This window comes from Winogradskyella schleiferi, from assembly GCF_013394655.1.
GTDB lineage: Bacteria > Bacteroidota > Bacteroidia > Flavobacteriales > Flavobacteriaceae > Winogradskyella > Winogradskyella schleiferi.
Genome location: NZ_CP053351.1, coordinates 57672 through 519044, shown reverse-complemented (window position 1 = coordinate 519044; position 461373 = coordinate 57672). Strand labels below are relative to the sequence as shown.

General features: G+C 35.0%; 398 protein-coding genes, 6 tRNA genes, 2 pseudogenes and 1 riboswitch (2 of these 407 running past the window's edge). Of the genes and pseudogenes, 169 read left to right on the top strand and 237 right to left on the bottom strand.

Annotated features, from left to right (window positions below; genetic code table 11):
- Positions 1-506, top strand: partial view of a mechanosensitive ion channel family protein gene (locus tag HM990_RS02275; RefSeq protein WP_178987385.1) — the 3' portion only. Its footprint begins 334 nt before the window's first position; only the last 506 of its 840 coding nucleotides appear in the window; its start codon lies off the left edge, out of view; its stop codon occupies positions 504-506.
- 2 nt (positions 507-508) lie between these two features.
- Here the strand turns inward: HM990_RS02275 and tsaB are convergent, their stop codons facing one another.
- The 15 genes from tsaB to cyoE form a co-directional block, all read right to left on the bottom strand.
- Positions 509-1168, bottom strand: a complete 660-nt coding sequence (tsaB, locus tag HM990_RS02270) for a tRNA (adenosine(37)-N6)-threonylcarbamoyltransferase complex dimerization subunit type 1 TsaB (protein ID WP_178987384.1) — start codon at positions 1166-1168, stop codon at positions 509-511.
- 52 nt (positions 1169-1220) lie between these two features.
- Positions 1221-2525, bottom strand: coding sequence for an efflux RND transporter periplasmic adaptor subunit (locus tag HM990_RS02265; protein WP_178987383.1), 1305 nt, complete (start codon positions 2523-2525; stop codon positions 1221-1223).
- A gap of 2 nt (positions 2526-2527) precedes the next feature.
- A complete protein-coding gene (locus HM990_RS02260) occupies positions 2528-3973 on the bottom strand; it encodes a TolC family protein (RefSeq protein ID WP_178987382.1) in 1446 nt (481 codons plus the stop codon).
- Between the two features lie 52 nt (positions 3974-4025).
- The gene (locus HM990_RS02255) at positions 4026-5186 is read right to left on the bottom strand and encodes an efflux RND transporter periplasmic adaptor subunit (RefSeq protein WP_178987381.1); all 1161 of its coding nucleotides are present in this window, start codon (positions 5184-5186) and stop codon (positions 4026-4028) included.
- 39 nt (positions 5187-5225) lie between these two features.
- Entirely contained in the window at positions 5226-6485 is a 1260-nt protein-coding gene (locus HM990_RS02250) for an ABC transporter permease (RefSeq protein ID WP_178987380.1), read from the bottom strand.
- Between the two features lies 1 nt (position 6486).
- Entirely contained in the window at positions 6487-7731 is a 1245-nt protein-coding gene (locus HM990_RS02245) for an ABC transporter permease (RefSeq protein ID WP_178987379.1), read from the bottom strand.
- A complete protein-coding gene (locus tag HM990_RS02240; protein ID WP_178987378.1) occupies positions 7724-8425 on the bottom strand; it encodes an ABC transporter ATP-binding protein in 702 nt (233 codons plus the stop codon). Before HM990_RS02240 ends, HM990_RS02245 begins: the two co-directional genes overlap by 8 nt.
- A 128-nt stretch (positions 8426-8553) precedes the next feature.
- Positions 8554-8796, bottom strand: coding sequence for a hypothetical protein (locus HM990_RS02235; RefSeq protein ID WP_178987377.1), 243 nt, complete (start codon positions 8794-8796; stop codon positions 8554-8556).
- 56 nt (positions 8797-8852) lie between these two features.
- Positions 8853-9398, bottom strand: a complete 546-nt coding sequence (locus tag HM990_RS02230; protein ID WP_178987376.1) for a DUF420 domain-containing protein — start codon at positions 9396-9398, stop codon at positions 8853-8855.
- Between the two features lie 45 nt (positions 9399-9443).
- Entirely contained in the window at positions 9444-10211 is a 768-nt protein-coding gene (locus HM990_RS02225; protein WP_178987375.1) for an SCO family protein, read from the bottom strand.
- Positions 10204-10923 (bottom strand): hypothetical protein, encoded by a 720-nt coding sequence (locus HM990_RS02220; protein ID WP_178987374.1) that lies wholly within the window; start codon positions 10921-10923, stop codon positions 10204-10206. Before HM990_RS02220 ends, HM990_RS02225 begins: the two co-directional genes overlap by 8 nt.
- A 194-nt stretch (positions 10924-11117) precedes the next feature.
- Complete coding sequence (locus HM990_RS02215; protein ID WP_178987373.1) at positions 11118-11564, bottom strand: cytochrome C oxidase subunit IV family protein; 447 nt, start codon at positions 11562-11564, stop codon at positions 11118-11120.
- Positions 11565-11674: 110 nt separating this feature from the next.
- Positions 11675-12673: a cytochrome c oxidase subunit 3 gene (locus HM990_RS02210; RefSeq protein WP_178987372.1), complete on the bottom strand. Its 999-nt coding sequence runs from the start codon at positions 12671-12673 to the stop codon at positions 11675-11677.
- 37 nt (positions 12674-12710) lie between these two features.
- On the bottom strand, positions 12711-13310 hold the full coding sequence (locus HM990_RS02205) for a cytochrome c oxidase subunit 3 (protein WP_178987371.1): 600 nt from the start codon (positions 13308-13310) through the stop codon (positions 12711-12713).
- A 1-nt stretch (position 13311) separates the two neighbouring features.
- The gene (gene cyoE, locus HM990_RS02200) at positions 13312-14205 is read right to left on the bottom strand and encodes a heme o synthase (RefSeq protein WP_178987370.1); all 894 of its coding nucleotides are present in this window, start codon (positions 14203-14205) and stop codon (positions 13312-13314) included.
- A 337-nt stretch (positions 14206-14542) separates the two neighbouring features.
- Here cyoE and HM990_RS02195 point away from each other — a divergent pair, with 337 nt between their 5' ends.
- The 6 genes from HM990_RS02195 (at position 14543) to HM990_RS02170 (ending at position 21105) form a co-directional block, all read left to right on the top strand.
- Complete coding sequence (locus tag HM990_RS02195; protein ID WP_178987369.1) at positions 14543-14776, top strand: hypothetical protein; 234 nt, start codon at positions 14543-14545, stop codon at positions 14774-14776.
- On the top strand, positions 14773-15153 hold the full coding sequence (locus tag HM990_RS02190) for a hypothetical protein (RefSeq protein WP_178987368.1): 381 nt from the start codon (positions 14773-14775) through the stop codon (positions 15151-15153). The genes HM990_RS02195 and HM990_RS02190 overlap by 4 nt, the downstream gene beginning before the upstream one ends.
- Positions 15154-15248: 95 nt before the next feature.
- Positions 15249-16025, top strand: a complete 777-nt coding sequence (locus tag HM990_RS02185) for a DUF6090 family protein (protein ID WP_178987367.1) — start codon at positions 15249-15251, stop codon at positions 16023-16025.
- Positions 16026-16215: 190 nt separating this feature from the next.
- Positions 16216-18687: a T9SS type A sorting domain-containing protein gene (locus HM990_RS02180; RefSeq protein ID WP_178987366.1), complete on the top strand. Its 2472-nt coding sequence runs from the start codon at positions 16216-16218 to the stop codon at positions 18685-18687.
- 163 nt (positions 18688-18850) lie between these two features.
- Positions 18851-19627: a DUF6090 family protein gene (locus HM990_RS02175; protein WP_178987365.1), complete on the top strand. Its 777-nt coding sequence runs from the start codon at positions 18851-18853 to the stop codon at positions 19625-19627.
- Between the two features lie 143 nt (positions 19628-19770).
- Positions 19771-21105, top strand: a complete 1335-nt coding sequence (locus HM990_RS02170; RefSeq protein WP_178987364.1) for a serine hydrolase domain-containing protein — start codon at positions 19771-19773, stop codon at positions 21103-21105.
- Between the two features lie 319 nt (positions 21106-21424).
- On the opposite strand, the gene HM990_RS02165 is transcribed toward HM990_RS02170, so the two are convergent.
- The 16 genes and pseudogenes from HM990_RS02165 to HM990_RS02095 form a co-directional block, all read right to left on the bottom strand.
- Positions 21425-21871, bottom strand: coding sequence for a hypothetical protein (locus tag HM990_RS02165; protein WP_178987363.1), 447 nt, complete (start codon positions 21869-21871; stop codon positions 21425-21427).
- A 209-nt stretch (positions 21872-22080) separates the two neighbouring features.
- Positions 22081-24189 carry a gliding motility protein RemB gene (locus tag HM990_RS02160; protein WP_178987362.1) on the bottom strand — a complete coding sequence of 703 codons (2109 nt, stop codon included), beginning with the start codon at positions 24187-24189 and terminating at the stop codon, positions 22081-22083.
- 285 nt (positions 24190-24474) lie between these two features.
- The gene (locus HM990_RS02155; RefSeq protein ID WP_178987361.1) at positions 24475-25272 is read right to left on the bottom strand and encodes an energy transducer TonB; all 798 of its coding nucleotides are present in this window, start codon (positions 25270-25272) and stop codon (positions 24475-24477) included.
- Between the two features lie 119 nt (positions 25273-25391).
- Positions 25392-26123, bottom strand: a complete 732-nt coding sequence (locus tag HM990_RS02150) for an energy transducer TonB (protein ID WP_178987360.1) — start codon at positions 26121-26123, stop codon at positions 25392-25394.
- A gap of 183 nt (positions 26124-26306) precedes the next feature.
- Positions 26307-26663, bottom strand: a complete 357-nt coding sequence (locus HM990_RS02145; RefSeq protein WP_229719347.1) for a VanZ family protein — start codon at positions 26661-26663, stop codon at positions 26307-26309.
- A 4-nt stretch (positions 26664-26667) separates the two neighbouring features.
- Positions 26668-27048 carry a glycine cleavage system protein GcvH gene (gcvH, locus tag HM990_RS02140; protein ID WP_178987358.1) on the bottom strand — a complete coding sequence of 127 codons (381 nt, stop codon included), beginning with the start codon at positions 27046-27048 and terminating at the stop codon, positions 26668-26670.
- Between the two features lie 83 nt (positions 27049-27131).
- The gene (sov, locus tag HM990_RS02135; protein WP_178987357.1) at positions 27132-34430 is read right to left on the bottom strand and encodes a T9SS outer membrane translocon Sov/SprA; all 7299 of its coding nucleotides are present in this window, start codon (positions 34428-34430) and stop codon (positions 27132-27134) included.
- The gene (ruvA, locus tag HM990_RS02130) at positions 34430-35011 is read right to left on the bottom strand and encodes a Holliday junction branch migration protein RuvA (RefSeq protein WP_178987356.1); all 582 of its coding nucleotides are present in this window, start codon (positions 35009-35011) and stop codon (positions 34430-34432) included. The genes sov and ruvA overlap by 1 nt, the downstream gene beginning before the upstream one ends.
- 574 nt (positions 35012-35585) lie before the next feature.
- Positions 35586-37868, bottom strand: a complete 2283-nt coding sequence (locus tag HM990_RS02125; RefSeq protein WP_178987355.1) for an NADP-dependent malic enzyme — start codon at positions 37866-37868, stop codon at positions 35586-35588.
- Positions 37869-38282: 414 nt separating this feature from the next.
- Positions 38283-38813 (bottom strand): fasciclin domain-containing protein, encoded by a 531-nt coding sequence (locus HM990_RS02120; RefSeq protein WP_178987354.1) that lies wholly within the window; start codon positions 38811-38813, stop codon positions 38283-38285.
- Between the two features lie 34 nt (positions 38814-38847).
- On the bottom strand, positions 38848-39432 hold the full coding sequence (locus HM990_RS02115) for a DUF4136 domain-containing protein (protein WP_178987353.1): 585 nt from the start codon (positions 39430-39432) through the stop codon (positions 38848-38850).
- Positions 39433-39570: 138 nt separating this feature from the next.
- A pseudogene (locus HM990_RS19780) lies at positions 39571-39675 on the bottom strand (tRNA epoxyqueuosine(34) reductase QueG); the annotation flags it as partial.
- A 231-nt stretch (positions 39676-39906) separates the two neighbouring features.
- Entirely contained in the window at positions 39907-41646 is a 1740-nt protein-coding gene (locus tag HM990_RS02110; protein WP_178987352.1) for an alpha-amylase family protein, read from the bottom strand.
- Between the two features lie 12 nt (positions 41647-41658).
- On the bottom strand, positions 41659-42597 hold the full coding sequence (locus HM990_RS02105) for a carbohydrate kinase family protein (RefSeq protein WP_229719346.1): 939 nt from the start codon (positions 42595-42597) through the stop codon (positions 41659-41661).
- A 14-nt stretch (positions 42598-42611) separates the two neighbouring features.
- Positions 42612-43946 carry an MFS transporter gene (locus HM990_RS02100; protein ID WP_178987351.1) on the bottom strand — a complete coding sequence of 445 codons (1335 nt, stop codon included), beginning with the start codon at positions 43944-43946 and terminating at the stop codon, positions 42612-42614.
- A gap of 148 nt (positions 43947-44094) precedes the next feature.
- Positions 44095-46725, bottom strand: a complete 2631-nt coding sequence (locus HM990_RS02095; protein ID WP_178987350.1) for a TonB-dependent receptor — start codon at positions 46723-46725, stop codon at positions 44095-44097.
- A gap of 158 nt (positions 46726-46883) precedes the next feature.
- Between HM990_RS02095 and HM990_RS02090 the strand changes: the two genes are divergently transcribed.
- On the top strand, positions 46884-47912 hold the full coding sequence (locus HM990_RS02090) for a LacI family DNA-binding transcriptional regulator (protein WP_178987349.1): 1029 nt from the start codon (positions 46884-46886) through the stop codon (positions 47910-47912).
- Here the strand turns inward: HM990_RS02090 and queG are convergent.
- The 15 genes from queG to HM990_RS02015 all read right to left on the bottom strand — a co-directional run bounded on the left by queG (position 47909) and on the right by HM990_RS02015 (position 70987).
- A complete protein-coding gene (gene queG / locus HM990_RS02085) occupies positions 47909-48832 on the bottom strand; it encodes a tRNA epoxyqueuosine(34) reductase QueG (RefSeq protein WP_178987348.1) in 924 nt (307 codons plus the stop codon). The genes HM990_RS02090 and queG overlap by 4 nt on opposite strands.
- 27 nt (positions 48833-48859) lie before the next feature.
- Positions 48860-49369, bottom strand: a complete 510-nt coding sequence (locus HM990_RS02080; protein WP_178987347.1) for a nuclear transport factor 2 family protein — start codon at positions 49367-49369, stop codon at positions 48860-48862.
- 39 nt (positions 49370-49408) lie between these two features.
- Positions 49409-50464, bottom strand: a complete 1056-nt coding sequence (locus HM990_RS02075; RefSeq protein ID WP_178987346.1) for a class I SAM-dependent methyltransferase — start codon at positions 50462-50464, stop codon at positions 49409-49411.
- A 168-nt stretch (positions 50465-50632) separates the two neighbouring features.
- Entirely contained in the window at positions 50633-54721 is a 4089-nt protein-coding gene (locus HM990_RS02070; protein WP_178987345.1) for a hybrid sensor histidine kinase/response regulator transcription factor, read from the bottom strand.
- A gap of 119 nt (positions 54722-54840) precedes the next feature.
- Positions 54841-56178: a cytochrome-c peroxidase gene (locus HM990_RS02065; protein ID WP_178987344.1), complete on the bottom strand. Its 1338-nt coding sequence runs from the start codon at positions 56176-56178 to the stop codon at positions 54841-54843.
- Between the two features lie 143 nt (positions 56179-56321).
- Positions 56322-57659 (bottom strand): cytochrome P450, encoded by a 1338-nt coding sequence (locus tag HM990_RS02060; RefSeq protein ID WP_178987343.1) that lies wholly within the window; start codon positions 57657-57659, stop codon positions 56322-56324.
- A gap of 89 nt (positions 57660-57748) precedes the next feature.
- Positions 57749-58771 carry a Holliday junction branch migration DNA helicase RuvB gene (ruvB, locus tag HM990_RS02055; RefSeq protein WP_178987342.1) on the bottom strand — a complete coding sequence of 341 codons (1023 nt, stop codon included), beginning with the start codon at positions 58769-58771 and terminating at the stop codon, positions 57749-57751.
- A gap of 313 nt (positions 58772-59084) precedes the next feature.
- Positions 59085-60884, bottom strand: coding sequence for a cytochrome c oxidase subunit I (locus HM990_RS02050; protein WP_178987341.1), 1800 nt, complete (start codon positions 60882-60884; stop codon positions 59085-59087).
- Positions 60885-60913: 29 nt separating this feature from the next.
- Positions 60914-61972, bottom strand: a complete 1059-nt coding sequence (locus tag HM990_RS02045) for a cytochrome c oxidase subunit II (RefSeq protein ID WP_178987340.1) — start codon at positions 61970-61972, stop codon at positions 60914-60916.
- A 24-nt stretch (positions 61973-61996) separates the two neighbouring features.
- On the bottom strand, positions 61997-63388 hold the full coding sequence (locus HM990_RS02040) for a quinol:cytochrome C oxidoreductase (protein ID WP_178987339.1): 1392 nt from the start codon (positions 63386-63388) through the stop codon (positions 61997-61999).
- Positions 63389-63410: 22 nt separating this feature from the next.
- Entirely contained in the window at positions 63411-64040 is a 630-nt protein-coding gene (locus tag HM990_RS02035; protein ID WP_229719345.1) for a c-type cytochrome, read from the bottom strand.
- Between the two features lies 1 nt (position 64041).
- Positions 64042-64581: a DUF3341 domain-containing protein gene (locus HM990_RS02030; protein ID WP_178987338.1), complete on the bottom strand. Its 540-nt coding sequence runs from the start codon at positions 64579-64581 to the stop codon at positions 64042-64044.
- Positions 64582-64589: 8 nt separating this feature from the next.
- On the bottom strand, positions 64590-66323 hold the full coding sequence (nrfD, locus tag HM990_RS02025) for an NrfD/PsrC family molybdoenzyme membrane anchor subunit (RefSeq protein WP_178987337.1): 1734 nt from the start codon (positions 66321-66323) through the stop codon (positions 64590-64592).
- A gap of 25 nt (positions 66324-66348) precedes the next feature.
- Positions 66349-69621, bottom strand: a complete 3273-nt coding sequence (locus HM990_RS02020) for a TAT-variant-translocated molybdopterin oxidoreductase (protein WP_178987336.1) — start codon at positions 69619-69621, stop codon at positions 66349-66351.
- A gap of 79 nt (positions 69622-69700) precedes the next feature.
- The gene (locus HM990_RS02015) at positions 69701-70987 is read right to left on the bottom strand and encodes a c-type cytochrome (RefSeq protein ID WP_178991789.1); all 1287 of its coding nucleotides are present in this window, start codon (positions 70985-70987) and stop codon (positions 69701-69703) included.
- Between the two features lie 299 nt (positions 70988-71286).
- Here HM990_RS02015 and HM990_RS02010 point away from each other — a divergent pair, with 299 nt between their 5' ends.
- The gene (locus tag HM990_RS02010) at positions 71287-71670 is read left to right on the top strand and encodes an SPOR domain-containing protein (protein WP_178987335.1); all 384 of its coding nucleotides are present in this window, start codon (positions 71287-71289) and stop codon (positions 71668-71670) included.
- 4 nt (positions 71671-71674) lie between these two features.
- Here the strand turns inward: HM990_RS02010 and HM990_RS02005 are convergent, their stop codons facing one another.
- From HM990_RS02005 to rimP, 4 genes are all read right to left on the bottom strand, one after another.
- Positions 71675-72664 (bottom strand): hypothetical protein, encoded by a 990-nt coding sequence (locus HM990_RS02005; RefSeq protein WP_178987334.1) that lies wholly within the window; start codon positions 72662-72664, stop codon positions 71675-71677.
- Between the two features lie 83 nt (positions 72665-72747).
- Positions 72748-75516: a translation initiation factor IF-2 gene (gene infB / locus HM990_RS02000; protein ID WP_178987333.1), complete on the bottom strand. Its 2769-nt coding sequence runs from the start codon at positions 75514-75516 to the stop codon at positions 72748-72750.
- A gap of 131 nt (positions 75517-75647) precedes the next feature.
- Positions 75648-76880 carry a transcription termination factor NusA gene (nusA, locus tag HM990_RS01995; protein ID WP_178987332.1) on the bottom strand — a complete coding sequence of 411 codons (1233 nt, stop codon included), beginning with the start codon at positions 76878-76880 and terminating at the stop codon, positions 75648-75650.
- Between the two features lie 12 nt (positions 76881-76892).
- A complete protein-coding gene (gene rimP, locus HM990_RS01990) occupies positions 76893-77357 on the bottom strand; it encodes a ribosome assembly cofactor RimP (RefSeq protein ID WP_178987331.1) in 465 nt (154 codons plus the stop codon).
- Positions 77358-77510: 153 nt separating this feature from the next.
- On the opposite strand from rimP, the gene HM990_RS01985 reads away from it, so the two are divergent.
- Positions 77511-78335 (top strand): universal stress protein, encoded by an 825-nt coding sequence (locus HM990_RS01985; protein WP_178987330.1) that lies wholly within the window; start codon positions 77511-77513, stop codon positions 78333-78335.
- A gap of 63 nt (positions 78336-78398) precedes the next feature.
- Here HM990_RS01985 and HM990_RS01980 read toward each other — a convergent pair.
- Positions 78399-78471, bottom strand: a tRNA-Gln gene (locus HM990_RS01980).
- A 152-nt stretch (positions 78472-78623) separates the two neighbouring features.
- Here HM990_RS01980 and HM990_RS01975 point away from each other — a divergent pair.
- Positions 78624-82025, top strand: a complete 3402-nt coding sequence (locus tag HM990_RS01975) for a glycosyltransferase family 117 protein (protein WP_178987329.1) — start codon at positions 78624-78626, stop codon at positions 82023-82025.
- 3 nt (positions 82026-82028) lie between these two features.
- Positions 82029-82694, top strand: a complete 666-nt coding sequence (locus HM990_RS01970; RefSeq protein ID WP_178987328.1) for a polysaccharide deacetylase family protein — start codon at positions 82029-82031, stop codon at positions 82692-82694.
- A gap of 208 nt (positions 82695-82902) precedes the next feature.
- Here HM990_RS01970 and HM990_RS01965 read toward each other — a convergent pair whose 3' ends face one another.
- On the bottom strand, positions 82903-83199 hold the full coding sequence (locus HM990_RS01965; RefSeq protein ID WP_178987327.1) for a thioredoxin family protein: 297 nt from the start codon (positions 83197-83199) through the stop codon (positions 82903-82905).
- Positions 83200-83316: 117 nt separating this feature from the next.
- Entirely contained in the window at positions 83317-84609 is a 1293-nt protein-coding gene (locus tag HM990_RS01960) for a metallophosphoesterase (RefSeq protein WP_178987326.1), read from the bottom strand.
- Positions 84610-84907: 298 nt separating this feature from the next.
- Here HM990_RS01960 and HM990_RS01955 point away from each other — a divergent pair, with 298 nt between their 5' ends.
- From HM990_RS01955 to HM990_RS01945, 3 genes are all read left to right on the top strand, one after another.
- Entirely contained in the window at positions 84908-86812 is a 1905-nt protein-coding gene (locus HM990_RS01955; protein ID WP_178987325.1) for a tetratricopeptide repeat-containing sensor histidine kinase, read from the top strand.
- A 109-nt stretch (positions 86813-86921) separates the two neighbouring features.
- A complete protein-coding gene (locus HM990_RS01950) occupies positions 86922-87611 on the top strand; it encodes a LytR/AlgR family response regulator transcription factor (RefSeq protein ID WP_178987324.1) in 690 nt (229 codons plus the stop codon).
- A gap of 213 nt (positions 87612-87824) precedes the next feature.
- On the top strand, positions 87825-89573 hold the full coding sequence (locus tag HM990_RS01945) for an FG-GAP repeat protein (protein WP_178987323.1): 1749 nt from the start codon (positions 87825-87827) through the stop codon (positions 89571-89573).
- Positions 89574-89706: 133 nt separating this feature from the next.
- Here the strand turns inward: HM990_RS01945 and HM990_RS01940 are convergent, their stop codons facing one another.
- Positions 89707-91110 (bottom strand): aldehyde dehydrogenase family protein, encoded by a 1404-nt coding sequence (locus HM990_RS01940; protein ID WP_178987322.1) that lies wholly within the window; start codon positions 91108-91110, stop codon positions 89707-89709.
- Between the two features lie 276 nt (positions 91111-91386).
- Between HM990_RS01940 and HM990_RS01935 the strand changes: the two genes are divergently transcribed.
- The 7 genes from HM990_RS01935 to HM990_RS01905 all read left to right on the top strand — a co-directional run bounded on the left by HM990_RS01935 (position 91387) and on the right by HM990_RS01905 (position 104345).
- Positions 91387-91638, top strand: coding sequence for a hypothetical protein (locus HM990_RS01935; RefSeq protein ID WP_178987321.1), 252 nt, complete (start codon positions 91387-91389; stop codon positions 91636-91638).
- A 195-nt stretch (positions 91639-91833) separates the two neighbouring features.
- Entirely contained in the window at positions 91834-95859 is a 4026-nt protein-coding gene (locus HM990_RS01930) for a hybrid sensor histidine kinase/response regulator transcription factor (RefSeq protein ID WP_178987320.1), read from the top strand.
- A gap of 156 nt (positions 95860-96015) precedes the next feature.
- Positions 96016-96213, top strand: a complete 198-nt coding sequence (locus HM990_RS01925) for a hypothetical protein (RefSeq protein ID WP_178987319.1) — start codon at positions 96016-96018, stop codon at positions 96211-96213.
- A gap of 29 nt (positions 96214-96242) precedes the next feature.
- Entirely contained in the window at positions 96243-99275 is a 3033-nt protein-coding gene (locus HM990_RS01920; RefSeq protein WP_178987318.1) for a beta strand repeat-containing protein, read from the top strand.
- Between the two features lie 11 nt (positions 99276-99286).
- Complete coding sequence (locus tag HM990_RS01915) at positions 99287-99826, top strand: cupin domain-containing protein (RefSeq protein ID WP_178987317.1); 540 nt, start codon at positions 99287-99289, stop codon at positions 99824-99826.
- A 141-nt stretch (positions 99827-99967) separates the two neighbouring features.
- Positions 99968-102832 (top strand): DNA polymerase I, encoded by a 2865-nt coding sequence (polA, locus tag HM990_RS01910; RefSeq protein ID WP_178987316.1) that lies wholly within the window; start codon positions 99968-99970, stop codon positions 102830-102832.
- A 58-nt stretch (positions 102833-102890) separates the two neighbouring features.
- Positions 102891-104345, top strand: coding sequence for an MltF family protein (locus HM990_RS01905; RefSeq protein ID WP_178987315.1), 1455 nt, complete (start codon positions 102891-102893; stop codon positions 104343-104345).
- Between the two features lie 151 nt (positions 104346-104496).
- Here HM990_RS01905 and HM990_RS01900 read toward each other — a convergent pair whose 3' ends face one another.
- The 5 genes from HM990_RS01900 to HM990_RS01880 form a co-directional block, all read right to left on the bottom strand.
- Entirely contained in the window at positions 104497-104685 is a 189-nt protein-coding gene (locus HM990_RS01900; RefSeq protein ID WP_178987314.1) for a hypothetical protein, read from the bottom strand.
- A gap of 145 nt (positions 104686-104830) precedes the next feature.
- Positions 104831-105193, bottom strand: a complete 363-nt coding sequence (locus HM990_RS01895; RefSeq protein ID WP_178987313.1) for an endonuclease domain-containing protein — start codon at positions 105191-105193, stop codon at positions 104831-104833.
- Positions 105194-105352: 159 nt separating this feature from the next.
- The gene (locus tag HM990_RS01890; RefSeq protein WP_178987312.1) at positions 105353-106522 is read right to left on the bottom strand and encodes a lipase family protein; all 1170 of its coding nucleotides are present in this window, start codon (positions 106520-106522) and stop codon (positions 105353-105355) included.
- Between the two features lie 98 nt (positions 106523-106620).
- Positions 106621-108594 (bottom strand): YgiQ family radical SAM protein, encoded by a 1974-nt coding sequence (locus HM990_RS01885; protein WP_178987311.1) that lies wholly within the window; start codon positions 108592-108594, stop codon positions 106621-106623.
- A 224-nt stretch (positions 108595-108818) separates the two neighbouring features.
- Entirely contained in the window at positions 108819-110450 is a 1632-nt protein-coding gene (locus tag HM990_RS01880) for an ABC-F family ATP-binding cassette domain-containing protein (RefSeq protein WP_178987310.1), read from the bottom strand.
- A gap of 162 nt (positions 110451-110612) precedes the next feature.
- Here HM990_RS01880 and HM990_RS01875 point away from each other — a divergent pair, with 162 nt between their 5' ends.
- The 14 genes from HM990_RS01875 (at position 110613) to rpoN (ending at position 124108) form a co-directional block, all read left to right on the top strand.
- On the top strand, positions 110613-110765 hold the full coding sequence (locus HM990_RS01875) for a hypothetical protein (RefSeq protein WP_178987309.1): 153 nt from the start codon (positions 110613-110615) through the stop codon (positions 110763-110765).
- A 24-nt stretch (positions 110766-110789) separates the two neighbouring features.
- Positions 110790-110939 carry a hypothetical protein gene (locus tag HM990_RS01870; protein WP_178987308.1) on the top strand — a complete coding sequence of 50 codons (150 nt, stop codon included), beginning with the start codon at positions 110790-110792 and terminating at the stop codon, positions 110937-110939.
- 43 nt (positions 110940-110982) lie between these two features.
- Complete coding sequence (locus HM990_RS01865) at positions 110983-111969, top strand: L-threonylcarbamoyladenylate synthase (protein WP_178987307.1); 987 nt, start codon at positions 110983-110985, stop codon at positions 111967-111969.
- A gap of 92 nt (positions 111970-112061) precedes the next feature.
- The gene (locus tag HM990_RS01860) at positions 112062-112496 is read left to right on the top strand and encodes a universal stress protein (protein WP_178987306.1); all 435 of its coding nucleotides are present in this window, start codon (positions 112062-112064) and stop codon (positions 112494-112496) included.
- A gap of 225 nt (positions 112497-112721) precedes the next feature.
- The gene (rplM, locus tag HM990_RS01855) at positions 112722-113177 is read left to right on the top strand and encodes a 50S ribosomal protein L13 (protein WP_178987305.1); all 456 of its coding nucleotides are present in this window, start codon (positions 112722-112724) and stop codon (positions 113175-113177) included.
- On the top strand, positions 113177-113563 hold the full coding sequence (gene rpsI, locus HM990_RS01850; RefSeq protein WP_178987304.1) for a 30S ribosomal protein S9: 387 nt from the start codon (positions 113177-113179) through the stop codon (positions 113561-113563). Before rplM ends, rpsI begins: the two co-directional genes overlap by 1 nt.
- A 174-nt stretch (positions 113564-113737) precedes the next feature.
- The gene (rpsB, locus tag HM990_RS01845; RefSeq protein WP_178987303.1) at positions 113738-114550 is read left to right on the top strand and encodes a 30S ribosomal protein S2; all 813 of its coding nucleotides are present in this window, start codon (positions 113738-113740) and stop codon (positions 114548-114550) included.
- A gap of 105 nt (positions 114551-114655) precedes the next feature.
- Positions 114656-115630 (top strand): translation elongation factor Ts, encoded by a 975-nt coding sequence (tsf, locus tag HM990_RS01840; protein WP_178987302.1) that lies wholly within the window; start codon positions 114656-114658, stop codon positions 115628-115630.
- Positions 115631-115846: 216 nt separating this feature from the next.
- Positions 115847-116551 (top strand): UMP kinase, encoded by a 705-nt coding sequence (gene pyrH / locus HM990_RS01835; protein WP_178987301.1) that lies wholly within the window; start codon positions 115847-115849, stop codon positions 116549-116551.
- A gap of 48 nt (positions 116552-116599) precedes the next feature.
- Complete coding sequence (gene frr / locus HM990_RS01830) at positions 116600-117154, top strand: ribosome recycling factor (protein WP_178987300.1); 555 nt, start codon at positions 116600-116602, stop codon at positions 117152-117154.
- Between the two features lie 73 nt (positions 117155-117227).
- Positions 117228-118508, top strand: a complete 1281-nt coding sequence (locus tag HM990_RS01825) for a DUF5686 family protein (protein WP_178987299.1) — start codon at positions 117228-117230, stop codon at positions 118506-118508.
- A gap of 63 nt (positions 118509-118571) precedes the next feature.
- Complete coding sequence (locus HM990_RS01820) at positions 118572-120974, top strand: efflux RND transporter permease subunit (protein WP_178987298.1); 2403 nt, start codon at positions 118572-118574, stop codon at positions 120972-120974.
- Between the two features lie 30 nt (positions 120975-121004).
- Positions 121005-122450: an asparagine--tRNA ligase gene (gene asnS / locus HM990_RS01815; RefSeq protein WP_178987297.1), complete on the top strand. Its 1446-nt coding sequence runs from the start codon at positions 121005-121007 to the stop codon at positions 122448-122450.
- A 191-nt stretch (positions 122451-122641) separates the two neighbouring features.
- Positions 122642-124108: an RNA polymerase factor sigma-54 gene (rpoN, locus tag HM990_RS01810; protein ID WP_178987296.1), complete on the top strand. Its 1467-nt coding sequence runs from the start codon at positions 122642-122644 to the stop codon at positions 124106-124108.
- Between the two features lie 9 nt (positions 124109-124117).
- Here rpoN and HM990_RS01805 read toward each other — a convergent pair whose 3' ends face one another.
- Complete coding sequence (locus tag HM990_RS01805; RefSeq protein ID WP_178987295.1) at positions 124118-126010, bottom strand: hypothetical protein; 1893 nt, start codon at positions 126008-126010, stop codon at positions 124118-124120.
- Between the two features lie 114 nt (positions 126011-126124).
- Here HM990_RS01805 and HM990_RS01800 point away from each other — a divergent pair, with 114 nt between their 5' ends.
- Positions 126125-126733 (top strand): hypothetical protein, encoded by a 609-nt coding sequence (locus tag HM990_RS01800; protein ID WP_178987294.1) that lies wholly within the window; start codon positions 126125-126127, stop codon positions 126731-126733.
- Here HM990_RS01800 and HM990_RS01795 read toward each other — a convergent pair.
- The 8 genes from HM990_RS01795 to HM990_RS01760 form a co-directional block, all read right to left on the bottom strand.
- Positions 126728-127423, bottom strand: coding sequence for a porin family protein (locus HM990_RS01795; protein ID WP_178987293.1), 696 nt, complete (start codon positions 127421-127423; stop codon positions 126728-126730). The genes HM990_RS01800 and HM990_RS01795 overlap by 6 nt on opposite strands.
- A gap of 179 nt (positions 127424-127602) precedes the next feature.
- Positions 127603-128067, bottom strand: coding sequence for an ExbD/TolR family protein (locus HM990_RS01790; protein WP_178987292.1), 465 nt, complete (start codon positions 128065-128067; stop codon positions 127603-127605).
- Between the two features lie 11 nt (positions 128068-128078).
- Complete coding sequence (locus HM990_RS01785) at positions 128079-128714, bottom strand: ExbD/TolR family protein (RefSeq protein WP_178987291.1); 636 nt, start codon at positions 128712-128714, stop codon at positions 128079-128081.
- 6 nt (positions 128715-128720) lie between these two features.
- The gene (locus HM990_RS01780) at positions 128721-129158 is read right to left on the bottom strand and encodes a hypothetical protein (protein ID WP_178987290.1); all 438 of its coding nucleotides are present in this window, start codon (positions 129156-129158) and stop codon (positions 128721-128723) included.
- 9 nt (positions 129159-129167) lie between these two features.
- Positions 129168-129932 carry a MotA/TolQ/ExbB proton channel family protein gene (locus HM990_RS01775; RefSeq protein ID WP_178987289.1) on the bottom strand — a complete coding sequence of 255 codons (765 nt, stop codon included), beginning with the start codon at positions 129930-129932 and terminating at the stop codon, positions 129168-129170.
- Between the two features lie 75 nt (positions 129933-130007).
- A tRNA-Ser gene (locus HM990_RS01770) sits at positions 130008-130095 on the bottom strand.
- Positions 130096-130169: 74 nt separating this feature from the next.
- Positions 130170-131198, bottom strand: a complete 1029-nt coding sequence (locus tag HM990_RS01765; protein WP_178987288.1) for an asparaginase — start codon at positions 131196-131198, stop codon at positions 130170-130172.
- Positions 131199-131966: a TatD family hydrolase gene (locus HM990_RS01760; protein WP_178987287.1), complete on the bottom strand. Its 768-nt coding sequence runs from the start codon at positions 131964-131966 to the stop codon at positions 131199-131201.
- A 61-nt stretch (positions 131967-132027) separates the two neighbouring features.
- Here HM990_RS01760 and HM990_RS01755 point away from each other — a divergent pair, with 61 nt between their 5' ends.
- Positions 132028-132468: a retropepsin-like aspartic protease gene (locus HM990_RS01755; protein ID WP_178987286.1), complete on the top strand. Its 441-nt coding sequence runs from the start codon at positions 132028-132030 to the stop codon at positions 132466-132468.
- Between the two features lie 58 nt (positions 132469-132526).
- The gene (locus HM990_RS01750; RefSeq protein WP_178987285.1) at positions 132527-133156 is read left to right on the top strand and encodes a response regulator; all 630 of its coding nucleotides are present in this window, start codon (positions 132527-132529) and stop codon (positions 133154-133156) included.
- Positions 133157-133882: 726 nt separating this feature from the next.
- Here HM990_RS01750 and odhB read toward each other — a convergent pair.
- Both odhB and HM990_RS01740 read right to left on the bottom strand, forming a co-directional pair.
- Positions 133883-135148 carry a 2-oxoglutarate dehydrogenase complex dihydrolipoyllysine-residue succinyltransferase gene (gene odhB / locus HM990_RS01745; protein ID WP_178987284.1) on the bottom strand — a complete coding sequence of 422 codons (1266 nt, stop codon included), beginning with the start codon at positions 135146-135148 and terminating at the stop codon, positions 133883-133885.
- A gap of 46 nt (positions 135149-135194) precedes the next feature.
- Positions 135195-137954 carry a 2-oxoglutarate dehydrogenase E1 component gene (locus tag HM990_RS01740; protein ID WP_178987283.1) on the bottom strand — a complete coding sequence of 920 codons (2760 nt, stop codon included), beginning with the start codon at positions 137952-137954 and terminating at the stop codon, positions 135195-135197.
- Positions 137955-138232: 278 nt separating this feature from the next.
- Between HM990_RS01740 and HM990_RS01735 the strand changes: the two genes are divergently transcribed.
- The 13 genes from HM990_RS01735 to HM990_RS01675 all read left to right on the top strand — a co-directional run bounded on the left by HM990_RS01735 (position 138233) and on the right by HM990_RS01675 (position 150151).
- Positions 138233-138775, top strand: a complete 543-nt coding sequence (locus tag HM990_RS01735) for an alpha-ketoglutarate decarboxylase (RefSeq protein WP_178987282.1) — start codon at positions 138233-138235, stop codon at positions 138773-138775.
- A gap of 369 nt (positions 138776-139144) precedes the next feature.
- Positions 139145-139630 (top strand): c-type cytochrome, encoded by a 486-nt coding sequence (locus HM990_RS01730; RefSeq protein ID WP_178987281.1) that lies wholly within the window; start codon positions 139145-139147, stop codon positions 139628-139630.
- 6 nt (positions 139631-139636) lie between these two features.
- The gene (locus HM990_RS01725; RefSeq protein ID WP_178987280.1) at positions 139637-140206 is read left to right on the top strand and encodes a fasciclin domain-containing protein; all 570 of its coding nucleotides are present in this window, start codon (positions 139637-139639) and stop codon (positions 140204-140206) included.
- 29 nt (positions 140207-140235) lie between these two features.
- Complete coding sequence (nosZ, locus tag HM990_RS01720) at positions 140236-142206, top strand: Sec-dependent nitrous-oxide reductase (RefSeq protein ID WP_178987279.1); 1971 nt, start codon at positions 140236-140238, stop codon at positions 142204-142206.
- 127 nt (positions 142207-142333) lie between these two features.
- A complete protein-coding gene (locus HM990_RS01715; protein ID WP_178987278.1) occupies positions 142334-142924 on the top strand; it encodes a hypothetical protein in 591 nt (196 codons plus the stop codon).
- A gap of 26 nt (positions 142925-142950) precedes the next feature.
- On the top strand, positions 142951-143388 hold the full coding sequence (locus HM990_RS01710; protein ID WP_178987277.1) for a nitrous oxide reductase accessory protein NosL: 438 nt from the start codon (positions 142951-142953) through the stop codon (positions 143386-143388).
- Positions 143389-143392: 4 nt separating this feature from the next.
- On the top strand, positions 143393-144628 hold the full coding sequence (locus HM990_RS01705) for a nitrous oxide reductase family maturation protein NosD (RefSeq protein ID WP_229719344.1): 1236 nt from the start codon (positions 143393-143395) through the stop codon (positions 144626-144628).
- Entirely contained in the window at positions 144622-145329 is a 708-nt protein-coding gene (locus tag HM990_RS01700) for an ABC transporter ATP-binding protein (RefSeq protein WP_178987276.1), read from the top strand. Before HM990_RS01705 ends, HM990_RS01700 begins: the two co-directional genes overlap by 7 nt.
- Positions 145322-146104, top strand: a complete 783-nt coding sequence (locus tag HM990_RS01695) for an ABC transporter permease (RefSeq protein WP_178987275.1) — start codon at positions 145322-145324, stop codon at positions 146102-146104. Before HM990_RS01700 ends, HM990_RS01695 begins: the two co-directional genes overlap by 8 nt.
- A 2-nt stretch (positions 146105-146106) precedes the next feature.
- Positions 146107-146538, top strand: coding sequence for a hypothetical protein (locus HM990_RS01690; RefSeq protein ID WP_178987274.1), 432 nt, complete (start codon positions 146107-146109; stop codon positions 146536-146538).
- 54 nt (positions 146539-146592) lie between these two features.
- On the top strand, positions 146593-146991 hold the full coding sequence (locus HM990_RS01685) for a hypothetical protein (RefSeq protein ID WP_178987273.1): 399 nt from the start codon (positions 146593-146595) through the stop codon (positions 146989-146991).
- A 186-nt stretch (positions 146992-147177) separates the two neighbouring features.
- Positions 147178-148023, top strand: a complete 846-nt coding sequence (locus tag HM990_RS01680; RefSeq protein WP_178987272.1) for a hypothetical protein — start codon at positions 147178-147180, stop codon at positions 148021-148023.
- Positions 148024-148150: 127 nt separating this feature from the next.
- Positions 148151-150151 carry a TonB-dependent receptor plug domain-containing protein gene (locus HM990_RS01675; protein WP_178987271.1) on the top strand — a complete coding sequence of 667 codons (2001 nt, stop codon included), beginning with the start codon at positions 148151-148153 and terminating at the stop codon, positions 150149-150151.
- Between the two features lie 142 nt (positions 150152-150293).
- Here HM990_RS01675 and HM990_RS01670 read toward each other — a convergent pair whose 3' ends face one another.
- The 6 genes from HM990_RS01670 to HM990_RS01645 all read right to left on the bottom strand — a co-directional run bounded on the left by HM990_RS01670 (position 150294) and on the right by HM990_RS01645 (position 154751).
- A complete protein-coding gene (locus tag HM990_RS01670) occupies positions 150294-150620 on the bottom strand; it encodes a hemerythrin domain-containing protein (protein WP_317166920.1) in 327 nt (108 codons plus the stop codon).
- Positions 150610-151803, bottom strand: a complete 1194-nt coding sequence (locus tag HM990_RS01665; protein WP_178987270.1) for a hypothetical protein — start codon at positions 151801-151803, stop codon at positions 150610-150612. The genes HM990_RS01670 and HM990_RS01665 overlap by 11 nt, the downstream gene beginning before the upstream one ends.
- A gap of 329 nt (positions 151804-152132) precedes the next feature.
- Positions 152133-152864, bottom strand: a complete 732-nt coding sequence (gene ric / locus HM990_RS01660) for an iron-sulfur cluster repair di-iron protein (RefSeq protein WP_178987269.1) — start codon at positions 152862-152864, stop codon at positions 152133-152135.
- A gap of 51 nt (positions 152865-152915) precedes the next feature.
- Positions 152916-153350, bottom strand: coding sequence for an RrF2 family transcriptional regulator (locus tag HM990_RS01655; RefSeq protein ID WP_178987268.1), 435 nt, complete (start codon positions 153348-153350; stop codon positions 152916-152918).
- 76 nt (positions 153351-153426) lie between these two features.
- Positions 153427-153777, bottom strand: a complete 351-nt coding sequence (locus HM990_RS01650) for a hypothetical protein (RefSeq protein ID WP_178987267.1) — start codon at positions 153775-153777, stop codon at positions 153427-153429.
- Complete coding sequence (locus HM990_RS01645) at positions 153777-154751, bottom strand: polyprenyl synthetase family protein (RefSeq protein ID WP_178987266.1); 975 nt, start codon at positions 154749-154751, stop codon at positions 153777-153779. Before HM990_RS01645 ends, HM990_RS01650 begins: the two co-directional genes overlap by 1 nt.
- 158 nt (positions 154752-154909) lie before the next feature.
- Here HM990_RS01645 and HM990_RS01640 point away from each other — a divergent pair, with 158 nt between their 5' ends.
- The 8 genes from HM990_RS01640 to HM990_RS01605 all read left to right on the top strand — a co-directional run bounded on the left by HM990_RS01640 (position 154910) and on the right by HM990_RS01605 (position 165984).
- Positions 154910-155512, top strand: coding sequence for a TetR/AcrR family transcriptional regulator (locus HM990_RS01640; RefSeq protein WP_178987265.1), 603 nt, complete (start codon positions 154910-154912; stop codon positions 155510-155512).
- Between the two features lie 3 nt (positions 155513-155515).
- On the top strand, positions 155516-156931 hold the full coding sequence (locus HM990_RS01635; protein WP_178987264.1) for a TolC family protein: 1416 nt from the start codon (positions 155516-155518) through the stop codon (positions 156929-156931).
- A gap of 6 nt (positions 156932-156937) precedes the next feature.
- Positions 156938-158125 carry an efflux RND transporter periplasmic adaptor subunit gene (locus HM990_RS01630; protein ID WP_178987263.1) on the top strand — a complete coding sequence of 396 codons (1188 nt, stop codon included), beginning with the start codon at positions 156938-156940 and terminating at the stop codon, positions 158123-158125.
- Complete coding sequence (locus tag HM990_RS01625; RefSeq protein ID WP_178987262.1) at positions 158118-161660, top strand: efflux RND transporter permease subunit; 3543 nt, start codon at positions 158118-158120, stop codon at positions 161658-161660. Before HM990_RS01630 ends, HM990_RS01625 begins: the two co-directional genes overlap by 8 nt.
- Before the next feature lie 78 nt (positions 161661-161738).
- On the top strand, positions 161739-163493 hold the full coding sequence (aspS, locus tag HM990_RS01620; protein WP_178987261.1) for an aspartate--tRNA ligase: 1755 nt from the start codon (positions 161739-161741) through the stop codon (positions 163491-163493).
- 47 nt (positions 163494-163540) lie between these two features.
- The gene (locus HM990_RS01615; protein ID WP_178987260.1) at positions 163541-165322 is read left to right on the top strand and encodes a chloride channel protein; all 1782 of its coding nucleotides are present in this window, start codon (positions 163541-163543) and stop codon (positions 165320-165322) included.
- A gap of 33 nt (positions 165323-165355) precedes the next feature.
- Positions 165356-165601 (top strand): hypothetical protein, encoded by a 246-nt coding sequence (locus HM990_RS01610; RefSeq protein WP_178987259.1) that lies wholly within the window; start codon positions 165356-165358, stop codon positions 165599-165601.
- A gap of 191 nt (positions 165602-165792) precedes the next feature.
- Positions 165793-165984, top strand: a complete 192-nt coding sequence (locus HM990_RS01605) for a cold-shock protein (RefSeq protein ID WP_173279522.1) — start codon at positions 165793-165795, stop codon at positions 165982-165984.
- Between the two features lie 587 nt (positions 165985-166571).
- Here the strand turns inward: HM990_RS01605 and HM990_RS01600 are convergent.
- Positions 166572-166653, bottom strand: a tRNA-Leu gene (locus HM990_RS01600).
- A 119-nt stretch (positions 166654-166772) separates the two neighbouring features.
- Between HM990_RS01600 and HM990_RS01595 the strand changes: the two genes are divergently transcribed.
- The 3 genes from HM990_RS01595 to HM990_RS01585 all read left to right on the top strand — a co-directional run bounded on the left by HM990_RS01595 (position 166773) and on the right by HM990_RS01585 (position 169958).
- Positions 166773-168164: a dipeptidase gene (locus tag HM990_RS01595; protein WP_178987258.1), complete on the top strand. Its 1392-nt coding sequence runs from the start codon at positions 166773-166775 to the stop codon at positions 168162-168164.
- Positions 168165-168309: 145 nt separating this feature from the next.
- Positions 168310-169410 (top strand): DUF4407 domain-containing protein, encoded by a 1101-nt coding sequence (locus HM990_RS01590; RefSeq protein ID WP_178987257.1) that lies wholly within the window; start codon positions 168310-168312, stop codon positions 169408-169410.
- A 104-nt stretch (positions 169411-169514) separates the two neighbouring features.
- Positions 169515-169958 carry a YybH family protein gene (locus HM990_RS01585; protein ID WP_178987256.1) on the top strand — a complete coding sequence of 148 codons (444 nt, stop codon included), beginning with the start codon at positions 169515-169517 and terminating at the stop codon, positions 169956-169958.
- 207 nt (positions 169959-170165) lie between these two features.
- Here HM990_RS01585 and HM990_RS01580 read toward each other — a convergent pair whose 3' ends face one another.
- The 5 genes from HM990_RS01580 to HM990_RS01560 all read right to left on the bottom strand — a co-directional run bounded on the left by HM990_RS01580 (position 170166) and on the right by HM990_RS01560 (position 174483).
- Positions 170166-170489, bottom strand: coding sequence for a hypothetical protein (locus tag HM990_RS01580; RefSeq protein WP_178987255.1), 324 nt, complete (start codon positions 170487-170489; stop codon positions 170166-170168).
- A gap of 646 nt (positions 170490-171135) precedes the next feature.
- Positions 171136-171711 carry a PhnA domain-containing protein gene (locus HM990_RS01575; protein ID WP_178987254.1) on the bottom strand — a complete coding sequence of 192 codons (576 nt, stop codon included), beginning with the start codon at positions 171709-171711 and terminating at the stop codon, positions 171136-171138.
- A 61-nt stretch (positions 171712-171772) separates the two neighbouring features.
- Positions 171773-172774 carry a type I phosphomannose isomerase catalytic subunit gene (locus HM990_RS01570; protein WP_178987253.1) on the bottom strand — a complete coding sequence of 334 codons (1002 nt, stop codon included), beginning with the start codon at positions 172772-172774 and terminating at the stop codon, positions 171773-171775.
- A gap of 11 nt (positions 172775-172785) precedes the next feature.
- On the bottom strand, positions 172786-173271 hold the full coding sequence (locus HM990_RS01565; RefSeq protein ID WP_178987252.1) for a glycosyltransferase: 486 nt from the start codon (positions 173269-173271) through the stop codon (positions 172786-172788).
- Between the two features lie 27 nt (positions 173272-173298).
- Positions 173299-174483 (bottom strand): response regulator, encoded by a 1185-nt coding sequence (locus HM990_RS01560; RefSeq protein WP_178987251.1) that lies wholly within the window; start codon positions 174481-174483, stop codon positions 173299-173301.
- Positions 174484-174665: 182 nt separating this feature from the next.
- On the opposite strand from HM990_RS01560, the gene HM990_RS01555 reads away from it, so the two are divergent.
- The 3 genes from HM990_RS01555 to HM990_RS01545 are packed head-to-tail and all read left to right on the top strand — an operon-like array spanning position 174666 to position 180483.
- Positions 174666-177755 (top strand): hypothetical protein, encoded by a 3090-nt coding sequence (locus HM990_RS01555; RefSeq protein ID WP_178987250.1) that lies wholly within the window; start codon positions 174666-174668, stop codon positions 177753-177755.
- Complete coding sequence (locus HM990_RS01550) at positions 177755-178972, top strand: hypothetical protein (protein WP_178987249.1); 1218 nt, start codon at positions 177755-177757, stop codon at positions 178970-178972. The genes HM990_RS01555 and HM990_RS01550 overlap by 1 nt, the downstream gene beginning before the upstream one ends.
- On the top strand, positions 178966-180483 hold the full coding sequence (locus tag HM990_RS01545) for a glycoside hydrolase family 2 TIM barrel-domain containing protein (protein WP_178987248.1): 1518 nt from the start codon (positions 178966-178968) through the stop codon (positions 180481-180483). The genes HM990_RS01550 and HM990_RS01545 overlap by 7 nt, the downstream gene beginning before the upstream one ends.
- On the opposite strand, the gene HM990_RS01540 is transcribed toward HM990_RS01545, so the two are convergent.
- The 3 genes from HM990_RS01540 to HM990_RS01530 all read right to left on the bottom strand — a co-directional run bounded on the left by HM990_RS01540 (position 180473) and on the right by HM990_RS01530 (position 183377).
- On the bottom strand, positions 180473-181693 hold the full coding sequence (locus tag HM990_RS01540) for a glycosyltransferase (protein ID WP_178987247.1): 1221 nt from the start codon (positions 181691-181693) through the stop codon (positions 180473-180475). The genes HM990_RS01545 and HM990_RS01540 overlap by 11 nt on opposite strands.
- 115 nt (positions 181694-181808) lie before the next feature.
- On the bottom strand, positions 181809-183065 hold the full coding sequence (locus HM990_RS01535; RefSeq protein WP_178987246.1) for an oligosaccharide flippase family protein: 1257 nt from the start codon (positions 183063-183065) through the stop codon (positions 181809-181811).
- 30 nt (positions 183066-183095) lie between these two features.
- Positions 183096-183377, bottom strand: coding sequence for an STAS domain-containing protein (locus HM990_RS01530; protein ID WP_178987245.1), 282 nt, complete (start codon positions 183375-183377; stop codon positions 183096-183098).
- 155 nt (positions 183378-183532) lie between these two features.
- Here HM990_RS01530 and HM990_RS01525 point away from each other — a divergent pair, with 155 nt between their 5' ends.
- Positions 183533-185575, top strand: a complete 2043-nt coding sequence (locus HM990_RS01525) for a tetratricopeptide repeat protein (RefSeq protein WP_178987244.1) — start codon at positions 183533-183535, stop codon at positions 185573-185575.
- Between the two features lie 291 nt (positions 185576-185866).
- Here HM990_RS01525 and HM990_RS01520 read toward each other — a convergent pair whose 3' ends face one another.
- From HM990_RS01520 to HM990_RS01445, 16 genes are all read right to left on the bottom strand, one after another.
- Positions 185867-186565 (bottom strand): hypothetical protein, encoded by a 699-nt coding sequence (locus HM990_RS01520; protein WP_178987243.1) that lies wholly within the window; start codon positions 186563-186565, stop codon positions 185867-185869.
- A gap of 663 nt (positions 186566-187228) precedes the next feature.
- Positions 187229-189835: a T9SS type A sorting domain-containing protein gene (locus HM990_RS01515; RefSeq protein ID WP_178987242.1), complete on the bottom strand. Its 2607-nt coding sequence runs from the start codon at positions 189833-189835 to the stop codon at positions 187229-187231.
- A 342-nt stretch (positions 189836-190177) separates the two neighbouring features.
- Positions 190178-190894 (bottom strand): LytR/AlgR family response regulator transcription factor, encoded by a 717-nt coding sequence (locus tag HM990_RS01510; protein WP_178987241.1) that lies wholly within the window; start codon positions 190892-190894, stop codon positions 190178-190180.
- 9 nt (positions 190895-190903) lie between these two features.
- Positions 190904-191221, bottom strand: a complete 318-nt coding sequence (locus HM990_RS01505) for an Hpt domain-containing protein (RefSeq protein WP_178987240.1) — start codon at positions 191219-191221, stop codon at positions 190904-190906.
- Positions 191208-192275 (bottom strand): sensor histidine kinase, encoded by a 1068-nt coding sequence (locus HM990_RS01500; protein ID WP_317166919.1) that lies wholly within the window; start codon positions 192273-192275, stop codon positions 191208-191210. The genes HM990_RS01505 and HM990_RS01500 overlap by 14 nt, the downstream gene beginning before the upstream one ends.
- Positions 192272-193405 carry an FIST signal transduction protein gene (locus tag HM990_RS01495; RefSeq protein WP_178987239.1) on the bottom strand — a complete coding sequence of 378 codons (1134 nt, stop codon included), beginning with the start codon at positions 193403-193405 and terminating at the stop codon, positions 192272-192274. Before HM990_RS01495 ends, HM990_RS01500 begins: the two co-directional genes overlap by 4 nt.
- A 2-nt stretch (positions 193406-193407) precedes the next feature.
- A complete protein-coding gene (locus HM990_RS01490) occupies positions 193408-194979 on the bottom strand; it encodes a PAS domain-containing sensor histidine kinase (RefSeq protein ID WP_178987238.1) in 1572 nt (523 codons plus the stop codon).
- Positions 194979-195518, bottom strand: coding sequence for a heme NO-binding domain-containing protein (locus tag HM990_RS01485; protein WP_178987237.1), 540 nt, complete (start codon positions 195516-195518; stop codon positions 194979-194981). Before HM990_RS01485 ends, HM990_RS01490 begins: the two co-directional genes overlap by 1 nt.
- The gene (locus HM990_RS01480) at positions 195518-195928 is read right to left on the bottom strand and encodes a response regulator (protein WP_178987236.1); all 411 of its coding nucleotides are present in this window, start codon (positions 195926-195928) and stop codon (positions 195518-195520) included. Before HM990_RS01480 ends, HM990_RS01485 begins: the two co-directional genes overlap by 1 nt.
- A gap of 147 nt (positions 195929-196075) precedes the next feature.
- Entirely contained in the window at positions 196076-196438 is a 363-nt protein-coding gene (locus tag HM990_RS01475; protein ID WP_178987235.1) for an MmcQ/YjbR family DNA-binding protein, read from the bottom strand.
- A 122-nt stretch (positions 196439-196560) separates the two neighbouring features.
- Positions 196561-197172 carry a DUF4230 domain-containing protein gene (locus tag HM990_RS01470; protein WP_178987234.1) on the bottom strand — a complete coding sequence of 204 codons (612 nt, stop codon included), beginning with the start codon at positions 197170-197172 and terminating at the stop codon, positions 196561-196563.
- A 1-nt stretch (position 197173) separates the two neighbouring features.
- Complete coding sequence (locus tag HM990_RS01465; RefSeq protein ID WP_178987233.1) at positions 197174-197524, bottom strand: DUF4260 domain-containing protein; 351 nt, start codon at positions 197522-197524, stop codon at positions 197174-197176.
- 4 nt (positions 197525-197528) lie between these two features.
- The gene (locus HM990_RS01460) at positions 197529-198278 is read right to left on the bottom strand and encodes a cyclase family protein (protein ID WP_178987232.1); all 750 of its coding nucleotides are present in this window, start codon (positions 198276-198278) and stop codon (positions 197529-197531) included.
- Positions 198275-199408, bottom strand: coding sequence for a radical SAM family heme chaperone HemW (hemW, locus tag HM990_RS01455; protein ID WP_178987231.1), 1134 nt, complete (start codon positions 199406-199408; stop codon positions 198275-198277). The genes HM990_RS01460 and hemW overlap by 4 nt, the downstream gene beginning before the upstream one ends.
- 137 nt (positions 199409-199545) lie before the next feature.
- On the bottom strand, positions 199546-200100 hold the full coding sequence (gene ruvC, locus HM990_RS01450) for a crossover junction endodeoxyribonuclease RuvC (RefSeq protein WP_178987230.1): 555 nt from the start codon (positions 200098-200100) through the stop codon (positions 199546-199548).
- Between the two features lie 33 nt (positions 200101-200133).
- Positions 200134-200772: a cell envelope biogenesis protein OmpA gene (locus tag HM990_RS01445; RefSeq protein WP_178987229.1), complete on the bottom strand. Its 639-nt coding sequence runs from the start codon at positions 200770-200772 to the stop codon at positions 200134-200136.
- A gap of 27 nt (positions 200773-200799) precedes the next feature.
- On the opposite strand from HM990_RS01445, the gene HM990_RS01440 reads away from it, so the two are divergent.
- Together HM990_RS01440 and HM990_RS01435 are read left to right on the top strand one after the other, a co-directional pair.
- Positions 200800-201768 carry a lysylphosphatidylglycerol synthase domain-containing protein gene (locus HM990_RS01440; RefSeq protein ID WP_178987228.1) on the top strand — a complete coding sequence of 323 codons (969 nt, stop codon included), beginning with the start codon at positions 200800-200802 and terminating at the stop codon, positions 201766-201768.
- The gene (locus tag HM990_RS01435; protein ID WP_178987227.1) at positions 201768-202916 is read left to right on the top strand and encodes a glycosyltransferase; all 1149 of its coding nucleotides are present in this window, start codon (positions 201768-201770) and stop codon (positions 202914-202916) included. The genes HM990_RS01440 and HM990_RS01435 overlap by 1 nt, the downstream gene beginning before the upstream one ends.
- A 107-nt stretch (positions 202917-203023) precedes the next feature.
- Here HM990_RS01435 and HM990_RS01430 read toward each other — a convergent pair whose 3' ends face one another.
- Positions 203024-203500, bottom strand: coding sequence for a hypothetical protein (locus HM990_RS01430; protein ID WP_178987226.1), 477 nt, complete (start codon positions 203498-203500; stop codon positions 203024-203026).
- Between the two features lie 199 nt (positions 203501-203699).
- Between HM990_RS01430 and HM990_RS01425 the strand changes: the two genes are divergently transcribed.
- Positions 203700-204197, top strand: a complete 498-nt coding sequence (locus HM990_RS01425; protein WP_178987225.1) for a DUF456 domain-containing protein — start codon at positions 203700-203702, stop codon at positions 204195-204197.
- A 247-nt stretch (positions 204198-204444) separates the two neighbouring features.
- Here HM990_RS01425 and HM990_RS01420 read toward each other — a convergent pair whose 3' ends face one another.
- The 12 genes from HM990_RS01420 to HM990_RS01365 form a co-directional block, all read right to left on the bottom strand.
- Positions 204445-205113, bottom strand: a complete 669-nt coding sequence (locus HM990_RS01420) for a response regulator (RefSeq protein ID WP_178987224.1) — start codon at positions 205111-205113, stop codon at positions 204445-204447.
- A gap of 10 nt (positions 205114-205123) precedes the next feature.
- Positions 205124-207151 (bottom strand): tetratricopeptide repeat-containing sensor histidine kinase, encoded by a 2028-nt coding sequence (locus tag HM990_RS01415; RefSeq protein WP_178987223.1) that lies wholly within the window; start codon positions 207149-207151, stop codon positions 205124-205126.
- Between the two features lie 131 nt (positions 207152-207282).
- Positions 207283-207453: a hypothetical protein gene (locus HM990_RS01410; protein ID WP_178987222.1), complete on the bottom strand. Its 171-nt coding sequence runs from the start codon at positions 207451-207453 to the stop codon at positions 207283-207285.
- A gap of 856 nt (positions 207454-208309) precedes the next feature.
- Positions 208310-211006 (bottom strand): T9SS type A sorting domain-containing protein, encoded by a 2697-nt coding sequence (locus HM990_RS01405; RefSeq protein ID WP_178987221.1) that lies wholly within the window; start codon positions 211004-211006, stop codon positions 208310-208312.
- Positions 211007-211601: 595 nt separating this feature from the next.
- On the bottom strand, positions 211602-213287 hold the full coding sequence (locus HM990_RS01400; protein ID WP_178987220.1) for an SBBP repeat-containing protein: 1686 nt from the start codon (positions 213285-213287) through the stop codon (positions 211602-211604).
- A 302-nt stretch (positions 213288-213589) separates the two neighbouring features.
- Positions 213590-213663 (bottom strand) — tRNA-Asp (locus HM990_RS01395).
- Between the two features lie 76 nt (positions 213664-213739).
- A complete protein-coding gene (locus tag HM990_RS01390) occupies positions 213740-214669 on the bottom strand; it encodes a DUF58 domain-containing protein (protein WP_178987219.1) in 930 nt (309 codons plus the stop codon).
- A 197-nt stretch (positions 214670-214866) separates the two neighbouring features.
- Entirely contained in the window at positions 214867-215184 is a 318-nt protein-coding gene (trxA, locus tag HM990_RS01385; RefSeq protein ID WP_178987218.1) for a thioredoxin, read from the bottom strand.
- A gap of 161 nt (positions 215185-215345) precedes the next feature.
- Positions 215346-219731 (bottom strand): DNA polymerase III subunit alpha, encoded by a 4386-nt coding sequence (gene dnaE / locus HM990_RS01380; RefSeq protein ID WP_178987217.1) that lies wholly within the window; start codon positions 219729-219731, stop codon positions 215346-215348.
- Between the two features lie 259 nt (positions 219732-219990).
- Positions 219991-220440 carry a ferritin-like domain-containing protein gene (locus HM990_RS01375; protein WP_178987216.1) on the bottom strand — a complete coding sequence of 150 codons (450 nt, stop codon included), beginning with the start codon at positions 220438-220440 and terminating at the stop codon, positions 219991-219993.
- Between the two features lie 191 nt (positions 220441-220631).
- On the bottom strand, positions 220632-221861 hold the full coding sequence (locus tag HM990_RS01370) for a DUF6252 family protein (protein ID WP_178987215.1): 1230 nt from the start codon (positions 221859-221861) through the stop codon (positions 220632-220634).
- A gap of 249 nt (positions 221862-222110) precedes the next feature.
- Positions 222111-222560 (bottom strand): nucleoside deaminase, encoded by a 450-nt coding sequence (locus tag HM990_RS01365; RefSeq protein ID WP_178987214.1) that lies wholly within the window; start codon positions 222558-222560, stop codon positions 222111-222113.
- Positions 222561-222639: 79 nt separating this feature from the next.
- On the opposite strand from HM990_RS01365, the gene HM990_RS01360 reads away from it, so the two are divergent.
- Together HM990_RS01360 and HM990_RS01355 are read left to right on the top strand one after the other, a co-directional pair.
- Complete coding sequence (locus tag HM990_RS01360; protein WP_178987213.1) at positions 222640-223590, top strand: energy transducer TonB; 951 nt, start codon at positions 222640-222642, stop codon at positions 223588-223590.
- A gap of 22 nt (positions 223591-223612) precedes the next feature.
- Positions 223613-225397, top strand: coding sequence for a 1-deoxy-D-xylulose-5-phosphate synthase (locus HM990_RS01355; RefSeq protein ID WP_178987212.1), 1785 nt, complete (start codon positions 223613-223615; stop codon positions 225395-225397).
- Here HM990_RS01355 and HM990_RS01350 read toward each other — a convergent pair.
- Both HM990_RS01350 and HM990_RS01345 read right to left on the bottom strand, forming a co-directional pair.
- A complete protein-coding gene (locus HM990_RS01350) occupies positions 225371-225541 on the bottom strand; it encodes a hypothetical protein (protein ID WP_178987211.1) in 171 nt (56 codons plus the stop codon). The genes HM990_RS01355 and HM990_RS01350 overlap by 27 nt on opposite strands.
- Before the next feature lie 87 nt (positions 225542-225628).
- Positions 225629-226969, bottom strand: coding sequence for a deoxyguanosinetriphosphate triphosphohydrolase (locus HM990_RS01345; RefSeq protein ID WP_178987210.1), 1341 nt, complete (start codon positions 226967-226969; stop codon positions 225629-225631).
- A 250-nt stretch (positions 226970-227219) separates the two neighbouring features.
- Here HM990_RS01345 and HM990_RS01340 point away from each other — a divergent pair, with 250 nt between their 5' ends.
- Together HM990_RS01340 and HM990_RS01335 are read left to right on the top strand one after the other, a co-directional pair.
- The gene (locus HM990_RS01340; protein ID WP_178987209.1) at positions 227220-228494 is read left to right on the top strand and encodes a hypothetical protein; all 1275 of its coding nucleotides are present in this window, start codon (positions 227220-227222) and stop codon (positions 228492-228494) included.
- 64 nt (positions 228495-228558) lie between these two features.
- Positions 228559-231390: a TonB-dependent receptor gene (locus HM990_RS01335; RefSeq protein WP_178987208.1), complete on the top strand. Its 2832-nt coding sequence runs from the start codon at positions 228559-228561 to the stop codon at positions 231388-231390.
- Positions 231391-231464: 74 nt separating this feature from the next.
- Here HM990_RS01335 and HM990_RS01330 read toward each other — a convergent pair whose 3' ends face one another.
- Positions 231465-231824, bottom strand: coding sequence for a toxin-antitoxin system YwqK family antitoxin (locus HM990_RS01330; RefSeq protein WP_178987207.1), 360 nt, complete (start codon positions 231822-231824; stop codon positions 231465-231467).
- A gap of 401 nt (positions 231825-232225) precedes the next feature.
- Here HM990_RS01330 and HM990_RS01325 point away from each other — a divergent pair, with 401 nt between their 5' ends.
- Positions 232226-233458 carry a porin gene (locus HM990_RS01325; protein ID WP_178987206.1) on the top strand — a complete coding sequence of 411 codons (1233 nt, stop codon included), beginning with the start codon at positions 232226-232228 and terminating at the stop codon, positions 233456-233458.
- Between the two features lie 73 nt (positions 233459-233531).
- Entirely contained in the window at positions 233532-235808 is a 2277-nt protein-coding gene (locus tag HM990_RS01320; RefSeq protein ID WP_178987205.1) for an inorganic phosphate transporter, read from the top strand.
- A 74-nt stretch (positions 235809-235882) separates the two neighbouring features.
- Here HM990_RS01320 and chrA read toward each other — a convergent pair.
- Positions 235883-237007, bottom strand: a pseudogene (chrA, locus tag HM990_RS01315) (chromate efflux transporter).
- A gap of 166 nt (positions 237008-237173) precedes the next feature.
- On the opposite strand from chrA, the gene HM990_RS01310 reads away from it, so the two are divergent.
- Positions 237174-238028, top strand: coding sequence for an OmpA/MotB family protein (locus tag HM990_RS01310; RefSeq protein ID WP_178987204.1), 855 nt, complete (start codon positions 237174-237176; stop codon positions 238026-238028).
- 275 nt (positions 238029-238303) lie between these two features.
- Here HM990_RS01310 and HM990_RS01305 read toward each other — a convergent pair whose 3' ends face one another.
- Together HM990_RS01305 and HM990_RS01300 are read right to left on the bottom strand one after the other, a co-directional pair.
- Positions 238304-240100 carry a ribonucleoside-diphosphate reductase subunit alpha gene (locus tag HM990_RS01305; RefSeq protein WP_178987203.1) on the bottom strand — a complete coding sequence of 599 codons (1797 nt, stop codon included), beginning with the start codon at positions 240098-240100 and terminating at the stop codon, positions 238304-238306.
- A 3-nt stretch (positions 240101-240103) separates the two neighbouring features.
- Positions 240104-241378: a ribonucleotide-diphosphate reductase subunit beta gene (locus HM990_RS01300; protein WP_178987202.1), complete on the bottom strand. Its 1275-nt coding sequence runs from the start codon at positions 241376-241378 to the stop codon at positions 240104-240106.
- Positions 241379-242203: 825 nt separating this feature from the next.
- Between HM990_RS01300 and HM990_RS01295 the strand changes: the two genes are divergently transcribed.
- Complete coding sequence (locus tag HM990_RS01295) at positions 242204-242938, top strand: LytR/AlgR family response regulator transcription factor (protein ID WP_178987201.1); 735 nt, start codon at positions 242204-242206, stop codon at positions 242936-242938.
- Between the two features lie 3 nt (positions 242939-242941).
- On the top strand, positions 242942-244921 hold the full coding sequence (locus HM990_RS01290; RefSeq protein ID WP_178987200.1) for a tetratricopeptide repeat protein: 1980 nt from the start codon (positions 242942-242944) through the stop codon (positions 244919-244921).
- Here HM990_RS01290 and HM990_RS01285 read toward each other — a convergent pair.
- Positions 244895-245611, bottom strand: coding sequence for a DUF4412 domain-containing protein (locus HM990_RS01285; protein ID WP_178987199.1), 717 nt, complete (start codon positions 245609-245611; stop codon positions 244895-244897). The genes HM990_RS01290 and HM990_RS01285 overlap by 27 nt on opposite strands.
- Before the next feature lie 159 nt (positions 245612-245770).
- Entirely contained in the window at positions 245771-246340 is a 570-nt protein-coding gene (locus HM990_RS01280) for a DUF3109 family protein (protein ID WP_178987198.1), read from the bottom strand.
- Positions 246341-246596: 256 nt separating this feature from the next.
- Between HM990_RS01280 and HM990_RS01275 the strand changes: the two genes are divergently transcribed.
- The gene (locus tag HM990_RS01275) at positions 246597-247178 is read left to right on the top strand and encodes a MarC family protein (protein WP_178987197.1); all 582 of its coding nucleotides are present in this window, start codon (positions 246597-246599) and stop codon (positions 247176-247178) included.
- A gap of 12 nt (positions 247179-247190) precedes the next feature.
- On the top strand, positions 247191-247397 hold the full coding sequence (locus HM990_RS01270) for a hypothetical protein (RefSeq protein ID WP_178987196.1): 207 nt from the start codon (positions 247191-247193) through the stop codon (positions 247395-247397).
- Positions 247398-247453: 56 nt separating this feature from the next.
- Here the strand turns inward: HM990_RS01270 and HM990_RS01265 are convergent, their stop codons facing one another.
- Positions 247454-247924: a DUF6252 family protein gene (locus HM990_RS01265; protein ID WP_178987195.1), complete on the bottom strand. Its 471-nt coding sequence runs from the start codon at positions 247922-247924 to the stop codon at positions 247454-247456.
- 147 nt (positions 247925-248071) lie between these two features.
- Between HM990_RS01265 and HM990_RS01260 the strand changes: the two genes are divergently transcribed.
- From HM990_RS01260 to HM990_RS01240, 5 genes are read left to right on the top strand one after another with little or no spacing between them, the layout of a single operon-like run.
- Entirely contained in the window at positions 248072-248611 is a 540-nt protein-coding gene (locus tag HM990_RS01260) for an RNA polymerase sigma factor (RefSeq protein ID WP_178987194.1), read from the top strand.
- Between the two features lies 1 nt (position 248612).
- On the top strand, positions 248613-249320 hold the full coding sequence (locus HM990_RS01255) for a hypothetical protein (RefSeq protein ID WP_178987193.1): 708 nt from the start codon (positions 248613-248615) through the stop codon (positions 249318-249320).
- A gap of 51 nt (positions 249321-249371) precedes the next feature.
- Positions 249372-250304: a hypothetical protein gene (locus tag HM990_RS01250; RefSeq protein ID WP_178987192.1), complete on the top strand. Its 933-nt coding sequence runs from the start codon at positions 249372-249374 to the stop codon at positions 250302-250304.
- 37 nt (positions 250305-250341) lie between these two features.
- Complete coding sequence (locus HM990_RS01245) at positions 250342-251001, top strand: hypothetical protein (protein ID WP_178987191.1); 660 nt, start codon at positions 250342-250344, stop codon at positions 250999-251001.
- 20 nt (positions 251002-251021) lie between these two features.
- On the top strand, positions 251022-252644 hold the full coding sequence (locus HM990_RS01240; protein ID WP_178987190.1) for a T9SS type A sorting domain-containing protein: 1623 nt from the start codon (positions 251022-251024) through the stop codon (positions 252642-252644).
- 32 nt (positions 252645-252676) lie between these two features.
- On the opposite strand, the gene HM990_RS01235 is transcribed toward HM990_RS01240, so the two are convergent.
- A complete protein-coding gene (locus HM990_RS01235; RefSeq protein WP_178987189.1) occupies positions 252677-255613 on the bottom strand; it encodes a CHAT domain-containing protein in 2937 nt (978 codons plus the stop codon).
- Between the two features lie 229 nt (positions 255614-255842).
- Between HM990_RS01235 and HM990_RS01230 the strand changes: the two genes are divergently transcribed.
- The gene (locus tag HM990_RS01230; RefSeq protein WP_178987188.1) at positions 255843-256448 is read left to right on the top strand and encodes an FAD-dependent oxidoreductase; all 606 of its coding nucleotides are present in this window, start codon (positions 255843-255845) and stop codon (positions 256446-256448) included.
- A gap of 3 nt (positions 256449-256451) precedes the next feature.
- On the opposite strand, the gene HM990_RS01225 is transcribed toward HM990_RS01230, so the two are convergent.
- The 3 genes from HM990_RS01225 to HM990_RS01215 form a co-directional block, all read right to left on the bottom strand.
- Positions 256452-258059, bottom strand: coding sequence for a S41 family peptidase (locus HM990_RS01225; protein ID WP_178987187.1), 1608 nt, complete (start codon positions 258057-258059; stop codon positions 256452-256454).
- Positions 258060-258084: 25 nt separating this feature from the next.
- Positions 258085-258513, bottom strand: coding sequence for a deoxycytidylate deaminase (locus HM990_RS01220; RefSeq protein ID WP_178987186.1), 429 nt, complete (start codon positions 258511-258513; stop codon positions 258085-258087).
- 96 nt (positions 258514-258609) lie between these two features.
- Positions 258610-259206: a HupE/UreJ family protein gene (locus tag HM990_RS01215; protein WP_178987185.1), complete on the bottom strand. Its 597-nt coding sequence runs from the start codon at positions 259204-259206 to the stop codon at positions 258610-258612.
- Positions 259207-259342: 136 nt separating this feature from the next.
- A riboswitch (SAM riboswitch) is annotated at positions 259343-259466 on the top strand.
- 95 nt (positions 259467-259561) lie between these two features.
- On the opposite strand from HM990_RS01215, the gene HM990_RS01210 reads away from it, so the two are divergent.
- The 5 genes from HM990_RS01210 to HM990_RS01190 all read left to right on the top strand — a co-directional run bounded on the left by HM990_RS01210 (position 259562) and on the right by HM990_RS01190 (position 267020).
- Complete coding sequence (locus HM990_RS01210; protein WP_178987184.1) at positions 259562-260731, top strand: trans-sulfuration enzyme family protein; 1170 nt, start codon at positions 259562-259564, stop codon at positions 260729-260731.
- Positions 260732-260850: 119 nt separating this feature from the next.
- Entirely contained in the window at positions 260851-261858 is a 1008-nt protein-coding gene (locus HM990_RS01205; protein ID WP_178987183.1) for a homocysteine S-methyltransferase family protein, read from the top strand.
- Positions 261859-261880: 22 nt separating this feature from the next.
- Entirely contained in the window at positions 261881-264646 is a 2766-nt protein-coding gene (gene metH, locus HM990_RS01200; RefSeq protein ID WP_178987182.1) for a methionine synthase, read from the top strand.
- A gap of 155 nt (positions 264647-264801) precedes the next feature.
- Positions 264802-265755: a methylenetetrahydrofolate reductase [NAD(P)H] gene (gene metF, locus HM990_RS01195; RefSeq protein WP_178987181.1), complete on the top strand. Its 954-nt coding sequence runs from the start codon at positions 264802-264804 to the stop codon at positions 265753-265755.
- A 140-nt stretch (positions 265756-265895) separates the two neighbouring features.
- Entirely contained in the window at positions 265896-267020 is a 1125-nt protein-coding gene (locus HM990_RS01190) for a formylglycine-generating enzyme family protein (RefSeq protein ID WP_178987180.1), read from the top strand.
- 72 nt (positions 267021-267092) lie between these two features.
- On the opposite strand, the gene moaA is transcribed toward HM990_RS01190, so the two are convergent.
- The 24 genes from moaA to HM990_RS01070 all read right to left on the bottom strand — a co-directional run bounded on the left by moaA (position 267093) and on the right by HM990_RS01070 (position 291645).
- Positions 267093-268100 (bottom strand): GTP 3',8-cyclase MoaA, encoded by a 1008-nt coding sequence (gene moaA / locus HM990_RS01185; RefSeq protein ID WP_178987179.1) that lies wholly within the window; start codon positions 268098-268100, stop codon positions 267093-267095.
- Between the two features lie 2 nt (positions 268101-268102).
- Complete coding sequence (moaCB, locus tag HM990_RS01180; protein ID WP_178987178.1) at positions 268103-269008, bottom strand: bifunctional molybdenum cofactor biosynthesis protein MoaC/MoaB; 906 nt, start codon at positions 269006-269008, stop codon at positions 268103-268105.
- Positions 269009-269020: 12 nt separating this feature from the next.
- Positions 269021-269449: a molybdenum cofactor biosynthesis protein MoaE gene (locus HM990_RS01175; protein WP_178987177.1), complete on the bottom strand. Its 429-nt coding sequence runs from the start codon at positions 269447-269449 to the stop codon at positions 269021-269023.
- The gene (locus HM990_RS01170) at positions 269430-270482 is read right to left on the bottom strand and encodes a HesA/MoeB/ThiF family protein (protein ID WP_178987176.1); all 1053 of its coding nucleotides are present in this window, start codon (positions 270480-270482) and stop codon (positions 269430-269432) included. The genes HM990_RS01175 and HM990_RS01170 overlap by 20 nt, the downstream gene beginning before the upstream one ends.
- 2 nt (positions 270483-270484) lie before the next feature.
- On the bottom strand, positions 270485-270721 hold the full coding sequence (locus HM990_RS01165; RefSeq protein WP_178987175.1) for a MoaD/ThiS family protein: 237 nt from the start codon (positions 270719-270721) through the stop codon (positions 270485-270487).
- A gap of 1 nt (position 270722) precedes the next feature.
- A complete protein-coding gene (locus HM990_RS01160) occupies positions 270723-271307 on the bottom strand; it encodes a precorrin-2 dehydrogenase/sirohydrochlorin ferrochelatase family protein (RefSeq protein ID WP_178987174.1) in 585 nt (194 codons plus the stop codon).
- Positions 271308-271321: 14 nt separating this feature from the next.
- Positions 271322-271900, bottom strand: coding sequence for a molybdenum cofactor guanylyltransferase (gene mobA / locus HM990_RS01155; RefSeq protein WP_178987173.1), 579 nt, complete (start codon positions 271898-271900; stop codon positions 271322-271324).
- Complete coding sequence (locus tag HM990_RS01150) at positions 271901-272644, bottom strand: sulfite exporter TauE/SafE family protein (RefSeq protein ID WP_178987172.1); 744 nt, start codon at positions 272642-272644, stop codon at positions 271901-271903.
- A complete protein-coding gene (locus HM990_RS01145) occupies positions 272641-272970 on the bottom strand; it encodes a winged helix-turn-helix domain-containing protein (protein ID WP_229719343.1) in 330 nt (109 codons plus the stop codon). Before HM990_RS01145 ends, HM990_RS01150 begins: the two co-directional genes overlap by 4 nt.
- Positions 272970-274145 carry a molybdopterin molybdotransferase MoeA gene (locus HM990_RS01140; protein ID WP_178987171.1) on the bottom strand — a complete coding sequence of 392 codons (1176 nt, stop codon included), beginning with the start codon at positions 274143-274145 and terminating at the stop codon, positions 272970-272972. The genes HM990_RS01145 and HM990_RS01140 overlap by 1 nt, the downstream gene beginning before the upstream one ends.
- A gap of 199 nt (positions 274146-274344) precedes the next feature.
- Complete coding sequence (locus tag HM990_RS01135; protein ID WP_178987170.1) at positions 274345-274911, bottom strand: hypothetical protein; 567 nt, start codon at positions 274909-274911, stop codon at positions 274345-274347.
- A 1019-nt stretch (positions 274912-275930) separates the two neighbouring features.
- Positions 275931-276845, bottom strand: a complete 915-nt coding sequence (locus HM990_RS01130) for an alpha/beta hydrolase (RefSeq protein ID WP_229719342.1) — start codon at positions 276843-276845, stop codon at positions 275931-275933.
- Between the two features lies 1 nt (position 276846).
- Positions 276847-277626: a rhamnogalacturonan acetylesterase gene (locus HM990_RS01125; protein WP_178987168.1), complete on the bottom strand. Its 780-nt coding sequence runs from the start codon at positions 277624-277626 to the stop codon at positions 276847-276849.
- The gene (gene pelA, locus HM990_RS01120) at positions 277613-279634 is read right to left on the bottom strand and encodes a pectate lyase (protein WP_178987167.1); all 2022 of its coding nucleotides are present in this window, start codon (positions 279632-279634) and stop codon (positions 277613-277615) included. The genes HM990_RS01125 and pelA overlap by 14 nt, the downstream gene beginning before the upstream one ends.
- Positions 279635-279636: 2 nt before the next feature.
- Positions 279637-280824: a sialidase family protein gene (locus HM990_RS01115; protein ID WP_178987166.1), complete on the bottom strand. Its 1188-nt coding sequence runs from the start codon at positions 280822-280824 to the stop codon at positions 279637-279639.
- Positions 280821-282431: a glycoside hydrolase family 43 protein gene (locus HM990_RS01110; RefSeq protein WP_178987165.1), complete on the bottom strand. Its 1611-nt coding sequence runs from the start codon at positions 282429-282431 to the stop codon at positions 280821-280823. The genes HM990_RS01115 and HM990_RS01110 overlap by 4 nt, the downstream gene beginning before the upstream one ends.
- Positions 282428-283471 carry a Gfo/Idh/MocA family oxidoreductase gene (locus HM990_RS01105; RefSeq protein WP_178987164.1) on the bottom strand — a complete coding sequence of 348 codons (1044 nt, stop codon included), beginning with the start codon at positions 283469-283471 and terminating at the stop codon, positions 282428-282430. The genes HM990_RS01110 and HM990_RS01105 overlap by 4 nt, the downstream gene beginning before the upstream one ends.
- A 7-nt stretch (positions 283472-283478) precedes the next feature.
- Complete coding sequence (locus HM990_RS01100; RefSeq protein ID WP_178987163.1) at positions 283479-284705, bottom strand: glycoside hydrolase family 88/105 protein; 1227 nt, start codon at positions 284703-284705, stop codon at positions 283479-283481.
- A gap of 2 nt (positions 284706-284707) precedes the next feature.
- Positions 284708-285127, bottom strand: coding sequence for a cupin domain-containing protein (locus HM990_RS01095; RefSeq protein WP_178987162.1), 420 nt, complete (start codon positions 285125-285127; stop codon positions 284708-284710).
- Positions 285127-286143 carry a DUF4861 family protein gene (locus HM990_RS01090; RefSeq protein WP_178987161.1) on the bottom strand — a complete coding sequence of 339 codons (1017 nt, stop codon included), beginning with the start codon at positions 286141-286143 and terminating at the stop codon, positions 285127-285129. Before HM990_RS01090 ends, HM990_RS01095 begins: the two co-directional genes overlap by 1 nt.
- A complete protein-coding gene (locus tag HM990_RS01085; RefSeq protein WP_229719341.1) occupies positions 286140-287090 on the bottom strand; it encodes an alpha/beta hydrolase in 951 nt (316 codons plus the stop codon). Before HM990_RS01085 ends, HM990_RS01090 begins: the two co-directional genes overlap by 4 nt.
- A gap of 121 nt (positions 287091-287211) precedes the next feature.
- Positions 287212-288639: a glycoside hydrolase family 28 protein gene (locus HM990_RS01080; protein ID WP_178987160.1), complete on the bottom strand. Its 1428-nt coding sequence runs from the start codon at positions 288637-288639 to the stop codon at positions 287212-287214.
- A gap of 203 nt (positions 288640-288842) precedes the next feature.
- A complete protein-coding gene (locus tag HM990_RS01075; protein WP_178987159.1) occupies positions 288843-290093 on the bottom strand; it encodes a T9SS type A sorting domain-containing protein in 1251 nt (416 codons plus the stop codon).
- Positions 290094-290334: 241 nt separating this feature from the next.
- Entirely contained in the window at positions 290335-291645 is a 1311-nt protein-coding gene (locus tag HM990_RS01070; RefSeq protein ID WP_178987158.1) for a T9SS type A sorting domain-containing protein, read from the bottom strand.
- Positions 291646-291881: 236 nt separating this feature from the next.
- On the opposite strand from HM990_RS01070, the gene HM990_RS01065 reads away from it, so the two are divergent.
- The 4 genes from HM990_RS01065 to HM990_RS01050 all read left to right on the top strand — a co-directional run bounded on the left by HM990_RS01065 (position 291882) and on the right by HM990_RS01050 (position 299934).
- The gene (locus HM990_RS01065; protein ID WP_229719340.1) at positions 291882-295145 is read left to right on the top strand and encodes a SusC/RagA family TonB-linked outer membrane protein; all 3264 of its coding nucleotides are present in this window, start codon (positions 291882-291884) and stop codon (positions 295143-295145) included.
- 10 nt (positions 295146-295155) lie between these two features.
- Positions 295156-296946, top strand: coding sequence for a RagB/SusD family nutrient uptake outer membrane protein (locus HM990_RS01060; protein WP_178987157.1), 1791 nt, complete (start codon positions 295156-295158; stop codon positions 296944-296946).
- Between the two features lie 27 nt (positions 296947-296973).
- Positions 296974-298527 carry a DUF5123 domain-containing protein gene (locus HM990_RS01055; RefSeq protein WP_178987156.1) on the top strand — a complete coding sequence of 518 codons (1554 nt, stop codon included), beginning with the start codon at positions 296974-296976 and terminating at the stop codon, positions 298525-298527.
- Between the two features lie 96 nt (positions 298528-298623).
- Positions 298624-299934 (top strand): pectate lyase family protein, encoded by a 1311-nt coding sequence (locus HM990_RS01050; protein WP_178987155.1) that lies wholly within the window; start codon positions 298624-298626, stop codon positions 299932-299934.
- A 30-nt stretch (positions 299935-299964) separates the two neighbouring features.
- Here HM990_RS01050 and HM990_RS01045 read toward each other — a convergent pair whose 3' ends face one another.
- Positions 299965-301452, bottom strand: a complete 1488-nt coding sequence (locus tag HM990_RS01045) for an Ig-like domain-containing protein (protein WP_178987154.1) — start codon at positions 301450-301452, stop codon at positions 299965-299967.
- A gap of 127 nt (positions 301453-301579) precedes the next feature.
- Here HM990_RS01045 and HM990_RS01040 point away from each other — a divergent pair, with 127 nt between their 5' ends.
- The gene (locus tag HM990_RS01040) at positions 301580-302602 is read left to right on the top strand and encodes a LacI family DNA-binding transcriptional regulator (RefSeq protein WP_178987153.1); all 1023 of its coding nucleotides are present in this window, start codon (positions 301580-301582) and stop codon (positions 302600-302602) included.
- A gap of 16 nt (positions 302603-302618) precedes the next feature.
- Here the strand turns inward: HM990_RS01040 and HM990_RS01035 are convergent, their stop codons facing one another.
- From HM990_RS01035 to HM990_RS00995, 9 genes are all read right to left on the bottom strand, one after another.
- Entirely contained in the window at positions 302619-304229 is a 1611-nt protein-coding gene (locus tag HM990_RS01035) for a UxaA family hydrolase (protein ID WP_178987152.1), read from the bottom strand.
- 33 nt (positions 304230-304262) lie between these two features.
- Positions 304263-305729, bottom strand: coding sequence for a tagaturonate reductase (locus HM990_RS01030; protein ID WP_178987151.1), 1467 nt, complete (start codon positions 305727-305729; stop codon positions 304263-304265).
- Between the two features lie 12 nt (positions 305730-305741).
- Positions 305742-307046: a TRAP transporter large permease gene (locus HM990_RS01025; protein ID WP_178987150.1), complete on the bottom strand. Its 1305-nt coding sequence runs from the start codon at positions 307044-307046 to the stop codon at positions 305742-305744.
- Between the two features lie 2 nt (positions 307047-307048).
- On the bottom strand, positions 307049-307540 hold the full coding sequence (locus HM990_RS01020; RefSeq protein ID WP_178987149.1) for a TRAP transporter small permease: 492 nt from the start codon (positions 307538-307540) through the stop codon (positions 307049-307051).
- Positions 307533-308516, bottom strand: coding sequence for a TRAP transporter substrate-binding protein (locus HM990_RS01015; RefSeq protein WP_178987148.1), 984 nt, complete (start codon positions 308514-308516; stop codon positions 307533-307535). Before HM990_RS01015 ends, HM990_RS01020 begins: the two co-directional genes overlap by 8 nt.
- Before the next feature lie 22 nt (positions 308517-308538).
- Complete coding sequence (gene uxaC, locus HM990_RS01010) at positions 308539-309942, bottom strand: glucuronate isomerase (protein WP_178987147.1); 1404 nt, start codon at positions 309940-309942, stop codon at positions 308539-308541.
- Positions 309943-309954: 12 nt separating this feature from the next.
- Positions 309955-310749: a gluconate 5-dehydrogenase gene (locus HM990_RS01005; protein WP_178987146.1), complete on the bottom strand. Its 795-nt coding sequence runs from the start codon at positions 310747-310749 to the stop codon at positions 309955-309957.
- A 4-nt stretch (positions 310750-310753) separates the two neighbouring features.
- Positions 310754-311593, bottom strand: coding sequence for a 5-dehydro-4-deoxy-D-glucuronate isomerase (gene kduI / locus HM990_RS01000; protein ID WP_178987145.1), 840 nt, complete (start codon positions 311591-311593; stop codon positions 310754-310756).
- Positions 311594-312214: 621 nt separating this feature from the next.
- Positions 312215-312296, bottom strand: a tRNA-Leu gene (locus HM990_RS00995).
- Between the two features lie 128 nt (positions 312297-312424).
- On the opposite strand from HM990_RS00995, the gene HM990_RS00990 reads away from it, so the two are divergent.
- Positions 312425-313639 (top strand): site-specific integrase, encoded by a 1215-nt coding sequence (locus tag HM990_RS00990; protein ID WP_178987144.1) that lies wholly within the window; start codon positions 312425-312427, stop codon positions 313637-313639.
- Positions 313640-313759: 120 nt separating this feature from the next.
- Here HM990_RS00990 and HM990_RS00985 read toward each other — a convergent pair whose 3' ends face one another.
- The 27 genes from HM990_RS00985 to HM990_RS00855 form a co-directional block, all read right to left on the bottom strand.
- On the bottom strand, positions 313760-314539 hold the full coding sequence (locus tag HM990_RS00985) for a M90 family metallopeptidase (protein WP_178987143.1): 780 nt from the start codon (positions 314537-314539) through the stop codon (positions 313760-313762).
- 14 nt (positions 314540-314553) lie between these two features.
- Entirely contained in the window at positions 314554-314766 is a 213-nt protein-coding gene (locus HM990_RS00980) for a heavy-metal-associated domain-containing protein (protein WP_009778930.1), read from the bottom strand.
- Between the two features lie 20 nt (positions 314767-314786).
- Positions 314787-317045, bottom strand: a complete 2259-nt coding sequence (locus HM990_RS00975; RefSeq protein ID WP_178987142.1) for a heavy metal translocating P-type ATPase — start codon at positions 317043-317045, stop codon at positions 314787-314789.
- A 119-nt stretch (positions 317046-317164) separates the two neighbouring features.
- Positions 317165-317959 (bottom strand): cation transporter, encoded by a 795-nt coding sequence (locus tag HM990_RS00970; protein WP_178987141.1) that lies wholly within the window; start codon positions 317957-317959, stop codon positions 317165-317167.
- Between the two features lie 26 nt (positions 317960-317985).
- Positions 317986-318603: a class I SAM-dependent methyltransferase gene (locus HM990_RS00965; protein ID WP_178987140.1), complete on the bottom strand. Its 618-nt coding sequence runs from the start codon at positions 318601-318603 to the stop codon at positions 317986-317988.
- Between the two features lie 63 nt (positions 318604-318666).
- The gene (locus tag HM990_RS00960) at positions 318667-320013 is read right to left on the bottom strand and encodes a dihydrolipoyl dehydrogenase family protein (protein WP_178987139.1); all 1347 of its coding nucleotides are present in this window, start codon (positions 320011-320013) and stop codon (positions 318667-318669) included.
- Between the two features lie 28 nt (positions 320014-320041).
- A complete protein-coding gene (gene merA, locus HM990_RS00955) occupies positions 320042-321757 on the bottom strand; it encodes a mercury(II) reductase (protein ID WP_229719339.1) in 1716 nt (571 codons plus the stop codon).
- Between the two features lie 41 nt (positions 321758-321798).
- Positions 321799-322140, bottom strand: a complete 342-nt coding sequence (locus tag HM990_RS00950; protein WP_178987138.1) for a heavy-metal-associated domain-containing protein — start codon at positions 322138-322140, stop codon at positions 321799-321801.
- 17 nt (positions 322141-322157) lie between these two features.
- Positions 322158-323135: a YncE family protein gene (locus HM990_RS00945; protein WP_178987137.1), complete on the bottom strand. Its 978-nt coding sequence runs from the start codon at positions 323133-323135 to the stop codon at positions 322158-322160.
- An 11-nt stretch (positions 323136-323146) separates the two neighbouring features.
- The gene (gene merTP / locus HM990_RS00940) at positions 323147-323743 is read right to left on the bottom strand and encodes a mercuric transport protein MerTP (protein ID WP_178987136.1); all 597 of its coding nucleotides are present in this window, start codon (positions 323741-323743) and stop codon (positions 323147-323149) included.
- Between the two features lie 11 nt (positions 323744-323754).
- Positions 323755-324126, bottom strand: coding sequence for an ArsR/SmtB family transcription factor (locus HM990_RS00935; RefSeq protein WP_178987135.1), 372 nt, complete (start codon positions 324124-324126; stop codon positions 323755-323757).
- A gap of 118 nt (positions 324127-324244) precedes the next feature.
- Positions 324245-324811, bottom strand: coding sequence for a helix-turn-helix domain-containing protein (locus HM990_RS00930; protein ID WP_178987134.1), 567 nt, complete (start codon positions 324809-324811; stop codon positions 324245-324247).
- A 12-nt stretch (positions 324812-324823) separates the two neighbouring features.
- Positions 324824-325000: a hypothetical protein gene (locus HM990_RS00925; RefSeq protein WP_169833977.1), complete on the bottom strand. Its 177-nt coding sequence runs from the start codon at positions 324998-325000 to the stop codon at positions 324824-324826.
- Between the two features lie 73 nt (positions 325001-325073).
- Positions 325074-326876, bottom strand: a complete 1803-nt coding sequence (locus HM990_RS00920; protein ID WP_178987133.1) for an efflux RND transporter periplasmic adaptor subunit — start codon at positions 326874-326876, stop codon at positions 325074-325076.
- An 11-nt stretch (positions 326877-326887) separates the two neighbouring features.
- Positions 326888-327370: a DUF305 domain-containing protein gene (locus tag HM990_RS00915; RefSeq protein WP_026754892.1), complete on the bottom strand. Its 483-nt coding sequence runs from the start codon at positions 327368-327370 to the stop codon at positions 326888-326890.
- Between the two features lie 22 nt (positions 327371-327392).
- A complete protein-coding gene (locus HM990_RS00910) occupies positions 327393-328103 on the bottom strand; it encodes a PepSY domain-containing protein (protein ID WP_178987132.1) in 711 nt (236 codons plus the stop codon).
- A gap of 31 nt (positions 328104-328134) precedes the next feature.
- Positions 328135-329361: a permease gene (locus HM990_RS00905; protein ID WP_178987131.1), complete on the bottom strand. Its 1227-nt coding sequence runs from the start codon at positions 329359-329361 to the stop codon at positions 328135-328137.
- Positions 329362-329371: 10 nt separating this feature from the next.
- Positions 329372-329854, bottom strand: a complete 483-nt coding sequence (locus HM990_RS00900; protein ID WP_026754889.1) for a YybH family protein — start codon at positions 329852-329854, stop codon at positions 329372-329374.
- Between the two features lie 19 nt (positions 329855-329873).
- Positions 329874-330431: a potassium channel family protein gene (locus HM990_RS00895; protein ID WP_178987130.1), complete on the bottom strand. Its 558-nt coding sequence runs from the start codon at positions 330429-330431 to the stop codon at positions 329874-329876.
- Between the two features lie 555 nt (positions 330432-330986).
- The gene (locus tag HM990_RS00890; protein ID WP_178987129.1) at positions 330987-331547 is read right to left on the bottom strand and encodes a DUF3347 domain-containing protein; all 561 of its coding nucleotides are present in this window, start codon (positions 331545-331547) and stop codon (positions 330987-330989) included.
- 23 nt (positions 331548-331570) lie between these two features.
- The gene (locus HM990_RS00885) at positions 331571-332023 is read right to left on the bottom strand and encodes a heme-binding domain-containing protein (RefSeq protein WP_178987128.1); all 453 of its coding nucleotides are present in this window, start codon (positions 332021-332023) and stop codon (positions 331571-331573) included.
- The gene (locus HM990_RS00880; RefSeq protein WP_178987127.1) at positions 332024-332626 is read right to left on the bottom strand and encodes a DUF3347 domain-containing protein; all 603 of its coding nucleotides are present in this window, start codon (positions 332624-332626) and stop codon (positions 332024-332026) included. It abuts the gene before it with no gap.
- Positions 332627-332683: 57 nt separating this feature from the next.
- Complete coding sequence (locus HM990_RS00875) at positions 332684-333070, bottom strand: DUF302 domain-containing protein (RefSeq protein WP_178987126.1); 387 nt, start codon at positions 333068-333070, stop codon at positions 332684-332686.
- A gap of 19 nt (positions 333071-333089) precedes the next feature.
- Positions 333090-335462 carry a multicopper oxidase domain-containing protein gene (locus tag HM990_RS00870; RefSeq protein WP_178987125.1) on the bottom strand — a complete coding sequence of 791 codons (2373 nt, stop codon included), beginning with the start codon at positions 335460-335462 and terminating at the stop codon, positions 333090-333092.
- The gene (locus tag HM990_RS00865) at positions 335459-336676 is read right to left on the bottom strand and encodes a TolC family protein (protein ID WP_178987124.1); all 1218 of its coding nucleotides are present in this window, start codon (positions 336674-336676) and stop codon (positions 335459-335461) included. The genes HM990_RS00870 and HM990_RS00865 overlap by 4 nt, the downstream gene beginning before the upstream one ends.
- Entirely contained in the window at positions 336673-340413 is a 3741-nt protein-coding gene (locus tag HM990_RS00860; RefSeq protein WP_178987123.1) for an efflux RND transporter permease subunit, read from the bottom strand. Before HM990_RS00860 ends, HM990_RS00865 begins: the two co-directional genes overlap by 4 nt.
- A gap of 104 nt (positions 340414-340517) precedes the next feature.
- On the bottom strand, positions 340518-340934 hold the full coding sequence (locus HM990_RS00855; RefSeq protein WP_178987122.1) for an HYC_CC_PP family protein: 417 nt from the start codon (positions 340932-340934) through the stop codon (positions 340518-340520).
- 227 nt (positions 340935-341161) lie between these two features.
- Here HM990_RS00855 and HM990_RS00850 point away from each other — a divergent pair, with 227 nt between their 5' ends.
- The 43 genes from HM990_RS00850 to HM990_RS00640 all read left to right on the top strand — a co-directional run bounded on the left by HM990_RS00850 (position 341162) and on the right by HM990_RS00640 (position 383495).
- Complete coding sequence (locus HM990_RS00850; RefSeq protein ID WP_178987121.1) at positions 341162-343390, top strand: TonB-dependent receptor family protein; 2229 nt, start codon at positions 341162-341164, stop codon at positions 343388-343390.
- A 161-nt stretch (positions 343391-343551) separates the two neighbouring features.
- The gene (locus HM990_RS00845; protein WP_178987120.1) at positions 343552-343974 is read left to right on the top strand and encodes an HYC_CC_PP family protein; all 423 of its coding nucleotides are present in this window, start codon (positions 343552-343554) and stop codon (positions 343972-343974) included.
- Between the two features lie 171 nt (positions 343975-344145).
- Positions 344146-344727: a helix-turn-helix domain-containing protein gene (locus tag HM990_RS00840; RefSeq protein ID WP_178987119.1), complete on the top strand. Its 582-nt coding sequence runs from the start codon at positions 344146-344148 to the stop codon at positions 344725-344727.
- 70 nt (positions 344728-344797) lie between these two features.
- Positions 344798-345400, top strand: a complete 603-nt coding sequence (locus HM990_RS00835) for a WG repeat-containing protein (RefSeq protein WP_178987118.1) — start codon at positions 344798-344800, stop codon at positions 345398-345400.
- Between the two features lie 159 nt (positions 345401-345559).
- Positions 345560-346021 (top strand): hypothetical protein, encoded by a 462-nt coding sequence (locus HM990_RS00830; protein ID WP_117157960.1) that lies wholly within the window; start codon positions 345560-345562, stop codon positions 346019-346021.
- Positions 346022-346046: 25 nt separating this feature from the next.
- Entirely contained in the window at positions 346047-346304 is a 258-nt protein-coding gene (locus tag HM990_RS00825; protein WP_034886845.1) for a hypothetical protein, read from the top strand.
- A gap of 12 nt (positions 346305-346316) precedes the next feature.
- The gene (locus HM990_RS00820; RefSeq protein ID WP_034886844.1) at positions 346317-346535 is read left to right on the top strand and encodes a heavy-metal-associated domain-containing protein; all 219 of its coding nucleotides are present in this window, start codon (positions 346317-346319) and stop codon (positions 346533-346535) included.
- A gap of 19 nt (positions 346536-346554) precedes the next feature.
- Positions 346555-346773: an SHOCT domain-containing protein gene (locus HM990_RS00815; protein WP_070237420.1), complete on the top strand. Its 219-nt coding sequence runs from the start codon at positions 346555-346557 to the stop codon at positions 346771-346773.
- A 17-nt stretch (positions 346774-346790) separates the two neighbouring features.
- Positions 346791-347069: a DUF5676 family membrane protein gene (locus HM990_RS00810; RefSeq protein ID WP_070237419.1), complete on the top strand. Its 279-nt coding sequence runs from the start codon at positions 346791-346793 to the stop codon at positions 347067-347069.
- Between the two features lie 114 nt (positions 347070-347183).
- Complete coding sequence (locus tag HM990_RS00805) at positions 347184-347804, top strand: lycopene cyclase domain-containing protein (protein WP_229719337.1); 621 nt, start codon at positions 347184-347186, stop codon at positions 347802-347804.
- 4 nt (positions 347805-347808) lie between these two features.
- Complete coding sequence (locus HM990_RS00800; RefSeq protein WP_178987116.1) at positions 347809-348324, top strand: hypothetical protein; 516 nt, start codon at positions 347809-347811, stop codon at positions 348322-348324.
- A 28-nt stretch (positions 348325-348352) separates the two neighbouring features.
- Positions 348353-348814: a universal stress protein gene (locus HM990_RS00795; protein ID WP_178987115.1), complete on the top strand. Its 462-nt coding sequence runs from the start codon at positions 348353-348355 to the stop codon at positions 348812-348814.
- 34 nt (positions 348815-348848) lie between these two features.
- Complete coding sequence (locus HM990_RS00790; protein WP_178987114.1) at positions 348849-350204, top strand: NAD(P)/FAD-dependent oxidoreductase; 1356 nt, start codon at positions 348849-348851, stop codon at positions 350202-350204.
- Positions 350205-350211: 7 nt separating this feature from the next.
- Positions 350212-351567 carry an APC family permease gene (locus HM990_RS00785; protein WP_047418802.1) on the top strand — a complete coding sequence of 452 codons (1356 nt, stop codon included), beginning with the start codon at positions 350212-350214 and terminating at the stop codon, positions 351565-351567.
- An 18-nt stretch (positions 351568-351585) separates the two neighbouring features.
- Entirely contained in the window at positions 351586-352599 is a 1014-nt protein-coding gene (locus tag HM990_RS00780; protein ID WP_034886831.1) for a type II glyceraldehyde-3-phosphate dehydrogenase, read from the top strand.
- A gap of 12 nt (positions 352600-352611) precedes the next feature.
- Positions 352612-353673, top strand: a complete 1062-nt coding sequence (locus HM990_RS00775) for a class I fructose-bisphosphate aldolase (protein WP_178987113.1) — start codon at positions 352612-352614, stop codon at positions 353671-353673.
- A gap of 12 nt (positions 353674-353685) precedes the next feature.
- On the top strand, positions 353686-355044 hold the full coding sequence (locus HM990_RS00770) for a dicarboxylate/amino acid:cation symporter (protein WP_009778890.1): 1359 nt from the start codon (positions 353686-353688) through the stop codon (positions 355042-355044).
- On the top strand, positions 355041-355961 hold the full coding sequence (locus HM990_RS00765; RefSeq protein ID WP_178987112.1) for an alpha/beta fold hydrolase: 921 nt from the start codon (positions 355041-355043) through the stop codon (positions 355959-355961). The genes HM990_RS00770 and HM990_RS00765 overlap by 4 nt, the downstream gene beginning before the upstream one ends.
- Positions 355948-356922, top strand: coding sequence for an ATP-dependent 6-phosphofructokinase (locus HM990_RS00760; protein ID WP_178987111.1), 975 nt, complete (start codon positions 355948-355950; stop codon positions 356920-356922). The genes HM990_RS00765 and HM990_RS00760 overlap by 14 nt, the downstream gene beginning before the upstream one ends.
- Before the next feature lie 3 nt (positions 356923-356925).
- Complete coding sequence (locus tag HM990_RS00755) at positions 356926-358194, top strand: MgtC/SapB family protein (RefSeq protein WP_178987110.1); 1269 nt, start codon at positions 356926-356928, stop codon at positions 358192-358194.
- Between the two features lie 10 nt (positions 358195-358204).
- The gene (locus HM990_RS00750) at positions 358205-359194 is read left to right on the top strand and encodes a 2-hydroxyacid dehydrogenase (protein WP_178987109.1); all 990 of its coding nucleotides are present in this window, start codon (positions 358205-358207) and stop codon (positions 359192-359194) included.
- A 42-nt stretch (positions 359195-359236) separates the two neighbouring features.
- Complete coding sequence (locus HM990_RS00745; RefSeq protein ID WP_070237408.1) at positions 359237-360010, top strand: SDR family oxidoreductase; 774 nt, start codon at positions 359237-359239, stop codon at positions 360008-360010.
- 25 nt (positions 360011-360035) lie between these two features.
- The gene (locus HM990_RS00740) at positions 360036-360872 is read left to right on the top strand and encodes a universal stress protein (RefSeq protein WP_178987108.1); all 837 of its coding nucleotides are present in this window, start codon (positions 360036-360038) and stop codon (positions 360870-360872) included.
- Positions 360869-361711 (top strand): ATP cone domain-containing protein, encoded by an 843-nt coding sequence (locus tag HM990_RS00735; protein WP_178987107.1) that lies wholly within the window; start codon positions 360869-360871, stop codon positions 361709-361711. Before HM990_RS00740 ends, HM990_RS00735 begins: the two co-directional genes overlap by 4 nt.
- A 33-nt stretch (positions 361712-361744) precedes the next feature.
- The gene (locus HM990_RS00730) at positions 361745-361999 is read left to right on the top strand and encodes a hypothetical protein (RefSeq protein WP_009778882.1); all 255 of its coding nucleotides are present in this window, start codon (positions 361745-361747) and stop codon (positions 361997-361999) included.
- A 14-nt stretch (positions 362000-362013) separates the two neighbouring features.
- Positions 362014-363390, top strand: coding sequence for an MBL fold metallo-hydrolase RNA specificity domain-containing protein (locus HM990_RS00725; protein WP_178987106.1), 1377 nt, complete (start codon positions 362014-362016; stop codon positions 363388-363390).
- A 28-nt stretch (positions 363391-363418) separates the two neighbouring features.
- Positions 363419-364921 carry a thymidine phosphorylase family protein gene (locus tag HM990_RS00720; protein WP_178987105.1) on the top strand — a complete coding sequence of 501 codons (1503 nt, stop codon included), beginning with the start codon at positions 363419-363421 and terminating at the stop codon, positions 364919-364921.
- A gap of 6 nt (positions 364922-364927) precedes the next feature.
- Complete coding sequence (locus HM990_RS00715; protein ID WP_073100511.1) at positions 364928-365821, top strand: ribose-phosphate pyrophosphokinase; 894 nt, start codon at positions 364928-364930, stop codon at positions 365819-365821.
- A gap of 44 nt (positions 365822-365865) precedes the next feature.
- Positions 365866-366462 carry a hypothetical protein gene (locus HM990_RS00710; protein WP_229719336.1) on the top strand — a complete coding sequence of 199 codons (597 nt, stop codon included), beginning with the start codon at positions 365866-365868 and terminating at the stop codon, positions 366460-366462.
- A gap of 6 nt (positions 366463-366468) precedes the next feature.
- Entirely contained in the window at positions 366469-366762 is a 294-nt protein-coding gene (locus tag HM990_RS00705) for a hypothetical protein (RefSeq protein WP_034886805.1), read from the top strand.
- Positions 366763-366780: 18 nt separating this feature from the next.
- Complete coding sequence (locus HM990_RS00700) at positions 366781-368898, top strand: copper-translocating P-type ATPase (protein WP_117157975.1); 2118 nt, start codon at positions 366781-366783, stop codon at positions 368896-368898.
- Entirely contained in the window at positions 368899-370113 is a 1215-nt protein-coding gene (locus HM990_RS00695; RefSeq protein ID WP_178987104.1) for an MFS transporter, read from the top strand.
- Positions 370114-370177: 64 nt separating this feature from the next.
- A complete protein-coding gene (locus HM990_RS00690) occupies positions 370178-371029 on the top strand; it encodes an RteC domain-containing protein (protein WP_178987103.1) in 852 nt (283 codons plus the stop codon).
- 293 nt (positions 371030-371322) lie between these two features.
- Entirely contained in the window at positions 371323-371607 is a 285-nt protein-coding gene (locus HM990_RS00685; RefSeq protein ID WP_026754847.1) for a helix-turn-helix domain-containing protein, read from the top strand.
- Positions 371608-371610: 3 nt separating this feature from the next.
- Positions 371611-372363 carry a cupin domain-containing protein gene (locus HM990_RS00680; RefSeq protein WP_083265061.1) on the top strand — a complete coding sequence of 251 codons (753 nt, stop codon included), beginning with the start codon at positions 371611-371613 and terminating at the stop codon, positions 372361-372363.
- Complete coding sequence (locus HM990_RS00675; RefSeq protein ID WP_178987102.1) at positions 372347-373009, top strand: ATPase; 663 nt, start codon at positions 372347-372349, stop codon at positions 373007-373009. The genes HM990_RS00680 and HM990_RS00675 overlap by 17 nt, the downstream gene beginning before the upstream one ends.
- Positions 373010-373123: 114 nt before the next feature.
- Entirely contained in the window at positions 373124-375622 is a 2499-nt protein-coding gene (locus HM990_RS00670; protein WP_197052687.1) for a hypothetical protein, read from the top strand.
- Positions 375623-375757: 135 nt separating this feature from the next.
- Complete coding sequence (locus HM990_RS00665) at positions 375758-376078, top strand: helix-turn-helix domain-containing protein (protein WP_047550465.1); 321 nt, start codon at positions 375758-375760, stop codon at positions 376076-376078.
- Positions 376071-376934, top strand: a complete 864-nt coding sequence (locus HM990_RS00660; RefSeq protein WP_047550462.1) for a DUF4007 family protein — start codon at positions 376071-376073, stop codon at positions 376932-376934. Before HM990_RS00665 ends, HM990_RS00660 begins: the two co-directional genes overlap by 8 nt.
- Entirely contained in the window at positions 376927-380148 is a 3222-nt protein-coding gene (locus tag HM990_RS00655) for a P-loop NTPase family protein (RefSeq protein WP_178987101.1), read from the top strand. Before HM990_RS00660 ends, HM990_RS00655 begins: the two co-directional genes overlap by 8 nt.
- Entirely contained in the window at positions 380138-381268 is a 1131-nt protein-coding gene (locus HM990_RS00650) for a phosphoadenosine phosphosulfate reductase family protein (RefSeq protein WP_178987100.1), read from the top strand. The genes HM990_RS00655 and HM990_RS00650 overlap by 11 nt, the downstream gene beginning before the upstream one ends.
- A 12-nt stretch (positions 381269-381280) precedes the next feature.
- The gene (locus tag HM990_RS00645) at positions 381281-383050 is read left to right on the top strand and encodes an ATP-binding protein (protein ID WP_047550455.1); all 1770 of its coding nucleotides are present in this window, start codon (positions 381281-381283) and stop codon (positions 383048-383050) included.
- Complete coding sequence (locus HM990_RS00640) at positions 383010-383495, top strand: hypothetical protein (protein WP_156115602.1); 486 nt, start codon at positions 383010-383012, stop codon at positions 383493-383495. Before HM990_RS00645 ends, HM990_RS00640 begins: the two co-directional genes overlap by 41 nt.
- Here the strand turns inward: HM990_RS00640 and HM990_RS00635 are convergent.
- Together HM990_RS00635 and HM990_RS00630 are read right to left on the bottom strand one after the other, a co-directional pair.
- Positions 383476-384606 (bottom strand): cysteine desulfurase family protein, encoded by a 1131-nt coding sequence (locus HM990_RS00635; protein ID WP_178987099.1) that lies wholly within the window; start codon positions 384604-384606, stop codon positions 383476-383478. The two genes, HM990_RS00640 and HM990_RS00635, sit on opposite strands and share 20 nt — an antisense overlap.
- A gap of 153 nt (positions 384607-384759) precedes the next feature.
- Positions 384760-385398: an N-acetylmuramoyl-L-alanine amidase family protein gene (locus tag HM990_RS00630; RefSeq protein WP_178987098.1), complete on the bottom strand. Its 639-nt coding sequence runs from the start codon at positions 385396-385398 to the stop codon at positions 384760-384762.
- Positions 385399-385587: 189 nt separating this feature from the next.
- Here HM990_RS00630 and HM990_RS00625 point away from each other — a divergent pair, with 189 nt between their 5' ends.
- The 10 genes from HM990_RS00625 (at position 385588) to HM990_RS00580 (ending at position 393541) form a co-directional block, all read left to right on the top strand.
- Positions 385588-385875: a hypothetical protein gene (locus HM990_RS00625; protein WP_008610937.1), complete on the top strand. Its 288-nt coding sequence runs from the start codon at positions 385588-385590 to the stop codon at positions 385873-385875.
- Positions 385876-386160, top strand: a complete 285-nt coding sequence (locus tag HM990_RS00620) for a hypothetical protein (protein WP_115122634.1) — start codon at positions 385876-385878, stop codon at positions 386158-386160.
- A complete protein-coding gene (locus HM990_RS00615) occupies positions 386147-388549 on the top strand; it encodes a TraG family conjugative transposon ATPase (RefSeq protein WP_178987097.1) in 2403 nt (800 codons plus the stop codon). The genes HM990_RS00620 and HM990_RS00615 overlap by 14 nt, the downstream gene beginning before the upstream one ends.
- Positions 388550-388553: 4 nt before the next feature.
- Positions 388554-389129: a conjugal transfer protein gene (locus HM990_RS00610; protein WP_178987096.1), complete on the top strand. Its 576-nt coding sequence runs from the start codon at positions 388554-388556 to the stop codon at positions 389127-389129.
- A gap of 2 nt (positions 389130-389131) precedes the next feature.
- Entirely contained in the window at positions 389132-389974 is an 843-nt protein-coding gene (locus tag HM990_RS00605) for a hypothetical protein (protein ID WP_178987095.1), read from the top strand.
- A gap of 12 nt (positions 389975-389986) precedes the next feature.
- A complete protein-coding gene (locus HM990_RS00600; protein WP_178987094.1) occupies positions 389987-390601 on the top strand; it encodes a conjugal transfer protein TraK in 615 nt (204 codons plus the stop codon).
- Positions 390591-391520: a conjugative transposon protein TraM gene (traM, locus tag HM990_RS00595; protein WP_178987093.1), complete on the top strand. Its 930-nt coding sequence runs from the start codon at positions 390591-390593 to the stop codon at positions 391518-391520. Before HM990_RS00600 ends, traM begins: the two co-directional genes overlap by 11 nt.
- Positions 391521-391551: 31 nt before the next feature.
- Entirely contained in the window at positions 391552-392391 is an 840-nt protein-coding gene (locus tag HM990_RS00590; RefSeq protein WP_178987092.1) for a DUF4138 domain-containing protein, read from the top strand.
- 6 nt (positions 392392-392397) lie between these two features.
- On the top strand, positions 392398-392760 hold the full coding sequence (locus tag HM990_RS00585) for a hypothetical protein (protein WP_047550408.1): 363 nt from the start codon (positions 392398-392400) through the stop codon (positions 392758-392760).
- A gap of 103 nt (positions 392761-392863) precedes the next feature.
- Positions 392864-393541, top strand: coding sequence for a DNA-methyltransferase (locus tag HM990_RS00580; RefSeq protein ID WP_178987091.1), 678 nt, complete (start codon positions 392864-392866; stop codon positions 393539-393541).
- Between the two features lie 157 nt (positions 393542-393698).
- Here HM990_RS00580 and HM990_RS00575 read toward each other — a convergent pair whose 3' ends face one another.
- The 45 genes from HM990_RS00575 to HM990_RS00355 form a co-directional block, all read right to left on the bottom strand.
- A complete protein-coding gene (locus HM990_RS00575) occupies positions 393699-395192 on the bottom strand; it encodes a PDDEXK family nuclease (protein WP_047550405.1) in 1494 nt (497 codons plus the stop codon).
- Positions 395193-395305: 113 nt separating this feature from the next.
- Entirely contained in the window at positions 395306-396886 is a 1581-nt protein-coding gene (locus tag HM990_RS00570) for a type IV secretory system conjugative DNA transfer family protein (protein ID WP_178987090.1), read from the bottom strand.
- A gap of 3 nt (positions 396887-396889) precedes the next feature.
- Entirely contained in the window at positions 396890-397921 is a 1032-nt protein-coding gene (gene mobB, locus HM990_RS00565) for a MobB family relaxase (protein WP_178987089.1), read from the bottom strand.
- Between the two features lie 11 nt (positions 397922-397932).
- A complete protein-coding gene (locus HM990_RS00560; RefSeq protein WP_026753652.1) occupies positions 397933-398313 on the bottom strand; it encodes a BfmA/BtgA family mobilization protein in 381 nt (126 codons plus the stop codon).
- Between the two features lie 442 nt (positions 398314-398755).
- Positions 398756-398953, bottom strand: coding sequence for a hypothetical protein (locus HM990_RS00555; RefSeq protein WP_178987088.1), 198 nt, complete (start codon positions 398951-398953; stop codon positions 398756-398758).
- A gap of 12 nt (positions 398954-398965) precedes the next feature.
- Entirely contained in the window at positions 398966-399346 is a 381-nt protein-coding gene (locus HM990_RS00550; protein ID WP_178987087.1) for a DUF6876 family protein, read from the bottom strand.
- Between the two features lie 79 nt (positions 399347-399425).
- Positions 399426-399770: a single-stranded DNA-binding protein gene (locus tag HM990_RS00545; protein ID WP_121666352.1), complete on the bottom strand. Its 345-nt coding sequence runs from the start codon at positions 399768-399770 to the stop codon at positions 399426-399428.
- 793 nt (positions 399771-400563) lie between these two features.
- On the bottom strand, positions 400564-400725 hold the full coding sequence (locus HM990_RS00540; protein ID WP_178987086.1) for a hypothetical protein: 162 nt from the start codon (positions 400723-400725) through the stop codon (positions 400564-400566).
- 623 nt (positions 400726-401348) lie between these two features.
- Positions 401349-401996, bottom strand: coding sequence for a DNA alkylation repair protein (locus tag HM990_RS00535; RefSeq protein WP_178987085.1), 648 nt, complete (start codon positions 401994-401996; stop codon positions 401349-401351).
- Between the two features lie 9 nt (positions 401997-402005).
- A complete protein-coding gene (locus HM990_RS00530; protein ID WP_178987084.1) occupies positions 402006-402431 on the bottom strand; it encodes a VOC family protein in 426 nt (141 codons plus the stop codon).
- Between the two features lie 87 nt (positions 402432-402518).
- A complete protein-coding gene (locus HM990_RS00525; RefSeq protein ID WP_178987083.1) occupies positions 402519-403295 on the bottom strand; it encodes a helix-turn-helix domain-containing protein in 777 nt (258 codons plus the stop codon).
- A 192-nt stretch (positions 403296-403487) separates the two neighbouring features.
- Entirely contained in the window at positions 403488-404279 is a 792-nt protein-coding gene (locus HM990_RS00520; protein WP_047550380.1) for a UPF0489 family protein, read from the bottom strand.
- A complete protein-coding gene (locus HM990_RS00515; RefSeq protein ID WP_178987082.1) occupies positions 404272-405183 on the bottom strand; it encodes a hypothetical protein in 912 nt (303 codons plus the stop codon). Before HM990_RS00515 ends, HM990_RS00520 begins: the two co-directional genes overlap by 8 nt.
- A gap of 1 nt (position 405184) precedes the next feature.
- A complete protein-coding gene (locus HM990_RS00510) occupies positions 405185-406603 on the bottom strand; it encodes a hypothetical protein (RefSeq protein WP_178987081.1) in 1419 nt (472 codons plus the stop codon).
- 10 nt (positions 406604-406613) lie between these two features.
- Positions 406614-407717 (bottom strand): nucleotidyl transferase AbiEii/AbiGii toxin family protein, encoded by a 1104-nt coding sequence (locus tag HM990_RS00505; protein ID WP_178987080.1) that lies wholly within the window; start codon positions 407715-407717, stop codon positions 406614-406616.
- The gene (locus tag HM990_RS00500) at positions 407710-408477 is read right to left on the bottom strand and encodes a DUF6577 family protein (protein WP_178987079.1); all 768 of its coding nucleotides are present in this window, start codon (positions 408475-408477) and stop codon (positions 407710-407712) included. Before HM990_RS00500 ends, HM990_RS00505 begins: the two co-directional genes overlap by 8 nt.
- Positions 408478-408629: 152 nt before the next feature.
- Positions 408630-409385 carry a hypothetical protein gene (locus HM990_RS00495; protein ID WP_156115601.1) on the bottom strand — a complete coding sequence of 252 codons (756 nt, stop codon included), beginning with the start codon at positions 409383-409385 and terminating at the stop codon, positions 408630-408632.
- A 6-nt stretch (positions 409386-409391) separates the two neighbouring features.
- Positions 409392-409802 (bottom strand): hypothetical protein, encoded by a 411-nt coding sequence (locus tag HM990_RS00490; protein WP_178987078.1) that lies wholly within the window; start codon positions 409800-409802, stop codon positions 409392-409394.
- Between the two features lie 337 nt (positions 409803-410139).
- Entirely contained in the window at positions 410140-410850 is a 711-nt protein-coding gene (locus HM990_RS00485) for a class I SAM-dependent methyltransferase (RefSeq protein ID WP_178987077.1), read from the bottom strand.
- 5 nt (positions 410851-410855) lie between these two features.
- The gene (locus HM990_RS00480) at positions 410856-411491 is read right to left on the bottom strand and encodes a hypothetical protein (protein WP_178987076.1); all 636 of its coding nucleotides are present in this window, start codon (positions 411489-411491) and stop codon (positions 410856-410858) included.
- 81 nt (positions 411492-411572) lie between these two features.
- Complete coding sequence (locus tag HM990_RS00475; protein WP_178987075.1) at positions 411573-412133, bottom strand: Crp/Fnr family transcriptional regulator; 561 nt, start codon at positions 412131-412133, stop codon at positions 411573-411575.
- Positions 412134-412536: 403 nt separating this feature from the next.
- Positions 412537-413250 carry a DUF4386 domain-containing protein gene (locus HM990_RS00470; RefSeq protein ID WP_229719334.1) on the bottom strand — a complete coding sequence of 238 codons (714 nt, stop codon included), beginning with the start codon at positions 413248-413250 and terminating at the stop codon, positions 412537-412539.
- A 2-nt stretch (positions 413251-413252) separates the two neighbouring features.
- Complete coding sequence (locus HM990_RS00465; protein ID WP_178987074.1) at positions 413253-413663, bottom strand: DUF6326 family protein; 411 nt, start codon at positions 413661-413663, stop codon at positions 413253-413255.
- A 357-nt stretch (positions 413664-414020) separates the two neighbouring features.
- Positions 414021-417104: an efflux RND transporter permease subunit gene (locus HM990_RS00460; RefSeq protein ID WP_178987073.1), complete on the bottom strand. Its 3084-nt coding sequence runs from the start codon at positions 417102-417104 to the stop codon at positions 414021-414023.
- Between the two features lie 12 nt (positions 417105-417116).
- Complete coding sequence (locus tag HM990_RS00455) at positions 417117-418619, bottom strand: efflux RND transporter periplasmic adaptor subunit (RefSeq protein ID WP_178987072.1); 1503 nt, start codon at positions 418617-418619, stop codon at positions 417117-417119.
- A gap of 20 nt (positions 418620-418639) precedes the next feature.
- Positions 418640-418930, bottom strand: a complete 291-nt coding sequence (locus tag HM990_RS00450) for a hypothetical protein (RefSeq protein WP_178987071.1) — start codon at positions 418928-418930, stop codon at positions 418640-418642.
- Positions 418931-418948: 18 nt separating this feature from the next.
- The gene (locus HM990_RS00445) at positions 418949-420133 is read right to left on the bottom strand and encodes a TolC family protein (RefSeq protein WP_178987070.1); all 1185 of its coding nucleotides are present in this window, start codon (positions 420131-420133) and stop codon (positions 418949-418951) included.
- 73 nt (positions 420134-420206) lie between these two features.
- Entirely contained in the window at positions 420207-420644 is a 438-nt protein-coding gene (locus tag HM990_RS00440; protein WP_178987069.1) for a hypothetical protein, read from the bottom strand.
- 211 nt (positions 420645-420855) lie between these two features.
- Positions 420856-421647 (bottom strand): cation transporter, encoded by a 792-nt coding sequence (locus tag HM990_RS00435; RefSeq protein ID WP_178987068.1) that lies wholly within the window; start codon positions 421645-421647, stop codon positions 420856-420858.
- 250 nt (positions 421648-421897) lie between these two features.
- Positions 421898-422332 (bottom strand): Fur family transcriptional regulator, encoded by a 435-nt coding sequence (locus tag HM990_RS00430; RefSeq protein ID WP_178987067.1) that lies wholly within the window; start codon positions 422330-422332, stop codon positions 421898-421900.
- Positions 422333-422377: 45 nt separating this feature from the next.
- On the bottom strand, positions 422378-424939 hold the full coding sequence (locus HM990_RS00425; RefSeq protein WP_178987066.1) for a heavy metal translocating P-type ATPase: 2562 nt from the start codon (positions 424937-424939) through the stop codon (positions 422378-422380).
- Positions 424940-424943: 4 nt separating this feature from the next.
- Positions 424944-425303 (bottom strand): SpoIIAA family protein, encoded by a 360-nt coding sequence (locus HM990_RS00420; RefSeq protein WP_178987065.1) that lies wholly within the window; start codon positions 425301-425303, stop codon positions 424944-424946.
- A 24-nt stretch (positions 425304-425327) separates the two neighbouring features.
- Entirely contained in the window at positions 425328-426131 is an 804-nt protein-coding gene (locus HM990_RS00415; protein WP_229719333.1) for an AlbA family DNA-binding domain-containing protein, read from the bottom strand.
- A gap of 2 nt (positions 426132-426133) precedes the next feature.
- Positions 426134-426763, bottom strand: a complete 630-nt coding sequence (locus HM990_RS00410) for a hypothetical protein (RefSeq protein WP_229719332.1) — start codon at positions 426761-426763, stop codon at positions 426134-426136.
- 37 nt (positions 426764-426800) lie between these two features.
- Complete coding sequence (locus tag HM990_RS00405) at positions 426801-427160, bottom strand: SpoIIAA family protein (protein ID WP_114492882.1); 360 nt, start codon at positions 427158-427160, stop codon at positions 426801-426803.
- Positions 427161-427186: 26 nt separating this feature from the next.
- A complete protein-coding gene (locus HM990_RS00400; RefSeq protein WP_114492883.1) occupies positions 427187-427609 on the bottom strand; it encodes a Fur family transcriptional regulator in 423 nt (140 codons plus the stop codon).
- A 2-nt stretch (positions 427610-427611) separates the two neighbouring features.
- The gene (locus tag HM990_RS00395; RefSeq protein WP_178987064.1) at positions 427612-428244 is read right to left on the bottom strand and encodes a cation transporter; all 633 of its coding nucleotides are present in this window, start codon (positions 428242-428244) and stop codon (positions 427612-427614) included.
- Positions 428245-428328: 84 nt separating this feature from the next.
- Entirely contained in the window at positions 428329-428667 is a 339-nt protein-coding gene (locus HM990_RS00390) for a P-II family nitrogen regulator (RefSeq protein ID WP_114492885.1), read from the bottom strand.
- A gap of 105 nt (positions 428668-428772) precedes the next feature.
- The gene (locus HM990_RS00385; RefSeq protein WP_178987063.1) at positions 428773-430032 is read right to left on the bottom strand and encodes an efflux RND transporter periplasmic adaptor subunit; all 1260 of its coding nucleotides are present in this window, start codon (positions 430030-430032) and stop codon (positions 428773-428775) included.
- An 18-nt stretch (positions 430033-430050) separates the two neighbouring features.
- A complete protein-coding gene (locus HM990_RS00380; RefSeq protein ID WP_178987062.1) occupies positions 430051-434454 on the bottom strand; it encodes a CusA/CzcA family heavy metal efflux RND transporter in 4404 nt (1467 codons plus the stop codon).
- A 118-nt stretch (positions 434455-434572) separates the two neighbouring features.
- Entirely contained in the window at positions 434573-434941 is a 369-nt protein-coding gene (locus tag HM990_RS00375; RefSeq protein ID WP_114492888.1) for a hypothetical protein, read from the bottom strand.
- A 271-nt stretch (positions 434942-435212) separates the two neighbouring features.
- Positions 435213-436049, bottom strand: a complete 837-nt coding sequence (locus HM990_RS00370) for a DUF932 domain-containing protein (RefSeq protein WP_178987061.1) — start codon at positions 436047-436049, stop codon at positions 435213-435215.
- 16 nt (positions 436050-436065) lie between these two features.
- Complete coding sequence (locus HM990_RS00365) at positions 436066-436227, bottom strand: hypothetical protein (RefSeq protein ID WP_153267898.1); 162 nt, start codon at positions 436225-436227, stop codon at positions 436066-436068.
- A 260-nt stretch (positions 436228-436487) separates the two neighbouring features.
- Positions 436488-438275, bottom strand: coding sequence for a ParB/RepB/Spo0J family partition protein (locus tag HM990_RS00360; protein ID WP_178987060.1), 1788 nt, complete (start codon positions 438273-438275; stop codon positions 436488-436490).
- A 363-nt stretch (positions 438276-438638) separates the two neighbouring features.
- Positions 438639-438721: transfer RNA gene (locus tag HM990_RS00355), tRNA-Leu, on the bottom strand.
- 275 nt (positions 438722-438996) lie between these two features.
- Between HM990_RS00355 and HM990_RS00350 the strand changes: the two genes are divergently transcribed.
- From HM990_RS00350 to pth, 3 genes are all read left to right on the top strand, one after another.
- Complete coding sequence (locus HM990_RS00350) at positions 438997-439938, top strand: ribose-phosphate pyrophosphokinase (RefSeq protein WP_178987059.1); 942 nt, start codon at positions 438997-438999, stop codon at positions 439936-439938.
- A 214-nt stretch (positions 439939-440152) separates the two neighbouring features.
- Positions 440153-440818: a 50S ribosomal protein L25/general stress protein Ctc gene (locus HM990_RS00345; protein WP_178987058.1), complete on the top strand. Its 666-nt coding sequence runs from the start codon at positions 440153-440155 to the stop codon at positions 440816-440818.
- Positions 440819-440897: 79 nt separating this feature from the next.
- The gene (gene pth, locus HM990_RS00340; protein WP_178987057.1) at positions 440898-441530 is read left to right on the top strand and encodes an aminoacyl-tRNA hydrolase; all 633 of its coding nucleotides are present in this window, start codon (positions 440898-440900) and stop codon (positions 441528-441530) included.
- Between the two features lie 66 nt (positions 441531-441596).
- Here the strand turns inward: pth and HM990_RS00335 are convergent, their stop codons facing one another.
- The gene (locus HM990_RS00335) at positions 441597-445559 is read right to left on the bottom strand and encodes a reprolysin-like metallopeptidase (RefSeq protein WP_178987056.1); all 3963 of its coding nucleotides are present in this window, start codon (positions 445557-445559) and stop codon (positions 441597-441599) included.
- A 128-nt stretch (positions 445560-445687) separates the two neighbouring features.
- On the opposite strand from HM990_RS00335, the gene HM990_RS00330 reads away from it, so the two are divergent.
- The 15 genes from HM990_RS00330 to HM990_RS00260 all read left to right on the top strand — a co-directional run bounded on the left by HM990_RS00330 (position 445688) and on the right by HM990_RS00260 (position 461087).
- Positions 445688-446596, top strand: a complete 909-nt coding sequence (locus HM990_RS00330; RefSeq protein ID WP_178987055.1) for a bifunctional riboflavin kinase/FAD synthetase — start codon at positions 445688-445690, stop codon at positions 446594-446596.
- Positions 446589-447902: an HTTM domain-containing protein gene (locus tag HM990_RS00325; RefSeq protein ID WP_178987054.1), complete on the top strand. Its 1314-nt coding sequence runs from the start codon at positions 446589-446591 to the stop codon at positions 447900-447902. Before HM990_RS00330 ends, HM990_RS00325 begins: the two co-directional genes overlap by 8 nt.
- Positions 447903-448139: 237 nt before the next feature.
- A complete protein-coding gene (gene serS, locus HM990_RS00320) occupies positions 448140-449411 on the top strand; it encodes a serine--tRNA ligase (RefSeq protein ID WP_178987053.1) in 1272 nt (423 codons plus the stop codon).
- A gap of 393 nt (positions 449412-449804) precedes the next feature.
- Positions 449805-451589, top strand: a complete 1785-nt coding sequence (locus tag HM990_RS00315; RefSeq protein WP_178987052.1) for a tetratricopeptide repeat protein — start codon at positions 449805-449807, stop codon at positions 451587-451589.
- Between the two features lie 53 nt (positions 451590-451642).
- Entirely contained in the window at positions 451643-451963 is a 321-nt protein-coding gene (locus HM990_RS00310) for a DUF4286 family protein (protein WP_178987051.1), read from the top strand.
- 260 nt (positions 451964-452223) lie between these two features.
- On the top strand, positions 452224-453000 hold the full coding sequence (gene rsmA / locus HM990_RS00305; protein WP_178987050.1) for a 16S rRNA (adenine(1518)-N(6)/adenine(1519)-N(6))-dimethyltransferase RsmA: 777 nt from the start codon (positions 452224-452226) through the stop codon (positions 452998-453000).
- A gap of 89 nt (positions 453001-453089) precedes the next feature.
- Positions 453090-454460 carry a magnesium transporter gene (gene mgtE / locus HM990_RS00300; RefSeq protein ID WP_229719331.1) on the top strand — a complete coding sequence of 457 codons (1371 nt, stop codon included), beginning with the start codon at positions 453090-453092 and terminating at the stop codon, positions 454458-454460.
- Between the two features lie 350 nt (positions 454461-454810).
- Positions 454811-455176 carry a cupin domain-containing protein gene (locus HM990_RS00295; RefSeq protein ID WP_178987049.1) on the top strand — a complete coding sequence of 122 codons (366 nt, stop codon included), beginning with the start codon at positions 454811-454813 and terminating at the stop codon, positions 455174-455176.
- Between the two features lie 81 nt (positions 455177-455257).
- Positions 455258-456217 (top strand): 2-hydroxyacid dehydrogenase, encoded by a 960-nt coding sequence (locus tag HM990_RS00290; protein WP_178987048.1) that lies wholly within the window; start codon positions 455258-455260, stop codon positions 456215-456217.
- Positions 456218-456594: 377 nt separating this feature from the next.
- The gene (locus HM990_RS00285) at positions 456595-458301 is read left to right on the top strand and encodes a phytoene desaturase family protein (protein ID WP_178987047.1); all 1707 of its coding nucleotides are present in this window, start codon (positions 456595-456597) and stop codon (positions 458299-458301) included.
- 34 nt (positions 458302-458335) lie between these two features.
- On the top strand, positions 458336-458746 hold the full coding sequence (locus HM990_RS19950) for a response regulator transcription factor (protein WP_178987046.1): 411 nt from the start codon (positions 458336-458338) through the stop codon (positions 458744-458746).
- A gap of 105 nt (positions 458747-458851) precedes the next feature.
- On the top strand, positions 458852-459361 hold the full coding sequence (locus HM990_RS00275) for a DUF4199 domain-containing protein (protein WP_178987045.1): 510 nt from the start codon (positions 458852-458854) through the stop codon (positions 459359-459361).
- A 7-nt stretch (positions 459362-459368) separates the two neighbouring features.
- Entirely contained in the window at positions 459369-459824 is a 456-nt protein-coding gene (locus HM990_RS00270; RefSeq protein ID WP_178987044.1) for a DUF1801 domain-containing protein, read from the top strand.
- A 180-nt stretch (positions 459825-460004) separates the two neighbouring features.
- Complete coding sequence (locus HM990_RS00265; RefSeq protein WP_178987043.1) at positions 460005-460391, top strand: VOC family protein; 387 nt, start codon at positions 460005-460007, stop codon at positions 460389-460391.
- Positions 460392-460607: 216 nt separating this feature from the next.
- Positions 460608-461087 carry a YtxH domain-containing protein gene (locus tag HM990_RS00260; RefSeq protein WP_178987042.1) on the top strand — a complete coding sequence of 160 codons (480 nt, stop codon included), beginning with the start codon at positions 460608-460610 and terminating at the stop codon, positions 461085-461087.
- Positions 461088-461139: 52 nt separating this feature from the next.
- Here HM990_RS00260 and HM990_RS00255 read toward each other — a convergent pair whose 3' ends face one another.
- Positions 461140-461373 carry the 3' portion of a GNAT family N-acyltransferase gene (locus HM990_RS00255; RefSeq protein WP_178987041.1) on the bottom strand. It continues 1599 nt past the right edge of the window, so 234 of the gene's 1833 nt are visible here — the last part of the coding sequence; its start codon lies off the right edge, out of view — the gene reads right to left on this strand; it ends in the stop codon at positions 461140-461142.

Genomic DNA, 461373 nt, shown 5'->3' with positions numbered 1-461373 from the left:
TTTTAATATTGTTGTTAAAACCTTTTAGAGTAGGAGATTGGATTTCTGCTCAAGGTGTAGATGGTAGTGTAAAAGAAATTTCCATATTTAACACCAGGTTAATTACATTCGGAAATCAAGAAGCTGTGATACCAAACGGAAAATTGTCCAATGATAATATTATCAACTATTCCTCATTAGGAATTAGGCGTGAAAATTTAACTTTCGGAATTGGCTACGATGACAATATTAAACAAGCCAAAGATATTTTACTTGATCTGGTAAACGAACAAAAAACCGTTATACAGGATGAGGATAAAGTGCCGATGATTTTTGTTGGAGAACTTGGTGATAGCTCGGTGAATTTGTCATTAAGGTATTGGGCTAAAAATGAAGATTTTTGGGCAATACGATGGCATGTGCTTGAAGAAGGAAAAGCAAGGCTAGAAGCTGCTGGCATTTCTATTCCATATCCACAAAGGGATATTCACCACTATAATTTAGATGATATTAAAGTTACGAAATAAAATTATTTTGAAATAAAATCCTTCAAATAATAGGGTTCAAAATAAGCGACATCTTCGGTGTCGCTTATTTTGTATTTTATTTCTGCTAAAAGAGCCATCTCATTAGCAGAAGGTAATTTTCCTTCTATAAATACTGCATTTGGATGTTGAATAAGCGTTTTTGTTTTATTCACGCCGTTACCGATAAAATACACTTGTTTAGTTTCAAGAAGCTCTGAATAGCTTTGTTCTGTTAAGATTTCAGCTTTAATTTCTCTTTGTAATTCTAATTTTGAATTATAAATTGCCGAATACACTTCCATACGTCTGGCATCTAACATGGGAATTATAATGCCATCATCTTTATTTACTTGATGTGCCAAACTTTCTAAAGTTGAAACCGCAATTAACGGTTTGTTTAAGGCAAAACATAGGCCTTTTGCTGAAGATACTCCAATCCGCAAACCTGTGTAAGAACCTGGCCCTTTACTCACGGCAACGGCATCAATTTCTGAAGGATCTATTTTTGCGATTTTAAAAACCTCATCAATAAAAACATGCAAGGTTTCGGCATGGGAATAGCCAAGACTGTTATCTTCCTTTAAAACTAAAGTCTCTCCATTTTTAGACAGAGAGACCGAACAATTTGTTGTTGCTGTTTCTAAATTTAGCACTAATGCCATTTGGTTGTTTGTGATTAAGGTGAAACTAAATACAATAAACTTTTCGATTTATTTAATCATCTTGTTCTTCTGAAGTTTCTGGATTTTTATTTGTTACTTCTACGAGATCACCAGGATTTAAGTTTTTGGAAACCATGTTATATGGCCCTGTAATAATTTTATCCTCTTTGGTTAAGCCTGAAATAATTTCAATATTAGTATCATCTTGGATACCTGTTTCCACGACTTTCAATTTTGCTTTACCCTTGTCATTGATAAATACACATTCAAATTTCTCTTCTTCTATTGCAGAATCGTCAACGCCATTATCTACCGTTTTGCTATAAGGTTTTTTTGTGGAACTTGTATCGGTTTTTATCACAATAGCACTAATTGGTACAGAAATCGCATCTTTTTGTATTTTGGTAATGATATCAACAGTTGCTGTCATGCCAGGTCTAAAAGGCGAATAGGATTCTGGCTTTCCTTCAGTTAAATCTTTATACGATTCTTCAATGATTCTAACTTTAACTTTAAAATTAGTGACCTGATCTGCCGCTAAAGTACCTTCTGCCGAATTTGCAATTTCGGTAACAACGCCTTTAAATTCTTTCTTTAAATAAGCATCGACCTCAACAATGGTAGAATCACCTATCTGAACTTTAACAATATCATTTTCGTTGACATCAACTTCAACTTCCATATTTTTTAAGTTGGCTACACGCAGAATTTCAGTTCCCGCCATTTGTTGGGTACCAACTACACGCTCGCCTAATTCCACATTTAAAAGCGAAATAGTACCACTCATTGGTGCATAGATCGTCGTTCTATTAAGGTTATCTTTAGCTTCGTTTACAGTTGCAGCAGCACTTTGTACATTGTAGTAAGCGGAATTTTTACCTGCAATAGCCGTTTCATAAGCTGCTATGGATTGATCCCAAGTGGCTTTAGAAATCACACCTTTTTCAAATAATGTTTTGTTTCTATCGTAATCCGCCTTGGCCTGTTTTAAATTGGCTTCGGCCTGTTCTAAACCTGCCCTTACATTTTGATAGGACGCTTGTGAACGATTAACCGCTGACTGAATTAAATCTGGATTCACTCTTACCAATAAGTCTCCTTTGTTAACCTCCTGCCCTTCTTTAAAAGGTAATTCCAGTATTTCACCAGAAACTTCTGAGGAAATTTTCACCTCAACTTCCGGCTGAATTTTTCCTGTTGCTGATACCGTTTGCACAATATCCCTAATCGTCACTTCATTTTCAATAACTTCTTTAAAATTTCCTTTTTTTCCAAACCATCCCATTTTTGATCCTACGACCAAAAGAATGAGTATAAGGACTACGATTCCTATAATGATTTTTACTGTTTTACTCATAATTAAAACTTTAATTCAGTTGCTGGAATTCCGAAATACAATTCAAGAACTTTTAACTTAAAAATATAATCGTATTTCGCACGATTTAATTCGATATTAGCATTGTCGAACCGTTGTTTGGACTGGCTAAAATCGAAGGCGTTGGTTAAACCTACATCATAACGCTCCTTCGCATAGTCGTATGCTAAAGCTTGGGATTCTACGGCTAATTTTGCGGCTTCATAAGATTTCAGAGCGCCTTTGGCATCTACATAGGCTTGATAAACCGTGGATTCCAAATCTAATTCCGTTTGCTCCAATTGAAATTTAGAGCGTTCTAAATTGACTTTACTTCTCTTAATATTCCCTTTAGTAGAGAACCCATTTAAAACAGGAATATTTAATTGCAACCCATAAGCAATACCATCATTTAGATATAACTGATCCAAAAATGGATCTGCACCAACTATTACGGTATTTGTATTGGGAAATTCACCTATGACCGCTTGACCTGTACCTTCTACGGTACCAATTTGTTCTGTAACTATGGGATTATCTGGATCTATTCGCTGATCGAAAGAAGTTGCATCGGTAAAACGTGTATCATAACTAAAAAAAGCAGACAACGTTGGATAATTGGCACTTTTAGCTATCTGTAAATCTTTTTTGGCCAAAGCTACATTCTGTTCAGCAATTTTAATTTCGGAACGTGTTTCTTTGGCTTTTGCTACTATTTCTGAAACGGTTTTATCCGAAATACCAACATCTACTACATCATAACCTTCATCTTCGATATCAAAATTTTCGTAATCTTTAATCAATAATAATTGTGCTAAACTAATTAATGATATCTGAATACTATTTTCTGCATTTATGATTGATTGTTGTTCGCTGGCATCCGTCGCCCTAATTTCTAAAAGATCGCCTCTAGGTAATGATCCGGCATCAACAAGCTCTTGCGTTCTTTCGATTTGTGCTTTGGTAACCTCGTTTTGTGATTTAAAAACTTCCAGATTGGCTTTGTTTAATATCACTTGTAAATAATTGTTGGCAACATACAAGGATATATCATCTTTCATTTTATTCAAACTATACTGACTGGCTAGTTTAGAAATATCAGCACGCTGTATTTGTCTGAAGTTTCTAAGACCATCAAATAACGTATAACCCATGTTTATTCGCCCTGTAACCGACAAAAACGTCGTAGTTTGTGCATTATTGGTTACGGGATTAAAACTTAAACCTGTATTTTCTGAGACACCTCCACTAGCACTTAAACTCGGTATAAAATTTCCGATGGCTGTTAACTTATCTATATCCGCCAAATCCACATCTAATTCACTTTGCTTTACAGAAATATTATTTTCCAAAGCATATTCAACACATTCTTTTAATGTCCATTTTTTATTTTGTGTATTAGCCGAAAAACCTAATAGTAATACCGCTATGATAATGATTGATTTTTTCATAATTGACTATATGTCTTTATACACCCGAAAGTGTTACATAAATATTAAAAAATTATTGTTGTGCATATTTTGGAACGCCCTGTACCTGATTCCAAACTTTAATTTTATCGTCTTTGGAAACACCGCTTTTCACTTCGACAAAAATACCATCGCTTATACCTAATTCTACATCTTTCCTTTCGAATTCCTGATTGCCGACTTCGACTTCCACATAAGGTTTTTTAGTCTCTTTGTCATATTGAACCAGTGCTTCTTTTATGGCTAATACATTTTCTGCTTTTTCTAATATAATAGATGCATTGGCGCTTAAACCTGCTCTTATAAATGTTGAATCCTTTTTTTTGAGTGACCCTTTTATTTCAAATTGGACTGCTCCGTTTTCAGCAACCCCTTTTGGTGCTATATAATCTAAAATGGCATCAAATTTTTCGTTTTCAATGGCGCCTACTGTAATTTCAAGTGGCAAACCTTCTTTAATCTTTCCTACTTCACTTTCATCAACTTTACCTTCAAAAATCATTTGCTTTACATCTGCCAATGAGGCTATTGAAGTGCCTTCATTAAAATTATTGGCTTCAATGACTTGATTTCCTGCTTTAACGGGAACATCTAAAACCATTCCCGAAACAGTGGCCCTTACCTGCGTTTGGGCTATGTTCCCTAATCCAGAAGTAGTTCCTGTTTTAATGATATCATAGTTCTGATTGGCAGAATTCACATTTATCTTGGCCTGTTCAACACTTTGTTTGGATTGTAGGTATGAATTTTTTACGCCTTCAAAGTCATTGGCGGAAATAACACCTTTGTCGAACAAGGCCTTTTGCCTATCGTAATTGGCCTGTTGTGTTTGTAGATTAATTTTTGCCGTTTGAAGTGCTGTTTGATTAGAAGCAATATTGTTTTTAGCACTTGTCAAAGTTGAAGCATTTGGAATCACTTTAATTTGAGCAATTAAATCACCAGATTTCACATATTCTCCAGCTTCGATAAAAACTTCTTCAATCACTCCAGAAATGTTTGGCTTGATTAGGATTTCTTCCTTAGGAACAATACTTCCAGTTGCTACGGTTTTTACCACAATGGTTTGTTCCGTAGGGCTTTCTGAGGTATACGTTATAGGATCTTCTTGGTTCTTTTTCCACAGATAAAATAGGGAAGCACCAAATACGATAACAATGAGCGCTAATATAATGACGGTTTTTGTTCTTTTCATTTCTTGATTATTGGTTGATGACTGTTTTATGTTTCATTTTTATTCGATTCTTAAGGCATCTACAGGTTTCATTTTTGTGGCGCTATTTGCAGGAATTAATCCTGCTAATACTCCTGAAACCACTAGTATGATTAAAGCCGTAAATACCACTTGCATACTTACACTTGGATTTGCAAAGTTTTGAACGGGTCCTGCATTATCCAATATGGTGTTCATGACATATATTACTAATGCCGCAAATGAAATTCCGACCATTCCAGATAAAATAGTTAAGATTAAGCTTTCTTGTAAAATTTGAGATTTTATAGTCCAAGGGGTAGCACCTAACGCTCGTCTTACTCCAATTTCCTTTGTTCGTTCTTTTACAACGATGAGCATAATATTACTGATACCAATGATGCCAGACATTAAGACCAATGCCCCTACAAAATATCCCACAATCGTTAGAATAGAAAACAAACCATTGATACGTTCAAATTGTTCTGATAAATCACGATGACCAATTGCTCTATCATCTTCTGGATGAACCTTATGCCTTGATTTCATTAAGTCGAAAACTTGCTGTTTTAAAGAGGTGATATTTACATCATCAACGGCAGTTATGGCCATCCAACCTACATTCTCCCCTCTATTAAACGCTTGACTAAAGGTGGTAAACGGTATGTAAATTGTACTTGCGTCCTGTTCAGAATCCCCTTGGCTATTACTCATTTTAAAAGTGCCCACAACTAAAAAATTAACACTATTAATTTTGATGTAAGTTCCGAGGACATCCTCATTTTTATCATACAATCCTTTTACGACGCCATTACCTATCACACAAACCTTACGTTTAGCTTCTATATCTGAGTAACTTATAAAACGACCTTGAAGAATATCCATTGGTTGTTGTTTTATATATTCTGGATAATCGCCGTAAATTTCAAATGCTCCTGTTTTAGTACCTCTGATTACATTGTTTGCACCTCTAAAACCACCTAATTGATTTCTTGGTGACACATATTTTAAATTCGGGACTTCAGATTTTATAGCTGCTACATCACCAATTTTATAACTAAAGTAACGTCCTTTTGGCAAGCCTTTATAAGGTTTCGACGTGCCTTGGGTCCACATAAACATTGAATTGGTGGCAAAATCCCCAAAATCTGCAGTGACACCATTTTTAAGCCCATTGGTCAGCGCTAGTAACAACACCAAAATGGTAATACCCCAAAACACCCCAAACGCTGTTAACAAGGTTCTAAACTTGTTGGCGTTTAAGGCTTCTAATATTTCTTCCCAGCGATCTCTACTAAACATTTTATTCGTCTCTTAATGCATCTATTGGTTTAATCATCGCGGCTCTATATGCTGGAATAAAACCTGCTAAAGCACCTGCAAACACCAACAGAAACACTGTTGTTAGTGCAATATTAAAATTTACTTGTGGATATTTTATAAAATCACTTTCTATTTGAGGTCCAACCAGTTCCAATAATCCCAACCCGAATATTAATCCGAATAAACCTGAAAACATAGTGACAAAAACGGCTTCTTGCAGAATCATACCTACTATAGACATTGGCAATGCTCCCAAGGCTTTTCTTATGCCAATTTCTTTGGTGCGTTCCTTCACTATAATGAGCATAATATTACCTACACCAACAATACCCGCAATAATAGTTCCGATACCCACAAACCAAAACACCGCACTAATCGTTGCAATTAAGGAATATATTTTCTGTGCTTCCTCTAATGTGTTAAAAACCCTTACAGCACTTACATCATCTGGTGCAACAATGTGAATTTCTTTAAGTTGTTGTTCTATACCTTCTGCGATGGCATTGGACTGGACAACAGCTTCGTCAAAATTATCAGCCATTTTAACGGTAAATGTCATATTCCTAATATTCTCACCTGCGTTAAATACTTTTTGGGCGGTGGTTACGGGAATATAAACTTGACCTTCTTCACGATCTCCTCCTGGATCATAAAATACACCAACCACTTTAAAATTCATTCCAAAAATCTGAAGATTCTGATTGATTGGGTCTTGACCTTTAAAAAGATCAGTTTTCATTTTGTTACCAATAACAGCAACCTTTTTACTCGCTTCAACATCAGATTGATTGATAAAACGACCTGATCCCATATCTGCATTTTCAATAAACTGATTGTCTGGCAATGTACCACGGACGCGATAATCTCCTGTTTCATTATTATAGGAAACGGTGGCTCCCCAAATGGCAAAATCCTTAGTTCTGTATTCTAAATAGTTATCGTATTTTTTTTCAACAGCATTAAAACTTGAATTTTTAAGTTGCACATAGCGTCCTGGATTTAAGCCTTTATAGCCTTTTGTGGTGACACCAGTCCAAACGGAAATTCTATTAGTCGCATCTTGTTCAAACTGTGATTTAACCCCATTTTCGATGCCTTTACTAAACCCGAGAAGTATAACCAAAATGAAAATTCCAGACGCTACGGAAAGTCCTGTTAAAAACGTTCGCAATTTATTTTTGCTCAAGGTTTCGAATATTTCTTGCCAACGTTCTAAATCAAACATGTAGTGAAGCTCTAACTTGTTCTACTTTGCTATCATTGATTATAACACCATCCTTTAAATTAACGATGCGTTTGGTCATTTGTGCTATATCATGCTCGTGGGTAACGACCAAAATGGTTTTTCCTTCGTCATTGATGCCTTGTATAAGCTCCATAACCTCGTAGGAAGTTTTTGTATCTAAAGCTCCTGTCGGCTCATCCGCTAATAACACTTTTGGGTCACTTGCCAAAGCTCTTGCGATGGCCACACGTTGTTTTTGTCCACCAGAAAGTTCACTAGGTAAATGATGAGACCATTGTGCCAAACCTACTTTTTCGAGATAATGCATGGCTTTTTCAGTACGCTCTTTTCGTTTGACACCTTTGTAATATAAAGGCATAGAGACATTGTCTAAAGCGCTTTTGTAATTGATAAGATTGAAAGACTGAAAAATGAAACCCAGAAACTCATTTCTATATTTGGCAGCTATTTTTTCGTTTAGGTTTTTAATAGGCACATTGTCGAGGACGTATTGGCCTGAATCTGCTTCATCCAACATACCTAGAATATTCAATAATGTTGATTTTCCAGATCCTGAAGAACCCATTATAGATACCAATTCCCCTTCTTTTACATCAAAATTAATTCCTTTAAGTACATGAAGCGAATTGCTTCCCATGTGGTAAGACTTGTGCAAATCTTTAATTTGAATCATAGCATGGCAAGTTGGTTAAATCCAAATGAACATTTGGCTTATTACAATTTTACTAAAATTTGAATGGTTTTTATGCCAACAAATTGTTAATAATGACATATGGATAAGACGCTTAAAACAAAGAGTTGTTACAGATTCTCGTCTAATTTTTTAGACTTATTTGGTTTATTAAATTTTCTATAGATAATGTAACCTATAGCACCTACTAGTATATAGGGCACAGCCATTAAAAACATAATCCCGTCATTAATGCCTTCTGCAGCAGATTGGTCCTCTCCACTTTCTAAAACCGCCCTGCACATAGCACATTGAGCGTTCACGCTTAGCGTAAAGTAAAAAGTAACAACCAGAAAGATTATTTTTTTCTTCATTTTTGCACTTTGTTTAAAAACCTGTCAGATTTTGCAAATCTTTCAAACTAAATGAACTACGTATAATAAGGCGAAATCATTACATAAACCACAACACCTGATATGGCAACATATAACCATAGCGGAAATGTAATCCTAGCTATTTTCTTATGTTTTTCAATATTATTCGTGATCGCCCTTACATAGGTAACTAACACAAAAGGAATTATAACAACGGATAATAAAATATGAGTGACAAGAATAAAATAATAGATATATCTAATTATACCTTCTCCTCCAAACTTTGTGGAATCGCTAGTCATATGATACGCTACATACAGCACGAGAAAAACAACAGAGCTCCAAATAGCTGTTGTCATTAAGTTTTCATGAAGTACAATTTTTTTATTTTTTATCGCAATAAAAGCAATTACTAAAACTATTGCCGTGAATCCGTTAATAGTAGCATAGATTGGTGGTAAAATAGTAAGCGGCTGAACATCGAAGCCTAACTCTCTAAGATTAACACCAAATAAAGCAGCAACTGCCAATGGAATTACAATTGACAAAACAACAATCCATTTGTTGTATTTTTTTGCTTTTTCTATATCTACTGAATTCATTTTAGTTCAATTTAAATTTTTCGCTGCGCTCTGAATGACAACGTGCTATTCTTTTAACAGTTTAGCAATATCTTCTTTTAAAATGGTTATTTCTTGAGGAATTCCATCTTCATCAACTCCAACGGCTTCAGGAATTAAACCATTATAAAAAATTAGCGGATTTCCGAAGTTGTCTTTTCTAGACCTTATAAAACCTTCTTTATCTATTAAGGCAAAATTTCCTGAGTGCTCAAAACCACCCTCTACACTTTCATCTTTAGCTGTGTACAAATTAAAACCTTCATTAGCCAACTTATAAATGGCCGTTTCATCGCCTGTCAATAAATTCCAATTGGGATTTGTGATATTGTATTTTTCCGCATAAGCTTTTAAAACATCTGGTGTATCAATATCTGGTGTAATGGTAAATGAGGCAACGCCAAAATTTTCAAAGTCCTTAAATTGATTTTGGACTTCCACTAAATTTCGGTTCATTATCGGACAAATCGTTGGGCACGTGGTAAAAAAGAACTCTACCACATAGACTTTACCTAAATAATCGACATTAGTAATAGTTTCGCCATCCTGATTCGTGAAACTAAACGTTGGCACTTTTTTAGGTTGGCCGTTAATTTCCAAATAGACTAAATTACTTTTATTATTTTCCGTATTTTTTTCTTCTATCGTTGAAGTTGAAACATCTTGACTTCGACTGCCTTCTCTTACAATGTCTCCTTCACCAATACGACTTAATATTTTCGGCACAAAAATAATTCCGAAAACTAGAATAATAAAGGTAATACCAACATACGAATAATTCGTTTTTTTACTCATAGCCTTGTTTTAGATCGTTTTCTCGTCTTGTGTTTGAATCGTCAAATTTCCCTTTTCTTTTCTGGCGGTATTCCGTAAATAGAATTCTAACATCGTCGTTCATCATATTCTTAATTTCCGAAACTTCAATAGTGTTGTATTCATAGACACTAAATACAGGTTTTTTGGTTTCAATTTCACGCTCATCCCGTCCATCAATCCTACCACGTTGGTTTAAGTCTTTATCTATTATAAATGCGCTTTTTGTGGATAAATCGTCATCCAAAGTACCATTGGATCTTAATGAATTATACAACATCTTTATTTCGCCTTCAGTGCCATAAGCATAATGCCAAAATTTCAAATCTTCGTAGGTATTAATCTCTTTTTTAAGCGCATTAACTTCGTCTTCCGTGCCTTCCGGAACAATGATAACGATCTGAAAATCTTTAAAGCCTTTAAATTTATCATAAACCAACTCTTTAAGATTTAGAGCTGCAATGGAATTTTTTAAAGGTGACTTGCCTAAAAATCCTAAAACCGTGATCTGATTTTTTAAACGCAAACTGTCAGGACCATCATAAGTGAAATTTTCAATATCAAAAACTTTTTCATTGACTACATTCAATGGCTCGTAATTGTGTTTTGCAGGATAGAGCATTAACAAAAAAGCAACAGGTAAAAAAAATAAAATACCAAGAACTATATAATGTTTTACTTTGTTCGTTTTCATTTGTTATGACATAAAAGTCTCAGTTCTTATAGTTGGTTTTTTTGCATTTTAGTTTGGATTGCAAAAATAGAAAAGGCGGTTTAGAAAAACCACCTTTTAATTGTATTTAACACTTCGGCTACGCTCAGAGCAAGTACTTCGACTTTAGTTTATCCTGAGCGCAGTCTAAGGACTATTGAACGTTATATATTTTGTTAGAAATCTTTCTTGATTAAAGCGTCTTCACCATTGTAAACGTCAAAGACATAACCACCTTCTTGTAACATGATGAAAATTAAATAACAGATAAGGAAAACACCTGTCCAAACCACCATTTTTCTCAAGCTTCCGGTTTCATCTCTCATGTGCATAAAATCCCATGTGATGTAATAAGCTTTAACAATGGTTAATACAATGAAAATGAGATTTAACGGTTTCATATATACCAAAGGTGATAAAATAATATTACCTAATGTAGCAAAGAATCCACCTTCAATAGGGTTAATCCAAGTCTCCATTAAAAAATCTGGTTTATAAATACCTAACACGACCTCTATAAGTGTTACTATAGTAAGGAATACTAAAACACCCCAAATTTTGCTTGTGTTAGATTTAAACTTAACTAAACCTCTAAATATTTCTAATTTATGTTCGTGTGCCATAATTTAATCTTAATTTCATGTGACTCTATTTATTGCTTCTTATAGGACACATGTTGTTCGCTTTTAACTATTTTATTGAGCGACAAAACTTTTTATATGCTCGTTTCTTTTTATACTAAATAGAAGAATGTGAATACAAATACCCAAACCAAATCGACAAAGTGCCAGTATAATCCCACTTTTTCAACCATCTCATAACTTCCTCGACGTTCATAGGTACCCAAAATAACATTAAAGAAAATGATAATATTAATTACCACTCCAGAAAATACGTGAAAACCATGGAAACCTGTAATAAAGAAAAAGAAATCGGCAAATAATGTCGTTCCATATTCATTAACTTCAAGGTTAGCTCCCTTCACTACGAGTTGCCCATTTTCTTTTATTTGTTTCAGGGATTCTGCTCTAGATAAGACTGTTTTATGTCCGTTTTCGTCAATAATCTGAGTTCTTACCAAGATATCTTCATTAGCCGCTAAACCAGCATATATCTCATTTACCGTGTAAGGCGGTAAAGATGCTTCTTCTCTAAACCAAAGGCCATTTTTTCTTTCGTGCTCTACTCTAACATCTGCAATTGGTATAGCGAAATCATCAATAGAAACACGTTTAAATTTTTCTTTACCATCCACAGTGACGTATTCTCCAAACTGTAAAATATTTCCACCTTTAGATTGCACAGCACCATAATCACCTTGAATAAACGTTGCCCATTCCCAAGCTTGTGAGCCTACGAAAATCGCACCACCAATAATGGTAAGGAACATATATAAGGTTACTTTGGCTTTATTCATATGATGACCAGCATCTACCGCTAATACCATCGTTACCGAAGACATAATAAGAACAAAGGTCATAAATGCCACGTATATCATTGGCAATTCCTGACCATGTAAAAAGGGTACGTGTGTAAACACTTCATCTGCAATTGGCCATTCGTTAATGAACTTGAATCTCGAAAAACCATAAGCTGCCAAGAAACCTGAAAATGTTAATGCATCAGATACAATGAAGAACCACATCATCAATTTTCCGTAACTTGCTCTAAGAGGCCTGTTGCCTCCTCCCCAAATTTTATCTTCTGTACCAGTAGCTACTGTAGAATCCATATAATTTATTTAAATTTTTAAGATTGGACAAAAATAATCAAATTATATATCTAAAAAAATATAAAAACAAAAAGAGCACAACCCAAAGCACATCTACGAAATGCCAAAAATTTGCTGCGAGTTCAAAACCCAACATATTGTTGGCATTATACTTTTGTTTAAAATGATTATAAATTACAACAATCAAACATATTAAGCCAGCAATGACGTGCGCTATGTGCAATACGGCGATAATATATATGTAAGACATGGTTATATTACTCGTCGGTCCGGTAAAATTATAGCCCATTGCAATAATTTCCCCAAAACCTACAAACTGACTATAAACAAATGCAATACCCAAAGCTAATGTCACTAACAACCAAATGGTTACCATTTGCCTCTTGTTTTGTTTAAGCGCTTGTTTACCTAGAATAAACGTAATGCTACTTAACAAAATGATGATTAAACTTACCATAAATGCGTTTGGAAGTTGGAAATCCACCAACCAATCTTCATTCAAACGTTGTTTGCTGCTTACAATAAATGCACTCACCAAGCCCGAAAATGACATAATCAATGAGCCAATACCAACCCAAAGCATCATCTTTTTAGACCTTGCTCTTTTTTCGTCTTGTGTTCCCTCAGTTAAATCCATATTATCTTAAAAATTTATCTGCAACGTATATGATTTGCAGTAATGTGATATAAAAAACGCTTGATAGCATCAGTTGTTTTGCTGCTTTTATAGAACGCTCTTTAAATAACCTCAAGGCATAAAACAACATGACCAAACCAAGTATAAAAACTAAAGCAGCACCTACAATTGATAATTTTAAATCGCCTGTAAATCCGAATACAGGAATTATAGAAACAAGAATTGTCCAAACACTATACATTATAATTTGAACCGCGGTTCCTTTATCTGGTTTACCCGTTGGCAACATGTGGAAACCTCCTTTTTTATAATCTTCGTGTAAAAACCAGCCGATAGACCAAAAATGCGGGAATTGCCAAAAAAACTGAATGGCAAATAAAGTCCCTGGCTCAATGCCAAAACTATTGCGAGCCGCCACCCAACCCAACATAAAAGGAATAGCTCCTGGCAAGGCACCAACAAAAACGGCCAAAGACGTTTTCGTTTTTAGAGGCGTATAAACACTGGTATATAAAAATATGGAAATCGCACCATACATTGCCGTCTTAGGATTAATGATGTACAATGTAATTAAACCTAAAATCGTAAAAGAGGCAGCAATTATAAAAGCCGTATTTACGGTCATTCTGCCAGCAGGAATAGGTCTGTTTTTAGTCCGATCCATAAGCGCATCCAAGTCGCGCTCAATAATTTGGTTATAGGCATTTGATGCGCCAACCATAAAATACCCACCAAAAGCCAACAAAAGGAGTGTCGTAAAGCTAATGGTTTCTGCACCCAAAAAATAACCAGCAATAGAAGAAAACACCACACTTAGGGACAAACCCATTTTAGTGATTTCCTTAAAATCCGTAACTACAGAAGCTGTTGATACCGTTGATTTTGTACTACTCAAACCGATTAAATTTTGTTCTTTTCAAAGCGAGTGCAAAGATAGTTTGAAAATTGAATATGAGCAACGTAATACTTTAGTTTTATTAATTTAAGAATTATGGGTTGTTTTTTACAGGAAACGAGTGAAAGCATACTGATTCAAAATGTGAATTTATAATACTATCACTGATCATACAGACAGAAAAATTGAGAACAGATAGATGCCAATTGGGTACTTTCGTAAAAAAACTATCTTTACGGGATAACAACGACAAAATACTTACCATATCCTGATATATTTATGGGATATAAAACATACAGGTTGTTATATAAGGAGTTGCACACCATTTGAGGAAACTATGAAAAAGGCTTATTTCAATCAAACATTTTTGATTTTAACCGTCGTTTTGATTTCATTATTCGTTTATAGCGGATTGGAAATTATTGAAACTAAAACAGAAACTATGGCTTGGATAAGCGGAAGTTTTATTATGACTGATTTGACTAAAGTAATCGGAGTTTTATTAATGTTGGTTTTACCAACCTACATTTTCTTAAAGAAGCGGTATTACTTAAAAAGCGATAAGAAATGAGTTGGGACATTGTACTCTTTAATTCAAAACAGAAAATAGATAAAGTTGCGGAATTAGACGAAAATCAACTCGAACCGACTGATTTCAGCGGAATTTTGGAAAACTCATTTGACCGAATAAAAAAAGACGTAAATCATAGAGAAATAATAGGAACGAATTTTACGATTGACTTTTATGTACATAATGAACTTGTGAACAACACAATGCTGAGATTATATGGAGAAAATGGACTTTATGAATTAATTGAATTGGCGAAAAAGCATAATTGGCAGATTTACGACTCTGGAACCGGAGAAATGGTAGACTTGGAAAATCCCGAAAAGAATGGATTTGAGAATCACAGAAAATATGTTGAACAGATATTAAAAAACAAATAAAAACGGTATACAACAATGGGCTATAAGTAATTTCTAACCACGCAACTAGTCTTATACAAACTCGTTGTGCTTCATTAAGACCAACAAAAAGACCAATGATAAAATTCTTCCGAAAAGTTCGACAAAAATTACTAACTGAAAATAAATTCAGTACATACTTACTTTATGCCATTGGAGAAATAGTTCTTGTAGTAATTGGAATTTTAATTGCGCTATCAATTAATAATTGGAACGAAAACCGAAAAACACAAGAACAAGAAATACAGATTTATTTAGAACTAAAAAGCGATTTACTGAAAACCAGAAATGATATTCAAAAAATAATTTCACAGCATAGAGAAATATTTAAATTAAGTCAAAACCTTATAAAAGACATCTATAACAAAAAACCATATTCAGATACTATTTATGATTCATTTACAAGCGCTGGTGTTGACTTTCAAATAATCCCTAAAACTAGTGCATTTGAAAACCTTAAAAACATTGGTTTAAATACCCTGTCTAATGACAGCTTACGTATTGATATAACTAATTTGTTTCAACTAGATTTAAAGCGTTTAGATGATGAACTTGGAATGGATCGAGCTGAAATTAGTATTCCGACACTTTTATCTCAATATCAATACAAATATTTGTTCGCTGATTATAGCCAACCTAAAAAATACGGCTTTAAACATTCTGACTCAATAAATATTTATAAATTAAAAATAAAAAATTACGATAAATTTTTAACCGACAATGACCTTTTAATGAATTTGCAGTTAGCTCTTTATAATAGAGGTAGAAAAGTAGATGAAGAAATTAAAACTATTGACTCAATAGACTATTTGATTAAAAAAATTGAGGAAGAACTTAAATCTATAACTAAATAACGAATGCATATAAATTATTGCTATTTATCGCTTACTTACGAATCCCGATAGCTATCGATACACCGACTTTCTACCTGCCTGCCGGCAGGCAGGTCTGTGATATATTTGTTAACTTTAGTGCTTAAATACGCAACGAAATCATACATTAGACCATAATAATAATTACCCATTTTAATAATAAATAAATGATATGCAAAAGAAATTATTTACTATTCTTGTAGTAACCATAGGCTTAAATACATATTCTCAAATTGATTTTCAACCAGTTTTGGTAGTTGAAAACATAAACAGCATCCATAGCTTGAACTCCACGTTTGCAAGTGATTTAGATGGGGATGGAGATTTAGACTTATTATCTGCTGCTAGATGGAATGACAGAATATCTTGGTATGAAAACATGAATGGACTAGGTCTTTATGGCGAAGAGCAGGTCTTGAGTTATGATGCAGATGGAGCCTCATCAGTAGTAGCCGCTGATATTGATAACGATGGAGACAATGATGTACTATCTTCCTCTCAATATGATAACAAAATTGCTTGGTATGAAAATATTGATGGCCAAGGAACATTTGGAAGTCCACAGGTTATTAGTACAAATGCTATGAATGCGTTAAGGGTATCTACTGCAGATCTCGATGGCGATGGCGATTTGGACGTATTGTCTGCCTCATTTGATGATGCAAAAATAGCTTGGTATGAAAACACAGATGGGTTGGGAACCTTTGGTCCAGAACAAATTATTATAATTGCTGATTATTCTGCAGAATTTGTTTTGCCTGTAGATATTGATAATGATGGTGATATAGATGTCTTAACAAGTACTCGAGGGACAGACGGTAAATTAGCATGGCATGAAAACACAGATGGAGAAGGAACATTTGATGTAGAACACATAATTTATATGGGAGATTGGGTCTCAAGTTCAATTAGTGCAAAAGATTTGAATGGTGATGGTTTTCTAGATGTTTTGGCAACATCACGAGTTGATGTGGTTTTTTGGCATGCGAATTTAGATGGTTTAGGGAATTTCGGAGAAGCACAAATCATTACGACAGATACAGATAGCGCTAGTTTTGTGGCTGCCGAGGATATAGATAACGATGGAGATATGGATGTGTTTTCAACCTCAAGTTACGACAGCAAAGTAGCTTGGTATGAAAATCTAGATGGTCTAGGCAATTTTGGAATTCAGCAAATAATATCTGACAGTCAAGGTTCTCCAGAAGAAGTGCATTTATTTGACATAAACGGTGATGGAGATTTAGATGTCTTAGCCGTCTCTGGCGGAGACAATAGAATAGTCTGGTATACTAATAATGGCTTACAAAGCAACGAAATCAATGGTTTTGTCCGTTTGGATTTAGATAATAATGGTTGTGAGCTTTCCGATTTATCTATACCAAATTTGATGGTTACAACTACTGATGCAACAAATAGTTATTCCACTTTTACTCAGAACAATGGTTCTTATCAATTATTTCCTTTTGAAGGTGAATTGACCACAGCAATAGTTTCAAGTTTACCAGAATATTACTCTTCCAATCCTAATAATTATACTCATAATTTTACCGATGTTGGCAACGAAATAGTAGCAGATTTCTGTTTATTACCCACCATGGAAATAAATGATTTGAGTGTCAGCGTATATCCTTTAAATGATCCAAGACCAGGTTTTGATATTAGTTTTCATTTAGTATATAAAAATTTAGGTACGACTCAAATATCTGGTGATGTGGTATATGAATATGATGACTCAATGATTCAATTTTTATCCGCTTCTCAATCTGCTTTCTCTCAGACAGTAAATTCAGTCACATTTCAATTTGAAAATTTAAGCCCATTTGAAATTAGAACAATTGATTTAGACTTTAATATTTTTCCTCCTCCAACGGTTGAAATAGATGACATTTTAAACTCAACTATAGCGATAAATCCTGTATCTGATGACACTGCGCCTGAAGACAATGTATTCAATTTAACTCAAAGAGTCATTGGGTCATTTGACCCAAATGATATTGCTGTTTTAGAAGGTGAAGAAATAATATTGGAAGATGTAGATAAATACCTTCATTACCTTATCCGGTTTCAAAATACAGGAACAGCGAGTGCGATCAATGTAAGCGTAAATAACATTTTAGACCCTAAACTTGATTTTACTACGATGCAGTTAGAGAGTTTAAGCCATGAATGTCGAGTAATTATTACTAATGACAATATCGTTGATTTTGTTTTTGACGACATTAATCTCATCGATAGCACTACTGATGAGCCCAACTCTCACGGGTTTATCACTTATAAAATTAAACCAAAGAATGATGTTGTATTAGGTGATGTATTTAATAATTCAGCAGATATATACTTCGATTTTAATGAAGCAATTACGACAAATACGGTTAGTACCGAAATTGTCAATAATTTATCAATCGAAGAATATGTCTCTACAACTATTCAGTTGTACCCAAATCCAACAAATGGAATCTTAAATATTATTTCTAACAATGAGGTAAGTGACATAACAATTTACAATGAATTAGGACAAATAGTTTTCTCACAAAAGAATAAAAACGTGCTCGATATTTCGAAATTAGCTACGGGGATTTACTATTTAAGAATAAGTGATAAAAATGGTTTCAGTGAAATAAAAAAAATTATATGGAAATAATACTATTGCTCACAATATCTCTAAACTATGGCGTGTTCAGTCCATACTTGGAAAATTCTGGGGGTTTTCCAAAGCCAATTTTTATCAGTAAAGATCTGTGACTAGAAACGTCACCGCTCGTATACCACAAACGTTGTGCTTCATTATAACAAACCGATAACCAATGATAAAATTCTTTAGAAAAATTAGACAAAGAATGCTGACTGAAAATAAATTCAGTAAATATCTGCTTTATGCTATTGGAGAAATTGTGCTAGTTGTTATTGGAATTTTGATTGCGCTTTCAATTAATAATTGGAATGAACAAGATAAATTAAAAACGGAAGAAATAAAGTTTCTAAAAAACTTCAAACAAAGTCTAATTGCGGATATTGAATTTAATAATTTCAGATTTGATAAGTATGAGCAAACTAAAGAATCTATTTCGATTTTGATAAATCATATGGAACAAGATTTGCCATATCAAGATTCCTTAAAATACCACTTTGGAAGAATTACAAATACTTGGACACCTAAAATAAATACAGAAGTCTTCGAAGCCTTAAAATCAAAAGACTTAAATCTAATATCTAATGATGTCTTAAGAGATAAATTAATCAGTTATTATTCTTGGTCCAACAATGTATTAGACGCACAAATTAATACATACGTTCAAAGAATAGAAGATGCAAGTTCAACTATTTTCAATACACGATTTAATGCTCTATGGAATGGTAACTACCAAAAATATCGAGTTACTGAAAACTATGACGATTTGAAACTTGAAATGATACCGAATAACTATAATGAACTTAAAAAGGATAAAGTGTTTATGTATTTCCTTGGAAGTCTTAAAAACCAATTTTTTTGGGATATAGAAGTAGTTCAAAACGAAATTAATCCGAAGATTAATGACTTAATAATTTCAATTGACTCTCAATTGAAAGCTTTAGAAAAATAACGAAAGTACCACAATGGCTTTAAGTAATTACTTGTTCTAGCCTTAATTAAACGCTAAACTACATAACTATTTATTTCCTAAATAGTTATACATATTTAAAATCTTGAAACCAATTAATAATTATAGAAACATCAAGCCACGAAATGATTAATTATTTACAAAAATATAGCCTTCTTCTCGTTGCAATGGGAATGATTTATGGTTGCAAAAAGGAGGCTAAAATTCAGTCGCTAAATGACAAGATTGAATCAGCAATAAATTCAAGACAAATGCCTGACACTACCAAACAACTGGTAAGTTTTGAATCTCCAGATTGGATTACTTTGATAAGTCCAGATATTACTGAACTAAACAGACATTTTGAATATTATTTACCTACCGTTAGGATAAGTAAGAAAGATACAAAGACCAAAAAGCTAGAAATAAATCTGTCAGAAACATTAGGACAGGAATCGTTAACGAGTACCTTTTTCAAAAAAGAAACTACCTTAGATGACATTTGCACTCGTAAAGCAATAAATGGGGTGATTGTTCTTCACAAAGGAAAAATTGTTTACGAACGATATCCGGATATGGATCCGAACGACAGACATATCACAGCATCAATTGCAAAGTCTTTCGTTGGTACAGTAATAGCAACCCTCGTAGATCAGGGATTATTGCATGAACAAGATTCCATCACCAAATATTTACCTGAGCTCGAAGGCGCAGGTTTTGAAGGTATTACCATTGAACATTTACTGCGAATGGCTTCAGGGATTAATTGTAGGGAACATTTACCTGATATGGAAGCAATCACCAATCCTGAATCGTGTTTTTATCAACTTTTAGAACATACGGGCTTGTTTCCTGAGCCCAATACTGGATTTCAAAAGAATTTTCTACAGGTCATTAAAGAATTTGGAATAGCGGAGCCTCCCGGGAAAACTTATGATTATACTGGTGCCAATTCTGTGCTCCTTGCTATGATAACAGAACGAATTTCAGACACTCCATATCATGAACTTCTGTCCTCGATGATATGGTCAAAAATAGGAGCGGAGCAAGATGCTCTGATAACCATGGCAAGCACGGGTATTTCCGGAAGTTATGGCCCTATGATGATGACATTAAGAGATATGGCAAGGTATGGCCTCGCGTTTACTGAGGATGCAGAAATCAAAATTGCCTCTGATCGGTATTTACGGGAGATAAGAAAAGGTGATAACGAACTATTTTTGTCTCAAGGAGGATTTGGAGACCTTGTCTGGTCTCACCAATATGAAAATCAGGGTGCCATGTTTCAGAGTTACCATTGGGATGTTGTTTTTGAAGATGGGGATTTTATAAAACATGGTGTGGGAGGTCAGGCGCTCTACATTTCACCAAAGAAAAGATTAGTTATTGCTTTTAACAGTTCTCCTAAAACAACTATGGAGGAAAATCACAGTTTGCAATATCTGGTAAGAAGTCTGGCTCTTCTGGAACAATTCCAGTGAAAATATGTGCACAACATCCGAATATAACAAATAGAATTTTAAACTTCGGCCTCTACCTTTAGACTAACAAACATTACTAGCAAAACTCGCTTTAATGACATACTCAGCTTTTTGTTTCGCAATTTTATTTTATGACTTTTAAGAAAGATAAATCTAAAATGGTGTAGTAATTCTATCACAACTTACCCCAAAAACGAGCATAGCCATAACCCTCACAACTACCTATAAACAAAACTGTTAGCGCCCGTTTTTACTAGCGATAAAGATAATTTGAATTAATAAAAAGGTCTGTTTTTTTTTAATTAGCAGTTAGCCTCTCCTATTTTAAGAGTTTCTGTAAATATTTTTTAAAATTGTTACCTGATTTTAAGGTGTAGTAAATCGTATTAGTACTTCTATCTACCAACATAAATGAATACGCGGTGTTCCCCGAAAAATTTTTGCTGCTCTGAATAACAACCATATACTTGTACTCTTCAATGGAATAATTTTCAGGTCCCAAGCCAGATGCAACTTCTGTGTATTCCGCTAAATGATAAGGTTTTGAATAATATTTGTCTAATCTTTTAGAAAAGTATTTTTTAGTTCCTATAGCTTTAAATGCAGGAACAACCAGAAGCATTTTGTCATAATCTTTAAAATCTTTTGGACCTAACTCATTAACCATTGTTGCCTCTGCCAGCTCACTTGGCATCATAGTTTGTGCCACCAATTTACAAGTTTGACTAAGAATCAAAATGACAGCTAAACCTATTATTTTTCTCATAACTATTGCTTTTTACACCTAAAGTTACTCATTAAAAGGCTATTAAGCAACATACAAAATAATATGATTCTGTATTGTTTTTTATGACTTTCAAGAACGATAAACCGTTGTCGTAACTTCTTAAAATATCATTAACCGTTGAGAATGTTAAATTTAATGCCTTCTAATGCAAAAATCTCACCTTATGCCCATCGACGAACAACTCAACCCTAAAAATCATTATACCAATTAAACAAATCCGTTCTTACACCAACACTAAACCAGAGGGTGTTAGAATCTTGAGTTGAAGCCGTTACAGCATCTGGATTAAAATCCCTGTAAATAAGATTAGCGAATAATTTTAGATTAGTAGCAGGATTCACCAAATAACTCGCTTGGACTTCAGTCATAAAACTATTGGTTTTGTTTCCTTGTCCAATTTCTATTCCGGTGTCTGCAGCACGGTCGTTATAATTTCTATAGATATCGCCTCCATACGAAAAACTGTCTTCATCGGTATTAAAATCGAAACCACGTTGCCCAATGATAAATTTGGCATCTGCAGCCCATCGTTTGTAATTGTAACGACCAATCAAAACTAATTCCCTGAAATTTGCTCCCCAGAGGTGCGCCATGGGCTGGTTAAAATGGGCATAATTTAAGATTTGGGTATTGTGAGAATAGGTATATGGACGCACACGATTATATTCTGCTTGAAGCAATAGATTATCCACCTTAAAGGCATTGAAGTATTTTGCACCCAATTGAAACCCGAATTTGTTTTTCCAACTTTTTTCTCCTGCTCTAACATCACCTAAAGAGAATTCATCCAGTATAAATTGCCCATAAAGATTCACTTTATTATTCCATTTGTATTTAGAACTTAAGCCTAAAATAGCATTTCCTGCACCTTGACCAGATTCAAATTCTATAGCCCTAAAAAAGATGATGGGATTCAAATAATTGATATCAAAACCTCTTCCATTGGAATCTACCCACATTACGGATTCAAACAAGCCAACGTTTAATCGTTTGGAAACATTCCAGCTTAAATAATGATTCGCCATGTATTTCGTTAAAAATGCTTTATCAACCACAACTTCATCTCTAACATCCTTTAACCACATCCATGTACTAGTATATTTTATTTTCCAGAACGAGGTATTCAACTTTAAGAATGTATAAGGACTTGTCACATCACTTTGGAACAATGAGCGGTAACCATCACCAATAAAATTTTTACCATGACCAAATTGCACATTTAAAAAATCAGCTGGTGTATAAGATATATAGGCTTCTGCCACAGGATAATCATAAGAATCATCCTTGAATCGTTTGGCGATACCACGACCTGGAATAATAGCTGGATCGGGACCGAAAGCTTTAAGACTTTCTGCATAGCGATTGTAATAATCTGCAAAACGCCCTTGACTTTCATAAACCGAAGTCACTAAATTAAATCGCTTTCCTAAACCTGCTTGTATATAAATACCTCTCGTGTTGTTATAGGTAGAACTAAAATTTGCCTCACTATCTTTTCCGACTTGTAAATCGAAAATAGGATCGACCGTAAACCAATAATCTTTGCCTTGTACTCTTACCAAATGCTCATTAAATAATTTTCTACCTGCCCAGGAATCGGTGTCTTTTGCCAAGCTTTCTTTTTCAGCTTTTATATCATAATACCTGGCCACATCACTATACACAAAAGGTTTTGCAGCGGTATGGCTATTGGTACCAATAGCATTCATTTCTGCATCAAAACGTGCATAATACGAATGTGTAAACGGCACGTTGAGTTCACTATTATATTCTAAGTTTTCGAAAGGTTTTAAATCATCGTTTACTTGATCAAACTCATTCGACAATGTGGCATTGAGACTATCTTTTTCCGTAAGCTGTACCGCATCATCAACTACATCCGCTTTTCTTACAGGTTGAGTTAAAGGTATAGCAATTGTAATACTATATTGAACAAATGTTGGTTTTCCGTTGTAAGTTGCAGGTTCGATATTTGGAAGCAAATTAAAAACGCGAATGCTTTCCTCTTTTAATTCTTCGTAAATAGCATCTGAATAGATGAGCTTGAATTCGCCTTCTTTATTAACTTCAAACAGCACTTGGACATCGCCATTATAGGATTCATCCGAAACAATTTCCGGTACTTTAAAATTTTCAAAAATAAACGTGTTAAGCGTAAAATTGAAGCAGGATTTTAATTGATCGATAACTTCGGAATCACAATCATCAAACACTGGAGGTTTTTCATAGGTAGTATTAGTTTGGGTATAACCAAAAACGGTCGATAGAAGAAAAGCAAACAGCACAATGCGCTTCATATAGGACTAATTTTTTAATAGGCGAAAGATACTTAATTTTTTTAGTAAGATTTAAACCAAAATATACGAACTCATCTTGACATTTTCTTTTGTTTGCAAAAATTCCATTTGGAACTCTAATTTTGCTCTTTTTTATTAACGTAGCGTTGCTATGTTAAGAAAAAACACCTTCATTACAGTCCGAAAGCGAAACGTTTCGATTTAAAATTAAAAGTGAAGATGAGTTCGACATAAAAAAAACCGCTATGGTACTAGCGGTTTTTAAAATTATCAGCTGATTATCAATCAATTCCTAGCATCATATACTATAGGTAATGTATAGATAACGCCAACAGGCACTTGACGTTGTAAACCTGGTTCCATTTGCGGAATTTGATTAATGACACGTTGTGCCTCATTTTCTAAAGCCTGATGTGGCCCTCTTATTTTGATATTCGTAACATTTCCGGTTTTATCAATTGTAAATTGGGTTGTAATTCTTTGTCTTCCTGAAATTCCATATTCTGAACCGATACCTACATTAAACTTTTTACCAATTAACTTAGTAATTTTGTCTGACATACATTTTTTTCGGTCTTCGTTCGTTTTCTTGTTTTCACAACCTGGATACACTGGCACCTTTTCAATTATAGCAAAAGGCACGGGTTCTAAATCGTTTGGCTCATCAACAACCGTAATATCATCGACTTTCACTGGGTTATCTGCTATGGGTGTTGGATCCGTAATAATAACATCAACCGGATCTTTAATCACAAGCTCATTATCCACTTCTATAATTTTATCAATTAAAACAGTTTGTTTAGCCTGATTCTGCTTAGTTTCAGGAACAACTTCGGGTTCCACCCTAAACTTCTCGACAACATCTATAGTCGCTAATTCATTTGTCTCAACGGTGTCAATAATTAGTTTCTTTTCCTGAAACTGCATTTCAAAAAGTGCATAAGTACCCAATAAACAAAGTATCAACCCAATTTGGAAATAAAGGGTAGAGTTTTTTTGTAAATTTGCATCATGCTTTTGTGATTTCTGTGCTTCAGGAATGCTCTGACCAGCATTACTGAAGTCTTTTTTAGAATTTTTCATAATATTTATGATTTAAATGTTAATATTATGTCAAAGTCACAATAAGCATACCAAAACGAAAATCCCGTCCAATTAATTTTGAACGGGATTTTTATATAGGATATAATTCTATCTATTTCTTAATCTTGTACTTGGAATACAATAGGAATTGAGAATGGCATAACCACTGGCTTACCTCTCTGTTTTCCTGGTTTCATTTTAGGTAACAAACCTATAACACGTTTTGCTTCTTTCTCTAATCCAGGATGTGGACCACGAGCACCAATACTGGTTATGTTTCCTGATTTATCGACTTTAAACTGTACGAAGATTCTTTTTTTGCCAGGTGGTAAACCTAAATCACTAGCCAAGTCTGTATTAAACTTTTTACCAATGAATTTATTGACCTTTTCGTTCATACACTCTTTTTTGGCCGCATTGCCTTTTTCCCTTTCACATCCAGGAAAAACAGCCACATTTTCAATTACGGAAAATGGTACTTCAATATCTTCTTCGACCTCAGATACTTCCACTTCTTCTACCTCAACAATCTCAGTCTCCATTTCTGTTTCCGTAGATTCAATTACCGTTTCCTCTACTTCAACTTCATCCTCAACAACTTCAATAATTTCGGGAGCTGGTGGTGGAGGTGGTGGCGGTGGAGGTGGTGGTGTTACGAGTTGTTCTGTAATTGGCACTTCCTCATCTAGCTCATCATCTAAATTAAGTGAGTCTGCAACAACACCTGTTGGATCATACGTCTTGTAATTAATTGCTAAGTAAGTAATACCTAACATTACAGCAAGACCAACAGCGAAGTACAAAGAACTATTACGACTTACATCTGATTTTGGATTCTTTTTAGGTTCCATAGAATAGAATTATTTTTATTATAACATTGCTAATTTAACTAAATAATAGTAAAAAAAACAAGGCTTTGGGTTATTTTAACTTAAGAAGCTATTTAAAATTTCATTTTTTGATGGAAAACATGATATATTTTATCTTGATTTCAAGTTTTTTATCCTTTAAATCAGCAAGTAAAACACTTTAAATTAATTCTTAAAAAACTTTAATATATTGAATTGAACTGCAATTAACGTACCAAAAACCGCTCCAATACTATTTGCTATTAAGTCGAACGTATCGTAGGTTCTGTTCGGATTGAGCAGATACTGCAATATTTCCAATAAAAAGCCGACTAAAACTGCAGCAAAAAAAATTACAAAAGGAATATATTTAGCTTTAAAAGGTTTAAAATAATTTACCCATAAAAAAGCCAAGCCTAAATACGCTACGACATGATAAATCTTATCATCGAAAGACGATCCGAGACTTGGTACACCATTTAAGTTAATTAAGCTTGAAATAATCAATGCCAAGGTATAACCAATTGACACCAATAAAAGCATTTTTTTAACCACTGATGAGTGCTTTATAATCGTCTGCGGATAATAAACTATCAATTTCGGAAGCGTCTGAGAATTTTAGTTTAATCATCCAACCGTCACCATAAGGATCTGAGTTTACTTTTTCAGGTTCGTCTTCTAAACCTTCGTTGAATTCAACAATTTCCCCTGATAAAGGCAGAAACAAATCTGAAACCGTTTTAACAGCTTCTACAGTCCCAAAAACCTCTTCAATATCTAAAGTTTCATCTAAGGTATCTACCTCTACATAAACAATATCTCCAAGTTCACTTTGGGCAAAATCGGTAATACCTATAGTTGCAATGTCACCTTCAATTTTGATCCATTCGTGATCTTTAGTGTATTTTAATTCGGCTGGTGTATTCATCTTTAATATAATATATCGTTAATGACGCAAATGTAATTTTTTAAAAGCTTCAATTCAAATCTAAACCCATTTTATTATGGGTATTAATTTCCAAAATTATATCGTAATGTAAATCCTGATCGTATTGAAGTTTGTGGGAATGAGGTTGAAATCGCAAAATCCGAAAAGCTGTAATCAAAATAGAAAATAGCGGTCAAGTTTTTAGTGAACGCATAATCTGCCGTGTATTTCACGCCCCAAATCGTCTGTCCTGCGGTCACCTGATTGTTCTCTAAATCCAAATATCTAATAATAGTTTTGTTGTCCCTGACGGTTACATCTGCTCGCATATTCAAATCACTGACTATAATTTGCTTTGGTCCTGCCAATTTAGATCGGATTCTTAAATCCTTGAAACGGTAGCCCAAACCAAGCGTGTATTCCTTACCTTGAATTTCGGTCATCAAATTATTATCAAAACTTAAGGACAAGGTTCTATCTGTTGCGACTTCTGCTAAGACCTTGATTGAGTTTTTCATTTCAAATTCTAATCGCACCAAAGGGCTAAACTGCTCTTCTAAATTAATATTGCTAAATAAGGTTTCATTTTTAAAATTCCCTGCTTGGTCAACTGCATCTGTATTTTCTGGCGCGCTAGCTGTAACGGTTCTATCTGGTGCTACATAATCTAAATTTGTCCTAAACTGATTTATGGTATAATTAGAGCGATATCCATGCTGTACAGAAAAACGCCTAAACGTTTTCTTAAACCATGGAATTTTCATTAATCCCGTATATTTCAAGGTCCAGTTTGGTAATGGAATATCACGAAACGCTCCTGTTTTTACTTTATCTGGATTAGTGCCTTGATAAGCTGATAAAAATGCTGGTAACAACACACGCTGACTATTTTTACCAAAGCCTTCCGGATAACCTTCTATATCTCTGTTAAACGGAGTAGAACCATAGAATTCACGGGCTAATCGATTGGCTATTATTAATCTATTTGCTCTAAAATCATTGAAAGTAGCGGATTGATTTTCATCACTTTTGCTAAATGCTGTTTTTATTAATACCGTTGAAATATTAAAATTTCCAAAAGAATTGGTAATTAAACTTTCGTATGCATCACTTAAGTCATCATCATCAGTATCTCTTGCTATAAAACTCTCAGACGTATTTTTAGCATAGGTTCTATTGCCAATGAAATCAATTTTCAGATCTCTCATTGGCTCCACATTCACCGAATAATCCAAAGATGTATTTTGTACTTCTGTATATTGTTGATTGAATTCATCATATGTCGTAAGCCAACCATTTCGTGCAGATAGATCCCTTATATTTCGTTGACTTCCAAAGGTGTAACCCACGGTTGGTTTTAGCGTACCTATAAAACCAGGAGTTGGTAAATAACCTGGAAGAAACGTTCCATTGTTTTCACTATAGCCCAACTGAACACGTTTTACCATTGTGACTATATCAATTACCGTATTGTAAGCCTTTTTGCCTACACTTAATTTATTTGGGTCTTTAGCTTCTTCATCCTTATTATCATCAGTTCTAGCTGGTTTTGCAGAACGAATGGCTCCTCTATCTCTTCCACGACCTCTAACATTTTGTTTCCCTTTTTTAACTAAACCTAAGGTTTTATATAAGGTTTCCATGTTAAGAGTAGAATTGATATTGTGTGTATTAGAATTTTGAATGGAATTTCCTAAATTAAAATACTCAGGAATCCCTGTATCAGTATTTACAATTTCTAAATTCGTATTTAAATCCGATCCTTTTTGCCATTGAAATGTACCATTGTACGCATAGGTTGCTTTTAAGAAGCTTAAGACTGGAATTTTATACAACGGTAACTCATAATTCAATTGCAGCTGCTGTGTTTGGAAATTTGGATCTCCAAAATCGAAAAAACCATCCCAAACATCGAGCTCAGGGTTTTGAAGTCCTCCAATACGATCGTCAATAAAATAATTACGAACTATATTAGTGTTGGCCGCCGTGAAGTTTAAACTCAAAGCATCTGTAATGTTATAATTGATAGCATATTGAAAATCGAAGGTATAATTTCTTCGGAATAATTCTTCTATACCAATATTACCACCTCCTAATTCTACTTCCCTAAATTTCTGTTTGCTGAACTGTCTGTTGATATCCGTGTTAATTGAAAAACTTGATGGTAATAAATTAAGGTTGAAATCCTTTAAGATCTTCCAATATTTACCTGTAAATAAGGAGTCATTCTTTTTAAACGGCTCAATTTTTACGGGCTCAAAGGCGTAATTATAATTGACACCTGCCCTTACGGTTTCATCTAAGGCGTTTTCAATTTCAAAATCACGATGCTCTACTTTATTATAGGAGTAGTTGACCGTTAAATTTTCAACATCGTAAAAGTGCTTTTTAGAATCTCCCGTTTTTTGTTTTCTTACACCAATAAAATTAATGCTTTGGCGCTTAGTGTAGTCTTCAGATTGTTCTTTAATGCGATCCTCTTCTTCGCTTGTATCTGCAGCATCTATTCGCGATTCTAAAGTAAGGTCATTATAAAATTGATCAAATTTAGGAGTTATTAACTCTTCACTTCGTGCATAATTAAAAGGAATTTGAATGCCCCATTTTTTAGGTAATAGCTGTCCCAATTGCACATTGGTAACTACGTCGTATTGTTTTACATCCTCTAGACTGCGTTCATTTGGTCCTTGGTCCAGACTACCAAAACCAATAGTGCTTCGTCTTCCGGTAGCACTGATATTGGCAAAATCGGCAATTTGGGTATCCATACTCACTACAGTTGCCCAGCCACCTTCATTCTCCATGTCAGACATACGTAATTCATTGAACCAAACTTCGCCGCAAACATTTTGTTGCGTCATCGCTAGATTTCCATTTTTCACGCCAATCATTAACACTCTAATATCCCCAAAATTTGGATTACCTTTTATGGCGATACGTTGTTGTTTGGCATCTGATGCAGTATCATAAGGCGTTTCATCTGGATTTGTAAATCCATCCTCATCAAGTGCGCCATCTACTACGTTATAAAATGTAGGGTTTTCATCGCTTAAAGTCATGTCAGAAATCCCTAGTGCTTTAATTTTTTGCAAAAACTCCAATGGAATATTTATTTCATTCTCATCTGGCCAAACGTCTTCAGCAGATGCAGCTAGTCCAGTATTACTCGATACTTTTAAAGGCACTTCTACCTGGTAATAATTCTGGGTAAAATCATTACCCATCCTTATAAAACCTATCATTTCATTATCCGCTAGCTGAGCACCTTCTTGTGGTTCGGCATGTATAAACATACGTAGTTTTTTATATTGACGCATATCTACATTGATATTTTTAAAAACACCTCGAGAGTCTGTTGGTTCTAATTCACAAGCTTGCAGCACTAAGGATTGTTCGTTCTGCCTTATAATACTATTGTTATTATTTAATTGCTCTTGCACTACACCTGGAGGCGTCTCATAACCTGGATTATCCTGTACGTTAACAACACCAACATTAAATTCTGCGTTAGTACTATTATTGCTATCATTATTATCTAAATCCAAGGTATAACGTCTCCAATCGCTACGTACTAAATCTAATGTGGCAAAACGTAAAACGGTACTCTCTGTAAAATCGGACACATATAAACGCGCAAAACGAACCGAACGTATATCTGAAATCCCACCAATCCGTCTCGTTTCTTCATTTATTGGTATTCTAAATTGATACCATGTCACATCTCTTTGATTCCCATTAGGTAAAGTAACCGTTCTAGGTTGCACATCATTAATAATTGGATTGTTTATATTAAGTACATTCGGATTTACATCAATTTCATACTCAAAATAACTATCAATAGTGTTCATGGTATTATCCCGATTGATATCTTCTACATCTGGTTGCGTGGTAGAACCTCTGTTGGTATCTGTAAAGGTGTCTGGAGTGTTGCCTTCCGTACCATTATATTTTTTGTAGCGCTCAAAAATATTGCCTTCTGTGTTTAAATAATACGTATAATTATCATTTGATGGATCTTCACCAAAATTTCCAAACTCTACTAATTCTTCTGCATCATCAAATCCATCAAAACCTACATCTTGATTGGCCCTTTCTTCTCCTGTAGTGGCAAACGTGTAAATAAGTGATTGATTCTGTGGTACAACTCCACCAAAGTCCGTTCTAGCTAATGCAGAAACATCGCCATCTTCTGGTAAACCATTTTCGTATTGTTTTTTGCCATCCTTTAAAACATCTTCTGAAATATTTCCAAGATTTATAAATAATTTACCTCCTGAACTAGCAGGATTATCTAAAAATGGATCCTGAACCCAAAACTCTATATACTCAACATTGGCTTGTTCAAAATCCGTTGAAGTAATTTGTCTTGTAATTCCAGCCCAACTATTACTAGGATTATTTAGCACGTTATTAGTTGCCGTTGGATCAAAGTTATACGGTCCACGCTCTGTAGGGTAATAAGCTAAATCTAAAGTATTGATCACCGAAGTTTGTCCTTGTACGATATCTTGATTAAAAATTTCATCAATAAAAATACGTCGTGTGTATAAATTTGAAATATCATCGTCTGTAATACCACCAGGTCGCTGGTTGCTATAAAAAATGGGATCTATAGTGTACCAGTTTAATAGTGCTCTTCCGAAACCATTTTCAATTCTTTTGTCATTAATCGGATCATTTTCACTCACTCCATTAACCGTAAGTGGCCTACTTGATAGCGTCCAAGATAATGGACTCAATAAATCAATGGCACCTTGTGTACCTTCAAAATCATCAATATAAGCCGTTGCCTCGCCATTAAAATTCGCACCTTTCGAAGCGCCTGGCAATAAATAGGCAAACTCACCTCTTAAAGACAAGTTAGAAGGTACATCTGTATCTATGTTTGGAAGTTTATTTACCATTCGTGTTAGGAAAGGAACTTCCGTCGAGTAGTTTCCATTAAAACCTAAAATAGTATTGTTAATAGGTTCTGAATTAAAATTTGCTTTCTGTGTAATTGGTCGTTCATTTAGATTTAATACCGTTCCACCTATTACAAAATTCTCATTGAATTGATGTTCTACATTAATTCCTGTAAACCGCTTGGTTTGCTGCCCAAAAACAGCATTGTTTTCTACCGACACATTAATTGGTGTGTTTGAGGCCTTTAAAGCTTCGTCCAATATTTCTACACGTCCCAATTGATAATTTACGGTATAATCCACACCTTCTACGAGCGTTCGTCCACCAGCTGTGACTACAACGGAACCACGCGGTACATTAAAGGCGCCAATAGGAATACCGCCATCGCCTCCACTACTTTTGTAACGTCCTTTTATTTGGAACTTGTTCTTTTCAGCTTCATCTAAAGCTTGCGTTTTAGTGGATTTATAAAGTAAATCGTAAACATATTTTTCCTGGTTTGGATTTTCATAGATATCTGCCGCGTAATTCCCAGGGTTAAGTGGATCATCTAAAACCTCAAATAAATAGTCTCCAAATGGCTGAGTTTTGGTAAAAATTATTTTACCGTTCTGAGACAATACTGTAATCCCTTCGACATAATCAAAAAAGCCATCGCCTCGTTCTTGTGGATCATTATTAAAATTTAAACGGTCTAAATGAAAAAGCCTTATTAATGGCGTTTCGTTTATGGCAGTGTCATCATTTGTTAATGGCGTATTATTATCAAATGGAGGAAATGTTGTTCCCTCAACAGGATTTATATAATTTAAAGGCGAGGCTTCCGTATAAAAGATATTTAATCTAAAATCTTCTCGACTGAGCTGAAATGCACCAGTATCGTAGATGTTTTTCATCATCAGTTTCCAAACAGGCTCAGTTACGGAAGTTACGGCACTTTTCAACATTTTTAAGACTAAACTTTGGTTACTAACCTCTTGATTGCCAGTTGTAGCATTGTCATCAACAACTGTGGCATCTACACCATCATTAGCGAATTCCCCAACTTGAAATACCTGTCCACCAATAGTATATTGAAAGGCAACTGCCAAAACCTCATCATTTTGTAACCGTTGATTTAATGAGATATAGCCTAATTCTGTATTTAGAATATACTCCTGACCTTCATTTAATTTTCTTGCAGATTCTAATTTACCATAATCAAAACCTTCATTTACATTAACCGTATTTACACCACTTTCTACATTAGTGATGTTTCTAACAGCTTCTGTTAAAAAAGAACCCGCTCCTCCAATATTAGTAGGATCAAACGCATTATTTTTATTGCTAGGTCTTGCTCCCGGATTAAGCACAAAATTTGCTGGGTAAGCATCAAGCCCAATATTTTCAACAGTAGATTCTCCCAAATCCTGAAACGCCACAATATTTCTTACATTTTGGGTTTGGTTATTTCTGTTGGTTACCCAAACTTCAGCCCGCGTAATTTGAAGCCCTTGGTTATTTATAAACGGGTACTGTTTCAAAGCCTCGTCATAAGTCTCCCTAAAATACTGCGCTAAGAAAAAGTGTCTGTTTTCATCATAGTCTCTTGCAAAAAACTCGAATTCCTCAACTGTACCTCCACCTTCTGCGACTACAGATTTTGACTGTGATTGTTGTTCAGAAAATACCGCTGTCACTCTAGTTTTACCAAATTGCAATTCAGTTTTGACACCAAACAGACTTTGAGCACCTGTAATTAAAGAACTGTTCAATGGCATATTAACGTTACCGACTTCAATCTTTCTAATAATATCATCCTCGGTTGGTGTGTATTCTAATTTTACGACTTGTTGAAAATCGAACGTGGCTTCCGTATCATAGTTTGCGGTAACTTGAAGTCTCGTCCCAACTTTTCCCAATAAGCTTAAACTAATTCTTGTATCAAAATCGAAAGTAAAATTTGTTCTGTTTCTTGGCGAAAATGCTGGATTGTCTTGTTTTGTAAATAGAACCCCTAAATCGACTTCAACCGAACCTTGTGGTATGACATTAATAGTATTTCCGCCAAAAATGGTCTCAAATAAACCTGAATTCACATAGAATTCAGGCAATAGATTTTTCTGATCTTCTTCCGAACCGTCTTTTTGTCCGGCTTGGGCATCTGCCATTCTTTTGTAATAGGCTTTTAGCTTTTCTTGAAGTACCAGTTTTTGAAATTCATCTGGTGTAAGAATTAAGGGATAATTGATATTAAATGACCCTATTGTTTCGGTGTAAACATATCGATCTAAAATAGGATCATAGGTGTATTTTGAAACAATGCTGTTTGGGTTCGGCATATTTAGTTTACCAAAAGCAAACGTAGTTTTCGTTGAATCTTGTTCTGTTTCCGTTTCTTGAGCTAAAACCGAAGCATTTATTAGCATCAAAAAAGCTAATATGAAATAAAATCTAAAGGCGTAGGGTTGACTATGTAGAGTTGTATTCAATTGCATTATAAGTTTTTTAGAGCTTCTTTAATAATTTGCTCTACTTGGGCTTCCGGTTGGGCTTTTAAAATTCTATCGACCACTTTATCGGATTGTTTTTTATTAAATCCTAAAACATCTAAAGCTGATAACGCTTCATCTTTGTGCGTATTGTTTGGTATTAAAGAAAGTTCGTCTATACCATATACTTTTAACACTTTATCCTTCAAATCGATGATAACGCGTTGCGCTGTCTTTGCTCCAATCCCTTTTACGCTCTGAATCAAAGCTACATCTTCACCTGCAATACCTTCTTTTACTTGGTCAGGTGTTAAGGAGGATAACATTGTCCTTGCTATATTGGCTCCGATACCACTAACTGAAATCAATAATTTAAAAATCTCACGTTCAGTTTTAGTAGAAAAACCATAAAGACTTTGCGAATCTTCACGTACCTGAAGATAGGTGTATAGTCTTAAATGTTCTTTATCTGGAATTTGAGAAAATGTATGCAGTGAGATATTAATAAAATAGCCGACTCCATTGCAATCTATAACAACGTCAGTCGGATTTTTTTCAACAAGTTTGCCCTCTATATGTGTAATCATTTATAACGAAAAGTTAAAAATCCAAATGTAATAAAATTATTTTCATTACATAGCTTGAAGATATTGTTATACAAAGGAATTTGAGTTTAGTCTTTTTAGGGGATAAATTGGGAGGAATTTTAGGGCATTTGAGGGTGTTTTTTGATGTTGCTGAAAAGTAAAGACCTAATTTGACTAATTGGCACTAATCAAAATGGAGAACTAACACAAATTTCACGCCTGCCTGTCGGTAGACTGGGATTCACACGGATGCTTTCAAATAAAAATTATAGAGAGCTACACAGAGGTTTCTCAGAGAATCGCTGAGGAAAAATAAGGGTAATGATACTATAAAATCTGAAATATTGAATGATGGAATAGTTGATTGCGCATGCCGCGTACTGAAGCTATGAATGTTGTGTTAAAGTAAGAAGCTCAAAAAACTTATGGACACTACAGCATTTGGCTAATGCAGTAAGTAATGAAGAATATATTTTATGACTTTATTATTTTACTGAATACTAACCACTGCCAACTGAACGATGCCTACTAAGCACTTTACACTTATTACTTTACACTTCCTACTTTACACTTCCTACTTCACCTTACTCTTATCTCGTTCTTGAGCATCAACAACAGCTATTGCAGTCATGTTTACAATTTCATCTACACTGGCGCCCAATTGTAATATGTGAACCGGTTTACGCATTCCCATCAGAATTGGTCCAATAGATTCCGCTTTATTGAGTTCTTTCAGCAATTTATAAGTAATATTTGCAGCATCTAAATTTGGAAAAATGAGGGTGTTCACTTTACGACCAGCCAATTTAGAAAATGGAAAAATATCTTGAAGCATTTTCGGGTTTAAAGCAAAATCGGTTTGCAATTCGCCATCCACCACCATTTCAGGATAAGCTTTATGCAAGTAAGCTACTGCCTCCCTTACTTTTTCAGCTCGTGGATTTTCAGATGATCCAAAGTTGGAGTAAGAAATCATTGCTGTTATTGGTTCTATCCCAAACATTTTGGTTACCCTTGACGTCATTCGAGCAATTTTAGCTAAATCTTTTGCTGATGGATCAATATTTATTGAAGTGTCACTCAAAAACATCGGGCCTCGTTGCGTCATCATTAAGTTGGTTGCCGCCACTCTTGTCACACCATCTGCCATTCCAATTAATTCTAACATAGGTCTTACTACCGAAGGATAGTTACGGGAATAACCTGTAATTAGTGTATCTGCATCACCAACATTCACCATCATGGCTGCAAAATAGTTACGTTCGCGCATTACTTTTTCGGCCGAGTATATCGTTACACCTTGACGTTTGCGTTTTTCCCAATACGCTTTTGCATAGCGATTTTTTCGTTCAGTTTCTTCATCGGATTTAGGGTCGATGATAGGTACATCGGCATCAAATTCAATTTCTTCCATTAATGCATTGATAGTTTCTTTACGTCCTAACAAAATTGGAAGTGCGATACCTTCATCATAAGCGATTTGAGCGGCTTTTAGAACATCGAGTTGATCGGCTTCGGCAAAAACCACACGTTTTGGATTTGTTTTTGCTCTGCCCAATAATAGCCTAACTAACTTATTATCTGAACCTAAGCGTTCCAATAAGGTGTTTCTATAACGGTCCCAATCTTCTATCGGTTCTTTGGCAACACCACTTTCCATAGCAGCTTTCGCTACAGCAGGAGGAACTTCTGCTATTAATCTTGGGTCAAAAGGTTTAGGAATTATATAATCCTTTCCGAATGTAAGTCTCGTTTCGGAATAGGCAATGTTTACTTGTTCTGGTACTGATTCCTTTGCTAAATTAGACAAAGCCTTAACAGCTGCCATTTTCATGGCTTCATTAATCTTTGTAGCTCGAACGTCTAATGCACCTCTAAAAATAAAAGGAAATCCAAGCACATTATTTACTTGATTAGGATGGTCGCTGCGACCTGTTGCCATAATAATATCGTCCCTTGTATCTATTGCAAGTTGGTAATTGATCTCAGGATTTGGATTGGCCATAGCGAAGACAATTGGATTGACAGCCATGGATTTCAGCATCTCAGGCGAGACAATATCTGCCATAGATAAGCCAATGAAGACATCTGCATTTGTCATAGCTTCATCAAGTGTATCTATTTTATGGTGCGTAGCGAATTCGGCTTTTTCCGCGCTTAAATTCTCTCTGTCGTTTCTAATAACACCTTTACTATCTAGCATTACAATATTTTCACGTTTAGCACCAAAAGCTTGATACAAACGTGTACATGAAATTGCGGCAGCACCTGCTCCACTAACCACAATACTCACTTCTTCAATTTTTTTATTAGCAAGTTCCAAAGCATTTAACAATGCCGCTGCCGAAATAATAGCTGTGCCATGCTGATCATCATGCATTACAGGAATATCTAATTCTTCCTTTAATCGACGTTCAATTTCAAAGGCTTCAGGCGCTTTGATATCTTCAAGATTTATACCACCAAACGTTGGTGCGATATTCTTTACCGTTTCAATAAAAGCATCTACATCTTCCGTATTGACTTCAATATCAAAAACATCGATATCTGCAAAGATTTTAAAAAGCAAACCTTTACCTTCCATAACAGGCTTTGAAGCTTCTGGCCCAATATTTCCTAAACCTAAAACAGCTGTACCGTTGGATATTACGGCTACTAGATTTCCTTTAGCTGTGTACTTATAAACGTTATTGACGTCTTTAGCTATTTCTAAACAAGGTTCTGCTACACCAGGAGAATAAGCCAAAGATAAGTCTCGCTGAGATGCGTACTTTTTAGTAGGAACCACTTTTATTTTACCTGGTGTAGGCTTGGCGTGATACACTAAGGCTTCTATTCGTTTGCTTTGTTTGCTCATAATTGGAATGGAATAAGACCCAAAGATACAATGAAAGAATTATAATTTAATCTTTAAGAAACTTAATATTCAGCTTTAAAACATAACATTTTTATTTCTTTGATTGCAGACTTCTATACTATATTCATAAAGGTATTCTCAATATTTTTTTCAACTCTGTTGATTATATCCAACAATTATTTAAAAGGACTTATATGTATAGTATTTAAAACCAAAGACAAATTGTTTTTAGAGACTGACCAGAAATTCAATATGTTAAAGAGCTTGATCGATTTAATCGTTATTTTCATTATAATTTAGAAAATTCCAATGATCATTTTTAACTGAAGAATTATAAGAGAGTTAGTTTAAAAAAGCAATCGTCCCAGATTTCTAATCTAAGACGATTGCTTTAATAATAGTTTAAAATTTCGATTATTTAGTAACGCTAACCACATCGTTCACTACATGTACTAAACCATTTGCTGTTTCAATATCTGAAGCGATAACTTTCGCACCACCAATAAATACAGAATTACCATATTCAGAAATTTGAATCCGATTGTTATTATCTAAATCCAATATTTTGAATTCTGTGAGCTGGTAACTTTGAATTTTTGAAGCTGTAAAATGATTGTTTACAAATTTAACCAACATAGCTCTATTTTTAGGGTTGGTCAATTCAGCAAATCTTTTTATACTCATATACTTGAAAGCTTCGTTGGTGGGAACAAATAAGGTATGCTCTTTTTCTGTCATTGCCAAGGAAGTATCCAGACCGGATAAGGTCAATAAATTTGCAAAGATAGAGAGATCCTTATCCATATAAATTAAATCTATTGTTTTGTATTCTTTTGTGTTGTCTACACCTGAAAGAGGTGCCATTGAATCTTGACTAAAGCCTAAAGTACTTATTAGCATTAGTGCACCTGCCAAGAATAAATTTTTAATGTTATTTGTTTTCATAATAATTTGTGCTTTATAGTTAATAATTAAGTTTTTACTTTGGAAATTCGTCAAACATATCATCGACAAATTCCGATATGGCCTCCGATTCATTTTGCTGAAATATAAGATTAGATGCTTTCCCTTCCCAGACCACATTTTTACTATCTGTGTCCACTAGTCTTAAGAGTAACATGCCTTCCTTATATTTATTGACATCCGTTTCATAACCTACAAGTTTAGAATAACCATAATAATTATTATAGTAATAATCTTGATAGTAAGGACTTACAGGATACATTCTATTATAATATCGAGGATATGTGGCATAAACCGGATCTTGGTCCACCGTCTTTTCAATATCTGTGGATGTACTCAGCAAAACCAACAAATCTGGATTGTTCCGTTCTATAGTATAACCTTGATTTTTCATGTTTTGGTTAACACTTTCAATCACCGACATTCCTACATTACTATCGGTTTCGAATTTCTCTAAATCGTCAAAATTACTGTTAGGGAGATACGCAAAAGTTTTATAATTGCTCAAATCTGTTGTACCCATTTTTTCTGTTGTTAATTTTGGCCCACAAGCGAAAAGGGTGGTTATTAAAGCCAATGCCATTATTTTTAAAATCTTCATATACATCTTATTAGGTTCCCTTTTAACTTACATGTTATTGGTCTAAAACATGTTCTGTTTTAAAGATTTTCTTAACGCAGATGCTTAGGAGGTGGTTAAAATGATGTTAACGACAGGATATTGGGTTTAAAAAATGAGCTAATCTTTAAGAAAATTAATATTTCGCTCCAAACCGAAAAACTTAGTACGCTTTACAGCAGATTTTTGAAATACCTTTCTAAAAGTATCTTCGGTAATCTTTTCCTAATTTTTTTGATCATAACTCAAACTTTTTTTCTTCTAAATATTGAGTTCGAAACTAAAGTCCACCTATTTTAAGCAGTAATTTTAGAGTTTAAGTATAACGTTAAACATTTCATTTCGGATTTATAATGTAGGATTTGGTGATTACTAGCTTTATGAGTATCACAATTTCGAAAAGATAAGAGATAGTTTTTTTCGTAAGTATTCTGTAGAATTTAGTTTTAAATAGGGTTAAAAATTTAATACAACAATTTTATCACCATTTGAATACGTTATTGAAAGCTTATAAGAAATTAGATTTAACTCAAGATGCGCAAAAGCACCATTGTTTTTCCAAACCATATCAATTTCATTATCCGAAGTATCCTTAATTGTTAGCTTACCAAAAAATGCTTTTGAAGTGTTTCTTAACCTAATTATTTTAAGTTGATTTTTTACAATGTCTGTTTTTAAACCAGCTCTTACATCATTTAGGCTTAACGTTGTGCGATTAATTTCCTTATGCCCTCCGTTACCTGCTTTGTCCGCAGCCTCATAGTTATTTTTCCCTACGAATAAATCAAGATACCAAATTTGTGGAATGCCTGGCATAAATAATTGAATGGCTCTAGCGGCGAGTAATTTTTGTTCATTCTCTTTTAAAGCACTAAAATATGTGGCATTAATTTGATAATATGATATCTTTTTTCCAGATGGATCATAGAGGTTTTTAACTCGTCCGCCACGCTCCATTATGACATTCATTATATCTTCTATTTCTTTATCTTGAAGTAAACCTTGATTATAAATTCCATTGACTTCCTTTCCTTTTAAATCTAAAACAGGAATGCCGTCATGGCAGCCGAGCATATTTACAGTTTTATAATCTTTATCAATAATTTCCTTAGCCCATTTTAAAAGTGCCTTATTACTTCCTTTTTCTAGGGTATGAATGACTAATCCAGGTAGAAAAAAATCATAAATGTGATAACCTTTCTCTGCAACTTCATCATGTAGATGTAAACCATATTCCGCATGGATTTCTGGTAAAAGTGTGAGATCATTTTTGTTTGCTATTTGTTTTATTCGCTCCAAATGTTGCCATGTACCAGGTTTATTAAAAAAGTTAGATTGACCAACTTCTTTATGCAAATAAGCAAATGCATCTAACCTTAATACTTTACAACCAAAGCTTTTTACTTTGGCTAATGTGTCTTCATAAAACTCCCAAACTAATTCAGAATTGGCATTAACATCCATTTGCCCTAGATAGGTACAGTTTCTGTCTACTACTTTTAATATTTCAGATTTTAAATGATTGTATTTTTTAAAGTTAATAGCACTTATATCTTCATCACCTTCTATGACCTTATTAACTTTTTCTACTATTATTGTTTTGTCGACGTTATTTAATTCTTTTATGCTCTCTAAATCAGCTACAGTAATTCTATTGTAATTGACCTGCTGATAGAACGTATTCCAATACGGTCGTTTTGAACCATCTGGAAACGGTACTTTTAAAATAGGTAACCCCGATTTTCTCATGAATAACTTGTTGAGAAATTCTTTTTTAGGAATGATTATACCATCTTCATTTTTACTCCCATGTCCTTCCCAAAACGTATTCCAATTAATGAAAAAATCCTTGTATTTAGAGTCATCACCATATTTCAATAAATCCTTGAACTGAGGTGAGGCTACCGATAGATGATTTAAAACAATATCAAATTTCAACATGATATTTAACTCATTCAATACTTTTAAATCGTCTTTAGAAACCAATTCTTTATTAAGGTTGTAATCTATAATGGAGAAACCGCGATCTAAATCACTATTAAAAAAGGTGGGCAAAACATAGAATAAAGAAAATGCATCCTTAAACTCTGGCAATTGCAGCATTTCAATAGTATCACTTAATTTTTTACCTATACTATCAGGATATGCATTTAGCATTACACCATTAGAAAGGTTTAGGCTTTCACTTTTGATCATAATAATATGGTATTATAACAGTTTGGATAAAATATCAATGTTGTCTGGTAGTCTTCCAACATTTTGAAGTTTTAATGCTGCTAGCTTTAATGCCACTTTTAGACATTCTTCTATTGGTTTATCTTTGATATAAGCGAATAAGAATCCTGACCAAAAGGCGTCTCCAGCTCCTGTAGCATCCATAACATTTTCAACTTTAATGGCTGGCAATTCTATAACTGGCTGATGTTTTTGAGATAATTTAACTCCTTTACTTCCTAAAGTTAAACAAATCGTTTCGACACCTTCCTTATGAAAAAACTCAAAGATTTCATCATGTGGTAAATGGCGTTCAAACAGTCTTGACATATCATCTTCACTAATTTTAATCAATGGATTAAACTTGCAATATGCCTTGATAACGCTTAGGGCATCTTTCTTATCCTCCCACAATTCATCCGCATAGTTAATATCGATGCTTAACTGACAGCCCAAATTGTACGCTTCTTCTGCCTTTTTTAAAATAGTAGCTTGAGCAGGGTTTTTACTAAGTGCAAAACAAGTGGTATGGTAAATTTTGGTGTTTGCCAGCAATGCTAATGGAATTTGACTTTCAGAAATCCGATAATCCGCTTCACGGTAAGGGATAAAATCTGGTGTATTCTGAGATCTTGATACAAAAATAACACTCGTTGGTTTATTATTAATTTTATTAATGGAATTTGTATCGACTCCAACTTGATTTAAACGTTCATAAATATACTCCCCAAAGCCATCATTCCCGACAGTGGCAACCATTCTAGATTTTAGTCCTAGTCTTGCTGCATTCATTGCAACGTTGGTTGGTGAGCCTCCTAAATACCTGTGATAATCTCTTGTGTTGTTAATATGAACATCTTTTTGATGCCCAATAAAATCTATCAGTACCTCACCAATACACAATATATCTATATTCTTTATACTGTTTTCCAAAACAAATTCAATTCTTAATTATCAATACTTTTTTCTTCTAGAATTTCCTCAGGTTGTTTTAAACGCAATGCCAACATACCTGCAATAACGAAAAATACACCTCCAAACAGTATCGCATTAACCGCACTATTGTTTAATAGATTCTTAACTATTGGACCAAAGGTTAATGTTTGAATTCCCATAGGAATTACAATCATCATATTCAAAATTCCCATATAAACGCCTCTTCGTTCTTGAGGTACTATTTTAGAAACCATTGAATATGGAATTCCCATCATGGCCGCCCAACCAATTCCGAATAAAACCATTGGCAATAATACCATAGTGGGATCTTGAATATTTGGAATGGACAACATCGCTATTCCTGTTAAAAACAAACTTAAGACATACACTTTTTTTCCTCCCCATTTTAAGGCTAATGGTACTAATGCCAAAGCAAATACTATGGTAGAAATGTTGTAGGTTGTGTTCATTTTAGCCGCCTGACTTAAAGCTTGGGATTTATCAAAACCTACACTTTCTTCAAACATTGGTGAAATAAATTGCCAGTAAATGAATAGTGCATACCATTGAAAGAGATACACTCCAGCAAGCTTCCACATAAATTTAGGCATGTCTTTAATAGCCTCCCAAATTTCTATGAACGGTGTTTTAACACGTTCAGAAAAAGGTAAGGCCTTATGCTTATTAATTTCTTCTAACTCATCCGCTTCAGGTGGTATCTCTGGTGTTTTTAAAACAGACCACAAAATCGTACTTATTGATAAAATGGCACCAATATAAAAGGAATAATATAACCATTTCGGAATTGACTTTACCGTTTCATCCACAACTTCTTGGCCACCGAACCAATCTTGAAATAGAAATATCGATGCATTTGCCAAAACAATACCAGCACCAACAAACAAACTTTGCATCTGGTAACCAAAACTTAGCTGTTTATTTGGTAATTTATCACCAACAAAAGCTCTGTAAGGTTCCATTGCCATATTATTTCCAACATCTAAAATCCACAATAAACCAACTGCAAACCATAACGATGGGCTATAAGGAAATGCAAACAAACATAAACTTCCTATAAGCGCACCAATTAAAAAGAATGGTTTTCTTCTTCCCCATTTCGGCGACCACGTTTTATCTGAAATCGCACCAATTATAGGCTGAATAATCAAACCTGTTATTGGTCCTGCTAAATTTAATAAAGGTAAATCCTCATGACTTGCACCTAAGAAAGAAAAGATAGGATTAACTGCTGTTTGCTGCAAACCAAAACTGAACTGAATTCCAAGGAATCCCACATTCATATTAAATATTTGCCAGAAACTTAAGCTTGGTTTTGTCTTTAACATGGTTTTCAATGTCTGGTATAGTTAGTATTTAGTTAAATAGCAAAGTAATCATTTTAAGAAAAAAAAGAGCCAATGATAAAACATTAACACCGACTCTTTTTACCAATCAATCAAACTTAAGAATCTAACTAACTCAAATATGTTTGTATTAGAATTTATAATTTAATCCTAATGAAAGCGATCTTCCTGGCACTGGTCTTACTCTTAAATAGTTAGTCTGACCTTCTACTATACTTCCTTCTTCAGATTCAGTTATTCCTAATGTGTCAAATATGTTGTTAGCTGATAAATTTACGAACAAGTTGTTAGTGACTCCGACATTAATAAAACTATTGATTATTACAAAACCAGGTAATACTAATTCGTTTGAATCTTGAGCATAAGCCTTACTTTGACCAATGAAACTAAGTCCGAAGGAATTTTGCTTTTCACTACCAAAATTATATGTAGGAATTAAATTGTAAATAAAATCTGGTTGTCTCCTTGGAGTATTTCCCTCATTATCACCAGAATCAATTTCTGCATCGGTAAAAGTTAAAGCTCCACGTACATCAAAATTATTAAACCTATATGAACCTTCAATTTCTATACCCAAAGACTTATAATCATTTTCAATAATACTGTTTGAAGTGGCTTCAAAACCACCTTCCTCAGTTGTTTTGGCATAAAACAAAGTGGCGTATAACGAACCATTCTCAAACCCTCTTTTATAACCTACTTCAGCTTGGTTAATAAAATCTAAAGCATTAATTCTATCGCCGTCGGTATAATCTAAGCCTGCAAATAAAATACGGTCTGCTTTTGCTGCTGCACCTCTACTGTATCTTGCGAAGACAGCTTCGTTATCTTTTAACAAGAAGTTAGCTCCTAAGGAATAAGATACATAGTTATAATCATAATCTACTGTAGTTGGGTTTGCTAAATCTATAGACTGAACTGATTGCTCTGGTAAAGAAATTTCACCATCATTGTTAACGTCATATTCAGACGTTACAGGGCCAGAAAATGAGCCATCAACTTTACCATTATCGAAACGAATACTAGCATCAATATTAAATTTTTCAGATGCCTGTACTCCAACCGCCAAATAAGGTGCAGATGTATTATAACGTGTATCATAGCTTCGCTGGCAACAATTCCCAAAGAATGCTGCTCCATAACCTACAAGTCCATTAGTAGAAAGTGGATCTCCATTGGAATCTAAAGCGTCGATAAGTCTTGCATTATCTCCGGCAGCTTCAAGTAAATAAGAGTTCCACAACCATGACATTGACACATTTTGAATGCCTTTAAAATAACCGAGAGTAACATCGACTGCATCAAAATTCTTGGTTAAACGAATGTCGTTCATAAAATTATTGAAGTTGTTTAATTGCGTATCGAACAATACTACAGGTGTTAAAATAGAACTATCACTAACAGCACCATCTCCATTGGCATAAGCTAATGAGCTGTAACCATTGTTTGTCGCAAAATCTCCGGCTAAAAAATCTGACGCTGTTGACACACTCGCTGGAAACGGAGAGTTGAAACCTCCTTTATTCATAGAGAATCTACCATTATTTTTTATTTTAAAGCCATCACCTAAATCAAATGATGCTTCTAATCCAAACGAAGTAGAAATCGGATTCATACCATCGCTTACATCAGAACGACGTAATTCTCCGCTCTCACCGACACCGACGTTTTGAGATAAATATGGTGTGTGTAACGTTTGACTATTCGCATCAAAATTAGGAATGTTCTCAAAATTCGGATCCGAATTTGTGCCTGTTACTTGAATTGGGTTAGGTAAATAAGCAATTGCTCTATCATTCAAATATTTTGCATATACTCTAACGTAACCTTTATCAAATTCCTTCGTTAAATTAAATTTAAATTGTCCTCCATTATTAGCGGTATAACCAGCATCTCTAATACCTTCACCTACACGATAAAACCCACCCATGTGAAAATATAATCCTTCACCTATTGGTGAACCATAATCGAAATCGGTTCTAAATGAACTGTAATCTAAACCAAAAGAAGTTCCAATAGAGCCGCCTTCTGTCTTACCAGTTTTACTAATTAAGTTAATTATAGCACCTGGAGAGTTTGTAGATAATGTAGATGCAGAGCCACCTCTGATAGCTTCAATTCTACCTATATTATTATCAAATCTCGTGAAAATATCTGCTGTGGCAAAAGACATATCACCAAATAATAACACTGGTAAACCATCTTCTTGAAGTTGTACATACTTAGAACCACCTGAAGATACTGGCACACCACGAACTGCAATATTAGAGTTACCTTCACCACCTGAAGATTCTGAACGAATACCAGGAATAGTTCTAAAAATTTCTGCTGTTGTCCTAGGAGCTGACTCTTGAATTTTATCTGGTCTCATCGTAGTTACAGACACACTAGACTCAATTTTAGATCTTGGATTTGTTACGCCTGTAACAATCACTTGATCTAAAGATTCGGCATCTTCGGCCATTGTAATGTCAACAGTAATATCACTACCATCGATTGTAACTGACTTTCTAAATGTTGTAAAACCCAAATAAGAACCTACAATGGTGTATGTTCCATTTTCAACATTAGTAATCACATAATTTCCATCTAAATCGGAAACGGCACCTTTTGATGTACCTTCTAAAATTACATTAACACCTGGAAGTGTTATGCCCTCAGAATCCTTTACGACACCTGAGATACTGCTCTGTGCAGAAACTGCTGCTGTTACCATGGTAAACAGAAGCAATAAATACATTTTGTTTTTAATTGATTTCATTTTTAAATGTTGTTTAATTAGTATTTTATTAGCGTAATATTTATCAAATTTATAGTTAAGATTAAAAATATTTAAGAAATTCGTATCGAAAACGTTTTCGATTTACCGAAAACGTTTTCGAATTTGTTACTTTTGTATCCTATTTATCTTTTTTAATTATGAAGGAAGTTACTTTAAAAGAAATTGCAGAAACTCTCGGAATGTCCGTTTCAACCGTTTCAAAAGCGTTAAAAGATTATCCTGATGTGAGTAAAAAGACAAAGCGTTTAGTTAAGGAAACTGCAGAAGTTTTAAATTATAAACCAAATGCATTTGCTGTCAATCTTAGGACTAAAGAATCAAAAACGATAGGACTTATCATTCCAGAGGTTGTTCATCATTTTTTTTCAAGTGTTATAAAGGGCATTATTGCTAGAGCCGAAAAAAAAGGTTATCTCGTTATAATTCTTCAGTCCAATGAATCTTACGAGCTCGAAAAGAAGCAATTAGATTTATTGTTAAGCAAAAGGGTTGACGGCATCCTTATCTCTCTTGCCAATGGAACTGGGGATTTCAAACATCTTAACAACTTAATATCCCAAGAATTACCTCTGGTGATGTTTGATAAAATCGCAAAAATTGTAAATTGCTCAAAGGTAATAATTGATGATCGGAAAGCAGCTTATATGGCTACTCAACATTTAATTGATTCAGGCTGTAAACGTATTGCTCACTTTAGAGGCCCTCTTTTACCTCAAAACTCAATTGACCGTTTCCTTGGATATAAAAAAGCTTTGATGGATAATGGTTTAACATACGATCCGTCTTTAGTCTATATCTGTGAATGTGGCGACAATAGTTTTGAAGAGGGTAAAGAGAATGCAAGAAAATTATTTAACGATCATAAAGATGTCGATGGTATTTTTATCAATACAGATTTAGTAGCAATTGGAGCCATGACAGAATTTAACAAATTAGGAATTAACATACCTGAAGATATTTCTATTGTTGGGTTTAGCAATTGGTTTATGTCTTCAGTGATATCCCCAACCTTAACAACCATTAATCAACCGGGTTATGACATGGGGAAAGAAGCATTTAAACTTTTATACAAGGAGATTAAAAAACGAAAACAAAATTTGCCAGTAAAATTTAAGACCGTAGCGTTGGAAACTAAACTTATTAAAAGAGCATCGACCAAGAATTAGTCCTTAACAAACTTAATATTCCGTTCCAAACCAGAAAACTTAGTACGCTTCACTGCGGACTTCTGAAAAACTTTTCTAAAGGTATCTTCGGTAATCTCTTCCCAATCTTTTTTGGTCATATCCAATAATTCGGGATGTGGATTGAATAAGGGTTCTTTGTGCGGTTTGGAAAAGCGGTTCCAAGGGCAAACATCCTGACAGATATCGCAACCAAATATCCAATCGTTAAATTGACCTTTGAATTCTGAGGGTATATGTTCTTTAAGTTCTATAGTAAAATAAGAAATACATTTACTGCCATCTACCACATAAGGTTCTGTGATGGCTTCTGTTGGGCAGGCGTCTATACAAGCTGTACATGTACCGCAATGGTCGGTCACTGGTGTATCGTATTCGAGTTCTAAATCGATGATTAATTCAGCAATAAAATAAAACGAACCTACTTGTTGCGTTAATAGGTTGGAGTGTTTTCCTATCCAACCTAAACCCGATTTTGCTGCCCAAGCCTTATCTAAAACTGGTGCCGAATCTACAAAAGCTCGACCACCAACCTCGCCAATTTCATCTTGTATATAATGTAAAAGTGATTTTAATTTGTCCTTTATAACGAAATGATAATCTGTTCCATAAGCATATTTTGATAACTTATAGGAATCCTCATTTTGTATTTCAGAAGGATAATAATTCAATAATAACGACACTACACTTTTTGAACCTTCAACAAGCAAAGTTGGATCTAAACGCTTATCGAAATGGTTTTCCATATAACGCATTTCGCCATTCATATTCTTATTTAACCACGCCTCTAAACGTGGAGCTTCTTCGTCTAAAAATTGTGCTTTACTTATGCCACATGACAAAAAACCGAGGCGTTTGGCTTCGGTTTTTATAAGTTCGGTGTATTGCTGTTTATGATTCACAGCGTAAAGTTACTATTATTTATAACATTAATCTGCAGTGTTCAAAGGTGAATGATGTTCATGAACAATTTTCCATCCGTAGTTTGTTCTTACGAATAATAATGTTGTTTGTTCTTTAATAACAGCTAGATTATCCCCAAATTTTATTTGAAAATCAGACTGAAACGTCATATTAGCTACATCACCATAAACGGCGACTTTAAAATCGTTTGTAGCAAAGCTTACTACTTCGGTTACTGCACCATAAGCTCTTCGTTCGTAAGCTTCGTTTGCTGCTCCATCATTTACTACTTCTCCATTTTTATATTCAGTAAACTTTGGACTATAGCCGTGAAAGGAAATCAGCTTATCCATATCACCCTCTCTAACGCTTTGTTCAATGGCAGCCCAGGTTTCGATCACCTCTTGTTTCGCTTCAGGGTATTGCGTATTGATTAGGTCTTCACGGTCGTTAGTTTGCCCATCGTCACTGTTACAAAATCCCACAATAAATAATGCACAGATAATAAGGAATGTAATTTTAAATTTAGTTTTCATAATGTTATATAAATGATTTATAATAATTTGAAATTTTCATTAAAGCCTAGCCTCAAGTATTAAATTAAAAGGCGTTTCTGTAGCTCTTCTAAAGTGATTAAAGCCTCCTTTTAGCGCCACTTCACTTAATCGTTTTTCACCTGCTTGAGCACCTAATGCCAAGCCTACTTCTTGACTCATAGAACTTGGCGTACACAATAAGGTTGAAAACGAGTAAAAAGCCCTACTAACAGGATTGATGTTGTCTTTTAAAGTATCATTAGCAAACGGTTCAACAATCATACAAGTGCCATCTGGTTTTAATGCTTTTACCGTATGAGCGCAAGCACCTTCTGGATCACCCATATCATGTAGACAATCGAAAAAAGTGACGAGGTCATAATCAATTCCCGGAAAGTCCTTTGCTGTTGCAACTTGAAATGAAATATTATCCAATCCAGATTCTTTGGCATGTAAAGCGGCATGATCTATTGAACCTTGATGAAAATCGAAACCAATAAATTCTGAATTAGGAAAGGCTTTTGCCATAATCATTGTAGAAGCTGCATGTCCGCAACCAACATCAGCTACTTTTGCACCTTTTTGTAATTTTTCCACCACACCATCAAGAGTTGGTAACCAAGTTTGCACCAAATTAGTGGCATAAGAAGGTCTGAAGAATTTTTCTGTACCACAAAATAAGCAACTATGATGATTACCCCAAGACACGCCATCTCCAGACTTGAACGCTTTCTCCATTGTTGGTACATCATGATACATGGATGATATGGCATAGTATGCTCCTGTCATTAACACAGGACTATCCGGATTACTAAATACAAAAGCTTGTTCTGGTGTTAATGAAAACGTTTCGTTTGTTGCCTCATATTCAACATATCCAGAAGCTGCATGTGCGGATAACCATTCTCTTATATAACGTTCGTTGACTCCTGAAGCTACAGCAAGCTCTGCTGAAGTTGCACTCCCTTTTGCTTCCATTGCTTTATAAATTCCTAGTTTATCACCTATAATAATAAGTGGTCCAATTGCAGCTGCTCCCATTTCGGTAACCATTTTACCTAAGAGCGTGTTTAGTGCGTTCTCATCAATTTTCATAATTTTTGAATTTTAAGATTAATTAATTGAGAGCAAGCTAGGAAGAGCTGGAAGAAATGACTTTCACTATTTTTTTATAGGCAAGTCCTATTAATGCAGACCCATAAAAAGGCTAGCACTATATGGTCAAAAAAACAATAGAAACATGTTTAAAAAACTACATATCAGCTATTTATGTATTGCACTTGGTGTCTGACCAAATTCTTCTTTAAATGCGCGACTAAACCATGATGGATCGTTAAAACCAACTTCATAAGCAATTTCAGAAATTGACTTATCGGTAGTTTGAATAAGATCCTTTGCCTTTTCTAAACGCACCGAACGAATAAATACCGCTGTGGATTTCCCTGTAATTGCTTTTAATTTTCTGTAGGTTTGCGATTCACTTAGGTTCATTTTTTGTGCTACATGCCTTGAGCCCAAGTTAGGATCATCAATGTTGCTTTGAATGATTTGTATCACTTTCTGAAGAAATTTAGTTTCAGGCGTATGGTCTCTAGACACTAAAATTTGAGAAAATTTATTTTTTGCAAATGATTGCGTGATGCGCTTACGAAGGATGATGAGTTGGTCTAGTCTTGTAAGCAATTCTGCCTTTAAAAACGGCTTAGTTAAATAGGCATCAGCGCCATGTTGCAAACCTTTAAGTCTATCTGTCTCTGATGTCTTTGCGGTAAGCAAAATAACTGGAATATGATCAGTACGTTCGTCTGTTTTTAATAGTTTACAAACCTCAAAACCATCGCGTTCTGGCATCATAACATCACAAATAATAATATCAGGAATTTTTTCGAACGCTTTTTCTAATCCTAAATTTCCATTATTAGCAAAAAAACAATGGTACTTATTTTGCAAACACAGCTTTAAATAATAGGCAACATCTTTATTATCTTCTATTATTAAGGCCTTAGGTAAGTTAACATCTTTATCAAAAATTTGCATTGACCATTCTGGCTCAGTACTAACATTATCTACAAAATCAATAGGACGCGTCTCTGGTTGCGTCGCAATAGGTGAATTTCTGGTAATAGGAATTGCTACTGTAAACTCAGTTCCTTTTCCTTCTATGCTTTTTACAGCTATAGTACCATTCATCAGTGCCACTAATTCTTTGGTTAATGCCAAGCCAATTCCTGTTCCTTTACCAGCTTTTGAAAACGAATTTTCCACTTGATAAAATCTATCAAAAATATGAGGAATTACTTTTTCCGAAATACCTATACCATAATCTTTTACTTTAATCATCGCATATTCTGTTTCATTTATACTTTCACATTTAACATGCAAAATTATTTTCTTACCACCAGCAGAAAATTTAATAGCATTTGATAATAAATTAGATATGATAATTTGCAACTTCCCGTCATCAAAATCCATATTGAGGCTTTCTGTTTCAAAATAGGCAGTTATATCTATATTTTTTGTTTTTGCCAAGGATTGAAAACTCTCGCAGATGTATCTTAAAAATGGAACAATATCTCCTTGAATTAAATTCAGATCCATAGTGCCACTTTCAGCTTTACTAATGCCTAATAGCTGATTGACCAACAACAATAAATCTTTACCATTACGTTCTATAATAGTCATCGCTTCATTTGCGGTCTTATAATTTTGGGTTCTAAGGTCATCCTTAATTGTGTCAGCTAATCCTAAAATTACAGTAAGTGGTGTTCTAAATTCGTGGGTAATATTAGTGTATAAATTACTTTTTAAGGTGTTGAGGTCTTTAAGTTTATTACGTTCTGCAACGGCCAATTTTTTAGACAATAGAAAGTTATAGAATACGTAAGTTAAACATCCTAAAATAAGCGTATACATTACATAAGCCCACCATGTTGCCCATAGTGGTGGCAAAACTTTTAAATCTATTTCTAAAGGTGCTTGATTCCATATTTTTCCTCTTGAAAAGCCATTAACTTGAAGCTTATAATCACCTGAGGGAAGATTTAAAAATTGAATATTTGTATCTTCAAGCATATTCCAATCTTTATCGTTTGGCAATAGCTTATAGCCATATTTTATATGCTTTTGGATACGAAAATCTATAGCCGAGAATTGCAAGTAAAACGGAAATTGGTTTTGTTTAAACTCTAACAATTTGGTTTTAGGTAATGAATTAACAAGTAGATTATTCGAATTATTTGGTTTAATAATTTCGTCCTTTACCTTTAATTGCGAAAAGTAAAGTGGTTTTGGGTGGTCCAAATTATTAAGGTCATTAGGCTGAAAGTAAGTAACACCTCCAATACCTCCCATATAAATTATACCATCTTCATCCTTAAATCTGGCATGAATATCAAACTCTTTACTTTGGATGCCATCTTCAATATTGTATTGGGTAAATTTTCTGTTTTTTGTATTAAAATTCACCAAACCATCATTTGTGCCTAACCAAAGGTTATCTTCATGGTCATCTTGTATAGAATAAACCGCAGCATTGGTAAATTGATTTTGTTCTTTCCAAGAGGCAAAAGTATTATGACCCAAAAAAAGGTTTAATCCATTGCGAGTGCCCACCCAAATACTATCATTTTTATCTATTAATATATCATAAACAGCGTTATGGGAAAGACTTGCCTTGTTATGCCTGTCTTTATTATAGTTTGTGAAAACAGGGTTTATATAACCTTCGTTTTTAAAGTGAATTTTAGTTAATCCTCCTTGCGTGCCAATCCAAGCATTATTCTTTTTATCTATTCTTACACACATGGTAACATTGTTTTGTAAAGAATTTTTATTTTCAGGATTATTTACATACCTGATCACATTGATTTCCCCATTCTCTTTCATTTCTAATCTAAAAACTCCATAACCATAAGTTGCTCCCCAAATGTTATTGTTTTGATCTAGTGCTAATCCTTTTAAAAAATCACCATTTATAGAATTGAAATCGTTAGGGTTATACCTAAATACTTTAAATTTTGGTTGGTTAGGGTCAAACGTTTTTAAGTTTAACATGCGTAAACCTCTTGTGGTTGCAAACCAAAGTCTTTGGTTTTTATCATCTTTAACTATTTCCCTTACAGTCCCAAAAGTTCTAATTGAATCGTTTTTAACGTTTTCAAAATAGTAAGGCTTGCCATTTCTAATTAAATTTAAACCACCATCAGATGTTCCAACCCATAAATCCTCTTGATCTTTTAGTATAGAAAAAATCACATTGTCGTTCAACACGTGGTTGCCGCGTTTATTTTTTGAAATATTTTTAAAAAAAGAGGGTTTAAAGTTTACTAAATTCAAATTATTTGCTGTACCTACAAGTATTTTGTCTTTATCCATTTTCAGTAAAGCCGTAACTGTACTATTGCTCAACCCACTTTCATTTTCTATTGATTTTTCTATTTCTTGAATGATTTTCATTTTATTAAAATCCAATAGAAAAAGACCATTTCCTGTACCTACCCATACTGAAGAGTCATTCTTTTTTAAAAATGAAGTAATGAATTTTACAGAAACGTGAGATGTTATTTCAAACTCAAATAAATCGAGTTTTTTATTTTTAAAATCATAAATATATAATCCAAAATCACCTCCAATTAATAAATGTTCTCCTGTGTTATAAAATGTACGTACACGGCTATTGACTTTTAGTTCAGGATTAATATTTGTTTTATAATTCTTTGAAGTATCAATTTTATAAACATTGCCTTCAAAATCACCAACCCATAGATTTCCATCTTCTGAAGCTAATAGAGCACTTAATGACTGATTAGGTAAATAGTTTTTTTGCAAAAAAGTATTATCCTCTAATCCTTTGATTTTATGTAAGCCAGATAGTCTTGATGCAACCCAAATAGTTCCTTCTTTATCTAAAGTCAAATCTGATATCACTTCATTTTCATCTTTTGAAAATTTCAAATTTACTTTATAAAAGCGCTCTTGGTTTTGGTTATAATATGAAAGACCACTACCAATAGTACCAACCCATATATTACCTTTTTTATCTTCAAGTAAGTTATTGGTTAGGTTTCCAGAAATTGTTGCAGAATCTGAATCGTGGTGTTTAAATTGTTTAAACTGATTTCCATCAAACCTATTTAATCCATCTTGAGTAGCAATCCATACAAATCCTGAATGATCAAGTAAAAGGTCATTTGTTGAAACTTGAGACAAACCATCTTCTAAGGTGAAGTATTTGATACTATGGAAATCTGGATAAGATTGTGCAAAGGTTGAAGAAAAAAATAGCGTAATTATAAAGAGCCGAAAAATTTTAAAATTTTGCGCCGCAACTATAAAAACGTAATTAATAACCACCTTTAAATCAATTAATTATTGAATTTTAAAGTTAATGATTTTTTAAATGTAAACGCTGAGAATACGAATATGATAATTACTATTATCTAAGAAAGGTTAATGAAAAACTCATCTTGTTTTTAATTACACCCTAAATCCGCAGAAGAGGTTGCGTCTGCATTTGGGAAACAGTTGCCTGACGGTAATTGGGTTGGCACATAGCGTTCTAGATTATCATCGTATAAAGCGTTTTCTAAAAATGCAGTCAACTGATTGATTTCGGTTTCTGTTAAGTTCAATGGCTCAAACAATGGCGACAATTGATTTTGTCCAACATCGGTCTGTTCTGCTATGGCTTCATTTTTATATTCGATGACGTCTTTCACGGTTTCAAAACTTCCACCATGTCCAAAAAAATGTACATCCTTCAAATTATATAATTGCGGCGTTTTAAATTTATAATCATCTGCACTATTACCTGTAAATCCGCCACGTCCCTTTTTTGTGGCTTCATCAATTAAAGTTAAAACTTCTGCACCCTCTAAATCTTTCATACCCAAAGCATGAAAATCCATACCGTTGAGTCCAGGCCCTGAATGACATGTATAACATTGACCTTTATTAAAAAATAGTTTTGCTCCAGCTAATTCATCTGCTTCCATGGCATTATTATCGCCTCTTAACCAGTTCTGAAATGGTGCTTGGTTGGGTAAAAGCGTACGCTCATAAGCTGCAATTGCCAATCCTGCATTACGTTTGGTATAGCGTTCATTTACTGCAACCTCTGGAAATGCAGTATCAAATAAATCGTGGTATGAAGAGTTAATCATTTCGTCACCATCAATAACAAGACGATGAACGTCCAAACCAGCAATAGCCTGTGTCTCTACGCCTTCAAATCCTAAATTATTGACTTCTTTTGGTGTACCAACAGTCCACTGCGATTCTGTACCTTCGTTCATTCCTTTTCCGCCAAATTGTCCATTCCACAGCATCACTTCTTGAAAAGCAACATTCAATACACTAGGCGACCTTATGGGTTGCACGTCTAGATCTGCTTCTGCATACATTTGGTTTTTAATCCGTCCTTCACCATAACTACCAAAGCCCAGGCCTCCTTCTCCGATGCCTTGTTTTATTCCACTTTGAAACCCTGCAGCTACATGATGACAACTAGCACAAGAATAGGTGTACATACCATTATCCAAATTTGGATTGGTGGCAATCATAGTTTCATGGTACAATAATTTTCCTAATTCTACTTTTGCTTCTGTTATTGGATTGTTAATATCGCTAGGTATGGAAAGAAAATCGGTTTCTATAGGTTGAATTAATTCGGCCTTAGAACCATATAGTTCGATGATTCTACTTTCAAGTTCTAAACTGCTCGATATATCTTGATAATTATCGGTTTCTGAATTACAGGATACTAGTCCAAAGCAGACTAAAATCAAAATGGCATAACGCAGGGTGGACATATTCCGAAGATTTTGAATAACATCCAAATCTAGTAGAAATGTTAAAATTTTAACTCTAAAACAGACGAACGTACTAAATAATTGATTAAAAGGAAACGAATGCTCTTTTTTTCGATAAAATGACTCCGTATGAAGTGAATAGCCTAGAGATCTCTTTTTTCAAACTTTAGAAAGGCGTTTTTGGGTTTTAAAGTAATCAATGGTGTAATTTCAATAACATCAAAATTTGGATGAATTTTATAGATTGAAACTAATTCCGAAACAGCGATAATCATTTCGAACATGGCAAAGTTATTACCTATACATTTTCTCGGACCTGCGCCAAATGGAAAATATTGAGATGAGTATTTCCTACTGCCTTCATTAAAACGTTCAGGTAAAAACTCATCTGGTTGATCCCATAATTTTGGATGACGATGCATTTCGTAAACAGAAAATAAGAGATTGGATCCCGCTTCAAAATCCAATTCGTTAAAAGTGTCTGGTTCAATATTAACGCGATCTATAAAATAAGCTGGAGGATAGAGTCGCATGGCTTCTTCAATAACTTGTTGGCAGACTTTAGACTGTGTTACCAAATCCATTAAATCGTCACTTTCTGATTTTAGGGCGATTCGTTCTTTATAAATTTCTTCCTGCCATTTGGGATGCAATGCCAATAACTGAGTGGTAAAGGTTAAGGCGTTAGAGGTAGTTTCGTGCCCTGCCGTAAATAAAATTAAAATTTCGTCAATGAGCTGTTCTTCTTCCATGGAAGTGCCATCGTCGTATTTAGCATCTAAAAGCATGTCCAACAAATCGTGCTCTTTTACAGCTGAAGCTCGTCTTTCGTTAACGATTCGTTTTAATATTTGACGTGCTTCCTGAGTTAAATCAATATACTTTTGAATTTCGCCACTCAAATTAAACCACCAGCCCAAATAAGGCTGGCGTAATTCTTTAACCAACATTTTTTGAGCGGCCTCAGTAATATATTGAAGTCTATTAATATCATCTTGATTTGCCGCACTACTGAACAATGATTTTACAACCGTTTGAAAAGCTAAATCATTCAAAATAGGAAATAGATCAATGACTTTGTTAGACGTAATCTTATCATATTCTGATAGAATCGCACTTTTAATACTTTCTAGAAGATTCTCTAACTGCTTTTTATGAAAAGCTGGCTGAATGAGTTTACGCTGTTTTTTCCAATGATCACCTTCTGAAGTCAACAAACCCTTACCAACATATTTTACCAAATCTTCGGTCTGAATTTTAGATTTGGTATAATTTCTTTGATTCTTTTGAAGTACATATTCTGCAAAAGCCGCATCCCTGACAAAAATGACACTATTCTTTAAGCCGATTTTTAATTTAAAAACATCGCCTTGTTCTTCAAAATTTTGATGATGAAATGGTAGCGGATTTTTTAAAATTTCGAGTGAATGTTTTATAAATCGACTAAGTGGAACGGTTGGTATGTTTTGTTTTGGGTTCAAATTTTGATATTACATTTTTTTTAACTCCGACTTTAGTGGTTTATCCTTCTTCTCAAGCGGAATATGGGAATGCTAAGATGGGCTTTTTTTTAGAATAACCCTCCTTGAGTAGGACCTTTCATTTTTCCCAAATGCTTATATGCCTGCTCTGTAACTTCACGGCCACGAGGCGTTCGCATTATAAAACCCTGTTGTATTAAAAACGGCTCGTAAACTTCTTCAATCGTTTCTGTACTCTCACTTACTGCTGTGGCGATAGTGCTAATTCCCACTGGTCCACCTTTAAATTTATCTATTATGGTGGTTAAGATTTTATTATCCATTTCGTCCAGACCATAGGCATCCACGTTGAGTGCCTTTAATGCAAATTTGGCGATTTCGATATCAATCTTTCCATTGCCTTTTATTTGAGCAAAATCTCGAACACGCCTTAATAAAGCATTCGCAATACGCGGTGTTCCTCTACTTCTACCTGCAATTTCAATGGCTGCTTCCATGGTAATCGGCATACTTAAAATTGAAGCACTACGTTGAACTATAGAAGTTAATAATTCGGTTTTATAATATTGTAATCGACTGCTAATCCCAAATCGTGCTCGCATTGGTGCTGTTAATAATCCAGAACGTGTTGTTGCACCAACAAGGGTAAATGGATTAAGATTAATTTGAACAGTTCTGGCATTCGGTCCAGACTCTATCATGATATCTATCTTATAATCTTCCATCGCAGAATATAAATACTCTTCTACAATTGGACTTAGTCGGTGGATTTCATCTATAAATAATACATCACGCACCTCTAGATTGGTAAGTAAACCTGCTAAGTCGCCAGGCTTGTCCAAAACCGGTCCTGAAGTTACCTTAATACCAACCTCCAACTCGTTAGCTAAAATATGTGCTAAGGTAGTTTTACCTAAACCAGGAGGGCCGTGAAACAACGTATGGTCCAATGCTTCTTCTCGTAAATTTGCAGCTTGTACAAAAACCAATAGATTTTCCAATACTTGATCTTGACCAGTAAAGTCTTCAAACGTTAAGGGTCTTAATTTCTTCTCGACATCTAGTTCTTCTGATGTGAAGTTATCATTATATGGGTTTAGGTTTTCATTCATAGTACTTCCTGCGAAGGCAGGAATCTCTTATTTTATTATTTCCAAAACCTACAATGTATTAAGAATTGTGTAGGTTAATGACCAAACCAATTTCGGCTAAAGCAAATATAACGAAAAAGACCTTTGGAATGTTATATCAATCCAAAGGTCTTTTCTTATTTGTTATGAGATTAATTTAGATTGCAAGAAATGGGAAATTCATTAAATTGTTAGTCACAATTAAATAAAATAAAAAAGCCTTTCTGTAAATAGAAAGGCTTTCAGTATTGTTGTTTATTCTCGATTATGAGATTCCTGCCTTCGCAGGAACTTGTTAATGCTGTAATTCCTCTTCGCCTTCCATCATCGGTACATTCTGAGGTACAAAGTCCTCTTCATGTCCTGGTTTACTGTAATCGTAAGACCAACGGTAAACATGAGGTATTGCACCTGGCCAGTTACCGTGAATATGTTCTACTGGCGCAGTCCATTCTAAAGTTGTAGATCTCCATGGGTTTTGTACAGCTTTTTTGCCAAAGAATATACTGCTAATAAAGTTATATAAGAATACTAACTGTACTAGTCCTCCGACAAGAGCAAATACGGTAATGACAACATTAGTGTTAGCTAAATCATCGAATAAAGGGAAATTAGAGTTTGTATAATAACGCCTTGGTAATCCTGCCATACCTATAAAGTGCATTGGGAAAAATACACCATAAGCACAAATTGCGGTTACCCAAAAATGTACGTATCCTAAGTTTTTATTCATCATTTTACCAAACATTTTTGGGAACCAATGATAGATACCTGCAAACACACCATATAAGGCTGAAATACCCATAACTAAATGAAAGTGGGCTACCACAAAATAAGTATCGTGAACATTGATATCTAGAGCGCTATCTCCCAAAATAATACCTGTTAAACCACCTGTGATGAATGTAGATACTAGACCTATGGAAAACAACATCGCTGGATTCATTTGCAGATTTCCCTTCCATAAGGTCGTTATATAATTAAATGCTTTTACCGCTGATGGAATTGCAATTAACAAGGTTGTAAAAGTAAATACGGAACCTAAAAATGGATTCATCCCTGAGATAAACATATGGTGACCCCAAACAATGGTTGATAAAAAAGCAATGGCCAATATTGAAGCAACCATAGCGCGATACCCGAATATTGGTTTACGTGAATTTGTAGCTATAATTTCTGAGGTAATTCCTAACGCTGGTAAAAGCACGATATATACCTCTGGGTGTCCTAAGAACCAAAATAAATGTTCAAATAATACCGGTGATCCACCTTGATAATGCAATACTTCACCCTGAATAAAGATATCAGATAAAAAGAATGACGTACCAAAACTTCTATCCATAATGAGTAATAACGCCGCAGATAATAATACAGGGAATGAAATTACACCAATAATGGCTGTTACAAAAAATGCCCAAATGGTCAATGGTAATCTAGTCATTGACATCCCTTTTGTTCTAAGATTAATTACGGTTACAATATAATTAAGAGAACCTAATAAAGACGATGCGATAAATATGGCCATGGATACTAACCAGAGTGTCATTCCTAGTCCAGAACCTCCTGATGCCATCGGCAACGCAGACAGCGGTGGATAAATTGTCCAACCTGCTGCAGCTGGACCAAACTCGACAAAAAATGACGATATCATGATAACACATGAAAGAAAAAATAGCCAGTAAGACACCATATTAAGAAAACCGGATGCCATGTCACGTGCTCCAATTTGTAAAGGGATTAAGAGGTTACTAAAAGTACCGCTTAGCCCTGCAGTAAGTACAAAGAACACCATCAGTGTTCCGTGTATGGTTACTAATGCCAAATAAATATCGGCATCCATAACACCTTCTGGCGCCCATTTGCCCAATAATGCTTCAAATAATACATTTGGTTCTTCTGGCCATGCAATTTGCATACGCATCAATAAGGACATTAAAATCCCTAGAATACCCATAACAATTACACCTGTAATCAGATACTGCTTAGCAATCATTTTATGATCTTGGCTAAAGATGTACTTCGTTACAAATGTTTCCTTGTGATGATGTACGTCGTGGTCATCATCGTGACTGTGTGTATCTATAGTTGCTGACATAATCTATTTTCTTTTTCTTAAAAAATCTTTTAATTTAATGAATCTGGAAAGGATTTCTGTTCTTTCATCCATGCATCAAACTCTTCTTGTGTTTCTACAATAATCTTCATCTGCATATTGTAGTGGGACTTACCGCAAATCTTATTACATAATAATAAGTAATCGAATTCATAAACCAACTCTTGTCCAGATTCTTCAACCTTAGCTTTTCGCTCTAATCTAAGTTGATTAATGTTTTGTACTTTCTCTATCATATCAGGATTCTCACGCATCTCAGCAGTTGTTACTGTAGGCGTAAAACCAAATTGCGTTACCATACCTGGAACACAGTTCATCTGTGCTCTAAAGTGCGGCATATATGCAGAGTGCAACACATCTTGTGATCGCATTTTAAATAGTATCGGTTGATCCACTGGTAAATGTAGTTCCGTAACAATAACATCGTCTTGAGCATTAGGATCATCTTCATCAACACCTAAAACATTGGCACGATCTATATCTATCAATCGCACGTTAGCTTTTCCTAAAACATTGTCCGCACCACTGTATCGTGCTTTCCAATTAAATTGTTGCGCATATAATTCAATTACCATTGGATCGTCTTCTTCATCGATATTCATAATATCGTTCCAAGTAAATAATCCATAAATGATTAAACCAGCCAAAACGATAACCGGAATTATAGTCCATATAAATTCTAAAGTGTTGTTATCGGCATAGAACAACGCTTTCCTTCCTTTTTCTCCTCTATATTTAAAAGCAAAATAATGCAATAAGAATTGCGTAATTGTTTGTACTGTAAATATCACCACCATGGAGATAATCATTAAATTATCAAGTCCTGGACCATGTTCTGAAGCCGCATTTGACGTTAGTGGCAAATCACCTAAATACCAAAAACTAAGAATGGTTATGACATAAATAAATATCAAAAAACCTATCATCATATAGCCATTGATTTTGTTATCATGGTCGGTTGCAACAGGGGAACTCGTTGTGCCAACTTGAGCCAAATCAAAAATCTTTACCATTTGCCATAAGGCAACAGCTGCAAAGAGTACAATTATAATCGTTAATAAAGCAGTCATTATCGTTTCTATTCTTTTTAAAAATTAATAATGGAAATGTTCACTTTCCTTAATAAATGGATTTCCTTTTGGTAATAATGGATATTTGCCAAGCGCAGTAAAGACAATAAGCAAGAATATGCCACCAAATAATAGTATTGATCCTATCTCCGGAATACCAATAAACCATCTATCACCTACGGTTGCTGGCATAATCATATTGAATATATCTATATAGTGTCCACAAAGGATTACTATACCAGCCATGATTACAAACCAATTTATGCGCTTATAATCACTATTCATCAATAATAATAATGGGAAAATAAAATTCATTACTATCATACCGAAGAATGGTAAATTATAATCCTCTATACGTGTAATGAAATAAGTAACTTCCTCCGGAATATTCGAATACCAGATTAACATAAATTGAGAGAACCATAAATAGGTCCAGAAAATACTAAAACCAAACATAAATTTAGCTAAATCATGAATATGGCTATCATTTACATGTTCTAATAAGCCTTTTGATTTCAGAAAAATAGCAATCATCGCAATCGTTGTAACGCCACAAACTAGCATACCTGCTAATACATACCACCCAAACAATGTACTGAACCAATGAGGATCTACACTCATTATCCAATCCCAAGACATCATTGATTCCGTATAGATGAAAAATACCAAAAATCCTGCAGAAATTCTGAAGTTCTTTTTAAAGTTTCTGTTATCATTTATATCCGCGTTGTCCTGTGCCACCGAAAACTTTCTAGAGAAATGACGGTAAAGCGACCAACCTGCTAAGAAAATAAGGCCTCTAATAAAAAATCCTGCTTTGTTTAACCAACTTGATTTACCTGCTACCAAAGCATCGTAGTTATCACTGCCTTTTGTAGTCATACCATCCGTTAACCATATAAATAAATGACTATCCGCAAGGAAAGCAATTAATAATACAATTATACCACCTGGTAAAAGATAAGCCGTAATACCTTCCATGACTCTAAACAATACTGGTGACCAACCTGCTTGCGATGCATATTGAACCGCATAAAAAGCTAACACACCTAAGGCAATCATAAAGAAAAAGAAAGCTGCAACGTATAACGCAGAATATGGTCTGTTATGTATTTGATGTAATACGTGTTCTTCATGACTCATGGCATGACCTTCCTCAGCATGAGCTGCTCCATGCGCTTCTTCGACATGTCCGTCGGTTTCGTCAACATGTGATGCTGCTTCTCCATGAGACGCTCCATGTGCCTCATTAGCATGAGCGTCACCATCATGTGATTCACTTGCTAATAGCTCTTTTACATCCTCAACGGTTTCGTAATGATGAGCATCCATAAAGCCGTAACCAACACCTAACAGTCCTAAAACTATTAAAATGATAGCCCCTATTCTTAATCGATTTGAAATTTTATATTCCATTTATATAATCTTTATCTAAATCTTACTTTTCTAAATCTGCCTTCAGTTTTTCAACATAAGCAACCACTTGCCAACGCTCTTCTTCGTTCAATTGGTTGGCATAAGAACCCATTGTATTCTTTCCGTAATAAATAACATGATAAATACTGCCAGTTGTAATTGCTCTACCAACATCGGCATAACTAGGCACACCTAAAATCTTTTCACGTTGCACTAACTTCCCTTTACCATCACCTTTGGCGCCATGGCAAATACCACAGTAAATGGTATATAATGGGCCTCCTTTAGCATAGTCAATACGAGTTTTAGTTGAATCTTGTTCAGCATTGCCCATTTCAGTTAAAGGAATAGGATCCGCTAATGGATTTTCAAGCGTAGCTTTAGCCAAGGCATATCCTTCATTCGTATTTGGAATTTCAAAAGGCATAAAATCACCTCTAGGAATAGTGCCATCCGCTGGTAATCTAGCTTCCATGTCATATTCGAAAATATTTGTACCGTCGACATCAACATTGGCCTCTTGATAGGCTTCATAACCTACAGACTCATACATATTAGGCATGTACTGATAGTTTCGGCTCGAGTTCTTTTGGCAAGACACAAAGCTTACCAATAATATTGTTACTACAATATATTTTGTGGCTATCTTCATATTAATGTGCATCTTCATCTTTATCTACAATATTTATTTCAGCAGCTCCAGTTTCCTTTAAAAGCGTCATTAATGAATCCTCATTATTGTGTATGGCTATCTCCATTAAGAAATGGTCATCTGTTGTTCGTGGGTCTGGATTTTCTGCTTTTTTAAATGGCCACATCCTACTTCTTAAGTAAAACGTAATAACCATTAAGTGGGCCGCAAAAAATACCGTTAGCTCGAACATTATCGGCACAAACGCTGGCATATTTTCAATATAACTAAAACTTGGCTTACCACCAATATCTTGTGGCCAATCTTCAATCATTATATAGTTCATCATTACAATGGCTACCGTAAGCCCAACGCAACCGTACATAAATGACGTAATTGCTATACGTGTTGGTGCCAATCCCATTGCCTTGTCTAGTCCGTGGACTGGAAAAGGGGTGTATATTTCTTCAATGTGATGTCGTTCTGCCTTTACCTTTTTAACGGCTGACATTAAGATATCATCATCTGTATAAATAGCATGAATTACTTTCGAAGCTTCCATAGACTATATTAGTTGTTTAATAAGTTTTTAGCTTGTCCTGACCAATCATCACGTTCTGCTCTTCCTGGGAAAGAACCTGTGATTTCATCTAACAAGTCATATTCTCTTTTTGTCATTTTACTTACTTGTGCGTAAGTAAAAATTCCTAATGTGTTCAGTACCTCTTCCATTTTTGGACCAATACCACTAATCACTTTTAAATCGTCTGGTGTTTGAACATCAGGATCAAACCTGCCAACACCTTCTAAAAGATTACCTAATTTTTCTTCATCGTCCTGCAAAGGTTTTGAAGCTGTAGTCGTTTCAGGGAGTTTATAGTTAGATGTTCTATCATCTGCACCTGTACCGACAAGTGTCTCTCCGTTTTCTCTAATACGCTTATAACGTTCTCCAGAAGATTTTAAAATGGTTTTAACCTCTGCTTGCGCAATTACTGGGAATGTACGTGAGTACAATAAGAATAACACAAAGAAGAATCCGATGGTTCCAATGAAAATTCCAATATCCACAAATGTTGGTGAGAACATAGACCAAGAAGATGGTAAATAATCTCTATGTAATGAGGTTACAATAATTACAAATCGCTCAAACCACATTCCAATGTTTACAACAATAGATATAACGAATGAGAACATAATACTTGTTCTTAATTTCTTAAACCACATAAACTGAGGCGAGAAAACATTACAGGACATCATTGCCCAATATGCCCACCAGTAAGGTCCAGTTGCTCTGTTTAAGAATGCGTATTGCTCGTACTCCACACCAGAATACCACGCAATAAATAGCTCTGTAATATAAGCAACACCAACGATCGAACCTGTAATCATAATTACAATGTTCATTAACTCTATGTGTTGTACTGTAATATAATCTTCAAGGTTACACACTTTTCTCATAATAATAAGGAGTGTATTTACCATAGCAAATCCTGAGAATACCGCTCCTGCAACAAAGTAAGGTGGGAAAATCGTCGTATGCCAACCTGGAATAACCGACGTTGCGAAGTCAAAGGATACAATAGTATGTACAGAAAGTACTAAAGGTGTTGCCAAACCAGCAAGTACTAGAGATACTTCTTCAAAACGTTGCCAATCCTTCGCACGACCAGACCAACCGAAACTCACTAAAGAATAAATTTTCTTTTGGAAAGGTTTAACAGCTCTGTCTCTTAACATAGCGAAATCTGGTAATAAACCTGTCCACCAGAAAACTAGTGACACAGATAAATAGGTTGAAATCGCAAATACATCCCAAAGTAATGGTGAATTAAAGTTAACCCATAAGGACCCAAATTGATTCGGAATTGGTAATACCCAATATGCTAACCATGGACGACCCATGTGAATAATTGGAAACAAACCTGCCTGTACAACTGAGAAAATGGTCATGGCTTCCGCAGAACGGTTAATTGCCATTCTCCATTTTTGACGGAAAAGTAAAAGTACGGCAGAAATTAATGTTCCTGCGTGACCAATACCAACCCACCAAACGAAGTTAGTAATATCCCAAGCCCAGTTTACGGTCTTGTTAAGACCCCAAACTCCAATACCTGTAGATATGGTATAAATAATACAACCTATTCCCCAAAGGAATGCTACCAAAGCAATGCTAAAAACAATCCACCATGCTCTGTTGGCTTTGCCTTCAACTGGTCTTGCTACATCTATAGTAACATCGTGATACGATTTTTCGCCAGTGACTAAAGGTCTTCTAATAGGTGCTTCGTAATGAGACGCCATAATTATATACTTGTTTCTTTATTATTTATGCTTTTGATGTGTTTCTCACTTTTGTTTGATAAATCACGTTTGGTTTTGTTCCAACGCTTTCTAACAAGTGATACATACGATCATCTTCTTTTAGTTCTGCAATCTTACTGTCTTTGTCATTAATGTCTCCGAATACCATTGCTCCGTTTCCACAAGCTGCGGAACAAGCCGTTTGGAATTCTCCATCTTTAACCAAACGTCCATCACGTTTTGCATCCAGAATTGTTTTTTGTGTTTTTTGAATACACATAGAACATTTTTCCATGACACCACGTGAACGAACAGTAACATCTGGATTCAATACCATACGTCCTAAATCGTCATTCATATAGTAATCGAACTCATCATTCTTATTGTATAAGAACCAGTTGAAACGACGTACTTTATAAGGACAGTTGTTGGCACAATATCTTGTACCTACACAACGGTTATATGCCATGTGGTTTTGACCTTGACGACCATGAGCTGTTGCAGCTACAGGACAAACTGTTTCACAAGGCGCATGATTACAATGCTGACACATTACAGGTTGAAATGCTACTTGAGGATTATCAGCAGGATGTTCCATCTCACCAAACTCACTCAATGAGCTACCTAAACCAGAAATATTTTCTTTCTTTTCGTTATCACCTTCAAATGAATCCTCTGAAGAATAGTATCTATCAATACGCAACCAGTGCATATCCCTACTACGTCTCATCTCCGTTTTACCAACAACAGGTACATTATTTTCTGCGTGACATGCAATAACACATGCGCCACAACCTGTACAAGCATTTAAATCAATTGATAAATTAAAGTGATGACCAACTGAACGGTCAAACTCATCCCATAAATCTACATCTGGAGATGTTACAGGCGTTTCTATATGATTTAAGGATACTTGAGGTGTTTTATTCCAACCATGTTTATGGTCGTTATATTTATAGGTATTGAATATCTCTAAGCTTGTTTCTTTAATGATGTCTCCACGACCCATTAAGGTATTGTGCAACTGTACACAAGCAAATTCATGCTCGCCAAGAGCTTTTTCAATAGTTATATTTTGTACAGGATTGAAATTTTGGTATAATGGATAAGCGTTAACTCCCGTTTTCATTTCGGCTTTTAAGGCTTTAGACGTTCTTCCAAAACCAAATGCTAAACCTGCAGAACCTTTTGCTTGTCCTGGCTGAATAATTACAGGAACGGTTATCGGTTCCGCTCCATTCACTGAAACTTTAGCATAGCTACTATTCAAACCACCATTGGCTTCATGCCAGTTTTCTAACTTTAATCTTTCAGCATCTGCTTTAGAAATCGTTAAATAGTTATCCCAAGTTGTTCTAGTAATAGGATCTGGAAATTCTTGTAACCATGGGTTATTGGCTTGCTGACCATCTCCCATACCTGTCTTGGTATAAAGTGATAATTCCATGCCATTTGCTGATGCTGTTTTAGCCAAAGCTCTAGCTGCAGCACCACCTGTTAATACCGAAGCAACATCTGTATTACCACTCGTATTATTAACTGTAGTTGATGATGTCGTGGTTGTGTACTCGTCTTTATCTTCGTCTTTGATTCCAACACCTACGGCAACATCATGAATAACGCCACCTAAGAACGTTCTATCTTTTTTATCGTTTAATTCAGATGAAGAAGTTTCAACTGTTGTCGATGAGCCATTTGAACTATTTCCTGCTGAACCTGCTACAAAAACACCATCTTGAACGGCTTTATTAAATGAAGACCCATTTAATACACTTTCTGTCCAAACTGATTTTAAATAATCTCTATAAGAACCTGTCGCTCCCGTCCAGCCCATCAATACTTCTTGAAACTGTTTTGTATCAAACAATGGGCGAATTGTAGGTTGCATCATTGAATAATGACCCGACTTGAATTCGAAATCTCCCCAAGATTCTAAGTTATGAGGTGTCGCAGCAATATATTGACAATCTGTTGCCGTTTCGTCTTGTTTCATCGAAAACGCAACTGATAATTCTGTTTTAGCCAAACCTTCTTTAAAGTCCGAAGCATTTGGAAGTGTGTACATTGGATTCACACCATTCATGATAATGGCACCAACTTTTCCAGCTTTCATATCAGCAACTAACTGCATCACAGCTTTATCGCTTCCTTGTCTAGTTTTTATGGTAGTACTCGGATCAAAAGCCTTACTTCTTAAAAAGCTATTGATTTCTAAAACTGTTGTCTGTGCATTCACATCTTGAATACCTGTAACAACCACCGCGTTACTTCCAGCTAAACTCAATTCTTTTGCTGCGGATTTGATTGCTGCATCAATGCCTTCTGGAAGATTTGCTCCTCCTGAAGAATTTCCAGTTACTGCACTATATAATTTAGCTAAAGCTAATTTTTGTTCACTTGGTGTTAATGGCACACGTTTGTCTGCATTTGCACCAGTCAAAGACATATTGGATTCAAACTGAATATGTCTGGACATTTGACCATTTTCTGGAATACGATTTTTAGCATAACCTCCAGAAAAATTACCCCCTTGCCAATCCCCTAGAAAATCAGCTCCAATAGAAACAATGGTTTTTGCTTTAGAGAAATCGTAATTAGCCATTCCTCTTGTTCCGTACTTGGCTTGGTAAGCATCTAATGTTGCAGATTCTGAAACGGCATCATAAGCCACATGACTTACATTTCCGAATTTCGATTTGAAATCTGCAATTAATTTATTTGTAGATGGACTCGGCATTGAATGTGTTAACAATACAATCGCTTTACCATTAAGGCCATTTAATTTTGAAGTTGTTTCAGACATGAACGTCTCCCAAGAGATTTTTGAATCCCCTTTCATCGGCGATTTCACTCTGAGGTTATCATACAGTCCTAAAACTGAAGCATTAACTCTGGCATTTGCCATTCCACTTGTTTTGGAATCAGAATTATGTTCAATTTTTATAGGTCGTCCTTCTCGTGTCTTTACTAAAACACTAGCAAAATCGTAACCATCTGCAATCGTCGTTGCATAATAATTAGCTACACCAGGAATAATTTCCGTTGGTTGATTTATATAAGGAATTGACTTAATCACTGGTCCTTCACAAGCTGCTAGCGAAGCTGCCGCTGTACTGAAACCAACGTATTTTAAGAAATCACGACGCGTAGTAGATGAAGATTCCAAAGTTTCTTTATCTCCTAAAAATTCATCCGTAGGAATTGTTTCCACAAATTCATTTTGTTGTAGCGCCTCAACAATAGAGCTCTTTTCGTTTAGCTCTTCAACACTTTTCCAGTATTTCTTGTTTGATGACATAGTGTTTATTTATGATTTTAGATTTTAGATTTACGACTAGTTTTTGCGTCGTAATTCATCAATCGTAATTCTTTAATTTTTAATAGTGGCATTTACCACATTCCAAACCTCCCATTTGTGCAGCAGTTAACTGATCAACACCATACTTTTTGGATAGTTCTTCGTGAATTTTTGTATAATACTCGTTGTCTTGAACTTTTACATTCGTCTCTCTGTGACAGTTAATACACCAGCCCATAGTTAACGGCGCATGTTGGTACATAATTTCCATTTCCTCAACAGGTCCATGACAAGTTTGACATTCTATACCTGCAACAGAAACATGCTGTGAGTGATTGAAATAAGCAAAATCAGGCAAATTATGAATACGAATCCATTTTACAGGCTTTTGATCTCCTGTATAACCTGTGCCATCCCAGCCTACTGCATCGTATAATTTTTGGATTTCAGCATTATAATCTACACCATATTCTTCACCTTCCGCTAAAGTCTCTGGTGCCACTTCTGAAATCGATTTATGACAATTCATACAAACATTTAATGAAGGAATGCCCGAATGCTTGCTCACCCTTGCTGAAGAGTGACAATATTTACAATCGATACCATTATCACCAGCATGAATTCTATGCGAATAATGAATTGGCTGAACCGGTTCGTAACCCTGATCTACACCAACTTGCATAAAATAACCATATACAAAGTAACCACTCGCCAATAAAAAGACGATTGCCGTAACCAATACCAAAAACTGGTTCTGAACAAACGCTTTCCATAATGGTGTTTTTTTATTTTCGGCAGGAACCTCAATACCCTTAGCATCTGCAAATCGATTAAGTGTTTTATTTACTAACACTAAAGCCATTGCTAGTAAAGCAAACAATAAAGCTAAAGCACCTAAGATTAAGTTGTTTGAAACTCCTCCTTGTTGACCAGCCTCTCCACCACCAGTGCTCTCAACCACAACAGGCTCTGGAGCAGGAGCAGCTGTATAAGCTAAAATATCAGAAATATCTTGATCACTCAACTGCGGGAAGGCCGTCATCGCTGTTTGGTTGTACTCGTTGTAAATTTTAACAGCGTAAGAATCTCCAGACTTAATCAATGAAGCACTATTTCTAATCCATGAATTTAACCACTCTCTACCAAGACCTTGTTCTTCCGCCAATCTCGCCTCAACATTACGTAATGCAGGACCTGTCATTGGCTTGTCTAGCTTATGACAAGCGGCACAATTAGAATTATAAAGTGATTTTCCATTTGCAGGATCACCTTCTTGGGCTATAAGAGAAGTTGAAAACGTAAGTAAAAGTACAATACAAAGACTATATATCTTTGAGGTTAAACCACAGTAAATCACCTGTTTCATATTATAAGTTGGATTATCTTCTAAACTTTGGTACGATTTTTTCATTAAAAATGTGAAAAAAGATGTTTATAAAAACTCTGGCAAAAGTAACATTTAAAGTCGATTTTGAAAATCTTAGAGAACTGTTAATATATAATTTATACCAATTCTAAATAAAGTCTTTTTGAAATTTTATAGGTGTAAATTCGTTCCTTTTATATTGCGAACTTGCAGTCAATTGGTTACAACTTAAAAGTGCACAAAAAATATTTGCACATGTTTCATTGAAAACTATACCTTTGCCAGTAAATACTCATATTATGAAATTAAAATATAAATCCCTGTGTTTAGTGATTTTAGGCTTTCTATTAACGGCTGCTTTACATGCACAACAAGGGGAAGTTAATATTAGCCAAGACAGTGATATTGATAAATTATTAGAGTTTAAAAAGGATATTAAAACATCGAAGGTATATAAAATCCAAGTATATCAAAGTGTAGATCCCGATAAAGCACAACGGGAGAAATCCAATTTCTTAAACTCCTATGACCAATGGCCTGTGGAAATTGTATGGAACACGCCTAATTATAAAGTTTGGGTTGGCAATTTTGCAACAAGATTGGAAGCTGAACGTGCTGGTGTAAAAATCAAGAAACAATACATGAATGCTATTATTTTTCAGCCTAAAACTGATAAGGACTAATAGATTAGAGCAACTTTAATTTTCTTTTTATCGCCATTAGAAATCGTGGAACAATCGGCCTGCTTTTCACGAAAGATTTTCTTTTATTCTTATCGTAATCCTCATAATTACATTTAACCAATTGTTTTGGAATTTTCATAAAACTATTATTGGATCCATGCATACTGTAAGTACAAATAGAATAGTTTTTGTTCTGTTTGTTTTCGAGATAATAAAATGGCGAGGAATCGTTAAAGGTTCTAACCGAAATATCACAATGATCCACGACATACATTTCTATTGCAAACAGCAAATAATTGTCTTTAATATCCTTTAATAAATCACTAAAATATGTACTGGAAAAGAACCTTGAATTTTCAATTCTGTAATTTTGGTCATTAGAGCAATAAAAAACTGAATTGTAATTAAAATCTTTTAATTTATTTACAATTATAGTTTCATCCATACTCGCATTTAATTTTTTATTTAAGCGATCACCTCTTCTAAGATGCAAACCTATAACGGGCTTTTCTAATCTATTCAAAATATTATCACCAAGTTGTTTTATTTGTGAAGGTGCCGTAACTAGAGGAATAACGAATTTCACGCCGACGCCATGATACAATTTGGCTAAACTAAACGCTTGGTACGTTTTTTTTAAGTTCCAGAAATTATCGTTTTGCAAGTTTCTAATAACCAACGTTTCATTTGTATTATAATTGAATTTCTTATCTTCAATATTCAAAATAGCATTAGAATCAAGTCGCTTTTCTATGTCTAAAAAATTTTCTTCTAAGATGTAGTGGACATTTAGTTTATCGATATTAATATAGTCTTCAATTAAATAGCTCTCGATAGGTTTTCCATTATTGTGTTGTGAGCCCAATTGAAATTTAGGGATTATGGCAATTCTATTGCTCAATTTAGCCTCTGCCAATAATATCATTAAACAAGAACGACGGTCCAATAAACCTTCACCAAATTTTTTAGATGATTTGTAATACAGATATTTCATTGCAAGCTTTGATATAAGCGCTAAGATAAGAATCTAACAAAAACGGCGACCAATGGTCGCCGTTTTTCTATTATTTAAAGTTATTATTTCAACTTTTTCTTTACCTCTACCTCTTGGAATGCTTCTATAACATCACCTATGGCAATATCGTTATAGTTTTTGATCTGCATACCACAATCGTAGCCTTTTGCCACTTCTCTTACATCATCCTTAAATCGTTTCAATGCTTCAAGTGAACCTGTATGAACAACGACGCCATCTCTAATAATCCTAATGTTAGAATTTCTGAAGATTTTTCCATTGGTAACCATACAACCCGCAATGTTTCCAACTTTAGATACTTTGAATATTTCTCTAATTTCAGCTGTACCAGTAACTTCTTCTTTAACCTCAGGAGATAACATACCTTCCATGGCATCTTTAAGATCGTTAATGGCTGCATAGATAATTGAGTAAGTTCTGATATCAATTTCTTCCTTGTCCGCAATCATTCTTGCATTTCCAACAGGTCGTACATTAAATCCGACAATAATGGCATCTGAAGCTGTAGCCAACAATACATCACTTTCTGTAATGGCACCAACGCCTTTATGTATAATATTAACTTGAATTTCTTCAGTAGATAATTTTTGGAAAGAATCCGTTAATGCTTCCACAGAACCATCCACATCACCTTTAAGGATAATATTCAACTCTTGGAAATCTCCAAGTGCGATACGACGTCCTATTTCGTCTAATGTAATATGACGTTGCGTTCTAACGGATTGCTCACGTTGCAATTGTGTACGTTTGGTTGCTATTTGTTTTGCTTCACGCTCATCTGCAAAGACATTAAACTTGTCACCTGCTTGTGGTGCACCATCCAATCCAAGAATAGATACTGGAGTTGCAGGTCCTGCTTCTTCAACATCATGTCCTCGTTCATCTTGCATGGCCTTAACTTTACCACTATTTTTTCCGGCTAATACATAATCACCAACTTTTAAAGTACCTGCTTGTACTAAAATAGTTGACACGTAACCTCTACCTTTATCCAAGTAAGCTTCAACGACTGTTCCGCTTGCGGCTTTATTAGGATTGGCTTTTAGCTCTAACAATTCGGCTTCAAGTAATACTTTTTCTAGTAATTCCTTAACACCTGTTCCTACTTTCGCAGAAATATCATGGGATTGAATTTTACCGCCCCAATCTTCTACCAAGAGATTCATCTGTGCCAATTGCTCTTTTACCTTTTCAGGATTTGCATCTGGCTTATCTATTTTATTGATTGCAAAAACAATTGGCACTCCAGCTGCTTGGGCATGGGAAATCGCCTCTTTTGTTTGTGGCATTATAGCATCATCTGCTGCCACAACAATAATAGCGATATCCGTAACTTGGGCACCACGCGCACGCATCGCTGTAAAAGCCTCGTGACCTGGCGTATCTAAAAATGCTATTTTTTGCCCATTCTCTAGCTCTACACCATAAGCACCAATGTGCTGTGTGATACCACCAGATTCTCCTGCAATTACATTCTCCTTACGTATGTAATCCAATAAAGACGTTTTACCGTGATCAACGTGACCCATTACGGTTACAATTGGCGCTCTTGGTTCTAAATCCTTAGGATCGTCTTCAACAACATCAATTGATTCTTCGATATCCGCTTTGATAAATTCTACGTCGTATCCAAATTCTTCAGCAACAATAGTCAATGTTTCTGCGTCCAAACGCTGGTTCATTGTAACCATCATTCCTAAAGACATACATGCTGAAATCACTTGGGTAACGCCAACTTCCATCATGGTAGCAACCTCACTTACCGTTACAAATTCTGTAACTTTAAGCGTCTTGCTTTCTGCTGCTGCAATTTCTTGATCAATTTCAGATTGTTCTCTGTGCTGATCTCTCTTGTCTCTTCTATATTTAGCGCCTTTTCCTTTACTGGATTTGCCCTGTAATTTTTCAAGAGTCTCTCTAATTTGTTTCTTTACATCTTCTTCAGTAGGCTCTTCCTTAACCACTTTAGGTCTTGTATTTCCTCCACGTCCTTTACCGCCTCGTCTTTTATCAAAATTTGGTTTTCCAGCTGTATCATTTCCACCTTTACTAATTCTACGTCTTTTACGCTTGTTGGTGTTATCTGAACTTGACTTCTCGTCTTTTTTCTTTTTAGGTTTCTTGAATTTAGAAAGATCTATCTTCTCTCCTGCTACTTTTGGTCCGGACAGTTTTTTGTATTGTGTTTTTAAGGTCTCTTCAGCTGGTTCTCCCTCCTTATCTTCCTTGGCTAACTTATCTTTTCTAGTCTCAACCGTTTTAGATTCGTCCGCTTTTGGCTTTTCAGCTTTAGCTGTTTCAGTTTTATCAGCTTCCTCCTGCTTTTCGGTTTCCGCTTTTTCAGAAACTTCTTTTTCTTCAGTTTTTGGCTTAGCCTCTTCTTTCTTTTCTGCCTTTTCAGCTTTTGGAGTTTCCTTAACCTCAGGAGTTTTGGACTCTTCCTCTTTTTCTGCTTTAGCTTTTTTGTCTAAGTCAATTTTACCAACTTGTTTTGGGCCGCTTAACTCAGCTTTAGCTTTAACCACAGATTCCCTTTCTGCCTTTTGCTTTTGCTTTTCTTCAATTTCGCGTTCTCTCTGTTCGCGAAGCTCCTCTTTTTCCTTAAGTTTTGCTTCACTAACTTCCTGAGCTTTTTCACGCTTCGTTGCATCGGTCTGAAATTCATCAGATAGCGTGTCATAAACCTCTTGCGAAATTTTTGTATTAGGGCTTTTCTCAATCTCGACACCTTTGGATTCTAAAAAATCCACAGCACGATCTATTGAAATATTTAATTCCCTTAATACTTTATTTAATCTTGTTTGAGCCATAAATTGCCTGTAAAATACTTAAATATATTATATACTAATTTTAAATCAAAACTTATTTCGAACTAAAATTAGGTTGATACCAATTACACTTTAAAATGAACTAAACTTTCATTTTAAATTAAAACTGATATTTAATCTTCAAATTCTTCTTTTAGAATTCTGATAACATCTAAAATTGTTTCTTCTTCTAAATCTGTACGCTTCACTAAATCGTTAACATCTTGCTCCAAAATACTCTTTGCGGTATCTAGACCTGCTTTGCTAAATTCAGAGATCACCCATTCTTCAATCTCATCTGAGAATTCTTTTAACTCTACATCTTCTTCTGCACCTTCCCTAAACACATCGATCTCATAACCTGTTAATTGTCCCGCCAAACGAATGTTGTGACCACCTCTACCGATGGCTTTAGACACTTCTTCTGGTTTTAACAACACCTCAGCACGCATGTTTTCTTCATCTAACTTTAAAGACGTTACTCTTGCTGGACTTAATGCTCTTGTGACAAAAAGCTGAATGTTGTTGGTATAGTTGATAACGTCAATATTTTCATTCCCTAACTCACGAACAATACCGTGAATTCTAGATCCTTTCATACCAACGCAGGCACCAACTGGGTCGATTCTATCATCATAAGAATCTACTGCTACTTTTGCCTTTTCACCTGGAATACGAACTACTTTTTTAACGGTAATTAAACCATCGAAAACTTCCGGTATTTCTTGTTCGAATAATTTCTCAAGAAAAACAGGAGAGGTTCTAGACATTATAATTGCTGGTTTACTTCCTTTTAATTCCACACTTTCAATAATTCCTCTTACATTTTCTCCTTTTCTGAAAAAATCTGAAGGAATTTGTCGATCCTTTGGAAGGATAATTTCATTGCCATCGTCGTCTAGCAAAATAATTGCCCTGTGACGGATGTGATGAACTTCAGCTGTATAAATCTCACCTTCAAGCTCTTTAAAGTGCTTATAAATGTTAGTATTATCATGCTCGTGAATTTTAGAGATTAAGTTTTGTCTCAATGCTAAAATTGAACGTCTTCCCAAATCAATTAATTTCACTTCTTCTGCAACGTCTTCGCCAACTTCAAAATCTGGCTCTATTTTTTGAGCTTCAGACAATTCAATTTCTTGGTTAGGTTCTTCAACCTCTCCATCCGCCACAACAATACGGTTTCTCCAGATTTCTAAATCGCCTTTATCTGGATTTATAATGATATCAAAATTATCGTCATCGCCATATTTTTTCTTCAATGCATTTCGTAATACATCTTCAAGAATTGCCATTAGCGTAACTCTATCTATTAATTTGTCGTCTTTAAATTCTGAAAATGACTCAATTAACGCTACATTTTCCATAATTGATATGAATTAAAATTTTATTTTAACTTTTGCTTCTTTAATATTATCAAAAGCCACAGTTGCCGTTTTAGCTACTGTAATCTTTCCTTTACCTACCGGCTTTGGTTCTCTAGCCTTCCAGCTTAATACCACACCTTTTTCATTGACCTCGGTCAATTCCCCTTCTAAATTTTGACTATCCAAAGTCTTAACTTCCAAATTTCTGCCAACATGCTTATTGTATTGTCTTGGCAAAACTAAAGGAGTCGCTGCACCAGAGGATAATACTTCTAAGGAAAAATCGTGTTCGTCCCTATCTATATTGTGCTCAATAGCTCTGCTAATAAACATACAATCTTCTACCAAAACGCCGTTATCGCCATCTATTACAATTTTAATAGTATTATCGCCAGACACCGTAAAATCTATTAAGAACAGATCTTGTCTTTCTTCCAATGCGCTTTGTAATAAGTCTTCTACTATTTTCTTGAACATTATTTGATATAAAAAGAGAGGACTTCCCGTCCTCTCGCTTATTTATTTTTAGTAAACAACGGTGCAAATATACGACATTTTAATTTATTTATCCAAGTTATGTAATATGGAATAATTTTCATAGATTTAGTGAACTAAATTAAACCAATAAATATGAATAGAATTTTAGTTCCAACCGATTTTTCGGAACAAGCCGGAAATGCCTTAAAAGTAGCTGCAATGCTTGCCAAATCTCACAATGCTGAGATATATTTATTGCATATGATGGAAATTCCAGTACAACAAACCGACCAAGGAAGCACTCAAAGTGATATTCCCGAAACCTTGTTTTTTATGAAATTGGCCCAAAAGCGGTTTGCAGACCTCATGGCTTCAGATTATTTACAGGGTATTACTGTTCATGAAACCGTAAAAGCAGATATTACATTCAATGAAATTAAGGATTCCTGTAAAGAATTGGATATAGATTTTATTATTATGGGCTCCCATGGTGCATCTGGACTTAAGGAAATGTTTGTTGGCTCTAACGCGGAAAAAGTGGTTCGCACTTCTGAAGTACCTGTATTGGTAATTAAAAATGAACATCAAAGTTTTGACGTATCCGATTTCGTTTTTGCTTCTGATTTTAAGAATGACAATAAGAAAACTTATGAACAAGCCGTGAAATTTGCAGAATCTTTTGGCTCAAAAATTCATTTATTATTGGTAATCACGTCGAGTAACTTTATGACGTCTTATGAAGCAAAATCTAGAATTGATGATTTTATATCTGGACAAACTTTTAAGAATTATACTATCACCATACATAACGATACGACTGTAGAACAAGGAATTTTAAATGTGTCAAAGGACTTAGACGCAGACCTTATTGGTATTAGCACACACGGCAGACAAGGTATTGCACATTTCTTTAATGGTAGCATTAGTGAGGATTTGGTAAATCATGCTAAACGACCAGTAATTACTTTTAAGATATAGGAAAAAGCACAACATAAAATCAAAAAATCCTAATCATTTCTGATTAGGATTTTTTTCTTTCAGTTGGCCCACTAGGGATCGAACCTAGACTCTTTGGTACCAAAAACCAATGTGTTGCCAGTTACACCATAGGCCAATCTCTCAAATTGAGGGTGCAAATTTAATACAAAGTTTTATTTGGGCAAAAAAAAACGGCAAAATAATTGAAAATACTTAACGTTAACTTAAATCCTTAGACGTTTATGTAATAATTAGTAAATTCGCCTGCGTTAAATAGCAAAGTTTTTCATGAGAGATTTTAACTTTAAAAAGTGGAACAACATCTTAGGATGGTTTGTTTTTGCCGTAGCCGCTGTGGTTTACGGTCTTACCATTGAACCAACTGTTAGCTTTTGGGATGCTGGAGAATATATTCTTACCTCATCAAAATTACAGGTAGGACATCCTCCTGGAGCTCCATTATTTCAAATGTTTGGCGCGTTTTTCTCCATGTTCGCCTTAGAGCCTTCACAAATTGGTGCTATTATGAATATGATGAGTGGTGTGGCAAGTGCCTTTACCATTCTTTTTATGTTTTGGACCATTACTTTACTCCTTGTAAAACTGGTAAAATATCACAAAGATGACAATCCGAGTAAAGCCTATGCCATATTAGGAAGTGCGTTAGTAGGAAGTCTGGCTTTCACGTTTACGGATTCGTTTTGGTTCAATGCCGTTGAAACTGAAGTTTATGCCATGGCAACTTTAATCATGGCGATTTTGTTTTATTTAGGTTTGCGTTGGGAACAAGATATGCACAAGCCACGAGGAAACCGCTGGCTCATTTTAATTGCCTTTGTGATTGGTCTATCTTTTGGCGTTCATTTTATGGGCTTATTAACCATTCCTGCAATTGGCCTTCTTTATTATTTCAAGAATTATAAGACTATTACGGTAAAGAACTTCATTATTGCGAATGTTGCTTCGGCTGCGATTTTATTATTTATATTCAAATTATTATTGCCTTCCACCTTAAAACTTTTTGGGTATTTGGAAGTATTTTTTGTGAACTCCATTGGCTTACCATTTAATTCCGGAACTATTATAACAGGTTTAATGGTCATAGCTCTTTTCTATTTCGGATTGAATTACACCCGAAAAAAAGATATGAAACATGTGAACACTTTGGTGCTCTGCCTGATGTTTATTTTTATAGGATTTTCATCTTGGATGATGTTACCTATTCGTGCCAATGCTCAAGTGGTCATCAATGAAAATGACCCTTCGGATGCTAGGGAACTTTTAGCTTATTACAACCTAGAACAATATCCTGAAACCCATTTGTTTTACGGTCCTCAATTTACGGAAGTCTATTCTGGTGCTGATAAAGATGAACCGTTTGTAGATGACAAGAAGAATTATGAACGTGACGAGGAAGCCGGAAAATACGTCATTATAAACGATTGGGAAAAAAGCAGACAAAACTACAATCATGAACATGCTTCCATTCTTCCAAGAATGTGGAGTTCGGAGCATGCGGAAAATTATATGATGTTTACAGGTTTAATTGACTTTAAAGTTGATCCAAACCTACAAACCCGTGCTTACAACGAAGCTATGAACGCTGGCTTATCTGAAGATCAAGCTAGTCAATATGCTTTTGGGGAAAAGCAACAATTTGATCAGTTGGTCAATGATTTTAAAATGCGTGTGGCCAGAGGGGAAATTGATTATGAAGATTATAATCAGTTCTTGAGAACCTATGGTCAGCAGTATTTGATTATTGAGAAACCATCCTTTATAGACAATATAATGTATATGTTCCAATACCAATTTGGTTATATGTATTGGCGTTATTTTATGTGGAATTTCACAGGAAGACAAGATGACATCCAAGGAAGATATACACATAAAAACGGTAATTGGATTTCTGGAATTCCATTTGTTGATGAACTACATTTAGGCTTATCCCAAGACAATTTACCTACAGATGTTTTAGAAAATAAATCTAGAAATACCTATTATTTCTTACCACTATTACTGGGATTAGTTGGTTTCTTTTTCTTAATGTATTCTGATTTGAAGCGATTTTGGGTGCTTTTAGTGTTCTTTTTACTCACAGGGTTAGCCATTCAGTTTTACACCAATATCAGACCTTTTGAACCAAGAGAGCGTGATTACTCCGTGGTTGGTTCGTTCTATGTTTTTGCTATTTGGATTGGTTTTGGTGTTTATGCCATTTATGACCTTTTAAAATCCAGTATAAAGACAAAATTTTTAGCACCTGCGATTTCATTGGCCTGTATTATTATTGTGCCTGGTGTTTTAGCGGCAAATAATTGGGACGATCATGATCGTTCTGGAAAATACACCACAGAATCCATGGCGCGAAAATACTTAGAATCCTGTGCACCAAATGCTATTCTATTTACCATTGGCGATAATGATACGTTCCCGCTTTGGTATTTACAGGAAATTGAAGGGGTTCGAACCGACGTGCGTGTGGTAAATACCAGTTTATTTCAAACGGATTGGTACATTGACCAAATGAAACGAAAGGCTTACGATAGTGATCCTATTCCGTCGCAGTTGACCCACAACCAATATCGCGGTGGCACAAGAGACGTGATCATTAGAAGAGAAATCACTAAAGACACCATACCAATTAAAGATTTTATGGATTTTGTTTCAAGTGATAAGCCGAATACGAAATTCAAATATGTTGTTGAAAGACAAGGCGAAGATCCAAATCAATATCCCAAGCACTTATTAAATTCAAATTATTTTCCTACGCGATATATTAGCATTCCAGTCAATAAGGACATGGTTCTTAAAAAGGGAATCGTTAAACCAAAAGATGCCGATAAAATAGTGGACAATCTATATGCTGAGATTGGTGGTAGTTACCTCTATAAAAATCGTCTTTTAATGTTAGATATTATAGCCAATAACAATTGGGAACGCCCTATTTACTTTACTGGAGGCGCGTTTGGAGCTGAGGATTATGTGTGGCTAAAAGATTATTTGCAACTCGATGGTATGTGTTATAAGCTTGTACCAATTAAGACAGCCGTTGATAGAGCCAATCCTTACGATATGGGACGTGTAGATCCAGACCTCATGTACGATATGGTTAAGAATTGGAATTGGGGCGGTAGTGGAGAAGATTTATATTACGATATTGAAACCCGACGCAACGGCATTACCTATAGAGGAAATTTAGCACGCTTGATAGAACAGCTCATCAATGAAGAAAAACTAGATAAAGCCGAAGAAATCGCAGATATTGCGATGGAAAAAATGCCTGTGGATAAGTTTGGCTTTTACTCGTTACTTGAACCTTATGTAAGTGCCTATTACGAAATTGGAAATGTGGAAAAAGGACGTAAACTTTATAAAGAGGTCGCTAAAAAATACCAAGAAAACCTGTTGTATTACAGTAGCTTAGATTTAGAAAATCAGGAACTGATGGTTGGAGAGGATATTTATTTAGATATTCAACGCTACAGAGCTTTGATTGATATTTTAGTGATTTATAACGATAAAGATTTTGCGTTACAGGAAACTAAAACCTTTAATAGTTATTTAAGCTTATTCGACGACCTTATGAATCGCTACAATGAAGGCGAGTTACCAGAAGTTCCAGAAGATGTAGATTTACAAGATGCCATAAATGACACGCTTGATGACATTATTCCAGCGCTGCAATAGAACATGAAGATTATTCCAGCTAAAACGCCAGAATTTGTAAAAACATTGTTCCCAAATTTTATCTGGAATATCGATACCAAGAAGAAAGCACTTTACTTAACCTTTGATGATGGTCCCACACCTGAAATTACAGATTGGGTCCTTCAGACCTTAAAAGATTATGATGCAAAAGCGACGTTCTTTTGTATTGGAAATAACATTGAAAAATATCCTGAAATTTTTCAGAATACTATAGCTAAAGGTCATGCCATCGGAAATCATACCTATAACCATTTAAAGGGTTGGAAGCATAAAACGAAAGATTATGTTGATGATGTTGAGAAAACGCAAGACTTAATAAATTCGAAATTCCAAATCTCGGAAATCAAAAATCGTGACTCAAAAATCGTAAATCTCTTCCGTCCACCTTATGGCAAATTCAAATCCAAACAGAGCAAACTAATTCAAGAATTGGGTTATAAGATTGTGATGTGGGATGTTTTATCTTATGATTGGGATCAATCGGTAACTGAAGAGACCTGTCTTAAAAACGTGACTTCAACAGCTCAAGAAGGTAGTATAATTGTATTTCACGATAGTATAAAAGCATCTCGGAATTTAAAGTATGTGCTTCCCAAGGTTTTGGAATATTATACTGCGAGAGGATTTCTGTTTAAAAGTTTGAATTGATATTTTGATGTTTTTTCACTTATCGACCTTGGCTTAATCAAAATATCCTGTAAGGCGAAGTGCTGAGTTTAGTTCAGCATCTACCTGACAGGTATAAAAGGTAAATAAAACAAAACTTTTTGCAATTTTGAACTAATAACAGAAAAGGTTTTGTCACGATTCAAAACATTTTTTCTTAGGACGGGATTCCTGCGTACGCAGGAATTTGTTAGACATACTCCTGGATAATACCAATCAACACATTGGCATCCTGTTCGCCGCTGTGACGCCATTTCATTTCGCCGCTTTTGTAAATAATTAAGGTCGGTAAGGCTTTAACACGCAAAGCTTCTGCGAGTTCTTTATTTTTATCCACATCAATCTTAATGACTTTGGCTTTATCACCAAGTGCGGCAGCAACATCCCTTAGTATAGGATGCATGGCTTTTGATTGATCGTTCTGTTCAGTGTAGAAATCCAATAATACTGGAATATCAACATCGATTAATTCCCCAAATTTTGACATACGTTATAGTTTTAGTCAAATGAATTCTAAAAAATAAACACTTTAAACTTATAAATTTTAACAATAAGTTCCTGTAAATTAGACACTCATATTATAAAAATAAGCAATTCTTTACAATTAAGCACTTTTCTTACCTCTTTTGAGCTCAATTACGGTAATTTCTGGCCATATTCCAATACGTCCTGGAAAAGCCAAATAACCAAATCCTCGGTTGACATGTAAATATTTATTGGCATTCTTGTACATACCAGCCCATTTTGGATAACGGTATTTTACGGGACTCCATTTAATTCCCAATGCTGGTAATTCGATTCCAAATTGCATACCGTGTGTATGACCAGCAAGAGTTAGTTGAATTTGCTTTTCAAAATTGATAATGTTGGGTTCATCGACCACAATATCATGATTATTTATATCTTCCCTGTTGAGTTCCATTTCGGTATAATCAAAATGCGAAGGATCGTGGCTCATTAAAATATTAAACTCGCCTTTATTTATATTTTTTGTAGCATCCTTAAGACTGCCTCGTTTTGGAAAATGACGTGATGCGCCCCAATTTTCGACGCCTAAAATATTGATGGACTCGCCATTTTTTTCAATGCGACGGCTATCGTTAAGCAATAAATCGAATCCAATACGTTTATGTACCTCTTCCATTTGTATTTGGTTGCTTTTGTTGAGCTCTACATCGCCTCCATAGGCATAATAACCATAATCGTGATTGCCTAGTACGGAGAATTTGCCGTCTTTGGCTTTAAATTTATCAAACACAGAAAGCCAACCTATCATTTCTTCAGCTTTACTGTTTACAATATCTCCAGTAAATAATATGAGATCACTTTCCTGCTTATTAACCAGTTCCACACCATAAGAAATCTCGTCTTTGCTTTCTAAACTTCCGGAATGTATATCGCTTATTTGGGTAATTTTATAACCATCGAAAGCAGCAGGTAGATCATCGAAATACAAGGTATGTTTCAACACCTGGAAATTGTATTTTCCTTTTGTTATCCCATAAATAAAAGAAGCCAATGGAATGGAAGCCACGCCAAGAGCCAATTGAGAAACAAATTGTCTTCTGCCCATAAAATTTGCAGGTGTATCATTAGAAAATTTTTGAATGAGATAGGAACCCATTCTTACTAAATCTTCCCCAAACATAAATAGCACTAAAAATGCCTTCGGCACAAATAGTGTAAATAAAAACGCCACCGCATAGCCATGACCATGAGTAAAACTTTCGCCTCTGATGAAATTATAATAGTAATACATAAAGTTTACAACCACCAAAATGGATAACAACCAATATATAGCATAAATCCAATAACTTTTAGTCAACGTTCTTACCACCTGAAAGGCGTAGAAATCTAGAATAAAAATGAGGATGATTAAGACAATCCAACGAAGCATAAAATTTTTGTTAACAAATTTAAAGAACGAAACTACAAACTCTCTTATTGAAGTGTTAATTCACTTGATATTAATATTGACGTTTTCCTTATTTTTAGTCAAAATCTTCAAAATATTGATTTCTATTAATATAGTATTGAAGTAAAATTCATGAAAAGTGCGGTTAAAAAAACGGGCAATACTCCACAAGATTTTTACAATAAACAAGAAAATACGTAACTTGTAGGAACTAACCTTCTAAATTTGAAAGAACTTGAAACACTTTTATCTCATTTTCTTATTATGTTTTTCATACCTATTGCATTCACAAACAAATTCTGATAAACAAAAAATCCTTGATTCCTTAATTAGTGTTGTGGATACTTATAATGACAATTATGAAAAAATTAGAACACTTACAAGCAATGCTGGTCAGTTTCGCTATTCAAAAGATTCGCGTATTTTAATAGATAAAGCTATCCGTATTTCTCAAACCCATAACAATGCCAAACTACTTGCTAATTCATACTATTCCTTAGGTAATTTTTTCTACTACAATAGCCAATTGGATTCCGCTGAAGTTTACTTGGACAAATCTCTTTCTTATGTAAACGACGAGACGATGCCTTTTTTAAGAGCGTCTAACTTAATGACTAAAAGTGCTATTTATAGAAAACAAGGAAATATTCCTTTAGCACTTGCCACAATGTTGAATTCTAAGCGCGTTTTAGATAAAATTGACACCTCAAAATTAGATGAATCGCAACGACATAAATTCAAAGGCGAAAGTTCTGTGCTCAATAACTCATTGGCAAATTATTACAACAAAATGCAAGAATTTCACAAGGCATCAAAATATTATGATAACGCCTATAAAGCGTCCTTAAGTCTTGGTTCTTATGTAAATGCTGGAATAATTATTTCTAATAAAGGTGAAATGCTATTAAATCAAGATCAGCATGAAGAAGCACTGATGTTTTTTAAAGAAGGAAAACTATTGAAGGAGAAAGGGAATGCACCTATGCGATTTATAATGAGTTCTGTTTTAAATATCGGTCATGCACAATCCAAATTGAAAAATTATGATGAAGCTTTAAAAAACTTAAATGAAGCTCATCAGTTTTATGAAGAAGGAGATATTACCGAAAATTTAACCATCGCAAAAAATTATCGTGGTAATCTATATGTGGAAACAGGAAATTATAATTTAGCTATTAAAGATTGCAATACAAGTAAAGACCTAGCCATAAAAGCAGGAAATCTTGAGTTAACCACAGATGCCTGCGATTGCTTATTTAAAGCTTATAAAGCTATCGGAAAATATGATAAAGCCTTAGAAAATTATCAGTTATTATCTAAAACGAACGATTCTATTTTTAATGAAAACAACATTAAAAAACAAACACAGCAAGAAATGCAATATGAGTTTAACAAAACTCAAGAGTTAAATGCATTGGAACTAGAAGCTAAAGAAAAACAAAGTAAATTGTATTCTTATTTAGCAGGATCTGGTTTGCTATTGGTTTTAGTATTAGGATTTTTCTCTTATAGGAACAAAAAGCAAAGTATTAAACTAGCTAAACAGAAGTCCTTGTTAGAAGCAACGGTTGATGAAAAAAACGTATTACTAAAAGAAACACACCATCGTGTAAAAAACAGTTTTCAAATTGTATCCAGTTTATTGTATTTACAATCTGAAAGTGTCGAGGATAAAGAAGCCAAAATTGCCATAAAAGAAGCAGAAAACAGAGTTCGTTCCATGGTATTGATTCATCAAAGATTATACAATAAAGATGAATTGATAGGTATTAATACCAAAGAATATTTTAGTGATTTGGTAGGTGATATAATTGAAAGCCATCAATTTAAATCCGACCCTATAGCTTATGAATTAGATGTAGAACCCTTGATCTTAGATATTGAAACTATCACTCCGATTGGGCTCATACTAAATGAACTTATTGTAAACACCTTGAAACATGCTTTTGATGAAGTGACCTCAAAGAGCAAAATAAGAATAAAATTTAATCATGAAGATAATAAGCTTATATTGAAAGTAATTGATAATGGCCGAGGTTTCGACGGTGAAGTAAAAAATACGTCATTTGGTATTACGTTGATGAAAGCCTTATCCAAAAAGCTCAAGGCTAAGCTTAGCTATACTTCAAAAATGAACTATGGAACAGAAGCGACCTTGGTCATCAATAATTACAATTTGCTTTAATATTTTAATTTATGACAAATTCTATTCACTAAAAAAAATACAGCGTTCACTAAAAAAAGACAATGAAATTATATGCTTTCTTTAGTTTAAGATTCTAAATATATAAATTTTGAAATCTCTAAATATCTTTATCGTTGAAGACGAACCCTTAATTGTTTCTACAATTGAGGTGGCTTTGCGCAAACAAGGTTTTTTAGCTATTGGAGATGCAGATGATTATACTACAGCGCTTAGAGATATTGAATTACTAAAACCAGATTTAACACTTATTGATATTCAATTGTCTGGTGATAAAGATGGCGTGGATTTAGCCACTGAACTCGATAAAAAGAACTTGCCTTATTTATTTCTTTCATCCCAAACAGATCCTAATACAATTGAACGTGTTAAGCATACGAATCCACTTGGTTATATTGTTAAACCATTTACTGAAACAGGATTGCGCACCAACATTGAGTTGGCCTGGCACAATTATAATGGATCCAAGCAGCATTTTTTAACCATAAAACACGAAGGCAGGCTACATCGCTTAAATCAGAGCACTATACAATATTTGAAAGCTTTCGATAACTACTGCTACATCATTACCAATACTGAAAACTACTTGGTACCACATACCCTTAAACACATTTCTGAGAAATTACAAGGTAATGACTTTGTGAAATCTCACCGTTCTTATGTGGTGAACTTAAAACATATTCGCAGTGTAGATAAAAACACCCTTTCCCTTAACAATGAGAGTATTCCACTTAGTGCTTCCCAAAAATATTTAGTAATCAGTAAGTTGAAAAACATATAATTAAGATTAACGGTAATCCCTGAAATTCACATTTCCTATGTTAATCTGCATTCACTATATAAAAAAGCCCATTCACTAAAAATAAACTTCCAAAACTCTGATTTTGAATTAGCTTTATTTTGCTATTAATCAGTAATCGTCCTTTAAAAACGACTTACCAAAGAGGCAATTCCTCAAGTCGTTTTTAATGTGGACGACTTAAAACGTGTTATTATGAACGTTCAAAACCTACGGGCTGTTTTGTTATTACTTCTATTTTCTTATGCTATAAGCGCTCAAGTTGGTATTGGCACTACAAATCCTGAAGGAGCACTAGATATTGTTTCCAGTAACTCTGGACTTGTTCTACCTAGAGTTACAAATATTGAAAACGTTACGGATACTCAGGGAAACCCAGCAATTAATGGAACCGTTGTTTATGATACATCACGAGATAAAATTTGTTTTCGCATAAACGGAAAATGGTTATGCCTTGGAGATAATGGAACTGGAACTGCATCGATGGAGTTTGAAAAGTTACCACCTTCCAACTATTCAGCATACATTAAAGCCTCAAACACCAATAACAGTGATCAATTTGGTAAATCTGTAGCTATTAGTGGAGATGGGTTGCGTATAGCTGTTGGTGCTTCAGGCGAAGATAGTAATGCCACAGGGATAAATGGAAATCAAACAGATAATTCAGCTAGTATTGCAGGAGCCGTTTATGTCTTTGTAAATAATAGTGGAACATGGACGCAAGAAGCTTATATAAAAGCTTCAAATACAGATGCGAATGATCGTTTTGGCTCAGACGTTTCATTAAATTATGACGGCAGTATACTAGCCGTTTCAGCAACTGGTGAGCGAAGTAATGCAACCGGTGTTAATGGAGATCAATCAAATAATTCGGCCGGTAGTAATACTGGTGCTGTCTATATTTTTGAAAACAATGGCTCTTGGTCACAAATTGCTTATGTAAAAGCTTCAAATACTGAAGCTGGTGATTTATTTGGCAGATCAATTGCTATTAGTGATGATGGCTCGTACTTAGTAGTATCTGCTACTGGAGAAGAAAGTAATGCCACAGGTGTTAACGGTGACGAAACTAACAATTCGTCAACGGGTTCTGGTGCAGTTTATATTTTTGAAAACAATTCCGGCACATGGTCTCAACAAGCCTATATAAAAGCCTCAAATACAGACAACTTTGATGAATTTGGAGGTAGTATTGATATAAATGCAGATGGTTCTACTCTGGTGGTAGGAGCTCGTGGAGAATCAAGTTTATCAACTGGTATAAATAGCAACCAAACAGACAATTCAGCCAGTAGGCCTGGAGCTGTTTATGTTTTTGAAAGAAGCGGTACCACCTGGAGTCAAACTACATATATTAAACCCAGCGTAATAGATGCCAATGATCAATTTGGATGGACAGTAAGCATAAGTAATGACGGCAACCTTATTGCGGTTGGCTTATGGGGAGAGGATAGTTCCGCCACGGGAATAAACGGTGACAATACTAACAATTCCGTAACTAATGCAGGTGCTGTTTACATATTTGAAAAGTATTCTGGAAACTGGATCGAAGAAGCATACATAAAAGCCTCATTTACAGAATCGAACGACTTGTTTGGTCGTGTAGTCTCCTTAAGTGGCAATGGAAAAAGATTATTAGTAACAGTTTCGAGTGAAGACAGCAGTGCCACTGGGTTTAACGGGAATCAATCAAATAATTCACGCTCTAATTCTGGAGCTGTATATGCTTTTAAGCGTAATAATGGTGTGTGGACAGAAGAGGCCTATATTAAAAATATTGTAACTGACTTTTCTGACGAATTCGGTGCTTCAATAGCAATAGCTAATGATGGTTGTAATATCGTAGCAAGCGTTTTTTCCGAAGATAGCAATGCTACTGGTGTTGGTGGAGATTTTAATGATAACTCAAGTGCTAATTCTGGTGCAGTTATGGTTATAGATTAAAAAAAATTGGGCATTGCCAATTACATAAATAATTTATTATCAAATAAGTTGAATGATTGAAAGCAAAAGATAGATTTCAATCATGTTTTTTTTGGAAAAAGTCGCTGTAGGGAGCGGCTTTTTTTCTTTTTAACTAAAACCATTTTATAGTTAGTCTAGCCAACTTCTCCTTAAACCCACTATAAGGCGGAAACAACAACTCCGTAACTCCAAACGTATGTTGTTTTAAAACCGAGCGCTCATTACTAAACGCCTTAAAGCCAAAAAACCCATGGCTTTTTCCAATACCACTATTGTTGGTGCCACCAAAAGGCAGATTATGATTAGCATAATGCAGCACGCTATTATTGATGCAGCTACCTCCTGCTCTAGTGTTGTTTAAAATTTTGTTGGTGTTCGTTTTGCTTTTACTATAAATATAAAGCGCTAATGGTCTCGGTTTGGAGTTGACATAGGCAATGGCCATATCCAAACTCTCATAAGTCACAATGGGCAATATAGGGCCGAATATTTCTTCTTCCAACAGTTTAGCTTCAGGCTTTAAATCTGAAATAATGGTAGGTTCAATAAATTTTGAACTGCTATCGGTTTCGCCGCCAACTTCAAATTTAGCATTAAGTGTTTTAGCATTTTCAAGATAAGAACTTAAGCGTTCAAAATGTTTATCCGTTACTATGTTTCCGTAGGAATCCGATGCCTTTGGATTATCATTATAAAAAGTTTGAAGCCATTTTTTACATGATTTAATGAATGGCAATTTTACGCTTTCATCTATCAATACATAATCTGGCGAGACACAGATCTGACCACAATTCAAAAATTTAGCCCACATAATTTTCTTTGCGGCTTTATCAATATTGGCAGTTTTATCAACTATGGTCGGCGATTTCCCTCCAAGTTCTAAAGTTACAGAAGCTAAATGCTTTGAGGCCGCTTCCATAACTATTTTCCCAACTTTCGGAGAGCCCGTAAAAAAGATATGATTAAAAGGCAGCTTTAATAATTCCGTTGAAACCTCTACTTCACCTTCAACTAACGCAACTTCGTCTTCAGGAAATACATCCTCAATAATCTTTGCCATTAGTGAAGAAGAGTTTGGTGTCATTTCAGAAGGTTTAATGATCGCTGTGTTTCCTGCGGCAATGGCAGATACCAATGGTCCAAATGTCAAATTAAAAGGAAAGTTCCACGGCGAAATAATTAAACAAACGCCTTTAGGTTCATATGTAATGTAAGAGCTAGAACCTAACATTGACAGTGGCGTTTCTACGCTTTGTTTTTTCATCCATTGTCTCAAATGCTTTTTAGCGTGCTTTATATCTCCGATAATGGCATAGATTTCTGTAAGTTCCGCTTCTACCACAGGTTTGCCTAGATCCATTTGCAAAGCTTCTTGTATTTGTGATCTATAGGTCACTTCTATGGCTTGCTGAAGTGTGTTTAATTTTTTTAGTCTTTGTTTATAGGTGGTATTCCCTACAGCAAATTGATTTTGCTGTTGCTTACTAAACAATTCAAAAAAGGGGTTATCATTCATATATGTATGTTTTATTAAGCTTTTAAAACTGAATTTATGTATTTCATCGAAAGATTTAATTAGAATGTGTTTTTCATCCTAAATATAGTGTTGTTAAACATTAAAATTAACGTTTTTAAAGGGCTACAAGCCCGTTTTGTGTATTTGGTCGAAGTTTTTCGCTCTTGCATTCCTGTTGTCTAATTATCGATCGGTTTCATCTAAATTTTTCATCGACATCCAAAGCTATTCTGTTTCTTTGACTCGAAGTTAAAACAAATATAATTTCCTACGATTATGAAAACCGCTTTAATTCTTTTAGTATTCTTAACAATGTCTTTCGCAGGTTATGCACAACAAGATGTAATAGTTAACAATGAAACTGAACGTGTTGAAACTGTTAAGCCAGAAGTTAAAACAACTAATATTTCTGCGAAAGTTAAAGCTACGATTTTAAAAATGAATCGTAAAAAGAGTAACGAAATTATCAGTATTAAAGCTTACAGAAAAAGTCTTCAGATTAGAGTTAAGACTAAAAAACTTTGTTAAGCCAATAAAATTTACCAATATATTTTGCTATTAACCAATATTTAAAAGTCGAAACTTATGTTTCGGCTTTTTTGTTTTAAGTCGTTTATTTTCAATAGCTCAGGTCACTAATAGGAATTACGTTGAGATTAAACCAAGCTTTTTATAAAAAGAATTTATTGTATTTTTAGTTGGGAATAAGTATTAATTAAATCAATGCAACGCAACTATTTTTATTTCATACTGGTTATTATTGTAAATACAACTTTGCTCTTTGCGCAAGATTTAAGCTTTTACCATTATGGATTAGAGAAAGGTTTGTCACAGCAAACTATTCGTTGTATTTTAAAAGATTCAAAAGGATTTTTGTGGTTAGGTACCCAAGATGGTTTAAATCGTTTTGACGGAAATACATTTCGCGTCTTCAGAAAAAATGAATCTGATTCTTTAGCTGTTTCAGGGAAATTCATCAATGATATTATCGAAAATAAAGATGGTACCATTTGGATAGCAACTGCTAACAATGGTGTTTGCTTTTATAATTCTAAAACAGATGTCTTCTCAAAAACGCAATTCGAGACAGGTAACTGCACCAGTTTATTAAAAGACAACCAAGGCAATGTATATGCAACCTCTCTAGATAGTGGCGTTTTTATGTTTACTAAACATGGAGAAAGCTACAAGTTTAAACATTTAAAGCCCCTTGATGATATGACACTGCTAATATCATCATCTATCATTATTGATGACAATTTGTATTTAGGTTCTGCTGACGGCCGTATTTTCAAAGTAAATCTTAACGAGCACAAAAGTTTAAATTTTGAAGAATTAAACCTTGATAAACCTTTGGGTATTATCAACGAGATGTACGTCTTCGATAACAAACTTTTAATTGGCACCTCAATTGGCCTGTTTCAATTTCAACCAAAATCCAAAAACTTAATCAATCTTCAACTCAAACAGTATAATAATCCACTTACGGAAAGCTTAGTGATAGAATCGCTGACTTCCAAAAACAACATTTTATATGTAGGAACAGATAATGGCCTTTACATCCTAAAAGATTTTAATCCTAAAAACCATCAGTTCGAAAATGTTTTAATTTATAAAGGCGATAAGGATAATATCAATTCTATAACCTCTAATCGCGTTTACGACATTCTAATAGATAATGATTTAATTTGGATAGGCACTAACAATTTAGATGTTGCCTCCTTAAAAACACCAGTTTTTAAAACCATCAATTCATTATCCTCTCCTGCAATTAATAATAACTATGTGTTTTCGATATTAAAAACAGAGGATTACACATTTATTGGAACCAGAGATGGTTTAAATTGTATTGACAACTTCAATAATATTACCTACATCACAATGGAGAACACGGATCAGGCACTAGCATATAACGTTATAAGAGGCATGGCCATAGACGCCAAGAACAACTTATGGCTAGCAACTACAAAAGGCGTATCTGTGTTAGATCTCAACAATTTTGATCCTGAGCATCCAAGGCTTATTTCTCTCTTTTCTGAAAAAAATAATATAAACTCCCTGAGTGACAATAAAACGAGAAGTGTGTTTTTAGATCACAACAATTACATTTGGATAACGACTTATGGTGGTGGCATCAATAGATTCATAGGTAACTTAGAAGAAAGTATATATGCCTTTGAAAGGTATAATTATAATCCAAATAAAAATTCAATCAGTTCTAATTTTACATTTAATATTACTCAAGATGCAGACTCAAATTACTGGATTACATCAGAAAATGGTCTTAATAAATTAAAATTTAAAAGCTCCAGCTATTCCGATCCTAATTTCACAGTTTATAAAGCGGATAAAACTAATACAGCTTCATTAAAAAGCAATACGACTTTACACACCTATCATGATAAAGATGGAATTTTATGGGTAGCAACTCAAAACGGACTACATAAATTCAATAAAGCAGATACCACTTTTAAGCAATACAATGAAAGCCATGGATTGAGTAATACTTATGTTTATAGTATTTTGGAAGACAAAATGTCTCACCTCTGGATATCTACAAACTCTGGGCTTTTCAAATTTGATAAGCGCAAAGAACGATTTACCCAATTTACAATTAAAGATGGTTTACAAAGTACTGAATTTAATTTAGGTGCGTCTTTTAATGATACCATCAACAATCAACTTTATTTTGGTGGCATAAATGGCTTCAATAGTTTTAATCCAAAAACTATTAGTCAGCTAGACACCCATGGACAATTATTATTAACGGAATTAAGGATAAAAGGTAAGATCATTAATCCTGTGAACAACAGTAAGGTTCTAAAAACAAGCATAACTGAGAGTAAATCCATTAAACTGAATTATGATGATTTCCCCTGTACAATAGCATTTTCAGATTTAAATTTAAGACCTCAAAAGAACACCCAATTTGTATATCGATTAAATAATTCTGATTGGAATTCCATAAAAGAAAGTAGAGAGATTCAATTATTGGATTTACCAAAGGGTAAACACAATATTGAGCTTCAAGGTAAGTCTAGAAATAAGTTATGGAAAACCGATCCTTTACAACTTGCAATTATCGTCTCACCTCCTTGGTACAAAAGCAATCTAGCCTATCTTCTATATTTGCTAGGTTTTCTGGGTATTATGTATGCTTTTTATACCACAAGGTTACAACGGCAAATTGCTGGACAGGAATCCAAACGCCTACAGGAATTAGATAATTTGAAATCGCGCTTTATTACCAACATTACGCACGAATTTAGAACACCTTTGACTATTATACTAGGTTATCTTGGCAACTTAAAAGAACATTATTCTGCAAAAAATGACGTTAGCACTTCGCTAGATACTATAGAACAGAATAGCAATAACCTGCTCAATTTAGTCAACCAAATGCTAGATTTAGCAAAATTGGAAAAAGGCCAACTGAACTTAAATCTCATTCAAAATGATATTGTTTCATTCTCAAAACAAATCGTTCAAAGTTTCGTGAGTATTGCTTCAGATAAGCGTATCAATTTGAATTTCAGTTCTAACCAAAATGAAATTATCATGGATTTTGATGCCGAAAAAATGCGTCAGATTCTAACAAACCTTATTTCAAACGCCTTAAAGTTTTCTCCTGAAAATTCTAAAATAAAAATTAAAGTTGAAAATGTAAACAACAGTTTAAAACTAGAGGTAAAAGACGATGGCTATGGCATTTCTAAAGACGAATTACCTTTTATATTCGATCGCTTTTTTCAGGTTGAAAATAACGAACATCAAATAACACAAGGAACAGGTATTGGTCTTGCTTTAACGAAAGAACTGGTTGAACTATTAAACGGCACAATTGAAGTAACTTCAAAATTAAACAAAGGCACAAGCTTTACTATTACCTTACCAATTACCAATATTGCTCAAGAAAAACAACTGGTACAATTAGAAAAGCAGATGACGTTCGGCACAGCTGTTCCGCAATTAGATGATAGTATCACAGACGAAGATACAAACAGGGTTTTAATTGTTGAAGATAATGCAGATATGGCACGCTATATCGCTTCTTGCTTACAGCCAGATTATAAAGTCAGTTTTGCCAAAGACGGAAAAAAAGGTTTAGAAAGTGCAAAACAAAATATTCCCGACGTTGTAATTACAGATGTGATGATGCCCATAATGGATGGTTACGAGTTTACGGAAAAGCTACAGTCTAATACCACCACCAACCACATCCCTATCATAATGTTGACCTCAAAAGCGATGCAAGAAGATAAAATTCAAGGCATTACAAGTGGTGCAGATGCTTATTTAACCAAACCATTTCAAAAGGAGGAATTACGTTTGCGTATGCAAATGCTCATTTCAAAACGCAAAAAACTTCAGGAAAACTATGCAGTAAATACGGTTGTAGGAAAAACAGAACAAAAAAAAGATACTACAGATAAAAACCTCATCTTTCTAAATACAGTCATCGATGCTATCCATAAAAATCTTGACAATTCTAATTTCGGTGCTACAGAACTAGCCAAATTTATGGCAATGAGTGACTCGCAACTTTACAGAAAACTCAAAGCAATTTCCAATACAAGTACTGCTATTTTTATCAGAAAAGTACGACTGGAAAAAGGAAAAGAACTACTAAAAACTACGCATTTATCGGTTTCAGAAATTGCATATACTACAGGATTTAACGATCCCAATTGGTTTAGTAAGGCTTTTAAGGAAGAATATGACCAAAGTCCAACAGAATATCGTAACTAAATAATTATTAGATTTTTATATTTTAAATGAACATATATTCCCTGTCATTTTTCTTCATTTTGAAAAAATACTACCCACTTTTGAATAAATAATCAAGACCTTTTTTTGAGTGTTACAATAAGTTTGTGAAGCTATTAATCATTAACACGTTGTATCATGAAAACTTCAACACTTCTAGTCTCTTTACTTATAATTAATTCCAGTGTTTTAGCTGGTCATATTTCCATTCAACTTTTAGGAAATTTGAATCCTTTTATTCTTGGAGGTTTTGAACTCTTTCTCGGAATATCCTACTATATCCACAGCATTTTTAGAGATGTGAGAAGCGCTTTTGATGTAGACATCAATTTCTAATTGCAACAATGTCAAAAATCCCTATAGTTATGAAGACAATAAAATTATGCCTATTACTGATATGCATGTCATTAACCAGCTTTGCACAGGTCGGTGTAGGAAATACAGACCCAAAAGCGATTTTAGACATTAGCGCGTCAAACTCAACTTCACCTTCAAATTCAGATGGCATCCTTATTCCAAGAATAGATAATTTTCCTATAACTAACCCAACTTCAGACCAAGATGGTATGATGGTATTTGCTACAGGAAACGGAGCGCCTTTACAAGGATTTTATTATTGGGATAATGATACCACGTCATGGATTTCAGTTCGAGGTTCTGACTCAGATTTCTTCGAAATTGGAACTACAACACCTCCAGATGCCATAATTGATGACATTTACACCTTAGGCAAACTAAAAATCGGACAAAATTCACCTGCTAACTCATCGCTGAGTGTTCACGATTGGAACTCTAATAACTTTAGTGCTGTCAGCATCTCTAGAAGTCTTAATACTGCTTCTACTTCAGGTCAATTTAACGGATTTTATACGTCATTAGATGCTCAAACATCAGATAACTATTTTGGCGTACAATCAATGCTATCAGGAAATATTCAAGCGGAAAGCGCTAATTATTATGCGTTAGCATCAGGATCTTTGAATGGATTTACAAATCTATTCTCAGGTAGCTATTATTCCGCAAGTGGCACCGGAATACTTTATGGAGTCAATGTAGATTTTATGTCTACAGTAACCAACACTGGTAATAAATATGGTTTTAATGTTGATATTCCTACATCCTTATCTGGAACGCACTACGGACTTTATTCAAATGTGCAAAACAGTTCAGGTTATGCTGCCTATTTAATTGGAAGAACATCTTTAGGTCAATCCACTGCCAACCGATATATTATGCCCTCAGCAGATGGATCAGCCGGTCAGGTTATGACCACTGACGGTCTTGGGAATATAAGCTTTGAAACTCCAGTTTCTGGAGCAGAGCGTATTAATGATTTATTAGATGCTAAAAGTGATAACGATGGGTCTGATGATGGCTCATCCTTATTCATTGGTGTCAATGCTGGAGCTTCAGATGATAGTACTAGTAATCAAAATGTAGCCATCGGGTTTAATGCACTTGAACTCAATGTCGATGGAGTTGCAAATTCGGCATTTGGTTGGAGAAGTTTAGCTTTAAATACAGCAAGTAACAATACCGCCTTTGGGTACCTCAGTGCATCTGGAAACACCACAGGAAGTATGAATACAGCCATTGGAAGAAACGCATTAATAAGCAATGAAATTGGCAATAATAATACTGCACTTGGTTTTTATGCAGGTTGGCTTGCAAGAGGTTCTGGAAATGTGTTTTTAGGTGCTAATTCTGGTTTTAATGAAGTTAATATAAGCAACAAGCTATTTATCGAAAACACTGATGCAGACCAAAACAGTGCTTTAATATATGGTGAATTTGGAAGTGACAACACCACAATAGGTAATATTCTTAGAACCAACAGTGAATTTCAAATAGGAAACCCAACAATAACGGGTTATGCCTTTCCATCCACAGATGGCACAAATGGTCAAGTTCTAACAACAGATGGTTCTGGAAATGTTAGTTTCCAAAATATTGTTGGAGATGGCACTGGCACTGACAACCAAAACCTAACCACAGCAACACTCACAGGAACAACGCTTAACCTAGGCATTCAAAATGGGACAGGAACTTCAGTAAATTTAGCAAGTTTAACTGACGATAGTGACTGGGTACCTGTAGGTGCAAATATTGAAAGGCAAAGTGGTGATGTTTACATTGGAAATACTAATGCTACAAATAATAATATTTATATAAGCAATAATATTATCGATTGGGATGATACTAATTATTATCTGAATCCAGATGATATGAGCGTCATGGATGAAATTCAATTTGATAGTGGTACTGCTGCAGATCCAAGTATATTTTTTCAAGATATAAACACCGGTTTTTTTAGCCCATCAAACGCGGTAACAGCCTATTCAGTAAATGGAAACGAATCGTTTAGAATTCAAAATGACGGAGAAATAAGTATCGGCTTAATAGGAGCTACCAATTATAAATTCAGTCTTAATTCTCTTATCAATCAAAATACAATTAGAATTGGCAATGACGTCTTTAGTAGTGATAATTTTGTGGATATATATCACAGTGCACAACGTGGTAATGCTATGAACATCTCTGTAAATGATCCATATTCTTTAGCTTCACGATCAGGAATATCGGTATTTAATGAACTTGGCGATACCAATGTCGATATTGCCAAATACGCAACTGGATCAAGTAATATTTATGGCTTGGAAATTTACATTCCTGAAGACATCGTTGGTACAGAGTATGGCGTTTATTCAAACGTTCTCACAACTAATGGATATGCCGCTTACTTTTTGGGTGAAGTTTCTCTAGGAACTACTTCAGGCAATACATACAGTTTACCAAACTCTAGAGGTACAAACGGACAAGTCATGCAAACCGATGGCTTAGGAAATGTGACTTGGCAAAACCCGACAACTAACACCGACAACCAGCAAATAGACTCTTTTAGCTTTAACTCGTCAACTAATGAACTGACGCTAGAAATAGAAGAAGATGGGCAACCTGCTCAAACCGTTGACCTTTCAAATCTAAACCCACAAAAAGCAATCGCACGACTATTCATGAGTGCTTCCCAAACCGAAATCGGAAGTGGCATTACAAAAGTTAATTTTGATGCCGCACAATTTGATATTGGCAGCAATTTTAACATGACAACCGACGCGTACGAAATACCCGAAACTGCCATTTATCGCGTTACTGCTCAAATTACTATGGATGCTTCAACCGGAACCGGAACTTTCGATGTTCGTATTCGTGTAAATGGCACACAGGAAAGACGAGCAGAATACAATCATACAGGTAATGGACAAATCGTAAGACAAATCACAAGTATTTTGAGTCTCGCAGCAGGAGACACCTTAGATATTGCCTTTAATCGTCCAGCCATTGGAGCAACCATTCAAGCTAACTCAAGAGCTACATTTTTTGAAATTGAACAATTATAAAAACAACAGATATGAAACGACAACATTTTTTAAAATCATTGGGCGGAATCAGCCTCTTAGCGTTGATTCCAAATTTTTCAATCACAAAGCATTTAAAAACATTAACAGGTAATTTAAAAGGAAAAATCATTAGAAATAACGATGGGACTCGCTTAAATGTTATTGGTGATATACAAACGCATAAGCTTATTGGCAGTGACACTAACAATCAAATTGTAGAATGGGTAGATGATGTAGAACCTGGTGTAGGTATTCCACCACACATCCATACCAAGGAAGATGAAATATTTAGAGTGATTAAAGGAGAAATTGAAATCATGGTAGATGGTAAAACTACGGTACTCAAAGCTGGTGATGTTGCTTTTGCTCCTAAAAATATTCCACATTCTTGGACTGTAATTGGCACAGAAAAAGCCAAAATGATCACTAGCGCCTTTCCTGCTGGAATAGAAATAATGTTCAAAGAACTAAACGATTTACCTTCTGGTCCTCCAGACTTCAAAGTAGTTTCGGAAATATGCGGTAGATACGGAATCACATTTATGACATAATTGGATTGTCTTCAATTATATTTTTTTTTAGGAAGAAAGCCGGAGTAGGGACCGGCTTTCTTTTTGTTCATTATTTAATAAATCATTCTTTCATATCAAGGTTTAAGTTTTGTAGTTTTATAGACTTCAAAATTAAATAACATGTCAGACCAAAAGCGCCTTTTTCTAGTTGATGCCTATGCCCTTATTTTCCGTGGCTATTATGCCTTTATAAAAAACCCAAGAATAAATTCTAAAGGCGAAGATACCTCTGCCATTATGGGTTTTATGAATTCATTGTTAGATGTCATAAAACGTGAACGACCAGACCATTTAGCCGTTTGTTTTGATAAAGGTGGAAGTGTAGATAGGGTTGAAATGTTTGAAGCTTACAAAGCTAACAGAGACGAAACACCTGAAGGGATAAGAACTGCCATTCCACATATTTGCAATATTTTGGAAGCCATGCACATTCCCATCATGGTAAAGGAAGGGTACGAAGCAGATGATGTTATTGGAACACTGTCTCGTCAAGCGGAAAAAGAAGGCTACAAAACCTATATGGTTACTCCAGATAAAGATTTTGCGCAGTTAGTAACAGAGAATATTTTTATGTATAGACCTGTTTTTGGAGGCGGTTACGAAACTTGGGGAATTCCTGAAGTACAAAAAAAGTTTGAGGTTATAGAACCAATGCAAGTCATTGATTTTTTAGGAATGATGGGAGATTCTAGTGATAATATTCCTGGTTTGCCTGGAGTTGGAGAGAAAACTGCTAAGAAATTTTTGAAGGCTTATGGCAGTATGGAAAACCTTTTAGCCAATACACATGAGCTAAAAGGAAAAATGAAAGAAAAGATTGAGGCCAATAAAGAGCTTGGCTTGTTATCAAAACAACTGGCAACCATTATGCTAGATGTTCCTGTGGAGTTTAATGCCAAGGATTTTGAACTTGACCATCCAGATGTTGAAAAAGTAAAGGAAATTTTTCAGGAATTGGAGTTTAGACGATTGACCGATAATTTCTTAAAGACCTTTGCGCCGCAAGATGAGTCAACTTCCACTTCAAAAACTGTCACTTCGAGCACAGTCGAGAAGACTTCGCCAAATTCAGTCTCAAGTTCAAGCTCTAACGCAGGTGCTGGACAATTTTCATTGTTTGGGGCATCGACCACGCTCAGCGACCAAAACCAGACGGTTACTGAAAACTCCAGGAAAACTGCTGAAACCACTTCACATTTCTATCAAAGTGTAGCCTCTGGTATGGCCACTAAATTGTTTGTCAAAAACCTAATGAATCAGACCTCTGTTTGTTTCGATACGGAAACAACGGGTTTAAATCCTTTAACTGCAGAATTAGTTGGTATCGCATTTTCATGGGAAGTTGGTAAAGGGTTTTACGTACCTTTTCCAGAAGATAAATCTGAAGCCCAAAACTTAATTGAAATATTAAGACCATTTTTCGAAAATGAAAACATTGAAAAAATTGGTCAGAATTTAAAATATGACATTAAGGTTTTAGCTAAATATAATGTGGATGTTAAAGGAAAGCTTTTCGACACCATGTTAGCACATTACCTTATCAATCCAGATATGCGACATGGTATGGATGTGTTGGCAGAAACCTATTTGAACTATACACCTATTTCCATTACAGAACTCATTGGCAAAAAAGGCAAAAACCAATTGTCCATGCGAGAGGTGCCTTTAGAAAAACAAACCGAATATGCGGTGGAAGATGCAGATATTACCTTGCAGCTAAAAGAACATTTTCAAACAGAATTAGGCGAGGCCAATACCCAAAAATTATTTGATGATATTGAAATTCCGCTGTTACGGGTTTTGGCAGCTATGGAATTGGAAGGCATTAATTTAGATACCGAATTTCTGAATTCCTTATCCGAACAGCTCAACACTGATATATCAAATCTTGAACAGGAAATTTATGCAACCGCAGGAGAAGAATTCAACATCGCCTCACCAAAGCAATTGGGCATTATTCTATTTGAAAAAATGAAACTGGTCGATAAGCCTAAAAAAACCAAAACAGGTCAATATTCCACAGCAGAAGACGTATTGAGTTACTTAGCAAAAGACCACGATATTATTCAGAAAATTTTAGACTTCAGAGGGCTTTCAAAATTAAAGAGCACGTATGTTGATGCATTGCCGTTGCAAGTAGAACCTTCAACAAACCGAGTTCACACCGATTATATGCAAACGGTTGCTGCGACGGGTCGTTTAAGTAGTAACAATCCAAACTTACAGAATATTCCAATCCGAACCGAACGCGGTCGCCAAGTGAGAAAAGCATTTGTACCACGAAATGAGGAATACACTTTACTCGCAGCGGATTATTCACAAATAGAATTACGAATCATTGCCGCTTTAAGTGAAGAGGAAACGATGATTGAAGCTTTTAAGAATGGCGAGGATATTCATGCCTCTACCGCTTCAAAAGTTTTTAATGTACCATTAGCTGAAGTCACCAGAGAACAACGAAGTAATGCTAAAACAGTCAACTTCGGAATAATTTATGGTGTGTCTGCTTTCGGGTTAAGTAACCAAACCGATTTATCTCGTGGCGAAGCCAAAGAACTCATTGACACTTATTACGCAACCTATCCCAAACTCAAAGCCTATATGGGCAAGCAAGTAGATTTTGCAAGGGATAATGGTTATGTGCAAACCGTTTTGGGCCGTCGTCGTTACTTAAAGGACATTAATTCTCGAAACGCCGTGGTTAGAGGTGCTGCAGAACGCAACGCCGTAAATGCACCAATACAAGGAAGCGCCGCAGATATTATTAAAATTGCAATGATCAATATTTATAACAAACTACAAGGAGGCAATTATAAATCGAAAATGCTCTTACAGGTTCATGATGAATTGGTGTTTGATGTTTACAAACCAGAACTTGAAGAACTCAAGATTTTGATCAAAACTGAGATGGAAAATGCTTATAAAATGGATGTTCCTTTGGATGTTGAAATTGATACAGGTTTGAATTGGTTGGAGGCGCATTAAGATTTAAACATCAATCTCGTAGGTTTTTAGTATTTTATGGAAAATAATCAACCTTATTATGCCAGCTAACAAAAAACCTTTTAACCTTTCTCAATTTATAGCGATTTTATTTTTTTCCTTATATCTCACTTGCGTCGAAAAACCTAATAGCAATAGTAATATTACTGTAGAAGAGCCAACGCAGCAAAGAGATCTCGCAGCTATTAAAAAGGACGGTAAACTCAAAGCTTTAACCGTTTATAGTGGCACAAGCTACTTTCTTTACAGAGGTAAGCCCATGGGCTACGAATATGAGCTATTAAAACGTCTCGCAAAATATCTCGATCTAGAACTAGAAATCATAGTGGCAGATGATATTGACGACCTCATAAACATGCTCAATCGAGGTGATGGCGACATTTTAGCGCATGGCTTAACGATAACTGCAAGCCGCAAAGCTTCGGTTTCATTTTCAAATTATTTGTATTTAACCAAACAAGTTCTTGTACAGAAAAAACCAGATGATTGGCGAACGATGCATTGGCACAAATTGGAAAATTCCTTAGTTAATGATGCCATAGAGTTATTGCAAGACACGGTCTCCGTTCGTAATGAATCTGCTTACAAAGAGAGAATAATCAATCTGTCCGAAGAACTTGGTGGCAAAATTTATATTAAAAACCTGCCTGGCGAAATGGCGACGGATAAAATCATAAAAGAAGTCGCTGACGGTGAGATTAAATATACCATAGCAGATAACAACATTGCTAAAATAATGGCGTCATATCACCCTATATTAGATGTTGATGTGCCTGTAAGCTTCTCTCAGCGTATCGGCTGGGCTACCCGAAAAAACTCACCAGAACTTTTAAAAGCAACCAACTTATGGCTAGAAGAGCTAAAAAAAGATGTGGATTACAATGTGATTTATAATAAGTATTTCAAAAATAAAAAGGACTTTAGGAGACGTGTTAAAAGTGATTTTTACAGTTTGAATAAAGAAGAGATCAGTCCCTATGACAGCTTAATTAAAATACATTCTGAAAAAATAGGTTGGGATTGGCGTTTGGTTGCTTCGCTTATTTATCAAGAATCGCGCTTCGATCCCAACAACAGTTCTTGGGCCAATGCCAAAGGCTTGATGCAAATTATGCCAAAAACTGCTAAAGAACTTGGTGTTACTGACCGTACTGATCCTAAACAAAGTATTAGAGGCGGTACGTCTTACCTTGGCCAACTATCCGAATATTTTGAAGCTGTAAAGGATTCCACTGAACGTAAAAAATTTACAATGGCTTCCTACAACTGTGGCCTATACCATGTTAAAGATGCCCAAAAACTAGCTAAAAAACGTGGGCTAAATCCAAAACTATGGGATGACAATGTAGAGGATATGATTCTAGAATTAAGCTTACCAAAAAATTACAATGACCCAGTGGTAAAATATGGTTATGTAAGAGGTATTGAGCCTTATAACTATGTGAATCAAATTTTTGAACGTTATGCGCATTATAAGCAGTTTATTTCGGAATAATTAAAATAATATTAATCAAATCCAATTGAAACGTTAGTAACAATTTATGTTCAAAATCGAAGCTGACAATTATAAACCCGAAATATTCTTACAACTGCATGATGAATTGGAATTTGATGTTTACAAATCAGATCTAGAAGAATTAAAGTCTTTAAATGAGACTAAAAGGAAAGTAGTTATAAAATCCCCATTCACCGTAAAGTGAAAACAATTTTATCTCTTCAAATTCATCTGTATTTTCTAAAAAAGCTTTAATGTTTTGACCTTTGTCTATAATTCCTAAGTAATCATTGTCTTCAGTTAAATCTTCGACTGGGAGGTTGTTGAGTAGTTTTGACATGTTCGTAATACTTTGATTTAAAAGTAAACAAACCTAATTTAAAAAGAAATTTTAACTAAGATAATAAACTCAAAAAGTTATAAGCTTTTTTTCAGAATCAGATTGTCCCCTAGAGGGGACTTTAGGGGTGTTTTTGATTAAGCTACTAAATCAATTCTCTAACTTTATCTTCAATAACCAACAAAACACTAAACATATTCTTTTTAACTTCTTCATTAGAAAATCTCAAAAAAGTAACACCGTAGGCTTCTAACTCACCTTGTCTTTTGGCATCATACATGAAACTATGATCATGACTTATTCCATCTATTTCAATAGCTAAACCTATTTCGTGGCAATAAAAATCTGCGATGTAATTTAACATTGGAACCTGCCTATGAAATTGAACTCCCAGAGCACGTTGTTTTATACTCTGCCACAACAAAACTTCAGGTAACGTGCTGTTTTTTCTTAATTGTCTAGCAAGTATTTTTAAATCTGGGTTGTATGGTATTATTTTATTTTTCATTAGCTATTATCAAAAATTTACACCCCTAAAGTCCCCTCAAGGGGACAATCTTAACCAACAAACTTTTCAATATATAATGTAGAATTAAAGCACCAAAACATAAATTATGTAATTCGAAATTTGACAATTCATACTTAATAAAACAATTGAAAACTCATCTTACAGATCCGAATCCAAATAAAACAACTCTAAATTTTCAAAAGAAGATCTGTCCCATTTTTTAAGCATCGCCACATAATAATTATAAGGACTATGCTGAAAAAATTTAGGTTCTTGTTTATACCAATTTCCGTCTTCGTCTTGCGGAAGATCTTTGAGCTCTTCTTCGGTTAGGTCACTAACATCCAATTCAATTTTTGGATACTCAAATGGTTCTATTTCCTTAAGGTTCCCTGTTGGAAAATAATTAATATCGCTAACAAACTCTGGCATTTCTATTTTCCCGAATTTCAACCCAAGAATTTTATTCACCAAGGTATTACTATTTTTTACATAGCTCTTAATACCTCTTTCAAACAATCTAATGAACGCATCTTTTCCTAAGTCCTTTGGTTTAAACTCATCGTCCCCAAATAGCCAGCCTTTAATTTTATCTTTAGTTATTAGTGTCTCTTCTTCATAATTAAATGGCAAATTCGGTATAGGATCTTGAGGGTTAATTATAGAGTAACTCGTTCCTCCATCGCTAAATCGTTCGTCATATTCAATAGCGAATTCTTTATTCCCAGACATAGGTTGCGCATAAGCATATGTTTTATATACATTTTTTGAAGACAATTCCCCTTTTGGCAAATTCTCTAAATAAGCACGTGTCATCGTCGCCAAAGCACCACCTTGACTATGGCCTGTGATAATAATATGATAAATGCCTTTTGAATTTAACGCTTTTATTTGTGCTTTTAAAACATCAGAAAGCACAACTATAGTTAAACCGTAACCAGCATGAACTGCTGCAGTTTCTTCCTTAGCAAATGCATACTCGGTAGCTTCACCGTCTATCGTAATTGTTCCATTTGCAGGAATCATGGCTGAATAGCAATTCTCTACCCAACTGATGACACTATCCGTAGAACCTCTATAATTAATGACGCCAATCTTGCCATTTTCATAAACCTGAAATTTATTATCCATACTCATAACATCTGAGGTATAGCTCAAATTATAGCCGTTTGGAATAATGGTTTGATCGGAATTAAATTGTTTGATGAAATTGTAACTATTGCACATCGCCATAGTATGTTTAGCTTCATTAGTATTAAAGCCAGGTTTTAACTGCCCGAATGATAGTATTGAAAAAAGTAAAAATATAAGGGTTACCAATCTTCTCATATTGAAATAACTTAATAGCCAATTAATTATTGTCTCTAAACAATTTACAAAAACGATTCCAAAATAAATTTTATGTCAAATTGTACGATCTCAATATGCTAACGTCGACTCTTCTTCTTCCGCTTCTTAGATTTAAACCGAACCTTATCCTCATTTTTACGTTGGTTAAAAGGCACCGCATCATTAAAGGTGTTTTTGGCCTCTCCTTTTGGTTTGTTTTTACGCCACTTTTCAGTTTTTTCTGGTAGTAATACTTGAAGTAAATCTTGACGACCCAGTTTATTCAAGGTTTTTTTAATCCATGCTTTGTTTTCGTCCTTGTACCAAAAGAAAAAACGGTGTTGCTCGTCTTTCTCTTTTTTAGAAATTGGTGTTTTTACTTTCTTAAGTGTGTACGGATGGTAACCACTGTAATAAATAACAGTAGCAACCGTCATTGGTGTTGGTGTAAAGCCCTGAACTTGTTCTAACTGGAAACCCATATCCTTGGTTTCAGCAGCCAAATTGGCCATATCCTCAACTTCACAAGCTGGATGATTAGATATAAAATAAGGAATCAACTGCAGCTTTAAGCCTTTCTTAATATTAATCTTATCGAAACGCTCTTTAAACTTATGGAAGTATTTAAACGAAGGTTTACGCATCAGTTTCAAAACAGGATCACTGGTATGTTCTGGTGCTACTTTAAGTCGACCTGAAACATGTTTCGTCATCACTTCCTCGGTGTAATCGTCTAACTCTTTTGGGTCCGCATTCTTATTGAATTCCGGTACCAACATATCATGTCGGATTCCAGAACCTATAAACGATTTTTTTACCTTCGGATGTTTATCGACGGCTTGATATAATTCCGTCAAAGGTTTATGGGACGTATCTAAATTACTACAGATGACTGGCGAAATACAACTTGGTGCCACACATTTGTCGCAAATAGATTGTACTTTCCCTTTCATTTGGTACATGTTGGCACTTGGACCTCCAATATCAGATAAATAGCCCTTAAAATCTGGCATATTAGCAACCGTATCCACTTCTTTTAAAATCGATTCTTGACTTCGGGACGCAATAAATTTGCCTTGATGCGCCGAAATGGTACAAAAACTACAACCACCAAAACAACCACGATGAATGTTGATGGAAAACTTGATCATTTCAAACGCAGGAATCGGTCCTCGCTTATTATATTTTGGATGTGGTAATCGGGTATAAGGATAATCGAACGACGCATCGATTTCAGCCTCGGTCATCGTTGGATAAGGCGGATTAATCATCAGCATCTTATTGCCTACTTTCTGAAAAATTCGTCGCGCAGCCAATTTGTTGGATTCTTGTTCAATAACCTTAAAATTGGAAGCGTATTGTTTTTTGTCCTTTAGACAAGTTTCATGCGAAGCAATTTCTACATCTTCCCAATTGCTGTTCTTAGGAATGCTCTCCTCTTTATTTAAAAGTACTGCGGTTTGATTAATGGTATTCAAACTACTAAACGGAACACCTTTTTCTAGCAAACGAATAATTTCTCTTAATGGTTGTTCGCCCATCCCATAAACCAACATATCAGCTTTAGACGTTTCTAAAATAGTTGGCATCAGTTGGTCACTCCAATAATCGTAATGCGTCACACGACGTAATGACCCTTCAATTCCACCAATCAAAACTGGTGTATCTGGCCATTTTTCTTTCAAGATATTAGAATAAACAGAGGAAGCATAATCTGGTCTGAAACCAATATCACCATTCGGTGTATAAGCATCCTTATCACGCTTCTTCTTGTTCGCATTGTAATTACTTACCATAGGATCCATGCAACCACCAGTAACCCCAAAAAATAGTCTTGGCTTCCCTAATTTCTCAAAATCCTGAAGGTTATCATTCACATTAGGCTGCGGAACAATAGCCACACGCAATCCAAAACTCTCTAACATACGGCCAATAACCGCAGGTCCAAACGTTGGATGATCCACATAGGCATCTCCACTAAACAAGATCACATCGAGTGTTTCCCATCCGCGAATCTTCACCTCTTTATTTGTGGTAGGCAACCAATCCGAAAGTTGTAGTTTATTCTTCACTTTGCAAAAGTAGTTAAAATATTGTGGCTTAAGTGTTACGAAACGTTAAGGTGTTTAATTTGGTATGTCTATAATAATTATAGGGCCATCAATAATTAGAAGTATAAGATCTTTCATTTTGAAAGACATCCCTAAAGTCTCCTTATACTTTGATTCAACTGAGCGGACTGTCCCCTTAAGAGGACTTTAGGGGTGTAAAATTATATATCGTGAAATACTAATAATTACAAATCCAAACTTTTAAGACTTTCCACTCGATTTCTGGCCAAGAAATCATCAATGGTTTCAAAATGTTCTATCACACGTTTTTCCTTAAACTCAAAGACCTTTTTAGCAAGTCCTTGTAAGAAATCACGATCGTGAGACACTAATATCAATGTCCCATCAAAATTTTGAAGTGCTTCTTTCAATACATCTTTCGACTTTAAATCCAAGTGATTGGTTGGCTCATCGAGAATTAATAAATTTACAGGCTCTAATAATAGTTTTACCATCGCCAATCTGGTTTTTTCGCCACCAGATAACACACTGACTTTTTTATCAATATCGTCGCCTCGAAACATAAAACCACCTAAGATATTTTTAATCTGAGTTCTTACATCGCCTTTCGCAACCTCATCAACCGTTTGAAAAACCGTTAAATTTTCATCCAATAAAGCCGCTTGGTTTTGGGCAAAATAGCCAACCTTAACGTTATGCCCTAAACTGCAAATGCCTTCCACATCAATTTCGCCTAAAATGGCTTTTATCATTGTTGATTTTCCTTCACCATTCCGTCCAACAAAACATACCTTCTCTCCTCTAGCTATAGACATATTAGCTTCTTTAAACACCACATGGTCATCATACGATTTGGAAACTTCCTTCACGGTTACAGGATAATCGCCAGAACGTTGTGTGGCTGGAAAACGCAATCGTAATGCAGACGTATCGACCTCATCAATTTCAATGATTTCCAGTTTCTCAAGCATACGTTCTCTTGATGATACTTGATTAGTTTTAGAATACGTGCCCTTAAAACGTTCAATAAACTGCTTATTATCCGCAATAAACTTCTGTTGTTCTTGATAGGCTTTTACTTGATGTGTACGTCTGTCTTCACGCAACTGCAAGTAATGCGAATAATTGGCTTTGTAATCATAAATGCGACCCATCGTCACTTCAATAGTTCTATTGGTAATATTATCAATAAACGCTCTATCGTGTGAAATTACTAAAACAGCATTCGCTTTATTCACTAAAAAATCCTCTAACCAAATGACAGATTCAATATCAATATGGTTGGTAGGCTCATCCAATAAAATCAAATCTGGTTTTTGAAGCAGAATCTTAGCTAATTCGATTCGCATGCGCCAACCACCAGAAAATTCGTTGGTTTGTCTTGTAAAGTCTTCTTGTTTAAATCCTAACCCCTTCAGTGCTTTTTCGACTTCAGCGTCATAGTTCACTTCTTCTAAGGCATAATACTTTTCACCTAAATCTGAAACACGCTCAATGATTTTCATGTACGCGTCAGATTCGTAATCGGTTCTGGTTTCCAATTGTTTGTTGAGCGCATCCATTTCGTCTCGCATTTCAAAAACATGAGCAAAAGCCTTTGAAGCTTCGTCAAAAACAGTAGTATTATCTTCAGTCAATAAATGTTGTGGCAAATAAGCAATTACGACATCTTTAGGAAAACGCACATGACCACGAGTCGCATTCTGAACACCTGCAATAATTTTCATCATGGTAGATTTTCCTGCGCCATTTTTGCCCATTAAGGCAATTTTGTCATTTTCATTTATAGTAAAAGACACCTCACTAAAAAGCGTTTGTCCACTAAATTCCACTGCTAAATTATCGACTGAAATCATATTCTGAATTTTAAGGCTGCAAAACTACTAAATGGGAAGTCATTATTTAATGAAAGGGAAAAAAATTATCTATCGTGTCATATCCGTTAATTCTATTTTTAAATCAGTCAAGTTTTAAACATAGATTCCGCTAATTTTAAATTCACATTTAAAACAAACGTTATGACAATTAATAAGGACAAAAAAGACAAACAAGAAAAAAATGAAACCAGCATTGCTGAAAGTGCCATAAATAAAAAAGAAGTAGATGGTCGGGATATTAACCACCAAGTTAAAGATCGAAGAGAAAAGCATCAACCAAGAGATAACGCCTAATAACTAACATATAAAAAATAATCAATGATAATTACAAAAGTATTAGGTCTCACAAGTGCATTGACCAAAAGCAAAAAAGCAAAATTAGTCATCTTGGGCATTGAAATGGCCATTTTGGCTTATGCCTTATATCAACAAAAAGAAGAGAGCCAAAATAAACGGCTTAAATCTTAGATATATGCGATTTTGAAGTAATTTTGCAGTCATATTTGTGACTATGGACATTATTTCAAAAGACGTATCGAAAGCAGTTGCATTGTTAAATGCTGATGAAATTGTAGCCATTCCAACTGAAACGGTTTACGGATTAGCAGGAAATATCTATAGCGAAAAAGCCATCAAAGCCATTTTTGAAACTAAGAAGCGACCATTCTTTAATCCGCTGATTGTTCATATTCCCTCGATAGATAGCCTCAATAGTATTGTTGAGTATGTTCCTGAAAAAGCCCAATTATTAGCTGAAGCCTTTTGGCCAGGACCAGTAACTCTGGTTCTAAAGAAGAAAAATACAATTCCAGATTTAATTACCGCAGGAAAAGATACCGTTGCGGTTCGTGTTCCCAATCACCCAATAACTTTAGAATTGTTAAATCAGTTGAATTTCCCTTTGGCTGCGCCCAGTGCCAATCCATTTAGCAGTATCAGTCCGACTACAGCACAACACGTAGAAACTTATTTTAAGGATCAAATTAAAATGGTTTTAGATGGTGGCGCCTGCACCAGCGGCATTGAATCGACTATTATAGGTTTTGAAAATGATGAACCGATTATATACCGATTAGGTTCAACGGCATTAGAAGATATTGAGCGTATTGTGGGCAAAATTAAAATCAAGAATTCTGTCGCTGAGCAAAGTCGAAGTAAAAAGAACATTGCACCTGATGCACCAGGCATGTTAGAGCGTCATTACGCACCAAAAACAAAAACGATTTTAACTGAAAATATCTCCAAACTTTTACCTATTTACAAAGGAAAACGCATAGGGTTGATAACATTTCAAAATGAAATTGAAGATAATTCTGTTGAAGTTCAAATAGCGCTTTCTAAAACGGGAAACTTAACGGAATCGGCTTCAAATTTATATGATGTACTGCACCAATTAGATAAAATGCACCTTGATATTATTATAGCTGAACGTATGCCTGATTATGGATTGGGCAAATCCATCAACGACCGATTGCAACGCGCTACAGCGGACACTTAAAGCTAAAAATCTTTATTCACTTGTATTTAATCATAAGAATTGCTTTATAAGCCATAAAATACTATCTTATATGTTTTAAAAATCATCATACAATGAAAAACATATTAGTAACCATAGATTTAAAAGGGAATGAGCAATTACTCATTGACCAAGCCTCGAAATTGGCAGAAAAATTTGAGGCTAAAGTTTGGATCATTCATATTGCAGCACCAGATCCAGATTTTGTAGGTTATAGTGTTGGGCCACAATATATACGAGATAACCTTGCCACTGAACTTAGAAAAGAACATCGATTACTTCAGAACTATTCAGTTCAATTAGAGAAGAAAGGTATTGAATCCGAAGGGTTATTAGTACAAGGCCCAACCTTGGAAATGATATTGGAAGAAGCGGACAAACTTAAAATTGATCTTATTATCTCAGGCTATCAGGACCATGGCTTTTTCTACAAGGCTTTATATGGAAGCGTTTCTAATTCGCTTATAAAGGAGTCAAATATTCCAGTATTAATTGTTCCAGTAGATTGAGAATATGTTAGGTTTAAAAACTTAAAAAAACCATCCATAGCCTTTAAAAACCAATTATTTAATTCAAACAAAATTATTATAACCTCATTATACTGGTTTTACTCCTAAAAATATATTCATCAAGGTTTGGTAAATCAATACTTTATCGTAAATTTGCAAACTCTTTTTTGAAGAGGAATGTTTAATCTTTTTGCGCTGTGAAGCGTAAATATAAATCAAATTAGTGTGGATACATTAAGCTACAAAACAGTTTCAGCTAACAAAGCTACCGTTAACAAGGAGTGGGTTTTGGTTGATGCTGAAGGACAAACTTTAGGTCGCTTAGCTTCAAGAGTAGCAATACTTTTAAGAGGTAAGCACAAGCCTAATTTTACGCCACACGTTGATTGCGGTGACAATGTAATTGTTGTCAATGCTGAAAAAATCAACTTAACTGGTAACAAATGGACGGAAAAAAGTTACATCCGTCACACAGGTTATCCAGGTGGACAAAGAAGTTTGACAGCTACTGAATTATTTGGGAAAGACCCAAGTAGATTGGTAGAGAAGTCAGTAAAAGGAATGTTACCTAAAAATAAATTAGGTGCTACTCTTTTTAGAAATTTAACAGTTGTTACTGGTACAGCGCATCCTCATGAAGCGCAAAAACCAAAGGCAATTAAATTAAACGAAATTAACTAATGGAAGTAATTCACAAAATTGGCCGTAGAAAGACGGCTGTTGCTCGTGTGTACCTTGCTGAAGGAAAAGGCAAAATCACGGTGAACAAAAAAGACATGGCGGATTATTTTAGTACTGCAACATTGCAATACAAAGTAAACCAACCTTTAGCCTTGACTAACAATGATGGCAACTTTGATATTACTGTTAACGTATATGGAGGTGGTATCACCGGCCAGGCAGAAGCAATACGTTTAGGATTAAGTCGTGCAATGTGCGAACTAGATCCTGAAAACAGAGCAATATTAAAGCCAGAAGGTCTATTAACGAGAGACCCAAGAATGGTAGAGCGTAAGAAATTCGGACAGAAGAAAGCGCGTAAGAAATTCCAATTCTCGAAACGTTAATATCCAACACAATTTTATTCAGAATCTGCTTCGGCAGATTCTGGATTATTATTTTTTATTGAAAAAAGGTCCTGAAACGAGTTCAGGATTACAGTTTAGCATCTAAATGATTGAGGCGCGCGATTAGCAACCACTCAGTCATTGCTAATTTAACAGAACGTAAACTATTACAAAATGGAAAAAGTAGAAGTAAAAGAATTACTTGAAGCAGGTGTACACTTCGGTCACCTAACACGTAAGTGGAATCCAAACATGGCCCCTTACATTTATATGGAACGTAACGGTATCCATATTATCAACCTTTACAAAACAGCAGCAAAAATCGAGGAAACTTCTGAAGCGTTAGCTAAAATAGCGGCATCAGGAAAGAAAATCCTTTTCGTTGCTACTAAAAAACAAGCTAAAGACATCGTAGCTGAAAAAGCAGGTGCTGTAAACCAACCTTATATTACTGAGCGTTGGCCAGGCGGAATGTTAACTAACTTTGTAACGATCAGAAAAGCCGTAAAGAAAATGGCTTCTATTGATAGAATGAAGAAAGATGGCACATTCAACTCTTTATCTAAAAAAGAACGTTTACAAGTTGATCGTTTACGTGCAAAATTAGAAAAGAACTTAGGTTCTATTTCTGACATGACACGTTTACCTGGTGCTTTATTCGTTGTAGATATTATGCGTGAGCATATTGCTATTAAAGAAGCACAAAAATTAAATATCCCAATTTTTGCGATGGTAGATACTAACTCTGACCCACGTGAAGTAGATTATTTAATCCCATCAAATGATGATGCTTCAAAATCCGTAGATAAAATCTTATCTATCGTAACCTCTGCTATCGCAGATGGTTTAAGCGAAAGAAAAGCTGAAAAAGCGGATAAAGAAGGAAAGTCTAAAAAATCAGAAGACAAAAAATCTGAGAAAAAATCAGACGCAAAGCCAGCTAAAAAAGCTGAGAAGAAAGCTGTTGCCTCTGAAGAAGAAGAATAAATAACATTTATATACAATTAAAAGTCATTTGGTTCTTTTTCATGCCCTGAGCGTAGTCGATGGGATATCGAAAAAAAATTAAATGACTTTTTAAATTTAAAAACTATGGAAAATACTGTAAAAGTTACAGCAGCAGAAGTAAACAAGCTAAGACAAGCAACTGGTGCTGGTATGATGGATTGTAAAAAAGCTTTGGTTGAAGCTGGTGGCGATTTTGATAAAGCCATTGAAGTATTACGTAAAAAAGGTCAAAAAGTTGCAGAAAAAAGAGCTGACAGAGATTCTTCTGAAGGTGCTGCAGTTGCAAAAATAAATGACGACAATACTGCTGGTGTTGCAATCGTTTTGGGTTGTGAAACCGATTTTGTTGGTAAAAATGAAAACTTTGTAAAATTAGCTAATGATTTAGCAGATACAGCTTTAAACTACAACTCCAAAGAAGAATTTTTAGCTGCAGATTTTGACGGCATGACCGTTGCTGAAAAATTAACTGAGCAAACAGGTGTTATTGGAGAAAAATTGGATATCACTGCTTTTGAAAAATTAGAAGCACCTTATGTAGGCCAATATGTTCACATCAATAAAATTGCAGCCTTAGTTGGTTTGTCTGCTAAAGTTGACAATGTTGACACCTTGGTTAAAGATGTAGCTATGCAAGTGGCTTCAATGGGAGCAACGACGTTATCTTACAAAGATTTTGATGCCGCTTATATCGCATCAGAAACGGAAGCACGCATCGCAGTCATTGAAAAAGATAATATCGAATTAGGACGTTTAGGTAAAACCTTAAAAAATGTACCAAGCTATATTTCAATGGCACAATTAACGCCAGAAGTTATTGCTGAAGCTGAAGAAGCTGCAAAAGCAGAGTTAAAAGCTGAAGGGAAGCCAGAGCAAATTTGGGACAGAATTTTACCAGGTAAAATGGAGCGTTTCATTTCTGATAACACAACTTTAGACCAAGAAAAAGCATTATTGGATCAAAAGTTTATTAAAGATGAAAAGCAAACGGTTGCTGATTACGTTAAAACCTATGGTGACGTATCGGTTACTGGTTTTAAACGTGCTACAGTTGGATAATCAATAACATCCAGAAATATAATTTTAAAAAATGCTTCTCCATATTGAGAGGCATTTTTTTTGCGTTTTTTTCACTTTTACAGAAGCTAATAATTACGTAGCTTTGCTCAACTTTTAATCTATCAAATGAAATGAGCCAAAATCATATCTTAATTTCATATATTATTTTACCTGGCGAATTACATTAGACCATAATTTAGAAATAGAAACCATCTAATGAAATATAAAAGAATTCTACTAAAATTATCTGGAGAAGCCTTAATGGGAAACCGTCAATATGGGATTGATCCTGAGCGCTTATCCGAATATGCTAAAGACATCAAAGAAATAACTGACTTAGGTGTAGAAGTTGCCATAGTAATTGGTGGTGGAAATATTTTTAGAGGTGTTGCTGGAGCGATGAATGGTATGGATCGTGTGCAAGGTGATCATATGGGAATGCTGGCCACTGTAATTAATGGCTTGGCATTACAAAATGCCTTAGAAGATGCTGATGTGAAAACACGTTTGCAAACTGCTATTAAAATTAATGAAGTAGCAGAACCTTTCATTAGAAGAAAAGCGATGAGCCATCTTAATAAAGGACGTGTTGTTATATTTGGAGGTGGCACAGGAAATCCGTATTTTACTACAGATTCAGCGGCCGTTTTGCGTGCTATTGAAATTGAAGCAGATGTCATTTTAAAAGGTACACGTGTTGATGGTATTTATACTGCTGATCCTGAAAAAGATTTAAATGCAGTAAAATTTGAAAACATTTCATTTAAAGATGTTCTAAGTAAAGGACTCAAAGTGATGGACACTACTGCATTTACTTTAAGTCAAGAAAACAACCTGCCAATTATTGTTTTTGATATGAACAAAAAAGGAAACTTACTAAAAGTAGTTACCGGAGAAAATATTGGCACTAAAGTCAACTAATAAGTTTTGGCTTAAATTTTGATAATCGTAAATTAAAATTTCAACATTATGAACGAAGACATTAAATTTATAATAGACTCAGCAAAAGAATCTATGGAAGCTGCGATGAAGCATTTAGAAAAACAGCTCGTTAACATAAGAGCAGGTAAAGCGAGTCCTGCAATGTTAGGCAGCGTTATGGTAGATTATTATGGTTCGCAAACTCCTCTGAGCCAAGTCGCTAATGTCAATACACCAGATGGTAGAACCATTTCCGTTCAACCTTGGGAAAAATCCATGTTGCAAGAAATTGAACGTGGAATTATGTTGGCCAATTTAGGGTTTAATCCTATGAACAATGGTGACATGATTATCATCAATGTACCTCCATTAACAGAAGAACGTCGTAAAAATTTAGCCAAACAAGCTAAGGCAGAAACGGAAGACGCTAAAGTAGGAATTAGAAATGCGCGAAAGGAAGCTATGAACGACATAAAAAATGCAGATGTTTCTGAAGATTTACAGAAAAATGCTGAAATTGATGTGCAAACTTTAACCGATACTTACGTTAAGAAAATTGATGAGATCCTTGAGGTAAAGGAGAAAGAGATTATGACCGTATAAGCTCAATACCCAAAATATAAAAATATCCCAAATTCCTTGGGATATTTTTTTCAATCATAATTCATAATCATACATGTTAAAGCGCCTGCTTGTTATTTTTCTTTTGTCACTTGCAGCATTCAGTTATGCACAACAACGGGATCTTCAAGAAAAAGATTCGATAAAAGCCGCTCAAGATTCCATTAAAAAAACCGAATTCTTAAAAAATATTGGTAATGGCTATCTTCCTTTCAATTACTTCAACTTAGATTTACGCTACCTCATTAAGTTCAACCAATACGAGGGTCTCAGAACAGGTTTAGGAGGTATAACAAATGATCGGTTTTCAGAACATTACAGGTTAGACGGTTACTTGGTTTATGGTTTCAAGGATAATCGCCTAAAATATAAAATTGGTGGTGGCTTTAGAGCGCATAAAGCTACAAATACATGGGTAAATGTTGCCTATACTGATGACCTACAAGAAACGGGTAGTTCAAAGTTTTTAACCGATAAACGTTTCTTTACCTTTTTTGAACCACGCTTGTTAAATATTGATTTATTTCATAGACACATTACAAAATCTATTGCATTGCAACATACCGTTTCTAACCACCTACTTTCAGAAACACAATTCGCTATTTCAAAAATTAATCCAACGTATAATTATACTTATCTATTAGACAATAGAAGTTATAACACGTTCGATCTAAGTACTGCAAAAATCAGCTTACAGTGGAGTCCTTTTAGTCAATTTTCTGTTAACGAAGACTACGTAAAAGTCATCAAAAATGGTTATCCTAAATTCACGCTTCAACTAACCCAAGGTTTTAAATCTATTTTTGGCGGTGACTTTACGTTTTCAAAGCTCGACTTTAGAACGATTCAAGAATTCAAATATAAAAATGACGCCACAACTAGGATTACCTTAGTGGCAGGAATTGCAGGAGGAGATGCACCTCTAACACATTTGTATCATGCCTACCCAAACAATATAACCAAAGAAACTATTCTACAGCGTTTTTCAGTGGCAGGATTAAACAGTTTTGAAACCATGTATTTTAATGAATTTTTTAGTGATAAGTTTTCAACATTACAGATAAAACACGCTTTTGCACCTTTTAAAATTGCAGAACGCTTTAAACCGCAACTCGTTTTAATATCGCGCTACGCCGTTGGAGACATGAACAGTAGAGACAGGCATCAAGGTGTAGATTTCGGGACGCTTAAACATGTTTACTCAGAATCTGGTTTTGAAATCAATAAGCTGCTCTTCGGTTTTGGACTCAGTTTTGCCTATCGCTATGGTGGTTATCATTTACCTAATTTTGAAGATAATATTGCTTTTAAGTTCACGTTTAATATTTCGTTATAATCCCAATATTTCCAGAACAAATCCACAGCTTTTTTCTACCTTTGCGACCAATCAAATCGGTAGATGTTTAAACTTTCAACTAAAGGATTTTGGGAAACTATAGCAAGCCTTATTCTTCGTAATAAGATTTTTATACTCATTGCTATAGTCCTGACCACCGTGTTTTTCAGTATGCAATGGAAACACATGCGTTTTACTTTTACGGAAGCTAATCTTTTGCCAGACGACCATGAAGTAAATCTTATATACAACGATTTCTTAGAAGTTTTCGGAGAAGAAGGTAATTTAATTGTTTTAGGTGTAAAGGATTCGAGTTTATTTTCTGTTAAAGAACTCAATGCCTGGAACAAACTAGCGGATTCTTTTAAGGGTTATGATGAAGTTGAGTCGGTTTTATCCATTAAAGATCTTCAAAAATTAGTTAAGAACACAGAAAAGGAGCAATTCGATTTAGAACCCTTTATAAAGGATTCCATCCATAGCATCGAAGAAATTGATCAGCTTCAAGAAGAACTTTTTAAACAATACCCATTTTACGATAATTTCTTGTTCAACGCTGAAACGAAAACGATTCGTACTGCTATTTATATGCAGAAAGACATCGTCAATACCTCAGCTAGAAAGGATTTTATCATCGATGATTTCTTACCGAAAGTTGAACGCTTTGAAGCGGAAACAGGTCTGGACGTCAGACTTTCTGGAATGCCCTACATTCGAACTTTAAATGCGAAAAGTATTGTAGATGAAATCCCTATTTTTATTGGTGCAGCATTGTTTGTAACCTCATTGATATTTTTCCTCTTCTTTAGGTCCTTTAGAGCGACATTCATTTCACTTATTGTGGTGTGTTTTGGCGTGATGTGGACTTTTGGAATAATAGGACTATTAGGTTATGAAATCACAGTGCTCACAGCTTTAATTCCACCATTGATTATCGTTATTGGGATTCCGAACTGTATTTTCCTAATCAATAAATACCAGCACGAAGTAAAATCCCATGGCAACAAGGTAAGGTCCTTACAACGTGTGATTACAAAAGTTGGTAACGCAACCTTAATGACCAATATAACCACGGCTTCTGGTTTTGCAACTTTTATTCTTACAGAGAGTAAATTACTCAAAGAGTTTGGTGTCGTCGCTTCGCTGAGTATCGTCGCCATATTTTTATTGTGTTTACTTATCATTCCTATTCTTTACACCTTTTTACCCTATCCAAAAGAACGTCACTTAGAACATTTAAACAAACGTTGGATCAGTGCTTTTGTTAATTGGATGGAAAATATGGTAAGACACCGTAGAATTACCATTTATGTTACCGCTCTCATTTTGATTATTGGCAGTATAATTGGAATTTATCAGATTAAAATTTCAGGAAGTCTTATAGAAGATATGCCACAAGACACGGAATTTTTTAGGGATATTCGATTTTTTGAATCTGAATTTGATGGTATAATGCCATTGGAAATTATGATTGATACCAAGCGTAAAAAAGGCGTTATGAAATTAGCGACACTAAAACGTATGGAAGAATTGGAAGAATTGATTGATGATATCCCAGAATTATCACGACCAATTTCCGTGGTTAGTTTAGTGAAATATAGCAAGCAAGCCTATTACAATGGCAATCCAAAATACTATCAATTACCCACGAGTCAGGAAAATAGTTTTATCCTTTCTTATGCAAAAAACTCAACCTCAGATGTTGATTTGCTCAGTAGTTTTGTGGATAGCACAGGTCAATATGCACGCATTACAACCTTTATGAAAGATGTCGGTACTGATAAAATGGAGCGTATCCAAGAAGACCTTCAAACCAAAATAAATAAGGTGTTTCCCAATGAGCGTTACGAGGTTATCATGACAGGTAAAGCCTTGGTGTTTCAGAAAGGAACTAAATATCTGGTTAAAAATTTAGCTATATCCTTAACGCTCGCTATTTTTCTTATTGCTTTATTTATGGCCTATCTTTTCCGTTCCTTTAAAATGATTATAGTGTCCTTGATTCCAAATTTATTGCCACTAGTAGTAACAGCTGGACTAATGGGATATGTTGGTGTTCCTATAAAACCATCGACCATTCTGGTATTTAGTATTGCTTTTGGTATTTCGGTAGATGACACCATTCACTTTTTGGCAAAATATAGACAAGAATTACAAGCCAACCATTGGAAGATTAAAAAATCCGTTTATGCCGCATTGAGAGAAACTGGAGTAAGTATGATTTATACCTCAATTGTGTTATTCTTCGGGTTTTCGGTATTTACCATTTCAAGCTTTGGTGGTACGGTTGCCTTAGGCGCATTGGTGTCCATAACCTTATTATTTGCTATGCTATCCAATCTACTGTTATTACCTTCGCTATTATTATCTTTGGAGCGAAATATTGCAAATAAAGAGGTTTTGAGAGAACCTTCAATTAATATTATTCCTTCTGAAGACGAAGACGACTCAGAACAAAAAAATTAAAAAACAAATAGCATCCAAAATATTTAAAAAATGACTTCAAAAACTGTAGCCCAATTACTATCGCAAGATGAAACCTTACAAGATGTCTCCGTAAAAGGTTGGGTAAGAACTTTTAGAGCGAACCGATTTATTGCCTTAAATGATGGTTCTACCATTAATAATATACAATGTGTTGTCGATTTTGAAAATTTTGACGAAGCCTTATTAAAGCGTGTTACCACTGGTGCTGCAATTCATGTTACAGGCGAATTGGTAGAAAGCCAAGGCAAAGGCCAATCCGTTGAAATCGTTGTAAAAACTTTAGAAGTTTTAGGGGATTCTGATCCTGAAACGTATCCTATTCAACCTAAAAAACACTCTTTTGAATTCTTAAGGGAAAATGCGCATTTACGCACCAGAACTAATACGTTTAGTGCTGTGATGCGTTTACGCTCCTCATTATCCTTCGCAGTCCACAAGTATTTTAATGAGAATGGCTTCAACTATATGCACACTCCAATTATAACAGGAAGTGATGCAGAAGGCGCTGGCGAAATGTTCAAAGTTTCAAATTTAGATGCGAAAAATCCACCATTAAATGAAGATGGTTCTGTAAATTATAAAGAAGATTTCTTCGGAAAGGAAACTAATTTAACGGTTTCTGGTCAGTTAGAAGCAGAAACTTATGCGATGTCTTTAGGCAAAGTTTACACTTTTGGACCGACTTTTAGAGCTGAAAATTCCAATACCACGCGTCATTTGGCAGAATTCTGGATGATTGAACCTGAGGTTGCTTTTATGGATTTGGATGGGAATATGGATTTGGCAGAAAACTTTATGAAATCAGTTTTAAGCTATGTTCTTGAAAAGAATAAAGAAGATTTGGAATTTTTGGAAGGTCGACTATTACAAGAAGAAAAAACAAAACCACAAGCCGAACGCAGTGCTATGAGCTTAATTGAAAAAATTAAGTTCGTGGTTGATAATAACTTTAAACGCGTTAGTTATACCGAAGCTATTGATATTTTAAGGAATTCTAAACCTAACAAAAAGAAAAAATTTAACTATATCATTGAAGAATGGGGAGCCGATTTACAATCAGAGCATGAACGTTTCTTAGTGGAAAAACACTTTAAATGTCCGGTGATATTGTTTGATTATCCTGCAAATATCAAAGCGTTTTACATGCGTTTAAATGAACCAGACCACGAAGGAAGAGAAACGGTAAGAGCCATGGATATTTTGTTCCCAGGCATTGGAGAAATGGTAGGCGGTTCGCAACGTGAAGAACGTTTAGACGTTTTAAAGGAAAAAATGAAAGCCTTAGATATCGATGAAAAGGAATTATGGTGGTATTTGGATTTACGAAAATACGGTACCGCAGTTCATTCAGGTTTTGGTCTAGGTTTTGAGCGTTTGGTAATGTTCGCTACAGGTATGGGAAATATTAGAGATGTCATTCCTTATCCTAGAACGCCACAGAATGCAGAGTTTTAATCCCCTTTAATTAACTCATAATGAATATTTAAAAGTAATGTATCGCTGAATCTTTGATTTCCTCTAGGGGGAAAACGGAATTCTGAAATTCATTACGCAATAGTAGGTTTTAGGTAATCTGTGCCCAAGTAATTTACAACTATTCTTTCAAATAGTTTCATTACTTTTATAATCTAAGAGAATAACAAATTATGTCCCTAAAGCAGTTTTTACAATTTAAGCTCTCACAAAAGCTCTCGCCACAGCAGATTCAGCTTATGAAGTTGATTCAGTTGCCAACACAAGCTTTTGAACAACGTTTAAAACAAGAGTTGGAAGAAAACCCTGCATTGGATACTGGAAAAGAATCGGAAGCCTCTGAAGACAATTTTGATGAATTTGATAATTCCGAAGATAATTACGAGGACAATGAGACGATTGAAGCAGATGACATCAATATTGATGAATATTTAAGTGACGACGAAATTCCAGAATACCGTACACAAGCCAATAATTATAGCGCAGATGACGAGGATAAATCCGTGCCATATGCTGCAGGAACGTCATTTACGCAGCATTTAATAAATCAATTGAATACGTTTCGTTTATCTGATCAAGAAGAAGAAATTGCATATTTCTTAGTTGGTAGTGTAGACGAAAGTGGCTATATACGTCGTTCGTTATCTGATATTACAGACGATTTAGCCTTTACGCAAAATGTGTACACAACGGAAGAAGAGGTTGAAAAGGTATTGCAAATTGTACATCAATTGGATCCTGCTGGTGTTGGAGCCCGTAATCTTCAAGAATGTTTAAGTATTCAATTACATCGCAAAGAACAGCATCCAGATGTTGAATTGGCAACTACGATTATTGACAAAGGTTTTGAGCAATTCACAAAGAAGCATTATAAAAAATTAATGCAGAAATTCAATATTGACGAAGAACAGTTAAAAGATGCCATTGAAGAGGTTGAACGTCTTAACCCAAAACCTGGTGGTTCATATGCAGGAAACAATAAAATTGTAGAACATATTGTACCAGATTTTGCCATAAAGATTGTGGATGGCGAACTAGAGTTAACCTTGAATGGTAGAAATGCACCAGAGCTTCACGTATCACGCGAGTATAATAACATGCTTAAAGGCTATAAGGCGACTAAAGAGAAGTCTAAAGCCCAGAAAGATGCGGTTATGTTCATCAAACAAAAGTTAGATGCTGCAAAGTGGTTTATTGAAGCCGTAAGACAACGTCAGCAGACTTTATTTGTGACCATGAGTTCTATAATGCATTACCAGAAAGAATATTTCTTAACTGGTGATGAGCGAAATTTACGTCCTATGATTTTGAAGGATATTGCAGACGAAATTGAAATGGATGTTTCAACAGTTTCCCGCGTAGCAAACAGTAAATATGTGGATACACCTTATGGTACAAAATTGATTAAAGAATTCTTCTCTGAGTCAATGACCAACGATCAAGGTGAGGAAGTTTCAACCAGGGAAATTAAAAAAATCCTTGAAACAGTTATTGAAGAAGAGAGCAAAAAGAAACCTATGACCGATGAAGCGCTTTCTAAAATTCTGAAAGAAAAAGGCTATCCTATTGCCAGGCGAACGGTTGCGAAATATAGAGAACAATTAGATATTCCTGTAGCACGTTTGAGAAAAGAACTTTAAACTTTCTTTTTAATTATTACAATTTTCGCAGTAACCTTTCCGTAGGTAATCATTTGCTAATAGTTGAAACGTGACTCCACCTTCTTCTATGGAATTAAATATTTTGCAGTACCTATTCTGGTTAAGATTAAACGCATTGAGCATAATAGCTCTGTAATCATCAGTCTTGGTAAGTTCATTATCCACTAGAGTGAGATTTAAGTAGTAAAACAGTAGGTCTTCATCAACGTCAATGGACCGCACCTTTTGGTTCAATAATTCAGCCGCTTTATCTGTATTAGAATAATAGACTAAAAATTGGGCTAAACTAAAATAATCAAAATCCGAAAGTGAAATTTTCTTGTAGGCATTGGTAATATACTCTACTGATTTGTCTTTATTATTGTAATCACGGTTTCGCATAGCCTTTTCACTTTTAATAATATGATAGTTAATCATCATTCTATCAATAAGTTCTTGAGAAATTCCAAAACTTTTTAGGGCATAAATTTCTGATTTAAATTTAGTATCATTTACAGACTCAAAATTGTGCCGCCAAATTCTAAATTTTAAAGCCACCAAATTGTAACGAACTCTTGGGTTTTTAGCGTCTAACTTTATAAGTTCTTCAAGTTCATTTCGCACAATAATAATTTGTCTTTCATTTAATTGATACTTTATAGCACTATTATTGTTTAAAAAATTTAGGTATTTTAATTGCTTAGGTATTTTCATTTGTTTCAGAACTTCTGGAGATATTTCGTTATTCTTCAGCTTTTCAAAAATAGAATTCTGTATTTGTGCTGCTTTATCTAATTCATTCGCTTTTATGGACGAATTAAAAAGTGAAACCAATTCAGTAGCAGATTTTACCTTATAAACATCTTTTCGTTCTAATTCTAATGTTATAACGGCTTTTCTATGCTTTTTTAAGTAGGGTTCCATCTTTTCTGAAAACGAACCTACTAATTTAGATTTTAATTCGTCCTTATTAAGAAGTTTTAGGTTATCATAACTTGTTCCTTCGATATCGTTTAAAAACTCAACCCAGTTTTCAGAAGAAGAAATTGTCGTTTTAATATCAGATGTTTGATAAGATTGAATCGCTTTTGCAATACTATTTGCGCGTTGCTGTTGTAACTCTATATTGCGCTCTAAACTCCCCTCAATAGATGAATACGCTTTAATATTTATTGTTTTGATATTAAAGTTTGTTAAATTTAGAGAATCATAAACTGGTTTTATATCCTCTATTGAATACTCCGATTTATTCTTCTTAAATGGGATTTTAAATCGAAGCGTTTTATACTTAATTTCAACCTTCTCATCATTAGTATTTTCAACTTTCTCATTTTTAAAACTTAAGGAGTCTAAATACATTCCCATGTCCAATAAGTCCCATTTGTAAGCCTTAAGATCATAAATTACTTGATAGCGCCAGAGTGTTTTATTGCCAAGAAAAAGAATATTGTATTCTAGTTCCTTATTTTTAAGATTGTCTGGAATTTTTCCTACTAAAACCCTAAACAAATTGCTGTTATGTGACTTTAAACCATTTTTGAGTCGTGAGGCATAAACAGGCCTTAGTAATGTACCTTTAATTTGATTTGTTTCTAAATTCTCTACAGCGCAATTATAGATATCTTTTGAAACCACATCAATAGCTATTCCATCATTAGTATTTTTAAATAAACTATTGAACCAAGTTTTGTCGTTAGTCTCAAAATACAAATTGCCATTATCATTTTTTATAGAAAAATTTACCTCTTTTGGTTTTTGCTGAAATGCTGAAAAGCAATCTCCACAAGATTTATTTCTATCCGATTCGGTCATTGGAAAAACTATACCAAAATTCCCTTGAGCTAAAGCAAAATTAATACTTAACAAGACTAGTAAACTTAGAGAAAAGATTTTTTCAAACATTCGTGTTGTACTTGTTTTTTAAACTTAGAAAACAAAATAAATCAAAATTATACAGTTCGCATTACACTGTAGTATGTTTTTTTGAAGATAAAACTATACATTTGCTTCTTACTAATGAAAGATATTATACTCAAAAGCATATCGTTTGTTTTTCATCCTCTAATCATGCCTTTATTAGGTGTGCTTTTTTACTTTTCTAAAACACCGCGATTTATTCCAGAGCCTGTGATGAAGGCTAAAATCTTTTCCATAGTTATTTTAACAATTATTTTACCTATCCTTCTCTTTTTTTTACTCAAAACCATTAATAAAGTTAGTTCCATTTATCTAAAGAGTACCAAAGAACGTTTGATTCCACTATTTATAAATAGTGTAATTATTTTATTGATTTTAATTCGGGTTTTAACGTCAAGCGAGATTATAGAATTGTACTATTTCTTTTTAGGTATTCTTTGCTCTACGTTAACCTGTTTTATCTTGGCAATATTTAAAATAAAAGCAAGTATCCACATGATTGCAGCTTCTGGTTTTTTTATGTTCGCCGTTGCTATTGGGATACATTATCAAATAAATATAAATGGGACTATTGCTCTGATGATGGTAATTCTTGGTGCTATTGCCACTTCACGTTTACATTTAAAGGCGCATACCAACCAAGAGCTATTAATTGGCGTTTTTACAGGAATGGGTCCTCAAATATTATTGCTAAATTATTGGTTATAGGATATAAAACATAAGTCCTATTTTAAGGGCTTTCATGTTTATGGATTCATCGTTAAGTTTAGAATTAGACTCAAAAATGGGATTTAAGCCATAATATACATGAAAATTCCATGTACCATAACCTGCAGACAATGTTAAGCCATATTGAAGTGTATTAAAACTATCGTTATTAGACAGTTTTACATTTCCCAGTTGGCTTTCAAACTTGGTGACGTTATAGAATACATAACCGATCTTAAATCCAGTATAAATCCGCCAAAAATCATAATCTGTTGATGTAGAAGTTCTCCATCTAATTTCCAAAGGTACTTCTATTAAATAAGCGTTAAATTTATTTTTAGAAACGTTATAATCATCTTCATCAATAATGTTGAAGGTAATTTCATTATTAGTTTTTTGAATTAATAAATTCTTTTGGTTATATGAATTTGCAGAAATTCCCAAACCCAAACCTATGGCAAAATTACGTCGCTCGTTTATAGGCATATCTCTAATAAAACCCAAATGAAAACCCGATGAAAAACCACTTTGAGATACATCACTAGGTTTTCCATTGAGTAAATTATAGGTGATAGACGCATAGAATTGATCCTCTCTATAGTTTTTATAAAGTTCTGAGTCAGCTTTCTTGGATTGTGAAAACCCAAACGGTCCAATTAATGCCAGCAAAACAAAAACATATCCTTTCATGTGTTGACATTTTTTGTTTTTAACTTTCACACGCGGTTCGCTATTAATCATTTCCTCAATAACTTTTATAACTTGCACAATTCATATTGATAAAGCTACAAAAAGTTTAAATCACATTACATAAAAAAACGTCCTGATTACTCAAGACGTTTTATATATAAAATTAAGAATTATAATTTCTATTCTTCAATTTTTGTATTAGCTATATACATTACTTTTAAGGCATTGGCCTTACGTAATTCTTGCTTAATATCTGAAACTATACCAGCATTGGTATTTTTATCGACCTTAAGCGCTACTACAACTTTACTTTGCAATTCTTCATTCATTTCAGAAATACCTTGATATATTGAAGATTGTACATCTTCTACAGTAATAAAAGCATCATTGTATTGAATTCTTGGTTCTTTTCCAAATTGCTTGTATTGTTCGCTAGGTTTACCTGCATAGATAAAAATAGTTCTATCTTTTTTAAGTTTCTCTACTTGATCTGCACTTGGTAATTGATTTTCAATCATTAAAGTACTATCTCGCATTACCGTTGCCACCATAAAAAAGAAAAGCAACATGAATACAATATCTGGAAGTGATGCCGTTGAAATCGCAGGCAACTCACCTTTATCCTTTTTTCTAAACTTAGACATATTTGTTTCTTTTAATTTTTATCAGGTTCTGCTTCGGACAATTTCATAGGAAATAAATTCTTAATGGTCTCAATACGCTCATTAAGTACCTCATCCTTACTAAACTGATTTTTTTCTTTCTCTTCTAACATTGCGGTAAAGACCTTATCTGCTTCTGGATAATACTTTCGATATAGTCGTTCAGCTTCACGCTCTCTTAAGTAATTATAGGCGGCTACAAGTTCGTTCTGTACCTCCATATATTTCTCATAAGTCGTTTCCCTATCGTGTTTCATAGAGATAATTGCTTTATCAGGATGATCCGATGAAGACTCATCTCTCTCCCCTTTACAATAATCACAAGATTGACCGGCTGGATTTGTACCACCACCATTATCCAAAAAGTCAATGGCCGCTTGTCGTAAATCCTTTAAAGGCATTTCTTCGTCTTCCACTAACAATTGATTATTTCGGTTGATTAAAACCGTAAATAAATTCTTTTGTTTAATTATAGGTGGTTCATATTCAGTGTCATCAATAGGTGGCAAACTTCTTAATAATCCTTTATCTTTTTCTATAGTTGTTGTTACTAAGAAAAATATAAGTAATAAGAAGGCAATGTCAGCCATTGATCCTGCATTTACTTCGGGTGCTGCTCTTTTTGCCATGTTCTATTATTTATTGATTACTTTTTTAACTCCTGAAAAAATCATGGAAATTGCAGCTATTGCTAATAACACATAGAATGCTATCAGACCAGCGCCTACCAAATGGGATTCTCCTGATGTCGCCATTTTATCTCCATTTTTATAAGCCACTGTATCTCCTCCAGAGATTACATAAGCAATAATCAATACTGCTGCAAACGCACCAACACCTATTAAGGTACTTTTAAGAGAAGCCGTATTTGTAAAGAGGTTTTGCAAAACAAAAACCAATACAAATAGCACAACCAATCCTAATATAATATAGGCCGTATAAGCCATAGGCTCAAATAAACCTGCTTTCTCACCTGTTTCCATAGCTTCGTCACCGGCAGCAATAATTCTCACAAGAGAAATGATACCGAACAAACTAAGAACAGCTGCAATAATTTTAAATATTTTGTGCATAATTGTTTTTTATTTTTTGTGTCTTACTAATAAATCCATCAATGTGATAGAAGCATCCTCCATGTCATTTACGATACTATCAATTTTAGCAATGATGTAATTATAAAATATTTGAAGTATAATCGCTACGATAAGACCAAATACTGTTGTTAAAAGTGCTACTTTAATACCACCTGCTACTAAGGAAGGTTGCATATCACCAGCGGCTTCAATTTTATCAAAAGCTTGAATCATACCTATTACCGTACCCATGAAACCTAGCATTGGAGCCAAAGCGATAAATAATGAAATCCAAGATACATTCTTTTCTAATTGTCCCATTTGTACACCACCATAAGCTACAACCGCTTTTTCAGCCGCATCAATATCTTCATCGGCTCGGTCTAAACCTTGATAGAATATAGAAGCAACAGGTCCTTTTGTATTTCTACAAACCTCCTTTGCAGCTTCAATACCTCCTGAGTTCAGTGCATCTTCTACATTTTGGGTTAATTTTTTAGTGTTTGTTGTTGAAAGGTTTAAAAAGATAATTCTCTCAATAGCAATGGCTAATCCAAGAATTAAACATAGTAGTACAATACCCATAAAGCCTGGACCACCTTCAATAAAACGCTTTTTTAATTCTTGGTGAAAACTCACATCTTCAGAAGCTGGTTCTTCTTGAGTTACACTTGTTACAGTTGCTGTTGTTGAAGCTAATGTTGTTGCATTTGCATTAACAGTTCCGATAGCCATTAAACATGTTATGGCAAGGATAGAAAATAATCTTTTCATTGTTCTGATTCTTAATTTTATTAGTTAAAGTGTTAAAGATAAAAAAAAATATGTAACAATCGCATAAAATATGAGCAGAGAGGAAGGGATTCGAACCCTCGATACCCTTTTGGAGTATACACACTTTCCAGGCGTGCGCCTTCGACCACTCGGCCACCTCTCTGTAAATTTAATTAAAAATTACACGATGCCAAATAACAAAAAAATCTTCGAACACTAAAATTTAAACTGTTATTTTTAAGAGATTTCTCCTCTTAAGGACATTTCAAAATAATATTGAAACTTTTTAGGGTCTATTTTCTCCCCTAATAGATACATCATTTTTGCAATTGCTGCTTCGGTGGTGATATCTTTCCCTGAAATAACGCCTATAGATTTTAATTGTGAACTGGTTTCGTATAGCCCCATATTTACACTTCCTCCAACACATTGTGTGACGTTTATAATGTGCAGGCCGTTCCTTATGGCGTCTCTTAATAATTCTATAAACCAAGATTCTGTTGTTGCATTCCCAGAACCATAGGTTTCTATGATTAATCCTTTTATTAATTTACTTGTTAGAATGGCTTCGCAAATCGGTCTGGATATGCCCGGAAATAGTTTTAGCACACCAATATCAGCATCCATGGCGGTACGAATAATTAGTTCCGTATTCGGTTTTGGTTTCAATAGATATTCTGAGTTAACTTTCAAATGCACACCAGATTCCGCTAAATGTGGGTAATTATACGATTCAAAGGCTTCAAAATGTTCAGCGTTTAACTTTGTGGTTCTATTCCCTCTATACAATTTGTATTCAAAATATAAGCCTACCTCTCTAATTACCGGCACCCCTTCTATCTGTAAAGATGCCATTTGAATTGAAGTAATTAAGTTTTCCTTCGCATCAGTTCTTAAATCTCCTATTGGTAATTGCGAGCCTGTTAAAATAACAGGTTTTGCGAGATTTTCTAACATAAAACTGAGCGCCGAAGCCGTATAACTCATCGTATCGCTACCATGTAATACAACAAAACCATCAAATTTTGAATAATTATCACTTATTATAGTTGCAATATCTGCCCAATATTTAGGATTCATATTTGAAGAATCTATCGGTTCTTTAAAAGAAATCGTTTCAATTGTGCAGGCCAATAATCGAAGTTCTGGTATTTTATCCAATAAACTTGTGAAATCGAACGCTTTTAAAGCACCTGTATCGGCATTTTTTATCATACCAATAGTGCCACCTGTATATATTAATAGGATGTGCGGTTGTTTTGTCATTTAAATTCCGAATATAGCTTTAGAATTTTCAGTAGTAATACTAGCAATTTCTTCCGGGCTTTTGCCGTAAAGTTCAGATAATTTTTCCAATACCTTATATATATAGGAACTTTCATTTCGTTTTCCTCGAAATGGTTTTGGTGCTAAATAAGGCGAATCGGTTTCCAAAACAATGTGTTTAATATCTATTTGATTGATAAATTGGTCTATTTTACCATTTTTGAACGTAACCACGCCGCCTATTCCTAATTTCATATTGTATGACAAGGCCCTTTCTGCTTGTTCAAGCGTTCCTGTAAAGCAATGGAAAATCCCGAATAAATCATCGGATTGTTCTTCTTCTAAAACCTCGAATATTTCATCAAAGGCTTCCCTACAATGAATCACTATTGGTAGTTTGTACTGTTTTGCTAGTTTGATTTGATTTTTGAAAGCTTCAATCTGGATATCTAAAGTAGATTTATCCCAATATAAATCGATTCCAATTTCACCGATAGCATAGAATTTTCTTTTTGCTAATTGCCCTTCAACATGAGCCAACTCTTCTTCATAATTTTCTTTTACCGAAGTTGGATGCAAACCGGCCATTAAAAACACATACTCCGGAAACTCTTTCTCAAGTTGAAGCATAGATGCTGTATAAGTGGAATCTATTGCAGGAATAAAAAAACGCTTTACATTGGCCTCAAGGGCACGTTTCATCATTTCTGCCCTGTCATCGTCAAAGGCTTCACTATACAAATGAGTGTGTGTATCGGTAATTATCATTTTGCAAAAATAAGGGTATTAACGTTTGATACCAATTCTTATCTTTGTACAAATTGCAAACATGGACACATTAAAAGACTTTCTCGAAACTAAAGGGTATTCTAAAGTGAAATTAAAATTTACCAAAACCAATCATTTTGAAATCAAAGCCTCAATTAATGGTATTAAAGGCCGTTTCATTCTAGATACAGGCGCTTCAAATAGTTGTGTGGGTTTTGAAGCTATTGAGCGTTTTAACCTTAAAGTAAAAGATTCTGAAATTAAAGCTGTTGGTGCTGGTGCGTCTGATATGTTGACTCAAATTTCTAATTCCAACGCTATTAAAGTCGGAAAATGGAAAAAAAATCGTGTTCCTTTGATATTGTTCAACCTTTCTCATGTCAATAATGGCTTAATTAACCATAATGCCGAACCTGTTGACGGTATTATAGGGGCGGATGTCTTAAAAAAAGGAAAAGCTATTATCGATTACGAGAAAAAATACCTGTATTTAAAATTATAATCTCAATATAATAAGCTAAAGATTCATTACCTTTAATGTCCACTGATTTAATAGCAAAATGAACCCTACCATCATCATCGCAGATGACCATCCCCTTGTGCTCAAAGGTCTGCAAGATTTTTTAATAGAAAAGGATTTTAATATTTTAGCGAGTGCAAAAAACGGAAAAGAAGCTTTGGCTTTAATAAAAGCACACACGCCAGATATTGCCATTTTGGATATAAAAATGCCTTTTTTATCTGGACTACAAATTGCATCCAAATGTAAAGCAGCAAAGATTTCAACCAAAATTGTTTTGATAACGTTCGAAAAAGACGAAAAAACATATGATGAAGCCAAAGCTCTAGGTGTTTATGGTTATATCTTAAAAGAATTCGCTTTAGAAGAAATTGAAAATTGTATTGCTTCTGTTCAAGCCAATAAGGCTTATTTTAGTCCAGATTTATTAGAATTTATCGAATTGCAGGAGCTTCCTGAACATTTTGACACCTTAACTAGTCACGAAAAAAACATTGTAAAGTTAATCTCAAATAACAAAACAGGTGTTGAAATAGCAGAGGTACTTTCTATATCTACCAGAACCGTAGAGAAGCACAAAAGTAATATTATAAAGAAGTTAAAATTAGAAAGTAAACAAAACAGTCTCCTTATTTGGGCCAAGGAAAATTCAGAATTCATAAACTCTTAACCAAAAAAATCAAAAAATACGTAAAGTTACGTATAGTATCATATTATTTTAATGTAGACCTTTACACCAGTGATATAATTGTTATCAATTAATCATTGTTATTAATTAAGGGTTAATAACGAGCTATTAGTTAGTTCTTAGGGGATTATTTAAGTCTCGGACACTTGTCCGAGACTTTTTTTATGAAATAAGGTCAAAAAACTCAAAAAATACGTAAAGTTACGTATAGTATGGCATTACATTTATTACGAAATTTACACCAGCTATTAATAAAATACCTATTTGAATTTTGAAATCCTGTATAGAAAACGAAGTTGCTTTTTTGTTCTATGACGCTGTGATTTGTTTTCATAGCCCGAGCTACGGAAATAATGAACAAGGAAATAGAACGGAAAATGAACGAGTTTGATTGTGGTAATTCAAAGTTTAAATAGGTATAACCTCAAAATCAATTCAATAAAGCTCTGAATTGACTTATAGTTCAGTGCTTTTTAAAAAACATCAACGCTATGGAAACCATGAAAAACGAAACCTCATCAAAGAACGATAGACTATTCATCGCATTATTAATTGTTAGTTCTATAATCGTAATATCGGCAAATATCGCTGTTAATTTTTTTAGTTAATTTTAGTTATTAGTTAGTTCACCTCTTGTTAGTTAGGAGAAAAAAAAGCGCAACTCAATGGAGTTGCGCTTTTTCAGTTTTATATTCTTATTGAAAAGACTTACATCTCTAAAGCTTTCTTTACATTATTATCCATCAATAATTCTTCCGGACTTTCCAAAGCTTCTTTTATAGCGACTAAGAATCCAACAGATTCTTTGCCGTCAATAATTCTGTGATCGTAAGACAAAGCCACATACATCATTGGGTGGATTTCAACTTTACCATCTACAGCTATCGGTCGCTCAATAATATTATGCATTCCTAAAATACCACTTTGTGGTGGGTTAATGATTGGTGTTGATAACATACTCCCAAATACGCCTCCATTGGTAATGGTAAACGTACCACCAGTCATTTCGTCAACAGTAATCTGTCCTTCTCTAGCTCTAATAGCCAAACGTTTTACTTCAGATTCAATGCCTCTAAACGATAGGTTTTCTGCATTTCTAATGACTGGTACCATTAATCCTTTTGGACCAGAAACGGCAATACTGATATCTACAAAATCGTACGTCAGCATGTTTTTTCCATTTATCATGGAATTCACAGCCGGATACATTTTTAATGCACGCACAACAGCTAAAGAAAAGAAACTCATAAATCCAAGACTTACGCCGTGCTTAGCTTTAAAGTCTTCTTTGTATTGCTTACGTAATTCAAAAATAGGTGTCATATTAACCTCATTAAAAGTGGTTAACATAGCTGTCGTATTCTTAGCTTCAACTAAACGTTCAGCTACTTTACGACGCAACATGGACATTTTACTACTCGTACTGCCTCTGTTGCCACCAGTTGGAGTTCCCATGGATGGCACAGCTTTTACAGCATCATCTTTTGTGATTCTACCGTCTTTGCCTGTTCCTTTGATTGCAGAAGCATCCATATCTTTCTCAGCGAGAATCTTTTTCGCAGCAGGACTTGCGGCACCTGAAGCATACGTTTTCTCAGCAGGATTAGGTGCTTTTTCACCTGTATTTGGCGTCTGCTCTTGTTCTTTCTTTAAGTTATCCGCGACGTTTTCTGAATTTCCGCCTTCATCACCGCCCTCGTAAGTGGCTGGAGCATCACCTTCTCCTTCTGGTTTTGCTGCGCTAGTATCAATTAAGCATACAATAGCGCCTACTTCAACAGCATCGCCTTCTTCCGCTTTCAAAGTAATTGTTCCACTTGCTTCTGCAGGCAGTTCTAAAGTTGCTTTATCACTATCTACTTCTGCAATGGCTTGGTCTTTCTCTACGTAATCACCATCTTGCACTAACCATTCTGCTATTTCTACCTCAGTAATTGACTCGCCTGGCGAAGGCACTTTCATTTCTAAAATCATGCTTTGTTTTTTTATTAAGCTCTAATTTGCGTTGTGTTAATTCTTTTTATCTCTGGTTGTTTTTGGTTTTATCAAAAACGTAATCTATAACTTGTTGATGTCTCATTTTTGAACGGACCGAACTACCAGCTGCTGGTGCACCATAAGGCCTTCTGCTCGCAGCTCTAAATCGTTTGGCTTCATCTAAATTTAGCAACAAGTAACTGTAAGCTCCCATATTTCTAGGTTCTTCCTGAGCCCAAACAATATCGTCTGCATTTTTATATTTTTTGATAACCGCTCTAATATCTTCTGCTGGTAACGGAAACAATTGTTCTATTCTTACCAAAGCCACATCGTCTCTTTCTAGTTTTTCTTGCTCTTCCAATAAATCATAATAGAACTTACCGGTCATAAAGACTAAAGTTTTCACTTTATCTACATTAGCATTGGCATCATCAATAAGCATTTGGAAACTTCCATTTGCAAATTCTTCAACCGTTGAGACCACCTTTGGATGACGTAACAAACTCTTTGGCGTGAATACAATTAACGGTTTTCTGTAATCGGCTTTCATTTGTCGTCTCAATAAATGGAACATGTTAGCTGGTGTTGTACAGTCAGCAACAAACATATTGTCTTTTGCACAGAGTTGTAAATAACGTTCCATACGTGCCGAAGAGTGTTCTGCGCCTTGGCCTTCATAGCCATGGGGCAACAACATGACCAGTCCATTCTGAAGCTTCCATTTATCTTCCGCCGCAGAAATATATTGATCCAACATGATTTGCGCACCATTACTGAAATCACCAAACTGTGCTTCCCAAATGGTCAATGTTATTGGGCTTGCCATGGCATAACCGTAATCAAATCCTACAACACCATATTCTGACAGTAAAGAATTATAAATAAAAAATCGACCTTGTTTATCACTTATATGATTATGAAGCACAATTTCTTCCTCGCTATCCTCAACCTTTACAACGCCATGACGATGCGAAAAGGTACCTCTTTCAACATCTTGTCCAGACATACGAACGTCATTTCCTTCTAATAAAATTGAACCATAAGCCAAATGCTCTGCCATGGCCCAATCCAATTTATCTTCATCAAACATCGTCTGCCTCGACTCCACTAAACGTTGAATCTTTCTTATAAATTTTTTGTCCTCTGGAAGATTGGAAATGGCCTTTGTGATTTTTTCCAGCTTAGCTTTAGGATAAGTTGTGTCGACAGGCTTCATCATTTTATCCTCTTCTGCCGTCTTAAAGTTCACCCATTCATTTTGCATAAATGGTGTGATTTCCGTTTTCTCTACCTTACGTGAATCCTCAAGTTTTTCTTCAAGTTTATCCTTGTATTCTTTTTCAATTTTAGAGACAAAACCTTTATCAATAACGCCTTCTTTCAATAAGCGCTCTGCATAAATATCCCTTGGGTTACTATGTTTTGCAATAGCTTTGTACAACAACGGTTGCGTAAATTTAGGCTCATCCCCTTCATTATGCCCATATTTTCTATAGCCTAGCATATCAATAAACACATCGCGCTTAAATTTCATTCTAAAATGCAATGCGAATAACGTAGCATGCACTACGGCTTCGGCATCGTCTGCATTTACATGCAAAACGGGAGATAATGTGACTTTACCAACATCGGTGCAATATGTACTAGAACGTGCATCTAGATAATTAGTGGTAAAACCAATTTGATTATTCACTACAATATGAATTGTTCCATTAGTTTTATAACCCTCCAATTTTGCCATTTGTACAACTTCATAAACTATTCCCTGGCCTGCAATAGCTGCATCGCCATGCACAACAATAGGCAATACTTGCGATGGATTATCTGGATATTTATCGTCTTGCTTCGCTCTTGTAATACCTTCTACAACGGCACCAACTGTTTCTAAATGCGAAGGATTTGGAGCGATATTTATATTTATTTTTTTACCATTGTCAGTTACACGATCGCTGGTCCAACCTAAATGGTATTTTACATCACCATCAAATACTTCTTGCTCATAATCCTTACCATCAAATTCGCTAAAAATATCTTTTGCTGACTTGCCAAAGATGTTAGTCAATGTACTAAGTCGACCACGATGTGCCATTCCCATGACAAATTCTTTCACACCATGTTCTGCAGCATTTTCAATCAAAGCATCTAAAGCAGGAATCAACGCCTCTCCTCCTTCAAGAGAAAATCGTTTTTGACCTACATATTTGGTATGTAAAAAGTTTTCGAAAGAAACCGCTTCATTTAATTTTCTTAAGATTTTTTTCTTTCCCTCGTTAGTAAAATTCGCATGATTGTCATTGACATTAAGTTTGTTTTGAATCCAATCAATTTCTTCAGGCTGTCTAATGTACATGTACTCTATACCAATAGACTCGCAATATATTTTTTCTAAATGGTCTATGATATTTTGCAAAGTAGCTGAAGAACCCAAACCAAGAACTTCACCGGCTGAGAAAACAGTTTGCAAATCATTTTTTGAAAGTCCGAAGTTTTCGATTTCTAAAGTCGGCGCATATTTACGCCGTGCCCTTACTGGATTTGTTTTTGTAAACAAATGCCCTCTACTTCTGTAACCATCAATAAGTTTTAAAACCTGAAATTCTTTTTGAACCTGTTCTGGTATCTGTGCAGAAACACCTTCAACAATTTCACCGTCTAAACCATAATTTTCTGATCCAAAATCGTAACCTTGAAAAAAGGCACGCCAACTAGGCTCTACAGAATCTGGGTTTTTGAGGTATTGGTCGTATAAATCAGCAAAGTATGCTGTATGTGCTGCGTTGAGAAAGGAATATTTATCCATTATACTTTTTGAGACGTTGTCGTTTCAACATAATTTAGTCAAAAATACAACTTTTGCTAAATATAGATGTCGTTTTATTATATTTATAACACTGAACTTATCTTGACTTTTTCTATTCCCTAAAAAATGGATTAAATTTACTCATATTTCAGCTATTTTATTAAGCTTAGCTATGCTATGACTTTCAAAAATAGTTTCATCTGATCAAATTTATTTCTCATTTTCGGTTAAACACAAAAAATCAAGATGAGTTCAATTAGAAAATAACAATTCTTATTATGACAACTATTAATTTAATTAAGATTAAAAAAACTATGATCTCTAGCATTTTAATTTGTTTTTTTATCACATTATCATATTCACAAAATCAATCAGATAACAATACTTTTTGGAAAAATGTGCAATTCGGTGGAGGTATTGGTCTAAGCTTTGGAGATGGCTTTTTCAGTGGAGCAATTTCCCCAAATGCCATTTACAGATTCAATCCCTACGTAGCAACAGGAGTTGGTCTTAATTTTTCTTATAGTTCTCAAAAAGAGTTTTTTAAATCTACTGTTTTAGGAGGAAGTGTTCTTGGTTTAATTAACCCTTATCGAGAATTACAGATCTCTGCAGAGTTTGAACAATTGAACGTCAATCGAAATTTTGACGAAAGATTTGTAAGTAATGTAGATGACAATTATTGGTATCCAGCTTTATTCTTAGGGGCAGGATACACGAGTAGAAATGTGACGATTGGAATTAGATATGACGTATTGTATGATAGAGACAAAAGTATTTATGCTGAAGCTTGGATGCCTTTTGTACGTTTTTGGTTTTAACAAAGGCTCATAATTATATCGTTATAGGTATTCAGCATTGGCAAGACCTAAAACATTGTTTATTGTATCTACCTTTTAAATTTTTATTTCAATTTTTTCTTTAATTTTTTTAGAGGGCTTCTTGGTCTATTGGTATTGATAAATTTTTTACAACGCTATTTACGCAAAACCCGCAATGCTATAAGCTTCAATTTGTTTTAATACTAACAATCTTTCCAGTAAAAATTCTAGACAAAAACCATTATCTCCTTAAATAGGATAAATTTATCCTAAATATGATATTTATCATATTTTTTTCATGTTCTCGTCTATAAATTTGTTGAAAATTAAAGAAACATTATTTCATACGTTAAAATCAAATCTAAAAATATGAGAAAATCACTAAAACTATTATCTATTATCGCTATTGCAACTTTAGTTAGTTGTGGTGGAAATGACAAAAAGAATGAGGACTCTCCTTACGGTAAAAAAGAACCTGTCAAAACAGAAAAGAAAATACCAGCTTCGCAACGCGTAGCACTTTCTAACAAAGGAGTCGGTCCAGTTACCTCTTTAACCTTACCTGCAAATATTGACCAGGATATGGCTGCTAATGGGCTTGAGATTTACAACAAAATGTGTACAGCATGCCACAAAGCGGACAAGAAATTTATTGGTCCTGCGCCAACAGGTATTTTAGAAAGAAGAACACCGGAATGGGTTATGAATATGATATTAAATCCAGAAGTTATGGTCAAAGAAGATCCATTAGCAAAAGATTTATTAATGGAATTTAATGGTGCACCTATGGCAAATCAAGGGCTTTCAGAAGAAGATGCCAGAGCAGTATTAGAATATTTTAGAACCTTAAAATAATTTCCTATGAAACTAATCAAAAACCTGTTCTTATTTTTTGCAATCGCAGTTTTTTTCTGCTCATGTAAAGATGAGAACAAAAACGCTACAACAACCACTGACGTAAAAACAGAAACAGAATCAACAGAACGGACTGGTCAAGCTTTTATTGAAGGTGATGAAAGTACAACTGTATTAAGTATTGCTATTGGATCTATAGATCACACTACTTTGGTTGCTGCAGTACAAGCTGCTCAATTAGAAAATGCATTGGTAAATGCAGGACCATTAATGGTTTTCGCACCAACAAATGAGGCTTTTGCCGCATTGCCAGAAGGGACAGTAGAAAATTTATTGAAACCTGAAAACAAAGATGCTTTAGCTAATATCTTAAAGTATCATGTGACTCCTGGGAACTATTCCCAAGATTTTTTAAAGAAATTTAAAAAACTAGGTCAGGCCAACAACGGATATGTAAAAGTAGAAGTTGTTGATGGCGAACCTATGATTGGAGGGGCAAAAATTCTTGCTAGTATTAACGCAGGTAATGGAATCGTTCACGTAATCGATAAAGTTTTATTACCACCTACAGAATAACTATAAACACTATTTAAATATATATAACAATGAAAAACATATTAAAATCAACACTTGCAATAGTAGCGGTTTTTGCCGCATTTACGAGTTGTAATAATTCTGGTAAGTCCAATGGAAAATCTGGTGCCTTATCAAGTAATATAGCTGAAAAAGTGTACGTCGCTCCTGGTGAGCACGACTCTCACTATGCTTTTATCTCTGGTGGTTATAGTGGAAACTTAACGGTTTACGGCTTACCATCTGGTAGAATGTTTAAGGAAATCCCTGTATTCTCACAGTTTCCAACATCTGGTTATGGGTATTCTGAAGAAACAAAACCAATGTTAAACACCTCTCATGGATTTATTCCTTGGGGAGATTCTCACCATCCGGATATTTCACAGACTAATGGTGAAATTGATGGTCGTTTTATTTTTATAAATGAAAACAATACACCTAGAATTGCAAAAATCGATTTAAAAACATTTGAAACCACTGAAATTATTGAGGTGCCAAACAGTGCAGGTAACCACAGTTCTTCATTTGTAACTGAGAATACTGAGTATGTTGTTGCAGGAACTCGTTTTTCAGTGCCAATACCACAACGTGATATGGCAATTAAAGATTACAAAGGTAATTTTCAAGGTGCTTTATCATTTATAAGTGTAGCTCCAGAAACAGGTAATATGGATATTAAATTCCAAGTTTTAATGCCTGGTTTTAACTATGACTTATCACATCCTGGACGTGGAAAATCTCATGGTTGGTTCTTCTTCACTACTTACAACACGGAAGAAGCAAGCACCTTATTAGAGGTTAACGCTTCTCAAAACGACAAAGATTTTATTGCAGCAGTCAACTGGAAAAAAATTGAAGAGTACGTAAATAATGGTGGTGGTACAATGATGCCAGCTGATTATGCACATAACGTATATGATGAACATACACATACCGCAACTTCTACAATGAAAAAAGAAGTACGTGTGGTTAATCCTTCTGAAGTTCCTGGAGCAGTTTATTTCTTACCAACTCCAAAATCCCCTCATGGTTGTGATGTTGATCCTTCTGGTGAGTATATTGTTGGTAACGGTAAATTATCTGCTAACTTAACCGTACATTCATTTACAAAAATGTTAGCTGCTATTGAAGGCAAAAAATTTGATGGTGAAGCTTATGGTATTCCAATTTTAAAATTCGAGGATGTATTAGCAGGTTCTGTTGAGCAACCAGGATTAGGCCCTTTACATACAGAATTTGATGCTGAAGGAAATGCTTATACTACTTTCTTTATTTCTTCAGAAGTTGTAAAATGGAAATTAGGAACTTGGGAAGTTATCGACAGAAAACCTACATATTACTCAGTTGGTCACTTAACTATTCCTGGAGGAAATTCAAGAAAACCACAAGGTAAATACATGTTCGCAATGAATAAAATCACAAAGGACAGATACTTACCAACTGGTCCAGAAATGGAGCACTCTGCTCAACTTTATGATATTTCTGGAGATAAAATGGAATTACTTTTAGATTTCCCAACGCATGGAGAACCTCATTATGCAGCTGCGATGGAAGCCGATCTAGTTAAGGAACGTTCCCAGAAAATCTACAACTTAGAAGACAACAAACACCCTTATGCTGCTTTTTCTGATGCGGATGCTAAGGTGGTGAGAAAGGGGAATGAAGTTCATATTTACATGACAACTATTAGAAGTCACTTTACACCAGATAATATTGAGGGTGTGAAATTGGGAGACAAAGTATATTTCCACGTCACTAATCTAGAACAAGATTTTGATGTCCCTCATGGTTTTGCAGTACTCGGTCAGAATACATCCGAATTGCTCATAATGCCAGGACAAACTAAAACTTCGGTTTGGGAACCTACAAAAGTTGGTGTATGGCCGTTCTATTGTACTGATTTCTGTTCTGCACTGCACCAAGAAATGCAAGGCTATATAAGAGTATCTCCTGCAAATTCTAACACTCCACTAAAATGGTCAATGGGAGAAGATATAGAATAATATATCTGTAAAAATTAGAGAGATTTTGTTTTAGTGTTTATTTCTCTAACTAAGGCGAGAGTTGATTTTTCGCTCTCGCCTTTCTTTTTTAAACACTAAAATTAGTCAAACAGCAAGTCTAAGTATTATGAAAAAGCAGAATATAATTATGATTATAGCAGCATTGCTACCTTTAGGATTGTTTCTTTTTCCACTTTGGAGAATTACTTTAGAAGCTCCTCAATATCCTACGCCTTTAGCAATGAATATTCATATCAATGATTTTTCTGATGTGCATCCACATGACATTAAAAACATTAATTTAATGAATCATTATGTTGGGATGCAATACATTCCAGATGCTATTCCTGAGTTTAAGATTTTTCCAGCAGGTATTCTTATTACAACGGTATTGGGCTTGTTAATTGCATGGAAAGGCAACTACAAATGGTTTTTAGGCTGGTTTATTTTAATGGTGGTTCTAAGTCTTGCAGGTATGTACGATTTTTATCTTTGGGAGCACGATTATGGTCATAACTTAGACCCAAAAGCCATTATGAAATTTACTAATCCAGATGGGACACAAATGGGCTTTCAACCGCCACTTTTTGGTTCTAAAGATATCCTGAATTTTAAGGCGCATTCTTATCCACAATTTGGCGCTTTATTTTTAGGATTAGGAATTGCTGCAGGTTTTGTAGCGTATATTGTAGGTAAGAAAAATAAATCTACGGCCTAACTCCAAAAATACTAAAACACTAAAAAATGAAAACACTAAAACACTATTCAGCTTTTGCGATACTCTTGCTATTTCTAAGTTGTAATGTCTCTCCGCAACCCATTAATTATGGTAGCGATGGCTGTGCCTTCTGTAAAATGACAATAGTAGATAAAGTCCATGCCGCAGAGATCGTTACTAAAAAAGGTAAGGTTTATAAGTTTGATGCTACGGAATGTATGATTAATTACATGAAGGATTTTAATACTTCTGAAATTGAATTATATCTATCAAATAACTACACAGAACCAGAAGTGTTGATCGATGCCACTGAAGCCACATTTTTAATCAGCGAGAATATCCCAAGTCCTATGGGAGCTTTTCTTTCTGCCTTTGAAAGTAAAGTAGACGCCGAAAAATTTAAAGCTGAGAAAGGTGGTGAATTATACACCTGGGAAGAACTTGTAACGAAATTAAATAACTAGTTTCATGAAACATTTTTTAGTTTTTCTTACAGTCATTTTAATGGCTCACTCAACTATTGCTCAAACTATCGAGATTTGTAATACCTGTACTATTTCAACTTTGAAGGAAGGTATTGCACAAGCCAAAGATTTTGATACGATTCTCGTAAAACAAGGCACTTACAAGGAACACAATGTTGTAGTTGACAAGCCTTTAACAATTATAGGTGAAAAATATCCTGTAATCGATGGCGAATTAAAAGGTGAAATAATTACAGTCACTTCAGATAATGTAACGGTTGACGGCTTGTTCATTATTAATGTTGGCACAAGCTATACGGAAGATTATGCTGCTTTAAGAGTTCGTAATTCCAAAAATTTTGTCATTCAGAATCTAGTTTTAGAGAAACTGTTCTTTGGTATTTACATTGAAAAATCAAGAGACGGAAAAATATATCACAATAAAATCATTGGTGATGCTGTGGAAGAATATAATTCTGGTAATGGGATTCAACTTTGGTACAGCAAAAATATACGAATAGAACACAACTTTGTTCAACATGTACGGGATGGGATTTATTTAGAATTTTCTGATGATTGTGTAATTAAAAATAATGTGAGCGCACTCAATATACGCTACGGATTGCATTTTATGTTTTCGAACAACGATATTTATCAAGACAATACTTTTGAAAACAACGGAGCTGGCGTTGCCGTGATGTTCTCTAAGCATATTGAGATGTACAACAATATTTTTAAGGAAAATTGGGGAACTGCTTCTTACGGCTTATTATTGAAAGAAATAAACGATGCCGAAATCGTGGGCAACACCTTTGAAAACAATACTATTGGTATTAATATTGAAGGCTCTAACCGTATTAATTATAAGCACAATACATTTTCCAATAATGGATGGGCCATTAAAGTAAAAGGGGCATGCTATACCAATAAGTTTACCGAAAACAACTTTTTATATAACTCTTTTGATATCGCTTATAATAGTAAAGTTAACGACAATGAATTTGATAAAAACTATTGGAGCAATTACACAGGTTATGATCTCGACAAAGATGGCATTGGCGATGTACCCTATAGACCAGTAAAACTATTTTCATACATAGTAAACCGCACACCAGAAACTATCATTTTATTGCGTAGTATGTTTATTGATATTATTGACTTTTCAGAAAAAGTATCACCTGTTTTTACACCAGATGATTTATTGGACAACAACCCACTAATAAAAAAGCTAACATGGTAACGATTGAAAACCTACATAAAAAATTTGGCAAGAACGAAGTCTTAAGTGGTGTTGACCTTCATATTGGAGAAGGAGGAATTTTCGCTGTTCTTGGACCGAATGGTTCTGGCAAAACGACCTTAATTAAATCAGTTTTGGGCATGGTTATTCCTGATAAAGGTAGCATCACGGTAATGAATGAGAACATAAAAAAGAATTCCGACTACCGATACAAAATTGATTATCTACCGCAAATTGCGAATTTTCCAAGCAATCTGAGGGTTAAGGAACTCATTAAAATGATCAAGGATTTGCGCAAGCCAACCAACGAGGATAAACGGTTAATAGAACTTTTTAAATTAGAACCTTTTTTAGATAAAAAATTGGGTAACCTTTCAGGTGGTACCAAGCAAAAAGTGAACCTGGTGCTGACCTTTATGTTTGATAGTCCTATTATTATTTTAGACGAACCAACTTCAGGATTAGATCCAATTTCACTGATTAGATTAAAAGATTTAATTCAAGCAGAAAAAGCTAAAGGCAAAACCATCCTTATCACCTCTCACATTATGAGTTTTGTAGAGGAAATTTCAGATGAAATTGTATTTATCCTTGAAGGTAAAATTTATTTTAAAGGCACTATTCCAAAATTAAAAACCAAGACCAATCAACCTGATTTTGAACATGCGATTGCGTCTATATTATCCGATAATCATGCTTAAGATATTAAAATATAGTTTTTACGATTTAATGCGTAGTCGTTGGAGTTACGTCTATTTCGCCTTTTATTTATTATTAGGTGTTGTGTTATTATTTTTAAACAACGACCTTTCAAAAGCGGTCATAACATTAATGAATGTCATCATCGTTTTAGTGCCTTTAATTGGGACTATTTTTGGTGTCATGTATTATTATAATTCCAAGGAATTTACAGAATTGTTGTTGGCACAACCCTTAAAACGTTCGTCCATCTTTTTAGGCCAGTACTTAGGAGTGGCGCTTTCACTTTCCATGAGTTTAATTTTAGGTTTAGGGACTCCATTTGTATTCTATGGCCTATTTGAAAGTAGCGCCATATGGGACTTTTCCCTTTTACTGATTACTGGGACTTTTTTAACGTTGATCTTTACGGCTCTAGCATTTAATATCGCCTTATCCAACGAGAATAAAATTAAAGGATTTGGTTATGCAATTTTACTTTGGTTATTTCTTGCAGTGATTTACGATGGTTTGTTTTTAATGACACTAATTATGTTTGAAGACTATCCATTAGACAAATTATCTTTGGTAGGCACCATGCTAAATCCAATAGATTTATCCAGGACCTTAATCCTTTTAAAGCTCGATATCTCCGCCTTATTGGGTTACACAGGTGCTGTTTTTAAACAATTTTTTGGAACAAGTTTTGGATTAATCGTCTCTTTTGCGATGTTAACCATTTGGGTTGTAATGCCAGTTTTAAGAATTATATTTAAATCGAAGAAAAAAGATTTTTAATTATGAATCGATTAGTGTTAAAAACGATCATCATTGTTTCGGTGTTATTAAGTTGTTATTCCTGTAAGAATGACAAAACAAAAACGACGATGACATCAGAAATTAAACTTCAAGGATTAACCTTAAACAACAATGAAAAATGGGTTGCCAATGAAGAAACACATATGGGCATGCAACGTATAGATTCCATTTTAAAAAACAATGTTCTTAATGATGGGAAAACATTAGGTAAAGCACTCTCTAAACAAACCAGCTATATTATTAAAAGTTGTGATATGACAGGAGATGCACACGACCAACTACATATAGTACTCGTCCCTATTTTGGAAGAGATTTCCGAAATAAAAGATATAAAAAGTACTTCAGTATTAGAGAAAAAAGTCACAACTTTGCAAAACCTAATAGAGACTTATTTTAATTATTTTAAAATTTAAATAAACGTGACAAAAGTCATTCTATTTAAGATATAATAGTCCGAATTTAGCGGCATGATATTAAAGGTTACATACAAATTAACAGCCTTGTTCTTAACGTTCGTTTTATTGGCGAACAATATTAACAATGTCGTTATTGTAACCGATTTTTTAATTAACCAAGATTTTATCGCCAAAACACTTTGTATTCAAAAAGAAGAGCAAAAAGGGTGTAACGGAAAGTGTCACTTAACCAAACAATTGGTAAAGAATAACACCGCTTCAAACTCAGATACACCAATGCCAACTACCGATAGAACGCGTTTGGACGTTTTTGTGGTTAATGCTATTGCAAATCATAAGGTTGAAGATTTCTATCACGTTAGAACTTTGCAACATCCTTTACATTACAGAATAAAAGCACCGAATTCAGGCTTTTATTCCATACCTACTCCACCTCCAGATTTAAGTTAGTTTTTTATTGTGCTCTACCGAGAGCAGTCTTCCATTTTTGAAACCAATTCGGCTTCAAACAGGATACCTACATTAAAAAATGACTTAAACATTACATAATGAAATGTCCCTTATACAAATTTTAAATTTTGTAAACGTATCACAATGGACATTCCATTTGTCAATAATCTTAAATAAAAAAATCAAATGAAACTTAAATATTTAATACCAATCGCATGTATTGCGTTATTCTTTTCATGCTCAACAGATACCGATGATGACCCAACAACCATTAACGAAGTTGAAGGATTAGAACTTATTCAAACCATTACTAATGGTAACGAAACCATAGAACTTTACAACGAAAAAGGCATGTTCGAAACCGGCTACAATATGATTAGCCTTCGCATAAAAGACAACACAACAGATACTTATATTGAAGATGCAACATTGTCTTGGATGCCTATGATGCAAATGCCATCTATGGAACATTCCTGTCCTAAATCTTCTATAACAAAGGCTTCGGGAAAAGACACGGTTTACGAAGGTTTTATCATCTATCAAATGACTAACGACGATGGTTCTGGTTGGTCGCTGACGCTAGATTATAATATAGATGGCACTGACTATTCAGTTACTGAAACCATAAGCGTAATGCAGTACGACAACCAAAACTCAGCAAGTTTTATGGGTAGTGACGATAACAGATACATTTTAGCGTTAATAGAACCAAAACATCCAGGTATTGCTGTAAACACAATGAAAGTTGGTTTGTTTAAAATGGAAAACATGATGACGTTTCCTGTGGTAGAAGATAACACCATTGCACTAGATCCGCGTATGCCAGGTATGGGCAATCATAGCTCACCAAACAATACAGATTTGACGTTTAATAATGCAGATAATTTCTACTATGGCAATTTATCCTTGACCATGACAGGTTATTGGAGGTTAAACCTGAAGCTTTTGGATGCCTCTGGAGCGGTTTTAAAGGGTGAAAACGTAACAGAAGATAACGAGTCTAGTAGCTTGTACTTAGAACTGGAATTTTAATTTTCCTTACTGTCATATTGAGCGCAGTCGGAATGCTTTAGAAACTTAATCATAAAAGCATTTTTAGGCTGCTCTCAAATAGACAGTCAGTTTTCCCTTATCATTTTAAACACTAAAATGTTCAGCTATGAAAATATTAATAATGATTTTTCTATGTCTTATAATGTCCAACATTGGAATTGCGCAAGAAAAGGAAAAAGAAGCCTCAAAAGACACCACTAAACTTGAAGAAGTCATTATTGTGTCTAGACATAAATTAAGTAATCACAGACAGGAAAAAACACTATCTAGTATAGATAATTACTTAGAAAAAGCCAATAATGTCACCATGATTAAACGTGGTAACTATGCTTGGGAACCTACCATAAACAATATGGTTAGCGAGCGATTGGTAGTTACAATAGATGGCATGCAAATTTTTGGAGCCTGTACAGATAAAATGGACCCAATTACATCTTATGTAGATGTTTCCAATTTGGATAAAGTGACTATTGGCTCTGGTCAGGAAGGCACCGAAAATGGGCATTGCGTTGGTGGAGGCATCGATTTACAGTTACCGACTTCAAAATTTAATGGCTCTGGTTTTAAATCTGGAATTGATCTAGGTTACGAAACCAACGGAAATTACAAAGCCACAGGATTGGATTTAGAATATGCCGGAAACAGATTTTTTATAAGTGCTGATGGCATTTACAGAAAATCTGATAATTACGATGCTGGCAATAACGAAGAGGTTCTATATTCACAATTCGAAAAATATAATATATCATTACAAACGGGTTATAAATTCTCTGAAACCCAACATATAGATGCCAATATTATTTATGATAGAGCTACTGATGTTGGTTATCCTGCCTTACCAATGGATGTATCCTTGGCAGAAGCATTAATCACCTCATTAACCCATTACTACACACCTGAAGATAAATTATTAAAATCTTTAGAAACCAAGTTCTATTTTAATACCATAACCCATATTATGGACGATACTAAGCGACCTGTAGTTCCGATAAGAATGGACATGCCAGGTTGGAGTGATACTTATGGTTTTTATAGTAAAGCTGATATTATAAAAAACAAACATCATTTAAATTTTAACCTCAGCGGATTTTACAATAAGTCGCTTGCAGAAATGACCATGTTTTCCAACAATCCAAACGAACCAGATATGTTTATGTACACATGGCCAGATATTAGAACACTTTATACAGGCATTTTCGCTAAAGATGATTATTACATAAATGATACGGCTAAAATTGGAACATCTATACGTTTAGGCTATCACAAAAATAGAATTACAAAAGAAGTTGGTGTGGAAAGTTTAGAAATTTTTCATCCAACTGTAGAAGATGAAATCAACAGGTTTCTTGTTAGCTTAGCCTCTGCTTACCAACTTAAAAAAGAAAACTACAACTTATCATTTGGCTTAGGTTATGGAGAACGCGCACCTTCGGTTAGCGAAGGATATGGTTTTTTTATATTTAATAGTTTTGACAATTATGATTATATAGGCAATCCAAATTTAAAGGATGAAAAATCATTAGAAGCCAACTTTAGTTTTAAGCAAAAATTCAATGATTTTGAAATTGGCGTACAATCGTCTTACTTCTATATTATGGATTATATCATTGGTGAATTAGCAACCAACGTAAGCTCAATGACCATTGGTGCCAATGGCGTACGCGTATACAATGCTTTGGATAACGCTTCTATTTTTGATGTGTATGTAAATAGTAGCTATAAAATTTCTGAACGTTTTACCATAAACGGAACCGTTGGCTATAACTACGGAAAAGGCAATAATGGCGAAAATTTGCCGCTCATAAAACCCTTCTCATACTTTGCCGAATTTAATTATACCACACCAAAATTCAATGCAGCATTGCAATTGGATGGTAACGGCAACCAAAGTAAATTTAGTAGCTTGTATGGTGAAAATGAAACCGCAGCTTATGCCATCTTAAATCTTAATCTCGGGAATGCTTTTTATGGCAAAAAAGGAAAAACAATTCTCAAGTATGGCATTGAAAATATTTTAGACAGCAACTACTCTACTTATGCCGATTGGAACAATATTCCTAGACAAGGGCGAAACTTTTATATCAACCTATCGTATATAATTCATTAGCAAACTATTACTTCCAAAATTCATCAGCCACATTGTCTTCAAAATCTTCTGGCTGATGGATTTTTTCAATCTGAAGTAATTGGGCTTCTGTCGCTACTTTTTGTATTTCAGGAAACAGCACACGTTCTTCAAATCTTATATGCTAGTCCAATTCTTCTTTAATCTCATTTAACATCTTTACATCGTCGTCTTGCTCTTCAAACAAACGTTTTAAGCGTCTGTGTTCTACCAAGGCACGTTTTATCAAATCGTTATCAGCGTTTAAAATTGGAAAAATGTGAGTTTCTTCCATTTCAAAATGCGGAATTAAATGATTTTCAAAAAACCAATTGGCATAGGCTCTGATGCGTTTGGGTTCAATATTTTTACTGAATCCTATTTTGATTTTCCAGCATAACAATAAACCATGATGATGTTCTCGGCTTAAAGGTTGAAGCGCTTTATGTCGTTTTTGAGGTTTAGGTTGCATAATTTTTGTGTTTAATACTATTGAATAAAATAAAGCCAATTCCTAAGGGTAAAAAGATACTGAATAGAAATAAGAACAGATAATAATATGGAAGGATTCCGCTTCCAAAGTAAAACATAACCCCTTGAATTAACAAAAGTAATTCCGTTGCTACAAAGCCAAAAAGAAAACTATAAATACCGAAATTTAGAGATTTTGAAAACGTCACTAAATTAGCTTGTAAGATAAAAGCAAATAAAAATCCTGAAATAACACCAAGCATTAATAAATGAATAAAGCCAATGACAAAATTGCGATGCTCGTAAACCACTTGTGAAAACTCAGGTAAAATTGAAAGCGATTGAAATGCCACTTTTAAGATAAAACAAACCAATGGAAAACCATACATGTATAAAACGAGTTTGTTTTTAGGGTTTGCTAGAGCTTTTCGTTGAGGCTTTATAACTTGAAAGAATTTGGCAAGTGCTAAAATTTGAATTATAACACCTAATCCATTAATCCACAACAAACTGTTATGAGGCGCAAACCATTGAATGGGCAAAGCAAAAGTCAAAATAGTTGAAACGATCAATAGCCAAAAAAAAATTCTGAATACTCTAGAATCTTCAACTCGTAAAATATGAAAAAACACGGCCAAAACGGCTATTAAAAACCAACCATTAAACTGAAAATGTAAAAAGAATTGTATAGCTATTTGATAAAATGCAGAGGCTTGACCAAGCATAGAAACTGCTGGTCCTAAACACCAAACACCAATGGTAGAGATTACCATAAAAATTAAAGAAGTCTTTAATAATTTTTGACTTACAGTTGAAGTGGCCTTATGGTGTTTCCAAATCAAATACACAAAATAATAACTACAAAAAATATGTAGTGTTGAAAATGAAATGGAAACGGCTGCATAACCTTGAAAAGGGAAACTCAGCATCATGCCAACCACAGCAATTTCCGTTAGCCAAAACAACCGATTAAAAACCTTGGGTTTCTCTGGAACAAAATAATGAACAAAAAGCGTGTATAACATCAAATAAACCCAACCCAACATGGCCACATGTGAGTGTGCATGCGTTAAAAACCTATAATTAACTCCAATGGATTCCAAAAATGAAAAGCGCAGCGCCAAACCCATTGCTGCAGCAATCAAGAAATTTATTAAACATGTGATGACCAATTTTTTTAGCATTGTTTGGTTTATGATTATGGGATATGACGTTAGATTATTTTGAAACTAATTTCAATAATTAACACAAATCTCTTCGTAAATGGTAAGCAAAATTATTATAAAAATTAGAATGCGTTTACCAGACCTCAAAGAAGTTTTAAAAACCTATGAGGTCTTTTAACTAGCTAATTATTCAATTAACCGCAGAAAAATAGTGAGTCTTTTAAAAATTAGTGCAAATTCGTGTCAAACTTTTTTCAACACAATCATTATACAGAAAAAATCCCGAAAATGCTTAGGGAAACACTTCAGGATTTTTTTCAAAAATAGAAATTAATTAGGGTTTGCTATTAACCAAATTGTTGTTCTAATTTTACAGCTGCGGGAAACAGAATATTGTTTTCTAAATGAATATGCAAATGCAAATCTTTTTCAAATTCCTCTAACATCGCAAAGGTGACTTTATAGGTATTACAAGCATCTGCTGGTGGATTATAATTGTCTGTTAATTCGGCGATTTGTCTAAAACGTTCCCCTTCATTATCATGTTCTTGCATCATCAGGGCAATTGGATTTTCAACGGTTCCGAATTGAGGTGATTGCAATTCAACATTTACTAGTTGAGCATTGACCATCTTTTTAATAAATGGAAAAAGAATAAGTTCTTCCTTTTTCATATGCGATGCCAATTCGCCAGCAGACGCAGTAAACAAATCGTTGATTTTAAACAACTCCGGATGACGCTCGCCATGCACACGACACAATTTATCTAAAAACTGACGTAATACAGGGATTTTGTCTTCCACATATCTGTGGTGCTTCTTTTCAATATACTCAGCCAACAAATCTAGTGGCCAAGATTTATAATCTATAGATTCTCCTGTTTTGGTATTTAAAACTTGATTTATTTCATCCATTATTTTAGAACTATCAAGCCCTTTTTTCTCACAAGCTTCAGCAACAGTTCTATTACCATTACAGCAAAAATCAATTTTGTATTTCGAAAAAATTGCTGCAGTTCTAAAATCGTCTGCAACATATTGCCCTATTTCTTTTTCTGTGTTTTTTTGTAATACTTCCATGTTAATCAATTTTAATTCGGATTATTTTATCTTATTTATATTTAAATTTTTTTAGACCTTTAAAAATGAAACACCAGACTTAATGTCTAATGCTAATTGTTCTAACGTTGTGTTTTCTAACATATCCTTTAGTTCTTCTCTAATCAACTTAAACTTATCGTGTACCGGACAAGGATGATTTTCATCACAGGTATGTAACCCTAACCCACATCCACTATAGATATTATCACCATCAATAGCATATACAATTTGAGAAAGTTTGGTTGTTGCAATTTTATCTTTATCCATCTCAAAACCACCATAAGCACCTCGAACCGATTTTACCACACCATGTCTCACTAAGGCTTGTAGAATTTTTGCCGTAAATGCTTGTGGCGAATCAATTTCTGCAGCAATTTCCTTTGGAGTCACACGTTTGTTTTCCGTTGAATTGACAGCAATAAAGATTGCCGCTTTTATTCCATATTCACACGCTTTTGAAAACATACTGTTAGTTCTAATTTACACTACAAAAATAATACTTTTTTTTATATAAGATAATTTTATCTGATATAAATTACTGTTAAGAATATTTTGCCTTATACCAAACCTTCTGCCATTCACGCTGCAGAATTAAAAACGTAACGTCTTCGGATAGTTTCACCGTATCATTTCCATCTAATTCTCGAATTTTCAATTCTGAAACATCAACGATATAAAGCAAATTAAGGTAGTCTGAAAATTTAGAATTTATAAGATAAAAAATGGTGTCTTGAAGCACCAGCTTTAAACTCGTCGGCAAGGTTTCTTCGTCAAACTCTAAATCGACATTAGCATAGAGCAAATCTTTATTGAGTTGAACAATTAGCTTTTTATAGAGGTTTAAGCTAGTGGCTTCCTCAACTAAAGTTTCAAAATTTGATATCAACGGCATTAAACGTTTCTATTCATTAACTGTTCACCAAATAATCTCAATGATTGCTTTTTTTCTGCAGCAACATTGAGGTGTTCTAAAATTTCAAAGGCTTTTTTGGTATAATCCTTTACCGCATTTTGGGTGGCTTCTGCTGCACCAGAAGTGGTAAACAATGCCTTGACTCTTTCTACCTTATTAGCATCAGGAAGTTCTGAGTTCGACATAAAGGTCCGTAAATTCAACCGATCATCTTCAGAACCTAACTCTAAAGTCTTCAAAACTAAATATGTCTTTTTGTTTTCCAAAATATCACCTCCAACTTGCTTTCCAAATGTTTCCGGATCTCCAAAAGCATCCAGATAATCGTCTTGCAATTGAAATGCAATTCCTAAAAGCCGTCCGAATTCATAAATAGAATTTTGGTCTTCATCCGAAGCCTTCGCGACAATCGCACCCATTTTCATGGCAGCACCAACCAAAACAGCTGTTTTATATTCAATCATTTTTAAATACTCAGAAATCGCAACATCGTCTCGAGTTTCAAAATCAATATCATATTGTTGACCTTCACAAACCTCTAAAGCTGTTTTACTAAACAGTTTTGCCAATGCCTGAAATGTCTCAGCTTCATAATTCTCAAACAGTTGGTAGGCCATTATCAACATGGCATCGCCTGAAAGAATACCTGTGTTGAGATTCCATTTTTCATGGACCGTTTGTTCACCTCTCCGCAATGGTGCATCATCCATAATATCGTCATGTACCAATGAAAAATTATGAAATACCTCAATAGACAAGGCCGCATCCATAGCACTTTTAGTATGTCCACCAAAAACCTCTGTTGTCATTAAAGTTAAAATTGGTCGTAAGCGTTTGCCACCTAATTGCAGAATATAATTAATAGGACGGTATAGATTTTTAGGCTCTTTATTTATGGTAAATCCTTCTAAATAGTTTAGAAAGGATTTTTGGTACTGTTCAATGTGTTGCATGAGACAAAAATAATTTAATTGTTTTAATAAATCCTGAAAGCTTAAAAGGAAGGTGTTAAAAAAACATTAAAACTTTGGAAACTTCTTTGGTTTTTAAAGTTTCCTGTTGTAGATTTGCGCCTTGATAAAAAGAGTTTCCCTTTATACGGAAGAGAAGAATGAAAGACAAAATAATATTAAAATCCACAGATTTGTTCTTAAACCTAGGCTTTAAGAGCGTAACTATGGACGATATTGCTAATGAAATGGGTATTTCCAAAAAAACCATTTATCAGCATTTTCAGAATAAAACCAAATTAGTAGAAGCAACTGCGCTGCATGTTTTTGAAAATATTTCGCATGGTATTGACTGTATTTGTGAGTTAGATAAAAACCCAATTGAAGAAATTTATGAAATCAAACGGTTTGTAATGCTCCATTTAAAAGACGAGAAATCATCGCCTCAATACCAGCTTCAAAAGTATTATCCGAAGATTTATGCCACTTTAAAAACCAAGCAATTCGAAAAAATGCTAGGTTGTGTGACTCAAAATTTAGAACGTGGCGTCTCCCAAGGACTTTATAGGGATTCTATAGAAATTGATTTTGTAGCACGACTCTATTTTAACAGTATGGTGTCTTTAAAAGACCAAGATATTTTTCCTCGAGAAAATTTCTCCATGCAGATGCTAATGAACAGTTATCTGGAATACCATTTAAGAGGTATTTGCTCAGAAAAAGGATTACAAACACTAACACATTTACATACCAACCTCAATTAAATAATGAAAAAAACACTCATATTCATACTCGGTTTCATTGTTTTTCAAACAGGATTTTCGCAAGAAATTCCCACAAGTTTGTCACTACAAGAAGCTATAGATTATGCACTAAAGAATAACCGAACAGCCATTAATGCAGCACGCGATATAGATGCTGCAGAACAACAGAAATGGGAAACTACAGCAAGTGGATTGCCTCAAATAAATGCAAGTATAGATTATCAAAACAATTTAAAACAGCAAGTTTCATTATTGCCTGCCTCTGCATTTGACCCGTTTAGCAGTATCAGACAATTGGAAGATTACTATGATCTTGAAAACTTACAGATTCAGCCATTACCAGCCGAACCAGAAGGATTTTTACCTATAGTTTTTGGCACCAAACAAAATATGACGGCTTTCGCCACTTTAAACCAAAAAATATTTGATGGTTCTTATTTAGTAGGTCTTCAATCTGCTAAAGTGTTTTTAGAAATCTCCAAAAATGCTAAAGTTAAAACGGATTTGGAAGTACGAAAAGCGGTGATTGAAGCCTACGGAAACGTCTTGTTAGCCGAAGAAAGCATCCAAATTTTTCAAAGGAATATCGATGTGCTGGAAAAGAATCTGTTCGAAACACAGAAAATTTATGAGAACGGTTTGGGCGAAGAAGAAAGTGTGGAGCAATTACAAATCACGCTTTCTGGAGTGCAAAGCAACCTGAACAACGTGGAGCGCTTAAAAACCCTAGCCTACCAAATGCTCAATATAAATTTGGGGTTAGATGTTTACAATGATTTGGTTCTAACGGACAATCTAGAAACCTTGACTGCCGAAAACATATCATTAGCTATTCTGGAGGTAGAAAACAATCCAGAAAGTACCATTGATTACCTAATTGCCCAGAACGACACCAAAGCGAAAGAGTTAATGGTTAAACTGGAAAAAAGTAAAGCCTTACCAACGCTTAATGCGTTTATAAATGGCGGTTATTCCGGTTTTAGCGATGAGTTTACATTTGCTGACAGAAGTCAGGATTGGTTTGGCTCATCATTATTTGGTGTAAGCCTCGATATCCCAATATTTAGTTCAGGAATGCGAAGCGCTTCGACCCAACGTGCACAAATCAATCTTGAAAAAGCGCAAACCGAATTAACAGAAACTGAACAACGCATCAAACTTCAAATTGCTTCAGCCAAAAGCGATTACCAATTCGCCATTGAGGATTATGAAAACAAAAAAGAAAATTTAGCATTGGCTGAGCGCATTGAAACAAAAAATCAAACCAAATTTTTTGAAGGCATCGGATCTAGTTTCGAGTTGCGACAAGCTCAAACCCAATTATACACAGCACAACAAGAATTACTTCAAGCGATGCTTGATGTTATTAATAAAAAAGCAGCTTTAGAAACGGCATTAAATACCATAACATTAAACTAACCAATCATGAAAAACATATATTCAATATTTATTATCACCTTACTTTTGACCTCTTGTGGAGGCGGACAGAAAAATTCCACAGAGAATGTGTTAGAAAGTAATAGTTTAGAAACCATAAGAAAAAAACGTGGCGAATTGGTCAATGAACAAGAAGCCCTGAACGAGCAAATAAAAATGCTCGATGAGAAAATTAAAACCTTAGATACTACCAAACACGTACCATTAATAACCACATTTACAGCTAAAACTGAAAAATTTGAACACGTTTTAGAGCTTCAAGGAAATGTGACCACAAAAAATCTATTAACTATTACACCTGAGTATAATGGTATTTTAACTCATGTTTATGTAAAAGAAGGTCAAAAAGTAAGAAAAGGGCAAGTGCTTGCCAAAATTGATGATGGTGGTTTAAGTCAGCAAATAGCTCAATTAAAAATTCAATCTGATTTAGCAAAAACGACTTATGAGCGTCAAAAACGTCTTTGGGATCAAAACATTGGGAGTGAAATTCAATTTTTACAGGCCAAATCAACCTATGAGTCGCAACAGGAAGCTGTTAATCAATTACAACAACAAATAGCCAAAACTACAGTGAAAGCTCCTTTTTCCGGTACTATCGACGATGTCATTACCGAACAGGGAAGCGTGGTAGCTGCAGGTCAAACACCACTGATGCGTATTGTTAACCTTGATGATATGTATATTGAGGTTGAAGTACCTGAAAGCTATGTGTCTAATGTTGTAAAAGGTAAAAAAGTACAAGTAGAACTTCCTGTGTTAGGAAAAACTATAGATACAGAAATTCGTCAAGTGAGTGATTTTATTAATCCTGCCAATCGAACCTTTACAGCTGAGATTGAAGTGCCTAATAAAGACAAAGACATCAAACCCAATCTTACAGCACGCTTAAAAATTAACGATTACACTAGTGAAAATGCCATTTTAATTCCGCAGAGTGTCATTTCCGAAAATGCTGAAGGTGAGCAATATGTCTATGTAGTTTCCAATAAAAATGCCGAAGATGTCGGTACGGCAAAACGTGTCATTATTGAAACAGGCAAAACGCAAGGCGATATTATAGAAGTCACAAACAATCTGGAACCAGGTGCCGAAATCATTAAAGAAGGTGCAAGAAGTGTAAAAGATGGACAATCCGTAGAAGTTATCAAATATAAAGAAGCAGGTAATGAGTAAAAAAACTAAAAAAAATACCGAAAAAGAATTTGGATTTTCGTCTTGGGCAATAAACAATAAAACCACAATGTTTGTGCTTATTGCTGTCTTTTTCTACTTAGGTGTTTCTGCTTTCTTTAGTATGCCGAGAGAGAATTTCCCTGAGGTAAACGAAACCAAAATCTACGTGAGTACGGTTTACCCTGGAAATACGGCCGAGGACATTGAGAAATTAATCATAGACCCTTTAGAAGATAAACTGAAAACGGTGAGTAATGTGGTTGAAACCACTTCTACGTCTCAAGAAGATTATGGGATGTTGGTTGTAGAGTTTGATGAAAACATTACCGTAGAACAAGCTTTACAAAAGGTAAAAGATGAAATTGATACAGAAACATCCAATGAAGATTGGCCAACCTTCAATGGTGCCAAAGTAGAACCAGATGTTTTTGAATTGAGTCTTTCTGAAGAAATGCCGATTCTCAACATTAATATTTCCGGCGATTATCCCGTTGAAAAATTAAAGGATTTTGCAGAATATCTTCAAGATGAAATTGAGGATTTACAGGAAATTAAAAAAGCAGATATTAGAGGTGCTCAGGAAAAAGAGGTTGAAGTTGCCGTGGATATCTATAAAATGATGGCAGCCAAGGTCACCTTTAGTGATATTCTTGGTGCTATTAGCAATGGGAATGTGACACAATCCGCAGGAAATTTAAAAACCAGCGGCCAACGTAGGACCATAAGGATTATCGGCGAAATTGATGAGCCTTCAGAATTGGAAAACTTTGTCGTTAAAGCAGAAAATGGCAATGCCATCTATCTAAAAGATGTGGCAACTGTTTCTTTTGAGGAAGAAGATAATACAACCTATGCCAGAAAATCTGGTAAGCCTGTAGTGATGCTAGATGTGAAGAAACGAGCAGGTAAAAATATGGTGGCTGCTGCAGAACAAATACAAGTCATTGTTGAAGACGCAGTTAGCAATGTTTTTCCTGCAGATCTTGAAGTAAGTATCACTAACGACCAATCAGAAAAGACAATAGGACAGGTGGATGATTTGGTAAACAATATCATCTTTGGTGTAATTTTGGTAGTTACCGTTTTAATGTTCTTTTTAGGATTTAAAAACGCGCTTTTCGTTGGGTTTGCCATACCAATGTCCATGTTTATGTCTTTAATGATATTAAGTCTTATTGGCTATAGCTTAAATACCATGGTGCTTTTTGGGTTGATTATGGGACTGGGAATGCTGGTGGACAATGGTATCGTGGTAGTTGAAAATGTCTATAGGTTAATGGAAGAGGAAGGCATGAGCCGGATTGAAGCTGCCAAAAAAGGTATTGGGGAAATTGCGTTTCCTATCATCATTTCTACATTAACTACGGTTGCTGCCTTTGTACCATTAGGACTTTGGCCTGGAATTATGGGTGAATTCATGAAAATTTTGCCTATAACTTTATCCATTGTTTTAGGATCTTCACTATTCGTTGCCATTTTTTTCAATTCGGTTTTAGTATCGCGTTACATGACTATTGAAGACAAGGACATGCCCTTAAAACAAATTATTAAAACCAGCTCAATTGTTGCTGTTATAGGTTTACTTATCTTATTGTTTGGTGGCGCCTACAGAGGCTTGGGTACCATTATGATATTTACAGCTATTATGATGTGGGCTTATCGCTTTTTCATCAGAAAATGGGCTAATAATTTTCAAAACAAAACACTTGTAAAACTAGAATCTTGGTACGAGGGTCAATTGCGTTGGGCATTAACCAAAAGAAAGCCTTATGTATTAAGTATCGGGACCGTTTTATTACTGATTGCAGCATTTGTTGCCTTCGGAATTTCACTTTCGACCCAACGTACAAAAGTAGAGTTTTTTCCAGACAATAAGCCCAATCAGATTATTGTTTACATTGAATATCCTGAAGGTACAGCCATAGAAAAAACCAATGCCATTACCAAACAGATTGAAGAACGGGTTTCCGATGTCATTAATCAAAGCCAGTATATGGATGGCGACCGAAACTTCATGGTAGAGAGTGCAGTTTCACAAGTTGGTGAAGGTGCAGGAAACCCACAAACGGATATGGGCTCTGCAGCAGAAATGCCGCACAAAGCCAAAATCACAGCGTCTATGCGCGAATACAAATACAGACGTGGAGAAGACAGTGAATTGTTACGTCAAAAAGTACAAGAAGCTTTAGTTGGTATTTATCCAGGTGTTTTAATTTCAGTTGAAAAAGATGCGAACGGACCACCTGCTGGTTCGCCAATTAATATTGAAATTGAAGGCAATGATTACAACGAGCTCATTAATACAGCTGAAAGAATGCGCGAGTATATCAATTCTAAAAATGTGGCTGGTATTGACGAACTGAAAATAGATGTGAATAAGGACAAGCCGACCATGCTAGTTCAAATTGACCGAGAAAAAGCAGGTGAATTAGGTGTTAGTGCCAACCAAATTGGTAGTCAATTACGGAATTCAATATTTGGAGCTAAAGCCGGAATTTACAAGGAAGCTGGTGATGATTTTGATATTTATGTGCGATTTAATGAAGCAAATAGATACAATACGAGCGCCTTATTTAACCAGAACATAACCTTTAGGGACAATACAGGCCAGATTAAGGAAATTCCGTTATCTGCCGTAGCAAACCATAAAAATAATTCAGGATTTAATGCCATTAAGCATAAAGACACCAAACGTGTCGTTACCGTATATTCTGCATTAGCACCAGGTTATACTGATGCTGGAGCTATTGTGACACAGATTCAGAATGAAATGAAAAGTTTTGAAGGCTTGCCAGATGATATTCATATTGATTACACTGGTCAGATCGAAGAGCAAAACAAGCAAATGGCTTTTTTGATGGGTGCCTTCTTTACTGGACTTGGACTGATTTTCTTCATTCTTATATTTCAATTTAACTCAGTTTCAAAACCAGCAATTATCATGATTGCCATTTTCCTGAGTTTTATTGGTGTTTTTGGTGGTATCGTCCTTTCGGGTAGCGCATTCGTTATTATGATGACGATGGTTGGTATCATTTCATTGGCCGGAATTGTGGTAAATAATGGTGTGGTGCTTCTAGATTATGCACAACTTTTAATTGACCGAAAGAAAAATCAACTCGATTTAGATGACGATGAGTATTTATCCAATGACGATCTTTTTGAAAGTATCGTAAAGGCAGGTAAGGCACGTTTAAGACCCGTTTTATTAACGGCTATTACTACAATTTTAGGTCTTATTCCTTTAGCCATTGGACTAAATATTAACTTCTTTACACTTTTCGCTGAGTTTGACCCTAACATTTATATGGGAGGAGATAATGTGGTGTTTTGGGGACCTTTAGCTTGGACTGTTATTTACGGATTACTTGTGGCTACATTCTTAACTTTAATAGTAGTGCCAATTCTATTGTTTTTAAGCGTACAACTTAAAATGTGGATAAGATTGAAATTTACATCGCAATCACTAAGAGCTTCTGAAGCTGAAACGATTACCGAAATCGAAGACAGTTCCACAATTGCAATTGAGAATTAATTATAATTTGTTATTTAAATAGAAAAATCCGAAGTCTTTACTTCGGATTTTTTACTTTTGCATTTCTAATAAAAATCTATGTATAGAAGTCATAATTGTGGTGAATTAAGAGCATCACACAACAATACAGAAGTTACACTATCCGGTTGGGTTCAGGGTGTTCGCGATAAAGGATTTATGATCTATATCGATCTCCGTGATCGTTATGGCATCACGCAATTATATTTTGATGAAGAGCGTACGCCAAAAGTCATTATGGAAAAAGCGTCGAAATTGGGACGTGAATTTGTGATTCAGGTGAAGGGAAAAGTCATTGAACGTGCTTCAAAAAACCCTAATATTCCCACTGGAGATATTGAAGTTTTAGTTTCAGAACTAACTGTTTTGAACAAATCTATTGTTCCGCCTTTTACCATTGAAGACAAAACCGATGGTGGAGATGATTTACGCATGAAATATCGTTATTTGGATATTCGTCGAAATCCTGTAAAAAACAGTCTAATTTTTAGAGCAAAAGTGACTCAAGCCGTTAGAAATTATTTATCTAATGATGGTTTTATTGAAGTTGAAACACCATATTTAATTAAATCCACACCAGAAGGCGCAAGAGATTTTGTAGTGCCTTCCCGTATGAATGAAGGTCAGTTTTATGCGCTTCCACAATCGCCTCAAACCTTCAAACAGCTATTGATGGTTGGTGGCATGGATAAATATTTTCAAATTGTTAAGTGTTTTAGGGATGAAGATTTACGTGCAGACAGACAACCTGAATTCACACAAATAGATTGTGAAATGGCTTTTGTAGAGCAAGAAGATATTTTAAATGTGTTTGAAGGATTGACACGTCATTTACTCAAAGAAGTCAATGGTGTTGAAGTCGAAAAATTCCCACGACTACTTTATGACGATGCGATGCGCTTGTATGGAAACGACAAACCAGATATTAGATTTGGGATGGAGTTTGGAGAACTGAACGAAGTGGCACAACACAAAGATTTTGGGGTTTTTAATAATGCTGAATTAGTTGTTGGTATTGCGGTTCCAGGTGGTAACTCATATACAAGAAAAGAAATTGATAAGTTAATCGATTGGATAAAGCGTCCGCAAGTTGGTGCTTTGGGTATGGTTTATTGCCGAGTAAATGAGGATGGTAGTTTTAAATCTTCCGTAGATAAATTTTACGATCAGGAGGATTTAGCAAAATGGGCAGAAGTTACAGGAGCTAAAGCTGGCGATTTAATCTGTGTTTTATCAGGAGACACCAATAAAGTAAGAGCGCAACTAAGTGCCTTGCGTATGGAATTGGCGGAACGTTTAGGCCTAAGAGACCCGAAAGTATTTGCACCACTTTGGGTAGTCGATTTCCCATTATTGGAACTCGATGAAGAAACGGGTCATTACCATGCCATGCACCACCCATTTACGTCCCCAAAACCTGGACAAATAGAATTATTGGACACCCATCCAGGCGACGTAAAAGCTAACGCATACGATTTGGTTTTAAACGGAAATGAGATTGGTGGAGGATCTATTAGAATCCATGATAAAGCAACCCAAGCCATAATGCTTAAACATTTGGGCTTTAGCGAAGAAGAGGCCAAAGCACAATTTGGCTTCCTAATGGATGCTTTTGAGTATGGCGCACCACCACATGGAGGTATTGCGTTTGGACTAGATCGATTGGTTGCCATTTTAGGAGGCCAAGAAACGATTCGGGATTTTATAGCCTTCCCAAAAAACAATAATGGCAGAGATGTGATGATCGATGCACCTGCACCAATTGATGATGAACAACTTAAAGAATTGAGTTTGAAACTTAATTTGAAATCTTAATTTATTAAAATCCTGCTTTTAGCAGGATTTTTTAGTAGATTTAATTTATGCCAACGCGATCAAAACTATATAAACGTTTATTACTTTGGAGATATAAATATATTTCTGAAAAGAACTTTATATTTCTACTAAGTCTCATCATTGGTTTATTGGCAGGTATTGTTTCCGTAACCATTAAAAACGTCACTTTTGCCATAGAAGCATTTTTAGCGAAAGGCATTTATTTTTCTAACAATCAGTTATATTTTATACTTCCTGTCTTTGGTTTGTTATTGGTTTACTTATTTGTAAAATATGTTTCTAAGAAACCAAGTAGTCATGCAATTCCTTCTATATTGTATTCCCTTTCGAAACGTGGCGGTATTATTGATAAAAAAAATATCTATTTACCTTTAATAACCGCACCATTAACGGTTGGATTTGGAGGGTCTGTAGGATTGCTTGGGCCAGCAATTGCCTCAGCGGCTGCTATAAGTTCTAACTTAGGCCAATTACTCCATATCGACCGAAAAAAACGAAGTCTTTTAATAGCTTGTGCAGCGGCTGGTGCTATTGCGTCTATTTTTAAATCACCTATAGCAGCCATTATTTTTGCCATTGAAGTTTTTAGTTTGGACCTTACTTTTGCGTTTTTGCTTCCACTTCTAATTGCTTCGGTATCGTCCGTCATAACCTCCTATTTTTTCTTGGGAGATAGTGTGCTTTTCAATTTCACGGTTTCAGAAAAATTCATGATTAAGGACACCTTATTTTATGTGCTATTGGGTATAGGTACTGGAGTTGCATCGATCTATTTTTCAAAAATATACTTTGCTATTACAGGATTTTTTAATCGATTTAAATCTCCGCAACACAAACTAATCATTGGAGGTTTAGCCATTGGTGTGATGCTGTTTTTTATTCCGCCACTTTATGGTGAAGGTTTTAGTTTTATAAATGATTTAATGCTAGGCAATGATATTAAAGCTTTGGGTAATACACCTTTTGATGAACACTTGGATAACATTTGGATTGTCATTGGTTTGCTTTTCGGAATTACACTGTTTAAAGCCATTGCCATGACCACAACTTTTGCCGCTGGAGGAACTGGTGGAATTATAATTCCGACGTTAGTTATGGGAAGTGCATTGGGTAATGTGGTCGCTAAAGTGATTAATAATTGTGGGTTAAACTTCTCTGTATCCGAAGCTAACTTTACATTAATTGGCATGGCAGGCCTTATTGCAGGTGTACTTCATGCACCATTAACTGCAATTTTTTTAATTGCGGAAATAACTGGAGGATATGAGTTGTTTGTACCTTTAATGATCACAGCTTCCATGTCCTTTATCATTAATAAAAATGGTTTAGACCACACCATTTATACAAAAGAATTATTAGAAAAAGGAGCCCTTTTAACCCAAGATAAAGATCAAAGTGTCTTAACCTTAATGAAATTGGATTCAGTTATAGAACACGATTTTATCGCATTGCATCCTGAAATGAGCTTGGGCGAAATGCTAAAGGAAGGTGTTTCCAAATCGAGCCGGAATTTATTCCCAGTAACCGACTCTAAGGGGCGATTTGTTGGTATTATTCTTTTGGATGATATTCGTTCTGTTATGTTCGATCAATCTTTATATAGATCCACAACAGTAGAAACTTTCATGCATCAAGCCCCTGATTATATTTTTTATGAAAAAGATACGATGCAAGATGTTATGAAAAAATTTCAAGATTCTAAAGCATGGAATTTACCCGTTATTAAAGACAATAAATACTTTGGTTTTGTATCTAAATCTAAATTGTTAACGGCTTATCGTACCGAATTAATTAATTTTACGTCTTAATGTCATATTTCGCATTTGAATAAATTTAGCCCGATGAAAATCTTAAAAATAATTACCTTAATCGCCTTCTTAGCTTCAATTTCTAGCATTGTATGCGGATTTCTTTTAGACTTGGATTATAGTCAAAAACTAATTGGATTTGGGGTTTTAGGTTTGTTTTTAATTGTATTTCCATTGTTTTCCTACTACAGATGGAAAGGTAAAAATCTTAAAGATTATATGCTTACCAAAGAAAATCTTGATAAAATGCGTGAAAACCAACAAGATTCGAGAAAATAAAACGATTAAATTCCTACAAATCACATAGATGCCACAACACCTTTGGTCATGGGACTTCGCTCAGTTTTAATCACTTACTACCTAACGATTTGATATCAATTATTAACTGAAAAACTCAAAATAAAACAATTTATTATCATTGGGTTTTAATTTTATTTTATCTTTGCATTTTAATTTTTATCTATATTATAATGACTGGAACAGTTAAATTTTTTAATGATTCAAAAGGATTTGGATTCATTACCAACGAAGAAACAGGAAAAGACATCTTCGTACACGTATCAAACCTTAATGGCGTAGAATTGCGCGAAGGTGACAACGTAGAGTACGACGAAGAAGAAGGAAGAAAAGGAATGGTAGCTGCAAATGTGCAGGTATTATAAGTATATATCTTACAAGTTTCAACGCTCAACCTATGGTTGGGCGTTTTTTTTTGCATTATTTTAAGCTATAAATTCCAGATTATCTTATATCTAAAGTCAACATAGGATTTCTAATCATATCTTTTCATTGATTATAGCAAATGAGAAATTATTAAACCTTTTTGAAACATCTGAAAAGCTGAACAGCTTCGGCATTCATAATATTAAAAACCTTGAATGGATTATTTAAGGGGATTTTGGTTCTTGTCCTTTATATAACGTCCTAAAATAAGTTGTAAATTTTCAGTAAAATTATCGATGTACTCACATAATCTGAACTTGAATAAATAAGCCCTCTATGTTTAAAGGGCTTTGCATACAGGTGCAGAGACTAACCTCGACTGCGCTCAGCATAAACTTCTCGTCTCTTACATGATTTAAAAGTTAGTTAAACAAAAAAGCCGACTCATTAAAGTCAGCTTTTTGAAGATGTACAGGCGGAGAGACTTACTTCGACTGCGCTCAGCATAAACTTCTCGTCTCTAACATGATTCAAAAGTTAGTTAAAACAAAAAAGCCGACTCATTAAAGTCAGCTTTTTGAAGATGTACAGGCGGAGAGACTCGAACTCTCACACCTCGCGGCACTAGATCCTAAGTCTAGCGTGTCTACCAATTCCACCACGCCTGCAATTATCCAATAATTATTGGGATGCAAATATAAACAATAGTTTCAATATTCAAATAGGTTTTAAATAAGAAAATATTCGATTATGTTTTTCTTATTTTTGTTACAAACCCAATTTATATATGCAATCCATTCAATCTTACATCAACGACAACAAAGATCGTTTTCTAAATGAGCTTATAGAATTGCTCAAAATCCCTTCAATAAGTGCAGATTCCGCATACAAAGGCGATGTTTTAAAAACCGCGGACGTTATTAAAATTAGTCTAGAAAAAGCGGGCTGTGACCATGTTGAAATATGCAAAACCGATGGCTATCCAATAGTCTATGGCGAAAAAATAATTAATAAAAATTTACCAACAGTTCTTGTTTACGGCCATTACGATGTGCAACCACCAGATCCTTTAGATTTATGGAACTCACCTCCTTTTGAACCCATCATTCAGAAAACAGAGTTGCATCCCGAAGGCGCTATTTTCGCTAGAGGTGCTTGTGATGATAAAGGACAAATGTATATGCATGTTAAAGCCATGGAATACATGACTTCTAATAATGAATTGCCTTGCAATGTAAAATTTATGATTGAAGGTGAAGAGGAAGTTGGCAGCGTTAATCTTTCAAAATTCGTTAAAGCAAATCGTGAAAAACTAAAGAACGATGTGATTTTGATTTCAGATACTGGTATGATTGCTAAAGATGTTCCTTCAATCACAACAGGTCTTAGAGGCCTAAGTTATGTTGAAGTTGAAGTCACAGGACCAAACAGAGATTTACATTCTGGACTTTATGGAGGCGCTGTGGCAAACCCGATCAACGTTTTGACAAAAATGATTGCGTCGCTCCATGATGAAAACAATCATATTACCATTCCTGGATTTTATGATAAGGTTGAAAATTTGTCTGATGCTGAACGCGCCGAAATGGCAAAAGCACCATTTTCACTAGAAGCTTATAAAAAATCATTGGATATCGATGCCGTTTATGGTGAAAAGGGTTACACAACTAACGAACGTAATTCAATTCGTCCTACCTTAGATGTCAATGGTATTTGGGGAGGATACACTGGTGAAGGCGCAAAAACCGTAATTGCTAGCAAAGCTTATGCGAAAATATCTATGCGATTGGTACCTCATCAAGATTGGGAGGAGATAACAGAATTGTTCAAAAACCATTTTGAAAGTATAGCACCAAAAGGTGTAAACGTAAAAGTAACACCTCATCATGGCGGTCAAGGTTATGTAACTCCTATTGACAGTGTTGGTTATAAGGCAGCTTCAAAAGCTTACGAACAAACCTTTGGGAAAACACCAATTCCGCAACGCAGTGGTGGTAGTATTCCTATTGTATCGCTTTTTGAACAAGAACTGAACAGCAAAACAATTTTAATGGGCTTTGGTTTAGATAGCGACGCTATTCACTCTCCTAATGAACATTTTGGCATTTGGAATTACCTTAAGGGCATTGAAACCATTCCTTGGTTTTATAAGCATTTTACAGAATTAATGCGTAATTAAGTAAAAAATCATACAAAATTTGTTAAAAGCTTCCTTCTAAAGGAAGCTTTTTTAGTACCAAAGTGTAACAAAACGAATCATTTAGCGTTCTAATAGACAATCTATCCTGAGCGTAGTCGAAGGATCAATCAAAAAACAATCAATCATGTTAAAGCAATTCTTCATCCTCTGCTCTGGCGCAGACACCGACATTTTAAACGACTGTTCTATTGGCGAACAAAATAAATATGCAGGTATTGGTGCCACCGTTTTCTTTACTGCTGTTATGGCAACCATTGCAGCAAGTTATGCACTTTATACCGTTTTTGACAATCTCTACTCTTCACTATTTTTTGGACTGATTTGGGGTTTACTAATTTTTAATTTAGACCGATATATCGTTTCAACCATCAAAAAAAGAGATAATGTTATAGACGAAATTCTACAAGCTACGCCGAGGATTTTATTAGCTGTTATTATCGCTGTTGTGATTTCGAAACCTTTAGAGCTTAAGATTTTTGAAAAAGAAATCAATCAGGTGTTATTAGAGCAAAAAAATGAACTGACCTTAGCCAACCAAAATCAAATCGCAGAACAGTTTAATCCAAAAATCGCCGAACTCGAAAGTGAGATTTTAGGATTACGATCTCAAATAGATTTAAAAGAAACTGAAGTCAATGCCTTATACGATATATACATTTCTGAAGCCGAAGGTACAGCAGGCACAAAACTCTTGGGGAAAGGACCTGTTTATAAAGAAAAACGAGATAAACATGATGCTGGCTTAGCCGAATTGCAACAGTTAAAAAACGATAACAAAGCTAAAATTGCAGCAATAGAAACTCAAATAGCTACACTTCAAGGAGCATACTCTACAAATGTGGCCGAATCGCAACCTATCATAGATAATTTTGATGGTTTAATGGCTCGTGTAACAGCTTTAGGTGCATTACCTTGGTTACCATCATTCTTTATTTTTTTATTGTTTTTGGCTATTGAAACCTCTCCAATAATTGCGAAACTTTTATCGCCAAAGGGTGAATTCGATTACAGATTACAAGACCAAGAAACCACTATTCAAACTTGGACCATGCAAAAAGTAGCAGAACGGAAACTGCTTCTAAAAACCGATAATGACATCAACAATAAAGTCTACACCGAAATTGCTGACGAAGAAGACGTGATGAATTACAAACGCAAAAAGGCTCGTGAGTTGATGCAACATCAAGCTGATGCTTTTTTGGAGAAGCAGAAAAGTATGCTTTAAATGCATTAGACCTTTCGGGTTTTGAAAACCTGAAAGGTCTAACACTAAATTACTTTTTTTTTAAAATTAAGTTATTACTTTTAGGACACCAAAACCTATTTGAAATGAAAATAATTTACTTCACTTTCATCATTCTATTATTTAGCTGTGGGTCTCATCAAAATACGCAAGAGGACACATTTGAAACTGCTAAAATGGCCATTCAAAAAGTAATGAACGACCAAGAAATCGCATGGAATAATCACGATTTAGAAGACTTTATGCAAGGCTACTGGGAAAGTGATGCACTAAAATTCTATGGAAGCAGTGAACTTACCAAAGGTTGGGAAAAAACGTTAGCGAATTATAAAAAAGGCTATCCCACAAAAGCAGAAAGTGGGACACTGAAATTTATAATTAACGATATATCCAAAATTGAAGGAAATAATTATTGGGTTATGGGAGAATATCATCTCAAACGCTCGATTGGAGATGCCAATGGAGTTTTCATGATTATCTTTAAAAAGATAAATGGCGAATGGAAAATTGTCGCTGATATGTCTTGTTGAAGTTGAAACTGAAAAACGGGATAATTCTAAAAGTAAGATCTCGTTGTAAAAACGGGATTAGTTCAACTAACTTATTTGAATAAATCACTTTGTGATTAAGTCCAATTAGAGTTGCCCTAAAAAACAAAGTGTATCCGAAACATCCATCTATCACCACAAATGCCTGGGAAACACTTTATCAAAATTATTTGGTAGAATTGCTTTGGGTTAAGCGGCTACAATAGTATTAGTTGCAATCATAGTTTGCTTTGGCGCTTTTACCTCTTCAGACTTAAAATGCTGATAAAGTTCTTTGCAACCCAAACCTATGATCGATAGTTTTTTTGATTTTGTGATGGATTCATTATGGAGTTTAGCTAAAGCCATTACACCAGCTCTATCAATACTCTTTACCTGTTCAATATCCACTAGAATATCATCTAGCTTATCAAAAATGTTCGCAAAATGCGAATTGAAAGTTTTAAGGTTCATTTTGTTTAATGTCCCTTTAATCTGATAACGATTGTTGTAATTTGTAATTTGTAAATCCATAATAAATAAAGTTTAAGCGTTCATACTAATTTGGGCTATTAATCAGTAATTATTATACTATTATTTAGAGGGATGACCTCAATATCGGATTTATCAATCAAGCATTCTTATAAAATCGACAAACCGTAAATTTGAGTGGATTATTTGAAATGGACTGTTTATTTTTTCGATAAACAACAGGTTTTAAAATTGATGAAATGTAGGAAAAATAACTGTAAAACTATTCAGAATCAAGCTTTTGAAGATGTGTTTTGATATCTACTGGATGGTGCACTATAATTCTTGAAACTAGGCACTTTTCTAAAAGATGTGAGGGATTTATTGGTCGTTTTTCAAATCCGCTTTTATAATTTGGGCAAGGATATTTCAATAGTGACACACAATTAGAGCATTAGGTGCATCCGAAAGTGCAAATCATTGCTTCGGTTGAATTATAGAGCAATGGCTAGTTACAGTTTTCGCAAATTGGCCTAATTTGTAACACAGATCAAAATTTTTATTTTTGCAAGATGAAATATAAGTACAAGATAATACTAATGGTTCTATTGGCCGGCATAACAATTTACGGTTTGGTAACAGGCCAGTACTTATTTATGATGTTCCTAATTCCGTTAAGTTTTGATTTTTTCAATAAAAAAGATTCCGATTAGGTTTTCTTTACATACTCTGTAATGATCACTATTAATTGGCCATCAACTTTTCCTTCAATATACGTTTCATTTTCATGGTCTAATCTAATATTTCTAACTGCTGTGCCTTGTTTGGCTACCATACTAGAGCCTTTTACTTTTAAATCCTTTATTAAAACCACAGAGTCTCCATGCTCCAAAATGACGCCATTTACATCTCTATGTACAAGTTTGTTTTCGTCATCTTCACCATCACCAGAAGCTTTTGCCAATTCTAAGGTCTCTTCTTCCATATACATCATAGCCAAAAGATCTTGTGTCCAATCTGCCTTAATTCTATTAAGCATTCGCCATGCCATGATTTTTACGGCTTCGTGCTCGCTCCACATACTATCGTTAAGACATCGCCAATGGTTTGCATCTATCTTTTCTGAATCTTCCATTTGCTCAGAACAGGTTGAACAGGCATACAAAGCCGTTTTTTCTCCATTCTCCTTTATATCTGAAACTGTGTATATTGATAATTTTTCATCATTACCACAAAGCTCACATTTATTATTGCTTCTTTGCTGAAGTGTTCTCTCTAAACTCATAAAATTGATTATATCCGCAAATATAATAATTGGGTCGGTTATTAATAGAACACGATGGGAATTATGACGCCATTTTTTTTGATTCAGAATTTCTAGAATCTATATAAACTTCTAGCAGTTTAGAACCTTGGCTATTAAAAATAACATCGTCACTATTAGCAGGAATTAAAACAGTTTCACCCATAGCTACAAATTCTGAATTTTGATTAACCGTTATTTCTGCCTTGCCTTCTACACACATATAAATTATGAATGAATCTATCGTTTTAATAGTTCTTTTCTGAAAACCTTTTACCTCAAAAATATTAGTGGTAAAAAAATCGCAATCTACTAGTTTGCAAGCTTTTTCTTGTTCTAAAGTATAATTACTCTTTCCAGTAGAAGGAAACGTTTTTGTAGCTGTAATGGCTAATTCGGTATGTAATTCTCTTTGTTGACCATGATCATCAGTTCTATCCCAATCATAAACTCGATAAGTGATATCGCTTGTTTGTTGAATTTCGGCAGCCAAAACACCAGCGCCAATCGCATGAATTTTTCCAGCAGGAATAAAATAACTATCGCCTTGTTTTACTTTTTCAGTATTAAAAATGTGTTCTACGTTTGAAGCATTTATATCTCCTAATACAGATTTATCCATATTGTTATCTTTTAAACCCAAAACAATTTCAGCATCTTCATCACTATTCATGATGTACCACATTTCAGTTTTACCAAAAGAATTATGTTGTGCTTTTGCCATTTCATCATCGGGATGAACCTGTACCGATAAATTAGTTTTAGCATCTAAAAACTTAATTAATAGTGGGAAATTTTCTCCAAAAACATCAATATTCTGTTTTCCTAAAAACTTGCTTTTGTGAATTTTTATTAAATCATTTAACGATTTACCTTTATAAACTCCATTTGCAACTGTTGAAATATTATCTTGAACTCCAGATATTTCCCAACTTTCACCAACGTTTTTTAAATCTGTTTTTTTATTTAAAATTTCAGAAAGTTTTTCTCCTCCCCAAATCTTTTCCTTTAGTATCGGTGTAAATTTTATTGGATATGCTTGCATGATTTTTTTATTTAAAGATTCTTTTGAAATTGAAGATTTATAAAATGATTATCCTCTACTATTTTTTTTAAAAAATCTAGTATGGAGAATATACTCTGAAACAAGGTTTGCTTCTTTTTTAATTTCTTGTTTTCAAAATTTGATATAGCGCTTTGATTTTCAGAAATTAGCTCCATTAAATCATTTAATCCATGGTCCTTGATGTTTAACATGTTTACAGAAACATAACCTAAATGCTTTAAATCAAATTCACTAAACATAAATCTCGCACCTGCTTTTACCGCAGCCATATCTGATTTAAATTTTCTCACATTAACTATAGAGACATTATTACACTCTTCTTTTACATCCTGTAATAACTCGTAAGTATTGTCTCTGCTATCATTGTTAACTAGACAGAATTCTAAATTTGAAGTTTGGCTGATTTGTTCAATAAAAAAAGTAGTGTCCATTTCATTTTCGTTATTGTGAAAAATTATAATTATACCCGTTTTCATATTTTAAGGATTTGGCAAAGACCGTAATTAGGCTACTTTTAAGTTATTTGGAAATGCTACTCTTTTATTTTGTTTTTTTCCGCCGTAAACCCAAGCTATTTGTCCTAGCTGAAAAACAATTTTTACTGAATCCTTCATAGATAATTTAGATCCGTCAGCATGAATCCATCGTTTTAAGGGTTGCTCACAAAGCATTCCTTTTGCTTTTTTTAATCCGAAATGGATACTCATTCTTTTAAAGATTTCTACATCAAAAATCCACTGAGTTACAAACTTTTCTCCAAATGCTATATTGATAACATCTTTATGAAAGATTTTAGCACCACATTGTGTGTCCTTGAAATCCATTTTTAAGATCTTTCTGATAATGAAGTTGATCGTTAAACTGATAATCTTCCTTGCGGATTCTTTAGTGATATTGGCTCCCATTCTCGAGATTCGAGATCCACTTACAATTTTGAATTCTGAGGTTTCAATCGTTTTTACCAAGTCATCAAAATCTGCTAAGTCTGTAGATAAATCGGCATCTAAAAAACCGATGTAATCTAAATCCTCTTTTTCTGCCATATGCAACATTCCTAAACGGACAGCTTCAGCTTTTCCTCCATTTTTCTCACAATCGTAAACTGTAATAAAATCTTCTCTTCCTTTTTGTAAGTTCTTTAAAACTTCTAAAGTTTTATCCTTACTTCCATCATTCACAAAACATAAATGATAGCCAGAATTCTTATCGATATAGCTCAAAAACTCATCACTTAATAAACGTTCCTCTTCATTATAGCAAGGAATTACAACACCAACACAACGTTCTTGTATCATTACATTACTCTTTGTAATTACATTCTGCGTTGCTGGCGTACCTATTAATCGCTTTACACGTGCGCTAATTTCATTTAAGCTTAATGGCTTTTTCATGTAATCATCAATACCAAGTTCAAATGCCTGAGTGATGGTGTCATCTTGTGTATTTCCTGATAATATCATTATCGGTGTATCAGCATTTTTTGTGTTTCTTATATATTTTACTACATCTAATCCTGAAACTCCAGGCATGTTTATATCAACAATTACTAAATCTGGATTAAACGTATCATATAGTTCTAATCCCTTAGAAGCATTGGTTTCTATTTCTACTTCGTATCCCAATTCTAATAACCTTTTTTCTAACGGAAGTAAAACTAATTGCTGATCGTCTATGGCTAATACTTTCATAATAAATGATATTTTGTTTTTTAATTACAGGTCAAAATTACTTGATCAGACGCTTGTAAAATTCAAATTTAGCTGAAGCTCATACTTAGTGTAGACGAATGGTAGATTACTATAGATAATTAAAAAATGAACCACTGTTTAAATTATATATCTTTGACAAATCGTTATAGCCTTGGCTTTCAATGAAGGAAACCTCAAACAAATACTTAATCGCTGCGCTTCTTTTAGGATTAGCGTTTCACGGTAGTTCTATATTCTTTACTTTAGAATCTACTTATGATGCCTTAATCCATTTGTTCTTTGCAGACCATTATGCCAATAGTTGGTTTGAACCATGGAACTATGAGTGGTACACGGGTTTTACCGTACAGAGTTATCCACCTCTAGTGCATCAATCCATAGGGCTACTCTCTATGATTGGCGGTTTGAAATTTGGGATGTTCAGTGTTGCGCTTATTGCTATTGTCCTATTTATTACAGGAACCTATCGCTTTTCATTATTGATGACAGGTAATAAAACTGTTGCTGGTTACGCGTCTTTATTAGCTGTGTTCTCTTCCTCCTTTGTTGAAACCCTTCATATTTTTGGGCAATTACCAAGTATTGTTGGTGTTTCTGTTTTAATGCATGCTTTACCCGAAATTTATTTGTGGTTAAAAACAGGTAAGAAATGGTATTTGGCAACAAGTTTATCTCTTATTGCGGTTACCGTTACATCGCATCATGTGACCCCTATTTTCGGTATGGTATTTTTTATCTTTCCTTTAATAGGCATGGTCATTATGGATGTTTCTAGAGTTCAAGTCAACTCCATGAAGGAAGTGACATTCAAAATATTTCTTAGCACTTTTTTAAAGCTTTTTAAACGCATAGTGAGCTTTGGAATGCTATCTCTTGTTTTAATTATAGGCTGTATTTTTCCGTATTGGCTAAACTCTAAAGCCAATCCAATTACCCAAGTCCCTATTCCGCACGGTTCTCGCGATAATTTTCTGGAAATTACGTCCTCCGGACTCGTCTTCTTTTTAATTCCTTGGGGAATTCTACTCATCCTTTTACCCTATATCTTTTACAGATATTACAGCAAACGCTATTTGTTTTTTGGTTTATCCGTTACCATTTGTACCATATTAGGAACTGGTGGCACAACACCTATTCCATTAAAAATGTTAGGCGAAACGGCTTTTAACATTTTAACCTTAGACCGTTTTACACTTTGGGCTTCCATTTTATCTATACCATTAATGGGTGAGTTTGCCTATCGTTTTGTTGAAGGTGATTTAAAGGCATTTATTCAGTCTAAATTTGGTGCTGTTTACCACAGAATTATTGGTGGATTATTAGCAGGATTAGCAGTATTTATGGTTGTATTTACGATGAGCCTAAACTACTTTAGACCATCACAACCACAAAAAATTAATATGTTGCCTATAGTGAATTTTCTAAACCAAGATGACCATGATAAATGGCGATTTTTAACACTTGGTTTTGGCGACCAAATGGCTTGGTTAAGTGCCCAAACAAATGCCATGACGGTTGATGGAAATTACCATTCGGCCAGACGTTTACCAGAATTAACAACGCGCCCAATTGAGCGCTTAGAGAATTCTAAATTTAAAGGTGTTGCAGGTATTGGTTCTTTACAGCAATTTTTAACCACACCAGAAAAATACAATCTCAAATACATATTTTCTAACGATAAGTTTTACGACCCAATTCTCTACTTCTGTGGTTGGCAACGTTTACGACAATTAGAAAACGGAATTATGGTTTGGGAACGCCTCAACATTCCCCCAGTATCCTCTATTTTACCCAAAGAAGATGTGGCCAAATGGCTAAAGATACATTGGGGAATTGTACCGCTTTTAACCGTTTTAATCGCTTTTGTTTTAAACATTCAAATGGTTTGGGTAAATATGTTAAAGACCCGTTTTAAACCTTTGCCTGATTTTTTAAACCATTCCGTTGCGTACGATAAATTCAATCGAAATGTCTTACGCGTCACACATGTTTGGTCCCTAATATTAGCTATCGTGGTGTTTTATGGCATTTATGTATTCTATCTAAAAAACGATTCGCAACGCAGCCCAGAGAATGCTATTATTGCCTATTATGATGCTTTAGATTTTAAAGAATTTGAAAAAGCACATAGCTTAATCGACCCTAATAGTAACATTCCAATTGCGCAATATATGTTAGAGATTTCGGTAACCGATGGCTTGTTAAGCAGTTATGCAAAAATGGATGCTATTGAAACTGAAATAACAACCATTAACGATAGCACAGTGTCGGCAAAAGTTACTAGCCAATGGATTACACCTTTAGAAAAAATTGAAAAAATTGATTACAAATCACTATCAAAAATTAAAGGTAAATGGTATTTGCAACCAGACGATTTAAATAACGACCTACCACCAGACCAACTCTATTCTGCTAACGCAACAAAGTATTTTAATCAAGGGCGACGTCGTATTACTACTGAGCAAACACACCATGAGGACATTTTAAAACAACCCGTTTTAGAAGTGGTTTCGGCTAAATTGGTACAATACGATGGGAGTTATGCTATTATTGGCGAAGTACAAAACATAGATAACGTTCCTGCAGATGTTATTCTAAAAGGAACACTATATAATGACGACAATAAAGAACTCGCTACTTACAATGCCAAGTATCACGTGAAGCATAAATTAATGCCAAAAGAATCAAGTAGTTTCCGGATTAATTTTGAAGGTATTGCTTGGTCCAAAACGCAAGATTCCATTCCAGATACGTTTAATCCAGATGAATTTACACCCATTGAATTTGAAGAACAACCAACAAAATTCAACTTACAAGTAGCTGGAAATGTTTCTGGTTCTGATTTATATAAAAACGTAGTACTAAGCGCTATTGACATAAAAGACAACCTTATAACCGGAAACCTATTTAACAGCGGCATCCAAGAAATTACTATCCCTCAACTTTTACTAACCTATTATGATGATAACAAAAATATGGTTTGGGTAGACCATTTATTTGTAAAAGAAGGTGTACGACAACAACGAAAACAAGATTTTGAATATACTATTTTAATGGATGGAAAAGTAAATATCATTAATGATAGCATGAAAAACATTTTTGTTAACGGTTTGCCAAATGAAGATATTTCTAATAAAATAGTCCCTAATAGAATTGAAAACCATAGCGATGCACAATTGCAAAAAATTGAGCATCCTGATTTTAGTTATATAAAAATAGAAATTAACACGTATATAGGAAGTCCGAATTAATGCAACTTAAACACACATATTTGTTTCTTATAGGTTTGATTTTATTCTCCTCATTTGCTACTGTACAACCAAATGAAGTGGTTAATGAAATTGAATTACTTACCACACAAACCGATTTTGAAGTTGGGACTAGTATTATTTTAAAATTTTCAATTTCTGAAGTAAAACAACCTTTATTGTATTGCTCTAATAGTTATGGCTCGACAGTGATTTCTTCATCTTTAAAAAATAACACACTAGAATTTCATATTCCTGAAAATATGACTAAAAAAATAGGTGTTGTCAATTGGAAATTGTTGAGTAAAACTGAATCCATTTCAGGAAAATTCAACATCAATCCAAAAGCAGAAGTCTCGACTTTAGAAACGTATATTGGGCCACCAAGTATTGAAGCTGGTGGAACAGATTATACCATGCTCGTTGTAATTCCGACAGACTCATTAGACAATCCTGTACCAACGCATACTTTGGTAAAAGCAAAACATCAGTTTTTAGCTTTAGAAGAAACAAATGCTATTTACACGAAGAATTTAATTGCTCATAGAAATCTATATTCTAATAAAGAAAGTGGACGTATGTTAGTTTCTTCAGAAAGTATTGGTATCAATTCTAATGAATTTACCATTAATGTGATGCCTGCAATTCCGACGGATTTTGAAATTTCGGCAACACGACCACATGACTATGCAGATGGTAATCAAATCACAACTTTTACCACTTCAATATTGAAAGACAAACAAAATAATGTGGTTAGCGATGGTACTTTTGTAACGTTTTTTATAACCAATTCTAAAGGTCATATTTTAAAAACCACAGGTATAACTATTGATGGTATTGCGACTTCAAAAATGATTCATCCAGATTATGCGGATAATTGGAACATAAAAGCCTATGTAGATGGTATGGCAGAAAGCGAGAGTATTTCACTTACCTACAAACAAGTTATCAAAGAATTTGACGTTGCTTTTACAGACCAAAACCGTACCATAACCGTTGGTCCATTAAAAAGTTTTATGCAACAAATGATACCAGATGGATTGCAGGTAAAATTAAATATATATCACAACGAAAAACGTATTGAAACCATAACTAAAACATCATTTAACGGTTATGTAAGTTTCAAATTAAAACCTGCTATTTATAATAATGGCATCTACAATTTCAGCATTGGAACAGCTGGTTTATTAAAAGAATTTAAATCAAAAGAACTATGGTAGGTCTTAATAAAAACATACTACGTACCATATTAATAGCCTCATACATTATGATTGTAGCTCTAATCATTGCAGGTGTAAGCGCATTATTTAGTTATCTAAATACAGGTGCAGACCGAAGCACCATGTTGCATACCGAAATTCAGAAAGTAGAACAGTATTTACCAAAAATTGATTGGGAGCCTTTACAAAATGAGGGACGACCAATGGATCAACAAACTTTAAATGCTTTGCAAAGCAATTATTTAGATGCTTGGTATGTAAAACAAATCGCCTACAAGACCAATCAAACAGCAGGAATTAAAGATTACTATACAGACAGTGCTAGAGAAAACCTGTATGATTTTATTGAATTAAATGAAACCGAAAATATCACCATTGAAGCCACCACACTCAAACACAATCCAACTTTAGAGTTCTTCAGTGAAGATGGACAATTGGCCGTTATTACTGATCGGAATGTTGTGGAATACAAACGTGTTTTTAAAGCTGAAAGCATGGTTTTAGAAACTACAGAAATGGCAAGCTATAAACTTGTGTTTTTATTAGAAGATGGCTTTTGGCGGATTCGACATTTGGTTAAAGAATCAGCAGATATTTATGACAATAAAACTGAACCAATTTCAGTTGATAATTTAAATATCAAAGGCATTAACTATTATCCACAAGCCAATCCCTGGGATATGTTTGGGGCCGAATTTTCTGCAGACACCATTTCTAAAGACTTTAAAATTATTAAGGAGGCTGGTTTAAATTCGGTACGATTATTTGTGCAATATGACGATTTCGGGAAAGCACACGTCAACCCAATAAAACTTGAAAAACTTAAAAAGACTTTAGATGTAGCAGAAGCGCATAATTTAAAAGTGGTGTTAACCTTATTCGATTTTTATGGTGATTATTCTGTAATGAGTTGGACACTAAACCAACGTCACGCAGAAACTATAGTTGAAGCTCTAAAAGACCACAACGCACTGTTAGCTTGGGACATTAAAAACGAACCCAACTTAGATTTTGAATCTAGACAAAAAGACGTTGTAATAGCTTGGTTAGATTATATGATTGATCTTGTAAAATCCGTAGATAATGTCCATCCTGTAACCATTGGTTGGTCTAACGCGCAAAGTGCTTCTATCCTTAAAGACAAGGTGGATTTTGTATCGTTTCATTATTATGAAGACTTAGAAAAACTCGACAATACTATTAAAACTATGAAAATCGAAATCCCGAACAAACCTCTGGTGCTTCAGGAGTTTGGGATGTCTTCCTATTCTGGTTTCTGGAAACCCTTTGGTTCTTCCGAAGAAGACCAAGCCAATTACCACAAAAAAATCCAAGAACAAATTGCAGCTCATAATTTGCAATTTATGTCTTGGACCTTATATGACTTTGTCAAAATACCAGAGGAAGTCGTTGGGAAACTTCCTTGGAGAAAAAATGCTCAAAAACATTTTGGTTTTATTGATGAAAAAGGAAATTATAAACCTTCTTTCAATTATATTTCTAAAGAATAACTTTTTGAGGATTATTATTAGCGTTCACAACATACTTCTCATCAATAATGTCTTGGAATGTTTCCATGTACATCTCTGCAATTTGCGACATTGGATGTGCCGTTGCAGCCTTATAATTTGTTTTAGCAAGTTCTAATCTATAAGCCTCATCAATGACTATAGCTTCAATAGCTTTTGCTAAACTTTCTACACTTGTTGGCTCAAAAAATTCACCTTTATAACCTTCATCTTGCACTAATAAAGCTAAGTCTCCTAAGTCTGGCATTACAACTGCCTTACCGTAACTTCCGGCTTGATGCAGCACTCCAGAACTTCCTGTTGTAGAGGTATAAGGAAATACAACTACGGCACTTTCATTAAATATTACTGGTACATCTTCCTCTTCTACATATCCTGTAAAACGCACTTGAGGCACATGCTTGTAATCTTCTTCTACTTGTGCTAAATAGCCTGGCACGTTAGGATTATCTGTTCCAGCAATAACAACCTCTAAATCTAATCCTGTGGATTGTCTTACCATTTCAACCGCTTCAATCATGCCTTCAACTTTTTTGTAGGTTCCAAACTTTCCGAAAGTCATGATTTGTAAAGGACCATCAGGTAAACTATAGTCTGGTTCTTCAGGTATTTCAAATGTGCCATGTGGAATTAACTTTACACTGGTCGCACCATATTTAGCTTCCAAAATATCAACATACTTTTGCATAGTTACGGCAACCGTGTCGGCCTGTAATATTAATTTTGTTAAACTTGTACCGATAAATCCGTAGATTTTCTGCATCAACTTATTTGATGTAAAACCAGCACTTCCTAAATCAACCTCTTCAAGTATATTGTGTAACAATACAATGTTAGGAATTTTTTTCAGCTTACAAACTAATGGTAACATTAAGCCTAAAGCTGCTGCAATTTTCTTATCACCAAACTTCATAAATTGTAGGTTAAACAATACTGAATCTGGTTGTGTTTTGTTAATCGCTTTGGTTACCGAAAAAATATTATTATAACTATTAAAGGACCAACATTCTTTTACCGTGATCTTGCAACCCGCTTCTGTAAACTCAAGATCTTTTGTTCCTTCGGTTCTGTCGGTTAACAAGATTAATTCTGTGACGTTTTGGTTCTTTATAAATTGCTTTACTAAATGATAAGCATATTCGTTTAAGGTGACTTTACTTGGTGGATATGCTGTTACAATTGCTAGTTTCATAAGGTATAGATTTTATCGTTTATTATTAATTACAGTGCAAATTTGAGCGTTTTAATCGCTGATATTTGAGAGTTTCGATAGGACGACTTTAACTGTAGATGAGTGGTAATTTACTTTAGATTACCGCTTTTTTAGTGACTTTAGATTCGTGCATAAAAAAGCCTATTTGTATGGCTAATAATAAAACCATCGCTATGATTTGCATGTGCACTACTTGCTCTAAGCTATCGTGATAAAAAATCACTAAGACCATTTGCAACATTCCGAAAACTCCAGAGATAATTACTGGCACATATTTATCTAAAGACAAATAGTAATAAGCGAAAATATTTGAGATGGCAAACATGGATGTAGCAATCGCATATTTCCATAATAAAGGCGCCATTGCAATATACGCTTCTCCAAAAAGGATATTTATAATCAACTCAGGAAAACATAAACAGGTGACTACAATAACGATTGAAATGGCCGCAATATAACCGACATATTTAAAGAGTACGGAAGCGGTTTCTTTTCCTTCTTTCTTTAATTCTACAACTGCTGGTAGCAATAACATCACAAACATCCAGGCGATGAAATAAACGATTCGACCTATTAAAGCTAAAGATGCGTACAGACCTGCTTCGTAAGACTCAAAGTAATGCTTTACTAATAAAATGTCACTATTATTAATGATGATTTGAGTAAGCTCATAAAAAGCAGTCAGTAAAAAGAAGTTTTTAATCTGTTTGTTATAATTCCGTTCTAACGGAATTGACTTTTTTAAACTTATTTGTTTAAACTTAAAAGGAAATAGACCGAATACAAATGACAATACAATACCTACAGCGATAACTGCCGACGATTGAATATTAAACAACAGTATTAAACCCAAAGTAATAATTAAGCGGCTTAACATTTCTCCTTGATACGTAATAGACAATGACTTATAAGATTTTTTTCCTTGAAACGCACCTCTATTCACACTCATTAAAAAGTAAAGTGGCACACCACAACCAAAAATGATAAACATGGTTGAAGATGATGTATTAAAAAGAGATTGCAATTGCGACGCAAATGCAATAATTAATGCGCCTAATATAAGTCCGACAATGAAAGCTTGTTTGTAAACCTTAGCAATAAAACATTGAAAAACCTTGTTTTCAAATAAAACTGAAAACTTTGCCGTTACCAATTGAAACGTCATTGCCACAAAAGACAATACCAATAAAAATGTAATTAATACTGCGGCATCAGCAAATGCTGTTGGTCCTAACACACGCCCTAAAATAAGATTGTATAGATAATTACCTCCATTTACTGCTAAAACACTAAGCATAAATAATTGCTCTGGTGTTATCTTTCGTGATGTGAGTGTTGCTAATAGTTGCATGATATTTCGGTTTTGTATTTAGAGTGTTTTTTAGGCTGCAATAACTGAATATCTAAATTCATCATAGGTGTCTTTACAACCAGTACCTAGAATAAAAAAGGCTCTGTTCTTACTTAATGCATTTTCATATAAAACTTTTATAGCGGCTAATCCGTTTTTATCAATTTCCGATACATTTTCAATATCAATTGTTAATTCTCCAAAGGTGTTTAATAGCATTTGAAAATGCGATTGAAAGTGTCTTGCTGTTGATGCATTGATTGATCCTTCTACTGTAAATACGTTGTTTTTTTCTTTAATTGTAAGTGCCATAAATTGATTATTTTTTAATGGTTATTGTTTTAAATCTGACGCAAATATCTGACGCATTTCCATGTATGAGCATTCTATTTCGATGGTTGGTAGATTGCTGTAGATGAATGGAGGGACAACGCACCGTAACTTGCAGTAAGTAAAATGAAACAAAAATGAAGACCTTAAAATCACTTATTTATAGTACTGCTTTTTTATTTGTATTTAGCGCAACGGCTCAAGACATGAAAAAAGGATTTACCTACTTAGAAACCGGAAAGTATGCACAAGCAGAATCCTTCTTTAGTACAATTCTAAAAGACTATCCAGATAATAAAACCGCAAGACTTTGTTATGGACGTGCTATAGGACTTAATGGAAAAGCACAAGAAGCGAATGATTTATTCACGGACTTATTGAAAGATTACCCAAATGATTTTGAAGTCAAACTAAATTACGGAGAGTCCTTATTATGGAACAACAACTTTAAAGCTGCTAGAGTCTATTATAAAGCTTTAGTTGCTGAGGATCCAAAAAGTTTTGCCGCTCTTTTGGGTTATGCGAACACGCTATCAAATTTAAAAGCATACGAAGATGCCTTAACTATGGTCAATAACGCTTTAGAGGTGTCACCAGGAAACCCAAATGCCATGATTTCTAAAAAATATATTTACTTAGGTTATGCCTATCAAAACCAACAAGCGCAGAACTACGATAAAGCTGAAATACTTTTAACCAAAAATCTCGAAATCTTCGGAGACGATAAAGACACATTACTCAATTTAGCCAATCTCTATTTAATTTGGAACAAACTAGACAGTGCCAAATCAATATATAATAGGTTAGCAGAACAACCAGAACATAAAATTATTGCCCAAAACGGTTTGGCTTTAGTAGAACATCTTAATGGTAAAGAAAAGAAAGCTTTAGGTCTAAGTACTCAAGCTTATAACAGTCTTAACGAGAACACAGACCAAAACATTACGAAACAAACCACAGAACGTTATGCACAAGCATTAATCTGGAATAAAAAATTTAAGGCAGCTACCAACTTAATTGATACTTTAATCACTGAAAATCCAAATAAAAACTGGGTCTTAGCATTACGAGCAACTTTAAACATTTACAAAAGTAATTTCAAAAAGAGTTTAACCGATTACAACCAGATATTAGAAAACGACAGCACGTCTTTTGATGGTAACCTCGGAAAAGCCAATGTTCTTAAAGCCTTAGGCTATACAGACGAGGCTTATACTTCAGCAGAAAACACGTTAAAGTTTTACGATAACCAAAAAGATGCCACTAACTTTATTAACCAATTAAACAATAGCTTTGCCCCATATTTGGAATCTAGCGCATCACATACGTTTGATAATGGCGACAATAAAGCCTTTTCATTTAATAGTAATGTTGTGTTTCCATTGTCTACTAAGTTAGCCATTTTAGGAAACTACAATTACCGAACCACCAATAATACCATCACTAACAATAGTGCTACCTCTAACAATCTTTCTTTAGGTTTATCTTATAAATTAATACCAAGCATTACCTTTAAAGGCACTGCAGGTATGACGTCCGCGAAAGCAGAATCTGAAGATTATACGCAACTGCTAACCGATCTTTCTTTTAACATTAAATCTTTTAAATTACAAACCTTAGATATTGGTTACAAAAGACAGATTGAAAGTTTTAATGCTGATCTCTTAGATAGAGAATTAGTACAAAACAATTATTACGCTAATTATAATTTAGGGACTAATTTTAACTTGGGTTGGTTTACACAATTGATGCACACCTCTCAAAACGATGGTAATAAAAGAAACCTATTATTCACCTCTCTTTACTATAACTTATTACCAAAACCAGCTCTAAAAGTGGGTGTTAATTACCAATACATTACGTTTAAGGAACAAGTGCCTACTATTTACTTTAGTCCTGAAAAGTTCAATGTGTATGAAGTATTTATGAATGTCATTAAAAATGAAGACAGTGCCAAACCTAAATCATGGTTTTATAATTTAACGGCTGCTTATGGTTATCAATTTATTGAAGACGATGAAAAACAAAGTACCTACCGTTTCCAAGGCGCGTTAGGCTATAAATTCTCAGAGCGTAGTTTATTAAATTTGTATGGTACGCATAGTAATATTGCTTCAGCTACTGCTGCTGGTTTTACGTTTACTGAAATTGGGTTACGGTTTAAGTGGCTGTTTTTATAGAAAGTGGTTTTTGAGAGGTAGTAATAATCCTGAATAATAACAATAAATTAATCAGCCTTTAGCCTTTTCAAGAGATTCAGCATTTATAATCCTTGGTAATAAATAACACTTAAAGCTCCTAATTAAATCATTAGTTGTTGTAGTCTTGCAATTCCTATCGAAGTTTGCTGATGTTCTTTTACCTTCTTTTGAGTAATGTGTTTGTGTAGTAAATAGCGTGTTACAGCAACTAATTTAGTAAACAACAACGGACGCCAAAAAATTAATTGTGCACGGTATTTCCTATAGTATTTAAGAATTGTTTTTGCCCACGATTAGCTTTAATGCTTTTTCCGAATCTTCTAAAATCGAAATTTTATAATTTTTCCATTCTATAATTAGTTTCTTATCTTTATGCTTATTTAGTGACATAAATGACACCGTTTTCTGTTCACCTCCTACTGACAATAAAATAGTATAATAATTAAAGGCATCTGTCTGATTTCCATTTATATCCTCTGACCGTTCTCCAATGTAGTCTGCGAACTGAATTTCAAGGTTACCAATAACAGCTGTTTGCCCAAAATCAATAAACATTGTTTTTCCAAAGTCTAATTTTTCCACAACTAACGCAACTTCCTTTTTACTAATTTCTAATGTAAAAGAATAGTTTTGATATGCTTTTGGATAGTTTACTTTTTCACTTTCATTAGACACATCATAGCACCAAAGAAAAGTAGAGTATTTAGTGTTATTTTCATATAAATTTAATTCTAGTTGAATATGTGGTGAGTTGTTATTTAATGTATTGGATTGAATAAATAGATTGGCAGGTTCTATAACTAGTTTCTCAAATAGCGTATTAGGATTTTTTCCAATTTTTAAAGGTATTATTATAGAACTGTTTATCACGTCATTGTCCGATTGTGCATATCCAGTAAAATAAATAAATACAAATAGTATAATCAATAAATTAACTTCTGAAACTTTCTTAATTAGGCGATGTATCATTAAAAAAGTTTCTCAAATTTGAATGATAGCATATAATATAACATTCCTATTGTAGTCAATAAATGAATTCCAAATCCAATAAAATTTAGGACTTTTACATAGATCTTATTATGAAAACCAATTATAGAGCAGAAAGCGACTATTAAATACAAGTTTCCATACATATTACTAATAATTCTCTAAATTCAAAATTATATTGTTTTATACTTGGACTAGTAAAGGCAAAAAAACAAAATATGCCTATCACAGTAACCGTATTTAAATAAGAAATTATTAAAGTTGTCTTTTGTATTTTATACCCAATAGTAATCGCTGCTATAGTGCAAATCAAGACAATAATTATTATTGCGCTTACGGGTACATCATTCATAAAAACTGTATATACGTAGTATTAACTATATCTACTAAGAAATTTGCATCATAAGTAATCTCTTCATAAATATACAATTAAAACCCAAATCACCTTAAAATCAAAGGTAAACTTACTCTCGTTCAGAGCACAAGGAAGAGTGTTTGATAGATTAAAGGCTATGGTGTTAGGTAGATTCTTCGATCATGCTTCCCTCTGAATGACATTTCGAATATTTTATGTGTATACTACAAAAAAACAATAGGCAAAAGCTTTCGCTTTTGCCTATTACATAAGGAATTAACCAAGGGTCATTAATTAACAATCAATTTTAAGGGATAAAAATTATTCTGATTATTAACGATTTTACAGAAGTATAAGCCAGAGCTTAAGTTGCCTCTATTTATAGTGATGCTGTTTCTACCTTGTACAGCATTATAAGTTTTAGATTGTATTTGCTTACCTAACTGATTATACATTACAAATTGTACGGATTCACTTTTCTGCATTGTAAAATTCAGAGTAGCTTTTGTTGTCATTGGGTTAGGATAGACAGATAATGTTGCTACTTCTGTTTCAATATCACTTACGGACAACGCACTGCTTTGTGAGAAACGTAATTGATTTAAGTGTAATGATTTTGATGTCAAGGTTCCATTTTCAGCCACCATTGTAAAGACTATAGTAACTACATCATTTAATTCTGCCATCTCAGTGGTATTGTTTTGTAAATCTCCAAACTCTACTGTGAATTCCTGCGATGTACCGATTAAGCTAACCGTTGTTTTATACTGTGCTTCCCAATTAGTAATACTTTCCTTTACAAATGTAATTTCTAACTGACCTGTACCACTGGCATCAAATTTAAAACTGTTGTAATCTGTAACATCTACAGCTTTAAATCTTGGTGTTAATGCTCTATAGGTCGCTACATAGCTGTCAGTAATTGCTTCTAATACTACATTTCGCTCTATTGGAAAGTCCGAAGTTTCATACTCAGTGGTATTTGTAGTAACATTATACAGACTAACATCTGTCCCTTCTTGTGAAGCGTCAATTCCCCAAGGACCATCGGACATAAATAGATCGTCTGGTGTTGCCACGCCATCACCAATTCTAAAGCCTATATCAAAAAGGTTTCCTGTATCTACTCTCACATTGGTGATGTAATTTCCGTTTAGATTAATGGTAGAATTAAGGTTGCCAAAAGCTTCCGTTTCTGTTGTTCTGTAACCAGCGTTTAAGGTAACACTCTCTGTTCCATTTGTATTTATAATCTGGAGATCTAACCCTCCATTGGTATAGCCTCCTTTTCTCACAAAGACAGTTGGTGGTGTAGAGTTATTATAACTCGTTATAGGCTTTTCTATAGTTAATAGATTTAGTACTTCTTGTCCTAAGGTGTACAAATCATCTATGGTATTAGACCAAATCTGGAAATTATAAAATGTGACATTTTCTTCGTATTGATCTAAATTCCAATGGCTTTCTATAGCAAAATTAGTATCATTATTAATCACTTTAGCTGAAAGGCTTAATACAAACTCATACGTACCATCTTCGTTTCTAATAATCGATTTTATAAACTGCTGCCCATTAATATCTATGGTAGATACTGAAATTAACTCCGCTCCCAATAAACGATCACAGATATACTTCGTATGCTCATATACACCGTTTTCTGTTTTTAAAGCTAACACTGAAGCAACCGAAGTTCCGTTCTTTAAATAATCTAAAGCATAGATTTCAGTAGCATTTGTTATGCCTATTAAATCTGAGGGTGATGCTTCTACAGCCTCATCTTCATTAATGGATTCAAGTGGCACAAAATCCTGCAAGGTGAAATTTGAATTTGAATTTCTACTTGCGTAGCGCATTCCCTTTATTGCTCGTGGTGCTCTTGCCGCATCAAATTTGTAACCTGTTTTTGCTCTTTTAAAATTACGTGCATTGATTTGCTCAGATAATCTATTGTTACTTTCTAATCCACCAGCATTAGAGCTGGATGTTGGCGGTGCTATAACATCACACATTCCAAAACCTGAACATGATGGGTCTTCACAATCTATTAATCCATCACCATCATCATCAATACCATTATCACAAATTTCTTGTAAAACTGGTGCTGTTGGGCAACGCGCTCCGTCATTACTTGCGCTCGAAGGCCCAAAAGCAAAAAGGTTAGATTCAATATCTGCTACTGTTTCTACGGTTTGAACTGCTTGGATAGCGTATATGGTTCCTGTTTCATTTGCAGAGATATAAAAACGACCTTCGTTGTCAAAATAAACAGCTCCATAAGTATAACTCAAACCAGATAAAATTGGTACCTCTCCTAAAGCGGCAACTTGCCCATTTTCAGGATTTATCCTATATAAGATATTTGAACTTTTCGCCACAGCATAAATCTGACCATCCACAGCGTTAAAAGCCCAATCATGAATACTTATATTTTGAGATAAAGTTTCTGTAGATTGGTGTTGCTTATAGTTAGTAGACGCTGGATCTAAGTCTATTTTATAATATGTTGTTCCGCTTCCTTTTAAGTAATAGATACCATCTGAACTTACATCACCAACATAACGATTGTTGGTCGGTAATTCATCTATATAAAAAGTTGTTGTGCTAAAATCTTTACCAATTCTAACTATTGTCTTAGCTGGAGATTTTAGTGAACCCCAAATAAATCCGTCTGCAGGATTATAGGCTGTGGCATTAATATCTCCAGGTGTTACATCTTGCGCTACTTGATAAGAATTTCCAGAGGCTAAGTCAATGGCATAGACATCATTATACTGAAATAAATAAGCATTATAATCACAATTAAAAGGAATAGCCTCTTGTCCTAGTGTGCTGAAACTTAATACTAGTGCTAAGACTAAAATTAATTGATTTTTAATAGTGTAAATTGTATTCATCATCGTAATTATTATGTGATTCTGAAACAAAAATACCGAGGATCAAGATCTTATTCTGAAGTTTTCGTTTGAAGCGAAGGTATCAGCGTTAGTTTACTATTAACTATCGATGAATGGTTTTTAAGAATTAAGATTTCGTTATAGCTCTCAATTACATGTCATAAACCATAAAGACTGATCTGTTATTCAGAAAATAGAATGCAGTTTGTCATTCAGAGGGAAGTATGACCAAATAATCTTTAAATTATTGAAACTGATTAATTTGTTGAGAATTTACGCTAATGCTCTGAATGATAGAAATATTTTGAATATTAGAACAATTAAAATGTAGTTTGTACAGGTCTTTTAAAGCAAGTTCAAACGTTTCATTAATTCTGGTCGGTTAGAACGACTTACAGGAATCACATCTTTTTTAATCAATACACTATTGTCTTCAATATCAATAATTTTATCGACATTGATTATATAAGAGCGATGGATTTTTAAGAACAAACTATCTGGCAATTTTTCTTCAATTTTCTTTAGTGTCGAATGGACTGTGTAGTTTTTATCTTCAGTTTTTACTTGGATATAGTCACCTTTTGCTTCCACTAAATAAATACTTGGGATATCTATTTTAATAAGACGTCTATCAATATTCACATACAGATCATTACCAGAACTCGTTTCCACTTGACTTGACGATGCTGCCTTTTCAACTGGTGCTGCGGGCTTAATTGCTTCCGCTTTATCAATCGCTTTTTGAAATCGCTCTGGAGTTATTGGTTTCACTAAATAATCAACAATACAATCGTAACCAAAAGCTTGAATCGCAAAATTTGGATCTGATGTTGTTAGAATAATTTTAGGTGGATTTTTAATAGTATCTATAAAATCGAAACCGGTAAAATCCGGCATATGGATATCCAAAAAGATTAAATCAATGGCATTAGAATTCAAATATTTTATGGCTTGCATTGCATTAGGAAACTCCTCTAACAAATTTAAACTAGGAACATTGGTACAAAGCTGTCCAATAATAGCTCTAGCCGTAGCTTCGTCATCGATAATAATACAATTCATAAAATAAGCTTATAAGGTCTTTAAAAAATCAGTCATGATTTGCAGAATAGATTCAAAATCTGTTCTACCTTCCGTTTGACCATCAATGAGATTATTTTCATAATTGACAGCAACACCATAACTTTTCTCAAGGCCTAAAATACTAATTTTATGTTTAAGTTTATGAACATTCTCTGCCGTAAGTTTGAAGTTCTTTGCTTCAATATTATCAAAATACACCTTCTTTTCCTCTGGAAATTCAGATTTAATTATACCTATTAACTTTTGCTCAAAGGCTTTGTCGCCTCCAGACATACTATGTATATATGATAAATTAGGCTGTTCCATTCGGTTCTTTTTTTATAATAAAGTAAAATGTAGTCCCTTCATTAATTTTTGAAGTCAACCAAATCTTTCCTCCGTACAAATCAATAATTTTTTTAACGATAGATAAACCTATACCTGTTGAATTCCCATCATTTTCTAGCTTTTCAAAGGTGTTAAATATTTTATCAAAATAGACCTCTTCTATACCCTTTCCATTGTCTTTGACGTAGAATTCCCAAGCGTCCATTTTATCTTCGACTCCAATTTCAACTTTACCATCCGATTTATCATTGTAAGCTATAGCATTCCCTAGAAGATTCTGAAACAATTGCTGCAATCTGTATTTATCACCTTTTACAATAGGAAGCTTCTTTTTAGTAACCGTAATGTGTTCTGGAATTTGAATTATAGATAAAATATTATCCAACAAATTATTTAGGTCTACGTCGTAAATCTCTATGTGATTTTTACCGATTGTCGAATACTCCAAAATACCATTTATCAACGTATCCATTTTTTCAACATTATTTCTAATAAGATCCAATGTTTTTTCTCCATTAGTGTCAAAAGCGTCTTTATAGTCTTCTTTTAACCAAGTGGTCAACGTATCTATACTTCGCAATGGAGATTTTAAATCGTGAGAAACCATGTGGGCATAATCACTAAGCTCTTGGTTTTGGTGCGCTAATTCGTTTAAAAGAGATTCTTTTTGCTTGTTCATTTCAACAATAGCTTTGGTTTGATTATCAATATAATCTACCAAATCAGAACCTGATAATTCAACAGCATCGGCTTTTTCATCATCTTTAAGGTTATAAAATTTTAGCGTGTTAATAACATCCTTTAACTTATCGATTAGTTCTTTTTGCTCTTTTGCTTCGTCCTGTAACTTTCTGTTGGCATTAAATAATTCTTCCGAACTGATGGACATCGCACGTTGAATCATTGCCGACTGCTCATCAAAATTATTATAGGATCTATCTACAGCCGAAAGAAAATTTTCTAAGTCCTTATTACTTTCTAATTCTTTACTTAAATATTTACGTATTTGTCTTTTCAGTAAAGAATTCATCATTCACTAATTAACGTTATCGTCATTGTTTGGTTGTGCAATTGACAAGCTATTTCTCCATGAAAAGGTGCAATTTCTCCATAAGAGTAAAAACCCGAAATAGCGATATCGCTTCCTAAAACTTCAATAACTTCATCTAGCTCTTCCTCAACACGTTGATCAAGCACTAATTTTCTTCCTATACAACTTACTAAAAGTGCTATCTCTGGTTTATTTTTTCTGAATTCTAAGGCTTGTCTTGCTGCACGCTCTGAGGCGTTGGCAATATTATCTACATTAGTCATCATGAGCTGTACCTTAGAATTTTCGGGAATATTTCCTGCTAAAATTACAGCGTTCTCCTCTTCATCAATACTTAAAATAGATCTTACTATTGATTGCTTTTCGTTAGCAGATGTTACGTTGAGAGGATATAATAATGCAGCACCTGGTAAATCTTTAGCTTTATCACCTAAATACGTTTTGTATAGATCTAAAGCCGGTTGACCATCTAATTCGTAAAGTGTATTATCTTTGGATTTCGTGACTATTCGCTCTGGTCCAAAAGGCGTCCAGCCACCATAAATTGAAAATGTAATTTCTAAGGAATCACCATAAAACCCTATCGCAACTATTTCACCTTCTTTAGGATTTTCGTTATACGATGCCAATGTTTTTTCAAATCTTTCATCATCTCCACATAGACCACCAGTTATAAGTAAATTATCACTTTTGGACGACGTCATACCTTTGGTCAACTGACTGCCATTGATAAAGCTTCCTTCCGAAACGACAAAAACATATTTCAAATCGTCCTCAGGAAACTGATTTATCAAATCATTACCTGTTTTGAAACTATCTAAATCTGCACTTAAAACATTACTGGTTTTAATTAGAAAATGACTTTTTTCAAACTCCATGGCTGTAATAGTCATACTTTCTTCATTCACCGTATTCGAAGAAATTTCAGCGCAAGCCGAACCAAATACAATATGTCCATCTGGAAATAACCCTCTAATTTCTTGATAGATTGAATCGTCTTCGAGGACATATCGATTTCCAAACACTAAAACTAAAGGTTCCTTCAATTTTTGGTTTCCACCAATATAAGACCAATCTTGGTTTTTATATTTTACTAATTGTACTGTTTTCATTATTATTTTTTAAGTGTAAAAAAGAAGGTGGTGCCTACCTGAGGTTGACTTTCTAACCAAATTTTACCTTGATGTAAATCAACAATCTTTTTAACTATCGATAAGCCTATACCTGTGGATTCCTTAGTTTTATTAAGTGAATGGAATATTTTGAAAATTTTATCGTGAAACTGCTTTTCAATTCCGATACCGTTATCACTAATTGAAAACTCATAATAGTCTCCACGAGATTTTACATTAATTATTATCTCTCCTGCTGGTTTATCTATGAATTTAATGGCATTACTTATTAAGTTCTGAAATAGCTGGTGCAGCTTTGTCTTATCGCCTCTTAAAACAGGTAATTTATTTTTTATATTAATTCTAATATGGTCTGGTACGTAAAGCATACCAATTAGTTCATTGATTAAAATGTCCGTATCAACTTCAACTTTTTTAGCATCATCTGATCCTATACTAGAATATTCTAGCACATCAGAAATCAACTGTTCCATTTTTTCAAGAGTAGTTGCGATATGGTCAAAGTTCTGAAGACTTACCTCATCAAGTTTCCCCTTATTATCCTCTTTTATCCAACATATCAGTGCGTCAATACTACGTAGTGGTGACTTTAAATCGTGTGAAACAATATGCGCATATTCCTGTAGTTCGTCATTGCTTTTCTCTAATTCAGACAATAAGTTTTCTTTCTGTAATTGTAATCTTTTTAAATCTGTTATATCCAGATGAATACCAATAGATCCAATAACATTTCCGCTTAAATCGTAATTAGGAGCACCACTAATTAACCAGTGTCTTATATTTCCTTGTTTTGTCTTTACTTTTAATTCATAAGAATTAGATTCACCAGTTTTGCGCTTACTATTTTCTATTTTAATAATATTTGAACCACCATCAATTGGAAAAATATCACCACCTTTTTTACCGATTATTTCAGACTCCGTATAACCACTCATTTCTGAGAAACTTTGGTTTATCATCTGTATTTCATCATCCGTATTTACTTCAACTAAGCCTAGGTTCATATTGGCAATAATACTACTGTATTTTTGTTTCTCAGCCTCAGCTGCCCTTCGGTATTTATCTTCTAAGGTAATGTCTCTAACAATGCCTTGGGCTGCTATTGGTTTATTATTGTCATCGAGAATAATACTGGCGTTGATATGTACTAATTTTTGACCATTATGCTTCGTATTTATTTTTACCTGAAAATTGGTTAATGAACCTTCACTAACCAAATTTTCAAATCCATTCATAACATTTTCCGCCTCACTAACATCTGCGAGTTGTAAAAGATTAAAATCTGATTTTCTATTATCATAACCTAAGAGTTGAATTGCGGCATCATTCATTTTAAGAACGTTTCCCCATAAATCCATTACTACATAGGCGTCAACAATATTCTCAAAAACACCTTTTAGTTCAGATGTCTTTTCCTTAACTAATTTTTTTAATTGTTGTGTTGTTTCGTAGAGTTCAGCAGATTTACTTTCAAGAATCGCCTCTGCTGCTTTTCGAGATGCTTTTTCACGAGCTAATGCGCGCTTAAGTAAATCTACTTCTTCTTTACTCATTATCCCTTAATAATAGTGAATCTGACCTCTGTACCCTGTTCGTTCAATTTTTCGAACTCAATATTTACAGGTACTTTAAAGAGTTTAAAGGTTTCTAGCATTAAGCCTTTACCTAGCATATACAGTGCTTTATCAGACTTGTAAACCATGATCATTTTGCTATCTGTTCGTTCCTCCAACTCAAAGGATGGCAATTGTGCTTCAGGGTATATTTTTTGGACTTCTACATGAATATGATTCTCTATCGACGCTAGTAAATCCATTGGATCTTTATAATGATCGACTAAATTTGGGTGGGTTTTTATTAATGCAGCAAATAAGTGCTCTGAATAAACCATCAATAAATCATCAACAGCAATATCTGTATTTTCGCTTAGGTGCGATATGAGTTGCAACATTTCAGAAAATTCATAAGTCCCAACAGCCGTATAAGCACCTCCAGAGTCTAACTCGGATTGTGTTATAATTTTATCAACCATCGCTAGACCAAATTTTTCTTCGACTAGCTCTAAGAATTCAGTAAATATTATTCCCTTCATTATACAGTTATTAATTCATTGATACTCCAATATGCTAATAATTTTTCGATTTTAGAAACATAATCTTCATATTTTAAAGGTTTCAAAACATAGCCTGCAACCCCTACTTTATAACACTCTAACAAATCACGCTGATTATTGGAAGTTGTTAAAATAATAGTTGGTATATACTTGAGCCTATCATCTGCCTTTAGAATTTTTAAAAATTCAATACCATTTATTTTTGGCATGTTTAAATCCAATAATATAATATCTGGAAGTTTATCCTTTTGCTCCAAGCGTTTAAGGGCTTCTTCGCCGTTATTAGCTTCTGTAATAGTATGATTGAGTTGAAGTGAACTTTTTGCTCTATTGAGCTTCATGACTTCAATCATATCATCTTCAATTAATAAAATATTGAGGGAATTCATATCTAACTTAATTTATGAGTAATATAGCAAGTTAGAGGAATTGTTTTGACCATATTTTATATTTCGGTTGGTGGTTATTAAGTGTAGACGTAGTGTAAATAAGTGTCGACGAATGGAAATTATTAAAATGTTATAATAACTACAAAACTAAACGAGCGTATCCCTCAGGTTTTTAGGCAAACCTTTTACAACCATATCATAAGAATGGTCAATCAGATTTGTAATAAGTTTTGGCGAAAGTTCTCCTGTATGCACATATACACTATTCCATTGTTGTTTATGCATATGGTAACCTGGTTTAATACTATCGTATTCGGCTCTTAGTTCTTGTGCATATTCGGGATCGCATTTTAAGTTGATAAATGCTTCCCGATTTTCCCAGCGTTTTAAAGAGGCCAAGGCAAACATTTTATTGCAGACTTTAAACACCAGTGTATCCTTATCGAACGGAAAGTGTTCGGTAACGGCTTTTTTGTTGAGGCAATAGTTTCTGTAGTCTTCTATGTTCATATTACTTCCTGCGAAAGCAGGAATCTTGTTTAATTTCTTCTAAATACATGTTTTCAAATTCTCGAATTAAAGTTTGCCACGTCTTATCGTCCTCGCAATAACAAATAACTATTTAACTAACATCACTTCAACAATTTCTTATCGTCCTCTCCTTCAATTTTTAAAGCTGAATAATCTAGAGTCCAACCAATAGTTTCCACTAAGTTTTCAATTAAATGAATAGCTTCCAATGCTTCTTGCTTTGCAATATTATACAAACCGCTTTCCGGAATTTTATCCAAAATATGTGCTTTGGCTTTAGCGTGTAAATCCGTTAAATCGGCTGCCTCAAACCTATTGAACATACCATCGCGTTTATCGTAATAATTAATATCACTTTCAACCGAAATCACTTCTGGCTGTGGAAAATGTGTTAAAAAAACTGTTTTGGTTTTCGCATTTGATGACATTTTTACTTTACCCAAATCAAAGCCCACATGTGCTTTTGCGTTAATCACTACCAATGCTTTTTTTCGGCTAGAAATTAGTTTTAAGAACTTTGCTTTAACATCTTCATAATGGTATATTTCCGCAAAATCGCCTTCAACCGATACCAATTTGCAAACGCGTTTTATTTTCTCTAATATGAGAATAGATTGCTCTTTGGTCACTTTTTTGGTTTTCCATTGTTTATAGATGGTTACCACACCTAAAGTAACCAAAATACTGATGATAATTATAAAAAAGGTTTCCATTCTAATTTCCTATTTTTCCTAGATGCGTGTTTTTAAAACTATCAAAATGTTTAAATCCATAACCAAAAACTCTATCAATTGACGCATGGGAAAATAAAATAATACCCATGAGTTTTAAAGGTTCATTTAAAAAATAAATACCTGTCAAATATAGTACAATCGCAATGCCCTTATGATGAAAAACATTATAAGAAATCGCCCCAATTTTAGGATTTACCAAATAGCCCAAAGCTCCAATATCTGGCAACAATAATAACCCGAAAAACCACCACCAATTGCTACCCAACAAGCTAAACATATATGCTCCTAAGGCAAACATCAACAATTCTTCAAGCTTTAATATTGTTTTCATGACCTTAGTCTAAAATTTTGTATAAAATAGGTTTACTTGGGCTTGCATCATTCTCAAAAGGGGCAATTTGAAGGTTGAGCATATACATGCCGTCTTCAATTTTATTAGACACGTATATAAATTCAGATATTGTAGCATCGAAACGTAATTTGCCTTTTGTATTCCAAAACGCATTATGCGCTAAAAGTTCACCGCCATCACTCTCTTTATCTACACTTGGCAAATCAATAAGTAAATGTTTGATACCTTTAGTTTTCAAATATTCAGCAGCATCTTCTTGTAGATAAGTGGGATTGGTATTGGAGTATTGTCTCGAAAATTTATCGCGCATATTGGGCATGGTTCTAATCACTATGGCATCGCGTTTTTTGTTACCCAATGCAAATTTTAACTGTTTTTTTGAGATCACGTAATCCTCGCCCAATTTTTCTGGTGCAACCGTAACCACTTGGGCCAAAAAGAAAAATTCTTTTAAAAGCTTATTTATCGAATATACCTCTTCTGTAATATGACCCACGGTTTCGGTATGTGTAACATGCGAATGTGGATTGAATGTAATGGTGTTGAAATTGACAACAGCGCCATTTGCGACACTTACGGTTTCTCCATCTATTATTTCTGGTTCAATTTTGGGTGGACCAATATACCAAGCGTTTATATTGGTTGCCTTCCCTGTTAGAGGTATGGAAATATCCAATGGTTGGGATAAATCTATTTTTAGTTTTCTGGAATTGTATTGTATGGTTGCTATCACTTTAGATTGATTTTAAAAAGTTCAGACGCAATACCATCACATAAAAATTGTCCTTTTTTAGTGACGCGTAAATGCGCATCTTCAATATACAATAAATGTTGATTTATAAAAACTTCCGACTGGGCATTTAAGTAATTCTTAAAAGTTACGCCAAAGTCGTTTTCTACTTTTACCAACGAGACGCCCCAGATGGTTCGCAAACCCGTCATTATATATTCGTTATACCTATCAGTTTGGGTTAAGGTTTCGATCTCTATTGGTAGTTCATTTCCTTGTATAGCTTTTATGTATTTTGAATTGTTTTTCACGTTCCAACTACGTTGTTTGCCATTAAAGGAATGTGCCGAAGGTCCAATCCCCAAATAGGATTTTCCTTGCCAATAAGCCGAATTATTTTTACTGAAATAACCGTCTTTTCCAAAATTGGAAAGTTCATAATGCACAAATCCCGAAGCTTCCAGTTTGTCTTTCAAAATATGAAACTGTTCGTGGGCTTGTTCATCATCAACATTTTCAATAAGTCCTTTTTTTATGAAGGAGGCTAAAGCTGTTTTTGGTTCAACCGTTAATGCATAGCTTGAAATATGAGGCACATTAAAACTTAGAGCGATTTCAATATTTTTTAGCCATTGTTCGTTTGACGCTCCTGGAATCCCATAAATTAAATCGAGAGAAATATTATCGAAATATTTGGTTGCTTCTTCCAAACACGCTTTCGCTTCTTCTACGTTGTGCGCGCGATTCATGAGTTTTAAATCGGATTCGAAAAAGGATTGAATGCCTATTGATAGTCTATTTATTGGACTTTTGGAGAGTTCCATTATTCGATCTTTAGACAAATCATCTGGATTAGCTTCAAGCGTAATTTCTGGATTTTTGGAAACTTTATAATTATTATATACGGAATCAATTAAAAATTGTAATTCTTCATTGTTCAATAATGAAGGCGTTCCGCCTCCAAAATAGATAGTTTCAACTGTAGAATTACTGAATTCATCTTTACGGAGTTCTAATTCCTTGGATAATGCATTAATGAGTTCTTCCTTTTTCTTTAGTGAAGTTGAAAAATGAAAATCACAATAATGACAGGCTTGTTTACAGAATGGTATGTGGATATAGATGCCGCTCATATTTAGTTTACAGTCGCAGTTTTCAGTTGGTTTAAATTTTTATATTATCTAAGCTTTCAATCTACCCGAATTCGATTATTATTTTTTAAGTTGTATATTAATTACTTTATATTACTGAATACTGCGACTGAGACTGCCTACTTTTTTACACGCCTTTCATTCTGCTTAACAAAAGCCGACCAACCAGAATAACTCTTTCCAACCTCAACGCGGCCTTCGTTATAAAAATGACAAACAGCTGCTGCCAGACCATCCATAGAATCCAAATTTTTAGGCAGTTCTTTTAAACCTAACATGCTTTGCAGCATTTTAGCAACTTGCTCCTTACTGGCATTTCCGTTTCCGGTAATTGCCATTTTTATTTTCTTGGGTGCGTATTCCGTTATGGGAACTTCGCGAGATAAACCTGCTGCCATAGCAACACCTTGCGCACGACCTAATTTTAGCATACTTTGTACATTTTTACCATAGAATGGTGCTTCGATGGCAATTTCGTCAGGATGGTAGGTATCTATGAGTTCTACAGTACGTTCAAAAATAAGTTTGAGCTTAAGGTAATGATCGTCATATTTTTTTAGCATGAGCTCATTGAGTTGCATAAATTCCATTTTTTTACCCACAATTTTTATGAGTCCGAAACCCATAATGGTTGTACCAGGATCTATGCCTAAAATAATTTTTTCTTTGCTCATATTTATTATCCATGCCAATGGATATCTTATTCGTTAATCGCAATATCGGCAACCACTTAGTGAAACTGCCACGCCAAAGGTAAGGTTAAAAACGCTGCCGTTAAAAGCACCTAAGCCTGTTAAGGCAGGATTGTAATCGTCTAAGGTGGTAACACCATATAAATAAGCGACATCAGAGTAGATAGACACTTTTTCGTTGATGGCATAATGAATCTCCAATCCACCAAGCAAATTTAAAAAGGTCTGCTTATTTGCAGTTAAAGTACCTAGAGGTTTTGCAAATGTGATTCCGGGACCAGCATGGACAACGGTTCTTAATCTCATAGGCAAAAACCTAAGATAACTTGAAGGATCATAAACAAATTGTGCATTAATCCTTGAATAGTTGATTTTAAATTCTGGTGTGTCATCTGCATTTTTAAATCGGTTGAAGCCAAAGTCTAGCTTTACACCATATTGCCGTTTTAACATGTGTTGAATACCCAAATTAACAGTTGGAAAATTTACCGATTTTGCATAAGACCCATTTACAAAACCATCAGTTGTAGGATAATTAATTCCAACCGCGAAAAGTGCTTTCCACTTGGCTGTATCTTTAAACTGTGCTTCGCTTTTAAAAGTGATAAAAACGAGACCAAAAAAGAAAAGGTATTGTTTAAAATTATATTGCATCTCTAAGTTTTTGATTTTATTTGCAGTATGAATGTCAATTCACAACACAAAACTAAACAATTCTTTGTAGTCCTAATTAAGTTGGGTATTGTAGTTGCGGCATTTTATTTTATTTATTCTAAAATTGCTGAAAATGAAAATTTAGGATTCAGTCAATTTATCTCATTTTTAAAAGAAAACAACACTTTTTCCATCAAAAACATGATTTTTTTGCTCCTTTTGAGCTGTTTTAACTGGTTTTTCGAAATATTGAAATGGCAATATTTAGTAAAAACCCTAAAGCGTATTTCCTTTAAATCGGCTTTAGAACAAAGTTTAGGAGGACAAACAGCATCGCTAATTACACCAAATCGTCTTGGTGATTATGGAGCAAAAGCCGTTTATTATAAAAAAACCTTAAGAACAAAAATTGTTTTGTTGAACCTATTGGGAAATATGGCTCAAATGACCATAACAACTTTTTTAGGTGTTATCGGTTTACTATTTTTTATCAACCGCTATCCAATAAACATCAATCATTATAACCTTTTAATTTTAGGTATAATTATTTTAGTTTTTGGTGTGTTGGTATGGTTGGTCATGAAACAAAAACGGTTTAGAATAAAAGGATTTCCTTTAGAGCGTATTCTACAATTTATAAAAAACATACCTTCTCAAACACATATAACCAACTTGACATTGTCGTTAACGCGATACCTTGTATTTTCATTTCAGTTTTATTATTTGTTGACGGTATTTGGTGTTCATATCGATTATTTAGACACCATGGTTATTATTACAAGTATGTATTTGTTGGCATCGATTTTGCCAAGCATTTCAATTTTTGATGTGGTGGTAAAAGGAAGCATTGCCGTATTCTTGTTTGGCTATGCTGATATTAATGAACTAACTATTTTGTCTATTACAACAATAATGTGGCTGCTCAATTTTGTGATTCCGAGTGTTTTTGGAAGTTATTTTGTGCTTAACTTTAAACTTCCAAAACCTGTAATATAATGCTAACCCCATTACTCATTTTTTTTATTCTTTTATATCTCATAGTCATAGGTTTATTCGTTTATGGGTTTGATAAGGTTGAAGATTTCAAGCTACAGGATTTACCAGCGAAGACTAAATTCTCAATTGTCATTCCATTTAGAAATGAAGGTAACAACCTTCCGAAGTTATTAGATTCCATTTTTAATTTGAATTATCCAAAAACGATGTTTGAAGTGATTTTGGTCGATGATGGGTCTGACGATGATTCGGTTTCAATCATAGAAAACATTCTTCATACATCTCGCAAAAACCAAAACCCTCGAATTGACACCATTAGGATTATTCAAAATGAAAGAACATCAAAATCCCCTAAAAAAGATGCCATTACTACGGCCATAAAAGCTTCAAAACACAACTGGATTGTAACCACTGATGCGGATTGTATTTTACCTAAATATTGGCTCGATGCTTTTGATGAATGTATTCAAGCCAACCAACCGAATTGTATCGTTGCACCTGTGACTTATCATGGTAGCACGTCTTTTTTCAACCGGTTTCAAACTTTGGATTTTCTGAGTTTACAAGGGGCAACTATTGGTGGTTTTGGCATAAACAAACCATTTTTGTGCAATGGTGCCAATTTTGCTTATTGTAAATCTGAATTTAATTCGGCCAATGGTTTTGAAGGCAACAATACTATTTCGAGTGGAGATGATATTTTTCTACTTGAAAAACTTTTAAAACAAGACGCTAAAAAAGTTCACTATTTAAAATCTGAACAAGCGATTGTAACTACGAATCCTGCTCAAAGTATCAAAACGCTAATTCAGCAACGTTTGCGATGGGCTTCGAAGTCTAGCCATTATAAAAATTGGTTTGGTAAATTAGTTGGTCTTGTTGTTTTGTTTGGAAATTTTGCCTGTTTAGCTTTAATTCCTACTGTTTTTTTGAATATTCTTTCTATAAAAATTGCGATTGCTTTATTCGTGATAAAATTTAGCATCGACTTTTTATTGTTATTTAAAACCTCCCGTTTTTTTAAACAGGAAAACTTTTTACTTTCTTATGTGTTTTCGAGTGTTATCTATCCTTTTTTTAGTGTGTTCATTGCGATTTTATCACTTTTTAAATCTTATGAATGGAAAGGTAGAAGGTTTAAGAAATAATATGTCATTATTGTAACTGTATTGGTTGCTTAAAGCCAAATTCAAACAATTCTTATTCACAGAAACAAGTCCATTAAAGCAAATTACAGGACTGATAAGCCATTAGCTTAGTTGATTATCACAATCACAGGCAACTGAAAAGCCGTAGTGACTTGCTGACCTCGTTTTATTGCTGGATATATTTTAGGAATACTTTTTAAACTCTGACGCAATAGACTGTCAATCTCTGGAATTTCTTGAATGGTTTCGGGTTGTATTTTAATAGATTCTATGGCTAAGGCGCCGTAGTTATCGATTTTAATGTTTAGTCTAATGGTATCATTAACATCATTAGAAACTACGATATTCTGAGCTTTTAAAAACTGATTTACGTTAGTAATTAAGGTATTTTGAAAACAGGCTTTAGATTCTTCTTTAGTGGTTAAAGCATCGCAACTACTGAATGTTGGATAGGTGTCCACCTCATTCCAGTTAAAAGTTTGCAGTTCTTCCTCCAATAAATCTTCAGGATATACTTTTTTCTTATCAAAATAATTACAGGAAGTTATTAGAAAGAAGATTAAAAGAAAAACGATTCGATTCATTACTAAATTTCTGATAGCGAAAAGTACAATTTTTTATTTAAAAGATCAGTTAATTACTGTGGTTTGCTTTTAGTTTTAGTCCCAAATTGGTTATTCTCGTATAACAGCAATCCATATTCAAATATAACAACGTTTTTAGTTCAAAAAAGGTAACTTTCGTTTACGTATTGCGTCTTATTGCTAAATACAATATATAAACATGGAAATTTTTTTGATATTTATAGCACTGCTTTTAATGATTCTGGGCATAGTCGGTAGTTTCTTACCAGTTTTACCTGGACCATTGACCAGTTGGGCTGGTCTGTTAGTGCTTCATTTTACGGAAGGCGTAGAATTGAGTCAGACTTTTTTGATTGTTACGTTACTGTTCGCCATATTTATTTATGTGCTAGACTATATTATTCCTGCTATTGGCACAAAGCGTTTTGGTGGCAGCAGAGCTGGAATGATTGGCACAATGCTTGGTTTAATTATTGGGCTGCTCTCTCCTATTCCTTTTGGAATTATAATTGGCCCTTTTATAGGCGCACTAATTGGGGAAATGATGCACAGAAACGATATGGATAAAGCATTGAAAGCTGCTTTTGGCTCATTTCTGGGATTTATAGCATCAACATTTCTGAAGTTTATTGTGGCTATGGTGTATTTAGGCTTTTTTATTGTGAAATTATTGGAACACAATACCACTTGGTCTTGAAGCGCTTTAGTCAAGAAAAAACCTAGTCATATATCATACGACTAGGTTATTTTTCTTGCTATTAATTCAACAAATACTTAATAAGGGATTAATTAATTCTTGCTGATGGTGTAAATATAAGATAGGGTTTTCACTTTTTGCTGTGGTAAAACCGCAAACTTGCTGTGGTAAAACCGTAGTTTCCTTATTTAACAACACCTACAAGCATTTTTTCACCTTTAAAAAAGTACATTTTTTTTTCTTTTTTTTATAAATATCCTTTATCTTTTGCTTCTCTTAGCAATGTTTCGTCCTTTCCATCATGAACAGAAAATAAAATTTTGAGTTGCTTTTTCCGTTTTTCTATGGCACTGGTAGAAATGTCGATATATTCATTTAAGCTTTTCGTTTTAATACCTTGGGATAATAGGTGCAAAATCTTCCGATTAATATTATCTACATAAATATCGCTAGAAACCGTTTTCTTCAAGTAATTATTTACCGTAGTACTGTAATAAGGTGGCGATTTTAATATTTGTTGAAAACCATCCGCCAACTCCATGGACGTTAAATCACTTTTTATGAGAAATCCTTGTGGATCAATCTCTTTTATGATATTATGAATTCTATAGGTTTCGTTAAACATAGTCAGAATTACGATCTTAGTCCTGGGCATTAACTTTTTTGCCAATAAAGCTAAGTCTTCACCAGAAGCATACTTCCCGTCTTCGGAAGCGGGTAAACTAATATCAAAAAAACAAATATGATAAGGATATTTTTTTGAGGCTTGTTCTATCATGGCAACAGCTTCATCACAATTATGAGCTGTTTCAATATGTAAGGTTTGATGGTCTTGTTTCGTAGCTAATAGCACATTTTGATAACCCTCAATAATAATTGGGTGGTCATCTACCATTAGGATTTTAATGTGGTCCATTTAGATTGGTTTAATTGGGGAAGGGAATCTTTACATTAACTTTTGTTCCGTTGCCTGGTTGTGATGTAAAATTGATTTTTCCATCGATATCTTCTACTCGGGATTTCATGTTTTTTAAGCCAATACCTTTTTTACTTTTAGAGGTATCAAAGCCATCTCCATCATCTACAATATCTAAGCAAATTAAATCATTTTCTAACAAAATGCTAATTTTAATCGCTTTTGCATTCGCATGTTTATAGATATTCTGCATAGACTCTTGGATAATTCTATAAATATTGATTTTGGTTTTGTTAGATACCAAGTCCCAGCTAATATCATCCGTAGAATTGAAGTCGTGCTCTAAATTGTATGCTATTGTTTGGGTTTCAATAAGCTCAGTAAGGATATCTATAAAGCTAGATCCTGATTCAAAATCCACACTTAAATCATGCGAAATTTTACGGATATCCTGTTCAATGGACTGCAACTGGCCGATATATTTTGCTCTGGCCATCATAGCCTCTTTTCCCTCATTAAAGTTAATACTATCCAGGCTTAATCTAGCACCGAAAAGCGGTCCTAAAACACCATCGTGTAGTTCTTTGGATACTCTTATTTTTTCCTTTGCCCTTGCTTCTTCAACCTTATCTTGTTGACCCAACATTAAGTTGTATATGTCTTCATTAGCTTTTTGCTGTACTTGCATAAGCTTTAATTTTCTGTTTTTTGCACGTTGCGATATTAGGACATAAACCAATATAACCGTTAAGAGTAAACCAATGGATAAGATTAATAAGTATAAGTTTTCTTTGGATATTTGTTTGTTTTCGGCTTCTAATTGGTCTGTTTCTAATTCTATTCTGGCAAATTTGTTTCTTACGTTACGTTCGACCTGCAGTAAACTGTCTGATAATTTAATATATTCTTCTAAGTATCTTTTAGATTCGCTCTCTTCATTTAATTCTGAAAGCAACAGCATCGATTCTAATAAGATTTCGTTAGACTCAATGTCCCTTGCTAAACTATAAGCCTGGTTGGCATAAACTTCAGCTTTAACATTATTGCCAATACCTTTATAAAATTTTGCCATACTAACAACAGTACCTGTCTTAGTAATAATATCATCAATACTATCACAGATACGATTTGATCTTTGAAAAAGATTAATCACATTTTGTCTGTCATATGTACCCGATAAATATGATGTATAAGCAAGATTTTCAAGTATTAATGCATAAAAGGACGGATCTTGTTCATATAAATTTTTGGTTTCTAAAATATCCTTAAAAATGGTTTTAGCTTCTTCATAATGCCCTTGTTCCCTTTTAACAAAAGCCATGTTATTGAGACTATATATACCGTTATTATAATCGTTTTCCATACGCTTAGCAACACCCAATGCTCTACCATGATATTCCAATGCATTATCATAGTTTTTTAATGAATTTGCTATGCTTCCAAGAGTATTATAGAGAATCCATTTTTGATCTAATATTTCATTGGTTTCTTTAATATTTTCGAGAATACGTAAGGCTCTAACAGCGTTTTCCTCAGCGCCATAGTAGTCTTTACCATCTAATTGTATCGCAGATAAGCTTCCTAAACTGTATGAGAGTTGTTCTCTATTGTCTAAACCATCAAATATTTTAGCAGCCTTGGAATAATAGTAATAAGCGCTATCACTTGATTGCTGAATATGGTAAGAATACCCTAAAGCATAATTTGCTAAACCAAACTGCAGAGAATCCTTTAGTTTTACTGACAATTTAATAATATCATGATTAGTTTTTAAAAAAGCTTCAGGATTATTGTCAAAATAGTATCCTAATATATTTCTGCTCGCAAGTAAGGAAAGGGTGTCATTGGAGATACTATTAGCTAGAGATTGTGCTTTTTTCGCATAGCCAAATCTTTCAGTTTCTGTATAACTTTCATTTTTCGAATTCCTAATCAGCTTTTGAACACTGTCAGATAATGTATTATGAGAAGTTGTTTGAGCGCAACAAAGACTCACAAAAATCATTAATAGGAAAGTCGAGAAAACATTTGATTTCAATATTGTGAGTTTTAATATATAAATCAAAGTTAAAACAAAATATCTTCTTTTCCCTTTGAACTTACAATAACGAAAAAAGTCCTTACCAAAATGATAAGGACTAAGTTTAATTTTAAGTTATAATTCTGTAATTACATATTAGTAGGTTTTTTTACTTTTGCTTTATTATGAGCCAACAATTCAATCTTAGTTGGTTGTTTAATTTCATTGTTTTCAGAAACTGAATTTGATTCAGATTGTACACCAGATACAGTTAATAACATAATAGCTGCAAGAGCAAAAGTAATTTTTAGGGTTTTCATAAGTATTAAATTAGGGTTAAAAATAAGTTAACATCAAAAATCTGCAGCGCAATGCGCTACGTTGAGGGAAGGGAATGGATTATTAACTATTTTAGGGGAAACCTAAAATTATACTAAAATAAAAACGAGGGACGTTTTCTAGACAAGTGAATGTCTAATAGTAAAATGGATTAAAATTTTCCTTTATAAGCGATTTGAGGACTTATGAAGGAGTACAAATATAAGCGTAATTTTATGATTTCCTAATATTTCATCGACTAAACGCTTTTATTGTTCGACTAAACGCATATTTTGTGTTCATAACTTGTTGACAACTTAGACTTTAGACCTATCGTTGTATTTATAAAATTCTTAATTAAAATGGAGAAGTGTAATTTGTAATAAGCTATAAGTTAAATAATGGACGTCATGGATAAATATCCCAAAACCGTCCTAAAACAAAAAAGCATCCCATCTTCTTCCGATAGCTATCGGAACAGAAAAAAGGAAAACCTTTCATTGGTAAGCTCACAATTTGATTGGGAATCTTACAACTACTCTAAGATTTCTCCTAGAAAAACACAACATTTTTAGTCCCAAGACATTGGGAACCTTGCTTAAAAAAAGCCTCAATCTCTTGAAGCTTTATTTCCAAATGATTTAACAGTAGAATCACGAATAAATTTAAATCAATTAACATGATGTTCTTTTATATTCTTAAACGCTCTAATAGTATCAGTTGTATTAATTTCAAAAAAACTTTTAAAGAAGATATTTCAATCTCGCTAAGACAATCGTGAACCTCCTTTTAAACAAAACAACATCTTCTGCTGGTTCTAGATAGATGTTAATGGGTAAAACAATCTGGAATAGTTGATTACTCTTTTACAAATTTTATCGATTGTATCGCTCCATTTATTTCAGCAGTTAAAATGTATAATCCTTTTGAAAAATTAGAAATATCTATTTTATTATTGGCTAAGTCTTTATATGATACTACTTTTTGCCCCAAAAGACTATAAATTATAACATGATCTATAGGTTGTTTTGAATTTATAGTAAGTACATCTTTAACCGGGTTTGGAAAAATTGAAATGTACGGTATACCATCATTATCGTCTATGCTTAATGTGCTGAAACAATCTTCAGAATAAATTGCTAGTGTGTCTTTAATCCACGAGCTATATGAATTTAATCCCGAACTCGCCGCGATGGCATTATCCACTTCTATACAACTCAATTCTGAGTTATTTGACGCATCAAAACTTGTCAAGATTTCATTATTACCATTTTTTACGTTGAGACTATTTAATGCATTATTAGAGCAGTAAAATTCTACTAAAGTTGTTAATTCACTTAGGTCAATACTTTCAAGATTATTATCACTTACATCTAAAACGGAGAGCGCTGAAAAACTAGAATTCGCTACAGTTCTCAATTGGGTTTGTCTATTAATTAAAATTACGGTACTACTTCCAAACAATGGACTTAAGTCTGTAATATCATTACCTGAAAGATTAATTTCCGTAACCGCTGTAAAACCTTGTAGTCCTTGAATATCAGTAATACCTGAGTTACTCAAGTCTAAAACACCGGTATAAGCTGCTGCCTCGTTAAGAGTGATTTCTCCATCTCCGTTAGTATCAATCGCATTACCATAACCAGACAACGCCGTATCTAAATTAACATCAGATGTATAAATTGTCCAAAGATCTCCACAGTCTTCCCCAAAGGAGATACTCGGATCTACATTCCAGTTACTTTCACTTAAATAAGCTGCATTTTCATCATCAACCTCAATACAGGTTAAATTTGGTAAATTCTGAGCTTCAATATATAGCATATTTGCATTATTTCCATTTTTGATGGACATATAAACCAACGGGTTGTTGGAGAGTCCATACGTTCGCAGTGCTGTATTGCTATCTAAATTTAAACTTTCGATATTGTTATTGGTAAACCATATCGCTTCCAACAATAAATTATTACTGACATCTATGGTTGATAAATTGGTGTCTGAACATCCCAAAACCCTTAAGGCCGTATTTTGACTTACGTTTAAGGTAGATAATTGATTCGTTTCGCACTCCAGTTCTTCTAACGCTAGGTTCTGAGAAACATCGAGACTCGTTAGTAGATTTCTTTGGCAGAATAATATTTCTAAATCAGTAAACGCCTCTATACCCTGTAAACTAGCTATGTTACTATCATTTACATTAAGCTCAGTAACGTTCTCTACTCTGCTTTTTAAGGTTAAATTATTGAGAACACCATCACCCATGCTCGAGGCATCTCCTAACGCGACTGCATCACCATTAGCATTATGCGTTTCTAAATAATTTTCGAAATTGGTGTCTGATATAAAAAAAGTACCACAATCATTACTAAATGTGATACTCGGATCTACATTCCAGTTACTTTCACTTAAATAAGCTGCATTTTCATCATCAACCTCAATACAGGTTAAACTCGGTAAATTCTGAGCTTCAATATATAGCATATTTGCATTATTTCCATTTTTGATGGACATATAAACCAACGGGTTGTTGGAGAGTCCATACGTTCGCAGTGCTGTATTGCTATCTAAATTTAAACTTTCGATATTGTTATTGGTAAACCATATCGCTTCCAACAATAAATTATTACTGACATCTATGGTTGATAAATTGGTGTCTGAACATCCCAAAACCCTTAAGGCCGTATTTTGACTTACGTTTAAGGTAGATAATTGATTCGTTTCGCACTCCAGTTCTTCTAACGCTAGGTTCTGAGAAACATCGAGACTCGTTAGTAGATTTCTTTGGCAGAATAATATTTCTAAATTAGTAAACGCCTCTATACCCTGTAGACTAGCTATGTTACTATCATTGACATTAAGCTCAGTAACGTTCTCTACTCTGCTTTTTAAGGTTAAATTATTGAGAACACCATCACCCATGCTCGAGGCATCTCCTAACGCGACTGCATCACCATTAGCATTATGCGTTTCTAAATAATTTTCGAAATTGGTGTCTATAATATTCACTAGATCAACGCTAATAAGTTTGAAGGTCCAAAACGAACCAGTGCCTGACTCTATAGAAAGGGTCATTACGCTATTATTGTCTGATAAAACCACGTCATAAGTTATCGATTGTGGTACGTTAAGGAGATCAGTTAAATTTCCTTCATTATTTGCAACTGCTAGTCCCAAAAACGACCCTTGTCCATTAAGTGTAATGGTCCCTGCAATATCATCATAAACGTAAGTTGCATTGGCTGTTCCATCATGAGGAAAAACCGGGACATCACATTGCCCTAGCGTTGAAGCACCTTGAAATTCTTCTATCCAAGTTTCAGATCCTAAAAGATTATGAAATGAACCATCCATATTGAAAACATATGTATCGTCAAAAAAACAAGCTCTATCTATGAGTGTTTGAGGATCATTAATGTACCAAAGATCAGAACCTGGTTCTGGTCCAAATTTTAAGGCTCCTACCTCTGGAGAAATTCGCCAAGACCCTTCTAATTGAGCATTTAAACTAAAAACACAGCATAATGTTACAAAAATAAGACAGTAGTAATTTTTCATAATTTAAAAACTTTAATTGATTGGTTATTAAAATAGGAGATCTTAAAGACTCCTAATTTATGTTATTCAATAATGACTTACAAGAGGTAAAAAAAAGATACATACCTTATCAACGTGAAAACCTTATGAATACACATTAAGGCTTAGTTCTTAAGCACCTTTAACATAAACACATTTAGTATGTTAAATAATAGCCTAGATTAAGTGTTTATATTTGATATGCAATCTAATATACAACAAAACATAACACCATACCTAATACAGGGTATATTTGCTGAAAATGCAGACAATATAGGCTAAAAACAAAAAAGCATCCCAATCTTCTTAAAAAGAAAAAAAGCAAAGCCTCAATCTCTTGAAGCTTTATTTCCAAATGTTTAACAGTTAGAATTAAAAATGTTTAAATCATTTAGCATGATGTTCTTTTATATTCTGAAACGCCAAAATAGTATCAGCTGTATTAATTTCAAAAAAACTTTTAAAGAAGATATTTCAATCTCGCTAAGACAATCGTTAACCTCGTTTTAAATAAACAATATCCTCTGTTAGTTTTATATAGACGACGTTAATGGGTAAAACAATCTGGAATAGTTGATTACTCTTTTACAAATTTTATCGATTGTATCGCTCCATTTATTTCAGCAGTTAAAATGTATAATCCTTTTGAAAAATTAGAAATATCTATTTTATTATTGGCTAAGTCTTTATATGATACTACTTTTTGCCCTAAAAGACTATAAATTATAACATGATCTATAGGTTGTTTTGAATTTATAGTAAGCATATCTTTAACAGGATTAGGGTAAATTTCTATAGTTTTAAGAAAGTTATTCTCAACTAATCCTAATCCTAGTTGGCTTAACTTTAGAACAAAAACATCGGAATCTCCATTTGAAGTCATATTAAAGACAGAAGAGCTGGGGTCAAAATCTACAACATCTTGGTATATACCAGTTAAATGCAAATTATCAAGATTATCAAATGCAATAGAATAACCTTGGTCAAATAATGCTCCTCCAAAGGATTGCGCATACATTAAGTTACCATCTGAATCTAATTTTTGAATAAAAATATCTTCGTTACCGTTAGAAGTTAAATTATTCACTGAATTATTTGGATCAAAATCTACAGTACCTCCAAAGCTTCCTGTAACATATATAGAACCCGCTGAATCTATGGATAAACCCCTACCCAGGTCTTGAGAACTTCCTCCAGTAGACTTAGCCCATATAAAATCTCCCTCACTATTTAATTTAAGCACGAAACTATCATATCCACCATTAGAAGTCATATTAAATATTGATGCATTAGGATCAAAATCTACGGTACTTTCAAATCTTCCACTTAGATAAACATTAGACCCTTTTGATTTTATAGAATATCCTTTATCAAGTAAATTACCTCCTATAGATTTAGCCCAAAGAAAATTCCCACTTGTATTCAACTTAAGAACAAACGCATCAAAATCTCCATTAGATGTTAATGAAAAATCAGAATTATTAGGGTCAAAATTTGTGGTGCCCTTAAAGTTACCTGTAATATAAATGTTTCCTAAATCATCAGTTGTATTAGACCAATTTTCGTCAGATTCTAAACCATCAATTTGTTTTGCCCATAAAAAATCTGCATTTGAATCTAATTTTAGAATAACTACATCTTGTTCTGCAGATGATCCAGAATCCATAAAAAAAGTTGAAGCACTTGGATCAAAATCTACTAGATCAGCAAAAAGACCTGAAAGAATAATATCACCATTTAAGTCTATATTTAACCCCCAAAACCAATTGCTACCAGCAGAACCAAATGCTCTAGCTAAGATAAAATCGCCCGAGCTATCAAGTTTTAAAAGAAAAGCATCTTGCAACCCATTAGAAGATAAATTAAAAGAAGAAGCTCCTGGGTCAAAATCGGCTGTTAATTGAAAATATCCTGCCACATATACATTGCCAAAACTATCAGTAGTAATCGCATTTCCTCTATCAAAACTCGTTCCCCCTAATGATTTAGCCCAAACGAAATTGCCGTTAGGATCTAATTTTTGAATATAAATATCATCAGCACCGTTAGACGTTAAATTAAAAACTGAGAAAGATGGATCAAAGTCAACTGTTCCAGAAAAATTACCAGTAACATATGTATTCCCCAAATTATCAATTGTTATTGAAGCACTAAAGTCGGCACCTGTTCCGCCAATAGAATTAGACCACTCTAAAACAGTCTCTTGAGCATTTAGAACTGTTGAAAACAAGATCAGTAAAATAATAACACGTAATTTTTTCATAATTGGTTGATGTTTTTTAGTTGCTATGCAATCTAATGCACAATAAACCGTAATACCATACCTAATACAGGGTATATTTGCTGAAAAATGCAGACTATATAGGCTAAAAACAAAAAAGCATCCCAATCTTCTTAAAAAGAAAAAAGGAAAGCCTTTCATTGGTAAGCTCCCAATTTGATTGGGAATCTTACAACTACTCTAGGATTTCTCCTAGAACAACACAACATTTTTAGTCCCGAGACATTGGGAATTTTGCTTAAAAAAAGCCTCAATCTCTTGAAGCTTTAGTTTTGCAATTTTAGCGGTCTGGACGGGACTCGAACCCGCGACCTTCGCCGTGACAGGGCGACATTCTAACCAACTGAACTACCAGACCGTTGCTTAATTGCGAGGGCAAATATACATTGCATTTTTAATTTGACAAACAAAAAACTGAAAAAATAAATTTTATTCTATACAAATTTCTGGCGCTCTATCATGTATGTCGTCAATATGCTATTAAAACCAGCCTTGATGTCGGCTTCAACATATTTAATGCGGTATTGCCCACATTTAATCTTTAAGTCCGTAAAGTAATCCTTGACAGCCTTTTCGTAGTTTTCTTTGATGTTGTCTGCGTATAAATTGATGTGATCTCCAGTCTCCACATCAATAAATCGCTTCGGCCTGTTGTCAAAATCAAAGGCCTCTTCTTTTGCTTTATCAAACACATGAAATAAAACCACTTCATGCTTGTTGTGCTTTAAATGCCGCAACGCTTCAAATAATTTCTCATCGTCTTCCGAAGTTTGAAACATATCCGTAAATACAAAAATCAAGGACCTGCGATGAATCTTTTCCGCAATTTGATGCAAATAGCGGTAGGTTTCCGTGGTTTTAGTTTCTGGTTTGGAAACCACAGCTTCGCTCAACTTATGCAATAACATCTGATGATGACGTTCACTACCCTTCTCTGGCGCATAAAAATCATAGTCATCGCTATAAATACTCAAACCAACAGCATCGCGTTGCTTTTTAAGAATGTGCATCAACGACGCACTTGCCAATGCCGAAAATGCAATTTTATTAAGATTATCAATGGTTGTACCAGCCGTTTCCGGATAGTGCATAGAACTACTATTGTCTAATATAATATGGCAACGCAAATTGGTTTCCTCATCATAACGCTTGGTGTATAAACGGTCGGTTTTGGCATACAATTTCCAATCTATATGTTTGGTACTCTCACCTTGATTATAAATTTTATGCTCAGCAAACTCCGCCGAAAATCCATGAAACGGACTTTTATGCATCCCAGAAATAAAGCCCTCCACGACTTGTTTCGCTAATAATTCCAGGTTTTTAAAACCTCCTGCTTTATTGAGTTCTTGTTGTATGTTCATCCCTTACTAACCTTCCCAAAGGGAAGAAACTAGCTACTTGCGTTATTATTCCTTATAAAAAATCTATCCAGCCTCAATTCTTCCAGCTTTCGCCTTCAAACTTCCAGCTTCGAGCTACGTGCTTCATGCTTTCCGTCCCAAACTAAAAAAGGTTCACCAAACTGGCAAACCTTTTATCATTTCTTTTAGAGTATGGACTATAAAAGTGCGTCAATCGCTTCCGAATAGGCGTTTTTAGGTGCAACGCCAACTTGGCGACCCACAACTTCTCCGTTCTGAAAAATCAAAACCGTAGGTATGTTTCTAACACCATATTTCGCAGCAAATTCTTGGTTCGCATCAACATCAACTTTACCAACTACAGCTTTACCATCGTATTCTGTGCTGATTTCATCAATGATTGGTCCAACCATACGACATGGTCCACACCAAGCAGCCCAAAAATCAACCATTACCGGCTTCTCACTCTTTAATACCGTTTCTTCAAAATTTGCATCTGTTATTTCTAATGCCATAATATTTATTGTTTATTGTATTGTACTTCGCTTTTCTTCCACCATAGTTATCATGGAATTACAAAATTAGTCAAAATATTTGGCAAACCTTACATTGGCAGTATTTGTTTTGATTATGGCTAAATAGACGACTTAGATAGATTAACACTAATAAGACAAAATTAATTCAACTTATACATCACATCATGTTCCTTCAAACCATCCAATAGTTCCTGCGAAATCTTAACCTTATTCTTTCGACTTGGCATCTGTACTTTTATTTTTTCAGCATTATCATAGACCACAAAATTTAAGGTTTGACTGCCTTCATGGAACTTTATTAAATCGTAAAGCACGGAAATTGTATCTTGTTCTAAATCCCTAATGTTAAGTTGTATGGATAATTTCTTGGCGTAGGTATCCATAACATCATGCAACAACTGGAAACTGTTAAACTGAATTCTTGGATCGCCTTTTTTACCCGTATCCCTATTGACCCAACCTTCGCGGACAAAGGCGCGTACATACACAAAAGAGTTAATCACAAAAAAGTGTCTGAACTTTAAATAATCTTCTCCAAAAATCCTGAACTCATGGCTATCTGTATAATCTTCAATCGTAAAAATTGCCCAACCTTTACCTTGCTTACTCACACGATGTTGCACGTCTGTTACCACACCACCAAATGTGACTTCTTTATTGACGATGGCTTCCAAATTATTAAAATGAGCGACCACACCATTGCAAAAAGTCTTCATTTCAATAGAAAAATCATCTAAAGGATGACCAGAAATATAAATCCCAACCACTTCCCTTTCACGCGATAGTTTTTCCATCGTTCCCCAATCTTCACAAGGCGGCACCACAGGTTCGGCAATTTGCACATCACTCGCCTCACCAAACAAACTCACCTGCGCCGAATTTTCATTTTCTTGATGTTTGGCGCCATATTTTACAGCTTTTTCCAAAAAGGTAATGCCATCGCCATCGTGTGCAAAATATTGCGCTCGATGCGTATCTGCAAAACAATCAAAGCCACCTGCATTTGCTAAACCTTCAAAAGCTTTTTTATTGGCAGCTCGCAAATCGATACGTTTGGCCAAATCGAAAATAGATTTGTAATTCCCATCTTCTTTTCTATTCTCTACTATAGTTTTTACAGCGCCATGCCCCACGCCTTTGATCGCTCCCATTCCAAAACGAACGGCATTATCCTTATTTACGGAGAACTTATAATAACTCTCATTGACACTTGGTCCCAAAACCGGTAATCGCATCCGCTTACATTCTTCCATAAAGAAGGTGACGGATTTAATATCATTCATGTTATTGGATAAAACCGCAGCCATATATTCTGCTGGATAATGGGCTTTTAAATAGGCGGTTTGGTAAGCAATCCAAGCATAACAAGTGGAGTGCGACTTGTTAAAGGCATAACTTGCAAAGGCTTCCCAATCCTTCCAGATTTTCTCAAGTTTTTTGGCATCTAATCCTTTGGCACTTGCCTGCTCAATAAATTTTGGTTTCATCTTATCCAAAACCGCAATCTGCTTTTTACCCATCGCTTTTCTCAAAACATCGGCTTCACCTTTGGTAAAATCAGCTAATTTTTGGGACAGCAACATCACTTGCTCTTGATACACCGTAATACCGTAGGTTTCCTTGAGATATTCTTCCATTTCTGGCAAATCGTAATCTATCTCCTCATCTCCATGTTTCCGCGCAATAAAACTCGGAATATATTCCATTGGACCTGGACGATAAAGTGCATTCATGGCAATTAAATCATCAAAAACCGTTGGTTTCAAATTCTTCATGTGCTTTTGCATGCCAGGCGATTCATACTGAAATACACCAACGGTTTCGCCGCGTTGGAAAAGTTCGTATGTTTTTTCATCATCAAGTGGAAAACTATCAGGATCTAAATCTATATCGTGTTTCGCCTTTACAATTTTAACGGTATCCTTAATCAGCGTCAAGGTTTTTAATCCCAAGAAATCCATTTTCAACAAGCCAGCACTTTCAACGACAGAGTTATCAAATTGGGTCACATATAGATCGGAATCCTTAGCCAAAGACACAGGTACATAATTGGTAATATCACCTGGCGTAATAATTACACCACAGGCATGAATTCCCGTATTACGAACCGAACCTTCCAAAATTCTGGCTTGGTTGATGGTCTCGGCCTGTAAATCTTCACCATCAGAAATATTGAGCAATTCATTGATTTTCTCCAAATCTTCAGCCCTAAATTTCTTGGCGAGTTCCTTTTCATCCAAACCAAAAATCTTTCCGAGTTTAGACATCAGCGGAATTAATTTGGCGATATGGTCGGCTTCATTTAAGGGTAAATCCAAAACTCTGGCTGTATCCCTAATCGACGATTTGGCCGCCATGGTACCGTATGTAATAATTTGTGCCACTTGATTGGAACCATATTTTTCAATCACATAATCCATAACGCGACCACGACCTTCATCATCAAAGTCGATATCGATATCTGGCATACTGACACGATCTGGATTTAGGAAACGCTCAAAAAGTAAATCGTACTTAATAGGATCGATATTGGTAATCCACAGACAATAAGCCACCACAGAACCGGCTGCCGAACCACGACCAGGACCAACGGACACATCCATCTTTCTAGCTTCGCGAATAAAATCCTCTACAATTAGGAAGTAACCAGGATAACCGGTATTTTCAATAACACTTAACTCAAAATCGAGACGTTCTGCAATTTCTGGTGTGATCTCTCCATAGCGTTTTTTTGCACCTTCGTAGGTTAAATGTCTTAAATAGGCATTTTCACCTCGTTTGCCTTCATCCTTTAAATCGTCATCATGTTTAAATTCATCTGGAATGTCGAATGCCGGCAACAATACATCACGAGCCAACTCGTAAGGTTCAATCTTATCTACGACCTCTTGGATATTCACAATCGCTTCAGGCACATCCCTAAACAACGCCTTCATTTCTTCCGAAGACTTAAAATAATACTCTTGGTTTGGTAATCCATAACGATAACCACGACCACGACCAATTGGTGTCGCTTGTTTTTCGCCATCTTTTACACACAATAAAATATCGTGAGCATTAGCGTTTTCTTGCTCTACATAATAAGTATTGTTGGTTGCTACTAATTTAACATCGTGCTTTTTAGCTAACTGAATTAACACAGGATTCACACGATTTTCATCTTCCTGATCGTGACGCATCAACTCAACATATAAGTCGTCTTGAAAGGTGTCTTTCCACCATAGCAAGGCTTCTTCAGCTTGATTTTCACCAACATTCAACACCTTACTTGGCACTTCACCATAAAGGTTTCCCGTTAAACAAATTAAATCTTCTTTGTATTGTTCAATAAGTTTTTTGTCGATTCTAGGAACGTAGTAAAATCCATCAGTAAAAGCGGCAGAGGACAGTTTTGCCAAATTGTGATAGCCTTTTTTATTCTTAGCCATGAGCACAATTTGATACCCATTATCTTTTCGGGTTTTGTCTTCGTGATTTTCGCAGACAAAGAATTCACAACCAATAATTGGCTTTATTAGTCTCCCTTTTTTTTCCAAGCCTGCTTCTTTGGCTTGCTTGTGTTGTGCTTTGACGCCTTTATTATGATTAGAAACCGCACTTACAAAATGAAAAGCGCCCATCATATTACCATGATCCGTCAACGCCACGGCTGGCATATTTTCTTTGGCTGCAGCAGCTACTAAATCCTTAATACTAATTGTGGATTGTAATATTGAAAATTGGGAATGGTTATGCAGATGCACAAAATCAACCTCTTTTATTTGCGATGCCGCTTCCTTATCAATAGTTGTCGTGACCGCTTCGGATTGTTCTTTTTGAAGTCTGGCATTGATTTTAGCACTTTCCCTCTTAAGATTAATATGTTTTAAGCCGATAAGTTGGATTTCAGCAGGATTTTCTTGTGTAAACTTTTCAAAATAATCAGGCTGAACATCGAGCTGTTCCTTGGTGTATTGCTTTCGTCGTATTAATTCTAAAAAGCAACGTGTAGTGGCTTCAACATCGGCTGTGGCATTGTGCGCTTCGGCAAATGGTTTATTGAATAAGTATTGATGTAATTCGGTAAGCGTTGGAAGCTTAAACTTTCCATAACGTCCACCAGGCAATTGGCATAATTCTGCGGTATGTTCCGTACAGGTATCTAAAACAGGTAATTCTTGAAGTGGGTTTGCGACGTTTTCACGCACAAACTCGGCTCCCATAATATTCAGATCGAAGGTTACATTTTGTCCGACAACAAATTTTGTTCTGGACAAGGCGAGATTGAATTTCTCTAAAACTTCGGACAATGGTACGCCTTGTTCTTGGGCTAATTCGGTTGAAATCCCGTGGATTTTTTCAGCATCATAGGGAATATTGAAACCTTTTGGTTGCACCAAATAATCTTGATGCTCGATGCAATTTCCCATTGCATCATGCAACTGCCATGCAATTTGGATACATCTTGGCCAATTATCGGTATCTGTAATTGGTGCATCCCATCGTTTTGGTAATCCTGTGGTTTCGGTATCGAATATTAAGTACATGCTCTAGAGTTCAAAAATTTAGGGTTTAAAGTTCAAAATTGCCATCCAAACATTAAACGAGATGCTGACATCGAAAATTCATGAATACCTTAATTTGAAGTAAATATCAATGAATAAACGAGTTCAGCATGACAAAGTAAAATAGCTTATAAAATTACGTAGAATTTGTACTTTTTAGAAATGAAGTTGTGAAGAGTTTTGAACATAAAAAAAGCCAGCCTAAATAGACTGACTTTTCTTAATTACTCTAGTATAATAATTACGATACTAATTCTTCGTGTACTTTCTCAGTATTGATTGCCGCTTGTATAGCATTTTTATGCTTTATCAATAGGCTATCTATACTTGGTGGTAAGTTCCGCTCTTTAATTAAATCATTATAGACTTCTAAACTTTCCTCTTCACCTCTTATGGCTTCCTCTAAAATCGCCTCTTCATTATTAGAACTAAAAGTTGATTTTAAACTCATCCAATTTCTATGCATTGTGCCTTTAAAGCTTCCTGAATCTTCTGGGATTTCTCCATATTGTAAGATTTCAGTTCTTAGTTCTTTAGCAAATTCGCTTCGTTCAGAAGCTCTTCTTTTAAAAAACATTTTAAGATTTTTACTTTCGACATTATCAATAGCATTTAGATACCCTTTTTCAGCATCGTAATTTTTGATTAATAGCTCATTTAATTTATTTGAAATTTCTTCTGTATACTTCATTTTGTCTCGTTCATTTAAGATTTCAATAATTTCTTTTAAGTTGCCTACTGTTTCACAACTGACCTCAATATACCGTTCATAGTAGGAAAAATCGAACAAATTAACATCTTTAACAAAGTCTTACCAGTATTTAACAAAAAAAGCGCTACTCAGAATATAAGTAGCGCTTTATCTATAAAATTTGAAATTTTTTATGCCTGTAAATAATCTGGAACGCCATCGCCATCCGTATCAACAGCATCATCCGGATTCCCGTCTCCATTTGGATCGGCATTTTCGTTTATTGTCAAAATACCATCACCATCATCGTCATTATCTAAATAGTCAACATCCAAATCGCCATCCGTGTCTACTGGGTTACCATCTTCATCGACAGCTTCAAATTGTGTTAATATACCATCGCCATCATCATCATTATCCAAATAATTGGCAATACCATCACTATCCGTATCGTCGTTAGTTTTATCGCCATCACCATTGAAATCTTCAAAAACATTAGGCACGCCGTCATCATCATCATCCGCGCAGTCTAAGGTATTGATTTCCATTTGAATACTTCCATCTTCATCACCGCAAATCTGAATTTGTTCTTGTAAATAAAGTAAATATTGCGCACATTTTTCATTGTAATTCCCAATGGTTGCATTAGTTAATTGCGATTCCGCTTCAACCGCATTTTCTGTGGCATACTCACAAGGAAACGCACAAGCATTTAAATCATCTATCGAGGTTTGTATAACGCCTTCAACATCTCCGCAATAATTGCGCTGTGTATTCAATGCGGCTATGTAATTACTACAAGCAGCTTCATAAGCTGCTCTATTTATAAACTCTAAACTTGTAGAAAATGTAGCTTGGTAAACCACTAACGCTTCTTCAGCAAGTATTTCCACATCGTCACATACTATAGGGTTTGCTGGAATAGCACCAGAAAACAAAGGCACTTTATAAAATATGCCTCCATAAATAGGATTCAGTTCTGTACCTTCATTAGTTGTTCCTGTAAAATTAATAACATTACCAGATGCACTGTAAGCATTAAAACGAAAGGTCCCAGTAAATGTATTATCTATAATTTCGTTAAGTCTTATTTCTCCATAGTCAGGATATAATGATCCATTAGGATTATTTGTAGAGTAGACCGTACCATCAGCTCCTGTAAATCTTGCTTCCATAGATTCTACATCACCTAAATTATAGACACCAACGGTTGCGGAAGGTAAAAACAGCTCTAAGGTTTGAGCATTATTTATTCCCGTTATAGTTAAAAAACCAGAGTCGTCTATACTTGCAGAAAATGCTTGAGCTCTCCATGGCTGATTGTTAAGCGTGCCTTGAAACGCAGGAGAATTAAATTGCACTTCATCGCCACAACTGAATACCGTAAGAAAAACAAGAGATAAGAGGATTAGTTTTTTCATTTGCAAAAGGGTCTTTTATCTTTGCTCCAAATATAACGAAACAAGAATGCCAAAAGTATAATTTTTTTTCATATTGTCACAGTCTCGGTTTTTTCTTTTCGTTTAAACGCAATAAAACCCTATAATAACTCATATCCCCTTTTGCTTTTCTACATAAAGTAAATATTATGTTGTCTTTTCATCTTCTTGCAGCAAAATTTGGCTTAAAAAAAAATAAAAACCAGTCCCTCTAAGAAATTTGAGATGATCTCAATTCAAATTACGCTTTTCAATAAAGAAGCGTTTAAGTAGTGCCGAAGCTTCCGCTGCTAAAACTCCATTTACAACTTCGGTTTTAGGATGCAATTTAGTGCCCATGGTTTTAAATCCTCTTTGCGTATCTGAAGCGCCATAAACTATCTTCGAAATCTGACTCCAATACAAAGCTCCAGCACACATTTGACAAGGCTCTAAAGTGACGTATAAGGTGCATTTATTCAAATATTTCCCTCCCAAAAAATTGGCTGCAGAGGTGATGGCTTGCATTTCTGCATGTGCAGTGACATCGTTAAGTAATTCCGTAAGGTTGTGTGTTCTGGCAATAATTCTATTTTCTACAACAATTACTGCTCCAACAGGAATTTCACCTTTTTCAAAAGCTACTTCTGCTTCCTGGAGTGCTTTTTTCATAAAATAAGTATCGTCAAACGGGTTTATCATGGTTGTAAAAATACGATTTCAAAATTATTACAAAACATTGCGGCAAGAAATTTGAGGTCTAAAAACAAAGCTATTAATCATGAAATCCTATTTCTCCATCTCAATTCCAAATCCATGCCATGAAGACTGGATCAAAATGACTCCGAATGAAAAAGGTCGCTTTTGTCAATCGTGCTCAAAGTCAGTCATTGATTTTACACAAATGCCACAACAAACCATTGAGGCCTATTTAGTTGCTAATAATCGAAAAAAAATATGTGGTCGATTTAAGGTCTCACAATTAGAACAAATTCGAATTGAAATACCTCAACACATCATTCAGCAAGAAACAAGTTTTCATAAGTTATTTCTTTTAGTATTGCTGATAGTTATGGGAACTTCACTATTAAATTGTTCTGACCAAAATGGTAATACTAAGAAAATTGATGCTGTTGAAGTTACTTCTACTCATAAAGTCAAGTCCAATCAGCTTCCAAAAATTACAGCGTCAAAAATTATGATTGATTCTACTAAAACCATGACCATTCCAAATCCACAAAAATCCATTAAGATTCATGAAATTCCAGTTTCTCATATAACAGGTGATATTATTGAAGTTAACGCTTCAAATATTAAACCCTTAGATTCGACCTTAGTGGATGAGCATAGAAATAAGCCTACGGAAGAAATAGTTTTTGGACATGTAATCCAAGAAGTTGCAGAATTCATAAATACACCAGATTCATTATCTAGATCAGAAAAAAAAGAATATTTATCTAGTCACATTTCAAAAATCGTTACGGATAATTTTAATATTGAAGTTGCAAAAAAACTTGGCTTAAAAGGTAAACAACGTTTTTTTACTCAGTTTAAAATCGATGAAAATGGCTATGTAAAAGATATTAAAATAAGAAAATCCTCCAATATAGAATTAGAAAATGAAGCAATTAGAGTGATTAATCTATTGCCACAATTTAAACCTGCAAAACAAGGCATGAAAAATGTAGCTGCTATTTATACTTTACCAATTACATTTTTAATCGAAGACTAATAAAATCCTGTATTTTTACAAAGTGAAAGAAACACTTCTAAAACATATCAACCTTCCAAAAGATCTACGTCAACTAAAACCAGAAGACTTACCTCAACTTGCCCAAGAATTACGTCATTTTATCATTAATATAGTTGCCACAAAAGAAGGACATTTAGGCGCAAGTCTTGGTGTTGTAGAGTTGACTATTGCTTTGCACTATGTTTTCAATACGCCTAAAGATGAATTAATTTGGGATGTTGGCCACCAAGCCTATGGTCATAAAATACTTACTGGTCGTAAGGACATATTTGAAACCAATCGACAGCTCCATGGTATTAGTGGATTTCCAAAACGAAGTGAAAGTGAGTATGATGCCTTTGGAGTCGGCCATTCATCCACCTCAATTTCTGCAGCTTTAGGAATGGCAATCGCATCACAACTTAAAGGCCAGGACAAACACCATATTGCTGTGATTGGTGATGCTTCCATTGCTAGCGGAATGGCTTTTGAAGGTTTAAATCATGCAGGCGTTACGGAGGCTAATTTATTGGTGATCCTGAATGACAATGCCATTGGTATTGACCCAAGCGTTGGAGCGTTAAAACAATATTTGACCAACGTAAAAAAAGGGACTGAAAAACAAGATAATATTTTTGAAGCTCTGAATTTTAATTATTCTGGCCCAATTGATGGTCATGATTTACCGTTATTATTGTCAGAATTAAAACGCCTAAAAACCGTAAAAGGTCCAAAGTTTTTGCACATTATTACCACAAAAGGTAAGGGTTTGAAACAAGCAGAATTAGACCAAGTAAAATATCATGCACCTGGTAAATTTGATGCAAATACTGGCGAAATACCAATAAAATCTGGCACCAACCAGCCACCAAAATTTCAAGATGTATTTGGTGAAACCATAGTGGAATTGGCTTTAAAAAATGAAAGAATCATAGGAATCACGCCGGCAATGCCAACTGGAAGTTCCTTAAAATATATGATGGAAGTGATGCCAGAGCGTGCTTTCGATGTTGGCATTGCTGAGCAACATGCTGTTACATTGGCTGCAGGCATGGCAACCCAAGGTATGATTCCGTTTTGCAATATCTATTCTACATTTTTACAGCGTGCTTATGATCAAGTGATCCACGATGTGGCTTTACAGAATTTACCGGTAATTTTTTGTTTAGACAGAGCAGGATTGGTTGGCGAAGATGGCGCTACTCATCATGGCGTTTTTGATTTGGCGTATCTTAATTGCGTTCCCAATTTAGTGATTTTTGCGCCGAGTAATGCCATTGCACTTCGGAATATAATGTACACGGTTCAATTAGGCATTGATTTTCCAATTGCGATCCGTTACCCAAGAGGGCGAGGTCATTTATTGGATTGGAAAATGCCTTATGAAACCATTGATATAGGAAAAGGGCATTGCATTAAAAAAGGTACTGAAATCGCGATCCTTTCTATAGGTACACTATTGAAAAACGTTAGCGATGCGATTGATTCTTTGGATCAAAAAGATGCTGTAGGGTGCTACGATATGCAATTCGTAAAACCCTTAGATGAAGCATTATTGCATGAGGTATTTTCCTCTTACAAAGCCATTATAACTATTGAAGATGGTACTATAATCGGTGGCTTCGCATCATCAATCTTAGCGTTTGCAAATGCCCATAACTATGCGCAATCCATAATAACTTTAGGTATTGAAGATAAATTTATTGAGCATGGATCAGTTAACCAATTACAGCATCTGCAACAATTGGATACATTATCCATAAAAAAGCGAATTGATGATTTATTCTTCGTTCTCAACAATAGCTAAATCCGTCTGATTTTCAACGTTTTCAACCTGAACATTCTCGTAAGCCGATTGCTCTTCGTTTGTGTTTGTAATATCATCTAACATCAATAGGCAAGTCACTACGACCAAGAAAATGACTAGACCTCCAAGTATATTGTTTTTCATAAGTAGGTATTTTACTGAGGGCTGATTATAAGATAAATAAAACACAATTATCGCTAAAAAACAAATTTATTCGATGAAATGCATCGTTTATAAAATCTGACCTTGTAATTTCTTATGCAATAACATAGCATTGGTATCTGATAATTTGGAAATATAGAGACATACAGCTAATAGGTTTTGATATAACGAATCATTGCAAAGTTTTACGGTTTCCGGAAGACTATTGAGCAATAATTTATCGTAACTAGACATGGTATCTTCAAAATAATGGTAGGCCATTTTACCGAACGCCCTTAATAGTTGATTCAAAATTTCATAACCAGCAATTTCCTTATTAATGACTTCTTTAGAACGGTAAACATTTTTTATACTCAGATTGATAATATCTGTTATTTGCGCTTTATACTGACTAACCTCTAACAAAGCCGTTTCAAATTTGCCTTCTAAAATGGCGTCTTCATGTGTCATAAATAACGACGCAGCTTCATCAATTAACGTTCCAATAGCAAGTGCACGTAGATAGCTAATACGATCTTCAGTTGTGTTTAACGCATTGTAATTTTTGGTAATAATTTTACCTCGCACTAAGTTGATTAAATATTCCAAAGCATATTCTTCTTGTATCAATCCTAAATTAATGCCGTCTTCAAAATCTATAATGGTATAACAAATATCATCTGCCGCTTCCACTAAAAAGGCTAATGGGTGTCTTTGGTAACTGAGATCATCCTCATGTCTTTTTATTAAGCCCAATTCTGTCGCGACCTCTTCAAACATTTGTTTTTCACTTTGAAAAAAGCCATATTTTTTATCTACAATATGGTTGGTTGGTCTTGTCGGTAAGGATTCTTTCGGATATTTAGTAAACGCTCCCAATGTCGCATAACTCAACCTTAAGCCGCCTTCTCTGCCTGCTCTACTTTCTGTCAAAATTTTAAAACCATTAGCATTGCCTTCAAAATCGCATAAATCTTGATATTCCTTTTTGGTTAAGTGCTTCTTGAATTCGGCACCTTTGCCCTCTTTAAAATAAGCTCCGATGGCTTTTTCTCCAGAATGGCCAAAAGGCGGATTCCCTATATCATGGGCCAATGCAGCAGCAGCGACAATCGCTCCGAAATCATTCATTCTATAACCGTGGACATTTTCTAAATGCGGATGTTTTTTCAGCAATAACTGTCCTACTTTTCTTCCTAAAGAACGACCAACGACACTCACTTCCAAACTGTGGGTTAGGCGCGTGTGTACAAAATCGGTTTTAGACAAAGGCACTACTTGGGTTTTATCTTGAAGGCCTCTAAACTCAGAAGAGAATATGATTCGATCGTAATCGACTTCAAAGCCCAAACGTGTTTCGTCTTGTTCCTTTCTCAGTCTTTTATTGGTGTCGCCAAAGCGTTTTAGTGAGAGTAATTGTTCCCAGTTCATAGTTAAATTCTTAGAAGATGCAAGATATATAAATTGAAAGAGAATCAGTTATAAAAGGCTTAGTTAGATGTTCCAAATCTCAATGTTACCTTAATGTTTCGTCAATATAAATTGGTTAATACTGAGCTAACACTAAACTAACCTTTTCATCACAAACACTTAATTTTCATATAACCTGTTTAAAAAGTTATCACAGTTTCTTTGCAGCGTAATACAAAAAAAAATCAAACTGTATATTAAAACTCAACTCATGAAAAAATTTATTTTAATCGCAATAGTAGCTTCTACACTTGTTTTCACCAGCTGTTTTAAGGATGATGATACACCTATTATTATCGAAGAAATTACCAATATTTATAACAACAATTCTGGTGGTGGTGAAGAGGATTGCCCAATTGTAGCTGTAACAGGATTTATTTCTGAAGGAACCATATGGACACCAGACAATATATACCAATTAAACCAAAAAGTAGTAGTACCAGATGGGGTTACTTTAACCATCAATCCTGGTACCATAATTAAAGGCTCTGCCGGTACAGGTTCTTTAGCCTCTGCACTCATTATTGCAAAAGGAGGAACACTAAATGCACAAGGCACAGCAGAACAACCAATAATCTTTACTTCTACGAGTGATGATATTACTTGCGGCCAAAACGCAGGTACCAATTTAGACGAAGATGATAGAGGTCTTTGGGGCGGATTAATTGTTTTAGGTAATGCACCATGTTCTTTTTCTGGTGATATTGAAACAGCGCAAATAGAAGGCATTCCTGCTGATGATACATTTGGTCAATATGGCGGTACTGAACCTGAGGATAGCTCTGGCGTTTTAAGATACATCTCTATTCGTCATGGTGGTGCATTAATTGGAGAAGGAAACGAAATCAATGGTTTAACCCTTGGAGGCGTTGGTAATGGAACTTTAATTGACAATATTGAAGTGGTTGCTAATGTTGATGACGGTGTTGAATTCTTTGGAGGTACTGTAAATGCAACAAATCTTTTAGTTTGGGGACAGGGTGATGATGCTTTGGATATTGACCAAGCTTACTCTGGTACAATTGATAATGCAGTAGTTATTTTGGGAGATGTTTCTGACCATGCTTTCGAAATCGATGGTCCTGAAGGAACTGGCTCTGGCGCTTTTACACTAATAAATGCTACAATAATTGGTAATACCGTTACGGCTAATGGTGAATACGCTGATTATAGAAGTAATGCCCAAGGTAACACTTCTAATATTTATGCCTATGGCTTTAAAGATTCTGCGGATGTAGAATTAGATAATGATGGCGTTGCGACTAACTACAATAACGGATTGTTAACTTTTGGAACATGGCAAATTGTTTTACCAACTGGTGTTACAAACGTGACAGATATTTTTGCAAATAAAGCAGAAACTGTAACCGTAACTGATTTTGGATCTACTGCTACTGCTGTAACACAAGGCTCACAAACTGTTGGAGCTACAACTTCAAACTTAAGCTGGACATATGCTAATACAGCTGCTGGGTTAGGTTTCTAAAAATACTTTTTAATATACAAACCCATCGTTTAGGTCTTAAGCGATGGGTTATTCAAATTTAAATATGAAAAAATTACAAAGCGTTCTAACTTTTGTCTTCATTCTAATAACCTATTTTTCCTTTGCACAAGGAAAGGTTGCAGGAACTGTTATCGATGGGGAGTTTAATGAACCAATGGCTTTTTCTAACATCGTAGTAAAAGGAACGACCATAGGCGTTAGTTCTGATTTTGATGGAAAATATGAATTAGAGCTTGAAGAAGGCACTTATACATTAATCTTCTCTTTCGTTGGTTATAGTACAAAGGAAATCACTGATGTTGTCATTACATCCAATGATGTCGTAACTTTAGATGTTGTGTTAGAAACAAATTCGTTAGATACTGTTGTTATAACAACTTCCTCGAAGCGCAATACTGAAAATTCAGTTTTAAACTTACAGAAAAAATCAGTAGTGGTTTTGGATGGTCTATCTGCAGAAGCTATTAAAAGTACTGGAGCAAGTAATGTGGCCAGCGCTGTAAAAAGTGTTCCTGGAGTTTCCATACAAGGTGGTAAATATGTTTATGTTCGTGGATTAGGCGATCGCTATACCAAATCGATTTTAAATGGCATCGATATTCCGGGTTTAGATCCAGACCGAAACACTATACAAATGGATTTATTTCCAACTAACATTTTAGACAATGTTATTGTTTTGAAATCTGCCTCTGCTGAATATCCTGCCGATTTTACTGGTGGAATTGTAAATATTGTTACCAAGGATTTTCCTACTAGACCAGAGTATACTCTATCTTTCGGAGCAGGCTATAATCCTGATATGCACTTTAACGACCAGTATTTAACGTCCACAGGAAGTGATACTGATTTTTTTGGTTTTGATGATGGTACTCGTAACTTACCAATTAATAGATACCAACGTATACCTGGCACTTCTGAAGATAGACTATTGTTAACTACATTAACAGATAGATTTTCAAAGGAACTAGCAGCGAAGCAAGAACGAAGTGGAATGAACTTTGATTTTGGTTTTACTCTAGGAAACCAATATGATGTTGGAGACGATAAATTGGGATACCAAGCTTCGTTTTCCTACAAAAATGAAACTACATTTTATAAAAATCGTATTGATGGTGGTTACATAAAGAACCCTCAGGATCAATCTGATAACAACTTGTTAGCGGCTTTAGATTCAAAAGGTTCTGAAGGTCTAAATAATATAATTTTAAATGGTATGTTGGGCTTAACCTATAAAACCGATGCTTCAAAATTCAAAGTGAATTTACTTCACATTCAGAATGGTGAGTCAACAGCAGGCTTTTATGATCAAATCATTTCCCAAGATGGTACTGGTGGTGCTTTAGAACCATTAACAAAAAACGCGATCACTTATACAGAACGCTCCATTACCAATGTATTAGTTTCAGGTCAACACCGTTTAAGTAGTGACGAAAATGCCTTTAATTTAGAATGGAAACTGTCACCAACGTTTTCCAAGGTTATGGATAAAGGCCACCGAATTACGCCTTTGCAGCAAGCTGACAATGGCGATTCTTTTTTATCACCTTCCGCAGCGACATTTCCTATTCAACTTTGGAGAAACTTATTAGAAGAAACATGGTCTGGAAAAGTGGATTTAGATAAAACGGTTATGCTTTTTGGAAAACCAGCAAAACTTAAATTTGGTGGTGCTTATACCTATAAATTTAGAGACTTCAATACTGATGATTACACTTTTAATATTAGAGGCGATCAGTCTTTTATTGCGAATGGTGATGTTGATAATTTATTAGACTCTGACAATATTTGGAATCCTACGAGCAACGTCGGCACACACTTAATCTCTATCGATACATTCAATCCTATTGATGCTTATGAAGGTGAACAGCATATTGCAGCAACGTATTTTTCAGCAGAATTTAATTTAAGCGAGAATCTTAAATCTGTTTTAGGATTAAGAACTGAGTCTTTTAATTCTTACTATACTGGAACAAGAGACAACAACACGATTTTCTTTGATAGGGATTTAATCTTAGACGAATATGATTTCTTTCCTTCAGCAAATGTTATTTATTCACTTAATGACAACTCAAATCTTAGAGCATCGTATTCACGCACAACTGCAAGACCTTCGTTTAAAGAAGCTTCTGTCTCTCAAATTTTTGATCCTATAACTAACCGTTTATTCATTGGTAACATTAATCTTGTTCCTACTTATGTCAATAACTATGATTTAAGATATGAGCGCTATGGAGACAACGGACAAATGTTTGCTATTAGTGGTTTTTATAAAGACTTTACAGATCCGATTGAACAGACATTCTTCGAAGAAGCAACCACACAATTAACGGTTGGAAATTTAGGTAATGCAAATGTATATGGTGTAGAATTTGAATTAAGACAACGTTTAGGGTTTATTTCTGAAGGTTTAGACAATTTAAAATTTAATGCTAACTTCTCTTTAATTAAATCTGAATTGAATATGTCAGAAGATGAATTCAGAAGTAGACAGGACAATGCGCGAGATGGAGAAACCATAGACAATAAAAGAAACTTACAAGGCCAAGCACCTTATCTGATCAACTTTGGATTAGATTACAACAATTCTGATTTAGGGTTTCAAACCGGATTGTTCTATAATATCCAAGGGAAAACTTTAGAGGTTGTTGGTATTGGAAAAGTACCAGACGTATATACACAACCGTTCAATAGTTTAAACTTTACACTTAACAAGTCCTTCGGCGAGAACAAACGCTCATCCATAGATTTAAAAGTCACTAATATTTTGGGAAGCGAAAGGTTGAGTGAATATGAATCCTATAATACAGACAATCAAACATTCTCATTACGAGATCCAGGAACGGAAATATCTTTGGGTTATTCTTTTAAATTTTAAGAGAAAATTTGTTATAATAATAAAAGGCTTTCTGAATCATCAGAAAGCCTTTTAATTTTATAAAAATTCTTTTATTATCTATTGCTTATGGCAACTGTAGTTTTGTTATCCCACTTGTTTACGGTAACGATTTTAGAATCTACATAATCTACTTCTTTCAAAGAATTATCTTCCCAAAAGAACCACTTACCAACTTTTTTACCAGCGTCGTAAGTTCCTAAGGCAACTTTGTTTCCTTCTGCATCGAAACTTGTCCATTCGCCTTGTAATTTACCTTCAGCATTAAATGTACCAGTTTGGGCTACTTCTCCATTATCATGAAAATAGGTCGCCATTGTGACGTCACCTTTCTTTTCTAATTTTGGTTGTATGTTATCTTGTGCATATGTAAATCCTACACACAGCATGACTAATATTATGGCTATCTTTTTCATATCTATTTGGGTTTTATATAGAAATCGTTATTCAAATATAACTTTTATTTTACATTTTAGCAACGTTTACATAACATTTAGTTAACATTGAAGCTTTATTCTAGTGTTTTACAGCTACTTATCTATTTTTAAGCCACCATCTTTCAAACTTAATAATTAGATAATGTTAGCATTACATTCAGATTACTTTTAGTTTTCATATTTGTAAGGTCTTTTAACGAGACAATTAGTATTTCATAAATTTTATTGGTTTTTGTCGACTGAATACTTATGATTTCTAATGAGGCTGCTTTAAAAAAAGCAGCCTTTTTTTTAAATTCCTTTAAAAGTTAATACTTAGGAAACATTCACTTAACATAAAAGTTAGTTATTTGCACTCGACAAAAACTAATACATCATACATGAATACTAAGATTTGTACACTTGTAATTTTCTTATGTGCAATTTTTTCTACAAACGCTCAAGAAATTAGCGTTACGTCATTTGGAAAAGGACTTATTAACTTTGTCGCTAAAGACAGTTCCTTTAGTATAAAGTTTGCACCACGTTTTCAAGTACGCTCAGTTTCGAATTGGGATCACGATGGAAATCAATACGGAAGCCCAGAACATAACTTCATTGTTCGTAGAGCACGTTTAAAATTCGACGGTTTTGCTTATAATCCAAAATTAAAGTATAAGATAGAACTTGGCCTATCCAATAGAGATCTTGCTGGCGCTAACGATTTTAACCGAAATACACCACGTTATATTCTAGATGCCGTATTAATGTGGAATTTTTCAGGTAACTGGGAACTTTGGGCAGGTCAGACCAAATTACCAGGTAACGTAGAACGTGTTGTATCATCGGCTAACCTTCAATTAATAGATCGCTCATTATTAAACAGTCGTTTTAATATTGACCGTGATTTAGGTATTCAATTACACCATAAAACCAATTTAGGAACTAAACTTTTAATGCGTGAAAAATTTTCCGTGTCGCAAGGCGAAGGTCGTAACGTTACCGAAGGGAATGAAGGTGGTTTACAATATACAGCGCGTTTGGAGTTTTTACCATTTGGTGAATTCCAATCAAAAGGCGATTATAGTCAATCAGATTTAAAACGAGAAGCCACACCAAAATTGATGGTCGGTTTTACTTACAATTACAATCAAGATGCTGTGAGAGAACGCGGTTTTGCGGGAGATTATATGATCATTTCAGACGATCCTTTAAAATTATACGAAACAGATCAAACAACTATTTTCGCAGATGCCATGTTTAAATATCGTGGATTCTCTTTTATGGGAGAATATGCAAAACGTACAGCCGATGATGAAATCGCTACTGAATTAGATGGAACTACCATAGATATTGATGGCGAACCAGGACCAGACTATATTGTTTTAACAGGAAATGCATTAAACTTACAAGCTGGTTATTTATTTAAAAGTAATTACGAAATTGCAGCACGTTTTACAACATTGGAATTTGAAAATATAACAGGTGCGTTGCCAACAAATCAATACACGTTAGGAGCTTCAAAATACATCGTTGGACATAAACTAAAAGTTCAGACTGATCTTAGTTATACCACATTGGATGGAAACGAGGATAGTATTAGATTTAGATTAGGATTTGACATTCACTTCTAACTAAATTAACAATTAGATAACGTTATAATCGAATCGTATAAAGATATTTGCAAACTTATTTGAATTAAAAATTATGGATAATATTTACTTATTAATGTTAATTGCCATCACTGTTTTAGCGGTTGCTGATATTGTGGTTGGTGTAAGTAATGATGCTATTAACTTCCTAAATTCTGCCATTGGTTCTAAAGCTATTTCATTACGAACCATAATGATCGTAGCAAGCTTAGGTATTTTCATTGGCGCTGTGTTCTCGAGCGGAATGATGGAAGTCGCCAGAAAAGGTATTTTTGTTCCAGCTCAATTTGAGTTTGGTGAAATTATGCTCATTTTTATGGCCGTAATGATCACCGATATTCTGTTACTTGACTTCTTTAATACTTTAGGATTGCCAACATCGACTACAGTTTCTATTGTATTTAACCTTTTAGGTGCCGCAGTTGTAATGTCTATTATAAAAATCAGTCATTCAGAAACAGAAACCATTGCCGATCTTGGTAATTACATAGCTACGGATACAGCATTCACAATCATAAGTGGTATTCTACTTTCAGTTTTAATTGCATTTACGATAGGTGCTCTTGTACAATGGGTGTCAAGACTTATTTTCACGTTTAATTATGAGAAAAAAATTAAGAATTTTGGAGTCATTTTTGGCGGCCTTGCTTTAACAGCAATCACCTATTTTATTTTTTTAAAAGGGTTGAAAGGAACGCCATATTATAAAGAAATGGCAGCTTCAGTCGAAGGAAACGAAACCTATATTATCATTGGAAGTCTTATATTTTGGATTATCTTCTCTTACATATTTGAAAAGTTGACTAAAAAAACGGTCTTGCTCTTTGTAATTGGAGCAGGTACATTTGGATTAGCTTTGGCTTTCTCAGGAAACGATTTGGTTAACTTTATTGGAGTCCCTATGGCTGCATACCATTCATATGAAGCATGGACTGCAGGAGGTATGGATATTACAATGTCTATGTCTGTTTTAGAGGAAAAAGTACCTGCAGAACCATTATTATTATTTATATCAGGAGCCATCATGGTATTAACACTATGGCTATCTAAAAAAGCAAAGACAGTTGCTGAAACTGAAATTAGTCTTTCGCGTCAAGGGGAAACTCACGAGAAGTTTGAACCTAATCGTCTTTCGCGTTCTATAGTAAAAGGAACAACGCAATTATCAAATTATTTTGGCGTTATAATTCCAAATTCAACTCAAGAAAAAATCAATAAGAGTTTTGAAAAACCAAACGTTGTATTAACAAAAGATCAAAGTATTGATGCACCTGCATTTGATATGATTAGAGCTTCTGTTAACTTAATGGTAGCTGGTGTTTTAATTGCCATTGCTACTTCTATGAAATTACCGTTATCAACCACTTATGTGACATTCATGGTGGCTATGGGTACGTCCTTAGCAGATAGAGCTTGGGGAAGAGAAAGTGCTGTCTATAGAGTTGCCGGTGTATTGAATGTTATTGGCGGATGGTTTGGCACTGCGCTTGGAGCATTTATAGCATCTGGTATTGTTGTGTTTTTAATCAATTGGAATCCTTCTGTAATGATACCAATTTTATTGCTTATTACAGCTTTTCTTCTTTATAGAAATTACAAATCTCACAAAGATTCTTCTAATAAAGTTGCAGAAGAAGATAGTCTTAAAGAAACTGGAAGTAGATCTGTACAAGGTGTTATTCTTGAAAGTGCAGACAATATTTCAAACGTTGTGAAACGTGGAAATAAAATTTATACCAATGCGGTTAACGGATTGGCAAAACAAGATTTGGCCTTACTGAAAAAGAATAGTAAACAAATCGCTAAACTTTCTAAAGAAGTGGATAGTTTGCGAGACAATATATTCTACTTTATCAAAAATTTAGATGAAACAAGTGTTAGAGCAAGTAGTTTTTATATCAATATTTTAGGGTATTTGCAAGATATGACGCAATCATTGGAATATATTTCCAAGGTAAGTCACAAGCATATTAATAACAATCATAAAAAACTTAAATTCAGTCAAATTAAAGAATTGAAAGAAGTTGACGATGCCTTAGAAAAACTTTTTAATGATACAAAAACCGCTTTCGACTCGCATTCTTTTGAACAAATTGGATCTATCATAACCCGTAAAAAGGCTGTTTTGGATTTAGTGACCGATAAAATTGTGAAGCAAGTCGCTAGAACACGAACTGAAGAATCTAGCCCAAAAAATACGACCCTTTATTTTAGTTTACTTTTAGAGACCAAAGATTTATTAACAGCAACTATGAATTTATTGGAAGAGTATTACAGCTCCCACGATAGTTCGGTAGAACCTGCAACTATTAATACTGAGGAGGCAAAGTAAATTCGGATTGAATATATTATATTGAAAAAGCTTTGATTCTTAAAGAATTGAAGCTTTTTTTATTCCTAAAAAGTCTAAATAATAGTCAATAATAAAAACCCGAAAATTGCACCAATTACTATAGTCCAAATCGTGCTGATTTTAGTTTTAAAAGTTAAATATGCGGCCATAATTGCAATACTTATACTTTGCCATTCTATTAATGTTTCCTTAGCCATAACTATGAGCACAGCGAGCATTACTGCCACTGCAGCTACATTGACAGAATCTAAAAAGTAGCGCAATAGTTTAGAGTTTCGCATTTTAGGAATAAACGGATTCAATATTAAAACAAATAAAAAGGATGGTAAAAAAATCCCAACTATTGCCATCAAAGCACCCATGAAACCAGAAAGTTGATATCCTATAAAAGTGGATGTTGACAAGACTGGTCCTGGTGTAAATTGCCCAATCGCAATAGCATCAATTAATTCTGCTCTGGTCAATAAACCACGAGTCACCAATTCGGCATCCAAATATGCAAACAGGACATAACCACTACCATAAAGTATTGCTCCAACTTTTAGGAAAATTAAAAAAAGTTTTAACGTCGATAGCTCAGCAATAGTTGTATTTACACCGATTAATAAAAGAAAAGGTGCTATTGAATTTAGATTATTTCCTAGTTTAGATTTGAAATAAAAATAAGGAACTCCCAAAACACCCGCACTTAACAATACTAAGACCTCATTGACACCTAAAAGACTTACAGTTAAAACCAAAACACCAATTATTATTAACTCAGTACTTTTTACGGCCTTTTTACCAAGTTTTAATATTGCAGATGCTATAATAGCTAAAACTGCTGGTTTTATGCCATATATAAAAGGTTCCACTTGTGGTAATTCGCCATACTCTGTATACAGATAAGCTAATAATGCCGTAATTAGGGTCGCAGGAAAAATAAAGGCTATTCCTGCCACGAATAAACCAGACTTACCTGCACATTAATATCCGCAATGCATGGTCATTTCAGTAGAATTTGGTCCAGGTATTAAATTTGTGGTACCTATTAAATCCAGAAAATAGTCTCTAGACATCCATTTTCTTTTTTCAATAATTTCATCTTCCATCATGGCAATATGAGCCGCAGTCCCACCGAATGCGAAACATCCCAGCTTAAAGAAAACAAGCCCGACTTCTGTTAATTTAGAATTCATATTAAATCTCAAACATTGTTGAATTGTTACTTAAAAATATGAAAATAATCGCTTGTGCATTCTTATTTGAGTTAAACAAATGATTAAATAAAATACTTTTCAAACGTCCAACTCTATACTTTTACCGTATATATCACTTTAAATCTTAATCTTTAAAAACTAAAAAATGAAGAAAATTTCAATCCTATTAGTAACAGCAGTTCTAATAAGTTCTTGTGTGTCTAAGAAAAAATACGTGGCTTTAGAGCAACAACATGGTGAAACTGTAAGTGAGCTTACGAAAACAAGAGTAGAAAAAGAAGAGTTAGAAAATAAATTCGCCGTTATAGAAGCGCGCGTCAATGAATACAATTCTAAAATTCAATCTTTAAACCAAGACGTCGAAGGCCTAACTATAGAAAACAAGGCCAAATTTCAAGTTTCAGAAGACGGCACTGTAGCCTCTGGGGCTAGTAAGGAAAACATGCGTGCGACTTTACAAAACGTTGATCCTGAAAAATTAGCAAACGCAAAAACGTTGAAAGATTCTATGAATTTAGCTGTTCAGTACAATTTGAACAAAGCTATAAACACGAGTGATCTTAATGAAGATGAAGATATCGTTGTAGACATTAACGAAACGGTTGTTATGATTTCTATTGATGACGATATGCTATTTAGCACAGCAAGCTATAGAGTTGGAAACAAAGCTGATAAAATATTAAAAAAATTGGCTGACGTTATTAATTCAGAGCCGAGCTTGGACGTTATGGTAGAAGGCCATACAGATTCTAGAAGTATTAATACTGAAAAGATTTCTGACAACTGGGAATTGAGCGTATTACGTGCGACTTCAGTAGTGAAAAAATTACAAAATCAATTTAACGTTGCACCAGAGCAATTAATAGCTTCTGGACGTAGTAGCTACCAGCCTTTAGTAGAGAATGACTCTTGGGAGAATCGTGCTAAGAACAGAAGAACACGTATTATTTTAATGCCAAATATTGATAAGTTCTTTGCAATGATGGAAGCACCAGAATAAGACTTTATGTAAATCACAAATCTATCTAAACTTAACAAAAAAAGCATCCTCCCGTAGAATTCGGCATTGGGTGCTTTTTTTTATGCTTGGTCCTGAAAATTTAAATTAGTCCTATTTAAAAAAAGGTATTGCACAATCGATCAAGTATTGATCATGCCAAAATCTAACAAATAAAAAAGCATCCATTTCTTAGGTGAAATAGATGCTTTTTTTTTAAAATCTTAGTTCGAATATACTAAAATCAAAATTTATAAGTTTCCTGTGCGCATAGGATTTTAACCCTCACAACTCGCACATTCCTTCTTCTGCTTAAACTTCTGTGCAGCGTTCATACTGTGCTGGTAGTACAACGATTTTACACCTAATTGCCACGCTGTAACATAAATTTTATTGATGTCTTTAACTGGCATATCTGGATGCACCATGATATTTAATGACTGCGCTTGATCAATATGGTTTTGTCTATTCGCCGCTTGATAAATAATGGTCATTTGATCGATTTCAGAATAGGTTTTAAACACATCCTTTTCATGATCTGTAAGACCTTCTAAGTGTTGAACTGAACCATCATAATCTCTAATGCTTTTCCAAACATCACTTGTGTTCATTCCTTTGTCTTCTAAAAGGGCTGTTAAAAACGGATTCTTAATCGTTGTTTTTATTTTTGCAATATCTTTCACATAACTGTTGGACCAAATTGGCTCAATACCTTGTGATACTTGTCCTAAAATAAAAGCTGACGACGTTGTTGGTGCCACAGCATTTAAGGTAGTATTACGTCTTCCGTAACCTTTTAATACTTCTGGCTCTCCGAATAATTTTGCTAATTCCTCTGAAGCCTTAACCGATTTATCCTTTATGGTTTTAAATATTTCACTATTCAGATCAAATGCTTCCTTACTATCAAAACTTACCATTTTAGATTGCAATAAAGAGTGCCATCCTAAGGCGCCTAAACCTAAAGCTCTATTTTCTTTAGCGAAGTTATAGGCTTTCTCCATAAACATGAAGGTTTGTCTATCATCACGATCTGCAGAATCTCTATAAACTTCAAGTTTCGTGATAAATTCTTCCAAAACCGCATCAAGGAAATACACCATAGTTTCAACAGCGTCGGTATCTTTCCACTTATCGTAATGCAATAAGTTGATGGATGACAACACACATACAAACGACCATTTTTCGTTGGTAGGCAACATAATTTCAGAACATAAATTACTGGCGTAAATTTCATGTTTGTTTTCTCTATATACTTCTGGTGCGTTATTGTTGGCATTATCCCTAAAGAAAATATATGGATAGCCTATTTCACCTCTACGTTGTAAAACTTTTGCCCAAATGGCTCTTTTATCAGCATCACCATCAATCATTTCTTGCATCCATTCATTACCAACGGTAACACCATGTGTTAACTCTTGAATTGGATTCCCTTCTGTCCCTATTTCTAAAAACTCATGAATATCATTGTGCTCAATTGGTAAATATGGAGAGAAACGACCACGACGTACCGAACCTTGACTTACCACATCAACCATCTTTTCGAACAATTGCATAATATGTACAGCTCCGGAAGATTCTCCATTGTTCTTTACTGGTGCTCCTCTATGACGAAGTTTACCAAAGTACCCAGAAGTTCCGCCACCTAATTTAGACATCATTCCAACTTCTGATTGTGTATATAGGATATCTCCCATATCATCAGAAATGTGAGACCCAAAACAACTAATAGGTAAACCACGTTTTTTTCCAAAGTTAGACCAAACAGGCGAAGCTAATGAAAAATAGCCTTCTGCCATATAGCCATAAAACTTATCAGCAAAACCATCTATTCCCAATATTTTTTCGGCATTATTGGCAATTTCCCTGATGCGTTCTTCAGGCGTAGTATCATCTGTAAGATATCCAGAGGCTAAAAATTGACGACTATGCTCCGTTAACCACTTAATTTCTGGTTCTGACTGGGCTTCTTTTATAGCTTCTTTTCTGGCTTTAATTAATTCATCGTGTTGGGATGTTTTTGAGGTTTCTAAATTTTGTTTTTGTTCAAGGTTGGGATTAATGTAGTCGTTCATAATTTAAAATAAGTCGTCGCTGGTTATACTTTTTGTTCTTTTGCTATAATTAATGGAACGTTTCACAAAGAAATCTCCATGTTTTGTTCCTATGATTTCGTCATCAAACCATTCGGTCTGTTCTAATAAGGTATCGTTGACCTCAAATACTTTATCGATACCGATGCTTTCCAATGAATTATTGAATCTGTTTTTTATAAATTCATTGATCACATCCTTAGGTAAGAAATCCAATTCTCCAGCTTCAAAAATCCAATCGATAAGCTTACTTTCCGATTTAAAAGCTTCCTCACATAATTCCTTAACCAACAAGCTGTGCTCCTCATCGAACCAGGTTGGGTTTTCTTCCTTTATAATTCTAATAACATCAATTCCAAAATCGCCATGGATTTGTTCTTCTTTCGAGGTTGCTTCAACCACATTAGAAACACCTTTCAGCATATTCTTGTGCTTGTTGAATGCCATGATGATTAAAAACTGGGAGAATAAAGACACATGCTCAATAAAAAGCGAAAACAATAAAATAGATTCTGCGTACTCTTTGTTATCCTCACTTTTAGCGTTTTTTAAAGCAGTTTCCAAATAATGAACACGTCTCATTATTACCGGCTTTTTCTTTAAGTGCTTAAATTCATTATTAAGACCTAGAATTTCCAACAAATGCGAGTAAGCATCATGATGACGCACTTCACTTTCTGCGAATGTTGCGCCAACAGACCCTATTTCTGGTTTAGGCATTTTATGGTAAATATCTCCCCAAAATGATTTTACGGCCACTTCAATTTGCGAAATCGCAAGCATGGTATTTTTAATGGCATTCTGCTCTACAACGGTCAATCTTGTTTTAAAATCCTGAATATCACTTGTAAAATTAAATTCAGAATGGATCCAGTACGAATGTCTAATGGCATCCACATATTCATTAAGTTGAGGATACTCGTAAGGTTTTAGGTTAATTCGCTTTTCAAAAATGTTTGTTTTTCTGCTTCTTGCTTGTTCGTCTCTATATAAGATGTAGGCTTTTGCGACACCATGGAAAGAACTTTCCATTAATTTTTCCTCTACAAGATCCTGCACTTCTTCTACAGTAGGCAGATATTTATGATCCTTTCCTTTTCTTTCCAATAAGGTCTGTAAAACGTTTACGGAGATTGTATTGGCATCTTCCTTAGTTCCATTTCCTACAGAAAGCATTGCTTTTTCAATGGCGTTAGAAATTTTATTTAAAATAAAGGGACTGGTTTCATAATCTCTTTTAATAATCTGCGTAATCTCCATAGGTTTTTAATTTTAAGACTAAAAAGTCATTAGAACGATGCTAAACCATCCTAAGGTTTTATTAATAAATGCGTAAATCGTGTTATATTTTTTTTCCTAAACAGGAATAAAAAGTCGAAATTATTAAAATTGATCTCGAATATTTTTTTGAATCAAAAAACAAAAAATTCAATTTTATTTTGCCTCCAACAAAGATTGAAAAACATAGAGTAAAAAGAAAGACAATGTTATAAACATTGTCAACAAGTTTTTAACAAATCCTTGTAACACCCATGAAACGGTTAGTTTTACGAAAATGAGTTTAAACACCTCATTTACAGTTACTTAAGATCTATTTTTGAAAATATTTTATGTAGGCTTTGTCTTGTTAAAACAAAGGTCAGCAAGCGTTTTTATTGAAGATTTTAAATGTAGCGTTGGCTTTCTTGTAAAACAAAAAAGAGCGTTTACAAAACGCTCTTTTTTCCCTAATAACTAACTAAAATTAATAATAAGTAGCCTAAAAAATTACTTATTACAAATTAACACTGAAATGAAAAGTTAGAATTTTATAAAATCCTAAACTTTGCTGATTAATAGCAATTGACCAAAAAGCAAACCCCCAATTTGCATTGTTTTTTTGGTTTATTTCTATACTCAAATATCCATATAAAATACTTGATTCCAATATGGTATTGTATAATTGGTTATAAAAAGTGTATAATTGGAAATTTTGTTTTACAAATTATTTTTTTTGCCTTCTATACACAAAACCATGCATTGTACACATATTTGAGCCCAAAATATTTATTATATACATATATTTATATTCCTTAATTAATAAGCATGTTAAAAGCAGTAATTGTTGACGATGAGCCAAAAGCCATCCAAAGTCTCATTTGGGAGCTTAGCAATTTTAGTCAAGAAATAGAAGTAATGGCTTCATTTTCCAACCCAGATGATGCTTTAAAATTTCTAAATTCCAATACACCAGATTGCCTGTTCTTGGATGTTCAAATGCCAACCATTGGCGGTTTTCAATTTTTAGAGCAATTAAATAACACTGATTTTGCAGTTGTAATTACGACTGCTTATGATGAGTATGCCATTAAAGCCCTAAAACACGAAGCCATAGATTATCTCTTAAAGCCTATAGATTCAGACGATTTAAAGGATAGTATAGCTAAAATTAAGAAATTCAGTGAACGTACGGTTAACTCACAGAAACTGGAACGCATGCTTACCAACTTTAATTCGCAATTCGACAAAAAGAAGATTACCATTAATACTGATGGAAAGCTACTTTTCCTTGATGTAGACGATATTGTCTATATTGAATCTGATGGGAATTACAGCACACTCTTTTTACAAAATCATAAAAAAATTGTTGTGACCAAAAAATTGAAAGAAGTTGATGCCATTTTACCCGAGCATTACTTTTTTAGAATTCATAATTCGTATATCATAAATCTTAATAAAATAAAAGCCTTCATAAAAAACGAAGGATATGTTATTATGGATAGCGATCAAAAAATCCCAGTCGCAAGGCAACGTAAATCAGATTTTTTAGAAAAATTATAGTTGATGAGCCATTTATTATCACATAAACTACTATGCACTTGCATCATCCTTTTTTTTTATGCTTCTACCAACTATGCACAAACATCTAATTTTGAAAACACCCTAAACTATATTGAAGTAAACCAACCGAAGCAATACACTATAATCGACTCTGTAATCAAACCTTTTGAACGTGATAGTTTAAAGATGAAACGCTTACTCGAGCTCTCAAAAGACCGCAATTATTATGAAGGTGCTTGTTTTGCTCTAAATGCAATGGGTGTTACAAATAGAAATATTTCTAACTATAACCAGTCTATAAAACTTCATCAAAAAGCAAAAGAGTACGCCGAAAAAGCCCAAAATGATGAATTAAAAATTATTAGCCTTAATATGCTTGGTGTTGCTTACAGACGTATGGACGTCGTTAAACCTGCATTAGATTATCATACAGAAGCACTGAAATCTGCCTATTCGATTATTAATCCCTCAAAAACTATAAAGCATAGCATTGCCGTTTCTCAAAATAGTATTGGTAATATTTATTTGGCCTTAAAACAATATGATTTAGCCATCATTCAATTTAATAAATCGCTTAAAATTGAAAAAGAGGCTGATAACAAACTAGGGTTAGCTATTAATTATCATAATATTGGTTATGCGGAAGAAGCCAAAGGTAATTTAAATGTTGCGTTGTCCAATTATGAAAAATCCTTGGAATATAACAATGCAATCAACTCCGAAATTGGTCGTGTAATTTGCTATAACAGTATCGGTGGAATTTATCTCAAGCAAGAACGATATAAGGAAGCTGAACCTATTATAAAAGAAGCACTCGAAAAAGCATTGAACATAGACGATCAGTTCTATATTGCCTCGTCTTATATCAATCTGGGACAATTAGAGCTTGAAATGAACCAGCTCTCTTCAGCTGAAAAAAATTTAAAAAAAGCGCTCAACATAGCCAATTCTTATAATTTAAAATCCTCTGTAACTGAATCTAATAAATTGTTGTCTGAAGTTAACCAGAAAAATAAAAAATTCAAAGCCGCCTTAGAGTATTACAAAGAAGCTGTAGAGATTGAAAACACCATTCTAACCGAGCAAAATCTACAATATGTAAACGATATTGCCATTGAATATGAAAACGAAAATAAGAACAATCAAATAAAGGCACTGGCTCTAGAAAACGAAACCGTACGATTACGATTAGAGCGAAATAAGAAAATTTTACTTTATACCTCTTTACTCCTAGTGGCTTTGGGTATAGCCCTTTTTATACTTAATAGAACAAAAGCATTGAGACGTGATAAGCACATTTTGACCTTGGAACAAGATATGCTGCGAAGCCAGATGAATCCCCATTTTATATTTAACTCGTTAAACTCCATAAAACTCTACATTATTAACAACGACAAGACCAATGCCGTTTATTACCTGAATAAGTTTTCGAAATTAATACGTAAGATTTTAATGGCCTCCCAAGAAAAAGAAACGTCGCTTAGTGACGAACTTGAAACCATGAAGCTTTACATGAATATCGAAAACATTCGTTTTTCCAACGAAATTGATTTCAATGTCACTGTAGATCCAGCCATAAATACCGAAGTCACCAAAATTCCATCCATGGTGCTTCAACCGTTTTTAGAGAACTCACTTTGGCATGGTTTATCTTCAAAAGCTGAAAACAAAAAAATAGACCTAAAAGTCAGCAAAAATTCACCACACTTTATAACTGTTGAAATTACAGATAATGGTATAGGCAGATTAGCTTCCCGAAAAATAAACGATCAAAAGAAATTAAAACGTAATTCAGTTGGTATAGACATTACCAAAGCTCGCTTGGCAAATTTTTCAGAGGCATTTGAGAATTCTTATTCCTTGGATATTGAAGATTTGTACGAGAACGGCAGACCATGCGGCACCAAAATAACCTTGCAGATCCCTACCACTAAACTAAAACCTAAGATGCATAGTTTAGCCACCAAAAGCCCCCATCATTGAACCGTATTTGCTGGTATCTATAGAAAAATCTGTCTTTTCTAAATCGGTACATAGCATGGTCATATTATTTTTAGATTTCTTTTTATCTTCATATATCATTTCCATCATTAAACCATTCTCTGCATATTTTTCTAACCAACCCGTATCAAAACCTTTAGGAAGATTTTTTGTATTGCTACCAAACATTTGATTGAAACTTACATCTACATCATCGGTAATATAGAACGTGATTTTTTGATCGTCATTTTCACTCACATAACCTTCGCATTCATATCCATTGATGGTTTTTGAGTCAATTTGAGTGAATGTATGGTCAGGCATATTATCAGTGTCAGTTCCATATTTTGAAGTGTTAAATGATGTTTTCTGAACTACCTTTTTACCCATCATATCCATGAACATCGCTGTCAGGCCTAATTCTGAATCCATGACCATAAATACTTTGGTGCCATTATTTCCCTTAGCCATTTCCGAAGTATCAAACCCAAAATATTTTGAGTCTTTATTGAGGTAGTAGTCAAAGGTCATATTGCCTTTCTTATGTGTCATTTTGAGTTTGTAGAGGTAATCGAAATCGTAAGTTGCTGGAAGCTTATCCTTAGTTTCTTTTTCGTTTTGTGCCATTGTTGTATGAAGCACTAAGCAACAAACTATTACTGCTATGCTTTTTAAAACGTTTAAAGTTTTCATGAGAGAAGAATTATAGATTATTAATCCTTCAATATACAAAATTATAACCTAATTATCAACTCATTACATATCATAGAGAATGGTTTCGTGTTGTTAAAAATTGTATATTTCGCTATAGATCATAGCTATTTACTAGACTTTTGCACGCGGTATCAAAATTCAAATACTATGGTTCTCTGCTACTTTTTCCAACTCAGCATACCAATCTTCACCAAATTTTCTAATCAGTGCTTCCTTTACAAACTTATAAATTGGTACTTGTAATTCTTTGCCCAAAGCACAGGCATCATCACAGATCTCCCATTTGTCGTAGTTTACACCAGAAAACTCAGTGTATTCTTTCACTCTTATCGGATATAAGTGACAAGATACTGGTTTTTTCCAAGATATCTCTCCTTGGTTATAGGCTTCTTCTATGCCGCAAAGTGCAGTTTTTTTCTCATCAAAAATGACATACGCACAATCTGCTCCGTTGATTAAGGGTGTTTCTAAATCCCCAAAATCTGTTGTTATCGATGTACCTTGAGCTTCAATAGCCGCTATACCTTCTTTACGAAGAAATGGCTTTACTTTAGGATATATATCCTCTAGAATTTGCACCTCATCTTTATCCAAAGGTGCACCAGCATCGCCATCAATGCAACAAGCACCTTTACAAGCCGATAGGTTACAAACAAAATCTTTTTCTATAATGTCTTCTGAGACTATGGTTTTTCCGAGTTGAAACATAATGCAAAAATAAAACTAAAAAGTTATAAGTGCAGTTAAAGTTTTTAAGTACTTAATGGCTTAGGCTAACAACAAAAAATTGTCAATAAACTAAACTATTAAAGTTATCAGTAATTTAATATTGTAAATCATTAATAATATCGCACCTTTGCAAAAAATTTCAGGAGGTTATTGATTTTTTAACCTATAACTAAATGATAACTAAATACTTATAATCATTTTTTAAAGATTACCCTAAATTTAAAAACACTAAAAAATGGAATTAAATTTTAAAGAAATATTTACAGCCTTTATGGTGCTCTTTGCCGTCATTGATATTATCGGGAATATTCCGATAATTATGGATTTACGTAAAAAAGTCGGGCATATACAAAGTGAAAAAGCGTCTATTATAGCTGGTATAATTATGATTATCTTTCTTTTTGTTGGAAAAAGTTTATTAAATCTCATTGGCATTGATGTCAACTCATTTGCGGTAGCTGGTGCTTTTGTTATCTTTTTTATTGCCTTGGAAATGGTTTTGGGTGTTACGCTTTATAAGGACGATGAACACGATGCTTTGACGGCTTCGGTTTTTCCGTTGGCATTTCCACTTATGGCAGGACCAGGAAGTTTAACCACTTTATTATCTTTACGTGCCGAATTCGCCATTGAAAATATTATTGTTGCTGTTATTTGTAATGTGATTGTCATTTATATTGTGTTAAAAACCTCAGCAAAAATTGAACATGTTATTGGCGCAAACGGAATAAAAATAATAAGAAAAGTTTTTGGCGTAATTTTGTTAGCCATAGCCGTAAAACTATTTGCTCATAATATTAAAGAATTATTGGCATAAAAAATTTGAAATATGAAGATCTTCACGCTTATTTTATCCATAATCGCTATTGCACTCATCATTTTTAATGCGACTAAATTAAATTTTGAAGCCCTACTTGAAGGCGAAAGTCAAACCGCAATCATTACAATTGTAGCTGCGCTTTGTGCACTTATACTTTTACAAATTCTTAGGATTTCTAAGAAGATTGAAAAACTTTCTAAAAAAAATAGAGCCTAATACCAACTAACTCAAAATAGTGGTAATTAGGCTCATTACGCTTAAAACAGCTTTACTTAATTTAAACTGTAAGTCACTTCAAAAGTCCCATCAGTAAAAGTATAAGTCGTACCTCCTGTAAGTATTGGATCTCCAACAAAGTTAAAAGTACCAGATACTTTTTGAGTCTCTGTATTATGAGCTGTAATTGTAATGCTGCCACTACTCGACAGAGCACTATCACCATTACTAGCGTCGTAGCTAGCCACAAACTGTGTGTCTGCAATGGTAAACGTATCTCCCGCTTCTGCACTGATAGGAAAATTAATAACCACATTATCACCATTAGACTCGCTACCACTTATTGTAATAGTAGAGCCTATTACTGTAATTAATCCGTTAACAAACTGCGGATTATAATCTGTTCCATTGATTTTCACAGAAAACAAATTATTATTAGAAGGTTCCGAAGGAGAATCGTCATCTCCACCGCATGATGTTGCTAAGAACGCAAATGCCATAAATAAAATTGTTTGTAATACTTTCATTTTTAAAATAGGTTTTAAATTAATAGTTCTTCCATTTATGACATGTAATTAAAAAGGTAAACATCATAAAGCACAATTATTTAAAAATATTTTCATTACAATTGTTTTTTCTAACTTTGAGTTTACTTTTTAGTCTCTAATGCATTAATGAATAAAGAACCTACACTAGAAGATCTTTTAAAGGATAAGGATAATGCCTTTGAACTTCTTTATAAAAACTATAAAGATGATTTTATAGCTTTTGGTAGAAAGTTCTCATTAAAGGACAATGAAATCGTAGATATTTACCAAGACAGTTTTTTAAGTCTTTATGAAAATTTATTGAATGGAAAAATAACAGCATTTACAAGTAGTATAAAAACTTACTTATTTAGTATTGGCAAGTTTAAAATTTATGAGCACCTCAGAGCACATTCTAAATTAAATATTATTGATGCACCCATTAATGAAGAGATTACTCTTGAGGATTTAACTTTAGAAAATGAAGTATTATCTGAGCGAGAACAGCTCGTAAAAGCAAATTTTAAAAAACTAGGCAAACAATGCCAGCGCATTTTAGAACTTTTTTATTTTAAAGGAAATACCTTAACAGACATTAAAGAGATTGAGAACTATGATAAAACAGATGTTGTAAAAAGCCTAAAATCGAGATGTTTAAAAAAACTAAAACAACTCGTAAATGCATAATATGAAAAACGAAGAATTAATAGCACTTTATTTTGGTGGTAAACTCAATGCCAATCAAAAAACCTTGTTTGATAAATTAATGTCAACAGATGCTGAATTCAGAGCACAGGTTGAATTTGAAAAACAAACAAAAACAGCTATTATTTCAATAAAAAAAGATGATCTAAAACGAAAGCTTCAACAACTAGAAGCTCCCAAAAAACGTTTTAATTATTATACAATAGTCATTGCAGCCTCATTAATTATAGCCCTGGGCATCTTTAGTCTACTTCAACCAACAGAGACTGTTTCAAATGAGCAATTATTTGCTGAATATTTTCAACCTTATACTAATGTTATAGCACCAGCCTCTCGTGGTGATGAACACACTAATACCAAAACAGAAGCTTTTGCTTATTACGATGCACATAATTATAAAGTAGCATCAGAGAAGTTTCATACCTTATTTAATACAACGAACACATCTTATTATCTATTTTATGAGGCCATCTGCGAACTACAATTAGGTAATACACAAATAGCTATTAATTTATTTGAACAACATAAAGGCTTCGAGGATAAATTAGCAACTCATCGCAATTGGTATTTGGCTTTAGCGTATTTAAAAAGCGACAATATCATAGACGCTAAAGTTATACTACAGACTATTACAGCCAAAAAGTCCTATAAATACAAGGCTGCAGATGCCATTCTTAAAAAAATAAAATAAACAGGTTTACCTTTTTATAAAGTTGACATTAATAGGAAAACAAATTCTATTATGGAACAATTTATTTTAAAGAAAACTATTTTATACCTTTTAATTATTCTAGTAGCTTTTAATTGTAGTAGCGATGATGACGGTAAATTAGAAGAATCTGAATCCAAAGTTAAACTTAAAAAATTCACTAGTATCACCAGTGGATTTATAAACACCTCAGAAACAAGTGAAATATATTATTTAAACAATGGAAAGCCTCAAGCCATATTAGATCCTTATGGTAATGTACTCTCTGTTATTTATCAAGGTGACAAACTTTTCAAGTTTGCAAATAACACCTACACTTTTGATACCGAGAATCGTTTAAAAACGATAACCAATTTAGATTATGGTATTTGCACACTTCATTACAATAGTCAAAATCTATTAATAAGGCAAGAGATTGTTGCACCTAACTCAATAGGTAGCACAGAAGAATTACATATTACTAGAGACTTATCATATAATGATAATAATCAAATCACTGAAATATTAGAAACTGAAACTAATAATTATAGAATAGACAAATATGTATTAGAATACAACAATGATGAACAGTTAACCAATTATGAAATTTTTGTTTCTGAACAAAGTAACACACCTTTAGAATTAATTGAAGAAGTAGAAATCACCTATGATTCTTCAAGAAATCCCTTAGTACCAATTTATAACAATCTGGATTTAAATAATTCTATTTCCATGATTACTCTAAAAGAACTAGCACCATCGTTTTTGTCTAATACTGCCTTTGGACACTACGAAGGTTTTAAAATCAATTACGTACCTCAAAACAATATTTTAAGCACCATTGTTTCTTCGCCGTTTAACGAAGCGTTGAGTGAAAATTATTCTTACAATTTAATAGATGATTACCCTAGCTCTTCAGAAGTCAATATATCTGGCGGTTTTTTTTCTTATTCAGCTGAGATCCTTTGGGAATATACTACAGATTGAAGCCAACTCTTTTTTTTATTAATCAATACAACCAACAATGAAAACAATTTTATTTAAATCAAAATTAATACGCTTATTTATAGCTTTTTTAATTTTCGCATCGTGCAGTAAAGATGATGAATCCTCAACGGTTGATATACCTACGGTAAATTATACTGCGACTAACTTTGATGCTACATTTTTTCAAACAGGTAACTCAACCGCACCTACTATAGATTGGAATGGAGACCAAGGTACATTTTCTCTATCAGCACCACTAGCAGGATTAAATATTGATAGCATCAACGGTATATTGAGCTGGGACAAAACGCTACCGATTGGCATTCACAATCTACAGGTTATAATAACAAATAGTGCAGGTCAAACCGTAAAGAATATCACTTTGAGTAATCCACTTCAAGGTGTTTTCACGGGTTTTATTATTAATGGCAATAGTGAGTACTTAGAAATGGAATTTTTCTCAGACGGTACAATAATAGTTAAATTAGAAGACTCTGGCAGTCCACCAACGGCATATGGCACATGGACTAAAAATAATACAACCATAATTGCAAACCTCACCAATCCGGAAAACGGGGTACAAGCATCATTTTCAGGCACTTTAACCATTGACACAACTGCTAAGTACACAGGTAATTTGTATAGCAATCCTAACTTAACAGATCCATTAGGTGTTTTTGAGGTGGTCCTACATTAAACAAATAAAATTAATTAAATATGAAATATTTATACATCATTATTACTTTCTCTGTGCTAAGTATGCAAAATACAAAAGCACAAACTGCAGATTATTTTTTAACAATTAATACTACAAGCGCAACCAATTTAACTATAGACACAGGTATTGAATTTAATGGTTACAGATATTTCAGTGCTACTAAAAACTTTACCGAAAGCACTATTTGGAAAACAAATGGAACTGAAATTGGCACATCTGATTTTATAAACTCTAATGATATTACTAGTGCTAGTCCAATATTTGTTTTCAATAATGAATTATACTACCATGCCTTTCAACTAGGAGAAACCCTAGTTTATAAAACAAATGGAGCTATCAAAACTCCGTTTCTTCAAGAAAACGCAGAATCTCCAGTCGTTGGTTTTGATACCAGAAGCGTTGCCATTTTAGACACCAACTTTGTATTTAGACATGGAACGATAACTAATGGTTATGAGTTATATATTAGTGATGGTACACCCAACAGCCCAATACTTCTAAAAGATATAAGACCAGGCGCTTCATCTAGCCAACCCAATTATTTCACAAAAGTTGGTGACGACAAAGTGGTATTTACAGCTAATGATGGCATCAACGGCATAGAACTTTGGGTTACAGATGGTACAAGCGCTGGTACACTGTTAGTAAAAGATATTAATACTTCAGGGGATTCTTTTATAAATGGACTAACCAGTTTTAATGGCAAAGCCTATTTTAGTTTAGAAAATGATATCTGGGAAACTGATGGTACCGAAGCAGGAACTGTAATATTTTTAAATCTTAGAATGGATAGTAATTCTGAATACCCATTTTATGAGTACAATAACGAACTTTATTTTACAGCTTACGACACCTCATTCAATTTTGTAGACCTTTGGAAAACCGATGGAACAGTTGCTGGAAGCACAATTTTAACCAGTGGACTAAACTATGCTGATGTATTTCAAAAAACAAATAATTACTTGTTTTTTGCTGCAAATACAGACGCAAACGGCTATGAGCTTTGGAGAACAAATGGCACACCCGGAGGCACGCTGTTAACTAGAGATATAAATCCAGGACCAGAAGACAGCTTGGTCGGCGAACCTTCATTAGGCAATGGTGGAAATTTATTGTTTTTTGAAGCTACTTTTTATGATGATGATCCTAATATAGAAGCCGCTTTAAGTGGAGAGTTGTGGTCATCTAATGGCACAGAAACTGGGACACTTCTTAATACAACAATAAACCCTTCAAGTGGACGAGGACAACCAGACCAATTTTTCAATACAAACGGCAAGCTCATTTTTCAGGCCAACGGAGATGGTAGTGGTGCGAGCAATTCAAATCAAGGTATTGACTTATGGATTACAAATGCTAACTTGTTGTCTATAGAAGAAAATGAATCATCTCTAACCAACTTTTTATTATACCCAAATCCAAGTTCAGATAGTATCTCCATTAAAGATTTAAATAATACAATTAACGAAATAGCCATTTTCTCTCTTGAGGGCAGAAAAGTTAAAACCATTACTTCTAATTTTCAAGCTATTTCCGTACAAGACCTATCTGCTGGCACTTATTTGGTATCTATAAAACTGAATGATGGAAAACACAGTACTTTAAAGTTTTTAAAACAGTAAAACTCAAACTTATAAAATTTCAGTTATGGCGATTATGACTTCAGTTTTAATCGCCTTTTTGCAATTATAGTAACAATTAAAATTAATACAAAAGTTACAATAATCCCATAAAGCCAATAATTAGTAGGAGAGACTATAGCCGATGTATCTCCAGTTAGTACAAAACCTGCCCAATAATAAGGATGTTTTAGGTTAGGATCATCAGTAATTTTTAAATAATCTAGTTTTGCATTTTTTAAAGCTTCGCTTTTTGTTTCTCCTTTTTTAAGATGCTTATAAAATGAGGTCATTATTTTCTCTGTAGCCTCATCTGGTGCACTCCATAAACTTGACAAAACAGAAGGCACTCCAGCTGCTGTAAAAGCAGTGTTCATAGACACTATGCCTTTTCCTGTTTTAAATTCTCCAACACCTGTATTACAAGCACTTAAAACCGCCATATCAGCATTTAAATTTAAACCATATAACTCTGAAATGTAAAGCTCATAGTCCTTGTCATTATCTGAAAAAACTAAACTACTCAGTTCAGCTTCTTGGTCGTTTATAAAGGAATGCATGGATAAATGCAAAATAGAATAGTCTTTCGATAGATTTTTAAAAGATTCTTTTGATGCTTTATCATTGATATACAAATCGCTATTTGCAAAAAGTTTAGAAATAGCTTTAACCTCATTTAATGTTCCTTCTAAATAATACGGTGTGCCACGCACAGCTAACTGCGCATTTGTTGGTGCAAATGACTTATACGAAGGAGCAAATAAAGCGATATTTTTTTTGCCATCTGATGTTTGTACAATACTGTTATTATTTATTAAGCTTAAAGCTGATGCATAACTTATCGTTGTATTTTCAACAAGATAGTACTTATTATGAGTCAACAATTCAAAGGGTAAATAGTGTAAAACATCATCTAAAATTAAATAGACCGTATCAGAGAAATTGAGAATAATCGTATCGCTCAAAAGTTTGTTAAATAAAATATCCGTGTTTTTAATTATAGTTTCAGGTGAAGAATCTGGTTTTTTTAAAAGCGCAACGGTTTCTTTTATTTTATCTTTTAAAATGTCATAATCTTTAATTTCATTGACAGTAATGTCTTTTGTAGTGTTAAATTCAATTCTAAATAGACTATTGTTGACCTGCTTATACTTAATAATGTAATTGTCTTTAATCTGTTCTAGAATATTTTCGGTGTTCACCAAGCCAGCCATTCTATTTGAGTTTTTCTTAAGCTGCTCATTAATCTTTTCTAGTTTTAAATTATCTTCAAAAATGAGTTGATTAATACTATCTATTGGCTTTTCAATATTTTGCTTTTTTAGATAAGTAATGTTGGCTCTTATTCTTTGCTCTTGGTTGATTAAGGTATCTATTTCAATGGCATGAGAATCTATTCTATTATTGATGAAGGTATTTAAAAGATGTTTAGACTCAATCGTTTCAGTAAATGTTATAAATTGATTTAATTTTGATGGACTCAATGCCTTGTTTGATGCTTTTGTATAGAAATAGTAGCAAACATCAGCGTAAAGTAAGTTAACTCTATCACTTAAAATCTCTTGTTTTAGATTGGCTTGAAACTGTTTTAATGCCAACCAATATAAATTTTCGGTTACTTGGTCATTTGGTGTTGCTTTAAGTTCTTTAGCGATATTCAAAAAACGCTGTGTATCACTCAAAACTGTTCCTGGATTGAAATCTTTATAAGCCAATGTTCTAATATCTGTAGCTTCGTTAGTATCATAATAGCGTATTAAGAACGTATTTATCCCTAAAAAAGCATCATCATACTTTTCGGATTTTATGTTCAAGACAATCCGTTTTTCAAGTGTTGTCTTTGCTATAAACAGTGGTAATCCTTTTGTTTCACTCAAGGTCTTTAAAATAGTCAGCGCTTTATCATATTCGTTTTTTTTCATGAATATATTAACATAATGCATATCGTATTCTTCTCGAATGAAATACAAATCCTCCGTTGGGAAAAATTTACTTCCTTGATTTAAGTAAATAAGGGCTTGTTCAATATTATCATTTTCATAGTATTCAACTAGATAAAGATGACTTAGACTAATTAAATCTTTGATGTTATCATTTAAAACTTTTGGTGTCGCTTGCTTTAACATTTCATTAAGGTGGTATAGCATTGATTTTTCATTACCCACCATTCTGTATTTCTCAATAAAATAGTTATGAAGTTTCATCTCTAGATTAATATTGCTTTTATCTAAACCTCCTTTTTTATATTCTTCAACATCTTCTTTATAAGCTCGAAATGCTTTTTTTAAATAATTTATAGACTGCTCAAAATTACCTTCTGAACTTTTAAAATCAGAAAGCCCCAGATACACACGTATCATATCATCTACGGCATGAGCGTTTTCATAAACATCTTGTGCTTTTTTTAAATATTCAATAAATTTTTTAGGATTATCGAGATATCTGTACCTATGAAGTTCAGACAAACTCATATAATTAAATCCAAGCATACTGGCATCTTCGATTTTTAAATCTTGACAATAAATTTCAGCTTTCTGAAACATTGCTACGGATTCATTTAACTTACCGATCTGCTTATATGTTGCACCCGCGTTTTGTAATGTTTCCAATAGCATCAACGAATCAATTGCAGAACTCTTGTAGTGATTTTCTAAAGATTGAGTTATAAAGTAATCACTGTCGTCAATATTATTAGTTTGACTTGAAGCTTTATATAATCGATTATATATTCTGTATAACCGATCTGGATTTGTACTAAATTTCTTTAATTCCTCAATTTGACTTTTCAAATTATTATAAGCCTCCTCCTTTAAATCTTTGTCTTCAATTATGGATTCGTTTTGAGAAATATTTCTTAATAACTCTAAATATGGGATAGTGTCTTTTGTTGTAACACTTGCAATTTCAACAGCCTTGTCTCTACAATCTAAAACCTGCCTAAATTGAGAGAGTAATGCTAATGAATCAGCCATCTTAGTATAATCCTCCCATGAATTTTGCGCAGACATTGAAATAATACTAGATAGTGTAACTATTAAAATACATATATGCTTCATAAATAATTATAGAATAATTAGCTAAATTTAAGATTTATAAGCCAAATGAACAATCTGCTATGGCTATTGAATAAAAAACAGGCACTTTTTACTAAGTAATTTCATGTCCGGCAATTAGCTTAATTTTGTTATAAAAATAATAAACATGTTTAATACATTAATTATTGGAGCTGGTGCAGCTGGCTTATCTTGTGCTTTGGTTTTAGGTTCTGCAAAAAACAAGCCTTTTGCGGAAGGTAAAACCATTGGCATTATTGCCCATCAAAAAACATCACATCTTCAAAATGCTTTATTTAATAATGTTTTAGGGTTACAACCTGGCACTTTGGGTTCTGATATTTTGGAGGATGGAAAAACACAACTAGCTAATCTTTATCCTCATATTTTTCAATTTGAAAAAGAAAAGGTAACTGCTATTGCAAAAGTTAGCGAAGGATTTATTGTAACCACTAATAAAAATAGATACCATTCTAAAATCGTCGTAATTGCTGTCGGATATACGAGTTTAATGACCATAAAAGGCTTGGAAAATTATATAGAGCCACACCCAAGGGCTACAATTGAAAAAGATAGAATTTGGTTGAAAAACAAAGATCATCTTATTGAAGAAAATCTTTATGTCGCTGGAACATTAGCGGGTTGGCGCAGTCAATTTTCAATGGCTTGTGGTAGCGGATCGCATGTGGCAACAGATATTTTAACGCTTTGGAATGATGGGAAACATACTAAAGTGCACGATAAGATTATATAAATCTTACTCCTTAAAACTAGGATATTCTGTACTTAAAAGAATCACTTCCTGTACCATAATATCTTCCTTATTTATAATTTCTTCAAAGGCATTATCGTCAAATAACTGAAGTGCAAGGGTTGCTTTTATCAGAAGCCTGATCTCATCATTATAGGCAACGAAAGTAATGTTGGTGCGTTCTTGCTTATTTATATAGTCCTGAAAACGTACAACGATATCTTCACTAACTTCAAAATTATTAATGAAATCGTATTTAGTGACATTCTCATAGATGCTTCTATTTTTATCTAATTCTTCAAACACAAAATAGCCAAAATGACCTCTTCGTCTTAAATAATTTATCGTTTCATTATCAAACAAGCGATCCACCGGCACAAAAACATCTGGAATGATGCCACCTCCTCCATAGACTACTTTTCCTTTTGGTGTTGTAAATTTTAAGGAATCATCTACCACTATACTTTCTTCATCTGCCAATTCCCCAGTTCTTAAACGTTTGTAATAATCATTGTAATAATTATCGCTATCACCATTGACATAAGGCCGTTGAATGGAACGACCTGTTGGTGTATAATATCTAGAAACCGTAAGTCGGACTGCGCTACCATCGCCTAATGCCATTTCGCGCTGCACCAATCCTTTGCCATAGGAACGTCTCCCGACTATAATACCTTTGTCATTATCCTGAAGTGCACCTGCAATAACTTCACTAGCCGATGCCGAATTTTCATTAATCAGAATATAAATTTCGCCTTCTTCGAAATCACCACGCCTTGTTGCATAAGTCCGTTCTTCCTTTCCCTTTTTATCTCTTGTAAATAAAATGAGCTTATCATCTTCTAAAAATTCGTCTGCAATTTGCTCTGCAATACCTAAAAATCCTCCAGGATTACCCCTTAAATCTAAAGCTAATTTTGTCGCTCCTAAATCTTTCAGTTCATCCAGAGCATCCTTAAATTCCATAAAAGTAGATTCCGCAAAACGGTTCATTTTAATGTATCCCAAATCGTCGGTTAACATATATGCAGCATCAACACTTTTAATCGGAATCTCTTTTCGCTTTACATCAAACTCCAATAATTCGTCTTCGCCTTTTCTAAAAACGGTCAGTTTTACGGTACTATTCTTTTTACCTCTGAGTTTTTTACCTAATAAATCGTTATCAATTTTGCGGCCATAAAGTGTATCTCCATCTGCATAGAGAATACGGTCACCACTCATAATTCCTGCACGTTCACTTGGACCTCCTTCTGTCGGTTTTACAACAGCAATACTATCTTTATAAGGATAGAAATTCACACCAATACCCACAAAATTACCTTTCATGTTTTCAGTAATTCGCTCTAAATCTTCCTTTGGAATGTATGATGAATGTGGATCGAGATTATTTAAAATTCCGTTAACCGTAACATCAACAATACTATCGGTATTTACATCTTCTACGTATTCGTAATCGATATAATCTATTAAACGGTTGAGTTTATCTTTTTTGCTGTTGGTAGAAAAAAGGTTGTCTGAAGTATCTGTAAAATTTAATCGTCCACCAATAATAACACCTGCTGCAATCGCAAGTCCTATAATTAGCGGTATGTATTTGTTTTTTGTTGCCATATTATTTCCCATGAAAATGGGAATCTCAATCTATATCTTCAATTAATTCTAATTCTATGCCTGCTCTTTCCAAAAATTGTAAACCAGAATCATCTTTATAACCTTGCTGATAGACTACTCTTACAATTCCTGCCTGATGAATTAATTTACTACATTCTTTACATGGTGACAGCGTAATATATAACGTCGCACCTCTACAAGATTGTGTTGAGGATGCTACTTTTAATATCGCATTAGCTTCAGCATGTAACACGTACCATTTGGTATAGCCTTCGTCATCCTCACAGTAATTCTCAAAACCTGTTGGTGTACCATTGTAGCCATCAGAAATTATCATTCTATCCTTTACAATAAGTGCGCCAACTTGTTTGCGTTTGCAATGGGATAATTTTCCCCATTCTTTGGCAATGCGTAGGTAAGCTTTATCGTAACGTAATTGTTTTGTGTGTGGCATTAATTCTTATTCTAATACAAATGTACTTAGTAGTAACGAATATAAACGCTTCGTATTTTATAACCAATTTACTAGCCGTTAAAGTTTTACCAAACTTTAGCTATTACTTAGCAAATCACTTCCTAAAATCATGGGAATAACTAAACCAATCACAATAGATGAACATACCATAACCCAATCGCGACGGGAAACTCTAAAAATCGTTTGGCATAGAAAACCAATAAACAAAACGATAAATACAATGATAACTTGGGCTATTTCAATACCTAGAGCAAATTCAATCAATAGTTCCAATTTATTTTGAGACTGACCGGCAAACATTTTAAATTCCCTCGCAAAACCCAACCCATGAACGAGCCCAAAAAACAAGGTTGCAAAAAACAACAGACCTACTTTATTACTATGCGTTTTTCTACTCGCCGTAAATAAATTATAAATAGCTGCCACTAAAATGGTAATTGGAATAAGAAACTCCACCAGTTTACTATTGACCGTTACAATACCGTAAGAGGCTAAAATTAAGGATAATGTATGCCCTAAAGTAAACATGGTAATGAGTAAAAGCACACGTTTCCATCCTTTAAAAACATAAGGCACAGCTAAAACCATTAGGAAAAGCACATGGTCGTAGCCGTTGATATCTAAAACATGGTTCATGCCATATTGAACATTAAACCAGAAATTATCTAACATAATTAATTCATTTGGGATGCTTCAAAGTTACGATTAAAAGACTATACGCCTCTGTTAAAATAAAGTGAATAAAATTTGCGTATTACTGATTTCTTTCGGAATATTGTACTTCACAAAGTTCAAATAAAGTATTGAAATGTTATCAAGAAAGGCAGAGGGATTAGACCCAATGAAGCCTTAGCAACCCTTAAACTTATTAAGAAGGTGCTAAATTCTACGTAATTACCGATTCATTTATCGTGTGATTAGATAGATAACCCAACGTAATTACGATCTGTAATTCAAATTCTTTTTAGCATTTTACTATAAACTATATCCTCAAGGATTTGGTATTTTGATTTGTTAAAAAATAGAAATGAGCTCAAAACACATTGAAACACAAGCCATACGAACGCAAATAGAACGTACGGAATTTTTAGAACATTCTAGTCCGTTATATCTAACGTCGAGTTATGTTTTTGAAGATGCTGAGGATATGCGCGCTTCTTTTGCAGATGAAAAAGAACGCAACATTTACAGTCGGTATTCCAATCCAAATACGTCCGAATTTGTAGAAAAAGTATGTTTAATGGAAGGTGCCGAACGTGGCTATGCCTTTGCTTCTGGGATGTCAGCAGTGTTTTCAACATTTGCGGCTTTATTGGATTCCGAAGACCATATCGTATCTTGTCGAAGTATTTTTGGCTCAACTCAAACCTTGTTCAATAATATTTTACCGAAGTGGCATATTTCTACTAGCTATTTCAAAATTGATGAATTAGATAACCTCGAAAGTCTCATTCAGCCCAACACCAAATGCATTTATGCAGAGAGCCCAACAAATCCAGCTGTTGATATTTTAGACTTAAAACGATTGGGCGACATCGCAAAAAAACACAATCTTTTATTTATAATTGACAATTGTTTTGCCACACCCTATTTACAACAGCCCATTAAATTTGGGGCTGACTTAGTGATTCATTCTGCAACGAAATTAATGGACGGCCAAGGACGGGTTTTAGGAGGTGTAACGGTTGGCTCAGCCGATTTAATTCAGAAAATCTATTTGTTTTCCAGAAATACTGGTCCTGCATTATCACCGTTTAATGCATGGGTGTTATCAAAAAGTTTGGAAACCTTACCCGTTAGAATCGATAGACATTGTGATAGTGCATTAAAAGTGGCCGAATTTTTAGAATCTCATGATAACGTGAATTTTGTAAAATATCCATTTTTAAAAACGCATCCACAATACGATTTAGCCAAACAACAAATGAAGTTAGGCGGAAGCATTGTGGCTTTTGAAGTTAAAGGAGGTATTGAAGCTGGTCGAAAATTTTTAAATTCTATAAAGCTGTTATCACTATCCGCAAATTTAGGCGATACCAGAAGTATAGTGACGCATCCAGCATCTACGACACACGCTAAAATACCAGAAGATGTGCGTTTAGAAACTGGAATTACTGGAGGATTGATCAGGGTTTCTGTTGGATTAGAACATCCTGAAGATATTATTAACGATTTAAAACAAGCCTTAGAAAAATGAAATTAAACTAAACATTTAAATGTTTGGATTGTCCTCTTGAGGTTAATGAGAAACAAAATATATTTTGTTTAGAAATTACCGAGCGTAGCTCATTAGGGGTGTTTTAAAAACAAAAAACTATGAGCAAAATAAAAGAAGAATTACAAAAACGAATCTTAGTCCTTGATGGCGCTATGGGAACCATGCTTCAGCAATATAATTTCACTGAAGAAGATTTTAGAGGCGAACGTTTTAAAGATTATCCTTCCTCCTTAAAAGGAAACAACGATTTATTGTCCTTAACGCAGCCCAAAGCCATTGCAGAAATCCATGCTAAATATTTTGAAGCTGGAGCAGATATCGTGGAAACCAATACATTTTCAGGAACCACAATCGCCATGGCAGATTACGACATGGAAGATTTGGTTTATGAATTGAATTTTGAATCGGCTAAGATCGCTAAACAAGTTGCCGATAAATTCACAAAAGCTAATCCCAATAAACCTCGCTTTGTAGCAGGAAGTATTGGCCCAACCAATAAAACCGCTAGTTTATCGCCAGACGTCAATCGACCAGAATATAGAGCAATAACGTTTAACGAATTACGAATGGCCTACAAGCAACAAGTCGAAGCATTAATTGATGGTGGTGTAGATATTCTTTTAGTGGAAACCATTTTTGATACACTCAATGCAAAAGCTGCGTTATTTGCCATTGAAGAAGTTAAGGAAGATCGAAACATCGATATTCCGATTATGGTTTCGGGAACGATTACCGACGCTTCGGGAAGAACCTTATCTGGACAAACGGTTGAAGCTTTTTTAACGTCAATTTCGCATATTCCGTTATTAAGTGTTGGTTTTAATTGCGCTCTTGGTGCTCAACAATTGAAACCTTATTTACAGCGTTTATCTAATGAAACTGAATTTTATACCTCAGCACATCCAAATGCAGGTCTACCAAATGCATTTGGGGAATACGATGAATCACCAAAACAAATGCAACACTATATTGAAGACTATTTAAAGGACGGTATCATTAATATCATTGGTGGTTGTTGTGGCACGAGTCCAGCGCATATCAAAGCGATTGCTGATGTGGCGAAAAATTACAAACCAAGAATCCCATCCCTAATCCCTTCCCTATAGGAAGGGACTAAAAATGTTATAAATGAAACGAAATTCAACTCATGAAACGAAAAAAGCCTCTTCCCTTGGGGAAGAGGTTGGAGATGGGAAATATTTAACACTTTCCGGACTTGAACCTTTAGTGGTAACACCAGAAAGTAACTTTATCAATGTTGGAGAACGTACCAATGTAACTGGTTCACGTAAATTTTTACGCTTGATAAAAGAGGAAAAGTACGACGAAGCCTTAGAAGTTGCAAGAGACCAAGTCGATGGTGGTGCACAGATTTTAGATGTCAATATGGACGAAGGTATGCTCGATGGCGTCCATGCCATGACCACATTCCTAAATCTTATTGCCTCAGAACCAGATATATCTCGAATCCCATTAATGATCGATAGTTCAAAATGGGAAATCATTGAAGCCGGACTGCAAGTTGCACAAGGAAAATGTGTGGTTAATTCCATAAGTTTAAAAGAGGGCGAAGCCGAATTTAAGCATCAAGCTAAATTGGTTAAACGCTATGGTGCAGCCGTTATTGTTATGGCTTTTGATGAAGATGGTCAAGCAGATAATTATGACAGGCGTATAGAAATCTGCAAACGTTCCTATCATATTTTAGTTAACGAACTCAACTTCCCTCCACAGGATATCATTTTCGATCCCAATATTTTTCCCGTAGCCACAGGCATGGATGAACATCGTAGAAATGCCATCGACTTTTTTGAAGCTACCAAATGGATTCGTGAAAATTTGCCTTATGCCAACGTTTCAGGTGGTGTGAGTAATGTGTCGTTTTCTTTTAGAGGTAATAATGTGGTGCGTGAAGCCATGCACTCATCGTTTTTATATCATGCCATAAAAAATGGTATGAACATGGGTATTGTAAATCCGACGATGCTTGAAATTTACGACGAAATAGACAAAGATTTATTAGAACTCGTTGAAGATGTGCTATTCGATAGAAACGATGATGCCACAGAACGCTTATTGGATTTTGCAGAAGAACTTAAGGCAAAAGGTTCAACCTCTACAAGCAAAGATGCAGCAGTGCAGGAATGGCGGAACGAACCTTTACAGGTTAGAATCACGCATGCATTAGTGAAAGGTATCGATGCCTTTATCATTGAAGATGTTGAAGAAGCTAGATTAGCTTCAAATAAACCCATTGAAGTCATTGAAGGGCATTTAATGATTGGTATGAATGTGGTCGGTGATTTATTCGGCAGTGGAAAAATGTTTTTGCCACAAGTGGTGAAATCTGCTCGTGTGATGAAAAAAGCCGTTGCCTATTTGCAACCTTTTATTGAAGCCGAAAAAGATGGAAAACAAGAGTTTGCAGGCAGAATTTTAATGGCCACTGTAAAAGGAGATGTTCACGATATTGGAAAGAACATTGTAAGTGTGGTTTTAGGTTGTAATAATTACGAAATTATTGACCTTGGTGTTATGGTACCACCAGAAAAAATTGTGGAGACCGCTATTAGGGAAAAGGTAGATATCATTGGGCTTAGCGGACTAATTACACCATCGTTAGATGAAATGGTATATGTCTCTAAAGCCCTTGAAAAGCAAAGCATAGAAATTCCATTGATAATTGGTGGAGCCACTACCTCTAGAGCACATTCAGCTGTGAAGATTGCACCACATTATAGCAATACCGTAGTTCATATTAACGATGCCTCAAGAGCTGTAACCGTTGTTGGCGATTTGTTGAAAAAAGACAGTAAAGTTTATAAAGAACAGATTCGAGAAGAGTATGATGCGTTTAGGGAACAATTTTTAAAACGTACCAAGAAAAAAGAATATTTGACGATTGCTGAAGCTCGAAAAAACAAATTCAAAATTAATTGGAATACTTCTGAAATAGTGAAACCAAAACATTTAGGCATTCAGGTTTTAGAAGATTTTGACCTTACCAAACTTGAAGATTTTATCGATTGGTCGCCATTTTTTAGAAGTTGGGATTTACATGGGAAATATCCAGCGATTTTAACCGATGAAGTGGTTGGAAAACAAGCCACAGAATTATTTGACGATGCACAAGAATTACTGAAACGGATTTTTGATGAAAAACTGTTGAAAGCAAAAGGTGTTTTCGGATTGTTTCCTGCAAATACTGCAAATGATGATGATATTGAACTAGAAGTATCCGAAAGTCATGCTGAACTTGATTCAGCATCTGTAAAAGAAGAAACGTACAAATTATTAACCCTTCGTCAACAATCCAAAAAAGCCCAAGGCAAACCAAACATAGCCTTAGCCGATTTCATTGCACCAAAAGCAACAGGAAAACAAGATTATATGGGCTGTTTTTGTGTGTCCACAGGATTTGGAACCGCAGAACTCGCAGCAAAATTTGAAGCCGATCATGATGATTATAATTCCATTATGATTAAAGCTTTGGCAGATCGTTTAGCCGAAGCCTTTGCTGAATATTTACACAAAGAGGTAAGAACACAACACTGGAGTTACGCTAAAAATGAGAACTTATCTAATGACGACCTAATTAAAGAAAGTTATGAAGGCATCAGACCAGCACCAGGTTATCCAGCATGTCCGGACCATTTAGAAAAGAAAACCATATGGAAAATTTTAAATGTTGAAGAAAACATCGGTGTTAAGCTAACTGAGAGTTTAGCGATGTGGCCAGCAGCAAGTGTAAGTGGTTATTATTTTGGCAATCCTGAAGCCAGATATTTTGGATTGGGAAAAATTAAAGAAGATCAAGTTGAGGATTATGCTAAAAGAAGAGGTGTTTCAGATGAAGAGGCGACAAAATGGTTGAGTCCTAATATCGCAGACTAGTGCGTTAGCGATTGTAGTGGCATCCTTTTTAGAGGCACGATAAAAAGATATAACGGAAAGCGCGACCCTAGTGGTAACGCCAAAATAAATAAAAAAATGTCCCCTTTGAAGTTAAAGGGAGTTTTAAAGAGATATCCACTTGCGTGGGCAATATTATGAAAGTAACAGAACACATAAAAAACGCTAACGGAAAAACCTTATTTTCCTTTGAAATAATTCCACCAAAAAAGGGAAATAGCATTCAGCAATTATATAATAATATTGATCCTTTAATGGAATTCAATCCTCCGTTTATTGATGTAACAACGTCCAGAGAAGAATATCTTTATATTAAAAAAGATGGGCTTTTGGATCGAAAAATCACACGAATGCGACCAGGAACCGTTGGTATTTGTGCAGCCATAAAGCATAAATATGACATAGATACGGTTCCACATGTGTTGTGTGGAGGATTTACAAAGGAAGAAACCGAATATCTGCTCGTCGATTGCCATTATTTAGGGATTGAAAATGTGATGGCTTTGCGTGGTGATGCCATGAAGCATCAACAATATTTTGAAGCGTGTGATGGTGGACACCAATTTGCAAAAGGTTTGGTGAGTCAGATTCAAAACCTGAACAAAGGGAAATATTTACACGACGTGCTTGAAGCCGATGATAAATCCGATTTTTGTATTGGTGTTGCTGGTTATCCCGAAAAACATATAGAAGCACCTTCCCTAAAAACCGATTTAAAACGTTTAAAAGAAAAGGTGGATGCAGGAGCGGATTATGTCGTCACTCAAATGTTTTTTGATAATAAAAAGTTTTTCGAATTTGTTGAAGCCGCAAAAGCTGAAGGGATAAATGTGCCTATTATTCCTGGTATAAAACCTATTGCTGTGAAGCGACACTTACAATTGTTACCTCAAGTTTTTAAAATAGATTTACCACAGGATTTAATTGAAAGTGTTGAAAATTGTAAAACAAATCAAGACGTAAGACAGGTTGGTATTGAATGGGCAATAGAACAATCTAAAGAGCTTCAAAACGCTGGTGTGCCTGTTTTACATTATTATTCTATGGGGAAAAGTGATAATGTGAAAGCTATTGCTTCTGCTTTGTTTTAAAATACACTTTGAGGTTTTAAAAAGACAAGTTAAGAGGTATAAAAATAATACAAGATTATAAATTCAATGTCTATATTTGTTAGGGCTTTAGTTTCTGAGCGCCCCAGAAAATAATATTTACCTCGAACAAAATTCGCAACATGAATACCCTAAATAAAGCATCCCGATTACTCCTAATCGTTTTATCAATATCCTGCTTCAATTGTAAAAATGACACCAATAAAAAGCCAACTGAAAAAAGCAGTCCAATAGTTACGAAGACTACAAATCATGAGCTTCTAATTGTAAAGCCCGAAAACATAAACACTCCTGAAGGCATGGTTTGGGTTGAGGGAAAAACATTTACACAAGGTGCTAAACCAAGCGATCAATTTGCTATGATACGCGAAAAACCGGCACACCAAGTTAAGGTTGATGGCTTTTTTATCGATGTCACCGAAGTTACCAATAAAGAATTTAAAGCTTTTGTTGATGCCACAGATTATGTCACTGTTGCCGAACGACCAATAGATTGGGAAGAAATGAAAAAAGAGCTACCTGAGGGTATCGCCAAACCTCATGATTCCATCTTACAACCAGGAAGTTTAATATTTAATAAGGATGTGAATGCGGTTGCGAATATGGATAATTACAGCCAATGGTGGACCTGGAAAATCGGCGCCAATTGGAGACAACCTGAAGGTCCAAACAGCTCAATTGAAGGACGTGATAATTTTCCAGTTGTCCATATTGCTTTAGAAGATGCCGAAGCCTATTGCAAATGGGCAAACCGACGTTTACCGACCGAAGCCGAATGGGAATCTGCAGCCCAAGGGAATGCAACCGATAATATATTTACTTGGGGAAATGATCCTGAAATTCTAATCGATAAAGCTAATACATGGCAAGGCACATTTCCTGTTAAGAATGAAAGTGTCGATGGTTTTGAATTGATTGCTCCAGTAAAATCATACGAACCCAATAGTATTGGAATTTATGATATGATGGGTAATGTATGGGAACTGACCAGTGATCTTTTTAATGTGAATTATTATAAGGACATTGACACGTCAGAGCCACTGATTAATCCGCAAGGTGCAAAAACAGCCTATAGCCCATCGAATCCGTATCAGGCAGAGCGTGTTATAAAAGGCGGTTCTTTTTTATGCCATGCCTCGTATTGCGCTAGTTTTAGGATTTCAGCTCGTATGGGAATGAGTCCAGATTCAGGATCTGACCATGCTGGTTTTAGAACTGTTGCTACGGTTGAGATGCTTCAGGATTAACAAAGTGAGTTCAAATATTCTGATTCTCGATAAAATTTTACACATTCTCAATTGTAAATCTTTATCTTGAACCTATCCCCCAATTGTAATCATACTCCTGTTTTTAGAGTGTTGTTTTGGGTCATTGAACAATTCAAAACTATCCATGCCTCCTCGTACTGGTAATTTTTTATAAATTGCTTCGGCTATATAGTCTTCAATGGATTCTTGATTTCTTAAAGCGGTCAGTATATCGGTTTCGTTATTTGAAAACAGGCAATTTTTTATCTTGCCATTGGCCGTTAAACGAATTCTATTACAACCATCACAAAACGGATTACTCACCGAACTAATAATTCCGAATTGGCCTTTGTAACCAATAATTTTATAACTCCTTGACGTGAAATTTTGTTCATTCTGCAATTTTATGAGTTGATTCGCCCCAAAATAATGTGTTGTTTGTTCCAGAATTTCATGTTGTGTCACCAATTTGGATTTATTCCAGTTATTACCATCAAATGGCATAAACTCTATAAAGCGAATTGAAATCGGTAAGTCTTTGGTGAGCTTAATAAAATCAGTAATTTCATTATCGTTAAATCCTTTAATCAGGACAACGTTTAATTTGACTTTAAAACCATTTTCAATAAGTAAATGGATGTTATTATAGGCCTCTGTAAATTGATCTCGTCTGGTTATGTGATTGAATTTTTCTTCATTTAAAGTGTCTAAACTCACATTGATATTGTTGAGTCCATAAGTTTTAAAATCATCAATAAATCTATCCACAAGAATGCCGTTTGTGGTAATGGATAGTATAGTATTTAAAGTGGATAAACGCTTTAAAATTTCGGAAAAATCTTTTCTAACGAGTGGTTCTCCACCTGTTAACCTGATTTTATCGACGCCATTTGCGACAAACACTTTTGCAATTTCAAAGACTTCATCTGCATTCATTAAATGTTGCCTTGGTGTTAATTGTACACCTTCGGACGGCATACAATAGGTACAACGCAAATTGCATTTTTCGGTCAACGAAATTCTTAGGTAGTTGTGTTTTCTACCTAAAGTATCGGTTAAAATGTTGTCTTGTTTTTGCATTATTAATGTTGTTGGCCTTTTAGTATTTTGAACACATGTGTTAAGTGCGGAAAAACAGCGTCCATGGATTCTTTTGCACCATTGGTAGAACCTGGTAATGCCAAAATTAGGCAATCGCCAATTGTCCCGGCAACGCTTCGAGATAACATGGCATAAGGCATGCGTTCTTGTCCATAAGTTCTAATGGCTTCTTCCACGCCAGGGATTCTTCGTTCTAAAATAGGCTCTAATGCTTCAGGTGTAACGTCTCTATAAGATAAGCCAGTTCCTCCCGTAAATATGACTAGATTGGACGTTTCGGAATATAAAATTGCTTTGTTTCGTATGGCTTCTATTTCATCAGGAATAATATCATAATTGCTGATTTTAATAGCGCTTTGTTTCAACTTCTCAATAATTGCTTTTCCTGCTCTATCTTCCTTTTTACCTTCAGAAATTGAGTCGGAACACACAATAACACTCGCTTTTAATTGTGATCGATGCTTCGTTTTAAAACTGCTTTTACCTCCACTTTTTTCTACTAATTTTATGTTTCCTATTTCAATTTGTTTATCAATAGGCTTTAACATATCGTACATGGTCAATGCTACAACAGAAGCTCCATGCATGGCCTCCACCTCAACACCTGTTTTATAAATGGTCTTTATGGTAAGGCTGATTTTCACACTTAAACCTTCAATTTTATAAGTGATTGCCGTAAATTCAATCGGCAAAGGATGGCAATCAGGAATCACATTATGTGTGGTTTTTACCGCAAACAATCCAGCGGTTTTAGCCATTTCAAAAACGTTTCCTTTTGGCACAGCATTGTTGTTGAGCGCATCGATTGTTTCTTGCTTACTCACTTTTACAATGGCTTCTGCTGTGGCAACCCGAAGCGTTTTAATTTTATGTGTGATATCTACCATTACTACTATTTATTATTTGTTCACTTTCCATTGATGTGAATCGTCGTCAAAAATCTCCTTTCCAAATAAAGGCACTTTCTTTTTTACGATATTGACAAGATATTCCGTTGCATCATAAACCTCCTTACTGTGTTTTGCCGAAACAAACACAAAAAAGCAAATCTCGCCTACTTTTATTTCGCCCAAACTATGGTAAATATGCATGCAGGTTAAATTGAAGGTTTTAAATGCTTTTTCACGGATACCTTCCAATATTGGATTTGCCATGTCTTCGTAACACGTAAAATCTATTCCAGCAACGGTTTTATTTTTAATTTCATCTGCCCTAACTTGACCCAAGAAAATATTGTGCGCACCAATGTTGTGCTTGGTTTGGTGTTTGGCAATAGCATCTGCAATAAATTCTGGTGTTATTGGACCTTTAATAAATACATTTTTCATTTTCTATATCATTTTGAATTTTAATTGCACCTCCTGAAATGTTCTTTACATCGCTAAATCGATGCTGTTTTAATATTTTGATAGCTTCTAAACTTCGTCTTCCGCTTTGGCAAAAAATGGCGTAACTTTTGTTTTTATCTAATTTTTTTAATTCCGTTTCTAAAACCGATAATGGCATCTGGATGCTGTTTGGCAATGTTAATTTTGGAGTTTCATGCAACTCTCGAACATCTATGAAAATGGTCTTTTTTGAAATCGCTTCACTTACACATATAGCTTCTATCTTATGCGTTTTATATTCTGAATTAAAAAATGCTTCGTCAATAATTTTAGTTTCCGTTTTATTGAAATTGATACTATTCTGCGTGTTATTTAAAGTGTTATAAATAAGTAATTTTCCAGATAATATGTCACCTGTTTCTAATACCATTTTAATAACTTCATTAGCTTGAAGCATGCCGATAAAACCAACAGTAGTGCCTAAAACACCAGCATCTTCACAGTTATTTATTTTGGTATTATTATTTTTAAATAAACATCGATAGGTTGGTCCGTTTTTATAATTGAAAACCGAAACTTGTCCTTCAAATCGATAAATGGAACCATAAACAAAAGGTTTGTCCGCAATGATACAAGCGTCATTTATAAGATATCTGGTTTGAATGCTATCTGTTGCATCAACAATAATATCATAGATTTTAAAAATTTCTATGGCATTTTCGCCAGATAAATAGTATTTATAAACTTGAATTTTTACATTAGAATTCAAAGCTTCCAGCTGTGTTTTAGCGACTGTTACTTTTTGCTGGTTTACTGTTTTTTCGGTATATAAAATCTGGCGATGCAAGTTACTTTCATCAATGGTGTCGCCATCTATTATTCCGATGGTTTCAATTCCCGAAGCCGTTAAATACGGCAAAATTGCACATCCCAAACCTCCTGCGCCAACAACTAATATTTTTGCGTTTTTTAGTTTTTGTTGTCCAGTTTCCCCAACTTGTGGTAATTGTATTTGTCGTTTATAGCGTTCCAAAATCAGCCTCCTGCAAATGGTGGTAGCAACGCTATTTCGTCACTATCCGTTAATTTAATTGTACTGTCCATTTCTACTAAGTTTTGATTTAATGCTATTGAAACTTCCAGTGCGTGAAGATTGTATTTTTCCTTTAAAAGCGCCATACAATCTGAAATATTTAAATCTGCCACAGCCATTTGTTCTTCACTACATTTTACTGCTTCTGCAATTGCACCATAATATTTTATAACTGCCATTTTACTTTTTTTTATTGACCAAGTCTCTCGTCACCTGATTCATTTTTTCGACTTTTTCTTCAAAATTGCCTTTTATTGATTTTCTAAATTCGTTGAGATTGAGAACCATTTCATTGATATCTTCTGGTATAACATCATCTAAAAACTGTCGGATACGTTTTGCTGTTGTTGGCGATTTTCCGTTGGTAGAAATAGCAATTTTCACATGACCTTTGGTGACGATGCCTCCTAAATAATAATCGCATTGGTCTGGTGTATCAGCTATATTTACTAACAAACATTTAGCTTTGGCCTCTTTGTTGATTTGTAAATTCACATCCAGATTATCGGTACAACCAATTACCAAATGTCTTTTTTCCAAATCTGTAATGTCATAAGCTTTCGCTGTTAATTGAACCGTTGGATGCTTGCTGGCCAAGTCTTTTAGCTCTTGCATAAACGCAATGGAAACCACTTCCACATTGGCATTCGGACTCGATTTTAAAAGAAAAGAGAGTTTCTCTAAACCAACATTTCCACCACCAACAATGAGCACATTCAGTTGGTGTACTTTTACAAATATTGGGTATAATTCATTTCTTTCCATAGTATTGGTTGATGTTATTTTTTCAGTGATAAATGTTGTAATTCTTCTTTTGAATTTACATTTTTTACTGCGTTTCTATCTTTCGTTCTAATTGTAATAATGTTATAATCTAGAGACTTTATTAAGTCTAAAAGTTTTAATTCATTATTTGCTATAGCATCTTTAAATGTTGAAGTTGTTTTTTTTGAATACACGCCAATTAATGGATATTCGCTTTGATTATCCACTAAATACGAAATTTCACTTTCGCTAATAGTTTTCAATAAATAGTTATTCAAAACCGTCGTAGTTATATTCGGAATATCACAACTCAGAATTAAATTAAATTCATCTTTTGAATGATTTAAAGCCGAATAAATTGCGCCAACAGGGCCTTTGTTTTCATAAATATCTGCAACTAACGGAAAACCAAATTGCTTATACTTTTCGTTTTTGGTTACTAAAACTATGTTTTGGGTTATGGGTTTTACGGCCTCAATAATATGTTCTATAAACGTTTTTCCTTTAAAAACAACCAAACCTTTCTCCTCTTGCATACGTGTACTTAAACCTCCACACAAAATATAAACTGATATATCGTTTTTAGTATGCATTTATATAAATGTTAGTTTAAAACAGGCGATTAATAAAACGACGGTTAGAATATATTTTAAAACGGTATTCGAAATTTTATGACTTCCATAAACAGCGCCAAAAAAACCACCAATTAATGCTATTGGGATTAATTTAAACGAATCCAATTCAACGTAATTATTAAAAGAATAACCAGAAATACCTGCAATGGAATTCGCAAAAATAAATAGCGCAGATACAGCAGCCACTTCTTTCATATTTCCCCAACCCAATAGAATAACGATAGGACTTAAAATAATGCCTCCTCCGATGCCAATCATTCCCGAAAATAGACCAATTAAAAAGCCAATGAATAAAGCCAGATGGATTTTAAAAGGAGTTTGGTTTTCTCTGTTTTCATTTGAGAAAAACAGGATTCTGAGAATAGCAACGAACAAAAAAAACGCCATAATTATTTTATAGACCTGAGCATCAATAGAAATATAACCGCCTAAAAATGCCGCTGGAACCGATGCTATGGCAAAAGGATAAAATAGATTCCAATTAAAATGACTGTGTTTTTTAAAATACCAAAATGAAATTCCGGAAATAAAAATGTTTAAGATTAATGCTGTTGGTTTTATGAAGTCCACAGGAAATGAAAATGCTGCCATCAGTGCAATGTAGCCACTTGCACCTCCATGTCCGACACTGGCATAAAGAAACGCAATGCCTATTAATGCCACGGAAAAAAAGACCCATATTTCTGGTGCCATTTCATTCATAGCGTTAACTTTTTATATTGCTCTTCTAAAAAATCGATACAGTTTTCATTTAGCGTTTCAAATTGACGAATTAAGGATTTCCCATACTCTGTAACTTTTGTTCCGCCGCCATTTTTTCCACCTATGTTCGTTACCAAAACAGGTTGATCCGCCAAAGTTTCTATCTCATTGAGTAAGTTCCATGCTTTTTTATAGGACATTTTTAATGTTTTTGCAGCTGCACTTATAGAGGCTGTTTTATCGACAGCTTTCAATAATTTAATGCGTCCGTAACCTATAAATGGTTGGCCCTCTTTTTCTATCCAAAGTCTAGATTTTATTTCCATTATAACTCTAGTTTTATGCATTCCACTTCATCTCCTATTTTAACTTCAGCTGTTTCAAAGTCCACACATATTAAGGCATTGCTCAAAGCATAAGTATATAGCATTGCTGAACTTTGACCGTGAAGCACTTCTACAGAACCCCCTTCTAATTTTGCCTTTAAAAAAAGTGTTTTTCCCGATGGATTTTTTATAGCTGATTTACTTTTCGCTATTAATTTCTGTAAATGGTTGTGTTTATAACCTGACATTTTTCTTAATAGCGGAAGCGCATAAATATAAAAACAGGTCAAAGCAGAGGCTGGATTCCCTGGTAATGCAAAAACGTAAGTATTCTCTTTTTTTCCAAACCATAAGGGTTTACCCGGTTTTTGGTTGATTTTGTAAAACAACTCTTCGACGTCATTTTCCAACAAGGCTTCTTTTACAAAGTCGTAATCGCCCACTGAAATTCCACCAGAAACCAATAGTAGATCTTTTGTGTTCAGTACATTTTCTATACTTGTTTTCGTGTCTTTATAATCGTCTTTTACACGAATGATTTCAATGTCTTTTACGCCTACTTTCCTTAATGCCGCTTTAAGCATTATGGAATTACTTTCATATATTTTACCTTGTTCTAAGTCTATTCCTGGTTTTTGCAGTTCATTTCCAGTGACCAATATGGCTACTTTTGGTGTTTTATAAACTGAAACAGTTGTTATACCTAAACAAGCCAAAAAACCAATTGCTGCTTCGTTTAGTTTAGTGTCTTTTTTTAAAGCTATGGCTCCTGCTTCAATCTGCTCACCCGTTTTACGGATGTTTGCACATTGTGATGCCATTTTTTGAATATGAATCTTGTCGCCTTCACGCTCAACATGCTCTTGCATAATTACGGTGTCCGCGTTGTCTGGCACTAAAGCTCCAGTAAAAATCCTGACGGCTTCGCCTTCTTTTAATATATGATTATTTGAGTCTCCAGCTTTGGATTCTCCAACAATGAAATACTTGTCTTTGTCTGAATATTTAAACGCATAACCATCCATTGCAGATTGCCTAAATGGCGGCATGTTTATAGGCGAAAACACATCTTCAGACAACACAAAATTAAGCGCCTCGTTGAGACTTACCACCTCGAAATGGTATGTTTTTGGAAATTCTGAAATTATAGCTAATGCTGTTTTAACTGAAATCATGTTGCTTTAAGCGTTATATCCTACCAAATATAACGAAGATTTTGCAGTATAAAACTTAGAAAAATGATTTTTATTTAATTGCGAATTGAAAAGCAACATGATGACGATATAGCACATAGATGAGTTAGTTTATTCTCAAACTAAAAATGCTCACTCATTTCAAAAAAGTGATTAAAAAACGTACCACAATTTTTAAAGATTAACTCTCAAGACTTCCTTTTAATTTAGAAGAAAATACCTGTTGCTGTTTTTTAAAGAAATCTTTTATAGATTTAAAATTGCTCATAAAACTATAAGGGATAAAATCAAATCTTAGCGTAATCTCGTTAGAATTATTGTGGGTAATTTTTAATCCATCTTCAATTTCAAAATCCAAGCAACTAAAACCGTGTATGCTTTCAATATGTCTATCTTTGGTAATGACACTGTTTTGGTTATCGCCTAGATAGAATCTAACTGTTGTATATTCACCAGCTACAAGATTAAGTCCGTTTTTAGACCTAAGAAAAACTCCTGTATACATGCCTTTTAGATTTAAAATTTGTTGCTTAAAATCAGTTACTGTATGCTCATTCCTCTGTTTATCTAAAACTGAAATTGCTCTAACATTAAGTGTCATTTCAGAAATTTCTTTTTTCAAAATATCATCATTCTTCAATATGATATCCTTCGTGGCTTTACGACTTTCGTTTTCCAATTGATCTATCATATATAATGCATAAGGCATTGTTTGCCATATTGTTGGGTAAGCTGATATATGTTTCATAGTACTTTTTTATGTTAACTTGATATATAAAATATCTTGGGTACAAAGTTCTAGAGAATCAACCTTTTTAAAAACATCATGCTTATCATATATATATATTATTTTAACCCTGTTAATAAAAGTTAAATTACAATTAGGTTAATATAATACACATAAAAGCTAAAAATGTATCTTTTTGTTCGCTTAAACTTTTAATGAGATAAAATACTGAGATTTTACTATGATTATAAATGATCAATGCGATTAATAAACTGATGGTCAATTCTATAATTCTAGGTAAAAAGGAAGGCCATTATGATAAAATTGAATCATGACTTAACCATATTTATAGCATTTTTTACATTGAAAAGACGAACAAAAGATTTAAAAAGTAGCAATGGAAGCATAGAATAATTCTGAATTTAGCATACGATATAGATAGTCAATTTTTCAATAAACAGCTTAAAAAACTGAAAGTAAAGCGTTCGAAGGCAGATAATTATTTGATTATAAAATATAGTTTAATAAATTCATATTATTGAATTCGGGAAACAAAATATGGATTGAAAATTCAGAAGTATATAAAATTTTCAACTCAGCCTCAGAAAATTTTTAGCTTGTTTCAATTGGTCTGGATGGTGGAATAAAATTGAGAAAACGAAATAAAAAAAAGCCCAAATAACAAGCTAATTATTCATTTTCAACACGTTACATAATTTAAGATATCGGTTAGGACTTTCAAGACATAAAAGACCCGATAAATATAAAAATTGGATGCCCTCCATTTGTATTCTCCAATTTTCAAATAGCTACATAATCCTGAAAAACATAAAATTGTCAAATAATAATGTCATCACTTATAGAACTACCAAATTTTTGTTCGTTGAAATAACATGAAATCCTAGAACTATCCATCAATTCTCATTGAATTTTACCAGAGCAAGTATCTCGTGAAATTCTACTTTTGAAATTTCTCATCTTTATCAAAATAGACTAATTATCGTAAAAGAAATTGTCGTCATTTTCACTATTGTGTCCAATCATTTGTTCTTCAGCCAATCAGAACAGGCTCTAGTCCAAGGGTGAGCAGTCTTATCTCTACCCAGACCAAAACCATGACCTCCTGTTTCGTAAATATGCATTTCTGAAGGAACATCGTTTTCTTTTAGTCCCAAATAATATTGAATACTATTTTCAACAGGAACCGATTTGTCATCCGTTGCGTGTACCAAAAATGTTATCGGTGTATCGGAATTTATATGAGTTTCGTTAGAGTAAGCTTCAATATCTTCGTTGGAAGGTGATTCTCCCAATAATTTTTTTCTTGAACCATTATGTGTAATTGACTCGTCCATTGAAATCATTGGATAAATCAATATTGAGAAATCTGGTCTTGCACTAGTTTTATCTTCTACTTTATAAACTTCCTTATCAAATTGAGTAGATAATGTTGCAGCCAAATGACCTCCAGCCGAAAAACCCATAACACCTATTTTATCTTTGTCAATACTCCAATTGTCAGCAGTGCGTCTTACATATCGCATTGCTCGTTGCGCATCTTGTAGTGGTGCAATACTTTTGTCTTTCATTATGGCATCTTTTGGCAATCGGTATTTAAGTACAAAAGCTGTAATACCAAGTGAATTTAACCATTCGGCCACTTTATAACCTTCTTTATTAATTGCTAAATGATGATAGCCTCCTCCAGGACAAATAACAATTGCTGTTCCGTTTGATTTTTCTGGTTTGAAAACTGTTAATGTCGGAATACTGACTTGCTCTAAACTAGACACTACAGAATCTTTTATGATTTCAATTTCTTTAAATTCTGAATTTTCTATGGCGTTTGGAATTTTATCGCTCCATAGTTGAATGACTTTACGGTCTTTTTGAGCAAAACAACTGAGGAAACAAAAGAAGGTTATAAACAGTATATATTTTGACATTAATGTCATCCTAATTTGTTTTAGTGAAAGCCTCAAAACCTTCAACTTTTTCATTTAAAGCCTTGACAGCTAATTTTGCGACTTCTGTAGCTCCGAAAACGGACAAGTGTGTATTGTCTTCTTTCCCATCAGGAAAATATGAAACTTCATTTGGTTGATAATGTAAATGCATTTTTTTAGAGCCTTCAACGCCATAGGATTCTTCCATTTTTTCGGTTATATACAACAGATCGATAAATGGTACATCATACTCTTGTGCGACCAAACGCGTTTCCAAAGGATAAGCGCCGTGTGTACCGATTAAAGTTCCTTCTTCATTAAAATTTCGTCTAACGATAGACGTGAATAAAATTGGTATGGCTCCTTTTTCTCTACTTTCTGTTACAAACCTTATTAAATGATGTCTGTAAGCTGTATGTGGATTGGTATAGCGTTTAGGGTTGGTAATTTTTTGGTCGTTATGTCCAAATTGGATAAACACATAATCCCCTTCTTCCAATTTCTTGTAAACTGAATCCCATCGTCCTTCAGTTATAAAGCTTCTAGTACTTCTACCGTTTACAGCATGGTTTTTTACAGTTGCCTTATCGTTCAAAAATTGTGGTAACAGCTGGCACCAACCGCGTTCAGGATTTTCATCTGGATTAATTTTATCTGACATCGTTGAATCTCCGATGGTATAAATGGTAATGTTCTGTTTTTTTTGTTCTGTTTCAGCTGGCTTTTCTTCTTCTTTACACGATTGAAATACCACTAAAATTAAAAGAAAATAGATTTTAAAATGTTTCATACCATTCTGTTTTAGATGTTTTTTTATCGTTACCTAATACGTTTTTAATTGTATATGCCTCAGATTCTCGTTTTTTTAGTTGATGCGACCATTCCACTCTTTTCTTTGGTTTAAAACTTTTGCCATAGTTTTTATATTCTGCATAAAACGTAGTTTTTTCAGCTTCTGGTTTAGACCAATTGTGCCAACCTTCAGGTAAAATATGTGTACTTAAATCGCAATTTATAAAAACGGTTTGCGCATAAATACGCCAAGGTCTTCCTAAGTAAACCTCATCTACATCTTTATCTGCAGTGAGTTTGCAGTCTTTAAAAACATATCCAAATAATGAATCTTTTGGTGTTGAAGCTGCTGTTATGTAAGAGTTCTTTTTACTGTGAATTTCGCAATTTTCAAAAAATGCTGTGGCACTTCCGAAGATAAAATCTGTGGTACCTTCGATATAACAATCTTTATAATATTGCTTGCCTTTTCCTGAGGCATACAAGGTATCCTGATTGCCTAAAAGTTTACAGTTTACAACAGCCACCTCATCTGAAAACACTGATAATGCTACTGCTTGACCAACTCTACCCGAAGAATTTTCAATAGTTAAATTTTTGAGTATTACGTTGTTCGCTTCAACCAACAATGTGTAGGTGTAAAAGGTGCTATTTCTGCCTAGACCTACTTTATTAAAATAATCGTCGTATGTAATTATGGTGTTTTCCTTGCTTTCGCCAACCAACTGAATATTAGAATTCCATTCGTGAATTTTAACTTTTTCCTTATAAATCCCATTTTTAACGTGAATAGTAACTCTATCGTAAGGAAAAGATTTGGTGTTATTAATGGCTTCTTGAATACTGACATAATCCCCAGAGCCATCTTTAGCGACCGTAATATTTAATTCGTCTTTATGTTTCTTAGTCCTTTTTTTTTTGAGACTTGATTTCCATATAGGATAAGCGTCTAAAACCAATTGTGGGTCGCTTTTGTACCATGCGTAGCCATTTCTGCGCTCATCTCCGATATCTTCTAATTTCCATTTTTTTATACCATCTCTATCGCAGAAAAAAGGTTTGTTGTCTTCCAAGTTCATAAAACGCGCCCAAATTGCTGGTGCAGTTTCATCTGGAATCATTCTTTTATCTACAATTTTACCGACTCCATTATAAATTCTATCTTTTCTTAAGCCTGTTATTTTTACTTTTTCGAACCAAGTAACAGCACTATTTATGGCATTTATGATGTCTTTTGAAGGATTTTCAATAGACATTAATAACAATACAATATGTGCTGATTCTGCACCACTTAAAGATTTTAGCTCAAAAGACCTTGCATCTGCTGGTTCTAGAGTCACCTCATCATGCTGTGCACACCAAGCTGTTAATACACCATTTTGTTTGTATTGGGTTTTAAGAATACAATCTATCCCTTTATTAAAAGCAGTAGTTATTTTTTGTAGCTGAGCCTCAAATGGTTTAATGGTGTAAACGCCAGAATCGTCAATAAGTGCTTTCAAAAGCTTCATGATGTTTACCATTGAATCGTCATTGTAGGTAATGTGCGTGTAATAGCCTTTTCTTAAAGGGTAAAATTGCGGCCAACCACCATTATCATATTGTGCTTCTAAAATATAATCAACACCTTTTAAAAAGGCTTTTTTATAGGCTTCGCGTTTAGTTTGTCCATATATTTTAGACAAAAACAATAATTCTTGTATGGTCGCTCCATTATCTGTTGTAGCACCTTCGTTTGTTTTCTTTTTAAGTAGTAATTCTTCCTTTTGTTCTTTCGACAGTGGATGGTGCATTTGCACATTTTTTGGCCAGCCGCCAATATCGCGTTGGTAAAGCAATACATTTTCGGCTATTTGTTTGGCTTCATCTGTAGCAAACCATTTCGATTCTTTATTATGAATCATGTTTTGCCAAGACTTGTCATGTACTTGGGCGTTTATATTTGAGCCTAGGACTAAAGTAATTACCAAAAGGACAAAAGATTTTATATTTTTTATTTGCATCATTTTTAATTTAAAATTAAACTCGCTATAGGAACTTTGGTGTATTCTACATCTTCTTTATTGGTTGCATAAGACACATAAAGATAATCTTCCCAAACAAAGGATTTTGGATAATGGTAGCCTAATCTTTTATACTTTCCTTCGTAATGTAGTGATTGAATTGTGTTACCACCTTTTCTAAGAACATATGATGTGTTGAATAAATTTCCATTTTTGCTCAGGGTCAATGCTAAAGGCATCCTTGATTTATTATTTACAGGATTATTAATTATATACGAAAATCCATTATTAAAATTACCTGCACTTTGTTTAGACCGAGAATCTGGCATATTAGTGACTACAGGAATTGTCCATGTTTCTCCTCGATCTTTACTCATGGAAGCTAAATTAAAATAGGTACTGTTTTGATCTCTAAATACCATAACTAGACTATTATTGTTTTGTAAAAACCAACTTGGTTCCAATTCGCGAGACACATTATTTTTTATAGAATTATTAGAAAATTCCGCACGTTTCCAACCACTAATTCCTAAGGGGTCATCGGTATAAATAGGTGATACTATTAATCCAGGTTGAAAATGTGCGGCTCCAACAATACGACCGTCGGGCAATGCATGAGGGTCTTGTTCAAAAACACCATTTAATTGAGTGCCATCAGCCATTAAAACAGGCTTTTTTTTAGACCAGTTAATACCATCAAAACTTGTTTTGTAAAATGTAAATCCACCTTTAGGTTTTACATCATCTAGCCATTCGTTAATATAGGCGACTAAAGTATCTCCATGTTTCCACCAACCACCAGAAGTACTATAACCGATTTCTAAACTTTCTGAAAGTGGTATAGGTGCTGACCAGTTTTTCCCGTCTTTACTTGTACTGTACGCAACCCATGTGTCATCAGAGTCTTCATCCTTAGCTGAACTTTGCCACTGGCAATAAAACACATCTTTAAAAATTGTCATAACTACTCCATTGCTAAAATGATCTGTTGAATCTGAAGGTTTAAAAACAGTAACAGTTTCGATTCCTTCTGGAACTTTAAGTCCTAAATCTTCTTTTTTATTCTGATCAAAAAGTGTTGATTCTACCTTAAAAGGTGTGTCAACTGAGTTTTCATTTTTACAAGATTGAAATGATGCAACAACTAAAATTGCAAAAACATTAAGCGTTATTGAAAACCTACTTTCTTTCATTTTGTAAATCTAATCCAATCGATGTCTAAGCTTCCTGCATCATGGATCACACCTTCTCTTAATGCTAAGTAACCAATTTTTGCACCAATCCATTTTCCTTCTCTTGCAGTAAATGGTGTTCCTATTGATTTGAATTTCTTATTATTCAAACTATAAAAGAATTCACAAATTCCACCTTTACTAACCTTAACTCTAAAGTAGATGGTGTTTGTGTTAATTTTAGTTTTATCAGTTTCGGATTCAGCTTTATTTTTATCAGCATCTTTGCATATTACGTGAGATAAGTACAAACTGCCTTCTTCTTGTTTTAGACGTATATAACTGTAATCTAATCCCATAATTAAGAAGCCAACTTCTTCATTGTCGTGTCGTGCATTGAAGGTTATTTTGGTTGTCGCGGTAAATTCTTCCGCTGGAAATTTTTGCAATAATAAATTTGGGACATCATGCAGATTTTTAGAATTATCTGGCTTTGGTCTGCAATACATAGTAAAATGTCCCAAAGATGTAGGAAAACCATAATACACTTTGGGATTTGCGTGCCATTGCCATTGCAAACCTTTTTTAGGTGCATTAAATTCATCAGAATCTGGTGGTGTAACTATAGGATATGTTTTGCCAACATTTGGTTTTTTAAATGTGGCAACAGGCTCGCCGATTCCATCATTATTTTGGTCAACTCCCATAACTGGCCAATCGTTTTCCCAAGTCATAGGTTGCAAATGAACAATACGACCGTAGGCATCTATATCTTGAAAATGAAAAAACCAATCTTCTCCAGTTTGTGTTGTGACCCATGCTCCTTGGTGTGGCCCATTGATATCAGTATTACCTTGATGTAGTACTTTCTTTTTTTCGTAAGGTCCAAAAACGGATTTTGACCTTAAAATTGTTTGCCAACCTGTTGGTACTCCACCTGCTGGTGCAAAAATATAGTAATAGCCATTTCGTTTGTAGAACTTAGGGCCTTCAATAGTAGATTCTTCTTTATGACCATCAATGATAATCACCTCATCGTCATTGGTTTTAGTGCCTTCAGCATTCATACTACAAACCACTAATAAACTTTTTATTCCGGCTCGACTTCCTGCGAAAGCATAAGCTAAATAGACCTTTCCGTCATCATCCCAAAGTGGTGTTGGGTCAATCAATCCTTTCCCTCCTTTAACCAAAACAGGCTCAGACCAAGCGCCTTTTGGGTCTTTGGTTTTAATCATGTAAATACCAAAATCTGGGTCTGGATAATAGATGTAATATTCATCTTTATGATAGCGAATGCATGGTGCCCAAACACCATTGCCGTGCTGTGGTTTATCAAAAACCTCTAATGGTACTTGCTTTGGTAAAGCGTAATTTACCAATTCCCAATTCACTAAATCTTTAGAATGTAAAATGGGTAAACTAGGTGAACAGGTAAATGAAGATGCCGTCATATAATAATCATCTTCAACTCTTACCACATCTGGATCTGAATAATCTGAATGTAAGATAGGATTGGTATAAGTGCCATCTCCATTATCGGCTACCCAAACTTTAGATACTGTTTTTTCTTGTGCGGAAAGACTTAAAATAGAAAGCCAACCGAATATGATCAGAAAATTTCTCATAAATCAACAATGCGTTTTTCTTGATTACTCCTCATTGCTGCCTCAATAACTCGTATCACATCTGTAGCATCTTCTGCAGTTACAGGCAATGGTTTGTTGTTGAGAATTGCATCAGAAATTCCTTCGTAATACCTCATGTAATTACCTTGTTCTGTAGTTACAAATGATTTGTTGAATTCACCATTTTTAAGAATGTTAAGAATGCCGCTTTCGGATTCTGGTTCTATTCCCCAATTCGCTGAATTTGGTTTTAAGTGCTTTTGAAGTTCTGTTTCTTGTATATCGGCTTTCGATTTTACAAAAGAGCCTTTGGTCCCATGGATGCTGTATGCAGGAAGTGGTTCGCGAACAAAATAACTCGATTTTAGAGTCACATATTTAGTGTCGTAATACAATTTTACATCAAAATAATCTCCGACTTCAGAATTATCTCTAAAGGCATCCAAAGAAGCAAATACACTTTTTGGCATACCAAACAATTGTAAAGCTTGGTCTATAATATGCGAGCCTAAATCATATAAGCTGCCAACACCTTCGGTTGGTGTTTCTTTGTGGGTTTTGTAACTCAGTTCTGGGTCGAACCTGTCGTAGTGTAATTCGGCTTCAACAATATCTCCCAGTACATCTTTTTCAATTACCTTTTTTACGGTTAGGTAATCGCTATCCCAACGTCTGTTATGAAACACAGATAGTTTTACATCTTGTTTTTTTGCTAAAGCGATTAATTCTTCAGCCTCTGTAGAACTTACCGTGAATGGTTTTTCTACAACGACATGTTTACCAGCTTCAAGACATTTTTTGGTGTACTGATAGTGTGTAATATTTGGTGTATTGACGATAACCAAATCAACGTTATCATCTTTAAGCATATCTTCTAAAGAGCGAAATGTTTTGATATTAGGATATTTTTCTTCGGCTAAATTTTTGGTGCGCTCAAAAACAGCATATAAATTAAAATCTGGATGCACATCTATAAATGGACCGTGAAAGACCCATCCACTCATTCCGAAAGAGCATAATGCGGTATTAATTTTCGACATTTTTATTCTATTTATCAAGTTCTAAAGCAGCCATTATAAAAGGCCCTGTTCCTTTTGGGTCGTTTGACCTAATAATTTCACCAATGTAGTATTCAAACGTGCCATCTCTGTACGGATTACCGCCTAAACCAGCGACACCACAGCATTTGTTTAGGTTCACAACACCATTTTCTTCAACTGTAATAAATTCGTCTAAAATGCCTTGAAATGCCTTTTTTGCATTATTCAAATACATTTTTGGCAGATAACCTTTGTTCACACCTTTTGTTAAGGTATATGTAAACATGCTAGTACCTGTTGCTTCTAGATAATTGCCTTCTCTTTCGGGTAGATTAAGCACTTGGTACCACGTACCAGTTTTTTTATCTTGATATTTTACAATGGCTTCAGCATATTGGTTGAGAAACTTGACGATTCTTGCATGTCCTGGATGATTTTCTGGCAAATAATCCAATACATCGACTAATGCCATTCCGTACCAACCCATTCCGCGAGACCAGAAGTTTTGCGACAATCCTGTTTGTTTATTCGCCCATTTTTGTTCTTTACTTTCATCCCAACCATGATAATACAGTCCGGTTTCTGGGTCTCTGCTGTGTTTTTCAATCAAATCGAATTGAAGCACAATTTTGTCGTACATTTTTTGAGCTTCATCACCATCCATAAATGACTTTGTGTATTTAGCATGAAACGGTTCTGCCATATACACACCATCTAACCACATTTGGTTAGGATATACTTTTTTATGCCAGTAACCGCCTTCTGACGTTGTTGGCATGCCTTCTAATTGCTTGTGAAGCGTATCCATTGCTTTTTTAAATCTAGGCTCTGGCTTTTTGTTATACAGATAATAAATAGCGTCTCCAGATTTTATCATGTCCAAATTATAATTACTGAGCTTATAGGTTTCAATAGAACCATCTTCGTTAATCATTCGGTTAGCGTAATCATAGATATAGTCGTACAATTTTTGGTTGTTGGTTTTCTCATATACTTTAGACATCGCCTGCAATACCAAGCCATTGGTATAACTCCATTTTGGTTTATCTCTAAAATCTAACAGTCTTGGGTCTGGAAAGCGTTTAATTTCTGACAACGCCATACGTTCAGACCATTTTAAGTCTTCTGAAATTTCCTTTTTAGCCACAGGTGTTTCCTCTGTTTGTTTCTTTTCTTCTTTACAACTGGTAAGAAAACTTAATGCTAATATGACTACAAGTGCTATGTTTTTCATCTTTACTCTTTTTCGTATTTTTTAATGACTAAATATTTCAGTTCTGTATCGCCTGCATTACTAATGCCATGCATGCTCCACGACGGACAGTACAAACTTGTATTTGGGCCAACGGTTACTTCTTTACCATCTAAAAAGAAAGTAGCTGTGCCTTCTAAAACATAGAAAAATTCGTCCTCTACATGTTTGTGCGGTGCGTGCGTAGATTTTCTTGGTGCAACCACGCTCATTTTAATAGTACAGCCATCTAAAAAATCTTTGTCTGCAAACCAATATTGATAACCTACTTTGGTTGGCACTGTTTTTTCTTCGGAAAAGGTGTTTACGCATTCTTCAATGGTATATGCTTTGTCTTGAGCAGCACTATTTTGAAAGCTTATGCAACAAATTAGTATTAGGGTAATTTTAAAAAAGGCCTTCATTATAGTTTGTTATTAGCGTTTAATTCATTTAATAATTCATCTAAGTAAGTCTTAAATTCTGCTTCAGTTTTTATGCCATTTGGTTCTTGTTCCCAAGCTCCTAAAAAGTAAAACATTACAGCTTTCGTTGTTGGTTTAAATTCAACTAAATAATCATCTTCTCCTTTTTTGACGTCGGCAGTGGTTTCAACTTCATAAAAAATCGCCATTCCTAAATCGTCTGGCACTAAAGTTTGCTCGCCATAGGTGGCTATATAAGCCCATTTTTTATTCGCACTTTCTTTGGTAAAATAATTTACTCCATGGTCTACAATACCAGTAACAATGCCTTGTATTGCTTTTGAAGGTTGAATGGTATGTTTTGTATAACGTTTGTCTGGACGAATACTTAATGTAGATTTTAAATCGATTTTATCGTTCGCAGTTTTCCAACCGTTATAATTTATAGTGACAGAAGATTGATTAGCATTGTTTTCAATAGAAGCAAATGTAGAATCGACTTCTTTGAAGTGAAGGACCTTGTCATCAACCAAACGTCCTAAGGAACCGATACCTAAACCGTTCCCTACTTTTAAGATGTCTAATCCCCAAGATTGCGGTTCGTGATACGAATCGAAACCATCTTGCCCTACTTTAGATAAAACCATAGTGTCGGTTACTTTTCCGAAAATGTCTATGCCGTTTCTCCAGTCTAAATACAATCTGTATCCTATTTTGTTACTTTCCCAACCAGGTCCTTCGTATCGTAAATACCAAGTATGGTCTGTATGTTTATCCGGAACCCTTAACTGGTCTATGTTTTTAAAATGTGTTGTGCCTTGGTATTCTTCATGGCCTCGCTCACCATTTACCCATTCGCCACCCTCTGCAATGGAAAGCTCAGCGTAGGTTTTTGGTGTTTCCACAACTTTTTCAGATTCGACTATAGCTTCTTTTGTGTCTTCTTTTTTTTCAGATTTACAAGCTACGATTGAAGCGGCGCAGCATAGTGTTATTATAAATTTTAAAGTTTTCATTTTTCGTCATGTTTAAGCGTTTTATCTAAAAATGTTGTGATGTAATTTACGGTGTCAGTAAACCAAGGATGGAATAACCAAAACGTATGAGGACTGTCTGGAAAATTTTCAACTTGGTTATAAATATCGTGTTTATCTAAAATATGAATCATCTCTTCACGTCCTGCTTGAAAACGTTCGTACTGACTACTAATGAATAAAATTGGCGGTGTGTTTTTATCAACATGTGTCAATGCTGAAGCTTCTTTCCAGATTTCGGGTTTTTCTTTTGATGTGCCACCCAGCCACCAACTTGCCATTTTTCCTTCACTGGATTTAGGGTGAATGAATGCTATAACTCCATCTAAATTCACAATAGCTTGCACAGCGGTTGATGAGGCATGTTCGGTTTGTTGTTCAAACTTCGGATTGTGGTTGGTTGTCCCAACCAAGGTTGCCATCTGTGCTCCAGAAGACGTTCCTAGAACAGCAACTTTCGTCGTGTCAATATGAAATTTTTTCGCATTAGACTTAATAAATTGAATAGCTTCTTTAACATCATAAATGCCTTCCGGGTATTGTGCTTCGTCAGACAATCTATATTCTATGGCAAAGCATGAATAGCCTTTTGAGGCGATGTATTCTGCCATGGGTTTCATGTGGGATTTATCTCCAGATTTCCAGCCTCCTCCATGTACCAAAATCACTGCTGGATTATTTTCAGAAGTATTCATAAAAGCATCAAGATACAGCCTTCTATTTTCTAATGTTTTAAATGGGATATTCTCAATTTCATATACATTTTCAAACTTTTGTGGTTTTACAATGTCTATCTGAGGAAACTTCTTTATGTATTTGTGGTATGAATTATTAACTGTATAAGACGTGTCTTTTTGAATATTTTGTAAAGCAAACAAGGTTGAAGAGCTCAACATTAAGAAAAGGCAAAGTGTAGCTATCTTATACATGATTGATTTTGCTTTAAAATTAAAAAAAACAAGCCTGATCATTTTCATCAGGCTTATTTGAAAACAAATTCCTGCTATTAATCAATTTGCTTAAGGGGGTTATCCATTTAAATTTTTAGATTTACTCTTTAGTTTTTGGTGGGCTTTGCATTAATGAGCCATTAATATAAGTGTCTATAAGCTTTAAGTTAGAAACATGCTCTAGAGAAAAAGCTTCATCTACTTTTTCTATGATCACGTTCTTTAAGGTCACGTTAGTTATTGGCGACTCTTCATAACCTTTTGCCAAAATACCATAATAACCGCCGTTTTGAACTTTCACATTTTCGAGATGTATATTTTTAATTACGGGAATAAACTCTCCAGTTTGATTGGTGTAGGTTGCGTAATGCATGTTTAATTTTAACACCGCTTCTTTTACTTGTCCGACATTAACATTTCTTACATATACACCATCAATTGTTCCGCCTCTTCTGGAGTTGGTTTTTAAACGAATAGCTCGGTCCAGGTTTGGACTGTTCATTTCACAATTTTCAACATATACATTAGTCACTCCAGCAGACATTTCGCTACCGATAACAACGCCACCATGACCATCAATCATCTTACAATTTTGTACGACGATATTTTCGCTTTTAATAGCCACTCTTCTACCTTCTGCGTCTCTTCCTGCTTTTATAGCGATACAATCGTCACCAGTATTAAAAGTACAATTTTTGATGATTACGTTTTTAGAATATTCTGGATCACAACCATCGTTGTTAGGGCCATGACTTTCTACGGTGACATCATCTACAATGACATTATTAGATTTAAATGGATGAATAATCCAAAATGGTGCATTTACAATTTTCACGCCTTTAATTAAGACATTGTTACATTCATAAGGCTGCAAAAACGTTGGTCTTAAATAATGGCCTTCACCAAAAACACGTTCACTTAGAGGTGTTCCGTTTTGTCCCATTTCCATTAATCTTGGCAAGTTGAGACTGTCTTTTTGTTGAGGCATTCCTTTTTTCCAACCGTAGGTGTCTTTTCCGCACCAACTCCACCAGTTATCGTTACTTGCCTGACCGTTTAAAATTCCTTTGCCAGTAATAGCAATGTTCGATTTTTTGTGCGCGTAAATTAATGGTGAATAATTCATGAGCTCTACACCTTCATAAGATGTAGCTACTAATGGCAAAAAATCTTTTGGATTAGTACTGAACAATATTTCTGCTCCTTCCTCTAGGTGCAGATTTATGTTATTATCTAAATGAATGGCTCCTGTAAGATATTTTCCTTTTGGCACAATGACTTTTCCTCCACCTTTTTCTGTGCAAGCTGCAATAGCTTTTTTGAAGGCTTCTGTGTTGTACGATATGCTATCTGGCTTTGCGCCATAGTCTAAAATATTGAATTCTGAATTAGGGATTTCTGGCTCTGATACACTTGAGACGATTTCGTCCAATTGAGACCAAACATTGTTATTTAAGGTGGCAGTTTTTTCGTTTTCTGTTTTATTTTCTTTACAAGAGAAAACACTCAAAGCTAAAACAAATGTCATTAAGAAAACTTGCTTAATTATACTAGTAAAATTAGTTGGTAGCACCATGTTTTTATTTTCAGATTTAAAATAATGTAATCGATTACCAAACTTAAAAAATTAGTTTGATAATACAAAGTTTTTGTGGTTAATTTAGTGTAATATTTAAAAAAAAGAATACTGGATAGTATTCTTTTTTTTTAATTTTGAAAGGAAATTATAAACTAGTAAGTTATAAGTTTAATAGATTTTTCTCCTCTGTTAGTTTTAATTCTTGCAATATAAATACCAGGACGTAAAACAAAGTCTACATCATTATTTGTTTTAATAGTTTTTAATCTTGTTCCAGTAATAGAATAAATATCAACCTCAGTATTTGAGTTTACATTAGATAAAAATACGCGATCATTTACAGATTTTAAACTAGCATTTATACCTAGAGCTTCGTCATTAATGTTGAGTAGAGCACTGCTTACTTCTAATTTGTAATAATTAACTGCATTGTTTTCGGAAAACACCAATAACGAAGTACCACTCCCTGTATAATTAGCTTCTAAATATCTACGATCACTATCACCTAAAGAATCGAAACGTGCTACTTCTGCACCTGTATTATCTGAAATAACTACAGCACGAGGTGTGCCACTTCCACTAAATCTATACCATAATTTAACTGAAACAGGACCTGTAATCGGAAATTCCATATAGCGCCTAGTTGGTAAGCCAGAACCATCAACTGAGCTATTGCCTTCAGACTTTAATCTGTTAGTTGATGTGTAACCGTCATCCCAAGTTCCAGAATTAGGTTCAATTGTTGCGAAATCAGAACCACCCCCTACTAATGTTAAACCATCTATTACTCTGGTATCTGAAAAAGCTGGTCCTACAGGGAAGTTGGTTACATCGTTGCCAAAATCCCATGTTTTATCCTCTTGAGGTGGTGCAATTGTTGCCGTTTCAAGTTTATAATAATTTACAGCATTGCCCTCTGAAAAGACTAATAAAGTTGTGGCTCCACCAGTATAGTCAGCTTCTATATACCTGCGGTCAGTATCACCTAAAGAGTTAAAACGCATTACTTCTGTACCTGTGGCATCAGCTACAATTACCGCACGTGGTGTACCACTACCACTAAATCTAAACCAAAGTTTAACAGTAACTGATCCAGACACTGGAAACTCCATATATCTTCTCGTAGGTAAACCAGAACCGTCAACTGAACTGTTTCCTTCAGATTTTAAACGATTAGTAGATGAGTAACCATCTGTCCATGTGCCTGAATTTGGTTCAATGGTAGCAAAATCAGAACCGCCACCTACTAAGGTTAAGCCATCAATGACTCTTGTGTCTGAAAAAGCTGGACCAACAGGGAAATTTGTTTCGTCATTCCCAAAATCCCATACGTTGTCTTGAGCTTGCAGAAGTAAAGACATAAAAAGTAGAGGGAATACTAATAATTGTAAATTTTTTTTCATGTTGTAATTGTTTTAGAGTAATTAATAAAAAATTGTAATCGATTACAAATATATGAATTAATTTTTATTTAAAAAGTACATCTGTCAAAAGGCACCCTTAATACTAAATGTAATTCTCTCATATTAAGCTAATAATGTAGGATGTTTTATGATTGAATCTTCAATATTTTAGGATAATTTTGTCAAGGTTATGTCTATTTAAATTTGAGGGTGTTTAAAATTAAAATCATTTAAAAAGTAACTAGCTTTTTGCTAAACCAAAGATTTTAAAATTATTTTCAATCTGAAGTTTAATAAAGTATATACCTTTAGAATATTTACTTAAATCTATCGTAGTTATCCCACTCCAGTTAGCCCATATTGTCTTCGAACTTAACTTTTGTCCATTTACGGAATAAAGTGAAAATTCAACGTCAGCATAGTTTTGAGCAGAAAATTCGATATTCAATATATCATCCACCAAAGTTGGGTAATATCTAATCTGGGCAAGAAAACTATCTTTCACACCAAGACCTTCGCAGCTCGAAGATATCTCGCCTGAAGTTGTAACATCTAGCGTTGCTCCTGCCCCACAATTGGCATCACTCACATGAGCAGCTACATCTTCAACAGGAGTTACACTATAAGAATATGTAGGTTGAGGCACAGACCCTATATTGGAAACCCCATTAATGCAATTATCAAATTCCAATGATACTGTTCCTCCATAACTTTGATACACAGTCCCAACATTGGCAAAGTCTGAGTTTTCAACATAACAAGATAGTGTATTGATTCCTCCACTAAAACCTAATGCTCTAGAACTCGAAACATCCGTGTTGTAATAACAGTTTAGAATATGGAGTTGTCCATTTCTTGCTCTTGGCATTCTTTCCTTACAACCTTGAGCCCAATAACAATTTTGAAAAGTCACACTATAATGACCGTCCGCAGGTGCTTGGGAATCACTTGAACCTATCAAATTGGAAAACCTATGATCATTAGACCCTCCTGGACCATCTGGAACTGCAGGTTTAAGATAAGTGAATTTGCACCAAGATACTGTAACGTTATCCGAATTTCCCTTAATATCAAAATTACCATCCACTCCATCTTGAAATTCACAATGGTCTACCCAAAGATTGATACAACCATCTGCTGTAAGATTATCACGTCCATCCACATCATAGGCACCTGGTCCTTCGAAAATGAGATTACGAATAATGACGTTATTAGATCCATTTTTCAAATTCAAAATACCGGATCCTGATTGTGTTTGTGTATTATTTACCAACCTCGCATTTGGCAGTCCAATGATCGTTTTATTGGTAACGACCTCGCTTATGTTCTGTCCAGCCGCTATAGTAATTGTACCAGAGACCAAAATAACTTGTGGTGTAGACAACTTTATCTTAGCCTTAAAATCCGCATAAGTACTAACAGTAACTGGCGTAACATTGCCACCGCCTGTTGTTGATTCTCCATAACCCTCTGGTGTTGGCATGTAATAATTCTGGCTAAACCCTAAACTAGTAAAAAATATGAGGCCAATAATTAGTAGTAAATTTTTCATATTATTAAAATTTCATTAAATAATTTATGTAATCGATTACACAAATGTACAATTAAAAACGTAACTTGGTCAAATTAATTAAAATTCTATCGCATAATTATATAAGGCGTAAAATTCAAATAAAAATATTTTCATATTCAAAAAATCTTAACAAATATTTGTGAATCTCAAAATTATTTATACATTTGTGCAATCGATTACATTTTAAACTAATTATAAACTAATACAAAAATTTCATGTACAACAATTTAATTGATTTTTTGTTTTTCTATTCAGATAAAGAAAAAACAAAAAGATTTTCTTCAACAAAATCTTTTTCGTTGATGCTATTTGCATTATTTGTTTTCGGTAGTGGGTTTTCTTACTCCCAAAGCATTACAGTAACCGGAACCGTAATTGCACAAGACATTGGTGGACCTGTGCCAGGTGCATCCGTTTTAGTAAAAGGAACATCAAATGGTACGTCTACCGATTTTGATGGTAATTATTCGTTAAATATTTCAAACCCGAATGCAACCTTGGTGTTTTCGTATATTGGTTATGCAACACAAGAAATAAAAGTTGCTGGAAAGTCCACTATTGATGTAGTGCTTGAACCAAGTTCAGAAAACTTAGATGAGGTTGTTGTTATCGGTTACGGAACGTCCCGTAAGTCTGATCTTACTGGCTCTGTCGTCACTATTGGTGGCGATGATCTAAAACAACAAAACATTGCTAATGTTTCTGAGACTTTAACGGGTCGATTAGCGGGAGTACAGGTTTTAAATACAGAAGGGTCACCGGATTCAGAGGTGCAAATTAGAGTAAGAGGAGCCGGATCGCTTACACAAGATAGTGCCCCTTTAGTCATTGTTGACGGCTTTCCAGTAAATAGTATTAACGACATTTCGCCATCGAACATTGAGAATATTAGTGTTTTAAAAGATGCATCTTCTACTGCTATTTACGGATCAAGGGGTGCAAATGGCGTTATTATAGTGACCACAAAAAGCGGTAAAGTAGGAAAAATGGCCGTAAGTCTAAATACCACATATGGTAACAAGACAATCGCAAAAACCATTGATGTTTTAGAGCCTGAAGATTTTGTGTTATGGCAACGTGAATACTGGCTATTGAGAGATACTCCAGAAGTTTATGATGAAACATATGGACTATATCAAGATTATGACCAATATGTTGGAATGCAAGGAAATGACTGGCAAAGACTAATCTATGGTCGAACAGGAGATGTACAAAACCATGATTTATCCGTAAGAGGTGGTTCTGAAAAATTCAACTATAATTTTAATTACGCTCTTTACGATGAAAAAGCAATTATGGTTGGCTCTGACTATAGAAGAAGTAATGTGTCGTTGGCATTAAAAAACAAAGCAAGTGATAAAATAGATTTATCGTTTACAATTCGTTATGCTGATACTGAGGTTAATGGTGGAGGCGCAAACGAACAGAACGAGGTTTCATCTGCGGACTCAAGGCTTAAACATTCTATAAGATACTCACCAATTCCACTGGCAGCTTTTGATCCTACCAATACTGATGAGGCCATTTTTAGTGAATTGGTTAATCCTTTTATCGCAGTTAATGATAACCAACAGCAAAAATTAAGAAAAAACCTTAACTTATTAGGGAGTTTTTCTTGGGATGTGATCAACAATTTAACATTCAGATCTGACGTTGGTTTAAATACCACTAATGATTTAGATTATCGTTTCTATGGGAAATCCACTTATTTTTCTAGTAATAGACCTAGTGTTGAAAACCAAGGTCTTCCTGCTTTAAGAATCAGAGATAGAAAACGTGAAAGTTTTAGAAATGCTAACACTTTAAACTATGACTTCAAAAATATTGTTGGAGAAAACCATGCGCTTAAGCTACTTTTAGGACAGGAAATGATTGTATCTAAGGACAATAGAGTGGAAACTGAGTTACATGGTTTCCCTAGTGACTTTGATTTTCAGAGAAGTTTAACGTTAACAACACAAGCCGATCCTTTTAGTGTTGATAATTTTTATTCACCCGATGATAAACTATTATCTTTTTTCGGCCGTGCAAACTATGATTTTAAAAATAGATATTTATTAACTGCTACGTTTCGTATGGATGGATCTAGTAAATTTCTTGGCGATAACCGTTGGGGCTATTTCCCATCTGCTGCTTTTGCATGGAAAATTTCTGAAGAGACTTTCTTAGAAAATGTCAAATGGATCAATACACTTAAATTAAGATTGAGCTATGGGGAAGTCGGTAATAACAATATTCCAACTGGGCAAACCATACAAACATACCAATCTTATAATACGTCCTATATTAATGGGATAGCTAACTATTTTGCCCCTTCAGATGTTTTAGCGAACCCTGACTTAAAATGGGAAACAACCGTAACACAGAACTTAGCATTGGATTACAGTTTATTTAATGGTAGGGTTAGTGGTTCATTTGAACTTTATAAAAATCTTACACAAGATTTACTTTTAGCTTTCCGGACAGCTGGATCAGGATATGCTGAACAATTCAGAAATATAGGAGAGATTGAAAATACAGGTGTTGAGGCACTTATTAATATTACCGCAATAAGTACCGAAAACTACGGTTTAGATTTATCATTTAACATCAGTGCTAACAAGAATAAAATCAATTCCTTAGGTGAATCAGAAGATTTTGGTTGGCCTTCAGGTTGGGCCTCTAGTCAAATTGGAAATGACTTCCTTGTAAATGTAGGGTCGCCATTAGGTATTATGTATGGTTACCAAAATGACGGTAGATATGAAGTGTCAGATTTTAATTTTGACTCAGCAACGGGCGACTACACCTTAATAGATGGTATTCCAGATAACAGTGCTGTTATTGGAGATGGGCTCGTTAGGCCAGGAGCCCTAAAAATAAAAGATACCAACAATGATGGTGTTGTAGATGAAGATGATCAAACTATAATCGGTGACGCCAATCCAGATTTTATAGGTGGATTTACCTTGGGCGCACGCGCCTACGGTTTTGACCTTAGCGCAGCCTTTAATTTTAGTGTTGGTTTTGATGTCTATAATGCCAACAAAATTCACTCTAACACACCAAGACAAACTGGTGATTATGGTAATTTGACCACTGCATTTGCTGACGGTGTAAGATGGACAAATCTAGATCCCTCCACGGGCCAACTAGTCAATGACCCTGCACAGTTAGAAGCCTTGAACGCTAATACTACAATGTGGTCGCCTTATATGCAACGCTATGTATTTAGTGATTGGGCTGTAGAAGACGGTTCCTACTTAAGATTAAATACATTATCACTAGGTTATACACTGCCAGAGTCAGTCCTTTCAAATCTAGGCATATCCAAGCTTAGATTATATGTTACGGCCAATAATGTATTTGTATTAACCAATTATTCTGGTATGGATCCAGAAGTTTCTACGAGAAGACAAACGAATTTTACTCCTAGAGTTGACTATTCTGCCTATCCTAGAAGCAGACAGGTTGCTTTTGGTCTAAACCTTAATTTTTAAAAAAATGAAAATGAAAAAATCAATATTTCTAACACTAGTAATTCTGACAGGAGTTATGTTCTCTTGTAGTGAATTTGAAGAAGACTTTTTGGAAGCGCCTGCGCAGTCATCTGCTGAACCTTCAGTTATATTTTCCACTCCAGATTTGGCTAAAGGTGCTGTTGATGGTATTCTAGAACCGATGGGGCAAACCAACTCCTATAGAGGGCGTTATCTTCCGTTTTACGGATTTAATACGGACTCTGAATGGAATTACAGCTCGGATGATGTTGGTAGCTCCCAAGGCGAATTAATGACCTACAGTGCAACACCAACAAACGATCAAATGAATAGAGATAATAATGTTTGGGCAATGATGTATCTTGGGATCGAACGTGCCAACCTTTGTATTGAAGGATTAAGGACATATGGCAGTCCTGAACCTGGAACAGCATTGGGTCAGTTACTGGGAGAAGCTTTAACATATAGAGCAATTTATTATGCCGACTTGATGAAAACTTGGGGAGATGTTCCTGCGCGTTTTGAACCAATAAGTGGTGAAACACTTTATTTGCCGAAAACAAATAGAGATATTATATATAAGCAAATCATTGCTGATTTAGGAGAAGCCGAGACTCTAGTCGGGTGGCCAAATGAAAACTCTAGAACGAATACTGTAGAAAGAGCCAATAAAGCTTTTGTAAAAGCTTTTAGAGCACGTTTAGCAATGGTTGCTTCCGGTTTCCAACAATATCCTGATGGAGGTGTAAGACGTAGTAATGATCCAGAGCTATCGGTACAAAATATGTACAGCCTTGCGCTTAACGAAGCTATAGAGGTTATTAATAGTGGTCAGGCCTATTTAGAGCCTTCATTTGAAACCTTTTGGAGAAATTATAATGAAGAGTCCATAAATGCCGGAGGTGAATCCTTATGGGAGATACCTTTTGCAGCAGGTCGTGGTCGAGTAGCATTCTCGTTTGCAGTTAGACATAGAGGAGTAGATCAACACACAGGACAAGCCAGAGGTGGAATAGCCGGACCTTTACCAACAGTATTCTATGACTATGACGAAACTGATACGCGTAGGGATGTCACCTGTGTACCTTATCAATGGGGAAATCCTGATGACGGTTTTGCACAACAAGAGCTTGTAGGATTGGAAACTTGGTACTTTGGAAAGTATCGTTATGAGTGGATGGATCGTTATGTAACCTCAACCAATGATGATGGCTTAAACAAAATCTACATGCGCTTTGCAGAAGTACTATTCATTGCTGCCGAGGCGGCGAATGAATTGCAGGGAGCAGGTGCGGCTGCGCCATATCTAAAAGAAATTAGAAGAAGAGCATTCCCTTCTAATCAACATCCTGAAAAAGTGGATATGTATGTTAATGCCTTAACAAACTCTCAAGATATGTTCGAGGCTATTGTTAGAGAACATAAGCTTGAATTTACTGGTGAAATGGAACGTAAGATGAACCTTATCCGATGGAATCTACTTGGCACTAATCTAGATGAAGCAAAAGTAAAAATGTTTAACCTAAAAAATAGAATCGGTGAATATTCAGACGTGCCAACGACTTTATATTTCAAATACGAAGAAGATGGTGAAACCCTAGATGTTTATGGTTTAAATAGAAATGAAACCACCAATCCAGGACCTGAATATTCTGAAAAAGATTGGACAATGTTAGAAGATGATATGATCAACTCTATATATAAATTAGGTGTAGATCCAGATGAAAGACAATTCTGGCCAATTTGGCAAGTTTTTATAGATGCTAGCAATGGTCGATTAGAAAATGATTACGGCTATTAGAAATTATAACCAAGAAATTATTAAAACATGATGAAAGCAAAACATATATTAAAATCCATGATAGTAGTCCTGACTTTACTATTATCATTTTCCGGATGTGAAAGCCCTGATCAAGTCATTGAAGAGATTAGCATAAGCCGTGAATTCGCACCTGTTGGATTGCAGGCTTTTGTAAGAAACCAAGTTTTTGTAGAACTACAATGGGACTCCAACCCAGATGTGGATAACTACTTAGTTGAATTAAGTGAGGATTCATCATTTTCTTCAATAGCTCAATCTGAGAATGTAGCGTCAAGCGATGTACCTGTGCTAATAGAAATGTCACAAGAAACGTTTTACTACATTAGAGTACAAGCACTTAGTTCTAGAGGCTTAGATCCTTCTACATATGCAACTACTACGGCAGAAACATTAACGGAGCAAATTTTCTATCCTATAGAGCCAGGAGATATCTTAGCGACTGAAGCAACATTCAGATGGTTACCAAACAGTACCGTAACAGAATTATTTCTAGTACCAGGCGATATTTCCTATACGCTGTCTGCTCAAGAAATTGCAAATGGCGAAGCGACGGTACCTGGTCTTACGGGTGAAACAGATTATACAGTTCAAATACGTAACAATGCCACAATTAGAGGTGTCTTAAACTTTACCACTGGAATTGACATAGGAACAGGCATTTTAGTGACACCAACAGACGATATATTTCAAATGGTTGCAGATGCTCTTCCAGGTGATGTTTTAGTATTGGAACAGGGTGATTATACGGCTCAAATTGGTACTATAGTCATTGACAAACCTTTAACGATTAGAGGTTTATTGAGCTTTGACAAACCGCTTTTAAAAGTTAGTTTCTCTGTTATCACTGGTGCAACCGACGTAAGTTTAATTGACCTAGACTTAACAGGTGATGCTGATACAGATTTAACTGATACTGTAAGATATTCTGCAGCAGGAAACTACAACTCTTTATTGGTAAGTGGTTGTAACATCCACGATTATAATAGATCTTTTATTGCTGGAAATGAAATTGATGCTATTGTTCAATCTATAACCGTTGAAAATTGTGTTGTGACTAATATTCTTACAAGTGGTGGTGATTTCTTTGACTTTAGAAGTTCTGATGTTCTCAATGTTACATTTTCCACAAGCACATTCAACAACTGCGCACCTAGTAGGGATTTCTTTAGAATAGATGATTCAGGTACCTCTACGCAAACAGGTTTGGTTTGTAATATATTGATAGATAGCTGTACACTTTACGCTTGTTCAAACAATTCAAGTAGAAGAATACTTTATGTTAGATTTCAAGATAACGATATAACTGTGAATAATACATTAATAACGGATACAGAGTCGGAAGGTTATTCTGATCAAAGCAGAACCGACGAGTTTATTGATTTTAGTAATAACAATTATTTTAATGCACCAACAATGTATGACCCATCAGTTCCAAGATATGATAACTCGACGTCATATACCACCTTAGATCCAGGATATACTGATGCATTAAATGGAGATTTTACGTTATCTACCCAATCGTTGATTGACAACCAAGTTGGAGATCCACGTTGGAGATAACAATAATATATTAATTGAGTTAGTCAAGAAAAGGAGTTATGTTCGAAAAAATATTTCTCCTTTTTTTGTATAATTTATTATTTCATAACACAAGCAATGATTGAAAAACGACACTTAGGCTTAATAACTTTACTATTATTTTCTAGCATAATATATGGCCAGCACTTGGCTTTTCCTTCGGCTGAAGGTTTTGGCCGCTATACTACTGGAGGTAGAGGTGGTTTTGTTTATATAGTTACGAACCTAAATGATAGTGGAGAAGGAAGTTTGAGAAAAGGCATTTTAAAAAAAGGAGCTAGAATCATTATATTTGATATCTCTGGAACCATTGAATTAAAGTCGAATTTAGATATTAACAGAGGCGATTTAAGCATTCTAGGACAAACAGCGCCTTGTGGAGGAATCACGATTAAAGGATTTCCTGTAACCATTAAATCTGATAATGTTATATTAAGATATATACGTTTTAGAATGGGAGATATCAACGGCATTGAAGGCGATGCGCTTGGATGTAGAGACACCAATAACGTAATTATAGATCATTGTTCTATAAGTTGGGGAACCGATGAAAATGCCTCATTCTACAATAATAAAAACTTTACCTTACAATGGTGTATTATTTCTGAAGCTCTAAACAAGTCTATTCATGAAAAAGGCGCACATGGTTATGGCGGTATTTGGGGAGGCGTAAAAGCTTCTTTTCATCATAATTTAATAGTGAGCAACAATAGTAGAAATCCAAGATTTAGTGGCTCTAAAACCACAGAAAATTCTGAAAATGAATTTGTGGATTTTAGAAACAATGTCATTTATAATTGGGGTGAAAACAGTATCTATGGAGGTGAAAATGGTAGTTACAATATGGTTAATAATTACTTCAAATCTGGACCTGCTACAACCTCCTCTAAACTTGATAGAATTGTTAGTCCTTCAGAACCTTATGGCAAATTTTATGTGGATGGAAATATTGTTTTTAATCATACTAATATCACTTTAGATAATTGGAATGGTGGCGTACAATGCGATAATCCAGAACTAGCGAAATTAGATAAGTCTTTGGATATTTCAAATAATATTCAAACTACAAATGCTGAAGATGCGTTTATTGAAGTCTTAAAAAGTGCGGGAGTTAATATTAATAGGGATTCCGTTGATAAACGAGTTATAAGAAATACTAAAAAAGGAAACGCAGATTATAAAAATGGAATTATAGACTCTCAAGAAGATGTCAATGGTTGGCCAGTTATAAAGCCAAAACAAGGTTTAAAAGACACCGATAATGATGGCATACCCAATAAATGGGAGCGTAAATTGAAATTAAACCTTAACAAAAAAGATGCTCATCTAAATCATATAAATGAGCATTATTCTAATATTGAAGTCTATGCAAATGCACTACTAGACTAATACACTTTACCAGTATTCTCGAATCTATTTTTATTCAAATTCAAAAGCACCTAAATCTGGAGCTGAACCATTAAAAGGCAAACCAACATCAGAACCAGCATCAATTAAATCACTACCTGCTACCAAGTGAAGAAAATCTATATCCGGAAGGCTTCCATCTTCATTTCTCGGTGAAGCCAATAATTCTATATCTACGGTAATAAAATCTGATGAATTAGTCACTAAGCCATTTTGCCATCCGTTGTTGGTTATATCAGCTGTCGTAGCGGAATAACTATCATTATTGTTTCCACTGAAAGAAATTGTATTTTTAATCAAGAGAAAATTGGCAATATTGTTAGAACTAAAGCTAATGTTTCTACCATTATCATAAGCAGCACAATTATAAATTTCAATATCTCCTCTATTACTATTATGATCAAAACCATCATACACATTTCCTGCTGCAATACAATTCTTATAAATAGCATTATGCTTTAAAGTCTTATCATCGCTTCCACCAGTTTTAAAACCGTTTCCATCTCCCGCTCCAACAGTTCCATTCATTAGATAGCCATTTTTGAAAGCCCAGCAATTTTCATAATATGTAGTAATATTATCCGTTTCCCTTAGATAACCGTCCCAACCATCATCTAGGTTCTGCCATGCTCGACATCCAATGAATTTATTATCTGAACCTGCGTCTAATTTACAAGCAAATCCATCAGCATTTTCTAAAGAGGAATCTGCATTATAATAGGAATCACAATTTAAAATTGTATTATTACTTCCTCCATTGCCTATTTGAAGTCCAGTATCATGATTTTCAGAAAAAGTACAAAATTCAATTCGATTGTTACTTCCTGAAATAAGCATTCCGTTATCGCCAGCCGCATAAACATCAATACCTTTTATGTGCCAATAATTACCCGACAAAGCTATACCTCTATTAGATGAATTTTCGGACATGGATGAAAAATCTAATCTTGGTCGTTCTGTATCAGATGGATACGGCAATATTGAGATATTACTACTGCTTGCACCATTAGCAGAAATTTGTATTGTTGAACCAAAGACATAATTACCTCCTCTGATGTAAATATTATCACCTGGACTTGCTGATACAATAGCAGTTACAAGCTGTTGCGACGTTCCTACTATAGTTCCATCAACTGGATTATCAGAACCTGAAATCAAATAAGTTTTCGAAGTACTGATACCTGATCCATCCTGCGCTGTTGCAGTTACGCTGACACTTCCATCTGATACAGCATCCAATAATCCGCTGCTAGAGATTGTAGCAATAGACGCATCAGAAACAGACCAACTAACAGAAGCATTTGTTGCATTACTTGGGGTTACGGTAACTGACAATTGACTTGTGCTACCATCAGTAATGGTATTGCCAACAATAGTAATAGACTCCACTAATACTGTATCAGAACCACCATCATTAGAACTGTCCTTACTACAGGCTACAAAACTTATTGAAACTAATAATAAGGTACTATAAATTAAGTTTTTATATACTTTTTTCATGTTATATTTATTTAATGTAATCGATTGCACAATTATAGTCATTTTCTTAGCAAAAACAAAACAATCTTTTAAATAAAATGCTTAGATTTACTGCCTAGAATATGCGTTTATTCAGTACTTGAATTTAATGAAGAAAAAGACCACTATTTACGATATAGCAAAGAAAGTTAATTTAACAGCAGCAACTGTATCTAGAGCACTAAACAACAACCCAAAGATTAGTGAAAACACCCGAAAACTAGTTCAAGAGATGGCTCTAGAGATGAACTATGAGCAAAATACGCTTGCTAAGGCACTGAAGAGTGGAAAAAGTTTCAATGTTGGTGTCATTGTCCCACGTATGGACAGTAACTTTTTCGCCTCTGTTATTAGAGGTATTGAAGAAGAATTGTATCCAAAAGGTTACCATGTAATTGTTTGCCAGACCCATGACCAAGAAAAATTGGAAACCGGGAATATTATGTCCTTAATCAATGCACAAGTTGATGGAATCTTAATGTCTATTTCCAATTCAAAAACAAAGAATAAAATCTTTAATAGTTTATCGCAGAAACGAGTTCCTCTCATATTTTTTGATAGAAAAAAAGATATTTCAGGAGTTAGTTCTGTAACTATTGATGATTTTAATGGTGCTTATCAAGCTACTAAACATTTGATAGAACAAGGCTGTAGACGTATTGCGCATTTATCGAATGATCGCTCATTGGAAATTTTCAAGAATCGTTATTTGGGCTATAAACAAGCGATTATAGACCACGGTTTAGAATTTGATGAAAGTCTAGTAATAGAGACAATTAGTAAGGTTGATGAAGGTAGAAAGGTCGCGAAACAATTGCTCAATATGGACACACCACCAGATGCTATTTTTTCATCAAGTGATTTTTCTGCGCTTGGTGCGATACAAGAAATAAAGGCCCAAGGATTAAGAATACCTAAAGATATTTCTGTTGTTGGTTTTAGTAATGAGCCGTTCACGCGCTTTATGGAACTTTCAATTAGTTCGGTAGATCAATCGCCTATAGAAATGGGTAGAATTGCGGCTAAAGTATTTTTGGATGAAGTAGATGTCAATCTAAAAACAAGAAAGCAACAACAAATAGTCTTACATCCTGAGCTGATGGTCCGTAAGTCTTCACTTAAGAATGAATAGATCAACTAATTTGAAATCATAATGAAACGCCACGTTTCCAAGGAATAAAATCATCTTGATTCAGAAGACTTGCTTTTGATTTTATAGTTCCGCTAGCAACATCTATTATATAGCCGAGCATGGTTTCTGCCATTTCTTCAATGGTTTTCTCCCCTTTTATAACATCTCCCGTATCTACATCAATGATGTCACTCATTTTTGCCGCTAGCTCTGAGTTTGAAGACACTTTTATCACTGGTGTAATTGGATTTCCTGTTGGTGTACCTAATCCAGTAGTAAATAAAACAATATTTGCTCCAGATCCCACCATAGCTGTTGTACTTTCTACATCATTTCCTGGTGTACATAATAGATTTAAGCCTGGTTTTGTGACGTATTCACCATAATCTAATACATCTACAACTGGTGAAGTCCCGCCTTTTTTCGCTGCTCCTGCAGATTTCATGGCATCCGTAATTAATCCGTCTTTTATATTTCCTGGCGAAGGATTCATATCAAAACCCGAACCGGCATCTACGACTGATTTTTCAAAAGCTTGCATTAATTCTAAAAATCTTTTAGCCGATGTTTCAGTTGTACAACGATTGACTAACTCTTGCTCTACACCACAAAGTTCAGGGAATTCTGCCAAAATAGCGGTTCCGCCTAAGGCCACTAACATATCAGATGTATAACCTAAAGTTGGGTTTGCCGAAATACCAGAAAAACCATCAGACCCTCCACACTCTAAACCTACTTTCAGTTTAGATAAAGGTGCCGGTTTTCGTTTAATTTCATTAGCTTCTTTGATTGCAGCGTAAGAATTTTTGATAATCGCTGTTAGCATTTCATCCACCGTTCCCATTTGCTGTTGCTCGTACATTAACACTGGTTTTTTATTATCTGGACTTATAGCATTTAGTGCCTTATTGAAAATATCGATTTGTAAATTTTGACAACCCAAACTCAAAACCGTAGCACCTGCTACATTAGGGTTTTTTACATAACCAGCTAATAATCTTGCCAAACTTTCTGAATCTTGACGAATACCACCACATCCTCCTGGATGGGTAATGAATTTTACATCTATATTTTCAAAAACCCTATCGGTTTCTGGTTGTTCAGCATCAGAATTTTCATTACCACTAACCAAAGACCTTAGTAACATCTGATGCGTATTAGACTCTTTTGTAAGCAACTCCCGTTCAAATATATCTCTAAGTTTTTCTATATTTTTATTCTCGCAAAATACCAACGGAAAAAACAACCATACATTTGCCGTACCGACTTGGCCGTCTTCTCTGTGATAACCCATAAATGTTTTATCTTTCCACTTATCAACATTTGGTAAAGACCAACCAATGGTATCTGTTTTCTTGCTAACCTTAGCACTTTGGTGTTTTACGTTTTCTGTAGTTAACACATCACCTTTTTCTATGGTTTTACTTGCTTTTCCAACCAAAACCCCATACATCATTATTTTGTCACCTATTTCAAATCTATTTAAAGCAATTTTGTGCTTTGCTTTAACATCTGAAACGATCGGGATATCCTCATTTTGGAACGAGATAACCTCACCTGCCTTTAAGGTAACTAAGGCAACTGCGACATTATCCGATGGATGTACTGTTATTAATTTCTTTTGCATATTAATAATTGGTTTGCAGTTAAAAACGTTGTTTTAGTACTTTTTGCTAAAGTTTTCATAACCAAATTCAATTCCATTTGAATCCATTTCTGCTAAAGCAAATGCAATAGCTGTTGATAAATTTTTAACCTTTGTTAAGTCTTCTCCCCAATAGTCTTGGTTTGCCAAAACACGATTCGCTATAACATTGTAATCCTTGTGTTTCCAAATACTCTTAAAATTATCAACTATATCTTCCCCATCGTTAATTGGTAAATCCTTTCCTTGCCAAGTGCCTTTATAAAACCGTATTAAACAAGCAAAAGCAAAGGTTAAGTTAGTTGGTAACTTCCTGTTTTTAGATTCAAATTCCAATAAACTTGGTAGTACCCTAACTTTAAATTTTGAAATAGAATTTAATGCAATATCTGCCAGTTTATGTTTGATAAATGGGTTTCTAAAACGGTCTAAAATGGCTTCAGCAAAACTGTCCAGTTCATTTTTATCCATTGGAAGCACATCGTTTATTTCTTCAAAAATAGCCTTATTGACAAAAGCTCCAGTAAAGGCATTATCTACCGTCTCTTTAACGGTTTCATTTCCATAAAGTAATGAAAACGGCACCATAGAGGTATGAGCACCATTTAAAATTCTAACTTTTCTAGTGCGATACGGCTGCATATCGTCAACAATCTTAACGTCTAAATTTGTTTTATGAAATGGTAACTTTTTCTTAAGATCTTCACCACCCTCAATCACCCAAAGAAAAAAAACTTCTGCCGCAACAATGAGATTGTCTTCATAATCCAATTGTGCTTTATATGCATCAATGTCGTCTTTTGGATAACCTGGCACAATCCTATCTACTAAAGTACTGTGGAATGAACAACTTGTATTCAACCATTGTATAAATTCGTTACTTAAATTCCAAAGTGAAGCATACTTTAAGAGGGTTTCTTTTAAAGTTTCGGAGTTATGATTGATTAATTCACATGGAATAATAGTTACCCCTTTTTCTTCAGCTCCACCAAAATGGTTGAAACGTTCATGTAATAATAGAGTTAATTTGGCAGGAAATGAACTTGGCGGTTGCATATCCATTGTATCACTTTCAACAAAAGCTATTCCTGACTCTGTGGTATTGGAAATAATAAACTGAAGCGCATCTTCTTTTGCTAAATCTAAATAGTGTTGAAAATCTGTATAAGGATTAATGCCTTTTACAATATTGGTGATTAACTCCTTTTCTTGAATTTCTTGACCTTTTTGAATCCCTTTTAAAAACAAGGTGCAAAGCCCATCCTGATCGTTCAGCACATCTACCATTCCTCTCTCAATAGGCTGTACAACTGCTACTCCTGCGTTAAAATCTACTGCTTTATTTAATTGTTGAATGGCATAATCTACAAATGCTCTCAAAAAGTTGCCTTCTCCAAACTGAACCACTTTAATTGGCAGTTTTTCTTCAGAAGCTAAATTTGCTCTGTTTAAAACTTGTTTCTTATTTTTTAATTGTGTCATATTATTTTATAATTATAAACCAAAAAGTCTTGGTAAAAACATTGAAATTTCTGGTATAAAAGATATTATCATTAATACTGCAACCATAATGGCTAAGAAGGGTAATAATGACCGTATAACTTTGGTGACAGAAACATTGGCCACACCACTACCTACAAATAGAAGCGTACCTACTGGAGGAGTACAAATCCCTATACATAAATTTAGTACAATGACGATTCCAAAATGAACAGGATCCATTCCTAAAGTCGTTACAACTGGTAAGAATATTGGTGTAAATATTAATACCGCTGGAGTCATGTCCATAAACGTTCCTATTATTAATAAAATAATATTAATAGCTAAAAAGATCGCAAACTTGTTACTTAATGACTCTAATAAAAAGGAGCTGATCATTTCCGGAATCCCTTCAAAAGAGAATAGCCAAGACATCGCCATAGATGTACAAATTAAAAACATGACGACAGCTGTAGTTTTGGCGCTAGATAACAAAATTTGTGGCATATCCTTCATTTTCATATCACCATAAATCAATGATAATATTGCGGCGTACAATACTGCTATTACTGAGGCCTCTGTAGCGGTAAAAATTCCAGCTACGATTCCTCCGACAACAATGACTAGTAATGATAAACTAAAGAATGCTTTTCTAAAATACGTCCAAACTTCATAAAGGGTTGCACGTTTTCCTCTTGCGTAACCTTTACTGATAGTAATAAACGCTATATAGCCCATTATAGCAAAGCCTAAAAGTATGCCTGGTAAATAACCGGCAATAAATAAAGCCGCTACTGAGGCAGTTCCTCCACTGGCTAAGGCATAAACTATTAAAATATTACTCGGTGGAATTAATAAACCGGTTGTTGATGATGTGATATTTACAGATGCACTTAAAGCTCTAGGATAGCCCTCCTCTTCCATTCTATCGGTCATAATTGACCCAATAGCAGAAGCAGCGGCAACAGCAGAACCAGAAATAGCTCCAAATAGCATGGATGCCAATACATTGACATAAGCCAATCCACCAGGAAGACTGGCGACCAATGATTTTGCAAAATTAATAAGTCGATTGGCAATACCGCCTTGTTTCATAATCTCACCTGCTAATACAAAAAATGGTATTGCTAATAGGGCAAAACTATCGATACCTGTAGTCATTCGTTGGGCTATGGTTGTTAAGCCTGGCATTTTATCAATATTCAACAATAAACTAAGAGTTGTTGAAATTCCGATGCTATAAGCTACAGGAACTTTTAATAATAAAAGCGTAAAGAAACTCACAAATAAAACGATAATACTTATTATTTCTATACTCATAATTAGCTCATATTTTTATTAGAATAAGTACCTGATATGTGATAAATTGAAAAGCACATAATTAAAAAACCACTAAAAGGTAATACCGCATATACATAGCCCAGAGGTATTCTTAAAGTCCCTGATAATTGTTCTAAATGTAATGTAGTGTAAACCAAATTCAACCCACCTATTACCATAACGATAAGTGCAAAAAGGAAGATGAATACCTCGATGAGAATAGACGTTTTTCTTTTATTGGCAACAGACATTTTTTCATATAAAAAGTCCATTGATAAATGTTCTTTTTTAGCGTTGAGATATGCAGCACCTAAAATGGTCATCCAGATTAAAGCGAACCTCGCAAATTCTTCAGTCCAAGTAAACGATCTGCCCAAAAGATATCTCGAAAACACTTGAAATAAAACATCTAAGACTAACAGTGCAAAAATGATAATCAAAAACCACTCTAAGGTTTTATTAACCTTATTAAAAACAAATTTAGACTTACTCATAGTTGTCATTCTTGATTTGATTAACAATTTCGGCCATTTCAGGATACTCTTCTACAAATTTCTCAACTACAGATTTTGATTTCTCTGCAAACAAGGATTTGTCGGGAATTATAATTTCAACGCCCCAATCTTTGGCCACCTTCATAGATTCCTCAACAGATTCTTGCCAAAACTTTTTTTGAGCTTGGGCAGATTCGTCTGCTGCTTCCTGTACCCAAACACGTTGCTCTTCGGATAATTTGTCCCAATATTTAGTACCAATTAAAAGCACATCTGGAACTGAAGAATGCTCATCTAACGTATAATACTTACTGATTTCATAATGGTTAGAGGATACGAAAGACGGTGGATTATTTTCTGCGCCATCGACAACACCTTGTTGAATAGCTGTATACAATTCTCCGTAGGCTAAAGGTGTGGCATCTCCGCCCATTGTATTAACCATATTAATTCCCATTTGATTATTTTGGACTCTAATTTTTAAGCCTTTTAAATCTTCTGGTGATCTTATCGCTTTTTTACTGGTATAAAAACTTCTGCTTCCAGCATCATAGTAACATAAACCTCTCAGCCAAAATTTAGAGCCTTTTTCTAGTATGGATTTTCCAATTGGCCCTTCTAAAACATTAAATTGATGTTCATTATTTCTAAATAAATAAGGTATGCTTAAAATATTGTACTCAGGTACAAAATTAGATAGCGTGGCAGCACTCACTTTTGTTGCCGCTACGCTGCCTATTTGCAATAATTCTAATAATTCTCTTTCTGATCCTAATTGGCCATCAGGAAAAATCTTAACCTTTAAGGTACCTTTAGATTTTTTTTCTAAGGCCTTTTGAAACTCCAACATACCCTTATGCACAGGATGTGTTTGAGGCAAAGTATGTCCTAAATAAAGTACCTCAGGACCCTCTACTTTTTTGCAAGAGGCCATACCTAAAAGAAGAATTACTAAGAGAATTATTTTAAATCTCATTACTAACATTTTAAGTTTATCATTAGAATTTAAAATAGGCCTTGGCATTGTTGTAACTAATATCCGCTACCATTTTACCAATCCATTCCATTTCTTCTTTAGGTAATTCGCCTCGTTTAATTTCATCTCCTAAAAGATTACAGAGAATTCTTCTAAAATATTCGTGTCGTGGAAATGACAAGAAGCTACGGGAATCTGTTAACATACCAATAAAACAGCTAATTAAACCCATATTTGATAACGCGTTTAGTTGTTTGGTCATTCCATCTTTTTGATCTAAAAACCACCAACCCGAACCGAATTGCACTTTTCCTTTTACACTGCCGTCATTGAAATTCCCAATCATGGTTGCCATAACTTCATTATCAGCTGGATTTAGATTATAAATTATTGTTTTAGTTAATTTATCCTTGCCATCCAGCGTATTCAAAAAAGCAGATAATTTCTCAGCTTGCGAATAATCTCCAATAGAATCCCAACCTGTATCTGGTCCTAAAATAGTGTGCATTCTCTGATTATTATTTCTTAAAGCTCCCAAATGAAATTGTTGTACCCAACCAAATTCGTTATAGGTTTCTGACAAGAATAACAAGATTGCCGTTTCAAATTTTAAGACTTCTTCTTTTGAAAGTGTACCTCCTTCTATTTTCTTTTTGAAAATAGTTTCAACTTCATTGTCGGTAAATTTTTCAAATGATATTTGATTTAGACCATGATCACATAATTTACAACCATTGGCATCGAAATATTCAATTCTACTTCGTAAAGCATCTTTTAAATCTGTATAACTTTCAATATTAATATCAGCTTCTTTTCCTAAGTCTTTGATATAATTATCGTAACCTTCATTCGCAATTAAAATTGCTTTATCGGGTCTGAAAGCTGTACTTACTTTTATTTCGAAATCACTATTTGCTAATTGTTTGTGATGTGCTAAATTATCCGTTGGATCTTCAGTTGTACACACCAATTCGGCATTCACTTTACGCAGTAAATTTCTACAGCTATAATCACTACTACTTAGTTTTTCTGACGTAGATTCATAAATTTTCTCAGCAGACTTTTCGTTTAACAAATCATGTACATTGAAATATCTTGCTAATTCTAAATGGGTCCAGTGATACAATGGATTCCTCATCGTATAAGGCACTGTTTTTGCCCATTGCATAAACTTTTCCTTGTCAGTTGCATTACCAGTGATATACTTTTCATCAACACCCAAAGTACGCATGGCTCGCCATTTATAATGGTCACCATTGATCCATACTTTAGTTAAATTATTGTATATCTTATCGTCTAGAATTTCTTGTGGTGGTAAATGGTTATGATAATCTATTATAGGCTGATTCTTTGAGTAATTGTGATATAACTCTTCAGCATATTTATTTTCTAGTAAAAAATTATCGTGTATAAAATGTTTACTCATTTGTTTGCTTGGTTAGTCTTCGTTAGAAGGTTTTCCTATAGTTGCTAATATGCCACCATCGACGTATACAATTTGACCGCTGACAAAATCGCTAGCTTTTGAAGCTAAGAAAATGGCAGCGCCTTGCAAATCTTCTGGGTTTCCCCATCGTCCTGCTGGTGTTCTACTAATAATAAATTCATTAAACGGATGGCCATCAACACGTATTGGTGCCGTTTGACTTGTCGCAAAATATCCTGGGCCAATACCATTCACTTGGATATTATGTTTAGACCATTCTGTGGCCATGTTCTTGGTGAGCATTTTTAAGCCTCCTTTAGCCGCTGCGTAAGCCGCTACGGTGTTTCTTCCCAGTTCACTCATCATAGAGCAAATATTTATAATTTTACCCTCTCTTCTTTTAATCATGCCCTTGATGACGTGCTTAGACATGATAAAAGGACTGACTAAATCCACTTTTAAAACCTGCTCAAAATCGTCAACTTCCATGTCCTCCAAAGGTGTTCTTTTTATAATTCCAGCATTATTAACAAGAATATCTATAACACCAACTTCATCTTCAATTTGTTTTATATTTTGAATCACTTGATCCTCTTTGGTGACATCAAACAAATAACCATAAGCGTTTAGTCCCATTGATTTGTATTCTGCTACTGCTTTATCCAATTTATCTTTTGAAGACGCACCATTTATCACTAAAGTAACACCAGCATTTCCTAGACCCATAGCCATTGCCATACCTAATCCATGTGTTCCGCCAGTAATTAAGGCTACTTTTCCCGATAAGTCAAATAAGTTTATTGACATATTTTTATCTTAATTCATTGATATTACAAACGTCCATATCTCCATAATCCAAATTTTCGCCTGCCATTCCCCAAATAAAGGAATAGTTTGATGTTCCTGAACCTGAATGAATTGACCATGGTGGAGAAATCACGGCTTCGCCATCAGCCATCCAAATATGACGTGTTTCATGTGGTTGTCCCATAAAATGACAAACAGCTTGGTCTTCCGGTACTTCAAAATAGAAATAGACTTCCATTCGTCTGTCATGCACATGTGCTGGCATTGTGTTCCAGCTACTTCCAACTTTTATGGTAGTCATTCCCATTTGCAACTGGCAAACATCTACCACGCTATTTACAATATACTTTCTTAATGTTCTGGCATTTGCTGTTTCGGGTGAACCTAATTCAATGACCTCTACGTCATCCGTTCCAATTTTTTTATTTGGAAATGCTTTGTGAGCTGGTGTTGAATTTAGGTAAAATTTGGCTGGATTTTCCGAAGATTTACTCGAAAAAACGACTTCATTATTCCCTTGCCCAACATAAAGTGCTTCTTTATGTTCTAGATTGTAAATTGTTCCATCAACCGACACACTGCCTGCATCACCAATATTTATGATGCCGAGTTCTCTTCGTTCTAAAAAAAAGTTTGCTTTTAGAGGGTCTATTGTTTCTAAATTAACAGATTTAGATACAGGCACAACACCTGCTACCATAAATCTGTCATAATGGGTGTACACCCATTCTATAGTATCTTTTTTAAGTACGTTTTGAATTAGGAACTCATTTCGTAATTCTTGAGTATCGTAATTTTTTACAGCTTGTGGACTGGACGCGTATCTTGTATTGTATTTTGACATATGAAATAATTTTATTGTAATCGATTACACAAATATAAAACAAAATAATTTAAAACCTAATTTTTCTGATTATGAATTAGATTTTATTATCGAAATCTTCTTGGTTGAATCTTAAAAAACTCATGTCTTTAAAACTTAACTATAAATAAAATAAATGCTTTTATTATAAGCAAAATAATTGAATATTATTAGTGAGCAGTTGATAATATTTAAATTCGTGAAAATAAAAAAAAGGGACTCTCAAACTTAAAAAATACATTAGTTGGAATTGTAAATACAAAGTCACTATTTTTCAAATAGGTATTTGTTGGCATCATTAGGAAATGAAGTATATACATCTACTTAGCAAGTATATAAAACTTTAATAGAAAGATAGTTTGACATTAAAAAATATAAATATACTTTAAACACATTTGAGAAGTTAACAATTGATTCAAAAATAGCGACACACTTCACAAGAGAAGACTTTTGTGTACGAACTTTCCCGAAAAATTCTAGTTTATGTACTATATCAAACTAACTAAAGCTATTTACCTCATCATTCTTAGTATTTCAGCTGTTAAAATGAGTTTATTAGATATAAAAAAGGGACAAATCAAAATATTGATCTGTCCCTTTTAGTACTCAAGGTGGGAATCGAACCCACACGACCGAAGTCACTGGATTTTGAATCCAGCGTATTTACTACTAAATTTCCATAAGCTATATTATAATCAACTGATTAGCATACATTTAATTTTATATAATATCAATTGATATCGTTTAAAATCATAATTTGTTGTACCTATGTTGTACCAAAAATGATTATCTTTATATCCTAATATTTAAGATATGTCATCAAATGCAAAAATAGTACTTCGGAAAAAGCCTAATAAAGAAGGACATTGTCCTCTTTGTATTCGTATCACAAAAAACCGTCGCTCAAATTATCATTATATAGGTCATAATATTGACCCTAATGATTGGGATGTGAAAAATATTAGAGTTAGAAAATCACATCCTTACTCAGATAGGTTAAACGGTTTGCTTAGTACCAAACTGTCTGAGGCAAATAAAATGCTGATTGATTTGCAGTCGAGCAAAAAGGATATATCGGCCAATCAAATAAAAGAGAAACTTTATGCTTCTTCGGAATCAGTTACTTTTTTTGAAGTGGCACAAGACTTTCTTGATGATTTAGAAGCAAACGAAAAGCTATCTAGGCTTTCAACAGATAAAGCAAGAATTAATCACGTTTTAAAATTTACCACGTCAAAGCAACTAACCTTTCAAGAAATTGATGAAAGTTTTCTAAAGAAATTTAAAACCTACCTCCGTACAAAACACAACCTATCAGAAAGGTCGATAGTAAATAATCTTATTGTGATTAGAACTATCTATAATAGGGCCATAAAATTGGGTATCGTAGATAGAAAACTTTACCCATTCGGTTCGGATAAAATACGAATTAAGTTCCCTGAAACTGAAAAAATAGGTCTTACTCGAAATGAAGTCATAGAGCTAGAGTCAGTTGATAACCTTACCAAGAATGAAACTCACGCTAGAAATCTCTGGCTTTTCAGTTTTTACTTTGCTGGCATCCGTGTAGCTGATATATTAAAAATTCGTTGGAACGACATTTTTGATAATAGACTTCACTATCGAATGAACAAGAATTCAAAACTGTTATCCTTAAAAATTCCAGATAAAGTTTTTCCAATTTTGAAAGATTACATAAATGACAAGCAGAGCGAAGAGGACTTTATATTTCCTGAAATGAAAAAAGCCGATTTAAAAAATGCTAAAGATGTTTATGCTAAAACAAAAACCGCTAATAAGAAATTCAATAAATATTTGGTAACGGTAGCTGATAAAGCCAAAATATCAAAAAAAGTAACTATGCATATTGCTAGACATACATTTGGGAATATATCGGAAGATAAAATCCCAATTAATATGCTCCAAAAATTATACAGACATTCATCGATTACCACTACAATAAATTATCAATCTAACTTTATGCATAGAGATGCGGATGACGCATTAGATAGCGTGGTAAATTTTTGAAGGGATAAAAAAATCAATTAGCGGATATTTTGAATATGCTAAACCTATCTGTAACAACAAAATATCTGTTCTTTATCTTTTCCAATTAAAAATTTAGTCTTTCCTAAATAGGAATTAAATTTAAATTGGATCCGCTAATTTTTGATTGAAACATTTTACCAACATTTTATATAGGTCAGGATGTTTCTTTTTGAGTAAGTCTGGACGCTCGAAGAAATATTCTGAAGCTACTGCAAAAAATTCAGCTTGATTTGTACCTCCATATTTTCGGATATCAGAATGATTATCGTTTATGGCTTCCATTTCCTTATGAATTAAATTCAACCAAGGTAATGCATATTGATGTTCTAATAATCGCTCTGGAACTCCATCTGTACTATCATCCAGCTTATCAATAAGATGCACAAATTCGTGTATGCCAGTATTACTTTTATCGGTTGTGTTTTTAAAGCCGTGGTACAATGCTTTTTTAGATAAAATCATTTGCTTCTCAAAACGTCCATTCCCAACTATTCCACCAATATTTCTTGAGTTATCCTTACTACTAAATTGCATATCCTCATTAAAATAATCTGGATATAAAAGGATACCGCTTAAGTTGGTGTAATGCCATTCTTTAAAACCAAAAACAGGGATTACTGCGCTTGCCGCAATTAAAATCTTATCCAATTCTTCCAATTCAAACTGCACAGCATCGATATAGACCTCACTTAAAAATTGCATCATTTTTTGCTGAAAAATAAGCTGCCTATCTTTTGAAAGGTTTCTATAAAACAGCACATTATCCATCAGTAATTTGTGCCAATCCTCTGGAAATGAATTTACACTATGGCGTTTCGCTTTTCTATAAAAATGAACAGCAAAGAGAACAATCACAACTGAAATTAAAATGTAAGCCATATTAAAAAAACGTATTAGTCTACAGGTTCCGCCTTAAATCCTACTTTTTGCAAAGTTGATTTTACGTCTTCTTCGGTTGCACCATCGCTTTCAATGGTTAGGATTTTATCAGGATTAGAGGTATCTACTTCCCAACTTTCTACACCTTCTTGTTTGTTTAAAAAAGGGGTTACTTTCGATACACACCCACCACAATTGATATTTGTTTTAAATTTTAAAGTTTTCATAGTATTGAATTTATTTATTATTAAAGTTTTACTCGTTTAAGTCTTAAGCTATTTGCAACAACGGATACACTACTGAATGCCATTGCTGCACCTGCAATCATCGGGTCTAATAAAAATCCATTTACGGGATAAAGAACCCCTGCTGCGATTGGAATACCAATGATGTTGTAAATGAATGCCCAAAATAAGTTCTGACGTATGCCCAAAACAGTTCTTTTTGACAGTTCCAATGCTTTTGGAATGGATTGTAAATCTGATGTTATCAAGGTCATTTTTGCTACGTCCATCGCTATATCTGAACCTTTTCCCATTGCAATACTCACATTGGCTTGCGCCAAAGCCTGGGAATCATTAATACCATCGCCAACCATTGCGACTATCTTTCCGTCCGCCTGCAATTTTTCAACAAAAGCTGCCTTGTCCGAAGGCATTACTTCGCCTTGGTAATTTGTTATTCCTACTTGTTTTGCGACAGCAGATGCGGTTTTATTATTATCTCCTGTAAGCATATAGACCTCGACACCTCTTTCTTGAAGCGTAGCTATGGCTTTTTTTGAAGTTTCTTTAATCTTGTCTGCAATGGCCAGTATCGCAAGCACTTGATGTTCGTTAGCAAAGAATATGACCGTTTTTGCCTTTTCTTCGAGACTTTCCGCTGTTTGCATTAAAGAAGCGTCTATTTGAATATCTTTTTCGACCATTAGTTTATGGTTGCCCACATAATATTTTGAACCATTCTCCGATTGCGCCTTTACACCTTTTCCGGTAATGCTTTCGAAGGAAGTAATTTCTGCTTGTTCAATATTTTCTTCTTTCAAATGATTGACGACCGCTTCTGCCAAGGGATGTTCCGATTGTGCTTCGATAGCCAAGAGAATTTCCTTGTAATCGTTCTGATTTTCAATCTTGTCCTTCCAGAGTATATCGGTTACCAAAGGTTTTCCTTCCGTAATCGTACCCGTTTTATCAAGGATTACTGCATTCACTTTATGGCCAAGCTCCAGACTTTCGGCATCCTTTATCAAAATATTATTTTCAGCTCCCTTACCGATACCCACCATTATGGCAGTTGGCGTTGCCAAGCCCAAGGCACAGGGGCAAGCGATAACCAATACGGCTACAGAGGTCAATAATGCTTGTGAAAAGGCATTATCGCCTCCTACGGACATCCAGACGATAAAGGTTACAATGGAAATACCCAATACCACAGGAACGAAAATACCGGCAATCTTATCGACCAGTTTTTGAACGGGTGCCTTACTCCCTTGCGCTTGCTGAACCATTTTAATGATTTGGGAAAGCAAGGTTTCTCCACCAACTTTTTCAGCGGTAAATTGAAAGCTTCCTTTTTGATTAACCGTACCAGCGAAGACCTTTTCCCCTTGGGATTTCTGAACGGGAACAGGTTCTCCCGTTATCATACTTTCATCAACATACGAGCTTCCTTTGGAAACTTCTCCATCTACAGGAATCTTTTCTCCGGGACGTACCAAAATGGTCTGACCAACTTGTACAGAAGAAATTGGAATTTCTTTTTCTTCCCCATTCTCAATAATTTTTAGCGTTTTGGGTTGTAATCCCATAAGTTTTTTAATGGCCGAAGAAGTATTTGATTTTGCCTTTTCCTCCAATAATTTTCCCAAGGAAATAAAAGTTATAATTACCGTAGCGGCTTCATAATAAACGTGAGGCTCAATACCACGACTCAACCAAAATTCTGGAAAAAAGGTATTGAATACACTAAAGATAAAAGCGATTCCTGTGCTCAAAGCTACCAAGGTATCCATATTTGCTTTACCATGTTTGGCTTGCTTGAAAGCATTGAGGAAAAAGCTACGACCGAACCAAAAAAGAATTGGAAAAGTTAACACCAAAGAAATCCACTTACCTGGTTCCCATTGCATAAAAAACATTCCTAATACAAAAATGGGAAGGGTAAGTATGGCCGACCAGATAGTACGTTTTTTTATGTCCTGATAATGCTTTTGCTGAAGTTCTTGTTGTACTTCCGAAGGGTCTTCGGAATCAATAATAATGTCATAGCCGACCTCACGAAGTGCGTTTTGAAGTTGATTTGGACTCAACTCCTTGTCATATTCCACAAGAACGGAACTATTGGCAAAATTAACACTTGCATCAAACACACCTTCTGTGTGTTTTAATACAGATTCAACGCTTGATGCACACGATGCGCAGGTCATTCCTGTAACAGGGAATGATTCTTTTATACCCTGTTTGTGGTTCTTTTCTTTAGTTTCAAATACGTTAATTGTCTCCATAATCCTATTCTTACTTGTAGAGTACAAATTTCAGAATTAAAGGACTTTAATCTGTTATGTTTTAGGCTGAATGATTTGTAGAATTAACCGATTAAAAGAATATCGGCATTTATATATTATTACTTACTTAACTTTAATATCCTAAAAGCACCTTGAATAACTAAAATAAAGACTATTGTTCCCACAATCAAATCTGGCTTATTAGAATTCAACCAGTAAACTAAAAGTCCTGCAATAATTACACCTGTATTTATAATTACATCATTTGAGGTAAAAATCATACTTGCTTTCATATGTGCCTCGTCTTTACTTTTTGACTTTTGTAAAATGTAAAGACAAATTCCGTTTGCGATAAGTGCAAAAATAGAAACGATAATCATTGTTGTAAAATCGGGAAGTTTCTCGTCTCCAAAAAACCTCCTTAAAACTTCCACAAATCCGATAACGGCAAGTGTGATTTGAAAATATCCAGCCAGTTTGGCAATCCGTTTTTTCTTTATTAATGTTCCGCCAACCGCAAACAAACTAATTCCGTAAACGAAACTGTCGGCAAGCATATCTAAACTGTCTGCAACAAGCCCCATAGATTTTGAGATAATTCCTGTCGTCATTTCGATAATGAAAAAAGCAAAATTGATTATAAGTACAGACCAAAGTAGCTTTTTTTGGCTGGTGTTTTCTTTAAAGTCCGTTTGGTCGGTTTGTTCCGTTAAAATTTTCTTTCCACCTAATTTCAGTTCGATGATAAATTTTTCGATTTGGTCAATTTTACCGCTGTGAAAAACGGTTAATTTTCGGTTAGGAATATCAAAGTCCAAATTCGCAATGTTCGGGATGCCGTCTAATTTCATTCGAATTAGATTTTCCTCCGATGGACAATCCATTTTGGTAATTTCAAATACTGTTTTATTCACTCGGTTCTTTGTTAGCCACTGATTTTTTAGTTCAATTGTCTTTTAAAACTACAAAACAAGAAATCCTGCGTTGTGTCAAATGGTGTTAAGTGGTCTTCCGTTACACACTTAATTTTGTCAAATCCATTTTTCAACTTTAATGTTAATTCGTCTTCATTGTATTGTTTTATTTCGAGACCGCTACATTTTTCAGGTCCATTTTTGGAAAAGGTTCCAATTGTCAGGAATCCGTTTACAGATTTTCTTGCAGTTTTTATATATTTTGTTATTTGTTCAGGCGTTGTAAGAAAATGAAAGGTTGCTCTGTCGTGCCAAACATCAAAAGTCATATTGGGTTCGAATTCTGTAATGTCGCTTACAATCCAATTTACTTTATTTGCTTTTTCTCCAAGTCGGCCTTTTGCTTTTTCGAGTGATTTAGCCGAAATGTCAAGTACAGTCACATTTTCAAATCCTTCATCAAGTAAGTAATCGACAAGTTTGCTATCTCCACCACCAATATCTATTATTTTTGCAGATTTATTTAATCCGAATGAATGTATAAATTCAAGCGAAGTTTTAGGCGATTCCTGTGTCCAGCTTACTTGGTCTGGGCTTTTAGTTTCATAAACTGTCTCCCAATGTTTCTTTCTATCTAATTTCATCGCTATATCTTTTGTTTTAAACTTATGACTCACGGTCTTATATGGTTTGCATTCATTTTTTAACTAAAGCATATGTGGTATGTCTGAAGCCAAAGTTGGATATGAAAAAATCATTGTTCTAATATCATTAACCTTCATTTTTGTTTTTATGGCCATTGCGAAGAGATTTATGGTTTCTTCTGTATGCGGACCGATTAAATGCGCTCCCAAAATTGTTTGGGTTTCTACGTCAATTATAGTTTTGAACGCATATTCTTCTACATTCAAACGTTTGGCATTGAACCAATTGCCAACCTCTTTATAATTTACCTGAATATTGTAGTTCAGCGCTTTCGCTTTCGATTCAGAATAGCCAACAGACGCCATTGTAGGCAATATAAAAACTACCGTTGGCATTGGTGGGTAACTTATTTCTTTAGAATTGCCCTTGATTATATTTGAAGCAACCGTATGACCCTCCAAAACCGCAACTGGCGTTAAAGGCAAACCTTCTGAATCTGCGGCATCGCCCGCTACATAAATATGAGGGTTTGAAGTACTTTGAAGGTATTTGTCTACCGTAACACCTTTTTTAGTAAAGGCTATGTTGGCTTTGTCTAAATTTAAATCAAATATTGCTGGTGGACGGCCGGCAGAATTAAAGACAGCTTCGGCTTCAAAATATGCTGTTTTATCTGCGGATTTACCTTTTACTCGATACTGGTTATCCACTTTCTCAATAGCCGTAACATCTGTATTAAGAATGAGTTTTATACCTAATTCTTTTGTGGTAGAAACAAGATGTTTTACAATATCCTGTTCAAAATTTTCCAAGGGGTTTTCTCCACGATGAACAATAGTTACTTCTGCTCCACATCGAGCCGCTATATGTGCAAACTCAAAAGCGATATATCCACCACCGATGAATACTAAAGATTTTGGCAATTTTGCTAAATTCAAGAAATCGGTACTGGATTTTGCATAATGACCACCTTCAAATTCTAAAACCCTTGGCTTGGAACCCGATGCGATTACAATTTTGTTAGCCTTTATTTTGTCTGTTCCAACTTCCAATGTGTTTTCTGACAGGAATTTTGCTGAACTATGAAAGGTGTATATTCCGTTCTTTTTATATCCTTTTTCAATTTTTGGTGGCATTTCATCCACAAAGGATTGTTTAAAGGCCATAATGTCCTTCCAATTGACTTTAGGTATGGTATCAATGCCGTAACCTTTAAGCCTTTTAGCAAAGTCTCGAACTTCCGTAGCGCCTATAATCACTTTTTTTGGGTCACAACCTCTCAATGCACAAGTGCCACCATAAGGTAATTCATCCGTTATTCCGACTGTCAAGCCTTTTGAGGCGCATTTATTGGCGATGGTCATTCCTGCCATACCAGAACCAATTATAAATACATCGTAATTTTTCATATAAAAATTATTTTCTTGTTTAGCTAAACTAGCTTGCACAGCAACTCAATTTAGAAACGTCTTTGCCAAAAGTAATCGCTGCTAATTTGATTCCTTCTCCTAATGTTAAATAAGGGTAAAAACTTTCAGCTAAATCTTTTACTGTAATGCCAAACTTAATCGCCATACTTAATTGTTGAATAAGTTCGCCACCTTCTGGCGCAATCACTCTAGCACCTATTAGCTTATCGGTTTCAGGATTACGAATCAATTTAATGAAGCCTCTTGTATCTTGTGCTGCCAATGCTCTAGGAACGTGCTTTAAGTCTAATTTACTCACTTCAAAAGGAATGCCTTTTGCTTCCGCTTCTATTTCATCCATTCCAGCACCTGCAATTTGAGGGTCGGTAAATACTACCCACGGTAAAGAGGAATAATCTATACTACTTTTTGACAATGAAAATGCATTGTTTACTGCTGTATTACCTTCGGTGGCAGCTGTATAAACAAATGGCGGTGTGTTTGTTACATCTCCTGCGGCATATATATTAGAAACATTGGTTTCCATTTTTTCATTAACAAGAATGTGTCCGCTTTTTGTTAAATTAATATCACTATTTTCAAAACCTAATTTAGTGGTATTGGGCTTTGTTCCGGTGGCTACAACAATATGTCCTTTCTCAATGATTTGAGTTGTTGAACCATCAGGGCAGTTGCAATGAATGATAGTATCATTACCTCTTTTTTCGAATTTAAAGGCTCTGAAATTTGGTAAAATCTCAATACCTTCACTTTTCATTTGCTCTACTAAAACATCAGTAATATCAATAGTTTGACTACGTAATGGTCTATCTGTAAATTCTATAATACGCACTTTTACACCCAATCGGCTATAAGCTTGTGCTATTTCTAATCCAATATATCCAGCTCCCATAATGGTTAAGCTTTCAGGTTTTTCTTCTAAATCAAATAAAGAAGCATTGGTTAAATAGCCTACTTCATTTAAGCCTTCAATGTTTGGAATGTTTGTTGTAGCTCCGGTAGCTATGACAATGTTCGTTGCGCTGTATTTATCTTTATTATTCACAATAATTGTGTTCTTATCTACAAATTCAGCCCACCCCTTTAGCATTGTTAGATTTTCAAAATCACTTACAACATCCATATATTTTTGTTGCTGTAACGCGGAAACCAACTCTTTTTTATCTTTAATAATTTGTTTAAAATCAATATCTACACCTCTTGGTTTAATACCCTTAAAATTAGAATGTGTAGCGTGATATGCAGTTTCGGCAGCTCTAATTAAGTTTTTTGAAGGAACACATCCTACATTTACACAAGTACCCCCAAAATCTAATCCACCATTTACCATTAGTGTCGTAAGCCCTAAACTTTCAGCTTTTATCGCTGCTGAAAATGCAGCAGAACCACCACCAATAACAATTAAATCAAATTGGTTTTTGTTTTTTTCGGATTCTTTAGAGGTTGTAATATGAGAAGTTGAAGAGAAAGAATCCTCTTTTTCAATGCCATTTACAACAGAATAATTACCAATGCTATTTACTGCATCGATTAATTCTTCTTTATCCGTTTTATTGGTATCAAAAGTAAATTCGCCTTTTCCTGTTTCGTGACTTACATTGCTACTAATAATACCATTGGTCTTATTCATATCTTTTTCGATATGCGAAGAACAACCGCTACAAGTCATCCCACTTATTTCTAATGATATGGTTTTTAAATCTTTGTTTTCGTTATCTCTCATTATTGTAATTAGTTGTTTGGTTAAATGATAAAGGTTAAAATCTATGCTTTATCCTTTAGTAATTCTACTTTATACCCTTTCTTCTCAATTACAGCTTTTAAGGCTTCGATACTCGTCTTTGTTCTATCAAATTGTATAACCGCAATGTCGCCTGGGTATTCAACAGAATGCTCAGTAACACCATCAACCGCTTTAACTGCTTTATAGATACCGTTAGAACAACCAGCACAGGTTATTCCTGTTATTTTGAACTGAATAGTTGTCAAATTTTGTTCATCTACAGACGTTTCGACTTTTTGTGTTTCCAAGTTTTTGTTTTGTGCGGTGGCTTCAACAGAAAACAGAACTAAAGCTAGAATGGGAATTAAAATAATATTTTTCATAACTATTTATTTTAAGGTTATTTACTGATTATTGATATTGAATTGTCTCCATAATTAGAAACATATAATTTGTTGCCAACGGGCATTACGCCAATGGGTTTATTACCTGTTTTATAAGTAACAGATTGCTTTTCGAGTGTAACCGCATCATACACGAAAACTTCTGACAAAGCAAAACTTACAACGTATAATATATTTTCATCTTTGGATAAGACTGCTTCTTCTGGTGTTTTTACACCTTCTATTTCCTTTACAATTTCTCCTTTTTCGGTATCTATAATATGAATTTTGTTTCCAAAGAAATTACTTATATATAATAGTGAATGGTCTTTGTTTCCGTGTATAAGTTCTGGTTTTCCACCTGTTTTAATGATGGATTTTTTTCCTGTTTCTATATTAATCACAGAAATGCTTCCATCTTCCGTATTGGTAACAAACAGCTTTGAATCATTCTCCGAGATGCCTATTCCATCTGGTCCTTTTCCTGTAGGGAATGTTTTTAATATATTGAGAGTAGTAGCATCCAGTTGCAACACTTTATTGTCATCTATTGCTATTACATAAATTAAATCTCCTTTTCTATTTGCAGTAATTCCACCTATATGAGTTTCAAATAGTTTTTCTTTTAGAATGGTATGATTGTCAAAATCAATGATAACCACTTGCTTATCGTAACCACTAACAGCAACCAAATTACTTTCTGCTAACTGAACAAAACCCCACGGATACCTTATGCCTTCTATGTTTTTTAATACTTTATCTGTTTGGGTATCAATAACTGAAATTAATGTATCCTCCACATTTGCAACATATAAAAATGATTTATTGGGTGTTAGAAATAAGGCGTCTGGTCCTTTGCCAACTTTAATAACTGGATAATCGATATCCTGTGTAGTTAGCTTATTTTCAACTGCGGTTGAATCCGTTTCTTTTTTATTTTCTTTACAAGAAGTAATTACAAAAGCAAAAAGAAAGATGGTTAAATAATTTTTCACAATTAAGAATTTTATTTATTAATTACTTTATAACCTGTAGAATTAATTGCTTTTTCTATATCCTCTTTAGCAGTTTTCGAATTATCGAATTCTACTTTTGCGTTAGCTTTTTCATAGGAAGCATTTACATTTACAATACCTTCTAAATTATTAACTGCGTGCGTTACGTGTTGTTCACAAGAAGCGCAAGTCATACCTTCAACCTCAAAATTTAAAGTTTGAATGTTAGATTGATTCACTATAACCACTTCTTTCTTATTATCAGGATAAAAAATGTGCGAGTAATATGGAAAGCTAATTGAGATAGCCGCAAATAGCGTAATTCCTATTAAAAATCCTTTGGTTTGAAACCACTTTGGTTTTGCATCTACTTCACAATAATCCTCTGCTTTTTTCGGTTTTAAATAATCATACCACGCATATCCAATTGCTACTATAGCGACACCAATTAAATAGGGTCTAAAAGGTTCCATCCAAGATAAAGCGGAAGCACTTCCTCCAACGCCTGCAATTAATGCAATAACTGGTGGTATGCAACAAGATGATGCGGCTACAGCAGCAAACAAACCTGTATATGCTGCATTTTTTGATGTTTTTTCTGTTTTCATTATTATAAAATTTAGGCTATTTTTCTTTCTAATTTGATTGACTTAAAAATACTATTCAGAATATCCGTCTCATCCTCATTCAATGAATAGTATAAGGTTTGCCCTTCTCTCCTTGAGCTTATAATACCTGCATCTTTCATTTTTCGTATATGCTGTGAAACTGCTGGCACACTCATACCTAAAATATCAGATAAATCACAAGGACATAGTTCATTTTCCATATTTAATAAGAATAGGATTTTTAAGCGCACCTCATTACCTGAAATGGATAGTAGTTTCGATATTTTATCGAAACCATTAGCCATACCGTCAATGGTAGTTCTACAGTTTAGTAACTGCTTATGGTCAGCCTCAGCTCTTGTACAGGATATTTCTAGTTTCATATTAATGCTTTAGACGAGCAAAGATACAGTTAATTACTTATTTAAGCAAATACTTAAATAATAATATTATAAGTAGCTGTGAACTTTTAAACAACTCTTCGTTTTTAAAGTACTTTAATTAAATCTCATCCAAAGATTTGCGATTCTGATTTGTGCTTTTTTTAAACTGTGTAGGTGTCATTCCTGTAACCTTTTTAAACTGATTGCTTAAATACGCGACACTACTATAATGAAGTTTAAAAGCTATCTCACTCAAGGTTAATTCGTCATAAACTATAAGTTCTTTAACACGTTCAATCTTCTGGTTTATGATGTACTGCTCGAACGTAATACTTTCTACCGACGAAAAAAGTGAACTTAAATATTTGTAGTCCAAGTGAAGTTCGCCTGTAACAATATCTGCCCATTTGAAATCGAGCTCCTCGGAAGAATGATGGATTTTATCTACAACCAATGTTTTCATTTGTTCAATAAGTTGACTTTTACGGTCATCAATCAAACTAAAACCTGAATTTTGAAGCGCTTTGGAAAGACCATTTTTGGTCTGGACACTTAATGAAGAAACTAATTTAACCTCCCCCAATTTTATAGAAACATACAGTATTTCAAGTTGTTCCAAAATATTAGATACCGCCGAGATACATCTTGGGCAGACCATATTTTTAATATGGATAATCTCATTCATATAGTACTTGTTTCAAAATAATTTTAATCCAGATTTGTATAGAGAATAATAAACAGCAGCTATTGCAGCAACTACAAAAATCAATACTATCACAACTAAAGCGATAATTTTATCTTTTCTTGAAATATCACTTTTAGGCTGATGTTTCTTTCTGTCATTTTTTCTTCTATTTCTTCTACTTTCACTCATTATCGTTCGCCGTGATAAAACCAAAATTAATTTATGGTCTTATTCAGATTACTTGATTAATCCATAATTCGTTTTACTGTAAGGTTGCTTTTACCTCTCCACAGGTTTCCATAGCCTCTCCATAATATGGGTTTCGCACCTCTTTTTCCAAACTAATCCAATAAGCTCCCTTATTGTTATCGGCCATTGGACAAAACTGGATATATACATTTTCGTTAACCCCAAAAAGTTGCACGCTACTTATCATATGCGCAGAAAGATGTTTAAAATGTGCTCTTTGTGTTGCTATATCTGACTCGTTCTCAATAGAATTAGCCGAGGTCTTTAGTTCTTTCTGAATCGTCATCCAATGGTTATGTGCTTTTTCATCAGATAATAATTTCATATCCACTTTTTTCAAGGATTGGTTTATTTGTTTTCCTGCCTGTTGAGCGCCCTTGGCATCATCATTTACCAAAGCATCTTTTAAAAGGATATAATCATCAAAAACCTGTTTTAACTGATTCTGAAATTTGTTTGAAACTTCAATCCTTTCTTTCATTTGAGAATGGTTGGCTTCATTTGTATTTTCTCCAGAATTATCTTCTTGCATTCCCAAATGCCCTTCGTGGCCTGTCATTGTTTTACCACCAGATGCATTCATCATACTTTTTTTTCCCTGTAATTGTGCAGCGGCATCTACGGTAAACGTTCCGTTAGTTACGACTTCATCTCCATTCTTTAAACCTTCAAGAATGGTATAACTATCGCCATTGGCATTGCCCAATAAAACTTCCCTCATTTCAAAAATAGCTTCATTAGGGTTTGTTTTGACATAGACTACAGAGCGTTCTCCCGTCCACATAACAGCGGTTGACGGTACGGAAACGGTATTCTCGGTGCTTGTTTGCGTACCCTCAATTACCCCTTCCACAAACATTCCCGGTTTAAAGAGGTCTTTCTTATTTTGCAAGACCGCTCTTACAACCACCGTTCTAGTCGCAGAATTTAATAAGGGGTCGATGAATGAGACTTTTGCATCAAAAACCTCATTGCGATAAGCATTTGTGGTCAATTTAATAGTCTGTCCTTCTTTTAAGGATGAAATTTGATTTTCATAAGCATCAAATTCTGCCCATACTGTATTGAGATTCGCAATTTTATATAAGGGTTGTCCTTGCTTTAAATAATCCCCTTCTTCTACCATTTTCATTGTTACCGTTCCTGAAACGGTTGCAAAAACCGGAAAGTTTTCTTGCACTTTCCCAGCAGTTTCTATGGCGTTGATTTGCTTTTCTGAAAGTTTCCAAAGTTTAAGTTTGTTCCTAACAGCCTTATACAATTCTGGTTGCGATTCTTTTAATGATGAAGCGGTAAGCAGTTCTTGCTGTGCAGCAACCAATTCTGGCGAATAAATAGTTGCCAAGCGTTGTCCTGCTCCAACACGTTCTCCTGTAGAATTAACGTACAGTTTTTCTATTCTTCCTCCAAAATAGGTAACCTGTACGGCATTTGACTCTTCATTAGCTTTAATCTTACCAGATAATTTAAGGGAATTATTTCCCATTTGTCCTTTTCCTACAAGTGATGTTTGGATATTGGCCAGTGCCATTGCGTTATCGGTCATTTTTATTTCATTGGCATTGAGGCCATCTGCACCAGATTCGGCTGGAATTAAATCCATTCCACAAATGGGACAATCCCCAGGTTCTGGTTGCATAATCTGTGGATGCATAGAACACGTCCACATTTGATTAGAAGCAATTTCTTCTGAATGGTCGTGGGTGTCTTTCACATTATTTGTTGCCTTGTCCGCAGAACCTCCACCGAATAGTAGAAAGCCGCCTAACAGGCCAACAATCAAGGCAACACCTATATAAATGATGTTTTTATTCATTTTAATTTTATTTATTTGTTATTTTCCAATCGTTTTATCATTGCTTTCATTTCTGCAATTTCCTTTTCTTGTGCCTTGATAATATCTTCAGCTAACTTTTTAACTTCTGGATCTTGGATATCAGCACGCTCACTTGTTAAAATCGCAATAGAGTGGTGAGGTATCATTGCTTTCATCCATAATATGTCTCCTACCGTTGATTTCTGGTCGCGTACCAATCCTAATGCACCAACAAATAGCACAATGCTACCCAAAACAATGGCGATATTCTTCTTTTTGTTTTGGTACATATTACGCATCGCCACAAACATTATAATGGCCATAGCAGCAATACCCAAGCAACTCATATAAAAACGAGTAAGGCTAAAATAGACGTGATCTAATTGATAAGAGTTTAGGTACATTGTAATGTACATTGCCACAAATGATGCCGCTAGCATACCTACAAATTTTGTGTAATTGTTTTTTTTTGAATTTTGATTTGAATTTTCCATTATATATTGATTTTAGTGTGACTTATTTTCGTTTCTTTTTAATTATTTTTCTAATGGTTGGGGATGAAGTGTACCAAAGTAAAAAACCACTTAATACAGTAATCAACCCTAATAGTGAAAACCCTCGCAATACTAATGTGTTAAAATTGTCTCTACCTTGATAATCCATAGTGTGTGTCATCCAAAGGAAATCGAACCAACGCCAATCCCTGTGTCTTACCGTTTGAAATGCGCCATTTTCAATGGCCACGTAGGCCTTTAAATTTTGAGGTGTTTCATACGAAATTTCATACGCCGGAAGTGGACGACCACGATATTCGTGATGCTGCCCTACCGTATCGACCCGTTGAATTTCAGCTATTTTTAAATCGGTTAGCATATACCTATTTGCAACTTCTTGCGCCTCTTCTTCAGAAACCCCATTTTTCTTATGTCCTGTTCTGGCATTAATAAGTTGTGTTTCATTAATCCAATAGTAAGGTTCGTTTGCAATTTCCAATAGTTCTAAAGTTTGGATTGGTTGCTCTGTATCGAGTTGAGATGTACCGAGTAAATCGTTAAAAGACTTCTGCTTAGGTGCTACTTTTTTAAACTGGTCGCCGTGAATTTCATCTATATCTGTCCAACTGAAATACATCCCGCTAATCGTCCACATCAAAAACTGGATACCTAAGAAGATACCCAAGTAACGGTGTGTTTTTCTAATCCATTTTGCTGTTTTTCTGTTGACCATTATTGTTTTTACTTTATTCTTTATCTATATTTTAATTCACGAAAAATTTTACAATCAGTCCACCTGTCAACCATATATAACAGATATAGGCTGCATATTTTAAAACACTCTCAAGCAATGGACTTTTCGGTGCCATTTCGCTCATTGAGTGCTCTACATCCTTTCTCTTGAAAAACCCTAAGTATATGAGATATCCTGAAATTGTGAGAAAAGCCATATTCAAATAGAAGGTATAGTCAATTTTGAAATGCTCTTTGTCCTGTATTTTAACTTGTGATGTGTCAGGCAACATCCCTAACAAATCGAAAGAGTAATGCAGAGCCAAAGCTGTTCCTATTAATGCCGTAAACAGTAAGAATAAAATGAACAGCGACATTTTCCACCCATAATACTTGGCATTAATACGAAGTACAGGAAAGACTACCAAATCACTAAAAATAAAAGCCATAACCCCTGCAAAACTCACGCCCTTTCCAAAAAGCAATGCCGCCAACGGAATATTACCCATTGAGCCAATAAAAGTCAAAAATGCGGCAATAGGTCCTACAACGATATGTTCCAATATTTCAAGAAAGGTAAAATCTGTATTGCCCTGACCACTATTGATAAATAGTGTCTGGAAGAAAGAATCGGGAACGAAGGCTGCGACGATACCTGCAATGGTAAAGCCAACGGTAACGTCCTTCCATACCATCTGCCATTCCATCTTATATTTTTTGGCAACCCTTGCCCAACTATCTTCTTTCTTGATTTGTTTTTTCCAATCTTTGGAATCATCCATTGAATCGTCATCTTCGTTCTCTAAATTCTTGCGCGCTTTTTCTATGAGCTTTTTAGGATTGATTATTCGTATCAAAATCCACGAAATAAGAATTAAAAGGATTCCACCTACATATTCGCCGACTACAAACTGCCATCCCAAAAATATGGAAATGATGATTCCAAGCTCAATTACGAGATTGGTCGATGCAAGAAGAAAAGCAATGGAAGACACAAAGCTTGCACCTTTTTTAAAGATAGATTTTGTGCCCGCTAAAGCCGAAAAACTACACGAGCTGCTTATAAAACCGAAAAACGTGCCTAAGAGTACACTTTTACCTTCACTCTCGTTCATTGTTTTTTGCATCCTTTTTTCAGTCACAAAAATCTGTATCATACTACTGATGATGTATCCCAAGATGAATGCCCAAAGCGCCATCCAGAAAAATCCGGTGGTCGTATAGGCCGCTTCGCCCCATTGTTTTAAGAATTCGCTCACAGTTTAAATTTTATTTTACATTTCTTGACGAAGAATGTGTTTTAATAATCTTCCATTTACCATCCATCTTTTTTAAGATAGACGTCGCTACTCCTTTTTTCTTTATCGTTCTACTTTCGCCTTTTTCATCTGGATTGAGCACGATAGTGTAGATGTAGGTTTCAGTAGTAAATGCATAAGGCAAATCTACTTCCGCATCAATTTCATAATCTGAAAATTCAAATTTTTTGAAATGCCCCAACTCAGGCCCCAAATGGTGTTCTATATAGTGCGCATACGAGCCTTCTACACCACCAGATTCAAATACTTTTGAATCTTCTGTAAATAGTTCAAATGTCCCCTCGGTCGTTAAGTTTTGTAGTGCATCTTTGTAAGCTTTCATTACTGCGATAACATCTTCTTTATCTTTAGAATCTTTATCATTCTGTGCATTGGTAATGCTGACTGTTGAAATGAGAACAGTTACGAGTGTAATAATTTTAAGTACTTTCATATTTATAGTTTTAAAGGGGTTATTTGTTAACGTGAATTCTATTAATGTTTGCAATACCAAATACCAATACCAAAAAGCTCAAGAAAACTTCCATCATTACCAATAGTTTACCTGCAATATTCAATGGTACAATATCTCCGAAGCCAACCGATGAAAAAGTAATTAAGCTGAAATATAAAAACTCAAAAAACTGTAATGAAAATGAGCCATTGAGCGCTGTACTCGGTTTAAAATTTTCAGGGTTCAAAGTATATAAAGCGTGATAATCTGCTGAAAACGAAAGGACAATCAAAATAATCAATACCCCAAATAAAGTAAGAACGTGGGTTAGCTGATGACTTTCGCCTATTATTTTACTTAACTGTATAAAAGTGAGCCTTACAATAAAAATGGTTTTGACCAAAGCCAAACCAACAATTATAAAGGGTAGAAATTGGCTGGCGGAATCTACACCTACCCATAGTATATAACTTAACGATAGAGCAATCACTATACTTGCAGTAAGCAATACCTTTTTAAAAAGTTGCTTGTAAAAGCCAATTCTTTCAGATTTTTCTATTGTGTTCACTTTAGTCATTTTCAATTTATTTTCTTAACTAAATAATTGAAGCGCCAAAGCACCACCAACTATTAAGATTAGTATGGTATATATTATGTAATTGAACCATTTTCTAACTACAGACTTTTCAGTTGTATTTTGACACCCGTCTTTGCAACACTCTTTCATTGTTATATCATCCTTTTTTATATGCAAAATCCTTTAAATAATACTTGAAAATGAGAGGCAACCTTTATTAACCAATAAACCAACCAAAATGTTTACCCCTCACAATCAAGTACTCTTCACTAAACTTCTCTTCACCATAAATTTTTAATTGCCTGACATAGGAAGAGAGATGTTATTATTTTAGGGATTTAATCTCTCTCCCTTGTGCAGGCTGCTATTAACCAAATCAACTTTTCTTTTTCAAAATTCGTTGTGCCTGACTAGGGAAGGAACTAACACTAACCATCAACATTGTTTTCCTTCCCAGGACAGGACTTAAAAACTATTCAGATATCTTTATCATTTTACAACCTTCTGTTAACTAATAAACCAGAACATTGAAAATATTTTTATACAAAAGGCTATCTATTGAATAGTTTTTTGAACTTTTCCGCATTTAAGCATTTTACTGCCGTAATATGGATTTTTCACTTCTTTACTTGTACTCAACCACGCACTACCCTTATCATACATTGGGCAAAATTGCTCGTATAACGTGCTTTTCGTACCCGTAATAGCTACCATATCAGTAATATCCTTACTTAACGTTTTAAAGTGCTCGCGTTGGTGGTCTATCGCACTTTCAGAAATATGTTCTGCGTGGTCGGTAGCATCTTCTATGATATCGGCCAGCTCTTTTTGTTGTTCTTTTGTATAACTACCCATATCAAATGCTTTAAGAGTGGCTACCAATTTTGTTCCTGCTTGTGCTGCCTTTTTTGTATCGTCCGCAACTAAAGCATCTTTTAAATTAAAGTAATCACTTAAAATAGCTTCTGCTTTTGCGTCACTATTTTTATTCATCATTTTGCTATGGTCCATTTTCATATCTCCGTGATCGTGGTTCATTTTTTCTTTTTCCTGTGCATTGGCAAAAGAAACTGCTAACAATAGCATTGCTGCAATACTCATTTTTAAATTTTTCATTTTAATTACTTTTAAATTATTGTTTATAAACTATCTTTTAATTGTGTGATAAAATTGATTAACTCTTCTGCTTCAGCTTCTGTAAATGTTGCCTCACTATGTATCAAAGTGTAAGAATCCAAAGGCATTTCGTCATTTTCAATCTGCTTGATAATAGACCTTAACTTACTTGCTTTTCTTCGGCTGGATAATGAATCCCATTCGTTGAAATTAAGTTCAGCTTTGCCTTCTTTAATATGGTCTTCCAAAAACCAAGCAACAGGTTGAATCTTATTATACCAAGGGTATTGAGTATTATTGCTATGGCAATCATAGCAGGATACCTGTAACTTTTTTTGAATAGTTTCTGGTACATTATTGACCAGCATAAAATCAGTTGACGGTACAGTATCACTTTGATTGCGTGTAGTGGGAATAAATTGAATTCCCACGAACGCTACCAGTAGTACTATTGCTATAATCTTTACAATTTTCATTTAGTTAATTTCACGTTGTACTTTGCCGCATTTTAACATTTGACTACCATAGTATGGATTGCGCACTTCCTCTTTAGTACTTAGCCAAGCTGTACCGCCATCATACATAGGGCAAAACTGCTCGTAAAGCTTCATCTCTGCTCCTGTTATAGCAACCATATCTATAACATCTTTACTTAAAACTTTAAAATGTTCGCGCTGGTGTGCTATATCACTTTCTGAAATGTGTTCTGCGTGTTCAACTGCATCCTCAACAATATCCTTTAATTCCGATTGCTGGGTATCGTTATATTGTGAGGCGTCAAAATTTCCTAAGGATGTTGCGAGGGTTGCCCCAAGTTCTTTGGCTTTGCCATTATCATCTCCCACCAAGGCATTCTTTAAGTTGAAATAGTCATTTAATACTGCTTGTGTATTACTATCTCCACCCATTGCCATTTCCTTCTTTTCGCCGTCGTGATGACCATCACTGTTATCGTGGTTCATTTCTGAATGGTCTCCATCCGTGCTATTTTGTTCTTTGCTGTTGTCTTTACAAGACATTACTGTTAAGGTTATGAATGCTATCGCAACTATACCTAATGTTGATTTTAATTTGCTCATTTTGTTTTAATTTAAGTTTGTGTTTATTAATAATTATTACTGCCTTTTTATAGTGTCTTATAATTTTTCAATGACGTTTTCCAACATTGCAGTTATTTCGCTGGCTACCTCATTCAATTTTTCATTTTTTACAGCTTGCATTGAAGCCATTGGGTTTACGGCCGCAACTTCAATGATACCTGCTTCGATTTCCTGTACTATGACATTGCAGGGCAACATCGTTCCAATTTTATCTTCTGCTTGCAAAGCTTTATGTGCATAGGGCGGATTACAAGCTCCGAGTATCCTATACTTTTTAAAGTCTATATCCAGTTTTTTCTTTAGTGTTTCTGTTACATCAATTTCTGTAAGGATTCCAAAACCTTCTTCATTTAATCCTTTTGTCACTTTCTCGATGACCTCTTCGAAGGTTCCATTGATTGTTTTATTAAAATAATAGTTCATCTTTTTAATTTTTAGTTGTTTAAAATCTTGCTAATAGTCCACCACCCAATCCATATCGGTTATTGTAGTTAGCTTGGATTGAAAAATTGCGCGAAAGAATGTATGCAACCCCTACCAACCATTGTGTTTCGCTTTCAAATGATTTATTATTCTCTAAATCATTGACCCATCCAAAATCTGCTCTGTATTCGTATTCGCCTTCCAGAAAAATTCTTGGAAAAATCAATAATTCTCTGTCCAAACGTATTCTTGGGCGTAGCTGATGGTCCATACTCACATCTACATTAAATCTATAAGGCGTAAAATACTTTACACCAACCAATCCTACGGTATTAAATGTATCGTAAGAATCTGGTGTTGACGTTTCGGTATTTACTCCTGCATAAACACGTACCCAATCGTTCAGATACCTATTATAACTTATTTCGGCTTCAAGATTTTGGTCGTAATCGAACTCTGTTCTCAAACCAAATTCATTTCGGATATTGCTCGACGTTAAAAAGAGTTCATTAAAATTTGAACCTGCACGAGCCAATCCCCACGAATAATAATGGTCTGTCTCATCGATAAGTTTCTGAACTGGATAATCTTTCATTCTATCATCCCTTGGGGTATCGTAACTAAACACTCTTGCCATACCACCCATCATATGGTACAATACGTGACAATGAAAGAACCAATCGCCATACTCTTCGTTATAAAATTCAATAATAACTTTCTGCATTGGTGGTACGTTTACGGTATGCTTTAATGGGGAACGTTCTCCTTTTTCATTGATGACCCTGAAGTAATGACCGTGCAAGTGCATTGGATGGTGCATCATAGTCAGGTTATTTAATGTAATTCTGGTTACCTCGCCTCCTTTTATATTTATCTTATCGGTTTCTGATAATGGCACCCCATTCATACTCCATACATAGCGATTCATATTACCTGTTAGGTTAAGCAACACTTCATTTACTGGTAAATCTGCCTTAAATTCAGTTTTTTCTTTTGCCTCTAAAAAATCATAGTTGAAGTATGTCTTTCGCTCCTCATAATCAAAAGAAGTAGAATCCTTCTGCATCATTGGCATATTGTGCATATGACCTTCCATTTTATTTGATGCTCCATTATGGCTCATTGACATCGAGTCTTTTTTCATTCCCATTGTATCATCCATCTTCATATCCATTTGGTCATTCATTTTGCCATCTTTCATCGACATCTTATCGTTCATCCCCATTTTCATCTCGCCGTCCTTCATATTCATCTTCATTCCGTACTTCTGCATTAAAACTTCGGGTGTATTCTTCTTCTTGTTTCCCACCATTGCAGGTGCTCCCATTTTCATATCCATTTTTGCCATTTGCTTCATCATCGCTACCTTATCAGGTCTATCAATTCTTTTGGCTGGGTAAAGAGTGCCATTACCTAACTGTATAGAGGTATGACCTGAACCATCTTGAGCGGTTGCGGTAATTTCAATAGTTCCTTCTGGAATAGTTACAATTACATCATACGTTTCGGCTATGCCAAAGAGAAATCTGCTTTTGGAAACGGGTTGCACATCAACACCATCACTGGAAACCAACATTGGGTTACCTCCGCCAAAGTCCATCCAATAATAGGTAGAAGCCGATGCGTTGATAAAGCGAAGCCTTACTTTTTCGCCAGCCGTAAATTCTGGATACTCTGCCAGTTTTTTACCGTTGGACAAAAATGCGGGATAATAAATGTCTGCAATATCAGCTCCTTCCATACGATCTCTCCAAAATTTAAGTTGAGCACCAAAGGCACCTTCTGAAATGACTCTACTTAATGGCACTGCTGTGCCTTTTTTAACTTGATACCACTCGTTACCTCTTTTAAGGTTTCGTAATACATTCATTGGTTTTTCATTGGTCCAATCTGATAATACCACGACTAAATCTTTATCATATTCCAAGGTTTTCTCTTTTGGATGAATGATAATAGACCCATAAACACCTTTTTGTTCTTGTAGCATTGTGTGGGAATGGTACCAATATGTTCCCGATTGGTTGATTGGAATCCTGTATTGGAAGGTTGTTCCTGGCTCAATCGGTGGGGTAGTTAAATATGGAACCCCGTCGTAAAAATTGGGAAGTATCAATCCGTGCCAATGCACTGAAGTTTCTTCATCCATTTTATTGGTTACGTTGATTATAGCAAGGTCTCCTTCATTAAATTCCAAAACAGGCCCAGGGATACCTCCATTGATGGTCATTGCATTGGCAGTAACACCTCCAAGTGTCATTTCGTTTTCTTCAATGGTAAGGTTATACTCCTTAACAGGTCGCCCATCTTCCTTTCTATCATTTCCGTTTGTGCCTACTTGGGCAAAAATTGAAGTTGTAAAAAGTAATAGCGTAATAATTTTTATTGTTTTCATTTTGTCAAATAATTTATGATGGCATATTCTGTATAATACCCTCTATTAGATTCGATTAAATTGATTTGAAACCTTAACTGCAATTCTTGTACATCGAGCACATCGTTAAAATCTATAGTTCCGGTTTCGTAATTCTTAATGAGAATTTCTTCGGCGTCATTCGCCTGCTTTAAATTGTCTGTTTGTACATTAAACTTAATTCTCATTGTATTTCTATTATAAATAGCTTGTGCAAGACGCGTTTCAAGGTTATTGAGCCTCTCTTCTTTCTGTGATTTTATTTCCAATTGTTTCAATTCATTTTGCTTTGTCACTGACTTATATTTATTATTGAAAATGGGGATTGAAATAGAAACCATAGGCATCACAATGTCTTTCCCATTATCGGAAAAATTCATATCTGGACGTTCTGATACAGGCACATAGTCCAAACCAAAACCGATATTGGGCGCACTCTCTTTTTGATTTAACAATTCGGCTTCTTCGATAGATTCATATAATTTATCGTATTTAATAAGTTCTGGGTTAAGCTGTAGATTGTCAGTCAAAATAAACACATCTTCTTCGGGAATTATCATCTGCTTTACGACCTCTACGGCAATATTTTCATCACGATTCAAAAGATTATTAAAGAGCGCTTGCTCCGCCAAATAATCTTGTTCCAGCACTTCTTTCTGCTGAATCAACTCGTTCTGTCTTATCTGAAGGCGAAGTACATCAACCGCTGATGCCTTTCCCACTTCTACAGAGGTTAATGCAAGGCGTTCATAGGTTTCCAGAAGTTCTATATTCTCATCCAGAATACCCTGTTTTGCACTTATGGCATAGAGTTTATAATAGGATTGGGATACTGATAACGAAAGTTTTCTTTTTGCAATCGCTATATCAACAAATTGGGCTTCGGCCATTGATGAAGCATAGTTTTCCCTTGCTGATATGGTTCCAAACCAAGGCAACATTTGTTTTACTGAAAAACGTGCACGTTGCGCCCCTGTTCGGGTTTCTGGTTCGCTCACAAAGTAGCCTAAGCCAATCTCTGTATTTGGTAACCAATCAGCTTCATTTACCTTTTCTTCCGCTATGTTGTAGCGCAATTCAAAAGCTTGAATTTCTGGATTATTCTTTTCGGCTTCCTGAATATAGGATGCTAAATCTTGTGCATTTACTTCCGCGAAAGCGAAAAAAACAAGTACTATTAAAATTATATATCTCATTTTGTAGCTCGTTTTAATTGAAATTCTTGTTTCCAGCTGAATAAAACTGGCACAACAAATAGCGTTACAAGTGCTATAAGCATTCCGCCAAATGAAGGGATTGCCATCGGAATCATTATATCACTCCCACGACCTGTTGATGTCAATACAGGTAACAAAGCGAGAATAGTTGTTGCAGTTGTCATCAAACACGGACGGATACGCTTTTCTCCAGCTTCAACTACAGATGCCCTAATTTCCTGTTTTGTTTCTGGGGTATTTCTATCAAAGGTTTGGGTCAAATAAGTTGCCATAACCACACCATCATCAGTTGCAATACCGAATAGGGCAATAAAACCAACCCAAACGGCAACACTCAAATTAATGGTGTGCATTTGAAAAAGATCTCGTAAATTCTCCCCAAAAAAGTTGAAGTTTAAGAACCAATCTTGCCCATAACCCCATATCATCAAAAACCCACCTGCAAAAGCAACGGCAATACCCGTGAATACCATTAATGATGTACCAACGGAACGGAACTGGAAATAAAGGATGAGAAAAATGATTGCTAGGGCTAAAGGCACAACAACACTTAAAGTTTTTTCTGCACGTAATTGGTTCTCGTAGGTTCCTGTAAAGCGATAGTTAATCCCTTTTGGCACGATAAGTTCTCCACTATCAATTTTTGATTGGATAAGCGCTTGTGCATTTTCCACCACATCTACTTCGGCGAAGCCATCCAGTTTATCAAAAAGAACATAGCCCACTAAAAATGTATCTTCACTCTTTATTACTTGTGGTCCTTGTTCATATCTAATAGTGACAAGCTCACTTAATGGCACTGGACTCCCTTTTTCAACAGGAACATAGATGTCTTTTAAATCATTAGGGTTTGCCCTTAATTCTCTAGGATAGCGAACTCGAATGCCATATCTTTCTCTACCTTCAACAGTCTGCGTAAGCACCATTCCTCCAACAGATACTTGAATGACCTGTTGTACCTGTTCGATGGTAATTCCATATCGAGCCAATCGGTCTCTGTCAATATCCAATAATAGATAAGGTTTCCCGACAATACGGTCAGCAAATACGGCCTCATCCTTAACCCCATCTGCTTGCTTAAGAATATTTTCCAATTGTACTCCAAAGGCTTCAATTTCCTTTAAGTCTTGCCCTTTTACCTTTATTCCCATTGGTGCTCGCATACCGGTTTGTAACATTACCAAACGTGTTTCAATGGGTTGTAACTTGGGTGCAGAAGTAACTCCAGGAAGCTTTGTGACTCTCACAATTTCTTTCCAAATATCATCTGGCGATTCAATTTCAGGTCGCCAGTTTCTAAAGTATTCTCCGTCATCATCTGGTATCAGTTGTGATATGTTGACAGAAAATGGGTCTGCTATTGCCGAAGCATCGTATGTTGCATTTTCAGTTTCTACTTCATTATTTGGATTGGTAACCAACCTTCCGTCCTTTAGAATAAACAGTCCATCTTCATTTACCTTAAACCGCTGTCTTTTACTTTTCTCATTTAATATATATTCAGACTTGTATTGAATGACATTCTCATACATTGATAATGGTGCTGGGTCTAATGCAGATTCTGTACGACCAGATTTACCAACTACGGTTTCAATTTCAGGAATACTGGCCACAGCCATATCCAATTGTTGCAATACCCGTTTGTTCTCTTCAACACCAGCGTGGGGCATTGAAGTGGGCATCAGCAAGAAAGAGCCTTCATTAAGAGATGGCATAAATTCCTTCCCTGTATTTTTCATAATCATTACCCCAAAAATTATAATGGCGGTGGGCAGGGAAAGAAACAATAGTTTATTCCGTAATGCCCAATTTAAAATACGCACATAATACTTTCTGAAAAGTGTGAATACACCTAGAAGGCCAAAACAGATAAGTCCAACAAAAATCAAATTTATAAATATGCTGCGATCGACGCCAAGTGGTCTCCAATATTCTGCCAATAAGAATATGATAGCAAAAGCAGACACAAATATGTTAATCACATTGGCACGTTTTGGGGTAATCTTCTCCTTTAGCGAGAGGATACCAACCACACCAAATGCAACTAATATTAATCCTAGCGGGTAACCAAAAATAAGTGCTACAACACCCAAAATAATCATTGCTCCATTTAGTATATAACTAAAAGAAGTCTTTATGCTACGCTTTTTAAATAAATATGCTGCGAACGGTGGGATTAAAAACAAGGCCACAATTAGGGATGCTGTTAGGGCAGCCGTTTTGGTAAAAGCCAATGGTCGAAACAATTTACCTTCAGCACCAATCATCGTGAATACAGGAATAAAGCTTATAATAGTGGTGAGTACCGCAGTCAATATTGCCCCAGAAACTTCGGCGGTTGCATTATATACTACCGTGTTCATTGGCAGGTTTTCCTCATTTTCATCAATATGCCGAAGCACATTTTCTGTAAGAATCACACCCACATCGACCATTGTTCCAATAGCAATAGCAATACCTGACAAGGCCACAATATTGGCGTCTACATTAAACAGCTTCATTGAAATAAAAACCATCAATACTGCAACAGGTAATAATCCTGAAATTAAAACCGAAGCCCTTAAATTAAATACCATTATAATAATTACGAAAATTGTAATTAAAATTTCTAATGTAAGTGCTTCGTCCAGCGTACCTAATGTTTCTTGAATAAGTTCTGTTCTATCATAAAAAGGAACAATGGTAAGTTGAGATGTTCTACCATCACTTAATGTTTTAGAGGGCAAACCTGAACTTAATTCATTGATTTTTTCCTTCACATTATTAATAACCGCCATAGGGTTAGCACCATATCGGGCTACCACGACACCACCTACAACTTCTGCTCCTTCTTTATCCAACAGCCCTCTTCTTGTTGCAGGTCCGTGGGAAACTTTTGCAATATCCTTTAAGCGTATTGAGGTAAAATTTTCTGATGTTACTACAGCGTTTTCCAAATCGGCAATGGATTTGACATATCCCAAGCCACGTATGAGATATTCCGCTTGGTTAATTTCCAAAGTTTGTGCACCAACATCCTTATTACTCTGTTTAACCGCTTTTACAACTTCATTCAAACCAATTTTATACTGTTTCATCAACTCGGGGTTGACATCTACTTGGTATTCCAATACATAACCACCTATTGAGGCGACTTCAGAAACACCACTTGCCGAAGACAGCGCATATTTCACGTAGAAATCTTGAATGCTTCGTAATTCCTGCAAATCCCAACCGCCAGTAACGTTTCCGTTTTCATCACGACCTTCAAGAGTGTACCAATAAATTTGCCCAAGACCAGTTGCATCAGGTCCCAATGCAGGATTTACTCCATCAGGTAGCAGTCCTGCTGGTAATGAATTTAGCTTTTCAAGTATTCGGCTTCGGCTCCAATAGAATTCGATATCCTCTTCAAAAATGATGTAGATACTTGAAAAGCCAAACATAGATGAACTTCGTATGGTTTTGACACCTGGAATACCAAGAAGCGATGTGGTTAAAGGATAGGTAATTTGATCTTCAATATCCTGTGGGGATCGACCATCCCATTTAGTAAATACAATTTGTTGGTTTTCGCCAATATCGGGAATGGCATCTACAGCCACAGGATTACGTGGAAGTGAACCAGTATTCCATTCAAATGGGGCATTAACGACTCCCCAAGCCACAAATAAAGCTAATAGCAAAACTGCTACGAGTTTATTTTCAATTAGAAATTTGATGCTTTTATTTAGCATAGAAATGATTATTAAGTAATTATAAATCTTGTTTAAAAAGTGACAAACAAGCAGAAATGTCCAAAACAAATTAATGCAGGACTACAGTTCTAATTACTTAAAAATTAAATAAGGAATGTTTGGTCTAAAACTTGAATATCCCTGACCAAGGGAGGAGGTGTGTAATCTCTATATGAATTTAAATCTTCTTGAGATTCGAAAAATAAATTTATATAAGTATGGATAAAAGCAGCAACAAATAGTTGTTTGTCTTTATCTAATTTGTCGAACGATGTTTTTAAAGTATCTTGACCTTCAACAATCACTTGTTCATCACTACAGCAATCTTTTTTTGAAATATCACACTCTGATGAATCCAATTGCTGCTGAACTTCCATACCACAGGATTCAGCGTGACCAAATAAAGAAGAATCCACTAAAGTATCGCCACAGTAATGACTATCAACAGTAAAAGAAACAGTTGACAACAACACAATAAGTGCTAAGCAAGCGGATGATATTTTATAAAAAACCTTCTTCATTAATTTTACAAAGCTATTAAATTTTTAGCAGAATTTCTTGATTTAACAAATAATTTAGATTCCACTTGAAGATTTGTACTGAATTTAATCCATTACAAATTATAAATTATTGAGTCTAAATTGCTTAAATCTTATTATTAAGAATTATTCTAAATAATATTTTTTTAATTAAAAAAGACTATTACATTTGTCCTTTATTTATATTCATTCTAAATAATTTAAAGCAAATGCGAATTCTCTTTTTTCTAATACTTATTTTGCAATTCCCAAATATATGGGCACAAACTAATCCCCAAAAAAAAGATACTATCCAACAAAAAACGGAACAGTTAAAAGAGGTGATAGTCTCTGGAAATACTATACTCGGTAGTAGGTTTGAGGTTAAAAACAAAACGGGTTCTGCAAGCTATATTTCCGAAGAAGACTTAAAAAAATTCTCTTATACTAACATCAACAGGGTATTACAAACAGTTCCAGGAATTAACATTTATGAAGAAGATGGCTTCGGACTACGCCCAAATATAAGTTTGCGAGGCACATCGCCTGAGCGTAGTGCAAAAATCAATTTAATGGAAGATGGTGTGCTCATTGCCCCTGCACCTTATAGCGCACCTGCCGCCTATTATTTTCCTACCATTGGTCGTATGCAGGCCGTAGAAGTTTTAAAAGGAAGCAGTCAAATTCAATACGGACCCAATACCACTGGTGGCGCCATAAATATGATATCTTCCCGAATTCCAAACAAATTCTCTGGAAGGGCTTCCATTGCTGCAGGAAATTACGATTCAAGAAGTACTCAATTAACAATTGGTGATAGCTATAAAAATTTTGGATTTGTAACGGATTATTTTAATTATAATTCTGATGGTTTTAAAAATCTTGACGGTGGTGGCAATACAGGATTTGACAAATCTGATTATTTGGCCAAGTTTAGGGTTAACTCAAATTTAGACGCAAAAACGTATCAGTCATTAACGTTTAAAATTCAGTATTCCGAAGAAGAGGCAAACGAAACTTACTTAGGTTTGACAGATGAAGATTTTCAAGAAAATACCTTTAGAAGATACAGAGCTTCTTCAGAGGATGTAATGAATGCCGAGCATCAACAATACCAACTTACCCATTTTATCCGATTATCATCATCATTAGACATAAGCACTACCGGTTACTTGAATAAATTCAAACGTAATTGGTACAAATTGGATGATGTAAATTTAGGCGAAAGAGTGAGCATTAGTAATATCCTTTCATCGCCACAGAATTTCCCATTAGAATACCAAACCATTTTAGGAAACGAAAACACCCAAGAAGATGTTATGGGCGTAAAGGCAAATAACAGAGCATACACTTCAAATGGTGTTCAATCCATTGCCAAATTACGATGGGGCTCTGATTGGTTACAAACTTTAGAAGCCGGAATACGCTACCACGAGGATGATGAGGACAGATTTCAATGGGTGGACAGGTATGCATTCTTGAACAATGAATTAATACGTACGACAGTAGGCGAAAAAGGGTCTGACGCTAACCGCATAAGTGGTGCAAAAGCTCTCGCTGCACACCTCTTATACACCCTAAAAGTTGAGAACCTGACCCTAACACCTGGCTTACGCTATGAGAATATAACTCTAACCCAAATGGACTATGGCACCAATGACCCTTCCAGGACTGGTCAAGATTTATCCATTCGCGAAAACAAGGTAAACGTATGGATTCCTGGTTTAGGCGCAAACTACAGATTTAGTAACGATTTTTCAGTTTTTGGTGGTGTACACAAAGGGTTTTCCCCACCAAGCAATACACCAGGGCAAAATGCCGAAGAAAGTATTAATTACGAAATAGGAACCCGATTTAGCGTTAAAGGGCTACAAGGGGAACTTGTTGGGTTCTACAATGACTATCAAAACCTACTGGGAAGTGATTTGGCTGCTACAGGTGGTCCGGGAAGTCTTGACCAGTTTAATGCAGGTGAAGTGCGCGTAAGCGGAATTGAATTTTTACTGAATTACAACCTACTATATAATAAGTCAGAAAAATTTAAACTTCCTGTGTCGGTTTCCTATACCCTCACGGATACCGAATTTCTGACCAGTTTCGATAGCAACGAGGATATTTATGGAGTGGTGACCAAAGGGGACGAAATACCATACATCGCAAAAAATCAGTTAAATGCAACTTTTGGGCTAGAGCATAAGAAATTTGAAGTAAACCTAAATTCACGATATACTGGAGCATTTAGAACTAAAGCTGGTTCAGGATCTATTCCTGAAAATTTTAAAGTGGATTCTAACTTCATAGTTGACTTATCTGCTCGTTATTTTCTTAATGAAAATTTTACGCTATCAACAAACATCATAAACCTATTTAATACAAAATATGCTGTATCTCGTGTGCCAGCAGGTCTACGTCCTGGCCATCCTTTTGGAATTAACTTTTCTGTAGCATATGGATTTTAAGAGAAATTATATTTGATGACAAATATCATATTCCTGTTGAACCTTTAAAATTATCTTCGCATTAATTAATTATGCTTCCAATTGATAATAAGCTTATTAAGTATCATCATTTAATCTATGAAAAACCTTTAATGTTGGACAAAATTTATTAATTTTATAGAGTGAAATCTTTTTTTACCAAAATACTGTCCTTTTTTTTAGCAGTTTTTATACTGTTTTCTACTTCTTCTTTCACGGTGGATATGCACTTTTGCTGTAATAAATTGGTGGATATGGCTTTTTTTAGTAAGGCAGAATCTTGTATGGAGACAGCGCAAAAAAAAGATTCAAATTCCAAGCAATGTACTTCCATACAAGAGAAGGATTGTTGCGATAATCAGACCATTGTAAAAGAAGGAGATGACACCTTTAAGAAGTCCAATACAATTTTAGAGATTGAGACTTTAGTTTTCTTAAATACTTTTTTTAATACTTATATTAATCTGTTCGAGGGGCTAGAAGAAAACGTCATTTCTTTTAAAACCTATAGGCCGCCTTTATTATCTACAGATATTATAATTCTCAACGAGACCTTCTTAATTTGATTTTCTACATCGCAGATTGACTTTAATCTGCATTACCTCTATAGCCAAAGTTTCACTTCTGGCTAACATTTGTTGTACTCTATTCCCAACAATACCATACACCATTAACCCTGTTAGGTCTTAACCTTTCAAACCATTGAGTTAAAACTCAATGACAATACATTATATACTATGAGCAAACCAAAAGAATTTTGGATTAAGAATATGGTCTGTAATCGCTGCTTAAAAGTAATTATGCAGGAGTTACAGGAACTTGAAGTAACCGTACTTTCATTGGAATTGGGAAGGTTGTTGGTAAAAGCACCAAATAAAACAGACAATGAAATTATCAATGCAGTAACAACCGTGCTTCACGCCAATGATTTTGAAATAGTGCAGAACGAAGAAGAAATGCTCGTAGAAAGAATCAAGATTATTCTAATTGAACAATTGCAAGAGCTACCATTACATATCAAAGTAAAAACATCTGAACTATTGGCATCAAACCTTCATAGGGAATACAAGACATTGAGTAAATTATTTTCAGCAAATCAACAGACAACCATTGAAAAGTACTTTATCAAATTAAAAATAGAGAAAGTTAAAGAGCTCATTCAACTCAAACAACATTCCTTTTCAGATATAGGGTACTTATTGGACTACAGCAGCGTAAACCATCTGTCTAGACAGTTCAAAGAAGTAATTGGAGTGAGTATGACCGATTATAAAAATACTGAAAACTGGAAAAGAAATTTTTACGATGAAATTATGTAGATAACAACGAAAGTTATGCAGATAAACGCTTAAGGCAATCATTAATTTTATCAAAATAAATCAAACTAAAATGAAAAAACTACTCATCACATTAGTATTAATTCCCTTTCTAGGGATTGCACAAACTATAGAAAATTTAGAGTACATCTCGCCTTTTAACAATGAAGTAGCTGCCATTAAAAAAGGGAATGAATGGGGGTTTATTGACCAAGACGGCAAAGTAATCATTGATTTTCGAAATGATTTGGTGCTAACCAAAACAGGAAATGCAACCTACCCCATATTCAGTAACGAAAAATGCTTGATTGCCCATCAAAAAGATGGCATACTGTATTATGGCTATATCGATAAAACTGGAAAAACTGTCATTACACCTCAATTCTTGAATGCGACCAATTTCGAATATGATAAGGCATTGGTACTAAAAGTTGAAAAAGAGACTATAGGCTATAATGACATTTTCAACAAAGACGTCGTTAGCTACCATTATTTTGAAGTAGTTATAGATAAACAAGGAAAAACCATTGACCATCTAACTCAATTGGCCATTCACATATCGCCTAAAGATAAGGAAGATAAAAATCCACCTATCATAACCTCTAAATTGATTTCGGAAAATTTAGTGACCATTAAAGACAGCAACAAGAAATGGCGTTTAAAAAAAATTGAATAACAATGAAAAAGTTCCGGACAGAAATGAAATTAAAGAAGATTGAAAACCTTTTTAAATCTGACAGTTAATAGCTGATAACCCATTCCCTAAACTACGGTTTGTGGATTGTTGGGAATGGGTTTATAAAAATAAATGTTTAACTCAATAAAATAGAAAATTATGAAAACATTACTAATTGTTTTATCAACAATCGGGCTTTTAAGCTTAAGCAGTTGCAACCAAGGAGCAGATCCTCAAGCACTTTTGGAAAATCCTGAAACTCGTACGGAGGTGTTTAATGCCATTACCGAGAACCACGATTATATGACCGAGTTTATGGAAAGTATGCACGGCAGTCAACACACAATGGCAATGATGCAGGGCAACAAAAAAATGATGGGCTCTATGATGCAAGGAGAAGGAATGCAAATGATGATGAAGGACAGTACAATGATGCATTCGATGATGAACCAAATGATGAATGACGGAAAAATGATGGGAACAATGATGAAAATGATGCACGAAAAAGGAATGATGAGCGAGGACTGTATGGAATCTTGCTCAAAGATGATGGGCGAAAAAGGAATGGATATGCAGAATATGAATAGTCCAAACAAACAGGATCATACCGAGCATCATTAATTTTTAACTTCTAAATACAAAAACAATGAAAAACAATCACTGGATTTGGATGGTCATAGGTTGTGGGCTACCACTATTGTTCATCTTTTTAGCGCCCTCATTTGGTATAGGAGGTGGTTCATCACTATTTATTTTCATCCTTTTTATGTTCGGCATCCATCTGTTTATGCCCCACGGTTCACACGGACACGGAAGGCACAATAATCATAAGCATCAGGATAGCGACCACAATCATTCTGAACAAGAAACAAAAGAAGAACACAAAGGACATCAACATCACTAAAAACTATATACAATGAAACAAAAATTTCAAATAAACGGAATTAGTTGTGGTGGATGTGTAGCAAGGGTCAAGAAGACTTTGGAAGAACATCCCAATATCGAAAAGGCAGAAATTTTTCTGGCACCAAAAGGAGCTACACGTATCACGATGAATGAAGCACTTTCGGTTGCCGACTTGCAAAAGCAACTCGATGAGCTCAATGGATATACAATCACAGAACTTAATCAATAACAATTAAAACCTAAAAACTATGCATTTATACGACGGACACTTTGGAGGAATGCACCTAATATGGTGGATTATATGGGTCATCTTACTTGCTTGGATATTCTTTATCCCAGCAGATATACCCTATCAAAAAACAATAAAGGACAGCCCACTGGATATTCTTAAAAAACGCTATGCAAAAGGCGAAATATCCAAGGAAGACTATGAAGAATCTAAAAGAATTTTAAACTCGGACAACTAATCTTAAACTATAAAATTATGCATCGCTTAAACGTAAAAAAACTCGGATTTGCCTTCGGTCTTACAGGAACCATAATTTATTTGGGCTGTATGATAGTAATGGCTACAGCAGGGCGGGAAGGTTCAATCATCTTTTTCAATAGCTTATTGCACGGCTTGGATACCACCAATGTCATTAGAATGGATGTTCCCCTATTAGAAGTGTTAATGGGTATCGTACAAACTTTTATCCTTTGGTGGCTTATAGGCGCTTCTATTGGCGCTTTTTATAATGCGCAAATAAAAATAAAAAAGTAAAAAAACCTTTTAGGATTTATGCAGTATGTCTGGTTCATATGGTCGCTTATCATTCTTGCTCTTTGGGTAGTTATATATATATCCAAAAAAGGAGTTAGGAAAGAAATGCTCAAAATGAGCCTGATTACGATGCCCTTTGGTTTAACAGAACCGTTGTTTGTACCAGAATATTGGTTTCCACCTTCGCTTTTTGATTTGGCCGAAAAAACAGGCTTCGATATCGAAAGTTTGATTTTCTCTTTCGCAATAGGTGGAATTGGCACTGTACTCTACAACCTTATTTTTAAAAGAGGACTTGCCGAAATACCACATAGCGAACGAAGTCATAGTAGGCACCGATTGCATATTTATATACTTTTTATACCAGCAGCTGTATTCATCATTCTGGCGCTTTTTACGTCGCTCAATCACATTTATTGCGGCATTATAGCTTTGTTCATAGGTGGATTGGCGACTCTTTATTGTCGCCCAGATTTAAAAGGAAAGATTTGGGTTGGGGGAATTCTGTTTACGGTATTGTACTTTATTTATTTCGGAAGCATCCTTCCGTTCTATCCTCAATATGTGGAGTTGTACTGGAATCTAGACAACCTGACCCATATTCTTGTCTTGGGCATTCCTATTGAAGAATTAATGTTCGCCTTCACTTTTGGGATGTATTGGTCTGGATTGTATGAACATATCTATTGGCGAAAACTCATTCAAACTGAAATAATTATTCCACTTAAAGATTAACACTATGAAACGAATACACTCAAATCAAAAAAACAATGCTATCCAAGTTGTAGCCATTAAGAACCCAGTAAGAAAGATATACCAGGTATCCATCGCTATATTGTTCCTTCTACTGCTTTCAGCAGTAGTTCTATCCTGTTCTGGCAAGAAAAAAGATGTTGCAGAAAGCGTAACACAGCCAACTGTTGAAACATCCCAAACAGCAAATGAGGCCATTATATCAGCCCAAAATTATGAAATCGTTCCCAACGAAAAAGTCTGTATGGTCAATGACCGATTTATGGGTGTGTCACAAATACCTATTGACGTCAATGGAACTACCTACTATGGTTGTTGTGAAAATTGTGTTGAAAAGTTACAGAAAAATCTAGATGATGTTCGCTTTGGGAGTAATCCACTAAATGATACAAAAGTTGATAAAGCTTCAGCAATTATTGTTCAAGATAAAAGTAGCGGAAGTGTTTTTTATTTCGCTTCCATAGTAGATGCCCAATCATTTATAAATAAGAATAAAGGATAGGAAATCTTTATTCATAAAAATTCAAGTTATGAAAATAGTGTTAGCCATAGATGGTTCTGATTTTAGTAAACTAGCAGTAAAAGAACTTGCAAAATTACCCTTACAAAATGAAAGTGAGGTCTGCATTATAAACGTGTATGAACATCCTGCGATATCAACACCATCATTAATTACATCAACAAGTTCTATTAATTCCTACTACAAAGAGTTTTTATCAAACGCTGAAAAAATAGGGAAAAAGATTGTTTCCGAAGCTGGTAAAATATTGAAAGAAAAAAATAGCTCACTTCGTATAACAACAAATGTTGTCAGCGGTCTTCCTAAAAAAGAAATTTTGGAAAAAGCGGAATCTTTTGATGCCGATTTGATTGTAGTGGGTTCGCAAGGGCAGGGCGCATTTTCACGTCTTTTATTAGGTTCCGTTTCACAGTATTTAGCAACACACGCCAAATGTTCAGTAATGATTGTAAAAGACAAGGACACAAAGTAAACTATTGCTAATACCAATGATATAAAAATTAAATATGAACGCTAACCACTCAAATAATAATATAAAAGAATCTGCTTGCAAGGTAACAGATGAAATCTGCCTTCCAGACTCTAATTTACCTCGTGTTATTATTATAGGTGGTGGGTTTGCAGGTTTAGCGTTGGTTGAAAAACTGAAACACAAAGAGGTGCAGGTGGTACTGTTCGATAAAAACAACTTCCACCAGTTTCAGCCCTTATTTTATCAAGTGGCAACGAGTGCTTTGGAACCTGATAGTATTGTAATCCCTTTCAGAAAACAAATTAGTGGTTATAAAAATGTATTGTTTCGTTTAGCTGAAGTCGAGGAAATCCAACCTTCTACAAACACCATTATAACCAATAAAGGAAGAGTTCACTTCGACTATCTCGTATTGGCAACGGGTACAACAACTAATTTTTTTGGTATGGACAATGTTGAGTCCCATAGTCTTGGGATGAAAAACATTCGCGATTCTTTAAATATTCGCCATATGATGCTGCAAAATCTGGAACAAGCTGCAATCACTTGTGATGATAAAGAACGTGATGCCTTAACAAATTTCGTCATCGTTGGCGGTGGTCCCGCTGGTGTGGAAATGGCAGGAGCTTTGGCAGAATTCCGCAAATATATTCTTCCCAAAGATTATCCAGAATATCCTTCTTCCATAATGAACATCTATTTGATTGAAGCCATTGATGAGCTTTTAAGTACGATGTCAGACAAGGCATCATCAAAAACGCTAGAATATTTGAAGGATTTGGAGGTAAAGGTATTACTCAATGAATCGGTAAGCAATTACGATGGTTCACAGGTTGTCACAAATTGTGATAAGATTATTTTAACAAAAAACCTAATCTGGACAGCTGGTGTGAAAGGACAGTTTCCAAAAGGTATTGATAAAAAACACGTGGTAAAGGGTAACCGCTTAAAAACAGACTCATTTTTAATGGTAGAAGGCTACAAAAACATTTTTGCCATAGGCGATATAGCGGCTGTAATTACAGAAGAAACGCCAAAAGGACATCCGCAAGTAGCACAAACAGCTATTCAGCAAGGTAAATATTTAGGTAATGTATTATTGAAAATTATTAAGGATGAGGGTGTGAACCCTTTCGAATATAAAGACAAAGGTTCATTAGCTACAGTAGGGAAACGTAAGGCAGTAGCTGATTTGGGCAAATTTAAATTTGCAGGTTATTTCGCTTGGCTATTATGGTCAGTTGTACACTTATTATCCATAAGCGGATTTAGAAATAGATTGATGGTTGGTTTTAATTGGGCGGTAAGCTATTTCACATATGAAAAGAGCAACCGCCTAATTATTAGAAATTTTAAACCAAAACCTTCAGTTAATAACACAAAGAAATAATTTACGAATGAAAGACACAACAGATAAAAACAATAAGCTTTCCTTAATAGGGTCTATATCTCTAGGAACTGGTGTAATGATTGGTGCTGGCATATTTGTTCTAATGGGACAAATAGCGGAGTTAGTAGGAGATCTGTTCCCGATTGCCTTTATTGCGGGAGCTGTCGTGGTGGGTTTCAGCTCTTATTCCTACGTAAAGTTCTCAAATGCTTTTCCATCCTCTGGAGGTGTGGTTAAGTTTTTCAATAAATCCTATGGACCTGGAACGACAACCGGTGTCTATTCTTTACTAATGTATGTTTCAATGGTCGTTGCACAAAGTTTGGTTGCAGGAACCTTTGGCGCTTATACCCTTCGATTATTCCCAGAAAGTTATGCTGGTTATGCATCCATACTTGGTATTCTACTTTTGGTAACAGCTTATATAATAAATATTCTAGGAAATAAAGTAATTGGAGCAACGGCCACTTTTACAGCAATTATTAAAGTAGGTGGTATTGCACTACTTGCGATTGCAGGTCTGGTAGCTTCCGGATTTGCGGATATTACAGGAGACTATATCCCACAAAATACCGAAACTTTACCACAAGGGTTCGGCTTTGTAGCGGCATTGGCATTATCAATCCTTGCCTATAAAGGGTTCACAACAATAACGAATCAAGGTGGAGACATCAAAAATCCACACAAAAACCTTGGAAGATCCATTGTGATTTCTATTCTTATCTGCACACTTATTTATGTAGCCTTGGCACTTGCTGTTGCAGGCGGTTTAAGCATTCCTGAAATAATAAAGGCAAAAGATTATGCTTTGGCAGCAGCAGCCGAACCTGTTTTTGGGGAATGGGGCTTATGGTTTACTATAGCAATCGCTATTGTAGCAACCTTTTCAGGGGTTATCGCCAGTGTATTTTCGGCATCGCGCTTATTGGGGATGTTGAGTAATATGAAACAAGTACCCTCTTTAAAAAGGATAGGTAATTTTAAAAATCCAGCGCTCATATTCACGGTTTCCCTTGCCATTTTACTCACTGCCCTTTTCGATTTAACAAGAATCGCTTCTATAGGAGCTATTTTCTACCTCATTATGGATATCGCTATCCATTGGGGGCTTTTTCGCCACCTAAAAAACGAGGTAAAATTTAACCCCATCATTCCGTTAATAGCCATTGTAATGGACATTGCAGTACTAGCAGCCTTTCTATATATAAAATATCTGAATGATCCAATGGTGCTCATCGTAGCAGCAATTGGAATTATCCTGATTCTCATTGCGGAACGTTTTTTTATGATTTCGCATACAGACGATGATGGCAATATGCCTATGGGAATGGAGAATACAAATAATAAAAACAACAAATCATAATTAATTAAAACAATTTATATGAAAAATATAGCAGTTATAGGATACGGAGTCATCGGAAAAAGGGTGGCCGATGCCATCAATCTACAGGACGATATGAAGCTTTCGGGCGTGTGTGATATCATAAGCGATTGGCGCATTCAAAATGCCGTGAGAAAAAAGTACGATATCTACGCAGCAACTCAAGAAGCAGAAGACAGAATGAAATCCGAAGGTATTTCAGTAAAAGGCGATATGCACGACCTGTTGAAAAAATCAGATCTCGTTGTGGACTGTACCCCTAAAAAGATTGCGGCTCAAAATGTAGCAATTTATAAAGAGCAAAACATCAAATTTATTTTACACGGAGGCGAAAAACACGAAACAACAGGCCATTCCTTTAGTGCTGAAAATAATTATCAGTCTGCTCTAAATCTAGATGCTACACGTGTAGTTTCCTGCAACACCACTTCTATTTTAAGGACGTTGACCGCTTTAAAAAGAGCCAATTTATTGGATTATGCTAGAGGTACACTTTTAAGAAGAGCAACAGATCCTTGGGAAAGCCATTTAGGTGGTATTATGAATACGATGGTTCCTGAAAAAGACATCCCGAGCCACCAAGGTCCTGATGCTAAAAGCGTTGACCCAGATTTGGATGTCATCACTGCCGCAGTAAAAGTTCCAGAAACTTTAAGCCATATGCACTATTGGAATGTGAAGTTAAAAAAACAAGCCTCGAAAGAAGAAGTGCTGAATGCTTTTAAGACATCTAGTCGTATCAAGCTAATTCAATATGACAAAGGCCTAGTTTCTAACAACACTATCAAGGAAATGTTTTTGGATATGGGAAGACCTTGGGGCGATATGTATGAAGTAGCACTATGGGAAGATATGCTGAAGGTAGTGGGGGATGAACTTTTCTACGCCTATGTGGTAGACAACCAAGCAATTGTTATACCCGAAACTATTGATGCCATTAGAGCACTTACAGGAATTGAAACAGATGGTGCCAAATCTATCGCTAAAACAAATGAAAGTTTAGGAATTCATTAAATCATTAATACAATGAAAATAGACATAAATATTACACAACTGTTAGGGGAAAAAGCAGACTTCTATTTGAATCACGTTTGTGAAAAAATAACCAAGGATGAATTGCAAACCCCAAGTAGAACGAGCCTAGATAAGGTATTTACCCAAAGCAACAGAAATCCGCAGGTACTGCGAAGCCTTTCGCAATTGTATAACTACGGAAATCTTGGTGGCACAGGCTACTTGAGTATTCTGCCTGTTGACCAAGGTATCGAGCATAGTGCGGCCTTTTCATTCTATAAAAACCCTGATTATTTTGACCCAGAGAATATTATAAAACTCGCCATTGAGGCCGGTTGTAATGGTGTGGCTTCCACGTTTGGTGCTTTGGGATTGAACGCTAGGAAATATACCCATAAAATCCCTTTTATCGTAAAGATTAATCACAATGAACTGCTCACATTTCCTAATAAATATAACCAAACCTTATTTGGTAAAGTAAAAGCTGCGTGGGATATGGGAGCAGTTGCTGTCGGTGCTACTATATATTTTGGTTCCGAAGAAAGCAATAGACAGCTTAAAGAAATAGCTGAAGCTTTTGAAGAAGCCCACAATTTAGGTATGGCTACCATTTTATGGTGCTATACCCGAAACGAAGCTTTCAAAACTGGAAAAGAAGATTATCACGCTGCTGCCGATGTAACAGGGCAAGCAAATCATATTGGGGTAACCATTCAGGCAGATATCATTAAGCAAAAATTACCTACAAATAACTTTGGTTTCAAAGAAATCGGTTTTGGAAAATATGATGATGAAATGTATGAGACGCTGACAACAGAACATCCCATCGACCTATGCAGGTTGCAGGTGGCTAATTGCTTTATGGGAAAAATCGGATTGATTAATTCCGGTGGTGGCTCTAAAGGTAAGTCTGATTTGGTGGAGGCAATAACAACTGCCGTTATCAATAAAAGAGCTGGTGGCTCTGGATTGATAATGGGAAGAAAAGCGTTTCAAAAGCCCTTCGGTGAAGGCGTGGAAGTATTACAATCCGTTCAGAAAGTTTATTTGGATACTAAAATTAGCATTGCATAACAATAAAAAGGAATGTTCGACACAGAAGTAAAATCACTTAAATCATTCAATCACTACCTCTCAAAATTGGTAGAAAGTCGTCTATGGCTAAAGGTTATCATTGCCTTATTTTTGGGTGTTGGTTTTGGATTGCTGTTAAGTCCTCAAAACGGGTGGATTACTAAAGAAACAGCAGACATCGCAGGGAATTGGCTGGCATTGCCTGGCGTACTTTTTCTAAAACTGGTTCAAATGATTATGATTCCTTTGATTGTGGCTTCTATCATCACAGGAATCGCAAGTAATGAAAAGGACAGTCTAAAAAAATTAGGTGGTGGCGTTTTATTATATTTTCTAGGCACTACCATAGTTTCGGTAAGTTTGGGTGTAATACTATCTCAAATTTTTAGACCTGGTCGCTTTTTACATCAACAGGCTCTAGCTGAACATAATGAAATTACTGCTGTTCCAACGGAAAATCCCGAGCTTTCCTTCGGCCTTGAAACTATTCCAGATGCCATATCAAACTTACTTCCAGAGAACCCTTTAGCATCTATGGTTAGTGGTGAAATGTTAAGTATTGTGATTTTCACAATCATTATTGGTGTAGCCGTGCTATCACTTGAAAATGCCTTACTGCGCCCAGTAAAGCTTCTTTTAAGTGCCATTCAGGAAGTCTGTATGACAGTAGTAAAATGGTCAATGCTTCTAGTACCTATTGCTGTTTTCGGACTAATGGCGCAGCTTACCTCTAGTGTTGGTTTAAGTTCTTTATCAGGTTTAACGTACTATGTTGGGGTAGTACTTCTCGGTCTTCTTTTATTGGTAATTTTCTATTTGGGACTCATCGTACTTCTCGGAAAGAAAAACCCATTGCATTTCCTAAAAAAAATAAGGGATGTTCAATTATTGGCTTTTTCAACCACAAGTTCTGCCGCTGTGATGCCCTTATCTCTAAAAACCGCCGAAGAAGAACTAAAAGTGGACAAGACTATTAGCAATTTTATCATACCTATAGGGGCGACCGTTAATATGGATGGTACTGCACTATATCAAACTATTACAACTCTTTTTATTGCCCAAGCTTACGGACTGGAAATGAGTTTACTCAATATTATAGTGGTCATTGTAACTATTGTCGCTGCATCCATTGGTACACCTGCCATTCCAGGAGGTGGTGTGGTTATACTCGCTTCTGTTTTGGGAAGTGTCGGCATACCTGCTGAAGGCATCATCATTATCATTGGTGTAGAAAGACTCTTGGGAATGTTTAGGACTGCTGTAAATGTAACTGGTGATTTAACTGCCTGTATGGTCTTCAATAGATTCTATGGTAAAACCCCAATCTTGGTTAGTGAGAAAACGAATAATAAATCAATTTCAAAACAATGACATTACTACTCATATCCATAGTGCTCATTCTTCCTGTTGTGGCTATTGCCAGCTATCAGCATTATAAGATTGGTAAGCAACCAGCTTATGATGCCAAAGAAACACTGTTGAATTATGAAATAATAGGCTCTGGAGAAAACAAACTTGTTTTGTTACACGGTTTAACAGGCTCATTGCATTATTGGAAACGCAATTTAGAAAGTATTACAACTACGCATAAGCTACTTTTAGTCGACCTGCTAGGTTTTGGTGATTCGCCAAAACCACAAAGTGATTATTCCCTTTCAATACAATTGCAGGCCCTTGAATTGATTCTTAACAAAGAAGGATTCAATGATGGAAATATCATTATTGCAGGACATTCTATGGGAGCTATGATTTCATTAGCAATATTGGAAAAGCAACCAACTTGGTTCAAGGCAGGAATTTTTATAAGCATACCTGTTTACAAGAACGCTGATGAGTTTAAAGAAATTATGTCTTCTCATTCCTTTGTAGATAGGATTTCAACAAGCAAATTCTCAAAATACATTTGTATGATTCATCCCATATTTATGTCAAGTGCATTCAAGCCTGATAACCTAACAGATGAAGTTTATGAAGATGCAAAAAAGCATCATTGGATGAGTTATTATTATTCGCTCACAGAAGTCATCTTAAAAACAGATTTATATGCGATTGCAAAGAAAATTAAGGATAAAAACGTGCTTTTTATTCACGGAGAAAAAGACACCACTGCACCTGTAGAAAATGCCTTAAAATTATCAAAGGAATTTAAAAACCCACAAGTAATTACTTCATCTGAAGGAGACCATCAATTCTTTCTGAAAGAAGCAGAATTTGTTTGGAACACAATTCAAGATTTTACTATTTCTGAAAAAAAGTTAAAAAAAACCATACCCAATGAGCACGAATAAAATCAAACATATAGGCGTATTCACATCTGGAGGCGATAGCCCTGGGATGAATGCTGCACTATATGCCATTGCCAAATCCGCTGAAGCAAAAGACGTAAAAATAAGTGGTTTTCGAAAAGGGTATGAAGGGTTGATAGATGGTGATTTGATACCATTAAAATCTCACGAACTAAAAAAAATAACCCAAAAAGGTGGCACTATTCTCAAAACAGCACGAAGCAAACGATTTCTGGAATTAGAGGGTCGTAAAAAAGCATTGCAAACTTTAAAAGCAAATAACATAGATGCTTTAATTGCTATTGGTGGTGATGGTACTTTTAAAGGTCTATTAGCTTTTTCAGAAATATGCGGCATTCCGTTTATAGGCATTCCTGGCACTATAGACAACGATATTTTTGGTGCAGATTACACCCTTGGTTTTGATTCGGCTGTAAACACTGCCATTGAAAATATTGATAAAATAAAAGATACTGCCGAATCCCATAACCGCGTATTTATTGTTGAAGTAATGGGAAGGGATTCAGGCTACATCGCTATTCATTCAGGATTAATGGTAGGTGCCGATTCCATCCTTATTCCCGAGAGTGGAAAGGACTTTATTTATCTATTGGACAAGGTTAAGAATTACGATAGTGAAGATGCCTTCCTTGTCGTGGTTTCTGAAGGTGATGAACTAGGTGCTGAACTTGTTTCCTTAAAAATAAAGGAAGTCAATCCCAATGTCGATTTACGAATTACGAAGCTTGGGCACGTACAGCGAGGTGGAAATCCGTCAGCTTTAGATAGAATGTTGGGCATTAGACTAGGAGTGGCAGCTGTAAAAACACTTTTACAAGGCAAAAAAAATGTAATGGTAGGAATCTTAAATAATCAATTGCATCTAACCTCTTTTAAAGAGGTGGTCAAGCAACATCAGGTAAATACTGAATTATACAAACTTTTAGAACTATTTGGAAAGTAAGAAATGATAGAAGCCTTTAAAAATATCAACCCATTTATCCTCGGACTACTCATAAGTCTAGGCATAGGTCTTATTCTGGGACTGGAACGTGAATACGACAAATTGAAGGAAGAACAAGGTTTTGCTGGGATAAGAACCTTCCCTATTGTCGCTATTATTGGTTTTATCTTGGGAAATCTTTCGATTACCTACACGCCTTGGCTAGTTATTGTTATTTCGGCAGCATTTCTTTTGTTTTTGTCCTTGAGTCATCTTTCCATAGTTCAAAAACATATTATGACTGGTATTACCACCAATATGGCATTATTCGCTACTTTGATTTTGGGCGTTATGGTCGCTAATCATTTGCACAAGGAAGCAGTTGCGACCGCAGTAGTCGTGGTTACTCTGTTATCGTTAAAAACGACTTTCAATACTTTCATTAAAAATATTACTTCAGAAGAGCTTTTTGCCTTTATTAAGTTTTCAATTATTGCGCTTCTTATTTTGCCTTTCTTACCAAATCAAGACTATGGTCCAGAAGGTTTGCTTAACCCTTTTGAGATTGGAGCAATTATAGTGATTGTCTCTTTTCTTAACTTCATCGGCTACTTTCTTGTGAAATATGTAGGTTCTAAACGTGGTATTCTACTCACTGCAATTTTAGGCGGATTGATTTCAAGTACCGCAGTAGCTTGGATTTATGCTTCCCGAAGTAAGGAATCGCCAGAACTTTCAAAAGAATATGCTGCGGGTATTATTATAGCTTCCGCAATTATGTTTCCCAGACTTGCGATTCTGGCCTATATTTTCAATAGTGCCATACTTTTAAATTTAGTCATTCCATTTACTATTCTTACCCTTATCTGCTTGATAAGCGCACTCTTATTCATCAAAAAGAATACAGATGTCACAAAAACAGCTATCAATCTGGGTAATCCGCTCAATATTTGGAACGCCCTTGGGTTTGGTGGTATTTATGTGGTCATCCTGTTTGCAGTTTTTTATGGAAATCAATTTTTTGGCGAAAGCGGTTTATACTATTCAGCCCTAATTGCAGGATTGGCAGATACGGATGCGATAACTATTAGTATGGCAAAATTTGGGTCATTGGAAGAAAAACTCACGCTGGCCACCAATGTCATTATAACAGCAACCATAAGCAATATGATTGTAAAACTTGGTATTACCTATTTCAAAGGTTCAAAAAAGACCGGGAAACTCGTGATGCTAATTTTTGGAACTGTTGTCATCGTAGGGTTAGTATATATTTTAATACAGTTAGGAAATTAAAAAAAGTGAAATGAAAACAACAGTATTCAGCACGCATAAGTTTGAAGAGCCGTATCTCGTAAAAGCGAATGATGGCAAGCATCAATTAAAGCTGCTTGAAAGTCGTTTAACTCAAGAAACTGCTATTCTCGCAACGGGTTCTAAAGCAGTAAGTCTATTTACGGGCGATGATGCCTCGGCACACATTCTTGAAAAATTCAATGCTTTTGGCGTAAAATATATTGCTCTGCGTTCAGCAGGATTCAATCACGTGAATTTAGCAAAAGCAGCTGAACTGGATATGAAGGTGGCACGTGTTCCAGCCTATTCCCCTTATGCCATTGCAGAGCATACAATGGCGCTCATACTTGCATTAAACCGAAAATTGATTAAAGCACACAACAGGGTACGTGACCAGAATTTCTCATTGAACGGTCTTACCGGTTTCGACCTCAATGGAAAAACCGTCGGCGTTATCGGGACTGGAAAAATTGGGTCTGTATTGGTAAAAATACTACACGGTTTTGGTTGTAAATTACTTGTTCAGGATGTCATTGTGGATGAAAATTTAATCAATTCCTACAATGTAATCTATACCAATTGTGAAACTATTTGTAAGCAGTCCGATATCATAAGCTTACACGTACCACTAACGTCTTCAACGAAACACTTGATTGATGCAAAACATATTTCATTAATGAAGCAAGGCGTAATGCTTATCAATACAAGTCGTGGTGGATTGGTCGATACCAAAGCTGTTATCGAAGGATTGAAAACTAAAAAAATTGGGTATTTCGGAATAGATGTGTATGAGGAAGAAGAAGGATTGTTCTTTGAAGACCATTCCGATGACATTTTGCAAGACGATGTGATTGCCCGATTAATGACCTTCAACAATGTTTTGATAACCAGTCATCAGGCCTTTTTAACCGAAACTGCATTGACAAATATTGCTGAAACCACGATATATAATCTGGATTGTTTTGAAAAAGGCAAAGTTTCAGGAAACCAAGTTTCTTGATTAAGAAGCAAAAAATAGTAGTAACACTTAAATCTTAAAATTATGAATCGAGTAAAAAATAAAGTAGCCATTGTCACAGGAGGTGCCTCTGGTCTAGGTAAATCAAGTGCTATTTTATTAGCACGTGAAGGAGCAAAAATCGTTGTTACAGATATAGATGAAGAAGATGGAAAAAAGGTAGTCCAACAAATCAAAGCTAACGGTGGGGAGGCTATTTTCATTAAACAAGATGTATCCAAAGAAGATGAATGGAAAAATGTCATTGAGACCACGCTCAAAACTTTCGGAAAATTACACATATTAGCTAATTCTGCCGGAATAGGATTAGGTGGAACTGTAGAAGAAGTTACCCTTGAAGATTGGAAAAACCTCATAGATGTAAACCTAAATGGCACTTTTTTAGGTACTCAATATGGTATAAAGGGTATGAAGGAAACTGGAGAAGGTGGTTCCATCATCAACTTCTCTTCCATTGAAGGACTTATCGGGGACCCTAACCTACCTGCTTATAACGCAAGCAAAGGCGGTGTTACCATATTCACGAAATCTGCTGCCCTGCATTGTGCAAGACAAGGCTACGGAATCCGTATCAATTCTATACATCCTGCTTATATCTGGACACCAATGGTAGAAAATTTTCTGAAAGCTCAAGGTGATGTAGAAGAAGGCAAAAAGCAATTAGAAAGTTTGCATCCTGTTGGCCATTTGGGAGAGCCTGATGATATAGGCTATGGAGTCGTCTATCTAGCTTCGGATGAATCCAAGTTTATGACTGGTTCTGAATTGGTAATCGATGGTGGCTATACCGCACAATAACAGAAGAATATAAAATTCAAAAATTATGAAAAACATACTTGTACCTACCGATTTCTCTGAAAACTGTACTAAAGCTGCACATCTCGGGATTAAAATGGCAAAAACATACAATGCAGAAATACACTTTCTACATCAAATGACAACACCTGTGGATTGGGTAAAATTAGACAAACTTAAAGAAAAGCGTTATCCAGAAACCTTAAAGCAGATAGGTGCTGCAAAGGCTAATTTACGTGAACTCGAAAAAATAGCGGAACACGACGGTCTTAAATGCCGAACCTTTCTTCAGTTCGATTCAGGACAAAAAGATATTCTGGAACATTCTGGCCATTTTCATCACGATTTTATTATAACTGGCAGTAGTGGAACAAAGGGTCGAGTGAGGGAAATAACTGGCAGCAATGTTGAGAAAATTGTCCGAAAGGCCAATGCCCCGATTATTGTGGTCAAAGAAGAGGAAGTAACATTTCCCTTTAAGGACATTCTATTCGTATCAGATTTTGAAGAAGATGTGAGTCATCCGTTTCAAGAAGTACTTTCGATAGCTGAAAAATGTGATGCAAAAATTCATTTGTTACGCATAAATACAGAAACAGACTTTAACAGTATAGAAGTTGGATTAAACCCTGTTAAGGAATTCCTTGAAAAGTTTCCCGACCTAAAAAAGTTTTCTATGAGTGTTCATAACGAATCTTCAGTAGAGGCAGGTATTAATACATTTTTAAAACATCAGCCAGCAGATTTAATTGCGATGAGTACCCACGGAAAGACAGGATTTTTGAGCTTATTTTCAAAAAGTATTGCCGAAGGTGTAACCAATCATTCAGAACTTCCTGTAATGACCATACATATTAAAAAATGAAACATCCAATAAACATAGTAAAATATTCGGGCGACGTGGTAGCCTTTGATGTGGATAAACTTATCAATTCATTAAGACGTTCGCAAGCAAGTGAAGAATTGATTCAGCAAATAGTAGGGCAAGTTGAAGACCAATTATATGAAGGCATTACCACCAAAAAAATCTATCAAATGGCATTTAAAATGCTAAAAGGTAAGTCGAGAGTAAGTGCTTCAAAATACAAACTCAAAAAAGCCCTGATGGAATTAGGTCCTTCTGGCTTCCCATTTGAGAAGTTAGTAAGCAAACTACTGGCACACGAAGGATTTTCAACACAGGTTGGTGTAATAGTTCAAGGCAATTGCGTTCAGCACGAAGTGGATGTAATAGCCCAAAAAGACAATACCCATTATATGATTGAATGTAAATACCACAGTGACCAAGGTCGCTTTTGCAACGTTAAAATTCCCTTATATATCCACTCAAGATTTTTAGATGTTGAAAAACAATGGGAACGTCAAAAAGGTCACGAAGCCAAGCTTCATAAAGGAGGCGTTTACACCAATACACGATTTACAAGTGATGCGGTGAAATATGGTAAATGCGTGAGGCTACTATTGACAAGTTGGGATTATCCAATTGGTGACGGTTTAAAAGACAGAATAGATAAATCGGGGCTGCATCCATTAACAGCATTAACAACACTTACCAAAGCTGAAAAAACAAAACTATTGGATGAAGGTATCGTACTCTGTAAAGAGCTTCACGAAACCCCAAAAATTTTAGAACAAGTAGGAGTGCCAAAATCAAGACACAAAAAGGTTCTCGAAGATTCAAGAGAATTATGTGGAATTCATTAGAGCACTAATTTTTAATCTAAATAAATAGGACAAATGAAAACAGAAGAACTGAAAGAACAGAACCGTATAGATTTAGAGCCATTTTACCAAGCATTGGAAGATGATTCTAAACTACTTGAAGAAGCCCTCGAAATATTATTGGGTATGGTACACTTCGAGCCTAAATCCGTAAAGAAGTTGGCACTCGTAATAAAAGAGGATTCCCGCAATCTATATAACGAAATAGCAGAATTGAGCAAATCGAACCAAGACAAAGGAAATACGCCTTCCTGTTGTGGTGGACATTAATAAATACTATAACGATGAAAAACAAAAAAATAAACATCCACTTTTTGGGAGCGGCAGGCACCGTGACTGGCTCAAAATATTTGGTGGATACAGGAGATAGAAAGATACTTATAGACTGTGGCCTCTTCCAAGGGTTAAAGGAATTACGCCTTAAAAACTGGGAGTACCCACCTGTTAATGTAGGTGATATTGATGCTGTTTTGCTTACCCACGGTCATATGGACCATACAGGTTATTTACCCAGATTGGTAAAACAAGGCTTCAATGGTCCCATTTATGGTACGAATCCTACTTTGGACATTGCAAAAATCATTTTGAATGATAGTGCAAAAATACAGGAGCAAGAAGCCGAACGTGCCAATAAGGAAGGCTATTCCAAACATAGTCCCGCAGAACCATTATACGATTTAAAGGATGTAGAAAAAACTATCCCACACTTTAAAGGAATTCCACAATCACAATGGATTCCGTTATTTGATGGTATTAGGGTTCGCTTCCAATACAACGGACATATTCTGGGTGCAACCTATATTGAGTTGGATGTGCACGGAAAACGTTTTGTCTTTTCAGGAGACATTGGTAGAACCAATGATTTATTGCTCTATCCACCCCTTAAACCAAAAAAAGCGGATGTGCTTTTCATTGAATCCACTTATGGTGGAAGGTTTCATCCCGATGAAGTAGAAGCACTTCCACATATTGAAAAATTAGTAAATGATACCATCAACAGAGGTGGTAGCTTATTTGTCCCAAGCTTTTCGGTAGAACGTGCCCAGCTAATGATGCTCATCTTTTGGAAATTATTGAAAGAAAAGAAAATCCCCAGAGTACAAATGATTATGGACAGCCCGATGGGTGCCAATGTATTGGAACTGTTTCATAGAACTCGCGATTGGCACAGATTGGAGGACAACGAATGTGACGAAATGTGTTCTCACTTTACGGTCGTAAGCAGTTATCGGGAAACAATGGAATTAAGAACAGACAACAAGCCAAAAATCGTGATTGCAGGAAGCGGAATGCTCACAGGCGGAAGAATGCTCAACTATCTCGAAACCCAAGCGCAAAATCCAAATAACACCTTACTTTTTGTAGGCTATCAAGCCGAAGGCACACGTGGTAGAAAATTATTGGAGGGTGAGAAAGAACTAAAAGTCTATGGAAAATGGGTGCCGTTTCATATGGAAGTTGCTGAAATCGAAGGGCTTTCGGCACACGCAGACCACGCTGAACTTATGGATTGGATGCGCAAAATAAAAAATAAGCCAGAGCGGGTTTTCATTGTACACGGTGAAAAAGAAAGTGCAGAAGCATTACAAAAGGGCATCAAGGAAACCTATGGGTGGGATGCAGAAATTCCGCAATTATACACCATCGAAGAAATAGAATAAATCGAAAAATCACAACAATCAATAAAATATGGACACACACTCAAACATATTAAAATATAAACATCTCGGAATCTATACCCAAAACGAAAATGTAGTGTATATGCGTGAAGATTGCCACGTCTGTATTTCAGAAGGGTTTGAGGCACTTACCCGAATAAGAATATCCAATGCAAATAAATCAATCGTAGCAAGTCTTAATGTCCTGAATTCTGATATTCTGTTGCCCAATGAAATCGGACTATCAGATGCTGCTGCGAAAAAACTGAATGTTTCCCCAAATGATACATTATATGTTTCCCATTTAGAACCAATTGAATCTTTAAGCCACGTCAGGGCGAAAATTTATAATCAAAAACTGGATTATTCAGCATTTAATGAAATCATAACCGATATAGTTGAAGGCGATTATTCCAACATCCACCTTTCGGCATTTATTACGGCCTGTGCAGGTGACCGACTGGATATTGACGAAATATCTGACCTTACCAAAGCAATGATTGCTTCTGGTAAGCAAATGAATTGGGACAAAGAAATTGTGGTCGATAAACATTGCATTGGCGGATTGCCTGGAAATAGAACCACCCCATTAGTGGTTGCTATTGTCGCTGCGTATGGACTTACAATGCCTAAAACATCCTCACGCGCCATCACTTCGCCAGCAGGCACAGCGGATACTTTGGAAGTACTGACCAATGTGACGCTTTCTTTAGAAGAAATAAAGACCGTGGTAGAAAAAGAAGGCGGTTGTTTTGTTTGGGGCGGAACAGCCCAATTAAGTCCTGCGGATGATGTGCTCATCAAAATTGAAAAAGCCTTGGATATTGATAGTGAAGGGCAGCTCATTGCTTCGGTACTCTCTAAAAAAGCAGCAGCTGGTTCCACTCACGTGGTCATTGATATTCCCGTGGGTGAAACCGCCAAGGTTCGCAGTACCGAAATGGCTCAAAAACTAAAAAATCATATGGAAACCGTTGGGACATCTGTTGGCTTGAATGTAAAAGTTGTCATTACAGATGGCTCACAACCTGTCGGAAGGGGTATCGGCCCCACTTTAGAAGCCATTGATATTTTAAAAGTTTTGAAAAATGAAGCAGATGCACCAAAAGACCTAACAGAAAGAGCATTGCTTTTAGCCGCTGAACTAATAGAGCTTTCTGGCAAAGTAGAAAAAGGGAAAGGGTTAGAAACCGCACATCAAATTCTCACATCTGGTCAGGCTTATAAAAAATTCCTTGCTATTTGTAATGCGCAAGGTCGCTTTTCAAAACCTGTTTTAGCACCCTATAAAACCGAAATTAGAGCAGAAACCTCTGGGAATCTAAAGCGAATAGATAATAGGAAGATTGCAAAACTCGCCAAGCTTTCTGGCGCACCGCAGTCTAAATCGGCAGGGATTCTTTTGAATGTCCATTTAAATGAAAAAATTGAAATAGACCAATTATTATATACCATATATGCTGAATCCAAAGGCGAACTCAACTATGCTCTGGAATATAAAAACAACCATAATGACATCATAACTATAATTTAAAAAACTATGAAAACAATATTATTCAGTCTTCCCGGAAACGAAAAACTCACAGAACTAATGGCTACAAAAATGGATGCCGAAGTTGGCAAAGCCACTTTGCGCAACTTCCCTGATGGAGAATCCTATACACGTATCTTATCTGATGTTAAAGACAAATGTGTTGTACTGGTATGCACCTTGCACGAACCAGACGAAAAACTATTGCCCCTTTATTTTTTAAGTCATACTGCCAAATCATTAGGGGCAATGTGCACCTGTTTGGTAGCGCCCTATTTGGCATATATGAGGCAGGACAAAGTATTTAATGAAGGCGAAGGGGTAACTTCTGGCTTCTTCGGAAAATTGATTTCAGGTTTTGCCGATAGCATTACCACGGTTGACCCTCACTTGCACAGAATTAGTTCATTAGGAGAAGTGTATCAAATTCCAAATAAAGTAATTCACGCTGCCGATGCTATTTCAGATTGGATAAAGGAAAACATCGAAAACCCAGTACTTATCGGTCCCGATTCTGAAAGTGAACAATGGGTTTCTGAAGTTGCTAAAAATGCAGGAGCACCATTTATAGTATTACAAAAGGTGCGTCACGGTGACCGTGATGTAGAAGTCTCTGTTCCTGATGTGGACAAATACAAAGATGCCACACCTATTTTGGTAGATGATATTATTTCTACGGCGCGAACGATGATTGAAACCGTGGTGCATTTGAAAAAAGCAGGGATGAGACCACCTATATGTGTTGGTATTCACGCCGTTTTTTCAGGTAATGCCTATCAAGATTTGTTGGATTCCGGAGTAGAAAAGATAGTGACCTGCAATACCATTCCGCATCCGTCCAATGGCATAGATTTAAGCGATATACTGGCAAAAGAGGTAAAGAAATTAATGCACCATATATGAGAAGTCGAATCTTCATAGTACTGATTATTTTATTCAGCATCACAATGACTGGACAAACTGAAATGCTTATTGGGCAGATTTCAGGCAGATTGGTCATTCGTGAGAATTTTGATGAAAAAGGTGCTTTTCTCAATAAACAAACTTTTGAAGCTGGTAAAACAATAGAGAAAAATGGATACTATGAAATTAAGGTGGTTACGGAATTGTTTGATAAAGACAAAATAGCGACCGATAAATACACCACAACCTATCGCTGTAAGCCTGATGAAGCCAGTATAATGGTAATGGCATTTCCATTTTCAAACCCAAAATCAAAAGAAACCGAAATTAATACCACTTCTAAAAAATTTAAAGAACTCTACGACTTGAAAAATCTTGAAAATATAGAACTGGAAATGAGTTTTGATTCGGGCTTGTTGAATTTTTTTGGCTCAAAAAGTACCATAAAAATTTACGACCGAAAATTTAATAATAGCGAAAATAATATTAATTCAAAAATTAACATTAAGGCCTATGCCTTGGGAATTCGCATTAAGCAACTCAATTATACTGTTAACGAGAAATTAAATGCACAAGGTCTATTGACCTTTCAAAAATTTACCGAAGAAGACAACAGTTATTTTACAATGACTTATAAATAATAATAAATGAAAAATTATGACACCCTTTCAGAAGCTATTAACGATTTGCAGACAAACGAATACCCTTATGATTTCAACTTAAAACCTGAATGTCTGGAATGTGCTTCCCTGAAAATTGAGATTCGACCAGAAGATTTTAAAGTGGATAAAATATATCGCTTTGAAGGAATGAGCAGTACCGATGATAACAGCATTTTATATGCAATATCTTCCAAAAAAGGGCTTAAAGGTCTTTTAGTAGATGCTTATGGCGTCTATGCCGAAAACATATCGGAAGCAATGAGAAAAAAATTACGATAACACTTAAACAATACTATAATGGAAAATCACGAGCAGCACAAAAACAACGAAATGGACCATTCGAAAATGGATCATTCTAAAATGAACCACGAAAAAGAAGATCATTCCAAAATGGATCATTCCAAAATGAGAAATGGAGGTGGAGACCATTCGGGTCATAATCCGGGTCACGGACAAATGGGTCACGACCATCATAAAATGATGATTGCAGACTTTAGAAAACGGTTTTGGGTAACACTCGTGCTTACCATCCCCATATTGTTCTTCTCACCAATGATTCAAGAATTTTTTGGTTATGAATTTTTACTTCCAGGAAATCCATACATCCTTTTTGCACTTTCCACTGTTGTATATTTTTATGGTGGTTGGCCTTTTCTTAAAGGATTTGTTTCCGAAATAAAGAATGGTGCACCTGGTATGATGACACTTATATCTATGGCAATAAGTGTCGCCTATTTCTACAGTTCTGCAACTGTCTTTGGTTTACGAGGAGTTGACTTTTTCTGGGAGCTTTCAACACTAATTGCTATTATGCTTGTTGGTCATTGGATAGAAATGAAAAGTGTATTAGGCGCTTCAAAAGCATTACAGCTTTTAGTTAGTATGATGCCTGCCGAAGCGCACAGGGTAAAAGGCGACACTATTGAAGATATACCACTTGAAGATTTGTTAAAAAATGACGTGATTTTGGTAAAGCCTGGAGAGAAAGTTCCAGCTGATGGTATCATAGTAGAAGGTTCAAGTTATTTAAACGAATCAATGCTTACAGGGGAGTCCAAGCCCGTGAAAAAAGAAGAAAAGGATAAGGTAATAGGTGGTTCAGTAAATGGCAATAGCACTTTGAAGGTAAAGGTGGAACATACAGGAAAAGACAGCTATCTCAATAAGGTTATTACGATGGTTGAGGAAGCACAAAAGACCAAATCTAAAATGCAAAACCTTTCCGATAGAGCTGCAAAATGGTTGACTTATATAGCTTTGGCTATTGGTTTTGGTACGTTGGCAGTTTGGCTGATTTTAGGCTTTCCGTTTGTGTATGCATTAGAAAGAATGGTTACCGTTATGGTCATCGCTTGTCCACACGCATTGGGTCTTGCAATTCCTCTTGTAGTTGCCATTTCTACTGCTGTATCTGCACAAAATGGATTATTAATCCGTAATAGAACTGCCTTTGAAGAATCACGTAAGATATCCGCCTTACTATTTGACAAAACAGGGACTTTGACCAAAGGGGACTTTGGCGTTACTCGAATCAAATCTGTAAATGTGTCCTATTCAAACGATGAAATCTTAAGACTGTCAAGTGCATTGGAACAAAGTTCAGAACATCCAATTGCTGTTGGGATTATTAAAAAAGTTAAAGAAGACAATATTACAATCCCAAAGCCTGAAAACTTTAACGCGATCACTGGTAAAGGTGTAGAGGCAAATGTAGAAGGAAAGCAAATAAAAGTGGTTAGTCCTGGTTATTTAAGGGATGAAAAAATAACTATTCCTGAAGATGCTTATAGTGACGCTGCTGAAACTGTTGTATTTGTATTAATTGAAGGACAACTAGCAGGATACATTGCGCTTGCTGATGAAATAAGACCTGAATCTGCGGAAGCTATAAAAATATTTAAAAAGAATAATATCAAAGTTTTGATGGCAACTGGGGATAACGAAAAAACAGCCAAAGCTGTGAGTGAAAAATTAGGGTTGGATGGCTATTATGCCGAAGTGCTACCACACCAAAAAGTAGAAATTGTAGAAGAGTTGCAAAACAAAGGAGAGTTTGTGGCTATGACTGGAGATGGCGTAAACGATGCGCCCGCACTTGCCAAAGCTGATGTAGGAATCGCTGTTGGTTCTGGTACTGATGTAGCCGCCGAAACAGCCGATATTATATTGGTAAATAGCAATCCACAAGATATTGCAAACCTAATTTTGTTCGGAAAGGCTACGTACAATAAAATGATTCAGAACCTAATATGGGCAACTGGGTATAATGTGGTGGCCATTCCATTAGCTGCAGGTGTTCTATACTCTTCCGGCTTTGTTTTGGGACCAGCTGTAGGAGCGGTATTTATGAGTTTGAGTACAATTATAGTGGCTATTAATGCGCAATTATTGAAGCGAAAAATCGGTAAAAAATAAATGGATAGAAAAGAAAAACTCAACAGGATATTTTTAATTCTATTGAGTTTGTTTGTAGTGATGTTGGGCTATGGTATATTATTGCCAACCCTTCCTTACTATACCGAAAGATTAGCTTTAAAAGACAATCTTGACACCGACCTTATCAATTTCCATATTGGATTGCTCACAAGCATTTATCCATTTTTTCAGTTACTATTCGTAGTGGTTTGGGGAAAACTATCGGACAGATACGGCAGGAAACCTATTATCATTTGTGGACTAATCGGTTTTGTAATTATGCAATTACTTACTGGCCTAGCCACATCCTTGACAATGCTATATATTGCTCGAATTTTTGGTGGAATTTTTACGTCATCAGTTATTCCAGTTAGCAATGCATATTTAAGTGATATTACATCTGAAAAACGTAGAACAAAAATAATGGCCTGGTCTGGTGTTGCCATTAGCTCTGGTGTTATTTTCGGCCCTGTCATTGGCGGCTTTCTGTCCCAAACTGATATTCATATAAAATATACATTAGGCCTGCTACATTTAGACCGATTTTCAGTGCCCTTTTTATTCGCTGCACTACTAGGATTGATTGTCCTTTTGGTTGTGATGAAATGGTTAAAAAACACCGCTCGCGTACATAAGTTCACAACACGAAAAGTGAGTTTGCGGTTCACATTTACTAAATATTTTATCGTATTACTAGTGCTTTCGTTTGTCATCCAATTTGTGGTGACGCTATTTGAAACTGTCTTTTCAATCTACGGAAAAGATGAATTAGGATTTAATAGTAATCAAGTTGGTATTGGTTTTATGCTATGTGGTTCAATAATGGCTGTTTTACAACCAGTGTTCGCTACTTATGGAGAGAAGTTTTTATCAACAAAGAAACAAATTGCTTTAGGGTTACTAATATCTGGTTTATCCTTGATTGCCTTTCCATTTTTTAACAATGAATTTTTAGTCTATGGATTAATCGTTGTTTTTGCTGCTGGAGGAGCTATGGTAACACCAAATTTGCTCTCTGCGGTTTCATTGATATCAAAGAAAAATACTGGTAGGAATATTTCTATTCAGAGTTCGACCAATAGTATTGGTCAGATTCTAGGCCCCGTTTTAGGAACTTGGCTGATTGCAGGCGGTTTTTACTATCCTTTCATAATTGCTGGTAGCATTGTTTTGCTCGCTATTGGTTGTCTGTTCTTTTTTAAAAATCCCCCATAAAAAGATATAACATACAAACATTACTTATTGATAATTAACCCAAATCTAAAGCCCCAAAAATATTTTGCATAAGTTAATTCATATAATACTAGACAATTACAAAGAGGAAATAAAAGTAGTTGAGGAATCTAATCTAAACGATTTCAACAATGTTGAACAAGGTATTTCTATTTCAAGACAATACTTGCAGAAATTACGCATCTGTGTAAGGGAAAATGAATTCGTAGATAAACAGAATGAAATAATATTCTTTAAAAAGCATAAACCCTACATATATAGCAGACTGAAATTTTATGCCAAACTCTACAATTTCTTGATAAATAGACCTGCGGGAACAATAAAATCTCAACAGGAATTTATTGATTCAGAAATAAATAGGCTACAAGAAAGTAATCGACGAAATATAGATTTCATTAAATATTATAGAGAGGATTCTGAACTTCTGGATGAATTCTATTTTCTGCGAGGAAATGATAAAATTAGCTTGGTATCAAACACTTCTCATTTTTATACAGATGCTGAATTTTCCACAAGCCACGATAATGCAATTGCCAAAATTATGGCCTATGACCTATTAATAAGCCATTACGTTGAAGAGTTAAGTAATTTAAGGGATTTGTCATACGGCATACCGAATAAGCTGAATACTCTATCAAACGGTGAGCGACTTGGTTGGACTGCTTCAAAAACAGACCTGATTGAGTTAATTTATGCATTACAGGCATCTGGCGCAATAAAAAGTGGTACAGCTGGTATTAAAGAAATGGCATCAGCTTGTGAAGATATTTTTGAACTTAATCTTGGTAACGTTTATAGAACTTTTCTCGAAATAAGAGAACGGAAAATCGACCAAACCAAGTTTATTGATAGACTAAAAGCAACACTTTTAAGGCGAATGGAAGAAACGGACGGTTGATATTTTCATTTTTAAAAATGTTAAATTTCTTCCCAAGTTGGGTCTTACTTGGGAAAAAATAAAATTAATTTTATCTATTATCATTTGGCATAGATGATTTTAAGTGACACCTCTAAATCAAACCAATTTAAACCATTGAAAATGAGTAAATAAAAACACCCTACTTGGGTACAACTTGGGATTAAAATCCAATAAACCATCCCAAATTTGTAGAACGAAAGTCAAATCAGGTCAGGGACTATCAAATTAGTTGAAATCGATACGATAGTCCCTTTCTTTAAAACCGTTCTATTATGCCAGCAAATATTATTACCACCGACGACCTTCGAGAATTTAAAATGGAATTGCTCGATGACATCAAGAATCTTCTATCTAAACAAGCAACTGGAAAACTCAAGAAATATTTAAAATCTTCCGAGGTAATGGACTTGCTTCAAGTCAGTCCAGGTACATTACAGAATCTTCGCATCAATGGAACGTTGCCATACACAAAAGTTGGGGGCATTATCTACTATGATGCAGAGGAAATTCAAGGTGTAATGAACTCAAATCGAGTGCAGCACAAGCAAAATTCTTAAAAGATGAACTATATAAAGCTACTAAATGCGGCTTTTGAAAAGTTCTTTTTTGATGACCGCCTCAATCCAACGCACATAAGCCTATATATGGCGCTGTTCCAAGAATGGAACAGTAGTCGGTTTGCAGATGAGTTCTATGTAAACCGTCGCGAATTAATGCGCGTTGCCAAGATTGGTTCAAAATCCACTTATCATAGATGTGTGACAGACCTCGATTCTTGGAACTATCTATCCTACTTCCCTTCTAACAATCCCTACAAAGGCAGTAAAATCAAGATGTCCATTATTGGGACAAGTGATGAACCTGTTACGGGACAGTACAATCCCATATTAGAACAGCTTGCGGAACAGTACCGTCCCATACGTGAACCAGTAGTGTACCAACACCATCCCAATAATGGACAAGCTGTGGACTCGCACCGTCCCACCAGTGGACAAGCATTGGTATCTACTATAAACAATACCAAACAAGTAAACAATATAAAACAACCAAAGGGCTGGCAGACCGTTATTAATTTTTTTATTGAAAAAGGTTTTAATGCTGATGAAGGAAAAAAATTCTTTGAGCATTATGAAACCCGGAACTGGCAAACGAGTGATGGAAATGAAATTAGAGATTGGCGTGCCTTGGCCACAAACTGGATGGACAGAACAGAATTATATGCCGAGGAAAACAAACCAAACAAAAAACAAGCGTCCCAAATCAAGGACAACCTGCGAACCAGTAAAAACAAAGACTATGGACAACCCCTCTAAAATAACCGAAGGTGGCGTGGAATACTCGCTCGGAAACTTTGATGGTAAAAGCGTTCTCTACGATTTTGACAAAATCTTGATTTACTTGGATGCAAAGGGCAAGCTGCTATTTGGGAAGAAGTTTAGGATTTACGATGAGGATAAGGATATTTTGCTAAAGCTCTGTTCCTACTTCATCAAAGACAAAGACAATTGCAAAACCTATGGAATTGATATTGACAAAGGCATTCTTCTATCTGGACCCGTTGGGTGTGGTAAAACCAGTTTGATGAAATTATTGCGCCATTTGGTTCCGTTACAACGACCTTATGAAATGATTCCTTGCCGAAATGTAACCTTCAGTTTTAACCATTTAGGTTTTAAAACGGTCGAGGAATATGGAAATACCAAATTTTATTGCTTTGATGATTTAGGAGTTGAACCCGCTGGTCGTTTTTACGGTAAAGACCTAAACGTTATGGGCGAGGTTTTACTATCACGCTATGAATTATTTATACAGACCAAAGGCAATATAAAAACCCACGCCACAACCAATCTCAATGCTGAAGAACTGGAAGAACGCTATGGCAATCGTGTTCGTAGCAGGATGCGTGAACTGTTTAACTTGATTGCTTTCGATACAAAAGCTGGTGATAAGAGGAAGTGAATTATGCAATAATTTTAAAGCTTAAAAATCACTAAACTATTTAGAAATAATTGAAAACTATTTTTACGAGCATTCGATTTCGCTATATTAGAAGCTTAAAATTTTTAATTTAATATGACCGACCTATTTGACCAACCTTCAAAAAAAATTAATCATCAAGAACTTTTCTTTAAACTATATCAAGCAAAAGACGAGAATGATTTAATAAGTATTATCAAATCATACCCTTCAATATTCGATGACTCAAACTGGAAACCACTGGGTGGAAATTTTAGTAATTATGGTGTGGTAAAAAACCAACAGTCAAGCCCCATTGCTGCTTTGATAGAGAAAGTAACCAACGCCATTGATGCCATACTAACTAAAGAATGTATTCTTTCAGGAACTGACCCAAAATCTGATGTTGCACCAAGAACTATGGACGAGGCTATTCAAAGGTTTTATCCAGAAAATAATTGGGATTTACCTTCATTTCGCAAAAAACAAGCTGAGAATATTCAAATTATTGCTGACGGGAAGGGACCACGGAACCAGCGGAATCAACATCCAACATCGGTAATTGTTTATGATAACGGTGAAGGTCAACATCCAGAAAAGTTTGAGGACACCTTTCTATCACTACTTCGAGGTAATAAAAATGATATTCACTTCGTACAGGGTAAATATAATATGGGTGGAAGCGGTGCCATTGTATTCTGTGGAAAGAAAAGATATCAGCTCATTGCTTCAAAGCGTTACACGAATGATGGTGGTTTTGGATTTACCTTGGTACGTGAGCATCCTAAAAAAGAATCTGACCAAGCAAAAGAAACCTGGTACGAATACTTGCTCATTGATGAAAAAATCCCATCTTTTACAATAACGAAATTAGACCTTGGCCTCAACAATCGTCAATTTGAAACTGGCACCATATTAAAACTCTATTCGTATCAATTTCCTAAAGGCTATTCTGGTTTTGCCCAAGACCTAAACCAAAGTGTAAATGAGTTTTTATTTCAACCTGCACTACCAATTTTAACGGTCGACACCGCAGAACGTTATCCAAACAATAAAGTTCTCGAAAATGATTTGTTCGGATTAAAAAGACGGTTGGCAGCTGAAGAATCTGAATATCTGGACGAGAGTTTTTCAGAAAATTTTTCAGATGATGTATTCGGAAAGATGAAGGTGTCTTGCTATGTGTTTAAAACTAAGGTAAAGGACTACGACCTTAAGAGAACCAAAAAAATTATACAGGACAGGTATTTTAAAAATTCAATGTCAGTTATGTTCTCACTCAATGGTCAAACTCACGGACATTATACTGCTGAGTTTATAACACGCTCATTGAAGCTCAACCTTCTAAAGAGTCACTTACTTATTCACGTGGATTGCACCGAAATGAAATATAACTTTCGGAAGGAATTATTTATGGCCTCTCGCGACAGACTTAAAGATGGTGACGAAACCCAATTTCTAAGAAGTTATCTAGCTAAAAAACTAAGCGCGAAAGATGGAAGGTTGGCAGAAATAGAAAAGCGTCGAAAACAAGCAGTGGATATTGACACGTCCTCAAACACGAGTGATTTACTAAAAAGCTTTACAAAGAATCTACCCCTTGATTCAGAGTTGGCAAAATTGCTAAACCAAACGTTTAAGCTCGACATTAAAAAGGATAGAAAAACTGAAGGACAAAAGAAACGTACTTCTACTGAAAAAGAACCCACACCTTTTGAACCTAAAAGGTTTCCATCATTTTTTCAAATTGATACTAAAAATAATAATGAAAAAGAGGTCGCCACGATACCACTAAATGGTGAAAAGTCCATTCGCTTTTCCACAGATGTAGCAAATGATTATTTTGATAGGATTGAAGAACCTGGGGATTTAAGGGTTAGTGTGCTCAATATAAAACCAAACGATTCTAATGGCGGAAATAGACCTGGTGAGCCAAAAGAAATAGATGAAGTTTTTAACGTGATAAAAAGTAGCCCGAACAAAGGAAAAATAAGAATCTCTCTTAATCCTAAAGATGAATTGAAAGTTGGCGATAGCGTTCAAATCAAAGCAAGTCTATCATCACCCAATGGTAATATAGAGGAAATGTTTTGGGTTAAAATTGCCGACAATAGTAAACCAAAAGACGAGACGCCTAAAAAAGAAAGCGATAATGATTTGTTGGGATTACCAAAATTAGTTTTTATGTACAAGAACGTAGATGAGAATTCTGATACAGATGTAACTTGGGAAGCGGTAGAAGAAGCTACAAGCCTTGATGTAGATTATTCGACGGTTATGATTCCAGATGCTGAGGGTGATTTACTCAATCGCATTTTTATCAATATGGACAGTACTGTATTGAAGAACTTCAAATCGAAAGAGAGGAATATCAACCAAGAGCAATTAGAACTTGCCAACCGAAAATATTACACCTCGGTATATTTTCATACCCTGTTTCTCTACACTATCAGTAAAAACAGAGGTTATGAGATTAGGCAAAAAGTAGAGGGAAAAGATGATTTAGAACACGTTGATTTGGGTCAATATCTCAAGGATCTGTTTGACCATTACTACTCAACCTTTATTTTAAATTTTGGTGGAATGGAAACTATGATGCAGGGAATTGGCGACTAAAATTAAGTGTTTTCCTGATCAATAATCACAGAGCAGAAATAAAGTCATTATATCTCATCTCAATAGTTGTTAATGGCCTAAATAATCCTATTTTTGTAAGGACAATATTTGTCTTTAAAATAAAATTCAACGGCGATGGAAACATTGGGTGAATATCTCAGAACACTGAGGGAATTGAAAAATCTACCTATAAGAAAAGTTGCGGCTGCGGTAGACATAGACCAATCCACACTTGGTAAATACGAGAGAAATGAGAGGCTTCCTAAAAGAGGGCTTCTTTCTAATTTTGCTTCATTTTTTGATGTTTCCGTATCTGAGTTGGAAAAAAGATATTTAACCGATAAAGTGGTGTTTTCCCTTTTAGAAGAAGAAAACCCAGAGAGTATCTTGGTTGAATGTAAAGACAAATTGATTTATTTAAAAAATAAAAACGGCGAATCGAAAATAAATGAATAAACTAACATTCACAGGACACGAAACATTTCACTGTCGCCATTTTTGGTTGAAGAAGGGCTACGATTATCTTTCTACCGGTCAGTCTTTCAAAAATCCGGATGCCGTAACAGCTTTAGGTGTTGGGAAAAATATGGTAATGTCCATAAATTTCTGGCTGAAGGCTTTCGGTATAAAAAATCAGGAAGGCCAAACAACTGTTTTTGCCAATAAAATCTTTGATAGTAATACAGGATATGACCCACTTTTAGAATATGAAGGAACCTTATGGTTGTTGCATTATAAATTGTTAGATACCAATTTAGCATCTATTTTTCCTTTAGTTTTCAAAGAATTCAGAAAAAGTAGGGTTAATTCACAATTTACCACTCAACAATTACTTCGTTATTTACTTAGGGCAGCGAGTAACCATCAAACTTCGATAGCTGAAAACTCTTTAAAAAACGACATTAAGGTATTTATAAAAACATATTATTTAGCTGATAAGAACATAAAGGATATGGAAGATGATTTATCATCCATTTTTATTGACCTTAATTTAATCACTAAAGTTACCGATACCGAGGAAGGTTCTGTTTTTCAATTAAAAGTGAGCGAAAGACCAGAGATAGCCAAAGAAATATTTTACTTCTTAATCTTAGATAAATTCCCAAAACATACGTCTATAAGCTTTGATGAAATACATAACAAAATTGGCGATGTATTCGCTTGTTCTTCTGAAGGCACGGAACTCAAGATACAGGAAATCTCAGAAACTTTTAAGGACGTTGTTTATAAAAAGGATGCGGGAAGAAAAGAATTACAAATTAAAAATATCCCTAATAAGTGGGACATATTAGAGCAATATTACGATGCATAAATTTACAACATCCACAAACATTGAACGTGATGTCGTAAATGACATTAATTACGTTGTTACACCCAATGCAAAAAATGTTTTTGAAAGAATAGTGACTGGGTTTCAGCAAGGACATCACTCATTTAATATAATTGGCTCATATGGTACAGGAAAGTCCAGCTTCCTTTGGGCTTTAGAAAAAAATCTTAACGACAAGAAGCCCTACTTTGCTAATCTTAATGGGCAATTTAAAGGATTTGAAAATTTTTCGTTTTTAAAAATTATTGGTGAAGCTTCGCCTTTAACAGACGTATTAAAAAAATCTTTTAAGCTTAAGGAAAACACATCCAATTCGGATCTTATCGATACTATAAGCAAAAGAGCTACATCGCTTAGAAAGAAAGATGAAATATTAGTTGTGTTGATTGATGAGTTTGGTAAATTTCTTGAATATGCAGCCAAGCATAATCCGGATAGCGAATTGTACTTTATACAACAGTTAGCTGAGTTGGCAAATGATTCCAATAGAAATATCATTTTAATTACAACGCTGCATCAAAATTTTGGTTCCTATGCCAATAATTTATCTCAAAACCAAAAGAATGAATGGGATAAGGTAAAAGGAAGACTAATTGATATCTCGTTCGATGAACCTATTGAACAGTTACTTTATTTGGCATCAGCCAGAATAGAAGACCTTGAAATTGAAAGACCAAAAGACATTGGGTTCGAGGATTTATTCAATAAAATAAACGAGAGCAAGCTCGTAAGTAATTCAGAAACGCTGAACTACGATTTAGCCAATAAGCTTTATCCATTCGATATTTTATCGGCAAATATCTTAGCTCAGACTTTGCAAAAGTATGGCCAGAACGAAAGGTCTCTATTCTCTTTCTTGGCAAATAGTCAAGTTTTCTTTGATAAAATAGATAAGGACAACCACACCTTTTTTAGTGTAGCCGATGTGTTTGATTATCTAACGCTTCATTTAACAAGCGAATTAGAAGACAGATATTCAAACCCTCATAAGCCTCAATGGAACACAATTGTTAAGGCATTGGACAAAGCTGAAGCTATTAATGATTTTGGATATGAGAACTTGGCAAAAATCATAAAAACCATAGGTCTGGTAAATTTATTCGCAAAGTCTTTTGGTAAGCTCGATAAAACTTTCTTAGAATATTATGGAAAATATGCATTGAATATTCCTGACTCTGAGCAATACATTGAAAAATTAATAAGCCAAAAAATAATTAAGTTCTATAATTATCGTAATAAGTTTTTCTTCATTGACGGAACTGACGTGGATATAGAGCAGGAATTGATAGATGCTAATTCCCATATCGACACTGCTATCAATATTGCTTCAAAAACCAAACATTACTTTAAAGAAAAATATCACTTTGCAAAGGAAGCCTATTTTGAAATAGGTACACCAAGATTTTTTAAAGTAAACATATCTAATCATATTGAAAATATTAATCCAGAAGGGGAAATTGACGGTTATGTGCATATAATCCTTAATAAGGATATAAAGCTAAAAGATTTAAAAAATAACGATACGCAACAACCAGCACAACTATATGTAGTTCTCAAAAACTTCGAGTTTGTAAAATCACGTATATACGAGATTGAAAAGATGGACTTTGTATTGCGAAAGTACTCAGAAGATAATGTGGTCAAGAAAATACTAACCGAAGAAAAGGCTTACGAAGTACAAAAATTACAAAAACTTTTAGAGCACGGCATCTATGAAAAATCTAACGCAGACTGGTTCTACAATGGTAAAAAACTCAAGATTGACTCAAAAGTTTCCTTAAACAGGAATCTCTCTCAAATATCAAAAAAAGAGTACCCTTCGACACCTCAATATTTGAATGAAATGGTCAACAAGGAATACTTAAGCACCCCTGTTTTAACCGCAAGAAAAAATTTATTGAAGGATTTGCTTGAGCATAGTGAAAAGGAAAACTTAAATTATGATGACCGCAAGTTTCCACCACAGAAGTCTATTTATTTAGGGCTTTTAAAAGAGACCGGAATTCACAGAGCTCATAACAACGCGTATATCCTAACCGAACCTACAGATCCTACATTTAATCCTCTTTGGTTACATTGTGAAAATTTCTTAGAGGATTCAAAACATATTAAAAAGAACTTGTCAGAACTATACGAATCACTATCCAAAAAACCATTTAAACTTAAAAAAGGGTTTATAGACTTTTGGATTCCTATATTTCTCATAATCAAAAATCAAGACTATGCACTATTTCATAAAGCTTCTGGGTACGTACCTTACCTAACAAGTGAGGTTCTTGACCTTGTACACAAAAAACCTTCTGATTATGAATTGAAATCATATAAAATTGAAGGTGTCCGGCTGAACCTTTTCAATAAATATAAAGAAATTACTGGTGTTGATGCGTCAAGCAATAAACCAGAAAGTTCGCTAATTTCTATTTTCAGTAGTTTCATAGCATTTTATAATGCACTTCCCGAATACGTTAAAAAAACCAATCGATTAAGCCCATCGTCTAAAGGTTTAAGGGATGCTATTGCTTCCGCTAAAGACCCAGAGAATGCACTACTATCAGAAATACCAAAAGGATTAGGCTACAAAAACATTAACCTCGAAGAAAATGATGCTGAAATTCTAAACGGTTTTATTGAGCGCCTAAACGATTCCATTAATGAAATACGAATTGCCTACGAAGGGTTGTTAAACAGATTTGAAGAGAATATTTGCGACACTTTAAACTTCAATAGTAATAATTTCACTACCTACAAAAGCAAAATTCAAGCGCGTTATAAGTCTTTGAAACCGCATTTGTTGATTCAAAAGGAAAAGGTCTTCCTTAACCGCATAATGTCTAAACTTGACGAACGTGATTCTTGGTTAAAATCGATTGCCGATGTGATTCTTGGCAAGTCAGTTGAAAAAATGAATGATGAGGACGAAGCGCTATTAATGGATAACACAAGAAAGGTTTTTTCAAATTTAGACAACCTATTAGAGCTACATTCTTTGGCGGATGATGTAGATAATGAAGTGGTACAGTTTCAATTCACGGATGTTTCTGGTAAAACGGTAAAGCAAAATATTATTTTAAGTCCTTCAGACGAAAAGTACGTTTCAAAACTACAGGAAGATTTGGCCAAGGTGTTGTCCAAAAATGAAAAATTGAGCGCAGCTGCTATTATTAGATATTTAAAAAATTTGCACGATGAAAGTTAAACACGTACTTGGTATCTCAGGCGGAAAAGATAGTGCTGCCTTAGCGCTTTATCTCAAAAACCTATATCCAGATTTGGATGTAGAATATTATTCTTGTGACACAGGGAAAGAGTTAAAAGAGACCTATGAGCTTGTTGAAGCTCTAAACAGTAAATTGGGCAAGGACATCAAAACAATTTTTGCTGTCGAACCAGAAAAAGAGACCCCTTATAAAACCACATTTGACCATTTCTTGGCCGAATACGGCGGATATCTTCCCTCATCAACTGCAAGATGGTGCACAAAAAAGCTAAAATTAGAACCGTTTGAAAAATATATTGGGGATGAACCCACAATATCATATGTAGGGATTCGAGGGGATGAAAACAGAGAGGGTTACATATCTAAAAAAACCAACGTTCAATCTATTTTTCCATTTAGAAAAAATATCTGGAGTGAAGATGTTATAAAAGAAGTTCTGGCTAATAATAATATTCCAAAAGTAGCAAGGCTTTATGACAATCTTAGTCCAAGTCATTTAAAAGAAGATATACTCAAGAGAGTCAACCAGCCTATTTCACCAAATTTTCGGCAAGGACAGAAATTAGAATTCCTTTTAAACAGCGATATCAAATTATTCAATAGAGTTGTTTTTCATTATCTAAAAGAAAATACTGATTATCCCATAGCGCTTTTAGACGATTTCCCTTTAATAGAGAATGATGAAGTTTTAGTATTGGATGATATTTTTAAAATACTCGATGATAGTGGTGTTGGGATACCTGCATACTACATAAAAAAATCATACCAAGTAGAAATTGACGGTAAATTAGAAACCGGCACTTACTCACGTAGCAGGTCTGGTTGCTTTTTTTGTTTTTACCAGCAGAAAATAGAATGGGTCTGGCTACTTGAAAACCACCCTGCCCTATTCGATAAAGCCAAAGAATATGAAAAGGATGGTTACAACTGGATGGATACTGAAACATTAGAGGAACTATCCAAACCCGAACGTGTTCAAGCAATCAAGAAAGAACATTTCACTAGAATGAAAAGACAGCTAAGTAAAAGGAACACTAACAGCTGGAAAGATGAAATTATTGAAGCAGAAGGCCTTGGTTGTGCCAGTTGTTTCATTTAAAATATAAATATTATGAGTGATAAAATTGATTTATCCATAGATGCCGGTAGGCTTCTATTTGGATTGAGCAGAATTGGCTATACAACCTCTGCTGCCATTTGCGACATCATAGATAACTCTGTAAGGGCTAATGCAAATAATATAAACCTCTTAATCAAAAAAGAACGCGAAGACTTTTCCGACTATAAAAGGAACAATGTCAAGGAATATATCATCATAGATGATGGTGATGGTATGGATGAAGGTGCAATTGAAGAGGCATTAAAACTCGGTTCAACAGATGACCATTATGATGACAAATCGCTATCGAAATTTGGATTAGGCCTAAAATCCGCTTCTTTTTCGCAAGGTGATGTACTTAAAGTTATTTCTTCAAATGGAACGGGATTTAACAAGTATGAAGTCTCTCTACCAAAAGTAATGGAAGCAAAAGAATATTTTGCTGAAAAGACTGAAATTGAAGAGAATGAATCTGAACTGATTGAAACCTATCTAAAAGAAGGTAAGGGTACCATCATTATCATTTCTGAAATTAGACTAAACAACCATCCAAGTGTCAGAAACACCATTAAAGAACTTAAGACAAAAGTTGGTGTAATCTATTTCTATTTCCTTTCTGAAAGCGGTGTGAATATTACCATTGGTGATAAAAAAATTGATGCAATTGACCCATTGTTTATATCTGAAGCCAACGAAAATGGAAATTTGAACGAAAATGAATGGGATGGAACTGAGGTACGATGGATAGAAAAACCAAAAGAGCTTACTCTTGATGATGAACTTGAAATAAATGTAACTATTGAAATTACCCAACTTCCCTATCCACCTATCTATAGAATTAAAAATATAGGCGAATCAAGAGACAAAGAAGTTCGCGAAAGATATTTAATTGAGGCTGGTAATTACGGTTTCTATGTTTACAGAAATAAAAGACTCATATCCTGGGCTTCAAACCTACAAGGCATAATCCCATACGACCAAGATTTTTATGCCTTTAGGGGAAGAATACTCATCAATGACGAGGCAGACGATTTCTTTAATATTGATGTAAAAAAATCTTCGCTGACTCTTTCTGAAGAAGCATTTAGGAACATAAGCGATTTTACCAAAGAAGCCAAAAGCAAAAGCAAAGCAGCTTGGAAAAATGCCGGAAAGATTAGTCGTGACATTATAAATAAAGCACCTAATGAAATCGCAAATAAGCTATTAGATGAATTTGAACAGATAGAGATTCTGCCAGGTGATGACCTACCTGATGAGGAAATAGCCTTAGAACGATTAAAGGCGATAACCGATGATATGACCTCAAAAATCAAGTGGATAATTAAAATGATGAAAGAGGATAAGGGTGAAGAAGTGGACGATACTGTTGACGATGACTATACAGAAGACGAAAAGGAAGAGGCCATTAAAGGCGAAAAGAACGCTAACCTCACTAAAATATTCAGGGTATCATCTGTTGAAGACAATCTGCTTTGGGAACCTTACTATGATACCGATTTAGGTAATTGTGTAAGGATTAATAAAATTCATCGGTTTGCAAGATTAATCTATGAGGATAATGCAGAGAACAGAGATTTACAGATTCTCTTTGATTTAATGATGCTTCAGTTTGCCGATTCCGAATTATACGCCTATAAAAATATTGGAAAATATGAGTACGACGACCTTAAAGTTATTTTGCGAGAGTCCAGAAGAATAGTATCAGAATTTCTAGCTAATATGTGCAGAAAACTAGAAAATGACTTACCGCCAAATTATAGCGACGAGAAGTATGCTTGAAACTAGTATCCTCGGCGCATTCAATGGTGCCGACCAAGCCTATATCTATATTTGGCTTTCGAAAAAACACAAAATAGTGTACGTGGGAATGACCAATAGTTATACAGGAACAATTGGAAGAGCAGGTGCTCATTTTAACAGAACAGGGACTCTCAGAAAGCGATTTAATGAAGCTAAGGGCTACGAAGTCAATGATGTTGATGACATCCTTCTTTTATCTTTTCCACTACCAAAATCAAGAGAATTCACCTCTGTAGAAAAATCCTATAGAGAGGCTGTAGAATACCTTGTACAGAAAGAACTTATATTATTGCGAGGAAAACTCAACCCTACTTTTGATGTTATTTCTTGGGTAAGGTTGAGTCCTAGAACTGGGAATTCGAGAATCAAGAAATTAGCTGCTTCAATAGTAGAATCTTTTGAAACTAATTATTCCCGCTTTTAATAGCATTGAGCAAAACATCTAATTGTGATTGAGTTGTGGGACTTCCAAAACTTATCCTGATGCTACTATCTGCTTTTTCCTTACTCAATCCCATACTTTTAAGAACGTGAGATTGTTCTATTAATCTAGAGTTGCAGGCAGAACCCATCGACACCGAAACTGAATTTTTGTTCTTTAAGATAAATGACTCAGCGTCCTGATTTATAAGTTGTATATTGAGAATGTAAGGACTTCTACTAGCTGATAATCCGTTAACAGCTGCTCGTTTAGATTGATACAGTTCTACTTGCAAATAACTATTCAAATGGTGAATCCTATTATAATTGCTTTCTAATTCTGTCATCGCAAGTTCACTTGCTTTTCCTAAACCAACAATTCCTGGTACATTTAGAGTTCCTAAATTAATAGATTCAATACGTTGTTTAACCAATGTACCCGATTTTGTTGTAGCGGTTGTTTTTACCAATAAGCCACCAATGCCTTTAGGTCCATAAATTTTATGGGCATTGAAACATAATAAGTCTATGTTTTCCTCTTGGAAATTCAACGGAAGTTTTCCGTAAGATTGAGTTGCATCCGTAAAAAAGAGAACATTCTTCTTCTTACAGATGGCGCCAATGTTCTTGACATCGGCAATCACACCGGTTTCATTGTTAACGTGCATCAAGGCCACAAGTATTGTATCTTCCTTAATACTATGTTCCAGTAAGCTTATATCTATTTTTCCATTTTCATCAACCTCAAGATAAGTTACCTGAGCACCGACTTTTTCCAAATCTTTACAGGTATCCAAAACTGCCTTATGTTCTGCGTTGGATGTGATTATATGGTTTCCTTTATCCAAATTGTTATAGAAAACTTGACTAATGGCCAATTTGATGGATTCAGTTGAACCACTTGTAAAAAACACCTCACTCTCTTTACAGTTTACAAGCTTGGAAATTTGATTTTTGGCATTTTTAACCGCCTTAGAAGCTATTACACCTTGCTTATGTGTATTGCTAGATGCATTTCCATAATGATTAAGGAAGTATGGGGACATTGCCTCGTAAACTTCTTGTTTTACGGGCGTGGTTGATGCAAAATCAAAATAAATTGGTTCTTTATTCACTCTCTTCAAATAACAACTGCAAAGTTAAAAATATAAATATCTATTTTTTGAGTTTAGAATTCTTTTTAATAGATTTTACAATTAAAACTATCTCTTTTAAAAATAATGCAATTGTATGTCTTAAATTTCCAAAAATTTCTGTGTACATATTTTTCATAAACTTACTCGTTTTAAAAAGTTTAGCAAACTATGAGCTAACATCGTTAGATTAATGTCTTTAACAAAATAACTTTCCTCATCTATGTTGCTCAAAAACCCTAATTCCAATAGTACAGAGGCACAATAGCCAATTGTTTCTCGAAGCACCTGAAAATTCGCAAACTTCACACCTCTACTCTCAAAACCCAGCTTCCTATTTAATCCACCTTGCAGTTGAAAAGCGAGCCAAATAGAATCATCAGAATACTGTGAAGTAGCGTTTGCCACGTAAACTTCAATCCCTCTTGCATTAGGGTTATCTGAATGATTGCAATGCAAGGACACAAATAAATCCGCTTTTAATGCTTTGGCCAGCTTAGTTCTGTCCAATAATGAAATAAGCGTATCACTATACCTGGTCAAATAAATATCCAAAGGTTTTTCCAATTCATTATTCAGCTTTAAAATGGCGTTTGAAATATCCAAAGCCACATCCTTTTCTTGGATACCATTTTCTCCAATTGCACCAGAATCTTTTCCACCGTGTCCAACATCAATTACAATTCGTTTTTGAGCACTCGTTTCTTGACCAAAAATGACACACATTTTTAGAACCAAAATCACAAAACTGACGTTTTTGAGCACTTTTTTCATTTTCAATTTTCGGGTTATCAACAACTTCACTTCAAAAATTCATAGAATTTGATGCCAAATAATAACAACGGAATTCAATCAATATCAAATTATATTTTATTCACAAATATTTGATTTTCAGTTATTTATATTCAAATATATGTAAATTTCCAATAACGAAAATGAACTAAAAATTTAAACTTTTCCGTTATGAAAAAATCACACTATTTAGCATCCATTCTTTCGCTATTATCCACTTCGCTTTTTGCTCAAATTGGTGGCATTGAAGATTCAGTTAATGATGTTGGCGACACTATCCGAACTATTTTTCCAATACTACTCGGTGTAATCTTCCTTGTAGGTTTCCTGTTCAACGCAGGACATTTTTTTGGGGAAAATGCAGATTTAAAAAAGGGGATTACCCGAGTTTTAGTATTTGTATTGATTGCAGGTGCAGTAGTCGGAATCTTCACATACTTAATAGGAATCGTAGTATAGATGAAACGCTTCGAGGTCTATAAAAATATCAGGAAAAGGGCGGTCATTTTTGGATTGCCCATTTCCCTGTTTGCCTTAATGATGGTTTCCATTTTGGCTTCGTTGCTCATCATCATCTTTTCATTCAGCTTTGGGATAATAATAGGTGTGTTGGTCTTTAATGCTTCCCTATATGTGGCGCTGACACGGATAGCCCACAATCCACAGCTTTTCCAAATGGCAAAAGCATTTCCGCAAATCATTAGTAACAAAAGAAACTCTGGCTTCGATTATGAACAAGATTAACCTTTCGGCATATCAACCCATTGTAGATATTCAGGACAATATCGTATTTACCAATAATGGCAACGTAGTCTTATGCTATAAAGGGAATCTACCAGAAATCTATTCCTTATCGGAAAAGGACTTTGAGGATATGCACGGTGCTTGGTTTCAGGCATTAAAGTCATTGCCAGTTGGTACTGTGGTTCATAAACAGGATATCTACCTCAAGAAATCATATGCTTCAGAACAACTTCCGAATTCTACCTTTCTGGAAAAGGCTACCCACGAACATTTTAAAGGTCGTGGACATATCGAACATAGCTGTTATTTGTTCTTCATCTTGACCAAAAATAAGGCACTCAACAATCCCAAGTATGTCAACCCATTCAGAAAAGTTTCAAAGGGAATCGTACAGGAACTGGATGACAATATCAAGAGCTTCGCCAACTCGGTAAGTGATTCAGTTTCCTTCATTAATAATAGCCGAAAGATGGAATTTATTTCGCTTGAAGCGGAAGACATTCGGCAACTAACAAATGCCTACTTCAATGGCTTTAATGAGGGATACGATACCGATATTTTACTCGATAAGAAAAGTGTCAATATTGGCGAAAACCATTTTGATGCCCTTGCCATCAACAGCGAACTGTGCTTTCGCGAAAGTGTACAGAGTAGCAAAACCAATGAGAAATTCACTTCTGACGATTTTGTGTTTCATCAAGGGTTTATTGATGGCTTAGGGCTTACGCTTAACGAGAACCATATCGTTAATCAAATTCTATATCTGGATGACAAACAGAAGTGGCGCAAGCTGCTCGATAAGAAGATTGAAGAACTCAATAAGAGTTCCAATTTCGGTTCACAGAATAAAGTAGTACTTGGCAAAATTCAGCACATCCTTGACCAAATCAATGCCGATGACAATGCACGAATCATTCGTGGACATCTCAATATTGTCTATTGGGCAAAAGAAGCCAAAGAGCTCGACAAAATAACTTCCAAAATAAAGACTGAATTTAAGGAATTGGATATTATCCCATACTATCCAAGAGGCGAAGAACGCAAGAATTACATCCTAAATAGTTACTGCTGCTTCTCATCTAATTTCTCAAACAATGATTTGTATGTGACAGATTTAAAACACGCGCTTTGCCTGTTTATCAACAATACCAATTACAAAAGCGATAATACCGGAATTATCTTCAATGACCGTGAGCATAACATTCCTGTTCTGAAGGATGTTTGGGATGAAAAGAAGAAACGCATCAAGGCACGAAACTTTGCCATTTTTGCACCAACGGGCGAAGGGAAATCCTTTTTGGCCAATAACATCTTGCGACAGTATTTTGAAAGTGGTGTTCGCTTGGTTATCATAGACTTGGGTGGTTCTTATACCAAGTTTGCCAAACTCTATCCTGAAAAATACACCGTTTTGCGCTACGAAAGTGGAAAGAATTTAGGCATCAATCCATTTTATATAAGTGATACAAATGACCTTACACCGGAACGTTTGGAAGACTTATCCGTTTTCCTATTTGAACTCTTCGCTTCAGACTTAAAGGTTACGAAAGCACAATCGGTATCAGTTAAAAAGATACTTCGCCATTACTATGACAGCATTTCTGAAAATCATTCTTTAGATGGTTTTTACAGCTTTATAGAAAGGAATCAGAACGACCTTCTGGACACCTTAAAAATCCATCCCGACTATTTCAATGTCACGAGCTTTTTGCACGTAATGTCCGAATATGTCGGCGATGGTCTATATAGCTTCCTTTTTGAAGTAAGCGAAGACCAGACTTATAAAATCGAAGACAAACGCTTGATTGTTTTTGAACTGGATGAAGTCAAGGACAATAAGGAAATCCTGTCTGTTATGCTCAAGCTCATCAAGTCTGCCATTCAAAGAACTATTTGGAAGAACAGAGCTGAAAAGGGAATCATCCTTTTTGATGAGTTTGCCAAACAATTGAAGTTTGAAAACGTACTGGAAAGTGTAGAATTCTACTATCAAGCTATCCGTAAACAAAACGGTGCGATTGGGATTATTCTGCAATCCATAAATCAATTGCCCAACAATTCGACTTCCGCAAGTATTCTCGAAAACACACAGGTTATTTATAGCCTCAATAATGAAAAAGGCTATGACGAATTGGTCAAAAGGCTCAACCTATCCAGCCACGACCTGAACCAATTAAAATCCATTAAAAACAATCTTTCCGGTCCACGGAAGTACACCGAAATGTTTATCAAAATTGGACGGGAAAGCAACATTTTCCGGCTCGAAGTTCCGAAGGAAGTATATGCCGCTTACTTGACCGATGGACAGGAAAATGAGGAAATAATGAAGCTCTACAATGAGCATAACGATATGCAAAAAGCAATAATTCAATTCACATCTAAAACATAATATTATGAAAACAAAAATTTTAATTCTCGCAACAGCTTTCATCTTCTTATTGCCTGCACGCGCTGCGTGCCAGGGAATGCCAACTTATGACAATACCAATTTTATCAGCTTGGTTAAACAGCTCATAGAATCAGGTAAACAGACAGCTCAGATGATTAAGTCTGTAAAATTCCTGAAAGATGCAAAAGAGGCCATAGAGAAAGTATCAAGTGTTGTCCAACAACTTAGGGCAGTTGAAGAAATTGGACAAAACAATCAGCGCCTTATCAATATAATGCAAAACGATGTACAGGACATTCTTAACTCGCCCTATATAAAACCCGATGAAGTTTCAAGGGTTGTGGAATCTTTTGATGCCATAGTTCAAAACTCATTGGACACGGTTGATTTTATCGATGAAGTCCTATCGAGCGACTATCTCAAAATGAGCGATGCTGAACGTGCTGAAGTTTTGAAGCAGAAAGAACAGGAATCAAATGAAATGGTTTCCAATATAAAGACAAAAACGAAACGCTATCGTGATATTATTTCCTTCAGAAAAATGCAGGATAAAGTAAATAATCGAGAAACGAACTATTAAAAATGACAGCAACTATAATTTTAGGGATTGGGTTGGAATATATAGATACGGTGTTCCAGACTATACAAAGCAGCAGCTTTTCGCAATATACAATTGCCGGAATGAAAACGCTTGCTGTCCTATTTTTTCTGGTCAACATACTTAAAAGATACAATGAAGGCATTGCCGATAAGGACGGATATACTTGGGGATTAAGTCCAGGTGAACTTGCCAAGAATTTTGCAATAGTTATTGCAGTCATATTTTCAACTCAAATATTGGGATTTTTTGATGGTATTTTAGTGGCTATTGAAGGGCAATATAGAGGGACTGCACCTGCGTTATTGCCCCTACAAATGCAGGACATCCCGATTGAAGAAGATGTAAGTATCATCGAAGTAGCCAAGGCAGCTATGACGCTATTATATGAAGCATTGGTAACACCACTTTATGGATTCAAAATATTTGCCTTTATCATTAGCCTTTTCCTGTGGATATTGGATTTGTTCATCTATCCGCTGTTTTTGGCAGAACGCTTTTTTCTTTTAGGGATAATGCAGGCTTTTTTTCCATTGGTCATTAGTTTGGCAGTATTTGAAAAGTTCCGTTCACTTGCCTATACGTTTTTCAAATTGTACGCTGCGGTTTATATGCTCGTACCAGCCTTCTTTTTGGTCAACGTTTTTATCAATGCGCTCTATACAGAAATCAACACCAATTTTTGGACGAATTTATTCGGCACCGATGTTGGAAGTGGATTTTTTGCACCTGTGGTTCAATTAGGCTCAGTAGGCTTTATTGTTTTCCTAAAATTCAAATTGTACAAACGTGCCACGTCCTTCACACTCAGATTATTTACTGCCTAAATCAGATTAAATATGAAAACACCATATAAGAATATTTACAATGTCCTAAAATTGAATCGATTTATCGTTTTGGCAGTTGTTGTCTGTGCGTTACTGTCCAGTACATTTTCAGTTTGGATGGTATTCAACACCAATCAAAAAGCGCTCAATAGTGCCTTTGCTATCAATACCGATGGCAGCATCATTCCGCTGAAGCTCGTAACTCAAAAAGAGAATTTTAGAGTGGAAGCTCTGGCACATTTAGAACTGTTCCACAACTACTTCTATAACATCGATGCCAGTAACTATGAAAGGAATTTGGAAAAAGCACTTTGGTTAGGCAATAGTTCTGTGGACAATCTTTACCGTCAGAAGAAAGCTGATGGCGTTTATAACCGATTGCTTCAGTATTCATTGGTTCAAAAAGTATTGAGTATCGATTCGCGGATAAATGAAAATAATGGTTCATACAGTTTTACCACGACGACCATTTTTGAAATCAATAGAGGTTCAATCATCGACACTTATGAATTGGTTTCTACCGGAAACTTAATTATGGTTGACCGAAACTTCCCGAACAATCCACACGGCTTATTGATTACCAATTACTTCGAAAATACCTTAAAGAAAATATCAGATGAAAATTGAAAAAAATAAAATAGTATTTGTAGCGGTGTTGGCCGTGATTTTCATATTCCTCATTTCCTATTCTGTAATGGTTATGGGCGATGATGAAAGTGAAACCGAAAACCTTAAACAGACCTTAGTACCAGATTTGGAAGAAGACCAGAAAGAATATGATTCCAAACTTGATGCAATCAACGACTTAAAAAAAGTACGTGAAAACAATGCACCCAGCATCTACGATGAAAAGCTGATTGATTCCTTGGGATTTTACGACCCAGACCTTCCAGAACGCGAAAAAGAGCGTATCGTAGATAGTATATATGAAGCTGGTAAGATTAAGTATTCAGAAAAGCGATACCAGAATTTGGGACAGAGAAGAACTGTTCGCAAAATGGTATCAAAAATTGATTCTGCTGAAGTAAAAAGGGAAGAAAAAATTGAAGCCAAAGAATTAGGCTTAGAACATCAATTGTTCTTTGCTGCTTCGCCAAAACCCAATGAAGTTTCAATCATAGGTAATACAGATGAAACTATATACGTAGTAGTAGATGGCGACCAAGTCGTAAAAGCGAATACCAGATTGCGGATGCGCCTGACCAAAACTGCTACAATCAATGGTAAAGAAATGCCTGAGAACACACCTATTTTCGGTTTCATCAGTTTTCAGCCCAATCGTGCGCTCATTGAAATTGAAAACATAAAGCATCATCCTACAAAACTTAAAGCCTTCGATTTGTCTGATGGTAGTGAAGGCATCTACGTACAGAACAATTTTAGGGCACAAGCCACCACCGAAGTTCTCGACGATATTATTGGCGACATCAACATACCTACCGTTCCACAAGTAGGTGGTGTTACAAAAGTGCTTAGGCGAAGCAATCGTAACGTAAAAGTAACAGTTCTGAAAAATTACAAACTTATTTTAAAACCAAAGTTATGAGCCCATAATGGGCATTTAAAAACGCACTCTTATGAAAAATTCAATTGTAATAATAATACTTGTGTTTACTTCAGCTTTCACAAAAGTAAACGCACAAAACACTCAATTACTCGATACCATTTATGCAAACGACACCAAAAACGTTGCGCTATTCTTTCCAGAACCTATACGGCAAGGTATTACTGGTTCAGATAATTTTGTATTTACATACAATCGTGAAAAAGAACAGTATTTTGGGCTTCTTCAAGCAAAGCCAGGAAAGGAAAGTAATCTTCTGGTAGTCAATAGAAATGGTTCAATTTTTTCGTATATTATAAGATATAAAAAACAGCTCTCTAAGCTCAATTATTTCATTCCGCTATCAAATAGTATCGGTAATGAAAAACCGATTGTAACTGATTCGACGCTTGTTGAATCTTCTGAAGAACTTGTAGATAATAAAACCTATTATTACCAAAAATTCTGCTCGTATCTTCTTGAAAGAGGTCTACGATTTGGTTACTTCACAAAACGAAAAAGTGGTGTGATTTTGAGCATTGAGAATATTGTTTTTGATAAAGAAGAACTCTACTTCGTTATTCAAATTAAGAATAATTCTACATTGGATTACGATTTGAATTTCTTGAACCTTTCGATTGAAACTCGGCAAAAAGGTAAAAGAAAATCGTTGCAACGTCTCTATCAAGAACCGATGTACAAACATAATCTGCCGTCTAAAATTAAGGAAAATGAAATGGCTCGCTTTGTATATGTGATGCCCAAATTTTCATTATCCAATGACCGTAGGGCAATTTTGGAACTGAACGAGAAAAATGGCGAACGCAATATAGAACTGAAAATATCACATAGATATATTAATAATCCAAATTAGAATATTATGAAAAAAATAGTCATTTGCTCGTTAATACTACTATTCATTTCCTGTTCAGGAAATAAAAATTTGTCGCCCGCAGAAACTGCAACAATCGTAGCGGAAAGTTTCTTTTCAAAAGATAAATCTACCCTAAAAAAGCATACCACATCAGAAGGATATGCCAGTTTGAATACGTTATTAGATATGATACCAGACACCGAAAAGGAAATCGAGGTTGACATCTTAGATGAAGCTGTCGATGGTGAAGCGACTTGGGTAAAATATAGTACATCTTATGATGGCAAACCTGGTGTTTTTAAGTTGGTTCAAGAGGATGACCAATGGAAGGTCACGCATAATGGTCCGAGGGAAAAAGGGCCTTTTTAAATAGATTAATTTCTCTGTATTTATTAAAGTGATGTCAGCCTTTTATTGGTGCTGAATAGCTATAACTATGCTCTAATTGTAACGAAACCAATCTGTGTAACAGATGCAAAAAATACTAAATATAGACTGGAATATCGGTATTAAGTCCGTTGCTAATGGTAGTGTAGACTTGGTACTGACCGACCCACCTTATGGCATCAAATACAGAAGTAATAAGCGAGGTAAGAAGCATAAAAAAATGCCAAACGACGATAACTTAGATTGGTTAGATTATTGGGTAAAAGAATTGAAGCGCGTGTGTAAAAATAATGCGCATCTCTATGTATTCTGCTCTTGGCATAACGTGGAAGTCTTCAAGTTTTTTCTTGATAAAGAATTTAGAATAAAAAACATCCTAATATGGGAAAAGGAAAATCACGGAACTGGTGACCTAAAAGGCGACTATGCACCAAAGTATGAAATGATTATTTTTTGCAGTAACGGAAGTAAAAAATTGAATGGTAAACGCGATTGTAATATTTTAAAATCTGCTAAAACCAAAAACAATAACCATCCTACAGAAAAACCGGCAGAGCTAATTAGTTACTTAATTGAAAAAAGTACAACACCTGGGGATTTAGTCTTAGATACCTTTGGCGGAAGTTGCTCAACAGCCATTGCCAGTAAACAGACCAATAGGAATTGTATTGTTTTTGAGATTGAAGCTGACTATTGTAACAATGGCCGAAAAAACTTGGCAAGTGCTTCACCAAGATTATTTGGGATGGATAATTACTTATAATAGCGCGTTTTAGTTTGAAATTTTATTCAATCGAATCAATTAAATCACTTTTTTCACCACCTATTACACCACCTATTACACCACCTATTTGACCACCTAAGATTAAAAATTCTAAACAAAGACTGTTCTTAAGATTGTGAGGACAGTTATGTTATAACTAATCTTCTTTGTCTACAAATTTTATTTTGTCCCTGGATGTTATAACTTTTGGAAAATTGGGAATTAAATCTTGGTTTTTAGAAAGGCGCATCTCAATATCATCCCTATTCCACCAAGAGACCCATAAGCCTTTTGACTTTAGTGATTCAAGTTTTTCGGTTAATGGTGCAGAAACTTGAGTATTAACTGCCAAAAAAAATCCTTGAGAATCGTGAGTCTCTACCGTATCTCTAATGTCCAGAACCTTGCCTTTTCCAATTGTAGATGTTCCAGATTTGCACTGCCCTACAACTTTAATCAATATTCTTGGCGGTGCGGTATCGGACATATATTCATTTATTACATTCCACTCAATAATTAAATCTCTACCCTTATCACCTTGATTTATGGGTGCCGGTCTTCTTACACTTTTTACATTTGGTTCACGTTCCAATAGTGCTTTAACTAATAATTCAAATTGGTCTGGACAGACCTTTTCTTTCCATTTGAACTGTGGAATCGGGAATAGAAGTTCTGACTCTCTATTATGCCGCTTTCTGATGATTTCCCTTTCTTTTTTATATTCTTCAAATCCACATATTCTACCTAAGGCAATGATGTAATCATCCATAACGGTTACAATCATATTTTCCATTGGAATAACTGGATATCCTTTTAATTTACCGTTTGTATTTACTTTTTTAAAGTACTCATCCATTTCAGAGTTGGTATCATCGTGAACAAAATTTTTTATATTGTCGCTTAGAACGAATGTCCCATTCTGTCCTTTCAACTGTTCAGTTTTATCTGTACACAACTGCAATGTTGCCTTGAGAAATTTTGCTAGGCTACTTGATTTTATCATAGTAACTTCCTCTTCTATGTCATAGAAATACACCCATTCAGGTCGTTCACGGTCCCCATAATTATTACGGCTGGATATGCTATGCAAATCTGAGAACAAATCTTCGATATCCTCAAGTGAATACTTGTAATTTGAATTATCAATATTCTCATTTTTCATACATTTATCACAAGGGCAGCCAGTAAAATACCATAAGCTTTCTCGCCAAAATGCAACCATTTCTATAATTTCCGTGACAACTTCAATAAGTTGTTTAGCAGTCGATATTCCGTGTAAAATTGGGACTTGAATAGGCACCAAATACCTTCCCCATATTTCATCTTGAACGGCAGGATGGGCAATATCAAATTGCTCACAAGAAATTCCTGACTTGTAGAACCTCAAGAAAGCTGTAAACATCAAACTTAGAACTACGTGCGCATCAGACCTATCACCAGTATAAAACACATCGTATGTTCTCTGAAGAAAGTAAAATGATAAATTTTGGTTCTCATCTAACTGAAGAAAAAGTGTAATACCAGAGGATTGGTCCGTAAATATCTTAAAATAATTATCCTCGGCGATTTGTATGATTAAATGATGTTTTTTACATAATTTTTCAACAATTGCTTTTAGTTCTTGTATTTCTTCAGCGTTCTCTATTTTCATTTAAAGCATTAAAATAAGTACAATTTAAAACTTATTTTACCAGTCATAAATATACTGTTATCCTGTCAAAAATAGCGAAATCATAATTTTTAAATATAGCATCACTCTTTAAATTAGTTAAATATAGATTTTACATCTCTATAAATTTTTTCAAAATTAGCCGCTAAATCTGCCTGAGAATATTGTCTTGATTCTTCTGGAAGCTGTCGTTGAATCTTAGACAATCTAAACTGCACCTTTTTATCTTTGCCGTCCGCATAAGTGATAAACTCGCCTTGTTTCAATCGGAAAAAGACATCTGCTCTAATCTTCGGAATTTCCTTTTCGCCAGTAGTAATTCTTGTATCGAAATCCAAATTGTGACCTCGACTTATGCTTTTCGTGGGATCTTTGATAATTTCAAAAAAGCGCTCGTAATATTTTGCAGTATCTGGGTCGTTGACCTTGCCGAAAAATTGGTAGGATAGATTGCTCAAAATCGCTTTGCTTGCCTTATCGCCATACATCATATCATTCTGTATCTTATCCTGCATCACATATATGGTGGCAATATCGTAACTTCTAAGTGTTGCCGGAATACGGTGCATATTCAATAAACGAATCGTAGGTGCTTCTTCCATCAACAAAAATGAAGGTTTGGAATTTCGCACACTCATTTGCTTGGTAATGGTGTGTATAATTGTGGCGATAACAGGCGAATAGGATGTTTCGAATTTGGGATTGTTCACTATCGAAATCACAGCTGGGTTATCTATGTGATTGATATTTAAGTGAACTTCTTCCGCAGACAATGCCATAAAAATGCGCTGTGTACTAATTCGTTTGAGGGCATTGGCCAGGGTACTTTTTACGCCAGCGGTTTGCCTATCCGAATCCTTCCCACTTATAAAAGCATCTGCCATCGCTCTTGACGTGGTGTTGGTTTCCAAAAATTGGATAAGGCTATCGGTATCGAGCATTTGATAGATGGCAATCAAATGTGGTAGCGTACAATATTTGGGATAATCGGTTTTCAATTTCCAAATCAATCCACCAATCAACCCTTCCGCAGCATCGTTAAAGAATTTTGTCGTGCCAGTTGTTCCGCTTTCTCTTTGCTCTAATAGATTCTCAATCAATACCCGTGAAACCTCGTTTACGCTTTCCTCATTCTCTAAATATCGTGGTGCGATAGGATTTACTCTATGAATAATTTTATCGAAGGAAATGACCTTAAACGGAATATCGCTATCCTTGAAAAGCGGATAAGCCATTTCGGTAAGTTCAAAATCCTTGTAATCGTGGATAATTCCACAGAAGTGCTCTTTCCGGAAATGTTTGAGAAATCCATACACCACACTTTCAGTCTTACCACTTCCTGCAGAACCAATTATAGATGCCCCACGTTTAATATTATCTAATTTGAAGTTTCCTTTGGTCGTGGTAAAATTGACCTGATACTTTCTATCGCCATTATGCACATTTTCAGCTTTATGAATAAAAACATACAACCCTATATTAATTAGCATTAGCGGGCAGACCAGATAAAGCAGTATCGATACTAATTCGTTCTGCTCGGTTAAATAGAAAACCAAGCAAGAAAGCATTATGAAATTCAAGAAAAGTGCATACTTGCTCACTCTAAATATCGCATAGAAAACAGTACTGGCCACACCAATAATTGAAAGTACTGTTATGAGATTGTCTATTTCCATACGCTAAATTCCTATGGAACTTGATTTGATGGCCACTTCTGCACCACGTCTTAACCGTTTGAAAATCCGAAGTGCGATTTGTGTTTGACTAACTGGAATACTTGGCACTATTGGCAGACCTGTTTTTGTTATCATTTTAAACGCCAAAGCCTTTTCATTTGCAGGTAATTTCATCAAGGCAGCGAAATAGAGATTGGGATTCTTTACAAAATCCTTTCGGGCTTTATAGGTCTCGGCAAAGTTACGTTTGTAGCCAAAAGTCTTGTCAAACGTCTTTTCAGCTTTCTCAAAAAAATTATCTCTGTCAAAACCACGTTTTACGGTTTCCCCATTCAATTTCACATCGGAAGCTTTGTATTTGCTTCCGGGTGACAAACTGAATCTGTTGGACGCATCCTTACGGCTCACAATGATATGGATGTGACTTTGGTTTCCATCTTTTGCCATTCCCTGGACAATCCGTTTTCCATTTTGTTTGTGTGGTGCTTGGCGTTCCAGTTTGGCGATTTCCTTTTTCATTCTTTTAATGTTCCCTTCAGCTCGCCCTTCTTGCACATTTCGGATTTCAGTTTTTAGCTGAAGTATTTTTGTGGCAAAGGGTTGGTTCTCTTTAATCTGAAAATCCGTCCCCTTAAATGTGCGTTGGTGTTCGACTTTAGCATAATATTTTATGTCGTCGATACTGACAGGTCGCCCTTTAATTTCTCTGTTAAATGAAGCCACATAATCCTTCATCAGCTCGCGAGTATATCTTTTTAAATCTTCGCTACTGTTCTGAAGTTTTCGCAGTTCATATTTTGAAGGACTCACGGTAATTGAATAGAATCTTGGTTCGTGTTTTTCCAATTTTGCGGTATTTCCATCTATTTCTCTGACTACTTCTTCAGCGGAAATCTCATCGCCATATTGATTGAAAAAATGTTCCATTTCGTGTTGTTCCAATCCTTGGTTTTCCTTCTCTAAATAGCCAACAAAATCTGCTGAGCTTTTGGAAAAGTTACCGCCCATTTTTTGAGGTGTGATTGTGATGTACATAAGCTAAATTTTTAAAGTTCATTGTTGGTGTTTCGCTTTTCGCGAAAGCGTACTTCTTTCTTTTCTTCAGCATATTTTTTTTCCAAAATGAGCGGTTTCTTTTTGGGTTCGTCCATTACAAAAAGGGATTGCAACATTGCGACCGTAGGTTTGGTTTGTGTCTTTTCCACATCTCGCATTATGGCGATAACGGCATTGATTCTTTTGAGTAACTTAGCTTCGATGGTACGTCCGGTTGGTCCCAATTTTTCCTTTGGCGATATCTCATTGTAAAGGAAAAAATCAAGGATATTTTCCATCGCTTCCGTGTGCGTTTTGAAGTGCTTCTTGGAAAATTCCTGAAACCTTTTGGCAGTTTTCCGTTTGAACCTGATAGTGATGAATGAATCCATTTCCTTTCGCTTTTTTAAAGATTTGACGTAAATCCATCCCTGTTTACTGGTGTTTCAAGACCATTTGACGCAAATCGATGGATTTTTTATATCTACTTTATTTTTAAGTACTTAAAAATCAATAGATTAAAATGAAAATGGAATATGTAACGCGGCGCAGCCCGTTACCCTCTTGCTATTCCTTTTCGTCACGCGCAAGCGTGACAAAAATCCATACAATCCGGCTAAAAAGCCGATTGCCATTTTCAGGGAAAATGATTTTCCGATATGTTGTTTTTCGATGTGTACGGTTATCGGCGAAAGTCGAAAAGTGGATAACCCTACTTAAATTTGAATGCTGAATTTCAGCGAAATAAAGATACGTTTTTTTATTGATTATATACTAATCGCATACAAAAACACCTCTAAATTTTAGAGGTGCTTGCTTTTAATTTCATAAAATTTATACGTTGAAAATGTATTTATACGAATATAAATTCCGAAGTGCTTCTTCATCAAGCATCTTATCCAAATTGGTATTATGCTTTGTGGCATAATCCATTATATCCTTGCCATACTTTTCCTTTACTTCTTCTTTGGAATTGGCAATTAATCGCTCTTGTGTTTCCTCGTTCAAATCGGTAAAATTTAGATATATCATAACGTCCGATTTTTAATATTCGCTCGGTAACATCAGCGTATCATTTACAAAAAATAACCGCAGTTCATCGAGTGGAAAATCGGTTGCCCTGTAACCGTGTTTTTCCAAAATATTGTCGTTGCCATCGCTGTAAATTATCTCGGCTTCATAACCAGAATAATCCTGTTTTGCTTTGGGCAATCTTTTAAAATCTATGGTTACAAATTCGCTTCGGTTCATCAGACTTTTTGCGATTACGGACGTGTCCGTAATGAGCCAAAAACATTCTGCTACTTCTGACAAATATTTTAATCCGTCTGTAAATCTTGTTCGTATGAGCGGTAAAGAATAGAACATTTCTGTTCCCGTAAAATATTGCAATCGCTCTTTTATTTCGTTAACTTGTGCTTTCATTGTTATCTAATTTTAATTAATGGATAATGAAAAAAGAGGGCGCATCTTTCGACGGTTACGCCCTCTTTAATTTTGAAGATTACTTGTCACTTTTGCTTCCAAGTAATAGGATTTCATCAGCTATAACTTCGGTTACATAGCGTTGTTCGTTATCATCAGTTGTATAGCTTCGAGTTTTAAGTTTTCCCGATATTCCAACTTCTTTGCCTTTTTCAACAAATTTCTCAACAATTTCAGCAGTCTTGCCCCAAGCTACTACGGTATGCCAGTTGGTGTCCGTTTGCTTTTCGCCTTTGCTGTCTTTGTAATACTCATTTGTTGCTAATGAAAATCGGGCTACTTTCTTACCGCTTTCAAGGTTCGTAATGGTTGGCTCTTGTCCAACGTTTCCAATTAACTGTACGTGATTTCTAATAGTACTCATAATAAAAAGATTTGTGTCTGCTTTGTTACAGACTGGTTTATATTTCCCCTCTTTGATTTAAAACAGATTAAATTTTAAGGGGTGTTTGTTCTTTTCTTCTGTGCACCGCACAATGGATAGAGTGGGTTTTGTCAAGACTTTTCGGGAATAAATCAGGTGTGTTTGCGACGTAGTAAAATCCTTGGATTTTCAAGGAAGTAGAAACCTTATTTTTCACTAAAACTTGTATAGTCTTGACAAGTTCCATAAGGACATTAGCAATTCTTTTAAACGCAGTTGCGTTTGAGCGTACTGACAGTTAAGCGAGATAAGCAGCTGTGTTTATATTAGAATTGGTTATGTCGTGCCTGTTTTTCGACGCCCCGAAAAACAACAAAGGCTTTATCCATTATAAACCCCTTAAAATGTGTAAGACAGCGGTTTGATTTTCAAGGATTTTCGAGTGAGGGCTCAAGAAGACCGCGCCGAAAATCCTGTCAAGAAAATCAAGCCGATGGCATTCCGATTAAAAAAGCGGACTTAATTCACAATTTTGGCTCTGGAATGTAGTGTTCCTTCCCAGTGCAGCGGGAAGGGTTAGCGGAATGGAAAGCTGAAATTGGGGATTGTGTCCAAGATATAAGTAGTGAAGCTCTTTTCACGGAATGAAGTGCTTGCCTGCTTTTTCAGCAGGCGAGCGTGGAATGCAGGGGAATGTGCTGAACGGGTTATGAAATTCGTATTCAATAAAAGGTTAATATTACTTTGGTGAGTAGTTAACTCACTCTACAAAAAGTTCTTTCTGATTTTTAGATTAAACATTATTTAATAATATCTGGTAGTAAAAGGGATGCTTTTCTCTGTAGTACGCTAAATGACTTTCGCCACTATCGACATCATAATTTTCACTACTTAATTGATAATGTTCTTCTGCTTCTTGCAATGAAATGTCGGATTTTACAACTGTATTTTTCATAATGTTAAATTTTTTGGTTAAACAATATTTGAGCAGAAACCAAACGGAAGCTAAAATCACAGCTCAAAAGGAAACGGAATAAATAAGTGATGGAAGAAGCGATGGCTTTATACCGTAGTCTTTTGATGGAAGTATTTTACGAGTTTACCTTGCGTGTATATTGTATGATAATTAACTTCCTTTTTAAAGCGGACTTAATTCACGATTTTGGCTAGGGAATGAAGCGTCCCGTTCTAGCGCAGCGGATCGGGTAAACGTAATGGAAAGTCGAAATTGGGAATTATGTCCAAGACCTGTCCAGAGAAGCTCTTTTCTCGGAATGTAGCTTTTCGCGAAATGCAGGGGAATGGGCTTACTGGATTATGAAAACAAATTATCCTTATTTAGTAGGGCTTAAAGCGGACTTGACTTTAAAGATGTAGATTGGGAATGAAGCGATTCTGCCATTTTTATGGCAGGTTTAGCGCAATGGAAATCGGAAGATTTGAAGTTGTGTCCAAGACCTGTTTAATGAAGCGTATTTACCGAAATGAAGCTTTTTGCGGAATGCAGGGAAATGGGCTGAATGGGATTAATACAGAATCAGTTACTCATATCAGATGTTAGCCACTGGCTTTTTCCGTTCAGTTTTTTAAATTCAAGTAATATTCTCTCGTTTCCTTGACAAATTTTTCGATTGCGTATCGAAGCATAACTCTTGGCATTTCGGTAGCGTGTTTATCAAGAAAGTTCTTTAATTTCTTTTCATTTTTCTTTCCTGCTTCTCTAACCCAACTCCCAACAGCCTTTTGGACATATTCATCTTTGTCGTTTACAAGGATTTCCGCAATTTTAAATGTGTCTTCTATTTCGTTTTTTCTTATAAAATAGTAAGTGCATACAATTGCAGTTCTTCGTTCCATTGGATTTTTAGATTTTGCCAAATCGTACAATGGTTTTTTGTCTTTATTGTGCAAATAACCTCCAACAACATAAGGTGCACTTCTATCTACCAAACCCCAATTATCAATCCAATTATGATTTTCAATATATGCTTTGAAAATCTCTTTCCGTTCTTCTTTAGAAGTTTTCTTATTTCGTGCTTTCCAATCTAAAATTGATACTGCTCCAAGTCGATGATTATCATCTTTATCTTTGAGCAAGTTTACAACCTCAAATACTGGCATTTGCTGATATGCTTTAGCTAAAGAAAATATCTCTCTTTTCGGAATTTCTCCCAAAAAATCTTGACCGATTAATTTTAAAGTTTCAATAAATTCTTTAGCTTTCATAGTTAACAATTACGCATTTTTCAGTTTCTTAATATCGAACTTTTTCATTTTCATATAAGCGTCCATTACATTTTTCGCTTTGTCGGGATTACTTAAAAGTTTTGGCAAAATTGTTGGTACAACTTGCCACGAAACTCCAAACTTGTCTTTTAACCAACCACAATTTCCTTCTTTTCCGCCATCTGAAGTTAGATGTTTCCAAAAGTGGTCGATTTCTTCTTGAGTTTCGCAGTCAATTACAAATGAAACTGCTTCATTAAACTTAAATTCTGGCCCGCCATTTAAACCCATAAATTTTTTGCCATTTAGTTCAAATGTAATAACCATTTGATTGTCTGCGATAATTTTTGAATTCTTAAAGATTGAGCAATAAAATTTTGATGCTTCTTGTGCTTGTCCGTCAAACCAAAGACAAGGATAAATTTGATTTTCCATTTTTTTGTTTTTTTAATGATTAAACATTTAATTACAGCACAAAAATAGAACGAGCTAAATCTTTAAAATAGAACATAACCGACAAAATCAATCGTCCGATAGATTGCCAAATTTCAAATAGTCTTTTGGTGTGATGTCGGTAAACTCTTTAAATGAGCGTGTAAAGTGGCTTTGGTCTGAATAGCCATTGTCAAACGCAATATCAAACAAATTCTCAAATTCTTTTTGTTGTAATTGTTTAAATGCAGAACTAAACTGACCAATTCTACGAAATTGATTTGGTGAAATCCCAATATCTTTCTTGAACATTCTTTGAAATGTTCTTTCGGTCAAATGAAGTTCATTTTGTACTTTATTTAGGATTTTATTGTCAGGATTTTTTGAAATTTCGGTTGTAGCAAATTTTATTAAATCAATGTTTGATTTTACTTTTTTTACTAAACTAAAAATGTAGTTGTCAATCAAGTTTATCATTTCATTTATTGAATCGGAATTCAACAGTCTTTCTTGCAATTCTAATGTTTTAGATGATTCTAATAAATTTATATCTATTGGATTATCTGTCAATTCTTGTGCGGAAAAACCAAATAGCGTAGATAGAGCAAATGGTTTGAAAAAATATGCTATTAAAGTGAAGTTTTCTTTTATTTTTAATGTTTCTGGAAATACTGTTTGCCCAAATAATGTCAAATTGTTTGAATTTCCTTTTATTTCCCCTTTTGCAGTTTGGAACAGTAGCGTTGGCGAACCATTAGCGTACAATGGCAAAACGAATGGATTGGTAACTTGAAAGTTCTCAATAACCAATATATTCTGAACAAAGTCAGATATTTTTTCGTTGGGTATTTGATTTTTAACTTTCAATTTGTCCTAAATGTTGTTTTTATTCTCGATGTTTCTTTAGCTTGTTGCCAACTTAATATATAAATATAATGTTATCCCAGCAATCGAATATGAATTACTCTTAAAAGGTTTTTTATTCAAATTCAAGAAAGCGGACTTAATTCACAATTTTGGCTAAAGGAATAGCAGTATTAATATCGATTCAATTCATCATCAATATTTTGGTTTCCATTTCCAATTACATTTTTGGGCAAACAACTCTGGGTTGAAATAAATGTCACTAATTAGGTCAAGAAATTTGTTGCTTTTTAAAAGCCCACCGCAATGTTCTGGTTCTGTTGCAATAGTAAACCCTTTTATCCGCTCAAAAATCCAACTGATTAACGGATGGTCTTTATCTAACATTGCGCGTATTTCTTGTTCTTGCAGATAAGTGAATTCAAACGAGCCATCACTTAGACCGTTCTTTACAGAAAAGAAATCCAAATCAATATCAAAAAACACGGACGTCTCTGACGACGTCAACAGTGCTTCTTGTAATGCTTCATAAGTTTTGAATTTTTTGATGGTGTGCTTGTTGCCATAGGTATCTGTCAATTCTTCATCTTGCCAAGTATTTCGACCCATTTCTTGTCTACAATGCACATAAATATCGCCAATCAAGTTAAGATATGCCGCACATAATATATGGCCATCATTATTGCCCGCAAGTTTTGCCCAAGAAAATAAAGACACTTCTGCATCACTCGTTAAATCTAATTTATCTAACCATTCTCTTTCTGTTTCACACGGATAGCATAAATCCTGATGCCAATCCAATGAAACCAAACAAGGTGGATTCTTAGGTTTATTGTCTTGCATCCATTTGTTCCAATAGAAAAATGCGTAACGATGTTCTTGAAAAACTGCAAGTTCAATAACTTCTGTGTCATTTGCGGGATGAGACAGAATTTGTCTCAAAACGCCTGGTGGTTCTATATGATGAGGGTTTCTGAACTCAATCATTGGTTTCCTTTTTTGGCACCAACTTCTCTATATCAGACAGCTCATTTACGATGCCCTGTTCCTTTAATGAAGTTTCAATATTAATTTGAACTACATTAGCATTGGCTTTCCAAACAACTTCAGTAATAAAAGCTATAGTTAACTGTACTTTTAAATCGGTCGCAAAATCAATGTTTGAATTTTTCCATTTTTCTCTTTGATTCGCATTGGCATCTTGTGTTAGGTCGATTAAAGAACCGTAGATTTTTCTATCATCATCTAATATGCCCAATTGATGTTCTTGCTGTTCACTAACCTCAAGTTCTTTATGTTTTAAGATAGGCAAATCGGCTTTTGGCAAAACAAACAGTACATTTTTGAGCCCTGTAGATGGTACTCTGGTAATATATTCCTCAATCTTCTGGAAGTCATCAATTCCATAAACATTAAGATTCATTGCTACCATAATATCTGTGTCCGTATCAAAACCCAATTTTTCTATCCCTTTTACTAAATCTTCTTTACGAAGAAGATACCTCTTTTTCCGAGCTGATAAAAATGCGTTGGGAATATAATAATTGATGTTCTGGTAAACTATCTGCTGGGATAATATCGTGTCTGCATTTAGATGTGGAATATCTCCAGTTGTAAATGCAGATTTTTGAAATAAATTCATTGTACCGTTTACACCGAAGGAAATAGTAGGCTCTCCTTCAAAATCCTTCTCTGAATTTTGAATACTATCAAACTTTTCTAATGCTCCAGCTATTGCACCTTTAGATTTTTCATAAAATTCCCATTCTTTTTCGTAGTCAATATCCGCATTTAATCTTGCATCCTCAATAGCCTCTTCAATTGATGATTCGAGAACATCAATAAATTTTGATGACTTCTTTTTTAGCTTCTTTATCTCCTTCTTTTTCATATCATATAGTATTTAAGAGATTTTTATCTTTCAACACCTTTTTTAAACAAAACCTGAAATAGTTTATGGACTCTTGCCAACGTAGTAATTCTAACACTTCGGCTTGAGGTAATGTAGGTTGTCCTGTAAAATTGTCGTAGGTATTGTGTTCTGGCAGTTTAAACTGTCTTAGAAAAAGCAACGTCAAATACTGACAGATGTAGAATGTAACACGCCTTCTGTTTCCTAAATTATCCAATCCTGGAAAAGGGTATGATAAATCAATAGGGTAATAACCTCTGCCAAACTCATCTTTAAAACTACTGAACCACGTAAAAATCTCAGTCATATTATTTGGCAGCAGAACATATTTAGGTGGCTGGTTTTGTGTGTATGTAAATAATTTTTTAAGGGCTTCATAGTTTTTCTGGTATATCAATAGGCCTCCCAATGCCAAGTGAAACTCAAAAAAACGTTTTCTTTCGCTGTCTCTTTTATCTATTAATGACTGATTATCGTATTTTTTAGTCTCAAAATTGTAATCTGTGCCATAGACTTGTTGCAATCCAAAACTAAAATATTGATGTGCCGTACTCCAATAGTTACCTACAAATTTGGGATTGTTTGATATGAGTACAACATTCCTCCAAAGTTCTTTATAGGTGTCATTTGAGATGGGTGTTTCAAATATGCCCTGTCCCATCAACCATACGCCACTTACAACAAAATATTCGAGACTTTGCAAGTCTTTATTTCTACCTTTAGCAACTTCTCTAATGATTTCCCTGATACCATAATGGAATTCGTGATTAAACTCAACTTTAAAATTTTCAAACCCATCAGGTTTTTCTGCTTCTCTGGGTCGTATAAAGTTCGAACGGTAATTATTGAATTCTTCCGTGTAGAAGTCAACCAATGTTTCTTCTAAACCTTTATCCTGTGTTCTAATGGCAAATATTGCCAGTTCATTGATAATTTTGAAATGGTATTTATCATCTTGGTCTTTTTTTAGCTTTCGGTATTCGGAAATTATATAGGTAAGCAAACGTGTAGACTTGCCATTGTACAGTGAAACCTTATCTAACCAAATAATAAAAATGACAACCAATGATACTGTTAAGAATAGCGTTAGAAGTTTTGCTGAGTTTTGCATTATCCAATTATCTTTCCAAAAAAGAGGTTCACGGTCTAATATTAAGAATATAAAAGAGCCGATTGTAAAGAACAAAACCCATTCAAATACTGTTATTCTTCTTGACCTTCCCGGAAAAACACCAAAAAGTTTTGTCTGCGGAAATTCATTTTCAAAAGCATTGGCCAAATAGTTTGATGAAAACTTGTGGCCTATATTGGATATTTTATCCACGATAATAGGATATGCTATACCCAAAATTGCGATGTCGATAGCGACACAGATTTCTATAATATACTTTAATTCCATTCACGTTAATTTACAATAGTTCTACCGCCTTGTACCAATAATAAAATATAGATTTATCGGGTTGGCGTTTTAATCTGTTCAAAAAGGCCCAATCTGGATTTTTTATAGCCAGTTCCTTTGTATCCTGATTCTCATAATATTCTATTTCAACATCCTCTTTTTGTAGAAGAATAGCATTCAAATAGGCTACTTTGGCCGAAGCTGCCAATGCTTCTTCAATCCTAAAGTTCCCTGTCATTAAAAATGCGCTACCAAAACTTCGTATGCCAGAGTTTAAATCTGCAAATTGCTTTTTCTTTTCAGCGGTTGGGTTACGTTCTCGTCTTGCCATAATAGCACAGGTATTTATGGAATCCCATAGCACATCCTTTTCATTGAGTTTCCTTTTACTAAAATCCTTGTCTGAACTTCGATAGGATAGTTCTGCTTTCGCGAAAGCTGAAAAACTTTTCTTTACCATTGCTACATCAGTAATATTTTCAAAAAGTTTTCCCAAGTCGAACAATTGCTTGCAGATTTCCATTGCAAATAATTGGTCGCCTTTGTAGTATGGTATGCCTATGGTATCTGGTGCAAAAGCTGTTAGCTTATCGCCACAAATAGCGTTTACCGAAGGCGTAGTAATTGTTGTAGCAGTTCCATCAATGGAAAGCCAAGGTGTTTCAATGGGCGATTCTATAAGTTCTGGATAGTGCGGACTGTCAAAAAGGATATCCAATAGAATGGTTCCAGGAACGTTTGGATTATATACCGACTCGAACTCAAAGGTGTAATGTGCCTTCGGAACACCTTCCTTATAACTTCTATGCTCATTAAGCACGTGCTTTTTGAAATGTGAATTGGCTACAACTGCATCCAAAATTTCTTCTAATTTATCACGCTCAACGCTGGAAATAATATCGATATCAATAGAAAATCGGTTCCCTTCTTTTAGCAAAAGCACAAGTGATGTTCCCCCTTTGAAAACAAAATCGAGTCCTGAAACTTTTAAATGTTCGAGTAATGATAGTGCGTGAACCATTTTTTCCAATATAGTTACATCGATACCCTTATGTTCCTTTTTTGCACGGAAGCCATTCAGCCATTCCTTTTCAAAACTTTTGTTGTTAATCATATTGAATATCTTCTAAAAAATTTGAAATGTGGTTGCTTATAAATTGCTTTATTTCCTGTTCCTTTTTGCGCCTTTTGGCATAGCTGAACAACTTTGTAAAATTGATGCTATATCTATCAATTATTTTTTCGTAGATGTTTACCATTTCAGAACCTTGGTAAAAATGTAGCAGATTTTCATCTGCAAACAGGTCCACCATAATCTTTTCAAGTGTTGCAATGGGCACTACCGCTTTTTTATTTTTTATTTTTTGTATGGGTGCCCTTGTCACCAAACGTTTAATGATAACCGGCACGTTACTTTCTGAAATATAGAATTGGATTTCCTTTTCATCTGGATTTAGGAAAAAATCCATTCTTAGATTATCATTTAGATAGTAATAGAGTGAGTCTACAAACTCTTTTTCTACTTCGACGACAATCATTTGATTTGACGCCTGGTGCTGAGAAAACTCATTGAGCCATTGGGTTTCCCAAATGGCATATTTTATATCTTCAAAACGCTCATTGGTTTTACGGGCTATTTTGAACACACTATCTGATAGAAGAGGTTTATATTTAGGTTTATAGGAAATAACATAAAGTCCACGACCAATGGTTTTAATTATGTCCTTTTTCTTCAGGTCATAAATTCGCCAACTAAATGTACTTTCTTTTAGATCTGGTTCGAAATCCAGATAGAAGTTATATAGCGCATCCCTATCAAAAGAACTACGGTCTTTGAAAGCTTCTATCAATTTATTTTCAATAATCTTTGGCATAGTTAAAAATCAAAACTTTGCCAAAAATACAAAAAAGTGGTGAATATTTGAAAACAAATTTTTGCCACTATATAGATTAAGTGGTAATAATTGGAAATTAAACCTATCTAAATTCAGACAAACTTAGAATATGATAATAGCAAATACATATGTTACTGTTTTGGGTTCAATATGGAAAGGAATTGCAACGATTTCAATTTTATCTCTTCAATCACAACACCATTCTTTTCAGTCTCAAGTAATGCCCAATATTTGGATTCGTTCCAAATAAATTCTCTTGTTAGACCGGAACCACGTTGGTTTATAAATCCCCAGAACCAAAGGTCGTCCCAAACTTCCATTTCTTCTGAGGAATAATTATCCTGTAGAAGTTTATTAATTTTATGGAAATTCCACTTAATAGAGGGGTCAATACTATGGAAAATTGCTTCAATTACAGCATCTACAGGCAAGAAGATTTTTTCTTCTTTGTCAATGGTTTTCGGTGCATCGTCCCATATTGGATTTTGAAATCCATACGCACCATTATGTAAATGATAAATGGTTTTGGCAAACAATGCAGACGTCTTATTACCCCAACCTTTTTGTCTCAACATACCATAGTAAAGCGATTCATAATTATGAACATCGTTTTCTTTATCTGTTAGAAAATCGATGAATGTCTTAAAACTATGAAGCTGGGATTTATTGGAATATACTTTTTGAAAAAAAGGTGCGAGAATATCAATTTTAGGTTGGCTTTGGGTATTCGCTACGTGATGAAGAGCTGAATATAATTTATCTTCAAGAGAATCGAACGGTGCTAAAAACAGATTATAAGAATTGGATTGCACCTTCTTATTATAAGCCCTATTTTCTTTCAAGAAATGAAATAAAGAGGATAGTTTGGAATTTGTTACTGTGTTCAAAATAAATTATTTTTCAAGAGTTACTGTTCCATTAGCATTAACCCAATAATGCCGTATGCCTATCTTATTCAACTCAGGAATAATACTGGCTATTGCTTTTCTTATTTGTTCATCCTCGGGATGAGCAATGGCAATTTTTGCATTTGGAAAAGCAACTTTGGTTTCTAAGCATTTGATAATTGCTTTACCTAAATGGGTTTTAATCTGTCCAGAGTTGAAATAATCTCGTCGCTTTGTTGGCGAATCCTTGTGTGCTTTTGCGCCTTTTGCTTCAATAAGTAATTTTTCACTTTTTCTGTTCGCAACAATATCATACCCTCTCGTTTGGCCAAGACAGAAACTTTCTATTTCATAACCTTGTTGAACCAAATGAGGCATCAGTAATTCAATGGTTCTATTTTCTGTTAGTTTTTCCATTTAAGCTAAAATTTCTCACAATATAACTGAATTAAAAAATAATTAGACTTTTTGAATGTGCTGATGGGTTTAAGGTGAACTTACTACACAATTTTGGCTCTGAAATGAAGTGTTTCTTCCCAGCGCAGCGGGAAGGGTTAACCGAATGGAAAGCTGGAATTGGGGATTGTGTCCAAGACTTTTGTAGAGAAGCTCTTTTCCTGTAATGAAGTGATTGCCTGCTTTTTCGGCAGGCAAGCGTGGAATGTAGGGGAATGTGCTGAGTGGTATTGGGTTTTACCGTTTGTTATATTAGAAGTTATGATGAGAAAATTCATATACATTAACTTAATAAATGCTATTTTTTGACCGCTCTAATACACATAAAAGCTGGAAATTTATTCAGTTCCTTGTAATGCTTCTGGTCTAATTTCTCAAATTCCTTTAGGGGTTTTGGTTCAACTAATTTGTCAATATAAAATCCGTTTTCTGTTAGTGGTTCAATACAATCGTTAAGAGGTCGTCTATAACTATTAATTTCAATAGGTTTACCAAAACTTTTCCAAATACATTTTACAGGTTCTGTTTTAAAATATTCGGTTGATTTGTAGTAATTATATTCAAAAAACGGATGCTCAACTGATATGATTAATTGTCCGTTAGTTTTCAGTACTCTATGAAATTCTCTAATTGTTAAATTCCAATCCTCTAAATAATGTAAAGCCAAGGCACAGAGAACAAAATCAAAAGATTTGTCCTTTATCATTGTTAGAGGTTCACTTAAATCGTGTACAAAGAATATTCCTTGATTAGCGTTTCTTTCCTTTGCAAATTTTATCATTTCGGAACTCAAGTCGAATCCAGTCACTTGTGCATTTCTTGAAAGTAAAATTTCTGTATATTTTCCAGAACCGCAGGCTGCATCGAGAATCGATTTATTTTCTACATCTTCAAATAAATTCAATGTATTGGGTCTATCGTAATATGCATTATGTGGTTTATGGTCAATTAATCTGTTATAACTTTCGGCTAATTCATCATATGCCTTCTTTATTTTCTCTTTACTCATTGATATTACTTTTTTGATTTGATTAATGATATTCCCGAATATAGAATCCAACCTGCAATGCTAAAAACAAATATTCTGAAACCTGTAAGACTTGTAAACACAAAATTTGTGGTTGCGCCCAAAACTGCAAAAACTAATATTGCGATACCAAAGTATCCAATTAATTTTGAAAGCTTTCTTGTGGTGATGATTATCAAAGAGTAAACAGTAATGGCAGCACAAAACGAGACAATAAAAACATAGTCCAATGATTTATTCACGGCAAAACCATAATTTATGATGGGTTTAAGTACAGAAATATTCTGTTCAATATTTTCCGAATATTGACCAAGAAAATAGGGTAAGGCCAATCCATTAAATAGTGCTGCAAGCATCGCTGCAAAAAGTCCGAAGGCAACTATAATGAAAGCTAAAGTTGATAATTTCCATTTATCTGAAAGCTTATGGGTTAAGCCATAAAAACCAAATAGGATAAATGGTAAACAAAAAATTGCTAAAGCGTGAGTGCTCTTGATTGGATTAGCTATTTGAATGATATGCTCAATGTTACCCCCTGATGGGTGTAACATCATAGTTGTAATAGTCAAAAAAGAGCCAATAGTAATTGAAATCCCTGTACTTTTGTAAAAATTTGTTTCCATTGTTTTGATATTTCGTTTGAAGTACAAATATCAAAGGATTGTGAAAAACAAACACTTGATTGAAATCAAGAAAAAATAAAATTATGAAAGCCTTTTTCTAACTCTACTCAACGTTTCTGGCGTGATTTTTAGGTAAGAAGCAATAACTGTTTGCGGAAATTTCTGAAGAAGGTTAGGTTTGATTGTTATTATGTAATGGTACTTCTCATCTGGGGTATTATTATTATCAAAAAAATCAATTCGCGAAGTCGATTCTTCTAATATTTTCCCCATTTGTAGAAAGGTTTGTGAATGAGCAATTAGTCTATGGATTGCGTCTATTGATATTTCATAGAAAGAACTGTCTTCATAAGCTTGAATTGAATATTCGGATGGTTTTCTTGAAGTAAAGCTTTTATGATTTATAACCCAATCATCTTTTGTATTTAAGTCGATGATATTTTTATTGAGTTGTGAATCAACATTGTATTGATAAAAACTACCTGAAACAACAAAACACAGCGAAGAACAAACAGCTCCGTTTTTCAACAAAAAATCGCCTTTTTTTAATTCTCTAAATTTTAGTTCTTTTCTTAGAAGTAGAGAATCTTTTTCAGAAAATTTTCCAGCCTTATTTATAAGCACTAAAATCGACTCGTTCATTCGTATAAAATTCAGACCACAATATATTTTTAAATTAACAATAATGTGATATAGCGGGTATAAATATAGATAACATAATTCCTCTCTTTCGTTATTTAAACTTATTCTTTATTTAATAGATTTTATAAGCGGACTTAATTCACGATTTTGGCTCTGGAATGAAGTGTTCCTTCCCAGCATAGCGGGAAGGGTTAGCGGAATGGAAAGCTGAAATTGGGGATTGTGTCCAAGAGGTATTTAGTGAAGCTCTTTTCACGAAATGAAGTGGTTGCCCGCTTTTTCAGCAGACGATCGCGGAATGTAGGGGAATGTGCTGAGTGGGTTATAACAGAGAATCAATTATTCAAAACAAGCGCTATGGTAGAATTTTATTCTATATATTTCCCTTTCAGAGCTTGAATAATTATTTTATACTTTTCTTCCTAAAACCCAGTTTATTTGTTCCCATAATAAGAAGCCACAAACAAATTCCAATTTCGCCAAGAGAAGCAGGATACCCAACAATCTCAGAGATAATTGTCTTATTAAAATCTGAATATAGGAAATCTCCGAAAAATTTAATCAAATAGCCAAAGCAGCCTGCCATTAAAAAAAAACCTAAAATCTTTGGAAGAAAGCCAGATTTATACACCAGATAGCCAAAAGGTAAAAGCCAAAGTCCCCAGAATATTTGAGAGAGCTGCACTCCGTTATTGTAATTTTCAAGATACAGCATTACTTGGGCTTGAAATTCTGCTTGTCCAAGCTTTTGTGCATACTCTGATTTATTGATTAAGGTTAGTACTGAAAATTTATTCAGAATATTGACAAATGAAATTGGCACACTCAATAGCGCAAATAGCACCATAAATTTCGCTGAAACCTTGTTTACATTTCGTAAAAGGTTGTAGAGTGCCAATGGCAATAGAATGAAAATAATAAAAGAGCAAATTCCCGCTACAATACCAATTCTGAACAATAGTTCAGAGTCTCTTATATTTTCTATGGTGTCTGTGGCATTTTTTAAATCAATTAATTTTAATGGTACATAGACAAGGTAGGTAAATCCACAAATAATTAGTAACAAATAGAGTATTCCTGCAATTCTTGCTTTTTTGTTTTGTGACATATCTTCCATTATTAAATAGTTTTTTCTTTAGGCCATCTCCAAGCGTACCAAACAATCAATGCGGTAATTATACTTTCTAAAAATGCTAAAAAGACATAGAACAAATACCATTCGTTCGTTGACATTATTCCTATGGCTACCATCATTATGGTAAATAGTATCCCAAATATGATATTTAGAATTCGGTTTAGCTTTGGTTTAAGTATAATTGAAAGGGCAACCATTACAGATGGAATCGCCAAAATTATCGATGCTATTAATAATGTGGTTGGACTATCCATAATAGTATCGCCTGTTATTAAACTGTTTACTTTGTCCGGTGTGTAAAGCTCAAAATAGTCGCCATACAAATAGCAGAATGTTACTGAAGCCCATAATGCAGCGAGTTTGATTTTGATGTTTACTTTTTGGTTGTCTAACATTTTGGTATGTTCTATTATGTTTTACAGAGTATCTCTATTTATAAAGACTTATAATTTTACTATATGGTTGCCTGGGTTATATTTTAAGTTCGATTTTGACTCACAGCTAACTCTTTAATTTCAAGTTTAAAGGTAATATCATCTTATTCTTCCTTTACGATATCACAACTTTTTTTATCCAAATGCATAGAAGACTTATGTAGAGAAGCTCTTTTCACGAAATGAAGTGGTTGCCCGCTTTTTCAGCAGGCGATCGCGGAATGTAGGGGAATGTGCTGAGTGGGATTGAAAATATCACAGCATAAAAAACCCTCCTTATTCAGAACAAGAAGGGTTTTTATTACCGTAATGGACTGTTTACTTTTCCTTTTTTAATACTAACTGATACACGCAAGGAATTACTACCAAATTCAATATCGTAGCCGACAACAAGCCACCTAAAATTACAACGGCCATTGGGCTTTGAATTTCACTTCCCGGTTCGCCACTTTTTAGAGCCAATGGTATCAATGCCAGACCTGTGGTAAAGGCAGTCATTAAAATAGGGTTTAATCTATCTAAAGCCCCAGCTTTTATCAACTGAAAACCCTGTACTCCTTCTTTTCTCAAATCTTCATACCGTGAAACCAATAAAATACCGTTTCGTGTGGCAATACCAAACAAACTGATAAAACCTATGGTCGCGGCAATACTGATGATTCCTGACGTGAAATACACTATCAAGATTCCACCAATTAACGCCAAAGGCAGATTAATCAATACTACAAATGCCAGTTTTACATCCTTAAATTCATAGTATAACAACAGGAAAATGATGGCTATTGCAATTATGGCTGTTATCAAAAGCAATTGTGATGCTTTGGATTCACTTTCAAATTGTCCGCCATATTGCACACGATAACCTTCTGGTATATTTACATTGCTGGCGATCACTTCCTTTATTTCGTTAACGGCACCACGTAAATCCCTACCTTGAACATTGGCAGCAACTACAATTTTACGTTGCACATCTTCACGGTTGATAGTGTTTGGACTACTCACGGATTGAACGGTTGCCAATTGGCCCAAAGTGGTCTGACCACCATTTGGAAGACTTATTAAGGTGTTACCGATTTTCTCAATATTATCACGAAACGATTTTTCGTAGCGAACCACCAAATCAAAATACTGTTGTCCTTCATAAATCTCGCCTGCTTCTTCTCCTGCAAAAGCAATATCCACTTGTTCCATCAAATTACCTACGGTCATCCCATAAGCCGAAAGAATCTGGCGTTTAGGTTTGATGCGTATTTGTGGTACTTCAATTTGTTGGTCAACTGCAACATCTGCCAATCCTTCAATATCCTTGATGTTCTGCTCTACACTTTTCCCTACTTCAAATAGACGTTGTAAATCTGACCCAAAAATCTTGATGGCAATATTGGCACGCGTACCCGAAAGCATATGGTCAATACGGTGTGCGATGGGTTGTCCTAATGTGATATTAACACCAGGTGCGATGCTCAATTTATTTCGGACTTCTTCAAAGAATTCTTCTTTGGTTTTGTCTTCGAGAACAAAGGGCACATCAATTTCCGAAGCATTGACACCTTGAGCGTGTTCGTCCAGTTCGGCACGTCCTTGTCTTCGAGTAACGACCTCTACTTCGGGCATATCCAATAAAATGGTCTCTATTAACTTTCCAGTCTTATTACTTTCTTCCAAAGACATTCCCGGTGGACCAACCACACTAATTACCAATGAACCTTCATTAAATTCTGGCAGGAAACTTCTTCCCAATTGCGTTACAACCAGAAGACTTAATACAAATGCAATTACAGTTACGCCTATAATGGTTTTAGGTATTTTAGTCGCTCGCACCAAAAGGTTGCCATAATGTTTCTGCAACCAACGCTCTACTTTTGTACCATCAGCCTGTTTGTTTAGAAGCTTCTCATTGTCTAATAAATAAGAACACAAAATTGGTGTTACGGTTACGGCAACTACCAATGAGGTCAATACCGATGTTACAAAGGCTATGCCCAGCGGTTGCAATAATCGACCTTCCATTCCGCTTAAAAAGAACAAGGGAACAAATGATACGATAATGATAAGCGTTGCGATGATGATGGAACTTCTTATTTCTACTGAAGCATCACGCACTACTTTTATTGTCGATTCCCGCTCCGCTTTGGGTTTTCTGATATTTTCGCGCAAGCGTTTATACACATTTTCTACATCAATAATTGCATCGTCCACCAATGCACCAATGGCAATGGCCATACCGCCCAAACTCATTGTATTTATGGTATAGCCCAACCATTTTAATATGATAATGGATACCAATAAGGAAATAGGGATAGCCAGTAATGAAATAACGGTAGTTCTCCAATTCATCAAAAAGATAAAAAGAATAATCATTACGAAGAAAGCACCTTCCAACAAAGTCATATTTAAATTGCTGATGGATGCATCAATAAAATCGGACTGTCTAAAGATTTGACTTTTGATGTTGACACCTTTTGGTAAGGTTGTTTCCAAGTCTGCAATCGCTTCATCCAATCGGTCTGTCAGTTCCAAAGTGTTGACATCGGGCTGTTTTGAAATGGTTAAAATAACCGCAGGTTTTGCATTTAATGAACCATCGCCAATTTTATCGGCAGCGCCAATTTGAACCGTTGCCACATCTTTTATTTTGATGGTTTGACCGTTTACTTCTTTTAGAACTGCTTCCTGCAAATCTTCCAACGCATACGCTCTACCGCTTCCCTTTATGATGTATTGATTACCATATTGATTAATCACGCCACCTGGTGCGTTTTTGTTTGCTTCCTTTACGTGTTCTACTAATTCTGAAAGACTTACATCGTAATGCTTCATCTTTTCAGGATTGGCAAATACTTGGTATTGCTTATAATCGCCACCGATAACCACCACATTTGCGATACCACCAATCGCTTTTATCCGTGGGCGAATTGTCCAGTCTGACAAGGTTCGCAGTTCCATTGGCGACAAACTATCGGATGTCACTCCCAAAAGCATTATCTCTCCCATAATGGATGAAATTGGTGCCATAGTTGGTGCTCCGATACCTTCAGGCAAATTTTCACGTACCATCGGGATGCGTTCACTAACAATTTGGCGAGCTCGATAAATATCTGTTCCCCATTCAAATTCTACCCAAACAATGGAAACACCTGCTGCCGATGACGAACGGATTCGCCTTACATTGGGCGAACCGTTCAAGGCCGTTTCCAGTTGATAGGTTACTAATTTTTCTACTTCTTCAGATTCCATTCCGTGCGCTTCGGTAAGAATTGTTACCGTGGGCGCTGTAAGGTCTGGGAATACATCGACGTTCATTGTACGTGCATAATACACGCCCAACACACTCAATGCAACCGCTCCCAATAGTATGAGCAATCTATTTTGAAGTGAAATTGATAATATTTTGTTTAACATTTCTCTTCGTTTTTAATGTTCGTGACCGTGTGCAGGTGTTGAACCCGACATTGAAGCCATTTTAACTTGGTATGCTCCTGTAGTTGCCACTACTTCGCCAACTTCCAAGCCCTGTACTATTTCTACATTCTCGCCATTACGTTTTCCTATTTTTACAGGACGTCTTTCAAAACTTTCGCCTGAAAGTTGCACGATAACGGAATAGCTTCCATAGTCTTCCAATAAGGCATTTTCAGGTATCATTGTATTTTGGGTGGCATTTCCCATCGCTATCTGAACAGGTGTTAGACTTCCTATTGGCATATCGACGGTGGCATTGACTTCTGCAAAAACAGAAATCAAAGGGTTTTCACGTTCCACGTCCTTTCCAATCGAAAGGATTTTGCCCTCGGCATCAGTTACGTCTTTCCATAGGTTATCATTATCCTGATACCATATACCTTGTACATTACCCATCGTAAGTCCGTAGTTGGGTGCTAACTGCGCTTTTAAAACTCTGGATTGATGCGTTCCAACGGTCACAAGCGCAACGCCTTGTTCTACGTAATCGCCATTTGAAACTGTTATGGATTTGATAAAACCATCAAAAGGGGCGCGGATTTGTTTGCTTCCGCCCGAAACACCAGATACCAAGGACTGATAGTTGGCTTTGGCTATCTCAAAACTGCTTTCTACTTTTTCAAATTCAGATTTTGGGACAATTTTAGATTCGTATAACTCTTTCTTTCTGTCATATTCAGATTTGGCTTGTTGGAATTTCGCTTTCGCGGAAGCGATATCCGTACTTAAATTATTAGATGCCAAACCTTGGCTATTCAAACTCATTAAGAGCTGACCTCTTTTTACTGCTGTGCCTTCCGTGAGATTAATAACTTTAAAATCTACCACCCCATTGGATTTTGCCGCCAAGGACTTTACAGAACCGGGCGAGGGCATCCAAACACCAGAGGTGTTGATGACATCGTAAATTTTACCTGAAACGACAGGTGCGGTTTGAAAATCGATTTTCCAAGCTTGTTCTTTCAAAAACGAAATGCTCCCTTCATCTTCGGCTGCACCCAAGGCTTTTATGGCTTCATCTGCATTAGCATAAACCGTAACATCGTCAATCGTTATTTTATCTGAATAATCTGGCGTTTTCAATTCAAAAACAAGTTGGTAACTACCCGTTTCTTTTGGTTGAATGGTAGGCGAAAATATGCCTGGCGAAGACGGTGCTTCGGCAGTATTACGAATTCCATTATCGCCTTTAATCAAACTAACCGTAACCGAACCTTCACGAACAGGCTGATGCTTGTCCAACACCGTAAAGTGGGCTGCAAATCTGCTTGGATTTCCAACGATTAAGGCTGGAAATTCTACGAATAATTCTGTTTTGTCTGTCCAAATGGTGTGGTCCAAGCGTGGAATTTCTTCTCCTTCGTGGCTACCATCGGGATTGTGTGCGTGTGCATCTTCTGCCTTGTTGTTACAAGACATTGCCAAAAAGGCAAGCACTATGAGTATATATTTCATATCGTTATATCTATTTGCTTTTAGTGGTCGTGATGTTCAGCGCCATCATCGTGTTTATGAGTTTTTGAATCATCATCATTTGTATGATTCCCTTCTGAATTTTGGTCGTGCCCGTGTTCCTCTGTTTTTGTTTCCATAGAATCAGTTCCTACTTTAAACTCTTCTTGCTCTATGGTTTCTTCCGTATGACTACCATCCTCATTATGCTCGTGACCGTGGTCGTCAGTATTTTCGGTTTTTGTTTCTCGACAAGAGGTTACTAAAAATGTTGATGCGATTGCTATTGCGAATATTGATTTTGAAAATTTCATAATTGTATGTTTAAAAATTTATAACTGATGTTTTAATAATTGTGCTTGAAGCAGTTGCAGTTCCTTTTCCATTTGCAGCATTTTATCTGATGCATTCCGATAAAACTGAAGCTCCACGTAATAATCCATAAACGAATACTCGCCCAACATATAAGCCTTAAAAAGCAGTTGCTCGCTATTTAAATTACCCATAGTGGCTTGATACTCATTAAATTTTTCGAGCATCAATTCGTATCGATTATAGGTTTCTTGAAATTGGGTATAAAGCGAAGTGGTAACTACCTGCGTGTTGGACTGTTGATATTCAAAATTTGCTTCGGCAGCTTTTACTTTGTTCTTGCTACTCCAAAGTGGAATTGAAACACCACCATAAAAACCAGAATAATTACTACCGCTAACGCCTTGATAATTATAGCCAAGTGCCACGTTTGGCAGCACCTTGTTTTTTTCCAATTTTATTTTTTGAAGTGAAGATGTCTCATTAGCCTTTAATTCTTGTAGTAAAGGGTCTTTCGCTAATTTTTCCTGCCAAAGATTATCTACCGTACCAACTTCGATAGGTAATGCAATTCCTGATGTAGCACCATCAATTACATTGCCTCCATTCAACGTTTTAAGTTTGGATAGCAAAATTTGGATGTCGCTTTCAATTTGTTCAACAACAAATTGCTCTTGAATCCAAGCAATTTTCGCCTTGTTCAAATCTAAAATCCCAACTTGTTCTGCATCAAAAAGTTTTTGGATTTGCTCAAAAACCTGTCTGCTCTGGGTTTTTCTTTCCGTTTCAATAGCTTTTCGCTTTTGCAAGAAAGCAAGCTCTAAAAGCGTGTTCTTTGCTTTTAATAATACTTCCAGCCTCTTGTTAGCGTAGGCTGCCGCTAACTGTTGCGATTTAGATTCGTTCCATTTGCCACGTGCAACATATACCGTTGGGAATTCAAAAGATTGGGATAGTTGATATTCGGTATAATCTCCAGTTTCATTATCGCCAAATGGCAAATAAAAGCCAGAAAGCTGTGGGTCAGGCAAATTGTTATTGCTCCTGTTTTCGAGTTGCTGACTTTCAATAAATGATTGATAGCCTTTCAACTCTGTATTGTTCTGTTCTATTTCATTAAGTAGTTCCTCTATGTTTTTATTCTGCGAGAAACCATTAACAAAGAACAGGCATCCGCAAATTACGGACACGATGTATTTATTCATTGTGTAAAATTTTAGGTTTAATCTGAATTTATATAAGGAAACAGTACCGTAGCGATACCATAGTCCTAAACGATTAACCTAAAGATGGTGGGCCTCGTGAGTCGAGGGAAGAGAGGTAGGGATTAAAATATGAATTGGGTGGATGATAGACAGGCGGTTTACTATTTTGCCTATAGTCAATCAAAAAGATTTTTTGAGTTTCAAAAGAACTTTTTACTATATCCTTATCAACATTGGTCTGCTGCTCTACCGTATTCCTTTTAAGTAATACAATATCGCTGGATACTGTAGAATGGATATGCATATCCATAAAGAAACCAAAAAATCCGTAAGGGGATTCTTCTTCGTTGGAATCATCATCGTGATGATGATGTTCGCCAGTATGTGCAATATCTGAATGGGAATGAGCATCCTCGTGTTGATGGTGCAAATGCGGAAAAACCTGATGCAGCATCATTAGACTAAACAAGCCTAAAAAGAAAAATGCCGCTATTTTATTTGGTTTTTGCATTGATTACAAAACTAATGAAAATTAATTTTACTTATAGAGTTTTAGGTTTTGAATTAATGTCTTCATTCAATACATTGAGCCTATTTTGGTAATCTTTGAATAATTTGTCCTCACTCCAATGTGCCGTCCAAGCTGCTAATCCCAACACTACTACCCAAAGCCAACTATTCTTGTTTATTCATTACTTTTCTATTTCAAGGCTTTCCTAAAGCTATTTCGACAGTTTTAATATTCTTATGGCACCGCGCATCACAAATGTGAAAACGATGCCCCCAATTACCAAATCGGGCCATTTACTATTCAGAAAATAAACGAGTATCCCTGCCAGTATAACCCCACCATTTACAATGATATCATTGGATGTAAAAATGGCACTCGCCTGCATATGGGCCTCTTTGCTCTTGGTTTTGTTGATAAGCCAGAGCGAAATCAGATTACCTACCAATGCGGAAATTGAAACGATTATCATCCATTGGAACAAGGGTGTTTCGGTATTGCTGAAAAACCTTCGTAAGACCTCTGCAAACCCAAGCGTTGCCAATGCCATCTGAAAGTAGCCGCTGAATTTCGCCACTTTCTTTTTTCTGGAAATAGCGCCGCCAACTGCAAATAGACTAAGTGCATACACGATGGAATCTGCCAGCATATCAAGTGAATCTGCAATAAGTCCCATTGAGCCAGATATCCAACCTGTGGTCATTTCGATAACGAAAAAACCGAAGTTGATACCCAAGACCCACCAGAGAATCTTTTTTTGTTTGGATTGGTCTTCTATTACAGGTGGTTCGGCTTCTATGGTTCCCTCTAAGGAATCCCCAAGTTTTAAGCTGGCTATAGACGATTGTATCGCCTTGATACCGTCCACGTGATATACTTCCAATTTTCTTTTGGGAATATCAAAATCCAAGTGCTTTACTTCAGCATAAGACTCCAACTTCATACGAATCATCTGTTCTTCTGAAAGGCAGTCCATTTTACTGATTTTAAAAGTGCTTTTATTCATTTATATACTACTGAATTAATTGTCCTTTAGTGCTTCATATGTTTATTCGATTCTATATATCTTTCCAAGATTGACTTTAAGCTATCCAAATATTCCACGAACGAGCTGACGGAAATCTCGGGTGTTTCGCAATCAGGGATTGTAATAGGATTTTCATCAAGATATTGGTATAGTTCGGGGTAGTCCTGCTCAATTCTCAATGTCAATTCGTTAATTTCCTTGGTCAATTGCTGAAGCTTCTTCATCCTTATTATTTTTTTCTACAACTTTCACATATTCCTTTTAACACCAGGTTCACATCGCTCACTTGATAATCGTTTGGTAAGCTTTCTTCCGATATTTTATTCGGCAAACAGCTTGTTTTTCCACACTTGGTACAATAAAAGTGCATATGTAAATCTGTACCGTATTTACCTTTGGCATTTTCATCGGAAATCGCAAATTTTGCCACTCTGGTCCCATCATTAATCTGATGAATCAACCCTTTATCCTCAAAAGTCTTGAGATTGCGATAAAAGGTGGTTCTGTTTGCCGTTTTGTTTTTTTCACTTTTGGCGATAAAGACTTTTTGCATTTCCTTTAAGGTTATGGCATAGGTCTTCCTCTTGAGGTATTTGTAAATTTTCAACCTCATTTCAGTAGGGCGTATCCCTTTGGTAAATAATATTTTTTCCGTGTTTGTCATTTAATATTCTTTCAAAAAACTGGATTCTTCTAAGTCCCAATTTTTCTAATCTTTTTTATAAGCCAAAAGGCGCAGCGCATTGGCCACTACTACCAAGGTAGACCCCTCGTGAAATGCCACGGCTATTCCTATGTTTGCCCAGCTCAAAATGGTGGCTGGTATGAGCAGTGCTACAACACCAAGGCTTACCCAAAGGTTCTGCTTGATAATAGCTTTTGCTTTTCTACTCAAGCCAATAGCAAAAGGCAGGGTTTCCAACTTGTCGGCCATTAGGGCAACATCCGCCGTTTCCAAGGCCACATCGCTTCCAGCCGCTCCCATTGCTATGCCCACGGTACTGTTCGCCATTGCGGGTGCATCGTTTACACCATCGCCTACCATTGCCACCTTGGATTCCTTTTCCTTTAGCTCTTTTATGGCATCCACTTTTTCCTCTGGTAACAAGCTCCCCCAAGCATCGGTCAATCCTATTTCTTTCGCCACGGCATCGGCAACCTTTTGGTTGTCACCAGTAAGCATAATCATTCGTTTGATACCGATTTCCTTTAATTTTTTGAGGGTTTCCTTGGCAGCTTCGCGAGGGGTATCCATTAGGGCAATAACACCTATATATTCTTGGTTTTTCCGAATAAGCATCGTAGTATTTCCCCCACCTTCGAGGTCACGGACTTTCGTTATTATCTCTTCGGAAGGGGTGCTCTCATCAAGCCCTTCGTACAGGTCGAGGTTACCGACATAGATTTTGTCATTGCCCAATGACGCTTTTATACCTTTGCCAAGCACGGCTTCCAAATCGGTTGCATCAGGTATTTCCTCGCCTTTCAAACGTTCCTTGCCATCTCGAACCACTGCTTTTGCCAGAGGATGGTCACTTAGATTCTCTACGGCCACAGCTATTTTTAAAAGTTCGTTTTCAGAAATATCGCCAAGTGGGACCACTTCGGTAAGCTTGGGTTTTCCTTCGGTCAGGGTACCCGTCTTGTCAAAGGCGAGCGCGGTAATAACCCCCAAGTCTTCCAAAGGACGACCCCCTTTGATAAGTACCCCGCCACGGGCCGCTCGTGCAACACCGCTCAATACCGCACTCGGGGTCGAAATCGCAAGGGCACAGGGACTGGCAGCTACCAATACGGCCATAGCCCTATAAAAGCTGGCACTAAACGGTTCATCGACGACCAAAAAAGCAAAGAGCAACAGCACTACCAATACCAGTACGGAAGGAACAAAATATCTTTCAAATTTATCGGTAAGCAACTGGGTGGGGGATTTTTGGGTCTGGGCTTCGTTCACCAATTTTACCAATCGGGACAGTGTTGAATCCTTTGCCTCTTTGATTACCTTAATTTCAAGCGTATTGTTGCCGTTAATAGTCCCGGCGAAAACTCGGTTTTCGTCCTTTATATCATCATCCTCTGAATAGTCCTTGGCGGAATCTTCCACAGGAACTTTATCTACTGGTACACTTTCCCCGGTAATGGGGGCTTGGTTGACACTACTTTTACCATCAACAACAACGCCATCGGCAGATATTTTACTGTTTGGCTTAACTACAATAATATCGCCTTTACTCAACTTTTCAATACCAACTTCTTTGGTCTTTCCATCTTTTTTTAGCAAGGCCGTTTTCGGTGCTAAATCTGCCAGTGCCGCAATAGATTTTCGGGCTTTCTCCATCGCATAATGTTCAAGAGCGTGCCCGAGGCTGAACAGGAACAGTAACAAGGCACCTTCCGCCCAAGCGCCCAAAGCAGCGGCACCGATGGCTGCGACCAACATTAAAAAGTCGATTTCAAAACCACCTTTGGCTACAGTCTGTATGGCCTCTTTCGCGGTAAAATAACCTCCAAAAAAGTAGGCGCCTATGTAGAGGGACAAGCTGACCCAATCCGGTATCGAGTCCACGTAGGACAATCCGAAACCTATTCCGAGAAGGGCACCGCAAATGATGGCAAAAATAAGTTCGGTATTCTTGCCAAAAATACCACCGTGGGCGTGTGCCTCACCTTCACCCTCCTTGTGGTTGTATTCTTCGCCGTCTTTATGAACGTGGCCTTCGCTCTCGCCAACGTGTTGATTTTCCTCCTTGTCTTGAGTATCTTCAGATTTTTCTTCACCGTTGGAAACTTCTATTTTTTGTAAATGTGTTTCTGTATCAACGGAAGGTTCAATAATAGTAAGCCCTTGTTTTTCTATTTTCTTTTTAATCGCCCCAAATCCTGTAATGCCCTTATCAAATTCCACACGTATCATTCCTGAAGCGGATGCGGAAACTTCGAGAACTCCATCGACCTCTTTGACTGCTTTCTCGATGGTTCGGGCGTGACGGGTATGACGTATACCTTCCACGGCTATTAGCCTATGCCCAAATTTATCCGTGATTTGGGCTCCCGTGGTTTCTGCCAAGGACTGTACTCTATCAAGTGAAATGATATCGGGGTCGTAATGAAAACAGAGTTGCGGTACACCGTCCGCTTTTTCATCGGATATGTGCACACTGTCAATACCTTCACGTCCACTTAATTTGTCGATGAGCCTGTTGATGCAGGCATCTTTCTCGTCCGGTACCTGTGGAAGGATTACGGGAATTTTGATTTTTAGTTTTTTCATATCCTTAGTTGTTTTTTATCCAGTTTTTTGCTTGTTCCCTATCCTGAAGGTCAAAATATTTGACTTCTGAACCGGTAAAGAAATCGGTAGCCTTGGCTGCCCATTTCTGCCACTTTTTTTCGCCTACAAATGCCATTTTACCATAATCTGATAGGTGTGCAGCATCTACCTTTAAATCTGCCCAAAACCCTTGTAGGTCGTAGCCGTGAAAATCTTCCAGTTCAAAATAAAAATCCACTTTATGGCCTTTTTCGATGATGTTGTGAATCAGCGGATGGATTTTTTCAATATCCTTCTTTGTGACTCTACCGTTGATTTTGGCAGCGATCAAGTTTTCCTTTTCTATGTTTATAATCTGTATCATTTTTTAATTTTTATTGGATTTATATTAGTTTAAGTGAATTTCCATATAATCCAGAGCTGCAGGTATATCCAGCTCTCGGGTACCGTTTCCAGTCCTAATAAAGAAATGCGAGCGATTACCCAGATTCAAATACACGGGTTTTTGCGATTTGTGAACCCTTACATAACAGATATCCTTTTCTTTAAATTCATAAAAGGCCACCTTTGCCAAAGGGCAAAAATGGGTGCCTAACTTGACGGACACCAACTGCATTACATACTGTTCAAACCCGTCCTTGTCTGGTTTCTTTAAAGTACCGTAATCTTGTTCGAGCCCCAGAATACGGCCTTCATCATCTACCCCAATAATCAAGTGGCCGCCTTCGGTATTCATATATCCTGCAATGGTTTTTGCCACCACCATTTCCAAAGCTTCGTTAACCTTACTTTGTCGAAGGTCCCACCTCAAGGTGCTTTTGAATTCTACCTCGTGGTTTTCACCTTTGTTCAATAATTCCCTTATCAAGGTTATTCCGACTTTCTCCCTATTTAGTTGAAATATTGTTTTTCTTGTATAGAACATTAAGGCGAGACTGCTTCCCATAATACCAAACAGGATATTTTTTAGGATTTGGTCCACATCTCCAAATCCAAGAGCTTGCCCAACTGCGTTTTTGAACAAATACCACCAATTGCCCGTATCACCGCTCTGGTCATACTGGAATAGGGAAATGCCCAAAGGCTGTATGATGATTATACCAACCGCAAACCCTAATACAATAGCAATAAGAAGACCTCGCCTGTTCAGCGCCCCTCTTTTTTGATTATGTATGCCATTAGCCAGTTTCATTTTCAGCTATTTATAGGTTTAGAAATCAGATTGTCCAATTCCAAATATTTTTCTTTCATAAGACTCAAAGCAAAAGCTCCGGCAGAAGCACTAAAAACAGAAAAGTCAAGCGCTCCTTTTACTCCAGTTGAAAAAGTCATTGAAACAGCAAATAGTAACAGTAGAAACCCGCTTAATTTTGCAAACAGTTCCGTTTTAAACCCTATTATCAAGAAAATCGCAAAAACAATTTCGGCTATGGTTACCAAAAGTCCGATTGTTGGTATTAATGAATTCGGAATCCAAGGATTGATCATTTGGGTATAACTCAAGAAACTGTCCCAATTTCCCCAAACAGAAACTTCTTTGCTCCAAATTCCAAATCTATCGGCGACCGCCGATAAAAAACCGATTGAAATTGCTAATCGCAAAAAGACTTTAATAAACTTGGTATTCATATTTTTTATTTCTAATTTTCTTAGCGTTTGGTTAAATGCAACGCAATTTTTTTTCTCGTAACAATTTTTACATTTCTTAAAATCCTCCTCACTTATTTTACCCCTTGCAAAACGTCCTTCAGGATTTCCATTGAGCACTATTACATTTGGGGATTTGGGCTGAGGATTATCCACTGCTTCCAGTGTAAATTGCATTCCCCAGATTTTAATAGTAAATAATAGTTCTTTCGTTTTAATTAATTTCTTTCTCTATCCATTCTTTGGCCAATTTTTTTTCATCTGGACCAAAGAATTTAATATGTGCCCTTGTAAATGGTATCAAAACTTCCGTAAATTGTTCTTGCCATTCTAAGTTTCCTACCAATGCGACTCGTTTTAATCTTTCCTCCTTTGGAAGTTTGAGTTCAATACCTTTCCAATATGCACTTGAGGACCAACCCTCAAAATTTTCCATCTCGATATACCAGTACACTTTATTATGTTCTTGTATATGGTCTTTTAATTGTGATTTCATATTTTCATAATCTGTAGCATCTAATCTATTTTGAGCTACCATATATACCTTACATTCATTTTTATAAATCGTCATCATTGTTCCAATTTTTTAAATCAAAATATTTAATCCAAGTCATTGCTGCACTTCTCACAGACTCCCTTTGCCACAAGGTTGATATCTTCTGCCACATAGCCTTCGGGCAGGTTTATTGTCGGAATTTTATGCTCGGTCAGGCACACCGTTTCACCGCAACTATTGCAATGAAAGTGTAAGTGAAGGTCGTTGCCGACCTCACATTCACAATTTTCCTCGCACAGGGCATATTTAACAATGCCGGTGCCATCCTCAATTTGGTGCACGATTCCTTTTTCCTCAAATGTTTTCATAGTACGGTAAAGTGTGCTCCGTTCTGAGCGTTCAAAATCTTTTTCGAGCTCGCCCAGGCTAATGGCCACTTTTAGTTGCGCCAAGCGCTTATAGGTCATCAAGCGCATTGCCGTAGGTCGTATCCCTTTGCTTTCTAAAAATTTTTCAACTTCTTGCATATTTATGTGATATTGTAGTTGATATTTTTTGCTTTGTTAAATGCTTCCCAACCTTCTTTTGCAGCGTATGGAACGATGAGCAAGGCCGCTACAGGATCTGCCCACCACCACTCCAGCCAGTTGACCAATAGCAATCCTGTCAATACGACCACTGTCTGGTAAAGACAAATAAAGGTGTCTTTTGCATCAGCCATTAGAGCTGGACTTTCCAGTTTTTTGCCATATTTTCTTTTAAAATATATCAAGATAGGATTGACAACGAGCGAGACCAATAATATGACCAGTCCCAACGTGCTCCAGCTTGCGGTTTCCTTATTGATGAGCTTGGTAATGGAATCATAGGAAATGAAAATACAGATGAGCGTAAATGAAACTGCGATCACGTTCAAGGTAATTTTTTGTCTTCGTTTTACCTTTTCTTCATCGATGCCTTTGAGCTCGCCGTGTAGTCGCCAGCCAAGTGTTGCAGCACTTATCACTTCTATCGTGCTATCCAGTGCCCAACCTACGAGTGCGGAACTATTTGCTGTTATTCCAGCAATAAGCGAAACGACCACCTCTATAACGTCATAAATGACGTTCCAGATTTGAAGTGTTCTGGCCTGTTTTAAATTGGTTTTTCTTGTTGTTTCCATATTTTTATGGCTCTATTATTTTGTGTTTTTTTGCTATCTATTTAAGCCTAATTATTTTTCTTCAACGCATTAATTACGAAACAATTAAATTTTGAATTGTTTTAAGGATTCCTCTGTTTTTATCTGAAAAGCATCTTCAATCTCAGACAAATAAATGATGCCATCACCAGGATCTGGGGTTTTGCCATTTTTGAGAATGATGTCTATTGCCGATTGGGCCTCCTCGTTCTGGCAGACCAGTTCCAATTTTACCACAGGGCTGTTTGTTACGTGAAAATCGAGTGAAGGTTTAGCTCCTTTTGCCTTGAAAGCCCCAGTTCCTTCTGCTTGTGACAGGGTCATACTTTTAAATCCGTTATCAGTCAGGGCTTCTATAATTCTTTGTATCCTGTTCGGTTTTACAAATGCTTTTATTTCTTTCATAATTATTTATTTTTATCGATTTTGAACCGAGCCTGTTCTTTAATTTTAACTAACTAATTAAGACGATAAACAAACCCGGAATCAAAACCTTTGATTATTATTGAATTAATGTCCGTGTTCCAGTTCGCCCTTGACCATTTCCGAAGAAAGGGTGTAGGCTCCAACTGTGACAACCATAATATTTTTTGCCATTTCTGAAGGAATATTGATTTCCACAAAGCCAAGGTCATTGACACCTGTACTTACGGGGATTCTTCTGAATTTCACCGTGTTTTCTTCGGTTTCCTCATCCTCATCCACAATGAAAATATAGGATTGTTCGCCTTCCTTGACAATGGCTTCCTCTGGAACGGCATATCCTGATTTTTGTCCTTCCGCAATCCTGCCTTCAACATACATACCGGGAAGTAATTCGCCATTTTTATTATCTATATCGGCGTGCACGTGCAAGGCCTTAGGGTCTTCCTCAAAAGTTTTACCGATGGAATGTACTTCTGCGGTCAACAATTCATCGGGTTTAGAAGCTACCGTAAAGATTATTTTCTGTCCTTCCTTTACCTTTGGAATATCCTTTTCGTACACTTTTAAGTCTAAATGAATTTTAGAATTATCGCTCACGGCGAACATCTTGGACTGTGGTGCCACATAGTCCCCAAGACTTACCATTACCTCGTCTACATAGCCCGATATTGGCGTAGTTATAGGTATTGCAGAGTAGATTTCTCCTTGCTCTACCTTGGATGCGTTAATTCCCAATAAACGTAGTTTTGACCTTAAACCGTTTACACTTGAGGTCGTGGAACGAAATTTTGATTGTGCCATCTGGAATTCCTTGCCTGAGGAAACACCTTTGTCGAACAATATTTTTTTTCGCTCAAAATCCTGCTTTAGGAATACGAGTTCGTCGTTTTTTTCCTGATATTCCTGCTGCATACTTATAATATCCGGATGTTCAAGATATGCAAGCACTTCACCCTTGCGCACTTTATCTCCTTCTATAACCTTGATGGACCTAACATTACCACCCATAAATGGACTAATATTGGCCTTGTCTTGAGGGAAAAGTTCGAGTCTTCCTGTAACCTTGATATTGTTACCGAGATTACGTTTTTCCAACAATTTGGTCTCAAGACCAACGGTTTCGATTTGGTCGTTGGTAAGCATTACCACACCTTCCTCGCCTTCTTCTTCATTATGACCGTCTTCTTCTTCTTCATTATGTTCACCGTGTGCATCTCCTTCACCTTCCATTTTTTCGGTAGTTGTGTTTTCTTCGTTATGTCCCAATTCTGAATCGGGCTTGTCGTTGCAACCAACCATAAAGAAGGTCATTAATGCTACACTTACTATTGCTATATTTTTCATTTCTTATTCTTTTTTAGATTATAGGTTACCCAGTTGGTATTGCAACTCAATGAACTGCTGGTTATATTGATTTATAAACTGTATATGATTTTGTTTTATCCTGATGGCGCTGTTGAGTATCGTGATATAGTTCACATAATCAATTTCACCTTCCTTAGAAGCCAGTTCCGCCGTAGTAATTTGTTCCTCGGCCAAAAGCAATGCACCTTCCTGATAATAGTTAAGTGTTTTTTGGGTCTTTTCCAGCGATTTTATGAGCTGTGACACTCTACTTTCGGTCATTGCCTTTTGTTCGAGATATTGATTCTCGGCGACCAATGCATCTGCTTTAGCGGCCTTTACCCTTGATTTCTGCGGAAAGAACCAAAGCGGTATGCTAATACCAGCCTGATAGGTGTTGAAACCCGACACATCATCCACAATCTGCCTGCCGTAGGTCAAGTTGAATTTGGGTAAGAACTGTGCTTTTTCTACACCGATATTGGCTTTGCTTACTTCCGCATTTTGCATAGCATATTGAAGCAAAGGATTATTGGCTGCGGAAGCCGAATCCAAATTGGCCAAAAAATCCATCGGTTCATAGAGCTGACCAACCGTTTCTATTTCTTGGTCAATGCCCAAATACTGCTTCAATGCCCTTTTTGCAATTTCAATGTCATCATAGGCTTGCTGTCGTAAAACCTGAATCTGCTGATATTCGGAAGAGGCAGCAATAAATTCCAATTTGCCCGTTTCTCCTGTATCGTAACGCAATTCTGCAGCGGTCCTAAAGTTAGCATAAACACTGTCCAACTGTTCCGCAAAACGCAATTGCGCCTTGTTGTAATTGATGCGGTCATAAGCCTGCATCACATTGCGAATCAATTGCTGCTCGTTGACCGCGTAGAACGTTTCGCCCAGTTTAACACGTTCCTTATAGAACTTGGATTTTGAAAAACCTGAAAGTAAATCAATATTTCCTTGCTGTACACCTATGGTAGTTTGTACACCGGGAAGGTCATTGCCAAACTCTTCCTTTCCTGTAAATACCTGTGTATTTCCCAAATCGAAGCTGGTACCCTTCATCGCCTGTTCACGTTCAATAAAGGCTTGGCTCTCTTTAAGGGAAGGATAATTTTCCTTGGCCAGAGCGATGGCTTCTTGCAAAGTGAGCACTTGGCTCATCTGGCCGTCCTGCGCACTTGCGGAATTTGGGGTTAAGAAACCTCCTAAACTCAATAATACCACAACCACGGTTGCACTTTTCTTTACATAACTTGCGTCACCACCATTGTTTTTCTTTTCTTTTCGTGATTCCAGCCAATAATACAGGACAGGAACAATGACCAGTGTCAAGAAGGTAGCCGTTATAAGTCCACCGATTACTACTGTCGCCAAAGGACGTTGTACTTCCGCACCACCAGAGGTAGAAACCGCCATTGGTATAAAGCCCATAATGGCTGCGGTAGCCGTCAGTAAAATTGGGCGTAAACGCTCGTGTGTTGCCTCGTATATTCGTTTTTTTAAGTCTGTCGTTCCACTTTCTTTTAGTTCATTGAATTTGTTTATCAGTACCAAACCGTTTAAAACCGCAACTCCAAAGAGCACGATAAAACCGACTCCCGCAGAAATACTAAAAGGCATTCCCCTTATCCAAAGGGCAAACACGCCACCAATGGCTGCCAAAGGCACTGCCATATAAATCATTAAGGACTGCGAGAACGAACTCAAGGCAAAGTAGAGCAATATGAATATTAGGAAAAGTGCAATAGGCACTACAATCATCAATCGGTCTGAAGCACGTTGAAGATTTTCAAACGAACCTCCGTAGGTTACAAAATAACCAGGTGGCAGTTTCACGTCCGTTTCCAATTTTTGCTGAATTTCCTCGACCATCGATTTTACATCGCGCCCACGAACATTGACCCCCACCGAAATACGACGAGAGGTATTGTCCCTTGAAATCTGCATTGGTCCGGGCTTATAGCTGATATCTGCAACCTCCTTTAAAGGCACTTGCGCTCCGTTTGGTAAATCGATATAAAGATTTTTAAGGCTGTTGATGTCTTGTCTAAATTCCTTTGCCAAACGAATGACCACATCGAACCGTTTTTCGCCCTCAAAAATGACACTTGCCTGTTCTCCAGCAAATGACGCACTCACATAATCGTTCAGCTTGTCAACGGTTACACCGTATTGTGCCATTTTTGCGCGGTTATACACCACTGTCATTTGTGGCAAACCACTTGTAGCCTCCACATTAAGGTCAGCAGCTCCAGGAACCGTTCTGATGACTGCTGCGATTTCCTGTACCTTGTCTGCCAACACGCCCAAATCTTCTCCGTACAGTTTGATTGCTACGTCCTCACGGACACCTGTAAGCAATTCATTAAAACGAAGTTCCACGGGTTGGGTAAACACGAAATTTACGCCGGGAACTACTGAAATTTTTTCTTGGATTTTTTCTATGAGTTCTTCCTTACTATCTGCAGAAGTCCATTTGCTCTTATCTTTTTCAAGAATAATGTAACTATCGGCAATGTCCATTGGCATTGGGTCTGTTGGTATTTCAGCAACACCAATCCTTGAAACTACCGTTTTTACTTCCGGAAATTCATTGATTAAATTTTGAAGTTTTTTTGAAGCCTCAATGGATTCGGTAAGACTGCTCCCCGGTTTTATCAAAGCCTGAAACGCAATATCGCCCTCATCAAATTTAGGTATGAATTCGCCACCCATATTGCTGAAAATAAACCCTGCAATTAGTAATAGAGCAACTGCGCCAATCACGACACCAGCTCGAAAGCGCAGTGCGAAATTGAGCAAAGGAAGGTAAGCTCGATTTAGGCCCGCCATTATTTTATCACTGAACCTATCTATCTTGTTTTCAAATTTTGCAAACCAACTATTCTGATTTTTAGTAGGTTTAAGGAACATTGCAGAAATCATTGGGACGTAAGTAAGACAAAGGATAATTGCTCCTAAAACGGCAAATCCAAAAGTAAATGCCATTGGACGGAACATTTTTCCTTCTACACCCGTCAAAAATAGAATTGGTGTAAATACAATAAGGATAATAAGTTGTCCGAAAAACGCCGAATTCATCATCGTACTGGCAGATTCATAAGCAATTTCGTCCATTTCAGCCTGCTCAATGACCTTTGTTGATTTTTTCATCCGTTGATGAATGTGAAACACCATTCCTTCTACAATGATTACTGCACCATCTACGATGATTCCAAAGTCGATTGCACCCAATGACATTAAGTTTGCCCATACACCGAATTGTTTCATCAAAATAAATGCGAAGAGCAATGATAAAGGAATAACCGAAGCTGTAATTAATCCGCCACGGAAACTTCCCAAAAGCAAGACCAAAACAAAAATCACAATGAGGGAACCTTCTATGAGGTTTTTTTCAACGGTGCTTGTGGTTCTTCCTATCAATTCACTTCGGCTTAAAAATGTATCTATGTAAACGCCTTCGGGTAGGGATTTTTGTATTTCTACAATGCGCTTCTCCACATTTTCGACTACGTTGCCTGGGCTTTCGCCTTTCAGCATTAAAATTTGTCCACCAACAGTTTCGTGTCCATCTTGGGTAAACGCACCATAACGCACCTGATTACCAAAGCCTACTTTTTCGGCGACATCCCGGATTAAAACAGGACTTCCATTTTGAGTCGTCACAACTGTGTTTTCCAAATCCTCGATACTTCGTGCCAAACCTTCTCCACGAATGAAATTTGCTTGGTGGTTTTTTTCAATATAAGCACCACCAGTATTGGCATTGTTTGCTTTAAGGGCTTCAAAGACCTGATTCATTGTAATACCGAAACTTTTCAGCTTATTAGGGTTTATGGCAACTTCATACTGCTTTACATAACCACCAAAAGCATTTACCTCGACGACTCCAGGTACTAATGCCATTTGACGTTTTACAATCCAATCCTGAATGGTACGAAGCTCCATAGCATCGTATTTATCTTCGTAGCCCTCTTTTAATTTTAAGGTGTATTGGTAGATTTCGCCAAGCCCTGTAGTTATTGGTGCCATAAATGGCGTGCCGAAGCCTTCGGGGATTTCTCCAGCAACTTCGGTTAATTTCTCTTGTACCAATTGCCGGGGAAGATAAGTGCCTGCCTCATCCTTAAAGACAATTGTAACTACGGACAGCCCAAAACGGGATACTGAACGCAGTTCGATAACGTCAGGAAGATTGGCCATTGCCAATTCTACGGGATAGGTAACAAATTGCTCAATATCTTCTGTCCCCAAATTTGGGGCCACGGTTATTACCTGTACTTGATTGTTTGTTATGTCGGGTACAGAACCCAAGTTTATAGTGGCCATAGACCAAATGCCGGTACCAACCAATGTCACTATAAATAAGCCAATAATAAATTTATTATTAATGGAAAATGAAATGATTTTGTTAATCATAGAAAATGTATTAATTCAGTTTAAAACTTACGTTACGAATAAGTGCAACGCATTTATATAGCAATGCCTATCTTGAGAAGCATCACGTTAGGATATAGCTATCCTTAAAAAAACTGAATTATACTTGAGGGGGTTGGAAAAGGGATTCCAGATATCTGGAATTGAAGTTGACTGTATATAAATTAAACTGCTCTTTATCTTCAAACTTAAATCGATTGATAAGAGGTGTTGCGGTGTTTGCTATAAAAACTACAGGATGACAACATTGATGATGAGAATGGACAGGTACGTTATCCTTATCTGAATTATTATGATGCCCTTCGCTTTTTGCATCGTTTGCGATGTAATCTTCTACTATATATTCAAAGAAAGAGTCGCCATAAACTTTATGGTCTTGATAATGGGAAATTAAGTTTGAAATTTCTTTAATTGGTCCACATAAGTCCATATCTACGCTGATTCCTTGAAAAAAGAGTAAAATAGACATTGATATAGAAAAGAATATTTTCATAAAGTTTTACAAAGATACAAATTAATCGATGCACAGGTTGTGCAAAGAAGAATGCCAACACTTTGATATGAATGTGTAATGAACTCAAACTTGAAAATGTAGTTGTAATAATTTAAATAAGATGACGATATTGTGATACATTTCTATTTAGCTCATATCATAGTAGAAGTATCCTTAAATTAAATGAGGTTGATTGCTTGTAAGGCATTAAATCCAGTTTGAGGTACTGGACAAACCTTTATATATTTTATGCCATAGCATAGACTTCATCGAACAGCTTTTTATCCAACCGTTCTTGTTGGCCAAAGCTTTTCTTCAAAACATTATGAAGTACTGAATTAAATGCATTGTAGCCCAGCCAAAGATTTGGTTCTTCATTGAGCAACAAGGCTTCGTAGTTCAATATCTCAATGACTTCACGAGACTTTTTTGAAGGGTCGCTGTTCTTATCGCTACATTCATATCGGAACAGTTTTGTTCTATCAAGAATGGCTTTCACAAATTCTTGTGTGTCGATGATTTTAAATTCCTTCATCTTGTCGAACTTCTTGGTAATGGTGTAGAATTCATTGTCCAGAAATTTATCGAATAGATTGTTCAACCTTGGCATAATCAAGTGCGTATTGTTCTTACTATGCTTTATGGAAAACTCGATTTCTGCTTGTGAAACGTGCAGACCATTTGAGCATACTTCTCTATAAAAACCGAAGTGTCCAGAGGTCTTTTCACTTCCGTCATACGAGTTTTTGAACCGAAGCATCGGCAGTATCAAGTCTTTATCGTTCTTCACGGTAAACTGGCTTTTGTCGTCGATGATAAAGTCGGTAATAAACGACCTGTCATTTTTGTTGATAGTTCGCTTATGAAAGTTCAGTTGTGCATCGGTCAGCATTTCTTCAGCTTTCCTAAAAAACAGTTGATTCGGAATATGGCCATAGCTGTTCGATACCACGTTGACGATTTTGCCATTTGAGATAATGACATTTTCAAGCCCTCTTCGGGATTCCATCTGTGTCAGACTTTTTAAGGATTTCATTTCTGATGGAACAAAGATTTCATCCTGTTGTAAATTTTGTAAATACATAGCTTTTGAATTTAGATTAAACATTTTGTGATAATACTCGGTAATAGTTGGGATGCTTATCCCTGTAGTAAGCGAAATGGCTTTCCCCACTATCAATGTCATAATTTTCACTACTCGATTGATAATGCTTTTCAGCTTCTTGTAGCGAAATTTTAGGTTTTTCAGATACTCGTTTCATAATGATATATTTTGATTAAACAATATTTGAGCAGTTCCCAAACGGAAGCTAAAATCTCAGCTCAAAAGGAAACGGAATAAATAAGCGTAGGATGTTGCGTTGGCTTTATGCCGTAGTCTTTTGATGGGTGTATTTTACGAGTTTACCTTTGCGCTAACTATTGATTGATGACCCCTTCCTTATTAACCCATTTTTTAAAAACTATCATAAAAAAGAAAAAGGGCCAGCACGAATGCCGACCCTTCTTCAAACAACAAAAGCTACTCGTTGAGTTTCTGAATTTGCTTTTCAAGAACTGTGATGCGCTCTTTCAAACGTGCTTCACGCTTGTCTCTCTTTTCGGCATATTCCTTTTCGATGCCGGCAATCTTGGATTTGTAATATCCTTGCATTGCGTTGTAGAATGAAATATTCGTCAGATTATTGAAGTGATTGCTTTCGCCAAAATGCACTTGCTTTGTGAGCATATAGCGTATCAACTTGTGAAAGATTTCCTTTTTGAAATTTTTCTTGAAATTCTCGACCATTTCAACTTTGGTCATCTTGGAAGTGTTGCCCAAGAACTTTGAGAAATACTTTTGTTGGTTCATATAGTCCACATTGTTCTCAAAGAGCGATATCGAGAATGCCACCATTTCGTCTGTTGAAAGTGTCTTCTTCGTATCGATGTATTTCGTCTCACGAATCATCTGCACAACTTCTTCAAACTGCTTGTTGTTCTCTATTTGATTCTTGCGGATTTCCCTTTCTTTGATTTTTACGATTTGTTCTTCAGGCGTACAATCTGCCATTTTTCTGTCGGCCAATGGTGCGGAATAATCCGTAGAATCGTTCTTTGATTTTTCAACAATCTTTACAAAGACCTCTTTATTTCTGTAAGTTTCAGGATGGAATAAAATGCCATTTACGAATCCATTTTTCTTCGCTGAATTATATTTTTCTAATTCTTCATCGTAACCGTCCATTGCTTCATCTAATTCTGCCTTTAATTCATCTTCAGAATAATCGTAATGTTGATATTCTATTTTAATGGCCTCTATTGTTGGCTGAATAGGATTCTCAATTATTTCGATATCGTCCAGTAGATAGACTTTCAATCCGTTCTTTTCTAATTGCGATATAATGAGCTGATTGTTCTCGTCATCTGCCCAATACTGTCGTATTTCAGGGATTAAAAGGATATTCTCTTTCTTGGACTTTTCAATCAGGTTCAAGAACGCTTTACTTTTCTTAGTTTCAAAACAGGCTGATTTTGTACAGACCATTTTTCCTTCGCCGAACAGATTGCCTTGATTAGCTGCATTGAACGGACATTCTATACAAGACCCTGCTTTCGGGACCAATTTTTTATCGGTTACATCAAAAGCTGCTTTTTCCAAATCATAGGTCTGGTCTTTAATCATCCTGTTTATCTGATGTGCATTAAAATCTTCGCCCATCGTTTCCAGCATCATCTGCTGTTCTTCGGGTTCAAAGAGCGCTACACCTACACCCAATGAGATTGTCATTTCGCCATTGCGTACAAATTGCTTGAAACCGTCAATCAATCCAGCCAGTTTTAGTCGCTGTCTGATGAAGTTATCCGTTCTTCCCAATCGCTTTGCAATTTCAGTAGGTGCATATTTCTCACTTAGGTAAGCAATCGCCTCAGCTTCTTCGGTCGGTTCGACATCCTGTCTTTGCAAATTCTCGATAATCTGAACTTCCAGAACATCATTGTTCTCATAAGTTCTCACGATGCAGGGTACGGTCTTTTTTCCTGCAAGCTTGCTCGCACGATACCGACGTTCGCCCATCACGATGATGTAATGGCCATTTAGTTGCCTTACCGTGATTGGTTGCAACACACCGTGCTTTTCGATACTCTCAGAAAGCTGCTTCAACGCATCTTCGTTAAACGTCTTTCTCGGCTGTTCTGGGTCAGGCTTGATTTTGCCCAATGGTAAGTTCTGAATTTGAAGTACAGATGTTTTCTTTCCGTTCACTTCTTTCTTGGCCGTAGATTTCGCTCTACTGCGCTTCTTTGTGGTACTCACTTTTGTTGTCATAATACTCAAATTTTTGATTAAACAATATTTGAGCAGAAACCAAACGGAAGATAAAATCTTGGCTCAAAAGGAAACGGAATAAATGAGTAGTGGAAGAAGCGGTGGCTTTATGCCGTAGTCTTTTGATGGAAGTATTTTACGAGTTTACCTTGCGTGTATATTGTATGATAATAAACTTCCCTTCCGAAGAAAAAAGGTTGTGATTTGGCAGAATCTATTATCCTATTTGGTAATTCATAAAGATAAATGACAAATGAAACGATTTAATATCAATAAGAATGTTGTCTTCAAAATAACAAAATGTTGTACCTATGTTGTACCAAGTCATAAAAAAAGCCGAGATTTTCATCTCAGCTTTTTTTGTACCGAAGGCGGGAATCGAACCCGCAAGCCTTGTGAGCAATGGATTTTGAATCCATCGTGTCTACCAATTCCACCACTTCGGCATACTATTTTTTCCTTCTCAAATCTGGATTTTGAATCCAGCGCGTCTACCAATTCCGCCACTTGAGCGATTAAAATTGGAAAATAGCAATCCCAACCGTATCTTCGATTGATCATTGCAATTTAGTCCCAATAATTATAGGGATGCAAAAATAGAAAATTATTTCTGTCAAACAATCAAAATTACAACGTTTTATGCTTTTTGTAGTAAAATAATTCTCTAAATTTGAAAACACTAATAATCCCGAGACTACACCAACTAAATAACTGATATCCAATGTCACACGAAATCAAAGAAGCAAAATTTTTTGCTTGCACTCAAAGTACCGACCTTGCCGAACAAATAACGAAAGCCTACGGCGTTAAACTCGGAAATGTTATTACATCCACTTATAGTGATGGCGAATTTCAGCCTTCATACGAAGAATCGATTAGAGGCACTCGGATTTTTATCATAGGATCCACGCATCCTGGTCCTAAAAATTTAATGGAAATGCTATTAATGATTGATGCTGCCAAACGGGCTTCTGCAAGACATATCACTGCGGTTATGCCTTATTTTGGTTGGGCAAGACAAGATAGAAAAGACAAACCTAGAGTGCCAATTGCGGCAAAATTAGTCGCAAAAATGTTAGAAGCTGCTGGCGCAACGCGTATTATTACTATGGATTTACATGCCGATCAAATTCAAGGCTTCTTTGAAAGACCTGTAGATCATTTGTTCGCCTCAACTATATTTTTACCATATTTAAAAAGTTTAAACTTAGATAATTTAACCATTGCTTCTCCAGACATGGGAGGTTCTAAACGCGCTTACGCTTACTCAAAAGCTTTACAGAGTGATGTCGTGATTTGCTATAAACAAAGGGCAAAAGCTAATGTCATTTCACACATGGAATTGATTGGAGACGTCACTGGCAAAAATGTAGTTTTGGTAGATGATATGGTTGATACAGCAGGTACATTGACAAAAGCGGCAGATTTAATGATGGAACGTGGCGCATTGAGCGTTAGAGCTATTTGTACCCATCCAATTTTATCTGGTTCTGCCTATGAAAAACTAGAAAATTCGAAACTTGAAGAATTAATTGTAACCAATTCTATTCCTTTAAAGCAGGAAAGTAAGAAATTGAAAGTTTTAAGTTGTGCAAATCTATTCGCCGAAGTCATGCATCATGTGCATCATAACGAGTCTATTAGTAACAAGTTTGTGATGTAATTTCAGCCTTAAACCCTCTATTCACACATAGACTTCGGGCTCTAAAGTGTCTATTTAACTTCAAAAAAATATAGCCAGATAAAAAATAGTCTTATTACGCTAGTATTTTCATATAATATGTCTAAATTTGCAGCCCTCTAAAGCAGAATATGTTAAAGAGAACAATCCTCATAATGAGGGAATTAAATTTTTAATAAACAAATATTTCAAAAAAATGAAATCAATTACAATCGACGGATCTCAAAGAGAAAGCGTGGGCAAAAAGTCAACTAAAGCCTTACGTAATGCTGGTCAGGTTCCTTGCGTATTATACGGAGGAGAAGCTAAGCCAGTACATTTTACTTCGCCTGAGCTAGCGTTTTCAAAACTCGTGTACACACCAAATGCGCATACAGTTGTGATTAACCTAGATAATGGTGACAGTTTTAATGCAGTAATGCAGGACATTCAGTTTCATCCTGTAACAGACAGAATTATGCACGTAGATTTTTATGAAATCTATGAGAACAAGACCATTACCATGGAAATTCCTGTAAAAACAGTAGGTTCTTCCAAAGGTGTAATGAATGGTGGTAACCTTAGAATGCCTTACCGTAAGCTTAGAGTAAAAGCTATCCCATCTAAATTACCGGATTTTATTGAAATTGATATTACGCCGTTGAAAATTGGGGATAAAGTTTATATTTCTGAATTGCAAAATGAAGATTATAGCTTAATCCACCCAGACAATACGGTTGTTTGTCAAGTAAGACGTAGTAGATTAGCTATCGTTGATGCAGACGACGAAGATGAAGAAGAAGGAGTTGAAGGAGACGAAGGAACTGAAGCAGGAGATGTGCCAGCAACTGAAACTGATGATGTTGCAGCAGTAAAAGAATAGATAAAATCTATTTCAAATATTTTAAAAGCATTCTATTTTAGGATGCTTTTTTTATTTTTACGAAAATTGAAAATGCACCATGTGTAATTTTTTAAAAAAATGGTTTGGCTTTAATAATCATGCCAAACTCAGAGAAGAAGATAAAATGAAAAAATTCTTAATCGTTGGCTTAGGAAACATAGGCGAGAAATATACCAATACCAGACATAATATCGGTTTTAAAATTCTAGATCATTTAGCTGAATCCAATGACATTACCTTCGAAACCGTAAAACTTGGGGATGTTACTACATTGAAAATAAAAGGGAGAACACTTATTCTTTTAAAGCCGAGTACCTACATGAACCTCAGCGGAAAAGCCATAAAATATTGGTTGGAAAAAGAAAAAATACCTTTAGAAAACTTGTTAGTTGTGACCGATGATCTAAATCTTCCCTTTGGGTCACTTCGCCTTAAAACCAAAGGAAGTGATGGAGGCCATAACGGCTTAAAAGACACGCAAGATAAATTACAAACTGTAAAATACAACCGATTTAGATTTGGTATTAGTGATGAATTCAGCAAAGGAAGACAAGTAGATTATGTTTTGGGAAACTGGAATGAAGATGAAAATGCTAAACTTAAGGAACGCTTAAAAATTTCGGCAGAACTTATTAAATCGTTTGCTTTGGCTGGCGTTAATACAACCATGAATCAATTTAACGGTAAATGAATCCAACAAAAAAGCCGTCTGAAATCATTAAATTTCAGACGGCTTATTCAAATTTTCAAACCGTAATTAGTTTACTACAATTTTCTTTATAACTGTATGAAGTCCATCTTTGACTTCTATTAAATACATTCCAGATTGAACTTGGTTCAGATTTATTTGTTCTTCAAATATTTGTGCAGAATCATAATGTGCTTCAAAAATTCGTCTTCCGTTTACATCATAAACCGTAATATCAATTTTATTTGATTGCGGATTACGCATAGATATATTAAATGTTCCATTATTTGGATTTGGATAAATTGTGAAATCCGTGTTATTAGAAACCTCATTCACAGATAATGTTGGTAGCACGCATAAATCCAAAGTAAACTCATCAATAGATCCACCATCATTGTTTGCGACATCGACCACTGTTAAAATCCAATCTCCTGCTGCTGGTTCACCATATACAACCGAAATATCATCTTCTGGCAAGAAACTACCATTAAATGGAGCGGAAGCAAAAGTAATTGATGTAGAAGCCTCTCCATCAAATACAGTATCTGTATAGTTATTACCACTACCGCCATTATTAGTTGATAATTCTACAAGGGTTCCACTCGGACTGGTTAAGAATATATCCAAATCGCCTGTATAAGTATGTGGAATATTCAATAAGACGTTCACGTCAGAAACCTCACCATCTTCTGTAATTGCTATTGTAGATGTATAAGTAACATTCCCAACATTAGTAATCACAATTGGTGTATCTGTTGCTGAAGTCAAACTACACTCAAAATCACATACATCTCCAATTCCATTGTTATTGGAATCAGCTTGATCCGTATTGGAATTTAAAGGACAGTTATCACTAGTATTTAAAATAGTATCACCATCAATATCGTCGTCACAAACATCACCTATACCATCACCATCTAGATCTGCTTGGTCAAAATTTGCTGTCATCGGACAATTATCCGAATCATTAGGTATGCCATCATTATCATCATCAGGTTGCTCAACACCGCATATTTCAATGGACCAGCTGTCTAAAGTACCTGCAACAAATCGAAAGTCGTCAGATGCATTTAAGGTCCAATCTCCACTTGATATGCTGCCATTTAACAGTGATAAATCTTCTTCGGGTTGGAAACTATTTGTAAAAGGTGCTGCACCTGCAGTTACCGATGTAATGGCTGCATCATCAAATACAGTGTTAGAATAATCATCTCCATTTCCACCATTTTCAGCAGATAGTAAAATTTCAGTACCGTTCGGTGCAATTAATTTTAAAGTGACATCCGCTATCCAATTATGGGATACATTTACAGTAACATTAATGTCCGTTACTATAGATGGTGTTGCCACATTTATAATTGAATTTACTCCAGTATTATTATTATCCGGAATGTTCAGTGGCGTATCTGAAGAATCATAAGTAGCACAAGATATATTTGCGGTTGTAAAACTCGATTGGGAATAATTACCAGAACCACAATCATTATTGCTTCTAACTCTCCAAAAGTACAATGTTGTAATGTTTAAAGTTGTAACTGTAAATGTTGGATTTTCAACCACAGATCCTGCAACAATATTAGTGAAAGCTGCATCTGTGGCGATATCAATTTCATACGACGTTGCATTAGGATCTGCATCCCAAGTAAAAACCGCTGCATCTGCAGAAGTATCGTTAGATCCATCTATAGGTGTCAATAAATCTAATGTAGAAAAATCAGTGTTGTATACATTAAATTCTACATCAGCTATTTTAGCTAAAGAACCAGAAGTTCCAACCAAATTAAATGGATAGTTGCCGGCAGCTAAGCTTCCAATTCCATCAACAGTAACCGAAACCGATGTATCATCTGCAGTTGCCGTAGGAGGTGAGAATGTTGCCGTTGTACCTGCTGGTAAACCTAAGGCATTAAAAGTAGTTTCATCTGAAAAGCCTAAGAAAGTATTATACGTAAAAGAAAATACTGCATCATCTGGAGAACAAACATCTAAATCATTATCGGCAACATTGAGTACAAATTCTGATTCCTGTATACTTAAGTTCGTAGGATTTATTGCATAAAAAATATTATTATGGCCTTCCACCTTTACCCTAACAGTAGCAGAATCACCTCCTATAATCGGTACCGTTATGTTATGAGATCCATCGTTAGGAACTTCAGTTGCCACAACGAAAGGATAGGTATAACCACCATCTGTTGAAAGCAAGATATTAACGGTTGGCGTATTAACAGCACCTCCATCTGTATTGGCCACATCCCAAGTTATGGTTTGGTTAGAACCTGCATCCCAAATTTCGTTTGTTGTCTGCGAGGTTACTATAAAAGGGCCTGCGGCATCTTCAACCAAGACCGTCATAAAATCAAAATCACTTTGCGGTGTTTGCCCTACTCCGTTCGCTTCACTTCTGTCCCTGACAATAAGAGCAAAATTCAAAGGTCTACCAACATTCGAAACCGTTTCCCAAGACGAATTATCTACCGTCACATCAGGATTAATCTCTGTTAATTGTCCAGAAATAACGCGTTCAATAATGGGCATATAACGATCTGGAGAAGTACTTGGTGGTCTCGATCTCCAAACGGCTCCAGTAGTTTTATCGGGTCCAAAATTTCCAGAATTGGTAGTGCCATCATCTATTTGCTCCCAAGAATACGTTAGTACATCACTTCCATCTGTATCTGTTGCATCTCCTTTTAACACAAAAGCTGTCCCTAAAGGAATCGTATAGTCCAAGCCAGCATCTGCAATTGGAGGATTATTTGTAATCGCGGAACCAACCCAACAAGTATTAGTATCTAAAGTATTTAAAATTTGAGCAATACTTGCATAATGAAAATAAGGATCGGAATGATTTTGTACATTACTACTGGTTATGCCTGCATACCCCATTATAGTTGTTCCACTTCCTGGTTCCATATTTACTCCAGTACCTTCAGAAAAATGAGAGTAGGTATGGTTGGCTCCCAATTGGTGGCCCATTTCATGTGGTACGTAATCAATGTCGAAGAAATCTGTCATATAAGGTCCACCATCATTGTCGGTAAATTGATGTGCAGAAAATCCGCTTCCCTTAGAGCCATCTTCACAAACACATCCAATACAACCAGCATTACCATTATTATCATCAAAATGAAATAAATGTCCTATATCATAATTTTCTTCTCCAATAGTGCTTGTGAGTGTTGTTTGTAATTGCGAATTCAAGTCATTTGTATATGGATCTGAACTTGCTTCTGGATATATAATTTCAGTTCCTGAAACTAAAGTAAATGTCAATGCCATATCCACCTCAAAGACTTCATTAACCCGGTTTAAAGAAGCAACTACCTGAGCTAAGGCGTCTTCTTGAGCATCACCATTTCCAGCATTGCCATCGTCCCAAAAATTAGTGTATTCTGCAGTGGTAGAAATCGCTATTCTAAGGGTTCTTAGTATTTGATCGTCAGCATCTCTACCCACAAAATCAACATTATCGGTTCTTGAAAAGGCAGCTTCCGTCAAACATTCGAAATCTTCAATAGTTTCAGTTCTCGCATCGCTACTGTAAACTATATAAGTGGACGAATCTGTTTTACTTAATGGAACTAAAAAGTTCATTTGCTGATCTAGGTTAGTAACCATACTCTGTAAACCTTGTGGCGTAACACTAAAGCGTACTCTTGTACCAGGATTCTCCGTACTAAAACCCAAATACGTTTTTATATTAGGATATTCTAGCGCTAACTCTTCAGACAAAACCGAAGTTTCAACCACTATAAATTGTTCTAAATTTCCTTCTCTATCTGGAAGTGAAATTTTAGAATTAGAAGATAAAACTGACGCAGAACGTAGAGGCGCATTAGCAAGCTGCGCTCTAAAAGCATCGATATCTAAATGGTAAGTTTCATAGAATTTTTGATTAAGAGTGGTTTTGTCTCCATTACTATTCAAATCATTTTTATTAGTTTTCTGCCAATAACTCTGCTGAGCTGTTACCGAAAATACAGATAAAAATATAGATAATGCCAAAACAAAATGTAGCTTTGTTTTCATAAATGTTTGGGTTAAATTTAAAATTTTTCGAATTTATGGCTTTTTTATCAAACATACTTTATAATGAACGCATCTTAACGTTTTTTGAACAGTAATAATGAATACCCACTAACCCTAAAATATAACGCTTGACTTCAACTTCAGCAAAAGTAACAACCATAGGCACCTTCGATGGTGTTCACATAGGACATCAAAAAATTTTAAAACAAGTGGTGCAACTTGCGGAATCCAATGGTTATCTTCCTGTGGTGTTAACGCTGTTTCCACATCCTAGAATGGTACTTCAAAAAGATGATTCCATAAAGTTGTTAAATACTATTGAAGAACGTGTAGAATTGCTAAAAACGTTTGGAATTAGAGAGGTTATTGTTAAAACGTTTACAAAGGAATTCGCAAATCTTTCAGCGAAAGATTACGTAAAACAAATTTTGGTAGATGAATTAAACACCAAACAGATTGTTATTGGTTATGACCATCATTTTGGAAAAAACCGAAGCGCCAATATTACCGATCTTAAAGCTTATGCCAAGCTTTATGATTTTAAGGTCGAAGAGATCTCTGCACAGGATATAGCAGACGTTACTGTAAGTTCCACTAAAATCAGAAGCGCTCTAGACCATGGCGAAGTGGATAAAGCAAATTCATACTTAGGTTATAATTTTTTCATAACTGGTACAGTCGTTAAAGGAAAAGGGTTGGGAAGAACTATCGATTTTCCAACAGCAAATATTAACATCACAGCGCCCTATAAGCTTATTCCAAGTGATGGTGTTTATGTTGTAAAATCTAAAATTGAAGATAAGACTATTTTCGGAATGATGAATATTGGCACCAACCCTACCGTTGATGGAAAAACACGTTCTATTGAAGTTCATTTTTTCAAATTTGATAAAGACATTTATAATTCAGAATTAAAAATCGAATTCCTAAAACGCTTGAGAAGTGAAGAAAAGTTCGAAAGTATTGATGCTTTAAAAATGCAGCTTAAAAAGGATATGGAGAACGCTAAGGTTTTTATAAACGCTTCAAATGACTAAATTCCTATTTAAACATATAGACAATTCTGGACTTATAGTATTTCGAATCATTTTTGGATTGTTGTGTGCTTTAGAAGCTTTTGGCGCCATTGCAACTGGCTGGATAAGACGAACCTTAATAGAACCAGAATTCACATTTTCTTTCATAGGCTTCGAGTGGCTGCAACCCTTACCTGGAGAATGGATGTACGTTTATTATTTTGTGATGGGAATAATTGGACTCTTCATCATGTTGGGTTACAAATACCACTTCAGCATGCTCATGTTTGCCCTAATGTGGACAGCCACTTACCTCATGCAAAAATCATCTTACAATAATCACTATTACTTATTAGTTTTATTGAGTTTTTTAATGCTGTTGTTACCTGCCAATCGTTATGCTTCTATCGACGCAAAACTAAACCCTTCGCTTAAAAGTATTTCAATGCCAAGTTGGTGCAAATGGGTTTTTATATTTCAGTTATTTATACTTTATACATATGCTTCTGCCGCAAAATTCTATCCAGATTGGTTAGATGGTTCTGTAATGGAAATATTAATGCGTAATAAGGCCAATTATATTTTAATTGGAGACTTATTGCAAAACAAAATAGTACATTATATATTATCGTATGGCGGTATTGTGTTTGATGGCTTAATTATTCCTTTATTGCTTTTTAAGCCCACTCGGAAATATGCTTTTTTCGTGTCCATCTTCTTTCATCTGTTTAATTCTTTTGTGTTTCAAATTGGTATTTTCCCATACATGTCTTTAGCCTTTAGCTTATTCTTTTTTGAACCTAAAACGATTCGTGATATATTTTTGAAAAAGAAAACCTTATATAAAGCCAACAACATACTTGTTCCAAAACACAAAACAGCTTTAATCACGTTTTTCTCTATTTATTTTATCATTCAAATTGGGTTGCCGTTAAGACATCACTTTTTTAAGGATGATGTGTTATGGACCGAAGAAGGCCATCGCCTCTCATGGCGCATGATGTTACGTTCCAAAAGTGGCAGAACGACCTACAACGTTGTCAATGCCGAAACAAATGAAGCGATTCCAATAAAACTAAGTGATTATCTGACTAAAAAACAACAACGTAGCGCCAGCACAAAACCCGACGTTATCTGGCAGTTTTCACAACACCTAAAAAAGGATTTTGCCAAAAAAGGAATCCCAGTTAAAGTGTTTGTAAAATCTTATGTGAGTGTCAACGGAAAACCTTCAAAACAGCTTATTGACCCAAAAGTGGATCTCGCTAATGAGGAATGGCACCATTTTAGGCATCATGATTGGATTTTGCCATCTAAAAACGATTAGATTGAAAAAAAAGATGACACTAATTTTCACAAATCCATACCCTTAAATTCGATTTCTTAAATCTTAGATTTTTATTAGTGTCAATTCCTGAAATTCGTGTCTAAAAAATTATACGCTTCAAACAAATTCAAATTCACATTCTAAAATAGACCACTTTATATTTTTTCCTGCTTATTTTCTTTTTACTTTTGTGCCTTGTAATTCCTACGCTAGTTGGCGTTAACTTAAATTAGAATTATGTTACAAGTTACCTTTATTAAAGCGCATAAAGAAGATATCATTACACGTTTGGCAAAACGAAATATTGATGCTACGGAAATGATCAATGATGCGATCGCTTTGGACGAAGACCGAAAAGGAATTCAAACATCTTTGGACAACACCAAAGCAGAATCTAACGCTCTCTCTAAAGAAATTGGTAACTTATTTAAAACTGGCGAAGTACAGAAAGCAAATCTTTTAAAGGAAAAAACAACCCAATTAAAAGACACTATCAAAAATTTTGAACAGGAACTCAATGATAAGGTCGACGCCTTGGCGGAATTATTATATAAAATTCCCAATGTACCAAATCCTATAGTGCCCGCAGGAAATACGGATGAAGACAATGAGGAAACCTTTAGGGAAGGCGACATCCCAAAACTACATGATGAAGCTTTACCTCATTGGGAATTAGCAAAAAAATACAACATCATAGATTTTGAATTGGGAAACAAAATCACAGGTGCTGGTTTTCCCGTTTATATTGGTAAAGGTGCCAGATTACAACGCGCACTAATTGCTTACTTTTTAGATAAAAACACAGCTGCTGGTTACACCGAATACCAAGTGCCGCATTTGGTAAATGAAGCCTCTGGTTTTGGAACTGGGCAATTGCCAGACAAGGAAGGACAAATGTATCATGTTACAGCAGATAACCTATATTTAATCCCAACCGCAGAAGTACCTGCTACCAATATTTTTAGGGATACACTCTTAAATGAGAGTGATTTACCAATAACAATTACAGGTTATACACCATGTTTTAGACGTGAAGCAGGAAGTTATGGCGCACACGTTCGTGGCCTGAACCGTTTACATCAATTTGATAAAGTTGAAATCCTGCGCGTTGAGCATCCTGATAATTCTTATCAAGCTTTAGATAGCATGGTAAATCATGTTAAAGGTATATTGAAGGAGTTAAAATTACCTTATAGAATTCTAAGATTATGTGGTGGCGATTTAGGCTTTACCTCGGCACTAACCTACGATTTCGAAGTATTCTCAACGGCTCAAGATCGTTGGTTGGAAGTCTCTTCAGTTTCTAATTTTGAGACTTTTCAAGCTAATCGTTTAAAATTACGTTTTAAAAACAGTGACGGTAAAAACGAATTATGCCACACACTTAACGGAAGTGCTTTGGCTTTACCAAGAATTTTAGCAGGCATTTTAGAAAACTACCAAACGGAAGATGGTATAAAAATCCCTGACGTTTTAGTGCCATATACGGGTTTTGAAATGATTTCTTAGAGCAGTCATTTTAACTCGTATTTCATCCTATTTGTTAAAAATTAATGCACTTCAACGATTTTTTTGGTATTTCTTCGTTTTATTTGAAATAATTTTAGAAGTTAGCACTCCCAAACAAGAATAACCTAATTATGAAAAATTTAAAACGAATTGTTTTACTCGTTTCCTTAATTGTAATGGTAAGCAAAGTTTTGTTTTAAAAATTCAAAAAAATAAAACAAAACCAAGACAGAATAACTGAATCATATTTTACATAAATAATGGTTAATAGCACATTTATTTTGCTGGTCAAAATGCCTAGACGTAAGTTTAGGCATTTTTTTATGGTTATTTTCACAATATCTACATGACGCATTTGTTATATTTACAGCTATCTCGATAATAACAATACTTATGCAACAGCGATTTTTAATTTTACTCTTATTATTAGGATTCTATTCTGGTTTCGCACAAAACAGCGAAGCTCAGGCAGAAAGCTATTATAAAAAAGGGGAATTTAAAAAAGCACTCATTATCTATGAAAATCTAATTAAAGAAAAACCATACAACTATAATTATATTGATAAGTTGGTGGATATCCATCAACAATTAGAGCAATATAATGAAGCGGAAAAAATCATCACAGATCGCTTAAGAAAAAACCCAAATCCTGTTATGGTCGTTGTTTTGGGATATAATTTCCAACTTCAAGACAGTATAAATAATGCCAATAAATTGTATGAAGAAGCGATAGCTTACACAGATCAACAACCTAATTACATCTATACCATTGCCAAAAAATTCGAAGATTATTCACTCCAAGATCAAGCTATTCGACTTTATGAAAAAGGAAAACTTTTAACACCTGATAGAGACTATAGCATTCAATTGGCTCGTATATATGGTGACCAAGGTAATATTGAAAAAATGTTTGAAAACTATATTGAGTATATCGATTTCAAACCCAATTACCTCAACAATATTAAGCGTGCCATCAGTGATTTCATTTCCGAAAATAAGGATAATGAAAGCAATATTTATTTAAGAAGAGCTTTGTTAAAAAAATTACAGCAAGAACCTAAACCGTATTGGTACGAAATGCTGAGCTGGTTGTATGTTCAAGAAAAAGCGTATACTAAATCATTTATTCAAGAAAAAGCACTTTACAAACGTAATCCGGAAAGTTTGGATCGAATTATAGAGCTAGCCACAACGGCAAGAAAAGACAATGATGACGAAACTGCAAAGGCCATTTTCAATTATATTTTAGATACCACACAAGACCAAACAACGGCGTTAACTGCCCATCAGTATATTTTAGAAATCGACACTAAAAACGCAGATGAAAAAACCCTAAAACAAATTGACAGAAGGTACCAAAATCTGTTTGCCGAATTTGGGAAATCGCAACTAAGTATTCCCTTGCAATTAGCCTATGGAAAATTTTTGGCTTTTGACCTAAAGGATACTAAAACGGCGACTAGTTTCCTAAAAGAGAGTTTAAAATTACCTATCTCAAATTACAGACAAGCTAAAATTAAGTTACTCTTAGCTGATATTTTAGTGCTTCAGGAAAAGTTTAATGAAGCTTTAATCTTCTATTCTCAAATTCAGGCTGAACTAAAGAACAGCACCATTGCACAAGAAGCGCGATTTAAGGTCGCCAAAACCAGTTATTACAAAGGCGATTTTGACTGGGCAGAATCACAACTCAAAATCCTGAAATCCTCAACTTCACAATTGATTGCCAATGACGCATTGGACTTAAAACTATTGATTACAGACAATAAATTTGAAGACAGTCTTCATACCTCATTAAAATTATATGCTAAAGCAGATTTGTATGCTTTTCAGAATAAAACCGATGATGCTATTTCACTTTTAGACAAAATTTTAGAGGAGCATAAAGGCGAAAGCATTACCGACCAAACACTTTACCGACAGGCAAAACTATTCGAACAGAAGAAACAATACATAAAAGCCGAAGCCAATTATCTAGAAATTATAAAAGATTACGGCGACGATATTTTAGCTGATGATGCACATTTTTACTTAGCAGAATTATACAACACACATTTGGCAGAACCAGAAGAAGCCCAGCAACTCTACGAAAAAATAATTTTTGAGCATCAAGACAGTATCTATTTTATTGAAGCTCGTAAGAAGTTTAGAATGTTACGAGGCGATTCAATAAACTAAATTTCAATGCACTGTTTTAGAAATTGGTGTTTTAAAATTGAATATTAAACCATATGATTATATACAACGTTACCCTAAATATAGACAAAAGCGTCCACCAAGAATGGCTAGAATGGATAAAAGAACACATTCCGCAAGTATTGGCCACAGGAAAATTTAAAGAAGCCAAACTAACCAAAGTGCTGGTCGAAGATGATGAAGCAGAAACTTATTCTGTACAATACAGAGCACATTCCAGAGAAGCATTGGATTCGTATTACGCAGAACATGCAGAAAATTTAAAACAAGATGGACTGAAACGTTTTGGAGATAAAGTGTTGTCTTTTAGAACCGAGTTAGAAGTTGTTGATGAATATTCGGTGGCGTTCAAATAAGTGCCTCTCGCAAAAACACAGAGCCACAAAGCCAATCTGTGCGCCATAGATTTCAACACGATAATCCGTTTTTATACAATAAGGCGAACAAACGTTTTCTTGTTTCATAATTTTTTTATACGCAATGCTTTGCACCTTCGCTGCCAAAAGCTTTCGGTATTCCAAGAAATAAACAAAAAATCCATGATTCTCCATAGGGCTCTATGTATCTTTGCGTAAACCGCTTTGAGCCTTTGCGCCTTTGCGAGAATGAATAATTCATGTCAGTAAAAGCAAAAAAACACCTAGGACAACATTTTTTAACCGACGAATCTATTGCCCAAGACATCGCAGATAGCTTAACTTATAAAGGCTACAATGACGTTTTGGAAATTGGGCCAGGAATGGGCGTCTTAACCAAATATTTGCTCAAAAAGAATATTACCACACACGTCATAGAAATAGACACAGAATCCGTTGATTATTTAAAAAACAACTACCTAAATCTTGCCGACAGAATCATAGAAAAAGATTTCTTAAAATACGATTTAAATCTCGTTTTTAAAGACAAGCCCTTTGCTATCATAGGAAATTTCCCCTATAATATTTCCTCTCAAATTTTATTTAAAACCTTAGAATTAAGAGATCAAATACCAGAATTTTCTGGTATGTTTCAAAAAGAAGTTGCCATGCGGATCTGCTCTAAAGAGGGCTCAAAAGTTTACGGTATTTTATCTGTTTTGACTCAAGCTTTTTATGATGCCAACTATTTGTTCACGGTACCACCTACGGTTTTTAATCCACCACCGAAAGTAGATTCTGGTGTGTTATTTCTCAAAAGAAAAGAAAATTACACGTTGCCATGTGACGAAAAATTATTCTTCAGAGTCGTAAAAACTGGTTTTCAACAACGCAGAAAAACGTTGAGAAACAGTTTAAAAACCTTTAATCTGTCGGATAATTTAAAAGCAAGTACTATATTTGGGCAGCGACCAGAGCAATTGAGTGTTTCACAATTTATTGAACTGACCTCGCTAATTGAAAATGATGAAAATTAATTAATATAATTGCGAACATAGCGTAGCTGTGAGTCTCTTATTAATGAGATTGCCACGTCCTTCGTCCTCGCAATGACAGAAACAAACGCGTGGAAGACATCCAAGAAAACATACCATTTCAGCTCACTGATGAACTCATTGAAAAGGTTGAGGTCTTTGTCGAAGACCAAAACGACAAAGAACTTAAGGCCTTATTAAATGAATATCACCATGCGGATATTGCCGAAATTCTTGATGACTTAGATCTTGATGATGCCGTTTATGTCATTAAACTTCTCGACTCTGAAACCACCTCAGAAATCCTTATGGAACTCGATGAGGATATTAGGGAAAAAGTACTCGAAAATCTTTCCAATAAAGAAATTGCCGAAGAAATTGAGGAGTTAGACACGGATGATGCAGCAGATATGATTGCTGAACTTCCAGAAGAACGGCAAAGTAAAGTCATCTCACAAATTGAAGACGACGAACATCGAGAAGAAATACAAGAACTTTTAGCTTACGATGAGGATACTGCTGGTGGACTTATGGCAAAAGAACTTGTAAAAGTCTATGAAACTTGGACGGTTGCTGGTTGTTTACGTAGAATTAGAGGTCAGGCAAAAGATGTTACGAGAGTGCATTCTGTTTACGTTGTAGATAAACAAGACAAACTGATTGGCAGACTATCACTTAAAGATTTAATCACATCCAAAAGCGACCAAAAAATTGCAGATATCGCTAAAGACAATGTGGATTGGGTAAACGTTCACGATGATGTGGAAGATGTTGCCAAGGTTATGGCTAAATACGATTTGGAAGCAATTCCTGTAGTCGATAATAATCAAATTTTGTTGGGTAGAATTACCATTGATGATATTATAGATGTCATCCGTGAAGAAGCCGATAAGGATTACCAATTAGCAGCTGGTATTTCCCAAGATGTAGAAGCCGATGATAGTATTTTACAGCTCACAAGAGCGCGTTTGCCGTGGTTATTTCTTGGTTTGGTTGGTGGCGTTGGAGCTTTTTTAATTATGGAAGGTTTCCATGATGCCTTCGAAAAATATGCTGTACTATTCTTTTTTACACCATTAATTGCGGCAATGGCTGGTAATGTTGGTGTACAATCGAGCGCCATAATTGTACAAGGTTTGGCAAATGATGATATAAAGGGAAGTGTAAACAACAGATTAGTTAAGGAAATGCTTCTTGCGGCACTAAATGGTACCATTTTAGCTTTATTTCTATTCCTTTTCGTGTGGGTAACTAAAGGCGATTTTTACACGGCCTTAGCCATATCTGTTTCGCTAATTGCTGTTATTATTGTCGCTGGACTCATCGGGACTTTTGTGCCTTTATTCTTGGATAAAAGAGGCATTGACCCAGCAATCGCTACAGGACCTTTTATTACGACGAGCAATGACATATTCGGAATATTGATTTATTTCTGGATTGCAAAATTGATTTTAGGAATTTAGAATTTTTTGGGCGTTACTCTACTTCGCTATTAAACTTTTATGGTCGTTTTCAACTAAAAGGAAAGCTACGTAGAGTCGGGCTTTCCGTTGCAATCTTTTGCAAAAAGGCAAAAGGATTTCCACTGCAATCCCTAACGCATTCACGATCTTAACGAGTTCTAATAATAAACTATCACTAACCACTAACAAATCTTCGAAAATTTACTTCATGCAAAGACCTCACAGGTTTCAAAAAACTGTGAGGTCTAAAAAACTAAAATCCATTCAACTGCGAAGCAATCATGAATTCAATAATCTCGAATCATTATCTTACGAGTAATCCTTAATACAAAACTTCGTAACTTTGAGATATGAAACCCATTAACATCACAGAAAAATTTACCAAATTCAGCAAAAACTGGCATCCACATCAAATCGCTGTGGTTGACGATATGCAAGTGATTTTGGCTAAATTAAAAGGGGAATTTGTCTGGCATAGCCATGATCATGAAGATGAATTATTTCAAGTTATAAAAGGCACTTTATATATGCAATTTAGAGATAGAACTGAAGTTATAAATGAAGGCGAGATAATCGTAGTTCCAAAAGGTGTAGAACACAATCCAACAACAAAAAATGATGAAGAAGTTCACGTACTCTTATTTGAAAAATTGAGCACAGCCCATACAGGAGATGTTGATCATGAATTAACACAAACGGCATATCCTAAGATATAACAAAACCAAAATAGACCTTTAAAGTTCTAAAAAACAAAAAGGTTTTAATTTTAAAGAGATACCTGCTTTCGCAGCATAAGCATGAAAATACTACACCTAGATTCAAATCACCCACTACTCATAAATCAACTCAATGATTTAGGATTTACCAATCACGAAGATTACTCGTCTTCAAAATCTGAAATCGAAGCTAAAATTGGAGATTATGATGGATTAATTATCCGAAGTCGATTCTCCATAGACAAATCCTTTTTAGATGCTGCCAAAAATCTCAAATTTATAGGTCGTGTTGGTGCTGGCTTGGAAAATATAGATTGTGATTATGCCAAAAGAAAAGGTATACATCTTATTTCTGCACCAGAAGGCAACCGAAATGCGGTAGGCGAACACACTTTAGGTATGTTGTTGTCACTTTTCAATAAACTCAATAAAGCCGATAGAGAAGTTAGACAAGGCAAATGGTTAAGAGAAGACAACAGAGGATTGGAATTAGACGGCAAAACCGTTGGTCTTATTGGTTATGGCAATATGGGAAAGGCCTTCGCAAAAAAATTAAGAGGGTTTGATGTAGAAGTCTTATGCCATGATATAAAAACAGATTTAGGAGATGCTAATGCCAAACAAGTCATTCTTGAAGAGTTAAAAGCCAAAGCAGATGTTTTAAGTTTGCACACACCACAAACAAAACTAACCTTAAACATGGTCAATTCAGACTTTATAAGCGGTTTTAAAAAACCCTTTTGGTTGATTAATACGGCTCGTGGCAAAAGCGTAGTTACAGAGGATTTGGTTTCCGCATTAAAAACCGGGAAAATTTTAGGAGCAGGACTCGATGTTTTAGAATATGAAAAAAAGTCTTTTGAAAATTTGTTTAATAAATCAAATAAGAATGAAGACATGCCTGAAGCCTTTCAATATTTAATAAAATCAGAAAACGTTTTGCTTACACCTCATGTTGCTGGTTGGACTTTTGAAAGCAACATTAAACTGGCCCAAACAATTGTTGATAAAATTGAAACCTTTTCCAAGTCTTTACACTAAGATTTTCTAATCATTGCAATAGTTTATTAGGGCAAGCAAGTATATTTATAAAAGTAAATCATGAAAAATGCTAGTGTGTTTTATTTTCAATTTCCCAATGGGAAAAAAATTCGTGGAAATAAATTGGTTTATAATATATTGTTGGAGCATTTAAAATAAAGCTTTTCGCCACGAATACACGAATTCAATCGTTCATGGAATTCACGAAGTAAATAATTGGCTATCCATTTCACTAATGAAAAAGACTTTCCGTCTATCAAAAAAATATTCGTGTATTAGTGGCGAAAAAAATTCACGTTTTTATTTTTGTCTAAGTTATTTTAAGCCTAAAATCATATTATTCTCTCAATTTCAAAAAATAAAAGTACCTTGTAAGCATGACCGTTTCACAAAATAAAAATACACAAACTACCTACGACACCATTATTGTTGGTGCAGGAGTTGGTGGATTATCCGCAGCCATATGCCTTGCCAGAGCAGGACAAAAAGTTTTGGTACTAGAGCAACACGATGTTCCTGGAGGTTGGTGCCATAGTTTTTATCTCAATGGCTATAGGTTTACACCAGGCGTACATTATGTTGGTTTATTGGAACAAGGACAATCTACAAGTGAACTTTATGAAGGGTTGGGAATTGCCAACGATATTGCTTTTTACAGAATGAATCCCAAAGGATTTGAACATTGCTGGATAGCAAACGAACGCTTCGATTATCCTGCAAATTTTGAAGATTTTAAAACCGCATTAATCGAACGTTTTCCTCATGAGAAAAAAGGGATTATCAAATATTTGACCTTAGTTAAAAACGTTGGACGGCAGTTACAGCTCATTCCAAAAGTAAGAGGACTTTGGCAACAAATAACTATTCCTTTTCGAACCAAACACATGGGTAAATATGCACCATTTAGCTTAAAACGTGTAATCAATTGGCATGTAAAAGATCCCTTGTTGCAGAGTATTCTAAATGTTCAGTTTGGTGATCATGGATTACCACCTTCCCAGGCCAGTTTTGTAATGCATGCTGCCATTATGGATCATTATTCTTCTGGTGGATTTTACCCCATGGGAGGAGGTGGTGCTATTGTAAAAGCCATGACCAATAAGATCAAAGAGTTCGATGGAAAAGTACAAACGAGTACATCTGTAAAGCGGGTTTTAATAGAAGGCGATAAAAAGAAAAAAGCGGTTGGAGTAGAACTAGAATCTGGCGAACAAATTTTTGCAGATCGAGTGGTCTCTAATGCTGATCCTGGGATTACCTATTTCAACCTCATCGGAAAAGAAAATCTAAGTAATAAACTACTTAAAAAACTGAATAAAACCAAGTATTCCTGCACCTCAATAATGCTGTTTTTAACGGTTGATATGGATATAAAAAAAGCCGGTTTAGACTCAGGAAACATCTGGCTATTGTCCAATACGGATTACGATGCTATTTATGATGATATGCAAAACAAGGATATTCTGGAAGGCGAAGAATTTTCGGGCATGTTTATCAGTTGCACAACCTTGAAAGATCCTATAAGTTTTGATGGCAGATATCACACCTTGGAAGTCATCACCTATATTAATTACGACAGTTTTGCTGCTTTTAAAGATGAAAAAGAAGAACGATCGGAAGCTTACTTAGAATTTAAGGAACAAATTATTCAAAAGTTTTTAAGAAGTTTGGAAAAAGTGGTTCCAGGAATTACAGCAAGTATTGTGCATAAAGAATTGGGCACACCAATAACCAATGAATTTTACATTAATTCCACAGACGGCAATGTTTACGGGACCGAAAAAAGTCTGAGACATATTGGGCCTTTTGCTTATAAAATGAAAAGCGAAATAGAAAATTTCTATTTGTGTGGTGCGAGTACGGTATCGCATGGAGTCGCTGGCGCAAGTTATTCTGGAGCACAAACTGCTGCTGCCATTTTAGGATGCAGACAGGACGATTTAATTAAACCAGACGAGAATCAACATTTACGCATTTTTGATGCTGAAGATGATACCAATTATCCGGATTGGATGCAAAAGAAAATCGAACTTAAAAAAGCCAAACTCGCTTCTAAGGATGTTTTTGCTGAGGCGGATAAATAACACTTTCATAAATAAATTTTGCAAATTTTATACCATGAAAAAAACCATTCTTGTTTTTGGATTGTTAGTTTTAGCACTTTTACTATTATTTCAATTTAGTAAATACACCATAATAAGTGGAAATATGCAAATTGAATATATGATGTCCATAATTGCCATTGCATTCCTAGGCATTGGGCTATTCATAAATAAAACAACTCAGAAAAAATATCCTGTTTCTAATCAGAAAATCGACTTAAAAAAAGTCGAAGAATTAGGCTTAAGTAAACGTGAATATGAAGTACTAAAGGAAGTTTCACTTGGATTATCAAATCATGAGATCGCTGAAAAATTATACGTATCAGAAAGTACCATAAAAACCCATGTTTCGAATCTTTTAGTAAAGCTAAATGCGAAGCGACGCACGCAAGCCATTCAAATTTCAAAAAGTCTAAATATCATTTAATTTATTAGCTTTACAACTAAAGTATGAGTGGATTGGTACTTTAGTATGAGTGTTTTTCCCTGCCTTCTTTCTACTTTTGACCAATGAATCAAAGCATAAATTAAAATGAAGAACACAGTAATTAAATACGGCCTCTATGCATTATTAAGTGGGTTTGTACTATTTGGATTACCATTTCTATTTGGAATGGGAGTTAACTTTGAATACGGAGAGCTTATAGGTTACACCTCTATGGTGCTCTCTTTGTTATTTGTCCATTTCGGAATTAAACACTATCGTGATAAAGTAAATGATGGCAAGGTGTCTTTAGGAAAGGCTATCGGAATTGGCATGTTAATCGCTTTATTTTCAGCCATTGGAGTAGCTGTTTTTGATTATACATATACAACTCAAATAAATCCCGATTTTGCAAAGGAGTACCTCGCATATTCCTTAAATAAAATGGAAGCGAATTTATCACCAGAAGAATTTAAAAGTGAAAGTGCCAACTTAATTCAACAGATGAAAGATTATGGCAGTCCTAGTCTTATGGCATTTATGATGTTTACAACAGTTATGATTTTAGGATTTATCATATCTTTAATCTCAGGCTTAATTTTACAACGAAAAAACTAATATAACAATGACATCAGAAGCAACAACACCAGAGGACTATATTGCACAACTTCCCGAAGAGAGAAAGGCACCAATAATCAAATTAAATGATCTCATTAAAAAACACATGCCTAAAGGTCTAGAAGCTGGAATGGGTTACGGAATGCTAGCTTACTATGTTCCTAAATCCATTTATCCAGATGGTTATCATTGTAAACCGTTTCCACCTTTGCCTTTTATAAATCTAGCATCTCAAAAAAACTTTATCGCCCTTTATCATTCTGGTATGTACGCAAAAAAAGAATTGCACGATTGGTTTGTTGCCGAATACCCAAAGCACTGTAAATACAAGTTAGACATGGGGAAAAGTTGTGTGCGATTTAAAAAAATGGATGATATTCCTTATGATTTAATCAAAGAATTAATGGGAAAAATGTCCGTGGAAGAGTGGATTGACATTTATGAAAATGCTATTAAGAAATAATAGAAACACAATTTGAAAAAGCTTTAATAAGAACAACTCTACAGTTGAATTTAAGATTGTCCACTTGAGGGGACTTTAGGGGTGTTATTTCTTAAATTTCAGTTAATTGGATTAGAAAATAAATACCGCAAAATTAAATGAACAGATTCCCTTTTTCAAGGGAACAAAAATAAAATTTTAATGAAAAAAAGAGTCACAGGAATTGGTGGGTTATTCTTTAAAACCAAAGACCCAAAAGCAGCAAAAGATTGGTATAAAAAACATTTAGGATTTAATACGGACAATTATGGTTGCACCTTTTGGTGGAAAGACAAAGAAGGAAACGATTCCTCTACCCAATGGAGTCCGTTTGCCGGAGAGACCAAATATTTCGAGCCTTCTAAAAAAGACTTTATGTTTAACTATAGAGTTGAAAACCTCAAGGAATTGCTGGCAACCTTGAAAGAAGAAGGTGTAACCATTGTAGGAGATATGGAAGAATACGATTATGGTAAATTTGGTTGGATACTTGATAACGATGGTAATAAGATAGAACTTTGGGAACCTATAGATAGTGCTTTTCAATAAAATTGATGGTTAGACCTCTTATTATGTCTTGAAGCTTAAGCTAAATTTTTCTATTTTCAAAGGTGATTAACAGATGTTTTATTCTAATTATTATTGTTTAGGTGATACAATTATATTGTTTCGATAAGGTGTTGATTCGTAAAAATTTACAATAAAACTAAATAAGCTGGTTAACAATATTTTACTAACTTTATAGTCTAACCAAAAACTAATAAAATGTCAGATGATACTAAAGATTTAGGCGACGATCTTAACGATATGTTAGACGATGCCAAGGATAGCGCAAGAAAGGCTGGTGATAAAATTAGCCAAAAAGCAAATGAATTTTCAGACGATGCTAAAGACTTTAGTCGTGATGCTAAAAAAGCGGCTGATGATTTTAGCAACGACGCCAAAGAAGTATTCAGTGATGGTAAAAACGTAGCCATCATTGCTCACATTACTATTATTGGATGGATTATTGCTCTTGTAATGAATAGCAGTAACAAAACCGAGTTTGGTTCTTTTTATATAAGACAGATGCTTGGACTCTGTCTTATTGGTATAGCTTTAGGCTGGATTCCTATTATAGGTTTTATTGTGGGTCTGGTATTAATCGTAGCTTGGATTATGAGCTTAATTGCTGCACTTGGTGGCGAGATGAAACCAACTTTTTTACTTGGCAAACAGTTCCAAGACTGGTTCAAAGCTTTATAAACATATCAAAACCCAAAATTAATTTTTTGGGTTTTTTATTGATTTTGATGTTTTATTTATCATCATTATTATCCATAAACTTACGTTCCAATTCTGCCTGAAATTCTTCCATTACAGGCCTAACCGTACTTTCTGGTAAGTCCGCAATTTTAATATACATTAAACCATCAACCGCATTATTAAATAACGGATCCACGTTAAATGCTACGAGTTTAGCATTTTGTTTAATATACTTTTTAAGCAAAACAGGCAGTCGTAATGCGCCTGGTTCTACCTCATCAATTAT

Bases quoted from the DNA above. Each gene is read 5' to 3' on its own strand.
- tsaB (WP_178987384.1), bottom strand. From the start codon at position 1,168: ATGGCATTAGTGCTAAATTTAGAAACAGCAACAACAAATTGTTCGGTC.
- HM990_RS02265 (WP_178987383.1), bottom strand. From the start codon at position 2,525: ATGAGTAAAACAGTAAAAATCATTATAGGAATCGTAGTCCTTATACTC.
- HM990_RS02260 (WP_178987382.1), bottom strand. From the start codon at position 3,973: ATGAAAAAATCAATCATTATCATAGCGGTATTACTATTAGGTTTTTCG.
- HM990_RS02255 (WP_178987381.1), bottom strand. From the start codon at position 5,186: ATGAAAAGAACAAAAACCGTCATTATATTAGCGCTCATTGTTATCGTA.
- HM990_RS02250 (WP_178987380.1), bottom strand. From the start codon at position 6,485: ATGTTTAGTAGAGATCGCTGGGAAGAAATATTAGAAGCCTTAAACGCC.
- HM990_RS02245 (WP_178987379.1), bottom strand. From the start codon at position 7,731: ATGTTTGATTTAGAACGTTGGCAAGAAATATTCGAAACCTTGAGCAAA.
- HM990_RS02240 (WP_178987378.1), bottom strand. From the start codon at position 8,425: ATGATTCAAATTAAAGATTTGCACAAGTCTTACCACATGGGAAGCAAT.
- HM990_RS02235 (WP_178987377.1), bottom strand. From the start codon at position 8,796: ATGAAGAAAAAAATAATCTTTCTGGTTGTTACTTTTTACTTTACGCTA.
- HM990_RS02230 (WP_178987376.1), bottom strand. From the start codon at position 9,398: ATGAATTCAGTAGATATAGAAAAAGCAAAAAAATACAACAAATGGATT.
- HM990_RS02225 (WP_178987375.1), bottom strand. From the start codon at position 10,211: ATGAGTAAAAAAACGAATTATTCGTATGTTGGTATTACCTTTATTATT.
- HM990_RS02220 (WP_178987374.1), bottom strand. From the start codon at position 10,923: ATGAAAACGAACAAAGTAAAACATTATATAGTTCTTGGTATTTTATTT.
- HM990_RS02215 (WP_178987373.1), bottom strand. From the start codon at position 11,564: ATGGCACACGAACATAAATTAGAAATATTTAGAGGTTTAGTTAAGTTT.
- HM990_RS02210 (WP_178987372.1), bottom strand. From the start codon at position 12,673: ATGGATTCTACAGTAGCTACTGGTACAGAAGATAAAATTTGGGGAGGA.
- HM990_RS02205 (WP_178987371.1), bottom strand. From the start codon at position 13,310: ATGGATTTAACTGAGGGAACACAAGACGAAAAAAGAGCAAGGTCTAAA.
- HM990_RS02195 (WP_178987369.1), top strand. From the start codon at position 14,543: ATGAAAAAGGCTTATTTCAATCAAACATTTTTGATTTTAACCGTCGTT.
- HM990_RS02190 (WP_178987368.1), top strand. From the start codon at position 14,773: ATGAGTTGGGACATTGTACTCTTTAATTCAAAACAGAAAATAGATAAA.
- HM990_RS02185 (WP_178987367.1), top strand. From the start codon at position 15,249: ATGATAAAATTCTTCCGAAAAGTTCGACAAAAATTACTAACTGAAAAT.
- HM990_RS02180 (WP_178987366.1), top strand. From the start codon at position 16,216: ATGCAAAAGAAATTATTTACTATTCTTGTAGTAACCATAGGCTTAAAT.
- HM990_RS02175 (WP_178987365.1), top strand. From the start codon at position 18,851: ATGATAAAATTCTTTAGAAAAATTAGACAAAGAATGCTGACTGAAAAT.
- HM990_RS02170 (WP_178987364.1), top strand. From the start codon at position 19,771: ATGATTAATTATTTACAAAAATATAGCCTTCTTCTCGTTGCAATGGGA.
- HM990_RS02165 (WP_178987363.1), bottom strand. From the start codon at position 21,871: ATGAGAAAAATAATAGGTTTAGCTGTCATTTTGATTCTTAGTCAAACT.
- HM990_RS02160 (WP_178987362.1), bottom strand. From the start codon at position 24,189: ATGAAGCGCATTGTGCTGTTTGCTTTTCTTCTATCGACCGTTTTTGGT.
- HM990_RS02155 (WP_178987361.1), bottom strand. From the start codon at position 25,272: ATGAAAAATTCTAAAAAAGACTTCAGTAATGCTGGTCAGAGCATTCCT.
- HM990_RS02150 (WP_178987360.1), bottom strand. From the start codon at position 26,123: ATGGAACCTAAAAAGAATCCAAAATCAGATGTAAGTCGTAATAGTTCT.
- HM990_RS02145 (WP_229719347.1), bottom strand. From the start codon at position 26,663: ATGCTTTTATTGGTGTCAATTGGTTATACCTTGGCATTGATTATTTCA.
- gcvH (WP_178987358.1), bottom strand. From the start codon at position 27,048: ATGAATACACCAGCCGAATTAAAATACACTAAAGATCACGAATGGATC.
- sov (WP_178987357.1), bottom strand. From the start codon at position 34,430: ATGCAATTGAATACAACTCTACATAGTCAACCCTACGCCTTTAGATTT.
- ruvA (WP_178987356.1), bottom strand. From the start codon at position 35,011: ATGATTACACATATAGAGGGCAAACTTGTTGAAAAAAATCCGACTGAC.
- HM990_RS02125 (WP_178987355.1), bottom strand. From the start codon at position 37,868: ATGAGCAAACAAAGCAAACGAATAGAAGCCTTAGTGTATCACGCCAAG.
- HM990_RS02120 (WP_178987354.1), bottom strand. From the start codon at position 38,813: ATGAAAACAAATAACATTAAAAATTTATTCTTGGCAGGTGCACTAATG.
- HM990_RS02115 (WP_178987353.1), bottom strand. From the start codon at position 39,432: ATGAAGATTTTAAAAATAATGGCATTGGCTTTAATAACCACCCTTTTC.
- HM990_RS02110 (WP_178987352.1), bottom strand. From the start codon at position 41,646: ATGATCAAAAGTGAAAGCCTAAACCTTTCTAATGGTGTAATGCTAAAT.
- HM990_RS02100 (WP_178987351.1), bottom strand. From the start codon at position 43,946: ATGTTAAAGACAAAACCAAGCTTAAGTTTCTGGCAAATATTTAATATG.
- HM990_RS02095 (WP_178987350.1), bottom strand. From the start codon at position 46,725: ATGAAATCAATTAAAAACAAAATGTATTTATTGCTTCTGTTTACCATG.
- HM990_RS02090 (WP_178987349.1), top strand. From the start codon at position 46,884: ATGAAGGAAGTTACTTTAAAAGAAATTGCAGAAACTCTCGGAATGTCC.
- HM990_RS02080 (WP_178987347.1), bottom strand. From the start codon at position 49,369: ATGAAAACTAAATTTAAAATTACATTCCTTATTATCTGTGCATTATTT.
- HM990_RS02075 (WP_178987346.1), bottom strand. From the start codon at position 50,464: ATGAAAATTGATGAGAACGCACTAAACACGCTCTTAGGTAAAATGGTT.
- HM990_RS02065 (WP_178987344.1), bottom strand. From the start codon at position 56,178: ATGTCCACCCTGCGTTATGCCATTTTGATTTTAGTCTGCTTTGGACTA.
- ruvB (WP_178987342.1), bottom strand. From the start codon at position 58,771: ATGAATGAAAACCTAAACCCATATAATGATAACTTCACATCAGAAGAA.
- HM990_RS02050 (WP_178987341.1), bottom strand. From the start codon at position 60,884: ATGTCAGCAACTATAGATACACACAGTCACGATGATGACCACGACGTA.
- HM990_RS02045 (WP_178987340.1), bottom strand. From the start codon at position 61,972: ATGACTGCTTTATTAACGATTATAATTGTACTCTTTGCAGCTGTTGCC.
- HM990_RS02040 (WP_178987339.1), bottom strand. From the start codon at position 63,388: ATGGAATATAAAATTTCAAATCGATTAAGAATAGGGGCTATCATTTTA.
- HM990_RS02035 (WP_229719345.1), bottom strand. From the start codon at position 64,040: ATGAAGATAGCCACAAAATATATTGTAGTAACAATATTATTGGTAAGC.
- HM990_RS02030 (WP_178987338.1), bottom strand. From the start codon at position 64,581: ATGGAAGCTTCGAAAGTAATTCATGCTATTTATACAGATGATGATATC.
- nrfD (WP_178987337.1), bottom strand. From the start codon at position 66,323: ATGGCGTCTCATTACGAAGCACCTATTAGAAGACCTTTAGTCACTGGC.
- HM990_RS02020 (WP_178987336.1), bottom strand. From the start codon at position 69,621: ATGTCATCAAACAAGAAATACTGGAAAAGTGTTGAAGAGCTAAACGAA.
- HM990_RS02015 (WP_178991789.1), bottom strand. From the start codon at position 70,987: ATGAAACAGGTGATTTACTGTGGTTTAACCTCAAAGATATATAGTCTT.
- HM990_RS02010 (WP_178987335.1), top strand. From the start codon at position 71,287: ATGAAATTAAAATATAAATCCCTGTGTTTAGTGATTTTAGGCTTTCTA.
- HM990_RS02005 (WP_178987334.1), bottom strand. From the start codon at position 72,664: ATGAAATATCTGTATTACAAATCATCTAAAAAATTTGGTGAAGGTTTA.
- infB (WP_178987333.1), bottom strand. From the start codon at position 75,516: ATGGCTCAAACAAGATTAAATAAAGTATTAAGGGAATTAAATATTTCA.
- nusA (WP_178987332.1), bottom strand. From the start codon at position 76,880: ATGGAAAATGTAGCGTTAATTGAGTCATTTTCAGAATTTAAAGACGAC.
- rimP (WP_178987331.1), bottom strand. From the start codon at position 77,357: ATGTTCAAGAAAATAGTAGAAGACTTATTACAAAGCGCATTGGAAGAA.
- HM990_RS01985 (WP_178987330.1), top strand. From the start codon at position 77,511: ATGAATAGAATTTTAGTTCCAACCGATTTTTCGGAACAAGCCGGAAAT.
- HM990_RS01975 (WP_178987329.1), top strand. From the start codon at position 78,624: ATGAGAGATTTTAACTTTAAAAAGTGGAACAACATCTTAGGATGGTTT.
- HM990_RS01970 (WP_178987328.1), top strand. From the start codon at position 82,029: ATGAAGATTATTCCAGCTAAAACGCCAGAATTTGTAAAAACATTGTTC.
- HM990_RS01965 (WP_178987327.1), bottom strand. From the start codon at position 83,199: ATGTCAAAATTTGGGGAATTAATCGATGTTGATATTCCAGTATTATTG.
- HM990_RS01960 (WP_178987326.1), bottom strand. From the start codon at position 84,609: ATGCTTCGTTGGATTGTCTTAATCATCCTCATTTTTATTCTAGATTTC.
- HM990_RS01945 (WP_178987323.1), top strand. From the start codon at position 87,825: ATGAACGTTCAAAACCTACGGGCTGTTTTGTTATTACTTCTATTTTCT.
- HM990_RS01940 (WP_178987322.1), bottom strand. From the start codon at position 91,110: ATGAATGATAACCCCTTTTTTGAATTGTTTAGTAAGCAACAGCAAAAT.
- HM990_RS01935 (WP_178987321.1), top strand. From the start codon at position 91,387: ATGAAAACCGCTTTAATTCTTTTAGTATTCTTAACAATGTCTTTCGCA.
- HM990_RS01930 (WP_178987320.1), top strand. From the start codon at position 91,834: ATGCAACGCAACTATTTTTATTTCATACTGGTTATTATTGTAAATACA.
- HM990_RS01925 (WP_178987319.1), top strand. From the start codon at position 96,016: ATGAAAACTTCAACACTTCTAGTCTCTTTACTTATAATTAATTCCAGT.
- HM990_RS01920 (WP_178987318.1), top strand. From the start codon at position 96,243: ATGAAGACAATAAAATTATGCCTATTACTGATATGCATGTCATTAACC.
- HM990_RS01915 (WP_178987317.1), top strand. From the start codon at position 99,287: ATGAAACGACAACATTTTTTAAAATCATTGGGCGGAATCAGCCTCTTA.
- polA (WP_178987316.1), top strand. From the start codon at position 99,968: ATGTCAGACCAAAAGCGCCTTTTTCTAGTTGATGCCTATGCCCTTATT.
- HM990_RS01905 (WP_178987315.1), top strand. From the start codon at position 102,891: ATGCCAGCTAACAAAAAACCTTTTAACCTTTCTCAATTTATAGCGATT.
- HM990_RS01900 (WP_178987314.1), bottom strand. From the start codon at position 104,685: ATGTCAAAACTACTCAACAACCTCCCAGTCGAAGATTTAACTGAAGAC.
- HM990_RS01895 (WP_178987313.1), bottom strand. From the start codon at position 105,193: ATGAAAAATAAAATAATACCATACAACCCAGATTTAAAAATACTTGCT.
- HM990_RS01890 (WP_178987312.1), bottom strand. From the start codon at position 106,522: ATGAGAAGATTGGTAACCCTTATATTTTTACTTTTTTCAATACTATCA.
- HM990_RS01880 (WP_178987310.1), bottom strand. From the start codon at position 110,450: ATGATTTCAGTCGATAATTTAGCAGTGGAATTTAGTGGACAAACGCTT.
- HM990_RS01875 (WP_178987309.1), top strand. From the start codon at position 110,613: ATGACAATTAATAAGGACAAAAAAGACAAACAAGAAAAAAATGAAACC.
- HM990_RS01870 (WP_178987308.1), top strand. From the start codon at position 110,790: ATGATAATTACAAAAGTATTAGGTCTCACAAGTGCATTGACCAAAAGC.
- HM990_RS01865 (WP_178987307.1), top strand. From the start codon at position 110,983: ATGGACATTATTTCAAAAGACGTATCGAAAGCAGTTGCATTGTTAAAT.
- HM990_RS01860 (WP_178987306.1), top strand. From the start codon at position 112,062: ATGAAAAACATATTAGTAACCATAGATTTAAAAGGGAATGAGCAATTA.
- rpsI (WP_178987304.1), top strand. From the start codon at position 113,177: ATGGAAGTAATTCACAAAATTGGCCGTAGAAAGACGGCTGTTGCTCGT.
- rpsB (WP_178987303.1), top strand. From the start codon at position 113,738: ATGGAAAAAGTAGAAGTAAAAGAATTACTTGAAGCAGGTGTACACTTC.
- tsf (WP_178987302.1), top strand. From the start codon at position 114,656: ATGGAAAATACTGTAAAAGTTACAGCAGCAGAAGTAAACAAGCTAAGA.
- pyrH (WP_178987301.1), top strand. From the start codon at position 115,847: ATGAAATATAAAAGAATTCTACTAAAATTATCTGGAGAAGCCTTAATG.
- frr (WP_178987300.1), top strand. From the start codon at position 116,600: ATGAACGAAGACATTAAATTTATAATAGACTCAGCAAAAGAATCTATG.
- HM990_RS01825 (WP_178987299.1), top strand. From the start codon at position 117,228: ATGTTAAAGCGCCTGCTTGTTATTTTTCTTTTGTCACTTGCAGCATTC.
- HM990_RS01820 (WP_178987298.1), top strand. From the start codon at position 118,572: ATGTTTAAACTTTCAACTAAAGGATTTTGGGAAACTATAGCAAGCCTT.
- asnS (WP_178987297.1), top strand. From the start codon at position 121,005: ATGACTTCAAAAACTGTAGCCCAATTACTATCGCAAGATGAAACCTTA.
- rpoN (WP_178987296.1), top strand. From the start codon at position 122,642: ATGTCCCTAAAGCAGTTTTTACAATTTAAGCTCTCACAAAAGCTCTCG.
- HM990_RS01805 (WP_178987295.1), bottom strand. From the start codon at position 126,010: ATGTTTGAAAAAATCTTTTCTCTAAGTTTACTAGTCTTGTTAAGTATT.
- HM990_RS01800 (WP_178987294.1), top strand. From the start codon at position 126,125: ATGAAAGATATTATACTCAAAAGCATATCGTTTGTTTTTCATCCTCTA.
- HM990_RS01795 (WP_178987293.1), bottom strand. From the start codon at position 127,423: ATGAAAGGATATGTTTTTGTTTTGCTGGCATTAATTGGACCGTTTGGG.
- HM990_RS01790 (WP_178987292.1), bottom strand. From the start codon at position 128,067: ATGTCTAAGTTTAGAAAAAAGGATAAAGGTGAGTTGCCTGCGATTTCA.
- HM990_RS01785 (WP_178987291.1), bottom strand. From the start codon at position 128,714: ATGGCAAAAAGAGCAGCACCCGAAGTAAATGCAGGATCAATGGCTGAC.
- HM990_RS01780 (WP_178987290.1), bottom strand. From the start codon at position 129,158: ATGCACAAAATATTTAAAATTATTGCAGCTGTTCTTAGTTTGTTCGGT.
- HM990_RS01775 (WP_178987289.1), bottom strand. From the start codon at position 129,932: ATGAAAAGATTATTTTCTATCCTTGCCATAACATGTTTAATGGCTATC.
- HM990_RS01765 (WP_178987288.1), bottom strand. From the start codon at position 131,198: ATGACAAAACAACCGCACATCCTATTAATATATACAGGTGGCACTATT.
- HM990_RS01760 (WP_178987287.1), bottom strand. From the start codon at position 131,966: ATGATAATTACCGATACACACACTCATTTGTATAGTGAAGCCTTTGAC.
- HM990_RS01755 (WP_178987286.1), top strand. From the start codon at position 132,028: ATGGACACATTAAAAGACTTTCTCGAAACTAAAGGGTATTCTAAAGTG.
- HM990_RS01750 (WP_178987285.1), top strand. From the start codon at position 132,527: ATGAACCCTACCATCATCATCGCAGATGACCATCCCCTTGTGCTCAAA.
- odhB (WP_178987284.1), bottom strand. From the start codon at position 135,148: ATGATTTTAGAAATGAAAGTGCCTTCGCCAGGCGAGTCAATTACTGAG.
- HM990_RS01740 (WP_178987283.1), bottom strand. From the start codon at position 137,954: ATGGATAAATATTCCTTTCTCAACGCAGCACATACAGCATACTTTGCT.
- HM990_RS01735 (WP_178987282.1), top strand. From the start codon at position 138,233: ATGACAACTATTAATTTAATTAAGATTAAAAAAACTATGATCTCTAGC.
- HM990_RS01730 (WP_178987281.1), top strand. From the start codon at position 139,145: ATGAGAAAATCACTAAAACTATTATCTATTATCGCTATTGCAACTTTA.
- HM990_RS01725 (WP_178987280.1), top strand. From the start codon at position 139,637: ATGAAACTAATCAAAAACCTGTTCTTATTTTTTGCAATCGCAGTTTTT.
- nosZ (WP_178987279.1), top strand. From the start codon at position 140,236: ATGAAAAACATATTAAAATCAACACTTGCAATAGTAGCGGTTTTTGCC.
- HM990_RS01715 (WP_178987278.1), top strand. From the start codon at position 142,334: ATGAAAAAGCAGAATATAATTATGATTATAGCAGCATTGCTACCTTTA.
- HM990_RS01710 (WP_178987277.1), top strand. From the start codon at position 142,951: ATGAAAACACTAAAACACTATTCAGCTTTTGCGATACTCTTGCTATTT.
- HM990_RS01705 (WP_229719344.1), top strand. From the start codon at position 143,393: ATGAAACATTTTTTAGTTTTTCTTACAGTCATTTTAATGGCTCACTCA.
- HM990_RS01700 (WP_178987276.1), top strand. From the start codon at position 144,622: ATGGTAACGATTGAAAACCTACATAAAAAATTTGGCAAGAACGAAGTC.
- HM990_RS01695 (WP_178987275.1), top strand. From the start codon at position 145,322: ATGCTTAAGATATTAAAATATAGTTTTTACGATTTAATGCGTAGTCGT.
- HM990_RS01690 (WP_178987274.1), top strand. From the start codon at position 146,107: ATGAATCGATTAGTGTTAAAAACGATCATCATTGTTTCGGTGTTATTA.
- HM990_RS01685 (WP_178987273.1), top strand. From the start codon at position 146,593: ATGATATTAAAGGTTACATACAAATTAACAGCCTTGTTCTTAACGTTC.
- HM990_RS01680 (WP_178987272.1), top strand. From the start codon at position 147,178: ATGAAACTTAAATATTTAATACCAATCGCATGTATTGCGTTATTCTTT.
- HM990_RS01675 (WP_178987271.1), top strand. From the start codon at position 148,151: ATGAAAATATTAATAATGATTTTTCTATGTCTTATAATGTCCAACATT.
- HM990_RS01670 (WP_317166920.1), bottom strand. From the start codon at position 150,620: ATGCAACCTAAACCTCAAAAACGACATAAAGCGCTTCAACCTTTAAGC.
- HM990_RS01665 (WP_178987270.1), bottom strand. From the start codon at position 151,803: ATGCTAAAAAAATTGGTCATCACATGTTTAATAAATTTCTTGATTGCT.
- ric (WP_178987269.1), bottom strand. From the start codon at position 152,864: ATGGAAGTATTACAAAAAAACACAGAAAAAGAAATAGGGCAATATGTT.
- HM990_RS01655 (WP_178987268.1), bottom strand. From the start codon at position 153,350: ATGTTTTCAAAAGCGTGTGAATATGGAATAAAAGCGGCAATCTTTATT.
- HM990_RS01650 (WP_178987267.1), bottom strand. From the start codon at position 153,777: ATGCCGTTGATATCAAATTTTGAAACTTTAGTTGAGGAAGCCACTAGC.
- HM990_RS01645 (WP_178987266.1), bottom strand. From the start codon at position 154,751: ATGCAACACATTGAACAGTACCAAAAATCCTTTCTAAACTATTTAGAA.
- HM990_RS01640 (WP_178987265.1), top strand. From the start codon at position 154,910: ATGAAAGACAAAATAATATTAAAATCCACAGATTTGTTCTTAAACCTA.
- HM990_RS01635 (WP_178987264.1), top strand. From the start codon at position 155,516: ATGAAAAAAACACTCATATTCATACTCGGTTTCATTGTTTTTCAAACA.
- HM990_RS01630 (WP_178987263.1), top strand. From the start codon at position 156,938: ATGAAAAACATATATTCAATATTTATTATCACCTTACTTTTGACCTCT.
- HM990_RS01625 (WP_178987262.1), top strand. From the start codon at position 158,118: ATGAGTAAAAAAACTAAAAAAAATACCGAAAAAGAATTTGGATTTTCG.
- aspS (WP_178987261.1), top strand. From the start codon at position 161,739: ATGTATAGAAGTCATAATTGTGGTGAATTAAGAGCATCACACAACAAT.
- HM990_RS01615 (WP_178987260.1), top strand. From the start codon at position 163,541: ATGCCAACGCGATCAAAACTATATAAACGTTTATTACTTTGGAGATAT.
- HM990_RS01610 (WP_178987259.1), top strand. From the start codon at position 165,356: ATGAAAATCTTAAAAATAATTACCTTAATCGCCTTCTTAGCTTCAATT.
- HM990_RS01605 (WP_173279522.1), top strand. From the start codon at position 165,793: ATGACTGGAACAGTTAAATTTTTTAATGATTCAAAAGGATTTGGATTC.
- HM990_RS01595 (WP_178987258.1), top strand. From the start codon at position 166,773: ATGCAATCCATTCAATCTTACATCAACGACAACAAAGATCGTTTTCTA.
- HM990_RS01590 (WP_178987257.1), top strand. From the start codon at position 168,310: ATGTTAAAGCAATTCTTCATCCTCTGCTCTGGCGCAGACACCGACATT.
- HM990_RS01585 (WP_178987256.1), top strand. From the start codon at position 169,515: ATGAAAATAATTTACTTCACTTTCATCATTCTATTATTTAGCTGTGGG.
- HM990_RS01580 (WP_178987255.1), bottom strand. From the start codon at position 170,489: ATGGATTTACAAATTACAAATTACAACAATCGTTATCAGATTAAAGGG.
- HM990_RS01575 (WP_178987254.1), bottom strand. From the start codon at position 171,711: ATGAGTTTAGAGAGAACACTTCAGCAAAGAAGCAATAATAAATGTGAG.
- HM990_RS01570 (WP_178987253.1), bottom strand. From the start codon at position 172,774: ATGCAAGCATATCCAATAAAATTTACACCGATACTAAAGGAAAAGATT.
- HM990_RS01565 (WP_178987252.1), bottom strand. From the start codon at position 173,271: ATGAAAACGGGTATAATTATAATTTTTCACAATAACGAAAATGAAATG.
- HM990_RS01560 (WP_178987251.1), bottom strand. From the start codon at position 174,483: ATGAAAGTATTAGCCATAGACGATCAGCAATTAGTTTTACTTCCGTTA.
- HM990_RS01555 (WP_178987250.1), top strand. From the start codon at position 174,666: ATGAAGGAAACCTCAAACAAATACTTAATCGCTGCGCTTCTTTTAGGA.
- HM990_RS01550 (WP_178987249.1), top strand. From the start codon at position 177,755: ATGCAACTTAAACACACATATTTGTTTCTTATAGGTTTGATTTTATTC.
- HM990_RS01545 (WP_178987248.1), top strand. From the start codon at position 178,966: ATGGTAGGTCTTAATAAAAACATACTACGTACCATATTAATAGCCTCA.
- HM990_RS01540 (WP_178987247.1), bottom strand. From the start codon at position 181,693: ATGAAACTAGCAATTGTAACAGCATATCCACCAAGTAAAGTCACCTTA.
- HM990_RS01535 (WP_178987246.1), bottom strand. From the start codon at position 183,065: ATGCAACTATTAGCAACACTCACATCACGAAAGATAACACCAGAGCAA.
- HM990_RS01530 (WP_178987245.1), bottom strand. From the start codon at position 183,377: ATGGCACTTACAATTAAAGAAAAAAACAACGTATTTACAGTAGAAGGA.
- HM990_RS01525 (WP_178987244.1), top strand. From the start codon at position 183,533: ATGAAGACCTTAAAATCACTTATTTATAGTACTGCTTTTTTATTTGTA.
- HM990_RS01520 (WP_178987243.1), bottom strand. From the start codon at position 186,565: ATGATACATCGCCTAATTAAGAAAGTTTCAGAAGTTAATTTATTGATT.
- HM990_RS01515 (WP_178987242.1), bottom strand. From the start codon at position 189,835: ATGATGAATACAATTTACACTATTAAAAATCAATTAATTTTAGTCTTA.
- HM990_RS01510 (WP_178987241.1), bottom strand. From the start codon at position 190,894: ATGAATTGTATTATTATCGATGACGAAGCTACGGCTAGAGCTATTATT.
- HM990_RS01505 (WP_178987240.1), bottom strand. From the start codon at position 191,221: ATGGAACAGCCTAATTTATCATATATACATAGTATGTCTGGAGGCGAC.
- HM990_RS01500 (WP_317166919.1), bottom strand. From the start codon at position 192,275: ATGATGAATTCTTTACTGAAAAGACAAATACGTAAATATTTAAGTAAA.
- HM990_RS01495 (WP_178987239.1), bottom strand. From the start codon at position 193,405: ATGAAAACAGTACAATTAGTAAAATATAAAAACCAAGATTGGTCTTAT.
- HM990_RS01490 (WP_178987238.1), bottom strand. From the start codon at position 194,979: ATGAGTAAAGAAGAAGTAGATTTACTTAAGCGCGCATTAGCTCGTGAA.
- HM990_RS01485 (WP_178987237.1), bottom strand. From the start codon at position 195,518: ATGAAGGGAATAATATTTACTGAATTCTTAGAGCTAGTCGAAGAAAAA.
- HM990_RS01480 (WP_178987236.1), bottom strand. From the start codon at position 195,928: ATGAATTCCCTCAATATTTTATTAATTGAAGATGATATGATTGAAGTC.
- HM990_RS01475 (WP_178987235.1), bottom strand. From the start codon at position 196,438: ATGAACATAGAAGACTACAGAAACTATTGCCTCAACAAAAAAGCCGTT.
- HM990_RS01470 (WP_178987234.1), bottom strand. From the start codon at position 197,172: ATGGAAACCTTTTTTATAATTATCATCAGTATTTTGGTTACTTTAGGT.
- HM990_RS01465 (WP_178987233.1), bottom strand. From the start codon at position 197,524: ATGAAAACAATATTAAAGCTTGAAGAATTGTTGATGTTTGCCTTAGGA.
- hemW (WP_178987231.1), bottom strand. From the start codon at position 199,408: ATGAGCGGCATCTATATCCACATACCATTCTGTAAACAAGCCTGTCAT.
- ruvC (WP_178987230.1), bottom strand. From the start codon at position 200,100: ATGAGCAAAGAAAAAATTATTTTAGGCATAGATCCTGGTACAACCATT.
- HM990_RS01445 (WP_178987229.1), bottom strand. From the start codon at position 200,772: ATGCAATATAATTTTAAACAATACCTTTTCTTTTTTGGTCTCGTTTTT.
- HM990_RS01440 (WP_178987228.1), top strand. From the start codon at position 200,800: ATGAATGTCAATTCACAACACAAAACTAAACAATTCTTTGTAGTCCTA.
- HM990_RS01435 (WP_178987227.1), top strand. From the start codon at position 201,768: ATGCTAACCCCATTACTCATTTTTTTTATTCTTTTATATCTCATAGTC.
- HM990_RS01430 (WP_178987226.1), bottom strand. From the start codon at position 203,500: ATGAATCGAATCGTTTTTCTTTTAATCTTCTTTCTAATAACTTCCTGT.
- HM990_RS01425 (WP_178987225.1), top strand. From the start codon at position 203,700: ATGGAAATTTTTTTGATATTTATAGCACTGCTTTTAATGATTCTGGGC.
- HM990_RS01420 (WP_178987224.1), bottom strand. From the start codon at position 205,113: ATGGACCACATTAAAATCCTAATGGTAGATGACCACCCAATTATTATT.
- HM990_RS01410 (WP_178987222.1), bottom strand. From the start codon at position 207,453: ATGAAAACCCTAAAAATTACTTTTGCTCTTGCAGCTATTATGTTATTA.
- HM990_RS01405 (WP_178987221.1), bottom strand. From the start codon at position 211,006: ATGAAAAATTACTACTGTCTTATTTTTGTAACATTATGCTGTGTTTTT.
- HM990_RS01400 (WP_178987220.1), bottom strand. From the start codon at position 213,287: ATGAAAAAATTACGTGTTATTATTTTACTGATCTTGTTTTCAACAGTT.
- HM990_RS01390 (WP_178987219.1), bottom strand. From the start codon at position 214,669: ATGAACATACAACAAGAACTCAATAAAGCAGGAGGTTTTAAAAACCTG.
- trxA (WP_178987218.1), bottom strand. From the start codon at position 215,184: ATGGCATTAGAAATAACAGATGCAAATTTTGAAGAAACGGTATTAAAG.
- dnaE (WP_178987217.1), bottom strand. From the start codon at position 219,731: ATGTACTTAATATTCGATACCGAAACCACAGGATTACCAAAACGATGG.
- HM990_RS01375 (WP_178987216.1), bottom strand. From the start codon at position 220,440: ATGAAGTATACAGAAGAAATTTCAAATAAATTAAATGAGCTATTAATC.
- HM990_RS01370 (WP_178987215.1), bottom strand. From the start codon at position 221,861: ATGAAAAAACTAATCCTCTTATCTCTTGTTTTTCTTACGGTATTCAGT.
- HM990_RS01365 (WP_178987214.1), bottom strand. From the start codon at position 222,560: ATGATAAACCCGTTTGACGATACTTATTTTATGAAAAAAGCACTCCAG.
- HM990_RS01360 (WP_178987213.1), top strand. From the start codon at position 222,640: ATGAAATCCTATTTCTCCATCTCAATTCCAAATCCATGCCATGAAGAC.
- HM990_RS01350 (WP_178987211.1), bottom strand. From the start codon at position 225,541: ATGAAAAACAATATACTTGGAGGTCTAGTCATTTTCTTGGTCGTAGTG.
- HM990_RS01345 (WP_178987210.1), bottom strand. From the start codon at position 226,969: ATGAACTGGGAACAATTACTCTCACTAAAACGCTTTGGCGACACCAAT.
- HM990_RS01340 (WP_178987209.1), top strand. From the start codon at position 227,220: ATGAAAAAATTTATTTTAATCGCAATAGTAGCTTCTACACTTGTTTTC.
- HM990_RS01335 (WP_178987208.1), top strand. From the start codon at position 228,559: ATGAAAAAATTACAAAGCGTTCTAACTTTTGTCTTCATTCTAATAACC.
- HM990_RS01330 (WP_178987207.1), bottom strand. From the start codon at position 231,824: ATGAAAAAGATAGCCATAATATTAGTCATGCTGTGTGTAGGATTTACA.
- HM990_RS01325 (WP_178987206.1), top strand. From the start codon at position 232,226: ATGAATACTAAGATTTGTACACTTGTAATTTTCTTATGTGCAATTTTT.
- HM990_RS01320 (WP_178987205.1), top strand. From the start codon at position 233,532: ATGGATAATATTTACTTATTAATGTTAATTGCCATCACTGTTTTAGCG.
- HM990_RS01310 (WP_178987204.1), top strand. From the start codon at position 237,174: ATGAAGAAAATTTCAATCCTATTAGTAACAGCAGTTCTAATAAGTTCT.
- HM990_RS01305 (WP_178987203.1), bottom strand. From the start codon at position 240,100: ATGAACGACTACATTAATCCCAACCTTGAACAAAAACAAAATTTAGAA.
- HM990_RS01300 (WP_178987202.1), bottom strand. From the start codon at position 241,378: ATGGAGATTACGCAGATTATTAAAAGAGATTATGAAACCAGTCCCTTT.
- HM990_RS01295 (WP_178987201.1), top strand. From the start codon at position 242,204: ATGTTAAAAGCAGTAATTGTTGACGATGAGCCAAAAGCCATCCAAAGT.
- HM990_RS01290 (WP_178987200.1), top strand. From the start codon at position 242,942: ATGAGCCATTTATTATCACATAAACTACTATGCACTTGCATCATCCTT.
- HM990_RS01285 (WP_178987199.1), bottom strand. From the start codon at position 245,611: ATGAAAACTTTAAACGTTTTAAAAAGCATAGCAGTAATAGTTTGTTGC.
- HM990_RS01280 (WP_178987198.1), bottom strand. From the start codon at position 246,340: ATGTTTCAACTCGGAAAAACCATAGTCTCAGAAGACATTATAGAAAAA.
- HM990_RS01275 (WP_178987197.1), top strand. From the start codon at position 246,597: ATGGAATTAAATTTTAAAGAAATATTTACAGCCTTTATGGTGCTCTTT.
- HM990_RS01270 (WP_178987196.1), top strand. From the start codon at position 247,191: ATGAAGATCTTCACGCTTATTTTATCCATAATCGCTATTGCACTCATC.
- HM990_RS01265 (WP_178987195.1), bottom strand. From the start codon at position 247,924: ATGAAAGTATTACAAACAATTTTATTTATGGCATTTGCGTTCTTAGCA.
- HM990_RS01260 (WP_178987194.1), top strand. From the start codon at position 248,072: ATGAATAAAGAACCTACACTAGAAGATCTTTTAAAGGATAAGGATAAT.
- HM990_RS01255 (WP_178987193.1), top strand. From the start codon at position 248,613: ATGAAAAACGAAGAATTAATAGCACTTTATTTTGGTGGTAAACTCAAT.
- HM990_RS01250 (WP_178987192.1), top strand. From the start codon at position 249,372: ATGGAACAATTTATTTTAAAGAAAACTATTTTATACCTTTTAATTATT.
- HM990_RS01245 (WP_178987191.1), top strand. From the start codon at position 250,342: ATGAAAACAATTTTATTTAAATCAAAATTAATACGCTTATTTATAGCT.
- HM990_RS01240 (WP_178987190.1), top strand. From the start codon at position 251,022: ATGAAATATTTATACATCATTATTACTTTCTCTGTGCTAAGTATGCAA.
- HM990_RS01235 (WP_178987189.1), bottom strand. From the start codon at position 255,613: ATGGCTGATTCATTAGCATTACTCTCTCAATTTAGGCAGGTTTTAGAT.
- HM990_RS01230 (WP_178987188.1), top strand. From the start codon at position 255,843: ATGTTTAATACATTAATTATTGGAGCTGGTGCAGCTGGCTTATCTTGT.
- HM990_RS01225 (WP_178987187.1), bottom strand. From the start codon at position 258,059: ATGGCAACAAAAAACAAATACATACCGCTAATTATAGGACTTGCGATT.
- HM990_RS01220 (WP_178987186.1), bottom strand. From the start codon at position 258,513: ATGCCACACACAAAACAATTACGTTACGATAAAGCTTACCTACGCATT.
- HM990_RS01215 (WP_178987185.1), bottom strand. From the start codon at position 259,206: ATGTTAGATAATTTCTGGTTTAATGTTCAATATGGCATGAACCATGTT.
- HM990_RS01210 (WP_178987184.1), top strand. From the start codon at position 259,562: ATGAGCTCAAAACACATTGAAACACAAGCCATACGAACGCAAATAGAA.
- HM990_RS01205 (WP_178987183.1), top strand. From the start codon at position 260,851: ATGAGCAAAATAAAAGAAGAATTACAAAAACGAATCTTAGTCCTTGAT.
- metH (WP_178987182.1), top strand. From the start codon at position 261,881: ATGAAACGAAATTCAACTCATGAAACGAAAAAAGCCTCTTCCCTTGGG.
- metF (WP_178987181.1), top strand. From the start codon at position 264,802: ATGAAAGTAACAGAACACATAAAAAACGCTAACGGAAAAACCTTATTT.
- HM990_RS01190 (WP_178987180.1), top strand. From the start codon at position 265,896: ATGAATACCCTAAATAAAGCATCCCGATTACTCCTAATCGTTTTATCA.
- moaA (WP_178987179.1), bottom strand. From the start codon at position 268,100: ATGCAAAAACAAGACAACATTTTAACCGATACTTTAGGTAGAAAACAC.
- moaCB (WP_178987178.1), bottom strand. From the start codon at position 269,008: ATGGTAGATATCACACATAAAATTAAAACGCTTCGGGTTGCCACAGCA.
- HM990_RS01175 (WP_178987177.1), bottom strand. From the start codon at position 269,449: ATGAAAAATGTATTTATTAAAGGTCCAATAACACCAGAATTTATTGCA.
- HM990_RS01165 (WP_178987175.1), bottom strand. From the start codon at position 270,721: ATGGCAGTTATAAAATATTATGGTGCAATTGCAGAAGCAGTAAAATGT.
- HM990_RS01160 (WP_178987174.1), bottom strand. From the start codon at position 271,307: ATGGAAAGAAATGAATTATACCCAATATTTGTAAAAGTACACCAACTG.
- mobA (WP_178987173.1), bottom strand. From the start codon at position 271,900: ATGCATACTAAAAACGATATATCAGTTTATATTTTGTGTGGAGGTTTA.
- HM990_RS01150 (WP_178987172.1), bottom strand. From the start codon at position 272,644: ATGAATGAAATGGCACCAGAAATATGGGTCTTTTTTTCCGTGGCATTA.
- HM990_RS01145 (WP_229719343.1), bottom strand. From the start codon at position 272,970: ATGGAAATAAAATCTAGACTTTGGATAGAAAAAGAGGGCCAACCATTT.
- HM990_RS01140 (WP_178987171.1), bottom strand. From the start codon at position 274,145: ATGATTTCAGTTAAAACAGCATTAGCTATAATTTCAGAATTTCCAAAA.
- HM990_RS01135 (WP_178987170.1), bottom strand. From the start codon at position 274,911: ATGAAACATATATCAGCTTACCCAACAATATGGCAAACAATGCCTTAT.
- HM990_RS01130 (WP_229719342.1), bottom strand. From the start codon at position 276,845: ATGACATTAATGTCAAAATATATACTGTTTATAACCTTCTTTTGTTTC.
- HM990_RS01125 (WP_178987168.1), bottom strand. From the start codon at position 277,626: ATGAAACATTTTAAAATCTATTTTCTTTTAATTTTAGTGGTATTTCAA.
- pelA (WP_178987167.1), bottom strand. From the start codon at position 279,634: ATGATGCAAATAAAAAATATAAAATCTTTTGTCCTTTTGGTAATTACT.
- HM990_RS01115 (WP_178987166.1), bottom strand. From the start codon at position 280,824: ATGAAAGAAAGTAGGTTTTCAATAACGCTTAATGTTTTTGCAATTTTA.
- HM990_RS01110 (WP_178987165.1), bottom strand. From the start codon at position 282,431: ATGAGAAATTTTCTGATCATATTCGGTTGGCTTTCTATTTTAAGTCTT.
- HM990_RS01105 (WP_178987164.1), bottom strand. From the start codon at position 283,471: ATGTCGAAAATTAATACCGCATTATGCTCTTTCGGAATGAGTGGATGG.
- HM990_RS01100 (WP_178987163.1), bottom strand. From the start codon at position 284,705: ATGAAAAACATAGCACTTGTAGTCATATTAGCATTAAGTTTTCTTACC.
- HM990_RS01095 (WP_178987162.1), bottom strand. From the start codon at position 285,127: ATGAAGGCCTTTTTTAAAATTACCCTAATACTAATTTGTTGCATAAGC.
- HM990_RS01090 (WP_178987161.1), bottom strand. From the start codon at position 286,143: ATGAAAACTTTAAAATTTATAATAACACTATGCTGCGCCGCTTCAATC.
- HM990_RS01085 (WP_229719341.1), bottom strand. From the start codon at position 287,090: ATGTATAAGATAGCTACACTTTGCCTTTTCTTAATGTTGAGCTCTTCA.
- HM990_RS01080 (WP_178987160.1), bottom strand. From the start codon at position 288,639: ATGACATTTGTTTTAGCTTTGAGTGTTTTCTCTTGTAAAGAAAATAAA.
- HM990_RS01075 (WP_178987159.1), bottom strand. From the start codon at position 290,093: ATGAAAAAAAATTTACAATTATTAGTATTCCCTCTACTTTTTATGTCT.
- HM990_RS01070 (WP_178987158.1), bottom strand. From the start codon at position 291,645: ATGAAAAATTTACTACTAATTATTGGCCTCATATTTTTTACTAGTTTA.
- HM990_RS01065 (WP_229719340.1), top strand. From the start codon at position 291,882: ATGTACAACAATTTAATTGATTTTTTGTTTTTCTATTCAGATAAAGAA.
- HM990_RS01060 (WP_178987157.1), top strand. From the start codon at position 295,156: ATGAAAAAATCAATATTTCTAACACTAGTAATTCTGACAGGAGTTATG.
- HM990_RS01055 (WP_178987156.1), top strand. From the start codon at position 296,974: ATGATGAAAGCAAAACATATATTAAAATCCATGATAGTAGTCCTGACT.
- HM990_RS01050 (WP_178987155.1), top strand. From the start codon at position 298,624: ATGATTGAAAAACGACACTTAGGCTTAATAACTTTACTATTATTTTCT.
- HM990_RS01045 (WP_178987154.1), bottom strand. From the start codon at position 301,452: ATGAAAAAAGTATATAAAAACTTAATTTATAGTACCTTATTATTAGTT.
- HM990_RS01040 (WP_178987153.1), top strand. From the start codon at position 301,580: ATGAAGAAAAAGACCACTATTTACGATATAGCAAAGAAAGTTAATTTA.
- HM990_RS01035 (WP_178987152.1), bottom strand. From the start codon at position 304,229: ATGCAAAAGAAATTAATAACAGTACATCCATCGGATAATGTCGCAGTT.
- HM990_RS01030 (WP_178987151.1), bottom strand. From the start codon at position 305,729: ATGACACAATTAAAAAATAAGAAACAAGTTTTAAACAGAGCAAATTTA.
- HM990_RS01025 (WP_178987150.1), bottom strand. From the start codon at position 307,046: ATGAGTATAGAAATAATAAGTATTATCGTTTTATTTGTGAGTTTCTTT.
- HM990_RS01020 (WP_178987149.1), bottom strand. From the start codon at position 307,540: ATGAGTAAGTCTAAATTTGTTTTTAATAAGGTTAATAAAACCTTAGAG.
- HM990_RS01015 (WP_178987148.1), bottom strand. From the start codon at position 308,516: ATGAGATTTAAAATAATTCTCTTAGTAATTCTTCTTTTAGGTATGGCC.
- uxaC (WP_178987147.1), bottom strand. From the start codon at position 309,942: ATGAGTAAACATTTTATACACGATAATTTTTTACTAGAAAATAAATAT.
- HM990_RS01005 (WP_178987146.1), bottom strand. From the start codon at position 310,749: ATGTCAATAAACTTATTTGACTTATCGGGAAAAGTAGCCTTAATTACT.
- kduI (WP_178987145.1), bottom strand. From the start codon at position 311,593: ATGTCAAAATACAATACAAGATACGCGTCCAGTCCACAAGCTGTAAAA.
- HM990_RS00990 (WP_178987144.1), top strand. From the start codon at position 312,425: ATGTCATCAAATGCAAAAATAGTACTTCGGAAAAAGCCTAATAAAGAA.
- HM990_RS00985 (WP_178987143.1), bottom strand. From the start codon at position 314,539: ATGGCTTACATTTTAATTTCAGTTGTGATTGTTCTCTTTGCTGTTCAT.
- HM990_RS00980 (WP_009778930.1), bottom strand. From the start codon at position 314,766: ATGAAAACTTTAAAATTTAAAACAAATATCAATTGTGGTGGGTGTGTA.
- HM990_RS00975 (WP_178987142.1), bottom strand. From the start codon at position 317,045: ATGGAGACAATTAACGTATTTGAAACTAAAGAAAAGAACCACAAACAG.
- HM990_RS00965 (WP_178987140.1), bottom strand. From the start codon at position 318,603: ATGAAATTAGATAGAAAGAAACATTGGGAGACAGTTTATGAAACTAAA.
- HM990_RS00960 (WP_178987139.1), bottom strand. From the start codon at position 320,013: ATGAAAAATTACGATGTATTTATAATTGGTTCTGGTATGGCAGGAATG.
- merA (WP_229719339.1), bottom strand. From the start codon at position 321,757: ATGAGAGATAACGAAAACAAAGATTTAAAAACCATATCATTAGAAATA.
- HM990_RS00950 (WP_178987138.1), bottom strand. From the start codon at position 322,140: ATGAAAAATATTATTTTAATTCCCATTCTAGCTTTAGTTCTGTTTTCT.
- merTP (WP_178987136.1), bottom strand. From the start codon at position 323,743: ATGAAAACAGAAAAAACATCAAAAAATGCAGCATATACAGGTTTGTTT.
- HM990_RS00935 (WP_178987135.1), bottom strand. From the start codon at position 324,126: ATGAAACTAGAAATATCCTGTACAAGAGCTGAGGCTGACCATAAGCAG.
- HM990_RS00930 (WP_178987134.1), bottom strand. From the start codon at position 324,811: ATGAATGAGATTATCCATATTAAAAATATGGTCTGCCCAAGATGTATC.
- HM990_RS00925 (WP_169833977.1), bottom strand. From the start codon at position 325,000: ATGAGTGAAAGTAGAAGAAATAGAAGAAAAAATGACAGAAAGAAACAT.
- HM990_RS00920 (WP_178987133.1), bottom strand. From the start codon at position 326,876: ATGAATAAAAACATCATTTATATAGGTGTTGCCTTGATTGTTGGCCTG.
- HM990_RS00915 (WP_026754892.1), bottom strand. From the start codon at position 327,370: ATGGAAAATTCAAATCAAAATTCAAAAAAAAACAATTACACAAAATTT.
- HM990_RS00910 (WP_178987132.1), bottom strand. From the start codon at position 328,103: ATGGTCAACAGAAAAACAGCAAAATGGATTAGAAAAACACACCGTTAC.
- HM990_RS00900 (WP_026754889.1), bottom strand. From the start codon at position 329,854: ATGAAAGTACTTAAAATTATTACACTCGTAACTGTTCTCATTTCAACA.
- HM990_RS00895 (WP_178987130.1), bottom strand. From the start codon at position 330,431: ATGACTAAAGTGAACACAATAGAAAAATCTGAAAGAATTGGCTTTTAC.
- HM990_RS00890 (WP_178987129.1), bottom strand. From the start codon at position 331,547: ATGAAAAATTTAAAAATGAGTATTGCAGCAATGCTATTGTTAGCAGTT.
- HM990_RS00885 (WP_178987128.1), bottom strand. From the start codon at position 332,023: ATGAAAATTGTAAAGATTATAGCAATAGTACTACTGGTAGCGTTCGTG.
- HM990_RS00880 (WP_178987127.1), bottom strand. From the start codon at position 332,626: ATGAGCAAATTAAAATCAACATTAGGTATAGTTGCGATAGCATTCATA.
- HM990_RS00875 (WP_178987126.1), bottom strand. From the start codon at position 333,070: ATGAACTATTATTTTAATAAAACAATCAATGGAACCTTCGAAGAGGTC.
- HM990_RS00870 (WP_178987125.1), bottom strand. From the start codon at position 335,462: ATGAAAACAATAAAAATTATTACGCTATTACTTTTTACAACTTCAATT.
- HM990_RS00865 (WP_178987124.1), bottom strand. From the start codon at position 336,676: ATGAGATATATAATTTTAATAGTACTTGTTTTTTTCGCTTTCGCGGAA.
- HM990_RS00860 (WP_178987123.1), bottom strand. From the start codon at position 340,413: ATGCTAAATAAAAGCATCAAATTTCTAATTGAAAATAAACTCGTAGCA.
- HM990_RS00855 (WP_178987122.1), bottom strand. From the start codon at position 340,934: ATGAAGAAGGTTTTTTATAAAATATCATCCGCTTGCTTAGCACTTATT.
- HM990_RS00850 (WP_178987121.1), top strand. From the start codon at position 341,162: ATGCGAATTCTCTTTTTTCTAATACTTATTTTGCAATTCCCAAATATA.
- HM990_RS00840 (WP_178987119.1), top strand. From the start codon at position 344,146: ATGAGCAAACCAAAAGAATTTTGGATTAAGAATATGGTCTGTAATCGC.
- HM990_RS00835 (WP_178987118.1), top strand. From the start codon at position 344,798: ATGAAAAAACTACTCATCACATTAGTATTAATTCCCTTTCTAGGGATT.
- HM990_RS00830 (WP_117157960.1), top strand. From the start codon at position 345,560: ATGAAAACATTACTAATTGTTTTATCAACAATCGGGCTTTTAAGCTTA.
- HM990_RS00825 (WP_034886845.1), top strand. From the start codon at position 346,047: ATGAAAAACAATCACTGGATTTGGATGGTCATAGGTTGTGGGCTACCA.
- HM990_RS00820 (WP_034886844.1), top strand. From the start codon at position 346,317: ATGAAACAAAAATTTCAAATAAACGGAATTAGTTGTGGTGGATGTGTA.
- HM990_RS00815 (WP_070237420.1), top strand. From the start codon at position 346,555: ATGCATTTATACGACGGACACTTTGGAGGAATGCACCTAATATGGTGG.
- HM990_RS00810 (WP_070237419.1), top strand. From the start codon at position 346,791: ATGCATCGCTTAAACGTAAAAAAACTCGGATTTGCCTTCGGTCTTACA.
- HM990_RS00805 (WP_229719337.1), top strand. From the start codon at position 347,184: ATGAGCCTGATTACGATGCCCTTTGGTTTAACAGAACCGTTGTTTGTA.
- HM990_RS00800 (WP_178987116.1), top strand. From the start codon at position 347,809: ATGAAACGAATACACTCAAATCAAAAAAACAATGCTATCCAAGTTGTA.
- HM990_RS00795 (WP_178987115.1), top strand. From the start codon at position 348,353: ATGAAAATAGTGTTAGCCATAGATGGTTCTGATTTTAGTAAACTAGCA.
- HM990_RS00790 (WP_178987114.1), top strand. From the start codon at position 348,849: ATGAACGCTAACCACTCAAATAATAATATAAAAGAATCTGCTTGCAAG.
- HM990_RS00785 (WP_047418802.1), top strand. From the start codon at position 350,212: ATGAAAGACACAACAGATAAAAACAATAAGCTTTCCTTAATAGGGTCT.
- HM990_RS00780 (WP_034886831.1), top strand. From the start codon at position 351,586: ATGAAAAATATAGCAGTTATAGGATACGGAGTCATCGGAAAAAGGGTG.
- HM990_RS00775 (WP_178987113.1), top strand. From the start codon at position 352,612: ATGAAAATAGACATAAATATTACACAACTGTTAGGGGAAAAAGCAGAC.
- HM990_RS00770 (WP_009778890.1), top strand. From the start codon at position 353,686: ATGTTCGACACAGAAGTAAAATCACTTAAATCATTCAATCACTACCTC.
- HM990_RS00765 (WP_178987112.1), top strand. From the start codon at position 355,041: ATGACATTACTACTCATATCCATAGTGCTCATTCTTCCTGTTGTGGCT.
- HM990_RS00760 (WP_178987111.1), top strand. From the start codon at position 355,948: ATGAGCACGAATAAAATCAAACATATAGGCGTATTCACATCTGGAGGC.
- HM990_RS00755 (WP_178987110.1), top strand. From the start codon at position 356,926: ATGATAGAAGCCTTTAAAAATATCAACCCATTTATCCTCGGACTACTC.
- HM990_RS00750 (WP_178987109.1), top strand. From the start codon at position 358,205: ATGAAAACAACAGTATTCAGCACGCATAAGTTTGAAGAGCCGTATCTC.
- HM990_RS00745 (WP_070237408.1), top strand. From the start codon at position 359,237: ATGAATCGAGTAAAAAATAAAGTAGCCATTGTCACAGGAGGTGCCTCT.
- HM990_RS00740 (WP_178987108.1), top strand. From the start codon at position 360,036: ATGAAAAACATACTTGTACCTACCGATTTCTCTGAAAACTGTACTAAA.
- HM990_RS00735 (WP_178987107.1), top strand. From the start codon at position 360,869: ATGAAACATCCAATAAACATAGTAAAATATTCGGGCGACGTGGTAGCC.
- HM990_RS00730 (WP_009778882.1), top strand. From the start codon at position 361,745: ATGAAAACAGAAGAACTGAAAGAACAGAACCGTATAGATTTAGAGCCA.
- HM990_RS00725 (WP_178987106.1), top strand. From the start codon at position 362,014: ATGAAAAACAAAAAAATAAACATCCACTTTTTGGGAGCGGCAGGCACC.
- HM990_RS00720 (WP_178987105.1), top strand. From the start codon at position 363,419: ATGGACACACACTCAAACATATTAAAATATAAACATCTCGGAATCTAT.
- HM990_RS00715 (WP_073100511.1), top strand. From the start codon at position 364,928: ATGAAAACAATATTATTCAGTCTTCCCGGAAACGAAAAACTCACAGAA.
- HM990_RS00710 (WP_229719336.1), top strand. From the start codon at position 365,866: ATGACTGGACAAACTGAAATGCTTATTGGGCAGATTTCAGGCAGATTG.
- HM990_RS00705 (WP_034886805.1), top strand. From the start codon at position 366,469: ATGAAAAATTATGACACCCTTTCAGAAGCTATTAACGATTTGCAGACA.
- HM990_RS00700 (WP_117157975.1), top strand. From the start codon at position 366,781: ATGGAAAATCACGAGCAGCACAAAAACAACGAAATGGACCATTCGAAA.
- HM990_RS00695 (WP_178987104.1), top strand. From the start codon at position 368,899: ATGGATAGAAAAGAAAAACTCAACAGGATATTTTTAATTCTATTGAGT.
- HM990_RS00685 (WP_026754847.1), top strand. From the start codon at position 371,323: ATGCCAGCAAATATTATTACCACCGACGACCTTCGAGAATTTAAAATG.
- HM990_RS00680 (WP_083265061.1), top strand. From the start codon at position 371,611: ATGAACTATATAAAGCTACTAAATGCGGCTTTTGAAAAGTTCTTTTTT.
- HM990_RS00675 (WP_178987102.1), top strand. From the start codon at position 372,347: ATGGACAACCCCTCTAAAATAACCGAAGGTGGCGTGGAATACTCGCTC.
- HM990_RS00670 (WP_197052687.1), top strand. From the start codon at position 373,124: ATGACCGACCTATTTGACCAACCTTCAAAAAAAATTAATCATCAAGAA.
- HM990_RS00665 (WP_047550465.1), top strand. From the start codon at position 375,758: ATGGAAACATTGGGTGAATATCTCAGAACACTGAGGGAATTGAAAAAT.
- HM990_RS00660 (WP_047550462.1), top strand. From the start codon at position 376,071: ATGAATAAACTAACATTCACAGGACACGAAACATTTCACTGTCGCCAT.
- HM990_RS00655 (WP_178987101.1), top strand. From the start codon at position 376,927: ATGCATAAATTTACAACATCCACAAACATTGAACGTGATGTCGTAAAT.
- HM990_RS00650 (WP_178987100.1), top strand. From the start codon at position 380,138: ATGAAAGTTAAACACGTACTTGGTATCTCAGGCGGAAAAGATAGTGCT.
- HM990_RS00645 (WP_047550455.1), top strand. From the start codon at position 381,281: ATGAGTGATAAAATTGATTTATCCATAGATGCCGGTAGGCTTCTATTT.
- HM990_RS00640 (WP_156115602.1), top strand. From the start codon at position 383,010: ATGACTTACCGCCAAATTATAGCGACGAGAAGTATGCTTGAAACTAGT.
- HM990_RS00630 (WP_178987098.1), bottom strand. From the start codon at position 385,398: ATGAAAAAAGTGCTCAAAAACGTCAGTTTTGTGATTTTGGTTCTAAAA.
- HM990_RS00625 (WP_008610937.1), top strand. From the start codon at position 385,588: ATGAAAAAATCACACTATTTAGCATCCATTCTTTCGCTATTATCCACT.
- HM990_RS00620 (WP_115122634.1), top strand. From the start codon at position 385,876: ATGAAACGCTTCGAGGTCTATAAAAATATCAGGAAAAGGGCGGTCATT.
- HM990_RS00615 (WP_178987097.1), top strand. From the start codon at position 386,147: ATGAACAAGATTAACCTTTCGGCATATCAACCCATTGTAGATATTCAG.
- HM990_RS00610 (WP_178987096.1), top strand. From the start codon at position 388,554: ATGAAAACAAAAATTTTAATTCTCGCAACAGCTTTCATCTTCTTATTG.
- HM990_RS00605 (WP_178987095.1), top strand. From the start codon at position 389,132: ATGACAGCAACTATAATTTTAGGGATTGGGTTGGAATATATAGATACG.
- HM990_RS00600 (WP_178987094.1), top strand. From the start codon at position 389,987: ATGAAAACACCATATAAGAATATTTACAATGTCCTAAAATTGAATCGA.
- traM (WP_178987093.1), top strand. From the start codon at position 390,591: ATGAAAATTGAAAAAAATAAAATAGTATTTGTAGCGGTGTTGGCCGTG.
- HM990_RS00590 (WP_178987092.1), top strand. From the start codon at position 391,552: ATGAAAAATTCAATTGTAATAATAATACTTGTGTTTACTTCAGCTTTC.
- HM990_RS00585 (WP_047550408.1), top strand. From the start codon at position 392,398: ATGAAAAAAATAGTCATTTGCTCGTTAATACTACTATTCATTTCCTGT.
- HM990_RS00580 (WP_178987091.1), top strand. From the start codon at position 392,864: ATGCAAAAAATACTAAATATAGACTGGAATATCGGTATTAAGTCCGTT.
- HM990_RS00575 (WP_047550405.1), bottom strand. From the start codon at position 395,192: ATGAAAATAGAGAACGCTGAAGAAATACAAGAACTAAAAGCAATTGTT.
- HM990_RS00570 (WP_178987090.1), bottom strand. From the start codon at position 396,886: ATGGAAATAGACAATCTCATAACAGTACTTTCAATTATTGGTGTGGCC.
- mobB (WP_178987089.1), bottom strand. From the start codon at position 397,921: ATGTACATCACAATCACACCTCAAAAAATGGGCGGTAACTTTTCCAAA.
- HM990_RS00560 (WP_026753652.1), bottom strand. From the start codon at position 398,313: ATGGATTCATTCATCACTATCAGGTTCAAACGGAAAACTGCCAAAAGG.
- HM990_RS00555 (WP_178987088.1), bottom strand. From the start codon at position 398,953: ATGATATATCTAAATTTTACCGATTTGAACGAGGAAACACAAGAGCGA.
- HM990_RS00550 (WP_178987087.1), bottom strand. From the start codon at position 399,346: ATGAAAGCACAAGTTAACGAAATAAAAGAGCGATTGCAATATTTTACG.
- HM990_RS00545 (WP_121666352.1), bottom strand. From the start codon at position 399,770: ATGAGTACTATTAGAAATCACGTACAGTTAATTGGAAACGTTGGACAA.
- HM990_RS00540 (WP_178987086.1), bottom strand. From the start codon at position 400,725: ATGAAAAATACAGTTGTAAAATCCGACATTTCATTGCAAGAAGCAGAA.
- HM990_RS00535 (WP_178987085.1), bottom strand. From the start codon at position 401,996: ATGAAAGCTAAAGAATTTATTGAAACTTTAAAATTAATCGGTCAAGAT.
- HM990_RS00530 (WP_178987084.1), bottom strand. From the start codon at position 402,431: ATGGAAAATCAAATTTATCCTTGTCTTTGGTTTGACGGACAAGCACAA.
- HM990_RS00520 (WP_047550380.1), bottom strand. From the start codon at position 404,279: ATGATTGAGTTCAGAAACCCTCATCATATAGAACCACCAGGCGTTTTG.
- HM990_RS00515 (WP_178987082.1), bottom strand. From the start codon at position 405,183: ATGAAAAAGAAGGAGATAAAGAAGCTAAAAAAGAAGTCATCAAAATTT.
- HM990_RS00510 (WP_178987081.1), bottom strand. From the start codon at position 406,603: ATGGAATTAAAGTATATTATAGAAATCTGTGTCGCTATCGACATCGCA.
- HM990_RS00505 (WP_178987080.1), bottom strand. From the start codon at position 407,717: ATGATTAACAACAAAAGTTTTGAAAAGGAATGGCTGAATGGCTTCCGT.
- HM990_RS00500 (WP_178987079.1), bottom strand. From the start codon at position 408,477: ATGCCAAAGATTATTGAAAATAAATTGATAGAAGCTTTCAAAGACCGT.
- HM990_RS00490 (WP_178987078.1), bottom strand. From the start codon at position 409,802: ATGGAAAAACTAACAGAAAATAGAACCATTGAATTACTGATGCCTCAT.
- HM990_RS00485 (WP_178987077.1), bottom strand. From the start codon at position 410,850: ATGAGTAAAGAGAAAATAAAGAAGGCATATGATGAATTAGCCGAAAGT.
- HM990_RS00480 (WP_178987076.1), bottom strand. From the start codon at position 411,491: ATGGAAACAAATTTTTACAAAAGTACAGGGATTTCAATTACTATTGGC.
- HM990_RS00475 (WP_178987075.1), bottom strand. From the start codon at position 412,133: ATGAACGAGTCGATTTTAGTGCTTATAAATAAGGCTGGAAAATTTTCT.
- HM990_RS00470 (WP_229719334.1), bottom strand. From the start codon at position 413,250: ATGGAAGATATGTCACAAAACAAAAAAGCAAGAATTGCAGGAATACTC.
- HM990_RS00465 (WP_178987074.1), bottom strand. From the start codon at position 413,663: ATGTTAGACAACCAAAAAGTAAACATCAAAATCAAACTCGCTGCATTA.
- HM990_RS00460 (WP_178987073.1), bottom strand. From the start codon at position 417,104: ATGTTAAACAAAATATTATCAATTTCACTTCAAAATAGATTGCTCATA.
- HM990_RS00455 (WP_178987072.1), bottom strand. From the start codon at position 418,619: ATGAAATATATACTCATAGTGCTTGCCTTTTTGGCAATGTCTTGTAAC.
- HM990_RS00450 (WP_178987071.1), bottom strand. From the start codon at position 418,930: ATGAAATTTTCAAAATCAATATTCGCAATAGCAATCGCATCAACATTT.
- HM990_RS00445 (WP_178987070.1), bottom strand. From the start codon at position 420,133: ATGAATAAATACATCGTGTCCGTAATTTGCGGATGCCTGTTCTTTGTT.
- HM990_RS00440 (WP_178987069.1), bottom strand. From the start codon at position 420,644: ATGCAAAAACCAAATAAAATAGCGGCATTTTTCTTTTTAGGCTTGTTT.
- HM990_RS00435 (WP_178987068.1), bottom strand. From the start codon at position 421,647: ATGAATAAAAGCACTTTTAAAATCAGTAAAATGGACTGCCTTTCAGAA.
- HM990_RS00430 (WP_178987067.1), bottom strand. From the start codon at position 422,332: ATGACAAACACGGAAAAAATATTATTTACCAAAGGGATACGCCCTACT.
- HM990_RS00425 (WP_178987066.1), bottom strand. From the start codon at position 424,939: ATGAAAAAACTAAAAATCAAAATTCCCGTAATCCTTCCACAGGTACCG.
- HM990_RS00420 (WP_178987065.1), bottom strand. From the start codon at position 425,303: ATGATACAGATTATAAACATAGAAAAGGAAAACTTGATCGCTGCCAAA.
- HM990_RS00415 (WP_229719333.1), bottom strand. From the start codon at position 426,131: ATGAAACTGGCTAATGGCATACATAATCAAAAAAGAGGGGCGCTGAAC.
- HM990_RS00410 (WP_229719332.1), bottom strand. From the start codon at position 426,763: ATGCAATTTACACTGGAAGCAGTGGATAATCCTCAGCCCAAATCCCCA.
- HM990_RS00405 (WP_114492882.1), bottom strand. From the start codon at position 427,160: ATGATGACGATTTATAAAAATGAATGTAAGGTATATATGGTAGCTCAA.
- HM990_RS00400 (WP_114492883.1), bottom strand. From the start codon at position 427,609: ATGCAAGAAGTTGAAAAATTTTTAGAAAGCAAAGGGATACGACCTACG.
- HM990_RS00395 (WP_178987064.1), bottom strand. From the start codon at position 428,244: ATGGAAACAACAAGAAAAACCAATTTAAAACAGGCCAGAACACTTCAA.
- HM990_RS00390 (WP_114492885.1), bottom strand. From the start codon at position 428,667: ATGAAAGAAATAAAAGCATTTGTAAAACCGAACAGGATACAAAGAATT.
- HM990_RS00385 (WP_178987063.1), bottom strand. From the start codon at position 430,032: ATGAAAAATATAGCAATAGTAAGTGTAGCATTAATGACCTTCTTTATG.
- HM990_RS00380 (WP_178987062.1), bottom strand. From the start codon at position 434,454: ATGATTAACAAAATCATTTCATTTTCCATTAATAATAAATTTATTATT.
- HM990_RS00375 (WP_114492888.1), bottom strand. From the start codon at position 434,941: ATGTCTATTTTACTCTTTTTTCAAGGAATCAGCGTAGATATGGACTTA.
- HM990_RS00370 (WP_178987061.1), bottom strand. From the start codon at position 436,049: ATGTATTTACAAAATTTACAACAGGATGAAATCTTTGTTCCATCAGAA.
- HM990_RS00365 (WP_153267898.1), bottom strand. From the start codon at position 436,227: ATGAAACGAGTATCTGAAAAACCTAAAATTTCGCTACAAGAAGCTGAA.
- HM990_RS00360 (WP_178987060.1), bottom strand. From the start codon at position 438,275: ATGACAACAAAAGTGAGTACCACAAAGAAGCGCAGTAGAGCGAAATCT.
- HM990_RS00350 (WP_178987059.1), top strand. From the start codon at position 438,997: ATGTCACACGAAATCAAAGAAGCAAAATTTTTTGCTTGCACTCAAAGT.
- HM990_RS00345 (WP_178987058.1), top strand. From the start codon at position 440,153: ATGAAATCAATTACAATCGACGGATCTCAAAGAGAAAGCGTGGGCAAA.
- pth (WP_178987057.1), top strand. From the start codon at position 440,898: ATGTGTAATTTTTTAAAAAAATGGTTTGGCTTTAATAATCATGCCAAA.
- HM990_RS00335 (WP_178987056.1), bottom strand. From the start codon at position 445,559: ATGAAAACAAAGCTACATTTTGTTTTGGCATTATCTATATTTTTATCT.
- HM990_RS00325 (WP_178987054.1), top strand. From the start codon at position 446,589: ATGACTAAATTCCTATTTAAACATATAGACAATTCTGGACTTATAGTA.
- serS (WP_178987053.1), top strand. From the start codon at position 448,140: ATGTTACAAGTTACCTTTATTAAAGCGCATAAAGAAGATATCATTACA.
- HM990_RS00315 (WP_178987052.1), top strand. From the start codon at position 449,805: ATGCAACAGCGATTTTTAATTTTACTCTTATTATTAGGATTCTATTCT.
- HM990_RS00310 (WP_178987051.1), top strand. From the start codon at position 451,643: ATGATTATATACAACGTTACCCTAAATATAGACAAAAGCGTCCACCAA.
- rsmA (WP_178987050.1), top strand. From the start codon at position 452,224: ATGTCAGTAAAAGCAAAAAAACACCTAGGACAACATTTTTTAACCGAC.
- HM990_RS00295 (WP_178987049.1), top strand. From the start codon at position 454,811: ATGAAACCCATTAACATCACAGAAAAATTTACCAAATTCAGCAAAAAC.
- HM990_RS00290 (WP_178987048.1), top strand. From the start codon at position 455,258: ATGAAAATACTACACCTAGATTCAAATCACCCACTACTCATAAATCAA.
- HM990_RS00285 (WP_178987047.1), top strand. From the start codon at position 456,595: ATGACCGTTTCACAAAATAAAAATACACAAACTACCTACGACACCATT.
- HM990_RS19950 (WP_178987046.1), top strand. From the start codon at position 458,336: ATGAAAAAAACCATTCTTGTTTTTGGATTGTTAGTTTTAGCACTTTTA.
- HM990_RS00275 (WP_178987045.1), top strand. From the start codon at position 458,852: ATGAAGAACACAGTAATTAAATACGGCCTCTATGCATTATTAAGTGGG.
- HM990_RS00270 (WP_178987044.1), top strand. From the start codon at position 459,369: ATGACATCAGAAGCAACAACACCAGAGGACTATATTGCACAACTTCCC.
- HM990_RS00265 (WP_178987043.1), top strand. From the start codon at position 460,005: ATGAAAAAAAGAGTCACAGGAATTGGTGGGTTATTCTTTAAAACCAAA.
- HM990_RS00260 (WP_178987042.1), top strand. From the start codon at position 460,608: ATGTCAGATGATACTAAAGATTTAGGCGACGATCTTAACGATATGTTA.